Origin of the sequence: Kosakonia radicincitans DSM 16656, from assembly GCF_000280495.2 — a bacterium.
GTDB classification, from domain to species: Bacteria; Pseudomonadota; Gammaproteobacteria; order Enterobacterales; family Enterobacteriaceae; genus Kosakonia; species Kosakonia radicincitans.
Genome location: NZ_CP018016.1, coordinates 5,459,130 through 5,817,639, shown reverse-complemented (window position 1 = coordinate 5,817,639; position 358,510 = coordinate 5,459,130). Strand labels below are relative to the sequence as shown.

The 358,510-nt window shown below is 53.8% G+C and carries 321 protein-coding genes, 16 tRNA genes, 12 rRNA genes and 2 riboswitches (1 of these 351 running past the window's edge); of the genes, 220 read left to right on the top strand and 129 right to left on the bottom strand.

Annotation, left to right across the window (positions count from 1 at the left end):
- Positions 1-604 precede the first annotated feature (604 nt).
- The 7 genes from rpmH (at position 605) to Y71_RS27960 (ending at position 5,986) form a co-directional block, all read left to right on the top strand.
- Positions 605-745: a 50S ribosomal protein L34 gene (gene rpmH / locus Y71_RS27990; RefSeq protein ID WP_000831330.1), complete on the top strand. Its 141-nt coding sequence runs from the start codon at positions 605-607 to the stop codon at positions 743-745.
- 16 nt (positions 746-761) lie between these two features.
- Positions 762-1,121 (top strand): ribonuclease P protein component, encoded by a 360-nt coding sequence (rnpA, locus tag Y71_RS27985; RefSeq protein ID WP_035886831.1) that lies wholly within the window; start codon positions 762-764, stop codon positions 1,119-1,121.
- Positions 1,085-1,342, top strand: a complete 258-nt coding sequence (yidD, locus tag Y71_RS27980) for a membrane protein insertion efficiency factor YidD (RefSeq protein ID WP_071531959.1) — start codon at positions 1,085-1,087, stop codon at positions 1,340-1,342. The genes rnpA and yidD overlap by 37 nt, the downstream gene beginning before the upstream one ends.
- A 2-nt stretch (positions 1,343-1,344) precedes the next feature.
- Positions 1,345-2,991: a membrane protein insertase YidC gene (gene yidC / locus Y71_RS27975; protein WP_007369395.1), complete on the top strand. Its 1,647-nt coding sequence runs from the start codon at positions 1,345-1,347 to the stop codon at positions 2,989-2,991.
- Between the two features lie 102 nt (positions 2,992-3,093).
- Positions 3,094-4,458 carry a tRNA uridine-5-carboxymethylaminomethyl(34) synthesis GTPase MnmE gene (mnmE, locus tag Y71_RS27970; RefSeq protein WP_007369394.1) on the top strand — a complete coding sequence of 455 codons (1,365 nt, stop codon included), beginning with the start codon at positions 3,094-3,096 and terminating at the stop codon, positions 4,456-4,458.
- 197 nt (positions 4,459-4,655) lie between these two features.
- On the top strand, positions 4,656-5,399 hold the full coding sequence (locus Y71_RS27965; protein WP_007369393.1) for a 4'-phosphopantetheinyl transferase family protein: 744 nt from the start codon (positions 4,656-4,658) through the stop codon (positions 5,397-5,399).
- A 20-nt stretch (positions 5,400-5,419) separates the two neighbouring features.
- Positions 5,420-5,986 (top strand): NADPH-dependent FMN reductase, encoded by a 567-nt coding sequence (locus Y71_RS27960; RefSeq protein WP_007369392.1) that lies wholly within the window; start codon positions 5,420-5,422, stop codon positions 5,984-5,986.
- 37 nt (positions 5,987-6,023) lie between these two features.
- On the opposite strand, the gene Y71_RS27955 is transcribed toward Y71_RS27960, so the two are convergent.
- Positions 6,024-7,361, bottom strand: a complete 1,338-nt coding sequence (locus Y71_RS27955; RefSeq protein ID WP_007369391.1) for an NCS2 family permease — start codon at positions 7,359-7,361, stop codon at positions 6,024-6,026.
- A 167-nt stretch (positions 7,362-7,528) separates the two neighbouring features.
- Between Y71_RS27955 and yieH the strand changes: the two genes are divergently transcribed.
- From yieH to Y71_RS27940, 3 genes are read left to right on the top strand one after another with little or no spacing between them, the layout of a single operon-like run.
- On the top strand, positions 7,529-8,194 hold the full coding sequence (gene yieH / locus Y71_RS27950; RefSeq protein WP_007369390.1) for a 6-phosphogluconate phosphatase: 666 nt from the start codon (positions 7,529-7,531) through the stop codon (positions 8,192-8,194).
- Positions 8,195-8,220: 26 nt separating this feature from the next.
- Positions 8,221-8,808 (top strand): PF03691 family colicin E2 tolerance protein CbrC, encoded by a 588-nt coding sequence (cbrC, locus tag Y71_RS27945; RefSeq protein ID WP_035886833.1) that lies wholly within the window; start codon positions 8,221-8,223, stop codon positions 8,806-8,808.
- A 27-nt stretch (positions 8,809-8,835) separates the two neighbouring features.
- A complete protein-coding gene (locus Y71_RS27940) occupies positions 8,836-9,732 on the top strand; it encodes an ADP-ribosylglycohydrolase family protein (protein WP_007369388.1) in 897 nt (298 codons plus the stop codon).
- A gap of 44 nt (positions 9,733-9,776) precedes the next feature.
- Here the strand turns inward: Y71_RS27940 and phoU are convergent, their stop codons facing one another.
- The 7 genes from phoU to glmU all read right to left on the bottom strand — a co-directional run bounded on the left by phoU (position 9,777) and on the right by glmU (position 18,088).
- Positions 9,777-10,502 carry a phosphate signaling complex protein PhoU gene (gene phoU / locus Y71_RS27935; protein WP_007369387.1) on the bottom strand — a complete coding sequence of 242 codons (726 nt, stop codon included), beginning with the start codon at positions 10,500-10,502 and terminating at the stop codon, positions 9,777-9,779.
- A 69-nt stretch (positions 10,503-10,571) separates the two neighbouring features.
- On the bottom strand, positions 10,572-11,345 hold the full coding sequence (gene pstB, locus Y71_RS27930; RefSeq protein WP_007369386.1) for a phosphate ABC transporter ATP-binding protein PstB: 774 nt from the start codon (positions 11,343-11,345) through the stop codon (positions 10,572-10,574).
- 46 nt (positions 11,346-11,391) lie between these two features.
- Positions 11,392-12,282: a phosphate ABC transporter permease PstA gene (gene pstA / locus Y71_RS27925; RefSeq protein WP_007369385.1), complete on the bottom strand. Its 891-nt coding sequence runs from the start codon at positions 12,280-12,282 to the stop codon at positions 11,392-11,394.
- The gene (gene pstC, locus Y71_RS27920; RefSeq protein WP_007369384.1) at positions 12,282-13,241 is read right to left on the bottom strand and encodes a phosphate ABC transporter permease PstC; all 960 of its coding nucleotides are present in this window, start codon (positions 13,239-13,241) and stop codon (positions 12,282-12,284) included. The genes pstA and pstC overlap by 1 nt, the downstream gene beginning before the upstream one ends.
- A 123-nt stretch (positions 13,242-13,364) precedes the next feature.
- Entirely contained in the window at positions 13,365-14,405 is a 1,041-nt protein-coding gene (gene pstS, locus Y71_RS27915; protein WP_007369383.1) for a phosphate ABC transporter substrate-binding protein PstS, read from the bottom strand.
- Positions 14,406-14,708: 303 nt separating this feature from the next.
- The gene (gene glmS / locus Y71_RS27910; RefSeq protein WP_007369381.1) at positions 14,709-16,538 is read right to left on the bottom strand and encodes a glutamine--fructose-6-phosphate transaminase (isomerizing); all 1,830 of its coding nucleotides are present in this window, start codon (positions 16,536-16,538) and stop codon (positions 14,709-14,711) included.
- Positions 16,539-16,717: 179 nt separating this feature from the next.
- The gene (glmU, locus tag Y71_RS27905; protein ID WP_007369380.1) at positions 16,718-18,088 is read right to left on the bottom strand and encodes a bifunctional UDP-N-acetylglucosamine diphosphorylase/glucosamine-1-phosphate N-acetyltransferase GlmU; all 1,371 of its coding nucleotides are present in this window, start codon (positions 18,086-18,088) and stop codon (positions 16,718-16,720) included.
- 344 nt (positions 18,089-18,432) lie between these two features.
- Here glmU and Y71_RS27900 point away from each other — a divergent pair, with 344 nt between their 5' ends.
- Positions 18,433-20,541, top strand: a complete 2,109-nt coding sequence (locus tag Y71_RS27900) for a right-handed parallel beta-helix repeat-containing protein (protein ID WP_007369377.1) — start codon at positions 18,433-18,435, stop codon at positions 20,539-20,541.
- Positions 20,542-20,878: 337 nt separating this feature from the next.
- Here the strand turns inward: Y71_RS27900 and Y71_RS27895 are convergent, their stop codons facing one another.
- From Y71_RS27895 to asnC, 13 genes are all read right to left on the bottom strand, one after another.
- Positions 20,879-21,298: a F0F1 ATP synthase subunit epsilon gene (locus Y71_RS27895; RefSeq protein ID WP_035886837.1), complete on the bottom strand. Its 420-nt coding sequence runs from the start codon at positions 21,296-21,298 to the stop codon at positions 20,879-20,881.
- 20 nt (positions 21,299-21,318) lie between these two features.
- Positions 21,319-22,701 carry a F0F1 ATP synthase subunit beta gene (atpD, locus tag Y71_RS27890; protein WP_007369373.1) on the bottom strand — a complete coding sequence of 461 codons (1,383 nt, stop codon included), beginning with the start codon at positions 22,699-22,701 and terminating at the stop codon, positions 21,319-21,321.
- Positions 22,702-22,727: 26 nt separating this feature from the next.
- Positions 22,728-23,591, bottom strand: coding sequence for a F0F1 ATP synthase subunit gamma (gene atpG / locus Y71_RS27885; RefSeq protein WP_007369372.1), 864 nt, complete (start codon positions 23,589-23,591; stop codon positions 22,728-22,730).
- Positions 23,592-23,641: 50 nt separating this feature from the next.
- On the bottom strand, positions 23,642-25,183 hold the full coding sequence (atpA, locus tag Y71_RS27880) for a F0F1 ATP synthase subunit alpha (protein WP_007369371.1): 1,542 nt from the start codon (positions 25,181-25,183) through the stop codon (positions 23,642-23,644).
- A gap of 12 nt (positions 25,184-25,195) precedes the next feature.
- Complete coding sequence (atpH, locus tag Y71_RS27875) at positions 25,196-25,729, bottom strand: F0F1 ATP synthase subunit delta (RefSeq protein WP_007369370.1); 534 nt, start codon at positions 25,727-25,729, stop codon at positions 25,196-25,198.
- A 13-nt stretch (positions 25,730-25,742) separates the two neighbouring features.
- The gene (atpF, locus tag Y71_RS27870) at positions 25,743-26,213 is read right to left on the bottom strand and encodes a F0F1 ATP synthase subunit B (RefSeq protein WP_007369369.1); all 471 of its coding nucleotides are present in this window, start codon (positions 26,211-26,213) and stop codon (positions 25,743-25,745) included.
- A gap of 58 nt (positions 26,214-26,271) precedes the next feature.
- On the bottom strand, positions 26,272-26,511 hold the full coding sequence (atpE, locus tag Y71_RS27865) for a F0F1 ATP synthase subunit C (RefSeq protein WP_007369368.1): 240 nt from the start codon (positions 26,509-26,511) through the stop codon (positions 26,272-26,274).
- 48 nt (positions 26,512-26,559) lie between these two features.
- On the bottom strand, positions 26,560-27,378 hold the full coding sequence (gene atpB, locus Y71_RS27860) for a F0F1 ATP synthase subunit A (protein WP_007369367.1): 819 nt from the start codon (positions 27,376-27,378) through the stop codon (positions 26,560-26,562).
- An 8-nt stretch (positions 27,379-27,386) separates the two neighbouring features.
- Entirely contained in the window at positions 27,387-27,767 is a 381-nt protein-coding gene (gene atpI / locus Y71_RS27855) for a F0F1 ATP synthase subunit I (protein WP_035941962.1), read from the bottom strand.
- Positions 27,768-28,384: 617 nt separating this feature from the next.
- The gene (rsmG, locus tag Y71_RS27850) at positions 28,385-29,008 is read right to left on the bottom strand and encodes a 16S rRNA (guanine(527)-N(7))-methyltransferase RsmG (protein WP_007369365.1); all 624 of its coding nucleotides are present in this window, start codon (positions 29,006-29,008) and stop codon (positions 28,385-28,387) included.
- A gap of 94 nt (positions 29,009-29,102) precedes the next feature.
- Entirely contained in the window at positions 29,103-30,992 is a 1,890-nt protein-coding gene (gene mnmG, locus Y71_RS27845) for a tRNA uridine-5-carboxymethylaminomethyl(34) synthesis enzyme MnmG (protein ID WP_007369364.1), read from the bottom strand.
- 372 nt (positions 30,993-31,364) lie between these two features.
- The gene (mioC, locus tag Y71_RS27835) at positions 31,365-31,814 is read right to left on the bottom strand and encodes an FMN-binding protein MioC (protein WP_007369363.1); all 450 of its coding nucleotides are present in this window, start codon (positions 31,812-31,814) and stop codon (positions 31,365-31,367) included.
- Positions 31,815-31,933: 119 nt separating this feature from the next.
- Complete coding sequence (asnC, locus tag Y71_RS27830; protein WP_007369362.1) at positions 31,934-32,392, bottom strand: transcriptional regulator AsnC; 459 nt, start codon at positions 32,390-32,392, stop codon at positions 31,934-31,936.
- Positions 32,393-32,542: 150 nt separating this feature from the next.
- Here asnC and asnA point away from each other — a divergent pair, with 150 nt between their 5' ends.
- Positions 32,543-33,535 (top strand): aspartate--ammonia ligase, encoded by a 993-nt coding sequence (asnA, locus tag Y71_RS27825; protein ID WP_007369361.1) that lies wholly within the window; start codon positions 32,543-32,545, stop codon positions 33,533-33,535.
- On the opposite strand, the gene viaA is transcribed toward asnA, so the two are convergent.
- Entirely contained in the window at positions 33,532-34,983 is a 1,452-nt protein-coding gene (viaA, locus tag Y71_RS27820) for an ATPase RavA stimulator ViaA (protein ID WP_007369360.1), read from the bottom strand. The two genes, asnA and viaA, sit on opposite strands and share 4 nt — an antisense overlap.
- On the bottom strand, positions 34,977-36,473 hold the full coding sequence (gene ravA / locus Y71_RS27815; RefSeq protein WP_007369359.1) for an ATPase RavA: 1,497 nt from the start codon (positions 36,471-36,473) through the stop codon (positions 34,977-34,979). The genes viaA and ravA overlap by 7 nt, the downstream gene beginning before the upstream one ends.
- Before the next feature lie 222 nt (positions 36,474-36,695).
- Here ravA and kup point away from each other — a divergent pair, with 222 nt between their 5' ends.
- The 7 genes from kup to rbsR all read left to right on the top strand — a co-directional run bounded on the left by kup (position 36,696) and on the right by rbsR (position 44,627).
- A complete protein-coding gene (kup, locus tag Y71_RS27810) occupies positions 36,696-38,564 on the top strand; it encodes a low affinity potassium transporter Kup (RefSeq protein ID WP_007369358.1) in 1,869 nt (622 codons plus the stop codon).
- Between the two features lie 204 nt (positions 38,565-38,768).
- The gene (rbsD, locus tag Y71_RS27805; RefSeq protein ID WP_007369357.1) at positions 38,769-39,188 is read left to right on the top strand and encodes a D-ribose pyranase; all 420 of its coding nucleotides are present in this window, start codon (positions 38,769-38,771) and stop codon (positions 39,186-39,188) included.
- 7 nt (positions 39,189-39,195) lie between these two features.
- Positions 39,196-40,701 carry a ribose ABC transporter ATP-binding protein RbsA gene (gene rbsA / locus Y71_RS27800; RefSeq protein ID WP_007369356.1) on the top strand — a complete coding sequence of 502 codons (1,506 nt, stop codon included), beginning with the start codon at positions 39,196-39,198 and terminating at the stop codon, positions 40,699-40,701.
- A gap of 5 nt (positions 40,702-40,706) precedes the next feature.
- Positions 40,707-41,672 (top strand): ribose ABC transporter permease, encoded by a 966-nt coding sequence (gene rbsC / locus Y71_RS27795; protein WP_007369355.1) that lies wholly within the window; start codon positions 40,707-40,709, stop codon positions 41,670-41,672.
- Between the two features lie 26 nt (positions 41,673-41,698).
- On the top strand, positions 41,699-42,589 hold the full coding sequence (rbsB, locus tag Y71_RS27790) for a ribose ABC transporter substrate-binding protein RbsB (protein WP_007369354.1): 891 nt from the start codon (positions 41,699-41,701) through the stop codon (positions 42,587-42,589).
- 112 nt (positions 42,590-42,701) lie between these two features.
- Positions 42,702-43,631 (top strand): ribokinase, encoded by a 930-nt coding sequence (gene rbsK, locus Y71_RS27785; RefSeq protein WP_007369353.1) that lies wholly within the window; start codon positions 42,702-42,704, stop codon positions 43,629-43,631.
- A 3-nt stretch (positions 43,632-43,634) separates the two neighbouring features.
- Entirely contained in the window at positions 43,635-44,627 is a 993-nt protein-coding gene (gene rbsR / locus Y71_RS27780) for a ribose operon transcriptional repressor RbsR (RefSeq protein WP_007369352.1), read from the top strand.
- Here rbsR and mdtD read toward each other — a convergent pair.
- Both mdtD and Y71_RS27770 read right to left on the bottom strand, forming a co-directional pair.
- On the bottom strand, positions 44,619-46,022 hold the full coding sequence (gene mdtD, locus Y71_RS27775; protein ID WP_007369351.1) for a multidrug transporter subunit MdtD: 1,404 nt from the start codon (positions 46,020-46,022) through the stop codon (positions 44,619-44,621). The genes rbsR and mdtD overlap by 9 nt on opposite strands.
- An 11-nt stretch (positions 46,023-46,033) precedes the next feature.
- Positions 46,034-46,723 carry a FadR/GntR family transcriptional regulator gene (locus Y71_RS27770; protein WP_007369350.1) on the bottom strand — a complete coding sequence of 230 codons (690 nt, stop codon included), beginning with the start codon at positions 46,721-46,723 and terminating at the stop codon, positions 46,034-46,036.
- Positions 46,724-47,178: 455 nt separating this feature from the next.
- Here Y71_RS27770 and Y71_RS27765 point away from each other — a divergent pair.
- The 5 genes from Y71_RS27765 (at position 47,179) to rrf (Y71_RS27745) (ending at position 52,280) form a co-directional block, all read left to right on the top strand.
- Positions 47,179-48,718: ribosomal RNA gene (locus Y71_RS27765) — 16S ribosomal RNA — on the top strand.
- Between the two features lie 72 nt (positions 48,719-48,790).
- A tRNA-Ile gene (locus Y71_RS27760) sits at positions 48,791-48,867 on the top strand.
- A 39-nt stretch (positions 48,868-48,906) separates the two neighbouring features.
- A tRNA-Ala gene (locus tag Y71_RS27755) sits at positions 48,907-48,982 on the top strand.
- Positions 48,983-49,161: 179 nt separating this feature from the next.
- Positions 49,162-52,068, top strand: a 23S ribosomal RNA gene (locus Y71_RS27750).
- Positions 52,069-52,164: 96 nt separating this feature from the next.
- Positions 52,165-52,280, top strand: a 5S ribosomal RNA gene (gene rrf, locus Y71_RS27745).
- Together the 16S, 23S and 5S rRNA genes with 2 tRNA genes alongside form the textbook arrangement of a ribosomal RNA operon.
- 71 nt (positions 52,281-52,351) lie before the next feature.
- On the opposite strand, the gene mobB is transcribed toward rrf (Y71_RS27745), so the two are convergent.
- Both mobB and mobA read right to left on the bottom strand, forming a co-directional pair.
- Complete coding sequence (gene mobB / locus Y71_RS27740) at positions 52,352-52,855, bottom strand: molybdopterin-guanine dinucleotide biosynthesis protein MobB (protein WP_007369347.1); 504 nt, start codon at positions 52,853-52,855, stop codon at positions 52,352-52,354.
- 2 nt (positions 52,856-52,857) lie between these two features.
- A complete protein-coding gene (gene mobA, locus Y71_RS27735; RefSeq protein ID WP_035941960.1) occupies positions 52,858-53,436 on the bottom strand; it encodes a molybdenum cofactor guanylyltransferase MobA in 579 nt (192 codons plus the stop codon).
- A 69-nt stretch (positions 53,437-53,505) separates the two neighbouring features.
- On the opposite strand from mobA, the gene Y71_RS27730 reads away from it, so the two are divergent.
- From Y71_RS27730 to dsbA, 3 genes are all read left to right on the top strand, one after another.
- Complete coding sequence (locus Y71_RS27730) at positions 53,506-53,775, top strand: YihD family protein (RefSeq protein WP_007369345.1); 270 nt, start codon at positions 53,506-53,508, stop codon at positions 53,773-53,775.
- Between the two features lie 75 nt (positions 53,776-53,850).
- Complete coding sequence (locus Y71_RS27725) at positions 53,851-54,837, top strand: serine/threonine protein kinase (RefSeq protein ID WP_007369344.1); 987 nt, start codon at positions 53,851-53,853, stop codon at positions 54,835-54,837.
- A 16-nt stretch (positions 54,838-54,853) separates the two neighbouring features.
- Positions 54,854-55,477 carry a thiol:disulfide interchange protein DsbA gene (gene dsbA, locus Y71_RS27720; RefSeq protein WP_007369343.1) on the top strand — a complete coding sequence of 208 codons (624 nt, stop codon included), beginning with the start codon at positions 54,854-54,856 and terminating at the stop codon, positions 55,475-55,477.
- Between the two features lie 13 nt (positions 55,478-55,490).
- Here dsbA and yihG read toward each other — a convergent pair whose 3' ends face one another.
- On the bottom strand, positions 55,491-56,399 hold the full coding sequence (yihG, locus tag Y71_RS27715; RefSeq protein ID WP_035890352.1) for a 1-acylglycerol-3-phosphate O-acyltransferase, YihG family: 909 nt from the start codon (positions 56,397-56,399) through the stop codon (positions 55,491-55,493).
- 425 nt (positions 56,400-56,824) lie between these two features.
- Here yihG and polA point away from each other — a divergent pair, with 425 nt between their 5' ends.
- Positions 56,825-59,611, top strand: coding sequence for a DNA polymerase I (gene polA, locus Y71_RS27710; RefSeq protein ID WP_007369341.1), 2,787 nt, complete (start codon positions 56,825-56,827; stop codon positions 59,609-59,611).
- Between the two features lie 166 nt (positions 59,612-59,777).
- Complete coding sequence (gene spfP, locus Y71_RS31200; RefSeq protein WP_071892919.1) at positions 59,778-59,825, top strand: small protein SpfP; 48 nt, start codon at positions 59,778-59,780, stop codon at positions 59,823-59,825.
- A gap of 83 nt (positions 59,826-59,908) precedes the next feature.
- On the opposite strand, the gene yihA is transcribed toward spfP, so the two are convergent.
- Entirely contained in the window at positions 59,909-60,535 is a 627-nt protein-coding gene (yihA, locus tag Y71_RS27705) for a ribosome biogenesis GTP-binding protein YihA/YsxC (RefSeq protein WP_007369340.1), read from the bottom strand.
- 578 nt (positions 60,536-61,113) lie between these two features.
- Here yihA and yihI point away from each other — a divergent pair.
- The gene (gene yihI, locus Y71_RS27700; RefSeq protein WP_007369339.1) at positions 61,114-61,617 is read left to right on the top strand and encodes a Der GTPase-activating protein YihI; all 504 of its coding nucleotides are present in this window, start codon (positions 61,114-61,116) and stop codon (positions 61,615-61,617) included.
- Positions 61,618-61,803: 186 nt separating this feature from the next.
- On the top strand, positions 61,804-63,177 hold the full coding sequence (gene hemN, locus Y71_RS27695; RefSeq protein ID WP_007369338.1) for an oxygen-independent coproporphyrinogen III oxidase: 1,374 nt from the start codon (positions 61,804-61,806) through the stop codon (positions 63,175-63,177).
- Positions 63,178-63,252: 75 nt separating this feature from the next.
- Here the strand turns inward: hemN and Y71_RS30275 are convergent, their stop codons facing one another.
- From Y71_RS30275 to glnA, 4 genes are all read right to left on the bottom strand, one after another.
- A complete protein-coding gene (locus tag Y71_RS30275; protein WP_007369337.1) occupies positions 63,253-63,375 on the bottom strand; it encodes a YshB family small membrane protein in 123 nt (40 codons plus the stop codon).
- Positions 63,376-63,485: 110 nt separating this feature from the next.
- Positions 63,486-64,895 (bottom strand): nitrogen regulation protein NR(I), encoded by a 1,410-nt coding sequence (glnG, locus tag Y71_RS27690; protein ID WP_007369336.1) that lies wholly within the window; start codon positions 64,893-64,895, stop codon positions 63,486-63,488.
- Positions 64,896-64,903: 8 nt separating this feature from the next.
- Positions 64,904-65,953, bottom strand: a complete 1,050-nt coding sequence (gene glnL, locus Y71_RS27685; protein ID WP_007369335.1) for a nitrogen regulation protein NR(II) — start codon at positions 65,951-65,953, stop codon at positions 64,904-64,906.
- Positions 65,954-66,223: 270 nt separating this feature from the next.
- Complete coding sequence (glnA, locus tag Y71_RS27680; RefSeq protein WP_007369334.1) at positions 66,224-67,633, bottom strand: glutamate--ammonia ligase; 1,410 nt, start codon at positions 67,631-67,633, stop codon at positions 66,224-66,226.
- A 381-nt stretch (positions 67,634-68,014) separates the two neighbouring features.
- On the opposite strand from glnA, the gene typA reads away from it, so the two are divergent.
- From typA to fabY, 5 genes are all read left to right on the top strand, one after another.
- Positions 68,015-69,838 carry a ribosome-dependent GTPase TypA gene (typA, locus tag Y71_RS27670; RefSeq protein WP_007369333.1) on the top strand — a complete coding sequence of 608 codons (1,824 nt, stop codon included), beginning with the start codon at positions 68,015-68,017 and terminating at the stop codon, positions 69,836-69,838.
- A 132-nt stretch (positions 69,839-69,970) separates the two neighbouring features.
- Positions 69,971-70,570, top strand: coding sequence for a glucose-1-phosphatase (gene yihX / locus Y71_RS27665; protein WP_007369332.1), 600 nt, complete (start codon positions 69,971-69,973; stop codon positions 70,568-70,570).
- Positions 70,564-71,436 (top strand): virulence factor BrkB family protein, encoded by an 873-nt coding sequence (locus tag Y71_RS27660; protein WP_007369331.1) that lies wholly within the window; start codon positions 70,564-70,566, stop codon positions 71,434-71,436. The genes yihX and Y71_RS27660 overlap by 7 nt, the downstream gene beginning before the upstream one ends.
- Positions 71,433-71,870, top strand: coding sequence for a D-aminoacyl-tRNA deacylase (dtd, locus tag Y71_RS27655; protein ID WP_007369330.1), 438 nt, complete (start codon positions 71,433-71,435; stop codon positions 71,868-71,870). The genes Y71_RS27660 and dtd overlap by 4 nt, the downstream gene beginning before the upstream one ends.
- Before the next feature lie 44 nt (positions 71,871-71,914).
- Positions 71,915-72,856 carry a fatty acid biosynthesis protein FabY gene (gene fabY / locus Y71_RS27650; RefSeq protein ID WP_007369329.1) on the top strand — a complete coding sequence of 314 codons (942 nt, stop codon included), beginning with the start codon at positions 71,915-71,917 and terminating at the stop codon, positions 72,854-72,856.
- A gap of 47 nt (positions 72,857-72,903) precedes the next feature.
- Here fabY and Y71_RS27645 read toward each other — a convergent pair whose 3' ends face one another.
- The 6 genes from Y71_RS27645 to fdnG form a co-directional block, all read right to left on the bottom strand.
- Positions 72,904-73,242, bottom strand: a complete 339-nt coding sequence (locus tag Y71_RS27645) for a nuclear transport factor 2 family protein (protein ID WP_007369328.1) — start codon at positions 73,240-73,242, stop codon at positions 72,904-72,906.
- 17 nt (positions 73,243-73,259) lie between these two features.
- Complete coding sequence (locus tag Y71_RS27640; protein ID WP_007369327.1) at positions 73,260-74,171, bottom strand: alpha/beta hydrolase; 912 nt, start codon at positions 74,169-74,171, stop codon at positions 73,260-73,262.
- 299 nt (positions 74,172-74,470) lie between these two features.
- Complete coding sequence (gene fdhE / locus Y71_RS27635) at positions 74,471-75,400, bottom strand: formate dehydrogenase accessory protein FdhE (RefSeq protein ID WP_007369326.1); 930 nt, start codon at positions 75,398-75,400, stop codon at positions 74,471-74,473.
- Positions 75,397-76,032, bottom strand: coding sequence for a formate dehydrogenase cytochrome b556 subunit (gene fdoI / locus Y71_RS27630; RefSeq protein WP_007369325.1), 636 nt, complete (start codon positions 76,030-76,032; stop codon positions 75,397-75,399). Before fdoI ends, fdhE begins: the two co-directional genes overlap by 4 nt.
- On the bottom strand, positions 76,029-76,931 hold the full coding sequence (fdxH, locus tag Y71_RS27625) for a formate dehydrogenase subunit beta (protein WP_007369324.1): 903 nt from the start codon (positions 76,929-76,931) through the stop codon (positions 76,029-76,031). The genes fdoI and fdxH overlap by 4 nt, the downstream gene beginning before the upstream one ends.
- A 12-nt stretch (positions 76,932-76,943) precedes the next feature.
- Positions 76,944-79,994, bottom strand: a complete 3,051-nt coding sequence (gene fdnG / locus Y71_RS27620) for a formate dehydrogenase-N subunit alpha (RefSeq protein WP_145954159.1) — start codon at positions 79,992-79,994, stop codon at positions 76,944-76,946.
- Between the two features lie 239 nt (positions 79,995-80,233).
- Here fdnG and fdhD point away from each other — a divergent pair, with 239 nt between their 5' ends.
- Both fdhD and Y71_RS27605 read left to right on the top strand, forming a co-directional pair.
- Complete coding sequence (gene fdhD, locus Y71_RS27610) at positions 80,234-81,073, top strand: formate dehydrogenase accessory sulfurtransferase FdhD (RefSeq protein ID WP_007369321.1); 840 nt, start codon at positions 80,234-80,236, stop codon at positions 81,071-81,073.
- A 114-nt stretch (positions 81,074-81,187) separates the two neighbouring features.
- On the top strand, positions 81,188-81,400 hold the full coding sequence (locus Y71_RS27605; protein WP_007369320.1) for a YdgH/BhsA/McbA-like domain containing protein: 213 nt from the start codon (positions 81,188-81,190) through the stop codon (positions 81,398-81,400).
- A 41-nt stretch (positions 81,401-81,441) separates the two neighbouring features.
- Here Y71_RS27605 and Y71_RS27600 read toward each other — a convergent pair whose 3' ends face one another.
- Positions 81,442-81,765 carry an AzlD domain-containing protein gene (locus Y71_RS27600; protein ID WP_007369319.1) on the bottom strand — a complete coding sequence of 108 codons (324 nt, stop codon included), beginning with the start codon at positions 81,763-81,765 and terminating at the stop codon, positions 81,442-81,444.
- Positions 81,765-82,427: an AzlC family ABC transporter permease gene (locus Y71_RS27595; protein WP_007369318.1), complete on the bottom strand. Its 663-nt coding sequence runs from the start codon at positions 82,425-82,427 to the stop codon at positions 81,765-81,767. Before Y71_RS27595 ends, Y71_RS27600 begins: the two co-directional genes overlap by 1 nt.
- Positions 82,428-82,530: 103 nt before the next feature.
- Between Y71_RS27595 and Y71_RS27590 the strand changes: the two genes are divergently transcribed.
- From Y71_RS27590 to Y71_RS27565, 6 genes are all read left to right on the top strand, one after another.
- Positions 82,531-83,079 (top strand): helix-turn-helix domain-containing protein, encoded by a 549-nt coding sequence (locus Y71_RS27590; protein ID WP_007369317.1) that lies wholly within the window; start codon positions 82,531-82,533, stop codon positions 83,077-83,079.
- A 429-nt stretch (positions 83,080-83,508) separates the two neighbouring features.
- Positions 83,509-84,048 (top strand): fimbrial protein, encoded by a 540-nt coding sequence (locus Y71_RS27585; RefSeq protein ID WP_007369315.1) that lies wholly within the window; start codon positions 83,509-83,511, stop codon positions 84,046-84,048.
- Between the two features lie 46 nt (positions 84,049-84,094).
- Positions 84,095-84,817, top strand: a complete 723-nt coding sequence (locus tag Y71_RS27580) for a fimbrial biogenesis chaperone (RefSeq protein WP_007369314.1) — start codon at positions 84,095-84,097, stop codon at positions 84,815-84,817.
- Between the two features lie 48 nt (positions 84,818-84,865).
- Positions 84,866-87,391 (top strand): fimbria/pilus outer membrane usher protein, encoded by a 2,526-nt coding sequence (locus Y71_RS27575; protein ID WP_007369313.1) that lies wholly within the window; start codon positions 84,866-84,868, stop codon positions 87,389-87,391.
- A gap of 15 nt (positions 87,392-87,406) precedes the next feature.
- On the top strand, positions 87,407-88,726 hold the full coding sequence (locus Y71_RS27570; protein WP_007369312.1) for a fimbrial protein: 1,320 nt from the start codon (positions 87,407-87,409) through the stop codon (positions 88,724-88,726).
- A complete protein-coding gene (locus tag Y71_RS27565; RefSeq protein ID WP_007369311.1) occupies positions 88,723-89,463 on the top strand; it encodes a fimbrial biogenesis chaperone in 741 nt (246 codons plus the stop codon). The genes Y71_RS27570 and Y71_RS27565 overlap by 4 nt, the downstream gene beginning before the upstream one ends.
- 33 nt (positions 89,464-89,496) lie before the next feature.
- Here Y71_RS27565 and rhaM read toward each other — a convergent pair whose 3' ends face one another.
- From rhaM to rhaB, 9 genes are all read right to left on the bottom strand, one after another.
- A complete protein-coding gene (gene rhaM, locus Y71_RS27560) occupies positions 89,497-89,811 on the bottom strand; it encodes an L-rhamnose mutarotase (RefSeq protein WP_007369310.1) in 315 nt (104 codons plus the stop codon).
- Positions 89,808-90,956: a lactaldehyde reductase gene (fucO, locus tag Y71_RS27555; protein WP_007369309.1), complete on the bottom strand. Its 1,149-nt coding sequence runs from the start codon at positions 90,954-90,956 to the stop codon at positions 89,808-89,810. Before fucO ends, rhaM begins: the two co-directional genes overlap by 4 nt.
- Before the next feature lie 125 nt (positions 90,957-91,081).
- On the bottom strand, positions 91,082-92,086 hold the full coding sequence (locus tag Y71_RS27550; protein WP_007369307.1) for an ABC transporter permease: 1,005 nt from the start codon (positions 92,084-92,086) through the stop codon (positions 91,082-91,084).
- Positions 92,083-93,087, bottom strand: a complete 1,005-nt coding sequence (locus tag Y71_RS27545) for an ABC transporter permease (protein WP_007369306.1) — start codon at positions 93,085-93,087, stop codon at positions 92,083-92,085. Before Y71_RS27545 ends, Y71_RS27550 begins: the two co-directional genes overlap by 4 nt.
- The gene (locus Y71_RS27540; RefSeq protein ID WP_007369305.1) at positions 93,087-94,598 is read right to left on the bottom strand and encodes a sugar ABC transporter ATP-binding protein; all 1,512 of its coding nucleotides are present in this window, start codon (positions 94,596-94,598) and stop codon (positions 93,087-93,089) included. Before Y71_RS27540 ends, Y71_RS27545 begins: the two co-directional genes overlap by 1 nt.
- 51 nt (positions 94,599-94,649) lie before the next feature.
- Entirely contained in the window at positions 94,650-95,636 is a 987-nt protein-coding gene (gene rhaS, locus Y71_RS27535) for a rhamnose ABC transporter substrate-binding protein (RefSeq protein WP_035941958.1), read from the bottom strand.
- 124 nt (positions 95,637-95,760) lie between these two features.
- Complete coding sequence (rhaD, locus tag Y71_RS27530) at positions 95,761-96,591, bottom strand: rhamnulose-1-phosphate aldolase (protein WP_007369303.1); 831 nt, start codon at positions 96,589-96,591, stop codon at positions 95,761-95,763.
- Between the two features lie 148 nt (positions 96,592-96,739).
- Entirely contained in the window at positions 96,740-97,999 is a 1,260-nt protein-coding gene (gene rhaA / locus Y71_RS27525) for an L-rhamnose isomerase (protein WP_007369302.1), read from the bottom strand.
- Entirely contained in the window at positions 97,996-99,465 is a 1,470-nt protein-coding gene (gene rhaB / locus Y71_RS27520; protein WP_007369301.1) for a rhamnulokinase, read from the bottom strand. Before rhaB ends, rhaA begins: the two co-directional genes overlap by 4 nt.
- Positions 99,466-99,764: 299 nt before the next feature.
- Between rhaB and rhaS (Y71_RS27515) the strand changes: the two genes are divergently transcribed.
- The gene (gene rhaS / locus Y71_RS27515; RefSeq protein ID WP_007369300.1) at positions 99,765-100,601 is read left to right on the top strand and encodes an HTH-type transcriptional activator RhaS; all 837 of its coding nucleotides are present in this window, start codon (positions 99,765-99,767) and stop codon (positions 100,599-100,601) included.
- 73 nt (positions 100,602-100,674) lie between these two features.
- Entirely contained in the window at positions 100,675-101,523 is an 849-nt protein-coding gene (gene rhaR / locus Y71_RS27510) for an HTH-type transcriptional activator RhaR (RefSeq protein ID WP_007369299.1), read from the top strand.
- Here the strand turns inward: rhaR and rhaT are convergent, their stop codons facing one another.
- Positions 101,524-102,558, bottom strand: coding sequence for an L-rhamnose/proton symporter RhaT (gene rhaT / locus Y71_RS27505; protein ID WP_007369298.1), 1,035 nt, complete (start codon positions 102,556-102,558; stop codon positions 101,524-101,526). It abuts the gene before it with no gap.
- Positions 102,559-102,847: 289 nt separating this feature from the next.
- On the opposite strand from rhaT, the gene sodA reads away from it, so the two are divergent.
- Positions 102,848-103,468 (top strand): superoxide dismutase [Mn], encoded by a 621-nt coding sequence (gene sodA, locus Y71_RS27495; protein WP_007369297.1) that lies wholly within the window; start codon positions 102,848-102,850, stop codon positions 103,466-103,468.
- 258 nt (positions 103,469-103,726) lie between these two features.
- On the top strand, positions 103,727-104,710 hold the full coding sequence (gene kdgT, locus Y71_RS27490; RefSeq protein ID WP_007369296.1) for a 2-keto-3-deoxygluconate transporter: 984 nt from the start codon (positions 103,727-103,729) through the stop codon (positions 104,708-104,710).
- 75 nt (positions 104,711-104,785) lie between these two features.
- Here kdgT and Y71_RS27485 read toward each other — a convergent pair whose 3' ends face one another.
- On the bottom strand, positions 104,786-105,628 hold the full coding sequence (locus Y71_RS27485) for a dihydrodipicolinate synthase family protein (RefSeq protein WP_007369295.1): 843 nt from the start codon (positions 105,626-105,628) through the stop codon (positions 104,786-104,788).
- Between the two features lie 211 nt (positions 105,629-105,839).
- On the opposite strand from Y71_RS27485, the gene yiiM reads away from it, so the two are divergent.
- Positions 105,840-106,514 carry a 6-hydroxyaminopurine reductase gene (yiiM, locus tag Y71_RS27480; RefSeq protein WP_007369294.1) on the top strand — a complete coding sequence of 225 codons (675 nt, stop codon included), beginning with the start codon at positions 105,840-105,842 and terminating at the stop codon, positions 106,512-106,514.
- A gap of 31 nt (positions 106,515-106,545) precedes the next feature.
- Here the strand turns inward: yiiM and cpxA are convergent, their stop codons facing one another.
- Both cpxA and cpxR read right to left on the bottom strand, forming a co-directional pair.
- Positions 106,546-107,919: an envelope stress sensor histidine kinase CpxA gene (cpxA, locus tag Y71_RS27475; RefSeq protein ID WP_007369293.1), complete on the bottom strand. Its 1,374-nt coding sequence runs from the start codon at positions 107,917-107,919 to the stop codon at positions 106,546-106,548.
- The gene (gene cpxR, locus Y71_RS27470) at positions 107,916-108,614 is read right to left on the bottom strand and encodes an envelope stress response regulator transcription factor CpxR (protein WP_035889119.1); all 699 of its coding nucleotides are present in this window, start codon (positions 108,612-108,614) and stop codon (positions 107,916-107,918) included. The genes cpxA and cpxR overlap by 4 nt, the downstream gene beginning before the upstream one ends.
- A gap of 151 nt (positions 108,615-108,765) precedes the next feature.
- Between cpxR and cpxP the strand changes: the two genes are divergently transcribed.
- Positions 108,766-109,260, top strand: coding sequence for a cell-envelope stress modulator CpxP (cpxP, locus tag Y71_RS27465; RefSeq protein WP_007369291.1), 495 nt, complete (start codon positions 108,766-108,768; stop codon positions 109,258-109,260).
- A 185-nt stretch (positions 109,261-109,445) separates the two neighbouring features.
- Here the strand turns inward: cpxP and Y71_RS27460 are convergent, their stop codons facing one another.
- Together Y71_RS27460 and Y71_RS27455 are read right to left on the bottom strand one after the other, a co-directional pair.
- Positions 109,446-110,426 (bottom strand): phage integrase, encoded by a 981-nt coding sequence (locus tag Y71_RS27460; RefSeq protein ID WP_007369290.1) that lies wholly within the window; start codon positions 110,424-110,426, stop codon positions 109,446-109,448.
- A gap of 69 nt (positions 110,427-110,495) precedes the next feature.
- On the bottom strand, positions 110,496-110,789 hold the full coding sequence (locus tag Y71_RS27455; protein WP_035942304.1) for a helix-turn-helix domain-containing protein: 294 nt from the start codon (positions 110,787-110,789) through the stop codon (positions 110,496-110,498).
- A gap of 135 nt (positions 110,790-110,924) precedes the next feature.
- Between Y71_RS27455 and Y71_RS27450 the strand changes: the two genes are divergently transcribed.
- The 9 genes from Y71_RS27450 (at position 110,925) to Y71_RS27410 (ending at position 117,181) form a co-directional block, all read left to right on the top strand.
- Entirely contained in the window at positions 110,925-111,197 is a 273-nt protein-coding gene (locus tag Y71_RS27450; RefSeq protein ID WP_007369289.1) for a Cox family DNA-binding protein, read from the top strand.
- Between the two features lie 169 nt (positions 111,198-111,366).
- Complete coding sequence (gene repB / locus Y71_RS27445) at positions 111,367-111,867, top strand: phage replication protein B (RefSeq protein ID WP_007369288.1); 501 nt, start codon at positions 111,367-111,369, stop codon at positions 111,865-111,867.
- A gap of 63 nt (positions 111,868-111,930) precedes the next feature.
- Positions 111,931-112,155 (top strand): DUF2732 family protein, encoded by a 225-nt coding sequence (locus tag Y71_RS27440; protein ID WP_007369287.1) that lies wholly within the window; start codon positions 111,931-111,933, stop codon positions 112,153-112,155.
- Entirely contained in the window at positions 112,155-112,442 is a 288-nt protein-coding gene (locus tag Y71_RS27435) for a DUF5405 family protein (RefSeq protein ID WP_035941957.1), read from the top strand. The genes Y71_RS27440 and Y71_RS27435 overlap by 1 nt, the downstream gene beginning before the upstream one ends.
- Before the next feature lie 13 nt (positions 112,443-112,455).
- Positions 112,456-112,680: a TraR/DksA C4-type zinc finger protein gene (locus Y71_RS27430; protein WP_035941954.1), complete on the top strand. Its 225-nt coding sequence runs from the start codon at positions 112,456-112,458 to the stop codon at positions 112,678-112,680.
- On the top strand, positions 112,677-112,952 hold the full coding sequence (locus Y71_RS27425) for a DUF5405 family protein (RefSeq protein ID WP_007369285.1): 276 nt from the start codon (positions 112,677-112,679) through the stop codon (positions 112,950-112,952). Before Y71_RS27430 ends, Y71_RS27425 begins: the two co-directional genes overlap by 4 nt.
- Positions 112,942-115,224: a replication endonuclease gene (locus Y71_RS27420; RefSeq protein WP_035941951.1), complete on the top strand. Its 2,283-nt coding sequence runs from the start codon at positions 112,942-112,944 to the stop codon at positions 115,222-115,224. Before Y71_RS27425 ends, Y71_RS27420 begins: the two co-directional genes overlap by 11 nt.
- A gap of 296 nt (positions 115,225-115,520) precedes the next feature.
- Complete coding sequence (locus tag Y71_RS27415) at positions 115,521-116,138, top strand: DNA-binding transcriptional response regulator (RefSeq protein WP_007369283.1); 618 nt, start codon at positions 115,521-115,523, stop codon at positions 116,136-116,138.
- Between the two features lie 11 nt (positions 116,139-116,149).
- Positions 116,150-117,181 carry a histidine kinase gene (locus tag Y71_RS27410; RefSeq protein WP_007369282.1) on the top strand — a complete coding sequence of 344 codons (1,032 nt, stop codon included), beginning with the start codon at positions 116,150-116,152 and terminating at the stop codon, positions 117,179-117,181.
- Between the two features lie 424 nt (positions 117,182-117,605).
- On the opposite strand, the gene Y71_RS27405 is transcribed toward Y71_RS27410, so the two are convergent.
- Positions 117,606-118,322: a hypothetical protein gene (locus Y71_RS27405; RefSeq protein WP_007369281.1), complete on the bottom strand. Its 717-nt coding sequence runs from the start codon at positions 118,320-118,322 to the stop codon at positions 117,606-117,608.
- A gap of 372 nt (positions 118,323-118,694) precedes the next feature.
- Between Y71_RS27405 and Y71_RS27400 the strand changes: the two genes are divergently transcribed.
- Complete coding sequence (locus tag Y71_RS27400) at positions 118,695-118,949, top strand: hypothetical protein (protein WP_007369279.1); 255 nt, start codon at positions 118,695-118,697, stop codon at positions 118,947-118,949.
- Between the two features lie 355 nt (positions 118,950-119,304).
- On the opposite strand, the gene Y71_RS27395 is transcribed toward Y71_RS27400, so the two are convergent.
- Positions 119,305-120,342, bottom strand: a complete 1,038-nt coding sequence (locus Y71_RS27395; RefSeq protein ID WP_007369277.1) for a phage portal protein — start codon at positions 120,340-120,342, stop codon at positions 119,305-119,307.
- Positions 120,342-122,111, bottom strand: coding sequence for a terminase ATPase subunit family protein (locus Y71_RS27390; RefSeq protein WP_007369276.1), 1,770 nt, complete (start codon positions 122,109-122,111; stop codon positions 120,342-120,344). Before Y71_RS27390 ends, Y71_RS27395 begins: the two co-directional genes overlap by 1 nt.
- A gap of 177 nt (positions 122,112-122,288) precedes the next feature.
- On the opposite strand from Y71_RS27390, the gene Y71_RS27385 reads away from it, so the two are divergent.
- The 19 genes from Y71_RS27385 to Y71_RS27290 all read left to right on the top strand — a co-directional run bounded on the left by Y71_RS27385 (position 122,289) and on the right by Y71_RS27290 (position 134,579).
- A complete protein-coding gene (locus Y71_RS27385) occupies positions 122,289-123,146 on the top strand; it encodes a GPO family capsid scaffolding protein (RefSeq protein ID WP_007369275.1) in 858 nt (285 codons plus the stop codon).
- Positions 123,147-123,182: 36 nt separating this feature from the next.
- Positions 123,183-124,355 carry a phage major capsid protein, P2 family gene (locus Y71_RS27380; protein WP_007369274.1) on the top strand — a complete coding sequence of 391 codons (1,173 nt, stop codon included), beginning with the start codon at positions 123,183-123,185 and terminating at the stop codon, positions 124,353-124,355.
- 3 nt (positions 124,356-124,358) lie between these two features.
- Complete coding sequence (locus Y71_RS27375; protein ID WP_007369273.1) at positions 124,359-125,117, top strand: phage terminase small subunit; 759 nt, start codon at positions 124,359-124,361, stop codon at positions 125,115-125,117.
- 97 nt (positions 125,118-125,214) lie between these two features.
- Complete coding sequence (locus Y71_RS27370; protein ID WP_007369272.1) at positions 125,215-125,721, top strand: head completion/stabilization protein; 507 nt, start codon at positions 125,215-125,217, stop codon at positions 125,719-125,721.
- Entirely contained in the window at positions 125,721-125,924 is a 204-nt protein-coding gene (locus tag Y71_RS27365) for a tail protein X (RefSeq protein WP_007369271.1), read from the top strand. The genes Y71_RS27370 and Y71_RS27365 overlap by 1 nt, the downstream gene beginning before the upstream one ends.
- The gene (locus Y71_RS27360; RefSeq protein WP_007369270.1) at positions 125,915-126,151 is read left to right on the top strand and encodes an HP1 family phage holin; all 237 of its coding nucleotides are present in this window, start codon (positions 125,915-125,917) and stop codon (positions 126,149-126,151) included. The genes Y71_RS27365 and Y71_RS27360 overlap by 10 nt, the downstream gene beginning before the upstream one ends.
- Positions 126,135-126,647, top strand: a complete 513-nt coding sequence (locus tag Y71_RS27355) for a lysozyme (protein WP_007369269.1) — start codon at positions 126,135-126,137, stop codon at positions 126,645-126,647. The genes Y71_RS27360 and Y71_RS27355 overlap by 17 nt, the downstream gene beginning before the upstream one ends.
- A complete protein-coding gene (locus Y71_RS27350) occupies positions 126,644-127,075 on the top strand; it encodes a DNZ54_00345 family protein (protein WP_007369268.1) in 432 nt (143 codons plus the stop codon). The genes Y71_RS27355 and Y71_RS27350 overlap by 4 nt, the downstream gene beginning before the upstream one ends.
- Complete coding sequence (lysB, locus tag Y71_RS27345) at positions 127,075-127,497, top strand: Rz-like lysis system protein LysB (protein WP_035941946.1); 423 nt, start codon at positions 127,075-127,077, stop codon at positions 127,495-127,497. Before Y71_RS27350 ends, lysB begins: the two co-directional genes overlap by 1 nt.
- Positions 127,379-127,624: an Rz1-like lysis system protein LysC gene (lysC, locus tag Y71_RS30860; RefSeq protein WP_236946448.1), complete on the top strand. Its 246-nt coding sequence runs from the start codon at positions 127,379-127,381 to the stop codon at positions 127,622-127,624. Before lysB ends, lysC (Y71_RS30860) begins: the two co-directional genes overlap by 119 nt.
- Complete coding sequence (locus Y71_RS27335) at positions 127,587-128,054, top strand: phage tail protein (protein WP_007369265.1); 468 nt, start codon at positions 127,587-127,589, stop codon at positions 128,052-128,054. The genes lysC (Y71_RS30860) and Y71_RS27335 overlap by 38 nt, the downstream gene beginning before the upstream one ends.
- Positions 128,047-128,499 (top strand): phage virion morphogenesis protein, encoded by a 453-nt coding sequence (locus tag Y71_RS27330; RefSeq protein ID WP_007369264.1) that lies wholly within the window; start codon positions 128,047-128,049, stop codon positions 128,497-128,499. Before Y71_RS27335 ends, Y71_RS27330 begins: the two co-directional genes overlap by 8 nt.
- Positions 128,500-128,564: 65 nt before the next feature.
- A complete protein-coding gene (locus tag Y71_RS27325) occupies positions 128,565-129,200 on the top strand; it encodes a phage baseplate assembly protein V (protein ID WP_007369263.1) in 636 nt (211 codons plus the stop codon).
- The gene (locus Y71_RS27320; protein WP_007369262.1) at positions 129,197-129,541 is read left to right on the top strand and encodes a GPW/gp25 family protein; all 345 of its coding nucleotides are present in this window, start codon (positions 129,197-129,199) and stop codon (positions 129,539-129,541) included. Before Y71_RS27325 ends, Y71_RS27320 begins: the two co-directional genes overlap by 4 nt.
- A gap of 4 nt (positions 129,542-129,545) precedes the next feature.
- Positions 129,546-130,454 (top strand): baseplate assembly protein, encoded by a 909-nt coding sequence (locus tag Y71_RS27315; protein WP_007369261.1) that lies wholly within the window; start codon positions 129,546-129,548, stop codon positions 130,452-130,454.
- Positions 130,447-131,058: a phage tail protein I gene (locus Y71_RS27310; protein ID WP_007369260.1), complete on the top strand. Its 612-nt coding sequence runs from the start codon at positions 130,447-130,449 to the stop codon at positions 131,056-131,058. The genes Y71_RS27315 and Y71_RS27310 overlap by 8 nt, the downstream gene beginning before the upstream one ends.
- Positions 131,055-132,440 (top strand): phage tail protein, encoded by a 1,386-nt coding sequence (locus Y71_RS27305; RefSeq protein ID WP_007369259.1) that lies wholly within the window; start codon positions 131,055-131,057, stop codon positions 132,438-132,440. Before Y71_RS27310 ends, Y71_RS27305 begins: the two co-directional genes overlap by 4 nt.
- A 2-nt stretch (positions 132,441-132,442) precedes the next feature.
- On the top strand, positions 132,443-132,880 hold the full coding sequence (locus Y71_RS27300) for a tail fiber assembly protein (protein WP_007369258.1): 438 nt from the start codon (positions 132,443-132,445) through the stop codon (positions 132,878-132,880).
- Positions 132,881-133,340: 460 nt separating this feature from the next.
- Positions 133,341-134,579 (top strand): IS110 family RNA-guided transposase, encoded by a 1,239-nt coding sequence (locus Y71_RS27290; RefSeq protein WP_007369257.1) that lies wholly within the window; start codon positions 133,341-133,343, stop codon positions 134,577-134,579.
- Positions 134,580-134,656: 77 nt separating this feature from the next.
- On the opposite strand, the gene Y71_RS27285 is transcribed toward Y71_RS27290, so the two are convergent.
- From Y71_RS27285 to Y71_RS27275, 3 genes are all read right to left on the bottom strand, one after another.
- Positions 134,657-135,271 carry a LysE family translocator gene (locus Y71_RS27285; RefSeq protein WP_007369256.1) on the bottom strand — a complete coding sequence of 205 codons (615 nt, stop codon included), beginning with the start codon at positions 135,269-135,271 and terminating at the stop codon, positions 134,657-134,659.
- Between the two features lie 96 nt (positions 135,272-135,367).
- Entirely contained in the window at positions 135,368-136,177 is an 810-nt protein-coding gene (locus Y71_RS27280) for an AraC family transcriptional regulator (RefSeq protein WP_035941943.1), read from the bottom strand.
- A 4-nt stretch (positions 136,178-136,181) separates the two neighbouring features.
- Positions 136,182-136,475, bottom strand: coding sequence for a chorismate mutase (locus tag Y71_RS27275; protein WP_007369254.1), 294 nt, complete (start codon positions 136,473-136,475; stop codon positions 136,182-136,184).
- A gap of 404 nt (positions 136,476-136,879) precedes the next feature.
- On the opposite strand from Y71_RS27275, the gene Y71_RS27270 reads away from it, so the two are divergent.
- The 14 genes from Y71_RS27270 to Y71_RS27205 all read left to right on the top strand — a co-directional run bounded on the left by Y71_RS27270 (position 136,880) and on the right by Y71_RS27205 (position 151,236).
- Positions 136,880-138,070: a phage tail sheath protein gene (locus Y71_RS27270; protein ID WP_007369253.1), complete on the top strand. Its 1,191-nt coding sequence runs from the start codon at positions 136,880-136,882 to the stop codon at positions 138,068-138,070.
- 12 nt (positions 138,071-138,082) lie between these two features.
- Complete coding sequence (locus Y71_RS27265) at positions 138,083-138,601, top strand: phage major tail tube protein (protein WP_007369252.1); 519 nt, start codon at positions 138,083-138,085, stop codon at positions 138,599-138,601.
- Positions 138,602-138,662: 61 nt separating this feature from the next.
- A complete protein-coding gene (locus Y71_RS27260; protein WP_007369251.1) occupies positions 138,663-138,938 on the top strand; it encodes a phage tail assembly protein in 276 nt (91 codons plus the stop codon).
- Between the two features lie 32 nt (positions 138,939-138,970).
- Positions 138,971-139,090 carry a GpE family phage tail protein gene (locus tag Y71_RS27255; protein WP_071531957.1) on the top strand — a complete coding sequence of 40 codons (120 nt, stop codon included), beginning with the start codon at positions 138,971-138,973 and terminating at the stop codon, positions 139,088-139,090.
- Positions 139,083-141,524: a phage tail tape measure protein gene (locus Y71_RS27250; protein WP_081120898.1), complete on the top strand. Its 2,442-nt coding sequence runs from the start codon at positions 139,083-139,085 to the stop codon at positions 141,522-141,524. Before Y71_RS27255 ends, Y71_RS27250 begins: the two co-directional genes overlap by 8 nt.
- Before the next feature lie 15 nt (positions 141,525-141,539).
- Positions 141,540-142,016 (top strand): phage tail protein, encoded by a 477-nt coding sequence (locus Y71_RS27245; protein WP_007369246.1) that lies wholly within the window; start codon positions 141,540-141,542, stop codon positions 142,014-142,016.
- Positions 142,016-143,167: a phage late control D family protein gene (locus tag Y71_RS27240; RefSeq protein WP_007369245.1), complete on the top strand. Its 1,152-nt coding sequence runs from the start codon at positions 142,016-142,018 to the stop codon at positions 143,165-143,167. Before Y71_RS27245 ends, Y71_RS27240 begins: the two co-directional genes overlap by 1 nt.
- A gap of 80 nt (positions 143,168-143,247) precedes the next feature.
- Positions 143,248-143,466, top strand: coding sequence for a DNA-binding transcriptional regulator (locus Y71_RS27235; protein ID WP_071531956.1), 219 nt, complete (start codon positions 143,248-143,250; stop codon positions 143,464-143,466).
- 360 nt (positions 143,467-143,826) lie between these two features.
- Positions 143,827-145,626 carry an LTA synthase family protein gene (locus Y71_RS27230; protein ID WP_007369244.1) on the top strand — a complete coding sequence of 600 codons (1,800 nt, stop codon included), beginning with the start codon at positions 143,827-143,829 and terminating at the stop codon, positions 145,624-145,626.
- 164 nt (positions 145,627-145,790) lie between these two features.
- Positions 145,791-146,675 carry a CDF family cation-efflux transporter FieF gene (fieF, locus tag Y71_RS27225; protein WP_007369243.1) on the top strand — a complete coding sequence of 295 codons (885 nt, stop codon included), beginning with the start codon at positions 145,791-145,793 and terminating at the stop codon, positions 146,673-146,675.
- A 199-nt stretch (positions 146,676-146,874) separates the two neighbouring features.
- Complete coding sequence (gene pfkA, locus Y71_RS27220; protein ID WP_007369242.1) at positions 146,875-147,837, top strand: 6-phosphofructokinase; 963 nt, start codon at positions 146,875-146,877, stop codon at positions 147,835-147,837.
- A 148-nt stretch (positions 147,838-147,985) separates the two neighbouring features.
- Entirely contained in the window at positions 147,986-148,975 is a 990-nt protein-coding gene (locus Y71_RS27215) for a sulfate ABC transporter substrate-binding protein (protein ID WP_007369241.1), read from the top strand.
- 124 nt (positions 148,976-149,099) lie between these two features.
- Entirely contained in the window at positions 149,100-149,858 is a 759-nt protein-coding gene (locus Y71_RS27210) for a CDP-diacylglycerol diphosphatase (RefSeq protein WP_007369240.1), read from the top strand.
- A 73-nt stretch (positions 149,859-149,931) separates the two neighbouring features.
- Positions 149,932-151,236 carry an SLC13 family permease gene (locus tag Y71_RS27205; RefSeq protein WP_007369239.1) on the top strand — a complete coding sequence of 435 codons (1,305 nt, stop codon included), beginning with the start codon at positions 149,932-149,934 and terminating at the stop codon, positions 151,234-151,236.
- A gap of 140 nt (positions 151,237-151,376) precedes the next feature.
- Here the strand turns inward: Y71_RS27205 and tpiA are convergent, their stop codons facing one another.
- The gene (gene tpiA, locus Y71_RS27200; protein WP_007369238.1) at positions 151,377-152,144 is read right to left on the bottom strand and encodes a triose-phosphate isomerase; all 768 of its coding nucleotides are present in this window, start codon (positions 152,142-152,144) and stop codon (positions 151,377-151,379) included.
- Positions 152,145-152,251: 107 nt separating this feature from the next.
- Positions 152,252-152,851: a YiiQ family protein gene (locus tag Y71_RS27195; RefSeq protein WP_007369237.1), complete on the bottom strand. Its 600-nt coding sequence runs from the start codon at positions 152,849-152,851 to the stop codon at positions 152,252-152,254.
- Between the two features lie 112 nt (positions 152,852-152,963).
- On the opposite strand from Y71_RS27195, the gene Y71_RS27190 reads away from it, so the two are divergent.
- The gene (locus Y71_RS27190) at positions 152,964-153,383 is read left to right on the top strand and encodes a DUF805 domain-containing protein (protein WP_007369236.1); all 420 of its coding nucleotides are present in this window, start codon (positions 152,964-152,966) and stop codon (positions 153,381-153,383) included.
- On the opposite strand, the gene fpr is transcribed toward Y71_RS27190, so the two are convergent.
- From fpr to Y71_RS27170, 4 genes are all read right to left on the bottom strand, one after another.
- Positions 153,384-154,130 (bottom strand): ferredoxin--NADP(+) reductase, encoded by a 747-nt coding sequence (fpr, locus tag Y71_RS27185; protein ID WP_007369235.1) that lies wholly within the window; start codon positions 154,128-154,130, stop codon positions 153,384-153,386. It lies immediately after the preceding gene.
- A 96-nt stretch (positions 154,131-154,226) separates the two neighbouring features.
- Positions 154,227-155,237, bottom strand: coding sequence for a class II fructose-bisphosphatase (gene glpX / locus Y71_RS27180; protein WP_007369234.1), 1,011 nt, complete (start codon positions 155,235-155,237; stop codon positions 154,227-154,229).
- Between the two features lie 101 nt (positions 155,238-155,338).
- Positions 155,339-156,847 carry a glycerol kinase GlpK gene (glpK, locus tag Y71_RS27175; protein ID WP_007369233.1) on the bottom strand — a complete coding sequence of 503 codons (1,509 nt, stop codon included), beginning with the start codon at positions 156,845-156,847 and terminating at the stop codon, positions 155,339-155,341.
- A gap of 21 nt (positions 156,848-156,868) precedes the next feature.
- Positions 156,869-157,717, bottom strand: a complete 849-nt coding sequence (locus Y71_RS27170) for an MIP/aquaporin family protein (RefSeq protein ID WP_007369232.1) — start codon at positions 157,715-157,717, stop codon at positions 156,869-156,871.
- 426 nt (positions 157,718-158,143) lie between these two features.
- Between Y71_RS27170 and zapB the strand changes: the two genes are divergently transcribed.
- Positions 158,144-158,389, top strand: a complete 246-nt coding sequence (gene zapB, locus Y71_RS27165; protein WP_007369231.1) for a septal ring assembly protein ZapB — start codon at positions 158,144-158,146, stop codon at positions 158,387-158,389.
- A 171-nt stretch (positions 158,390-158,560) separates the two neighbouring features.
- Here the strand turns inward: zapB and rraA are convergent, their stop codons facing one another.
- From rraA to priA, 7 genes are all read right to left on the bottom strand, one after another.
- Positions 158,561-159,046: a ribonuclease E activity regulator RraA gene (gene rraA / locus Y71_RS27160; RefSeq protein ID WP_007369230.1), complete on the bottom strand. Its 486-nt coding sequence runs from the start codon at positions 159,044-159,046 to the stop codon at positions 158,561-158,563.
- Between the two features lie 92 nt (positions 159,047-159,138).
- Positions 159,139-160,068: a 1,4-dihydroxy-2-naphthoate polyprenyltransferase gene (gene menA / locus Y71_RS27155; RefSeq protein ID WP_007369229.1), complete on the bottom strand. Its 930-nt coding sequence runs from the start codon at positions 160,066-160,068 to the stop codon at positions 159,139-159,141.
- 66 nt (positions 160,069-160,134) lie between these two features.
- Positions 160,135-161,466: an ATP-dependent protease ATPase subunit HslU gene (gene hslU, locus Y71_RS27150; RefSeq protein ID WP_007369228.1), complete on the bottom strand. Its 1,332-nt coding sequence runs from the start codon at positions 161,464-161,466 to the stop codon at positions 160,135-160,137.
- 9 nt (positions 161,467-161,475) lie between these two features.
- The gene (hslV, locus tag Y71_RS27145; RefSeq protein ID WP_007369227.1) at positions 161,476-162,006 is read right to left on the bottom strand and encodes an ATP-dependent protease subunit HslV; all 531 of its coding nucleotides are present in this window, start codon (positions 162,004-162,006) and stop codon (positions 161,476-161,478) included.
- Positions 162,007-162,098: 92 nt separating this feature from the next.
- Positions 162,099-163,100, bottom strand: a complete 1,002-nt coding sequence (gene ftsN / locus Y71_RS27140; RefSeq protein WP_035941935.1) for a cell division protein FtsN — start codon at positions 163,098-163,100, stop codon at positions 162,099-162,101.
- Positions 163,101-163,193: 93 nt separating this feature from the next.
- Positions 163,194-164,219, bottom strand: coding sequence for a DNA-binding transcriptional regulator CytR (gene cytR / locus Y71_RS27135; protein ID WP_007369225.1), 1,026 nt, complete (start codon positions 164,217-164,219; stop codon positions 163,194-163,196).
- 124 nt (positions 164,220-164,343) lie between these two features.
- The gene (gene priA, locus Y71_RS27130; protein WP_007369224.1) at positions 164,344-166,536 is read right to left on the bottom strand and encodes a primosomal protein N'; all 2,193 of its coding nucleotides are present in this window, start codon (positions 166,534-166,536) and stop codon (positions 164,344-164,346) included.
- Between the two features lie 207 nt (positions 166,537-166,743).
- On the opposite strand from priA, the gene rpmE reads away from it, so the two are divergent.
- The 3 genes from rpmE (at position 166,744) to tnpA (ending at position 167,808) form a co-directional block, all read left to right on the top strand.
- A complete protein-coding gene (rpmE, locus tag Y71_RS27125; protein ID WP_007369223.1) occupies positions 166,744-166,956 on the top strand; it encodes a 50S ribosomal protein L31 in 213 nt (70 codons plus the stop codon).
- A gap of 35 nt (positions 166,957-166,991) precedes the next feature.
- On the top strand, positions 166,992-167,201 hold the full coding sequence (locus Y71_RS30265) for a hypothetical protein (RefSeq protein ID WP_139201294.1): 210 nt from the start codon (positions 166,992-166,994) through the stop codon (positions 167,199-167,201).
- Positions 167,202-167,373: 172 nt separating this feature from the next.
- Entirely contained in the window at positions 167,374-167,808 is a 435-nt protein-coding gene (gene tnpA / locus Y71_RS27120; RefSeq protein WP_007369221.1) for an IS200/IS605 family transposase, read from the top strand.
- Positions 167,809-167,889: 81 nt separating this feature from the next.
- Here tnpA and metJ read toward each other — a convergent pair whose 3' ends face one another.
- On the bottom strand, positions 167,890-168,207 hold the full coding sequence (gene metJ / locus Y71_RS27115; RefSeq protein ID WP_007369220.1) for a met regulon transcriptional regulator MetJ: 318 nt from the start codon (positions 168,205-168,207) through the stop codon (positions 167,890-167,892).
- A gap of 263 nt (positions 168,208-168,470) precedes the next feature.
- On the opposite strand from metJ, the gene metB reads away from it, so the two are divergent.
- From metB to metF, 3 genes are all read left to right on the top strand, one after another.
- Positions 168,471-169,631, top strand: coding sequence for a cystathionine gamma-synthase (gene metB, locus Y71_RS27110; protein ID WP_007369219.1), 1,161 nt, complete (start codon positions 168,471-168,473; stop codon positions 169,629-169,631).
- 2 nt (positions 169,632-169,633) lie between these two features.
- Entirely contained in the window at positions 169,634-172,066 is a 2,433-nt protein-coding gene (locus Y71_RS27105; RefSeq protein WP_007369218.1) for a bifunctional aspartate kinase/homoserine dehydrogenase II, read from the top strand.
- Between the two features lie 205 nt (positions 172,067-172,271).
- A complete protein-coding gene (metF, locus tag Y71_RS27100) occupies positions 172,272-173,162 on the top strand; it encodes a methylenetetrahydrofolate reductase (protein WP_007369216.1) in 891 nt (296 codons plus the stop codon).
- Positions 173,163-173,247: 85 nt separating this feature from the next.
- Here metF and gldA read toward each other — a convergent pair whose 3' ends face one another.
- The 5 genes from gldA to argE all read right to left on the bottom strand — a co-directional run bounded on the left by gldA (position 173,248) and on the right by argE (position 180,256).
- The gene (gene gldA / locus Y71_RS27095) at positions 173,248-174,351 is read right to left on the bottom strand and encodes a bifunctional L-1,2-propanediol dehydrogenase/glycerol dehydrogenase (RefSeq protein ID WP_007369215.1); all 1,104 of its coding nucleotides are present in this window, start codon (positions 174,349-174,351) and stop codon (positions 173,248-173,250) included.
- 11 nt (positions 174,352-174,362) lie between these two features.
- Positions 174,363-175,025, bottom strand: a complete 663-nt coding sequence (gene fsa, locus Y71_RS27090; protein ID WP_007369214.1) for a fructose-6-phosphate aldolase — start codon at positions 175,023-175,025, stop codon at positions 174,363-174,365.
- Positions 175,026-175,242: 217 nt separating this feature from the next.
- Positions 175,243-176,094 carry an AraC family transcriptional regulator gene (locus Y71_RS27085; RefSeq protein WP_007369213.1) on the bottom strand — a complete coding sequence of 284 codons (852 nt, stop codon included), beginning with the start codon at positions 176,092-176,094 and terminating at the stop codon, positions 175,243-175,245.
- A gap of 94 nt (positions 176,095-176,188) precedes the next feature.
- Positions 176,189-178,840 carry a phosphoenolpyruvate carboxylase gene (ppc, locus tag Y71_RS27080; RefSeq protein ID WP_007369212.1) on the bottom strand — a complete coding sequence of 884 codons (2,652 nt, stop codon included), beginning with the start codon at positions 178,838-178,840 and terminating at the stop codon, positions 176,189-176,191.
- A 264-nt stretch (positions 178,841-179,104) separates the two neighbouring features.
- Positions 179,105-180,256, bottom strand: coding sequence for an acetylornithine deacetylase (gene argE, locus Y71_RS27075; protein WP_007369211.1), 1,152 nt, complete (start codon positions 180,254-180,256; stop codon positions 179,105-179,107).
- A gap of 168 nt (positions 180,257-180,424) precedes the next feature.
- Between argE and argC the strand changes: the two genes are divergently transcribed.
- From argC to oxyR, 4 genes are all read left to right on the top strand, one after another.
- Complete coding sequence (gene argC, locus Y71_RS27070; protein ID WP_007369210.1) at positions 180,425-181,429, top strand: N-acetyl-gamma-glutamyl-phosphate reductase; 1,005 nt, start codon at positions 180,425-180,427, stop codon at positions 181,427-181,429.
- Between the two features lie 10 nt (positions 181,430-181,439).
- Complete coding sequence (gene argB / locus Y71_RS27065) at positions 181,440-182,216, top strand: acetylglutamate kinase (protein WP_090398622.1); 777 nt, start codon at positions 181,440-181,442, stop codon at positions 182,214-182,216.
- A gap of 117 nt (positions 182,217-182,333) precedes the next feature.
- Positions 182,334-183,707, top strand: a complete 1,374-nt coding sequence (gene argH, locus Y71_RS27060; RefSeq protein WP_007369208.1) for an argininosuccinate lyase — start codon at positions 182,334-182,336, stop codon at positions 183,705-183,707.
- 261 nt (positions 183,708-183,968) lie between these two features.
- Complete coding sequence (gene oxyR, locus Y71_RS27055; RefSeq protein WP_007369207.1) at positions 183,969-184,886, top strand: DNA-binding transcriptional regulator OxyR; 918 nt, start codon at positions 183,969-183,971, stop codon at positions 184,884-184,886.
- Here oxyR and sthA read toward each other — a convergent pair.
- Positions 184,869-186,269: a Si-specific NAD(P)(+) transhydrogenase gene (gene sthA / locus Y71_RS27050; RefSeq protein ID WP_035889188.1), complete on the bottom strand. Its 1,401-nt coding sequence runs from the start codon at positions 186,267-186,269 to the stop codon at positions 184,869-184,871. The genes oxyR and sthA overlap by 18 nt on opposite strands.
- Positions 186,270-186,464: 195 nt before the next feature.
- Here sthA and fabR point away from each other — a divergent pair, with 195 nt between their 5' ends.
- On the top strand, positions 186,465-187,118 hold the full coding sequence (fabR, locus tag Y71_RS27045) for an HTH-type transcriptional repressor FabR (RefSeq protein ID WP_035889190.1): 654 nt from the start codon (positions 186,465-186,467) through the stop codon (positions 187,116-187,118).
- Positions 187,118-187,483 carry a YijD family membrane protein gene (locus Y71_RS27040; RefSeq protein WP_007369204.1) on the top strand — a complete coding sequence of 122 codons (366 nt, stop codon included), beginning with the start codon at positions 187,118-187,120 and terminating at the stop codon, positions 187,481-187,483. Before fabR ends, Y71_RS27040 begins: the two co-directional genes overlap by 1 nt.
- Positions 187,484-187,520: 37 nt before the next feature.
- Here Y71_RS27040 and trmA read toward each other — a convergent pair whose 3' ends face one another.
- A complete protein-coding gene (gene trmA / locus Y71_RS27035; protein ID WP_007369203.1) occupies positions 187,521-188,621 on the bottom strand; it encodes a tRNA (uridine(54)-C5)-methyltransferase TrmA in 1,101 nt (366 codons plus the stop codon).
- A gap of 117 nt (positions 188,622-188,738) precedes the next feature.
- Positions 188,739-188,907: riboswitch (cobalamin riboswitch) on the top strand.
- A gap of 65 nt (positions 188,908-188,972) precedes the next feature.
- Between trmA and btuB the strand changes: the two genes are divergently transcribed.
- From btuB to Y71_RS26990, 9 genes are all read left to right on the top strand, one after another.
- Positions 188,973-190,823 (top strand): TonB-dependent vitamin B12 receptor BtuB, encoded by a 1,851-nt coding sequence (gene btuB / locus Y71_RS27030; protein ID WP_007369202.1) that lies wholly within the window; start codon positions 188,973-188,975, stop codon positions 190,821-190,823.
- Positions 190,768-191,619, top strand: coding sequence for a glutamate racemase (murI, locus tag Y71_RS27025; RefSeq protein ID WP_035941932.1), 852 nt, complete (start codon positions 190,768-190,770; stop codon positions 191,617-191,619). The genes btuB and murI overlap by 56 nt, the downstream gene beginning before the upstream one ends.
- Before the next feature lie 355 nt (positions 191,620-191,974).
- Positions 191,975-193,514: ribosomal RNA gene (locus Y71_RS27020) — 16S ribosomal RNA — on the top strand.
- 72 nt (positions 193,515-193,586) lie between these two features.
- Positions 193,587-193,663 (top strand) — tRNA-Ile (locus Y71_RS27015).
- Positions 193,664-193,702: 39 nt separating this feature from the next.
- A tRNA-Ala gene (locus Y71_RS27010) sits at positions 193,703-193,778 on the top strand.
- A gap of 179 nt (positions 193,779-193,957) precedes the next feature.
- Positions 193,958-196,864 (top strand): 23S ribosomal RNA (locus tag Y71_RS27005).
- Positions 196,865-196,960: 96 nt separating this feature from the next.
- Positions 196,961-197,076 (top strand): 5S ribosomal RNA (rrf, locus tag Y71_RS27000).
- 57 nt (positions 197,077-197,133) lie between these two features.
- Positions 197,134-197,210: transfer RNA gene (locus Y71_RS26995), tRNA-Asp, on the top strand.
- Between the two features lie 8 nt (positions 197,211-197,218).
- Positions 197,219-197,294: transfer RNA gene (locus Y71_RS26990), tRNA-Trp, on the top strand.
- A gap of 93 nt (positions 197,295-197,387) precedes the next feature.
- Here the strand turns inward: Y71_RS26990 and hdfR are convergent.
- Positions 197,388-198,221: an HTH-type transcriptional regulator HdfR gene (gene hdfR / locus Y71_RS26985; RefSeq protein WP_090398664.1), complete on the bottom strand. Its 834-nt coding sequence runs from the start codon at positions 198,219-198,221 to the stop codon at positions 197,388-197,390.
- Positions 198,222-198,327: 106 nt separating this feature from the next.
- Between hdfR and Y71_RS26980 the strand changes: the two genes are divergently transcribed.
- The gene (locus Y71_RS26980; protein WP_007369199.1) at positions 198,328-198,666 is read left to right on the top strand and encodes a MaoP family protein; all 339 of its coding nucleotides are present in this window, start codon (positions 198,328-198,330) and stop codon (positions 198,664-198,666) included.
- Between the two features lie 25 nt (positions 198,667-198,691).
- On the opposite strand, the gene Y71_RS26975 is transcribed toward Y71_RS26980, so the two are convergent.
- Positions 198,692-200,212 carry a YifB family Mg chelatase-like AAA ATPase gene (locus tag Y71_RS26975; RefSeq protein ID WP_007369198.1) on the bottom strand — a complete coding sequence of 507 codons (1,521 nt, stop codon included), beginning with the start codon at positions 200,210-200,212 and terminating at the stop codon, positions 198,692-198,694.
- 319 nt (positions 200,213-200,531) lie between these two features.
- Between Y71_RS26975 and ilvL the strand changes: the two genes are divergently transcribed.
- The 7 genes from ilvL (at position 200,532) to ilvA (ending at position 207,212) form a co-directional block, all read left to right on the top strand.
- Positions 200,532-200,630 carry an ilv operon leader peptide gene (ilvL, locus tag Y71_RS26970; protein ID WP_015966468.1) on the top strand — a complete coding sequence of 33 codons (99 nt, stop codon included), beginning with the start codon at positions 200,532-200,534 and terminating at the stop codon, positions 200,628-200,630.
- Between the two features lie 86 nt (positions 200,631-200,716).
- Positions 200,717-200,767 (top strand): peptide IlvX, encoded by a 51-nt coding sequence (ilvX, locus tag Y71_RS31055; protein WP_202626166.1) that lies wholly within the window; start codon positions 200,717-200,719, stop codon positions 200,765-200,767.
- 2 nt (positions 200,768-200,769) lie between these two features.
- Positions 200,770-202,416 (top strand): acetolactate synthase 2 catalytic subunit, encoded by a 1,647-nt coding sequence (ilvG, locus tag Y71_RS26965; RefSeq protein WP_007369197.1) that lies wholly within the window; start codon positions 200,770-200,772, stop codon positions 202,414-202,416.
- Positions 202,413-202,682: an acetolactate synthase 2 small subunit gene (ilvM, locus tag Y71_RS26960; RefSeq protein ID WP_007369196.1), complete on the top strand. Its 270-nt coding sequence runs from the start codon at positions 202,413-202,415 to the stop codon at positions 202,680-202,682. Before ilvG ends, ilvM begins: the two co-directional genes overlap by 4 nt.
- A gap of 17 nt (positions 202,683-202,699) precedes the next feature.
- Positions 202,700-203,629 (top strand): branched-chain-amino-acid transaminase, encoded by a 930-nt coding sequence (ilvE, locus tag Y71_RS26955; RefSeq protein ID WP_007369195.1) that lies wholly within the window; start codon positions 202,700-202,702, stop codon positions 203,627-203,629.
- Positions 203,630-203,814: 185 nt separating this feature from the next.
- Entirely contained in the window at positions 203,815-205,665 is a 1,851-nt protein-coding gene (ilvD, locus tag Y71_RS26950) for a dihydroxy-acid dehydratase (protein WP_007369194.1), read from the top strand.
- Between the two features lie 2 nt (positions 205,666-205,667).
- Positions 205,668-207,212 carry a threonine ammonia-lyase, biosynthetic gene (gene ilvA, locus Y71_RS26945; RefSeq protein ID WP_090398681.1) on the top strand — a complete coding sequence of 515 codons (1,545 nt, stop codon included), beginning with the start codon at positions 205,668-205,670 and terminating at the stop codon, positions 207,210-207,212.
- Here the strand turns inward: ilvA and ilvY are convergent.
- Positions 207,209-208,099: an HTH-type transcriptional activator IlvY gene (gene ilvY / locus Y71_RS26940; RefSeq protein ID WP_007369192.1), complete on the bottom strand. Its 891-nt coding sequence runs from the start codon at positions 208,097-208,099 to the stop codon at positions 207,209-207,211. The genes ilvA and ilvY overlap by 4 nt on opposite strands.
- Before the next feature lie 156 nt (positions 208,100-208,255).
- On the opposite strand from ilvY, the gene ilvC reads away from it, so the two are divergent.
- Positions 208,256-209,731, top strand: a complete 1,476-nt coding sequence (ilvC, locus tag Y71_RS26935) for a ketol-acid reductoisomerase (RefSeq protein WP_007369191.1) — start codon at positions 208,256-208,258, stop codon at positions 209,729-209,731.
- A gap of 168 nt (positions 209,732-209,899) precedes the next feature.
- Here ilvC and ppiC read toward each other — a convergent pair whose 3' ends face one another.
- Positions 209,900-210,181, bottom strand: coding sequence for a peptidylprolyl isomerase PpiC (gene ppiC, locus Y71_RS26930; protein ID WP_007369190.1), 282 nt, complete (start codon positions 210,179-210,181; stop codon positions 209,900-209,902).
- A 196-nt stretch (positions 210,182-210,377) separates the two neighbouring features.
- On the opposite strand from ppiC, the gene rep reads away from it, so the two are divergent.
- Positions 210,378-212,399, top strand: a complete 2,022-nt coding sequence (gene rep, locus Y71_RS26925; protein WP_007369189.1) for a DNA helicase Rep — start codon at positions 210,378-210,380, stop codon at positions 212,397-212,399.
- A 28-nt stretch (positions 212,400-212,427) separates the two neighbouring features.
- On the opposite strand, the gene gppA is transcribed toward rep, so the two are convergent.
- Together gppA and rhlB are read right to left on the bottom strand one after the other, a co-directional pair.
- Positions 212,428-213,912 carry a guanosine-5'-triphosphate,3'-diphosphate diphosphatase gene (gppA, locus tag Y71_RS26920; RefSeq protein ID WP_007369188.1) on the bottom strand — a complete coding sequence of 495 codons (1,485 nt, stop codon included), beginning with the start codon at positions 213,910-213,912 and terminating at the stop codon, positions 212,428-212,430.
- Positions 213,913-213,918: 6 nt separating this feature from the next.
- Positions 213,919-215,187 (bottom strand): ATP-dependent RNA helicase RhlB, encoded by a 1,269-nt coding sequence (rhlB, locus tag Y71_RS26915; protein WP_007369187.1) that lies wholly within the window; start codon positions 215,185-215,187, stop codon positions 213,919-213,921.
- Between the two features lie 144 nt (positions 215,188-215,331).
- Here rhlB and trxA point away from each other — a divergent pair, with 144 nt between their 5' ends.
- The 17 genes from trxA to Y71_RS26830 all read left to right on the top strand — a co-directional run bounded on the left by trxA (position 215,332) and on the right by Y71_RS26830 (position 230,574).
- Positions 215,332-215,661 carry a thioredoxin TrxA gene (gene trxA, locus Y71_RS26910; protein WP_007369186.1) on the top strand — a complete coding sequence of 110 codons (330 nt, stop codon included), beginning with the start codon at positions 215,332-215,334 and terminating at the stop codon, positions 215,659-215,661.
- 343 nt (positions 215,662-216,004) lie between these two features.
- On the top strand, positions 216,005-217,264 hold the full coding sequence (gene rho, locus Y71_RS26905; protein WP_004386383.1) for a transcription termination factor Rho: 1,260 nt from the start codon (positions 216,005-216,007) through the stop codon (positions 217,262-217,264).
- Positions 217,265-217,508: 244 nt separating this feature from the next.
- The gene (gene wecA, locus Y71_RS26900; protein ID WP_007369185.1) at positions 217,509-218,612 is read left to right on the top strand and encodes a UDP-N-acetylglucosamine--undecaprenyl-phosphate N-acetylglucosaminephosphotransferase; all 1,104 of its coding nucleotides are present in this window, start codon (positions 217,509-217,511) and stop codon (positions 218,610-218,612) included.
- A 13-nt stretch (positions 218,613-218,625) separates the two neighbouring features.
- Entirely contained in the window at positions 218,626-219,672 is a 1,047-nt protein-coding gene (gene wzzE, locus Y71_RS26895) for an ECA polysaccharide chain length modulation protein (protein WP_035889550.1), read from the top strand.
- A 56-nt stretch (positions 219,673-219,728) separates the two neighbouring features.
- Complete coding sequence (gene wecB, locus Y71_RS26890; protein ID WP_071531955.1) at positions 219,729-220,859, top strand: non-hydrolyzing UDP-N-acetylglucosamine 2-epimerase; 1,131 nt, start codon at positions 219,729-219,731, stop codon at positions 220,857-220,859.
- Positions 220,856-222,118, top strand: a complete 1,263-nt coding sequence (wecC, locus tag Y71_RS26885; RefSeq protein ID WP_007369182.1) for a UDP-N-acetyl-D-mannosamine dehydrogenase — start codon at positions 220,856-220,858, stop codon at positions 222,116-222,118. Before wecB ends, wecC begins: the two co-directional genes overlap by 4 nt.
- A 17-nt stretch (positions 222,119-222,135) precedes the next feature.
- Positions 222,136-222,813, top strand: coding sequence for a dTDP-4-amino-4,6-dideoxy-D-galactose acyltransferase (rffC, locus tag Y71_RS26880; protein ID WP_007369181.1), 678 nt, complete (start codon positions 222,136-222,138; stop codon positions 222,811-222,813).
- Between the two features lie 4 nt (positions 222,814-222,817).
- Positions 222,818-223,948 carry a dTDP-4-amino-4,6-dideoxygalactose transaminase gene (rffA, locus tag Y71_RS26875; RefSeq protein WP_007369180.1) on the top strand — a complete coding sequence of 377 codons (1,131 nt, stop codon included), beginning with the start codon at positions 222,818-222,820 and terminating at the stop codon, positions 223,946-223,948.
- A 1-nt stretch (position 223,949) separates the two neighbouring features.
- A complete protein-coding gene (gene wzxE, locus Y71_RS26870) occupies positions 223,950-225,200 on the top strand; it encodes a lipid III flippase WzxE (protein ID WP_007369179.1) in 1,251 nt (416 codons plus the stop codon).
- Entirely contained in the window at positions 225,197-226,276 is a 1,080-nt protein-coding gene (locus Y71_RS26865; protein ID WP_007369178.1) for a TDP-N-acetylfucosamine:lipid II N-acetylfucosaminyltransferase, read from the top strand. The genes wzxE and Y71_RS26865 overlap by 4 nt, the downstream gene beginning before the upstream one ends.
- Positions 226,273-227,625, top strand: coding sequence for an ECA oligosaccharide polymerase (wzyE, locus tag Y71_RS26860; protein WP_007369177.1), 1,353 nt, complete (start codon positions 226,273-226,275; stop codon positions 227,623-227,625). The genes Y71_RS26865 and wzyE overlap by 4 nt, the downstream gene beginning before the upstream one ends.
- Before the next feature lie 11 nt (positions 227,626-227,636).
- The gene (wecG, locus tag Y71_RS26855; RefSeq protein ID WP_007369176.1) at positions 227,637-228,377 is read left to right on the top strand and encodes a lipopolysaccharide N-acetylmannosaminouronosyltransferase; all 741 of its coding nucleotides are present in this window, start codon (positions 227,637-227,639) and stop codon (positions 228,375-228,377) included.
- A 256-nt stretch (positions 228,378-228,633) separates the two neighbouring features.
- Positions 228,634-230,019, top strand: coding sequence for a bifunctional threonine/serine APC transporter ThrP (gene thrP / locus Y71_RS26850; protein ID WP_007369174.1), 1,386 nt, complete (start codon positions 228,634-228,636; stop codon positions 230,017-230,019).
- 102 nt (positions 230,020-230,121) lie between these two features.
- Positions 230,122-230,198: transfer RNA gene (locus Y71_RS26845), tRNA-Arg, on the top strand.
- Between the two features lie 69 nt (positions 230,199-230,267).
- Positions 230,268-230,343 (top strand) — tRNA-His (locus Y71_RS26840).
- Between the two features lie 28 nt (positions 230,344-230,371).
- Positions 230,372-230,458, top strand: a tRNA-Leu gene (locus Y71_RS26835).
- Between the two features lie 39 nt (positions 230,459-230,497).
- A tRNA-Pro gene (locus tag Y71_RS26830) sits at positions 230,498-230,574 on the top strand.
- Positions 230,575-231,101: 527 nt separating this feature from the next.
- On the opposite strand, the gene hemY is transcribed toward Y71_RS26830, so the two are convergent.
- From hemY to hemC, 4 genes are read right to left on the bottom strand one after another with little or no spacing between them, the layout of a single operon-like run.
- Complete coding sequence (hemY, locus tag Y71_RS26825) at positions 231,102-232,298, bottom strand: protoheme IX biogenesis protein HemY (protein ID WP_007369173.1); 1,197 nt, start codon at positions 232,296-232,298, stop codon at positions 231,102-231,104.
- A gap of 2 nt (positions 232,299-232,300) precedes the next feature.
- Positions 232,301-233,461 (bottom strand): uroporphyrinogen-III C-methyltransferase, encoded by a 1,161-nt coding sequence (gene hemX / locus Y71_RS26820; RefSeq protein WP_007369172.1) that lies wholly within the window; start codon positions 233,459-233,461, stop codon positions 232,301-232,303.
- Positions 233,462-233,482: 21 nt separating this feature from the next.
- Positions 233,483-234,223 carry a uroporphyrinogen-III synthase gene (hemD, locus tag Y71_RS26815; RefSeq protein WP_007369171.1) on the bottom strand — a complete coding sequence of 247 codons (741 nt, stop codon included), beginning with the start codon at positions 234,221-234,223 and terminating at the stop codon, positions 233,483-233,485.
- The gene (hemC, locus tag Y71_RS26810; RefSeq protein WP_007369170.1) at positions 234,220-235,161 is read right to left on the bottom strand and encodes a hydroxymethylbilane synthase; all 942 of its coding nucleotides are present in this window, start codon (positions 235,159-235,161) and stop codon (positions 234,220-234,222) included. Before hemC ends, hemD begins: the two co-directional genes overlap by 4 nt.
- A gap of 311 nt (positions 235,162-235,472) precedes the next feature.
- Between hemC and cyaA the strand changes: the two genes are divergently transcribed.
- Positions 235,473-238,016, top strand: a complete 2,544-nt coding sequence (gene cyaA / locus Y71_RS26805; RefSeq protein ID WP_035889543.1) for a class I adenylate cyclase — start codon at positions 235,473-235,475, stop codon at positions 238,014-238,016.
- A gap of 43 nt (positions 238,017-238,059) precedes the next feature.
- Here cyaA and cyaY read toward each other — a convergent pair whose 3' ends face one another.
- The gene (cyaY, locus tag Y71_RS26800; protein ID WP_007369168.1) at positions 238,060-238,380 is read right to left on the bottom strand and encodes an iron donor protein CyaY; all 321 of its coding nucleotides are present in this window, start codon (positions 238,378-238,380) and stop codon (positions 238,060-238,062) included.
- Positions 238,381-238,517: 137 nt separating this feature from the next.
- Between cyaY and lptM the strand changes: the two genes are divergently transcribed.
- The 7 genes from lptM (at position 238,518) to corA (ending at position 245,510) form a co-directional block, all read left to right on the top strand.
- The gene (gene lptM, locus Y71_RS26795; RefSeq protein ID WP_007369167.1) at positions 238,518-238,721 is read left to right on the top strand and encodes an LPS translocon maturation chaperone LptM; all 204 of its coding nucleotides are present in this window, start codon (positions 238,518-238,520) and stop codon (positions 238,719-238,721) included.
- Positions 238,722-238,757: 36 nt separating this feature from the next.
- A complete protein-coding gene (dapF, locus tag Y71_RS26790; RefSeq protein WP_007369166.1) occupies positions 238,758-239,582 on the top strand; it encodes a diaminopimelate epimerase in 825 nt (274 codons plus the stop codon).
- Positions 239,579-240,286 carry a DUF484 domain-containing protein gene (locus Y71_RS26785; protein ID WP_007369165.1) on the top strand — a complete coding sequence of 236 codons (708 nt, stop codon included), beginning with the start codon at positions 239,579-239,581 and terminating at the stop codon, positions 240,284-240,286. Before dapF ends, Y71_RS26785 begins: the two co-directional genes overlap by 4 nt.
- Entirely contained in the window at positions 240,283-241,185 is a 903-nt protein-coding gene (xerC, locus tag Y71_RS26780; RefSeq protein WP_007369164.1) for a tyrosine recombinase XerC, read from the top strand. The genes Y71_RS26785 and xerC overlap by 4 nt, the downstream gene beginning before the upstream one ends.
- Complete coding sequence (gene yigB, locus Y71_RS26775; RefSeq protein ID WP_007369163.1) at positions 241,185-241,901, top strand: 5-amino-6-(5-phospho-D-ribitylamino)uracil phosphatase YigB; 717 nt, start codon at positions 241,185-241,187, stop codon at positions 241,899-241,901. The genes xerC and yigB overlap by 1 nt, the downstream gene beginning before the upstream one ends.
- Positions 241,902-242,039: 138 nt before the next feature.
- Complete coding sequence (uvrD, locus tag Y71_RS26770) at positions 242,040-244,202, top strand: DNA helicase II (protein WP_007369162.1); 2,163 nt, start codon at positions 242,040-242,042, stop codon at positions 244,200-244,202.
- Between the two features lie 357 nt (positions 244,203-244,559).
- Entirely contained in the window at positions 244,560-245,510 is a 951-nt protein-coding gene (gene corA, locus Y71_RS26765) for a magnesium/cobalt transporter CorA (RefSeq protein ID WP_007369161.1), read from the top strand.
- A gap of 90 nt (positions 245,511-245,600) precedes the next feature.
- On the opposite strand, the gene rarD is transcribed toward corA, so the two are convergent.
- Together rarD and yigI are read right to left on the bottom strand one after the other, a co-directional pair.
- Positions 245,601-246,497, bottom strand: a complete 897-nt coding sequence (gene rarD / locus Y71_RS26760) for an EamA family transporter RarD (RefSeq protein ID WP_007369160.1) — start codon at positions 246,495-246,497, stop codon at positions 245,601-245,603.
- Positions 246,498-246,552: 55 nt separating this feature from the next.
- On the bottom strand, positions 246,553-247,020 hold the full coding sequence (gene yigI / locus Y71_RS26755) for an acyl-CoA thioesterase YigI (protein WP_007369159.1): 468 nt from the start codon (positions 247,018-247,020) through the stop codon (positions 246,553-246,555).
- Positions 247,021-247,180: 160 nt separating this feature from the next.
- Here yigI and pldA point away from each other — a divergent pair, with 160 nt between their 5' ends.
- The 3 genes from pldA (at position 247,181) to rhtC (ending at position 250,629) form a co-directional block, all read left to right on the top strand.
- Positions 247,181-248,050, top strand: a complete 870-nt coding sequence (pldA, locus tag Y71_RS26750) for a phospholipase A (protein ID WP_007369158.1) — start codon at positions 247,181-247,183, stop codon at positions 248,048-248,050.
- Between the two features lie 67 nt (positions 248,051-248,117).
- Positions 248,118-249,944 (top strand): ATP-dependent DNA helicase RecQ, encoded by a 1,827-nt coding sequence (gene recQ, locus Y71_RS26745; protein WP_007369157.1) that lies wholly within the window; start codon positions 248,118-248,120, stop codon positions 249,942-249,944.
- 61 nt (positions 249,945-250,005) lie between these two features.
- Positions 250,006-250,629, top strand: a complete 624-nt coding sequence (gene rhtC, locus Y71_RS26740; protein ID WP_007369156.1) for a threonine export protein RhtC — start codon at positions 250,006-250,008, stop codon at positions 250,627-250,629.
- Positions 250,630-250,709: 80 nt separating this feature from the next.
- Here the strand turns inward: rhtC and rhtB are convergent, their stop codons facing one another.
- The gene (rhtB, locus tag Y71_RS26735; protein ID WP_007369155.1) at positions 250,710-251,330 is read right to left on the bottom strand and encodes a homoserine/homoserine lactone efflux protein; all 621 of its coding nucleotides are present in this window, start codon (positions 251,328-251,330) and stop codon (positions 250,710-250,712) included.
- 108 nt (positions 251,331-251,438) lie between these two features.
- Between rhtB and pldB the strand changes: the two genes are divergently transcribed.
- The 3 genes from pldB to Y71_RS26720 all read left to right on the top strand — a co-directional run bounded on the left by pldB (position 251,439) and on the right by Y71_RS26720 (position 254,261).
- Positions 251,439-252,431: a lysophospholipase L2 gene (pldB, locus tag Y71_RS26730; RefSeq protein WP_007369154.1), complete on the top strand. Its 993-nt coding sequence runs from the start codon at positions 251,439-251,441 to the stop codon at positions 252,429-252,431.
- Positions 252,432-252,456: 25 nt separating this feature from the next.
- Positions 252,457-253,257 (top strand): sugar/pyridoxal phosphate phosphatase YigL, encoded by an 801-nt coding sequence (gene yigL, locus Y71_RS26725; RefSeq protein ID WP_007369153.1) that lies wholly within the window; start codon positions 252,457-252,459, stop codon positions 253,255-253,257.
- Positions 253,258-253,361: 104 nt separating this feature from the next.
- The gene (locus Y71_RS26720; RefSeq protein WP_071531953.1) at positions 253,362-254,261 is read left to right on the top strand and encodes a carboxylate/amino acid/amine transporter; all 900 of its coding nucleotides are present in this window, start codon (positions 253,362-253,364) and stop codon (positions 254,259-254,261) included.
- Here the strand turns inward: Y71_RS26720 and metR are convergent.
- Positions 254,149-255,102: an HTH-type transcriptional regulator MetR gene (gene metR / locus Y71_RS26715; protein WP_007369151.1), complete on the bottom strand. Its 954-nt coding sequence runs from the start codon at positions 255,100-255,102 to the stop codon at positions 254,149-254,151. The two genes, Y71_RS26720 and metR, sit on opposite strands and share 113 nt — an antisense overlap.
- Before the next feature lie 245 nt (positions 255,103-255,347).
- Here metR and metE point away from each other — a divergent pair, with 245 nt between their 5' ends.
- On the top strand, positions 255,348-257,609 hold the full coding sequence (gene metE, locus Y71_RS26705) for a 5-methyltetrahydropteroyltriglutamate--homocysteine S-methyltransferase (protein ID WP_007369150.1): 2,262 nt from the start codon (positions 255,348-255,350) through the stop codon (positions 257,607-257,609).
- A gap of 47 nt (positions 257,610-257,656) precedes the next feature.
- Here metE and Y71_RS26700 read toward each other — a convergent pair whose 3' ends face one another.
- From Y71_RS26700 to Y71_RS26675, 6 genes are all read right to left on the bottom strand, one after another.
- Positions 257,657-258,163, bottom strand: coding sequence for a hypothetical protein (locus tag Y71_RS26700; protein ID WP_007369149.1), 507 nt, complete (start codon positions 258,161-258,163; stop codon positions 257,657-257,659).
- 148 nt (positions 258,164-258,311) lie between these two features.
- Entirely contained in the window at positions 258,312-258,818 is a 507-nt protein-coding gene (locus Y71_RS26695; RefSeq protein WP_007369148.1) for a hypothetical protein, read from the bottom strand.
- Positions 258,819-258,956: 138 nt separating this feature from the next.
- Positions 258,957-259,400, bottom strand: coding sequence for an AfaD family invasin (gene afaD, locus Y71_RS26690; protein WP_050998870.1), 444 nt, complete (start codon positions 259,398-259,400; stop codon positions 258,957-258,959).
- Positions 259,401-259,411: 11 nt separating this feature from the next.
- Positions 259,412-261,994 (bottom strand): fimbria/pilus outer membrane usher protein, encoded by a 2,583-nt coding sequence (locus Y71_RS26685; protein WP_081120893.1) that lies wholly within the window; start codon positions 261,992-261,994, stop codon positions 259,412-259,414.
- Between the two features lie 229 nt (positions 261,995-262,223).
- A complete protein-coding gene (locus Y71_RS26680) occupies positions 262,224-262,970 on the bottom strand; it encodes a fimbria/pilus periplasmic chaperone (RefSeq protein WP_071531951.1) in 747 nt (248 codons plus the stop codon).
- A 581-nt stretch (positions 262,971-263,551) separates the two neighbouring features.
- On the bottom strand, positions 263,552-264,358 hold the full coding sequence (locus Y71_RS26675; protein WP_007369142.1) for a dienelactone hydrolase family protein: 807 nt from the start codon (positions 264,356-264,358) through the stop codon (positions 263,552-263,554).
- Positions 264,359-264,618: 260 nt separating this feature from the next.
- Between Y71_RS26675 and udp the strand changes: the two genes are divergently transcribed.
- The 9 genes from udp to tatD all read left to right on the top strand — a co-directional run bounded on the left by udp (position 264,619) and on the right by tatD (position 272,564).
- Complete coding sequence (gene udp, locus Y71_RS26670) at positions 264,619-265,380, top strand: uridine phosphorylase (RefSeq protein WP_007369141.1); 762 nt, start codon at positions 264,619-264,621, stop codon at positions 265,378-265,380.
- Between the two features lie 153 nt (positions 265,381-265,533).
- A complete protein-coding gene (gene rmuC, locus Y71_RS26665) occupies positions 265,534-266,991 on the top strand; it encodes a DNA recombination protein RmuC (protein WP_081120939.1) in 1,458 nt (485 codons plus the stop codon).
- 66 nt (positions 266,992-267,057) lie between these two features.
- A complete protein-coding gene (gene ubiE / locus Y71_RS26660; protein WP_007369139.1) occupies positions 267,058-267,813 on the top strand; it encodes a bifunctional demethylmenaquinone methyltransferase/2-methoxy-6-polyprenyl-1,4-benzoquinol methylase UbiE in 756 nt (251 codons plus the stop codon).
- Between the two features lie 11 nt (positions 267,814-267,824).
- Complete coding sequence (gene ubiJ / locus Y71_RS26655) at positions 267,825-268,430, top strand: ubiquinone biosynthesis protein UbiJ (protein WP_007369138.1); 606 nt, start codon at positions 267,825-267,827, stop codon at positions 268,428-268,430.
- Complete coding sequence (gene ubiB / locus Y71_RS26650; protein WP_007369137.1) at positions 268,427-270,067, top strand: ubiquinone biosynthesis regulatory protein kinase UbiB; 1,641 nt, start codon at positions 268,427-268,429, stop codon at positions 270,065-270,067. Before ubiJ ends, ubiB begins: the two co-directional genes overlap by 4 nt.
- A gap of 116 nt (positions 270,068-270,183) precedes the next feature.
- Positions 270,184-270,447: a Sec-independent protein translocase subunit TatA gene (tatA, locus tag Y71_RS26645; protein WP_007369136.1), complete on the top strand. Its 264-nt coding sequence runs from the start codon at positions 270,184-270,186 to the stop codon at positions 270,445-270,447.
- A gap of 3 nt (positions 270,448-270,450) precedes the next feature.
- Positions 270,451-270,975 (top strand): Sec-independent protein translocase protein TatB, encoded by a 525-nt coding sequence (gene tatB / locus Y71_RS26640; protein WP_007369135.1) that lies wholly within the window; start codon positions 270,451-270,453, stop codon positions 270,973-270,975.
- Between the two features lie 2 nt (positions 270,976-270,977).
- Positions 270,978-271,742 (top strand): Sec-independent protein translocase subunit TatC, encoded by a 765-nt coding sequence (gene tatC / locus Y71_RS26635; protein WP_007369134.1) that lies wholly within the window; start codon positions 270,978-270,980, stop codon positions 271,740-271,742.
- A 39-nt stretch (positions 271,743-271,781) separates the two neighbouring features.
- Positions 271,782-272,564: a 3'-5' ssDNA/RNA exonuclease TatD gene (gene tatD / locus Y71_RS26630; RefSeq protein WP_007369133.1), complete on the top strand. Its 783-nt coding sequence runs from the start codon at positions 271,782-271,784 to the stop codon at positions 272,562-272,564.
- Between the two features lie 7 nt (positions 272,565-272,571).
- Here the strand turns inward: tatD and rfaH are convergent, their stop codons facing one another.
- On the bottom strand, positions 272,572-273,060 hold the full coding sequence (gene rfaH, locus Y71_RS26625; protein WP_007369132.1) for a transcription/translation regulatory transformer protein RfaH: 489 nt from the start codon (positions 273,058-273,060) through the stop codon (positions 272,572-272,574).
- A gap of 178 nt (positions 273,061-273,238) precedes the next feature.
- On the opposite strand from rfaH, the gene ubiD reads away from it, so the two are divergent.
- Both ubiD and fre read left to right on the top strand, forming a co-directional pair.
- Positions 273,239-274,738, top strand: a complete 1,500-nt coding sequence (ubiD, locus tag Y71_RS26620) for a 4-hydroxy-3-polyprenylbenzoate decarboxylase (protein ID WP_007369131.1) — start codon at positions 273,239-273,241, stop codon at positions 274,736-274,738.
- The gene (gene fre, locus Y71_RS26615; RefSeq protein WP_035941924.1) at positions 274,735-275,436 is read left to right on the top strand and encodes an NAD(P)H-flavin reductase; all 702 of its coding nucleotides are present in this window, start codon (positions 274,735-274,737) and stop codon (positions 275,434-275,436) included. Before ubiD ends, fre begins: the two co-directional genes overlap by 4 nt.
- A 185-nt stretch (positions 275,437-275,621) precedes the next feature.
- Here the strand turns inward: fre and fadA are convergent, their stop codons facing one another.
- On the bottom strand, positions 275,622-276,785 hold the full coding sequence (fadA, locus tag Y71_RS26610) for an acetyl-CoA C-acyltransferase FadA (RefSeq protein ID WP_007369129.1): 1,164 nt from the start codon (positions 276,783-276,785) through the stop codon (positions 275,622-275,624).
- A 9-nt stretch (positions 276,786-276,794) separates the two neighbouring features.
- Positions 276,795-278,984, bottom strand: coding sequence for a fatty acid oxidation complex subunit alpha FadB (gene fadB, locus Y71_RS26605; protein ID WP_007369128.1), 2,190 nt, complete (start codon positions 278,982-278,984; stop codon positions 276,795-276,797).
- Between the two features lie 189 nt (positions 278,985-279,173).
- On the opposite strand from fadB, the gene pepQ reads away from it, so the two are divergent.
- The 10 genes from pepQ to birA all read left to right on the top strand — a co-directional run bounded on the left by pepQ (position 279,174) and on the right by birA (position 290,698).
- Positions 279,174-280,505 (top strand): Xaa-Pro dipeptidase, encoded by a 1,332-nt coding sequence (pepQ, locus tag Y71_RS26600; protein ID WP_007369127.1) that lies wholly within the window; start codon positions 279,174-279,176, stop codon positions 280,503-280,505.
- Positions 280,505-281,119: an IMPACT family protein gene (locus Y71_RS26595; protein ID WP_007369126.1), complete on the top strand. Its 615-nt coding sequence runs from the start codon at positions 280,505-280,507 to the stop codon at positions 281,117-281,119. The genes pepQ and Y71_RS26595 overlap by 1 nt, the downstream gene beginning before the upstream one ends.
- Positions 281,120-281,159: 40 nt before the next feature.
- Positions 281,160-282,611, top strand: coding sequence for a Trk system potassium transporter TrkH (gene trkH, locus Y71_RS26590; RefSeq protein WP_007369125.1), 1,452 nt, complete (start codon positions 281,160-281,162; stop codon positions 282,609-282,611).
- A gap of 11 nt (positions 282,612-282,622) precedes the next feature.
- Positions 282,623-283,165, top strand: coding sequence for a menaquinone-dependent protoporphyrinogen IX dehydrogenase (gene hemG, locus Y71_RS26585; protein WP_007369124.1), 543 nt, complete (start codon positions 282,623-282,625; stop codon positions 283,163-283,165).
- Between the two features lie 356 nt (positions 283,166-283,521).
- A 16S ribosomal RNA gene (locus Y71_RS26580) occupies positions 283,522-285,061 on the top strand.
- Positions 285,062-285,145: 84 nt separating this feature from the next.
- Positions 285,146-285,221, top strand: a tRNA-Glu gene (locus Y71_RS26575).
- A 193-nt stretch (positions 285,222-285,414) separates the two neighbouring features.
- Positions 285,415-288,321: ribosomal RNA gene (locus Y71_RS26570) — 23S ribosomal RNA — on the top strand.
- 96 nt (positions 288,322-288,417) lie between these two features.
- A 5S ribosomal RNA gene (gene rrf, locus Y71_RS26565) occupies positions 288,418-288,533 on the top strand.
- Positions 288,534-288,710: 177 nt separating this feature from the next.
- Positions 288,711-289,739: a UDP-N-acetylmuramate dehydrogenase gene (murB, locus tag Y71_RS26560; RefSeq protein WP_081120889.1), complete on the top strand. Its 1,029-nt coding sequence runs from the start codon at positions 288,711-288,713 to the stop codon at positions 289,737-289,739.
- Complete coding sequence (gene birA, locus Y71_RS26555; RefSeq protein WP_035890516.1) at positions 289,736-290,698, top strand: bifunctional biotin--[acetyl-CoA-carboxylase] ligase/biotin operon repressor BirA; 963 nt, start codon at positions 289,736-289,738, stop codon at positions 290,696-290,698. The genes murB and birA overlap by 4 nt, the downstream gene beginning before the upstream one ends.
- 27 nt (positions 290,699-290,725) lie before the next feature.
- Here birA and coaA read toward each other — a convergent pair whose 3' ends face one another.
- The gene (gene coaA, locus Y71_RS26550) at positions 290,726-291,676 is read right to left on the bottom strand and encodes a type I pantothenate kinase (protein ID WP_035890515.1); all 951 of its coding nucleotides are present in this window, start codon (positions 291,674-291,676) and stop codon (positions 290,726-290,728) included.
- Between the two features lie 204 nt (positions 291,677-291,880).
- Positions 291,881-292,429 (bottom strand): GNAT family N-acetyltransferase, encoded by a 549-nt coding sequence (locus Y71_RS26545; protein WP_035890514.1) that lies wholly within the window; start codon positions 292,427-292,429, stop codon positions 291,881-291,883.
- 327 nt (positions 292,430-292,756) lie between these two features.
- Here Y71_RS26545 and Y71_RS26540 point away from each other — a divergent pair.
- The 13 genes from Y71_RS26540 (at position 292,757) to rpoC (ending at position 306,811) form a co-directional block, all read left to right on the top strand.
- Positions 292,757-292,832 (top strand) — tRNA-Thr (locus Y71_RS26540).
- An 8-nt stretch (positions 292,833-292,840) separates the two neighbouring features.
- Positions 292,841-292,925: transfer RNA gene (locus tag Y71_RS26535), tRNA-Tyr, on the top strand.
- Between the two features lie 113 nt (positions 292,926-293,038).
- Positions 293,039-293,113, top strand: a tRNA-Gly gene (locus tag Y71_RS26530).
- A 6-nt stretch (positions 293,114-293,119) separates the two neighbouring features.
- Positions 293,120-293,195 (top strand) — tRNA-Thr (locus Y71_RS26525).
- A 114-nt stretch (positions 293,196-293,309) separates the two neighbouring features.
- A complete protein-coding gene (gene tuf / locus Y71_RS26520; RefSeq protein WP_017460031.1) occupies positions 293,310-294,494 on the top strand; it encodes an elongation factor Tu in 1,185 nt (394 codons plus the stop codon).
- Between the two features lie 228 nt (positions 294,495-294,722).
- A complete protein-coding gene (gene secE, locus Y71_RS26510) occupies positions 294,723-295,106 on the top strand; it encodes a preprotein translocase subunit SecE (protein WP_003033128.1) in 384 nt (127 codons plus the stop codon).
- Position 295,107: 1 nt separating this feature from the next.
- Entirely contained in the window at positions 295,108-295,653 is a 546-nt protein-coding gene (gene nusG, locus Y71_RS26505; RefSeq protein WP_006816549.1) for a transcription termination/antitermination protein NusG, read from the top strand.
- 140 nt (positions 295,654-295,793) lie between these two features.
- A complete protein-coding gene (rplK, locus tag Y71_RS26500) occupies positions 295,794-296,222 on the top strand; it encodes a 50S ribosomal protein L11 (RefSeq protein ID WP_008503452.1) in 429 nt (142 codons plus the stop codon).
- Between the two features lie 3 nt (positions 296,223-296,225).
- Entirely contained in the window at positions 296,226-296,930 is a 705-nt protein-coding gene (gene rplA / locus Y71_RS26495; RefSeq protein WP_081120886.1) for a 50S ribosomal protein L1, read from the top strand.
- A gap of 297 nt (positions 296,931-297,227) precedes the next feature.
- Positions 297,228-297,725, top strand: coding sequence for a 50S ribosomal protein L10 (gene rplJ, locus Y71_RS26485; protein WP_035890288.1), 498 nt, complete (start codon positions 297,228-297,230; stop codon positions 297,723-297,725).
- A gap of 66 nt (positions 297,726-297,791) precedes the next feature.
- A complete protein-coding gene (gene rplL / locus Y71_RS26480; RefSeq protein WP_035890291.1) occupies positions 297,792-298,160 on the top strand; it encodes a 50S ribosomal protein L7/L12 in 369 nt (122 codons plus the stop codon).
- Positions 298,161-298,482: 322 nt separating this feature from the next.
- A complete protein-coding gene (rpoB, locus tag Y71_RS26475) occupies positions 298,483-302,511 on the top strand; it encodes a DNA-directed RNA polymerase subunit beta (RefSeq protein ID WP_081120883.1) in 4,029 nt (1,342 codons plus the stop codon).
- Between the two features lie 76 nt (positions 302,512-302,587).
- The gene (gene rpoC, locus Y71_RS26470) at positions 302,588-306,811 is read left to right on the top strand and encodes a DNA-directed RNA polymerase subunit beta' (RefSeq protein WP_035890294.1); all 4,224 of its coding nucleotides are present in this window, start codon (positions 302,588-302,590) and stop codon (positions 306,809-306,811) included.
- An 80-nt stretch (positions 306,812-306,891) separates the two neighbouring features.
- Here rpoC and Y71_RS26465 read toward each other — a convergent pair whose 3' ends face one another.
- The 10 genes from Y71_RS26465 to Y71_RS26420 form a co-directional block, all read right to left on the bottom strand.
- Positions 306,892-307,209 (bottom strand): PTS lactose/cellobiose transporter subunit IIA, encoded by a 318-nt coding sequence (locus Y71_RS26465; protein WP_035890295.1) that lies wholly within the window; start codon positions 307,207-307,209, stop codon positions 306,892-306,894.
- Between the two features lie 4 nt (positions 307,210-307,213).
- Complete coding sequence (locus Y71_RS26460; protein ID WP_035890299.1) at positions 307,214-307,519, bottom strand: PTS sugar transporter subunit IIB; 306 nt, start codon at positions 307,517-307,519, stop codon at positions 307,214-307,216.
- Between the two features lie 144 nt (positions 307,520-307,663).
- On the bottom strand, positions 307,664-309,205 hold the full coding sequence (locus Y71_RS26455; protein ID WP_071921791.1) for a sensor domain-containing diguanylate cyclase: 1,542 nt from the start codon (positions 309,203-309,205) through the stop codon (positions 307,664-307,666).
- Positions 309,206-309,538: 333 nt separating this feature from the next.
- Positions 309,539-310,693 carry a 2-iminoacetate synthase ThiH gene (thiH, locus tag Y71_RS26450; protein WP_071921792.1) on the bottom strand — a complete coding sequence of 385 codons (1,155 nt, stop codon included), beginning with the start codon at positions 310,691-310,693 and terminating at the stop codon, positions 309,539-309,541.
- The gene (thiG, locus tag Y71_RS26445; RefSeq protein WP_035890305.1) at positions 310,690-311,460 is read right to left on the bottom strand and encodes a thiazole synthase; all 771 of its coding nucleotides are present in this window, start codon (positions 311,458-311,460) and stop codon (positions 310,690-310,692) included. Before thiG ends, thiH begins: the two co-directional genes overlap by 4 nt.
- A gap of 1 nt (position 311,461) precedes the next feature.
- On the bottom strand, positions 311,462-311,662 hold the full coding sequence (gene thiS / locus Y71_RS26440; RefSeq protein WP_035890307.1) for a sulfur carrier protein ThiS: 201 nt from the start codon (positions 311,660-311,662) through the stop codon (positions 311,462-311,464).
- On the bottom strand, positions 311,643-312,401 hold the full coding sequence (locus Y71_RS26435; RefSeq protein WP_079517112.1) for a HesA/MoeB/ThiF family protein: 759 nt from the start codon (positions 312,399-312,401) through the stop codon (positions 311,643-311,645). Before Y71_RS26435 ends, thiS begins: the two co-directional genes overlap by 20 nt.
- Entirely contained in the window at positions 312,394-313,029 is a 636-nt protein-coding gene (gene thiE / locus Y71_RS26430) for a thiamine phosphate synthase (protein WP_081120881.1), read from the bottom strand. Before thiE ends, Y71_RS26435 begins: the two co-directional genes overlap by 8 nt.
- Positions 313,029-314,924, bottom strand: a complete 1,896-nt coding sequence (gene thiC, locus Y71_RS26425) for a phosphomethylpyrimidine synthase ThiC (protein ID WP_081120878.1) — start codon at positions 314,922-314,924, stop codon at positions 313,029-313,031. Before thiC ends, thiE begins: the two co-directional genes overlap by 1 nt.
- A gap of 364 nt (positions 314,925-315,288) precedes the next feature.
- Positions 315,289-315,792, bottom strand: a complete 504-nt coding sequence (locus Y71_RS26420) for an Rsd/AlgQ family anti-sigma factor (RefSeq protein WP_035890314.1) — start codon at positions 315,790-315,792, stop codon at positions 315,289-315,291.
- An 80-nt stretch (positions 315,793-315,872) separates the two neighbouring features.
- On the opposite strand from Y71_RS26420, the gene nudC reads away from it, so the two are divergent.
- The 6 genes from nudC (at position 315,873) to Y71_RS26390 (ending at position 320,226) form a co-directional block, all read left to right on the top strand.
- The gene (gene nudC, locus Y71_RS26415; RefSeq protein ID WP_081120876.1) at positions 315,873-316,646 is read left to right on the top strand and encodes an NAD(+) diphosphatase; all 774 of its coding nucleotides are present in this window, start codon (positions 315,873-315,875) and stop codon (positions 316,644-316,646) included.
- 38 nt (positions 316,647-316,684) lie between these two features.
- Entirely contained in the window at positions 316,685-317,740 is a 1,056-nt protein-coding gene (gene hemE, locus Y71_RS26410; protein WP_081120874.1) for a uroporphyrinogen decarboxylase, read from the top strand.
- Positions 317,741-317,758: 18 nt separating this feature from the next.
- The gene (nfi, locus tag Y71_RS26405) at positions 317,759-318,439 is read left to right on the top strand and encodes a deoxyribonuclease V (RefSeq protein WP_035890321.1); all 681 of its coding nucleotides are present in this window, start codon (positions 317,759-317,761) and stop codon (positions 318,437-318,439) included.
- A 32-nt stretch (positions 318,440-318,471) separates the two neighbouring features.
- Positions 318,472-319,062 carry a YjaG family protein gene (locus tag Y71_RS26400; RefSeq protein WP_035890324.1) on the top strand — a complete coding sequence of 197 codons (591 nt, stop codon included), beginning with the start codon at positions 318,472-318,474 and terminating at the stop codon, positions 319,060-319,062.
- A gap of 186 nt (positions 319,063-319,248) precedes the next feature.
- Positions 319,249-319,521: a nucleoid-associated protein HU-alpha gene (gene hupA / locus Y71_RS26395; protein WP_035890328.1), complete on the top strand. Its 273-nt coding sequence runs from the start codon at positions 319,249-319,251 to the stop codon at positions 319,519-319,521.
- 12 nt (positions 319,522-319,533) lie between these two features.
- The gene (locus Y71_RS26390) at positions 319,534-320,226 is read left to right on the top strand and encodes a DUF1481 domain-containing protein (RefSeq protein ID WP_172745722.1); all 693 of its coding nucleotides are present in this window, start codon (positions 319,534-319,536) and stop codon (positions 320,224-320,226) included.
- Positions 320,227-320,313: 87 nt separating this feature from the next.
- Here the strand turns inward: Y71_RS26390 and purD are convergent, their stop codons facing one another.
- The gene (gene purD, locus Y71_RS26385) at positions 320,314-321,606 is read right to left on the bottom strand and encodes a phosphoribosylamine--glycine ligase (protein WP_035890332.1); all 1,293 of its coding nucleotides are present in this window, start codon (positions 321,604-321,606) and stop codon (positions 320,314-320,316) included.
- 15 nt (positions 321,607-321,621) lie between these two features.
- The gene (purH, locus tag Y71_RS26380; protein WP_035890335.1) at positions 321,622-323,211 is read right to left on the bottom strand and encodes a bifunctional phosphoribosylaminoimidazolecarboxamide formyltransferase/IMP cyclohydrolase; all 1,590 of its coding nucleotides are present in this window, start codon (positions 323,209-323,211) and stop codon (positions 321,622-321,624) included.
- A 574-nt stretch (positions 323,212-323,785) separates the two neighbouring features.
- On the opposite strand from purH, the gene Y71_RS26375 reads away from it, so the two are divergent.
- The 9 genes from Y71_RS26375 to aceK all read left to right on the top strand — a co-directional run bounded on the left by Y71_RS26375 (position 323,786) and on the right by aceK (position 335,449).
- Positions 323,786-325,325 (top strand): 16S ribosomal RNA (locus tag Y71_RS26375).
- Between the two features lie 84 nt (positions 325,326-325,409).
- Positions 325,410-325,485 (top strand) — tRNA-Glu (locus Y71_RS26370).
- Positions 325,486-325,678: 193 nt separating this feature from the next.
- Positions 325,679-328,585 (top strand): 23S ribosomal RNA (locus Y71_RS26365).
- 96 nt (positions 328,586-328,681) lie between these two features.
- A 5S ribosomal RNA gene (rrf, locus tag Y71_RS26360) occupies positions 328,682-328,797 on the top strand.
- 134 nt (positions 328,798-328,931) lie between these two features.
- The gene (locus tag Y71_RS26355) at positions 328,932-329,363 is read left to right on the top strand and encodes a YjaA family stress response protein (RefSeq protein WP_007372387.1); all 432 of its coding nucleotides are present in this window, start codon (positions 328,932-328,934) and stop codon (positions 329,361-329,363) included.
- A 122-nt stretch (positions 329,364-329,485) separates the two neighbouring features.
- Positions 329,486-330,415 (top strand): homoserine O-acetyltransferase MetA, encoded by a 930-nt coding sequence (gene metA, locus Y71_RS26350; RefSeq protein WP_007372388.1) that lies wholly within the window; start codon positions 329,486-329,488, stop codon positions 330,413-330,415.
- Positions 330,416-330,662: 247 nt separating this feature from the next.
- Positions 330,663-332,264: a malate synthase A gene (aceB, locus tag Y71_RS26345; RefSeq protein ID WP_007372390.1), complete on the top strand. Its 1,602-nt coding sequence runs from the start codon at positions 330,663-330,665 to the stop codon at positions 332,262-332,264.
- Positions 332,265-332,298: 34 nt separating this feature from the next.
- Entirely contained in the window at positions 332,299-333,603 is a 1,305-nt protein-coding gene (gene aceA, locus Y71_RS26340; RefSeq protein ID WP_007372391.1) for an isocitrate lyase, read from the top strand.
- A 97-nt stretch (positions 333,604-333,700) separates the two neighbouring features.
- Positions 333,701-335,449, top strand: a complete 1,749-nt coding sequence (gene aceK, locus Y71_RS26335; protein ID WP_007372392.1) for a bifunctional isocitrate dehydrogenase kinase/phosphatase — start codon at positions 333,701-333,703, stop codon at positions 335,447-335,449.
- 4 nt (positions 335,450-335,453) lie between these two features.
- On the opposite strand, the gene Y71_RS26330 is transcribed toward aceK, so the two are convergent.
- Together Y71_RS26330 and iclR are read right to left on the bottom strand one after the other, a co-directional pair.
- Positions 335,454-336,476: a hypothetical protein gene (locus Y71_RS26330; protein WP_007372393.1), complete on the bottom strand. Its 1,023-nt coding sequence runs from the start codon at positions 336,474-336,476 to the stop codon at positions 335,454-335,456.
- A 174-nt stretch (positions 336,477-336,650) separates the two neighbouring features.
- Positions 336,651-337,475 carry a glyoxylate bypass operon transcriptional repressor IclR gene (gene iclR / locus Y71_RS26325; protein ID WP_007372394.1) on the bottom strand — a complete coding sequence of 275 codons (825 nt, stop codon included), beginning with the start codon at positions 337,473-337,475 and terminating at the stop codon, positions 336,651-336,653.
- Positions 337,476-337,670: 195 nt separating this feature from the next.
- Here iclR and metH point away from each other — a divergent pair, with 195 nt between their 5' ends.
- From metH to rluF, 5 genes are all read left to right on the top strand, one after another.
- Entirely contained in the window at positions 337,671-341,357 is a 3,687-nt protein-coding gene (gene metH / locus Y71_RS26320; protein ID WP_007372395.1) for a methionine synthase, read from the top strand.
- A gap of 240 nt (positions 341,358-341,597) precedes the next feature.
- The gene (locus Y71_RS26315; protein ID WP_007372396.1) at positions 341,598-342,407 is read left to right on the top strand and encodes a DUF8093 domain-containing protein; all 810 of its coding nucleotides are present in this window, start codon (positions 341,598-341,600) and stop codon (positions 342,405-342,407) included.
- The gene (locus Y71_RS26310; RefSeq protein ID WP_139201288.1) at positions 342,382-342,858 is read left to right on the top strand and encodes a hypothetical protein; all 477 of its coding nucleotides are present in this window, start codon (positions 342,382-342,384) and stop codon (positions 342,856-342,858) included. The genes Y71_RS26315 and Y71_RS26310 overlap by 26 nt, the downstream gene beginning before the upstream one ends.
- A gap of 174 nt (positions 342,859-343,032) precedes the next feature.
- Positions 343,033-344,664: a Na/Pi cotransporter family protein gene (locus tag Y71_RS26305; protein ID WP_007372398.1), complete on the top strand. Its 1,632-nt coding sequence runs from the start codon at positions 343,033-343,035 to the stop codon at positions 344,662-344,664.
- A gap of 134 nt (positions 344,665-344,798) precedes the next feature.
- Positions 344,799-345,662, top strand: coding sequence for a 23S rRNA pseudouridine(2604) synthase RluF (gene rluF, locus Y71_RS26300; protein WP_007372399.1), 864 nt, complete (start codon positions 344,799-344,801; stop codon positions 345,660-345,662).
- On the opposite strand, the gene Y71_RS26295 is transcribed toward rluF, so the two are convergent.
- Positions 345,663-345,935, bottom strand: a complete 273-nt coding sequence (locus Y71_RS26295) for a YjbD family protein (protein WP_007372400.1) — start codon at positions 345,933-345,935, stop codon at positions 345,663-345,665.
- Positions 345,936-346,184: 249 nt separating this feature from the next.
- On the opposite strand from Y71_RS26295, the gene Y71_RS26290 reads away from it, so the two are divergent.
- Both Y71_RS26290 and Y71_RS26285 read left to right on the top strand, forming a co-directional pair.
- Positions 346,185-346,496, top strand: coding sequence for a type II toxin-antitoxin system HigB family toxin (locus Y71_RS26290; RefSeq protein WP_035942746.1), 312 nt, complete (start codon positions 346,185-346,187; stop codon positions 346,494-346,496).
- On the top strand, positions 346,493-346,927 hold the full coding sequence (locus tag Y71_RS26285; RefSeq protein WP_007372402.1) for a helix-turn-helix domain-containing protein: 435 nt from the start codon (positions 346,493-346,495) through the stop codon (positions 346,925-346,927). The genes Y71_RS26290 and Y71_RS26285 overlap by 4 nt, the downstream gene beginning before the upstream one ends.
- A gap of 34 nt (positions 346,928-346,961) precedes the next feature.
- Here the strand turns inward: Y71_RS26285 and panS are convergent, their stop codons facing one another.
- On the bottom strand, positions 346,962-347,903 hold the full coding sequence (gene panS, locus Y71_RS26280; protein ID WP_007372403.1) for a ketopantoate/pantoate/pantothenate transporter PanS: 942 nt from the start codon (positions 347,901-347,903) through the stop codon (positions 346,962-346,964).
- 93 nt (positions 347,904-347,996) lie between these two features.
- Positions 347,997-349,346 (bottom strand): lysine-sensitive aspartokinase 3, encoded by a 1,350-nt coding sequence (gene lysC, locus Y71_RS26275; protein WP_007372404.1) that lies wholly within the window; start codon positions 349,344-349,346, stop codon positions 347,997-347,999.
- Between the two features lie 91 nt (positions 349,347-349,437).
- Positions 349,438-349,633: riboswitch (Lysine riboswitch) on the bottom strand.
- Between the two features lie 880 nt (positions 349,634-350,513).
- Here lysC (Y71_RS26275) and pgi point away from each other — a divergent pair.
- The 5 genes from pgi to Y71_RS26245 all read left to right on the top strand — a co-directional run bounded on the left by pgi (position 350,514) and on the right by Y71_RS26245 (position 356,389).
- A complete protein-coding gene (gene pgi / locus Y71_RS26265; protein WP_007372405.1) occupies positions 350,514-352,163 on the top strand; it encodes a glucose-6-phosphate isomerase in 1,650 nt (549 codons plus the stop codon).
- Between the two features lie 452 nt (positions 352,164-352,615).
- On the top strand, positions 352,616-352,858 hold the full coding sequence (gene yjbE, locus Y71_RS26260; protein ID WP_007372406.1) for an exopolysaccharide production protein YjbE: 243 nt from the start codon (positions 352,616-352,618) through the stop codon (positions 352,856-352,858).
- A 65-nt stretch (positions 352,859-352,923) separates the two neighbouring features.
- Positions 352,924-353,562 carry a YjbF family lipoprotein gene (locus Y71_RS26255; RefSeq protein WP_007372407.1) on the top strand — a complete coding sequence of 213 codons (639 nt, stop codon included), beginning with the start codon at positions 352,924-352,926 and terminating at the stop codon, positions 353,560-353,562.
- Entirely contained in the window at positions 353,559-354,296 is a 738-nt protein-coding gene (locus Y71_RS26250; protein WP_007372408.1) for a capsule biosynthesis GfcC family protein, read from the top strand. The genes Y71_RS26255 and Y71_RS26250 overlap by 4 nt, the downstream gene beginning before the upstream one ends.
- Positions 354,297-354,298: 2 nt before the next feature.
- Positions 354,299-356,389: a YjbH domain-containing protein gene (locus tag Y71_RS26245; RefSeq protein ID WP_007372409.1), complete on the top strand. Its 2,091-nt coding sequence runs from the start codon at positions 354,299-354,301 to the stop codon at positions 356,387-356,389.
- A gap of 34 nt (positions 356,390-356,423) precedes the next feature.
- Here the strand turns inward: Y71_RS26245 and Y71_RS26240 are convergent, their stop codons facing one another.
- Together Y71_RS26240 and Y71_RS26235 are read right to left on the bottom strand one after the other, a co-directional pair.
- Positions 356,424-356,885, bottom strand: a complete 462-nt coding sequence (locus tag Y71_RS26240) for an acyltransferase (RefSeq protein ID WP_035942755.1) — start codon at positions 356,883-356,885, stop codon at positions 356,424-356,426.
- Between the two features lie 10 nt (positions 356,886-356,895).
- Positions 356,896-357,405, bottom strand: coding sequence for a GNAT family N-acetyltransferase (locus tag Y71_RS26235; RefSeq protein ID WP_007372411.1), 510 nt, complete (start codon positions 357,403-357,405; stop codon positions 356,896-356,898).
- A 138-nt stretch (positions 357,406-357,543) separates the two neighbouring features.
- Between Y71_RS26235 and psiE the strand changes: the two genes are divergently transcribed.
- Positions 357,544-357,954, top strand: a complete 411-nt coding sequence (psiE, locus tag Y71_RS26230) for a phosphate-starvation-inducible protein PsiE (protein ID WP_007372412.1) — start codon at positions 357,544-357,546, stop codon at positions 357,952-357,954.
- A gap of 202 nt (positions 357,955-358,156) precedes the next feature.
- Here the strand turns inward: psiE and malG are convergent, their stop codons facing one another.
- Positions 358,157-358,510: the 3' end of a maltose ABC transporter permease MalG gene (gene malG, locus Y71_RS26225; RefSeq protein WP_007372414.1), read on the bottom strand. Its footprint extends 537 nt past the window's final position; only the last 354 of its 891 coding nucleotides appear in the window; its start codon lies beyond the right edge, outside the window; its stop codon occupies positions 358,157-358,159.

Below are 358,510 nucleotides of genomic sequence, written 5' to 3'. Positions count from 1 at the left end.
GGCGGACTCCACTCGAACGAAAATCGATAAATAAAAAGACAGAAACATTAAAGTTTTTTGACGCACATCGATAAGACCCAACCGGGTGACGTGCGAACCGCTATCTACGGTTTGTGCCCTAAGAACGATCCTGGATCGCGATCGGGACCGCGGATCATAGCGTAAACCGCCGCAGAGATCTTCTGTTTCTCACAGATTCTTTATGATTTATCCACAGGGCAATTCGGAACCGGCTAAGTGTAATCGATCCGCGCAGGCGTGCGGGACGTTTTAGTCCGCATATTGGAAAATTTAATGAGTAATGATGATTTCTTGCTTAAACGATCTAATGAAGATCCTGGAGGATCCTTGCGCTTTGCCGTTTGCCCCGTATAATTCTGCCCCCGGCGCGTCTTGCTCGTTTTCAGGCGTCGAATGCAGCTTATTTTTTGCGCGATTATGTGCGAAAATACGTGCGCTATAAGGAAAGAGAATTGACTCTGGAGTGTACAATTATTACAATCCGGCCTCTTTAATTACCCATGGCTTGCGCGCCTGTCGTTCGATATCCGTTCAGGCATACGCAAAAGTCAGTGAATTTATTCAAGTTTAGGTAGAAACCGCCATGAAACGCACTTTTCAACCGTCTGTACTGAAGCGCAACCGTTCTCACGGCTTCCGTGCTCGTATGGCTACTAAAAATGGTCGCCAGGTTCTGGCTCGTCGTCGCGCTAAAGGCCGCGCACGTCTGACCGTTTCCAAGTAATAAAGCTAACCCCTGAGTGGTTAAGCTCGCTTTTCCCAGGGAGTTACGTTTGTTAACTCCCACTCATTTCACTTTCGTCTTCCAGCAGCCACAACGGGCTGGCACGCCGCAAATCACCATCCTCGGCCGCCTGAATTCGCTGGGGCATCCCCGTATCGGTCTGACCGTCGCCAAGAAAAATGTTAAACGCGCCCATGAACGCAATCGGATTAAACGTCTGACGCGTGAAAGTTTCCGTTTACGCCAGCATGAATTGCCAGCAATGGATTTCGTGGTGGTGGCGAAGAAGGGGGTTGCCGACCTCGATAACCGTGCTCTCTCGGAAGCGTTGGAAAAATTATGGCGCCGCCATTGTCGCCTGGCTCACGGGTCCTGATAGCCCTGATTAGGGTCTATCAACGCCTGATTAGTCCGCTACTTGGGCCGCACTGCCGTTTCACCCCCACCTGTTCGCAATATGGAATTGAGGCATTGCGCAGGTTTGGTATGTTAAAAGGCAGTTGGTTGACAATGAAACGCGTATTAAAATGCCACCCTTTACACCCGGGTGGCGACGATCCCGTCCCGCCAGGACCTTCTAAAACCAGAGAACACTAACGATGGATTCGCAACGCAATCTTTTTATCATCGCTTTGTTGTTCGTGTCTTTCATGATCTGGCAAACGTGGGAGAAGGATAAAAATCCTCCTCCGGCGCAGCAGCAGACCACGCAGACTACGACCACCGCAGCGGGTAGCGCAGCCGACCAGGGCGTACCAGCCAGTGGCCAGGGGAAACTGATCACGGTGAAAACCGATGTGCTTGAGCTGACCATCAACACCCGTGGTGGTGATGTTGAGCAGGCACTGCTTCCGACATACCCGAAAGAGTTGGGCTCCAATGAGCCGTTCCAGTTACTGGAAACTACGCCGCAGTTTATCTATCAGGCACAAAGCGGCCTGACCGGTCGTGACGGCCCGGATAATCCGGCTAACGGCCCGCGCCCACTGTATAACGTAGAAAAAGATGCGTTTGTGCTGGCTGATGGTCAGAACGAACTGGCGATCCCGCTGACTTACACCGACGCGGCTGGCAATACCTTCACCAAAACCTTCACGCTGAAACGCGGCGAATATGCGGTGAACGTAGGCTACAGTGTGCAAAACGCCGGTGATAAACCGTTGGAAGTAGCAACGTTTGGTCAGCTGAAGCAATCCATCAATTTGCCTTCTCACCGCGATACCGGCAGCAGCAACTTTGCGCTGCATACCTTCCGCGGTGCGGCGTATTCCACGCCTGACGCGAAGTATGAAAAATACAAATTCGACACCATCGCCGATAACGAAAACCTGAACGTCAGCTCCAATGGCGGTTGGGTTGCGATGCTGCAGCAGTATTTCGCTACCGCATGGATCCCTCGTAACGAAGGTGCGAATAACTTCTATACCAGCAACCTGGGCAATGGCGTAGCCGCTATCGGTTATAAATCCCAGCCGGTACTGGTGCAGCCGGGTCAGACTACCGCGCTGAACAGCACCCTGTGGGTCGGCCCGGAAATTCAGGACAAAATGGCTGCGGCGGCGCCGCACCTGGATCTGACCGTGGATTACGGCTGGTTGTGGTTTATCTCTCAGCCGCTGTTCAAACTGCTGAAGTGGATCCACAGCTTCCTGGGTAACTGGGGCTTCTCCATCATCGCAATCACCTTCATCGTTCGTGGCATCATGTACCCGCTGACCAAAGCGCAGTACACCTCCATGGCGAAAATGCGCATGCTGCAACCGAAGATTCAGGCCATGCGCGAGCGTCTGGGTGACGACAAACAGCGTATGAGTCAGGAGATGATGGCGCTGTACAAAGCGGAGAAAGTGAACCCGCTGGGCGGCTGCTTCCCGCTGATTATTCAGATGCCTATCTTCCTGGCGCTGTATTACATGCTGATGGGTTCCGTTGAACTGCGCCATGCGCCGTTCGCACTGTGGATCCATGACTTGTCTGCACAGGACCCGTACTACATCCTGCCGATCCTGATGGGCGTAACGATGTTCTTCATCCAGAAGATGTCGCCGACCACCGTGACCGACCCGATGCAGCAGAAGATCATGACCTTTATGCCGGTCATCTTCACGGTGTTCTTCCTGTGGTTCCCGTCAGGTCTGGTGCTGTACTATATCGTCAGCAACCTGGTGACCATCATTCAGCAGCAGCTGATTTACCGTGGTCTGGAGAAGCGCGGTCTGCATAGCCGCCAGAAGAAAAGCTCCTGATACGCGAGCCGGGTAAGCGAAGCGCCACCCGGCAAAAGGAACAACAAACAAAGGGCGGTCAGTTGACCGCCTTTTTTATTTTGAGATTTCGGAAAACATACCATGAGCCATAACGACACTATCGTCGCACAGGCCACCCCACCGGGACGCGGTGGGGTGGGGATCCTGCGTATTTCGGGCGTAAAAGCGCGAGACGTGGCGCAGGCGGTGCTGGGCAAGCTGCCGAAACCGCGTTATGCCGACTATCTGCCATTCCAGGACGCTGATGGCAGCGCGCTGGATCAAGGCATTGCGCTGTGGTTCCCGGGCCCGAACTCCTTTACCGGTGAAGATGTACTGGAGCTACAAGGGCACGGCGGCCCGGTGATCCTCGACCTGCTGTTAAAACGCATACTGACCTTACCGGGGCTGCGCATTGCCCGGCCGGGCGAGTTCTCCGAGCGTGCGTTCCTTAACGATAAGCTCGATCTGGCGCAGGCTGAAGCGATTGCCGATTTAATTGACGCCAGTTCCGAACAGGCCGCGCGCTCCGCACTGAACTCGTTGCAGGGCGCTTTCTCTGCCCGTGTTAACCACCTTGTGGAAGCACTTACTCACCTGCGAATCTATGTGGAAGCGGCTATCGACTTCCCGGATGAAGAGATCGACTTCCTTTCAGACGGCAAAATCGAAGCCCAGTTGAACGACGTTATCGCCGATTTGGACGCGGTACGAGCTGAAGCGCGTCAGGGAAGCCTGTTACGTGAAGGAATGAAAGTGGTCATTGCTGGTCGCCCAAATGCAGGGAAATCGAGCCTGTTGAACGCGCTGGCCGGGCGTGAAGCCGCTATTGTGACGGATATTGCAGGCACCACGCGCGACGTATTGCGCGAGCACATACATATCGACGGTATGCCGCTGCACATTATCGATACCGCCGGTTTGCGCGAAGCCAGCGACGAAGTGGAACGTATCGGTATCGAACGCGCCTGGCAGGAGATTGAGCAGGCCGATCGCGTGCTGTTTATGGTTGATGGCACCACCACCGATGCGGTTGATCCGGCAGAAATCTGGCCGGACTTTATTGCCCGTCTGCCCGCCAGATTACCGATCACCGTGGTACGCAATAAAGCGGATGTTACCGGCGAGCCGCTGGGTATCAGCGATGTGAACAATCACTCACTTGTGCGTCTCTCCGCGCGTACCGGCGAAGGCGTTGACGTGCTGCGTCAGCATCTCAAGCAGAGTATGGGGTTTGACACCAGCATGGAAGGCGGTTTCCTGGCGCGTCGCCGGCACTTACAGGCGCTTGAAGCGGCCGCAGAGCATCTGCAACAGGGTAAAGCGCAACTGCTGGGTGCCTGGGCAGGTGAGTTGCTGGCCGAAGAGCTGCGCCTCGCGCAGCAGAACCTGAGTGAGATCACCGGCGAATTTACCTCCGATGATTTGCTGGGCCGTATCTTCTCCAGCTTCTGTATTGGTAAGTAATCGTACCGAACGGCCATAAAAATGGCCGTTCCTGTTATAACGACGAAGCCTCGTAAAGTGCGGGATTGGCCAAACAAAGTGTAAATATCCCCGCCAGGACTTTTCAGAAACCAATTTCCGCATTAAAACCTATGGACTATGGGCGATAATATTCACTATCGATTCGATTCATTCAGACCATTATCACGGAGAGAAAAATGGCTACGCATTTTGCACGAGGGATAATTTCCGAAGGGCATCTTGTCTCCACGCGACTACCGGTGTCCTGTCACGATACGGCTCGCCAGCTTCCTGAGCATCGCCGCACACGTTTTCTTGCTTCCCGTGCATTACTCGCTGAAATGATGTTTATGCTGTATGGCACCAGCGAACTGCCAGAGATAGTCATTGAATCCAGCGGCAAGCCGAAGTTTGCCGACGTGAGGCTGCCGCACTTTTCGCTGGCCTATGCCGGGAATATGGTGGGTGTCGCCATTACGACTGAAGGCGAATGCGGTCTGGATATGGAGTTGCAGCGCGCTACGCGCAGTTTTCACAGTGTGCACGCGCAGAAGCCCCTTTTCAGCAATAATGAACTGCTGTGGATCAATAACCAAAACGATCCCAACGAAGCGCAAACTCAACTTGTCACGCTGCGCCAGAGTGCAATGAAATTGATCCATCAAATGCACGATGATCAAGGCCTGCTGCAACTGTTGCCTGGCTCCGGACGTCTGCGTCTGACGCCGCTAACGCGGGTTGAAGTGATGTCTGATGCAGAAGATGTGCTGATCTGGTCTGTAGCGGTATCTCCGGCCATCGAAAGCCTGAAAATATGGGAATTCGATAGCCGTACAGGGTGGCGTTATCTCTCCGATGTGCAAACGCGCGCCAACGATCCCGCCTCCCGGTTAATGCGTTTCACCAGCTTGCCCGCAGAAAAAGCCCTGATCCTTAATTGATCCCATAATGAGGAGTCATCATGTCTGTTGAACTCAAGGTTGTGACCCTGCTCGGTAGCCTGCGTAAAGGCTCTTTTAATGCCATGGTCGCGCGCACATTGCCTAAGCTTGCGCCAGCGGGCATGGACATCACGCCATTGCCTTCGATTGCCAATATCCCGCTGTATGATGCCGATATTCAGCAAGAAGAAGGTTTCCCGGAAAGTGTGCAGGAACTTGCCGAACATATCCGTGCGGCTGACGGCGTGGTGATTGTGACGCCGGAATATAACTACTCAGTGCCGGGCGGCCTGAAGAATGCGATTGACTGGCTGTCTCGCTTACCAGAGCAGCCGCTGGCGGGTAAGCCGGTGCTGATTCAGACCAGCTCAATGGGCGCGATTGGCGGCGCGCGTTGCCAGTATCATCTGCGCCAGATCCTGGTGTTCCTTGATGCGATGGTCATGAACAAACCGGAGTTTATGGGTGGGGTGATTCAAAGCAAGGTTGATCAGCAGACGGGAGAAGTGGTTGATCAAAGCACGCTTGACCATCTGACTGGCCAGCTTACGGCTTTCGGCGAGTATATTCAGCGCGTTAAGCCGTAATGGAACCCCCTCCCGCAGCGCGAGAGGGGGAAAAGCATTAATGCGCGTCGATAAAGACGATTTTCAGCAGGAACAGCACCGCAACCACAATCACGCATGGGCTGAGATCGCGCAGGCGGCCAGTACCGATTTTCATCACGCAGTAAGAGATAAAGCCCAGCGCGATACCTTCGGTAATCGAGAAGCTGAACGGCATCATTACCGCAGTGATAAACGCCGGCACGGCTTCTGTCAGATCATGCCAATTCACACGCGCCAGGCTGGATGTCATCAGCACGCCCACATAGATCAGCGCACCCGCAGCAGCATAGCCTGGTACCATACCCGCTAACGGCGACAGGAAGATCACCAGCAGGAACAGCAGGCCAACCACCACCGCAGTCAGACCGGTACGGCCGCCAACAGAAACACCAGAAGAAGACTCGATATACGCGGTAACAGAAGAGGTACCGATAAAGGCACCAGTCACCGAAGAGACGCTGTCGACAAACAGCGCCTGCTTCATGCGCGGGAACTTACCACTTTCATCCACCAGCCCGGCTTTATCGGTCACGCCGATCAGCGTACCGGAGGAGTCAAACAGGTTCACCAGCATAAACGAGAAGATCACACCCGCCAGGCCAATATTAAAGGAACCGGCCAGATCCACATTACCGACAACGCTTGCCACGCTCGGCGGCGCAGAAACAATACCGTGATACTGCACATCGCCCAGCAGCCAGCCCAGCAGTGTAGTAACAACAATCGACACCAGCACAGCGGCGTGAATGTTGCGCGACGCCAGAATAGTGATGATAAAGAAACCAAGAACGCCCAGCAGAACGCTGTGGGAAGTCAGGTTACCGATGCTCACCAGCGTCTCTTTGTTCGGCACGATTACGCCAGCGTTTTTCAGCCCCATCATGCCAATAAACAGCCCAATACCGCTGGTGATACCCACGCGCAGACTGACCGGAATATTGGCGATCATCCAGTAACGAACGCGGAACAAGGTAAGCAGCAACAGACCCACCGCGCCCCAGAAGATTGCGCCCATGCCGATCTGCCAGGAAAGCCCCATGGCGCCAACAACCACAAACGCAAAGAAGGCGTTCAGACCCATTGCCGGTGCCAGCGCAACCGGCAGGTTAGCTACCAGCCCCATCAGGATGCTGCCGAACGCAGCAATCAGGCAGGTGGTCACAAATACTGCGCTGGTATCCATCCCGGCGACGCCCAGAATCTGGGGGTTAACAAAAACGATATACACCATCGTCAAAAACGTCGTGAAACCGGCGATCACTTCGGTGCGTGCCGATGTGCCGTGCTCGCGTAATTTAAACACGCGGTCAAGCAACCCCTGGCCCGAAGCCTGGGTAGTGTGTTGTTGGCTCATTATCAATTTCCGGAATAGGGGGGAAAATTCGTCGCTATCCTATACCAAAATGAGACAATATTGACGGTTATCACACACTTTTTTTCATTGAATTTGCTTATACGGCAACGATTGCGTTTCGCTATCTGCATTAAGTAAACGTTAAACTCGCAATAACAGGAAATGGCATGTCCCACATTGATGCAATATTTTTCGACTGTGACGGCACCCTGGTCGATAGTGAAGTTATTTGTTCCCGCGCCTATGTGCATATGTTTCAGGCTTTTGGCATCACACTGGCTCTGGAAGAGGTCTTTAAACGCTTTAAAGGCATGAAGTTATACGAAATTATTGATGTCATCGCCGGAGAGCGCGGTGTAAGCCTGGAGAAAGAGGCGCTTGAACCCATTTATCGTGCGGAAGTGGCGCGCCTGTTCGACAGCGAACTGGAAGTAATTGCCGGTGCGAACGCATTGCTGGATGCAGTGAGTGTACCGATGTGTGTGGTTTCTAATGGCCCGGTCAGCAAAATGCAACACTCATTGGGCAAATTAGGCATGCTACATCACTTTCCTGGAAAACTGTTTAGCGGTTATGACATCCAACGCTGGAAGCCCGATCCGGCGTTAATGTACCATGCAGCCAGAGCGCTGAATGTTGATCCTGTGAACTGTATTCTGGTGGACGACTCCTCCGCTGGGGCACAATCAGGAATCGCGGCAGGGATGGAAGTGTATTACTTCTGCGCCGATCCGCATAACAAACCCATTGATCACCCTAAAGTGACGACGTTCACTGATTTAGCGCAGCTGCCGGAACTCTGGCGTGCGCGTGGGTGGCATGTTACGCGTTAATCTAAACCACTAAACAGGATGTTTTTATGGCTCAGACAAACCGTTCTCTCCCGGTATTTAAGTACCACCCTCAGCCCCTGGACACGGGCGTCTTTTCACAAAGAAAAACTGTGACTTGCGCCTGCTGTGAACAGCTAACGGACGTGTATTACACCAACCCGTTTTACACCACAGCGGATGTCGATACCCTTTGCCCGTGGTGCATCGCGGATGGTTCCGCCGCGCAAAAATTTGGCGGCAGCTTTCACGATAAGTCCAGCATTGAAGGTGTGGACAGCCTGTTCGATGATGAGGGTGAATTTACCGGTTTCAAAAATCCGTGGCCGGAAGCCAGTTTGCAGGAATTGACTCAGAGAACACCGGGATATTGTGGCTGGCAGCAGGAGTACTGGCTGGCGCACTGTAATGATTTCTGCGCGTTTATCGGCTACGTTGGCTGGCAAGATATTGCTGACAAACTCGACCAGTTCGTGGATATTCAGGCCGATTGCGATGCCTTCGGCATGGATTATGAGAAATTACCGGAATACCTGCTCGATGGTGGCGACTGCCAGGGATATCTCTTCCGCTGCTTACACTGCGGCAAATTACGGTTATGGGCGGATTTTTCCTGAGCAGTTCCACGGAATAAGGAACAACAGATGTCGGAATTACTCGAACGTTATCAGGGCTGTTTGCTCGGCCTGGCCATCGGTGATGCCGTCGGCACGGCGGTGGAATTCAGTGCAAAAGATTCCTTTCCGCCCATCACCGACATGGTGGGAGGCGGGCCGTTTCATCTGCAGGCGGGGCAATGGACAGACGACACCTCTATGGCGCTGTGCCTTGCGGAAAGCCTGATCGCTCGCCAGGGGTTTGATGCAAAGGATCAGATGAACCGGTATATGAACTGGTGGCAATGGGGTTACTTAAGCGCCACCGGCCACTGTTTTGATATTGGTACGACAGTCGCACACGCATTGCAAAAATATGCGAATGACGGCGATCCGTTTGCCGGTTCCAGCCATCCCAGAACGGCAGGAAACGGTTCGTTAATGCGCCTCGCGCCGGTGGTGCTGTGGTATTTCCCCGATGAGTTATTGGCGCTGGAGTATGCCGAAGCCTCATCGCGAACCACGCATGCAGCACCAGAAGCGCTCGCCTGCTGTCGCCTGTTTGCACAAATGCTGATGAACGCCCTGAGCGGTAAAAGTAAGCGGGAAACGCTGACAGCTATCCCGCAGCTACCGGAACAGGAGAATCTGCGTCGCATAGCTGAAGGGAACTACCTGAAGAAAACGCGAGCGGAGATCTTCGGTACGGGTTACTGCGTGCAGAGTCTGGAAGCGGCATTGTGGTGCTTTGCGCAGGGTAAAAACTTTAAAGAAACTATCCTGCTGGCCACCAATCTCGGTGACGATGCGGACACCACCGCCGCTATCGCCGGGCAACTGGCTGGCGCGTATTACGGTATTAATGGAATCCCGCAGCAGTGGCAGGAAAAACTGTGGCAGTACGGGGATATTGATACTCTGGCGAGAAAGTTACTGGCCAAATAACCCTGCAACAAAAACCCCCTCACAGCGAGGGGGTTATCGTTATATCACTCTTTAACATCTTTTCCGGCGAGCAGTTTATCCAGCTCGTCGCCGCCAACATGACGGAAATCTTGTCCCTTCACGAAGTAGAAGATGTATTCGCAGATATTCTGGCAGCGGTCACCGATACGTTCGATAGAACGGGCACAGAACAGGGCGGTCAGGACGCTCGGAATGGTGCGGGAATCTTCCATCATGTAAGTCATTAGCTGACGTACGATGCCTTCGTACTCCTGATCCACTTTTTTATCTTCGCGATAGATCCGCACTGCTTCGTCCAGATCCATACGGGCGAAAGCGTCCAGCACATCATGCAGCATCTGCACGGTGTGACGGCCCAACGATTCCAGGCTCACCAGCAGCGGCTGGTGCTGCTGAGAGAACTTCTCCAGCGCAGTACGGCAGATTTTGTCTGCCACATCGCCAATACGTTCCAGCTCGGCAATTGTTTTGATGATCGCCATCACCAGACGCAAATCGCTCGCCGTTGGCTGGCGTTTTGCAATGATGCGCACGCAGGCTTCATCGATGGCGACTTCCATCATATTAACCTGTTTGTCGCCTTCAACAACGCGCCTGGCCAGCTCGCTGTCCTGATTGTGCATGGCGGTGATCGCATCAGAAAGCTGCTGCTCCACCATCCCACCCATGGTCATTACCTGAGTGCGGATACTTTCCAGCTCAGCGTTGAACTGCCCGGAAATATGTTTGTTAAGGTTGAGATTGTCCATGGTGCACTCCAAATGCCCGACAGATTTCACGTGGTAACAAGGTCGCTTATACCCTCAGGGTGCAGCAAATCAACCATAGCGCCCGGTAATATAGTCTTCCGTTTGCTTCTTCTTCGGCTTCGTGAACAGATCATCTGTGTTGCTGAACTCAATCAACTCACCGAGATACATAAACGCCGTGTGATCGGAACAACGTGCAGCCTGCTGCATGTTGTGCGTCACAATAACCACGGTGTAATCCTGCTTCAGTTCCGTGATCAGTTCTTCGATACGACCGGTAGAGATCGGGTCAAGGGCTGAACAGGGTTCATCGAGCAACAGCACTTCCGGGCGAATCGCGATACCACGGGCGATGCACAGACGTTGCTGCTGACCACCGGAGAGAGAGTATCCGCTCTGGTGCAGTTTATCCTTGGTTTCGTTCCATAATGCGGCCTTGGTCAAAGCCCACTGTACACGCTCGTCCATATCCGGACGCGACAGCTTTTCAAACAGGCGCACGCCAAAGGCGATGTTGTCGTAAATCGACATCGGGAACGGCGTTGGTTTCTGGAATACCATCCCCACTTTCGCGCGCAGCAGCGCGATATCCTGCGTATTGGTAAGAATGTTGTCGCCATCCAGCAGGATCTCGCCTTCGGCTCGCTGCTCAGGGTAGAGCTCAAACATTTTGTTAAAAGTACGCAGCAGCGTGGATTTACCGCAGCCTGACGGCCCGATAAACGCCGTTACCTGATTTTTGGCAATATCCAGGCTGATGTTTTTCAGTGCATGGAATTTGCCGTAATAGAAGTTCAAATCACGAACCTGAATTTTGCCCGGCGTCGTATCAACCATACTCATTTATCTCTTTCCTCAACTCGACGCCGCTTTCGCCGCGTCGCAAAAATTAACCGTGTTTACTCTTCGCGAAAATGACGCGCGCCAGAATATTCAGCAGCAGTACGCAGAGCGTGATAATCAGCACCCCGGCCCAGGCCAGTTGCTGCCATTCGGCAAACGGGCTCATGGCGAATTTGAAAATGGTCACCGGCAGGTTAGCGATAGGCTGCATCATATCGGTGCTCCAGAACTGGTTAGAGAGCGCGGTAAACAGCAGTGGTGCCGTTTCCCCGGCGATACGCGCCACGGCCAGCAGCACCCCGGTCATAATCCCGGAAACAGACGCTTTCAGCGTAATGGAAGCAATCATCTTCCACTTCGGTGTACCCAGCGCATAAGCCGCTTCGCGCAGGCTGTCCGGCACCAGTTTCAGCATGTTTTCCGTGGTGCGGATGACAATTGGCACCTGCAACAGCGCCAGCGCAATCACGCCCGCCCAGCCGGAGAAGTGCTGCATCTGTGCGACGACAATGGTGTAGACGAACAGGCCAACCACAATTGATGGCGCGGAAAGCAGAATGTCGTTGATAAAACGGATAACTTCGGCCAGTAGCGATTTACGGCCATACTCCGCCAGGTAAATCCCCGCCATGATGCCGAGCGGCGTACCGACAATGGTCGACCACAGGATAAGCAGGCCGCTACCCGCCAGGGCGTTCGCCAGACCACCTCCTGCCGTATTTGGTGGAGGCGTCATTTCAGTAAACAGCGCCAGCGACATACCGTCAAAGCCGCGCGTTACGGTAGACAACAGGATCCAGACCAGCCAGAAAAGACCGAACGCCATGGTCGCCATTGATAATGTCAGAGCAATGCGGTTTTTCAGACGGCGCTTAGCCTGCATTTTACGGCGCGATTCAGCCAGCTTTGTGATGCTTTGCATTTCGAGCGTAGCCATCAGCGAGCCCCCTCATTTTTCGCCAGGCGCATGATCATAAACTTAGATATAGCCAGTACGATAAAGGTGATCACAAACAGAATCAGCCCCAACTCCATCAATGCCGCAACATGCAGGCCGGACTCCGCTTCGGCAAATTCGTTCGCCAGCGCAGAGGTGATACTGTTACCCGGCATAAACAACGAAGCGCTGTCGAGTTGGTAGGTGTTACCGATGATAAAGGTCACCGCCATGGTTTCACCCAGTGCGCGCCCCAGACCCAACATCACGCCGCCAATCACCCCGTTTTTGGTAAATGGCAGCACAATGCGCCAGATAACTTCCCAGGTGGTGCAGCCAATGCCGTAGGCCGACTCTTTCATCATCACCGGCGTTTGTTCGAATACATCGCGCATTACCGCCGCAATGTAAGGAATAATCATAATGGCGAGAATAACCCCGGCCGCCAGGATCCCAATACCAAATGCCGGGCCAGAGAACAGTGCGCCAACAAACGGGATGTTAGAAAGCACGTTGCCCACCGGTTCCTGAAAGTAAGTCGCGAACAGCGGAGCAAAAATGAACAGCCCCCACATGCCGTACACAATACTTGGAATCGCAGCCAGTAATTCAATGGCGATACCCAGTGGACGCTTCAGCCAGTTCGGCGACAGTTCCGTCAGAAACAGCGCAATGCCGAAACTCACCGGAACGGCGATCAGCAAGGCGATGACAGAGGTAACAATTGTCCCGTAAATGGGCACCAGCGCACCGTAAATATCATTGGGTGCATCCCACTCTTTGGTCCACAGGAATGAAAAACCAAACTTCTGAATGCTTGGCCATGAGGAGAAAATCAGCGACACGATGATGCCACTCAACAGCAATAGCACAATCAGCGCAGCCAGTCTTACCAGCGCGCTGAAAATCATGTCACCTTTTTTACCCGGAGGATTAAATGCCGGCTTGGTTGCAGCCATAAATTACTCTTCAGTTTAACGTCTTACGAATTTGCCCGGTGATGCTTACGCGGCCAGGCCTACAGAGGATCTGTAAGGCGGATGGTGTAAGCGCCATCCGCCATGTTCTAAAAAAACCAGCTGTTAGTACAGTGCTTTACCGCTGCTGTCTTTCACATTGGTTTTCCATGCAGCACGAACTTGTTCAACTACGCTATCCGGCAGGGTTGCGTAATCAAGGTCGTTAGCCTGTTTGCCGCCTTTTTTATAGGCCCAGTCAAAGAATTTCAGGACTTCAGCACCTTGCTCCGGCTTAGCCTGCTCTTTGTGTACCAGGATAAAGGTAGTTGAGGTGATCGGCCATACGTCAGCACCTTTCTGGTTGGTCAGATCCTGCGCGAAGGATTTGCTCCAGTCGATATTTTTAGCCGCATTGGAGAAGCTCTGCTCAGTCGGGCTTACAGCCTTACCATCCGCAGACAGCAGCTTGGTGTAGGTCAGGTTGTTCTGCTTAGCGTAAGCATATTCAACATAACCGATTGAACCCGGAAGACGCTGAACGAATGCCGCGATTCCGTCGTTGCCTTTACCGCCCAGACCGGTCGGCCAGTTAACGGTAGAGCCAGAACCGACTTTCGATTTCCACTCTTCGTTCACTTTTGCCAGGTAGTTGGTGAAGACGAATGACGTACCGGAACCGTCAGCACGGCGAACTACGGCGATGTTCTGCGAAGGCAGTTTCAGGCCTGGGTTGAGTTTAGCGATCGCTGCGTCATCCCATTTTTTGATATTACCCAGGTAGATGTCACCCAGGGTTTTACCGTCCAGCACCAGCTCACCGGATTTTATACCCGGGACGTTGATAGCCAGCACGATACCGCCGATTACGGTCGGAAACTGGAACAGGCCTTCCTGAGCCAGTTTATCGTCAGCCAGAGGGGCATCGGATGCACCGAAATCCACAGTTTTAGCAGTAATTTGTTTTACGCCACCAGAAGAACCAATACCCTGGTAGTTGATCTTGTTACCTGTTTCTTTCTGGTAAGTATCAGCCCACTTGGCATACACCGGCGCCGGGAAAGTTGCACCCGCACCAGTCAGGCTGGCTGCTGCATTAACAGCAAAAGCACTCAGAGAAAAGGTCGCGGCGACAACAGTTGCGACAGTGGTACGCATAACGTTCATAATGTCTCCTGCAAGGATCGTAAATCGTTGTTTAGTGGCTACGACGAGCAAAATAGGACACTTTGATGACAGTTATATGCAATCATTGTTACTGTTTGATGACAGCGGAAAAATATCGTTATCGCATGATATAAAAAAGATAAAAATCAAACTCTTAATAAAAAACATCACAGTAATATTTCAGTCATATTTTATTTTTGTGACAATAAAAAAGTAGTTGAAACGAATGAGAATTCACAAAATAAAGTAAAAAAAAGAGGTTGCCCGCCGGCAACCTCTTTCGCATTTTATGGCAGTAAATGTTTACTCTACCGTTACTGATTTCGCCAGGTTACGCGGCTGGTCAACATCGGTGCCTTTTATCAGCGCAACGTGATAAGCCAGCAATTGCAGCGGCACGGTATAGAAAATCGGTGCAATCACCTCTTCGACGTGCGGCATATCAATAATGTGCATATTGTCGTTGCTGGTGAAACCCGCATCCTGATCGGCGAACACATACAGTACGCCGCCACGGGCACGCACTTCTTCGATGTTGGATTTCAGTTTTTCCAGCAGTTCGTTGTTAGGCGCAACGACAATCACCGGCATATCCGCATCAATCAGCGCCAGCGGGCCATGCTTCAGCTCACCTGCCGCATAGGCTTCGGCGTGAATGTAGGAGATCTCTTTCAGTTTCAGCGCGCCTTCCAGCGCGATCGGATACTGATCGCCACGCCCCAGGAACAACGCATGGTGTTTGTCGGAGAAATCTTCGGCCAGCGCTTCGATGCGTTTATCCTGCGACAGCATCTGTTCAATACGGCTCGGCAATGCCTGCAAACCGTGAACGATATCGTGCTCAATGGACGCATCCAGCCCTTTCAGGCGGCTCAGTTTCGCCACCAGCATCAGCAGAACGGTAAGCTGAGTGGTGAACGCTTTCGTGGAGGCAACACCGATTTCAGTACCGGCTTTAGTCATCATCGCCAGATCGGATTCACGCACCAGCGAGGAGCCCGGCACGTTACAAATCGCCAGCGACCCCAGATAACCCAGCTCTTTGGACAAGCGCAGCGCCGCCAGCGTATCCGCCGTTTCACCGGATTGCGACAGGGTGATCATCAGGCTGTTATGACGCACAGCAGATTTGCGGTAACGGAATTCCGAGGCGATTTCCACATCACACGGCACACCAGCCAGCGCCTCAAACCAGTAACGGGAAACCATACCGGAGTTGTAAGAGGTGCCACAGGCAACGATCTGAATATGCTCAACTTGCGATAATAGCGCGTTGGCATTCGGACCCAGTTCGCTCAGATCCACTTCACCGTGGTTGATACGGCCGGTCAGCGTATTTTTAATCGCGTTCGGCTGTTCGTAGATCTCTTTTTGCATGTAGTGACGGTAGATACCTTTATCGCCCGCGTCATATTGCAGGCTGGATTCGATATCAGGCCGTTTTACCTGCGCGCCGGATTTATCAAACACGGTCACGCTGCGGCGAGTCACTTCCGCAATATCGCCCTCTTCAAGGAAGATAAAGCGACGCGTTACCGGCAGTAACGCCAGCTGATCGGAGGCAATAAAGTTTTCCCCCATGCCAAGACCGATAACCAGCGGGCTGCCAGAGCGTGCCGCCAGCAGAGTACCGCTGTCACGGGTATCCATAATCACTGTGCCATAAGCGCCACGTAATTGCGGGATAGCGCGCATAACCGCTTCACGCAGCGTGCCGCCCTGCTCAAGCTCCCAGTGAACGAGATGTGCGATAACCTCGGTATCCGTTTCCGAAACAAATACATAGCCACGCTCTTTTAACACTTCCCGCAGCGGCTCGTAGTTTTCAATAATACCGTTATGTACAACCGCAATATGATCAGAAACATGCGGATGCGCGTTACCTTCTGACGGTTCACCGTGTGTTGCCCAACGGGTGTGAGCAATACCAGTTCCACCATGCAGCGGATGCTCTTCTGCGGCCTGGGCCAGCATCTGGACTTTACCAAGACGACGCAGACGGGTCATATGACCTTCTGCATCTACAACGGCCAGACCAGCAGAGTCATAGCCACGGTATTCCAGACGACGTAATCCCTCGAGAAGGATTTCTGCAACATCACGTTGCGCGACTGCGCCAACAATTCCACACATATTTTTCGATTCCGATTTAGGCGTTATGCCTTTTGTTGTCGGTCAACCTGTATCGCCCCGAGCCTTGTAGAGAGTGGGGTTATTTTTATAGGTACTGCCTGCCGGGCGGAGGAATTATCTTTCCCCTCACCCTAAATTCATTATGAATACATTGCCGGATGGCGCTGCGCTTATCCGGGCTACTTCTTCTTAACCGGACGTATCCAGCCTTGTTTATTGATTTGCGGTACACGGCTGATAACCAGTTCATTTTCCGCAACATTGCGCGTTACTGTAGTTCCGGCGGCGATAGTCGCACCTTTGGCAACCGTAACCGGCGCCACCAGCTGTGTATCGGAACCAACAAACACATCATCGCCAATAATGGTTTTGTGCTTGTTTGCACCATCGTAATTACAGGTGATAACACCCGCGCCAACATTCACGTTGTCGCCGATTTCCGCATCGCCCAGGTAAGTCAGATGGCCCGCTTTCGAGCCTTTGCCCAGACGCGCTTTTTTCATTTCCACGAAGTTGCCCACGTGCGCACCGGCAAGCAGTTCAGCGCCAGGACGCAAACGCGCAAATGGCCCGATAGTGCAATCAGCTTCGAGACGCGCATCTTCCACCACGCTGTAGGGGCTGATTTCGCAGTCGTCGCCGATGTCGCTGTTTTTCAGCACGCAACCTGCGCCAATCTTCACACGATCGCCCAGTTTTACGTTGCCTTCAATGATGACGTTAGCATCGATCTCAACATCCCGCCCGTGCTCCAGCGTACCGCGCAGGTCGAAGCGCGCAGGATCGCGCAGCATAACACCAGCCAGCAGCAGCTTTTCAGCCTGTTCAGCCTGATACGCACGCTCCAGCCGGGATAGCTGAAGTCGGTTATTCACACCTTCTACTTCGCTCAGGCGCTGCGGATGCACGGCAGTAATCTCACGGCCTTCATGCCAGGCAAGGCTGATGATATCCGTGATGTAATATTCACCCTGCGCATTATTGTTAGTCAGTTTGCTCAACCAGCGTTTCAGATCGCCGCCGTTGGCAATCAGAATGCCGGTGTTGATCTCCGTGATCTTACGCTGTTCTTCAGTGGCATCTTTCTGTTCAACAATGCCTGTCACCGCGCCGTTTTCACGCGTGATACGCCCGTAACCCGTCGGGTCGTCGAGCACCACCGTTAACAGACCGATGCCGCCCTGCGGTTTCGCATCGCGCAGACGCTGCAACGTCTCCAGCGAGATCAGCGGCACATCGCTGTAGAGCATCAAAATATCTTCATCGTCTGCAAAGAACGGCGCAGCCTGCTGCATCGCATGGCCGGTGCCCAACTGTTCTGCCTGCAGGACCCAGTTAAGCTTGATATCAGCGAGATGTTGTTTGAGCAAATCGCCACCGTGGCCATAAACCAGATGAACATTATCGGCGCCGAGAAGATTAGCAGTATCAATGACATGCTGAACCATCGCTTTCCCTGCAAGGGTATGCAGCACTTTGGGAATATCGGAGTACATGCGTGTGCCTTTACCTGCGGCAAGGATCACCACACTCATTTTTGTATTCAACATACGCGTCCTGACTGTCATTGGAGAAAGAAGTTAACCTCTTTCATATTGAAAATTCTACATATTTTGTAGCATGAAATGGAATGCTGGTGAAACGCCCAACATCCACAGTTACTGCGCTTTTGCGGGCTATTTTACCGACAAAGCAACCAGGTTTGCCGCTAAAAAATATCTCCATTTCTGTTTGCCGCTAATTCATACAATGGGTTAGCTGTTTTTTTTCATCCTGAATAAAGATCGTGCAAAAACAAAACGTCGTTTTGATCATTGGAGATTGTGACGCATAAAAAAGAAACAGCGTTTCATCTTGAAGATAATGGCGGGCAATAATCAATCAGGAGAATAAAATGAATTATAAAATACCTCTGGCTTTAACGGTTTGCAGCTCGCTTATCGCTTTTCCATCATCAGCAACAGTCTGGAAAGCAATCGCTTTTGGCCAATCGACCGACGTGAACTTTTCATCGAATGTTCTGCAGGAAAAGATTGGCGTGAATGATGTCACCATTGACGGCAAAAAACTCTCCGTAACGGACAGTGCCGATCTCTCCAGGCCCGTTACCCTCGAAAGCCGAGGCGGTAAAATCGCCAACGCTCATGACGGCCTGACGTTCTTTTATACCACTTTGCCTGGCAGTGAAAACTTCGTTTTACAGGCCACCGTGACCGTTGAGCAGTTCGGCCCGGAAAACGGCGCGAAACCCGCGGCACAGGAGGGTGCCGGATTGCTGGTGCGTGACGTGATTGGCAATCCGCGTCAGCAGCCGCTTAAAGAAGGTTATGAGGAGTTTCCTGCGGCGTCGAATATGGTGATGAATGCCATCATGACGCAGGATAAAAAAGACAATTTTCGCGTGAAGATGCAGGCGATCTCCCGTGAAGGGATCACGCAGCCCTGGGGTAATGCTGGTGCGGCAATAGTGAAACAGAGCTATCAGGAAGAGATTGATCTGCGCCAGACGCCGACCTTTCGCCTGAAACTGGAGCGCACCAACGACGGTTTTATCACGGCCTGGGCGCCGCAAGGCAGCGACCAATGGGTTAGCCGCAGCGTACCGCGCGCAGATCTTATCTCCATACAGGATAAGGATCATTATTACGTCGGTTTCTTTGCCTCGCGTAATGCCAAAATCACCATCAGCGATGCTTCGTTGACCACTTCAACGGCGCATACCGCTGTGACAAAACCCTGGCAGGCTAAACCGCTACCAGTCGTGGTGCAAATTGCCTCTCCTGCGCAAAGCAGCAGCGACAAATACACATTACAGGCACGAGCCAATTATGATGGCCTGTTCAGTACCCGGCAGGACGAAGTGGTGATCGGTAATGAAAAACCGGTTAAAGCGGGGGAAATGTATACCCTGCCCGCCACACTGAGTGGCAATGCCACGTTTGCAGTGACATTTATGCCCACCAGCGCCAGCGACAATACGCCTGTCAGCCAGCAGATTAAGGTAGAGAAAATTGCCGGCCCGACAGCAGCAACGTTGTATGTCGCCCCCCAGGGTAAAAGCGAAGGTAAAGGTACGGCTGCATCCCCTCTGGATCTGACCAGCGCGATTCGCTTACTGCCGCCAGGCGGCAAAATTGTGTTGCAGGCCGGGGATTATGCACAAACGGAGATCCCTCTTTCCGCCAGTGGAGTGCGCGATAAACAGAAAATCCTGCAAGCGGATGGAAAAGCCGTGATCCACGGCTTGCTGATTGACGCCAGCTACTGGCACATTAAAGGTATAGAAGTGACCGAGAAAAGCTTGCGTATTCAGGGCAGCCATAACGTCATCGAAAAAGTGGTCGCCTGGCGTAATGACGATACCGGTATTCAGATTTCATCGCCGGAAAAAGTGGGCCGCGCCCTGTGGGCGAGCAACAACCTCGTTGTCGATTCGGAATCCTGGGGTAATGAAGATCCGGGGAAAATTAACGCTGATGGTTTTGCCGTGAAGATGCGCGTTGGCGAAGGCAATCACCTGAAACGCTGCTATTCACATGACAATATTGATGATGGTTTTGACCTGTTTAACAAAATCGAGGATGGCGCAAATGGCGTTGTGGTGATCGAGGATTCTATTGCCAGCAACAATACCAGTAACGGTTTCAAACTGGGGGGCGAAGGGCAACCGGTCGCGCATCAGGTTCGTAACAGTAAGGCGATAGGTAATCATCTGGATGGTTTTACCGATAACTTCAATCCGGGGAAACTGCGGGTTGAAAACAATATTGCTGTCGATAACCAACGCTTTAATTTCATCTTTCGTCCGGCCCCGTATGGCGATGCGTCAACGCAAGGCGTGTTTAGCGGCAACATATCTGTGCGCAGTAAGCCGGGGAAATATGATGATTCAGTGGTGGGGAATGTGGATGCGACGAACTACTTTATCGTCGGCGGTAAAAGCGTAAATCTGGCGCAAAAAGAACTGGATAGTAAACCGTATCTGGTGCAACTCAGCCAGTGATGCCAGATGGCGCTTCGCTTATCACACAACGGTAAGCGCGGCGCCACTCAGCGTATCAGCACATTAGTGGTTGAACGTACCGAAAGAGATGTTCATGTTGCTGAAAAGAGCGATGATTTTATTGATCAGTTTCATGATGGCGTCCTGATAAGTGAGAGTGTTTTTTTGTGATTTACATCACAAAAAGAAGTCTACCCCTCATTTTTTAACCGATCAACATTTTTGTGACTCACATCACAAAATAATAAAACGCATTTTCAGTTCTGATTTTTCTGAAACGCAGCCATAAAAAAAGCCAGCCTGGAAATCAGACTGGCCTTTTAGGTTCAAGCCGGTGTTACATCGCTTTTTTGGTCAACTCGATAACACGCAGTTTCGCGATAGCTTTCGCCAGTTCCGCAGACGCCTGAGCGTAATCCACGTCACCGTGAGAAGCTTTAATGTGCTCTTCTGCTTTGCGTTTCGATTCCAGGGCTCGCGCTTCGTCGAGATCCTGACCACGAATAGCAGTATCAGCCAGAACGGTCACTGTGCCAGGCTGCACTTCAAGAATGCCGCCGGACAGATAGATAAACTCTTCATGACCGTGCTGTTTCACGATGCGGATCATACCAGGCTTAATGGCGGTGAGCAGCGGCGCGTGACCCGGGTAAATCCCCAGTTCACCTTCGCTACCCGTTACCTGGATTTTTTCGACCAGACCAGAGAACATTTGTAACTCTGCGCTGACGACGTCCAGGTGGTAAGTCATTGCCATATCACCCTCCGATTAAGGCGTTAAAGTTTTTTGGCTTTTTCCACGACTTCGTCGATGGAACCGACCATGTAGAACGCCTGCTCCGGCAGGTGATCGTATTCGCCTTCCATGATGCCTTTAAAGCCACGGATGGTGTCTTTCAGGGAAACGTATTTACCCGGAGAACCGGTGAATACTTCCGCTACGAAGAACGGCTGGGACAGGAAGCGCTGGATCTTACGCGCGCGAGCTACCACCAGTTTGTCGTCTTCAGACAGTTCATCCATACCCAGGATGGCGATGATGTCTTTCAGTTCCTGATAACGTTGCAGCAGAGACTGAACGCCACGCGCAACATCATAGTGTTCCTGGCCAACAACCAGCGGATCCAACTGACGGCTGGTGGAATCCAGCGGGTCAACGGCCGGGTAGATACCCAGAGACGCGATCTGACGGCTCAGTACCACGGTTGCGTCAAGGTGCGCAAAGGTGGTTGCCGGAGACGGGTCAGTCAAGTCATCCGCAGGTACGTATACCGCCTGAACAGAGGTGATGGAGCCGGTTTTGGTGGAGGTAATACGCTCCTGCAGCACGCCCATCTCTTCTGCCAGCGTCGGCTGGTAACCTACAGCTGAAGGCATACGGCCCAGCAGTGCGGATACTTCAGTACCGGCGAGGGTATAACGGTAAATGTTGTCGACGAACAGCAGAACGTCACGACCTTCGTCACGGAATTTCTCTGCCATGGTCAGACCGGTCAGCGCAACGCGCAGACGGTTTCCCGGCGGCTCGTTCATCTGGCCATACACCAGGGATACTTTGTCGATAACGTTGGAGTCGGTCATTTCGTGGTAGAAGTCGTTACCCTCACGAGTACGTTCACCCACGCCCGCAAACACAGAGTAACCGGAGTGCTCGATCGCGATGTTACGGATCAACTCCATCATGTTTACGGTTTTACCTACACCCGCACCACCGAACAGACCAACTTTACCGCCCTTAGCAAACGGACACATCAGGTCGATAACTTTGATACCGGTTTCCAGCAGTTCCTGAGAGTTTGACAACTCTTCATAGGTCGGTGCTGCGCGGTGGATAGCCCAACGCTCTTCCTCACCGATGTCGCCTTTCATGTCTACTGGTTCACCCAGTACGTTCATGATACGACCCAGTGTTGCTTTACCTACCGGGACTTCGATCGGGTGCTCGAGGTCTTTAACTTCCAGACCGCGACGCAGACCGTCGGAGGAACCCATTGCGATGGTACGTACGATACCGCCGCCGAGCTGCTGCTGAACTTCCAGCACCAGACGCTCATTACCATTTTGCACCTCAAGAGCATCGTACACACGCGGTACGGCATCCTGAGGGAATTCGACGTCAACCACGGCGCCGATTACCTGGACAATTTTTCCAGTAGCCATCTTGAATCCTCTACGAATTAACCTGGTTATACCGCGGATGCACCACCGACGATCTCGGTGAGTTCCTGAGTAATGCTGGCCTGACGAGCCTTGTTGTATACCAACTGCAGCTCTTTAATCAGGCTGCCACCATTATCGGTTGCGGCTTTCATCGCCACCATACGTGCGGCCTGCTCGCTGGCCAGGTTTTCCACAACACCCTGATAAACCTGAGACTCGACGTAACGACGCAGCAGGGTATCCAGCAGCGCTTTCGGGTCTGGTTCATACAGATAATCCCAGGCTTTATGCTTCAAGCCTTCATCCTCTGAAGCCGGCAGCGGCAGCAGTTGGGTGATGGTTGGCACCTGAGACATGGTGTTGATAAATTTGTTGCTGACAATATAAAGCTTGTCCAGACGGCCTTCGTCATAGGCCTGCAACATCACTTTTACCGGTCCAATCAGTTCGGACAGGGAAGGGTTATCCCCCATACCTGTCACCTGCGCGACAACGTTCGCACCGACGGAATTAAAGAACGCTACGCCCTTGGAGCCGATCATTGCGAGTTCGCTCTGAACGCCTTTATCGGACCATGCTTTCATATCCGCCAGCAGCTTTTTGAACAGGTTAATGTTCAAGCCGCCGCACAGACCACGGTCGGTCGACACCACCAGGTAGCCCACGCGTTTAACGTCGCGTTCTTCCAGGTAAGGGTGCTTATATTCCAGATTACCGTGAGCAAGGTGACCAATCACTTTGCGCATGGTATCTGCATAAGGACGGCTGGCCGCCATTCTGTCCTGCGATTTACGCATTTTGGAAGCGGCGACCATCTCCATCGCTTTAGTGATCTTTTGCGTGTTCTGGACGCTTGCGATCTTACTACGTATCTCTTTTGCGCCGGCCATGAGCTTCTCCTCAATGCCTTGCGGCCTGCCCTAAGGCAAGCCGCCAGACGTTACCAGGACTGGGTTGCTTTAAAGGAGTCGAGGATGCCTTTCAGCTTGCCTTCGATCTCGTCGTTATAGCCACCGGTCTGGTTGATCTCTTGCATCAGCGGAGCGTGGTCACGGTCAACGTAAGCCAGCAGAGCGGCTTCAAAGCTACCGATTTTCGCCAGTTCAACATCCGCCAGGTAACCGCGTTCAGCCGCGAACAGAACCAGAGCCTGCTGCGCGACAGACATCGGCGCATACTGTTTCTGTTTCAGCAACTCGGTCACTTTCTGACCGTGGTCGAGCTGTTTACGAGTTGCATCGTCAAGGTCGGAAGCAAACTGAGAGAACGCTGCCAGCTCACGATACTGTGCCAGAGCGGTACGAATACCACCGGACAGTTTTTTCATGATCTTGGTCTGCGCTGCACCACCTACACGGGATACGGAAATACCCGGGTTTACCGCAGGACGAATACCGGCGTTAAACAGGTTGGATTCCAGGAAGATCTGACCATCGGTAATAGAAATTACGTTAGTCGGAACGAACGCGGAAACGTCACCAGCTTGCGTTTCGATAATCGGCAACGCGGTCAGAGAACCGGTTTTACCTTTCACTTCACCTTTAGTGAAGCTTTCAACGTATTCCACGTTAACACGCGCAGCACGTTCCAGCAGACGGGAGTGGAGGTAGAATACGTCGCCCGGGAATGCTTCACGTCCAGGCGGACGACGGAGCAGCAGGGAGATCTGACGGTATGCGACTGCCTGTTTAGACAGGTCATCATAAATGATCAGCGCATCTTCGCCGCGATCGCGGAAATATTCGCCCATTGCGCAACCGGCATACGGAGCCAGGTATTGCAGTGCTGCGGATTCAGACGCGGTTGCCACAACAACGATGGTGTTAGACAGCGCGCCGTGCTCTTCCAGCTTACGCACCACGTTAGAGATGGTGGATGCTTTCTGGCCGATAGCAACGTAGATACATTTAATGCCGGAATCACGCTGGTTGATGATGGCATCGATTGCCAGCGCAGTTTTACCGGTCTGACGGTCGCCGATGATCAATTCACGCTGACCACGACCGATTGGGATCATGGCGTCAACGGATTTATAACCGGTCTGTACCGGCTGATCAACGGATTGACGATCGATAACGCCCGGTGCGATAGCTTCTACGGCAGCGAAGCCGTCATTATCAACCGGACCTTTACCGTCGATTGGCGCACCCAGGGTGTTCACCACGCGACCCAGCAGGCCACGGCCAACCGGAACTTCGAGAATACGGCCAGTACACTTAACCTTCATGCCTTCGGCGAGGTCAGCATACGGACCCATCACAACTGCACCCACGGAGTCGCGCTCCAGGTTCAGTGCGATAGCGTAACGGTTACCCGGCAGGGAGATCATTTCACCCTGCATACAATCGGCCAGGCCGTGGATACGGATAACACCGTCGCTTACAGAAACAATAGTACCTTCGTTGTGAGCTTCACTCACAACACTGAACTGAGCAATGCGCTGCTTGATCAGTTCGCTGATTTCGGTGGAATTCAGTTGCATGCTCCAGTCCCCTTAAGACTGCAAGACGTCTGCAAGGCGCTCAAGACGGCCGCGAACGCTGCCATCAATGACCATATCACCCGCACGGATGATTACGCCTGCCATTACAGACTTATCGATATTGCAATTCAGCTTCACTTTGCGTGACAGACGTTTTTCCATCGCGGCGCTGATTTTCGAAAGCTGTTCTTCACTCAGTGCAGTTGCAGAAGTCACATCGACTTCTGCAATAGCCTCGCTGGCTGCACGCAATTGAATAAACTGCTCAAGAACATCAGGAAGCACCTTGATACGACCGTTTTCAGCCATCACCCGAATCAGGTTCTGACCTTTGTCGTCAAGTTGCTCCCCACAGACTGCGATAAACGACTTAGCGAGCGTTTCCGGCGCTAAAGCACCAGAGAGAAGCTCGGCCATGTGTTCATTTTTCGTCACCTCGGCAGCGAACGCCAGCATATCCTGCCAGCGGTCAACGCTCTGGTTTTCGACGGCAAAGTCAAAAGCTGCTTTGGCGTAGGGGCGAGCTACCGTTACAAATTCAGACATCAGCCCCTCCTCCTTACAGTTCAGCGACCAGTTTATTCACGATGTCGCTGTTAGCAGCTTCATCCACGGAACGTTCGATGATCTTCTCGGCGCCGGCTACTGCCAGCAGAGCCACCTGTTTACGCAGCTCTTCGCGCGCACGTTTACGCTCGGCATCGATTTCAGCCTGCGCTTGCGCGACGATTTTGTTACGTTCCTGCTCGGCTTCTGCTTTCGCTTCATCCAGGATCTGAGCACGGCGTTTGTTCGCCTGTTCAATGATAACCTGAGCTTCAGCTTTCGCTTTTTTCAGCTGGTCGGTCGCATTGGCCTGTGCAAGATCCAAATCCTTTTTAGCTCGTTCTGCGGAAGCAAGACCGTCAGCAATTTCTTTCTGACGTTTTTCGATGGCAGCCATTAACGGCGGCCATACATACTTCATGCAGAACAGAACGAACAGGACAAACGCGATGGCCTGGCCGAGGATTGTTGCGTTTAGATTCACAGCACAATGCCTCTTATCTGGTTAACGTTCTAAACAATTGCTTGTAAAGCAACCCTTACTACGCGACAGCAAACATCACGTACAGACCCAGACCTACAGCGATCATCGGGATAGCATCCACCAGACCCATTACGATAAAGAACTGAGTACGCAGCAGAGGAATCAGATCCGGTTGACGCGCTGCGCCTTCCAGGAATTTACCCCCGAGGATGCCGATACCGATCGCAGCACCGATTGCCGCCAGACCCATCATCACAGCGGCAGCCAAGTACAGCAGATCCATATTCAGGTTTTCCATGACAGTCTCCAGTTTGTTTCAGTTAAAACGTAGTAGTGTTGTTAAAAATCAATGCTCTTCAGATGCCATCGACAGATAGACAATCGTCAGAACCATGAAGATAAAGGCTTGCAGCGTAATAATCAGGATGTGGAAAATGGCCCATGGCACATTCAGAATCCACTGTGACCACCACGGCAGAAGACCTGCGATCAGAATGAAAATCAACTCACCCGCGTACATGTTGCCGAACAGTCGCAGACCGAGAGAAACCGGTTTGGACAGCAGGCTCACGCCCTCAAGGATAAGGTTTACCGGAATAAATACCGGATGGTTGAACGGCTGGAGAGTCAGCTCTTTAGCGAAACCGCCAATACCCTTCATTTTGATGCTGTAGAACAGAATCAGGATAAATACGCCCAACGCCATAGACAGGGTGATGTTGACGTCAGCAGACGGCACCACGCGCAGCGCAGGCAGACCCAGTACATGTTCAGCGATGTACGGGAGCAGGTCGATAGGCAGCAAATCCATCAGGTTCATCAGGAATACCCAAACGAAAATCGTCAGGGCCAGTGGCGCGATAAGCTTGCTTTTGCCGTGGTACATGTCTTTAACGCTACCATGAACAAAACCAATCACCAGCTCAATCGCCGTCTGGAATTTCCCTGGGACACCGCTGGTGGCTTTTTTCGCTACGCTACGGAACATCACCAGGAACAACAGACCCAGTACCACCGAGAAAAACATGGAGTCGATATTCAGCGTCCAGAAGGTGGCCGGGGGGTTATGCGGATCCACCATCGAGAAGGTACGAAGATCAATCTGAAGGTTATTCAGATGGTGACCTATGTACTCCTGTGGTGTAGAGATTTCTCCTGCAGACATGATGCCTCTTACCCTTTGTTGTTAATTACAGCGGGTGCCAGTATCTGAACAACCAGCACCGAAACCCACGTGACTATCAGCGGCAAAAAAGCCACCTTAAAAACCCCCAGCGCCACCACCAGTAACAAGAATGTTACCAACACCTTGAGCGCTTCACCGAAGGCGAAGGTCCAGGCCACGCGGCCTTTAGCAGGTGTATGCGCCTGATGACGCCAGGCAAAAATCATAAAAAACATATTCGGCAGTAAGACTGCCATACCTCCGCACACGGCGGAAATGCCCCAGAAGGGGTCTTTGAGGCTAAACAGCAATCCACTTGCCATTACCGCCAGAAACTGAATAAGCAGAAGCTTGCGAGCAACGTTTCGACTATAAAGCGACACAGACATGACGTTTCTTAACTCCTGCTCCCTTTGAGGTATGCCGCGTGTCGTATAAAACGTTCTTTATGGTCCGGAGTCAAGCATCAAAAAGCGGTCAAATTATACGGTGCGGCCCCGTGATTTCAAACAATAAGTAGCAAAAAGGTGAATAAATGTTTAAATATTTTTCCCGAGCGCTATTTTTAAACTTTTGAGGAAACTGTGAACTGTCGGGCAAAAGTGCGAATAACACCAAAAACCCAACAACAAAGCGTGCACTCGGTCACAAATTAAACATTTATGCGTCTGCAGGGTTAATCACGCAAAGAAATTACCACTTTTCAACTTTATGATATTCAAGACGATTTATCACAACTCTTTTTAAAACACCTGCCTATACATCGAAAACCTTCCATTGACATTTATAATAATTATTTTACATCCGTATTTCATTCTACCTGCCGACTTTTAGCGGGCTGATATTTTCGCTGTTGACTATTATTTCCATGAATCAAATTCTGGACGTTAAATGTCAGAAAAATCCTGGTAACAAGACGGTGAAATGTAACTGAACGTATCGCCCTTTTTTCCTTCGTTTTTTAACATCTAAGCAACAGCACGAAAGATACATTTTTTGATAAAAATTAAACTTTATTTGGCTTAACGATCACCAGATGACGTTCGCCTTCCAGGTGCGGAACATTCAGTTTAACAATAGCTTCAACGGCTAACTCCGCAGGTAACAGCGCGATCTCATCTTCCGGCACCAGACCTTTAAGCGCGTAGAAACGCCCCTCTTCACCCGGCAAATGGTGACACCAGTTCACCATATCATTCAGCGAGGCAAAGGCGCGGCTAATCACACCGTCAAAGGGCGGTTCGCCCGGGAAATCTTCAACGCGGCTCTGAACCGGCTCAACGTTGCTCAATTTCAGCTCATGCTGCACCTGGCGTAAGAAACGAACGCGTTTCCCCAGGCTGTCGAGCAGTGTGAAATGGGATTCAGGACGGACGATTGAAAGCGGGATCCCCGGCAAACCAGGCCCTGTACCAACATCGATAAAACGTGTCCCTTGCAGGTACGGCGCAACGACAATGCTGTCGAGAATATGGCGGATGAGCATCTCGTTCGGATCGCGCACAGAGGTCAGGTTATAGGCCTTGTTCCATTTGTGCAGCAGTTCGACATAGGCCACCAGCTGTTTCTGCTGTTCAACCGACAACGAAATGCCTGCTTCATCCAGCAGACGAGAGAGTTTATTGAGCACAGTGAATACCTGTTGAGATACTAAGCGGCGGGCAGCGCGATGCGGCCCGTCCTAAAAGTTCAATCGGCCCGGCAAGCACTGCCGGGCAATACTATTAAGCGCTGCGGCGCAGCATACCTTGTTTTTTCAGCCATACCAGCAAAATGGAAATAGCCGCTGGCGTGATGCCTGAGATACGGGATGCCTGACCGATCGAGGAAGGTTTGTGATCGTTAAGTTTGGCGATCACTTCGTTGGACAGGCCATTCACCTGACGGTAATCCAGCGATGCCGGCAACAAAGTGTTTTCATTGCGCTGTTGTTTTTCGATCTCATCCTGCTGGCGTGCAATGTAACCTTCGTATTTCACCTGGATTTCAACCTGTTCAGCCGCCTGCTGGTCATCAAGACCCGGCGCGAACGGTGTCAACTGTACCAGTTGTTCATAAGTCATTTCCGGGCGACGCAGCAGATCTTCACCGCTGGCTTCACGCGATAATGGCGCAGTCAGGTGCGCATTCACCGCCGGAGCATGTTCCGATGATGGTGAAACCCACTGCGATTTCAGACGCTGGCGTTCACGTTCAATCGTTTCCAGCTTCTCGTTAAAGCGCGCCCAGCGTTCATCGTCCACCAGACCCAGCTCTCGACCAGCTTCGGTCAGACGCAGGTCGGCGTTATCTTCACGCAGCATCAGACGATATTCCGCGCGGGAGGTGAACATGCGGTACGGTTCTTTGGTGCCGAGCGTGCAGAGATCGTCCACCAGCACACCGAGGTAAGCCTGGTCGCGACGCGGCGCCCAGCCCTCTTTTTCAGCAGAGAAGCGCCCGGCGTTCAGACCGGCCAGCAGCCCTTGCGCAGCAGCTTCTTCGTAACCAGTGGTACCGTTAATCTGGCCGGCAAAGAACAGGCCATGGATGTATTTGCTTTCCAGCGTCGGCTTCAAATCACGCGGGTCAAAGAAATCGTACTCAATGGCATAGCCAGGGCGTACGATCTTCGCGTTTTCCATCCCCTGCATGGAACGGACGATTTGCATCTGCACATCGAACGGCAAGCTGGTGGAGATACCGTTCGGATAAATTTCGTTGGAGGTCAGCCCTTCCGGCTCCAGGAAGATCTGATGCTGGTTGCGATCGGCAAAGCGCATCACTTTGTCTTCGATCGACGGGCAGTAACGCGGGCCGATCCCTTCGATCACGCCAGCGTACATCGGGCTACGATCGAGGTTATTACGGATCACGTCATGGGTTTTTTCATTGGTGTGCGTGACATAGCACGGTACCTGACGCGGATGCTGCGCGGCATTACCCATAAACGAGAATACCGGCATCGGGTTATCCCCGTGCTGCTGCGCCAGAACGCTGAAGTCGATGGTACGGGCGTCAATCCGCGGCGGCGTACCGGTTTTCAGGCGGCTGACACGCAACGGCAGTTCACGCAGGCGACGCGAGAGCGGAATAGACGGCGGATCGCCAGCGCGGCCACCGCTGTAGTTATCAAGGCCGATGTGGATTTTACCGTCAAGGAATGTCCCGACCGTCAGTACCACAGCTTTAGCGCGGAATTTCAGCCCCATCTGGGTAACTGCGCCAACAACGCGATCGTTTTCCACGATCAGATCTTCAACCGCCTGCTGGAAGATCATCAGGTTCGGCTGGTTTTCCAGAGCGGTGCGTACCGCCTGACGGTAAAGCACACGGTCTGCCTGCGCACGAGTGGCGCGCACCGCCGGGCCTTTGCTTGCGTTTAGTATCCTAAACTGAATGCCCGCCTGGTCGATCGCTTTCGCCATCAGCCCGCCGAGCGCATCCACTTCTTTTACCAGGTGTCCTTTCCCAATACCGCCGATCGCCGGGTTGCAGCTCATCTGCCCCAGCGTGTCGATATTGTGTGTCAAAAGCAGAGTCTGTTGACCCATACGTGCTGCAGCCATCGCGGCCTCAGTACCTGCATGACCCCCGCCAATGATAATGACGTCAAAAGGATCCGGATAAAACATGGTGGTATGCCTCGCCTAAGCGGTTAGAAATTGGATTGAAGCCCGGGCCGTGGATTCTACTCAACTTTAGCCCAGTGAGAAAGATCCGGATCCCGGGTATTAAAAAGAAGATCTTTTATATAGAGAGATCTGTTCTATTGTGATCTCTTATTAGGATCGCGATGTCTTGTGGATAACCCGGATCATCGCTGTAAGATCAATTTATTAGAGAGGATCATTAGCTGTGAATGATCGGTGATCCTGAACCGTATAAGCTGGGATCAGAATGCCTGTTTATACACAGGCTGAAAACTAAACAAGAGTTGTTCATGGGATAACTACCGGTTAATAAGGCCTTTTAAGCACAGTTATCCACAACTGATCGCGCGATCTTTAATCGTTCTTGAGTAAATTTTTCCAGGATCCCAGCCATTCTTCTGCTGGATCCTCCGGAATATCGTGTTCAAGAATGTTGATCTTCAGTGTTTCACCGATCTGTTTCGCGCCATTTGCCTTCAACGCGTCCTCAATCTTCTCGATTGCCTGGCAGAAGGTGTCATATTCGCGACTGCCGATGCCGATCGCGCCAAAGCGCACCTGCGCGAGATCCGGCTTCTGTTCCTGTAGATCGTCTAAAAACGGCTGCAGGTTCTCAGGCAGATCGCCGGCACCATGGGTGGAACTGATAACCAGCCAGATGCCCTGCGGAGAAAGATCCTCTAATAGCGGGCCGTGCAGCGTCTCGGTGCTATAACCGGCATCTTCCAGCTTTTCAGCCAGGTGTTCCGCCACATATTCCGCACCGCCGAGGGTGCTGCCGCTAATAAGAGTAATATCCGCCATGAAAACCCCGCTCCGTTTATTCGCCATCCGGCGACAAAGTGAGGCGTATTGTACGCTGTGAAAGGCCTGGGATCTACCTGTGGACAATATGGGTATTAAGGAAGGAGAAAAACGCCCTGTTAAGGGCGGATCGTACGCATGATAGGGTTTTGCAGGGAGATCAATGTTTCCGTGGACTGAATTTCATCAATTGTTTGGATCTTGTTGATAAGTACCTGCTGCAGGGCATCGATGGATCGACACATTACTTTTATAAAGATGCTGTAGTGGCCGGTGGTGTAATAGGCTTCGGTCACTTCTTCCAGACTTTCCAGTTTCGCCAGCGCTGAAGGGTAATCTTTTGCGCTCTTCAAAATGATGCCAATAAAGCAGCAGACATCGTAACCCAGTTGCTTCGGGCTGACATCGATACGCGCGCCGGTGATGATCCCGGCTTGCTTCATCTTTTCTACACGCACATGAATGGTACCGGGGCTGACGCCAAATTGTTTGGCCAGTTCGGCATAAGCGGTGCGCGCATTGGCCATTAAAGCGTCGAGGATGCCGCGGTCCAGATTATCGATCTGATAATTTTCCATAGGGTTTTCTTATGAAAGATAGAGATTCTTTCTATTTTACCCGCTTATTTTATCGATTTAAAACCGTACTGGCCTTTTTAATTATGGATTATTGAGTTGAGGCGGCATTTTGTTGCTTAATTATCAGCAACAGAAGACAGGAGTAACATAATGAAAACCGCTTACATCGCCAGACAACGCCAAATCGCCTTCGTGAAATCTTTTTTCTCCCGCCAACTGGAAGAGAAATTGGGCCTGATTGAAGTTCAGGCGCCGATTCTCAGCCGCGTCGGTGATGGCACGCAGGATAACCTGTCAGGATGTGAAAAAGCGGTGCAGGTTAATGTGAAAACGCTGCCGGATGCCCGTTTTGAGGTGGTGCATTCGCTGGCGAAATGGAAACGACAGACGCTGGGCCAGCATGATTTCAGCGCCGGGGAAGGCTTGTACACCCACATGAAAGCCCTGCGTCCGGATGAAGACCGCCTTTCGGCTATTCACTCCGTTTATGTTGATCAGTGGGACTGGGAGCGGGTGCTGGGCGATGGCGAGCGCCATGTTACAACGCTGAAATCCACTGTTGAAGCGATCTGGGCCGGGATCAAAGCGACTGAAGCCGCCGTCAGCGAAACCTTTGGGCTTGTACCGTTTCTGCCGGAACAGATCCATTTTGTGCACAGCGAAACGCTGCTCAGCCGCTTCCCGGAACTGGATGCTAAAGGGCGGGAAAAAGCGATTGCGAAAGAACTGGGCGCTGTGTTCCTGATGGGGATTGGCGGCAAACTCAGCGATGGCAAGCGCCACGATGTGCGCGCTCCGGATTATTATGACTGGAGCACGCCTGCTGAGGCCGGTTTTAGCGGCCTGAACGGCGATATTCTGGTGTGGAACCCGGTGCTGGAAGATGCGCTGGAACTCTCTTCGATGGGGATCCGCGTAGATGCGGAGGCATTGAAACGTCAGTTGCGGATCACCGGTGACGAAGATCGGTTGCAACTGGAGTGGCACCAGGCGCTTCTGCGCGGTGAGATGCCGCAAACCATCGGCGGCGGTATTGGTCAGTCGCGTCTGACGATGCTGCTGCTGCAACTGTCGCATATCGGCCAGGTACAGTGCGGTGTGTGGCCCGCAATGGTTCGCGGGCAGGTTTCCGGCCTGCTCTAACGCCGCCAGCGTCGCAGCAGACGGCTGCGCATCCCGGTATCAAAACGCCAGATGTGATCGAAAATACGCATGATGCCGGGCTTACCATGTACCGACATAGCCACCGCGTGGAAGCGGTGCTGGTGAACGTTCTGCAACTCTTTCACTTTGCTAATGATATCGTCCGGCAGGCGCTGGGCGATAAAATCCGAGATCACCACGGCGTCGGCATCAAACCATTCGCCGCCCTGCATCCGTTCAATGATCGCCCGAAAACAGCTTGCCAGATCGGTTCCGCCACGAAAGCGCTGGCTCAGAAAGCGGATCGCCTGCTCAAGCCCTTGCGCGCTGGTCAGTTCATAACGCACAACTTCGCTGGAAAACAGCATAATAAAGCAGCGCCGTTTGTCCGCCAGCGCCACGCGCATCAGCGCCAGGCAGAATGCTTTCGCGCACTGCTCATTAAACCCGCCCATTGAACCGGAAGTATCAACGCAGACGATAAACGGCCCGCGCGGTTGCTCATCAAAATCCTGATGGATCACCGGGCGTTCGGTAACTTTTTCCCGCCAGGCATCGCCGTGCAGACGGTAGGTGAGCAGCTGCTTTTCCACCAGCCGCCGGTAAAACTCATATTCCAGTTCTGTAATGCCGAGCGTTGCCAGCTCCGGCGGCAACAGGCGCAAAATATCATCGCTCTGATGCAAACCATCGACCTGTTCCGGTACGGTTGCCGGTTCACGCACCAGCATGCGGAACGTTTCCATCGGTGCATCTTTACGCGGCACTGATTTCGCCTCCCGCGAGCGGCCAAGCTGCTCCGCCAGTTGCTGAAGCTCCGGCTGCTCTTTCAGAAAATCGCCATATTTGATGATCAACTGGTAGTCGCCGCGTTTAAGCTGACCGGCGCTCATATCCCACAAGCGTCCGGCGGCGTTCTCATTTTCGACCAGTACCGGCTCCAACTGCCCGCTCAGCGTCATGCGCTCCTGCACCTCACTCAACAACTGCTCGCGTTCCTCTTCCAGCAATTGCTGATTAAAGGTGGTGGTTTGCACGACAAGGCTCAGACGCCAGCGCTGCAAAAAGAGGGTATGCAAAGCGGGTGTGAACTGCGGGTTATCCGTTACCATTTGCCGTGCCTGGGCGGCAAAAGGCGAATGCAACTTTTCCAGTAATGCCAGGATCTGCGGTAACTGGACGATAAATTGCGATGTTGAGAGTAGCTGGCTTTGCTGGTAACTCAGCACTTCTTCCGCCAGTTCCGGCGGCACAGCGGTCTCTTTCAGATGCTTTTTTAGCGCTTCGCGCCAGCGGGGAATATCTTCCGTGATCGCATGTTTTAAGCGCGGGAATTTTTCAAAAAACAGCGCCAGTTGCGGAGAAGCCAGCAGCAGAACGATAAGCTCTTCTACCAGCGTCTCTTCGCTGATGGTAAGCATCACATTCAGTGTTTCCAGCGTTAGCATTGACGCGCCTGTTGGATCTGTGCGCGGACGTCCTGCAGACTGGCTTCAATGCGACCCAACCAGTCGCCAGAGACGAACAGGCATTTTTGCTGCTCGCTAAAACGGGTGTGCTGCTGGTGCCAGGTGTTATCCAGCGCTTCCAGTTGTTGGGCTATCTCTTCCGGGACGTTTTCGGTAGTGGCGCCAGGCAGCGCAAGACGCGATCCCTGCAAACTGACATCGCGGATCACCAGATGAAGCGAGGTATCAACTTCAAGATTTAAAGGTTGCGCAAAACCGATACCGTTAAGCTTGCCGCGGATTTCACCGCCTTTCGCCAGCCACTGCTCCAGCGCATTGCGCTCAATAGTGACGTGAATTACCTGTAAATCGTGCAATTTTAGCGGCTGCTGTAACAGTAGCGTTAACAGCGGTTCGTTCAGACCTTCGGGTAAATCATAGTGCGGACGGCGGCTGAACATACCGCCCTGGCGGCTGACTTTCAGCGCGGTTTTGTCGCTTTGTTGCTGCTGAAGCTGCATATGACGCTGATTGATACTGGTGAGCTGTGTCAGCATCGATTGTTGCTGCCATGCGTGCCCGGTCATCAAAATATCCAGTTGCTGCTGCAACAAACGCAGGCTTTCGGCATCGTGCCACAGACAATCTTTCAGCAGGATCAAATCAATGGGGGCAACCGCATCGCGCCCGCTGAAAAAGGCGCTGGACTGTAATAAGCGGATAGCTTTTTTCCAGCGGCGATCGGAAACATACGGCGCATTCGGTAAGGCATCGAGCTGCTGGCGTAGCGTATAGATCAGCTCAAATACCGGATCGGGCAGTTTGACCAGCCCAATATCCTGTTGCCAACGCTGATATTCCTCGTCGGTGATTTGCAGTTCGGCGGGTACCGGGTTTTCGTTTTCGTCCTGCTGGCTGACCAGCATGGAGCGGAAATTCCCCTTCTCCTGCACTTTATCGAGCCACAGGCGGATTAACATGCGATCATACAGCGCTTCGAGGCTGCTGTCGGCTTCCGGCAGTTCGTTCGAGGCGGCCACCAGCAAACGCATCGGGATCTTCTCTTCGCTCGCGCCGTTACGGAAGCGACGTTCGTTAATGGCGGTGAGCAGGGTGTTGAGGATCGCCGGGCCGGCTTTCCAGATCTCATCCAGAAACACGATTTCTGCTTCCGGAAGATAACCGTCAGTTAAGCGCTCATAGCGCCCTTCATCTTTTAACGCCTGAATGGAGAGCGGACCAAAAACCTCTTCCGGCGTGGAGAAGCGCGTCATCAGGTATTCAAAGGCGCGGGCATGTTTAAAGGCGAATTTCAGGCGACGTGCGATCAGGCTTTTCGCAATGCCTGGCGGGCCAAGAAGAAATACGCTCTCGCCGCTCAACGCAGCCAGCAGGCACAACCGGATAGCGTGGCTACGCTCAAAGAGTCCTTTTTCCAGCGCGCTGCTTAAGCGGGAAATTCTTTCTGCTAATAAATGTGAGTGAGCCATAATAGATTTGCGTCCTTTCGCCGTGTTATCCGGCTTGCAAAAGCGAGTATAGACGTTTCCGAAAGGGCTTGTAATAGACTGAAGAACGGCTTTATTTTCATTGCGCCAGATTAATGTGGCCGCATTTAGGGGTACGATTTTGCAAATAATCGTGCATACTGTGCGCTTTTTGTGGGCCAAGGGACTAAGCACACATTTGTCATTCAAACAAAAGATTAGTCTATGAGCACTGATAATAAACAATCGTTACCCGCTGTCACTCTCGCGGCAATTGGGGTTGTCTACGGTGATATCGGCACCAGCCCACTTTATACACTTCGTGAATGTTTGTCTGGTCAGTTTGGTTTCGGTGTTGAGCGCGATGCCGTCTTCGGCTTTTTGTCACTGATCTTCTGGCTACTGGTTTTTGTGGTCTCCATTAAGTATCTGACATTCGTCATGCGCGCGGATAACGCCGGTGAAGGCGGTATTCTGACGCTGATGTCGCTGGCCGGTCGCAACACTTCGGCCAGAATGACTTCGATGCTGGTGATCATGGGATTGATTGGCGGTAGCTTCTTCTATGGTGAGGTGGTTATTACTCCCGCGATCTCGGTGATGTCGGCGATAGAGGGGCTGGAGATTGTCGCGCCTTCGCTCGATAGCTGGATTGTGCCGCTGTCGATTATCGTTTTAACCCTGCTGTTTATGATTCAGAAGCACGGTACCGGATTGGTGGGGAAACTGTTTGCACCGATCATGCTGGCGTGGTTTTTGATTCTGGCCGTACTCGGCGCGCGCGGTATTATCGAAAACCCTGAAGTGTTGCAGGCGCTGAATCCGCTTTGGGCGGTGAATTTCTTCCTTGAGTACAAGACGGTCTCTTTTGTTGCGCTTGGCGCCGTGGTGCTGTCGATCACCGGTGTCGAGGCGCTGTATGCGGATATGGGACACTTCGGTAAGCTGCCGATCCGCGTGGCGTGGTTTATTGTGGTGCTGCCGTCGCTGGCGCTGAATTACTTTGGCCAGGGCGCATTATTGCTGAAAACGCCGGAAGCGATTAAGAACCCCTTCTTCCTGCTGGCACCGGAGTGGGCGTTGATCCCGATGTTGATTATCGCCACGCTGGCGACGGTCATTGCGTCGCAGGCGGTTATTTCAGGCGTCTTCTCCCTGACTCGCCAGGCCGTGCGTCTGGGTTATCTGGCGCCGATGCGTATTATTCATACCTCGGAGATGGAATCCGGGCAGATCTATATCCCTTTCATTAACTGGCTGCTCTATTTTGCGGTGGTGCTGGTGATTGTCAGCTTCGAGCACTCCAGCAATCTGGCGGCGGCTTACGGTATTGCCGTTACCGGGACGATGGTGCTGACCTCAATTCTTTCCACGACCGTGGCACGCAAAAACTGGCACTGGAATAAAGTGCTGGTGGGGCTGATTCTGATTTTATTCCTGAGTATTGATGTGCCGCTGTTCTCGGCGAACCTCGATAAAATCGTCTCCGGCGGCTGGTTGCCGTTAACGCTCGGCATGGTGATGTTCCTGGTGATGACTACCTGGAAAAGCGAACGGTTCCGCCTGCTGCGCCGTATGCACGAACACGGCAACTCTCTGGAGGCGATGATTGCGTCGCTGGAGAAATCGCCGCCGGTTCGTGTACCGGGTACGGCGGTGTACATGTCCCGCGCGCTGAATGTCATTCCGTTTGCCATGATGCATAACCTGAAGCACAACAAGGTGTTGCATGAACGCGTGATTCTGCTGACGCTGCGTACTGAAGATGCACCTTACGTCCACAATGTGCGTCGGGTGCAAATTGAACAGTTGTCGCCAACTTTCTGGCGCGTGGTGGCAAGTTACGGCTGGCGCGAAACGCCGAACGTTGAAGAGGTGTTCCACCGCTGTGGTCTGGAGGGGCTCAATTGCCGGATGATGGAAACCTCCTTCTTTATGTCGCATGAGTCGTTGATTCTCGGTAAACGACCATGGTATTTGCGGCTGCGCGGTAAGCTCTACCTGGTATTACAGCGCAACGCGTTGCGCGCGCCGGACCAGTTTGAAATCCCGCCAAACCGGGTTATCGAGCTGGGAACACAGGTTGAAATTTAGCGTTTATAAAACCCCTAATTATGAGGGGTTTTTGTTATTTATGCCTGTTAATTTCATTTAAGATAATCAAGCTGTTTTTTTCATCACATTCAGACGCGAAACGTTTCGATATCGATCACACTTCTGTAACTGAGACATAGTTATAAGATTATTCTTTGTACTACACTGCGTTCAGCGAAACGTTTCGCTAGTGGAGCATAAAAAATGAAAAAAGGTCGTGTATTGAACACTGACATTTCGTCAGTTATCTCTCGTCTTGGTCATACCGATACGCTGGTGGTATGTGATGCCGGGTTGCCGGTGCCGCGTAATACGCAACGAATCGATATGGCGCTAACGCAGGGCGTACCGTCCTTTATGCAGGTGCTGGATGTGGTGACAACCGAAATGCAGGTTGAATCCGCTATCCTGGCGCTGGAAATCAAAGAACATAATCCGCAGCTCCACGAAACGTTGCTTAAGTCTCTTGAGCAACTGCAACAACACCAGGGAAACACCATAGAAGTGCGGTACGTTACGCACGAGCAGTTTAAAAAACACACCGCGGACAGTCATGCGGTGATTCGCAGCGGGGAGTGTTCCCCGTTTGCGAATATCATTCTCTGTGCTGGCGTCACTTTCTGAGGCCATCATGGACGCGTTACTGCAACTCAAGGGGATCGATAAAGCATTCCCCGGCGTTAAAGCGCTTTCCGGCGCGGCGCTGAATGTCTATCCTGGCCGTGTGATGGCGCTGGTGGGCGAAAATGGTGCCGGTAAATCCACGATGATGAAAGTGCTTACGGGCATCTATACCCGTGACGCTGGTTCGCTGCTGTGGCTGGGAAAAGAGACCACCTTTAACGGCCCAAAATCATCGCAGGAAGCCGGTATCGGCATCATCCACCAGGAATTGAACCTGATCCCGCAGCTCACCATTGCTGAGAACATTTTTCTCGGACGTGAGTTCGTCAATCGTTTCGGCAAAATCGACTGGAAAAAGATGTTTGCTGAAGCCGACAAGCTGCTGGCCAAACTGAATCTGCGCTTTAAGAGCGATCGGCTTGTAGGCGAACTCTCCATTGGCGATCAGCAAATGGTCGAAATCGCCAAAGTGATGAGCTACGAATCACAGGTCATCATTATGGATGAACCCACCGATGCCCTGACGGACACCGAAACTGAATCGCTGTTCCGCGTGATCCGCGAGTTGAAATCGCAGGGGCGCGGCATTGTCTATATCTCCCATCGTCTGAAAGAGATCTTCGAGATTTGCGATGATGTGACGGTTTTCCGTGACGGGCAGTTTATCGCCGAGCGTGAAGTGGCGACGCTCACCGAAGATACGCTGATCGAAATGATGGTTGGCCGCAAGCTGGAAGACCAATACCCGCGTCTGGATCAAGCGCCGGGCGAAGTGCGCCTTACTGTCAATAATCTGTGTGGTCCCGGCGTGGAAAACGTCAGTTTCACCCTGCGCAAAGGCGAGATCCTTGGCGTCGCCGGGTTGATGGGCGCTGGCCGCACCGAACTGATGAAAGTGCTGTATGGCGCACTGCCGCGCACCAGCGGTTATGTGACACTCGACGGCCATGAAGTGATCACCCGCTCTCCGCAGGACGGGCTGGCGAACGGCATCGTCTATATTTCAGAAGACCGTAAGCGCGACGGCTTAGTGCTCGGCATGTCGGTGAAAGAGAATATGTCGCTGACGGCACTGCGTTACTTCAGCCGTGCGGGCGGTTCGCTGAAGCATAAAGATGAACAGCAGGCGGTGAATGATTTTATCCGTCTGTTCAATGTGAAAACGCCATCGATGGAACAGGCGATTGGTTTGCTCTCCGGCGGTAATCAGCAAAAAGTGGCGATTGCCCGTGGTCTGATGACGCGGCCAAAAGTGCTGATCCTCGACGAACCGACGCGTGGCGTCGATGTTGGGGCGAAAAAAGAGATTTATCAGCTTATTAACCAGTTCAAGGCAGACGGGCTGAGCATCATCCTGGTCTCCTCTGAAATGCCGGAAGTGCTGGGAATGAGCGATCGCATTATGGTGATGCATGAAGGGCATCTCGGCGGTGAATTCACGCGCGAGCAGGCCACTCAGGAAGTGTTGATGGCTGCCGCTGTGGGCAAGCTTAATCGTGTGAATCAGGAGTAAAAAAGATGACTACCCAGGCTGTTTCTGGTCGCCGTTATTTCAGCAAAGCATGGCTAATGGAACAAAAATCGTTAATTGCTTTGCTGGTGTTGATTGCGATTGTTTCGACCATGAGTCCGAACTTTTTTACCGTCAATAACCTGCTGAATATCCTGCAACAAACCTCGGTAAACGCCATTATGGCGGTGGGGATGACGCTGGTTATCCTGACCTCGGGAATTGATCTGTCCGTCGGTTCCCTGCTGGCGCTCACCGGCGCGGTTGCGGCATCGATGATTGGCGTGGAAGTGAATGCGCTGGTGGCCGTTGCTGGCGCGCTGGCGCTGGGGGCGGCTATCGGCGCCGTTACCGGGGCGATTGTCGCGAAAGGCCGCGTGCAGGCGTTTATCGCTACGTTGGTAATGATGTTGCTGCTGCGCGGCGTAACGCTGGTTTATACCAATGGCAGCCCAATCAATACCGGATTTACCGCTAACGCAGATATTTTTGGCTGGTTTGGTATTGGCCGTCCGCTCGGGATCCCGACGCCAGTGTGGCTGATGGCTGTGGTCTTTATCGCCGCCTGGTATTTATTGCATCAAACTCGCCTGGGTCGCTATATCTATGCTTTGGGCGGTAACGAAGCGGCGACGCGCTTGTCCGGCATCTCCGTCGATAAAGTGAAAATTATCGTCTACTCGCTGTGCGGCCTGCTGGCTTCACTGGCGGGCATTATTGAAGTGGCGCGTCTCTCTTCTGCACAGCCTACTGCTGGGGCCGGTTATGAACTGGATGCTATTGCTGCGGTGGTATTGGGCGGAACCAGTCTGGCTGGCGGTAAAGGTCGCATTGTTGGGACGTTGATCGGCGCATTGATTCTGGGCTTCCTCAATAATGGATTGAATTTGTTGAGCGTTTCCTCCTATTACCAGATGATCGTTAAAGCAGTGGTGATTCTGCTCGCGGTGCTGGTAGACAACAAAAAGCAGTAATTACCTACACAACAGGACTCGTGAATATGAACATGAAAAAACTGGCCACTCTGGTTTCTGCTGTTGCACTGAGCGCCACCATTAGCGCAAACGCGATGGCGAAAGACTCTATTGCTCTGGTGATTTCCACGCTGAACAACCCGTTCTTCGTCTCCCTGAAGGATGGAGCACAGAAAGAGGCGGATAAACTGGGGTATGACCTGGTTGTCCTGGATTCGCAGAACAACCCGGCCAAAGAGCTGGCCAACGTGCAGGATCTGACCGTTCGCGGTACCAAACTGCTGCTGATTAACCCGACAGACTCCGATGCTGTTGGTAACGCGATCAAAATGGCTAACCAGGCAAAAATCCCGGTAATTACCCTCGACCGCGTAGCAAGCAGCGGTGAAGTGGTAAGCCACATTGCGTCTGACAACGTGCTCGGCGGCAAAATTGCTGGCGACTACATCGCTAAAAAAGCGGGTGAAGGTGCGAAAGTTATCGAACTGGCGGGTATTGCCGGGACTTCCGCTGCACGTGAACGTGGCGAAGGTTTCCAGCAGGCCGTTGCTGCTCATAAATTTAACGTGCTGGCCAGCCAGCCGGCAGACTTTGATCGTACTAAAGGCCTGAACGTTATGCAGAACCTGCTGACGGCTCACCCGGATGTTCAGGCAGTCTTTGCCCAGAACGATGAAATGGCGCTGGGCGCGCTGCGTGCACTGCAAACTGCCGGTAAAACCGACGTGATGGTGGTGGGTTTTGACGGTACGCCAGACGGTATTAAAGCTGTAAATGACGGTAAACTGGCAGCAACGATTGCTCAGTTGCCGGAGCAAATTGGCGCGAAAGGTGTTGATACCGCAGACAAAGTGCTGAAAGGCGAAAAAGTCTACGCGAAAAACCCGGTTGACCTGAAACTGGTCATCAAGCAGTAATAAGCAGTTCAGTCGGTAGGCTTGAACCTGCCGCCTGGGGACAACGTAAAAATAAAGAAAAGCATGGCACGCGCCACCGGGAACGGTGGCGCACTTTATGGACAAGCTCATCATGAAAACCGCAGGCAAACTCGTCGTCCTTGGTAGTATCAATGCCGATCACATTCTTAACCTTGAATCTTTCCCGACGCCGGGCGAAACCGTCACTGGCAGCCAGTATCAGGTGGCTTTCGGTGGTAAAGGCGCAAACCAGGCGGTTGCCGCCGGGCGTAGCGGCGCTGATATCGCTTTTATTGCCTGCACGGGCGATGACGACACGGGCGTTCGTGTTCGTAAGCAGCTGGAAAGCGATCATATTGATGTCGCGCCAGTAAGCGTTGTTGCGGGGGAATCCACCGGTGTGGCGCTGATTTTTGTTAATGGCGAAGGTGAGAATGTCATCGGTATTCATGCGGGAGCGAATGCGGCGCTCTCGATTGAACGCGTAGAAGCGCAGCACGCGCTGATTGCGAACGCATCGGCATTGCTGATGCAACTGGAGTCGCCGGTAGAAAGCGTACTGGCTGCCGCGCGCATCGCGCAGCAGAACCACACAACCGTTGCGCTTAACCCGGCTCCGGCGCGGGAACTTTCCGATGAACTGCTGGCGCTGGTGGACATCATCACACCAAATGAAACCGAAGCGGAAAAACTGACTGGTATTCGCGTTGACAGTGATGAAGACGCCGCGCGTGCCGCGCAGGCGTTGCATGCCAAAGGGATCAAGACGGTAATTATTACCCTTGGCAGCCGTGGCGTATGGGCAAGTGTTAATGGCGAAGGTAAACGCGTCCCCGGCTTTAAAGTGAAAGCCATTGATACCATTGCCGCTGGCGATACCTTTAACGGCGCGCTGTTGACGGCATTGCTGGAAGATAAAACGCTGGATGAAGCGATCCGTTTTGCTCATGCGGCAGCGGCGATTGCTGTCACGCGTAAAGGCGCGCAACCTTCTGTTCCGTGGCGCAAAGAGATTGATGATTTTCTCTCTCAGCAGGGGTGAAACTTGGCCACCATGAAGGATGTTGCCCGCGTGGCGGGCGTTTCCACCTCAACGGTATCCCACGTTATTAACAAAGATCGCTTTGTCAGTGATGCTGTTCGGGAGAAGGTGGAAGCAGCGATCAAAACGCTGAACTATGCCCCTTCTGCGCTGGCGCGGAGCCTGAAAATCAATCAGACCCGCACCATCGGCATGCTGATAACCGCCAGTACTAACCCCTTTTATTCCGAGCTGGTGCGCGGCGTGGAGCGTAGCTGTTTTGAGCGCGGTTACAGCCTGGTGTTGTGCAATACCGAAGGCGATGAACAGCGGATGAACAGTAATCTGGAAACGCTGATGCAGAAGCGCGTCGACGGGTTGCTGCTGCTGTGCACCGAGACCCATCAACCTTCGCAAGAGATCATGCAGCGCTATCCTTCCATACCGACCGTGATGATGGACTGGGCGCCGTTTAACGGTGATAGCGATCTGATTCAGGATAACTCTTTGCTGGGTGGCGATATGGCAACGCAGTACCTGATCAATAAAGGATTCACGCGTATAGCCTGTATCACCGGGCCACTGGATAAAACGCCTGCGCGTTTGCGTCTGGAGGGGTATCGCGAAGCGATGACGCGCGCCGGGTTAACCATCCGTGAAGGCGATGAAATCGAGAGCGACTTTGAATTCGGCGGCGGTTTTGATGCCATGCAGGCATTACTGGCGATGAACGAACGCCCGCAGGCGGTTTTTATCGGCAACGATGCGATGGCTGTTGGCGCATACCAGGCTTTGTATCAGGCCGGGTTGAAGATCCCGCAAGATATGGCGATTGTCGGTTACGACGATATTGAACTGGCGCGCTATATGACTCCACCGCTCACCACTATCCATCAACCAAAAGATGAACTGGGTGAGCTGGCAATTGACGTGCTTATCCACCGTATTGCTGAACCGGGTTTGCAGCAACAGCGGTTGCAGCTCACGCCGATTCTGATAGAGCGCGGTTCAGCCTGATTTTTTGTGGCGCTCTTTGATCAGGTTGCGGCCATCTTTCGCTTTCAGCAGCATAAAGACCAGCGCGGAGAGCAGCGTGATAGCGCCCATGGTAATAAAGGTGTAGTGGAACTGCTCCACGGTATTAATGCTATCGAACCCTTCATAGAAACGCAGCACCGCAGCGCTGACCGCGACCCCCAGACTTATCGATAACTGTTGCGTGACTGCCAGGACGCTGTTGCCGCTGCTGGCATTTTCATCGGTTAAGTCCGCCAGAGTAATGGTATTCATCGAGGTAAACTGGGTGGACATTGCCATCCCCAGGATGAACAGCGGCAGCACCAGCATCCATACTGCCATCGCCGGCGTTTGCAGCGCGAACTGGGCAATCATCAAACCAATAAACAGCGTAATACCAACCAGCGTCTTGCGATAACCGAACCAGCGCAATATCTGTGTGACCGTGGATTTTGCCAGAATAGAGCCCAGCGCGGTTGGCGCCATCATGCAACCAGCAATCAGCGCGGGATACCCAAAACCGACCTGCAACATCAGCGGCATCAAAAACGGTACGCAACCCGTCCCCAGGCGGGAAGCAATGTTCCCGGCGATGCCGACGGAAAAGGTGCGGGTGTTAAACAGATTGAGTGATATCAGTGGAGCTGGGTGGCGACGCGCATGGCGAACGTAAGCCCAAAGCAAACCGAGACCGCTGAGGATAATCGCGAAAGCAATCCAGCTGGCGACCAGCTTCTCTCCAAATAACTCCATGCCGCTGGAAAACAGTACAAGGCTCAAACCAAAAAGGAAAAAGCCCCCCATATCGAAACTTCGCCGTGGCGTGGTGAAGTTCGGCATATATTTCCGCGCATAAAACAGGCCAGCGATACCAATCGGAATATTAATCAAGAAGATCCAGTGCCAGCTTGCCCAGGTGACCAGCACGCCGCCCAATACCGGGCCAAGAATCGGCCCGACAAGCCCGGGCATGGTGACAAAGTTCAGGACCGGCAGCAGTTCACTGCGCGGATACGCGCGTAGTAATGCCAGACGGGCCACCGGCATCATCATCGCACCGCCAATCCCCTGAATGACACGAAACACAACCAGCATTGACAGTGAGTTGGAGAGCGCGCACGCCAGTGAGCCGAGGGTAAACAGGCTTACCGCCAGCATAAATACCCGACGAGTGCCAAAACGGTCTGCCAGCCAACCGCTCATCGGGATCAGCATGGCCACGGTCAGCGTGTAACTAATGATGGTGGATTGCATCGCCAGCGGGGAGCGGCCAAGGCTCTGTGCTATTGCGGGTAGGGCGGTGTTAAGAATGGTGGCATCCAGTGCCTGCATAAAAAAAGCCATTGCTGCGATCCATGGCAGGCCGGCCATACTGCGCGCTTTCTTCTCTGTCATACCAATTCCCGTTAATTAGGCGTATTCAGTAATAACTGGCTCGCCCGGAATGCGCTTTCGCCGTCGCTTTCCTGAATGGCGTCCACTATCGCCTGGTGAAGGTCGAGTTTGATCACTTCGTTTTGAGTTATAGAGGTAAAGTAGGTGTGGTAAATCGAGTGAAAGAGTGAAGAGAAAGAAATAAGGAAGGGGTTATCACTCATCGCGTAAATGTGTTCGTGCCAGGCCGTATCCACTTCAATCCAGCGTTCGCGGTTAAAGTCCTTTTTCAGGCTAACCATCTCTTCCATTAGGGTATTGAGATACGCTTTTTGTTCTGCGCTGGCGAGTGTTGCTGCGAGCAGGCAAGCCTGAGGTTCAAGGCTGCTGCGCATAATAAGGAAGTGCTGAATGATTTCCTTGAAGTTATCCTCGTGCATCCACCAGAACAACAATTCTTTATCAAGGAAGTTCCAGTTGTCGCGGGGCATTACCCGGGTGCCAATACGCGGGCGAGGCAAGACCATCCCCTTTGCGGTTAATGTCTTTACCGCTTCCCTGACTGCGGTGCGGCTGACGCCAAACTTCTCACCCAGTTCCATCTCACCCGGTAAAATCGAGCCCGGAGCATATTCACCTTTCAGGATCTGTTGCGCCAGTTTCTCTGCTAACACCCAAGAGATGTTTTTCTGCGCGGCAAGTTGCTGTGCGTTTAAAGGCATTTCTCACTTCCTTTTTTCTTTGTATCACTCGCTAGTATGCCATTCGATATCTGTCAGTGGTGGCAAAAACAGCAAAATCAGTTATTCATGCCTCTTTTTGCCGCGTTTTGTTGAAAAAAGACACGGTTGAAAACTTTTTTTAAATTAGGGGTTGTCAGCCGGAATTATCTCCCTATAATGCGCCTCCACTGACACGGCACAACGGCATACACACCGGCCTGTCAGGTGAAGAAATCTGAAAATAATCAGTTGACTTCACGGCGGGAAAGCGTAATATGCACACCCCGCGCCGCAGCGAAAACACAGCGGCACTGCTCTTTAACAATTTATCAGACAATCTGTGTGGGCACTCAGGTGACTGGATTCTTGATGTCTCCGGACAAAAAATGAATACCAAGTCTCACGGGTGAACACGTAATTCATTACGAAGTTTAATTCGATGAGCATCAAACTTTAAATTGAAGAGTTTGATCATGGCTCAGATTGAACGCTGGCGGCAGGCCTAACACATGCAAGTCGAACGGTAGCACAGAGAGCTTGCTCTCGGGTGACGAGTGGCGGACGGGTGAGTAATGTCTGGGAAACTGCCTGATGGAGGGGGATAACTACTGGAAACGGTAGCTAATACCGCATAACGTCGCAAGACCAAAGAGGGGGACCTTCGGGCCTCTTGCCATCAGATGTGCCCAGATGGGATTAGCTAGTAGGCGGGGTAATGGCCCACCTAGGCGACGATCCCTAGCTGGTCTGAGAGGATGACCAGCCACACTGGAACTGAGACACGGTCCAGACTCCTACGGGAGGCAGCAGTGGGGAATATTGCACAATGGGCGCAAGCCTGATGCAGCCATGCCGCGTGTGTGAAGAAGGCCTTCGGGTTGTAAAGCACTTTCAGCGGGGAGGAAGGCGGTACGGTTAATAACCGTGCCGATTGACGTTACCCGCAGAAGAAGCACCGGCTAACTCCGTGCCAGCAGCCGCGGTAATACGGAGGGTGCAAGCGTTAATCGGAATTACTGGGCGTAAAGCGCACGCAGGCGGTCTGTCAAGTCGGATGTGAAATCCCCGGGCTCAACCTGGGAACTGCATTCGAAACTGGCAGGCTGGAGTCTCGTAGAGGGAGGTAGAATTCCAGGTGTAGCGGTGAAATGCGTAGAGATCTGGAGGAATACCGGTGGCGAAGGCGGCCTCCTGGACGAAGACTGACGCTCAGGTGCGAAAGCGTGGGGAGCAAACAGGATTAGATACCCTGGTAGTCCACGCCGTAAACGATGTCGATTTGGAGGTTGTGCCCTTGAGGCGTGGCTTCCGGAGCTAACGCGTTAAATCGACCGCCTGGGGAGTACGGCCGCAAGGTTAAAACTCAAATGAATTGACGGGGGCCCGCACAAGCGGTGGAGCATGTGGTTTAATTCGATGCAACGCGAAGAACCTTACCTGGTCTTGACATCCACAGAACCTGGCAGAGATGCCGGGGTGCCTTCGGGAACTGTGAGACAGGTGCTGCATGGCTGTCGTCAGCTCGTGTTGTGAAATGTTGGGTTAAGTCCCGCAACGAGCGCAACCCTTATCCTTTGTTGCCAGCGGTTAGGCCGGGAACTCAAAGGAGACTGCCAGTGATAAACTGGAGGAAGGTGGGGATGACGTCAAGTCATCATGGCCCTTACGACCAGGGCTACACACGTGCTACAATGGCGCATACAAAGAGAAGCGACCTCGCGAGAGCAAGCGGACCTCATAAAGTGCGTCGTAGTCCGGATTGGAGTCTGCAACTCGACTCCATGAAGTCGGAATCGCTAGTAATCGTGAATCAGAATGTCACGGTGAATACGTTCCCGGGCCTTGTACACACCGCCCGTCACACCATGGGAGTGGGTTGCAAAAGAAGTAGGTAGCTTAACCTTCGGGAGGGCGCTTACCACTTTGTGATTCATGACTGGGGTGAAGTCGTAACAAGGTAACCGTAGGGGAACCTGCGGTTGGATCACCTCCTTACCTTAAAGAACCATCTCCTGAAGTGCTCACACAGATTGTCTGATGAAAAAACAGCAGTAAGAAAATCTCTGCAGGCTTGTAGCTCAGGTGGTTAGAGCGCACCCCTGATAAGGGTGAGGTCGGTGGTTCAAGTCCACTCAGGCCTACCAAATTTGCGAAAGCAAATTTGATGAGGTTTTAACTACGATGGGGCTATAGCTCAGCTGGGAGAGCGCCTGCTTTGCACGCAGGAGGTCTGCGGTTCGATCCCGCATAGCTCCACCATCATTACTGCACAAACAAAAAAACTTCAGAGTACACATTCTGTGTGTGCTGCGAAGTTTTGCTCTTTAAAAATCTGGATCAAGCTGAAAATTGAAACACTGAACAACGCAAGTTGTTCGTGAGTCTCTCAAATTTTTGCAATGCGATGATGAATCGGAAGAAACATCTTCGGGTTGTGAGGTTAAGCGACTAAGCGTACACGGTGGATGCCCTGGCAGTCAGAGGCGATGAAGGACGTGCTAATCTGCGAAAAGCGCCGGCGAGGTGATATGAACCCTTGACCCGGCGATGTCCGAATGGGGAAACCCGGTGCACTACGGTGCATCATCACAGCATGAATCCATAGTGCTGTGAAGCGAACCGGGGGAACTGAAACATCTAAGTACCCCGAGGAAAAGAAATCAACCGAGATTCCCCCAGTAGCGGCGAGCGAACGGGGAGGAGCCCAGAGCCTGAATCAGCTTGTGTGTTAGTGGAAGCGTCTGGAAAGTCGCGCGATACAGGGTGACAGCCCCGTACACGAAAACGCACAGGCTGTGAGCTCGATGAGTAGGGCGGGACACGTGGTATCCTGTCTGAATATGGGGGGACCATCCTCCAAGGCTAAATACTCCTGACTGACCGATAGTGAACCAGTACCGTGAGGGAAAGGCGAAAAGAACCCCGGCGAGGGGAGTGAAAAAGAACCTGAAACCGTGTACGTACAAGCAGTGGGAGCATCCTTCGGGGTGTGACTGCGTACCTTTTGTATAATGGGTCAGCGACTTATATTCTGTAGCAAGGTTAACCGTATAGGGGAGCCGAAGGGAAACCGAGTCTTAACTGGGCGTTAAGTTGCAGGGTATAGACCCGAAACCCGGTGATCTAGCCATGGGCAGGTTGAAGGTTGGGTAACACTAACTGGAGGACCGAACCGACTAATGTTGAAAAATTAGCGGATGACCTGTGGCTGGGGGTGAAAGGCCAATCAAACCGGGAGATAGCTGGTTCTCCCCGAAAGCTATTTAGGTAGCGCCTCGTGAATTCATCTCCGGGGGTAGAGCACTGTTTCGGCTAGGGGGCCATCCCGGCTTACCAACCCGATGCAAACTACGAATACCGGAGAATGTTATCACGGGAGACACACGGCGGGTGCTAACGTCCGTCGTGAAGAGGGAAACAACCCAGACCGCCAGCTAAGGTCCCAAAGTCATGGTTAAGTGGGAAACGATGTGGGAAGGCCCAGACAGCCAGGATGTTGGCTTAGAAGCAGCCATCATTTAAAGAAAGCGTAATAGCTCACTGGTCGAGTCGGCCTGCGCGGAAGATGTAACGGGGCTAAACCATGCACCGAAGCTGCGGCAGCGACGCTTATGCGTTGTTGGGTAGGGGAGCGTTCTGTAAGCCGTTGAAGGTGGCCTGTGAGGGCTGCTGGAGGTATCAGAAGTGCGAATGCTGACATAAGTAACGATAAAGCGGGTGAAAAGCCCGCTCGCCGGAAGACCAAGGGTTCCTGTCCAACGTTAATCGGGGCAGGGTGAGTCGACCCCTAAGGCGAGGCCGAAAGGCGTAGTCGATGGGAAACAGGTTAATATTCCTGTACTTGGTGTTACTGCGAAGGGGGGACGGAGAAGGCTATGTTGGCCGGGCGACGGTTGTCCCGGTTTAAGCGTGAAGGTGTGTGCTCCAGGCAAATCCGGAGTGCTTTAACACTGAGGCGTGATGACGAGGCACCACGGTGCTGAAGCAACAAATGCCCTGCTTCCAGGAAAAGCCTCTAAGCTCCAGGTAACACGAAATCGTACCCCAAACCGACACAGGTGGTCAGGTAGAGAATACCAAGGCGCTTGAGAGAACTCGGGTGAAGGAACTAGGCAAAATGGTGCCGTAACTTCGGGAGAAGGCACGCTGATGCGTAGGTGAAGCGACCTGCTCGTGGAGCTGAAATCAGTCGAAGATACCAGCTGGCTGCAACTGTTTATTAAAAACACAGCACTGTGCAAACACGAAAGTGGACGTATACGGTGTGACGCCTGCCCGGTGCCGGAAGGTTAATTGATGGGGTTATCCGTAAGGAGAAGCTCTTGATCGAAGCCCCGGTAAACGGCGGCCGTAACTATAACGGTCCTAAGGTAGCGAAATTCCTTGTCGGGTAAGTTCCGACCTGCACGAATGGCGTAATGATGGCCAGGCTGTCTCCACCCGAGACTCAGTGAAATTGAACTCGCTGTGAAGATGCAGTGTACCCGCGGCAAGACGGAAAGACCCCGTGAACCTTTACTATAGCTTGACACTGAACATTGAGCCTTGATGTGTAGGATAGGTGGGAGGCTTTGAAGCGTGGACGCCAGTCTGCGTGGAGCCAACCTTGAAATACCACCCTTTAATGTTTGATGTTCTAACGTGGACCCGTAAACCGGGTTGCGGACAGTGTCTGGTGGGTAGTTTGACTGGGGCGGTCTCCTCCTAAAGCGTAACGGAGGAGCACGAAGGTCAGCTAATCCTGGTCGGACATCAGGAGGTTAGTGCAATGGCATAAGCTGGCTTGACTGCGAGCGTGACGGCGCGAGCAGGTGCGAAAGCAGGTCATAGTGATCCGGTGGTTCTGAATGGAAGGGCCATCGCTCAACGGATAAAAGGTACTCCGGGGATAACAGGCTGATACCGCCCAAGAGTTCATATCGACGGCGGTGTTTGGCACCTCGATGTCGGCTCATCACATCCTGGGGCTGAAGTAGGTCCCAAGGGTATGGCTGTTCGCCATTTAAAGTGGTACGCGAGCTGGGTTTAGAACGTCGTGAGACAGTTCGGTCCCTATCTGCCGTGGGCGCTGGAGAACTGAGGGGGGCTGCTCCTAGTACGAGAGGACCGGAGTGGACGCATCACTGGTGTTCGGGTTGTCATGCCAATGGCACTGCCCGGTAGCTAAATGCGGAAGAGATAAGTGCTGAAAGCATCTAAGCACGAAACTTGCCCCGAGATGAGTTCTCCCTGACCCTTAAAGGGTCCTGAAGGAACGTTGAAGACGACGACGTTGATAGGCCGGGTGTGTAAGCGCAGCGATGCGTTGAGCTAACCGGTACTAATGAACCGTGAGGCTTAACCTTACAACGCCGAAGATGTTTTGGCGTGAGAGAGAATTTTTTCAGCGAGATACAGATTAAACCGGTGTGCCGCTGAGGCATGGCGGTGAACAGAATTTGCCTGGCGGCACTAGCGCGGTGGTCCCACCTGACCCCATGCCGAACTCAGAAGTGAAACGCCGTAGCGCCGATGGTAGTGTGGGGTCTCCCCATGCGAGAGTAGGGAACTGCCAGGCATCAAACCAGTGAAGAGGCCATCCGGAAGGATGGCCTCTTTGCGTTCAGATAAAATAAAAGGTCACACGCTCTATGCGCGTAACCAATGAAGAATAAAGCCAGCAATCTGAGCAATATCATTTATATCCAGCACCGGTACATCAAGTTCCAGTGCTACATCGCTGGCTACCGCGATGACATGCTCATCCAGTATAAGCTCTTGCAGATTATGCCCGCTGTCCTGTCGCCAGAGCATAATTTTTGCCACGGACTCATGTTTAAAACCTTCGACCAGAACTAAATCCAGTTTCGTTGCATCCATTCGACCAGCAAGATACGCCAGATCCAGACTGGTTTCATCTGGTGTTTCTGTCATCAGCGCCCAACGCTGCGAACTGGCGACCAAAGTCTGTGCTGCTCCCGCCTTGCGTAGCTCATAGCTATCTTTACCCGGTTTATCGACATCCATATCGTGGTGGGTATGTTTTATTAAGCCGGGACGGATACCATGAGCACAAAGCTCTGGAATTAACTTTTTGAGTAGCGTGGTCTTTCCTGTACCGCTCCATGCGGCAATAGCCAGTAGTGGGATCATAGTTACTCCTGCCAATGAGCCAGGTCTTCCGGGGTATTCACATTAGCGAAAGCGTCTTTAACATCGCTAAAATCCACCGCATGGCCGCCAGCCTCGCGCAGGAATACCATTACCCTGCGTTCACCGCGTGCCAGATATTCCTGTAAAGAGGGCATGATATCGCGATGAATTAGCGCGATAGTTGGATGATCCCGCTCGCCATCGTGGACCCAGACAGCCAAAGCCTGCTGACGGTTTCTCTGTAACCGTATGGCAAGATCTGCCGGTATATGAGGGGTATCGCAGGGACAGAAAAGGAACCATAGCCCAGAATGTTGCTGTATCACTGATAGAATTCCTGCCAGCGGCCCGGGATAATCACGTAGCGTATCGGTCAGCACTGGCAGGCCACTGGCACGATAGATATCGAGGTTTCGATTAGCGCTAATAACCATATCTGTCACCTGTGGCTTCAGTTTTTGCGCTACATGCTCCCAAAGTGGTTGGCCATTAAGTTGCAATAATCCCTTATCATTTCCTCCCATACGTGAGGCTTTCCCTCCCGCCAGAATTACGCCAGTTACCGTATCACTTACTGCCACCAGTATCGCCTCTTTTATTGTGGGTTTGACCCTGCTAACGTGTCTGTACCAAGAGTAAGGAGCAAGAACATGAAATGTAAACGCCTGAACGAAGTTATCGAACTTCTCCAGCCTGCGTGGCAAAAAGAACCCGAGTTAAACTTAATGCAATTCTTGCAGAAACTGGCGCAAGAGTCAGGTTATGAGGGTGAACTGGTCGATTTAAGTGATGACATCCTGATCTATCATCTGAAAATGCGTGACTCAGCGAAAGATGCCGTCATCCCTGGTATTCAGAAGGATTATGAAGAGGATTTTAAAACCGCTCTGCTGCGCGCACGTGGCGTAATTAAAGAGTAAAAGCTTGTAAGCGGCGCCACTGAACGCGCCGCGAAATGGTATCCTGAATTATTCGTCGAATTTTCGGATGCCAGGATGACCCGTAACGCTTTTACTTTCCAGACACTACACCCCGACACCATCATGGATGCGCTATTTGCGCAGGGGATCCGTGTGGATTCTGGCCTTACTGCGCTAAATAGCTACGAAAACCGCGTTTATCAATTTCAGGACGAAGATCGCCGTCGTTATGTGGTGAAATTTTACCGTCCTGAACGCTGGTCGGCCGTGCAGATCCTTGAAGAGCACGAGTTTGCCCTGGATCTTCAGCGCGATGATGTACCGGTCGCCGCACCGCTTGCCTTTAATCACCAGACCCTACTTACTTATCAGGATTTCTATTTTGCTGTCTTCCCAAGCGTTGGCGGTCGGCAATTCGAAGCCGACAATCTGGATCAAATGGAATGGGTTGGCCGCTATCTCGGGCGACTGCATCAAACCGGCAGCAAAAAACGTTTTACTCATCGCCCGGATATTGGTGTTAAAGAGTATTTAATTGAACCCCGCCAGTTATTTGAAACCACCACGCTTATTCCTGCGTCGCTGAAAGAGGCATTTTTGAGCGCTGTTGATAAGCTTATTGATGCTGTTATGGATCAGTGGCACAGCCGTTTCAATCTCCTGCGTCTGCACGGAGACTGTCATGCCGGAAATATTCTCTGGCGTGACGGACCGATGTTTGTTGACTTAGACGATGCGCGTAATGGTCCTGCGGTACAGGATCTATGGATGCTGCTACATGGCGATAAAGCCGAGCAGCGTATGCAACTGGAGATGATCGTCGAAGCATATGAAGAGTTTTGTGAATTTAATCGTGCCGAGCTTGGCCTGATTGAGCCTCTTCGCGCCATGCGTCAGGTGTACTATCTGGCGTGGCTTATTCGTCGCTGGGACGATCCGGCGTTTCCGAAAAACTTTCCATGGCTGCGCAGTGAAGATCACTGGCGCAGGCAAACTTCGATTTTTCTGGATCAGGTGAATGTTCTGCAAGAACCACCTTTAGCATTAACACCAATGTATTAAATGGAGAGAATTAACCATGAAGAAGATCTTTTTGGCGCTGGCAGGAATGATTCTGGCTTTTAGCGCCGTAGCTGCTCAACCTACTGATGGTAAGCAGTTTATTACGCTTGATAAGCCGGTGGCAGGGGAGCCGCAGGTCCTTGAGTTCTTTTCGTTCTATTGCCCGCATTGCTATGACTTTGAACAGGTGTGGCATGTTGCCAGCGCTGTGAAAGAAAAGCTGCCGCAGGGCACCAAAATGACCAAGTACCATGTTGAATTTCTGGGGCCATTGGGTAAAGAAATGACCCAGGCCTGGGCGGTTGCAATGGCGCTTGGTGTGGAAGATAAAATTACTTCCCCGATGTTTGAAGCGGTACAAAAAACGCAGACTGTTCAGTCCGTTGCTGATATCCGCGATGTCTTCATCAGCGCTGGCGTAAAAGGCGAAGAGTATGATGCGGCGTGGAACAGCTTCGTGGTGAAATCACTGGTTGCTCAGCAGGAAAAAGCGGCTGCTGACCTTCAATTGCAGGGCGTTCCGGCCATGTTTGTTAACGGCAAATACCAGGTTAACCAGCAGGGCATGGACGGCAGCAGTCTGGATGCTTTCGTGAAAGACTACGCAGATACTGTAAAATATCTGGTAGAGAAGAAGTAAAAAATAGCGCCGGTCAATGACCGGCGTTTTTATATTGCGCTTTTATCGCGTCTATATGTTCATCTTTGTCGGACCATAATTTATTCAGCCATTGCTGAAAACCGCGTTTAAAATTCTTGTCGTTGACGTAATCGCCATGCAGTTCTTCATTCACCGGCAGCAAATTAATTCGTACGACAATGCGTGTCAGCTTGCCGCTGAGCATATCAAAGAAAGGCGTCTTATCATTTTCCGGGTAGCACAAAGTAACATCCAGCAGCTTATCAAACTGTTCTCCCAGCACGTTCAGCGCCATGGCAATACCGGCCGCTTTTGGTGGCAAAAGATTTTTGAAGGGGGAACGTGTCTGGCGACGTTTTTCCTCGGTAAAGCGCGAGCCTTCCACGAAATTCACAATCGTTGTGGGATGATGGCGAAACTTCTCACACGAGCGCCGTGTGGTTTCCACATCTTTGCCGCGGCGTTCCGGGTGACGGAGCAGATAGCTTCTGGAGTAGCGGCGCATAAATGGCATATCCAGCGCCCAGCAGGCAAGCCCGATAAAGGGTACCCAGGCGAGTTGTTGCTTAAGGAAATATTTATTCATCGGGATATGTTTGCGGAACAGCACGCATAACACCACGATATCTGCCCAGCTATGGTGATTGCAGATCAGCAAATACCAGTTCTTTTTATTCAGCCCTTCCAGCCCTTCAACATCCCATTTTAAATGCGGATTGAGATGCAGCAGCCATGAGAGGCCTACACACCAGCAATACATCATGAAATTACAGAAGGCTGAGATCGCTCTCCACAATACCGGCACTGGAAGCAGCAGCTTGAGTAAGCCGGCGACAATAATTGGCACGGAGCAAAAAATAGTAACCAGTATGGTAAGCAGGACACTCATAAACAGAGTGAATACTGCAAGCAATCTCGACATAGTTAAAGTATTCAGAAAGTTAGCTGCTAAAGCCACACAATAAAGAAGAGTAAGGCGCTGATTTTACCAGAAAACCCAATGCGGGAATGCTTAAACCTTGCTGGTAATACCTGGTGCCTCTGGAATAGAGAATGCCAATTGACTTTTCTTATATCCACATAGAGTAAATTGCCATCAAAAGGCAATAATGATCTTTTGTCTTTGTGTAACTTATTAAATATAAAGTAATTGTGTTTTTTTACGATCGACAGAAGGGCACAAAAATCCAGCCGAACAGAAACTATTCACAAACTTATCCACAGGTTTATTGTGCGAGCGATCCCGACGATCGCGAAATCTTTTCCGGCAAATACCGTGAAAAACTCATGTTTTCTCCCTGTCTGTGGCATCCTTTAGCTATAAATTGATAAACAGGCACGGACATCATGGTTCAGATCCCAGAAAACCCACTTATCCTTGTTGACGGCTCGTCTTACCTCTATCGCGCATATCATGCGTTCCCGCCGCTGACCAACAGCGCCGGAGAGCCCACCGGTGCCATGTACGGCGTGCTGAATATGCTGCGTAGCCTGATCCTGCAATATCAGCCGACTCATGCCGCCGTGGTATTTGATGCGAAGGGAAAAACCTTCCGTGATGAGCTGTTTGAGCATTACAAATCCCATCGTCCTCCGATGCCAGACGATCTGCGTGCGCAAATAGAACCGCTGCACGCCATGGTTAAAGCGATGGGCCTGCCGCTATTGGCGGTTTCTGGCGTGGAAGCGGATGATGTGATCGGCACGCTGGCGCGAGAAGCCGAGAAAATGGGGCGTCCGGTGTTGATCAGTACCGGTGATAAAGATATGGCGCAACTGGTAACGCCGGGTATCACGTTGATCAATACTATGACCAACACCATTCTTGGTCCGGATGAGGTTGTCACCAAATATGGTGTACCACCTGAACTGATCATCGATTTCCTGGCGCTGATGGGTGACTCCTCCGATAACATTCCGGGCGTTCCTGGTGTGGGTGAGAAAACCGCGCAGGCGCTGCTACAGGGGCTGGGTGGTCTGGATACGCTGTATGCTGAATCAGATAAAATTGCCGGATTGACTTTCCGTGGTGCGAAAACCATGGCCGCGAAGCTGGAGCAGAATAAAGAGGTGGCGTACCTCTCTTATCAACTGGCGACCATCAAAACCGATGTCGAACTGGAACTGACGTGTGAGCAACTGGAAGTGCAGCAGCCTGCGGCTCAGGAACTGCTTGGGTTGTTTAAGCAATATGAATTCAAACGCTGGATAACCGACGTCGAAGCCGGTAAATGGTTGCAGGCGAGAGGCGCAAAACCCACAGCGAAACCGCAGGAAACCATTGTGGTGGAAGCGGAAGCTGATATGCCAGCTGCCACACTCTCTGCGGAACAGTACGTCACTATTCTTGACGAAGAGACGTTGCAACAATGGATCGCGAAACTGAAGAGCGCGCCGCTGTTTGCCTTTGATACTGAAACGGACAGCCTCGATAATATCAGTGCTAATCTGGTTGGCCTCTCCTTTGCGATTGAACCCGGCGTCGCCGCTTATGTGCCGGTCGCGCATGATTACCTTGATGCACCTGACCAAATCGCCCGCGATCGTGTGTTAGAGCTGCTCAAACCGCTGCTGGAAGATGAGAATGCCCGCAAGGTAGGGCAAAACCTGAAATACGATCGCGGTGTGCTGGAAAACTACGGCATTGAGCTGCGCGGGATCGCGTTCGACACCATGCTCGAATCCTATACGCTGGATAGCGTTGTCGGTCGCCACGATATGGACAGCCTGTCTGAACGCTGGCTGCAGCATAAAACCATCACCTTCGAAGAGATTGCCGGCAAGGGTAAAAACCAGCTCACTTTTAACCAAATCGATCTGGAGCAGGCGGGGCGCTACGCGGCGGAAGATGCTGATGTCACGCTGCAATTGCATCTGAAGATGTGGCCGGAGTTGCAAAAAAATGCCGGGCCGCTGAATGTATTCCAGAATATCGAAATGCCGCTGGTTCCTGTGCTCTCGCGCATTGAACGTAACGGCGTCAATATTGATCCTGCTGTGTTACATAAGCACTCCGAAGAGCTGACATTGCGTCTGGCTGAGTTGGAGAAAAAAGCGCACGACATTGCAGGTGAGCCATTTAACCTCTCATCAACCAAGCAGCTGCAAACTATTCTGTTTGAAAAACAGGGGATTAAACCGCTGAAGAAAACGCCGGGCGGCGCGCCTTCAACGTCAGAAGAGGTACTGGAAGAGCTGGCGCTGGATTACCCGTTGCCGAAAGTCATTCTGGAATACCGTGGGTTGGCCAAACTCAAGTCAACCTACACCGACAAACTGCCGCTGATGATTAATCCAAAAACCGGGCGCGTACACACCTCGTATCATCAGGCGGTGACGGCAACCGGGCGTTTATCATCTACCGATCCAAACCTGCAAAACATTCCGGTACGTAATGATGAAGGGCGACGTATTCGCCAGGCGTTTATTGCGCCGAAAGATTATGTGATTGTCTCGGCAGACTACTCGCAAATCGAACTGCGAATTATGGCGCATTTATCGCGCGATAAAGGCCTGCTGTCAGCCTTTGCTGAAGGTAAAGATATTCACCGGGCGACCGCTGCCGAAGTCTTCGGCTTGCCGCTGGAAAGCGTAAGCAATGAACAGCGTCGCAGCGCGAAAGCGATCAACTTTGGTTTGATCTACGGAATGAGCGCCTTTGGTTTGTCCCGACAACTTAATATTCCGCGTAAAGAGTCGCAGAAGTACATGGATCTTTACTTTGAGCGTTATCCTGGTGTGCTGGAGTATATGGAGCGCACACGGGCGCAGGCGAAAGATCGCGGTTATGTGGAAACACTGGATGGTCGTCGCCTCTATCTGCCGGACATCAAATCCAGCAATGCTGCCCGACGCGCAGGAGCGGAGCGTGCAGCAATCAACGCCCCGATGCAGGGTACGGCGGCCGATATCATCAAACGGGCAATGATCGCCGTTGATGGCTGGCTGCAAAGCGAAAAACCTCGTGTGCGTATGATCATGCAGGTACACGATGAACTGGTGTTCGAAGCGCATAAAGATGATGTTGATGCAGTGTCGAAAAAGATCCATGAACTGATGGAAAGTAGCACCACGCTTGATGTGCCTTTGCTGGTAGAAGTGGGGAGCGGGCAAAACTGGGATCAAGCGCACTAAGCGTTCGGTGAATAAGGGACTTTTTCTGTAAGTAAGCAACATATCGCCGACAGTTTTGTGACAATCATTAGAATTCCATATGTAAAAAGTGAAAAGAAATTACAAAAAATGCTTTGTCAGGATCCAAAAAGGGAGTAGAGTTATTTGCGTAGGGTACAGAGGTAAGATGTTCTATCTTTCAGACCTTTTACTTCACGTAATCGGATTTGGCTGAATATTTAGCCGCCCCAGTCAGTAATGACTGGGGCGTTTTTTATTGCGCGAAAGAAAAAGCGCGGCGGACGCCGCACCTGGGGTTTATGCGTCGGTTTCTTCAACCGGCGGCAGAGAACTGAACCAGCCGTCCAGCTTTTCACGCAGTTTATCCACGCCCTGTTTTTTCAGTGAAGAGAATGCTTCTACCTGTACTTCACCGTTAAAAGCCAGCACTGCTTCCCGTACCATATTAAGCTGCGTTTTACGCGCGCCGCTGGCCAGTTTGTCCGCTTTGGTCAGCAGCACGAGAACCTGCAAGTTGCTCTCTACTGCCCATGAGATCATCTGTTGATCGAGGTCTTTTAACGGATGGCGAATGTCCATCAGCACCACCAGTCCCTGCAAACACTGGCGTTTTTCCAGATATTCACCCAATGCACGTTGCCATTTGAGTTTCATCTCTTCCGGCACTTCGGCGTAGCCGTAACCCGGCAAATCGACGAGGCGCTTGCCCTCGGCAACTTCAAACAGGTTAATCAGCTGCGTACGTCCGGGGGTTTTTGAGGTGCGCGCCAGGTTTTTCTGTTGAGTTAATGTGTTTAGCGCGCTCGATTTACCTGCATTGGAACGGCCGGCAAAAGCCACTTCAACGCCGGTATCGGCAGGCAAGTGGCGAATATCAGGCGCACTGGTGACAAAATGCGTCTTTTGGTAATTCAGGTTTGTCAAAACGGTCGTCTCCATCATCAAAGCATGCGGCGATTATACCTGAACCGGAACAAAAGGCTGTTTTTCTCGCCAGAAACCTGTCTGGCAGCCGTAAGCCATTACCGCGCCATTTGTAAGATATTGGCTCTTCCAGCTATGCGAACTTTCAGAGAAATTTCAGGTTGATAAATGGATAAGAATATTTTAATCAATAACTTATGTTTGAAGAATAGTCTGAAACTGGCGTTTTAACCCTGTTAATGCTTGTCTGTTTAGCTCAGAAGGGTAAAGTAACCTTCACAAGGCAGGAGGCCTGAAAGGGAAGGAAGACTCAAGGATCGAGGGGTCGGGAGCGCCAGGAGGCGAAGACCACAGGATAACGTCAGGAGATGTTTGCAAGGAAGGGACCTCAACAGGGAACGTTCTTAGCTAAGGGACAAACAGGGTACGTTGACAGCAAACAGGGAACGTAAAGCCCGCTACGGGTTGAAGGTCAAGAAAAAAGGCGACGGTTTACACTGTCGCCTTTTTTCTTTGCTTGCTTTCTGCTAGATTCCGCCGCAATTCTATACTGAAGAAAACGACTTAAGACGACCATTATGAAAAAACCGTCCTCCAATCCGCGCAGCAAAGTGCGCCGTAAAACCCGTGAAGAATTGAATCAGGAAGGCCGCGATCGTAAGCGCGAGAAAAAGCATCGCGGTAATGTCTCTGGCAGCCGTGCGAACGGTGGCGGTGAGTCTTCTGGCACCGGTAAAGGCAAGTTGCAGAAAGACCCGCGCGTTGGCAGCAAAAAACCGATCCCGCTGGGTGTCACCGACACACCGGTCAACAAGCAGCACAAACCTAAGAGCGAGAAACCTATGCTTTCACCGCAGGCTGAGTTGGAGATGCTGGAAACGGATGAGCGCCTGGATGCGCTACTGGAACGTCTTGAAGAGGGTGAAACCCTGAGCGCTGACGATCAAGCGTGGGTTAACGCCAAACTGGACCGCATCGATGAGTTGATGCAGAAACTGGGCCTTTCTTACGATGATGATGAAGACGAAGAAGAAGAGGAAGGCCGGGAAGATATGATGCGCCTGCTGAAAGGCGGCAACTGATCCTTTTCTATGGGCTTTCCCGTCCTGCTTATAACCCTTCCGGTTATATGTTATCTGGTGTGGTTATTCGTTAAACTACAGCGGTTGTCGCAGCGCAGAGTCTGGCTGCGCAACCGGCTTATGACCCGCAACGAGGTCAGGCCGGGCCGCCGGAACCGCCAGCGGCGTCATCGGAAGGAGTAAGCAATGTCAGAGCAAATTATCGACTGGGATCTGGCCCTGATCCAGAAATATAACTATTCCGGGCCGCGCTACACGTCCTATCCCACCGCGCTGGAGTTTTCAGACGCTTACGGTGAAGAGGATTTCCGCCAGGCGGTTGCACGTTATCCTGAGCGTCCGCTGTCGCTGTATGTGCATATTCCGTTTTGCCACAAGCTTTGCTACTTCTGCGGCTGCAATAAAATCGTTACCCGCCAGCAGCATAAGGCCGATCAATATCTCGATGCGCTGGAACAGGAGATCGCCCATCGCGCGCCGCTGTTTCGCGGTCGCCACGTCAGCCAGTTGCATTGGGGCGGCGGTACGCCAACGTACCTCAACAAAACGCAAATCAGCCGCCTGATGGGGCTGCTGCGCAGTCATTTTGATTTCAATACCGACGCAGAGATCTCTATTGAGGTCGATCCTCGTGAAATTGAACTCGACGTGCTTGACCATTTGCGTGCGGAAGGCTTTAACCGCCTGAGTATGGGCGTGCAGGATTTCAACAAAGAGGTGCAAAGGCTGGTCAACCGCGAGCAGGACGAAGAGTTTATCTTTGCGCTGCTCAACCACGCCCGCGAGATTGGTTTTACCTCAACCAATATCGATCTGATTTATGGGTTGCCAAAACAGACGCCGGAAAGCTTCGCCTTTACGCTACAACGTGTTGCAGAGCTTAGCCCGGATCGCCTGAGCGTCTTCAACTATGCGCATCTGCCGACGCTGTTTGCCGCGCAACGCAAAATCAAAGACGCCGATCTGCCTTCGGCGCAGCAGAAGCTCGATATTTTGCAACAAACCATCGTTTCGCTGACCGGCTCCGGTTATCAGTTTATCGGTATGGATCACTTCGCCCGCCCGGATGATGAGCTGGCGATTGCCCAGCGCGACGGCGTTTTGCACCGTAACTTCCAGGGATACACCACGCAAGGCGACAGCGATTTGCTGGGGCTGGGTGTTTCCGCCATCAGCATGATCGGCGACAGCTATGCGCAAAACCAGAAAGAGCTGAAGCTCTACTACCAGCAGGTTGACGAACGTGGCGACGCGTTGTGGCGCGGTATTGCGCTTACCCGCGACGACTGTATTCGCCGCGATGTGATTAAAGGCCTGATTTGTAATTTCCGGCTGGATTTCAGTACAACGGAACGCGTCTGGGATCTTAATTTCCGCGACTATTTTGCTGAAGACTTACGCCTGTTAGCGCCGCTGGTGAACGATGGGCTGGTGGAGATGAATGAGCAGGGGATACAGGTCACGCCGAAAGGGCGTTTGCTGATCCGCAATATCTGTATGTGCTTTGATGCGTATTTGCGCCAGAAAGCGCGTATGCAGCAGTTCTCAAGGGTAATTTAAGTGAAAGCGTTATCAGGCCAGGGCAAAAACCACTGGCCTGAAACGCATAGCGCCTTGCGGCGGCGGCAAGCAAAACTAGCTAAACAGCCCAACCAGCGCGGCGCAAAGAACAGCCGCGATAGCCGTTTGCGGTGTGTGGCTTGCTGATGCGCCAGCTTCGACGCCCGCACTGACCACACTGATAATTGATTCCAGCATCATGAACTCCCCCGTGAACGGGCAAGATCATACTTCACTGCGATAAACAGTAAAGCGCAAAATAGCGTCAATTTGCGGCTGAGATTCATAATTTACATTTCACCCGCTCGTTACTCCATTCCCAGCTCTTTCAACTTGCGTGTCAGAGTATTACGCCCCCAGCCAAGCAAGCGCGCCGCTTCCTGTTTATGCCCCTGAGTATGGCGCAGCGCGGTGGTCAGCAATGTCCGTTCCATCTCCGGTTGCGCTTCAGAAAGCAGGTTTTGATGTCCGGAACGCAATGCCCGATCGGCCCACTGCGCCAGCAGCGTTGCCCAACTGTCAGGCAAACTCTGCGACGGGCTGTCCGGCACCGTGGTTTCAAACAGTTCACTGGGCAGGTCCTGGATCAGCACTTCCTGCCCCGCAGCCATCACCGTTAACCAGCGACAGGTGTTCTCAAGCTGGCGTACGTTACCCGGCCAGGCCAGACGCGTGAGCGCCGCTTCGGTTTCCGGATGCAACTGCTTGGCTTCCACTCCCAGTTCACGTGCCGCTACCTGCAAAAAATGACGCGCAAGGCGAGGAATGTCTTCCCGGCGTTCGCGCAGCGGCGGCAAGTGGACGCGAATAACGTTCAACCGGTGGAACAAGTCCTCACGGAATTTGCCTTCCTGAACGCGCAGCTCCAGATTCTGGTGCGTCGCCGCAATAATGCGCACATCAACCTTTACCGGCGCGTAGCCGCCGACACGATAGAACTGACCATCGGCCAGCACGCGCAACAAACGGGTTTGCACATCCAGCGGCATGTCGCCGATCTCGTCGAGAAACAGCGTCCCGCCATCGGCCTGTTCAAAACGCCCCTGGCGGATCGTGTTCGCACCGGTAAAGGCACCTTTCTCATGGCCAAACAGTTCTGATTCAATCAGATCTTTGGGAATTGCCGCCATATTCAGGGCGATAAACGGCGCTTTCACTCGCGGGCTATGGCGATGCAGCGCATGCGCCACCAGTTCTTTACCGGTCCCTGATTCGCCGTTAATCAGGACGCTAATCGACGAGCGCGACAGGCGACCGATAATGCGAAACACATCCTGCATCGCCGGCGCTTCGCCGATAATATCGGTGGTCGGGCCGCTGGCCTGTATATTGCGCGGCTGCTGCTGTTCCTGATAATGGCTAATCGCGCGTTCAACCAGCGCGACGGCTTCATCGATATCAAAAGGTTTGGGCAGGTAATCAAAAGCCCCTTGCTGATAAGCACTTACCGCCGCATCCAGATCGGAATGCGCGGTCATAATGATGACCGGGAGCATTGGATGGCGCTGTTTGATCTGTTTTAACAGTGCAAGTCCATCCATCCCTGGCATACGAATATCCGAAAGCAGTACATCCGGGGTTTTGGTGGTGAGCGCATCAAGCACTTCATTGGCACTTTCAAACGTTGTACAACTCAAGCCTGCCCCGCTGAGCGCGCGTTCCAGCACCCAACGGATGGAGCTATCGTCATCAACGATCCAGACTATCCCTCGTTGCATAAACACCTCTACTTCCGAATAGGCAGAAATACCGAGAATTCGGTATGACCTGGCCAACTGGTGAATTCAATTTTGCCAGAATGTTGATCAATCAAACTGCGTGCGATAGATAATCCCAGCCCGGTGCCGCCCTCACGCCCGCTCACCATGGGATAGAACAGCGTATCCTGGAGATGCGACGGAATACCTGGGCCGTTATCTTCCACATCTATTCTCGCCGCGAGGCGATAGCGAATTCCGTGCAGCGTTAACTGGAAGGCGGTACGGGTACGCAGAATAATTTCGCCCCCTTCCGGCCCCAGCGCCTGCAGAGCGTTGCGGACGATATTCAGTAAAACCTGTTCAATTTGGTCTGGATCGTGGGCCAACTCCGGTAAACTTGGATCGTAATCGCGAACCAGCGTTACGTTGTCCGGCAGTTCCATCGACACCAGTTTCACCACGCGTTCGGCAACTTTGTGAATGCTTTCGGTAACATGCATTCCCGGCTGCTGCGGCCCTAACAGACGATCCACCAGATTTCGCAGACGGTCGGCCTGCTCAATAATGACTTTGGTGTATTCCATTAGCGCCGGATCGGGCAGCGCTTTGCTAAGCAGTTGCGCCGCACCGCGTAACCCGCCAAGCGGGTTCTTGATTTCATGCGCCAGTCCACGCACCAGATCACGCGCAGCCACCTGTTGGGCGTGCTGCAATTGTTCCTGGCTCAGACGTCGCTGATTATCCATTGGCGCCATTTCCAGCAGGACTAAACCGTCCGGTAAACGTTGCGCCGTCAGCGACAAAATATGTGAGCGACCATCGATCACAAGAGTCACTTCGTTATCGGTAAAACCCTGACCTGCATGCAAACTTTCACGCATCAAATCGATATTCAGTGAAAAGTAGCTCAGCAGTTCAGGCAGCGGTGTGCCGAATAATTTACGCGAACTCTGCGCCAGCAATTGCTGTGCCGCAGGGTTGGCGTAATGCACCGCCAGTTCGTCATCAACCAGTAAGATACTGTTGATCAAAGAATTGAGGATCTGCCCAGCATCGGGCAGCGCGCCACTTGCCATTTAGCAGTCTCCCGGAGATATGCACTAATTTAGTGCAGTATAGCTTTTTATAGGTAAAAAATGCGTCAGAACAGAGTGTTGGTGGAGAAAAAAGCCCATCCAGGGATGGGCTAAAAGTTCCACGGCAACAAAATATCCTAACGTCTTTCACGTTACAGCGGTGTTGGCTGCCCTCATTCACCCGAATCACTTAGTAGACTAAGCTCATCGGGATTCATTCGGTTGCCGCCTTGCTGCAACGCGAAATCCGTTGGATCTTCAGTAATACGATTAAACGCTGTAGTACAGTTCGAACTCTACCGGGTGCGGCGTCATGCGAACGCGGTCGTTCTCTTCCAGACGCAGCGCGATGTAAGCATCGATAGCGTCGTCGGTGAACACGCCACCGGCTGTCAGGAACTCGCGGTCAGCATCCAGCGCGTTGAGCGCTTCTTCCAGAGAGCCTGCAACCTGCGGGATCTCTTTCGCTTCTTCCGGCGGCAGGTCATACAGGTTTTTGTCCATTGCTTCGCCCGGGTGGATTTTGTTTTTAATACCATCCAGACCGGCCATCATCAGTGCTGCGAAGCACAGGTACGGGTTAGCCGCCGGATCCGGGAAGCGCACTTCGATACGACGTGCTTTCGGAGAGGCAACGACCGGAATACGGATAGAAGCAGAACGGTTACGGGCAGAGTAAGCCAGCATTACCGGCGCTTCATAACCCGGGACCAGACGTTTGTAGGAGTTGGTGGTCGGGTTAGACAGGGCGTTGATAGCTTTAGCGTGTTTGATTACGCCGCCGATGTAGTACAGCGCCATTTCAGACAGGCCTGCGTATTTGTCGCCAGAGAACAGGTTAGTGCCGTTCTTGGACAGGGACATGTGGCAGTGCATACCGGAACCGTTATCACCGAACATTGGTTTCGGCATAAAGGTCGCGGTTTTACCGAAGCGGTGAGCAACGTTATGTACCACATATTTGTAGATCTGAATTTCGTCCGCTTTTTTGGTCATGGTGTTGAAGCGGGTAGCCACTTCGTTCTGACCAGCCGTTGCCACTTCGTGGTGGTGAGCTTCAACAACCAGGCCCATTTCTTCCATCACCAGACACATGGTGGAACGCAAATCCTGTGATGAATCAACCGGCGGAACCGGGAAGTAACCGCCTTTAACAGCCGGACGGTGACCTTTGTTACCACCTTCGTATTTGGTGGAGGTGTTCCATGCGCCTTCGATATCATCGATAGCAACGCTGGAACCGGAAATGGAGCTGCCGAAACGAACGTCGTCGAACAGGAAGAATTCCGGCTCAGGCCCAAACAGAACGGTGTCTGCCAGACCGGTAGAACGCAGGTACTCTTCAGCGCGTTTTGCGATGGAACGCGGGTCGCGGTCGTAACCCTGCATGGTGCCTGGTTCGAGGATATCGCAACGGATGATCAGCGTTGTTTCTTCGTAGAACGGGTCAATGACAGCGGTAGTCGCGTCCGGCATCAGCACCATGTCTGATTCGTTGATGCCTTTCCAGCCACCAATCGAAGAACCATCAAACATTTTGCCTTCTTCAAAGAAGTCAGCATTAACCTGATGGGCTGGGATAGTGACGTGCTGTTCTTTACCTTTGGTATCGGTGAAGCGCAGATCAACAAACTTCACTTCGTGCTCATTCAGCATCGTCAAAACGTGTTCAGCGGACATACTTAAACTCTCCCGGATTTGTCATTGTCGTCGTGGTAACGAGGTCTTCAAATACTGCGTGAAACCTGGCGTAGTTGCCGTAAAATAGATAAAGCGAAATCTATGCCAACTTTTAAATGCCCCTCAAAAGGCGTTATTATGCCCGGTATAGTGCAAAAGGGCTGCACCATGATGGTTAAGTTGCACCAATATAGTGCTTTCGTGTGAACATTAAGCACCGTATTGGTGCAATTTTTTGTTGGCGGCCCTTTTAACGCTCCGTGAAAGCGATCACAAAGCAACTCTGCAATACTTGTTTGCGGAGGATGTTTGTGATCCTGTTTTGTCCTTCGATTAATACGTGTACAATAACGCGCTATTTCTAATGCCTGAGGCAAAGTTGTGATCGAAAATCTGCGTAACATCGCCATCATTGCTCACGTTGACCATGGTAAAACAACCCTGGTTGACAAGCTGCTGCAGCAATCCGGTACGTTCGACGAACGTGCTGAAACTCAAGAGCGTGTGATGGACTCCAACGATTTGGAGAAAGAGCGTGGGATTACCATCCTCGCGAAAAACACCGCTATCAAATGGAATGATTACCGTATCAACATCGTTGATACCCCTGGGCACGCCGACTTCGGTGGCGAAGTTGAGCGTGTGATGTCCATGGTCGATTCCGTGCTGCTGGTGGTTGATGCGTTTGACGGCCCGATGCCGCAAACGCGCTTCGTGACCAAAAAAGCATTTGCCCATGGCCTCAAGCCGATTGTGGTAATCAACAAAGTTGACCGTCCTGGCGCGCGTCCGGACTGGGTTGTTGATCAGGTCTTCGATCTGTTCGTTAACCTCGACGCGACCGACGAACAGCTGGACTTCCCGATCGTTTACGCTTCTGCGTTGAACGGTATCGCGGGTATGGACCATGAAGACATGGCTGAAGACATGACCCCGCTGTATCAGGCGATTGTTGACCATGTACCGGCACCGAACGTTGATCTCGACGGGACCCTGCAAATGCAGATCTCCCAGCTCGACTACAACAACTACGTTGGTGTTATCGGTATTGGTCGTATCAAACGCGGTAAAGTGAAGCCGAATCAGCAGGTTACTATCATTGATAGCGAAGGCAAAACCCGCAACGGTAAAGTCGGTAAGGTACTGACCCATCTGGGTCTGGAACGTATCGACAGCGAAATCGCTGAAGCTGGCGATATCATCGCGATCACCGGTCTGGGCGAACTGAACATCTCCGACACCATCTGCGACCCGCAGAATGTGGAAGCGCTGCCGGCGCTGTCTGTTGATGAGCCGACCGTAACTATGTTCTTCAACGTCAACACCTCTCCGTTCTGTGGTAAAGAAGGTAAGTACGTGACTTCACGTCAGATCCTTGACCGCCTGAACAAAGAGCTGGTGCATAACGTTGCGCTGCGCGTTGAAGAAACCGAAGACGCTGATGCATTCCGCGTTTCCGGTCGTGGTGAGCTGCACCTGTCTGTTCTGATCGAGAACATGCGTCGTGAAGGTTTCGAGATGGCGGTTTCCCGTCCGAAGGTTATCTTCCGTGAAATCGACGGCCGCCGTCAGGAACCGTTTGAAAACGTGACGCTGGACGTTGAAGAGCAGCACCAGGGTTCTGTCATGCAGGCGCTGGGCGAGCGTAAAGGCGACCTGAAAAACATGAATCCGGATGGCAAAGGTCGCGTACGTCTTGACTACGTGATCCCAAGCCGTGGCCTGATCGGCTTCCGCTCTGAGTTCATGACCATGACTTCCGGTACCGGTCTGCTGTACTCCACCTTCAGCCACTATGACGATGTTCGTCCGGGTGAAGTTGGTCAGCGTAACAACGGCGTACTGATCTCCAACGGTCAGGGTAAAGCGGTAGCGTTCGCGCTGTTCGGTTTGCAGGATCGCGGTAAGTTGTTCCTTGGTCACGGTGCGGAAGTTTATGAAGGCCAGATCATCGGTATTCATAGCCGTTCTAACGACCTGACGGTAAACTGCCTGACCGGTAAGAAACTGACCAACATGCGTGCGTCCGGTACGGACGAAGCAACGGTTCTGGTTCCGCCGGTTAAGATGACCCTGGAGCAGGCTCTGGAGTTTATCGATGACGACGAACTGGTAGAAGTGACCCCGCTGTCTATCCGTATTCGTAAACGTCACCTGACGGAAAACGATCGTAAACGCGCAATGCGCGGTGCAAAAGAAGAGTAATTTCTCCTCTTTTCCGTGAAAAAGCCGCTGATATTCAGCGGCTTTTTTTATGCCCGCATGTGAGACGGTAAACTATTCAATTTCACACTTTACCGCTACAGTTAACTCTCCACGGCTGGCAAGGAGAGAGAAATGCTCTATATCTTTGATTTAGGTAATGTGATTGTCGATATCGACTTTAATCGGGTGCTGGGTGCCTGGAGTGATTTCAGCCGTGTGCCGCTGGCGAATTTGAAACAGAGTTTCACCATGGGCGAGGCTTTTCATCAGCATGAGCGCGGAGAGATCAGCGACGAGGATTTTGCCAAAGCGCTGTGTGAAGAGATGGAAATGCCGCTGAGCTACGAGCAATTTTCTACCGGCTGGCAGGCGGTGTTTGTCGCTCTGCGTAGCGATGTTATCGACATCATGCACAAGTTGCGCGCGCAGGGGCATCGCGTGGTGGTTCTGTCGAATACCAACCGCCTGCATACCACTTACTGGCCGGAGCAGTATCCCGAAATCCAGGCTGCTGCCGATCATATCTATCTTTCCCAGGAAATGGGGATGCGTAAGCCCGAAGCGCGCATTTATCAGCAAGTATTATCACTTGAAGGCTTTTCTGCCGACGATGCCATCTTTTTCGATGACAATGCTGACAATATCGCTGGCGCAGAGCAACTGGGTATCACCAGTATTCTGGTAACGGGCAAAACGACGATCCCCGATTATTTCGCGAAGCAGTTATGCTAAAAAACGTTCGGCAGCATGCCAGACATCGCGCGCGCGTATTGTGGTCATGGTTAAAACTACTCTGGCAGCGCATCGATGAAGATCATATGACGACGCTGGCGGGGAATCTCGCTTACGTCTCGTTGCTCTCGCTGGTGCCGCTGATCGCCGTGATATTCGCGCTGTTTGCTGCATTTCCAATGTTTTCTGAAATCAGCATTCAGCTACGTCATTTTGTGTTTGCCAATTTTATTCCGGCAACCGGCGATGTCATTCAGAACTATATTGAGCAGTTTGTGGCGAACTCCACCAAAATGACCGCTGTCGGTGCGTGCGGGCTGATCGTCACATCACTGCTGTTGATGTACTCCATTGATACGGCGCTGAACACTATCTGGCGCAGCACGCGGGTTCGCCCGCATGTTTACTCATTTGCGGTGTACTGGATGATCCTCACGCTTGGGCCACTACTGGCAGGTGCCAGCCTTGCCATTAGTTCCTATTTGCTGTCACTGCGCTGGGCCAGTGAACTGAACAGCGTGATTGATGATGTGCTGCGGATTTTCCCGCTGATTTTATCCTGGCTCTCTTTCTGGCTGCTTTACAGCATTGTACCCACGACGCGGGTGCCTAACCGCGACGCCATTATCGGCGCCTTTGTCGCGGCACTGTTGTTCGAGTTGGGCAAGAAAGTGTTTGGCCTCTATATCACCATGTTCCCTTCCTACCAGCTTATTTATGGCGTGCTGGCTGTCATCCCGATTTTGTTCCTCTGGGTCTACTGGACCTGGTGTATCGTCTTGCTAGGTGCAGAAATAACTGTCACTCTCGGTGAATACCGAAAACTCAAAATAGCCGCACAGCAAGAAGAAGCAGACCAACCATGATTGCATTAATCCAACGTGTTTCCCGCGCAAGCGTTAGCGTGGCGGGCGAGGTGACGGGCGAAATTGGTCCGGGACTTTTAGTGTTGTTAGGGGTCGAAAGGGAAGACGATGAACAAAAAGCGAACCGCCTGTGCGAGCGAGTGCTGGGGTATCGCATTTTTAGCGACGCTGAAGGAAAAATGAATCTTAACGTCCAGCAGGCAGGTGGGAGCGTGCTGGTGGTGTCGCAATTTACGCTGGCGGCGGACACTGAACGCGGAATGCGTCCTGGGTTTTCCAGAGGCGCCGCGCCGGATAAAGCGGAAGCGCTGTATAACTACTTTGTCGAACGTTGCCGCAGCCAGCAGATGGAAACGCAAACCGGGCGATTCGCTGCCGATATGCAGGTTTCGCTGGTCAACGATGGTCCTGTCACATTCTGGTTGCAGATATGAGCCAGCTTGCGGCGTGGCCCAGAGCCACAAGAGAGAACACCGCTATGTATCACCTCCGCGTACCGCAGACTGAAGAAGAGTTAGAGCGTTATTACCAGTTCCGCTGGGAAATGCTGCGCAAACCCCTGCATCAGCCAAAAGGTTCCGAACGCGATGCATGGGATGCAATGGCGCATCACCAGATGGTGGTTGATGAAGAGGGCAATATGGTGGCGGTCGGCAGGCTGTATATCAACGCCGACAATGAAGCCTCAATTCGTTTTATGGCCGTGCACCCTTCTGTGCAGGATAAAGGGCTGGGCACGTTGATGGCGATGACGCTGGAATCCGTTGCCCGTCAGGAAGGGGTGAAGCGGGTGACCTGTAGCGCCCGCGAAGATGCCGTAGAGTTTTTTGCCAAGCTCGGGTTTATCAATGAAGGGGAGATCACCGCGCCGCAAACCACGCCGGTGCGCCATTTTTTGATGATCAAACCCGTGGCCACGCTGGACGATATTCTGCATCGCGGCGACTGGTGCGGACAGCTGCAACAAGCCTGGTACGAGCATATTCCGCTGAGCGAAAAGATGGGCGTGCGTATTCAGCAGTACACCGGGCAGAAATTTATCACTACCATGCCGGAGACCGGCAACCAGAACCCGCACCATACGCTGTTTGCCGGCAGCCTTTTTTCGCTGGCGACGTTGACTGGCTGGGGGTTGATCTGGCTGATGCTGCGCGAACGACATCTTGGCGGCACCATTATTCTGGCCGATGCACACATTCGATACAGCACGCCAATTACGGGCAAACCCAGCGCGATTGCCGATCTCGGTTCGTTAAGCGGCGATCTCGATCGCCTGGCGCGCGGGCGTAAAGCGCGCGTGCAGCTTCAGGTTGAGCTGTTTGGCGAGGGCAAGCAGGGTGCGATTTTCGAAGGGATTTACATCGTACTGCCCGCGAAACCTTTTGGCCCTTATGAAGAGGGCGGCAACGAAGAAGAGTAACCGACCGCGCGCTTGTTGACGCAGGCGCGCAGCCTTATTGCTGCTCTTCACTGCGCAAAGAAAAACCACGCGGTGGTGATGCGCCCATCCTGCACTTCATAAACCGCCATATTTTCGATGACCGATTCGCCAATGCCGTAGATTTTTTCGTGATCGAACACCTTATTGCCCATCACCGTACGCGAGAGCAGCTCTGCGCGGAGCGCCGGGTTATTAAAACGGTGCCCGGCATAGAACTCGCGTAAGGCTTCCCGCCCTTGCAGCGATGGCGCTGTGGAGGGCAAACGGTAGGCGGTGAAATCTTCACTAAAGCATGCGACGAACGCTTCAATATCATGGTCATTGTACGCGGCGAACTGCTGTTCTACGGGGCTTACGACAGACATCGGCTCTCCTTTGGGTTTTATGCTCTGGCCACGCGTGCGGCCACGTCTTGTATGGCATCACGGGCGCTCTGGCTGATACCGGCAAGCTGGAAGAAGCCGTGAATAACGCCGAGGTAGCGGGAACAGGTACAGGTTACGCCCTGGTCCGTCATATGCTGGTATAACGCTTCCCCTTCATCGCACAGCGGATCGAACTCTGCCGTAATAATGTGTACCGGAGGCAGACCTGCGAAATCATCGCGCCACAGCGGGCTGACATCCGACAGCAGGCGGTCTGTATCGCCAAGATACATTTCGTAGCCTGACAGCAGCGCATCACGGGTTATGACGTAATCAGAACCGTTAAAGGTATAGCTGTCGAAGTAGGCCGTGGCATCCAGCATTGGGTAGATCAACACCAGTTGCGCGGGTTGCCAGACTGCCGCTGCCTTCAATCGTAGCGCTGTGACCAGCGCCAGATGGCCGCCTGCGCTGTCGCCCGCTAGCGTAATTCGTTGCGGATCAACGTTGAGACGTTCGGCATTTTTCCATATCACCTCTGCACCCTGTAGCGCATCATCGTGCGCAGCAGGCCAGCGATGTTCCGGCGCCAGCCGATACTGCACGGCAATCACCCGACAGCCGCTGTACCACGCTAACTGACGCAACTGTTTATCATGAGTGGCAAACCCGCCGCTGATAAAGCAGCCGCCGTGGTAATAGATCAGCGCAGGCAGTTTACCGTTGGCCTCCAGCGGCGAGAACACGCGCAGCGTCACGCCTTCAAGTGTGACGTCTTCAACCCGAACGCGGGTTTCTGTTTCCCTGGCAAGCGACGCGCTGGCGATATAACCCGCGCGCCGTTCATCAATACTTCTGGCGCGCGCCGAGGGGCGCCCGGCGGCGATAAAGTCGCTCACCAACCCGGCAATGCCTTTTTCCAGTGCCATTCCGCTCACCTATATCTGTATAAATATCCAGTTTTATAGCCTGGTTTTTATGAAATGGGAACGGCTGATTTTGTGGAAAGCACAAATTTGGAAGGCTGCTCGTAAAGCCGGTTTATAACTTTTGAACCCGCTTGTTTTTGCCGAAAGTGGCGGTATGGTGTGCTGCAAAATGTACTGAAATCATTAACGTTGCGACAGATTTCGGTGAGGAGGGCTAAATTGGGCAGGAACAGAATAGCAAGACTGATATGGAAACAATGGCAGGCCGGGTAAGCACAGCTTACCGCGACCTGTCAGGATTATTCCCCTTCGCCCGGGAAGAGGAACGGGTTGATGGAGCTACGGGCGAAACCTTCCTGCTCCATGCGGGCATCAAGCACCAGCGAAGCTAAGTCATCGGCCACCGGTTCGACGTTCGGGTCTTTTTCCTGGTACAGGATCTTCAGGTAAGTGCCGCAGTCGCCGCAACTTTCGGCTTTAATGGCTGCCTGCTCATTATCCAGCGACCAGTAGTGCAGATCGCGGGTCTGCTCGCAGTTGCTACATTTGACGCGCACCACGTGCCATTCGGTTTCGCACAGATTGCAGTGCAGGTAACGCAGCCCCTGCGTTGTGCCGATATGTACCACGCTGGAAACCGGCATGGCGCCGCAAACCGGGCAGAACTGGCGCTGTTCACCATATTCAGCACGGGCTTTTCCTGGGATCAGGCTGGCCATTTGCGCCCAGTAGAGCGACAGCGCGGCCCAGATAAACGGCGATTTATCGCTGCTCACAGCGGCGAAGTCAGCAGCAAACAGCGCGCTGGCCATTGCTTCCAGTTCCTGCGCGGAGGCCTTTTCCAGGTTCTCAATGACCGCCAGCGCCGGGCCGCTCATCTCCGGCTTCAGCTCGGCGATGAGCGAATGCAGCAGTTTGTGCCAGTGTGTATCACGCGGCAGCACGTGAATATCGAGCGGCGGTTTACCCTGTTCAGCGGCTTCTTTAATGCGCGCTGTCAGGTCGATTTGCAAGGGGTGGTCGTAAAGCACCACTTCCTGGGCATGGGCGATAAGCGCAGCAAAACGCAGGTAATCACCCAGCGGGTTACTCTCTGCAAGTTCGCGCAGACGCTCTGCGCGGCGGTTGTAGAGATTTTTCAGTCTGGGGAATAATAACGGCGGAATAACTTCCGCCGTGCGTTTATCGCTCTTCTCCAGCTCATCTTGCGGGATTATGCGAATACTCATTCAGTCGATTTTTCCGTTGTCTTGCGAACTTCCCGGTACCAGCGCGGGTGATGTTTCTTCGCCCACGAGCTGGTGACCCAGCCTTCCACCATTGCGGTTATGGTGCCTTTAACCCACAGGGCGGCGTAAATATGCACCATAATAACCACAATTAACGCGACTGCGGCAAATGAATGCACCATCAGCGCTAATCGGATTAGCGGAATAGGGAACGCTGGCGCGAAGTAAGGGCGCCAGATAACCACGCCGCTTACCAGTAGCAACACCAGGAAAATAATCGCCGCCCAGAACACGCATTTCTGACCGAAGTTATATCGCCCGGTGTCGCCCACTTCCTCATTGACGACAATCTTACGAATATTCTTCGCCCAAAAGATATCATCCCTGGTGATGAGGTTATGGTGCCAGTAGCGGAAAAACATGATGATAAACGACGCAAACATCACCACACCGACGAACGGATGGAGAATGCGCGCCAGCTGCGGCGTACCGAGAATCCCCATTAACCAGTTGAAGGAGGGGAAGAAAAACCCCAGCCCGCTCACCGCCGCCAGCACGAAGCAGAAGGCGGTGACCCAGTGGTTAATGCGCTCCGGTGCCGTGTAGCGCACGATGGTGTCACGTTTTTTCATTTGCGCACCTCGTCTTTCTCTTCATGCAGGTTATCGTCTTCCTCTTCTGCACGGTTCGGACCGACACCGACATAGTGGAAGATGCTGGCCGCGAAGGTCGCTGCAAAGCCGACCGCCGCAAGCGGTTTCCAGATGCCTTTCCAGAACTTCACGGTTGCACTGATCTGCGGGTTTTCCGGCAGGTCGTGATACAGATTCGGCTTGTCGGCGTGATGCAGCACGTACATTACATGTGTTCCGCCAACGCCCGCCGGATCGTACAGCCCGGCGTTATCGTAACCGCGGGTTTTCAGCTCCGCGACGCGTTCGCCAGCGAGGGTTTTCATATCCTCTTTGGAGCCAAAGTGGATAGCGCCGGTCGGGCAGGTTTTCACGCATGCCGGTTCCTGGCCCACGGTGACACGGTCAACGCACAGCGTACATTTGTAGACGCGGTTGTCTTCCGGGTTCAGACGCGGCACATCGAACGGGCAGCCCGCGATGCAGTAACCGCAGCCGATGCACTGCTCAGACTGGAAGTCGACAATGCCGTTGGCATACTGAATGATAGCTCCTTCTGACGGACATGCTTTCAGACAACCAGGATCGGCGCAGTGCATGCAGCCATCTTTACGGATCAGCCACTCCAGTTTGTCGTTCTGCTCCACTTCCGAGAAGCGCATAACCGTCCAGGATTTCGCGGTCAGATCCGCCGGGTTGTCATACACCCCGACGTTATGCCCCACTTCATCACGGATGTCGTTCCACTCGGAACAGGCCACCTGACAGGCTTTACAGCCAATACAGGTGGTGACGTCGATAAGTTTCGCCACTTCCTGCTGGTGATCCCGCGCCTGTGGCGCGGGCGTGAAGCCGTTAGTTGCGGAACGACGGATGATGTCTTGCGATTGATAAGCCATAAGTCGTCTCCGTTACACCTTTTCCACATTCACCAGGAACGCCTTGAACTCCGGCGTTTGGGTGTTCGCATCGCCAACGAACGGCGTTAACGTATTGGCGATAAAACCTTTCTTCGCCACACCTTCGTAACCCCAGTGAATAGGAATACCGATGGTATCGACATCTTTGCCGTTCACTTTCAGCGTGCGGATACGCTTGGTCACCACCGCTTTGGCTTTGATATAGCCACGGTTGGAGGAGACACGAACCGTATCACCCTGAACGATGCCCAGCTTGCCCGCCAGCTTCTCACCGATCTCCACAAACTGTTCTGGCTGCGCGATAGCGTTAAGCAGCGCGTGCTTGGTCCAGTAGTGGAAGTGCTCGGTCAGACGGTAAGTGGTGCCGACATAAGGGAATTTATCCGCTTTACCCATGGCTTCCATATCGTCTTTAAAGACGCGGGCTGCCGGGTTGGATACGACGTTCGGGTGCAGCGGGTTCGTGCCCAGCGGCGTTTCAAACGGCTCGTAGTGTTCCGGGAACGGCCCTTCCGCCATCTTATCAATAGCAAACAGGCGACCCATCCCTTCCGGCTGCATGATAAACGGCCCGACATCGCTGCCTGGCGCGGCAGCGCTGTAGTCCGGAATATCCACGCCGCCCCACTTCGCGCCGTCCCACTTCAGCAACTGACGCTTCGGATCCCACGGTTTACCCTGCGGATCGGCAGAAGCACGGTTGTAAAGAATGCGGCGGTTAAGCGGCCATGCCCACGCCCAGCCCAGCGTATTGCCAAGGCCTGACGGATCGGCGTTATCGCGACGTGCCATCTGGTTGCCATCCGGCGTCCAGCTACCGGCGAAGATCCAGCAACCGCTGGAGGTAGTGCCGTCATCGCGCAGTTGAGCAAACGAGCTAAGCTGCTGGCCTTTTTTGACGATTACCGCGCCCGTCGCCGGATCGATAATGTCTGCCAGTGCTTTACCGTTGCTCTCCATCGCCACTTCTTCCGATGCCGGTTCATGCGGGGTGGAGTAGTTCCAGGTCATATTCAGCACCGGTTCCGGGCACGCGCCACCCTCTTCGGCATACATCTTACGCAGGCGCGTAAAGATACCGGCGAGGATCTCGCCATCGGTCACAGCTTCACCCGGGCCGTCAGCGCCTTTCCAGTGCCATTGCAGCCAGCGGCCGGAGTTCACGATCGAGCCGTTCTCTTCGGCGAAGCAGGTTGAAGGCAGACGGAACACTTCGGTCTGGATTTTCACCGGATCGACATCGTTCGACTCGCCGTGGTTTTGCCAGAAAGTCGAGGTTTCGGTGTTCAGCGGATCGATGGTCACCAGGAATTTCAGTTTCGACAGCGATGCCACAACCTTGTTCTTGTTCGGGAACGAGGCCACCGGGTTAAAGCCCTGGCACAGATAGCCGTTTACCTGGCCTTTGTACATCATGTCGAAGTACTGCAGAACGTCGTAACCTTTGTCCCACTTCGGCAACCAGTCAAAGCCCCAGCTATTTTCCGCCGTGGCTTTGTCGCCAAAGAAGGCTTTCATCATCGAAACGAAGAATTTCGGGTAGTTACCCCAGTAGTTTACCTGGCCTTCAAGCAGCGGTTTCGGCGTGTTAGTGGCAAGATAGGTCTGGAGATCGGACTGTTTCTCACTCGGCAGCGTCATATAGCCCGGCAGGCTTTGTGACAGCAAACCAAGGTCCGTCAGTCCCTGAATGTTGGAGTGACCGCGCAGGGCGTTTACGCCGCCACCAGCCATCCCCATGTTCCCCAGCAGCAGCTGGATCATCGCCATGGTGCGAATGTTTTGCGCACCGACAGAGTGCTGCGTCCAGCCCAGCGCATAGAGGAACGAGGCCGTTTTATCATGCACACTGGTTTCGGCGATGTATTCGCACACCTTCAGGAAATCCGCTTTTGGCGTCCCGCAGATGTTTTCAACCACGTCCGGCGTATAGCGAGAAACGTGCTGTTTCAGCAGGTTCCATACGCAGCGCGGATGGGTGAGCGTGGTATCGCGTTTGGCGAAACCTTTCTCATCCAGTTCGTAGTTCCAGCTGGTTTTGTCGTATTTACGTTTATCCGCGTCATAGCCGGTAAACAGGCCATCTTCGAAACCATAATCTTCCCGCACGATCAGGCTGGCGTTGGTATAGGCTTCGGTATATTCGCGGTTATATTTTTCGTTGGTCATCAGGTACAGCAACACGCCTGACAGGAAGGCAATGTCAGTACCGGAACGAATCGGCGTATAGAAATCCGCAACAGAGGCGGTACGCGTAAAGCGCGGATCGATAACAATCAGCTTCGCGCCATTATGGATCTTGGCTTCCATCGCCCAGCGGAATCCCACCGGATGTGCTTCAGCCGCGTTCCCACCCATCACAATGATAAGGTTGGCGTTCTTCATGTCGACCCAGTGGTTGGTCATCGCACCGCGACCAAATGTTGGAGCAAGACTTGCTACCGTTGGTCCGTGTCAGACACGCGCCTGGTTGTCGACGGCTAACATGCCGAGTGCGCGGGTGAATTTTTGCGTTAAATAGCCAGTTTCATTGCTGGACGCGGATGCGCACAGCATCCCGGTGCTCAGCCAGCGGTTGACGGTGGTGCCTGCGGCATTTTGCGCGATAAAATTGGCGTCGCGGTCGGCTTTAATCAGCTTCGCGATGCGGTCAAACGCATCATCCCACGTGATGCGCTGCCATTTATCAGAGCCTGGCGCACGGTATTCCGGGTATTTCAGGCGGCTTTCCGAGTGGATGAAATCCACCAGACCTGCGCCTTTCGGGCACAACGCGCCACGGTTTACCGGATGATCCGGGTCACCCTCGATATGAAAGATTGACGCTTTGGCGTTCTTGGCACCGTCGCCGAGGCTGTACATCAACAGCCCACAGCCGACGGAACAATATGTGCAGGTATTACGGGTTTCACGGGTGCGCAGCAGCTTATACTGCCGTGTTTCCGCAAGTGCGATATTGGGGGCAAAGCCCAATGCCGCAGCCGTTGTTCCTGCCATACCGCCAGCGCAGATCTTAAAGAACTGCCTTCTGCTGACCTGCATGGTTTGCTCCTGGTTCGACATTACTCTTATCGTTTTTTCTTTGCGGTGGTTTTCGCAAAGGTTCAGAATTGCTGGTAATCCCTCATCCTGGGGGGATTAGCAACGAAGATTACTACAATATAGGTAGGTCAATTCTGTCGTAAGTCCTCAGAATCGCTGCTATTCCCTCTTTTCCCCAAGGGATATACGCGAAGAATACCATATTGTTGGTACGCTTGTTTGATAACGGTTAAGACAAAGTGAACGATTTGCACCCTAAAAAGCACGAAAATGCAACATCCGTCACGGGGGCCCGCGAGGTTTCCCTGTGGAAACGCGCCGATTTACAGCAGACGCAGCCGGATATGCTGGCGGAAGAAGTTCCTGTCGCGCTGGTCTACAACGGCATCTCCCATGTGGTGATGATGGCCTCGCCAAAAGATCTCGAATGGTTCGCGATTGGCTTCTCCTTATCCGAAGGGATTATCGAAAACCCGGCGGAAATTTACGGCATGGATGTGGTGCCTTCATGTAACGGTCTCGAAGTGCAAATCGAACTCTCCAGCCGCCGTTTTATGGGGTTAAAAGAGCGGCGGCGCGCGCTGGCCGGGCGAACCGGCTGTGGCGTGTGCGGTGTGGAGCAGCTCAACGATATCGGCAAGCCGATAGCGCCGCTGCCGTTCACGCAGCGCTTTGATTTGGCGTTACTGGATAACGCACTGGCGCATTTAACCGATTTTCAGCCGGTCGGGCAGTTAACCGGTTGTACGCATGCTGCCGCGTGGATGTTGCCATCCGGCGAACTGACGGGCGGCCATGAAGATGTCGGACGTCATGTAGCGCTGGATAAGCTGCTTGGTCATCGCGCGCGTGAAGGTGAAGCGTGGGAGCAAGGAGCGGTGCTGGTGTCCAGCCGCGCCAGCTATGAAATGGTGCAAAAATCGGCGATGTGCGGCGTAGAAATTCTGTTTGCGGTATCGGCGGCGACAACGCTGGCCGTGGAAGTGGCGGAACGCTGCAACCTGACGCTGGTCGGTTTTTGTAAGCCGGGCAGGGCGACGATCTATACCCATCCACAGCGGTTAATTGTTAATCAGTAATTTTGAATGATGAGAACAAATCCTTCCGCTTTTTGTTGTGAGTGAACAGGTCTAGTATTTATTTCATCGAGGCACGGTGCCTCACTCCAACAAATTAACGTAAGGGTTTATATCATGAAAAGCATCAAAACTTTTGTCGCTGTTATCGCTCTGTCTGCTTCTTTCGGTTCTTTCGCTGCCCAGTCTGTAAGCGTAACTGACACCACTCTCAGCGGTGCAGAAGCACAAATCGCCGCTCAGGCTCAGCAGGCAGGCGCTTCTTCTTACCACATCACCGAAGCGTACAACGGCAACCAGGTTCATATGACTGCCGAACTGACCAAATAAATTGCAATATTGTCGAAAGAGCGCCTGCGGGCGCTTTTTTTTTAATGCATTCCCGCCAGGCGCAACAGCGCCGTCACCACGGCCGCCGAGATGATCACCACAATGAGCGGCATCTTTCGCCAGGCCAGGAAAAGGGCAAACACCACGCCCAGCACACGTGCCATTCCGGCAAAATGATCCCCTTCGTAGAGCATGGCAGCCAGCGCGACCGCGAATAACAACGTCGTTGCTGCGTCGGAAAGTAGTGCCTGTGAGTGCTCTGAGAGCGCCAGCCTGCTGCCGAGTTTTGCGCCGCCGAAGCGCATCAAATAAGTGCCAACGGAAAGAACCGCGATGCCGCCGATAATTAAGGAAACGCTGACCATTATTTCTTCCTCGTCAGTAAACCCAGTAAAGAGAGCAGAACCGGTAAGCCAACCGGGGCGAAGGGAACGGTTGCCAGTGATAACAGCGCACCGCTGGAAGCGCGGATCAGCGTGGTGCGTTTTTTCAGCGCCGGTAACACCAGCGCCAGCAGGATCGCCGGGAATACTGCGTCGAGCCCGATGGTTTCCGGTGCCGGTAACAGCGTACCGACCGCCGCGCCAACCAGCACACCCGCAGGCCACAGCAGCGCGACGCCCAATCCGCACAACCAGTAAGCGGCTTTACGCTGTTCCGGCGTAGGCTGCGACAAACCGAACACCACGCTTTCGTCATTCATAATGTGGCAGCCGAGAAAACCCGCCGCCCGCTGACCGACCAGTTCACGCACCGTGACGCCAAAAGGTATGTGTCGGGCATTAACCAGTAAGCCAGCAATGGCGGCTGCCAGTGGATTACCACCGCTGGCAACAATGCCGATGAACATAAACTCGCTGGCACCCGCCAGTACCAGCGTGGAGAGCGCAAGCGGTACCCACAAGGGAAAGCCGTACGCCATGGCCAGCGATCCGTAGGAGACGCCGACGACGCCGACCGCCAGGCAAACAAGGAATATTGCTTTGATGGTATCGCCTTTTAGCGATGCGAAGTGTTGTGTAAACATCTCATTTTAGCCATATCGAACGTTTATCCATTATAATGAACACATCTGAATCGTTTTTCAATAAGAACGATTCGTTCGATTAAATGAACGTTTGGGGTCGTGTATGACACAACCAATTAGCATCATAGCCAAAAGTCTGGTGCGCGAGCGTCAGCGAACCGGCCTTTCGCTGGCAGAAATTGCCCGCCGCGCCGGGATCGCCAAATCCACGCTGTCTCAACTGGAAGCCGGGAATGGCAATCCCAGCCTGGAAACCTTGTGGGCGTTGTGCGTGGCGCTGGATATCCCCTTTGCCCGCCTGCTGGAACCGCAAAGCCCGAAAACACAGGTGATTCGCCGCGGTGAAGGCACCAAAGTGATTGCTGAACAGGCTAATTATCAGGCGATTTTACTGGCTGCCTGCCCGCCAGGCGCGCGGCGCGATATCTACCTGCTGCTGACGCAGCCGGGCGCGGACCGTATTTCGCATCCTCATCCGCAGGGTTCTGTCGAGCATATTATCGTGACGCAGGGGCGCGCGCTGGTGGGGCTAACCGAAGCGCCAGAGGAGTTAGGTGAAGGGGATTACATCTGCTACCCGGCGGATCAGGAGCATATTTTTAAAGCGCTGGAACCTGATACACAGGCTATTTTAGTGGCAGAGCAGAGTTAATTATATATTCTGATCCTAAAGGATTTCTTATATAGGGAAGGAGATGTACGCATTAATGCTACCAATCCTTCCTGTTCTTAATAATCTATTTCTGGCATGTTTTTGTGGGCGCGTGACAACGTCTTTTAATATAGATGTATTCCTAATATTTTATTCTATATTTTTGTTTTTATGCGGATGCGCATACACCTCTTACCACTTTAACTCTTTGTTGTAATGATGTTTTTGTTTTTAAATTGTTATTGATGTGAATAATATTTCTTGTTTTATTTTCTGAGTGGATGCTAATTCAATTATTGTTTTAATTTTGCTTTTTTATCTGCATTTACAGCATATGGTTGCAGGTGTATTTTTGTTTTCGGATTTAAGACGTTTACCGCCTGGTAAATCATCTTGATATGGAATGTCAATTTTGAATTAAGGTTTTTTATGAATCGTATGAAAGCTATTTGTGCGGCAACCGCTATTTTTGCTTTTGGTGTAAGTACTGCTTCTTTTGCTGCAATGTCAAATAATACTGTGCGTTTTATGGGTGAAGTAAGTGAACAAACCTGTAATATTACTGTAAATGGTAGCAGCTCTGCTCCGGTTATTCTTCTGCCGACCGCTGCAAAAGCGCAATTGGCTAATGCAGGTGATACTACCGGTGAAACTCCATTCACTGTAATGCTGTCTGGTTGTGGAGCGCAAACCTCTAACGCAAGCGTTCTTTTTGTTGCTAATGATGTTGATGGTATGAATTTGAAAAATACCGCGACAACTTCTCCGGCATCAAATGTTGCGATCCAATTAATGGAAGGCACTACCGCACTGGATTTTGTGGGGAATAAAGCCCAGACCGCCTCCCAGTCTGTTGGTGGCGCGAATACCAGCGCAACCTACGACCTGACTGCGCGTTATTTTGCAACCGGTGTATCTACGGCGGGTACTGTAGAAGCGCAGGTGCAGTTTGCCGTAACTTACATGTAACACCCTCTAAGGCGCTGCTTCATGCAGCGCTTTTTATGGAGTTAAAATGAGCATGTCAAAACATAAATTATTCTCTGCTTTTTTCTCTGTCTTCCTGTTCTCTTCAGTTATTGGCAATGCTTCTGCCAGCGTGACGATGCTCGGAACTCGTATTATTTACGAAGCAGATATTAAAGAAAAATCTCTTGATTTCACTAATGCTGGCGACACCCCTTTTTTAGTGCAAGTGTGGACTGACAAAAATAATCCAAATTCAACAGCAGCAACGGCAGACGCACCTTTTATCGCAATGCCCTCTATTTTCCGCGTTAATCCGCACGCGCAGCATAGCCTGCGGCTGAAATTTACGGGAATAGCGCTGCCACAGGACAGAGAATCTCTCTTCTGGTTGAATTTCCTGCAATACCCCGCAAAAAGTGCCGCTGCACAGGGTAAAAATTCTTTAACCATGCTGGTAAAAAGCCGGATGAAAATATTTTACCGGCCTGCCGGTCTCGTTGGTGATGCAAATAAATCACTCGATGAGTTGAATGTCAGCCTGCATGCTCAAAAGATTGATATTAAAAATACCAGCCCGTGGCATATATCCGTTGTTAGTGCTTTTATAGACAATGGAAAGAAAAATATAGCGGTTAAGTCGACGGGAATGATTGCGCCATATTCTTCTGCTCAATGGGTATTGCCGAAAGGCACAGGTGATAAATTAACAATTAATGCAATAAATGATTACGGCGGCGTATTTAGCAAGACCTATTCATTGGTTCGGTAAAACTTCTGCTTGATGATATAAATATATTGCTCAACTCTGGTGACTATAATGCATCTGCATTCAACCTGCTTTCGTATTTTTATGGGGCTGATTTCTGTTTTGTCTTTTTCAGCGTCGGCGGAAGATGAGGGGTTCTATTTTGATGCCTCATTATTAAGAGGCAGCGGGTTATCGGTTGAGGATCTGCATCGTTTAAATAAAGGCGAAATGATAACGCCAGGACGTCACTCGCTGGATATTTATCTTAACGGTAAGTTTATCACGCACAGTGAAATAGAGTATTCCCGCCGGGGAGAGAATATTAGCCCCTGCCTGCCATCTGAATTATTAACAACGTTAGGTCTGAAGGCCTTAACGCCAGAGATGAAATCATCCTGCTACTGGAATGATGATGAGGTGATGAAGGGCGTCATCATCAAAGATGATCTTGCACAATTGCGTATGGATTTTAGTGTGCCGCAGGCATTGTTGAAATCCGTTCCCCGCGGCAGCGTCAGCGAAGCAAGCCTGGATGCCGGGGAAAGCATGCTCTTTCTGAACTATATCGCCAACCAATATCATGTGACGTCGCGCCAGGGCGGCGCAGAGAGCATGGATTCCAGCTGGCTGAATTTCAATGGTGGTTTTAACCTTGGGCTGTGGCGCTACCGCCAGCAGTCAAGCCTGAGCTACAGCAACGAAGAAGGCAGCCGCTGGAATACGAACCGTCGTTATCTTCAGCGCGCCATTTACCCGCTGCGCAGCGAATTAATGGTGGGTGAAGGCTTTACGAACGGACAATTTTTCTCCGGGATGAGTTTTCGCGGGCTCCAGCTTTCATCGGATACGCGTATGCTGCCCAATTCGCGCCGGGGCTATGCACCCGTTGTGCGGGGTATTGCTAACACTAACGCTAACGTCACTATCTTGCAGGGTAAAGCCACGCTGTATGAAACGACAGTTGCGGCAGGCCCGTTCATTATTGACGATCTCTATCCGACAAATTTCGCCGGTGACCTGACCGTTGTCGTCAATGAGGCCGATGGCAGCGTTAATACCTTTACGGTGCCTTTTTCCGCGTTGTCTGAATCCATGCGACCAGGCTCCTCAGATTACGTTTTCACGCTGGCTCAGGCGCGGGATGTCGGCGATAAGGACGTGTTCAGCGAAGTGGTCTGGCGGCAAGGGTTAACGAATGCGTTTACTTTGAGCCTCGGCAACCAGCTGGCAACCGACTATATGAGCTATTCGCTGGGAGGCGTATACACTACCTCCGCAGGCGCATTTGGTTTGACCAGCCTGTTTTCCCGCGCCTCTCTGGCGGATGAAGGAACCCGAAGCGGCTGGACGTTACGGGCGAACTACAGCAAATTTATTCCGCAATCTGGAACGTCATTTACGCTCGCAGGCTATCGCTATTCAACGGCCGGATACTCTGAATTGTATGACGCGTTAGGGGCTCGTGAGGCCTATAAACATGGTGCCCAGTGGCAATCGCATAGCTGGAAACAGCGCAATCGCCTTGAGATCTCGGCGGGCCAGACATTAGGCGATTACGGCAACATTAACCTCTCCGCCTCAACGCAGGATTATCGCGATAACAAAAAGCGCGATAAGCAACTTCAGTTCAACTGGAATAAAACCTTCGATTATGGCATCGCGTTGAATCTTGGCGTGGCGCGTACTTATAACGTTGCGCCCGCCAGCGCCAGCAATACCTGGCAGGATAGCGGTAACGAACACACGATTGCATTGCGTGACCAGATACAAACCCTGTGGTCGCTTTCGGTCTCTGTACCGCTTGGAACTCAGCCGCTCTCACCTGTTCTTTCGACCAGCGCACACCGCAGCGATTCAGATGGCGGTTATCAATCCACGCTGAGCGGTATGTATGGCGACAAAAATCCACTGAACTACAGCCTGAATTACTCTACCGATGACAAAGGAGAGCAGTCGGTGTGGGGCGGTGGTTTGCAGCAAAATTTCTCTTTTGCCAATGCCGGACTCTCCTGGTCATCGTCAAAAAATTACTGGCAGGCCTCAGCTTCACTACAGGGGTCGGCGGTTGCGCATAAAGGCGGCATCACGCTTGGACACTGGGTAGGAGACAGTTTTGCCCTGATCGATGCGCCTGGCGCAAGCGGCGCTGAAGTGATCGGCGGCCAGGGCGCACGCATTGATGCATTTGGCTACGCCATTGCGCCAACGCTCGGCGCGTACCAGTTCAATAGCATTGGCCTCGATCCCCGCAATATGAACGATGACGCCGAGCTGCAAACCTCGCAGCAGCGCATTGCGCCCTATGCTGGCGCGACGGTTCGGGTGCGTTTTAACACCCTGAATGGCCAGGCGATGTTGATCACGGCACAACGTCAGGCGAATGAGCCGATCCCGATGGGCACCTCAGTGTATGACGGCTATGACAACTATATCGGCATGGTGGGGCAGGCTAACCAGATCTACCTGCGTTCCAGCGAGAAAAAAGGGGAGCTGCGGCTGCGCTGGGGTGAAGGCGCTAAGGAAAGCTGCCAGCTTACGTGGCATGCCACATCGCCCCGAAAACCGCTGCTTTTGATGGATCTGCCTTGTCGTTAATTGACGGAGCTGTTTATGAATTTACTGCGCGCTATTTTACTTAACGTCCTTTTAATCGCGAGCCTGTCCGCAGGCGCAGTGTGTAATAAAGGGCCGGATTTCGTCCGCACCGAGGAAGATGCCTTTGGCCTTGGCTTATCGCTGGGAACGGTTAACGTCTCCAGCCTGGCGATCCATCCCATCGGTTCGCCGCTTGGCTCAAGCATTGTGTCATTCGCGAGTAACCCGCGTTACAAAGGCCCGGACAGTGTTCTGTGGGTCTGCGATATTGCGGATAAAAATAATATCTTCGAAATCATTGCCACCAATGGCGATGACCGTAACGGGGGCTTTTTTGATTTGGGCGCTGCCGATGGTTATCCCAACTACTACGGCACGCTATTTAGCCATGTGGCGATACGTCTGACGCACATGAATTCGGGCACGGTATTTACCCGTAATTATCAGCGTATCCCGATGAAAAATTACGCGGTTTCGCCGGATGGCAAGCAAATTTATATTCGCGTTAAAGATTTTAGCCCCATTCGCGCCGATCTGATTCGTGTGAGTACCACCACGTCCAGAGGGCAGGCTCCTACGGACTATTGTGGCCGTTCAACGCAGCTCAGTTCGGGTCTCTATAGTTGTAACCAGCCTAATGGTTACGTCTCTTTTTGCTCGCCCGGCAGCCCGGATGCTTACTGTGATAGCGGGGATGCTTCCCTGGATTACACCGGCTGGTATCTGGATAACTGGATGGCGCTAACCATGGGCTCGGCTACCACACCTGGCTCAATACTGGTATCGACGCCAACCTGTGTGGCAAAAAGCACCACGCCTGTCGTGCTGTTTCCAACGATTTCCGTCGCGGATTTGAACAATGGGCAAAAGGCGCAGGCGAATTTCAACGTCAATATTCTCTGCGAGGGGGCGGCGCAAAGCGGGACGTCTCAGGGTATGACGGCGCTGGCATTTCAAACCTCATATTACAGTTACACGATGGCCGAGCTGCTGAATCTGGTGAATCCATTGGGCGGTGTAAGTCATTTGTTGTCCGATCGCTATGGCTACCCAGGCATTGCCACGGGTGTCGGTATCCAGATAGCGAACGCCAGCGATGGCGTACCACGCAATCTGCTCGGCTGGTACTGGTGTTCGCTAAGCGACTGCCGCTTCGGTAATAGCAGCGGCTGGTACTCTGTGCGGGATGGAGCGACACAAATCTCCAATGGCGGCGCATCGGGACTGAGTGAATATATTGTCCATTTCAATGCGTTCCTGACACGTCTTCCGGGCCAGACGGTCACTCCGGGCAAAGTGGATGCCAGTGCTTATGTTGTGGTGAAAGTCCAATGAGAAAGCATGTTAAAACGATGGTGTTAGCGGCGCTGTGGGCAGCCGCATTTTGCTCTCATGCCGGACTCATCGCATCCTCAACGCGGGTGATTTTTAAAGAGGGGCAGACGCAACAGAGTCTGATGCTGGTGAACACCAATAGCTGGCCAGTAATGGCGCAAAGCTGGGTGGATAACGGCAACACGAGCGTGGCGATGCCCGATCGCATTAAAACGCCATTTGTTGCAGTTCCGGCGCTGTTCAAATTAGAACCGCAGGCGATGCAGGGGCTACGGCTGATCTATAACCAGCAGGCATTGCCCGAGGATCGCGAATCCGTTTTCTGGCTGAATCTGTATGAGATCCCGCCCAAATCCTCCACGATTTCGCCGCAGGCGCAGAGCGTGGTACTGACCATGAATACGCAGATGAAAATCTTCTGGCGGCCGAAAAAAATTGGCGATCCCGATAACATTGCGGAAAAAATCAGCTTTCATCGGGAAAAAAGCGGCAAAGATATTGAGATCGTGTGCCATAACACTTCGCCGTGGCATGTCTCATTTGCCGGTATTTCGCTACTCGCTGGTGACAAAACTTATGCCGCCGGGCAGCTGCCGGACATGATGGTTTCGCCCTTCAGCGAAAAGCGTTATTTCGTTGAAGCGGCAAACCTGGCGAGAAATTTACCGCTGCGCGTAAAAGCTGAACTGATAGACGATCTCGGCCACGTGACGGCCAGGGAGTTCCCGCTTCAGTGATCCCCTCTCCGTGACAGAGAGGGGGAACAGGGCTCAGGCCAGGTAAAACACTTCTTTCAGCTCCGCGCTGACCGGGCTGTTATCCGGGTTGGCGGGCATTACGTCGCGCATATATTTCCACCAGCGCTGGCAAACTTCGGTGCTGGCGACCGCATTCCAGCGCTCTTCAGACTCAATTTCCACGGTGGCGAACAGCAGATGGCGCGCTTTATCGAGATAAATCGCGTAATGGTGCGCGCCACCCTCTTTCAGCGCCGCTTCCAGCTCCGGCCAGATGGGATTATGGCGACGTTCATACTCTTCATGGGCCTCAGGATTGACCTGCATCACAAAGGCTTTACGGATCATAACGCCTCCAGATACAGCTCGCGGACTTCATCGCGGCTGGCGGTACGCGGGTTGCACGGGGCGCAGGGATCGGCCAGCGCTTTATCCAGCCAGCCTTCGATATCCGCTTTGGTCACGCCCAGTTTGCTAAAACCGGAAGGAATGCCCACGCGTACGCTGAGGCGGCGAATAGCGTTGATCGCCTCCATACTGGCGGCTTCATCGCTCATCCCTTTGGTATCAACGCCCATCGCCTGCGCAACGCGGGCAAAACGGGAAACGGCATTCGGGCGGTTAAAGTTTTCGATGATCGGCAGCAGAATAGCGTTGCACACGCCGTGCGGCAGGTTGTGGGTCGCCCCCGGTTGATGCGCCAGCGCATGCACCAGGCCAAGACCGGCGCTGTTAAAGGCCATCCCGGCAAGATACTGGCCGTAAGCCATCTGCTCACGCGCTTCGAGGTTATGCCCGTCGTCCACCGCTTTCGGCAGCCACAGGTTGATCAGGCGAATCGCTTCCAGCGCGTTGGCGTCGGTTAATGGATGCGCGCCGACAGAAACATAGGCTTCTACCGCGTGCGTTAGCGCATCCATCCCGGTGGCGGCGGTTACCGATGCGGGGATTTCCAGCATTACGCTGGCGTCGTCCACGGCGATGTCGGGGATAATATTGGGGTCGATAATCACCTCTTTGACTTGTCGCGCCGAGTCGATGATCACGGCGTTACTGGTCATTTCCGCTGCGGTACCGGCCGTGGTATTGATCGCGACCAGCGGCACGCCGGGGTTTTTCACTTTGCCAACGCCAGAATACGCAGTGGACGGCCCCGGGTTGGCGGTAAGGATTTTCACCGCTTTGGCGGTGTCGATCGGGCTGCCGCCGCCGAAAGCGATGATGTAATCACAGGCGGTGTGCTGGTATGCGGCATACCCTTTTTGCACCAGTTCTTCCGTCGGGTTCGGGAACACGTCATCAAACAGGTGGTACGCCATGTTGTGCGCTTTCAGCGCAGTAAACAGACTGTCCAGCAGGCCCAGTTTTACCAGTTGTCCATCGGTGACAATCAGCGCTTTACCCCACTGTTTGTTCGCCACCAGATTGACCATATCGCCGATTGCGCCTGCGCCATGCAGGCTGATTTTGGGTAGGGCTAACATAAAGCTCATCGTGACTCTCCTTAATTTGCTGTGATTTTTCCGGCGGCAATACTCCATGTCGCCGGGGGAATTCTTGTTGCCTTACCGGGCCTGCATTTATCTGCGGCGCGGTTTTGTCAGCCGCCATCCGGCAATTACATACGCCTGCGCTGCATCACGCGGCGGGTAATGATCGGCAGCGAAATCACCACAATCAGCATCGCGCCGACGATAATCGACATCACAATGCCCGGTACATTGAGCAGGCTCAGGCCAAAGGTCACCAGCCCCATCAGGAAGGCGGCGATGATGACGCCGACCATACTGCCGGAGCCGCCGAGGATATTGACGCCCCCCAGCACGGCCATCGTTACCACGGAAAGCTCCCAGCCGAGCGCCAGCGTCGGACGCGTGCTGCCAAGGCGTGATGTCAGCAGTACCGACGCCAGCCCCGCCATCAATCCGACTAGGGCAAAGAGGATTAGGTTGTGACGCTTCACATTGATGCCGGAATACCACGCGCCGGTCGGGTTGTTGCCTATCGCGTAGGTGCGGCGGCCAAAGTTGGTTTTGTGGAGCAGGAACGCAAACGCGGCGGCCAGCACCATAAACAGGGCAAACTCAAATGACAGAGCGCCCCAGACGTAGCCCTGGCCAAACCATGCGAAGCTCTCTGGCCAGCGGTTCAGCGCCTGATCGCCAAGCAGAATGTAAGTGATGCCGCGAAAGAGGCTCATGGTGCCGATGGTGATCACTATCGATGACAGATTGAAACGGGTGACGAGAATGCCGTTGAACAATCCGCACAGCAGCCCGACGCCAAGGCCCACCGCGACCAGCAGCGGCGTATCCATTCCTGCCTGCGCGCAAAACCCCATTACCGTGGAGCTAAGCGCCATGTTGGCGGCGACGGATAAATCGATCTCGCGGGCGATGATCAGCATTGCCATTGGCAGAACGATGATCGCTTTTTCGGTAAAGTTGAACGTCGCGTCAGAGAGGTTCCAGATATTGAGGAAGTAGGGTGACGCGATGGCATTCGCCACAAATACCGCCAGGGTCACGGCCAGCAAAAAACCTTCCCAGCACAGCAGGCGCTGGAGGAAAGGTGAGGTGGCTGGTGCGTTTTTCACGGCATCGGAGGTCAATATTTTGCTCATGATTTCACCGCCTGTTTTTGTCGTGCCAGCGCCGCATCACGCAGGATCAAGCGGCCTTTGCGCTTGTTGGCGCGTTCATTCAGCAGAACCGCAATGACAATCACCGTGCCGGAGATAGCCATCTGCCAGAAGGGAGAAATACCGATGACCGGCAGCGCGTTATTGATCACCCCGAGGAATAATGCGCCGAACAGACAGCCGAGCACGCGCCCGGTGCCGCCCATGGTGCTGATGCCGCCAATCACACAGGCTGCCACCACCTGCAGCTCAAAACCGTTAGCCACATCGACATACGCCACGGCAAAGCGCGAGATCCACAAATAGCCGCAAAAGCCCGCCAGCGCGCCGGAGAGGCAGAAACTGACAAACTGCATCTTGCCAGCGTTGATTCCGGTGTAATACGCTGCCGTCGCGTTGCCGCCTGCGGTGTAGAGCGCCCGCCCGGTACGGCTGTAACGCAGGAAATATCCCACCAGCAGTAGCGCGGCGACAGCGCACCAGCTCAGCACCGGTAAACCCAGCACCGACGCGCGCGGCAGGCCGAGAAAATCCGCACCCATCTGATTGGAATTCACCCAGCCGCCGCCGGAAAGTAAGAAGATAATGCCGCGGTAGATGCTCATGGTGCCGAGCGTTACCACAATGGCCGGAATTCCCAGTCTCCACACCAGCAGGCCGTTGATCATGCCCATCAGCAGACCAAGCAGCGTGGCCAGCAGCAACAACGACCAGATCGGAACGGCCGGGTGATGGAAGTTGATCAGTGCGACAATCATGCCGGTCAGCGCGAGGTTTGCCGCCATCGACAGATCGATGCCTTTGGTCAGCAGCACCATCATCTGCCCGAGCGCAAGAATGATCAGAATGGCGGTATCGTTGAACATCTCTACCAGATTGCCGGGGCTGATAAACGAAGGAACACGGCTGCCGATACTCAGTACCAGCAGTACAATCACGCCGCCGAGCAGCGCTTCGCGGTGTTTAAGCAGTTGTTGCCACATTATGCTGCCTCCTTCCCGGCGCCGCTGGCCGCGCTGACAATGGTTTCCGCCGTGGCGTCGCCTGCGTTGTACTGCGCCACCATCAGTCCTTCATGCATCACAATCACCCGATCGGCCATGCCCATCACTTCCGGCAACTCGGAAGAGACCATAATCACTGCCAGCCCGTGCGCCACCAGTTCCGACATAAACTGGTGCACCGCCGCTTTTGAGCCGATATCGATTCCTTTGGTCGGTTCGTCGAGGATGATCACCTCCGGATGCGTGGCGAGCCATTTACCGATCACCACTTTTTGCTGATTGCCGCCGGAGAGCGTTTCTACTGCCTGTCTCCAGCTAAAGGCTTTCACCTGCAAACGTCGCGCGTACTCATCGGCCAGCGCCCACTCTTTCGCCTCATTCAGTACGCCGTTGCGGTTCAGCTTGCTAAGCTGCGGCAGGCTGATGTTCTGCGCAATCGACAGCTCGATAATCGCCCCCTGCTTTTGCCGCTCTTCCGGCACGCAGACAATACCGGCCTGAATGGCATCCGCTGGCTGGCGGAACTGCACGGATTTGCCGTTGAGGATGATCTCGCCGGACGAGGGGCGTGAAACGCCGGAAAGCGCCTGCATCAGTTCGGTGCGCCCGGCGCCAACCAGGCCGTAAAAGCCGAGGATCTCGCCTTTTCGCAGGGAAAAGTTGATATGGGCAAACTCGGTGGGATGACACAGATCGCGCACTTCCAGCACCGTTTCGCCCAGTTCGCAGGCCACTTTCGGCCAGCTCTGATTGAGGGTGCGGCCAACCATCATCGCCACCATGCGCTCTTCGGTGATCGCCTTTATCGCGCCGGAATCAACATAAACGCCGTCGCGCAAAATGGTGTAGTGATCGGCCAGTTCAAAGATTTCATCGAACTTGTGCGAGATAAACAGGATCGCTTTACCTTCCTGTTTCAGGCGTTCGACGATTTGGTAAAACTCCAGGATCTCATGCTGCGAAAGCGCGGCCGTGGGCTCATCCAGAATCACTACCTGCGCGTCAAAAGAGAGTGCGCGGGCAATCGCCACCATATGGCGCTGGGCGATGCTCAGGGTTTTCAGCGTGGCGCGCGGATCGATTTGCACTTCCAGCCGGGCAAGAATATCCCGCGCCTGCTGGTGCATGGCGGGCCAGTCGAGTTTTTTCAGCAGTCCTTTATAAAGATACTGGCCGACAAAAATGTTCTCGGTCACCGACAGCTCATCAAACAGAACCGTCTCCTGATGGATAGCGGTGATCCCCACTTTATGGGCGGATTCCGGCGTCGGCAGCGCAATAGGGATCGCTTTATAGAGGATTTTACCTTCGTCCGGTTGATAAATGCCGGTCATCACTTTGACCAGCGTCGATTTCCCTGCGCCGTTTTCACCGATCAACGCGGTGACTTTGCCGGGCCAGAGATCAAGCTGCACATTCTCAAGAGCACGCACACCGGGGAAAACCTTGGTGATGCCCTTAAGCGACAGCAGAGGGGTGGATGCCGTCATGATCGTTCTCCAGTTTTTGCCCTCTCCCGCCGGGAAAGGGCAGGTAAGGGATCAGAAAATCTTCGAGAACTTATCAATGTTGCTGGCATCGTAGACAAACGGCTCAGCCATCGCGCCGCTGCCGTCAGCATCGAGCTTCACTTTGCCCAGTTTGCCCATGCTGGCCTCCTCTTTGGTCGCCGTGCCTTTCACTAAATCATCCGCCAGATATGTGGCGGCATAACCGAGATCGATCGGGTTCCAGATGGCGAAACTTTTGCTGGCGCCGGATTTAATCGCACCTGCCATTTCAGACGGCAGGCCCAGACCAGTGACATACACTTTGCCGATCTTGCCCTGGTCTTTTACCGCCTGCGCCGCGGCGACAATGCCGACTGACGACGGCGATACGATCACTTTCAGATCGGGGTATGACTTCAGCAAACCGACCGCTTCGCGGTAACTTTTATCCGATAAGTCATCGCCATAGGCGACGGTCACCAGATTGACGGACGGGTATTTCGGCAGCACTTTTTTCATCTCCGCAATCCAGATGTTCTGGTTAGTGGAGGTCGGTGTGGCGCTGAGGATGGCAACGTCGCCTTTATCCACATTCAGCGCTTTCAGCGCATCGGCGGCGAGTTTGACATTGGTTTCGCCGATCAGCGCATTATTGGAAGGATTCAGGTGGATCTGGCAGCCCGCTTTCGCCACGCCGGAATCCCATGAAACCACTTTGATGCCGCGCTGCATCGCTTTTTTCAGCACTGGCACCACGGCGTCCGGATCATTGGCTGAAATGGCGATCGCATCCACCCCCTGGGCGATCAAGCCATTCAGCACTTCGATCTGCGCTTCAGCCGTGGTGGTGGTCGGGCCGGTATAGATCACTTTGACATCGCCTAACTCTTTGGCCGCCTCCTGCGCGCCGGTGTTTGCTGCTTCAAAAAAGCCATTGCCTAAAGATTTCGCCACGAGGGCGATTTTTACTTCAGCGACAGCGGAACCGGACAACGCCATGAGGGCCACGGTGAGGATCAAGCTAGCTTTTGTTTTCATTGCTTTTACTCCACGAGTTAGATTCCCGTCGTCTTTCGCGTTGCAGCGCACCGCGAAATCTTCAGGGAAGAGTTGTTTTGCAGGTGACAGAGTTCGCCCCGTCTTTGTGCGGGGCGCGATGTTGTTATTTGTACAAATCCAGTGCCGATTGCAGCGGAGTAACGCCAAAGCGTTTGCCCAGCGCAATCAGTTCTTGCTGACTAATGGTTTGCTTCATTCCGCCCATGGAATAGATTTTCACCAGCACCTCCGCCGACTTCTCGGCGGTGTCAATCAGGCCAAAGGTTTCGTCGAGCGTCGGGCCGCTGCCGAAAACGCCGTGGAATGGCCACAGCACCAGCGAATGTTTCTGCATTTCTTCGGCGGTCGCCTGGCCGATTTCATCGGTGCCGGGCACCATCCACGGCAGAATACCGACGCCATCCGGGAACACCACCAGGCATTCGGTGCTGCCTTCCCACAGTTTGCGGGTCATCAGATCGGACGTGTTTTCCAGCACATAAGTGAGCGCTATCAGGTTGGTGGCGTGGCAGTGCATGATCACGCGATCTTTTCCGCCGGTGAGCTGGATGCGCTGGCAGTGAGACAGGAAGTGAGCGGGCAGTTCCGAGGTCGGTACCGCTTCAGACGTCAATCCCCACAGAATGTGGTAGCCCGCGCCATCGCTGTCCACTTTCACCACGCCTAAGTTCGCGGCCGGATCGAGCTGCACGTTGCGGAAGAATTTGCCGGAGCCGGTGACGATAAACGGCGTGTTCGCCAGCAGCGGCATCGGCTGGCTGAGCGCGATATAGCGCGGTTTCTGGTGAAAATCGGCTTCATACGGCGCGATATCCGCATCATCCAGGCGCAGCGTCAGGTTGCCGCCGTTACGTTCGTCCCAGCCCTTCAGCCAGGCATCGGAGGTGGCTTTGATCATTCCCTGGACGAACCAGGAATTAATAATGGTCTGCATAGTCTTTCTGTCCTGTTTAATGCCCGACATCTCTCGGGTCTCACGTAGGCCGGATAAGCTGCGATGGCCTCGCCATCCGGCATTTTTTCTTAATAACGTTGCTTGCCGGATGGCGCTGCGCTTATCCGGCCCGCACCCTGGCTTCCGGTTAACGACGTGTACTCAAAATCTCTTTTTCATATGCCCGCACGCTGTCCAGCCACTGGCTGCTGGCTGGCGTGTCATGGCGCTGGCAATACATCTCCCATACGGCCTGCCATGGTAGGGATTTCTGCTCTTCCAGCAGCGCCAGGCGGGCGGTGTAATCGCCGTCGGCTTCCAGTTTGCGCAGCGTTTCAACTGGCTCCAGCAGCGCGCGCAGCAGGGCTTTTTTCATGTTGCGGGTGCCGATGACCCACGCGGCGATGCGGTTGATCGAGGCGTCGAAGAAGTCGAGACCGATGTGCACGCGGTCAAACAACTGGTGGCGCACGATCTCGCTGGCGATGGCCTGGGTTTCGTCATCCAGCAGCACTACGTGATCGCTGTCCCAGCGCACCGGACGGCTGACGTGCAGCAGCAGGCGCGGCACATAAAGCATGGCGGCGGAGATTTTGTCGGAGATCACCTCTGTCGGGTGGAAGTGACCTGCATCGAGGCACAGCGCGGTCTGGCGGCTGGTGGCATAGCCCATGTAAAACTCGTTGGAGCCAACGGTGTAGCTCTCTGCGCCAATACCGAACAGCTTGCTTTCGACGGCGTCGATATGGTGCGCCGGGTTGAGTTTTTCGCTGAGCGCTTCGTCCAGCGCATTGAGCAGGCGCTGGCGCGGCGCCAGGCGGTCAACGGTGACATCTTTCATGCCGTCCGGGATCCAGATATTCATTACCGACGGTGTGCCGAGTTGTTCGCCGAACCAGGCCGACACGCGGCGGCTGGCTTTGACGTGGTCAATCCAGAACTGGCGGATCTCATCGTCAGCGTGGGAGAGGGTAAAACCGTCGGCGCTTAGCGGGTGCGAGAAGCAGGAAGGGTTAAAATCCAGCCCCAGTTTGTTCGCTTTCGCCCACTGTACCCAATTCGTGAAGTGTTCCGGTTTGATCTCATCGCGACCAACCGGGCCGTCGGCTTCGAGGTAAATGGCGTGCAGGTTAAGGCGTTTCGGGCCGGGGATCAGGCTCAGCGCCTGCTCCAGATCGGTGCGCAGTTCGCTGGCATTGCGCGCTTTGCCCGGATAGTTGCCGGTGGCCTGAATGCCGCCCGTCAGGCTGCCTTGCGGGTTTTCGAAACCGGCGACGTCATCGCCCTGCCAGCAGTGCATGGAAACCGGCAGGCGATCGAGCTGGCGCAGCGCCTCCTCGGCATCAATCCCCACAGCGGCGAAGCGCTGTTTGGCAATTTCCCAGGCGTGTTCAAGTTGAGTGGTCATGCGCAAAGCTCCTTTGTCTGTCGTTTTTGCTGAAAGCGCGCGACGTAACGGGCGATTTCATGGTCAGGATTAGGGGTAAAAGTGATCAGGTTGTGGTTGCTCGCCACCACCTGACGGAAATCATCGACGTTGCTCAGTTCATCCAGCGTCATAAGCTGAATGCCGATGTTGCCGAGCGTGGAGGCTTCCACCGGACCGGCCACCACCGGCAGCCCGCAGGCATCGGCGCAGAGCTGATTCAGTAGCTGGTTCTGGCAACCGCCTCCGACGATATGCAGGCGGCTGAAGGGCTTACCGCGCAGAAAGGCTAGCTCGGCAAGGATGTCGGCATACAGCAGGGCGAGACTGTCGAAGATGCAGCGCGCCAGTTCGGCAGCGTTTTGCGGCACAGGCTGGCCCGCTTCCCGGCAGGCGGCCTGAAGCTCGGCGCTCATGTTCTGCGGGTTAATAAAACGATCGTCGTTTGGGTTGATAACAAAGCGGCAGGGCGCAAGCTGTTCGGTGACGGCAATCAGCGCGGGCAGATCGCTTATCTGTTGTTCTCTCAGCACCCGTTGCAGCAGCCACAACCCCATAATGTTTTTCAGCACGCGGTAGCGCCCTTCCGCGCCGCCTTCATTGGTGATATTTGCCGCCAGCGCATCATCACTGGTGTAAGGGGTTTTGCTCTCAAAACCCATTAACGACCAGGTACCGGAGGACAAATAGGCTGCGTCTTTATCCGCCAGCGGCGAGGCGATCACCGCGCTGGCGGTATCGTGGCTGGCGACGGCGACCACCGGAATCGCGTTGCCCTGCGGGCAGATCCAGTGACCAATCACATTGCCGGGATGTGTGGCCGTGCCAAACCAACTGGCCGGAACGCCCGCCCACGCCAGCAGCGTATCGTCCCAGTTATCGGTGTTGATATTGACCAGTTGCGTGGTGGTGGCATTGGTGTATTCCCAGTTCAATTGGCCGGTCAGACGGTAGCTAAAGTAATCAGGGATCAGCAGCGCATGCGCGACCTGGTCAATCAGCTCCGGCTGTTGTTCCGTCAGCGCGCGTAACTGATACAGCGTGTTGAAGGGTAAAAACTGGATGCCGCTGCGGCGATAAATATCGGCTTTGCCGGGATTCTGCATCGCACGCTGCATCACGCCATCGGTGCGATCGTCGCGGTAAGCAATCGGCAGACCGACGCGCTGGCCGTCGCGGTTAATCAGAATGTAATCGACGCCCCAGGTATCGATGCCGATGCTGTCGGGCTGAATGCCTTCTTCGCAAACCTTCAGTAGGCCGAGGCGAATTTCGCTTTCCAGGCTGTCGATATCCCAGCAATCAAAGCCGTCCACTTTTTGCAGACAGTTACTAAAACGGTGGATTTCGCGAAGCGAAAGGATGCGCTGCTGGCTGTCATAACGCGCCAGCATGACGCGTCCGCTTGAGGCGCCTAAATCAACTGCGACACAGTGGCGAAAAGTCATGATTGGGTCCTTCTTAGAGTCATTGCAGACAGTCTAAAAAAGAGGGGTAAGGCGTACCTTCTTGCTACTGACAGCCGCCAATTGCCGCTGGCAAGAAAGCAAAGGTGAACGTGAGAAAGTTCACAGTTTCCAGTAATGACGGGGATTTAAGCCATTGTGACCGTTGCCACATTTCCCGATCTTTCCGGTCGTTTCTTGAAAAAACGGCAGGCTATGCGCGAAAAGCTGTCGAAAATTTAAGGTGAGGTTGATAACCCTTAATTACTATTTTGAGAAAGTTTCTCATTATTGGGGCAATCATGACCGTACTTCATAGCGTGGATTTTTTCCCGGCAGGTCAATCACCTGTTGCCATTGAACCCCGGCTTCCGCAGGCGGCTTTCCCTGAGCATCATCATGATTTTCATGAAATTGTGATCGTTGAACACGGCACCGGGATCCACGTTTTTAATGGTCAGCCTTTCACTATCAGCGGCGGCACCGTCTGTTTTGTCCGCGACCATGATCGGCACTTATATGAGCATACCGATAACCTGTGCCTGACCAATGTGCTGTACCGTTCGCCGGAGGCTTTCCAGTTTCTTGCCGGTTTGAACCAGTTACTGCCGCAGGAGCAGGATGGTCACTATCCATCGCACTGGCGGGTGAGCCAGCAGACGCTGGCGCAGGTACGGGAGATCATCGGGCAGATGGAAAAAATGGATCCCGAAATGGATACCCACGGTATTGCGAACCGCGAGATCCTGTTTATGCAACTGCTGGTGATGCTGCGTAAAGGGAGCCAGCAGGAGGGCGCTGTCAGCAGCGATGCCCGCCTCAATCAACTGATGTTGTGGCTGGAAGATCACTTCGCCGAGGATGTCTGTTGGGAAACGCTGGCCGACCAGTTCACGCTCTCTTTGCGCACGCTGCATCGCCAGTTGAAGCATTCAACGGGCCTGACGCCGCAGCGCTATCTCAACCGGTTAAGGCTGACCAAAGCGCGGCACATGTTGCGCCACAGCGACGAGAGCGTCACCGATATCGCTTTCCGTTGCGGATTTGGCGACAGCAATCACTTCTCAACCCTGTTTCGCCGGGAATTCAACTGGTCGCCCCGCGATATCCGCCAGGGGCGCGATACGCAGCTTCAGTAACGCGAAGGCTGTCACCGATTTGTCGCCGAAGATCCGCTAATAATTTCAGGTTGTTCAAGGCAGAGGTGAGTGTGTGGCAGGCCAACTGATTCTTCGCAAAGCGGATTTCTTTCCCCGTGCCGGACAAGCGGTAGCGGTGGCCGATCGCTATCCGCAAAATGTCTTTGCTGAACACACCCATGAATTTTGCGAACTGGTGATGGTGTGGCGCGGCAACGGCCTGCATGTGCTGAATGACCGTCCTTACCGCATTACGCGCGGCGACCTGTTTTATATCCGCGCCGAAGATTGCCACTCTTACGCTTCAGTTAACGATCTGGTGTTGCAAAATATCATCTACTGCCCGGATCGATTGACGCTTAACCTCGACTGGGCGGCGCATATTCCCGGACTTAACGGCACGACAAGAACGCCGCACTGGCGGCTTGGCAGCACCGGTATGGCGCAGGCACGGCAGGTGATTGCGCAACTGGAGCATGAGAGCGCCAAAGCCGATCCGCTGGCCAATATCATGGCAGAAACGCTGTTTGCCCAACTGGTGATGACGCTCAAACGCCACCGTTTTGCTGCCGATAACCTGGCGGCGACGCACAGTGAGACGCTGCTCGATAAGCTGATTACCGCGCTCTCCGGCAGCCTGAATCGCAGCTTTGCGCTGGAGCAGTTTTGCGAGCAGGAGCAGTGCAGCGAGCGCGCGCTGCGCCAGCAATTCCGCACCCAGACCGGGATGACCATCAACCACTATCTGCGCCAGTTGCGCATCTGCCATGCGCAGTATTTGCTTCAGCATTCCGAGCAGATGATCGGCGAAATCGCCATGCAGTGCGGGTTTGAGGACAGTAACTATTTTTCGGTGGTGTTTAGCCGCGAAGTGGGGATGACGCCAGGTCAGTGGCGTCATCGTAGCCGGGTTGCTGCCTGATTAGTTCGCCATGCCGAGGCCGACGATATTGGCGGCAACAATGATCACCACGCAACCAAGGCTCAGCACGCTCACCGGCTGGCGACCCGCGTTCTTCCACTCTTTCAGGATCAGCCCGACAATGCCGCCGCACAGCACGTAGAAGCTCATGTGTAGCATCCAACTGATGTAGTCGTACTGCGCCGGAATGCGGGCATGGCCCCAGGCGTAGAAGAAGAATTGCAGATACCACATCAAACCGCCCAGCGCCGAAAGCAGAATATTGCTGATGATCAGCGGTTTTGCCAGCGAGAAGTCGGCTTTTATCGACAAGTTTTTCAGTTTTGCCAGCCGAATGAAGCAGAAGCCGAGGTTAATCAGCGCGCCGCCGCCCATGATCACCACATAACTTGGCAAGGCGGTGTAGAGCGGATCGATGCCCAGCGCCGCAGCGGCTTCGTGCATCGGTTTGGCGGCGTTCATGGCAAAGGACATTCCGGCGGAGAATACGCCGCACATCACCGCCAGCGTCAGCCCCTTTTTCAGGTTGAACTCTTCGGCTTTAATGCCCATTTTGCGCTCTTTCAGCTGGCCTGCGCGGGTCACAATCCCGACGCCTATAAGTGCAACCAGCACGCCAAGCAGCGTCATTCGACCGCCATCGGTGTTGATCAGAACGTCAAAATTACCGTTGATAATTGGCGTCATAAGCGTACCGACAATCAGCGTAATGCCGATAGCGATGCCAATGCCCATCGACATGCCGAGGTAGCGCATGGTGAGGCCGTAGTTGATGTTACCGATGCCCCACATTGCGCCGAAGAGAAAGACCGGTAGCAGGGTGGAAGCGCTGAACGAGCTGTAATAGGCCCAAAAATCAGGCAGTAACAGCGCGCTGATGGTCCAGGGGAGAATCAACCAGGAGACGATGCCGCCGATTGACCACATGGTCTCCCAGGACCAATTTTTAACCTTCTTGAACGGGGCATAGAAACAGGCTGCACTGGCCGCACCTATCAAATGCCAAAGAATACCCATCGTAATCGCGTTACTCATTTTCTCATCCTCTTTGTTTTTATCGTCGGAATACGAGCAGCCGACCTGAGGAGTGTAAAAATCAGTCAGGAGATTAACCTTGAGGCGTTTGCCGCGATAGATGGCGAACTGGCAATGAGCGCGTGATGGAGGTGAGCAGCTTCACAATTTCAATAACATAACCAAAAGTTATAACCTTATTAAAACTACGGCATTGATAAACATTTTCAATATCATTTAATTAACTATAATGATCCGACTGCTTACGCGGCATTAACATATATGCCGCCAGACAATAATGGAGATGAAAATGAGCTATACACTGCCCGCTCTGCCGTACGCGTATGATGCCCTTGAGCCTCATTTCGACAAGCAGACGATGGAAATCCATCACACTAAACATCACCAGACTTACGTAAATAACGCGAATGCCGCGCTGGAAAGCCTGCCGGAGTTCGCCAGCCTGTCAGCTGAAGAACTGATCACCAAGCTGGATCAACTGCCGGCAGACAAAAAAACCGTTCTGCGTAACAACGCAGGCGGTCACGCTAACCACAGCCTGTTCTGGAAAGGCCTGAAAAAAGGCACCACCCTGCAGGGCGATCTGAAAGCGGCTATCGAGCGTGATTTCGGTTCCGTAGACAACTTCAAAGCTGAATTCGAAAAAGCAGCCGCCACGCGTTTTGGTTCCGGTTGGGCTTGGCTGGTGCTGAAAGGCGACAAACTGGCTGTGGTTTCTACTGCTAACCAGGATTCCCCGCTGATGGGTGAAGCGATCTCTGGCGCGTCCGGTTTCCCGATCCTGGGTCTGGACGTGTGGGAACACGCTTACTACCTGAAATTCCAGAACCGCCGCCCGGACTACATCAAAGAGTTCTGGAACGTGGTGAACTGGGACGAAGCAGCGGCTCGTTTCGCTGCGAAAAAATAAGTTTGCTTTCCCCCGCGCGTTAGCGTGAGCCAGAACCCCCGGCAGGCTTAGTCTGCGGGGGTTTTTTATATCCTTTCTTCAGATAAAAACTAACAGGAACGATGATCTAAAAATAATGAAATATTGTTTTGTTATGATTGTCTGATCACTTTTCTTCCGCGAAACCCGGTCTACCCTCTCTTCATCCGCGCTGCTGTTGTCCCGCAAACATAGCGGGTCGGCGCTCAAAAAATCGGACGTTTTTTGACAGGTGAAGATATGCAAATCAAGCGTGCAATCGAAAAAATCCCTGGCGGGATGATGCTGGTTCCTTTGTTCATCGGCGCTCTCTGCCATACTTTTGCGCCCGGCGCGGGAAAGTACTTTGGCTCGTTCACTAACGGCATGATTACTGGCACGGTGCCGATTCTGGCGGTGTGGTTTTTCTGTATGGGCGCTTCCATCAAACTGAGCGCCACCGGCACGGTGTTGCGTAAGTCCGGCACGCTGGTGGTGACCAAAATTGCGGTTGCCTGGGTGGTGGCGGCCGTGGCCTCACGGCTGATTCCTGAACACGGTGTGGAGGCGGGTTTTTTCGCCGGGTTATCGACGCTGGCGCTGGTAGCATCGATGGATATGACTAACGGCGGGCTGTATGCGTCAATCATGCAGCAGTACGGCACCAAAGAGGAAGCCGGTGCGTTCGTGTTGATGTCGCTGGAATCCGGCCCGCTGATGACGATGATTATCCTCGGCACGGCGGGAATTGCCTCGTTCGAGCCGCACGTGTTTGTTGGTGCGGTGCTGCCGTTCCTGGTCGGGTTCGCGCTGGGGAATCTGGACCCGGAATTACGGGAGTTTTTCAGCAAAGCGGTGCAAACCCTGATTCCGTTCTTTGCTTTCGCACTGGGTAACACGATTGATTTAAGCGTGATTGCGCAGACCGGCTTGTTGGGGATTTTGCTGGGGGTGGCGGTGATTGTGATTACCGGTATTCCGCTGATTATCGCCGATAAACTGATTGGCGGCGGTGATGGTACAGCAGGGCTGGCGGCCTCCAGTTCTGCGGGCGCGGCAGTGGCAACGCCGGTGCTGATCGCCGAAATGGTGCCGGACTTTAAACCGATGGCGCCAGCCGCAACTGCGCTGGTGGCGACCTCGGTGATTGTCACGTCAATTCTGGTGCCGATTTTAACGTCCGTCTGGTCGCGCAAGGTGAAAACGGCAGAGGCGGAAGTGGTGATGCGTAATGCGGTGAAATAACGGTTTGCCCGGTGGCGAAATGCTTACCGGGCATGTTCGTTTTGCAGGCCCGATAAGCGTAGCGCTATCCGGCAATTATTGAATTCCAAATACCCGATCGATAATTTGGCACTGCGCTTCATTCAGCGTGCCGCCAAAGTTACGTGATACGGGCGTGCAGTAGCCAAACTTGCGTGAAACCACTGTTTTGATGGTGGTAACGAAGTCGTCGCCAATCGCGTAGATCGCCATAAATTTGCCAATTTCCTGCTGGGTTGCATGCAACGTCGGCAAATCGCCCTGTCGCCACGCCTCCCGCGCCTGGACAAACAGTTCTGGCATCACATTATTCAACCCGGAAATAACGCCCGCGCCGCCTGCCAGCAGAGTGGGGATAAAGTACTCGTCGTAGCCGCACAGCACGGCAAAATCCTCACGCACTTGTGCGGTGGCCTGAATCATATTACGGGTATGCGACTGGCAATCGACAGTCTCTTTGATGCCAGCAAAATCCGGGAATTCGGCGGCCAGCGTGGCGACCAGCTCCGGCGTCAGATCGCAGCCGGTACGCGCCGGAAAGTTATAGGCGAACCATTTGCCGCTTATCGCTTTGCCCAGGGCGCGGAAGTAGCTCAACAATTGATTTTGCGTTTGTCCGTAATAGTAAGGCGGCAGCACCATGACCGCGTCATAGCCGGTACGCCAGGCTTCATCAGCCATCCACAGAATGTCGTTAAAGCAGGTTGAAGAGACGTTGGCCACCATGGTTATCGGCGACATGCCACGCGCTTCACGAATCAACAGTAGCCGCTCTTCCAGCGAGAAGGAGGCAAACTCGCCGATACTGCCCATCAGCAAGACCACATCGATTTTCGCCGCTGCCAGCCGGGCGATATGCTGGCTCAGCGCGCTAAGGTCAGGTTTCCCTTCGTTGTTCATTGGCGTGATGGAAGGGCACCAGACACCGGAGAAAGATGTTTCGCGGATCACGTTGTAACCTCCTTGATTAATGAAATTGCGTTTCAAATACTGTGTTAAGTGATAGCACGCCCGACCGGTGCGGATCGGCATGAATGTCGCATTTTTGCAGGTTAGGTCAGCAAACAAATGTGATGTAATAGCGTGATGACGACGAGCGGCCGGAGGGAACATGCAATATCAGGTAGACGTTTTTACTGGAAAAATAAGGGATTATGACGGCAGTCGGCCAAGCGCGATTGCTAAATTGCAGGTGGAAGGCGAGCTAATCCTCACGGAATTGGGCATCGCGGGTGACGAGCAGGCGGAAAAAAGTTACCACGGCGGCACCGATCGCGCGTTGTGCCACTATCCTCGTGAACACTATGCTCACTGGGCGCAGATGTTCCCGGAGCAGGCCGCGCTGTTTTGCGCGCCAGCGTTTGGCGAGAATCTCTCAACGGAAGGGCTGACCGAGCAGAACGTGTTTATCGGCGATATTTTTCGCTGGGGCGATACGCTGATTCAGGTGACGCAACCGCGCTCGCCCTGCTTCAAACTTAACTTCCATTTCGGCATTGGCGACATCTCCGCGCAGATGCAGGCCAGCGGCCGCGTCGGCTGGCTTTATCGCGTGGTTGCTGCGGGGAAAGTATCGGCAGAAGCGCCGCTTGAACTGCTCTCCCGGGTCAGCGATGTCAGCGTGTATGACGCGGCGGCGATTGCGTGGTTTCAGCCGTTTGATGATGAACAATATCACCGTCTGCTTTCGGCAGCGGGGCTGTCGGCAAGCTGGACGCGCACTATGCAGAATCGACGCACTCACGGCAAGATTGAGGATCAATCACGCCGACTGTGGGGAAAATAAAAAAACGCCCTCTGCGATGAGAGGGCGTTTATCAGGCGCGTTTGTACAGCGGTAGCCAGAGCGTTAAGCGTAACCCGCCAAGCGGGCTGTCGTCCGCTTTCACCCAGCCGCGATGCTGCTGAATAGCCGTTTCGACAATCGCCAGCCCGAGGCCCGTGCCGCCGGATTCACGATCGCGCGCTTCGTCGGTGCGGTAGAACGGGCGGAAAATCTGTTCCCGATCTTCCGGACTGACGCCAGGGCCGTCATCGTCCACGTTAATGGTGATGCCGTCTTTATCCACCGCAAAGCTTACTTCGATTTTACTGTGCGAATAGCGCAGCGCGTTACGCACGATATTCTCCACCGCGCTTTCCAGCGCGCTGGGGTTACCGTACAGCGGCCACGGACCTGGCGGGAAATTCACCGTGAACGATTTGCCCATCTGCTCAGCTTCGAAGGCGGCGTTATCCAGCACTTCATTCCACATCTGATTGGCTTTCACGGTTTCACTGACCAGCGCATTTTTCTGCTGATTGCGCGACATCACCAGCAGATCGTTGATCATGCTGTCCAGCCGCTGAGCTTCCGTTTCGATACGTTCCAGTTCTTTACTTTCACCGCTGCGACGACGCAGCAGCGCAGTACCAAGCTGTAAACGCGTCAGCGGCGTACGCAACTCATGGGAGATGTCGGACAGCAGGCGCTGCTGGGCGGTCATCATGCGTTCCAGCGCGGTCACCATCTGGTTAAAACTGGCCCCGGCGGCAAGGAATTCCTGCGGCCCGGCTTCCAGCTCCGGGTGCTGTCGCAGGTTGCCCTGTGCAACCTCATCCGCCGCATTTTTCAATTTACGCGCGGGTTTCGCCAGGCTCCACGCCAGCCACAGCAGCAGCGGCGAACTGATAAGCATGGTGACGATCAGCAGCAGTAACGGGCGGTCAAACAGCAAATTGATAAAGTCAGATTGTGAGTTGCTGGCAGGACGGATGAGATAGAGCTGATAGTTATCTTCTCCGTCGCGAACGGAGAACGGCCCTACCATCTCAACCCGGCCATACTTTTTCTTCTGCGGATGGTCTGAGTTATCCGCCTGGCCTATAAAGTTGCGGATAATCTGCATTTCGTTGCGTTCGGCGCCAATGACGCGCCCTTCGCTGGTGACCAGCAGCAGGCGTTGACCCGGCGGCGCCCATTTGTCGATAGCGCGAAACAGCCTGCGCCACCACATCAGGTCGTTCGGCGGGTCATTTGCCAGCTCCGCTTCAACATGCTGTTCAATCATCACGCCCTGGCGCTGTTCGCTGTCCAGAAGCTCCGTCATTTGACGGGAATCCAGCTTCGGCACCATCAGCACCAGCATCAGCACCAGCGCCAGCGTTAACCAGAAAATGGCAAAGATGCGGGCGGTCAAACTTCCTATCATGAAGCGGATACCATCAGATAACCGCGACCACGCAGGGTTTTAAACCACGGATGCCCATCTTTGCGATCCGGCAATTTGCGGCGCAGGTTGGAGATGTGCATGTCGATGGCGCGATCGAATGGCGTCAGGCGTTTACCCAGCACTTCCTGGCTCAGATGTTCACGTGAAACCACCTGGCCTAAATGCTGAGCCAGCAGATAGAGCAGGGTGAATTCAGTGCCTGTAAGTTCCAGTGATTGCCCATCAAAACTGGCTTCCTGGCGGCCCGGATTGAGGCTCAGGGCATCCACTTCCAGCGTGGGTGAACCGTTGTCGCTGCTTTGTTGTTGCTCGCTCCAGTGGGAACGGCGCAGGATCGCACGAATACGTGCGACCAGTTCACGATCGTTAAAGGGTTTCGGCAGATAGTCATCCGCGCCCAGCTCAAGGCCAAGGACGCGATCGAGCTCGCTGCCGCGCGCAGTTAACATAATTACCGGTGTCTGGTGTGTCTGGCGTAGCTCTTTAAGTGTGTCAATGCCGTTTTTCTTCGGCATCATGACATCAAGTAAAAGCAAGTCGATGCTGTCGTCGAGGAGGTCGAGCGCCTGCTCTCCGTCATGGGCAACGAGCACGTTAAAACCTTCCATGTCGAGTAGCTCCTTTAACAAGGAAGTAAGCTCTCGGTCATCATCTACTAAAAGGATTTTATTCATTGTTTAACTACCTCCGAGGCAGAAATTACGTCATCAAGAGTCGCTAATCCATGACTTTACGTTGTTTTACACCCCCTGACGCATGTTTGCAGCCTGAATCGTAGACTGATTATCGTTGAATCGAGAGATGAAAAGGTTACTGGAGCAAATGATGCGCATCGTTACCGCTGCCGTCATGGCCTCAACGCTGGCGTTAAGCACGGTTAGTCGTGCTGCTGATGTTGAAACAGGCGATAACTGGCACCCGACTGAGGGATTCACGCAGCGCAGTGTTCAGAGCCATATGTTCGACGGTATTAATTTAACGGAACACCAGCGTCAACAGATGCGGGATCTCATGCGACAGGCACGGCACGATCAGCCTCCTGTTAATGTTAGCGAAATGGAGACAATGCATCGCCTTGTCATCGCAGAAAAATTTGATGAAAACGCTGTGCGCGCTCAGGCAGAAAAAATGGCGCAGGAACAGGTAGCTCGTCAGGTTGAAATGGCCAGAGTGCGCAACCAGATGTACAACCTGCTCACGCCGGAGCAGCAAGCGGTTTTGAACCAGAAACATCAACAACGGATGAACCAGTTACGCAGCGTAGCGCAAATGCAGCAAAGTTCACCGGTGACCGAGTTAAGTAGCAGTAGTACCAGGTAACAAACCCTGTTTTTCCTTGCCATAGACACCATCCCTGTCTTCCCCCACATGATGTGGGGGTTTTTTTTATCAATTACTTACGCATCATTCTAAATAAAACAGCAACTTAGAAAAAGCTGTAACGGTATGGAACGGTTTCAAAACCCTCTGAGTGTGGACACAATGTGGACACTCAGAGAGATCATTTATACCGTCACTCCTCCGTTAAGAGGATTCAATGCGACAGCATTTTGCAGGTAGTCAGGAGCAAGGTGCGCATAGGCCATTGTCTGCTGAATGCTTGCATGCCCGAGAATCTGTTGCAGGGCAATAATATTTCCCCCGTTCATCATGAAATGGCTTGCGAAAGTGTGGCGCAAAATATGTGTTGCCTGATTGGGTGGAATGTCAGGTTTCACGTTGCGTAAGACCCCGCAAAATTTTTCATAATCAACTTTGAACAGCTTCCCGCTGGCTTCCTCTTTCACTTTCTTTTCAAGCTGTGCTGAGATAGGCACGGTTCGCTTTTTGCCGTTTTTAGTTTTTAAAAAGGTAACCCTGCAACTGGCTATCTGCGCCGGTTTTAGAGTGGCTACCTCTGTCCATCTTCCGCCAGTGCTAAGGCAGAGGAGAGCAACGAGCAAAGCATCTCCGGCCAATACTCCTAACAGCCTTTCAATTTCTGACTTGTCCAGAAACGTCATTTCCGGGTTAGCTTCTGCCAGTGGAGGCAAACCATGAATGGGATGTTGCCCGGCAAATTCCTCTAACTGGATCAGCTTAGTAAACATGCCCGATAGCCGGTACATGTCACGATTTATCGTTGCGGCGCTGATACCTTCCCGTAAACGCAATGAGCGGTAATCCATCAGGCATTTCTTGCTTAACCTGCTGACTGGCAGATCTCCCAGCCCATCGATAGTTTTGAGCAAATGCCCTCGCTCTTTTTTTCCGTGTTCGTGGTTCTGCCCGTGGTATTGCCACCATGCCTCTAACAGCTCGGTTAGAGTGCGTCTGTCAGTCCGTTGGGCTGCCCATTCCTTTTGGGAAGCGTTCGCAAGCGTGTAGCGCTCAAATGCGATAGCTTCAGCTTTTCTTTCAAACTTCCGGCGAATGCGACGTCCTTCGCGCCCGCGCGGCCTTATGTCCACTTCATAGCGACCATCATCGAGCTTCTTAATTGCCATAAGAAAGCCCTCCGGCGCAATTTTCACTGTCCTGAAAACAGATAGTGAAAATGTAATGTTTATAAATAGTTAGCCAGTCTGTTTCTCTGAGGGGTTCGAGGTTGCTGACTCTTGCCCATTGTGTGCGATAGCCGGTGCTATTTGACCAGCTTGCGGGGCAGTTTTGTCAGTCATTAACCATAAAGTGTATTTCTGAAACTGAGGTGTGTTTGTTACTTGTAGCAGCACCTGCAAGCCTGGTGTTTTGTATTCCCCCTCGTAGTTCTTCAATGTGCTGAGCGCTATTCCGCTAATTTCACAGAATTTTTTCTGAGTTAAACCTTCAGCCTTTCTTATGGCTTTTAGTTTTTGTCCCATAGTCATTGACATGGTTTCCCTTTGGAGACTATATTCCCTCCGAAAGGTATCCATAGGGAAACCTTTCGGGGCGTAAAAAACCAACCGCCAAAACGGCTCTAAACGGTTTTGGGAGGGTTGGATCAAGAGAGGGTAGCACAGATGGAAGCTAATGATTATGTGATCCAGTATCCGCTGGATGCGGTACATACCGAGAAATTTGCGGAGTTATTAGGCAAACCTAAAACGGCTGTTGCAGAAATGGTGAAGGCTAACAAGCTGCCGGTTATCGAGCTGCGCGATCCGAGTAAACCGAATGCTCGCGCCGGTGAAAAGTGGGTTTTCATCCCGGAGTTTAATCGCGCTGTACGTGAGGCGTTCTACAACAGGCCAGTAGAACAGCGTGACGCGTGGCTGCTTTGGATGGGGCTTTGATTATGAACGAACCACGTTGCATAGCTCAGTTATTGCGTAATGAAAGCTCAGGGGCGATAGATTCCACTATAACCCACGGCAGAGGGCGAAAGGGCATCATCATTCGCACTAAAAAAACGAGTGCTTTAAGCGCTATTTTTGCTTTCCTGAAATCGTGGAGGTTCTGGAAATGCCTGTAATGACGCTCGGTATCGTGTCCGCACAGCCTGCCGGTTTGCGCAGTCTGGTCAGCAAATATCTGGCCGCACCTCGCTGGCAGGATTCTTGTGATTTTTATAATCAGATGATGGAGCGTGAGCGCTTAACAGTCTGCTTCCACGCTCAGTTAAAACAGCGTCACGCTACGATGCGTTTTGAAGAAATGAACGATGTTGATCGTGAGCGTCTGATAACTGCTATTGATGAATTACGCTCTGCATTTTCAAAATTCCGTCAGGTCGGGATTAGCCTGGTTAAATATATTGGCCGATTAACCATTAGTCAGCGTCGCACATTGTTTATGCATGCGGGATTAACAGAGGAAGAATTTAATCAACCTTACTGGCGTATTAATGAAGATTCCTGTTATTGGCGTGATGCCTTGTTTCGCGCATTGCGTGAGCTATTTAATTTATTTGAACATGCGCCAACAATTTTAACCTCGGTAAAACCCGAGCAATATCTGCATTAAATAATTAACGGTAAATTTTAACGCACTTAATTGTGCGGGGCTTCTTTTTGTCTGGAGAAAGTCATGCATACAGTAACAGGAAAGCAGTGCGGTAAATTTTCATTAATGTTGCAGCAGGCCAGAGCCGAAGCACAGGCCGATGCGGCTACGCGCTTTTCCTCTCACCTTGACGGCTTAATCCGTCATATAGCTGGCGCTGAGTTATCGCGCGTTGAGATTGTTGAGTTACTCAGTCAGGAATCTATCAAGTTTCATAATATCGGCCTTTCTCGCGGAGAGTCTCTTTAATGTCTCTGATGCACTCCGTATTACTTAATAACTGGCTAAAGATTGCGGTTATGAAAAACGGTGAATTATCGCTTGCCGATCTTAAGCGCGATAAAAAAACCGGAGCGATGACAGAGTCAATTATCGCTATTTATTCGAGTGAATTAAACCTCCTGACGGATGTGGTCAGTTTGCTTGTGAAACGCGCCATTTTTCATAAGCAAATCACCACCGTTGATGAATTATCGAAATTAACCATCGAGCTAACTGGTTATTGCGCCAGTGAGTTTAAAAAACTGAACAGATAGAGGAACCAAATCAATGCCAGATTATATGGATCACATTCAAGAACGGCAGTCCGAGTCACTGGCTCGCCAGGTCAACGCTGCGCGGGTAAAACACTGCGGCGCTGCGGCGTTGGTTTGTGAAGAATGTGACGCTCCGATTCCTGCTGACCGCCGTGCAGCTTATCCATCTGCTACTCGCTGTGTTTACTGTCAGTCAGCACATGAGGCGAAAGCAAAACACTATCGGGGGCGCGCATGAGCATTCGTATCGATATTGGCGAGCGTTATGTCGTTACCAGTGATCGCTTTCAATTTATTTTGCAGGAAAAAAAGACCGCTGAAACAGGTAAGAATGCCGGTAATGAGTGGCTCGATGTTGTCGGCTATTACCCCAAATTAAACCAGCTCGTTTCCGGCTTGGTGCATCACGATCTCTTGACTGGTGACGCCAGCTCGTTTGAGGCACTAAGTACGCAGGTTGAGCGCCTCAGTCAGCAATGTTTAGCGGCTTTTGGTTCAAATGGGCGTTGAAGTTCGGGGGCGTTACGCCCCTACACCGCCACCACCATTCGCAAAAGGCACCACTAAAGAGTTTGCCGGTGCTTACTCATGGAACGCGCCGCGTGATGCTATTGGGCGCGATAGACCCCTTACACGTGACGAGTTGCGTCAGGTGCAAGGCGTTTTATCCAGGATTGACCGCCTGCCTTATTTTTTACGCTCCCTTTTCATATCGCGCTATGAATACATCAGGCGCAACAAAAGCCCGGTTCACGGATTCTATTTTCTCAAATCGACATTTTTACGCCGTTTATGGCCGCGCATCGAGCGAGTAAACCAGCGCAACGAGATGAACACTCAGGCGTCACTACTATTTCTGGCGGAAAGCGAAACTTATGCGCGCTTGCCGGGAATGAACGATAAGGAGCTGAAAAAATTCGCGGCGCGTATTGCCTCGCTTTTCTTCGTAATGTACGAGGAGTTAAGCGATGCATGGGCGGAGGCGCACGGTGGTAAAGAATCACTTTTTACCGATGAGGCGCAGGCGCATCTTTATGGTCATGTTGCCGGGGCAGCTCGTGCTTTCAATATCTCCCCGCTTTTTTGGAAGAAGTACCGCAAAGGTCAGATGACAATCCGCCAGGCTTTTTCCGCTGTGTCTCGGCTGATTAACGATGAATGGTGGATTAACCAACTCAAAGCGCAACGTATGCGCTGGCATGAAGCTCTTTTAATTGCTGCCGGTGAGGTTAATAAAGACCGTTCGCCGTACGCCAGCAAAAACGCAATCCGCGATGTACATACACGCCGCCTGGCTAACCTTGAATACCTCAAATCCTGTGATCTGGAAAATAAGGTGACGGGCGAGCGTATCGATCTCATTAGCAAAGTCATGGGGAGTATTTCTAACCCTGAGATACGACGCATGGAGCTGATGAATACTATTGCCGGAATTGAGCGTTACGCCGCTGGCGAAGGCGATGTCGGGATGTTTATTACATTGACCGCTCCGTCGAAATATCACCCGACGCGTCAGATCGGTAAGGGTAAAGATAAGACTGTACAGCTTAATCACGGCTGGAATGATGAGGCTTTTACCCCGAAAGATGGGCAGCGCTACCTATGCCGTATATGGAGCCTGATGCGCACTGCTTTCAAAGATAACGATTTGCAGGTTTACGGTATGCGCGTCGTCGAACCGCATCATGATGGCACGCCGCACTGGCATATGATGCTGTTTTGCAAACAAGAACAACGCAAAGAAATTACCGAAATTATGCGCCGCTACGCTCTCAAAGAGGATGGTGACGAACGTGGGGCAGAACGTAATCGCTTTCAGGCTAAACACCTGAACAAAGGAGGCGCAGCGGGCTACATCGCGAAATACATTGCTAAAAATATCGATGGTTATGCGCTTGATGGTGAGCTCGATCATGATACCGGTAAGCCGTTAAAAGACACGGCTGCCGCTGTGACAGCCTGGGCGTCTACATGGCGTATTCCTCAATTTAAACCGATTGGCCTGCCGACAATGGGCGCGTATCGCGAGCTGAGAAAATTACCTCGCGGCGTTAGCGTTGCTGATGAATTTGATGAGCGTGTCGAAGCGGTTCGCGCCGCTGCGGATAGTGGTGATTTTGATTTATATATCGCCGCACAGGGTGGGGCAAATATCCCGCGAGATAGTCAGACTGTGCGCGTAGCCCGCAACGTGACTGATGAGGTCAACGCATACGAGGAAGATATTGAACGGGTTGTAGGAATTTACGCGCCACATCTCGGCGCGCGTCATGTCCACGTCACCCGATCATCGGAATGGCGCATTGTTCCAAAGCTTTTGGCCGTTGAGCCTTTGGCTTTAAAAAGCGGCATCGCCGCGCCTCGGAGTCCTGTCAATAACTGTGGAAAGCTCACCGGCGGTGGCGATCTGGTTATGACCCCCACACCGTCTGAGCATGCCGCAGCGGTGTTAAATCTCGTCGATGCCGGGATTATTGAATGGGATGACCGGGAGGTCGTGACGGCGCTCAGAGGCGCACTAAAACACGACGTGCGGCAGCAAAATCGCCAGCAAAGAAGCAGTGAGCCATTAAAAACATATGATGTCGCCCCATCAGGCAGGCTAACAAAATCCGAACGCGCGCAAATACCACGCATCCGCTTTGACCTTGCGCAGTATGGCATCACACCGACACGCTGGGAGCTTGAGGCGTTGGCGCGTGGGGCGACTGTGGCATATGACGGGCAAAAATTCATATATCCGGTTGCTAATGAGTGGCTGGGATTTACATCAAATCCATAATTGAATAACTGATTTTTCATCAGCAAGAAAATGCTTTTTATAAAATAAATAAAATCAATTGGTTGTGTGTGATGATAGTGCTTCTGATGTATATGTTTCGACAGGTTTAATACTTCTCTATGCGTCGACCATACAAACGCCCACCATCACTGAAGTTTGCTGTCGGTGCTGAAGACCTTATCTCTTGGGGATAGTTTCTGTCTTTCAACTAAAGGAGACCAGCCGTAACGGCGAGCCATTGATCAATAATTTAGTTTTGTCTATATTAGAAAATTCTTAATTTTTTTGAGGTTATCATGGATTTCGACCCGTCTTCTCATCCAATTTTAAACTGGGCATTTGGTGGTGTGGGTGTTACTTTTATTGGGTGGCTTGGTAGTGTGTTGTGGAAGAAATTATTTTCCAGTAACGCTGCTCCTGTTGTGCCACCTACGCCAAACAATCAGAATGAACAACATGTCAGCCTGAATATCTATAATGGCTCTACAGATACTCCGAAAAAGGATGAGGCGATGCCAGGTGATAAACTGACCTTAGAATATAAAAAAAGTAACACAAAAATACTTTTTATCGATGATGAAGTAAAATTTAAGGTTGTGAAGATCCTACAAAAAGCGGGTTGGATTCATACAAAATTAATTAAAGATGCTGATAGTATTGACCAGATTGAGATCAGAGAGGCAAAGATAATCTTTGTTGATATACAGGGTGTGGGACTTGAGATTACACCGAACGAAGAGGGACTTGGTTTGGCCTTGGCCTTAAAAACAAAATACCCTGAAAAGAAAATAGTGATTTATTCAGCAGAGCAAACTGGCGATAGATTTCATAAGGCACTTAGGGAGGTAGATGACTTTTTGCCCAAGGATGCAGATCCTTACCAATTCCAGACAATTGTTGAAAGTTTTGCTTAATGGAGGGTGCAATGTCTTTTTATTACAAGCTGGAATTGGCTGATGGGAGTTTATTAAGCAGCAATATAGACGAAGAACTTCTAGATGCTTTCAATTCTTTTGCCGCGGATTCTGTAAAATTTTCATACAAAAAAGTTAACTATAGAGGTGTGAGAATAAAAAGCCAGCATGGCGTAGTTACATTAATTTCGGCGAACGAGGCAATAGTCAAAAGTTCAAGGGTTGCACGAGCTAAAGCGGAAGTATTGCTTGATGGCATAATTTCATTGCAGGATGTGTATCGTAAAGCTAAAGAAGAGGCTAAGCAACATGTGAATCGGTTGATTCACAACCTAGTTACTCTTAATGGACATATTATCCAGGAAGTTTATTCAATTATCCCACAGGAAGTTATGCAGGACAAACGGCCTGGTTGGAGAAAGAGAATCATGGAGCAAGTTGCCGATGACCCATATGATGCCTCTGTATCATTAGTAAATATTGCAAAGAACACTCTTAAAATGAAAGCTGAAATAGATGTGTATAATGCTCTTCTTAGCGAACATCCGAAAATTGCATTGAGGAATCACAGTATACATAGAGTGCTGATGAATGTTGTATACGTATTCTTCCCTGAGTTTACGGATAAAGGAATTCGGGTCGAGGTATCTGAATCTAATGATACAGTACATATTGATTATGAAACTTTTCAGGTTGCAATTTACCACCTTATAGAGAATTCTGTTAAATATATTAAACCTGATTCAAAGCTAAATATTACATTCAATAAGAAAACCGATACTAAGAAGCTTTCAATTGCTTTTAAAATGATAAGCCTGGCTATTAGTCCTGATGAAGTTGAAAAGATTTTTATTGAAGGTTATTCTGGGGTTATGGCTAAGATGAGTAATCGGGCTGGCAGTGGAATAGGAATGCATAGAGCGAGAACTTTGTTAGGGCACAATAATGCCCGCTTAAGTGTTATCGCAAGACATGATACTGCTCAAGAAATTATGCTGGGCAGAGTATATCAAGAGAATGAGTTTGTTATTGATTTCTTATAGCCTTGCATCTGGATAATTGGTCGACTTGTTAGTATTTGGTGTTTTTTCTTTGAGAGCAAAAAACGATCTATCATTCGGATTTATATGCTTTGGCATGAATCATAATTAATATAGCCATAGCATGGGGATACCCTCGCGTTGCGGATGAAGACATTACTAACATCCTGGTGAATTAATCAACAGGGAGCAGGTCACTGTCATTGTATTAATGGCTATAAAAATAAACAGGCGATAGCCCTTTTATAGGGCTATCAGTACCAGCGATTATATTTAATGTAAAAATAAGAAACAATAACAAACCATAAAAAAGTAAGTATCCCTGAATAGTCTGGAATAAATTGAATAAACAAAAATGCCCCCGCAAGAATAAGTGCGATGGGCACTAGGTGTGAGTGGGCTCCCCACAGAAATAATAGTAATTTCTTCATCTTTTCAACATTTCATATAAAGCGTCACCAATAATTTCCTCATTATTTCCGCCTGATTCTACTTGATATATCACTTTAGACATTTGAGGCTCTATAAGAAAGTATAGCATTTCTAGCTTTTCACGATAAAGTATTTGGTAGTATGCGGCATCCTGAAATTTCAGTTTGTTTGCTGCTAGTGCGGCTATCTGAGCTTTAGCATAGAATGCCGTCACTTTCACAAACCAAGTGGACATTTCATTTACTTTTTTAACATATGATTCCTGAAAATCAGCGCTACTTACAATCAATTTAGCGATTGTCAGTGAAATAGCCAGTTTGCTCGAACGGTTAGCTGCTTCGTATGCTTTCTCTCCGATTTTTTGCTTTATATAAGACACCAGCGTATTGCTTTTCTCATCTCCGAGACGCTTAAAGGTTTTTTGGAAATAGAGTTGAACCATATCAAGAACGACATCATTTCTTTTGTATATTTCCAACAAAGACAAATACAAACGCTTATCTTCACTCCATTGCTCATGGCACGTGCTTCCGTAGTATTCGTCAGGCACTAAGCAGGAGCCATAGTTAATAAGCCGCTGACTGCCAAGTTTAACGTTTTGGACGGTCTCGATATGACTGGTATAGATCTCCCTTAACGCTTTAGTTAAAGCAATCGCCATCCTTCTATCTGACTGCGCTTTCAATTTTAGATAGTTTTCTGCCATTTCCATTTGCCTTGCTGTAACATTAATGTTTAATGATTGATCATGGTCGCTCACAGGGGCAAGGTTGAGAATGAAAAAAAGTCGAAAAATCCTTATTTATGTTATAGCGGCAATTATTTCTTTTCTAATAATTCCCGAGATAATCTTAAGGAAGGTTCCGAATGACGTGCTTGCCAGACTTAGCGATTTTACAAGTTTGGGTGGTTTATTCAGTCCATTCGTCTCGGCGATGATTTTCATTGGTCTGTCATCCATCTTTATCGGAATTATTGGCGTGTATGTCGCTGGTAAAGTTTATTGTGCTTTAACTCAGGTTAAGCATGATTGAAACAGTCAGTTGATAATCGATCCCCCTGCACGGACGAGGCAAGGAAGGTTATGAAAAAACATGGGAAAACGGCAATTAGTATTTTTGTCGTGATTATTTTCTTTCTAACTATTCCGGAAATAGTGATACGTGTACTGACGCCTGAGCAGTTCGCACGGCTGAGCGATTTCACAAGCCTCGGGGGGCTCTTTAGTCATATTTTTTCGGTGCTGATTTTTCTTGGTTTGACGTCTGCATTGCTCGGTGTGCTTACCATTTTCTTAACAACAAAAATTTACCGGCGCTTATCCCGATCCCGCAGTTAATCAAGACCTAATAATCTCGCTTCCACTTCATTCCATACCCTCGCATGCATCAGGCGCATTACTTTGCACGCGGAATGTGATTTTTTTGATCCTTTCCGATGCCAGTGCTGGCAAGGATCCGTTGACCCGATGCAATTGCATTAAAACCGACCCATGAAGCGGGCAGGCGAGGCGGGGAAAGCACTGCGCGCTGAGGCCGGTAATTTATTTATTTTCCAGCGACTGAGTGCGCCCCTGCCGCGCGCAGGGCGCGAGGGCGTGTGACGGGGAAGCGAGGCGGCAGCGTGTCGTGTGGGGGCTCTGGCGGGCTCTGGCGAGGGGCATGAAAAAGCCGCCCTGCGGCGGCTGTGGTGGGTTACGCGTCGTCGGTGTCGAGACTGTATTTCTGGAACCGGATAATCTCCTCTCCCGCCCATTCGTTGAGCTCAAGGAAACGGGTTTGCAGCGGCATCAGCTCGTTACGCACAAACACTTTTGCCACCTTCTCAACGTCGCCGATCGAGCCCGCATTCTCCGGTTTGCCGCCCATCAACTGGAACGGAATGCGGTGCGCATCCAGCAGGTCGCCCGCGCTGACTTTCTTGATATTGAAAAAATCGTCTTTGGTGGCAACCTCACTCAGCGGCACAATTTTAATGCCGTCGGCTTTTCCGTTCGGCGCGTAGAAAAACAGGTTTTTAAAGTTGCCGAGCCCTTTCGAGTCCCGCATCGCCTTTCGCAGCGCCTCAACATCGGTGCTGCTTTGTGCCGCATCGGTCACATACATGATGTAACCCGCGTGCGCGCCGTTCTGGTAATACTTGCGGCGAAACAGCGTCGCCGACTCATTCAGCCAGGCCGAATTAAGCGCGCTCAGGTATTCCGGCATCCCGTAAAGCTCCTGGTTGATGTCGGGCTCCAGCAGGTGGAATACCGAGCCGGGCGCAAACTGATGCGGCTTCGTGTAGTTCTGAATATACCAGTAGGTATCCTCCTCCACGCCGCGCCGGGTGTATTTGGCCGGTGAGGTTTCATATTTAACCGGCTTGTCGGTGTAGCTGCGGCGCTGCTCAATAAAGGCGTTGCCGAACACCATATAATCGAGCGCAAAGCGGCTGAAATCCTGCCGGGATAACAGCGGGTGCGGGATGTAGGTCGATACCAGAATATTACGTTTGACGTAAACCGGCGAGCTGTGGTGAACGGCGGCGCGCATGCTTTTCGCCAGCCCGGAAAAACTCACCGGCGGCTCGTACCACTGGCCGTTATGGACACATTCGACATAATCGAGAATGTCGCGCTTATCCAGTACCGGCACCGGCTCGCCGAAGGTAAATGCTTCCATACTCTGCGCGGGTGCGGCGGTATGCTGGCGCGGTGTCGGGGTACGCTGGCGCCTGTTGCGTTTTGCCATTAATAAAACTCCAGAATTGAGGATGAGGACTGGCCGCTCGCGGCGGTCAGCGGTTCGTTAATCAGTACGTGCATGGTGGCCCAGGCGAGATCCGCGTGGCTGGCTTCTTCGGTGCGGCTGGCCTCATAGGTGGCGCTGCGCCCGCTGCTGGTCATGGTTTTGCGGATGGACATAAACGACTGTGTGATGTCGGTTGCGCTCACGTCGTATTCGAGGCAACCGCGCGTGATGGTGTCTTTGGCTTTCAGCACCATTGCGGTTTTCATTTCCGGGGTGTAGCGAATGTCACGCGCTGCCGGGTAGAAGGAGCGCACAAGCTGAAACACGCCCTGACCGAGCCCGGTCGCATCAATCCCGATGTATTCCACGTTGTATTTTTGCGTGAGCTCGCGGATAGACTCGGCCTGTGTCGCAAAATCCATTCCTTTCCACTGATGGCGCTCCAGAATGCGGAATTTACCCCCGGCAACCAGCGGCGGCGCGATCACCACGCAACCGGCACTGTCACCACGGTGCGACGGGTCGTAACCAATCCACACCACGCGATGACCAAATGGCCGGTCGGCGAACGGCGCGTAATCCTCCCACTCCTCCATGCTGTCAACCATGCAGCGCTGCAGCTCCTCGAACGGGAACACCGACGCCTTGTCATCGACAAACTCACACATAAACAGGTTGCGGAAGTCATCTGCGCTGTTCTCCTGGCGCAGTGCATCCAGGTCAAACAGGGTACAGCCCCCGGCGAGCGCGTCCTCAATGGTGACAATCTGCCGCCACTGCCCGTCTGCGCAGGCCACGCCGCGCGCTAATGCCGCATGGCTGATATCAATATCAACCCGTTCGCTGGCGCTGGCGCGCCCCCGGTTAAACAGCTCGCCTGACCAGAACGGATATGCGCCATGCCCCAGCGAGGAGGGCGTCGAAAAATAGGTCGTGCGCAGGTGTTTTTGCGAGGCCATGCCCGACGCCACTTTGCGCAGCCGCTGGAAGTTGGGTATCCAGAAAATTTCATCGACATACAGGTCGCCGTTGTGGCTCTGCGCGGTGTTGGAGTTGGTGCCGAGAAACAGCAATTCCGCGCCGTTGTTGCCGATGACAATCGGATCGCCGGTAAGGTCAACATCTACCAGCCTGGCAAACGCGATGATGTATTTACGGAACACATGCGCCTGCGTTTTTGAGGCGGATAAAAATATCTGGTTATGGCCGGTTTTCAGGGCGCGTAACAGCGCCTCGCGGGCGAAATAAAACGTCGCGCCAATCTGGCGGGATTTGAGAATGTGCCGGATGCGGTGTTCAAGCCCCGCTTTATGCCAGCCGAGCTGATAGGCGAAAGACTGGTCAAAGAAAATCTCCTCCAGTTTTTCGACCGCCTCCTCGCTGAAAAAATTCTTTTTCGGCTTTTTGCGATCGCCTTTGTTGCGGTTCGCCACGTTCGGATTGAGATCGGCCTCGTTGCCGGTCTGCCCGTAGCGGTTAATACGCGCGAAGCGCTCCATCTGACGCGCCAGAAAGTCAGCGACCTTGAAGTCGTGCGCGGTCAGCTCCGGTTTGGCGTAAAGCTGGATTAACCGTGCTTCTAAGGTATTTCCCACCCGGTCTAACGGGGCGGTCTCGTCCCATCCGTCGCGCTGTTTCCAGCTCTGCACCGTCGGGCGTCTGGTCTGCAACATCTCCGCGATTTGTGGCACGGAAAAGCCCTGCCAGTACAACAGCGCCGCCTGTCGTCGCGGGTCATTTAAGAGTGTGGTGTCGGTGGTGATGGTCATGCATGCCTCGCCGTGATGGATACAGGGCAAGGCTACTTAAGCGCGGTCAGCGATTCGCTAAGGTACTGATGTGCAGGGGGCAAGCCATCCGTGACTGATGGCGAACCAGCGGACGAGCCGGGAAACTAGCCCCTGAAATCAACGTGACTCCTTCACACACAATCAGGACTGCTGACGATGGCAAAAAAAGTCTCAAAATTCTTTCGTATCGGCGTCGAGGGCGACACCTGCGACGGGCGCATTATCAGTGCGGCTGATATTCAGGAAATGGCCGATTCATTCGACCCGCGTGTTTACGGCTGCCGCATCAACCTTGAACACCTGCGCGGCCTGCTGCCTGACGGCGCTTTCGCCCGTTACGGGGATGTGGTGGAGCTGAAAGCGGAGAAAATCGAAGACGATTCCGCACTTAACGGCAAGCTGGCACTGTTCGGCAAAATTGCCCCACTCGACACGCTGGTCGATATGGTGGCGAAAGGCCAGAAAGTTTATACCTCAATGGAAATTCAGCCGAATTTCGCCAACAGCGGCAAATGCTATCTGGTTGGCCTCGCCGTCACTGATGACCCGGCGAGCCTCGGCACCGAATATCTGGAATTCTGCCGCACCGCAAAACACAACCCGCTCCAGCGCTTCAAGGCCAGCCCGGAAAATCTGTTCTCTGTTGCCACCCTGGCCGAGCTGGAATTTGAGGACGCGCCCGAAACCCTGCTGAACAAGCTGACCGACTCGGTGAAAGCCATTTTCAGCCGCCGCCAGTCTTCCGACGACGCCCGTTTTAATGACGTGCACGAAGCCGTGACCACCATTGCTGAACGTGTCCAGACCAGCCACGACAGCGCCGAAACGCGTTTCGCCTCGCTGGAAACTGAGCTCGCCACGCTCAGGCAAAACGTGACCGCTGAGGCTGCCCGCACCTCGGAGCAATTCAGCGCGATCACCGCCACTCTGGACAAAACGCCGGGTAACACGCAGCCGCGCCGGAAACTGAGCACCGGCGGTGACGGTGCCACCGCTGCGCTGACCGACTGCTAAGCGAACTCCCTTTTTCATCACAGGACAAACAACACAATGCGTAAAGAAACCCGCTTTAAATTTAATGCCTGGCTGACCCGCCTTGCGGAGCTGAACGGCGTCGGCGTGGAAGACCTGAGCAAGAAATTCAGCGTTGAGCCGTCGGTAACGCAAACGCTGTTTGACAAGATTCAGCAATCCTCTTCGTTCCTGCAAAAAATCAACATGGTGGTGGTTGGCGAGCTGACCGAGGAGAAAATCGGCATCGACGTCAACGGCACCATTGCCAGCACTGCCGACACCGCGAACGGCGTGGAGCGCAAGACAGCCGATTTTTCGAAAATGGACGCTTACCGCTATTTCTGTCAGCCGGTGAACTTCGATTTTCACATGAAGTACAACAAGCTTGATTTGTGGGCGCGTTTTCAGGACTTCCAGACCCGCATCCGCGACGCGATCGTCAAGCGCCAGGCGCTGGACTACATCACCATTGGCTTTAACGGCGTAAGCCGTGCGGCAACCTCAGACCGCCAGAGAAACCCGCTGTTACAGGATGTTGCCGTCGGCTGGTTGCAGAAGTACCGCAACGACGCGCCGGAGCGCGTCATGAATAAGGTCGTTGACGACACCGGCGCGGTTATTTCCACGACCATCAAAGTTGGTAAAAAAGGGCATTACAAAAACCTCGACGCGCTGGTAATGGATGCGCATGAGACGCTGATTGCCGAAATCCACCGCGAAAACCCGGAAATGGTGGTCGTGTGCGGGCGTCGCATCCTGACCGACAAATATTTCCCGATGATCAACAAATTCCAGCCGAACACCGAGCAACTGGCCGGGGAGCTGATTATCAGCCAGAAAACCATCGGCCAGTTACAGGCAGTGCGCGCGCCGTTCTTCCCGGCCAACAGCATTCTGATCACCACGCTGGATAACCTCTCGGTTTATCTCTACGAGGACGGTCACCGCCGCCACATCATCGAGAATCCGAAGCTCGACCAGGTGGAAAACTACGAGCAGGTGAAAGTTGACTTTGTGATTGAAGACTACGAAGCCGGATGCCTGATTGAAAACATCGAGATCCTTGAACCGGAAGAAGAGGAAACCCCGGAAGGAACCAGCGCCACCGTGTTTGCAGCGGCAATCGTAGACGCCATGAAAACCATGATGGCTGATAACGCCGCCCCTGCTGGCGGGTCGGAAACCTCCAACCCTGGCGAAGGAGCGTAACCGATGGCGAGCCCCGCACAGCGTCACGCGATGCGGGTCTCGGCCATGCTGGCCGCGCAGCGGGATAACGCCCCGCTGCGCCATGCCACCGCTTATGAGCAGATGCTCGTTAAGCTGGCCGCAGACCGCCGGACGCTGAAAGACATCCACTCGAAAGAGCGTAAAGCCGACAAAAAGCGCGAGCTGCTGCCGTTTTATCTGCCGTGGGTGACGGGCGTGCTGGAGAACGGCACCGGCGCGCAGGATGCCATTTTAATGACGGTCATGCTGTGGCGTCTCGATGCCGGTGATATTCCCGGCGCGCTGGAAATTGCCCGCTATGCCCTGCGCTACAACCTGTCGATGCCGGAGAACCATGCGCGCACCGTGCCTTACATGCTGGCCGAAGAGGTGGCACTTGCTGCCCTGCGCGCCCGCGATGCCGGTGAGCCGGTCAGTGCTGCAATCCTTCTCGACGTCATCAGCATGACCGCTAAAGCCGACATGCCCGACGAGGTACGCGCCCGGCTGCATAAGGTCGCTGGCCTGACGCTGCGCGATGCCGGTCAGCCTGCTGACGCCATGACGCATCTCCAGCGCGCGATCCTGCTCGACCGTAACGCGGGGGTACGCAAGGACATTGAGCGCCTTACCCGCGAACTGAATCCGAAGCCTGTTGTCGCGAAGCCTGCGCCAAAGACACCCGCGAAAACCTCACAACAGAAAAAAACAGCCACACCGGCGAAACGCGGGCGGGGTCGCCCCCGTAAAGCTGCCGGTTAACCGAATGCGCCCCGCGCCAGGGCGGCACGCCGGTCAATGAGGGTGGTTCACCTTATCTGCGACCGGCGTCCACCGCCCACCCTTTTCAGAGGCAGTCATGACGACACTGATTATTGAAAAAAATAACGAACAACCGGAGCGCCGCACAGTGGTTATCCCGCCGCCTGTCAGTGACGAGCCGGTGATCAAAAACACCTTTTTCTTTCCTGATATCGAGCCGAAGCGCGTGCGCGAGCTGATGCGCCTTGAGCAGACCATCGCCCCGGTGCGGCTGCGTCATGCCATCAAGGCCGGGATAGCCGAAACCAACGCGGAGCTTTTCGACTGGCGCGAAAGCCAGATGAAAGCCGGTTTTGCGCGCCTCGCTGATGTGCCGGCGGATGACATCGACGGCGAGAGCATGCGTATTTTTCACTATCTGAGCGCGGTGTGTGCGATGACAGCCGCCACGCTTTATGAGCGCTATCGCGGGGTGGATGCCAGCGCGAAAGGCGACAAAAAAGCGGACAGCATCGACACCACGATTGATGACCTGTGGCGCGACATGCGCTGGTCGGTCGCCCGTATTCAGGACAAACCGCGCTGCATCGTGGGGCAAATCTGATGAAGGTTTATGCGCATCAGGGCGACACGCTGGATGTGATTTGTAACCGCTATTACGGGCGCACTGAGGGCGTGGTCGAAACGGTGCTCGCCGCTAATCCGGGGCTGGCCGAACTCGGCGCGGTGCTGCCCTATGGCACGGCGATTGAGCTGCCGGACACTGACACCGCACCCGCTGCCGAAACGGTGAATTTATGGGACTGAGCATGGAGAAAATCACCTCGTCGCTGGCCTACTGGATTAGCGTCGCGCTGACCTTTTTCGGGGCGATGACGCCGCAGGATTTCGCCGCGTACTTTGGTGCGCTGGGCGTGGTGCTGACGGTCGGCGTTAACTGGTATTACCGGCGCAAAAGCTACGCCCTCCTGGCACTCCAGCTTGAGCAGAGCCGTCTTTCCGGGGAGGCAATGAGCAATGTCATCAATCGTTAAACGTTGCAGTGTGGCCGCCGTGCTGGCGCTGGCGGCACTGGTGCCTGATTTTCGTTTACTCCATACCTCGCAACAGGGTCTCGCCCTGCTGGCAGACCTTGAGGGGTGCCGTCTGCGCCCCTACCAGTGCAGCGCGGGGGTATGGACATCAGGCATCGGCCACACTGCCGGGGTCGCGCCGAAACGCGACATCACCGAACGGGAGGCGGCGCAAAATCTGATTTCCGACGTGCTGACGGTTGAGCGTCGTCTTGCGGTCTGCGCGCCGGTTGCGATGCCGCACGCCGTTTACGATGCCGTGGTCAGTTTCGCCTTTAACGTTGGCACCGGTGCGGCCTGTCAATCGACGCTGGTCTATTTCCTGAACCAGAAAAAGTGGCAACAGGCCTGTGATCAACTGCCTCGCTGGGTCTACATCAACGGAATCAAAAATAAAGGGCTGGAGAACCGCCGCGCGCGGGAGCTGGCATATTGCATGAAAGGGGTAACTCAATGAAAAAGCACCTGATTCCACTGATTTTCGATGTCCTTCTGGCGCTTCTGGTGCTAAGGGGACTGACCTGCCCGCAAAGTGTTGCCGTTAATTTTGTCGCGGTGTGGGCAATTTTTTATTGTCTGCTCTGTATCGCTGTCAGCCTCGCCGGTGCTGCCGTGTATGACGACTGGTTACAGGGACAGGAAAAGGCGATCCCCCTGAGCGATAAGAAAATGGAAATTTTCCGCACTGTCTTTTGCCGAAAGCATTCACCACTGCGACATTGCTGGTCGCTGGTAATTATTGCAGGCGCGTTTTCCTGTCTGGTTGCGGCTGGCTGGGTGTTTACGGCGCTGATTTATGTAATTTGCGTGCTGGTATTACGGGGTGTGCGTTCCTCTTACCGTCAGCGCATTGAGGAGGCGGGTTTGTGTCCAGACTCATTGTGATGCTGCTTGCCGGTGCGCTGGCGCTGGCCGGGCTGCTGTGGCTGCGCCATGAAAACGGCAATCTTACCCGGTCGCTGGAAAAGGCGAACCGAGTCGCAGGCGAGCAAAAGCTGACGATCGGCATGCTGAAAAACCAGCTCATTGTTGCCCGCGACCAGGCGGATAAAAACGAACGGGCGCAGGTGGATTTGCGTCAGAAGCTGAACGCCGCCGGTGAGCGGGAAGCCCGGCGGGAACAAACCATAACGAGGTTACTCAATGAAAATGACGCCTTTCGCCGCTGGTACAGCGCTGATCTGCCTGATGCTGTGCGCCGGTTGCACAAGCGCGCCGCCTGCGCCAGCGCCGGTGACTGTTTACAACGGTTGCCCGAAAGTCAGCCTTTGCCCGATGCCGGGCAGCGATCCGCACACCAACGGTGATTTGAGTGCCGATATCCGCAACCTTGAGCGCGCGTTAGAAAGCTGTGCGCTCCAGGTGGAAACCGTCAAACAATGCCAGGATGATTTAGATGCTGAAGCCCGAAAGCCTGAGAAAAGCCCTGGCTGATGCCGTGCCGGTGCTGAAAACCAACCCTGAGATGCTGCGGCTGTTTGTGGACAGCGGCAATCTTGTCGCCACGCTCGCCGCCTCGCTGTCATTCGAAAAGCGTTACACGCTCAATGTGGTGGTGACGGACTTTACCGACGACGCGGATTTGTTGCTTGTGCCGGTGCTGGCGTGGCTGCGTGAGAACCAGCCCGATATTATGGAAACCGCTACAGGCCAGGCGAAAGGCTTCACCTTCGAGGCCGATCTGAACAATGACAGCAGTTTTGATATCAGTATCAGCCTTGCCCTGACCGAGCGGACGCTGGTTAACGAGGTCGGCTCAGCGCTTCACGTCCGGCGCATCCCGGAACCGCCCCCGCCGGAGCCGGTCGCGCGCCCGGTGGAGTTGTACATCAATGGCGAACTGGTGAGCAAATGGGATGACTGAATTTAAACCGTTTGAGAGTGAGCTTGCCGGGCTGCTGGCGGCGCTGTCCCCCGCTGGCCGTCGGCGTCTTACGGTCGATATTGCGAAGAAGCTGCGCCAGCGTCAGCAACAGCGAATCAGGACTCAAAAAGCCCCGGACGGCTCGCCGTATGCAAAGCGAAAGCCCCAGCCGCTGCGCGCAAAGAAAGGCCGGATTAAGCGGGAAATGTTCGCAAAACTGCGTACTAACCGCTATATGAAAGCCAGCGGCGATGACAGCGCGGCTGTGGTGGAGTTTACCGGCAAAGTGCAGCGCATCGCGCGTGTGCATCAACTCGGACTCAAAGACCGGCCAGCACGCAACCGGGAGCCAGTACAGTATTCGGCGCGTCCGTTGTTGGGCTTTTCTTCTGACGATACGCAATTTATTGAAAGTCTTGTCATCGACCATCTCACCGATTTATAGCTGTGCCATTTCTGACATAACCGCCCCACATTGTCGCCGGATAAACCCGGCGGCATCATTTCTTTATGAATACACTCGCAAATTTAAATGACCTCGCGCGCACGCTGCGCAACATGATTCGCACCGGTGTCATTGTCGAAACTGACTTAGACGCGGGGCGCTGCCGCGTGCAGACCGGCGGCAACATCACCGACTGGCTCCAGTGGCTGACGCAGCGCGCCGGGCGTTCGCGCGCATGGTGGGCTCCCTCCATCGGTGAGCAGGTGTTAATTCTGGCCGTGGGTGGCGAGCTCGATACCGCCTTTGTGCTGCCCGGTATTTTCTCCGATGACCATCCTGCGCCGTCGGCCTCGGCTGATGCCCTGCATATTGCTTTCCCGGATGGCGCGGTCATCGAATACGAACCGGCGACCAGCGCGCTGACCGTCAGCGGCATCAAAACCGCCGACGTTACCGCATCGGAATCCCTTACCGCCACCGTGCCGGTGGTTGTGGTCAAAGCCTCTTCGCGCATCACACTCGACACGCCGGAGGTGGTCTGCACCAGTAAGCTCATCACCGGCTCGCTGGAAGTGCAGAAAGGCGGCACCATGCGCGGCGATATCGAGCACAGCGGCGGCGCGTTGTCGTCCAACGGCAAAGTACTGCACACCCATCAGCACCCTGGCGACAGCGGCGGCACAACAGGAGCACCCCTGTGACAGTGAACTATATTGGCATGAGCCGTGTAAATGGCCGCGCGCTTACCGATTCACAGCACGTCAGTCAGAGCATGGGCGATATTCTGCGAACGCCGGTCGGCTCCCGCGTGATGCGCCGGGAATATGGCTCGTTGCTCTCCACGCTGATTGACCAGCCGCAGACACCGGCGCTCACGCTGCAAATCCGCGTGGCCTGTTATATGGCGCTGCTGAAGTGGGAGCCGCGCATCACGCTGAGTGAAATCACCACGGAGCAAAGCGAAGGCCGGATGACCGTCAATGTGACCGGCCAGCTCGTCAGCACCGGTGAAACCCTTTCATTAACCATTCCTGTGAGTTGAACCCATGCCGATTGTTGACCTGAGCGAGTTACCCGCCCCGGATGTGGTTGAGGAGCTCGATTACGAGAACATCCTCGCTGAGCGCAAGGCGACACTGGTTTCGCTGTTCCCTGCCGATGAGCAGGACGCCGTTGCCCGCACGCTGGCGCTGGAATCCGAACCGCTGACCAGGTTCCTTGAGGAGAACGCCTACAGGGAGGTTATCTGGCGCCAGCGGGTGAATGAGGCCGCCCGCGCGGTGACGCTGGCAAGCGCTGCCGGGGCTGACCTCGATGTTATTGCCGCGAATAACAACACCACACGGCTGACCATCACCCCGGCAGACGATACCGCCATCCCGCCGGTGGCGGCGGTGATGGAGTCCGATGCCGATTTACGCCTGCGCGCGCAACAGGCGTTTGAGGGGCTGAGCGTGGCCGGGCCGGTCGGTGCCTATGAATACCACGGACGCAGCGCCGACGGGCGTGTCGCGGATATTTCTGTCGAGAGCCCGACACCGGCCTGCGTGACCATCACCGTGCTTGCCCGCGAGGGTGACGGCACGGCGGGCGATGACCTGCTCGCTGTGGTGGAAAAGGCGCTCAACGCTGAGGACGTTCGCCCGGTGGGTGACCGTGTGACGGTGCAGGCGGCTGAAATTGTGCCGTATGAGGTGGCCGCCACCCTGTATTTTTACCCTGGCCCCGAAGCGGAGCCCATCCGCGCCGCAGCCGAAGAGAAACTCAAAGCCTATATCACCGCCCAGCACCGGCTTGGTCGTGATGTCCGTCAGTCTGCGATTTATGCCGCGCTCCATGTTGAAGGTGTCCAGCGCGTGGAGCTGAGCGCCCCGCAGGGCGACATCGTGCTCGGCAAACATCAGGCCTCTTTCTGCACCGGATACAGCATCGCCAGCGGGGGGAACGATGAATAGTGACCGGCTGTTACCCGTCGGTTCGTCGCCGCTGGAAGTCGCCGCCGCGCAGGCAGCGGCGGAGATTATCCGCGTCCCGGTTCCGCTGCGCACGTTATGGAACCCGCAGACCTGCCCGGCTGACCTGCTGCCCTATCTGGCGTGGGCGCTGTCTGTTGACCGGTGGGATGCTGACTGGCCGGAAGCCACAAAACGCCGGGTGATTGCCTCCGCGTTTTTCGTCCATCAGCACAAGGGCACCATCAGCGCATTACGCCGCGTGGTGGAGCCGCTCGGTTTTCTTATCGAGGTACGCGAGTGGTGGGAGCTCAACGAGGAGCCAGGCACGTTTCGCCTGGTGGTGGGGGTGCTGGATGGTGGTATCACCGATGAGATGTATCAGGAGCTGGAAAGGCTCATCAATGACGCTAAACCCGCCAGCCGCCATCTGACCGGCCTCGCCATCAGCCTGAGCACACCGGGCGAGTGTTATGTCGAGGCGGGAAGCTATGCCGGTGACGACCTGGTCGTTTATCCGTATCTGCCCGAAGACATTACCGGCGGCGGGGAATACTTCCCGGCCTCGGCCATTCATTTTATCGACAACATGAGAGTAATCGCATGACCGCGAAATTCTTTGCCATTCTGACCAGCCAGGGCGCGGCACTGCTGGCAAACGCCACCGCGCTGGGGACAAAGCTCAACATCACGCAAATGGCCGTGGGGGACGGCAACGGCACGCTGCCAACACCGGACGCGACGCAAACGAAGCTGGTTAACCAGAAACGTATTGCGCCGCTGAATATGCTGAGCGTTGACGCGAACAACGCCAGCCAGATTATCGCCGAGCAGGTTATACCCGAAAACGAGGGCGGTTTCTGGATACGTGAAATCGGGCTTTATGACGATAACGGCGTACTGATTGCCGTCGCCAACTGCCCGGAGACCTATAAGCCGCAGTTGCAGGAGGGGAGCGGGCGCACCCAGACCATCCGCATGGTGCTGATTGTGTCCTCAACCGCCGCCGTGACGCTGAAAATCGACCCGTCGGTCGTGCTGGCGACACGGCAATATGTTGATAATGCCGTCATTGAGGTGAAAGCGTATGCCGACAATCTGCTGAAACAGCATATCGCGGCCAGCAACCCGCACACGCAGTATGCACCGATCGCCAGCCCGGTTTTCACCGGCACACCGAAAGCGCCAACCGCCGCGCAGGCGTCTAACGATACACAACTGGCGACCACGGCATTTGTTAAAGCGGCCATCGCCGCATTAGTGGCATCTGCCCCGGCCGGACTGGATACGCTAAATGAGCTGGCCGCGGCGCTGGGTAACGATCCGAACTTTGTCACTACCATGACAAACGCCCTGTCAGGAAAGCAACCGCAGGATGCGATGCTGACAGCATTTTCAAACCTGAAAGCATTAAATATGCAGTTCCCGGTGTTCAATGGCCCGAAAAGCATGGAGGCCTGCGCGCTGACAAACTTATCTCTGCTCTTTCTGTCAAAAAGCACCCCGGCGCAGATGCTCGATTTGCTTACCGCAGCTCCTCTGGCAAGCCCGGCGCTGACCGGAACGCCAACCGCGCCGACAGCCGCTGCTGGTACAAATTCGGCCCAGATTGCCACTACTGCGTTTGTTGCTAATTTCATCAATACACTGAAAACGGCTGCATTTCGTGATGTTGGGGCGGGTGCTAACCAGATCCCCGATATGAGTTCTTTCACTTCCGGCAGTAACTGGTTCAGGCTTCCGGGCGGCTTCATTGTCCAGTTTTTTGTTGCCACTATGGCTGATGCTTCCGCAGCCTCAAAAGTGGTCAACTTTCCCTTTGCTTTTCCTAATGGCGCGATTTCCGTAGTGGCCACGCATAATGGCCCGGTTCCGTCTGCCGCAGGCATTTTTGGCATTAACAATCTCTCGAAAACTTCTTTCCAGTCCTATGTGTCGGTAACTCCTGCCGGGAGTATCGGCGCATTTGTTATCGCGGTGGGGTACTAACAATGAATCAGTATTACTGGAGCGCATCAACGAACGCTTTCTATGCCGTCGCCCTGCAGGAACAATATGAAGCGAGCGGCTCATTACCTTCCGATATCACCGACATTGATGACAGTGTTGCCAGTGTGTTTATGGGGATGCCGCCGCAGGGAAAAGAGCGCGGCGCGGGCGCGGAGAACATGCCCGCCTGGAACGATTTGCCATTGCCATCACAGGAGCAATTGGTCAGCCAGGCAGACATGAAAAAAGCGGAATTGCGCGCGGCGGCAGACTCGGAGATAACCTGGCTGCAGGATGCTGTTGATGCCGGAATCGCCACGGACGAAGAGACCGCTGCACTCGCTGAATGGAAAAAATACCGGGTTATGTTGATGCGTATTGATACCTCCTCAGCCCCCGATATTGAGTGGCCTGCGCTGTCTGAGGCGACGGCCAGCTAATACGCCGGAAGATACCGGTATAATTACTGACCACCCTCAACGGCTGGCTTGATTACATTGACGCGCCTGAAGCCGCTGACCTGAGTAGCGCCCGGATATCACCTGGCCGGAAATCTCCGGGTATGTTTAAGGCTTTCAGGCATCTGGTGATTGGTATTAGTTTAGACTTGATCCGGTATTGTCATAGCACAGAGATTAGCCTGTGCCAGACGGGCAGCTTTGTGCCAGATATAGTCATTCGAACCCTGAGGGTTACACTTTTAAGTGATTCAGGGTATGCGCTTACTGGTTACGAATATTGTGCCAGAATCATGTGATTTGATGATTGCCGCTTTGCTTTCGAGCCAGTAAGTGCTCCACGTTCGCTAACGAATACTCAGGGCATGCAGATAAACTGCTGGCTATATTTCTTTCGAAGAGCGTGGAATGCATACCAATCCCCGGTTAAAAGGAGTTGGTGATGACTGCTATAGATCAGTTTGCTGCTCATGTTGGTCTGGACTGGGCGGATAGAAAGCACGATGTCTGCGTTCAGTTTAAAAACGGTGAGCGCACATTCCATGTGATTAAACATACCCCGGAAGCGCTTGATACCTGGCTCAATGAGTTGCACCAGAAGGTCAAAGGCAGGATCGCTATCGCCCTTGAACTCAAGAAAGGCCCGGTAGTGTATGCTCTCCAGAAGTACCCCTTTGTTACTGTCTTTCCTGTACACGCGTTATCATTGGCCCGCTATCGGCAGACCTTCTGGCCAAGTGGTGCGAAGGATGATCCGCAGGATGCCGAGTTAGCGTTAGATCTGATGCTTCGCTATCCCCAAAAGATAAAAGCCATCGAACCCGACAATGCTGATATCCGTTTACTTCTACAACTAGTGGAGCAGCGTAGACTGCTGGTAGAAGACAAACGCCGCTTTGTTAATCGGCTCATTAACACGCTTAAGCAGTATTATCCTCAACCCCTTGAATGGTTCTCACATCGGGGTAGTTTGCTGTTGTGTGAACTGATTATACGGTGGCCCAGTCTGCAAAAACTGAAACGAGCCAGACGCGACACCGTTCGCCACTTTCTGAATGCCAAAGGTGGCCGCGCAACAGCCCTCACCGAGCAACGTGTTGCAAGTATTAATAACGCGATCCCATTGACTGCAGACCCGAGTGTTATAGAAGCTAATGCTTTGATGGCAACAGCACTGGCGACACAAATTAAAGTCGTGAGTGAAATCATCAAAACCTATGACGAACGCATTGAAACGCTATTTGACCCATTGCCAGATGCTGAACTGTTCAAATCACTTCCAGGCATGGGGCCGTGTATGGGACCGCGTATGCTTGCCGCACTCGGTGATAACCGCGACCGCTTTAACAGCGCCGAAGAAATTCAAAACTATGTTGGCATCGCGCCAGTAACCGAGCGAAGCGGTCAAAAATCCTGGGTTCACTGGAGATGGCAGTGTGCCAAGTTCGTCAGGCAAACCTTTATCGAATGGGCTGCCAAGACGGTTAACTCATCATACTGGGCCAAGTTGTATTATCAGGGGATGCGAGAAAAAGGAAAATCTCACCAGTCTGCAATCCGGGCTCTGGCATTCAAATGGATAAGGATTATTTACCGCTGCTGGAAGACCAGAACCCGTTATGACGAAGCGAAATATTTGCTGGCACTGGAAGCGCGAAAATCGCCCTTACTAATGCCGTAGAAAGCTTGTCGAATGTCTCAGGGCGTGAAGCGGACGTTAAATCCTCCCTTTCAGGCGTTATCTAACACAAGTCTTTATTATTGCACAGCCATCGCCAGGCGAATCCCAACTGCAGTAAAGGCCAGTGCCACGCCCCAACGAATGCCGGTCATCACCCTGGGATTTCCTAATACATAATGACTAACAGACGAAGCAAAAGCACCATACAGAGAAAATACCGCAAAAGTCATGGCAGCAAAAATAGCTGAAAGAATCAACATACTCTGTGTGGGATGTACATCACCGGAGGCGATAAACTGCGGAAGGAATGCCAGGAAAAATAGCGAAAGTTTGGGATTAAGAAGATTGGCAACTACCGCCCGTATTATCAAGGTGCCAGGAGATAACTCCTGCCTGAGACCATCAGCGGTTAAAAGTGTCTTGTCCCGTAGCGTTTGCCACGCCATAAACAGCAGGTAAGCAACACCGGTATACTTCACAATGGAAAACAGTAACGGACTGGCATGTAGCAGGGCGGCAAGGCCTGTAACTGCAGCCAGCATATGAGGCAAAACTCCGAGAGTGCATCCGGCAGCAGCAATTATTGCGCTACGTTTTCCCTGCCTGAGGCCGGCAGAAAGCGTGATGATGGCACCAGTACCGGGTGACATAACAATCAGCAGAGATGTCACCAGAAAATCGTTATAGAGCATCAAAATTTTACCCCTCATCGGCAGCTGAAATAACCGTTTCAGTATTCGATTAAGAGGTTTTCTCTGTCTTGAATAAAATTGCAGCGGCACTGACAGCTATATTTTTGAAATCTGTTGCGCATAGAGGCCCGGCGTATAGCCATAGCTGCGACCAAACAGACGGGTCATGTGGCTTTGATCCGCAAATCCACCCGCAATGGCTGCATCAGCAAGGTTCATTCCGCCCCTGATAAGCTTTCGAACCAGGGACAGGCGTCGCTGCAAAAGATAGGCATGCGGGGTCATTCCACTGTAATGTGCAAAAGCGCGTAAAAATGTAAACTGCCCGAGTCCGGCAATCGCCGCCAGCTCAGTAAGAGATGTGGCACTCCCCGGCGCGTCATCCATTTTTTCCTTCGCGTATAACACCCCTTCGATGGGCATTTTCACCTGAGTCCGGGGCATTTGGGCCAACGCTTTGGTCAGGACTAATAACGCTTCATCCGCAGCAAGCTTTTCTACATCGCCATTACCACTAGTAATGACTTGATATAACTGGTTAAAACTTTTTGCCATACCGGCATTCGTCGATACAGGCAGGGCAAATTCGCCGCTGGCATATTTACCATCGGAAATATCGATAAAGCATTGATTTATAATCTCAGTATCAAAATAAAGCATCCGCCAGGCTCGCGGGCCATCGAGCGGGGTACCGTCGTGAACTTCCCCCGGGTTAACAGTGATAACATCACCCGCGTTCGATTCGACATATCCGCGCCCACTCAGGGATTTTTGCCCGCCGCTGTCCATCAAACCAATGCCATACTGGTCGTGAGTATGCCGCCCGAATGAGATGTCGCTGTTGGCGTTTACCGCCTCGACACCCGCTACAGTTATGGGGAGGAGCTCAATGGAATGTTGACGCACGATGTCAGCATTTCTCCTGTCGCAGTTGGTCGTGTTGCCTGAGTTCATAATTGATAAACGCATCGATCATCGTCCGATAGACCTTTTCGATAATTACTGTGGGAAGTCCTGCTTCAGTCGCCTGTTTACTTACCTTGTCGATTACCTGCTGAACGCGGTCTGGAGCACGCACGGCTGAATGGCCACTTTTGAAAGCTGCTGCTTTAACACTCTGGCTGCGTTGCGCGATCATTTTAACCAGTTCACTGTCAATCTGATCGATACGGTTTCTGACATCCTCAATTAAAGAAAAATCCACCTTAAAACCATCTAACTAGTACATGAGTGAAAAAGATTGCACAAATTTTCGATTCAAAACAGTAAAGTCTGACTAAAAGAACGATATACCAAAGAATTCAACCAAGGGTATGCGGCTATTGGTAATGCGATAAAATAAAAAATAGAGCGAATGTCTGCTCCTCGCGCAAAGCTGCCTGTCGATGTCTGATGTACAGTCACAGCGTGACCGGCAGCGTCGTGCTAGGAGCGGAAATTACTAAGTCCGCACTGCATTAATTCTTTGGGCGCAGGTCAATCAACCTGTGGCATTTACCCGCCTTTTTTGTTTAGTGTTGTACTGCACCGCAACCATCCCTGATAAATAGCCCCGCGCCCGCACAGCCTGGAAAATAACACTCACCCCAACCCCACGGAGTTAAACGGATGAGTGATTATCATCATGGTGTGCAGGTCGTCGAAATTAACGACGGCACGCGCGTCATTTCCACGGTCTCAACGGCAATCGTCGGCATGGTCTGTACCGCCAGCGATGCCGACGCGGCCACTTTCCCTCTCAATGAGCCGGTGCTGATCACCAGCGTACAAAGCGCCATCGCCAAAGCCGGTAAAAAAGGCACGCTGGCCGCGTCACTCCAGGCCATCGCCGACCAGTCAAAACCGGTGACCGTCGTCGTGCGCGTGGCGGAGGGAACCGGCGACGATGAAGAAGAGGCGCTCGCGCAGACCATTTCCAGCATCATCGGCACCACGGACGAGAACGGCAAATACACCGGCCTGAAAGCACTGCTGACCGCCGAAGCTGTGACCGGCGTAAAACCCCGCATCCTCGGTGTGCCGGGATTCGACACCCTGGAAGTCGCCACCGCGCTTGCGCCCGTTTGCCAGAAGCTGCGCGCGTTCGGCTATGTCAGCGCGTGGGGCTGTAAAACCCTCTCTGATGCCATCAGATACCGCGACAACTTCAGCCAGCGTGAATTAATGGTTATCTGGCCGGATTTTCTCGCCTGGGACACCGTGAAAAATGCGACCGCCACGGCTTACGCCACCGCCCGCGCCCTCGGTCTGCGTGCATACATCGACCAGTCTGTCGGCTGGCATAAAACCCTGTCTAACGTCGGCGTCAACGGCGTGACCGGCATCAGCGCGTCAGTGTTCTGGGATTTGCAGGAGCCGGGCACCGATGCCGACCTGCTCAACGAGGCGGGCGTGACCACGCTGATTCGCAAAGATGGCTTCCGCTTCTGGGGCAACCGTACCTGCTCCGACGATCCGCTTTTCCTGTTTGAGAACTACACCCGCACGGCGCAGGTTATCGCCGACACAATGGCCGAGGCGCACATGTGGGCGGTCGACAAGCCGATCACCGCGACGCTGATCCGCGACATCGTGGACGGCATTAACGCGAAATTCCGCGAGCTGAAAAGTAACGGCTACATCGTCGATGCGACCTGCTGGTTTGACGAGGACGCCAACGACGCCGAGACCCTGAAAGCCGGGAAACTGTATATCGATTATGACTATACGCCGGTTCCCCCACTGGAAAATCTGACCCTGCGCCAGCGCATCACCGATAAATATCTGGCGACGCTGGTTTCCTCGGTTAACAGCAATTAAGGAGCCTGATAAATGGCAATGCCGCGAAAACTGAAATACATGAATGTGTTTCTGAATGGCTACAGCTATCAGGGTATCGCGAAGTCGATCACCCTGCCGAAGCTGACACGCAAGCTCGAAAACTATCGCGGGGCAGGTATGAACGGCGTCGCGCCGGTTGATCTCGGCCTCGATGATGATGCCCTGTCAATGGAATGGTCGCTCGGCGGTTTCCCGGATTCGGTTATCTGGGAGCTGTACGGCGCGACCGGCGTCGATGCCGTGCCGGTGCGTTTTGCCGGTTCCTACCAGCGTGACGACACCGGCGAAACGGTCGCCGTTGAAGTGGTGATGCGTGGCCGTCAGAAGGAAATCGACACCGGCGAGAACAAACCCGGCGAAGACACCGAAGCGAAAATTTCGGTCGTCTGTACCTATTTCAAACTGACGATGGACGGCAAAGAGCTGGTTGAAATCGACACCCTCAACATGGTGGAGAAGGTCAACGGCACCGACCGGCTGGAGCAGCACCGCCGCAATATCGGCCTGTAATTTTCACCCCGGCCAGTGCGCTGGCCGGTTAACCCGAAAACCTGATTAAAAAGAGAACACCATGAATAACGACAACGTGATCACCCTGGAAAATCCTGTTAAGCGCGGCGAGCAGATTATCGACGCCATCACCCTGATTAAACCGAACGCCGGGACGCTGCGCGGCGTCAGCCTTGCGGCGGTGGCAAACTCCGAAGTTGACGCCCTGATAAAAGTGCTGCCGCGCATGAGCGCCCCCTCGCTCACCGAGCAGGAAGTCGCCGCGCTTGAGCTGCCTGACCTCGTTGCCCTGGCGGGTAAGGTGATCGGTTTTTTGTCGCCGAATTCGGTGCAGTAAATTTCCCCGACACACTCTCTGTTGATGACCTGATGGCGGATATCGCGGTGATTTTCCACTGGCCGCCCTCAGAGCTCTTTCCCCTGAGCCTGACAGAACTCATTACATGGCGAGAAAAAGCCATCCAGCGAAGCGGAAACACGAATGAGTAGCGTGAAATTACAGGTATTACTCAAAGCTGTTGACCAGGCGACCCGCCCGTTAAAATCCATCGACAAGGCCAGTAAGGAGCTGGCCGGAGGGATGCGCACAACACAAACCGCATTGCGTGAGCTCAACGGGCAGGCGTCGAAGATTGACGGCTTTCGTAAAACCCGCGCACAACTTGCGGTCACTGAGCAGGCGCTGAAAAAAGCCAGAGATGAAGCCGCCGCGCTGGCGCTTCAGTTTAAAAACACTGAACAGCCGACCCGCGCGCAGGCGCAGGCAATGGAGACGGCACGCAAAAGCGCCGCCGCGCTCCAGCTTAAACACAACAGCCTGCGTGAATCCGTGCAGCGTCAGCGCCAGGAGCTCAGCCTTGCCGGGATAAACACCCGCACGCTGGCCGCTGACGAGCGAAAACTTAAAACCACCATCAGTGAAACCACCTCACAGCTCAACCGGCAGCGTGAGGCGCTGGCGCGCGTCAGTGCGCAACAGGAGAAACTCAGCCGGGTAAAACAGCGCTATCAGGCCGGGAAGGCGCTCGCCGGTAACGCCGCTGCGGTGGGCGCGGCAGGGGCGGGAATGGCAACCACGGCAACGCTTGCCGGGGCGGCACTGCTGAAACCGGGCTATGACTTTGCGCAAAAGAACTCGGAGCTTCAGGCGGTGCTCGGCGTGGGTAAAGACTCGGTGGAAATGACCGCGCTGCGCAGACAGGCGCGCCAGCTTGGCGACAACACGGCCGCCTCGGCGGATGATGCCGCCGGTGCGCAAATCATCATTGCGAAAGGGGGCGGTGATGCGGCAGCGATTCAGGCTGTCACGCCGGTGACCCTGAATATGGCGCTGGCTAACCGGCGCACGATGGAGGAAAACGCCGGTCTGTTGATGGGGATGAAATCCGCGTTTCAGCTTTCAAACGATAAGGTCGCACACATCGGTGATGTTCTCTCCATGACGATGAACAAAACCGCCGCTGACTTTGACGGCCTGAGTGATGCGCTGACCTATGCCGCGCCGGTGGCAAAAAATGCCGGGGTGAGTATCGAGCAGGCCGCCGCCATGGTGGGCGCGTTACATGATGCGAAAATCACCGGCTCGATGGCCGGTACGGGGAGCCGCGCGGTGATAACGCGCTTACAGGCACCGACCGGCGAGGCGTACCGGGCGATTAAAGAGCTTGGCATCACCACGGCAGATAAAAAAGGTAACACCCGGCCCATCTTCACCATCCTGAAAGAAATGCAGGCCAGTTTTGAGAAAAACAAACTCGGCACCGGCCAGCGCGCCGAATACCTGAAAACGATATTCGGTGAAGAAGCCAGTTCATCAGCGGCGGTGTTAATGGCCGCCGCCTCGGGCGGGAAACTGGATGCGCTGACCGCTGCGTTTAAAGCCTCGGACGGGAAAACGGAGGAACTGGTCAACGTCATGCAGGACAACCTCGGCGGCGACTTTAAAGAGTTCCAGTCGGCTTATGAGGCGGTCGGTACTGACCTGTTTGACCAGCAGGAATCCTCGCTCCGAAAACTGGTGCAGACCGCTACAGGTTACGTGCTCAGGCTTGATGGCTGGATACAGAAAAACAAAGGGCTGGCGCAGACGCTGGGCGTGATTGCGGCGGTGGCTGTCGGCGTGGTGGGGCTTGTCGGCGCTATCGGTCTGGTGGCATGGCCGGTCATCACCGGGATAAATGCCATCATAGCGATTGCCGGTGTGCTCGGGACGGTCTTCAGTGTGGTGGGCGGGGCAATTATGACGGTGCTCGGCGCGCTGACATGGCCGATTGTGGCGATCGGCGTGGCAATTGTCGCCGGTGCGCTGCTCATCCGTAAATACTGGGAGCCCATCAGCGCCTTTTTCAGCGGGGTTGTTGAAGGTCTGACTGCCGCATTTGCGCCGGTCGGGGAACTGTTTTCGCCGCTTAAGCCCGTTTTTGACTGGCTTGGCGAGAAATTAAAGGCGGTATGGGACTGGTTCAAAAAACTGATTGAGCCGGTTAAATCCACGCAGGACACGCTTAACGCCTGCAAAGATACCGGCGTCCTGTTTGGACAGGCACTGGCAGATGCACTGCTGATGCCGCTTACCGCGTTTAACAAACTGAAACAGGGAATAGACTGGGTGCTCGATAAACTCGGCCTCATCAATAAAGAATCCAGCGATCTTGACCAGAAAGCCGTAAAAGCTGGCGCGGCGGCGCAGAACGGCACCTATATCCCGGCAACCAGTACCTATGGCGGTTATCAGGGATATCAGCCCGCCGTTGCCCCCGGCGGTAAATCCTATGTCGATAACCGGCAAAGCCATTACAACATCACGATGCAGAACGGCGGCGCACCGGGCGGCGAACTCGGGCGGCAGTTGCAGGATGCCGTTGAAAAGGCCGACCGTGAGAAACGCGCCCGCGAACGTTCCAGCATGCGCCACGACGGATAAGGGAGACATTCAGAGATGATGCTTGCTTTAGGTTTCTTCGTCTTTATGCGCCAGACACTGCCGTTTCAGGGCATGCAGCGCGACGCGGAATATCGCTGGCCGTCAAACAGCCGCGTAGGTAAGCGCGATGCTTTCCAGTTTCTCGGCGTCGGGGAGGAAAAAATCACGCTCAATGGCACGCTTTACCCGGAAATTACCGGCGGGACGCTGACACTGACCGCGCTCAGGCAGATGGCCGAACAGGGTAAGGCATGGCCGCTGATTGCCGGAACCGGCCAGATTTACGGCATGTATGTCATCAACAGCATTAACGAAACCGGCGCGGAGTTTTTTTCCGACGGCTCACCCCGGAAGATTGATTTTACGCTGGCGTTAACGCGCGTGGATGAGTCGCTCGCAGCGGTATATGGCGACCTGAGTCAGCAGGCTGACATGCTGGCCGGGAAAGCAAAAGAGGCCGCCACCAGATTAATCACAACGCCGGGGTTATGATGTCAGAAATACTCTACAGCCAGGCGGGGAGCTCACTCACCCCCGCGTTTATGCTGAAACTGGACAGTAAGGATATCACCGGCAACATCAGCAACCGGCTGATAGACCTCACGATGACGGATAACCGGGGCTTTGAGGCTGACCAGCTCGATATTGAGCTCGATGACAGCGACGGCCTTGTGCAGTTGCCGGTGCGCGGTGCGGTGCTGACCCTGTTCCTCGGCTGGAAAGATTCCGCGCTGGTCGGCAAGGGCAGTTTTACCGTTGATGAGGTTGAGCACCGGGGCGCGCCTGATACCGTGACCATCCGCGCCCGCAGCGCTGATTTTCGCGGTACGCTGAATTCCCGGCGTGAAGAGTCCTGGCACGACAAAACCCTCGGCGATATCGTGGCGGCGATCGCCGCACGTAACAAGCTGACGGCGAGTGTCACCCCGGCGCTGGCCGGGATTCATATCCCGCATATCGACCAGACGCAGGAATCCGACGCTAAATTTCTTACTCGGCTGGCTGACCGGAACGGCGGCGAGGTGTCGGTCAAGGCGGGGAAACTGCTGTTTCTCAGAGCCGGGAATGCCACAACCGCCAGCGGCAAGCCCATCCCGCAGGTGACGATCACCCGCCGCGATGGCGACCGGCATCAGTTTGCGATTGCCGACCGGGGCGCTTATACCGGCGTTACGGCTCAGTGGCTTCATACCAAAGACCCGAAACCGAAAAAGGTGAAGGTGAAGCGCAAGCCCAGAGAACAGCATTTACGCGCGCTACAGCACCCGAAAGCCAAAGCGAAAAAGAAGGAAGTCAGAATACCGGAAGCCCGCGAGGGTGAATATCTGGCCGGTGAGGCGGATAACGTATTTTCGCTTACAACGGTGTATGCCACAAAAGCCCAGGCCATGCGGGCGGCGCAGGCGAAATGGGACAAGCTACAACGCGGTGTAGCTGAGTTCTCGATAAGTCTGGCCGTCGGGCGCGCCGATCTCTACCCGGAAACGCCGGTAAAAGTATCGGGGTTTAAGAGCGTCATAGATGAGCAGGCGTGGTTGATTAGTAGGGTGACTCATAGCCTCAATAATAATGGCTTCACGACGGGCGTAGAGCTCGAAATAAAGCTTGCTGAGGTTGAGTACGAATCAGAAAATGACGAGTGACATCATTAATTTAACTTTTTGTTATTTAAGGGTTTTTGTCGTAAAATTTCGACATCGCTTAAACCGTCGAGGTGCTCATTATGTTCCATTGCCCGTTATGCCAACATGCCGCCCATGCGCGTACCAGTCGTTACATGACCGATACCACCAAGGAACGTTATCACCAATGCCAAAACGTTAACTGTAGTGCGACGTTTGTAACGCTGGAGTCAGTGCAGCGGTATATTGTGAAGCCCGGCGAAGTGCAGCCAGTCAGACCACATCCGACGATTTCAGGGCAACAAAATTTGTGGATGTGAAAAACGCCCTGCGATTACAGGGCGTGTTTTGTGTCAATGTGGTCGCAGTGTGGACACTGCATGAAATAAATCCTTTTATTTCATGTTGATAGAGGTGGCTTTAAAACACCATCCCTGTCTTCCCCCACATGATGTGGGGGTTTTTTTTGCCCTTTGCTTATCTGCTAAGTCCTGAGGATAGCGCCCAGGAAAAGCTTTTTACGATGAGTGGCGGGAGCTTTTTTATCTAAAATTTCCTTTTTATCCTCATTAAACGCGTGAAAACTCATAACTCCATTTTTCTCCACATTTTTTTGATATATTATCAAGGTGATTTGTGGATGATGAGATACATAAAACTCTATTGGTGGATTTGGGTAAATGATCGAGAAATTGAGAAATATTAATTTAAAAAAATATAGCGTCAGCTTTATTAAGGGGTTGATAGTAGAGACGTTATGCGTTGCAGTTGTTATTTATTTTTTGAGAATGGTCCTGGATATCATCGGCGATAGCCCATATGGCATAAATCGACATGAGATAATTAGAATGTACTGGATGTCTGCACCAGTTATTTTTGTTTATCTTATCCTTCGATTGATTAATTTTAGGGTTCTTTTTTCTCTTTATGTAATAGCCTTGGTTTCGGCAATTATTTCGTTTATTAGCATGACGAAAATATCTCTTACTGATGAACCTCTATCCTTTAATGATATTGTTGCGGGATCCAATGTTTCCCTGGCCTCAAAATATCTTTCCGCTGACAACATAATGCTTTGTGTCGGCGCAATTCTTGCCGGGTTGCTCTTATTATTTTTGGACAAGAAATTCAGGATTCATAAATCCAATAAGCTGGCTGTTATTTTATTTTTGGCGTTAACCACACCTATGGCTTTTTCACCTTATTCCAATGCAATAGATACTCTGCCGGGTTGGGTAAAGGAAAATGCAAACAGACTCACCGAAAAATATGATATTAATTATTTCTCGTGGGATTGGCCTGGTAACGTAAAGCGCCACGGGTTACCCATGCATTTAATTCAGACAAGTCTTCGTCGTTCGGTTCCTGAATTAAAACAAGATGAAATAAAAGAGTACCTTTCCCTGCGTGCTACATATGCTAAAAGTGAGCCCAGGAATAAGACAGTAATATTTGTTTTGTGTGAATCTTGTTGGTATGACGATAATAATTTTAAGGAGCTTTATCAGCCCCTTATGGATAATGGATTTACGGCCATGCGGGCAACATCTCCTCATTATGGTGCAGGCACGGCTAACATAGAATTTGAAATGCTTACCGGGTTGCCAAGCACAACTCAGCATCTTTCTGGTATCATCTACCAGGAGTATGTTGATATTTTTAAGGATAACGCCGAGTCTTTTGCTAGCGCCTTAAAACGCAAGAATTACTATGCCTTTGCGGCTCATAATAATAATCGGTCATTTTGGCGAAGAGGTGATGTCTATCGTAAATTTGGTTTTGATCAATTTGTCGATATAACACAAATGGGTGATGTGCCAGTCGAAATTGCAAAAAATAAGAAGCCCTGGCAGTGGCAAACAGATGATATCGTACTTTATCGCTCGGCATTAAAAGCGCTACGTGAGAAGCAGGGGCAACCCATTTTTATGAATCTCATTACCATGGGTACTCACGGTCCGTTCCCATATCTCAATGATTCTGGTGAAACAGTTTATAAATATGAAGTGGCCGAATCTATCTCTCGTTTAACGGATTTTGCTCGACAGGTACAGGCGATAGATAAGGATGCAGTGATTGTTGTCTATGGTGATCATAAGCCAGCACTTAATAAATATTTTTATGAGCATAATGTGATCCCACATAATTTGTTCTCTACTACTGGTGACAAGGATGCGGATTTTACTTTTAAACTTCATATTACTCCATTAGAGTTTGGTGATGTCCCTGTTTTTGTGAAATCCAGCGATCAGAATGCCGTTGCAAAATTTGTGCAGGATGCTAATAAAAAACCCTATTTTTGCGTTGCTGCTCTTGCGGATAAATATTTTATAAATTCAGGGATGTTCTCCGTTAATTATACACAGCAACACGGTTGCCAGGACCCACTGTATAGCGACTATAGTGGTTACGTTAACTTGATAAACAGTGTACCTTCATGGGTTTATTCCGTTTCATTGTTTGAGAATGTAACAGAATAAAACGACCTGGGATTGATTGTCTGTAGTGGCCAGGCAATCAATCCCTGATAAGCAACACTATTCGTCCTGCAATGCACTTCACTATCAAACAATCTTACGCTTAATCGTACTATTCCCACCGATGCCATCCGTTATAATTCCCGCAGGACAAAGCAGGAGCGTTTATGAATCAATCCTATGGGCGGCTGATTACCCGGGCAGCAGTCGCGGCGACCGTCATGGCATCGTCACTACTGTTAATTAAAATTTTTGCATGGTGGTTCACCGGGTCGGTAAGTATTCTGGCGGCATTGGTGGATTCTCTGGTGGATATCGCGGCATCGCTGACCAACCTGTTAGTGGTGCGTTACTCGTTGCAGCCCGCTGATGAAGAACATACTTTCGGGCATGGTAAAGCGGAGTCGTTGGCCGCGCTGGCGCAAAGTATGTTTATTTCCGGTTCGGCGCTGTTTCTGTTTTTGACCGGTATTCAGCATCTGGCTAACCCCGAGCCGCTTCGTGCTGCCGGGATTGGTATTATCGTGACGCTAATCGCGTTATTCAGTACTGTGATATTAGTCACTTTTCAGCGTTGGGTGGTACGTAAAACCCACAGCCAGGCGGTGCGGGCGGATATGCTTCATTATCAGTCTGATGTTATGATGAACGGTGCAATTCTCATCGCGCTTGGTCTGTCCTGGTACGGCTGGCACCGGGCGGATGCGCTGTTTGCACTGGGGATTGGCAGCTATATTCTGTATAGCGCGTTACGCATGGGTTATGAAGCGGTTCAGGCGTTGCTGGACAGAGCGTTACCCGACGAAGAGCGCCGGGAGATTGTGGATATCGTCACTGCCTGGCCAGGCGTTAGCGGCGCGCACGATCTTCGCACGCGGCAGTCAGGGCCGACCCGCTTTATTCAAATACATTTAGAAATGGACGATAACCTGCCGTTGGTTCAGGCGCATCTCGTGGCTGAGCAGGTAGAGCAGGCCATTCTGCAACGTTTTCCGGGATCGGATGTAATTATTCACCAGGATCCCTGCTCTGTCGTACCTCAGGGACGTTAAGCACAACAGTGCATTCGTATTCCATTGTAAAAAAGTGAGCCAGACCCGTTTTTTGTGTATAAATTACCGCCATTTGGGCTGACCTGAATCAATTCAGCAAGCAGTGATTGATATACTATTTGCAGCATAGTTGTTCGCTCCCGTGGGGAGTCGCTTCGGGCCACAGAATTTATTTTGCATTCCTAGTTCAGAGGTAGTCATGATTAAAAAAATCGGTGTGTTGACAAGTGGCGGTGATGCGCCAGGCATGAATGCCGCGATCCGCGGGGTCGTCCGTGCCGCATTAACAGAAGGTCTGGAAGTTGCAGGTATCTATGATGGTTACCTCGGCCTGTACGAAGACCGCATGATCCAACTCGACCGCTACAGCGTATCGGATATGATCAACCGCGGCGGTACATTCCTCGGCTCTGCCCGCTTCCCGGAATTCCGCGAAGAGCATATCCGTGCCGTGGCTATTGAGAACATGAAAAAACGCGGCATCGATGCCCTGGTTGTTATCGGTGGTGACGGTTCTTATATGGGCGCCAAACGCCTGACTGAAATGGGTTTCCCGTGCATTGGTCTGCCGGGCACCATCGATAACGACGTTGCGGGAACGGACTACACCATCGGTTATTTCACCGCGCTGCAAACCGTCGTTGAAGCGATTGACCGCCTGCGTGATACCTCTTCTTCCCACCAGCGTATCTCCATCGTGGAAGTGATGGGCCGTTACTGCGGCGACCTGACTCTGGCTGCGGCAATTGCCGGCGGCTGTGAGTTTATCGTTCTGCCGGAAGTAGAATTCAACCGTGAAGATCTGGTTGCAGAAATCAAAGCCGGTATCGCCAAAGGTAAAAAACATGCGATTGTGGCGATCACTGAGCACATCTGCGACATTGACGAGCTGGCAAAATATATCGAAAGCGAAACACAGCGTGAAACGCGTGCGACCGTTCTCGGCCATATTCAGCGTGGCGGCTCTCCGGTGCCTTACGACCGTATCCTGGCATCCCGTATGGGTTCTTACGCTATTGAACTGCTGCTGCAGGGCTTTGGCGGTCGCTGCGTCGGTATCCAGAACGAAAAAATGGTTCACCACGACATTATCGACGCTATCGAGAACATGAAGCGCCCGTTCAAAGGCGACTGGCTGGACTGCGCGAAGAAACTCTTCTGATCGCATGAAAATGCCCTCGAATATGAGGGCATTTTTTTATGTCTGTTTATTCCGCATAGTTATAGCCAATCTTTTTTTATTCTTTAATCATTGATTATCTTTCTGGCACGCTGGTCTCATCAAAATACACAACCAAAGAGAGTGGGCGATGAATAAATGGGGCGTGGGAATTACTTTACTGCTGGCTTCCACCAGCGTTCTGGCTAAGGACATCCAGTTATTAAACGTGTCTTACGATCCAACGCGTGAGCTGTACGAACAGTACAACAAAGCGTTTAGCGCGCACTGGAAACAAGAGACCGGCGATAATGTTGTGATCCGTCAATCTCACGGCGGCTCTGGCAAACAGGCGACCTCGGTAATTAACGGCATTGATGCCGATGTTGTGACGCTGGCGCTGGCTTATGACGTTGACGCTATCGCTGAACGTGGTCGTATTGATAAAAACTGGATCAAACGCCTGCCGGACAACTCCGCGCCTTACACCTCAACCATCGTCTTCCTGGTACGCAAAGGCAACCCGAAACAGATTCATGACTGGAACGATCTGGTAAAACCGGGCATTTCCGTTATTACGCCGAACCCGAAAAGCTCCGGCGGCGCACGCTGGAACTATCTGGCAGCCTGGGGCTACGCTCTGCACCATAACAATGGCGATCAGGCAAAAGCGCAGGAGTTCGTGAAGGCGCTGTATAAAAACGTTGAAGTGCTGGATTCCGGCGCGCGCGGCGCAACCAGTACCTTTGTTGAACGCGGCATTGGTGATGTGCTGATTGCGTGGGAAAACGAAGCGCTGCTGGCAACCAACGAACTGGGCAAAGACAAGTTTGAAATCGTGACGCCGAGCGAATCGATCCTCGCTGAGCCAACGGTTTCTGTCGTTGATAAAGTTGCCGAGAAAAAAGGCACCGAGAAAGTGGCTGAAGCCTACCTGAAATATCTCTACTCGCCGGAAGGTCAGGAGATCGTCGCGAAGAACTTCTACCGTCCGCGCGATCCGCAAATTGCCGCGAAATACGCGAGTGAGTTCCCGAAACTGAAACTCTTCACCATTGATGATGAGTTTGGCGGCTGGACCAAAGCGCAAAAAGAGCACTTCTCTAACGGCGGTACGTTCGACCAAATCAGCAAACGCTAATCCTCCAGACATCGCCCTCTTTTGAGGGCGATGTTGTTTTTACACCTGCGTAAAATCCAGGATTTCCGACTTCACTGCTGTTTTGCGCTATCATTCCGGTTCTTTCAGCAAAGGAAGCGGAAATATGAAAACCGTACGTCGTCTTATCATTGCCCTGTTAGTGCTGGTTGTTCTGGCGGGCGCGGGAACTGCATACTGGTTTAAAGGTCGCGGCAATCCGGACGCGTTGCGGCAGATCGTTATCGGGCAATGCCTGCCAAATGCCCGCGAACATAATTCGCCCGCTCCCTGTACGCAGGTGAACCTGAAAAGTGGTTACGTGCTGATGAAAGATCGCAATGGGCCGCTGCAATTTCTGTTGATGCCGACTTATCGCATCAACGGCACGGAAAGCCCGCTGCTGCTGCAAGCGACAACGCCAAACTTTTTCTGGCAGGCGTGGCAATCCCGCGATGTGATGAGCAAACTGCGCGGCAGCGAAGTGCCGGATAATGCCATCTCTCTGACCATCAACTCCCGCATGGGGCGTACACAAAACCACTTTCACATTCACATCTCTTGTCTGCGCCCCGATGTACGTCGGCAGTTAAATGATAATGCCGCGCGTATTAGCAGCCAGTGGCTGGAATTCCCGGGCGGTTTGCTTGGCCATCAATATTTGGCCCGACGCGTGACGGAAGCAGAACTGGTGCAGCGTAGCCCGTTCCTGATGCTGGCGGAAGAAATCCCGGAAGCAAAAGCGCATATGGGGCGTTTTGCGCTGGCGATGGTGCAACAGGCGGACGGCTCATTTGTGCTGCTGGCAACCGAGCGTAATCTGCTGGCGCTTAATCGCGCTTCTGCGGAGGAAATTCAGGATCATCAATGCGATATCCTCAAATAACCCCACTATAATTCGCGTTTACTCAACCTGCCTGTCGCCGTAGACTTGCTGAAAAAATCTACAGGAGACAGGCATGTCGCTCTGGCTTACTCACCCTCTGTTCCTTCCCTCGTTAATTGTCGGCATCACCATTGTGCTGTGGGCGACCTCGCTGTTACCGGAGTTTATTACTGCACTGCTGTTCTTTACCGCAGCGATGGTGGCGAAAATCGCGCCGCCGGAGGTGGTCTTCGGTGGGTTTGCTTCTTCGGCATTCTGGCTGGTGTTCAGCGGCTTTGTGCTGGGCGTGGCGATCCGTAAAACCGGTCTGGCGGACAGAGCCGCCCGCGCGTTGTCATCGAGGCTGACAACATCATGGCTGCAAATGGTCGCCAGCGTCGTGCTGTTGAGCTATGCGCTGGCTTTTGTTATGCCGTCGAATATGGGACGCATTGCGCTGCTGATGCCGATCGTTGCAGCGATGGCGGCGCGATCGGGCATTCAGGAAGGTACACGTTCATGGTACGGGCTGGCGCTGGCCGTCGGTTTCGGCACGTTCCAGCTTTCGGCCACTATACTGCCCGCCAACGTTCCCAATCTGGTGATGAGCGGTGCGGCGGAAGGCTCTTATGGCATCCATCTCAACTATCTTCCCTATTTGCTGTTGCACACGCCGGTACTCGGCATTCTGAAAGGCGTTATTCTGATTAGCCTGATCTGCTGGCTGTTTCCGGGGCAGCCGCAGGCGCCGCGTGAAGAGGCCATTTCTGCGCCGATGAGCCGGGAGGAGAAACGGCTGGCGTGGCTGCTGGCGGTGGTGCTGACGATGTGGGTGACGGAGAGCTGGCACGGTATTGGTCCTGCGTGGACCGGGCTGGCGGCGGCCTGTGTCACCTTGCTGCCGCGCATCGGCTTTATCAATGGCGACGAATTTTCTACCGGGGTGAATATCCGCACCTGTATTTACGTTGCCGGGATTTTGGGTTTAGCGATCACGGTGACGCAAACCGGTATCGGCAGTGCGGTCGGGGAAGCGTTGCTGAGGGTGATGCCACTCGATCCAGCTAACCCGTTCACCAGTTTTCTTGCGCTGACGGGCATCACCACGGCACTCAATTTCATTATGACCGCCAACGGTGTTCCGGCGCTGTTTACCACGCTGGCGCAGAGTTTTTCTGACGCGACCGGATTCCCGCTGTTGTCGGTCATTATGATTCAGGTGCTGGGCTACTCCACGCCGCTGTTGCCGTATCAGGCGTCGCCGATTGTGGTAGCTATGGCGCTGGGGAAAGTGCCGGCACGCGCGGGAATGCTGTTCTGTCTGGCGCTGGCAGTGGTGACGTATCTGATATTGTTACCGCTGGATTACGCGTGGTTTAGCGTGCTGGGGAAACTGTAACGGTCTGACATTGCCGGATAGCGATGCGCTTATTTCTGCAGGAGAGGATAGGTGTAAAAAAGCCCGGTGGCGTTAGCGCATACCGGGCCTGGCTTTGCGTAGGGCGGGTAAGCGCAAGCGCCACCCGCCATGCAACAGCATTACGCCTGTTTTGCGGCTTCTGCTGCTTTGACGATCACGGCGAAAGCGTCAGCTTTCAGGGACGCGCCGCCAACCAGCGCACCGTCGATGTCCGGCTGGGTGAACAGCTCTGCGGCGTTGCCTGCATTCACGGAACCGCCGTACTGAATGATCACTTGCTCAGCCACTTTCGCGTCTGCTTTAGCAATGTGGTCACGGATAAATTTGTGTACAGCCTGCGCCTGCGCCGGAGTTGCGGATTTGCCGGTACCGATCGCCCAAACCGGTTCGTAGGCAATCACTGCGCCTTCGAACGCGCTCGCGCCCTGGGTTTTCAACACAGCGTCGATCTGGCGTGCGCAGACTTCTTCGGTTTTACCCGCTTCGTTTTCTGCTTCGGTTTCACCGATGCACAGTACCGGGATCAGGCCCTGCGCTTTCAGTACGGCGAATTTTTTGGCGATGAATTCATCGGATTCTGCGTGGTAAGTACGACGCTCAGAGTGGCCGATGATGATGTATTTTGCGCCGATATCTTTCAGCATTTCGGCAGAGGTTTCACCGGTGAAAGCGCCGGACAGGTTAACGTCGACGTTCTGCGCGCCCAGGATGATGTGGCTACCGTCAGCAGCATGTTTAGCCAGATCCAGGTACATTTCCGGCGGCGCAATCGCGACCGCACAGCCCGTTACGCCAGCCAGCTCGGTACGCAGGTTTGCAACCAGTTCGTTTACCATGTGGCGGCTGCCGTTCAGTTTCCAGTTACCCATCACTAAAGGATGTCGCATTTTTACTCTCCACGCGCTTGGCGAATTAAGGAATATGGCCGCCCTTCAGGGCAGCATGGTCTGTGAAACAGTATAGAGATTCATCCCCTGAAAGGCTTTGCTTTTTGTCATTTATTGTTATCTTCAAGCGATTCAGATAGCGTCAGCTTAATCGGTTCAACAGCGAAGGTCAGCCCCTTTTCGCCGTTATCTGCCACCACATAACGTACTGCGCCTTCTGTTTCCGCGTAGTACTGTTTGTTTTTGCCGTTATTCAGCAACTTTTGCAGCTTTTGCCCGCTTTGCGCGGTAGTCATCGTCGGCGAAAACGCGCGAATTATCGCTGCCATATACTCCTGGGCTTTCGCTTTCGCCGCCTTTTGCTCTGGACCCTGTACCGGCAGCCAGGTGATTTGCATCGACTTGATTTTCAGCGTACCGCGCTCCAGCGCTGTCGATGCATAAAGATTGTCGTTTATTTTTGTTGCGGCGCGCGTCAGGTTCGCCTGATCGTTACGGCCATCAACAGCGCGGAACTCGTTCAGCGGAAGCGTCGGGTTGTCGGTATTAAATTTTTCCCGAAACTGACTGATCGACTGGTCGAATGTTGGCGCGCCCGGCAGCAGGTAGGGCGCGGTTGCTGTGGCAGGCGTCTCTTCCGCCCACACCGGGGAGCCGAAGATCAGCGCTGAGAAGAGCAGCCAAATCGGGTAACGCCATGCTTTCATTACATCGCCCTCTCTAAAGTGTGCTCACGATTAAAACGATATCGGGCTGGCTTGTCAAAAACTCCCGCTGCCAGGGTAAACTACGCAGCATTACGATAATAAGGAACCTTACATGGGCATACAGCAGTGGTTGTTTTCGTTTAAAGGGCGCATTGGTCGACGCGACTTTTGGGTCTGGATCATCCTCTGGGTAGTGAGCATGACAGTGCTGTTTGCGCTGGCAAACAGTGGAATGCTCGATTTCCAGATGGCCGCGTTTATTCTGGTGTGCCTCATCTGGCCGACTGCCTGCGTAATGGTGAAACGTTTGCACGATCGCGGCCGTCATGGCGCGTGGGGATTGCTGATGGTACTGGCGTGGATGTTGCTTTCCGGCCACTGGGAAGTGCTGAACGGTACGCTGGAATGGGCGGTGGGACGTCTGATTCCGGTGGTGATTATTGTCATGATGCTGATCGACCTGGGCGCGTTTGTCGGCACCCAGGGAGAAAACAAATATGGCAAAGAGACGCTGGAAGTGAAGTATCGCTGATTACCAGTAGTGTTCCGCGGTGATATGCCCCGGTCGGCGGCGCAGGTGCTTGGTCATTTGCCGGGAATCTTTAAGGAGTTGTGTGGTATCGCGTACCATTTGCGGGTTGCCACACAGCATCACATGGCTGGTTTCGGTGTTCATCGGCAGCCCGACGGCTTCTTCCAGCGCACCACTTTCAATCAACGCCGGTACGCGTCCGGTCAGTGAGCCGGAAATCGTCTCCCGGCTGACTACCGTCTGAATACGCAGTTTCCCTTCATAACGCTGTTGCAGTTCCAGCATCAGCGGCAAGTAGCTGAGATCCGCGGCATAGCGCACGGCGTGCACCAGCACCAGATTTTTAAAGCGTTGCAGATCCTTGCCTTCCTGCAAAATCGACAGATATGGCCCAATAGCGGTGCCGGTGGCCAGCATCCATAGCGTTTCGCAATCCGGTACTTCCTCAAGCACAAAGAAACCGGCGGCTTCGCTGACAATTTGCACTTCGTCTCCCGGTTGCAGGGCTGCCAGGCGCGGGCTGAGTTTGCCTTCCGGTACGGTGACAAGATAGAACTCGAGGTCGGGGTTACCCGGCGCATTGACGTAAGAGTAAGCGCGCTGAACGCGCTCGCCGTCAATTTCCAGACCAAGTTTGGCGAACTGCCCGGCAGTGAAGGGGTTAACGGGGGCATGCACGGTGAGGCTAAATAGCGCATCGGTCCAGAACTGCACCTTAGTGACTTTTCCTGTTACCCATTCCGCCATGGTTATCTCCTGTTCAGTTGCGTTGCCTTATCTTCGTGCCTGTGGAGGGAGATTTCCAGCCCGTGCGGGCCGGAAAGCTCAATTGAACAAATAGCCTTACAGGATGTGGCGTTGCACATCCGGATCTTTACGATCGAGGTAGTGGATGGACTGAATGCGGCGAATCGTGCGCGATTTCCCGCGGATCAGCAGCGTTTCCGTGGTGGCGATATTACCTTTGCGGGTAATGCCATCCAGCAGATCGCCTTTGGTGATGCCGGTTGCCGCAAAAATCACATTATCGCTACGCGCCATATCGTCCAGACGCAGCACGTTGCCCGCCTGAATGCCCATGCCACGGCAGCGTTTCAGCTCCTGTTCGCCGATGCGGCGGTTCTCTTCGCTGTCGCCTTTCACCTGATGGCGCGCCAGCAGACGTCCCTGCATGTCACCATCAAGCGCGCGTATCACCGCTGCGGAAACCACACCTTCCGGCGCGCCGCCGATACCGTACAGCACATCGACTTCGCTATCCGGCATACAGGTAAGAATGGACGCCGCGACATCGCCGTCGGGAATGGCAAAAACGCGCACGCCGAGCTTTTGCATCTCTGCAATCGTTGCGTCATGGCGCGGTTTGGCAAGGATGGTGACCGTCAATTCAGTCAGGGGTTTGTTCAGCGCGTCAGCGACATTGCGCAGGTTATCCGCCAGCGGCAGATTGAGGTCGATAGCGCCTTTAGCGCCTGGGCCGACAATCAGTTTTTCCATGTACATATCCGGCGCATTCAGGAAGCAACCCTTATCGCCGACAGCCAGTACCGCCAGCGCATTTGCCTGGCCCATCGCTGTCATGCGGGTGCCTTCAATAGGATCGACCGCGATATCCACGGCGTCGCCTTTTCCTGTGCCGACTTTCTCACCGATAAACAGCATCGGCGCTTCATCGATCTCCCCTTCGCCAATGACGATGGTACCGTCAATGTCGACATTGTTGAGCATGATGCGCATAGCGTTTACCGCTGCGCCGTCCGCCGTGTTTTTATCGCCACGTCCCAGCCACTTGTAGCCAGCCAGCGCCGCAGCCTCGGTAACGCGGGAGAATTCGATGGCAAGTTCTCGTCTCATAACACACTCTGTAGTGAAAGAAATTGCACAAAGTTTACCACAGGGAGAGGGGGAGAGGATTGATCCCCTCCCCCAAACGGGGGAGGGGAGAGGTGGCAGGATTACTCGTCGTGTTCTTCCCACGCCAGCGCGCGTTTAACGGCTTTTTTCCAGCCGCTGTAACGGTAGTTGCGCTCGGTGGTTTCGATGCCAGGGCGGAATTCGCGTTCGATGACCGCTTTTTCCTGCAATTCATCAAGATTCTGCCAGAAACCGACCGCCAGACCAGCAAGGTAGGCCGCGCCCAGCGCCGTCACTTCACGCACTTCCGGGCGTTCTACGCGGGTGCCCAGAATGTCGGACTGGAACTGCATCAGGAAGTTGTTGGCCACCGCGCCGCCATCCACACGCAGCGCGTGTAAACGAATACCGGAGTCTGCCTGCATCGCTTCCAGAACGTCGCGCGTCTGGTAGGCGATCGATTCCAGCGTGGCGCGAATGATGTGGTTAGCGTTCACACCACGTGTCAGGCCGAAGATTGCGCCGCGTGCGTACGGGTCCCAGTATGGCGCGCCGAGGCCGGTAAAAGCGGGAACCACATATACGCCGTTGGTGTCTTTTACTTTGGTAGCGAAATATTCAGAGTCGAATGCATCGCTGATCAGCTTCATTTCATCACGCAGCCACTGGATGGAAGCCCCCGCCATGAACACTGCGCCTTCCAGCGCGTAGTTCACTTCGCCTTTCGGGCCGCAGCCGATGGTGGTCAGCAGACCGTGCTCGGATTTCACCGCTTTCTCGCCGGTGTTCATCAGCATAAAACAGCCGGTGCCGTAGGTATTTTTCGCCATCCCTTCTTTCACGCACAGCTGACCAAACAGCGCGGCCTGCTGGTCACCGGCGATCCCGGCGATAGGAATACGCGTACCGCCTTTACCACCAATGTTGGTCTGACCGTACACTTCGGAGGATTTGCGCACTTCCGGCAGCATGGCGCGCGGGATATCCAGCGCATCCAGCATTTTGTCGTCCCAGTCCAGCGCGTGGATGTTGAACAGCATGGTACGCGAGGCGTTAGTGTAATCGGTCACGTGAACGCGGCCCTGCGTCATTTTCCAGATAAGCCAGGTATCCACGGTGCCGAACAGCAGTTCGCCGCGCTTCGCACGTTCACGGGAGCCTTCAACGTGATCGAGGATCCACTTCACTTTGGTGCCGGAGAAGTACGGGTCAATCACAAGGCCGGTGGTGTTGCGCACGTACTCTTCCATGCCATCGCGTTTGAGCTGCTCGCAAATCTCGGCGGTACGACGGCACTGCCAGACAATCGCGTTGTAGATCGGTTTGCCGGTTTCGCGTTCCCAGACGATGGCCGTTTCACGCTGGTTGGTAATACCGATGGCGGCGATTTCGTCGGAGTTGATGTCTGCCTTCGCTAACACTTCGACCAGCGTGGAGCTTTGCGATGCCCAGATTTCCATGGGATCATGCTCAACCCAGCCTGGCTTCGGGTAAATTTGTTCAAATTCGCGCTGTGAAACGCTGATGATGTTGGCGTCGTGATCCATCACAACCGCGCGGGAACTGGTAGTACCCTGGTCGAGCGCAACGATATATTTTTTGTCAGTCATGGTTAGAGTCCCGTAGTCACATTACAGCGAAGCTTTTTGTTGAGTCGTTGAGGCAGTGCCTTTTTCTTCCGCCGCCTCACTGGTTCCTGACGGCAGATGGCGGCCAATCAGTTTACGATAACCGAACGCACCGAGCGCCGCGCCTACGATCGGCCCGAACAGCGGTACGAGGAAGTAGGGAATATCTTTGCCGCCGGTAAAGGCGACGTCGCCCCAGCCTGCGAGCCAGGCGAAGGTTTTCGGGCCAATATCACGCGCCGGGTTCATGGCAAAGCCGGTCAGTGGCCCCATTGACGCGCCGATAACCGCAATCAGCAGACCAATCAGCAGGGGGGCCAGCGGCCCGCGTGGAACACCATTGCCATCATCACCCAGCGCCATGATGACGCCCATCAGAACAGCGGTAATGACCATTTCAACTGCGAAAGCCTGCACAAAGTTGATGTGCGGGTTAGGGTAGGTTGAAAAGATACCCGCTAAATCAAGACTTTCGACGCTGCCGCGCACCATATTGTGCGTATGTTCGAAGTCGAGGAAAAGATTGTAGTAAAGCCCGTAAACAAGCGCCGCTGCGCAAAACGCGCCGGCAAACTGCGAAATGATGAAGGGAGTTACTTTGCGCCCGTCAAAACTGGCGAAGAGCCATAGTGCGATCGTTACCGCGGGGTTAAGATGCGCGCCGGAAACCCCTGCAGTCAGGTAGATGGCCATAGCCACGCCAAGACCCCAGATGATGCTGATTTCCCACTGGCCGAAGGTGGCACCTGCCACTTTCAGCGCTGCGACACACCCGACACCGAAAAAAATCAACAACCCGGTTCCGAGAAACTCGGCGATGCACTGGCCTTTTAAGGTTGATGTCTGACTCATAATCGGATCCTGCTAAAGAGTAATGGTTATTGTTAGCATGGGGCCAACGTCTCCCATGATGTCGTGTAGACATAGTGTTAATTTATCGTTAACGAGCAAAAACGAGAAATATCGAAATTAAAATGTGTGTACTGCGTCAATAAAATGAGCGTTTTCGCGCGAATTGGGGTGTTTTTGTATCATATCGAAATGTGAGCTGAATCATTTTTGTAACTTCACTCTTAACAATTTAGAGACGGGCACCGCTGTTGCACCAGGATGAGGACGAAAAGTGTTGCAAAGCGCAAACAGCGCGGCTCCGCGCTGGACAGGGGCTGGCGTGATTCATACAATCGGAGGCAAGCGAAATGCGCTCATTTTTATTAAGGCGTCGCCGGTATTAGGGACGAAGATTTACCTATCAACGCCTTGCAACTCAGGAGAGGTATGACAATGTCATTAGAAGTATTCGAGAAACTGGAAGCGAAAGTGCAGCAGGCGATTGATACCATCACGCTGTTGCAGATGGAAATCGAAGAGCTGAAAGAAAAGAACAATAGTCTGGCGCAGGACGTTCAGGCTGCACAGCATAGTCGCGAAGAGCTGGAGCGCGAAAACAACCAGCTGAAAGAGCAGCAGCATGGCTGGCAGGAGCGTTTGCAGGCGCTGCTGGGCCGCATGGAAGAAGTCTGATTACGCTTTATCTTTCACGGTGTTGGCTGCGCGCATTCACTCCGGTCAGGCTATCTGTGCTGCCGGGAATTCATTTGCTTGCCGCCTTGCTACAACATGAAATCGTTCGGATCGGATAAGCGAAGCGTTGTCTGACGCAAAAGAAGAAGGGCGCCTGATGGCGCCCTTTTTTTACTCGATATCGAGGGGATCTTCGGAAAGGATAATGCCGGTATTGTCGGCATACAGATGGTCGCCAGAGAAGAAGGTGACGCCGCCGAAATTGACGCGCACGTCGCTTTCACCAATGCCTTCACCTGCTGCGCCAACCGGAATAGCGGCAATCGCCTGGATGCCGATATCCAGCTCTTCCAGATCGTCAACCTGGCGCACAGCACCATAAACCACAATGCCTTCCCACTCGTTTTGCACCGCAGTGCGTGCGAGATCGGCGTCGATTAACGCGCGACGCATAGAACCGCCGCCGTCGACCAGCAGGACGCGACCACGGCCATTTTGTTCGAGCAGATCGTACAGCAACCCGTTATCCTCGAAACATTTCACCGTGATGATTTGTCCGCCAAAAGACGACCGACCGCCAAAATTAGAGAATAGCGGCTCTACAACGTTGATCTCTTCCTGGTAGATGTCACAAAGCTCAGAAGTATCGTATTTCATAGGATTAACGTTCAGTTGATGCGAGAAACGTTAGTATATCGCGCATCCCGCACTGTTGGCAAAATCATCAATTGTTAATTGACATTAATCAGTTAAAGGTGTGTCTGGCTGAAAATTATTCCAATAACAAACAATAAGTTAGTAAGCAATGCGCCTTTTACCGTACGTTCAAGCATTGGCGGCATAGCGCGCGGATCGCGTTCGCGCAACACAAAGCGCGCTTGTTTGATAAGTAGCGGTGCTGCAAGGAGAAATAACCATCCCCACAGGCTATGCAATGACAGCAGGTTGAACAGCGCCAGGCACAGCAGCGCGCCGATCAGCAAGCTGGCGTGATAACGGCGGGCGTTGATTGGCCCTAAACGCACCACCAGCGTGTTTTTGCCGTTCTCGCGGTCACTGTCGATATCACGCAAGTTATTGATATTCAATACAGCAGTCGCCAGCAGGCCGCAGGCCGTGGCGGGCAGGATAACCGCCGGGATCAGCATATGCGTTTGTAGATACCAGCTTCCCATCACGCTCAGCCAACCAAAGAAAATCAGCACTGAGATATCGCCAAGGCCGAGATAGCCATACGGGCGCTTACCAATGGTGTAGGTAATCGCCGCAATGATCGACAGGCCGCCGAGCACGAGGAAACCGATAAAATCTGCCAGCGTCTGGGTTGCAGCCGTCACCAGCAACAGCCCGGAAATGCAGCTCAGCACAATCACGATAATCAGCGCTCGCTTCATTTGCGCAAGCGAAATAGCACCTTTCTGCATACCGCGCAGCGGCCCAATGCGATCCGGTTTATCGCTGCCCTTCACTGCATCGCCGTAATCATTGGCAAGGTTGGAGAGGATTTGTAGCAGGCCAGCGGTGATCAATGCGAGCACGGCGACCAGCGGATCAAAATAACCCTGCCACCACGCCAGCACGGTGCCCACGACAATGGCCGCGAATGCCAGCGGTAATGTTTTAGGTCGCAGGCTTTCCAGCCAGGCCTGAGTAAGGCTCAGAGATTGCGTTTCGTTCATAAATTACGCCAACAAAAATGGGGGCATAAGCCCCCATCGAATGTGATGAAAACGTTGTGAACGGGATTATAGGATAAAACGGCTCAGATCTTCATCTGCCACTAAAGCATCAAGGTGCTTACTTACATAGTCGGCATCGATGATAATGGTCTTACCGCCCAGATCGCTGGCGTCGTAGGAGATGTCTTCCATCAGGCGTTCCAGCACGGTATGCAAACGGCGGGCGCCGATGTTTTCCGTGGTTTCGTTCACCTGCCAGGCAGCCTGCGCAATGCGTTTGATGCCGTCGTCAGTAAATTCGATATTCACGCCTTCGGTCGCCATCAGTGCTTTGTACTGTACCGTCACAGACGCGTTTGGCTCGGTCAGAATGCGCTCGAAATCTTCCGTCGTTAACGCCTTCAATTCAACGCGAATCGGCAGACGGCCCTGCAATTCCGGGATCAGATCCGACGGGCTGGCAACCTGGAACGCGCCGGAGGCGATAAACAGAATGTGATCGGTTTTCACCATGCCGTGCTTGGTTGAGACGGTGCAGCCTTCCACCAGCGGCAGCAGGTCGCGCTGTACACCTTCGCGGGAAACGTCCGGCCCGGAGGTATTGCCGCGCTTACAGATTTTGTCGATTTCGTCGATAAACACGATCCCGTGCTGCTCAACGGCTTCGATAGCGTCCTGTTTCAACTCTTCCGGGTTGACCAGCTTCGCGGCTTCTTCTTCAATCAGCAGCTTCATCGCGTCTTTAATTTTCAGCTTACGCGGTTTCTGCTTCTGCCCGCCCAGGTTCTGGAACATGGACTGCAACTGATTGGTCATCTCTTCCATGCCCGGAGGCGCCATGATCTCTACGCCCATCGGTGCAGCAGCGAGATCGATTTCAATCTCTTTATCGTCGAGCTGGCCTTCGCGCAGTTTTTTGCGGAAGGATTGGCGCGCAGCTGAAGGTTCAGCGGATTGCTCCGGTTGTCCCCAGTTGTTTTTCGCCGGTGGGATCAGTACGTCGAGAATACGCTCTTCGGCCAACTCTTCGGCGCGGTAGCGGTTTTTCTCGATCGACTGGATACGTACCATTTTCACTGCGGAATCGGTCAGATCGCGGATGATAGAATCCACTTCTTTCCCGACATAGCCCACTTCGGTGAACTTGGTCGCTTCAACTTTGATAAACGGCGCGTTAGCCAGTTTCGCCAGACGACGCGCAATTTCGGTTTTACCGACGCCGGTCGGGCCGATCATCAGAATATTTTTTGGTGTCACTTCGTGACGCAGCTCTTCATCAAGCTGCATACGGCGCCAGCGGTTACGCAAGGCGATTGCCACAGAACGCTTAGCCGCGTCCTGGCCGATAATATGTTTGTCCAGTTCGCTGACAATTTCGCGTGGGGTCATTTCAGACATGGGAGATCCTTACGCTTTAGAGGGTAATTCTTCGATGGTATGGAAGTGGTTGGTGTAAATGCAGATATCGCCTGCAATATCCAACGCCTTCTCAGCGATTTCACGCGCGCCAAGCTCGGTATTTTCCAGTAACGCACGGGCTGCGGCCTGGGCGTATGGCCCACCGGAACCGATAGCGATCAGGTCATTTTCCGGCTGAACCACATCACCATTACCGGTGATGATCAGCGACGCGTTCTCATCTGCCACCGCCAGCAGCGCTTCCAGCTTGCGCAGCATGCGATCGGTGCGCCAGTCCTTTGCCAGCTCGACAGCCGCTTTCACCAGATGGCCCTGGTGCATTTCCAGTTTGCGTTCGAAGAGTTCGAACAAAGTGAAGGCATCGGCCGTACCACCGGCAAAACCTGCGATAACTTTGTCGTTATACAGGCGGCGGACTTTTTTCACGTTGCCCTTCATTACGGTATTACCCAGTGTGGCCTGGCCATCACCGGCAATAACGACATGGCCGTTACGGCGTACGCTTACGATTGTTGTCACGAGCAGACCCCTTGGTTACAAATGCAGAATACAGCGCCCCGCACAGCGTACGGGGCAGAATGCAATTATAGATGGGGGGGATTTCGGGGGTTTCAACCCCCGGAGGCGAGACGGATACAGTTTGTATGACCCGCCATTTTCAGACGGCTAATTGTGGAATCAGCATTCTCTTTGCCTTTCACCGGGCCAAGTACCACGCGGTTCCAGCCGTTGTTGCTGGTGATACGTGAATCAAACCCTTCGAACGCCAGCTGGGCGCGAACGGTTTCTGCCTGCTCCTGGCCTTTAAACGAACCGCACTGGATCATCCAGCGGCGGTCATCTTTTTTCTCCGCCGTTTGCGTTTTCGGCGCTTCCGCCTCACGTGTTATCGGCGCAGCTTGCTGCGCTTTCGGCTGTGCTGCGGTGGTATGCGGCGGCGTTTGCAACAGATCCTGATACGGCTGCGATGTTGCGGCGGCTTTCGGCTGCTGCTGCGTTTGCGTCTGTGTTTGACGCGGCGCAGTGGCCGTTGTCCGAGCCGGTTGTTGTTGTACCGGTTGTTCCACTACACGCGTCTGCGTACGCGGCTGCTGTACCGGCTGCGTTTGCGTCCACTGCGGCTGCTGCTGCTGCTGAGCCTGGCGCTGGCGCTGCAACGTTTGCTGACGTTGTTCCGGCGTCTGTTCGTTCCACGGCACTTCATTAAGCTGCGTCGGCTGCTGGCGCATATCCGCCTGCATCTGCGCTAACAGCTGGCGCTGTTCATCTGTCAGCTGATCCGGGTTTTTCACTTCGCCGCCTGCAGAAGGTTCAGTAGGCGCAAGCACGCCTGGCTGACGGCTTTCCAGCTCTTTAATGTAGCGCCAGCGCTCTTCCGGCTTCGGCGGCAGGCCGTTACCGGTGACCTTTTGATTTTGCAGCGCTTCGGATTCTTCTTTTTTGTGGTGCGTAATAAAGTACAGACCACCGATAAAGGCGACCAGCACGGCGGCCGCGATGGCGACCATGGCTGGAGAGACCGCAGACCTGCTGCGTTGCTTTTTCCTTGAGTTGCTCGCTTTTCGCCGCGCAGGAGCCGGCTGGCCGCGGCGTACATAATCTCGTTGTGCCACTATCGTTTCGCTGTATTTATATCGTTTATCAGCCCGCCATGTTACTTAAGCGACGGGCTTTTGACCAGAAGGGGGTGTCTTAAAGCCAGGTATTTACGTAATCGCCCGGGTACTGCCGCGCAGGATCAATTCGCAATCCAGCAAGCGCGATCCGCTATTGACGTTATGACCTTGCAGTTGTTCCAGCAGGAGCAGCATCGATTCCCGGCCAATTTCGTAGCGCGGCTGCGCAACGGTGGTTAGCGGCGGGTCAGAGTACTCTGCCAGTGAAATGTTATCAAAACCGATAATCGATAAGTCGTCCGGTACTTTCAGCCCCCGGCGTTTGGCGAGCGACAGCGCACCCAGCGCCATAACGTCGCTATGGCAGAACACCGCCGTTGGCGGCTTGGGCAACGCCAGTAGCTGTTCCAGCGCGTGCGCTCCGGCTTCAAAGGTAAAATCACCGCGTGCAATATAGTGCGGATCGACAGTCGTTCCTGAGCGGCGCAGCGCCTGCACATAACCCTGCAAGCGGTAGTGGCACAATGGCATCTCTTCCGGCCCGGCAATACAGCCAATCAGATGGTGCCCCTGTTCCTGTAGATAATTGACGGCGTTAAAAGCGGCGGTCAGGTTATCAATGTGTACGGTAGGCAGCTCCAGCTCAGGAGCAAATTCATTCGCCATGACCATCGGCGGCAAATTGCGCTGCTCTTCAATACTGGCGTCGAACGGCAGGCGTGAACCTAACAGCAGCATGCCGTCGATTTGCTTGGTAATGATCAGATCGATAAAGGTTTTTTCTTGCTGATTCTGGTGGGCGCAGTCGCCAATCAGTACCAGATAGCCGTGTTCGGCTGCGGTAACTTCGATACCGCGAATGATTTCGCTGAAAAAGGGATCGCAGATATCCGGCACAATCACCAACAAAGTGCGGGATTCGTTTCGCTTGACGTTACGTCCCATCGACTGGGGTAAATAACCCACTTCCATGGCGGCTTGCTCAACCCGATTACGGGTCGTCTGCGACACTTTTTCCGGATTCATTAATGCACGGGATACGGTTGCCGTAGAAACCTTTGCTTTCATGGCAACATCTTTCATGGTCGCTGCTGCAACCTGATTTTTGGGTTTCAACTTGTTCTCCTCGCATGCACGGCGCAAGCGTAGTCACATTTTTATCAGATAGTTAGGCGCAGCGGTTACAGAATTTTCATGAAAAGTGTGATGAAAGTTGAATTTTATGCCGCCGATCGCAACCTCAACTCTCAATGGGATCGACATCCAGCACCCATTTAACCCGCCGTGCATCGGGCAGCGTGTTAATCAATGCCAGCGCGCCGCTGACAATATGTTGTAAGCGAATGCGGGAAGGGTGTTGCAGCAGGATCTGCCAGCGATAGCGTCCGGCGCGCTTCGCTGCCAGCGCCGGAACCGGGCCGAGGATCCACAATTGATTATCCGCCAGCGGGCTGGCTTGCAGTAAGTTTTTCAACTGTTGCAGGAACAGCGGAGCGAACTGATTGTTCTGATCTTCTGCGCGGATCAACACGTGGCTGGTCCACGGCGGCAGTTGCAGCGTTTGCCGTTCGGCCAGCGCCTGTTCTGCAAAGGTGTCATAACCTTTATGCAGCAAAGTTTGCAGCAAAGGATGCTCAGGATGGTGGGTTTGCAGCACCACTTCGCCCTGCTTTCCGGCGCGCCCGGCGCGGCCCGACACTTGGGTATAGAGCTGAGCGAACCGTTCCGCCGCACGGAAATCCGCAGAAAAGAGTGCGCCATCGACATCCAGCAAGGCAACCAACGTCACATCCGGAAAGTGATGGCCTTTCGCCAGCATCTGCGTGCCAATCAGGAGCCGCGCGCCGCCGCGATGAACTTCCGCCAGGTGCTGCTCCAGCGCGCCTTTGCGGCTGGTGGTATCGCGGTCAATGCGCGACACCGGCACGCCAGGGAACAGCGGCGCAAGCGCCTGTTCCAGTTGCTCAGTTCCTAAACCGACGGGCAGCAGGTGCGTGGAACCGCAGGAGGGGCACTGGCGCGGTACCGGGCGCTGGCTATCGCAATGGTGGCAGCGCAAATGCTGCTGCGCCTGGTGAAAGGTGTAGTAGTGATCGCAACGCGGGCACTCTGCTATCCAGCCGCAGTCATGGCACAGCAGTGCCGGAGCGAACCCCCGGCGGTTAAGAAACAGAATTACCTGGTTGCCTGCCTGCAAATGCTGGCGCATGCGGTTGATGAGCGCGGGCGCTAATCCGGCCTGCAACTGCTGGCCTTTCATATCCAGCACATGTTGCGTTGCCGGGCGCGCGCTACCGGCGCGGCGCGTCAGGCGCAGCAGCCGGTATTTTCGCGCCCGCACATTATATAAGGTCTCCAGCGCGGGAGTCGCCGAGCCGAGAATGATGGGGATCTGTTCGCTATGGGCGCGATAGACCGCCAGATCCCGCGCGTGATAGCGCCAGCCTTCCTGCTGTTTATAGGAGCTGTCGTGCTCTTCATCGATAACGATCACGCCGAGGTTTTTAAACGGTGTGAACAGCGATGAGCGCGTGCCGATAACAATTGCCGCCTCGCCGTTTTTCGCTTTTTGCCATGTGGTAAGACGTTCACTGTCGTTCAGGCCTGAATGCAGCACTTCGACCGGCGCGTTAAAGCGCTCGCGAAAACGGGCGATGGTTTGCGGCGTCAGGCCAATCTCCGGCACCATCACCAGTGCCTGTTTCCCCTGCGCCAGCACATTTTCCAGTACGCTTAAATAGACTTCGGTCTTACCGGAACCCGTGACGCCTGCCAGCAGCCAGGCAGAGAATTGATCGGCCGCGCTGTGAATCGCGCCGACGGCAGTGGCCTGCTCTGTGTTCAGCCGCAGCCTGTCGCCGCTGACGGAGAACTGTCTGCGCCAGTCGCTGAACGTCGGCGTTTCGCTGCTCATCTCCGCCAGCCCTTTGGCGCGCAGCGCCTGCAGAGTGACGCTTTTCAGATCCAGCGCTGCCAACTGGTGCTGCCAGATTTTACCTTTACGCAGAGCTGAAAGGGCCTGCTGCTGCTTTGCCGACTTTACGCGATTAATGTCCGTCGCCTGGCCCTGCTCAGTGGCGAACCAGTAGCCCTGAAACTCTGCGCTGGCAGTTTTTGTCTGGCGTAACAGAACGGGAAGGGCGTTGAACAGCACATCGCCAATCGGATGATGGTAATAGTCAACTGCCCATAACAACAGACGCCAGACGGCGGGTGAAAACGCGGGCTCGCTGTCGAGCACTTCTTCTACCTGCTTCAGCTCGGTAAGCGGCAGCTCGCTTTTATCGCTGACCGCCACCACAATGCCAACGCGTTGCTGAGTACCGAACGGCACGCGCACGCGACAACCTGCGCGGGCGATCATGTCGTCCGGCAACAGATAATCAAAGGTGCGGGGCAAGGGTACAGACAGCGCAACGTGGGCGACGGGCATCTCATCTTCCTGACTTGAAAACTGGCGGGTTAGTATACACATTGTTGCTACGGACGAGCGGATCAGTTTGCATGTGCTGGTTAATTTCTGTATGATTCGCCGCCTTTAGTGCGGATTTAGCGCGCCAAAGATACACTTATTATTTAACTCGCGTGGTGTCTGGCGTTAGGGCTGGAAGAGCGACGCGGCCTTAAACTGAGGTTTCCCATGAAAAAAGGTATTCACCCGAATTACGTTGCGATTACTGCAACCTGTTCTTGCGGTAATGTGATCAAAACCCACTCCACCGTGGGCCACGACCTGAACCTGGACGTGTGCGGCAAATGCCACCCGTTCTTTACTGGTAAACAACGTGTTGTTGATACCGGTGGTCGTGTTGAGCGTTTCAACAAACGCTTCAGCATCCCGGGCAGCAAATAAGTTGCCAAAGAAAAAAGCGCCGCGAGGCGCTTTTTTTGTCTCTGCCGTTTGCCGGAGGGGGATATTTTTGTGAAATGAATCACGAAAATATTGCTCTGATTAAAAAGCGCACATATTCTTTTCGCCATTCCAGTCCTGTGAACAGAGCAAAAAAGAGGCGTGAGATGCTGACGGCAATGAAAAATGTATTTATGTCTTACCTGCTTTCTCTCGCAGAAGTGCACCCGGAAGTGACGCGCTTCTGATTGGGCAGCTGACATAAGCAAAAAGGGCGGAAGATATCTTCCGCCCTTTTGTTGTCACCCTTAAACCACCTCCTGGGGAGGTGGTGATTGATCCTGTAAGGCTATAGCCTGAAGAATGCCCATGCCGGAATATCTCTGCTTACTCACCACAAGTAAAAGGAGACAAACCGACATGGGGCTTTACAGGAGTTCATCACATGTATATTGGCGTTGTAAATATCACATAGTCTGGACGCCTAAGTACCGTTTCAGGATCCTGAAAGATAAGTTGGGCAAGGAACTTTACAGGACAATCTACATTCTCTGCGGAATAAAGGATTGTGAGGTTCTGGAGCTAAATGTTCAGCCAGATCATGTACATCTGGTCGTAATAGTCCCGCCGAAAATCTCGATATCAACTCTAATGGGGCATCTGAAAGGTCGCAGCGCAATCAGACTCTACAATCGTTTCCCACACATAAGAAAGAAGCTATGGGGCAACCACTTTTGGTCACGTGGCTACTTTGTAGATACTGTCGGTGTGAACGAGGAAATTATCAGACGATATGTGAGGCATCAGGAGAAAACGGAACAAATACATGAACAGCAAATGGAATTGCTAGAGTAGTAAGCGGGAAGTGACAATAGCCCCCCTTACAGGGGGCATTCTCAAAAGCCACCTTCTAAGAAGGTGGTCTTTTACTTTGAATCAGTATTCCCATGTATCCGGGTCGATGCCCAGTTCACGCATAATCACTTTTGCCTCTTCCGGGATTTCATCACTGCGCTCTTTGCGCAGATCTTCATCGTTCGGCAGAGGCTGACCGGTGAACGCGTGCAGGAATGCCTCGCACAGCAGCTCGCTGTTGGTGGCGTGACGCAGGTTGTTCACCTGACGACGGGTACGTTCATCGGTGAGGATTTTTAACACCTTAAGAGGAATGGAAACCGTAATTTTCTTTACTTGCTCACTCTTCTTGCCGTGCTCAGCGTATGGGCTGATATATTCGCCGCTCCATTCAGCCATGAGATACCTTTAATCCTCTCAGTCATTAGTCTAAACCCGGGCGAGCCCAGGCCGTAATCCCGCGTAGTTTACCGTAGAGTCATCACAGTGACACGGTGTATCGCTCTGCGCGCCCACACTAAAGCATATAATTTTAACGGCTATTGCGCGTTTGCTCAATCTATACGCAAAGAAGTTTAGATGTCCAGATGTATTGACGTCTATCTATTCAATGTTTACTCTGTGGTCAGATTTTTCATCCATTAAGCCAGGAAGCCTTCACCATGACGCGTAAACAGGCCACCATTGCAGTGCGTAGCGGATTGAACGATGACGAGCAGTATGGCTGCGTTGTCCCGCCAATTCACCTCTCCAGTACCTATAATTTCACCGGTTTTAATGAACCCCGCGCGCATGACTACTCGCGTCGCGGTAACCCCACGCGCGATGTGGTACAGCGCGCGCTGGCGGAGCTGGAAGGGGGCGCTGGCGCGGTGTTGACCAATACCGGCATGTCGGCGATTCATCTGGTGACCACGGTTTTCCTCAAGCCTGGCGATCTGCTGGTTGCACCGCATGATTGCTACGGCGGCAGCTATCGCCTGTTCGACAGTCTGGCGAAACGCGGTTGCTATCGGGTGAAATTCGTCGATCAGGGCGATGAACAGGCACTGAAAGCGGCGCTGGCGGAAAAACCGAAACTGGTGCTGGTAGAAAGTCCAAGCAACCCATTGTTGCGCGTCGTGGATATTGCGAAAATCTGCCAACTGGCGCGTGAAGCGGGCGCAGTTAGCGTCGTTGATAACACCTTCTTAAGCCCGGCGTTGCAAAATCCGCTGGCGCTGGGTGCCGATTTGGTACTGCACTCCTGCACAAAATACCTCAACGGTCATTCCGATGTGGTGGCGGGTGTGGTGATTGCAAAAGACGCGGAGACTGTCACCGAACTGGCATGGTGGGCGAATAATATTGGCGTCACCGGTAGCGCCTTCGACAGCTATTTGCTGTTGCGCGGGCTGCGCACGTTGTCGCCGCGTATGGAAGTGGCGCAGCGTAACGCACAGGCGATTGTCGATTTCCTGCAAACTCAGCCGCTGGTGAAAAAGCTTTACCACCCGTCTCTGCCGGATAATCAGGGGCATGAGATTGCTGCGCGTCAACAAAAAGGCTTTGGCGCGATGTTAAGTTTTGAACTGGATGGCGGCGAGCAAACGTTGCGTCGTTTCCTGAGCGGTTTGTCACTGTTTACTCTGGCGGAATCATTAGGTGGGGTAGAAAGTTTAATCTCCCACGCCGCCACCATGACGCACGCAGGTATGGCACCGGAAGCGCGCGCCGCTGCCGGGATCTCGGAAACGTTGTTGCGTATCTCGACCGGTATTGAAGATAGTGAAGATTTAATTGCCGATCTGGAAAATGGCTTCCGGGTCGCAGCTGAGGGGTAAACATGAGTGTGATTGCGCAGGCAGGGACGAAGGCTCGTCAGCTGCACAAATTTGGTGGCAGTAGTCTGGCGGATGTGAAGTGTTACCTCCGCGTTGCAGGGATCATGGCGGAGTATTCACAACCGGGCGACATGATGGTTGTCTCCGCCGCAGGCAGCACCACCAATCAGCTGATCAACTGGCTGAAATTAAGCCAGACTGACAGGCTCTCTGCGCATCAGGTTCAGCAATCCCTGCGTCGTTATCAAAGTGACTTGATTGGCGGGCTGTTGCCCGCCGATGTGGCCGATGGACTGACCAGCGAATTTATCCACGATCTGGAACACCTGGCGGCGCTACTCGACGGCGGCATTACCGACGCGGTTTACGCGGAAGTGGTCGGCCACGGTGAAATCTGGTCGGCGCGCTTGATGGCCGCCGTACTTAATCAGCAAGGCCTTGATGCGGCCTGGCTGGATGCCCGCGATTTTCTGCGTGCCGAGCGTTCGGCGCAGCCGCAGGTGAACGAAGGGGCGTCTTATCCCCTTTTGCAGCAAAAGCTGGCGCAACATCCAGGCAAACGCATTGTTGTCACCGGTTTTATCAGCCGTAATGAGGCGGGTGAAACGGTGCTGCTGGGGCGTAACGGCTCTGACTATTCAGCAACGCAGATTGGCGCGCTGGGCGATGTTTCCCGCGTCACCATCTGGAGCGACGTGGCCGGTGTCTATAGCGCCGACCCGCGCAAAGTGAAAGATGCCTGTCTGCTGCCGCTGCTGCGTCTCGATGAAGCCAGCGAACTGGCGCGTCTTGCCGCTCCGGTACTGCATGCCCGCACGCTGCAACCGGTCTCCGGCAGCAATATCGATCTGCAATTGCGCTGTAGCTATAACCCCGATCAAGGCTCTACGCGGATTGAACGCGTACTGGCATCCGGCACTGGCGCGCGCATCGTGACCAGTCACGATGATGTCTGTTTGATTGAGTTTATCGTTCCGGCCGGGCAGGATTTTAAACTGGCGCAAAAAGAGATCGATCTGCTCCTCAAACGCGCGCAGGCGCGTCCGCTGGCGGTGGGCGCTCATGCCGACCGTAATCTGCTGCAACTCTGCTACACCTCGGAAGTGGTCGACAGCGTCTTTAAACTGCTGGATGAAGCCGGTCTGCCGGGTGAATTACGCCTGCGTCAGGGGCTGGCGTTGGTGGCGATGGTCGGTGCTGGTGTATGCCGTAACCCGTTGCACAGCCACCGTTTCTGGCAGCAACTGAAAGGCCAGCCGGTTGAGTTTATCTGGCAGTCCGACGAAGGTATCAGCCTGGTCGCTGTACTGCGCGTTGGCCCGACCGAGAGCCTGATTCAGGGGCTGCACCAGTCGCTGTTCCGCGCGGAAAAACGAATCGGTCTGATGCTGTTCGGCAAGGGAAATATCGGCTCCCGCTGGCTGGAGTTGTTCTCCCGCGAGCAGAGCGCGCTTTCGGCGCGTACCGGGTTTGAATTTGTGCTGGCCGGCGTGGTGGATAGCCGCCGTAGCCTGCTGAATTACGATGGGCTGGATGCCAGCCGTGCGCTGGCTTTCTTCAATGATGAAGCCGTCGAGCAGGATGAAGAGTCGCTGTTCCTGTGGATGCGCGCTCACCCGTATGACGACCTGGTCGTACTGGATGTGACCGCCAGCGAGCAACTGGCCGGGCAGTATCTGGATTTCGCCAGCCACGGTTTTCATGTGATCAGCGCCAACAAACTGGCCGGGGCGAGCACGACCAATAATTATCGCCAGATCCACGATGCGTTTGAAAAGACGGGTCGTCACTGGCTGTACAACGCTACCGTCGGCGCCGGATTGCCGGTTAACCATACGGTGCGCGATCTGCGCGATAGCGGCGATGCGATTCTGGCGATCAGCGGTATCTTCTCCGGCACCCTCTCCTGGTTGTTCCTGCAATTCGACGGTACTGTGCCGTTTACCGACCTGGTCGATCAGGCGTGGCAGCAGGGGCTGACTGAGCCGGATCCGCGTGTCGATCTCGCCGGTAAAGATGTGATGCGCAAGCTGGTGATCCTCGCCCGTGAAGCCGGTTATGACATCGAACCTGAGCAGGTTCGCGTGGAATCGCTGGTGCCACCGCATTGTGAAGAAGGTTCGGTGGATCACTTCTTCGAAAACGGCGACGAACTGAATGAACAGATGGTACAGCGGCTGGAAGCCGCCAGTGAAATGGGCCTTGTGCTGCGTTATGTTGCGCGTTTCGATGCGAACGGCAAAGCACGTGTAGGCGTGGAAGCGGTCCGTCCGGAGCATCCGCTGGCGGCGGTTCTGCCGGGTGATAACGTCTTCGCCATTGAAAGCCGCTGGTATCGCGATAATCCGCTGGTCATTCGCGGGCCGGGCGCAGGGCGTGATGTCACCGCTGGCGCTATCCAGTCAGATATCAACCGTCTGGCGCAATTGCTTTAATCTTCTCTTCACCCTCTCCCCGGCGGGGAGAGGGCATTACATCCCGCATCATGAACTTTTTTCATCTTCGCTGAACATTCCTCACTCAGAATAATGATTTTCCGGTTGACGGCCTGTGCAAATTCCGTCATTTTTACATCTGGACGTCTAAACGTATAGAAGTTCACAAACAACAGACAATGACATGCGATTGATGAGGTAAGGTATGAGCTTTTTTCACGCCAACCAGCGGGAAGCCCTGAATCAAAGCCTGGCGGAAGTACATGGCCAGATTAATGTTTCCTTTGAATTTTTCCCGCCGCGCACCAGTGAAATGGAACAAACCTTATGGAACTCCATCGATCGCCTGAGCAGCCTGAAGCCAAAATTCGTTTCAGTGACTTACGGCGCGAACTCCGGCGAGCGCGACCGTACTCACAGCATAATCAAAGGCATCAAAGAGCGCACCGGCCTGGAAGCCGTACCGCATCTGACCTGCATTGACGCCACCCGCGATGAACTGCGCGCGATCGCGCAGGATTACTGGAATAACGGTATCCGCCATATCGTGGCGCTGCGCGGGGATTTACCGCCGGGCGGCGGTAAGCCGGATATGTATGCCGCCGATCTGGTGACGCTGTTAAAAGAGGTTGCCGATTTCGATATCTCTGTTGCCGCCTACCCGGAAGTACACCCGGAAGCGAAGAGCGCGCAGGCGGATCTGCTCAACCTGAAGCGCAAAGTGGATGCCGGCGCCAGCCGTGCAATCACCCAGTTCTTTTTTGATGTGGAAAGCTACCTGCGCTTTCGCGATCGCTGCGCGGCGACCGGCATTGATGTGGAGATCGTTCCGGGTATTCTGCCGGTTTCCAACTTCAAGCAGGCGAAAAAATTCGCTGATATGACCAACGTACGTATTCCGGCGTGGATGTCGCAAATGTTCGACGGTCTGGATGATGACGCCGAGACCCGCAAGCTGGTGGGAGCAAATATCGCGATGGATATGGTGAAGATTTTGAGCCGCGAAGGGGTGAAGGATTTCCACTTCTACACGCTGAACCGCGCGGAAATGAGCTACGCGATTTGCCACACGCTGGGCGTTCGCCCCGGCGTCTAACCTGAAATAAAAAGCCCGGAACAACCGTTCCGGGCTTTTGCTTTACAGGCCCGGTGGATATTCGCTCTACCGGGTATGTTAACGCTTATTCCCACTCTTCCAGGAAACGCTGTCCGTACTGGTCAGCGACCAGCAGTGCGGCATAGACCTGATCCGGCGTTGCGCCGCCTGGCATGTTGTGGATGGTTTCACCTTCCGCACAGGCTGCTTCGGCAACGATGCGCATCTTCGCCGGAATATCCGTTTTGATATCCAGTTGCGCCAGCGTGATCGGCAAACCAACGTTGTGGCACAGCGCTGCAACCGTTTCGATCTCATCCAGCGGCGCGTTTTCCAGCACCAGTTGCGTCAACGTACCGAACGCCACTTTCTCACCATGATAGTAGTGGTGCGCGTCGGCAAGGGCGGTTAAACCGTTGTGGATGGCATGCGCAGCCGCCAGACCGCCGCTCTCGAAGCCAACGCCGCTCAGATAGGTATTCGCTTCCACCACGCGCTCCAGCGCAGGCGTTACCACATGCTGTTCAGCCGCGAGCATGGCTTTTTCACCCTCTTCCAGCAGCGTGTTGTAGCATAGCTCGGCCAGCGCCAGCGCAGATTGTGTGCTTTGCCCGCCGGCCATGGTTTTTGCGCCGCTGCGTGAGCAGGCGCGGGCTTCAAACCAGGTGGAGAGCGCATCGCCGATCCCCGCAGCCAGCAGCCGCGCCGGTGCGCCGGCAACGATTTTGGTATCGACAATCACGCGGTTCGGGTTGTTGGGAAGTAACAGATAGCGATCGAATTCACCGTTGTCAGTGTAGATAACCGAAAGCGCGCTGCACGGCGCGTCGGTGGAAGCGATTGTCGGCGCAATTGCCACCGGAACGTGCATGAAGTGCGCCAGTGCTTTGGCGGTATCCAGTGTTTTCCCGCCGCCAATACCGAGCACTGCGCCACAGTGAGCGTTTTCCGCAACGCCGCGCAGCCGGTCAATTTCATTTTGTGAACACTCGCCGCCGAATGGCACAACTTCACAGGCCAGCCCGGCATCCGCCAGACTTTTTTGCAGCGTTTCCTGGGCAAAACCAAGCACAAATTTATCGCCCACGACCAGCCAGCGATCGGCCAGCGGTTTGAGATAGTCGCCGAGACGGGTGATGACGTCTGCACCCTGGATGTACTTACCTGGCGACTGGATGATGCGATCCATATATTGCCTCCTTACAGGTTGAGGTTGCCAAAAGCCGTTTTCCAGTCCTGCTCAAACTTCTCTATTGCTGACTCTACTGCGGGCGTATTGAGCATTTGTTGCGCTACATCTAATGGCAGCGTGATTGCTTCACATCCGGCGAGCAGGCAGTTGAGTGCCTGACGCGGCGTTTTGAAGCTGGCGGCCAGCACTTTGCTTTGCGGCGCGTGGAGTTTCAGCAGCGTTTGCAATTCCTGCACCATGCGAATGCCATCGCCGCCCTGGGCATCAACACGGTTGACATAAGGCGCAACATATTTTGCTCCGGCAAGGGCAGCGAGTAAGCCCTGCGCGGCGCTGTAGACAGCGGTGCCGAGGGTGACGATATTCTCTTTTTTCAACTGTTTGATGGCGGCAAGGCCTTCCGCTGTGACCGGGATTTTTACCACAATGCCGGGAAAGGCGCTGTTGAAGCGTCTGGCTTCAGACACCATGCCCTCCGCGTCGCGGCTCATCACCTGCGCAAACAGCGTTCCGTCCGGGCCGATGGCGTTTTGCAGACGCGGCAACACATCCCATATCGGCGTTTTCCCGGCGGCAATAATGCTGGGGTTGGTGGTGACACCCGCGAGCGGATAAATTCGCGCCAGGCGTTCAACTTCCGCCACGTTGGCGGTGTCCAGATAGAGTTCCATCGTGCTTCCTCGTATAACGTTTCTGACCTCAGCATACGAGCGCTTGCCACGCGGTCGCCATATAACAAATCTGCCAAACACTGGACAAATGTAAGCTCCACGGCGAATTGAGATTTGGCTCACAAGTTGCGCTGTATCACGATGAAACGCGGGGTGTCAGGCCTTTTCTGCGCAGCGGGATGCGATTTTTAACGTATAAAAATCCAGTGTTGCAGGCTCAATCCTGTTTTTCGCTGAGATGGCTGTGGTACTGCTGGCGGTATTCGGAGGGGGAACGTTCGGTATTTTTACGGAACAGGCGGCAGAAGTAGTTACTGTCTACAAAACCGCAGGTGTGCGCGACTTCTTTGATTTTTAAGTCGTAGCCCTTGAGCAGCGTTTTGGCATGCTCCAGCCGGGTGTGATTGAGGTATTCGTTAAAACCGAGACTGCCGGTTTTCTGGAACAGGTGCGAAAGATAATTGGGCGAGATGTAAAACGCCTGCGCCACCGATTCGCGCGTGAGCGGCTTGGCGTAATGTTCGTCGATATAGCTGCGAATGGCTTCGAACAGTGCTTCGCTGCGGGAAGCGGTCTGGATATGGCTACCGAGCAGATCGTGGCAGTGGCTGAGCAGGCTGGTGACAATCAGCCGTGCGGTTTGCTGTTCGCGCGGCTGCATTTGCATTTCATGCAGTGTCTGCAGCAGGAACGAACCCACGCGCGGACCGCGGCGTGCGACATGCTGTTTCGCCAGGTTTTGCAGGGTTTCGCCATTCCACTGATTCACGGTAAAGCTCAGTTGCTGCTTGCCGAACAGTACGCTTAAGGTGCTGGCCGGCGCCTGCCATTGCTGCCAGTTCCAGCCGCCAGCCGGAATATACAGAACGTCATGTTGCGTCATCAACGGTGCTTCCCCGGCGATCCCGACATCCATGAGCGACCCTTCCAGCACAATTTCCAGACGTGGAAAATCGACCTGACAGGCCAGCGCAGGCGCACTACCGGTGACTCCGGCAAAACAGACCTGACGCAGCGGCAGCGGGCCGTTGATCAGGCGGGAGATGAGATGGCTGACGTCGTGGCTCATGCTTTCCCTTCCGTGACAGGCGAAGGAACAACCTTAGCTGGCGACATAAAAAAAGGCCACAGCAAGTGTGGCCTTTTGCGATGCGGGGAGAAAATTAGCCCGTGTTACGCATGCCTGCTGCAACACCCGCAATGGTCACCATCAACGCTTGTTCTACTCGCTCGTCCGGCGTTTCACCGGCTTCTTCGGCCAGACGCGAACGGTGCAGCAGCTCGGCCTGCAAGACGTTCAGCGGGTCAGTGTAGATGTTACGTAACTGGATGGATTCGGCGATCCACGGCAGATCGGCCATCAGGTGGGAGTCGTTGGCAATTGCCAGTACCACATTGATATCCGCCTGCAGCAGTTTACGCAACTCGCTGCCCAGCCCCCACAGTTCCGGTTTTACCAGACGCTGATCGTAGTATTCCGCCAGCCACAGGTCGGCTTTGGAGAAGACCATCTCCAGCATGCCAAGGCGGGTTGAGAAGAATGGCCAGTCGCGGCACATTGCTTCCAGTTCGCTCTGTTTACCATCTTCCACTACTTTCTGTAACGCCGCGCCTGCGCCCAGCCAGGCCGGAAGCATCAGGCGGTTCTGCGTCCAGGCGAAGATCCACGGAATAGCACGCAGCGACTCGACGCCGCCGGTCGGACGGCGTTTCGCCGGACGTGAGCCGAGCGGCAGTTTACCCAGTTCCTGCTCCGGTGTTGCCGAACGGAAATAGGGAACGAAATCTTTGTTTTCGCGCACGTAGCCACGGTACATCTCACAGGAGCTCTCTGACAGTGCGTCCATAATGTGGCGCCACTGTGGTTTAGGTTCCGGCGGCGGCAGCAGGTTCGCTTCCATAATGGCGCTGGTATAAAGCGACAGGCTGCTGATAGTGACTTCCGGCAGACCGTATTTAAAGCGGATCATTTCGCCCTGTTCGGTCACGCGCAGACCGCCTTTCAGGCTACCTGGCGGTTGAGAGAGCAGCGCCGCATGCGCTGGCGCGCCACCGCGACCGATAGAGCCGCCGCGGCCGTGGAACAGCGTCAGTTCGATGCCGGCTTTCTCACAGGTTTTGATCAGCGCATCCTGAGCCTGGTATTGCGCCCAGCTTGCGGCCATTACGCCCGCGTCTTTCGCCGAGTCGGAATAGCCAATCATCACCATCTGTTTGCCCTGGATAAAGCCGCGATACCAGTCGATATTCAGCAACTGGGTCATTACGTCGTCGGCATTGTTGAGGTCATCCAGCGTTTCAAACAGCGGCGCAACTGGCAGGGCAAAGCCGATACCGGCTTCTTTCAGCAGCAGATGAACGGCCAGCACATCGGACGGCGTTTTGGCCATGGAGATCACATAGGCGGCGATGGAACCGCGCGGCGCTTCGGCGATCACCCGGCAGGTGTCCAGCACTTCGCGGGTCTCGTCGCTTGGCTCCCACTGGCGCGGCAGCAGCGGACGTTTGGAATTCAGTTCGCGGATCAGGAATGCCTGTTTGTCCGCTTCCGACCAGCTTTCGTAATCGCCGATGCCGAGATAGCGGGTCAGTTCGCCCAGCGCTTCGGTATGTCGGGTACTCTCCTGACGAATATCGATGCGCACCAGCGGCACGCCGAAACTCTTCACGCGGCGTAATGTATCGAGCAGCTCACCATTGGCGATAATGCTCATACCGCAGGCTTGCAGCGATTTATAACAGGCGTATAGCGGCTCCCACAGTTGCTCATTTTGCGTCAGCAAACCGGCAGGCTTCGGCAGTTTTTGTCCCTTCAGACGCGCTTCCAGCCAGGCCTGAGTCGCCATCAGGTCGGAACGCAATTTTTTCATCAGATAACGGTACGGCTCGCGTGCGCCTTCTGCGCCTGCCAGCCCACGCAGTTCATCGGTGCATTCGACCATCGACAGCTCGGAGATCAGCAACTGAATATCTTTCAGGAACAGATCGGTCGCTTTCCAGCGGCTGAGCAGCAGCACATGGCGAGTGATGTCGGCGGTGACGTTCGGGTTGCCATCGCGGTCGCCGCCCATCCACGAGGTAAAGCGCACCGGTACAAAATCAACCGGCAGCTTGTAATTGAGGTGCTCTTCCAGCTGTTCGTTCAGTTCGCGCAGGTAATTCGGCACGCCTTCCCACAGGCTGTTTTCCACGACCGCGAAACCCCATTTGGCCTCATCAACCGGGCTTGGGCGATTGCGGCGGATTTCGTCGGTATGCCAGGACTGAGCAATCAACTGGCGCAGACGGCGCATTAACTGGTGGCGTTCGTAGTCGGCGATATCGCTGTTATCCAGTTGTTTCAGGCAGTTGTTCACTTCCACCATTTTGTGGATCAGCGTACGGCGGGTGATCTCGGTTGGGTGGGCGGTCAGCACCAGTTCCAGCGACAGCGATTCAACAGCTTTAATGATGGTGGCTTCGTTGAGATTGGGTTGGTCTTTCAGCTTTTTGATAGTGCGGGCAATCACTTCCGGGTTGCTGGCCGCTTCGCCTTTGGCAGAAATGCTGTGGTACTGCTCAGCGGTGTTCGCAAGATTCAGGAACTGGCTGAAAGCGCGCGCCACTGGCAGCAGTTCGTCATTAGACAGATTCTGCAAGGTGGTGAGCAGTTCCTGACGGCTGGCTTCATTACCGGCGCGAGAAGATTTGGACAGCTTACGGATTGTTTCTACCCGGTCGAGAATATTCTCGCCGAGAGCATCCTTGATGGTATCTCCCAGCAGTTTGCCGAGCATACTGACATTACTACGCAAAGCGGAATATTGTTCGTTCATGTTACCCCAGACACCCCATCTCATTTTATTTTGTTATATCTGCCGTCGCGCAGATATAAGACACCGCCTTTTATAAAGCCACGTAAAACCCACTACGTCAATTGCTGCGAAATCGCTTCAGCAAACGAATAAATGGCGTCAATTTACGAAATTTAATTCGCTTTCTGCCAAATAAGAAATGCTTATGAGATTGTGACATTTGTCACCCTTTCGCGCGCCTAAAAACCCCTTCCGTAGAGGGGTTATTGGCGGGGGAAAGGACGATCAGTGCCAGCAGAAATGATGGACAACCTGGGTAATAAGTTCGCGCGTTGGCTTAATAAAGCGAGTTTCCAGATATTCATCCGGCTGATGAGCCTGATTAATTGAGCCCGGACCGAGCACCAGCGTTGGACACAGCGTCTGAATAAAGGGCGCTTCGGTACAGTAATTCACCACTTCGGTTTCAACGCCGAGCAGTTTTTCCACCACGCTCACCAGTTGGTGATCCGGCGGGCATTCGTAGCCCGGAATGGGCGGATGCAGTTCAGAAATGGTCAGACGGCCCGGCCAGCGGGAACTGACCGGCTCCAGCGCCTCATTCAGCAACCCATTCAGATCGTTCAGCGTCATGCCCGGAAGCGGGCGAATATCCATATGCAGTTCGCAACAGGCGCAAATACGGTTCGCCGCATCACCACCATGAATATGCCCCAGGTTCAGCGTCGGGTACGGTACGGTGAACGCCGCATAGTGATAACGCTCTTTCAGGTTGTCACGCAGTTGCAGAATATGGCCAATGGCATCGTGCATCAGTTCGATAGCGTTGACGCCGCGCGCCGGATCGCTGGAGTGGCCGGACTGTCCGAGGATACGAATCGCGTTGGAGATATGGCCTTTATGCGCGCGCACCGGTTGCAGGGAGGTTGGCTCGCCGATGATGGCGCAATCCGGACGCAGCTGCGTATTTTCGGAAAAATAACGCGCGCCCGCCATGCTGGTCTCTTCATCGGCGGTGGCGAGAATGTAGAGCGGCTTGCTCAGCTTTGTCACATCGACGTCACGCAGCGCATCAAGAATGAAGGCAAAAAAGCCTTTCATGTCGGCGGTGCCGAGGCCGTAGAGTTTGTTGTCATGTTCGGTCAGCGTGAAGGGATCGCGCGTCCAGCGCCCGTCATCAAACGGCACGGTATCGGTGTGGCCGGTCAGCAGCAGGCCGCCCGCGCCCGTTCCGGCACTGGCGAGCATATTGAATTTATTGCGCGTGCCTGGCACCGGCTGCACTTCAACAGTGAAACCGAGATCGCCAAACCATCCTGCCAGCAGATTGATTAAAGACGCATTGCTCTGATCCAGCGCTTCTTCCGTTGCGCTGATTGATGGAGTGGCAATCAGGGCGCGGTAAATCTCGATAAATGGCGGCAAATTCATTTTCATTGTTGACATACCTGAGTTCGTGATAGTATCAATATTCATGCACTAAATGTGAATAAAAATACATTAATGCTGAGCGTAAGGGAACCCAAAAGGCGACTTGCTCAGCAACGTGGGAGGGATGCTGAGTCTTTCCCTGGCACACATGACGTAAGAAGGTAAACCGCCCCAATGTTGAACACATTAATTGTGGGCGCCAGCGGTTACGCCGGCGCAGAGCTAGTGACCTATGTAAATCGCCATCCTCATATGAACATAACCGCTTTGACGGTTTCTGCGCAAAGTAATGATGCAGGAAAGTGTATCTCCGATTTACATCCGCAGTTGAAAGGCATTGTCGATCTCCCGTTGCAGCCGATGTCCGACATCACTGAGTTTCTTGATGGCGTGGACGTCGTTTTCCTGGCGACGGCACATGAAGTGAGCCACGACCTGGCACCGGTTTGCCTGGCTGCAGGCTGTGTGGTGTTCGATCTCTCTGGCGCGTTCCGCGTTAACGATCCCGCGTTCTACGAAAAATTCTATGGCTTCACCCATCAGCACGCCGATTTACTCGCGCAGGCGGTTTACGGGCTGGCGGAGTGGAACCACGATAAACTGAAAGAAGCGCAATTAATTGCCGTACCGGGTTGCTACCCGACGGCAGCGCAGCTCTCGCTGAAACCGTTGATCGATGCCGGTCTGCTCGATCTGAACCAGTGGCCGGTGATCAACGCGACCAGCGGCGTGAGCGGTGCCGGGCGTAAAGCGGCGCTCTCCAATAGCTTCTGCGAAGTGAGCCTGCAACCTTACGGCATTTTTAACCACCGCCATCAGCCGGAAATTGCCACACATCTTGGCACGGACGTGATTTTCACGCCGCATCTGGCGAGCTTCCCGCGCGGCATTCTGGAAACTATCACCTGCCGCCTGAAGCCTGGCGTTACGCAGGCACAGATCGCCGATCTGTTCAAACAGGTTTACGGTAACAAGCCGCTGGTACGTCTGTATGACAAAGGCGTTCCGGCGCTGAAAAACGTGGTCGGTCTGCCGTTCTGCGATATTGGTTTCGCCGTTCAGGGCGAGCATCTGATTGTGGTCGCCACGGAAGATAACCTGCTGAAAGGCGCGGCGGCACAGGCGATGCAGTGTGCAAATATTCGTTTCGGCTATGCTGAAACCCAGTCACTTATTTAAGACAGGCGTGATGATGAATCCATTAATTATTAAGCTCGGTGGTGTACTGCTGGACAGTGAAGAAGCGCTGGAGCGTCTGTTTACGGCGCTGGTGCAATATCGTGAATCTCATCAGCGCCCGTTAGTCATTGTCCACGGCGGCGGTTGCGTAGTGGATGAGTTAATGAAACAACTTAACCTGCCGGTGAAGAAGAAAAACGGCCTGCGCGTGACGCCTGCCGATCAAATCGACATCATCACCGGCGCGCTGGCGGGTACCGCCAACAAAACGTTGCTGGCGTGGGCGAAGAAACACCATATCGCTTCCGTTGGCCTGTTCCTCGGCGATGGCGACAGCGTCAAGGTAACCCAGTTGGATGAGGAACTGGGCCATGTTGGTCTGGCGCAGCCCGGCTCGCCGAAACTGATTAATGCACTGCTGGAAGGTGGTTTTCTGCCGGTGATTAGCTCTATTGGCGTGACCGACGAAGGCGCGCTGATGAATGTCAACGCGGATCAGGCGGCGACTGCGCTGGCGGCAACGCTCGGCGCGGATCTGATCCTGCTCTCTGACGTGAGCGGTATTCTCGACGGTAAAGGTCAGCGTATTGCGGAAATGACAGCAGCCAAAGCCGAGCAACTGATCGCGCAGGGCATTATTACCGATGGCATGATCGTTAAAGTGAATGCTGCGCTGGATGCGGCGCGCACGCTGGGTCGCCCGGTTGATATCGCCTCCTGGCGTCATGCTGAGCAGTTACCGGCACTGTTTAACGGTACGCCGATCGGCACGCGTATTCTGGCGTAACCAATGTATGTGCCCGATGGCGGCTACGCCTTATCGGGCCTGCGTGAACTGAACCTCCAGGCCGGATAAGCGCAGCGCTATCCGGCAATGAAATTCAAGAAATTAAGGAAGCATATTATGGCACTTTGGGGCGGGCGTTTTACTCAGGCAGCGGATCAACGGTTCAAACAGTTCAACGACTCTTTGCGCTTTGACTATCGCCTGGCAGAGCAGGATATCGTTGGCTCTGTGGCCTGGTCTAAAGCGCTGGTGACGGTTGGCGTACTGACGCAGGCAGAGCAACAGCAACTGGAAGAGGCGCTGAACAATCTGTTGCAGGAAGTGCAGGCCGATCCGCAGCAGATCCTGCAAAGCGATGCGGAAGATATTCACAGTTGGGTAGAAGGCAAGCTGATCGATAAAGTCGGCCAACTGGGTAAAAAACTGCATACCGGGCGTAGCCGTAATGACCAGGTCGCCACCGATCTGAAATTGTGGTGTAAAGACACCATCAGCGAATTGCTACTGGCGAACCGTCAGTTGCAGAGCGTGTTGGTGGTAACTGCAGAGAATAATCAGGATGCTGTAATGCCAGGTTATACGCACCTGCAACGTGCGCAGCCGGTGACATTTGCCCACTGGGCGTTGGCCTACGTTGAGATGCTGGCGCGTGATGAGAGCCGTCTGCAGGATTCGCTGAAACGCCTCGATGTCAGCCCGCTTGGTTGCGGCGCACTGGCGGGTACGGCTTATGAAATCGATCGCGAGCAACTGGCTGGCTGGCTGGGTTTTGCCTCGGCAACCCGCAACAGCCTGGATAGCGTCTCCGATCGCGATCACGTGCTGGAACTGCTCTCTGATGCTTCTATCGGCATGGTGCATTTATCGCGTTTTGCCGAAGATCTGATCTTCTTCAACTCTGGCGAAGCGGGTTTTGTTGAGCTGTCTGATCGGGTGACATCCGGTTCTTCACTGATGCCGCAAAAGAAAAACCCGGATGCGCTGGAGCTGATCCGTGGTAAATGCGGCCGCGTGCAGGGCGCGCTGACCGGCATGATGATGACGCTGAAAGGGCTGCCGCTGGCCTACAACAAAGATATGCAGGAAGATAAAGAAGGGTTGTTCGATGCGCTTGATACCTGGCTCGACTGCCTGCATATGGCGGCGCTGGTGCTGGACGGTATTCAGGTGAAACGTCCGCGCTGCCAGGAAGCGGCGCAGCAGGGTTATGCAAACGCCACCGAACTGGCCGATTACCTTGTCGCTAAAGGCGTGCCGTTCCGTGAAGCGCACCATATTGTTGGTGAAGCCGTGGTGGAAGCGATTCGCCAGGCGAAGCCGCTGGAAGCGCTGACGCTTGCCGATCTGCAAAAATTCAGTACGGTGATTGGCGACGATGTTTATCCTGTGCTGTCGCTGCAATCCTGCCTGGATAAACGTGCGGCGAAAGGCGGCGTATCGCCGGTTCAGGTGGCGCAGGCTATCGCCGATGCGAAAGCGCGTCTGGTGTAACCGGCAAGAAAACGCAATACCGGGCCTGGCTCGTCGCCGGGCTTTTTTACGCAAAAAAAAAGCGGACACTCAGGTCCGCTAAACGTTCACGTTGGCTTTAGTTGTTCAGAGAGAAACAAAGGGTTAATCGTCTCATCACAGGGTAAGTGAGACTCCGCTTCGCTTCTGTTGCGTATTATTCAACAGAATGCTTGATAGGGATAATCGTTCGTTGCTATGCTATCTATCGCCATGAACTATCGTGGCGACGGAGGATGAATAATGAATATTCGTGATCTTGAATACCTGGTGGCGTTAGCCGAACACCGCCATTTTCGCCGGGCAGCCGATTCCTGCCACGTCAGCCAGCCAACGCTGAGCGGGCAGATTCGTAAGCTGGAAGATGAACTGGGCGTGATGCTGCTGGAACGTACCAGCCGCAAAGTGCTGTTCACCCAGGCGGGTTTGTTGCTGGTGGATCAGGCGCGCACGGTGTTGCGCGAGGTCAAAGTGCTGAAGGAAATGGCAAGCCAGCAGGGGGAAACCATGTCCGGCCCGCTGCATATCGGCTTGATCCCAACCGTTGGGCCTTATCTGTTGCCGCATATTATTCCACTTCTGCATCAAACGTTCCCGAAACTGGAAATGTATCTGCATGAAGCGCAGACGCATCAGTTGCTGGCGCAACTGGACAGCGGCAAGCTCGACTGCGCGATTCTGGCGCTGGTGAAAGAGAGCGAAGCCTTTATTGAAGTGCCGCTGTTTGACGAACCGATGCTGCTGGCGATTTATGAAGATCATCCGTGGGCGAATCGCGACTGCGTGCCGATGGCCGATTTGGCGGGTGAAAAGCTGCTGATGCTGGAAGATGGCCACTGCCTGCGCGATCAGGCGATGGGTTTCTGCTTTGAAGCCGGGGCAGACGAAGATACGCACTTCCGCGCTACCAGCCTGGAAACGCTGCGCAATATGGTGGCGGCAGGGAGTGGCATCACATTGCTGCCCGCGCTGGCTGTGCCGCGTGAGCGTAAACGTGATGGCGTGGTTTACCTGCCGTGCATTAAGCCGGAACCGAAACGTACTGTCGGCCTGGTTTATCGCCCGGGGTCACCGCTGCGCAGCCGCTATGAGCAGCTGGCAGAGGCCATCCGCGGTGCAATGGATGGCCATTTCGATAACACGTTAAAACAGGCGGTTTAAACCGTTTAGCGCGGCAACCCGATAGGCTTCCGCCATTGTCGGGTAGTTGAAGGTGGTGTTAACGAAGTACTCGATCGTGTTACCGCCACCTTTCTGCTCCATAATCGCCTGGCCGATATGAATAATTTCGGCCGCGCGCTCGCCAAAGCAGTGGATCCCCAAAATTTCTTTCGTTTCGCGGTGGAACAAGATCTTCAGGGTTCCGACATTCATGCCGACAATTTGCGCCCGCGCCAGGTGTTTAAACTGCGCGCGACCCACTTCGTACGGCACTTTCATTGCGGTCAGCTGTTGCTCGGTTTTGCCGACAGAACTGATTTCCGGAATGGTGTAGATGCCGGTCGGGATATCTTCAATCAGGTGCGCTGTCGCTTCGCCTTTAATCATCGCCTGCGCGGCGATACGCCCTTGATCGTAAGCCGCTGACGCCAGGCTTGGGTAGCCAATCACATCGCCCACCGCATAAACGTGCGGCAGCGCGGTCTGGTACATGCTGTTGACCTTCAGCTGCCCGCGACCATCGGCTTCCAGACCAATGTTACTCAGCTGCAGGCTGTCGGTATTACCGGTACGGCCGTTAGCATAGAGCAGACAATCGGCTTTCAGTTTCTTGCCCGATTTGAGGTGCATGATAACGCCGTCTTCCAGCGGTTCGATACGCTCATACTCTTCGTTGTGACGGATAACGACACCGCTGTTCCAGAAGTGGTACGAGAGCGAATCCGACATCTCCTGATCGAGAAACGCCAGCAGACGATCGCGAGTGTTAATCAGGTCGACTTTGACGTTCATTCCCCGGAAGATCGATGCATATTCGCAGCCGATCACCCCGGCACCATAGATAATGACATGGCGGGGTTCATGGTGCATATCGAGGATTGAATCGCTGTCGTAGACACGCGGATGGGTAAAATCCACATCGGCCGGATGGTAGGGGCGCGAGCCGCAGGCGATAACAAACTTCTCTGCGGTGATCGTTTCTACCGTGCCGTCGTGGCACTCCAGCGCCAGCGTGTGGTCATCAATAAAGTGGGCGTTGCCTTCAAGAATTTCGCAACGGTTACGCTCATAAAAGCCCTGACGCATGCGGGTTTGCTGATTAATCACGCTCTCTGCGTGGTTCAGAATATCAGCAAAAGAGGAGCGGAGGAGGCGGCTATGGTCGCTGTAGAGAGGGTTTTGGTTGAATTCGATAATGCGGCTAACGGCATGGCGCAACGCTTTCGAGGGGATGGTTCCCCAGTGCGTACAGCCGCCGCCGACGTTATGGTAACGCTCAACAACCGCGACCCGTGCTCCTTGTTTAACCAGACCCATAGCTGCGCCTTCGCCGCCTGGGCCGGAGCCTATTACAATTGCATCATAATCGTAGGAATGTGGCATGGTAAGGCTTACCTGTTCTTATACATAAAAACAACAGAATACTAACATTAAAGCCACGATATCCCAATTATCGTTGTGCTTTTTTCATGCAAAAAAGAAGAAACGCCGTGTAAATAATCGGTCACAATCCAGTACGATCAGATCGGATTTTTCTCTGGTATATTGCCAGAAAGCCCCAGGAAGGATTCAAACATAGTGATGGGTGTAAGAGCGCAACAAAAAGAGAGAACCCGGCGTTCGCTGGTGGAAGCGGCATTTAGCCAACTGAGCGCCGAGCGAAGTTTTGCCAGCCTGAGCCTGCGGGAAGTTGCCCGCGAGGCGGGTATCGCACCGACGTCTTTTTACCGGCATTTTCGTGATGTTGATGAGCTCGGCCTGACCATGGTGGACGAAAGCGGGTTGATGCTGCGCCAGTTGATGCGCCAGGCGCGCCAGCGTATTGCCAAAGGCGGCAGCGTAATCCGCACCTCGGTTTCCACCTTTATGGAATTTATTGGCAACAATCCCAACGCATTTCAGCTACTGCTGCGTGAGCGTTCCGGGACGTCAGCCGCTTTCCGCGCGGCGGTCGCGCGCGAAATTCAGCACTTTATCGCGGAACTTGCTGACTATCTCGAACTCGAAAACCATATGCCGCGCGCCTTTACCGAGGCGCAAGCCGAGGCGATGGTGACGATCGTTTTCAACGCTGGCGCAGAGGCGCTGGATGTGAGCGCTGAACAACGCCGGCAGTTAGAAGAGCGACTGGTACTGCAATTGCGGATGATTTCAAAAGGCGCCTATTACTGGTATCGCCGCGAGCAGGAAAAACTGGCGCATCAACCGACGAGTGAAGCAAAGGATGAGTAATGAAACAGTCAGGTCAAGATAAAGGTACGTTGCTGCTGGCGCTGGTTGCTGGCTTATCGATTAACGGCGCATTTTCCGCTGTGTTCAGTTCCGTGGTTCCCTTTTCTCTGTTTCCGGTTATCTCGCTGGTGCTGACGGTCTATTGCCTGCATCAGCGTTACCAGAATCGCACCATGCCAGTTGGCCTTCCGGGCCTTGCCGCCGCCTGCTTTATTCTCGGTGTGCTGCTGTACAGTACGGTCGTTCGCGCTGAATACCCGGTGATCGGCTCCAACTTCCTGCCGGCCGTGCTGTCGGTGGTGCTGGTCTTCTGGATTGGTTTCCGCCTGCGCAGTCGTAGCCGCAAACACGAAGCATCGGAGTGATTTTTCCCTCTCCTTTATGGGAGAGGGATGAGAGATTTTACTTTCTGGTCAACAGAACGCCGCACTCCATGTGGTGCGTGTAAGGGAACTGATCAAACAATGCCAGACGCGAAACGTAATGCGTCTGGCTTAATGTTTCGAGGTTTTTGCACAACGTTTCTGGGTTGCAGGAGATGTACAGAATGCGCGGATAGGCCTGCACCATTTTTTCGGTTTCCGCATCCAGCCCGCTGCGCGGCGGATCGACGAAGATCGTTTCGCACTGGTAGCTTTTCAGATCGATCCCCTGCAAACGGTTAAAGGCGCGTACGCCGTTCATCGCCTGAGTGAACTCCTCCGCAGACATACGAATGATTTGTACATTATCAATATGGTTGGCGGCGATGTTGTATTGCGCGGCGGCGACAGAAGGCTTGGCGATTTCTGTGGCCAGCACGCGGTTGAAATTGCGCGCCAGCGCCAGTGAGAAATTGCCGTTACCGCAATACAGTTCAAGCAAATCGCCGCTGGCGTCGCGGGTGACATCCTGCGCCCATTCCAGCATCTGAATATTCATTGCCGCGTTAGGCTGGGTAAAACTGTTTTCCACCTGGCGGTAGATCATTTCTCTGCCACCGACCGGCAGGCGTTCATCGACATAATCCTGATCGAGCTCGATTTTGGTTTTTGTGGCGCGGCCAATCAGTTGCACATTCAGGTTTTGCGCCCGCAGCGCATCACGCAACTGGGTGGCGGCTTCATGCCACTCGTTATCCAGCTTTTTGTGATACAGCAGCGTCACAATCGCCTGATTGCTCATGGTGCTCAGGTAGTCAATCTGAAACAGTTTGTGGCGCAGCGTGTGGTTGCCGCGCACGGCATCAATCATCACCTTCATTAACACGTTAATCAGTTCGCTGGCCGCCGGGAAGCTGTCGACGCGGATACGCGATTTTGTCTGCTGATCGAAGATGATGTGGTAGAGATCGTCCCCGTCATGCCAAATCCGGAACTCGGCGCGCATGCGGTAATGGCTGACCGGCGAGCGGAACACCTCCGGAAGCGGCGCGGAAAATGGCGTCATCAGCGATTGCAGACGCACGACTTTTTCGGCCAGTTGAGCTTCGTATTGTTCTGTCGGCAGGTGTTCGGGGGTCATGATGCTTCCTGAGAGATTAAGAATAACGCGGCGATTGTAGGGATTGCTCACCGGATGTCCAGTGCTGGATGTTTTTGAAATACTCACTTAGCAGTCTGGACATCCATATGTAACCGAATGTAGCATCCGTGTTCCGGTCCTGTGAGTTAAAAGGGAACCCAGTGTAAATCTGGGGCTGACGCGCAGCGGTAAGGATTAAGGTGAGACAGCAGACACTGCCAGTGGTGGGAAGTCCTGTCTTGTTGTACCTCCAAGCCCGAAGACCTGCCGGAATACGTCGCATCTGGTAACATCATCGCGTGCTATTGATGGAACCTGCGGCATCCTTTTTATTTTGTGGATGCTCTCACAATGATTAAAAAAGCTTCGCTGCTGACGGCGCTCTCCGTCACGGCATTTTCCGGCTGGGCGCAGGATAGCAGCTCAGACAATTTGGTGGTGACAGCAAATCGTTTTCAACAATCGGCTAAAACCGTGCTGGCGCCGACCGAGGTGGTCACGCGCGAGGATATCGATCGCTGGCAATCCCGTTCACTCATTGATGTGCTACGCCGTTTACCGGGCGTGGATATCGCGCAAAACGGTGGGCTGGGGCAAACGGCGTCCGTTTATGTTCGCGGTACGGAAGCAAAACATCTGCTACTGCTGATTGATGGCGTACCGGTGGCGCGTTCAGGGATTTCGAACGATCCCGAACTCAATCAAATCCCGCTCTCGTTGGTGCAGCGCGTTGAGTATATTCGCGGGCCGCGCTCTGCAGTTTATGGCTCCGGCGCGATTGGCGGCGTGGTCAACGTCATTACGATGACGGATAGCGAGAAATCCCAGGTCAACGCCAGCATGGGCTCGAAAGGTTATCAAACCTATGACGGCACTTGGCGCCAGCGTTTTGGCGATACGATGGTGACCGCGGCAGGTTCTTATACCAGTACGCGCGGATTCAACGTGCAGCCGGATTCGACATGGGATCATGATGAAGATCGTGATGGCTACCGCAATAAAACGTTCTGGGGCAGCTTACAGCATAAGTTCGATGACCATTTTGATGGTTTCTTCCGTGGCTACAACTTCAGTAATAATGTGGATTACGATCTGGGCAGCGAGCCGTATTCGCCAGATTACAGCGCCGATGAGCGCCAGTTGTATGTTCAGGGCTGGGATACCGGGCTGAATTTCAACCAGGGGATCTACTCATCGCAGCTGCTGGCCAGCTATCAAAAAAGCAAAGACTACAACTACAGCAGCATCTATGGCCGTTATAACGATGGCACTACGCTGGATGATATGGAGCAGCGTTACATTCAGTGGGGTAACAATATTGCGGTGGGTAAAGGCTCGCTGGGCGCAGGTGTCGACTGGAAGCAGGAACGTCTGGTTTCATCTAATCAAAGCACAAGCGACAGCTACGATCGCGATAATACCGGCCTCTACCTGAACGGGATGCAGCAGTTTGGCGATGTTACGCTGGAGGCTTCCGGGCGCGAAGATAAAGATGATGCGTTCGGCTGGCACGGTACCTGGCAAACGGCTGCTGGCTGGGAGTTTGTGGAAAACTACCGCCTGACGCTCTCCTACGGCACGAGTTTCCTGGCACCTTCACTTGGCCAGCAGTACGGCGCGAAGCGCTTTGGCATTGCTTCCAATCCGGATCTGAAACCGGAAGAGTCAAAACAGTGGGAAGCGGGTGTGGAAGGATTAACCGGCCCGGTTGACTGGCGTTTGTCCGCGTACCGTTATGAGATCGATAATCTGATCACCTATAGCGATACGGCTTACTACAACATTAACGCTGCAACCATTAAAGGCGTTGAGTGGACAGGAAGCGTCGATACCGGCATCTTCTCGCATCGTGTAACCTTGCAGTACATCGATCCGCGTGATGACGAAACGAACGAAGTGCTGCCGCGCCGCTCAAAACGCCAGGCCAAGTACCAGCTCGACTGGTCCATTTTCAATGTAGATATGGATCTGGCGTGGGAATACTTCGGTAAACGCTATGACAATCGCACGTCAACTTATAACCCTGAGCAACGTGTTTTGCCGAGTTATAGTACGGTTGATCTATCTGCCTCATATCCAGTGACATCTCACCTTACAGTTCGTGGTAAAATAGCTAACTTGTTCGATAAAGAGTACGAGACAGCTTATGGCTACCAAACTGCAGGACGGGAATACACCTTGTCTGGCAGCTACACCTTCTGACGCGCGTCCCACCGTCCTGGTGTTTGACTCCGGCGTCGGTGGGTTATCCGTCTATGATGAGATTCGGCATCTCCTGCCGAATCTCCATTACATCTACGCTTTCGACAATGTCGCTTTCCCCTACGGTGAGAAAAGCGAAGAGTTTATCGTTGAACGTGTTGTCGAGATTGTTACCGCTGTTCAGGCGCAATACCCCCTCTCACTGGCTGTTATCGCCTGTAATACCGCAAGCACCGTCTCTCTTCCCGCGTTACGTGACAAATTCACCTTTCCTGTTGTTGGCGTTGTCCCCGCCATCAAACCGGCTGCACGCTTAACGGCAAACGGGATTGTGGGTCTACTGGCAACGCGCGGTACAGTGAAACGTCCTTATACGCATGAACTGATTTCGCGTTTTGCGAATGAGTGTCGTATTGAGATGCTGGGATCGGCGGAGCTGGTTGTTCTGGCTGAAGCGAAACTGCACGGTAAGGAAGTGCCGCTTGAAGAGCTACGTCAGATCTTGCGTCCCTGGTTACGCATGAAAGAGCCTCCGGATACCGTAGTCCTGGGTTGTACACACTTTCCGCTGCTGCAGGATGAACTGTTGCAGGTGCTGCCAGAGGGCACCCGGCTGGTGGATTCCGGTGCAGCTATTGCGCGGCGTACCGCCTGGTTGCTGGAGCATGAAGCGCCGGATGCAAAATCCGCTGGCGATAATATTGCGTACTGTATGGCGCTAACGCCTGAAACTGCGCAGTTATTGCCCGTTTTGCAGCGCTATGGCTTTAAAACGCTCGAAAAACTGGCACTTTAGGGCGTCTTTGAACAAAAAAGAGACGGTTGAAAACTTTTTTTAAATTAGGGGTTGTCAGCCGGAATTATCTCCCTATAATGCGCCTCCACTGACACGGCACAACGGCATACACACCGGCCTGTCAGGTGAAGAAATCTGAAAATAATCAGTTGACTTCACGGCGGGAAAGCGTAATATGCACACCCCGCGCCGCAGCGAAAACACAGCGGCACTGCTCTTTAACAATTTATCAGACAATCTGTGTGGGCACTCAGGTGACTGGATTCTTGATGTCTCCGGACAAAAAATGAATACCAAGTCTCACGGGTGAACACGTAATTCATTACGAAGTTTAATTCGATGAGCATCAAACTTTAAATTGAAGAGTTTGATCATGGCTCAGATTGAACGCTGGCGGCAGGCCTAACACATGCAAGTCGAACGGTAGCACAGAGAGCTTGCTCTCGGGTGACGAGTGGCGGACGGGTGAGTAATGTCTGGGAAACTGCCTGATGGAGGGGGATAACTACTGGAAACGGTAGCTAATACCGCATAACGTCGCAAGACCAAAGAGGGGGACCTTCGGGCCTCTTGCCATCAGATGTGCCCAGATGGGATTAGCTAGTAGGCGGGGTAATGGCCCACCTAGGCGACGATCCCTAGCTGGTCTGAGAGGATGACCAGCCACACTGGAACTGAGACACGGTCCAGACTCCTACGGGAGGCAGCAGTGGGGAATATTGCACAATGGGCGCAAGCCTGATGCAGCCATGCCGCGTGTGTGAAGAAGGCCTTCGGGTTGTAAAGCACTTTCAGCGGGGAGGAAGGCGGCACGGTTAATAACCGTGCTGATTGACGTTACCCGCAGAAGAAGCACCGGCTAACTCCGTGCCAGCAGCCGCGGTAATACGGAGGGTGCAAGCGTTAATCGGAATTACTGGGCGTAAAGCGCACGCAGGCGGTCTGTCAAGTCGGATGTGAAATCCCCGGGCTCAACCTGGGAACTGCATTCGAAACTGGCAGGCTGGAGTCTCGTAGAGGGAGGTAGAATTCCAGGTGTAGCGGTGAAATGCGTAGAGATCTGGAGGAATACCGGTGGCGAAGGCGGCCTCCTGGACGAAGACTGACGCTCAGGTGCGAAAGCGTGGGGAGCAAACAGGATTAGATACCCTGGTAGTCCACGCCGTAAACGATGTCGATTTGGAGGTTGTGCCCTTGAGGCGTGGCTTCCGGAGCTAACGCGTTAAATCGACCGCCTGGGGAGTACGGCCGCAAGGTTAAAACTCAAATGAATTGACGGGGGCCCGCACAAGCGGTGGAGCATGTGGTTTAATTCGATGCAACGCGAAGAACCTTACCTGGTCTTGACATCCACAGAACCTGGCAGAGATGCCGGGGTGCCTTCGGGAACTGTGAGACAGGTGCTGCATGGCTGTCGTCAGCTCGTGTTGTGAAATGTTGGGTTAAGTCCCGCAACGAGCGCAACCCTTATCCTTTGTTGCCAGCGGTTAGGCCGGGAACTCAAAGGAGACTGCCAGTGATAAACTGGAGGAAGGTGGGGATGACGTCAAGTCATCATGGCCCTTACGACCAGGGCTACACACGTGCTACAATGGCGCATACAAAGAGAAGCGACCTCGCGAGAGCAAGCGGACCTCATAAAGTGCGTCGTAGTCCGGATTGGAGTCTGCAACTCGACTCCATGAAGTCGGAATCGCTAGTAATCGTGAATCAGAATGTCACGGTGAATACGTTCCCGGGCCTTGTACACACCGCCCGTCACACCATGGGAGTGGGTTGCAAAAGAAGTAGGTAGCTTAACCTTCGGGAGGGCGCTTACCACTTTGTGATTCATGACTGGGGTGAAGTCGTAACAAGGTAACCGTAGGGGAACCTGCGGTTGGATCACCTCCTTACCTTAAAGAACCATCTCCTGAAGTGCTCACACAGATTGTCTGATGAAAAAACAGCAGTAAGAAAATCTCTGCAGGCTTGTAGCTCAGGTGGTTAGAGCGCACCCCTGATAAGGGTGAGGTCGGTGGTTCAAGTCCACTCAGGCCTACCAAATTTGCGAAAGCAAATTTGATGAGGTTTTAACTACGATGGGGCTATAGCTCAGCTGGGAGAGCGCCTGCTTTGCACGCAGGAGGTCTGCGGTTCGATCCCGCATAGCTCCACCATCATTACTGCACAAACAAAAAAACTTCAGAGTACACATTCTGTGTGTGCTGCGAAGTTTTGCTCTTTAAAAATCTGGATCAAGCTGAAAATTGAAACACTGAACAACGCAAGTTGTTCGTGAGTCTCTCAAATTTTTGCAATGCGATGATGAATCGGAAGAAACATCTTCGGGTTGTGAGGTTAAGCGACTAAGCGTACACGGTGGATGCCCTGGCAGTCAGAGGCGATGAAGGACGTGCTAATCTGCGAAAAGCGCCGGCGAGGTGATATGAACCCTTGACCCGGCGATGTCCGAATGGGGAAACCCGGTGCACTACGGTGCATCATCACAGCATGAATCCATAGTGCTGTGAAGCGAACCGGGGGAACTGAAACATCTAAGTACCCCGAGGAAAAGAAATCAACCGAGATTCCCCCAGTAGCGGCGAGCGAACGGGGAGGAGCCCAGAGCCTGAATCAGCTTGTGTGTTAGTGGAAGCGTCTGGAAAGTCGCGCGATACAGGGTGACAGCCCCGTACACGAAAACGCACAGGCTGTGAGCTCGATGAGTAGGGCGGGACACGTGGTATCCTGTCTGAATATGGGGGGACCATCCTCCAAGGCTAAATACTCCTGACTGACCGATAGTGAACCAGTACCGTGAGGGAAAGGCGAAAAGAACCCCGGCGAGGGGAGTGAAAAAGAACCTGAAACCGTGTACGTACAAGCAGTGGGAGCATCCTTCGGGGTGTGACTGCGTACCTTTTGTATAATGGGTCAGCGACTTATATTCTGTAGCAAGGTTAACCGTATAGGGGAGCCGAAGGGAAACCGAGTCTTAACTGGGCGTTAAGTTGCAGGGTATAGACCCGAAACCCGGTGATCTAGCCATGGGCAGGTTGAAGGTTGGGTAACACTAACTGGAGGACCGAACCGACTAATGTTGAAAAATTAGCGGATGACCTGTGGCTGGGGGTGAAAGGCCAATCAAACCGGGAGATAGCTGGTTCTCCCCGAAAGCTATTTAGGTAGCGCCTCGTGAATTCATCTCCGGGGGTAGAGCACTGTTTCGGCTAGGGGGCCATCCCGGCTTACCAACCCGATGCAAACTACGAATACCGGAGAATGTTATCACGGGAGACACACGGCGGGTGCTAACGTCCGTCGTGAAGAGGGAAACAACCCAGACCGCCAGCTAAGGTCCCAAAGTCATGGTTAAGTGGGAAACGATGTGGGAAGGCCCAGACAGCCAGGATGTTGGCTTAGAAGCAGCCATCATTTAAAGAAAGCGTAATAGCTCACTGGTCGAGTCGGCCTGCGCGGAAGATGTAACGGGGCTAAACCATGCACCGAAGCTGCGGCAGCGACGCTTATGCGTTGTTGGGTAGGGGAGCGTTCTGTAAGCCGTTGAAGGTGGCCTGTGAGGGCTGCTGGAGGTATCAGAAGTGCGAATGCTGACATAAGTAACGATAAAGCGGGTGAAAAGCCCGCTCGCCGGAAGACCAAGGGTTCCTGTCCAACGTTAATCGGGGCAGGGTGAGTCGACCCCTAAGGCGAGGCCGAAAGGCGTAGTCGATGGGAAACAGGTTAATATTCCTGTACTTGGTGTTACTGCGAAGGGGGGACGGAGAAGGCTATGTTGGCCGGGCGACGGTTGTCCCGGTTTAAGCGTGAAGGTGTGTGCTCCAGGCAAATCCGGAGTGCTTTAACACTGAGGCGTGATGACGAGGCACCACGGTGCTGAAGCAACAAATGCCCTGCTTCCAGGAAAAGCCTCTAAGCTCCAGGTAACACGAAATCGTACCCCAAACCGACACAGGTGGTCAGGTAGAGAATACCAAGGCGCTTGAGAGAACTCGGGTGAAGGAACTAGGCAAAATGGTGCCGTAACTTCGGGAGAAGGCACGCTGATGCGTAGGTGAAGCGACCTGCTCGTGGAGCTGAAATCAGTCGAAGATACCAGCTGGCTGCAACTGTTTATTAAAAACACAGCACTGTGCAAACACGAAAGTGGACGTATACGGTGTGACGCCTGCCCGGTGCCGGAAGGTTAATTGATGGGGTTATCCGTAAGGAGAAGCTCTTGATCGAAGCCCCGGTAAACGGCGGCCGTAACTATAACGGTCCTAAGGTAGCGAAATTCCTTGTCGGGTAAGTTCCGACCTGCACGAATGGCGTAATGATGGCCAGGCTGTCTCCACCCGAGACTCAGTGAAATTGAACTCGCTGTGAAGATGCAGTGTACCCGCGGCAAGACGGAAAGACCCCGTGAACCTTTACTATAGCTTGACACTGAACATTGAGCCTTGATGTGTAGGATAGGTGGGAGGCTTTGAAGCGTGGACGCCAGTCTGCGTGGAGCCAACCTTGAAATACCACCCTTTAATGTTTGATGTTCTAACGTGGACCCGTAAACCGGGTTGCGGACAGTGTCTGGTGGGTAGTTTGACTGGGGCGGTCTCCTCCTAAAGCGTAACGGAGGAGCACGAAGGTCAGCTAATCCTGGTCGGACATCAGGAGGTTAGTGCAATGGCATAAGCTGGCTTGACTGCGAGCGTGACGGCGCGAGCAGGTGCGAAAGCAGGTCATAGTGATCCGGTGGTTCTGAATGGAAGGGCCATCGCTCAACGGATAAAAGGTACTCCGGGGATAACAGGCTGATACCGCCCAAGAGTTCATATCGACGGCGGTGTTTGGCACCTCGATGTCGGCTCATCACATCCTGGGGCTGAAGTAGGTCCCAAGGGTATGGCTGTTCGCCATTTAAAGTGGTACGCGAGCTGGGTTTAGAACGTCGTGAGACAGTTCGGTCCCTATCTGCCGTGGGCGCTGGAGAACTGAGGGGGGCTGCTCCTAGTACGAGAGGACCGGAGTGGACGCATCACTGGTGTTCGGGTTGTCATGCCAATGGCACTGCCCGGTAGCTAAATGCGGAAGAGATAAGTGCTGAAAGCATCTAAGCACGAAACTTGCCCCGAGATGAGTTCTCCCTGACCCTTAAAGGGTCCTGAAGGAACGTTGAAGACGACGACGTTGATAGGCCGGGTGTGTAAGCGCAGCGATGCGTTGAGCTAACCGGTACTAATGAACCGTGAGGCTTAACCTTACAACGCCGAAGATGTTTTGGCGTGAGAGAGAATTTTTTCAGCGAGATACAGATTAAACCGGTGTGCCGCTGAGGCATGGCGGTGAACAGAATTTGCCTGGCGGCACTAGCGCGGTGGTCCCACCTGACCCCATGCCGAACTCAGAAGTGAAACGCCGTAGCGCCGATGGTAGTGTGGGGTCTCCCCATGCGAGAGTAGGGAACTGCCAGGCATCAAATTAAGCAGGTCAGACCGGGGCAACAAACCGGTGGTTGTAAAGAAATTCGGTGGAGCGGTAGTTCAGTCGGTTAGAATACCTGCCTGTCACGCAGGGGGTCGCGGGTTCGAGTCCCGTCCGTTCCGCCACCCTAATTAGGGGCGTAGTTCAATTGGTAGAGCACCGGTCTCCAAAACCGGGTGTTGGGGGTTCGAGTCCCTCCGCCCCTGCCAGAAACAATCCTTAGCGTTTGCTAAGGATTTTTTTTGCTTTTTTTTCGTGCCTTTCATACAGAAGATGCCAGACTGGCATCCTTGCCTCATATTTCAATCAATCACTTTGATCTTTAAAAGATCTTTGATCTGGTTCTGTTTGTCACTGTTCTGCAGCCAAATAGCATAAAGCGGACGAGAAAGGGTCGCGGTATCCGCTACAAGATGTAATCCTTCTTTTTGTTCTGCCCACAACACCGGTAGCCAGGTACAACCATTTAACTGTGGCAACTGTTGATGCGCGACTTCCGCAGAACTGGTCGTTAATGTGGGTACATCGTCACTGGCGATCAACTCTGCTTCATGCTGCTGAAAATCTGCCCCCCACTCCAGTCGCAAGTAATTCAGTTCCGCTTTATTTTTACCTGGCTCAGCAGAATAGAGCGCGAGCGTAAAATGCCCCAATAGTTGACTGCTGAATTCATCCATCTTCGGTGTTTCGGTAGTGATCAGCAGATCCAGTTGCCGCTCATGTAGCTGTTTAACTAATGACTGACGTTGTGCAATGCGTGCTTCGAATTGCAGATTTCCCTGCAGCTCATAGAGTCTGCTCAGCCAGTCGCTGAGCATACATTCCCATAATGACGCGCTGGCACCGATAGAAAATTGGTGATGCCGTGAAGTATGTGCAACCTCTTTCCGCGCAGCCTGCCACGTACTCATAAGCGTCTCTGCATAAGGCAGAAGCTTCTCTCCAGCCGCTGTAAGACGGATATTATTACGGTGACGAGTAAAGAGATTAACCCCAAGCTGGTTCTCCAGCTGGCGAATACGAAAACTCACTGCGGACTGTGTCAGATAGAGTGATTCAGCCGCCCGGCCGAAGTGACGAGTCCTGCTTACTTCCAGGAAAGTTTTTAGTAATTCCGTATCCACGGTTTTCTCCACAAAAATATTTGTCGTAATGATTTAAATGTTTTGTTTTACACTCTGTCAAGCGTAACTAATACTCCGCGCCATAAATAGCTCGGCCAAAGAATTAGGAGCGTGCAGGATGGCGGAAAGCTTTACGACGACGAATCGTTTTTTCGACAATAAAAATTATCCACGCGGGTTCTCGCGCCACGGTGATTTCACCATCAAAGAGGCTCAACTGCTTGAGCGTCACGGTTATGCGTTTAACGAGCTGGAGCTTGGGAAACGTGAACCAGTGACCGAAGAAGAAACGCAGTTTGTCGCAGTCTGCCGTGGAGAACGTGAACCCAACACGGAAGCAGAACGTGTCTGGCTCAAGTATATGGCTCGTATTAAGCGACCGAAGCGTTTTCACACCTTATCGGGTGGAAAACCTCAGATGGAAGGCACGGAAGATTACACCGAGTCTGACGATTAAGAGAAAGGGGCCTAAGGCCCCTTTTTTACGTCAGCATATTTTGCAGATGAATGAGTAACCTGTCGATTGCGCGATAACTTAGTGCTTCTTGCAGGTGCGTTCGTTGGATCTCATCCTGTTGTTCCAGATCAGCAATAGTTCTTGCTACCTTCAGCAGACGTTGCCAGGCCCGTATGGAGAAACCCAGCCGTGTTAACGTCTCCTCCAGCCACTCGCCATCCTCTTTTGCAAGCAAGCAGAACTGTTTTGTTTCGCTGCTTTCCAGCCGGGCATTGAGCTTCTTCTGCCGTTGATGCTGACGAGCATGAGCCTGAATAACGCGTGACCGTACGGCCTCACTGCATTCCCCTTTCTGCTGGGGCTGGCTCATTAAACCGGGAGCAGGTAGCGGTATTTCCAGCGAGAGATCAAACCGGTCGAGAAAAGGGCCTGATAACCTCCCCAGATACCGCAGTGTCTGTTCAGGCGTGCTGCGATTATGATTACCCTGATAGTGCCCGGTTGGGCTGGGATTCATGGCCGCAATCAACTGAAAGCGCGCAGGATAAGTGATTTTTGCTCTTGTCCGTGAAATGTGAATCTGGCCTGACTCCAGCGGTTCGCGCAGGGCATCCAGTACACGTCGCTCAAACTCAGGTAGTTCATCCAGAAACAGTACACCGTTGTGCGCCAGCGAAATCTCACCGGGTCCTGGTAATGAACCGCCCCCGACCATCGCCGCCAGGGAAGCGCTGTGATGAGGCGTTCTGAATGGCCGTCGTCGCCAGTGGCGAATGAGGCTATTACTGTTGAATACACTCATCACTGCGGCGCTTTCCAGTGCTTCCTGATTATTAAGTGGCGGCAATAATCCCCCCAGTCTACTGGCCAACATGGTTTTTCCGGTTCCTGGCGGCCCTATCAACAATAAATTATGCCCTCCTGCCGCAGTGATTTCTAAAGCGCGTTTGCCTTGTTGTTGTCCAATTACATCGCTCAGATCCTCACTGTGCCACTCCTGGACACCTTCAAAGGGGGATGGAGGTAAGAGAGCGTGTTTTCCTTCCAGAAAAGCGCATACCTCCTGCAAATGGGCGGCTACGCGGCAATCTTCTGTTTCAGCGAGGCTGGCCTCCGCTTCATTTTCCTGAGCAATAATGATGCGACGGCTGGCTTTCACTGCTTCCATGACACAAGAGATAGCGCCGGAGACCCCACGCAATGCGCCTGTAAGGGCAAGTTCACCAACGAACTCGTAGTCACTCAGCATCGGTGCTGTTAGTTGCTCTGAGGCTGCCAGAAGCGCAATAGCAATGGGTAAATCGTATCGTCCCCCTTCTTTTGGGAGATCGGCCGGTGCGAGATTGATTGTGATCCGCTTTGCCGGGAAATCATAACCACTATTGATGATCGCGCTGCGTACCCGATCCCGTGCCTCTTTGACGGTGGTCTCTGGTAATCCGACAATAGTCAGCCCTGGAAGTCCATTGCTGATATGCACTTCGACCGTCACCAATGGCGCAGTAACGCCAAGAGCCGCTCGGGTATAAATGACTGACAATGCCATGGTTCCTCCTTACCATGGCTATTATCTGTTCGTTGATTTTACCTTTCATTATCGATATCGAGCATTTACGCGTAAGTTCCCGGTAATTTGCTGCAAGTTCACACTGTTTTCATCGCGCTGGAAGAGCGCTCGCACTATTGATTTCGTTGGGAAACCAGTGAAATATTTTCACGCGCTATTTTTGTTATATAAAACAATGAGTTTTTGCTTTCTTGTGAGCGAGGGCACTAAAGTGGTCATAAATTTTTCTTGTGTCTTGTCTGAAATCTGTGTTACCTCTTTAGGCATTCCTTCGAACATGAAGCAAGAACGAACAAACATGAAAGCCCTTCTACGAGTGATTAGCCTGGTCGTGATTAGCGTGGTGGTGATTATTATCCCACCGTGCGGGGCTGCACTTGGACGAGGAAAGGCTTAAAAAACAAGCCTTAACGAACTAAGACCCCCGCACCGAAAGGTCCGGGGGTTTTTTTATGACTTAAAAATATAAACGAGGAGCAGCGAATGAGTTGTAGTACAAAATTCTGTTTCTCCCGATATACGGCGGGGAACTGACTATGAATGGGGCACAGTGGGTAGTACATGCGTTGCGGGCACAGAAAGTGGATACGGTTTTTGGCTATCCGGGTGGCGCAATCATGCCGGTTTACGATGCATTGTATGACGGCGGCGTGGAACACCTACTGTGCCGGCACGAGCAGGGCGCTGCGATGGCCGCTATTGGCTATGCCCGCGCAACGGGTAAGACAGGCGTATGCATTGCGACATCCGGTCCGGGCGCTACCAATCTGATTACTGGCCTTGCCGATGCGTTGTTAGATTCAGTTCCGGTGGTGGCGATTACGGGCCAGGTTGCGGCTCCGCTGATGGGCACTGACGCTTTTCAGGAAGTGGATGTGTTGGGCTTGTCGCTGGCCTGCACCAAACACAGCTTCCTGGTTGAATCCCTGGAAGAGCTGCCGCGCGTAATGGCTGAAGCCTTCCATGTCGCCAGTTCTGGCCGCCCTGGCCCGGTTTTGGTTGATATTCCGAAAGACATCCAACTGGCGAGTGGCGATCTTGAGCCCTATTTCGCCACCGTTGATGACGTACTCTCCTTCCCGCAGGATCAAGTTGACCAGGCCCGCCAAATGTTCGCGCAGGCTAAAAAACCGATGCTGTATGTTGGCGGCGGCGTTGGCATGGCACAGGCAGTTCCCGCTCTGCGTGAGTTCCTGGCTGCAACACAGATGCCGGTAGTTTGTACCCTGAAAGGCCTGGGCGCAGTGGCGCCAGAGTATGCCTATTACCTCGGTATGCTGGGGATGCACGGTACTAAAGCGGCTAACTTTGCGGTTCAGGAGTGCGATTTGCTGGTTGCTGTTGGCGCACGGTTCGATGATCGCGTGACCGGCAAGCTGAATACCTTTGCGCCGTATGCAAAAGTGATTCATATGGATATCGATCCGGCGGAGATGAGTAAGCTGCGTCAGGCGCATGTCGCGTTGCAGGGTGATTTGAATGCGTTGCTCCCGGCGTTGCAACAGGCGCTCTCCATTGATGCGTGGCGACAATACGCCGCAGACTTACGCCGCGAGCACGCCTGGCGTTATGACCATCCCGGCGAGGCGATTTATGCGCCGCTGCTGTTAAAGCAACTCTCCGAACGCAAACCAGCGAACAGCGTGGTGACGACCGATGTCGGGCAGCACCAGATGTGGGCTGCGCAACACCTTGAATTTGATCGTCCGGAAAATTTCATTACCTCCAGCGGCTTAGGCACGATGGGGTTTGGTCTGCCCGCTGCCGTTGGCGCGCAGGTCGCCCGCCCGGAGGATACGGTGATCTGTATCTCCGGTGACGGTTCCTTCATGATGAATGTGCAGGAACTGGGCACCGTAAAACGCAAACAGTTACCGCTGAAGATGGTATTGCTGGACAACCAGCGTTTAGGAATGGTTCGACAATGGCAGCAGTTGTTCTTTAACGAGCGTTATAGCGAAACTACCCTGACTGATAACCCCGATTTCCTCACGCTGGCCAGCGCCTTTGGCATCCCGGGCCAGCGTATCACCCGTAAAGACCAGGTTGAAGCGGCACTCGACACCATGCTTTCGAGCTCAGGGCCATACCTGCTTCATGTCTCAATCGACGAACTTGAGAATGTCTGGCCATTGGTGCCGCCCGGCGCCAGTAACTCACAAATGCTGGAGAAATTATCATGATGCAACATCAAGTCGCCGTTGAGGCTCGCTTCAATCCGGAAACGTTAGAGCGCGTGTTGCGCGTGGTGCGCCACCGGGGTTTTCAGGTATGCGCGATGAATATGGAAACCGCCAGCGATGCGCAGAACATAAATATTGAATTGACCGTTGCCAGCCCGCGGCCTGTCGAATTACTGTTTAGCCAACTGAGCAAACTTGTCGACGTTGCCCGGGTTGATATCCGGCAGCGCGCCACATCATCACAATCACAACAAATCCGCGCGTAAGCGCAAAAGGAAGAACAATGACGACGAAAAAAGCAGACTACATTTGGTTCAATGGCGAGATGGTTCGTTGGGAAGACGCGAAAGTTCACGTGATGTCCCACGCTCTGCACTACGGCACCTCCGTCTTTGAAGGCATCCGTTGCTACGACTCGCACAAAGGCCCGGTAGTCTTCCGCCATCGTGAACATATGCAGCGTCTGCATGATTCCGCCAAAATCTACCGTTTCCCGGTTTCTCAAAGCATTGATGAACTGATGGAAGCCTGCCGCGAAGTGATCCGCAAAAACAACCTGACCAGCGCGTATATCCGTCCGCTGATCTTTGTTGGCGATGTTGGTATGGGCGTGAACCCGCCTGCGGGCTACAGCACTGACGTGATTATCGCTGCGTTCCCGTGGGGCGCTTACCTGGGCGCAGAAGCGCTGGATCAAGGGATCGATGCGATGGTTTCTTCGTGGAACCGTGTTGCGCCGAATACCATCCCGACAGCCGCGAAAGCCGGCGGTAACTACCTCTCCTCTCTGCTGGTTGGTAGCGAAGCGCGCCGTCACGGCTATCAGGAAGGTATCGCGCTGGATGTGAACGGTTATATCTCTGAAGGTGCGGGCGAAAACCTGTTTGAAGTGAAAGACGGCATCCTGTTCACTCCGCCGTTCACCTCTTCTGCACTGCCGGGGATCACCCGTGATGCCATCATCAAGCTGGCGAAAGAGCTGAATATTGAAGTTCGCGAGCAGGTACTGTCCCGCGAATCGCTGTACCTGGCGGATGAAGTGTTCATGTCTGGTACCGCTGCTGAGATCACTCCGGTTCGTAGTGTTGATGGTATTCAGGTTGGTGAAGGTCGTTGCGGTCCGGTCACCAAACGTATTCAGCAAGCATTCTTTGGCCTCTTTACCGGTGAAACGGAAGATAAGTGGGGCTGGTTGGATCAGGTTAACCAATAAATACCCGTCATACTTCAGGTTGTAGGTGTGTTGGCCGCACGCGTTCACCCCAGTCACTTACTTATGTAGGCCGCTGGGGATTCTCGCTTGTCGCCTTCCTGCAACCAGAATGAGTTAGGGTATATCAAATAAATATGGGATGGCACGCACCACCCCATCTACAAGACAGACGGGAGTAAAAGAGCATGCCTAAGTACCGTTCCGCCACCACCACTCACGGGCGCAATATGGCGGGTGCCCGCGCGCTGTGGCGCGCAACCGGGATGACCGACGCCGATTTCGGCAAGCCGATTATTGCTGTCGTAAACTCGTTTACCCAGTTCGTGCCCGGGCACGTTCATCTGCGCGATCTTGGTAAGCTGGTTGCAGAGCAAATCGAAGCCGCAGGCGGCGTGGCGAAAGAGTTCAACACCATTGCCGTCGATGACGGTATCGCCATGGGCCACGGCGGCATGCTGTATTCACTGCCCTCCCGCGAGCTGATTGCTGATTCTGTTGAATATATGGTAAATGCCCACTGCGCAGATGCGATGGTGTGTATTTCCAACTGCGACAAAATCACCCCGGGGATGTTGATGGCTTCCCTGCGCCTCAATATTCCGGTGATTTTCGTCTCCGGCGGCCCGATGGAAGCCGGGAAGACCAAACTCTCCAACCAGATCATCAAGCTGGATCTGGTTGATGCGATGATTCAGGGTGCAGACCCGAAAGTCTCTGATGACCAGAGCGAACAGGTGGAACGTTCCGCATGCCCGACCTGCGGCTCCTGTTCCGGCATGTTCACCGCCAACTCGATGAACTGCCTGACCGAAGCGCTGGGCCTGTCGCAGCCGGGCAACGGTTCGTTGCTGGCTACCCATGCCGATCGCAAAGAGTTGTTTATCAATGCCGGCAAACGCATTGTTGAGCTGACTAAACGTTATTACGAGCAGGACGATGCTTCGGCGCTGCCGCGCGCTATCGCCAGCAAAGCGGCGTTCGAAAACGCCATGACGCTGGACATCGCAATGGGCGGTTCGACCAATACCGTTCTGCACCTGCTGGCGGCGGCGCAGGAAGCCGAAATTGATTTCACCATGAGTGACATCGATCAGCTTTCCCGCAAAGTTCCGCAACTGTGTAAAGTCGCGCCGAGTACGCAGAAATACCATATGGAAGATGTCCACCGTGCAGGTGGCGTGCTGGGTATTCTGGGTGAATTGGATCGCGCAGGTCTGTTAAACCGTGACGTGAAAAACGTGCTCGGTCTGACGCTGCCACAAACGCTTGAGCAGTACGATGTCATGCTGACCAAAGACGAAGCGGTGAAAACGATGTTCCGCGCTGGCCCGGCAGGTATTCGTACCACCCAGGCTTTCTCACAGGATTGCCGCTGGGACACGCTGGATGACGATCGCGCCGCAGGTTGTATTCGCTCCCTGGAGCATGCATACAGCAAAGATGGTGGTCTGGCCGTACTGTACGGCAACTTTGCCGAAAACGGCTGCATCGTGAAAACCGCAGGTGTGGATGACAGCAACCTGAAATTCACCGGTCCGGCAAAAGTATATGAAAGCCAGGATGCAGCGGTTGAGGCTATTCTCGGTGGTAAAGTGGTGGCCGGCGATGTTGTGGTAATCCGCTATGAAGGGCCGAAAGGCGGGCCGGGCATGCAGGAGATGCTGTATCCGACCAGCTTCCTGAAGTCGATGGGGCTGGGTAAAGCCTGTGCGCTGATCACCGACGGGCGTTTCTCTGGCGGGACATCCGGCCTTTCTATCGGTCACGTTTCCCCGGAAGCGGCCAGCGGCGGCAACATCGGGTTGATTGAAGATGGCGATATCATCGCTATCGATATCCCGAACCGTGGTATTCAACTGCAGGTCAGCGATCAGCAGTTGGCGGCGCGCCGTGAAGCACAGGAAGCCCGCGGCGATAAAGCCTGGACGCCGGTGGATCGCGAACGTCAGGTCTCCTTCGCGCTGCGTGCTTACGCCAGTCTTGCAACCAGTGCAGACAAGGGTGCGGTGCGCGATAAATCCAAACTTGGGGGTTAATGATGGCCGAATCCCAACCCCTCTCCGCCGCCCCCGAAGGGGCGGAATATTTGAGGGCAGTGCTGCGCGCGCCGGTTTATGAAGTGGCGCAGGTGACGCCGCTGCAAAAAATGGACAAGCTCTCTTCGCGTCTGGATAACGTCATTCTGGTAAAACGCGAAGATCGCCAGCCGGTGCACAGCTTCAAACTGCGCGGTGCTTACGCGATGATCGCCGGGTTAACCGCCGAGCAGAAATCCCATGGTGTAATCACGGCATCCGCAGGCAATCACGCGCAGGGCGTGGCGATGTCTTCCACGCGCCTCGGCATCAAATCGCTGATCGTGATGCCAGTGGCGACAGCCGATATCAAAGTCGATGCGGTACGCGGTTTTGGCGGAGAAGTGTTGCTGCACGGCGCCAATTTCGATGAAGCGAAAGCCAAAGCCATTGAGCTGTCGCAGCAGCAAGGGTTCACGTTTGTCCCGCCGTTCGATCATCCAATGGTGATTGCCGGACAGGGAACGCTGGCGCTGGAGTTGTTACAGCAGGATGCGCATATCGACCGGATCTTTGTACCGGTCGGCGGCGGCGGCCTCGCAGCGGGTGTCGCGGTGCTGGTTAAGCAACTGATGCCGCAAATCAAAGTGATTGCTGTCGAAGCGGAAGATTCCGCTTGCCTGAAAGCAGCGCTGGACGCCGGGCATCCGGTCGATTTGCCCCGCGTTGGATTGTTTGCCGAAGGCGTTGCGGTTAAACGTATCGGCGACGAAACCTTCCGTCTGTGCCAGGAGTACCTCGACGATATCATTACCGTCGATAGCGATGCGATTTGCGCGGCGATGAAAGATCTGTTCGAAGATGTGCGGGCGGTCGCGGAACCATCCGGCGCGCTGGCGCTGGCGGGGATGAAGAAATATATCGCCAAACACAACATTCACGGTGAGCGGCTGGCGCATGTGCTCTCCGGCGCAAACGTCAATTTCCACGGCTTACGCTATGTTTCTGAACGTTGTGAGCTGGGCGAGCAACGCGAAGCGCTGCTGGCGGTGACCATTCCGGAAGAGAAGGGCAGCTTCCTGAAGTTCTGCCAGTTGTTGGGCGGGCGTTCTGTTACCGAATTTAACTACCGTTTCGCCGATGCGAAAAACGCGTGCATTTTTGTCGGCGTGCGTTTGAGTCGCGGTCTGGAAGAGCGCCAGGAGATCCTGTCATTGCTGAATGACGGTGGTTACAGCGTGGTGGATCTCTCCGACGATGAGATGGCGAAGCTGCACGTGCGCTATATGGTTGGCGGACGACCGTCGAAACCGTTGCAGGAGCGTTTATACAGCTTCGAGTTCCCGGAATCACCGGGCGCGCTGCTGAAATTCCTGCATACGCTCGGCACGCACTGGAATATTTCGCTGTTCCACTATCGCAGCCATGGCACGGATTATGGCCGCGTGCTGGCGGCGTTTGAACTGGGCGATCACGAGCCGGATTTCGAAACCCGGCTCAATGAACTGGGTTATGACTGCCACGACGAAACGCATAACCCGGCATTCCGTTTCTTCCTGGCGGGTTAGTTGTTCGGCAGAATTTTCCAGAATGCATCGATAAGCGGCTCATAGAGCCGCTTTTTTTGTACGCACACGCCAAGCTCGAACGGCGTTTTTTCATCGCTACGTTCGAGGATCATCACACGATTACGTACCGGCTCCGGGCTGTTCTCCAGCACCACTTCCGGGATCAGCGCCACGCCGCATCCCAGCGCGACCATGGAGACCATGGCTTCGTGTCCGCCAACGGTCGCGTAAATGGCGGGATTGCTGATTTTATGGCGGCGGAACCACAGCTCAATGCGCCGACGCACCGGCCCCTGATCGGCCATGATAAATGGCACTGTTGACCAGTCAGGCTCGGTTTGTGATACCTGGTTACGCACCGGACATGGCAGCGCCGGCGCAATCAGAACCACTGCCAGATTCTCCAGCATTGAAAACGCCACCGCGCCGGGGAGCGTTTCCGGCTTGCCGGCAATCGCCAGATCCGCTTCACCGGTAACCACTTTTTCCATGGCATCGGCAGCATCGCCGGTGGTGAGTTTGATCTCCACCGACGGATGCTCCGCACGGAAGCGGTCGAGGATTGGCGGTAAATGGCTGTAGGCTGCAGTGACCGAACAGAACAGGTGCAGTTCGCCGGAGAGCGATGGGCCTTGCTGGTCTATCGAGTGGCGGAGTTGCTGATACTGTAATAACGTTTGTTGAGCAAAGGTGCGTAACTCTTCTCCCGCATCGGTCAGCGTGACGGTACGGTTATCACGCACAAACAGTGGCTGCCCAAGGTCTTCTTCCAGCCGCTGGATCTGGCGTGAAAGCGTGGAGGGACTGACATGCATAGCGCGCGCGCTGCGGCCAAAATGGCGGCTTTCCGCCAGATGCAGGAAGGTTTTCAGATCGCGTAAATCCATGAGACAGGCTCCACAAATTTACATTGCAAAAATTGCAATGTGACATTGTTAATATATCAATTTAAGCAACGCATTTCCTGTCATATAGTGGGTTCAATCTCGCGAATCAGCGAACTGAACAATAAGCACGACAACACAACATCATGAGGTCTTACCATGGCTAACTACTTTAATACACTGAACCTGCGCCAGCAGCTGGCGCAGCTGGGCAAATGTCGCTTTATGGCGCGTGAAGAATTTGCCGATGGCGCAAGCTACCTTCAGGGTAAAAAAGTGGTCATTGTCGGCTGCGGCGCTCAGGGGCTGAACCAGGGCCTGAACATGCGCGACTCCGGTCTGGATATCTCTTACGCTCTGCGTAAAGAAGCCATCGCGGAAAAACGCGCCTCCTGGCGTAAAGCGACCGAAAACGGTTTTAAAGTAGGTACCTACGAAGAGCTGATCCCGCAGGCAGATCTGGTGGTTAACCTGACGCCGGACAAACAGCACTCTGACGTTGTGCGTTCCGTACAGCCGCTGATGAAAGATGGCGCTGCGCTGGGCTACTCTCACGGTTTCAACATCGTGGAAGTGGGCGAGCAGATCCGTAAAGACATCACTGTCGTGATGGTCGCGCCGAAATGTCCGGGTACCGAAGTGCGCGAAGAGTACAAACGCGGTTTTGGCGTACCAACGCTTATCGCTGTTCACCCGGAAAACGATCCGAAAGGTGAAGGCATGGCGATTGCCAAAGCGTGGGCTGCGGCGACCGGTGGCCATCGCGCAGGCGTTCTGGAATCCTCTTTCGTAGCGGAAGTGAAATCTGACCTGATGGGCGAACAGACCATTCTCTGCGGTATGTTACAGGCCGGTTCTCTGCTGTGCTTCGACAAGCTGGTGGCTGAAGGTACTGACCCGGCTTATGCCGAAAAACTGATCCAGTTTGGCTGGGAAACCGTGACCGAAGCCCTGAAACAGGGCGGTATCACGCTGATGATGGATCGTCTGTCTAACCCGGCGAAACTGCGTGCTTACGCCCTGTCAGAACAACTGAAAGGCATCATGGCGCCGCTGTTCCAGAAACACATGGATGACATCATCTCCGGCGAATTCTCTTCCGGCATGATGGCTGACTGGGCCAACGACGATAAAAAACTGCTGACCTGGCGTGAAGAGACCGGTAAAACCGCGTTCGAAACTGCACCGCAGTTTGAAGGCAAAATCAGCGAGCAAGAGTACTTCGACAAGGGCGTACTGATGATTGCGATGGTGAAAGCGGGCGTTGAGCTGGCGTTCGAAACCATGGTAGCTTCCGGCATTATCGAAGAGTCTGCGTACTATGAGTCTCTGCACGAACTGCCGCTGATCGCTAACACCATCGCGCGTAAACGCCTGTATGAGATGAACGTCGTGATCTCCGATACCGCTGAGTACGGTAACTACCTGTTCTCTTATGCCTGCGTGCCGCTGCTGAAAGAGTTTATGACCACGCTGCAAACTGGCGATCTGGGCAAAGCGATTGCGGAAGGCGCGGTTGATAACGCGCAGCTGCGTGATGTGAACGAAGCGATTCGCAACCATGCGATTGAGAAAGTGGGCCAGAAACTGCGTGGCTACATGACGGATATGAAACGTATCGCGGTAGCGGGTTAATTCCCCGTCGTCTTTCGACCTGCGGATGCGTTGGCGGCGTTCGTACACCCCGGTTATATAGTTTTCTATACTTCCGGGGATGTACTGTCCCGCAAGCCGGAATCTATAGGGAATGTAAAGCAGTAACGAGCATAAGCCCGGTAAGCGTTAGCGCCACCGGGCTTTTTATTAGTTGCGGTACAGCACTTTAATGATGTGATAACCGAACTGCGTATGCAGCGGGCCGGTTGGTTCCAGCACCGGGCAGGAGAACACCACTTTGTCGAACGCCGGTACCATCTGGCCCTGACGGAATTCGCCTAAGTGACCGCCTTTTTTACCTGACGGGCAGATAGAGTGTTTCTTCGCCAGTTTCTCGAAATCGCCGCCGTTTTTGATCTGTTCCAGAAGATCCTGTGCCAGTTTCTCTTCTTTAACAAGTATATGGAGTGCTGCTGCGGTTTTTGCCATGATCGTGCCTTGAGTGTGAGAGTTTACGCTGGCTATACTACCACGCTGTTATACACTTCGATCTCTTTTGGCTGCGTCTGCTCACCTGGTAACTTACTTCTGTAAACTCCTGAGGATTTAGCTTTGCTGCCTTGATGTAGTCTGAATGACGTGGTGTACGTTTTCTCCCTCCCGTTTTCCATTGAGTGATCTTTTTATGCGTTTGAACCCCGGACAACAACAAGCCGTCGAATTCGTCACCGGACCCTGCCTGGTGCTTGCTGGCGCGGGATCCGGTAAAACACGCGTGATCACCAACAAAATCGCTCATCTGATCCGCGGCTGTGGCTATCAGGCAAAACATATCGCGGCGGTGACTTTTACCAACAAAGCAGCGCGCGAAATGAAAGAGCGTGTGGCGCAGACGCTGGGGCGCAAAGAGGCGCGCGGCTTGATGATCTCCACCTTTCACACGCTGGGGCTAACGATCATTAAGCGTGAATTCGCCGCATTGGGGATGAAATCCAACTTTTCACTGTTTGATGACACAGATCAGGTTGCGCTGCTGAAAGAGCTGACCGAAGGGCTGATCGACGATGACAAAGCGGTATTGCAGCAGTTGATCTCCACGATCTCGAACTGGAAAAACGATCTACTGACGCCGCCGCAGGCTGCCGCACAGGCAAAGGGCGAGCGCGATCGTATTTTTGCTCACTGCTATGGCCTGTACGATAGCCATATGAAATCGTGCAATGTGCTCGATTTCGACGATTTGATTTTGCTGCCGACACTGTTATTACAGCGCAATGAAGAGGTGCGCGAACGCTGGCAGAACAAGATTCGCTATCTGCTGGTGGATGAATATCAGGACACCAATACCAGCCAGTACGAACTGGTGAAATTGCTGGTGGGGCAGCGCGCGCGCTTTACGGTGGTGGGTGATGACGATCAGTCGATCTACTCCTGGCGCGGCGCGCGTCCGCAAAACCTGGTGCTGCTGAGTCAGGATTTTCCGGCGTTGCAGGTAGTTAAACTGGAGCAAAACTATCGCTCATCCGGGCGTATTCTGAAAGCGGCAAACATCCTGATCGCCAACAACCCGCACGTATTTGAAAAGCGTCTTTTTTCAGAGTTGGGTTACGGGCCGGAGCTGAAGATCCTTAGCGCGAATCACGAAGAACATGAAGCCGAACGTGTTACCGGGGAGCTGATCGCCCATCACTTCGTCAACAAAACCCAGTACAAAGATTATGCAATTCTCTATCGTGGTAACCATCAGTCGCGGGTGTTTGAAAAATTCCTGATGCAGAACCGCATCCCGTACAAAATCTCTGGCGGTACGTCGTTTTTCTCGCGTCCGGAAATCAAAGACCTGCTGGCTTACTTGCGCGTGCTGACCAATACGGAAGACGACAGCGCATTTTTGCGGATTGTGAATACGCCGAAGCGCGAGATTGGCTCCGCTACCCTGCAAAAGCTGGGTGAGTGGGCGATGCTGCGTAATAAAAGCCTGTTTGCCGCCAGCTTTGATGTTGGCCTGAATCAGACGCTCACTGGACGTGGCTATGAATCATTGACGCGCTTTACGCAGTGGCTGGGCGACGTGCAACAGTTGTCCGAGCGTGAGCCGATTGCTGCGGTGCGCGATTTGATCCACGGCATTGACTATGAATCCTGGTTGTTTGAAACCTCGCCCAGCCCGAAAGCCGCCGAAATGCGGATGAAAAACGTCAACACGCTGTTTGGCTGGATGACGGAAATGCTGGAAGGCAGCGAACTGGATGAGCCGATGACATTGGCGGAGGTGGTCACGCGTTTTACCCTGCGCGATATGATGGAGCGCGGTGAGAGCGATGACGAATCTGACCAGGTGCAGCTAATGACATTGCATGCCTCCAAAGGGCTGGAATTTCCGTATGTCTTCCTGGTCGGTATGGAAGAGGGATTACTGCCGCATCAGAGCAGCATCGATGAGGATAACGTCGATGAAGAGCGCCGCCTTGCTTATGTGGGCATCACCCGGGCGCAGAAGGAGCTGATTTTCACCCTCTGTAAGGAGCGCCGTCAGTATGGCGAACTGGTGCGGCCGGAGCCGAGCCGTTTCCTGCTGGAATTACCACAGGATGACCTGATCTGGGAGCAGGAGCGCAAAGTGGTGAGCGCTGAAGAGCGGATGCACAAAGGGCAGGCCAACGTGGCAAATATTCGCGCCATGCTGGCGAAGGCGAAAGAGAAGTAAAAAGCCCGGCGGATACCGGGCTTCACGCTTACTGGATTTCCAGCGGCCAGTGGACGTAGCTTTGCCACTGGCTTTCCTGCTCGATTAACTCCGCGCCCAACGGGTGACTTTTCAGCCAACCCTGCGGCAACGACAGCGTCAGTTTTTCTCCTTGCGCGCTGACGATAATTTCCGGCAACAAATCGTCGCGACGGCGGCTGGCAAAAATAATTGCCAGGCGCAGCAGGCGGCAGAGATGTTCCGCAACGCGCGGCGGGACGGCGTTTTGCTGGTGCAGTGAAGAGAGATCGACAGCGTTGGTCTGATTCAGCAGCAGCGTGGCGAGCAGTTTTTTCTGCGCTGGCGTAAAGCCCGGCAGATCGAGATTGCGTACCAGCCATGCTGCATGCAGCGGTGCCTGTTTAAACTCAATACTCAGACCAATTTCATGCAGTTCGCAGGCAACTTGCAGTATTTCGATGCTGTAGGCGTCAAGTTCCCACTCTTTTTCTACACTCAACGCAAAGCGTTTTGCCAGCGCAGTCACGCGACGGGCCTGATCGGTATCGATAATAAAACGGCGCTGAATGTTGCGCAGCGTACGGCTGCGAATATCCTGATCAACCGCCAGATGCAGCATGCCATAGACCAGACCTTCACGCAGCGCGCCGCCAGCCAGCGTCATGCTGGCAATATTCATCTCGGTAAAGATAGCGATCAGAATCGCCAGCCCACTAGGAAAGACCAGCGCACGCTCCAGCGTCAGACCTTCGATCTCCAGTTCTTCAAGCCGCCCGCACTGAATAGCGCGCTGCTTAAGCTGCTGAAGTTTGGCGAGAGTAATGCGCTCATCCATACCCTGCGCCATCATGATTTCTTGCAGGGCTTGCACGGTGCCGGATGCGCCAACGCACACTTTCCAGCCATGCCGACGAAGCTCATCGGCGACCGGGCGCAGCACTTCACGCGCAGCATGCTCTGCGGCGTCGAAATTTTCCTGTCCGAGATTGCGATCGGTAAAAAAACGCTCAAGCCAGGTGACGCAGCCCATCGACAGACTAAACAGCGAAGTGGTTTGCGCGCCGGTACCGGTCACCAGCTCGGTGCTGGCACCGCCGATATCCACCACCAGACGCTGATCCGCACCGCCGGTAGTATGCGCAACACCCTGATAAATCAGACGCGCTTCCTCTTCGCCGCTGATGACCTGCACCGGGCAACCGAGGATGACTTGCGCTTTGTTGAGGAATTCCTGGGCGTTAACCGCCAGGCGGAGCGTGGCTGTCGCCACAACGCGGATTTGCTGTGCGGGAATATCCTGAAGACGCTCTGAAAACAAACGCAGGCATTGCCAGCCGCGTTCCATCGCTTCCTGGGAAAGCTGGTTTTCACTGCTCAGGCCCGCCGCGAGGCGAACCTTGCGTTTGATGCGGGAAAGCGTCTGAATGCTTCCCGCCACCTCGCGCACAACCAGCATATGAAAACTGTTGGAGCCAAGATCAATGGCGGCATAGAGCGAGGCGGAACCAAGCATATTTTTTTAACCTGAACGACGGCGATTACGTGGCGCACCACCACTGCGGCGCGGACCGTTACCTGAGCGCGAACGCGTCAGGCGTTTCGGCGGCGGTAATTCGCTGAGCAGCGCATCCGGATTGTATTTGCTCACCGGAATTGAGTGCCCGATATACGTTTCAATTGCGGGCAGGTTCAGCGCGTACTCTTCACAAGCAAGGCTGATAGAGTTGCCGCTGGCGCCCGCACGACCCGTACGGCCGATGCGGTGCACGTAGTCTTCGCAGTCGTCCGGCAGATCGTAGTTAAAGACGTGGGTAACGGCTGGGATATGCAGACCGCGCGCCGCAACGTCCGTAGCGACCAGAATATCGAGATCGCCGCGGGTGAATTCATCAAGAATACGCAGGCGTTTTTTCTGCGCTACGTCGCCAGTCAGCAGACCAACACGATGACCATCGGCAGCCAGATGGCCCCAGATATCTTCACAGCGATGTTTGGTGTTGGCGAAAATAATGGCGCGATCCGGCCACTCTTCTTCAATCAACGTTTGCAGCAGACGCATTTTCTCTTCATTAGAAGGATAGAAAAGCTCTTCTTTAATGCGGTGGCCGGTTTTCTGTTCCGGTTCCACTTCGACGTATTCTGCGTTGTTCATCTGCTCGAATGCGAGTTCACGTACCCGATAAGAGAGTGTGGCGGAGAACAGCATGTTCAGACGCTGTGTGGCTGCCGGCATGCGGCGGAATAGCCAACGGATATCTTTAATAAAGCCCAGATCGTACATACGATCGGCTTCGTCCAGCACCACGACCTGAACTGCGGCCAGGTTAATATGGTTCTGTTTGGTGTAATCGATCATACGACCGGTTGTGCCGATCAGAATATCGACGCCGCTTTCCAGCACTTTTAGCTGTTTGTCGTAACCATCACCGCCGTAAGCCAGACCCAGTTTCAGACCTGTTGACTGCGCAAGCGGTTCTGCATCGGCATGAATTTGTACCGCGAGTTCACGCGTCGGCGCCATAATAATTGCGCGCGGCTGGTTCACTTTACGGTCTTCGATTGCCGGGTGAGAGAGGAGATAATGAAACGTTGACGTTAAGAACGCCATCGTTTTACCGGTACCGGTTTGCGCCTGACCTGCAACGTCACGGCCCGCCAGCGTCAGCGGAAGAGCCAGAGCCTGTATAGGCGTGCAATTATGAAACCCTTTATTTTCAAGGGCTTCGATCACCTTTGGGTGCAGGGCGAAGTCGGAAAACTTCTGTTCAGTTAAATGTGTTTTGCTCATAGTGTGGTAGAATATCAGCTTACTATTGCTTTACGAAAGCGTATCCGGTGAAATAAAGTCAACCTTTAGTTGGTTATTGTGGCATCAATACGTTGTTGTTTTATGCTACACCAACACACCAGGCTTATTCCTGTGGAGTTATATATGAGCGATAAAATTATTCACCTGACTGACGATAGTTTTGACACGGATGTACTCAAAGCGGACGGGCTTGTTCTCGTTGATTTCTGGGCAGAGTGGTGTGGACCGTGCAAAATGATCGCCCCGATTCTGGATGAAGTCGCTAATGAGTACGAAGGCAAACTGACCATTGCGAAACTGAATATCGACCAGAACCCAGGCACTGCGCCGAAGTACGGTATTCGTGGTATCCCAACCCTGCTGCTGTTTAAACACGGCGAAGTGGCTGCGACCAAAGTGGGTGCCTTGTCTAAAGGCCAACTGAAAGAGTTCCTGGACGCCAACCTGGCGTAGTATCAGGTTCTGCCGGCGTGCCAGTCGTCCTAATTTTTTAGGATCGCTGGACGCCCGGCTTCTGCCGTGCTAATTTAGTTTTGACTTCGTTTTGAACATACCTTTAGTTGTTTGAACCTTGCATTACCCGATACTTCCCGCAGAGCAATATCGCCGCGACGGAAGTAAACAGATTCCGGGCTTATCACTCATTCCGTCTTATCGTTTCAGTTCTGCGTACTTTCTTGTGACCAGGCACCGATCAGATATGAGTTGATGGCCGTTAACAGGCATGGATGACCCTGCCATACCATTCACAACATTAAGTTCGAGATTTACCCCGAGTTTAAGAACCCACACCATTATGAATCTTACCGAATTAAAGAATACGCCGGTTTCTGAGCTGATCACTCTCGGCGAAAATATGGGGCTGGAAAACCTGGCCCGTATGCGCAAACAGGACATCATTTTCGCCATCCTGAAGCAGCACGCGAAGAGTGGCGAAGATATCTTTGGCGACGGTGTGCTGGAGATTCTGCAGGATGGATTTGGTTTCCTCCGTTCCGCAGACAGCTCCTACCTCGCCGGCCCTGACGACATCTACGTATCCCCCAGCCAAATCCGCCGTTTCAACCTCCGCACCGGTGACACCATTTCAGGTAAGATTCGCCCACCTAAAGAAGGTGAACGTTACTTCGCACTGCTGAAAGTTAACGAGGTGAATTTCGATAAGCCGGAAAACGCGCGTAATAAGATTCTGTTCGAAAACTTAACGCCGCTGCACGCAAACTCTCGTCTGCGTATGGAGCGTGGTAATGGTTCGACCGAAGACTTAACCGCTCGCGTACTGGATCTGGCATCGCCTATCGGTCGCGGTCAGCGTGGTCTGATTGTTGCGCCGCCGAAAGCGGGTAAAACCATGCTGCTGCAGAACATCGCGCAGAGCATTGCGTATAACCATCCGGATTGCGTACTGATGGTGCTGCTGATTGACGAACGTCCGGAAGAAGTGACGGAAATGCAGCGTCTGGTAAAAGGTGAAGTGGTTGCTTCTACCTTCGATGAACCGGCTTCCCGCCACGTGCAGGTTGCTGAAATGGTTATCGAAAAAGCCAAACGTCTGGTTGAGCATAAGAAAGACGTTATCATTCTGCTGGATTCCATCACCCGCCTGGCGCGTGCTTACAACACCGTTGTTCCGGCTTCCGGTAAAGTGTTGACGGGTGGTGTGGATGCTAACGCCCTGCATCGTCCGAAGCGTTTCTTCGGTGCTGCGCGTAACGTGGAAGAGGGCGGCAGCCTGACCATTATCGCGACTGCGTTGATCGATACCGGTTCGAAGATGGATGAAGTGATTTACGAAGAGTTTAAAGGCACCGGTAACATGGAGCTGCATCTCTCCCGTAAGATCGCAGAAAAACGCGTCTTCCCGGCGATTGATTACAACCGTTCCGGTACGCGTAAAGAAGAGCTGCTCACCACTCAGGAAGAGCTGCAGAAGATGTGGATCCTGCGCAAAATCATCCATCCAATGGGTGAGATTGATGCAATGGAGTTCCTCATCAACAAGCTGGCGATGACGAAGACAAATGATGAATTCTTCGACATGATGAAGCGCTCTTAATACAAATAAACCTCAGAAACGCCACGTTTTTACGTGGCGTTTTTCATTTCTGGGCTATACGCTATATGCACCAGGACAGGTATTGTCCAACACTGGCGACGGCTGGATGGCGTTTCGAAGGTCAAAACCTTCCATTTGGCTGAAAAGCAAACAATAACGCCTGTGATTGACCTGCATTCTCCTTTTATGGAGTGTAGCAACGTCGTTATACTGCCAGGATCAACATTTGCTGAGAGCATGCATTGTGAGTTTATCCACTGCGATTACTGAATTATTCGGTATTTTCTTGTTTACAACGGTTTTCCTGTTCTTCGCCCGAAAAATGGCGAAGCACGTTGGCCTGGTAGACAAACCTAACTCCCGAAAACGACACCAGGGACTAATCCCATTGGTTGGTGGTATTTCAGTTTACGCCGGGATTTGCTTCACTTTCAGCATCACAGACTACTACATTCCCCACGTTGGTCTTTATCTTGCCTGCGCAGGCGTGCTGGCGTTTGTCGGGGCGCTGGACGATCGTTTCGATATCAGCGTCAAAACTCGCGCAGCTATTCAGACGGTGATTGCTGTTGTAATGATGTGGGCCGGTAATCTCTACCTTAGCAGCCTCGGCTACATCTTTGGATCGTGGGAGATGGTGCTGGGGCCGTTTGGCTATCTGCTTACGCTGTTTGCTGTCTGGGCGGCAATTAACGCATTTAATATGGTAGACGGCATTGATGGCCTGCTCGGCGGCCTTTCCTGCGTTTCGTTTGCGGCGATTGGTATTATTTTATGGTTTGATGGCCAGACCAGCCTGGCGCTGTGGTGCTTTGCCATGATCGCGGCAATTCTGCCCTATATTCTGCTCAACCTTGGGCTGCTGGGGCGGCGTTATAAAGTGTTTATGGGCGATGCCGGCAGCACGCTGATTGGTTTCACTATCATCTGGATTTTACTGGAAACGACTCAGGGTAAGACCCACCCGATAAGCCCGGTGACGGCGTTATGGATTATTGCTATCCCCTTAATGGATATGGTGGCGATTACCTACCGACGTCTGCGTAAAGGTATGAGTCCGTTCTCACCCGATCGTCAGCATATTCACCACCTCATCATGCGGGCGGGTTTCAGTTCCCGTCAGGCATTTGTGCTCATCACGCTCGCTGCGGCAATACTCGCCAGCATTGGCGTCGTGACGGAGTACCTTCATTTTATTCCTGAATGGGTAATGTTGGCATTGTTTTTGCTGGCATTCTTCTTATACGGTTACTGCATCAAACGCGCCTGGAAAGTCGCGCGCTTAATGAAACGAGTTAAACGCAGAATGCGCCGTCACAGCGCGTCTAAATCAACACTAACCAAGTAAATCCGGGAAAGCGATGACTCAACCATTGTCGGGAACACCTTCAGCGGGTACGGAAAATGAGCTGGATATTCGAGGACTGTTTCGTACTTTGTGGGCAGGAAAACTGTGGATTGGGGGGATGGCGCTGCTGTTTGCATTGATTGCGCTGGCCTGGACTTTCTTTGCGCGGCAGGAATGGAGTGCGACGGCCATTACGGATAGCCCTACGGTTAACATGCTTGGCGGATTTTACTCCCAGCAACAGTTTTTACGTAATCTGGATGTGAAGGCGAATCTGGCGCCTGTCGAACAACCTTCGGTAATGGATGAATCCTATAAAGAGTTTGTTGTGCAACTGGCTTCATGGGACACGCGCCGTGATTTTTGGTTGCAGACGGACTACTACAAGCAGCGTCTGGTCGGGAACAGTAAAGCTGATGCTGCAACGCTGGATGAGTTAATCAACAATATCCAGTACACGCCGGGCGATGCGGCCCGCAATCTGAATGATAGCGTTAAGCTGATTGCTGAAACCGCGCCGGATGCGAACAATTTGTTGCGCCAGTATGTGGCTTTTGCCAGTCAGCGTGCCGCCAGCCATTTAAACGATGAGCTGAAAGGGGCATGGGCCGCGCGTACCATCCAGATGAAAGCCCAGGTTAAACGCCAGGAAGAGGTGGCGAAAGCGATCTACAACCGTCGCCTGCATAATGTTGAGCAGGCGCTGAAGGTGGCCGAGCAGCATAATATTTCGCGTAATGAAACCGAGGTTCCACCCGACGAGTTACCCGATTCGGAACTGTTTATGTTAGGCCGCCCGATGTTGCAGGCGCGCCTTGAGAACTTACAGGCTGTGGGGCCTCAGTTCGATCTGGACTATGATCAAAACCGGGCGATGCTGAATACACTTAACGTCGGGCCTACGCTGGATCCGCGTTTCCAGACTTATCGTTACTTGCGTACACCGGAGGAACCGGTGAAACGCGACAGCCCGCGCCGTGTTTTCCTGATGATCATCTGGGGTATCGTTGGGGTGTTAGTCGGCGCCGGGGTGGCATTAACACGTCGCCGTATACATTAAGCGACGCCTGAGATGAAGGCACGGGGCCTTCATCCTCTAAAACAAAGAGAATCGTTGTGAAAGTACTCACCGTATTCGGCACACGACCAGAAGCTATCAAAATGGCTCCGCTGGTACATGCGTTGGCAAAAGATCCTGACTTTGAGGCGAAAGTTTGCGTCACTGCGCAGCATAGGGAAATGTTGGATCAGGTGTTGAGCCTTTTCTCGATTGTTCCGGATTATGACCTGAATATCATGCGCCCCGGACAGGGGCTGACGGAAATCACCTGCGGTATTCTTGAGGGGCTGAAACCAATTCTTGAATCGTTCCGCCCGGATGTTGTGCTGGTGCACGGCGATACGACAACCACCATTGCAGCGAGCCTTGCTGCTTTTTACCAACGTATTCCTGTTGGTCATGTGGAAGCCGGGCTGCGCACTGGCGATCTCTCTTCGCCCTGGCCCGAAGAAGCCAACCGTACCCTGACGGGCCACCTGGCAATGTATCATTTTGCGCCGACAGAAAATTCTCGCCGTAATTTGCTGCGCGAGAACGTTGCCGACAACCATATTTTTGTGACGGGCAATACCGTGATTGACGCCCTGTTCTGGGTGCGCGACAGCGTAATGAATACTTCCGGCCGCTATGAAGAGCTGGCGGTGCGCTATCCGTTCCTTGATGACAACAAAAAGCTGATTCTTGTCACCGGGCATCGCCGCGAGAGTTTTGGTCGTGGGTTTGAACAGATTTGCCATGCGCTGGCGGATATCGCCGCGCAACATGATGATGTGCAGATTGTCTACCCGGTACACCTGAACCCCAACGTCAGCGAGCCGGTAAACCGAATTCTGGGCCATGTTGAAAACGTGAGCCTGATTGAGCCGCAGGATTACCTGCCGTTTTTGTGGTTGATGAATCGCGCCTGGCTAATCCTCACCGATTCCGGCGGTATTCAGGAAGAAGCGCCTTCATTAGGTAAACCGGTGCTGGTGATGCGGGATACGACCGAGCGTCCGGAAGCCATCGAAGCGGGAACGGTAAAGCTGGTCGGCACGAATCGCCAGCGCATTGTGGAAGAGGTCACGCGCCTGCTCCGCGATAACGATGCCTGGCAAGCGATGAGCCATGCGCACAACCCCTATGGCGATGGACAGGCCTGTGGGCGCATTTTGCACGCACTTAAAAACAATCGGATAACACTATGAGCTTTACAACCATTTCCGTGATCGGCCTCGGTTACATTGGCCTGCCTACCGCTGCCGCTTTTGCCTCCCGGCACAAACAGGTCGTGGGAATCGACATCAACTCGCACGCTGTGGACACCATTAACCGTGGTGAAATCCATATTGTCGAGCCAGAGTTGAGTAGCGTGGTTAAAGCGGCGGTGGATGGCGGTTATCTGCGGGCCAGCACGACGCCAGTGGCGGCTGATGCTTACCTGATTGCCGTGCCGACGCCGTTTAAAGGCGAGCACGAACCCGATATGACGTATGTCGAAGCGGCGGCCAAATCCATTGCGCCGGTGCTGACGAAAGGCGCGCTGGTGATCCTCGAATCCACTTCGCCCGTCGGCGCAACAGAGCAGATGGCTGACTGGCTCGCCGCAGCGCGACCGGATCTCACTTTCCCGCAACAGGCGGGAGAGACAGCCGATGTGAACATCGCTTACTGCCCGGAGCGTGTGCTGCCGGGGCAGGTGATGGTAGAGCTGATCAAGAACGACCGCGTGATCGGTGGTATGACGCCGGTCTGCTCGGCGCGCGCCAGCGAGCTGTACAAGATTTTCCTTGAGGGCGAGTGTGTGGTGACCAACTCCCGCACCGCTGAGATGTGCAAACTCACCGAAAACAGTTTCCGCGATGTGAACATCGCCTTCGCTAACGAACTGTCGTTGATCTGCGCCGAACAGGGGATCAATGTCTGGGAGCTGATTCGTCTGGCGAATCGTCATCCACGCGTAAACATTTTGCAACCGGGGCCGGGCGTTGGCGGGCACTGCATTGCTGTCGATCCCTGGTTTATCGTGGCGCAGAACCCGCAGCAGGCGCGGCTTATCCGTACGGCGCGCGAGGTGAACGATTATAAACCTCACTGGGTACTGAACCAGGTTAAAGCCACCGTTGCCGATTGCCTGACAGCCAGCGGTAAACTCGCCAGCGAGATAAAAATCGCCTGCTTCGGGCTGGCGTTTAAACCGAATATTGACGATCTGCGCGAAAGTCCGGCGATGGAAATTGCCGGTGATATTGCGCAGTGGCACAGCGGGGAAACGCTGGTTGTCGAGCCGAATATCCATCAACTTCCGGCAGTGCTGAGCAGCCTTGCGTCGCTGGTGAATACCGCGGATGCGCTGGCGCAGGCCGATGTGCTGGTGCTGCTGGTCGATCACAACGAATTTAAAGCGGTAGAGAGTAGCCGCATCACGCAACGCTACATCGTGGATACCAAAGGCGTCTGGCGCTAAGGCGTAAAGGAGACGAAATGGCAATTCACGGAACGTTAGAAGAGCTGGCCTGGGAAAGCGCCTTTTTTGGTGTGCGCAGTGCGATTGTCCGCCTGCAACCTGCGGCTCCTGCGCTGAGCGTGACGGATTTTAGCGCCTGGGAACGCGTGCAGGTAAAGCTGGCGGCGTCGCAAACCGCACAACTGGACGCCCTGCAAGCGCTTGGCTTTCAACTGGTAGAGGGCGAGATCGACTTTTCGCTGACGGTATCGCCGCAGGGCGTTGATCCCGCTGCCGACGTGGCCACCTCCGACGATATTCCTGAATTACGCCGTCTGGCAGCCGGGATCTTCGTGCAGAGCCGTTTTCGTGCGCCCTGGTATGCGCCTGATGCAAGCGGGCGCTTTTATGCGCAGTGGATAGAAAACGCAGTAAAAGGCGTATTTGACCATCAATGTCTGCTGTTTCGCGGTGAAAATGGCGAAATTGCGGGCTTTGTTTCTCTGCGTCAGCTTAACGGGCAGGAGGCGCGTATCGGCCTGCTGGCCGGGCGCGGCGTCGGAGAAAAATTAATGCAGGCTGCGTGTCACTGGGCGCGACAGCGGCAACTGACTCTTGTGCGTGTCGCGACCCAGCTTGGGAATACCGCGGCACTTAAACGATATATTCAGAGCGGCGCGAACGTTGAAAGCACCGCTTTGTGGTTATACAGGTGACTCTATGATCCCCTTCAATGCACCACCGGTAGTAGGCACGGAAATCGACTACATGCAGTCGGCGATGGGTAGCGGTAAATTGTGCGGCGATGGCGGTTTTACCCGTCGCTGCCAGCAGTGGATGGAGCAGCATTTTCATAGCGCGAAAGTACTGCTGACGCCCTCCTGTACCGCGTCGCTGGAAATGGCCGCGCTGCTACTGGACATTCAGCCCGGTGATGAAGTGATCATGCCGAGCTATACCTTTGTTTCCACTGCCAATGCTTTTGTACTGCGCGGGGCAAAAATCGTCTTTGTTGATATTCGCCCGGATACGATGAATATCGATGAAACCTGCATTGAAGCGGCCATTACCGATAAAACCCGGGCGATTGTACCGGTGCATTACGCGGGCGTAGCCTGCGAGATGGATACCATCATGGATATCGCCAAACGGCATAACCTGTTTGTGGTCGAAGATGCAGCTCAGGGTGTGATGTCCACCTACAAGGGACGTGCGCTTGGCACTATCGGCCATATTGGCTGCTTCAGCTTCCATGAAACAAAAAACTACACCGCTGGCGGCGAAGGCGGCGCGACGTTGATTAACGATCGCGCGCTGGTGGAGCGGGCGGAAATTATCCGCGAGAAAGGCACCAATCGCAGCCAGTTTTTCCGTGGACAGGTGGATAAGTACACCTGGCGGGATATCGGCTCCAGTTACCTGATGGCGGATTTGCAGGCAGCTTATCTCTGGGCGCAGCTGGAAGCGGCAGATCGCATTAATCAGCAGCGCCTGGCGCTGTGGCAAACCTACTATGACGCGCTGCTACCGCTGGCGCGCGCCGGGCGCATTACGTTGCCGACCATTCCGGCAGATTGCGGCCACAATGCGCACATGTTCTACATCAAGCTGCGTGATGAAGCCGATCGCCGTGCGCTGATCGCTTTTCTGAAAGAGGCGGAGATCCTGGCGGTGTTCCATTACATTCCGCTGCATGCGTCGCCTGCCGGGGAAAAATTTGGCGAATTCCACGGCGAAGATCGCTACACCACGGTGGAAAGTGAGCGTTTGCTTCGCCTGCCGCTGTTTTACAATCTGGCGCCGGTTAACCAGCGCACGGTTATCAGCACCCTTCTGAGCTATTTCCGCTGACATGTCGCTGGCAAAAGCATCGGTATGGACTGCGACAAGCACGCTGGTCAAAATTGGCGCGGGCTTGCTGGTGGTCAAACTTTTGGCGGTGGCTTTCGGGCCGTCAGGTGTCGGGCAGGCTGGTAACTTCCGCCAGTTGATTACCGTGTTGGGTGTGCTGGCTGGCGCCGGGATCTTCAATGGCGTGACTAAATTCGTCGCCCAGTATCACGATGATCCGGCGCGGTTGCGTGCGGTTGTTGGCACATCGTCAGCTATGGTGCTGGGCTTCTCAACGCTGCTGGCGCTCGTTTTTTTGCTTGCCGCTGCGCCTGTCAGCCAGGGCTTATTTGGCCATCCTGATTTTCAGGGGCTGGTGCGGCTGGTGGCGCTGGTGCAGTTCGGTATTGCATGGGCGAACTTGCTGCTGGCGGTGATGAAAGGCTTTCGCGATGCCGCCAGCAATGCGCTGTCGCTGATTATCGGCAGCGTGGTTGGCGTGCTGGCCTGGTATCTCTGTTTCCGGCTTGGCGGTTACCAGGGCGCGCTGCTGGGAATGGCGCTGGTTCCGGCGCTGGTGCTAATCCCGGCTGTGTTGCTGCTGATTCGACGCGGTTCGGTGCCGCTGGCGTACTTCGCGCCGCGCTGGGACAACGGTTTAGCCGGTCAGCTCAGCAAATTTACCCTGATGGCGCTGATTACATCGGTAACGTTGCCGCTGGCCTATGTGATGATGCGAAACCTGCTGGCGGCGCATTATAGCTGGGAAGATGTGGGGATCTGGCAAGGGGTGAGCAGTATTTCCGATGCTTATCTTCAGTTTATTACCGCTTCGTTTAGTGTCTATTTGCTACCTACTTTATCGAGGCTGGCGACAAAACAGGAGATTTCGCGCGAAATCGTGAAATCGCTGCGCTTCGCGTTGCCAGCGGTGGCGGCGGTGAGCCTGACGGTGTGGCTGTTGCGTGATGTGGCGATCTGGCTGCTGTTTTCCGACAAGTTTACCGCCATGCGCGATCTCTTTGCCTGGCAACTGGTCGGGGATGTACTGAAAGTGGGCGCTTACGTCTTTGGTTATCTGGTGATTGCCAAAGCGTCGCTACGCTTCTACATTCTGGCGGAAATTAGCCAGTTCACTCTGCTCACGCTGTTCTCGCGCTGGCTTATTCCCGCGCACGGTGCTGCCGGTGCGGCACAGGCCTATATGGCAACTTACATTATTTATTTCGCCCTCTGTTGTGGCGCGTTTTTGATTTGGCGAAAGAAAGCATGACTGCACTGATTCACGTACTGGGATCGGATATCCCACACCATAACCAGACCGTATTACGCTTCTTTAACGATCATCTTGCTGCGTCGGGCGCGCATGCCCGCGAGTTTATGATTGCCAGCAGCGACACGGAAATAGGTGCGGAATACCCGGCGCTGACGCTGCACTTTTATGCGGACAAAAAGGCGCTGGCGAAAGCCGTCGTTGCGCGTGCAAAAGCGGATAGGCAACAGCGTTTTTTCTTCCACGGCCAGTTCAATTTAAGCCTGTGGCTGGCGCTATTGCGCGGCGCTATCAAACGCGAGCAATTTTACTGGCATGTCTGGGGCGCCGATCTGTACGAAGTCTCGCACAGCCTCAAATTCCGTCTTTTTTATCCGCTGCGCAGGCTGGCGCAGCACCGCGTAGGCTGCGTTTTTGCCACCCGCGGCGATCTGTCGTGGTACGGGAAACGTAATCCCACGGTGCGCGGGGAGTTGCTCTATTTCCCGACGCGTATGGATCCAGCGCTGAATACCATGGCACATGAGTTGCAGCGGGAAGGTAAGCTGACGATTCTGGTGGGTAACTCCGGCGATCCGAGTAATGAACATATTGCCGCGCTGGAGGCTATCCACCGCCAGTTCGGCGATACGGTGAATATCATTGTGCCGATGGGCTACCCGGCCAATAATGACAGCTATATCGATGCGGTAAATCGTGCCGGTCTGGCATTATTCAGCGCCGAAAACCTGCGCATTCTGCGTGAAAAAATGGCCTTTGACGACTATCTGTCGCTACTCGGGCAGTGTGATTTGGGCTATTTTATTTTTGCCCGCCAGCAGGGGATCGGTACGCTCTGTTTGCTGATTCAGGCCGGGGTGCCGTGCGTGCTTAACCGGGAAAACCCGTTCTGGCGCGATATGGTGGCCGAAGATATTCCGGTGCTGTTTACCGGTGATGCGTTGAATGAGACGGTGATTCGCGAAGCCCGGCGGCAATTGATCGCGGTGGATAAAAACGCCATCACCTTCTTCAGTCCAAACTATATTGCGCTCTGGCATAAGGCGCTGCGCAATGCTGCGGGGATCGCCGGATGAGTCCACTTGAGTTTTGCGGTCTGTTGATCCTCTGGCTGGTGGCAACGCTGTTTATCGCCACGCTAACCTGGTTTGAGTTCCGCCGGGTACGGTTTAATTTTAACGTCTTCTTTTCACTACTCTTTTTGTTGACGTTTTTCTTTGGGTTCCCGCTCACCAGCCTCCTGGTGTTCCGCTTCAATGTCGGCGTCGCGCCGCCGGGCGTGATGATGCAGTCGCTGCTGGCCGCGGCCTGTTTCTACGCGATTTATTATGTGACGTACAAAACCCGATTGCGGGCGAAAAGCGAGCAGGTATCGCGCCGCCCGCTGTTTACCATTAATCGGGTCGAGGCGCATCTGACGTGGATCATGCTGATGGTTATCGCGCTGGTCAGCGTGGGCATCTTCTTCATGCACAACGGGTTTTTGCTGTTCCGTCTGCAATCCTATAGCCAGATCTTCTCCAGCGAAGTTTCCGGTGTTGCATTGAAACGCTTCTTTTATTTCTTTATTCCGGCCATGCTGGTGGTCTATTTCCTGCGGCAGAGCGCGCAGGCATGGCTGTTTTTCCTCGTCAGCACCGTCGCATTTGGTTTGTTGACGTACATGATCGTCGGCGGCACACGCGCCAATATTATTATCGCTTTTGCTATCTTCTTGTTTATCGGCATTATTCGCGGCTGGATTTCGCTGTGGATGCTGGCAGCGGCGGGCGTGCTGGGGATTGTCGGGATGTTCTGGCTGGCGCTGAAGCGCTACGGGCTTAATGTCAGCGGTGATGAAGCCTTTTATACCTTCTTGTATCTGACGCGCGATACCTTTTCTCCCTGGGAAAATCTGTCTTTGCTACTGCAAAACTACGACAAGATCGATTTTCAGGGACTGGCGCCGATTGTGCGCGATTTCTACGTTTTCATCCCTTCCTGGCTGTGGCATGGCCGCCCGAGTATTGTGTTGAACTCGGCGAATTATTTTACCTGGGAAGTGCTGAATAACCACTCAGGGCTGGCTATCTCTCCGACGCTGATTGGATCGCTGGTGGTGATGGGCGGTGTCTGGTTTATTCCGTTCGGTGCGGTGGTGGTGGGTCTTATCATTAAGTGGTTTGACTGGGTGTATAAACTTGGCAATCGGGAAACAAACCGCTATAAAGCGGCGATCCTGCACAGTTTCTGCTTTGGCGCTATCTTCAATATGATCGTGCTGGCGCGTGAGGGACTGGATGCTTTCGCTTCCCGCGTGGTGTTCTTCCTCGTCGTTTTCGGTTTCTGCGTGCTGGTGGCGAAACTGCTGTACTGGTTGTTCGACAGCGCTGGCCTGATACGTAATCGCAGTGCGCGCGCAGTGAACCCCCTTTCCCAGGTGTAAAAAGGAATAACATGACGGACAAGACGGCTGCGCCGCTGTATGACCTGCGCGGTCTGAAACTCATCGGCTGGCGCGATATGCAGCACGCGCTGGATTACCTCTATGCTGACGGCGAAATCAAACGCGGTACGCTGGTGGCGATGAACGCCGAAAAACTGCTGACTGTGGAAGACGATCCCGTGGTGCGTGCGCTGATCGAGGCGGCAGAGTTTAAATATGCTGATGGTATTAGCGTGGTTCGCTCTCTGCGCAAGAAATTTCCGCAGGCGCAGGTCTCACGCGTTGCCGGTGCCGATCTCTGGGAACATTTGATGATGCGTGCCGGGCAGTCAGGTACGCCTGTATTTCTGGTGGGGGGAAAACCGGAGGTGCTGGCGCAAACCGAGCAGAAACTGCGCGCGCAGTGGCAGGTCAATATCGTGGGTAGCCAGGATGGTTATTTTACGGCGGATCAGCGTGAGGCGCTGTTTGCGCGTATCAGGGACAGCGGAGCGAAAATTGTCACCGTTGCGATGGGATCGCCACGGCAGGAGATTTTTATGCGTGACTGCCGCGCTGTTTACGCCGATGCCTTGTTTATGGGCGTTGGCGGGACGTATGACGTCTTTACCGGACATGTAAAGCGCGCGCCGAAGATTTGGCAGCAACTGGGGCTGGAGTGGCTCTACCGGTTGCTTTCGCAGCCTACGCGGCTCAAACGCCAGCTCCGTTTACTGCGTTATTTACGCTGGCACTACAGCGGAAAATTCTGACCTCATCAGGCAGCGTTTCACGCTGCCGCTTTCCTTCCGGCTGCTGTTTTATTGTGCATCGGGTCGATTTTTCTTATACATCGTTTGCCATTTCCCGCAATTTAAGAAACCATTCGCTCACTCATTTGCAGTGCCACGGCGTTTTTGCGCCAGCCATTTCCGGGCCGGTGCAGCATGGCCTGTTATGAGCTGAGGAAAAACTCATAACAATAGCCCGCGGAGCGGGTAAGAAAGAAGCAAACACAACAGAGGATTTATGGTTGAAAATAAACCGGAGCTTCAGCGCGGTCTGGAGTCTCGTCACATCGAATTAATCGCCCTGGGCGGCACCATTGGCGTGGGGCTGTTTATGGGGGCCGCCAGTACGCTGAAGTGGGCGGGCCCATCGGTATTGCTGGCGTATATCATCGCCGGTCTTTTCGTCTTTTTTATCATGCGCTCAATGGGCGAGATGCTGTTTCTTGAGCCGGTAGCCGGTTCCTTTGCCGTCTACGCGCATCGTTATATGAGCCCCTTCTTCGGCTACCTGACGGCCTGGTCCTACTGGTTTATGTGGATGGCCGTAGGGATCTCGGAAATTACTGCCATTGGCGTTTATGTCCAGTTCTGGTTCCCCGAGCTTGCTCAATGGATCCCCGCGCTGATTGCGGTAGCGCTGGTGGCGCTGGCCAACCTTGCGGCCGTGCGTCTTTATGGTGAAATTGAATTCTGGTTTGCCATGATTAAAGTCACCACCATCATCGTGATGATTATTGTTGGCCTGGGCGTGATCTTCTTCGGTTTTGGCAACGGCGGTCATTCGATTGGCTTTGGCAATCTGACAGAACATGGCGGTTTCTTTGCCGGTGGCTGGAAAGGCTTCTTAACCGCGCTCTGTATCGTGGTCGCCTCTTACCAGGGCGTTGAGCTTATCGGTATTACTGCCGGTGAAGCCAAAAACCCGCAGGTAACGCTGCGTAGCGCGGTCAGCAAAGTGCTGTGGCGTATCCTGATTTTCTATGTGGGTGCCATCTTTGTTATCGTCACCATCTTCCCGTGGAATGAAATCGGCACCAACGGCAGCCCGTTTGTGCTGACGTTTGCCAAAATCGGTATTACCGCAGCGGCAGGTATCATCAACTTTGTGGTGCTGACGGCTGCGCTCTCGGGTTGTAACAGCGGCATGTACAGTTGCGGTCGTATGCTTTACGCGCTGGCGAAGAACCGCCAGTTACCGTCTGCGGTAGCGAAAGTGTCAAAAAGCGGCGTTCCGGCAGCGGGTGTGACCATTTCTATTATTATTCTGCTGATCGGTTCGTGCCTGAACTACATTATTCCTAACCCGCAGCGCGTGTTTGTTTATGTCTATAGCGCCAGCGTATTGCCGGGAATGGTGCCGTGGTTCGTGATTCTGATTAGCCAGATGCGTTTCCGTAAAGCGCACAAAGCGGCGATTGCCACGCATCCGTTCCGCTCGATGCTGTTCCCGTGGGCGAACTGGCTGACGATGGCGTTCCTGGTGTGCGTGTTGATCGGTATGGGGTTCAATGACGATACTCGTATGTCGCTGTTTGTCGGCATTATCTTCCTTGCCGCAGTAACCCTGGCATATAAGGTATTTGGCCTCAATCGACACGCGGTTACACAGCAGGTGGGTGAATAAGAGGCAAAATGCGCAAAGCATAACCAAACGCGCATTTTCTTAAAAAAAGCACTAGACAGCCGCGCCCGAAGTCCGTACTATCCACCCCCGCAACGGCGCTACGCGCCCGTAGCTCAGCTGGATAGAGCGCTGCCCTCCGGAGGCAGAGGTCTCAGGTTCGAATCCTGTCGGGCGCGCCATTTAAACCCGGCGCTTGAGCTGCGGTGGTTCGTGATTCGTCATGATACCGCGTGAAAAGATTTACAGTGGTGGCTATAGCTCAGTTGGTAGAGCCCTGGATTGTGATTCCAGTTGTCGTGGGTTCGAGTCCCATTAGCCACCCCATTATTTAGCAGTACAAGTTTCGTGGAATGCGAAGGTGGCGGAATTGGTAGACGCGCTAGCTTCAGGTGTTAGTGTCCTTACGGACGTGGGGGTTCAAGTCCCCCCCCTCGCACCACAACTTAAATTGAACAAAAAATTCAAAAAGCAGTAAAAACGGCGAGTAGCGCAGCTTGGTAGCGCAACTGGTTTGGGACCAGTGGGTCGGAGGTTCGAATCCTCTCTCGCCGACCAATTTTGAACCCCGCGAAAGCGGGGTTTTTTGTTTTCTGCGTTCCTTTAATTCCCGCTTTTTCTGCCTGTTGTTTATCGACGACAACCTCTTTCCACACTGTCGCCTGCGGGAGACATCTAATCTATTGAATTCAAATAAATAATATAATTCACCCGGTAAATGTCGTTCTGCGGCGACAAATTGTGACGACGATCGCGGTGAAGAGGGTGGCAGGATGTCCTGAGAGGGTTGAATTTATTGGGTTATTAAAAGTTTGCACTGTGTTCCATTTGAGAGTGCAAGCCTGGCATGATACGTGCAATAATATTCATGTAGATGCTCATTCCATCTCTTATGCTCGCCTTCTGGCTTCATAAACTCAGGAATGATGCAGAGCCGTTTACGGTGCTTATCGTCCACTGACAGATGTCGCTTCGGCCTCATCAAACACCATGGACATAACGTTGAGTGAAGCACCCATTAGTTGTCAAAGACCTGTTTTAACGCCTGCCTGAGCTTTCCGGCAGGCGTTTTTTTTGGCTGGCCGTCAGGCCGGAGGGTTATTTTGCAGCGTTAGCAGCAGACCATCACGGCGCATGAGCGCGGCCTCTTCCGGCTGATGCATGCGATCGAGACAATCTGCCAGCCAGGCGTAATCGAACGCATCCGGGCGCTGTTTCAGCGCTGCGCGGAAGGCCAGGCTTGCTTCCTGCCATTCACCATGTTTCAGCAGCGACTGGCCCAGCGTACTCCACAGCAATGGGCGATCGCCCTGCGCTTTAATCTGCTGGCGCAGAACTTTTTCAATCTGCTCCGGATTATTGGTTTTCAGCCGCGGGATCACCATCACCAGACGATCGTCATACTGACGTTTCAGGCCATCAAGAATAATTTCCTGTGCAGTATCGTGATCGTCACACTCGATCAAGTGCTCGGCGATAGCCACCTGTAGCGTTACCTGCTGACGGGTTTTACGGCTCTGGTTTTTCCACCAGCTTTTCAGACCTTCGCTGCCCTGATCCGCACGCGCCTGATCCATCATGCCAATCCATGCCTGCTGTTGCAGAACATCGCGATGATCATCGTCGCCGACATCGGCTTTCGCCATCGAAGGGATGATATCCAGCAGAGAAGTCCATGCGCCGGTGCGAATATAGGCCTGTTCAGCCAGGCGCAGCACTTCCGGATGACGCGGGGTGATCTCCAGCAATTTATCCACGCCATGACGAGCTGCATGATTTTCGTTGCGCGCCAGTTGCAGACGTACTCGGGTGATTTCCACCGGGATGGGATCGTTTTCCGCCAGCTCTGCTGCGCGCTCCAGATGCTGGTTGGCGCGGGCTTCATCACCGCGTTGCTGCGCCGCTTCGGCCGCCAGCAGGTAATTAACCACGGGCTGCTCGGCGTGATCGGCATTTTTCGACATCAACTTTTCAACTTGCTGATAGTCGCCTTCCGCCAGCTTGAGCAGCGCTTGCTCCGTCTGCTTGCGCGCGCGACGACGCTTGCGGCCCACAAACCAGCCACGGGTATGCGCGCCAGTGCGGAAAATGCGACGCAGCACCCATTCGAGGGCAAAGATCACCACCAACGCCAGTACCAGAATGATCACTAAACCGGTGACGCTGGTTTCAATGTTATAATTATCGGTCTGGATCAGCACGTAACCCTGATGCCCGGCAAGCATAGGGCCGAGTACGATCCCGGCGATCAACAGCGCAAAGAGCAATAATACTTTCAGCATGCTTATTCTCCCTGCGCTGCGGCCGCATTGGCCGGCGCCTGTTCAGACGTCACGGCAGGCTGCGCCAGAAGATTGCGTACGCGGGTTTGCATTAATTTTTCCAGGATCGGCTGGCTTTGCAGGGATTCCGGTAAATTCATGGCGATCGTCTGCTGGCTCAGCTTATCTACTTCCTCAAGGAAGGATTTGGTGGCCGCATCGTCGGTGTCGTAGTACGCGCGTACCCAGGTAGAAACATTATCCAGCGCCTGCTTGTAGGTCTCTTCCTGATGACGCGGAACGGCTTGCGCGGCGACGAGCAAACGTGAACGGATGTTTTCACGCAAATAGATATCCTGATTCGGCGCGAGCAGCGGTACTGCCGTTTCATCGCGACGGCGGATAGTGATAAAGCTGTCCATAAAGTTCTGCCAGCTTTTTTGCAGATTGACGCGCCATTCGCTGATCGAGCCGGAGAGCTCGCTGCTGTCGTCGTCCATCGGTGAATCATCATCGTTATTATCCGCAAGACGCAGATTATCGATTTGATTCGAAAGCTGGTTCAGATTGAGGATAATGCCGTCGTAATCCACCTGCGTGATGGCCGACAGACTGCCGATATCGTCAGTGATGGCGCGACGCGCGGTAATCAGGCTTGGATCGTTCATATCTGCCAGGCTGGCGTCGGCGCTCTTCAACAGCGCGGCAGCGGTGGTGACATCCTGATCGCTCCACAGCTTGCGGCCCGCCAGTTTCACCAGGAAATCAGCCTGCGCCAGTTGCCAGGTTTTAGCATCAGAACCGGAGATGGTCGCCACTTTCTGCTGCACTTCATCAAGCTGCTTCGCCAGTACATCATTCTGACGTTTGGCGGCATCAAGCTGGTCTGCCTGTTGTTTAATCACGCCTTCCAGCTCTGCGCGCTGCTTATCCTGCGATTGCTGTAAGGCGATAACCTGGTTGGCGATCTCGCCATTATTGCTATGCAGTGTCGCCACTTGCTGTTTTACCCAGCCATAAAGCCCGGCACCCGACGCCAGCGCAATGGCGATGGCGATCGCGCTGAGCGCAAGGCTGGTCCTGTTAGCGCGTCTATTCTTCTCTGCTTTCTCCGGCGGCGGCGTTGCGCCGTCAGCCGCTTTGGTCTCTTCGACCACGGCGGAGGAGTTTTCTTGTTCCGTCATTATGGCTTCCCATTATGAGAGTTATTGTAATGCGCGAAGCAGCGCATCGTTGTCGGCATTGTCAGCGACCCGAATGTCCTGCCAGCCCAGTTCCCGGGCGAGGTGCGCCAGACGCTCGCTCGCCACAACCAGGCGGCAGCGAAGTAGCCAGTTTTCCCGATACCAGGGGGGAATAAGTGAAAACAGTTGCTGCATCATTTCGCCGCTGGTGATCACCAGTGTCGTCACGCCACGCGTATGCCAGCGCATCGCTTCTTCAGCACCGTCATAAAATATTGCACAGCGTTGATAACATTCGCAAAATTCAACTTCAGCACCGCGCGCCGCCAGCGTTTCCGCCAGCACTTCGCGCCCACCATTACCCCGTAAGATTAGCGCATGCTTACCCTGAACACTTTGTAATTCAGGTAATTGTAGCAACACTTCACTGATTTCCCGATCGTGCGGATAGCGCACCTCAATGCCGCTGACGGTATGCAACGCCAGCGCCGTAGTGCGGCCGATAGCGAAATAGTGAGTCTGAGGAGGAAAGCGCAAACCAAGCTGCTGTAAATGGGCGTGAGCAAATGTCACCGCATGCTGCGACAGGGCAAAAACCATATCGTCTGCGGTTAGAGCAGCAAGCCGCGCGGGTAATGAAGCGAGCTCGCGGCCTGGCGTAAATTCGATTAACGGAAAGCTCCAGGCCACCAGCCCAAGTGTGCGCAACCGGCTGACTAATTCTTCTCCGGCTGGAGATGGGCGAGTGACCAGAATGCTCATGCAGGTGCGTCTCCGTTATAAACCTCATCCAGAATGGCGCGGGCGCCATTCTCCAGTAGCTCTTCCGCCAGCGAGATCCCCAGTTGTTCCGCATCTTCCGGTTTGCCGCGGCGTTCACCGCGTACCTGGATTGAACCGTCTGGCGAACCTACCAGCCCGCGCAGCCAGATCTCGCCGTTGATCAGTTCAGCATAGCTGCCAATTGGCACCTGGCATCCACCTTCAAGACGGGTATTCATCGCCCGCTCGGCTTTAACGCGCACGGCAGTGTCCTGGTGATTCAGCGGTTCGAGCAGCGTGCGCGTGCGCGTGTCATCGAGGCGGCATTCCACGCCGACCGCGCCCTGACCGACTGCCGGTAGCGAGGTTTCTGGCGGCAGCGCCATGCGTACGCGTGAAGCCAGACCGAGGCGATTAAGGCCTGCAACAGCGAGGATAATGGCGTCATATTCACCGTTATCCAGCTTGCTCAGGCGGGTACCGACGTTTCCGCGCAGGGAACGGATCACCAGATCCGGCCGTCGTTCCGCCAACTGGCACTGACGGCGTAAACTGGAAGTGCCCACAATGCTACCGCGTGGCAGTTCGTCCAGCGAGGCATAACGGTTCGACACAAACGCATCGCGCGGATCGTCGCGCTCGCAAATGGTCACCAGGCCAAGCCCTTCGGGGAAATCCACCGGCACATCTTTCATTGAATGCACAGCGATATCGGCGCGGTTTTCAAGCAGTGCCAGCTCAAGTTCTTTCACAAACAACCCTTTGCCACCCACTTTCGCCAGTGGCGTATCAAGGATCACATCGCCGCGGGTGACCATCGGCACCAGTTCTACAGTCAGCCCCGGGTGGCTCGCTTCAAGGCGTTCCTTAACGTATTGTGCTTGCCAGAGCGCAAGTGGGCTTTGCCGTGTGGCAATTCTTAAAACATTGTCTAACATGCTTGTTACCGTCATTATCGTCCGCTGACCATCCTAACATTGTTGCATTAGGGTGTCAGTGTTCGCGGTGGATTGCCGGGGGAAGTGAAGGCTTCATCCCGCAATACAGGCGCAGCGCGGGCCGTAATTAAGAATTTACAAAGTGTGTTTGATGCTACACTGGTTTGTAGCGCATCTTTCTTTACGGTCAATGAGCAAGGTGTTAAATTGATCACGTTTTAGACCATTTTTTCGTCTGTACCCCTATAAAGATAAGGGCGAAAAATGGCAACGGCGACTTTGGATTTTCTGTAAACATCAGGCGATATGTCTTGTACCTCTATATTGAGACTCTGAAACAGAGACTGGATGCCATCAATCAACTGCGTGTGGAACGCGCGCTTGCTGCCATGGGGCCTGCTTTTCAGCAGGTCTACAGTCTGCTGCCGACATTACTGCACTACCATCATCCGCTGATGCCGGGTTACCTTGAGGGTAACGTTCCGCAGGGCATTTGCCTTTACACGCCTGATGAAAACCAACTTCACTATCTGAACGAACTCGAACTGCACCGTGGTTTGCCGCCGCAGGAGTCGCCAAAAGGCGAATTACCGATCACCGGCGTTTACTCTATGGGTAGCACGTCATCCGTTGGGCAAAGCTGCTCTTCGGATCTGGACATCTGGGTATGTCATCAATCCTGGCTTGATAACGAAGAGCGGCAACTGTTGCAGCGAAAATGCAGCCTGCTGGAAAGCTGGGCCGCGTCGCTGGGCGTGGAAGTGAGCTTCTTCCTGATTGATGAAAACCGTTTCCGCCATAACGAAAGTGGCAGTCTCGGCGGCGAGGATTGTGGCTCGACGCAGCATATACTGTTGCTTGACGAATTTTACCGCACCGCCGTGCGTCTTGCCGGGAAACGTATTCTTTGGAATATGGTGCCGGGCGATGAAGAAGAGCATTACGACGACTACGTAATGACGCTTTATGCGCAGGGCGTGCTGACACCAAATGAGTGGCTGGATCTCGGCGGCTTAAGTTCCCTTTCGGCGGAAGAGTACTTCGGCGCCAGCCTTTGGCAGCTCTATAAAAGTATCGATTCCCCATACAAAGCAGTGTTGAAGACCCTGCTTCTGGAAGCTTATTCCTGGGAATATCCCAACACGCGCCTGCTGGCGAAAGATATTAAACAGCGTCTGCATGATGGCGAGATCGTCTCCTTCGGTCTTGATCACTACTGCATGATGCTGGAACGCGTGACGCAATATCTGGTTGCTATCGAAGACACCACCCGTCTCGATCTGGCGCGTCGATGTTTCTACTTAAAAGTGTGCGAAAAGCTCAGCCGTGAACGCGCTTGTGTCGGCTGGCGTCGTGAAGTGATCGCGCAGTTGGTAAAAGAGTGGGGCTGGGACGATGCACGCGTGGCCATGCTGGACAATCGCGCCAACTGGAAAATCGATCAGGTACGCGAAGCGCACAATGAGCTGCTCGATGCGATGATGCAGAGCTATCGCAATCTGATCCGTTTCGCTCGCCGTAATAATCTGAGCGTTTCCGCCAGCCCGCAGGATATCGGGGTGTTGACCCGTAAACTGTATGCCGCCTTTGAGGCGTTGCCGGGCAAAGTAACGCTGGTGAACCCGCAGATTTCACCGGATCTCTCCGAACCCAATTTAACCTTTATTCATGTTCCGCCAGGCCGCGCCAACCGCACTGGCTGGTATCTGTACAATCGCGCGCCAAACATGGACTCCATCGTCAGCCATCAGCCGCTGGAATATAACCGCTATCTGAATAAGCTGGTGGCCTGGGCTTGGTTTAACGGGTTGCTGACCTCGCGCACGCATCTGTTTATTAAAGGCAATGATGTGGTCGATCTGGCGAAGCTGCAGGAGATGGTGGCGGATGTATCGCATCACTTCCCGCTGCGCCTGCCTGCGCCGACCCCGAAAGCACTCTATAGCCCGTGCGAAATCCGTCATCTGGCGATTATCGTCAACCTGGAGTACGACCCGACTGCGGCGTTTCGTAACCAGGTGGTGCATTTCGACTTCCGTAAGCTTGATGTCTTCAGCTTCGGCGAGCAGCAAAACTGCCTCGTCGGAAGCGTGGATCTGCTCTACCGTAATTCGTGGAATGAGGTGCGTACGCTGCATTTCAACGGCGAGCAGGCGATGATCGAAGCGCTGAAAACGATTCTCGGCAAAATGCATCAGGATGCGGCGCCGCCGGACAGCGTTGAAGTGTTCTGCTACAGCCAGCATCTGCGCGGCCTGATTCGAACCCGCGTCCAGCAACTGGTTTCTGAGTGTATTGAGCTGCGTCTTTCCAGTACGCGTCAGGAAACCGGTCGCTTTAAAGCGCTGCGCGTGGCGGGTCAGACCTGGGGGCTGTTCTTTGAACGCCTGAATGTGTCGGTACAGAAGCTGGAAAACGCGATCGAGTTTTATGGTGCGATTTCGCATAACAAACTGCATGGCCTTTCCGTGCAGGTTGAAACCAATCACGTCGAATTACCGGCGGTGGTGGATGGTTTTGCCAGCGAAGGGATTATTCAGTTCTTCTTTGAAGAGACCGGTGAAGAAGGCTTTAACATCTATATTCTGGATGAGAGCAACCGCGCTGAAGTCTATCATCACTGTGAAGGCAGCAAAGAGGAGCTGGTGCGGGATGTAAGCCGTTTCTACTCGTCATCGCATGACCGCTTCACCTACGGTTCCAGCTTTATTAACTTCAACTTGCCGCAGTTCTATCAGATTGTGAATACGGAAGGGCGTGCGCAGGTGATCCCGTTCCGCAATCAGGCGATCAGCACCGCAACACCGGCGAATCAGGACAACGACGCGCCGCTGTTGCAGCAATATTTCTCGTAATACGTGCCGGATAAATCATTAACACCTTATCCGGCGCGTAATATTAACGAAAAGTCACCGTTTCGCCCGCTTGCTGCGTGGCGGCCTGTTCCAGCAGATCCCAGAAGGTTTCGCCGCTGCGATCGCAAACCCAGTCGTCACCCTTGAGATCGAAATGGTAGCCGCCCTGTTTGGTCGCCAGCCACACCTGGTGTAGCGGTTCCTGACGGTTGATGATGATTTTGCTGCCGTTTTCAAAGCTAATGGTTAAGACGCCGCCGTTGATTTCGCAGTCGATGTCGCTGTCGCCATCCCAGTCATCAAGGCGTTCTTCGATGGTGAGCCACAGGCTGTCGGCGAGGCGATGAAATTCACTGTCGTTCATTCTGCTTTCCTGTTTTTTATGATGGCAGCAGTATAACGCGAAACATTTCCCGATGCCCTAAACCAGCAAACTCTTGCTTTTGTGTCTTCTCCTGCGATGATAGAAAGCAGAAAGAACGAACTTACAGGCAACTCATAATGAAAGATGTGTTTCGCGCGATGGCCGTACTGCTGACTCTGTTCAGCCTGACGGGTTGTGGTCTGAAGGGGCCGCTCTATTTTCCTCCTGCGGATAAAAACGCGCCGCCGCCAACCAAAACGCAAACCAGCACGATCCAGCCGAGCACTCCGGATAGCAACGATCGTGGTGATGACGGCTCTCCGAGCCAGGTGAATTACTGACGCTACCGTTCTGTATCCGCGCAACTGGAGTAGATGATGCAGTTCTCAAAAATGCATGGCCTTGGCAACGATTTTATGGTCGTCGACGCGGTAACGCAGAATGTCTTTTTCTCACCGGAGCTGATCCGTCGTCTGGCGGATCGTCACCTTGGCGTTGGGTTTGATCAACTGCTGGTGGTTGAGCCTCCCTACGATCCCGAACTCGATTTTCACTACCGTATTTTCAATGCTGATGGCAGTGAAGTGTCGCAGTGTGGTAACGGCGCGCGCTGTTTCGCCCGCTTTGTTCGCCTGAAAGGGTTAACCAATAAACGTGATATCCGCGTCAGTACGGCGAACGGTCGTATGGTATTGAGCGTAACGGAAGACGAACTGGTACGCGTCAATATGGGCGAGCCAAACTTCGAACCGTCGCAGGTGCCGTTCCGCGCCAACAAAGCGGAAAAGACCTATATTATGCGGGCGGCGGAGCAAACCATACTGTGCGGCGTTGTTTCGATGGGTAATCCGCACTGCGTGATTCAGGTTGATGACGTGGACACCGCGCCGGTAGAAACGCTGGGGCCGGTGATGGAGAGCCATGAGCGCTTTCCTGAGCGCGCCAATATCGGTTTTATGCAGGTCGTCTCACGGGATCACATTCGTCTGCGCGTCTTTGAACGTGGTGCAGGTGAAACCCAGGCCTGTGGCAGCGGCGCTTGTGCGGCTGTCGCGGTCGGCATTCAGCAGGATTTACTGGCCGAAAATGTTCGCGTTGAATTACCGGGCGGTCGGCTTGATATCGCGTGGAAAGGACCGGGTCAACCGTTGTTTATGACTGGCCCGGCGGCACATGTCTATGACGGGTTTATTCATCTATGAAGCATATAGGAGAAGAGCAGCAGGAGCCGTTGGCCGAACTGGATGACCAGGCGGTGGCGGAATATCTGCTGCACCATCCTGAATTCTTTATCCGCAATGCGCGGCTGGTAGAGCAAATGCGCGTGCCGCACCCGGTGCGCGGTACGGTTTCTCTCGTCGAATGGCACATGGCGCGCTCGCGCAATCACATCAATGTGCTGGAAGAGAACATGACCTTGCTGATGGAGCAGGCGAGCGCAAACGAAGGGTTATTCTATCGTCTGCTGCGTCTGCAAAGTCGGCTGGCATCCGCCAACAGCCTCGAAGAGATGCTTAACCGTTTTCATCGCTGGGCGCGCGATCTGGGGCTGGCAGGCGCGACTATCCGCCTGTTTCCCGATCGCTGGCGTCTGGGCGCGCCTTCCCGCTACACCCATCTTGCGCTCTCCCGCCAGGCCTTTGAATCGTTGCGCATTCAACGCTTAGGCCAGCAGCATCACTATCTTGGCTCATTAAACGGGCCGGAGTTGCTGCTGCTGTTGCCGGAAGCGAAAGCAATCGGCTCCGTGGCCATGTCATTAATGGGGCCGGACGGTTCCCTTGGCGTGGTGCTGTTCAGCAGTCGTGATGTTCACCATTACCAGCAAGGTCAGGGCACCCAGCTTTTAGATGAGATAGCGCAGATGCTGCCGGATCTTCTGGAACGCTGGATCGAGCGCGTATGAGCGATTCGCCGCTGTTACCAGCCGTCAGCAAATTCTTGCGCTACCTTGGCGTTGAACGTCAGCTCAGCCCCATTACGCTGCTTAATTATCAGCGTCAGCTTGATGCCATCATTGCTTTGACCGGTGAAACCGGCCTGAAAAGCTGGCAACAATGTGATGCTGCAATGGTGCGCGCAATTGCCGTTCGCAGCCGACGGAAAGGGCTCGGCCCGGCAAGCCTGGCGCTGCGGCTTTCGGCGCTGCGCAGTTTCTTTGACTGGATGGTCAGCCAGGGCGAGCTACCGGCAAACCCGGCGAAGGGCATTTCGGCACCGAAAGCGCCGCGGCATTTGCCGAAGAATATTGACGTTGATGATGTGAACCGGCTGCTGGATATCGATCTTAACGATCCGCTGGCCGTGCGCGATCGGGCCATGCTGGAAGTGATGTACGGCGCCGGTCTGCGTCTTTCGGAGCTGGTCAATCTGGATATCAAACATCTGGATCTGGAAAGCGGCGAAGTGTGGGTAATGGGCAAGGGCAGCAAAGAGCGACGCTTACCTATTGGTCGCAGTGCGGTGACCTGGATCGAGCACTGGCTCGATCTGCGTGGGCTGTTTGGCGCGGAAGAGGATGCACTGTTTTTATCGAAGCTGGGGAAACGAATTTCGGCGCGTAATGTGCAAAAACGTTTTGCCGAGTGGGGCATCCGCCAGGGGCTTAACAGTCACGTGAATCCGCATAAACTGCGGCACTCATTCGCCACACATATGCTTGAATCGAGCGGCGATCTGCGCGGGGTGCAGGAACTGCTCGGTCACGCTAATCTTTCAACGACACAAATCTATACCCATCTCGATTTTCAACATCTTGCATCGGTGTACGACGCCGCGCACCCGCGCGCCAAACGGGGGAAATAATGCGTTTTTACCGCCCATTGGGTCAGATCTCCGCGATCACTTTTGACCTGGACGATACTCTTTACGACAACCGGCTGGTGATCCAGCGTACCGAACAGGAAGCGCTGGCGTTTGTGCAACGCTATCATCCGGCGCTGAACGGCCTGGAAAATGAAGAATTCAAGCGTTTGCGCCAGTCGCTGCGGGAAACCGAGCCGGAGATTTATCACGACGTTACTGAATGGCGGCGACGCGCTGTTGAACAGGCGATGCTGAACGCCGGGCTGACAGTCGAGGAAGCCGCTGTGGGCGCACAGGCCTCAATGGTTAACTTTGCCAAATGGCGCAGCCGCATTGATGTGCCACAGGAAACCCACGACACGCTGAAGAGGCTGGCAACGAAGTGGCCGCTGGTGGCGATCACCAACGGTAACGCGCAGCCGGAACTGTTCGGGCTGGGCGATTACTTTGAATTCGTGCTGCGCGCCGGGCCGGACGGGCGTTCAAAACCGTTCAGCGACATGTACCATCTGGCCGCAGATCGCCTTGGTGTGGCGGTAGAGGATATTCTGCATGTTGGCGACGATTTGACCACGGATGTTGCGGGCGCGATCCGTTGCGGCATGCAGGCATGCTGGATCAAACCGGAAGGCACCGATCTGCTACAGGCAACCGACAGCCGTTTGTTACCGCATATGGAAATTTCGCGGTTGGCATCCCTCACGACGCTGATATAATCACCAATAGTTCTGTATAAAATACCAGGGTTTTTGGCGGATGGCGCTACGCTTATCCGCTCTACGGTAACGTAGGCCCGGTAAGCGAAGCGCCATCGGGCGCTTCGTTCAATTCCTGACGACGACACGACGGTACCTATGGACGTTTCTTATCTGCTCGACAGCCTCAATGACAAACAGCGCGACGCCGTAGCCGCAGAGCGCAGCAATATGCTGGTGCTGGCCGGGGCGGGGAGCGGTAAGACGCGCGTGCTGGTACACCGTATCGCCTGGCTGATGACCGTGGAGAACTGCTCGCCGTACTCGATCATGGCGGTCACTTTTACCAATAAAGCGGCGGCGGAAATGCGTCACCGTATCGGTCAGTTGATGAGCACCTCACAGGGCGGAATGTGGGTGGGCACGTTCCACGGCCTGGCGCACCGCTTGTTGCGTGCGCACCATATGGACGCCAATTTGCCGCAGGATTTCCAGATCCTCGACAGTGAAGATCAGCTCCGGTTGCTGAAACGCCTGATCAAAGCGATGAATCTGGATGAGAAGCAGTGGCCGCCGCGTCAGGCAATGTGGTACATCAACGGCCAGAAAGATGAGGGCATTCGTCCGCATCATATCCAGAGTTTCGGTAACCCGGTTGAGCAGACCTGGCAGAAAGTTTATCAGGCCTACCAGGAAGCTTGCGATCGCGCCGGGTTGGTGGATTTTGCCGAGCTGCTGCTGCGCGCCCATGAGCTGTGGCTGAACAAGCCGCATATTTTGCAGCACTATCGTGAACGCTTTACCAATATCCTGGTGGACGAATTTCAGGATACTAACAACATTCAGTACGCATGGATCCGCCTGCTGGCGGGCGACACCGGCAAGGTGATGATCGTCGGCGACGATGATCAGTCCATTTACGGCTGGCGCGGCGCGCAAGTGGAAAACATCCAGCGCTTCCTGAAAGATTTCCCCGGCGCGCAGACCATTCGCCTGGAGCAGAACTACCGCTCCACCAGTAATATCCTTAGCGCCGCTAACGCCCTGATTGAAAACAACAACGGGCGGCTGGGGAAAAATCTGTGGACCGACGGCGTCGATGGCGAGCCGATTTCACTCTATTGCGCGTTCAACGAGCTGGACGAAGCGCGCTTTGTCGTAAACCGTATCAAAGCCTGGCAGGACAACGGTGGGCAACTGACGCAGTGCGCCATTCTCTATCGCAGCAACGCCCAGTCGCGCGTGCTGGAAGAGGCGCTGTTGCAGGCCAGTATGCCGTACCGCATTTATGGTGGTATGCGATTCTTCGAACGTCAGGAGATCAAAGATGCGCTCTCCTATCTGCGTTTGATCGCCAACCGCAATGATGATGCCGCGTTTGAGCGCGTAGTGAATACGCCGACGCGCGGCATTGGCGATCGCACGCTGGATGTTGTGCGCCAGACGTCACGCGATCGTCAGTTGACGCTGTGGCAGGCGACGCGCGAGCTGTTACAGGAAAAAGCACTGGCGGGCCGTGCTGCAAGCGCCCTGCAACGCTTCCTCGAACTGATTGACGCGCTGGCGCAGGAAACGGCCGATATGCCGCTGCATGTACAAACCGACCGGGTGGTGAACGACTCTGGTCTGCGCATGATGTACGAGCAGGAGAAGGGCGAGAAAGGCCAGACGCGTATTGAGAACTTAGAGGAGCTGGTCACCGCCACGCGGCAGTTCAGCTACAACGAAGAAGATGAAGATTTAATGCCGTTGCAGGCGTTTCTCTCTCACGCCGCGCTGGAGGCGGGTGAAGGGCAGGCGGACACCTGGCAGGATGCGGTGCAGCTTATGACGCTGCACTCGGCAAAAGGTCTGGAATTCCCGCAGGTCTTTATCGTTGGCATGGAAGAGGGCATGTTCCCGAGCCAGATGTCGCTGGATGAGGGCGGTCGTCTGGAAGAGGAGCGCCGGCTGGCGTATGTCGGCGTGACGCGAGCGATGCAGAAACTGACCCTAACCTACGCTGAAACGCGTCGTCTGTACGGAAAAGAGGTTTATCACCGCCCTTCACGCTTTATCGGCGAGCTGCCGGAAGAGTGTGTGGAAGAGGTGCGTTTACGCGCCAGCATCAGCCGCCCGGTTAGTCATCAGCGCATGGGAACGCCAGCCGCGCAGAGCGACACCGGCTATAAACTTGGCCAGCGCGTGCGCCATGCGAAGTTTGGCGAAGGTACGGTAGTGAACATGGAAGGCAGCGGTGAACACAGCCGTTTGCAGGTGGCTTTCCAGGGGCAGGGTATTAAATGGCTGGTGGCCGCTTATGCGAAGCTGGAAACCGTCTAACGTTCAGAAAAATATCATTATTTTGTAATAATCTGCTAGCCTTATACGCTAAAGGGCAAATATTGCTCTTTAGCGTTTCGTTGCGTGTTGACGCCTTCTGAGTGCTGGCGTAACATGCGCGCACGATCACGCTAAGAGGACATTCGCCTTGGACACACCCAGTAGATACTGGCTCAATCTCCTGTTCCGCAGGAACAACTCCTAAGGCTATTTTCTCATGCTGATAGCCTCAGAGGTTGTCAGCGACCTGTATGTTTCCCGTCGCGCTGAGTCAGGCTGTTTAATGGTCTGAAACCCAATTCGTTTCTTGTGTGCCCACCGAACTGTCCGATATTTTTTGCATTGGGAGTCCCGGCCATGCTGAGCGCATTTCAACTGGAAAACAATCGTTTAACCCGTCTTGAGGCTGACGAAATCAAACACCTCGCCAGCTCGGTTTGGGTTGATTTGGTCGAGCCGGACGAAGACGAACGAACCCGTGTGCAAACGGAATTGGGTCAGAACCTGGCCACCCGACCTGAACTGGAAGACATCGAAGCCTCCGCGCGTTTTTTCGAGGACGAAGACGGGCTGCACATCCACTCCTTCTTCTTTTTTGAAGACGCTGAAGATCACGCCGGTAACTCAACGGTGGCATTCACCATTCGCGAAGGTCGCCTGTTCACGCTGCGTGAGCGCGAATTACCCGCGTTTCGCCTCTATCGTATGCGCGCCCGCAGCCAGGAGATGGTTGATGGCAACGCCTATGAACTGCTATTGGATCTGTTCGAAACCAAAATCGAACAACTGGCGGATGAGATCGAAAACATCTACAGCGACCTGGAAAAGCTGAGCCGCGTCATTATGGAAGGCCAGCAGGGCGATGAATATGACGACGCGCTTTCAACGCTGGCGGAGCAGGAAGATATCGGCTGGAAGGTGCGCCTGTGTCTGATGGATACTCAGCGCGCGCTGAACTTCCTGGTGCGCAAGGCGCGTTTACCGGCCGGTCAGCTGGAGCAGGCGCGTGAGATCCTGCGCGATATCGAATCTCTGCTGCCGCACAATGAATCCCTGTTCCAGAAGGTGAACTTCCTGATGCAGGCGGCGATGGGTTTCATCAATATCGAGCAGAACCGCATCATCAAGATCTTCTCGGTCGTTTCCGTGGTGTTCCTGCCGCCGACGCTGGTGGCATCCAGCTACGGGATGAACTTTGAATTTATGCCCGAGCTGCACTGGAGCTTCGGCTACCCTGGCGCGATTGTCTTTATGATCCTCGCCGGGCTGGCGCCGTATCTCTACTTCAAGCGCCGCAACTGGCTGTAAGATAACGGGCGGCGTTGCCGCCCTTTTTCATTTTCACTGGAGTGCGTGCGCCGCTTCAGCATGCGGTAAAGAGGCCGCACAAACTCTTCATCACTCGTTTTTGCGTAAACCGCGCTGGGTGTATACCGCATCCATAATAAAAATCGCCAGCGCCAGCCAGATAAAACCAAAGGTCACCATCTTATCCGGCCCCGGGTGCTCGCCATAGAAAGCAACCGCCAGCAGGAACATCAGCGTCGGGCCGATATACTGGAAAAACCCCAGCGTCGATAAACGCAAACGCATTGCCGCGCCGGTAAAGCAGAGCAGAGGAATCGTCGTAACCACACCGGCGGCCATCAACAACAGGTTCAGCGACAGGCTGTTTTGTCCCATATGGCTGGTCGGGCTATCGGTGATGCCAAATAGCCACACTGCTGCAACCGGCAGTAACCACAGCGTTTCTACCAGCATGCCGGTTTGCGCATCGACAGCGATTTTTTTGCGCAGCAGGCCGTAAAAAGCAAAACTAAATGCCAGACCAAGCGCAATGATCGGCAGCGAGCCAAACGTCCACAGTTGCACCAGCACGCCGACGGCGGCCAGCAGTACCGCCAGCCACTGCATACGACGGAAACGCTCGCCCAAAAACAGCATCCCCAGCAGGATATTCACCAGTGGGTTAATAAAGTAACCCAGGCTGGCTTCCAGCATATGGTTGTGGTTTACCGCCCAGATAAACAGCAACCAGTTGCCGCCAACCAGTATGGCCGAGACGGCCAGCAGCAGGATTTTTTTCGGCGTTTGCAGCAGCGCTTTTACACTGCCCCACTGACGGCTGACGCTGATCAACGCCAGCATGAAGAAGAAGGACCAGATGACGCGGTGAGTGAGAATTTCGTCAGCCGGTACGTACCAAATCACTTTGAAATAGGCCGGGGCAACCCCCCAAATGAAATAAGCGGCCAGAGCGAGTAACACGCCCAGCCGCGTCTGTTTTGCATCCATCGGGAAAACTCTTTGCTGAAAAGTAACCGTATGTTACCCGATTTTCACAACCGCCTCACCCCACCATATAGGTGGCCGTCGCGCTGGCGATATGCAGTTGATCCTCGTTATGCAGTTCTACGCGGGCGACGGCAACTTTATTGCCCGCGCGCAGCAAACTACTGCTGGCGGTGAAGCGCGTGCCGCGCCCAGGCCGCAGATAATCGACGCGTAAATCAATGGTGCCCATGCGCGACAAACGCTGGCGCAGCTCCTCTTCGCTGATAGTGTCATGGCGGGTTAACGTGCTGCCCACGCAAACCAGACCAGCGGCGACATCCAGCGCGGAGGCGATTACACCGCCATGTAAAATGCTTTGCGCCCAGTTGCCCACCATCATTGGCTGATTAGTAAATTTCAACTCTGCATACTCTTTTTCATAACGTTCCAGCTCAAGACCTAATGCACGGTTAAACGGCATGTGATAGACAAAAATCTCGCCCACCAGCTTAAGGGTTTGATCGGCTGTGAGAACGGCTGACATAGCAATCTGATCCGATGTGTTAATGGAATGTTGATTTTATGCCTGTTATTTGTTGATTTCCAGTTTAAGAACCGATACCTGAGCAGTGACTCAATAAATATGTAGAATACTTGCGGGGAACTTCTTCAATTCAACAATATGATTCGGGAGCATAAAACCGATGCGGACCTCTCTGGGTTGGTTTTTCGCAGTGCTTGCACTGCCTTTTATGGCATACGCACAGGAAGCTACGGTAAAGGAAGTTCATGATGCCCCCGCCGTGCGCGGTAGCATCATCGCCAATTTATTGCAGGAGCACGATAATCCTTTCACGCTTTATCCTTATGAAACCAACTACGTGATCTATACCGATACCAGCGATATGAACAAGGAAGCGATTCGCTCCTATAACTGGTCTGATAATGCGCGTAAGGACGAAGTGAAGTTTCAGCTCAGCCTGGCGTTTCCGCTGTGGCGCGGGATTCTGGGGCCCAATTCTGTTTTTGGTGCTTCCTATACGCAGAAGTCCTGGTGGCAGCTCTCCAATAGCGCTGAGTCATCACCGTTCCGTGAAACCAACTACGAACCGCAGCTTTTCCTCGGTTTCGCCACCGATTATGAGTTTGCTGGCTGGACGTTGCGCGATGTGGAGATGGGTTTTAACCACGATTCAAACGGCCGTTCCGACCCGACATCACGTAGCTGGAACCGCATCTACACCCGCCTGATGGCGCAAAACGGCAACTGGATGGTTCAAGTGAAGCCCTGGTATGTGGTGGGTTCCACCGACGATAATCCGGACATCACCAAATACATGGGCTATTACCAGTTGGAGATTGGTTATCAACTGGGCGAGGCAATCCTCAGCGCCAAAGGGCAGTACAACTGGAATACCGGCTACGGCGGTGCGGAAATCGGCATCAGCTATCCGATAACCCGACACGTCCGGTTCTACACCCAGGTTTACAGCGGCTACGGCGAATCATTGATTGACTATAATTTCAATCAAACCCGTATTGGTGTGGGCGTGATGCTTAACGATCTGTTTTAAGCATTGCAGTTTCTGGCGCAGGCGCTGAAAATAGCGCCTGTTTTTATTTCAGGCAAATGGGGTCATTGTGGCGCAGGCGGAAGTATTGAATCAGGAATCGCTGGCTAAACAGGTCTTGCAAGAGACCTTCGGCTACCAGCAATTCCGCCCGGGCCAGCAGGATATTATCGACACCGTACTGAGCGGCCGCGACTGCCTGGTGGTGATGCCGACCGGCGGCGGAAAATCTCTGTGCTATCAAATTCCGGCGCTGGTGCTGCAGGGGCTGACGGTGGTGGTTTCGCCGTTGATCTCACTGATGAAAGATCAGGTCGACCAGCTACTTGCCAACGGCGTTGCGGCGGCGTGCCTGAACTCTACCCAAAGCCGTGAGCAGCAGTTTGACGTGATCAACGGCTGTCGCAACGGCCAGATCCGTCTGCTTTATATCGCGCCCGAGCGCCTGATGCTCGACAACTTCCTTGACCAGTTGCGCCAGTGGAATCCGGTGCTGCTGGCCGTTGACGAAGCGCACTGTATTTCCCAGTGGGGTCACGATTTCCGCCCGGAATACGCCGCACTTGGCCACTTGCGCCAGATGCTGCCGTCCGTGCCTTTTATGGCGCTGACTGCGACGGCTGATGACACCACGCGCCGCGATATCGAACGCCTGCTGGGCTTAAACGATCCGCTGATCCAGGTCAGCAGCTTCGACCGTCCAAACATCCGCTATATGCTGATGGAAAAATTTAAACCGCTCGATCAGTTGCTGCGTTACGTACAGGAGCAGCGCGGTAAATCCGGCATTATTTACTGCAACAGCCGTGCCAAGGTGGAAGACACCGCCGCGCGCCTGCAAAGCCGTGGGTTCAGCGCGGCGGCTTATCATGCCGGGCTGGATAACGAGCTACGCGCGCGGGTGCAGGAGCAGTTCCAGCGCGACGATTTACAAATCGTGGTGGCAACCGTGGCGTTTGGCATGGGCATCAACAAGCCGAACGTACGTTTCGTGGTGCATTTCGACATCCCGCGCAATATCGAATCCTATTATCAGGAGACGGGCCGCGCCGGGCGTGACGGTCTGCCTGCGGAAGCGATGCTGTTTTACGATCCGGCGGATATGGCGTGGCTGCGCCGTTGTCTGGAGGAGAAACCGGCAGGGCCATTGCAGGATATTGAGCGGCACAAGCTCAATGCGATGGGCGCATTTGCTGAAGCGCAAACCTGCCGTCGTCTGGTGCTGCTCAACTATTTCGGCGAAGGGCGGCAGGAGCCCTGCGGCAATTGCGACATTTGCCTCGATCCGCCGCGCCAGTACGATGGTTTGCAGGACGCGCAAAAAGCGTTGTCGGCCATCTATCGCGTCAATCAGCGTTTCGGTATGGGTTATGTAGTGGAAGTGCTGCGCGGTGCAAACAATCAGCGCATCCGCGAATTCGGTCACGACAAATTGCCGGTGTACGGCATTGGCCGCGAGCAGAGCCATGAACACTGGGTGAGCGTGATCCGCCAGCTTATCCATATGGGATTTGCCACCCAGAATATTGCCCAGCATTCTGCGCTTCAGTTAACGGAAGCGGCGCGTCCGCTGCTACGTGGTGAAGTACCGCTGATGCTGGCGGTGCCGCGAATGGTAGCGCTGAAGCCAAAAGTGATGCAGAAAGCCGCCGTTGGCAATTACGATCGCAAGCTGTTCGCCAAGCTGCGTAAATTGCGAAAAGCGATTGCCGACGAAGAGAATATCCCGCCTTATGTGGTGTTTAACGATGCAACGCTGATTGAGATGGCCGAACAGATGCCGCTTTCGCCGGGGGAAATGCTCAGCGTAAACGGCGTGGGAACGCGCAAACTTGAGCGTTTCGGCCAGGAATTTATGGCGCTTATCCGCGCACATGTCGATGGCGACGAAGAGTAGTTTTAGCGGCCGAAAAGTGCCAGGATAGTTACTCACTGAATTATCTTCCCGCAGGTTCTCTATGTTGATGTTATTTCTTACCGTGGCGCTGGTGCATATCGTTGCCCTGATGAGCCCCGGCCCGGATTTCTTCTTCGTTTCGCAAACCGCCGTTAGCCGCTCGCGCAAAGAGGCGATGATGGGCGTGTTCGGCATCACTTGTGGCGTAATGGTGTGGGCTGGCGTGGCGCTGCTCGGCCTGAACTTGATCCTCGAAAAAATGGCGTGGTTGCACAGCATTATTATGGTCGGCGGTGGTCTTTATCTGTGCTGGATGGGCTACCAGATGCTGCGCGGCGCGCTGAAGAAAGATCAGAAACCGGCTGATGCGCCGAAAGTAGAGCTGGCAACCAGCAGCGGTCGCAGCTTTCTGAAAGGGTTACTGACCAATCTGGCGAACCCGAAAGCCATTATCTACTTCGGCTCGGTGTTTTCACTGTTTGTCGGCGATGGCGTCGGCACCAGCGCGCGCTGGGGTATTTTCGTGCTGATTGCGCTGGAAACGCTGGCCTGGTTTACCGTCGTCGCCAGCCTGTTCGCACTGCCGGCAATGCGTCGCGGTTATCAGCGTCTGGCAAAATGGATTGACGGTTTTGCCGGCGCGCTGTTTGCTGGCTTCGGCATCCATCTGATTATTTCCCGTTAATTCATCTGCCGGTTGGCGCTTCGTCATCCGGCCTGCGGATTTTCCAGGCCCGGTAAGCGCAGCGCCACCGGGCACCTGCCTCAGGCGTGGCGGGCAGAAGCCAGCAACGCGCCGACCAGCACGAACAGCGAACCAAATACCTTATTCAGCGCCTTCATCTGGTGCGGGCCTTTGATCCAGCCAGCAATGCGCTGCGCCAGCGTCGCGTAACCAATCATGACAATGATGTCGACGACGATCGTTGTTACCCCCAGCACCACATACTGCATCACCTGCGGCTGATGCGGCACGATAAATTGCGGGAATAGGGCGGCAAGAAAAACGATGCTTTTCGGGTTGGTCAGATTAACGAATACCGCCCGCTTAAACAGCCGACCGCGCGACTGGGTTTTCGCCAGCGTATTGAGATCGATAGCGCCTGCGGCGCGCCACTGCTGAATACCCAGCCAAATCAGGTAGGCTGCGCCCGCCCATTTCAGCACTTCAAACGCCAGCACGGAACGAGAAAACAGCGTACCCAGCCCGACACCGACCAGCACGATATGAATGCCAAGCCCGGTCTGCAATCCGGCAATAGAAGCCGCTGCGCCGCGATAGCCGTAGCCAATGGACGTGGTCATGGTGTTAATCGCACCGGAACCGGGCGAGAGACTTAAAATGATTGAAGTCAGCAGGTAGGCGAACCACCATTCGAAGGTCATGAGAAATTCCTGGTTGTCTGTTTTTATGCCACAATACGCTATTGTCAGTGGATTTTGCTATTGGTCACAAAAAAACGATTTTACATGGCTAACAGGGGCGAAATTCCGATGTTTCGGCAAAAAACGGCCTGGGAAACCAGAGAAAAAGCGTTCGCGGCATTTACCACCGGGCCGCTGATGGATTTCTGGCGCTCGCGTGAAGAAGCCGTGTTTACCGGTGTCGATAATGTACCCGTCAGTTTTGTCCGCTTTCGCGATCGTCGCCACGATCGGGTGATTGTGATTTGTCCGGGCCGCATTGAAAGTTATGTCAAATACGCCGAACTGGCGTATGACCTGTTCTACCTCGGTTACGATGTGTTGATTATCGATCACCGCGGGCAGGGGCGTTCCGGGAGAATGTTGGCGGATACGCACCGGGGTCATGTGGTCAACTTTAGCGATTATGTTGATGATTTGGCGGCATTCTGGCAGCAGGAAGTCGCCGACGGACCCTGGCGTAAACGTTATATCCTGGCGCATTCGATGGGCGGCGCGATCGCCACGCTCTTCTTACAGCGTTATCCGCATGTCTGTGATGCTATTGCCCTGTGCGCGCCGATGTTCGGCATTATCATTCGCCTGCCGGAGTGGATGGTACGCCCGCTGCTTGACTGGGCGGAAAGCTATCCGCGTCTTCGCGACAATTACGCTATCGGCACCGGAAGCTGGCGCGCATTGCCGTTCGCGATTAACGTGCTGACCCACAGCCGCGAGCGTTACCGGCGCAATCTGCGTTTTTATGCCGACGAACCGACGCTGCGTGTGGGCGGGCCGACGTGGCACTGGGTGCGCGAAGGCATTCTGGCCGGAGAACACGCGCTGGCAGGGGCGGCAAACGATGACACCCCAACATTAATTATTCAGGCAGAAGAGGAGCACGTGGTGGATAACCGCATGCAACAACGCTTCTGCGAAATTCGCGCTGCGGCGGGCCACCCTTGTGAAGGGGGAAAACCGTTTGTTATACCCGGCGCGTACCATGAGATCCTTTTCGAAAAGGACGCTATGCGCTCGGTCGCGCTCAACGCCATCGTCGAATTCTTCGACCGGCATAACTAATTATTTATTGAGGTAAAATTTTCCTATGTACCAGGTTGTTGCGTCTGATTTAGATGGCACGTTGCTCTCCCCTGACCACACACTGTCACCTTTCGCGAAAGAAACGTTAAAACTGCTGACCGGCCACGGCGTCAATTTTGTTTTTGCTACCGGTCGCCACCATGTCGATGTCGGGCAAATCCGCGATAATCTCGGCATCAAGGCGTATATGATCACCTCCAACGGCGCGCGCGTGCACGATACCGATGGAAATCTGGTCTTTAGCCACAATCTGGATCGCGATATCGCCAGCGATCTGTTCGGTGTGATGCACAACGAGAAAGATATCATTACCAATGTCTACCGTAACGACGAATGGTTTATGAACCGCCATCGCCCTGACGAGATGCGTTTTTTCAAAGAAGCGGTGTTCCAGTATTCGCTGTATGAGCCGGGCTTACTGGAGCCGGAAGGCATCAGCAAAGTCTTCTTCACCTGCGACAGCCATGAAAAACTGCTGCCGCTGGAGCAGGCGATCAATGCGCGCTGGGGCGACCGTGTCAACGTCAGCTTCTCAACGCTAACCTGTCTGGAAGTGATGGCGGGCGGCGTATCGAAAGGGCATGCGCTGGAAGCCGTTGCCGGTGCGCTGGGCTATGGTCTGAAGGATTGCATCGCCTTTGGCGATGGCATGAACGATGCTGAAATGCTGTCGATGGCCGGTAAGGGTTGCATTATGGGCAACGCCCATCAGCGCCTGAAAGATCTGCATCCGGAGCTGGAAGTGATTGGCACCAATGCGGATAACGCCGTGCCACATTACCTGCGTAAATTGTTCCTGCAATAAGATTGATGTCTGGTTATTAAATAATCAGACGTCAACCAAATACTCAAACTTTGCGCAATTGAGTTCGCTACAATGAAGCCTCACTATTTTGAGAGAGCTTCATTGTGGCGTTACTGATCATCACCACGATCCTGTGGGCCTTTTCCTTTAGCCTGATAGGCGAATACCTTGCTGGCCATGTCGACAGCTATTTCTCCGTGCTGATGCGCGTGGGGCTGGCGGCGCTGGTGTTTTTACCGTTCCTGCGCACGCGCGGGCACAACCTGAAAACCATTGGCCTGTATATGCTGGTGGGCGCGATGCAGCTTGGCATTATGTACCTGTTCAGCTTTCAGGCGTATCTCTACCTGACGGTCTCTGAATTCCTGCTGTTTACTGTCTTCACGCCGCTGTACGTTACGCTGATTTACGATCTGCTGAGTAAGCGCGGGCTGCGCTGGAGCTACGCCCTGAGCGCCGGGCTGGCGGTGATTGGCGCGGCGATTATTCGTTATGACAAAGTCAGCGATCACTTCTGGATCGGTTTGATTCTGGTACAGCTGGCGAACATCAGCTTCGCCATTGGCATGGTTGGTTATAAACTCCTGATGGAAACGCGGCCCATGCCGCAGCATAACGCCTTTGCGTGGTTCTATCTGGGGGCATTTGTTGTTGCTGTCACCGCATGGTTTGTGATGGGTAACCCGCAGAAGCTGCCGACAACCACTTTGCAGTGGGGCGTGCTGGTATGGCTGGGCGTGGTCGCTTCCGGTCTGGGTTACTTTATGTGGAACTACGGCGCAACGCAGGTTGACGCCGGGACGCTCGGCATTATGAACAATGTGCATGTTCCCGCCGGGCTGCTGGTCAACCTCGCTATCTGGCAGGAACAGCCGCACTGGCCGAGCTTTATTATTGGTGGTTCGGTGATAATGGCTTCGCTGTGGGTACATCGCCGTTGGGTCGCTCCGCGCTCCGCACAAACGGCAGGTGATCGCACGCGTGGTTCCGCGCTGAGCGAATAAACGCTTCCGTAACCGGCTGACGCTGCTCGCCGTCGCGCACCGCCGCGTACAGCCGGCTCCACAATCCTTCGCCCAGGGTTTTGGTCACCACCAGACCCTGGCGTTCAAAACTCTCCACCACCCAGTGCGGCAGCGCCGCGATCCCCATCCGGGCGGCAACCATCTGAATCAACAATAGCGTGTTATCAACGCTTTTCAGCGCCGGGCTGATGCCCGCCGGTTGCAGGAAATGACGCCAGATATCAAGGCGGCTACGCTGCACCGGGTAGATCAGCAGCGTTTCGCTGGCAAGATCGTCCGGTGTGATGCGCGCTTTTGCCGCCAGCGGATGATCCGGCGCCATCACCAGCCGTACCTCAAAATCAAACATCGGTGAATAGTGCAGGCCGCTGCGCGGCAGAATGTCGGATGTCATCACCAGGTCAAGCTCACCCTGTTGTAGCGCAGGCTGCGGGTCAAAGGTTACGCCGGATTTGAAATCCATCTCCACCTGCGGCCAGTTCTGGCGGAAGTTCTCAAGTGCAGGCGTTAGCCATTGAATACAGCTATGGCACTCAATCGCGATGCGCAACGTGGCTTGCTGCGGCTCGTTACAAGCCTGCAGCGCGCGGCTGATTTGCGGCAGAACCTGATTGGCCAGTTGCAGCAGGATCTCGCCCTGCGGCGTAAAACGCAGCGGCTGACTTTTACGCACAAACAGACGAAAGCCGAGGCGTTGTTCCAGATCGCTGAACTGGTGGGAAAGCGCCGACTGCGTCTGATGCAACGTTGCCGCTGCTGCAGCCAGCGACCCGCTGTTTCGTAACGCCTGTAGCGTTTTCAGGTGTTTAATTTCGATCATGAATGTCCTTCACCCCGGCATGAACAATTTGCGCTTGAGGTTTATACAGTACCTTCACAATATGGATGTGTAAACATCTGGACGTCTAAACTCGTCATATTTCGACTTGCAGGTGCGTTGACTGCCTTGCGCGCCCCAGTCACTTACTTCAGTAAGCTCCTGGGGACACGCTACGTTGCCGCCTTCCTGCCAGCCGAACTATTTAGAGTTTTACATTCAGAATCAAATAATTAAAGGAAGAAGACATGACAATACAAAACCACACCCTCGGTTTTCCTCGCGTCGGCCTGCGTCGCGAGCTGAAAAAAGCGCAAGAAAGTTACTGGGCGGGGAATTCTTCTCGCGAAGAACTGCTGGCGGTAGGGAGCGAGCTGCGCGCCCGTCACTGGGATCAACAAAAACAGGCCGGGATCGACCTGCTGCCGGTCGGTGATTTCGCCTGGTACGACCATGTTCTGACCACCAGCCTGCTGCTGGGCAATGTGCCGGCTCGTCATCAGAACAACGACGGCTCTGTCGATATCGACACCCTGTTCCGCATCGGCCGCGGTCGCGCACCGACCGGCGAACCGGCGGCAGCGGCAGAGATGACCAAATGGTTTAACACCAACTACCACTACATGGTGCCGGAATTCAGCAAAGGCCAGCAGTTCAAACTGACCTGGACGCAACTGCTGGATGAAGTGGACGAAGCGTTGGCGCTGGGCCACAAGGTGAAACCCGTACTGCTTGGGCCGGTCACATACCTGTGGCTGGGCAAAGTGAAAGGCGAACAATTCGATCGCTTAAGCCTGCTGAACGATATTTTGCCGGTTTACCAGCAAGTGCTGGCCGAACTGGCGAAACGCGGTATTGAGTGGGTGCAGATAGACGAACCGGCGCTGGTGCTGGAACTACCGCAAGCGTGGCTGGACGCCTTCAAACCGGCGTATGACGCCCTGAACGGCAAAGTAAAACTGTTGCTGACCACCTATTTCGAAGGCGTCACGCCGAACCTGGACACCATTACCGCGTTGCCGGTGCAGGGTCTGCATGTCGATCTGGTACACGGTAAAGACAACGTTGCGCAGCTGCATCAGCGTCTGCCTGCCGACTGGCTGCTCTCTGCCGGTCTGGTGAATGGCCGTAACGTCTGGCGCGCCGATCTGAGTGAAAAATATGCGCAGATTAAGGATGTGGTCGGCAAACGCCCGCTATGGGTTGCCTCTTCCTGCTCGCTGCTGCACAGCCCGATCGATCTGAGTGTTGAGACACGTCTTGATGCCGAAGTGAAAAGCTGGTTCGCCTTCGCCCTGCAAAAATGTGAAGAACTGGCGCTATTACGTGATGCCCTGAACAGCGGCAACACAGAAAAACTGAATGAATGGAGCGCCCCGATCCAGGCGCGCCGCCACTCTACCCGCGTGCACAACCCGGCGGTGGCAAAACGTCTGGCGGCGATCACCGCGCAGGACAGCCAGCGCGCGCGTCCGTACGCTGAGCGTGCACAAGCGCAGCGCGTGCGTTTCAACCTGCCAGCGTGGCCGACCACGACTATCGGCTCGTTCCCGCAAACCACCGAGATCCGCGGCTTGCGTCTGGATTTTAAACAGGGACGTTTAGATGCGGGCAATTACCGCACCGGCATCGCTGAACACATTAAACAGGCGATTATTGAACAGGAGCATTTGGGGCTGGATGTGCTGGTACACGGCGAAGCTGAACGTAACGACATGGTGGAATACTTCGGTGAACACCTTGATGGTTTCGTCTTTACGCAAAATGGCTGGGTACAGAGCTACGGCTCTCGCTGCGTGAAGCCGCCGGTAGTGATCGGCGATGTGAGCCGCCCGGAAGCGATTACCGTCGAGTGGGCGAAGTACGCACAATCGCTGACCGACAAACCGGTCAAAGGCATGCTGACCGGTCCGGTCACCATCCTCTGCTGGTCTTTCCCGCGCGAAGATGTCACCCGCGAAACCATCGCCAAACAGATCGCGCTGGCGCTGCGTGATGAAGTGGCCGATCTGGAAGCTGCTGGCATTGGCATCATCCAGATCGACGAACCAGCACTGCGCGAAGGTTTACCGCTGCGCCGCAGCGACTGGGAGGCTTATCTGGCGTGGGGTGTGGAAGCGTTCCGTATTAATGCGGCGGTGGCGAAAGATGACACGCAGATCCACACACATATGTGTTATTGCGAGTTCAACGACATCATGGATTCTATCGCCGCGCTGGATGCGGATGTGATCACCATCGAAACCTCGCGTTCGGATATGGAACTGCTGGAGTCGTTCGAAGAGTTCGAATACCCGAACGAAATCGGACCGGGCGTGTACGACATTCACTCGCCGAACGTGCCGAGCGTGGAGTGGATCGAAGCCCTGCTGCAAAAAGCGGCGCAGCGCATTCCGGCACAGCGTTTGTGGGTGAACCCGGATTGCGGTCTGAAAACCCGCGGCTGGCCGGAAACCCGCGCCGCGCTGGCTAACATGGTGAAAGCCGCGCAGAACCTGCGTCAGCAGTAAACAGCCATGCGCCGCCGGAATGTTCCCCGGCGGCGTTTTTTGAGGTATTACGGCGTTTCGGTTAACAACTCCAGAGAGAGGGTGTAGACGCCGGGTTCAAACACATCGCCATCCTGGCCATAAAAGCTGAATGTTTGCTCCGCGCCAGCCGCCAGCGGGTTATTGGATTTATAAGCATCGTCCGCCGCGCTCCAGGTACTGTCGAGATTGACCCCCAGATTCGGCACAAGGTGTTTCTCCGCGCTGTTACTGGTGCTAACCCATACGATATCGCCATTACTCCCGCGAGAATCCCCCTGCCCACGGATGTAATAAGTGCCTGCGGTGGTCGATCCGTTTTTAATAATGATGGTCGCAGCATGATCCATAATAGAATCGCCAGTATAGATATTGCCTGCCCCCAGCGTTCCTTCAGCGTCCATGCCTTTGGTAATGCTCCATGATGTTGGCGCATTCAGCGTCATGGAGGTGGTCGCGCTTCCATGGGATGTCAGTGCCGCAAAACTCTGGTTGCTCATCAGGGTCAGTAAAGTAGTTAGCATTACTTTTTTCATTATCATCATTCCTTTAATTTCATTGTCATTACACAACTTTGGATGCGACAAAGACACAAAAGCTGTGGTGCGGCTTCTCATTCAGGAAAACCGTAAAAATGGGTAGAGCAGTTAACCCTCTATGCCAGCGTGACCTCACGCAGCGGTGTTACGGCGTTTCAGTTAACAACTCGATCGAGAGGTTATAAGTGCCGGGTTCAAATGTATCGCCGGCCTGCCCATAAAAACTGAACGTTTTCTCATCGCCTGCACCCAGCGGGTTGTTCGATTTAAAGGCGGTGTCGGCAGCACTCCAGGTACTGTCGAGCGTGGTGGTAAGATTTGATACAACGTGTTTTTGCGCACTGTCGCTGGCATTGACCCACACAATTGTGCCGTCAGTCTCAAGGGAGTCCCCTTGTCCGCGAATGTAGTACGTGCCCGCAGCCGTCGACTCGTTTTTAATAATGATGGTCGCGGCATGGTTCAGAATGCTGTCGTCGGTATAGGTGTTGCCAGCCCCAAGGATTCCTTCTGCTTCTACGCCTTTGGTGATGCTCCATATTGCTGGTGCGTTAAGGGTCATGCTGGTGGTGGCGCTACCGTGGGATGTCAGCGCGGCAAAACTCTGGCTGCTCATCAGCGCCAGTAAGGTGGTCAGCATTATCTTTTTCATAAATCATTCCTTTAGTTTCATCATCGTTAATTGATCCCGCGCCGCATACCTGGACGTGGGTGGCGTCACCTTTACAGGTGACAACCTGTTGCGCAGGCTTCCGATCCTGAAGCCAGCGTAATGCGTTGTGCTCATTGTTCAGGGGACGATGGCAAGCGCGTTGGCCGTAATGACGTACTCATCGGCAACGGCTTGCTGGTTTCCGTCGATGACAATCTGAAAGCTGGCTCGCGTCGCGGAAGTGCTCCTGACGATGCCGCCTCGATCCTTGTTCTCCCCTGACCAGCCTTCACCTGCCAGCCGGATCCGCAATTGGTGCGCAGAATCACGCTTTCCCGTCAGGACATATCGCCCCGGTGCCGAAGTGCTCTTCTGTGCATTCAGCCAGACCAGATACCCGGAATGTGCCTCCTGAAAAACCATCCGGCCGCGGCCGATAACAGTGCCATCACGCAATTTGGTGTCCTGGGGCGGACGTATGTTCAGCGTGACTTCTGGTATGGTTTCCGCTGCCTGCGCCTCTGCTGCGGGTAAACAGATCGCGGTTGCTATCAGTAACGGGAGTGCGATTTTCTTTTTCATTTCAGATACCTTCATGCTGAATGGCACATTGCGCTAAGGGCATAGATACCCGCCGAGCTTTTTTCTTCAGGCAGACGGTAGTCCGCTATGCACGAGCGTTCATGACCCAGCGAGACCAGAAGTCTTCCCGTTTGTGGAAGCCCGCTCATGTAAACCTCTCCACCATCACCCGTAATGCCTGCTCCGGTATTGGTCTCATTACCCGCAAGCGTGACCAACGCGCCAAAGGGCACCAGACGGTTATTCGCCTGAGTCAGCGTGATGACGGCACGGGCACCTGTCCGGGTTGAGAATTTCGCCGCGATGACTGCACCTGCTGTGGGGACTATCCGGGTGTCCGTTTGCGGGACTTCAACATCAGCGGGTAGGGTATTGGGATCGAGCGTCACTAAATTCGCCTGATAGGGCATCACATAGTCCAGCGTGGTGTATCCACGAAAATCGGTTTTCACTCCGGGGATATCGCCTGCCGATACGCCTGCTGCGCCCGGCGCTTCCACCAGCGCCACGGTTTCTCCCAGCGGCTGGCCCAGCGTGATCCCATGGCGATGAATCACTACGCCGCCAGCCAAGCCCGCATTCATCTGTCGGGAGGATGGGCTATAGCGATAGCCGCCTTTCAATTCACCATAAGCGCCGCGCCAGGTCAGATTAACCAGGCTGCTGTTTCGGTCAGTCGCCGGGTTGCCTGGCGTCATCCGTTCACGTACATCCCAACTCAGACGGCGATCAAAACTGTCGCCATTCAGTCCCATCTCATGCTGCGCACCGCGTATATCCCCGTTTACCATCTGATAACTGGCCCGTGTGTGGTTTCCCATCCAGCGATCCAGAGGCAGGCTAATCCAGAAACTCACTTCCCGATCCGTTTTACGCCCGGCTGGCTGCGCGCCGCTGTGGTAAACCGGCTCCTGGCGTTGCGTCCAGTTCAATGAGCATGTGGCATCGTGGAAACTTGTGGACCAGGAGACCATCAGCTCATCCCGCGTCCCGCGCTGTTGCCAGTAGCTCTCCCTGGCCCCCGTCAGGCTCACTGAACCCCACTGTCCCAGGGACTGGCTGAGCGTCAGGCTGGAGCGCGTTTTACGGCGCAAATTGTTCTGATTCAGGTATTCGCCAGCGTCATGCGCCCGATCACTGTCCAGCACTGCCGACAATCCGTGAAATCCCGACGATGCGTAGCGGTAGCTGGAAAATGTGAATCCAGTATTCGTCGCTTCAATGTTTTTGCTGTAGCGCACGCGCCAGGCGCTGCCTTGTGCATGCGCTTTTCTGTGCGGCTTTCTCTGTTCCTGAATACCATCCAGCGAAATAGCGCCCAACCTATTGAGTGATACCCCTAACCCCAGCGATGCTGCGCTGTAATGGGCTGCGCCCTGTAAACCACCGTAGGCCGTTATGCCCCATGGCAGCCCATACATCAGTGACGCCTGAGCAACATAACTATCGCTGACCGCGCCATTTGACGGGCGATAGCGACCGCTCATCAGGTTGTATTTGAAGTAACCTTCACGCAGCGCGATAGCTGGCGTGGTCGAGGGCACAATAAAACTTTGCTGGTGCCCGTCGTTTTCAAAAACTGTCACCTGTAAGTCGCCGCCGTCACCGGCGGAGGGAAGATCTGTCAACGCAAACGGCCCTGGTGCAACGGTGGTGCTGTAAATCACATAACTGCTACGTTTGACTTCAATCCGGGCCTGCGTATGCGCGATCCCCCGAATAACAGGGGCGAACTCTCTTTGGTTATAGGGAACCATTGCTTCATCGGAGCCAAGCATCACTCCCCGAAATGGAATGCTGTCAAAGATGTCGGCCGGGGTATAACGATCCCCCAATGCCAGACGGCTTTTCAGGCCATATAATCCGCGTTCAGCATAGGTCCAGGCTGTCTGCCATTTTCCTGGCGATTGGCCCTCTTTCTGCCAGGTTGTCAGGTTCCGCAAACGCCAGGCACCGAGATTCGCTCCCGGTTCGAGCTGGGCAAATATGGTGCTATTCGTTGAGGATCCACTGCCTGATGACGTCGAACGGGCCGTATTTATGCGGTAATTCATCCGCAGGGCAGGAATGCCATCATCCCAGAGTTCCTGTGGCGCGAGACCTGATACCTTCGGGCGCAGTGCTGCCTGCGGGACACTGAGCAACAATTGCTGCCGATAAAACTGGAATGTTTCTGTCGCCTGCGGAATAGCCGTCAGCGCCGCACATTGCTGTGTTTCGTCATCGGTTGTTTTCTCTGAAGCGCGAGCGGCAAACAGACCAGGGTACTGTTCTGTTTTCACGCCATACTGTGTCAGCAGTGCTTCAGTCAGGCAGGTTTTCAGAAAACGCTTGCCACTTTTATCACGCGCCTGGTGGAATACCATCTCCCTGGAATCCACCACGTCGCCATTTAGCAAAATGTCTACCGGGTAAATTCCAGGTAGCTGGCTTCCTTCGTTAAAAACCGAAATATCAACGTTTCTTCCTTCTTCGCCACCTAACAGTGCGGGATCAAATGACCAGCTTTCTGCCGCCGCATTCACTGATGAACATGTGCAGGCAGCTATCCCAAAAGAGAATAATGGCAGAATATAATATTGTTTTACTGTCATATAAATGTGAGTTAAACAACGTTGAATATTATTGTTTTATAAACAGTAATGTGGCCCTAAATATATCTTCTGCCCTTCGATAAACGCAAAATCAAAGAGGATAAAAACGCGCATCGTTGTCATAGAGCAAGAGTGGTATCAATAAATTAGCACCTGCATATTAATTTCACATATTCATATGCATAATAAATGCGCTTGCTTCTACGCCGTGTCGCATTAAATAACATGGTTATTCTGCGTTGGTTTGCCAGGTCTGGCTTTCACCGCCGTAATCGTTCACGATCTTCCATTCAATCCTTTTACTTCTTGTCGCGGAAGGCAGTGTGAAATCACGCGAAGAGAAGGGCGCAACGTACTTGATATCCTGTACGGTAATGTCATTAATTTTTAGCGTACTGATATTAATGTAAAACGGTGAGTTATTCGTTGCGGTCAACTTATTACCGTGCTGTTGCCATTGCAGGCGATTTTCTGCATCGTCAGGATGGCCTTTTAACGCGCCTGGCCGAATGAGCAGTTTGATGCAATTATTTATAGTGAGTTGAACGTTCAGTGATACTTTATCGGCCTTTTCTTTTGCCCACTCGTCTCCCGCTTTAGGGGGAATTCCCTTAACACATAACCACTGTAAAGTTTCACGGTCGGCCCTGAAATTACCGCCGGTGCGCACAATACGTAATCGGCTGGACTGCTGTCCGTCCAGGCGCATCAGCGGGGGCGTTACAACAAACGGTGCTTTATTCTTCCTGTTTTCCTCCAGCGCCTGAGACTGAATCAGAATGGGGTAATCCTGCGGATTGGTTACCGTCAGGGTTGTACCGTTAGACGCAGGATCATAAATCAAACGAGAGGCGCCAAGCCGGACTGAAAACGTTTGGGTCGACGTTGCAGAATGGGAGGATGCGGCTGAGGCGATGTCAGGGAAAAAGCAAATAGATACGGCTAAAAGTGACAATGCTGAAATATTTTTTTTCACGTGACTACCCTGTATGAAAATATAAGAAAAAACGCTAATAAATAGTTGCGCAGAAGAAATCATTTTTTACGGAACTTAGCCCGGGTTTTGTTATGTCCAACACCACTCTGTGGTGCTAGTCTGTGCAGTTATTTAGTACCGTCAAAAAATATGAGTCATTCCTTTTTTAATATGCGCTAAGCATAATCTTATTAAAGGCGCTTGCCTGTAATAAGGTGTATCTAAAGTATTGCATGGAAGAGAAGAACAGGTAAACCAGCCAGGTTCAATGTCTGGTCGCCACAAAAATGTAAAATCATTTTTTTTGCTGGTGTTTTTTTATGCTGAAATTATAAAAGACATTAAAATACATGCTATTAAAAGATGCTATCGTTGAGTGTTTTCGGGGGAGCAATTTCTTATTTCTGATAGGGTAATGGAATTTTCTTGATCCCATCAAACTTTTTCTTAATGAAAAACGAAGATTTCATATAAATCAGTTTCCCTTCATTCAGTGTTAATACGGTCAGAAATTCCTGAAATTCTCGTATTAGCATTTTATTTTTAATATTGCTGGCCGGGGAATTTCCCCGGCACGGATATTATTTTTTACTGTACTGGGCAAACCATGTCAGCATGCGTTGCCAGCCATCTTTTGCCGACTCTTCATGATAACTCGGGCGGTAGTCGGCATTAAAGGCATGGCCCGCTTCCGGGTAAATCACAATCTCGGCAGTGGCATTGGCTGCCCGCAGCGCCTGGCGCATAGTTTCCACGCTTTCGAGCGGAATGCCGGTATCCTGCGCACCGTATAAACCCAGTACCGGCGCGGTCAGATCGGTTGCGACATCTACCGGGTGGCGCGGCGAGTTGAGAGATTTCTCTCCCACCAGCTTACCGTACCAGGCTACCGCGGCTTTCAACTGCGGGTTATGCGCCGCATACAGCCAGGCGATACGGCCGCCCCAGCAAAAACCGGTGATCAACAACTGATGCGCATTGCCGCCATTGCGCGCCGCCCAACTGGCGACGTGGTCGAGATCGGCCAGCACCTGGGCATCCGGCACCTTGCTGACCAGCCCGCTCAGTAGCGTCTGGATATCGGCGAAATCATTCGGATCGCCCTGGCGGAAGTAGAGTTCAGGCGCAATGGCGAGATAACCTTCCAGCGCCAGGCGGCGGCAGAGATCGCGGATATGTTCATGTACGCCGAAAATTTCCTGTACCACAATGACAATCGGCAACGGGCCATCGGCATTTTTGGGGCGGGCATGAAACGCAGGCATATTGTCACCCTGCGTTGGAATGGAGGTTTCGCCTGCGATTAGGGCGTCCTCCGGTGTGTGAACGATGGTGGAAGCGTGAGGCGAAGCCGCAGGTGCAAAGCCCGGCTGTTTGTTGGTTGTCATGGCATTCTCCATACCCTTTTATTAGCGCTCCAATAACTATAGACGGAAGGTCTGGCGCGCGCGCAAATCCCCGTTTCATCGACTATCTTTGCTGCTGCGTAGTGAGATACAGCATGTTAATGTGATATGAATCACTAATTTATGGAAATGATATGCAAACATTTTCGTTCATGGTGACGTCAATCACGAAAACGGACAGGCGCCTTCTGTAAAGTGGCTTTTTGCCTCTCCTGATAAAACCAACCACAGAGGAGTCTGTTATGTCCAGGTCTGATGTTTTTCATCTCGGTCTCACCAAAAACGATTTACAAGGGGCTACGCTGGCGATCGTCCCTGGCGATCCGGAGCGTGTGGAAAAGATCGCCGCGCTGATGGATAAGCCGGTCCAGCTGGCATCTCACCGCGAATTTACCAGCTGGCGTGCCGAACTGGATGGCAAACCAGTTATTGTGTGTTCCACCGGTATTGGCGGTCCGTCAACCTCTATCGCCGTAGAAGAACTGGCGCAGCTTGGCATCCGCACTTTTCTGCGTGTCGGCACGACCGGGGCGATTCAGCCGCATATCAATGTTGGCGATGTACTGATTACCACCGCCTCCGTGCGCCTTGATGGCGCCAGCCTGCATTTTGCGCCGATGGAATACCCGGCGGTAGCTGACTTTGCCTGCACCACGGCGCTGGTCGCAGCGGCGGATGCGATTGGCGCAACCAAACACATTGGCGTAACGGCATCTTCCGACACCTTTTACCCTGGCCAGGAGCGTTATGACACATTCTCCGGGCGTGTGGTGAAAAGCTTTAAAGGCTCAATGGAAGAGTGGCAATCAATGGGTGTGATGAATTATGAAATGGAATCCGCGACGCTGCTGACCATGTGTTCAAGCCAGGGGCTGCGCGCCGGGATGGTGGCTGGGGTGATTGTGAATCGTACCCAGCAGGAGATCCCGAACGCAGAAACGATGAAACAGACCGAAAGCCACGCCGTGAAAATCGTGGTGGAAGCCGCGCGTCGCCTGCTGTAATTCCTCTCTCCCGGTGCCCGGTAATGCTGCATTTACCGGGCCTGACAAATCCCTTTCCGTTTCTGCGTAGCGCCTCGCAGGAAAAGCCCTTCCCAACTGGACGTTTATACAGCACAATTCCCGCTTGTACGGATAAGGTCTGGAGGAGGCGTGGTGGACACTTCAATCATCGTCATGGCAGCGCTGGCGCTGGCAGGATTACTGGTCGGCTGGCTGGCTGCAAGCTGGCGCGGAGCGCAGCAGCAGGCGGAATTGCTTGCCGAGCAACGTGATGTGTTTAGTGAACTGAGCGCCGCCCGCCAGCAGTTAGTTCAGAGTGAACACTGGCGTGAAGAGTGCGAACTGCTCAATAACGAGCTGCGCAGCCTGCAACATATTAACAGCTCGCTGGAAGCCGATCTTCGTGAAGTCACCACCCGTCTGGAATCCACCCAGTTGCATGCGGAAGAGAAGCTACGCCAGATGCACAGTAGCGAGCAGCGTCTCAGCGAACAATTTGAAAACCTTGCGAACCGCATTTTTGAGCAGAGCAACCGGCGGGTGGATGAACAGAACCGCCAGAGCCTGAACGGCCTGCTAACGCCGCTGCGCGAGCAGCTCGACGGTTTTCGCCGTCAGGTGCAGGAGAGCTTTGGCCAGGAAGCGCGCGAACGCCATACGCTGGCGCATGAAATCCGCAATCTGCAACAGTTGAACGCCCAGATGGCGCAGGAGGCCATCAACCTGACGCGCGCATTGAAAGGCGATAATAAAACGCAGGGCAACTGGGGCGAAGTGGTGCTGACCCGCGTGCTGGAAGCCTCCGGTCTGCGCGAAGGGTACGAGTATGAAACCCAGGTCAGCCTGGAAAACGACAGCCGCGCGCGTATGCAGCCGGATGTGATCGTGCGCTTACCGCAGGGCAAGGATGTGGTGATTGATGCCAAAATGACGCTGGTAGCCTACGAGCGCTACTTCAACGCCGAGGATGAATTTACCCGCGAAGGCGCATTGCAGGAGCATATTGCCTCGGTACGTAATCATATTCGCCTGCTGGGGCGCAAAGATTATCAGCAGCTTCCCGGCCTGCGTAGCCTCGACTACGTTCTGATGTTTATTCCGGTGGAACCGGCATTCCTGATTGCCCTCGACAGACAGCCCGAACTGATAACGGAAGCGCTGAAGAATAACATTATGCTGGTCAGCCCGACCACGCTGCTGGTGGCGCTGCGCACCATCGCCAACCTTTGGCGCTATGAGCATCAAAGTCGCAACGCACAGCAGATTGCAGAAAGGGCGAGTCGACTGTATGACAAAATGCGCCTGTTCGTTGATGACATGTCGTCCATCGGCCAGAGCCTGGATAAAGCACAGGATAATTACCGTCAGGCGATGAAAAAACTCACCGCCGGGCGCGGCAACGTGCTTGCACAGGCGGAGGCATTTCGCGGCCTTGGCGTTGAGATCAAGCGTGAGATTAATCCAGAATTAACGGCTGAAGCGCAGGCGCAGGATGAAGAGTTTCGCCTGCGAGCAGGGCAGGAAGCGTTAAACGAATATAATGAAGACAATCAGTTAGACGATGCAACGCAGGATGAGGAACCTGACCAGAAGGCGTCATCGGCCGGTTGAATCGTAGGGCAATTGCGTCCAATCTGATACACTTCACAAACAAATTCTTAAATAGCAGGCACTAAGATGGCGGAAGATTCAAAAGAGACAACACACTTTGGTTTTCAGACCGTCGCCAAAGAAAACAAAGCCGACATGGTGGCGCATGTTTTCCATTCGGTCGCGTCAAAATATGACGTTATGAACGATTTGATGTCGATGGGCATTCACCGTTTATGGAAGCGTTTTACCATTGATTGCAGCGGCGTACGCCGTGGGCAGAAAGTTCTCGATCTGGCTGGCGGCACTGGCGATCTGACCGCTAAATTCTCGCGTCTGGTGGGTGAAACCGGGCAGGTTGTGCTGGCTGATATCAACGACTCAATGCTGAAAATGGGGCGCGAAAAGCTGCGCAACATCGGCATTATCGGTAACGTCGAGTATGTACAGGCAAACGCAGAAGCGTTGCCGTTCCCGGATAATACCTTCGACTGCATTACCATCTCTTTCGGCTTGCGCAACGTAACGGAAAAAGAGCAAGCGCTGCGCTCCATGTTCCGCGTGTTGAAACCGGGCGGGCGTCTTCTGGTGCTGGAGTTTTCCAAACCGATTATTGAGCCGCTAAGCAAAGTGTACGACGCGTACTCTTTTCATGTTCTGCCGCGCATTGGCCAACTGGTGGCAAGCGATGCCGACAGCTACCGCTATCTGGCGGAATCCATTCGTATGCATCCCGATCAGGAGACCCTGAAAGCGATGATGCAGGACGCGGGTTTTGAAAACGTTGATTACTACAATCTGACCGCCGGTATTGTTGCTCTGCACCGTGGCTACAAATTCTGACAGGAGTGCGTATGCCCTTTAAGCCGATGGTGGCCGCCGGAATCGAACGCGCGTTGAATACCTTTCTCTACCGCGAAAGCGCGCTGATATCAGCGCGTCAGCGTCTGTATGGCAAAGTTTTACGCGTTGTTTTGCAGGAGTTTTCCTCGCCGTTTGTGCTGGTGTTCAGCGAACAGCAGATCGATGTCCTGAGCGAATGGGAAGGCGAGGCCGACTGTTCGGTTATCACCCAGTTGAGGGTGTTGCCGAAACTGCGCGATCGCCAGCAACTGACCGCGCTTATCCGCAGCGGCGAGCTGGAAGTACAGGGGGATATTCAGGTCGTGCAAAACCTGGTGGCGCTTGCCGATCTCGCTGAGTTCGATCCCGCTGAGGTGCTTGCTCCCTGGACGGGCGATATTGCCGCCGAGGGGATCAGTAAATTCCTGCGCGGTGGCGCGCGCATACTACGCCACGGCGTTCAGCGCCAACAACGCTACGTCGCTGAAGTGTTAACCGAAGAGTGGCGCGTCGCGCCGGGCGCTCTGGAAGTGGCCTGGTTTGCAGAAGAGACGGCGGCCGTGGAACGTGCGACGGAAGCATTAGCTCAGCGCCTGGATAAACTGGAGGGCAAATGACGCCAGGTGAACTGCGGCGGCTCTATTTCATCATCCAGACTTTCTTGAGTTACGGGCTTGATGAGCTCATTCCCAGAATGCGTATCACCCTGCCGCTGCGGATCTGGCGCAGGATGCTGTTCTGGATGCCTAACCGGCACAAGGATAAAGCACTTGGAGAACGGCTGCGTCTTGCGTTGCAGGAACTGGGACCGGTGTGGATCAAATTCGGTCAAATGCTCTCTACCCGCCGCGATCTTTTCCCCCCGCTGATTGCCGATCAACTGGCAATGCTACAGGATCGTGTCGCGCCGTTTGACGGGCATCTTGCCAAACAACAGATCGAAAAAGCGATGGGCGATCTGCCTGTTGAAACCTGGTTTGACGACTTCGAGATTGAACCGCTGGCGTCTGCATCGATTGCTCAGGTTCATACCGCGCGGCTGAAAGAGAGTGGCAAAGAGGTGGTGATCAAGGTGATCCGCCCGGATATTCTGCCGGTGATCAAAGCCGATCTTAAGCTTATTTACCGCCTGGCGGCGTGGGTTCCGCGCCTGCTGCCGGACGGCCGTCGTTTACGTCCGCGTGAAGTCGTGCGGGAATATGAAAAAACGCTGATCGATGAGCTGGATTTGTTGCGTGAAGCCGCCAACGCGATCCAGTTACGGCGTAATTTCGAAAACAGCCCGATGCTGTACGTGCCGGAAATCTACTCCGACTACTGTAGCCAGAATATGCTGGTAATGGAGCGCATTTACGGTATTCCGGTCTCGGATGTTGTGGCGCTGGAAAAGAACGGCACCAACCTGAAATTGCTGGCTGAGCGTGGCGTGCAGGTCTTCTTCACCCAGGTTTTTCGCGACAGTTTTTTCCATGCCGACATGCATCCTGGCAATATTTTTGTCAGCTACGATCATCCGGAAGACCCCCAGTATATCGGCATCGATTGCGGCATTGTGGGTTCGCTCAACAAAGAGGACAAACGCTACCTGGCGGAGAACTTTATCGCCTTCTTCAACCGCGATTACCGCAAAGTGGCGGAACTGCATGTCGACTCCGGCTGGGTGCCGCCGGACACCAATGTCGAAGAGTTTGAATTCGCCATTCGTACGGTGTGCGAGCCGATATTTGAGAAGCCGCTGGCGGAAATCTCCTTTGGCCACGTGCTGCTTAATCTCTTTAACACCGCTCGTCGCTTCAATATGGAAGTGCAGCCGCAACTGGTGCTGCTGCAAAAAACCTTGCTCTACATTGAAGGTGTCGGTCGTCAGCTCTATCCGCAACTCGATTTGTGGAAAACGGCGAAACCTTTTCTCGAAACGTGGATCAAAGATCAGGTGGGTATTCCTGCGCTGGTCCGGGCGTTAAAAGAGAAAGGACCGTTCTGGATAGAGAAAATGCCGGAGCTTCCTGAACTGATCTACAACGGTTTGCAGCAAGGTAAACATTTGCAGCAGAGCGTTGATAAGATTGCCAGCGAACTACAGGTTAACCATGTACGTCAGGGGCAATCCCGTTATCTGTTTGGTATTGGTGCAACATTGTTGCTTAGTGGGACGCTACTGTTGATCAATCGGCCCGACTGGGGGCTTGCTCCCTTGTGGGTTGTCGCTGGCGGTGTTGTTGTCTGGCTGGCAGGTTGGTACAAGACGCGCTAAGCCATTGGTGCATATCGGGGGCCTGAAGCACAGAAGCTGCCAACAAAGAGGCAGCGTAATGGATAATGTGTATACTGAGGCCTGTTTTTAACATCATCTGTTACAGAGGATTATGTATGGGTGGTATCAGCATTTGGCAGTTGTTGATTATTGTCGTTATCGTCGTGCTGCTGTTCGGAACGAAAAAACTCGGTTCGATTGGTTCCGATCTTGGGGCTTCCATCAAAGGCTTTAAAAAAGCCATCAGCGATGATGATAAAGAGGAAAAGCAGGATAAATCGGCACAAGATGCAGATTTCACCGCGAAATCCCTCTCTGACGATGCAAAATCCAACGACGCTAAAAAAGACGAAAAACGTCACGACAAAGAGCAGGTGTAATTCGTGTTCGATATAGGTTTTGGCGAACTGTTACTCGTTTTTATCATCGGCCTCGTTGTGCTGGGGCCGCAGCGTCTGCCTGTGGCAGTGCGTACTATTGTGGGCTGGGTCCGCGCATTACGCTCGCTGGCGACAACGGTGCAGAATGAATTGACGCAGGAGCTGAAGCTTCAGGAGTTCCAGGAAAGCCTGAAAAAGGTTGAGAAAGCGAGTCTGGAAAACCTGACGCCGGAATTAAAAGAGTCAATGGACGAACTGCGCCAGGCGGCGGAATCGATGAAGCGCTCATACAGCGTTCACGATGCGGAAAAAGCGAGCGATGAAGCAAATACCATCCATAACCCGGTGGTGAAAGAGAGCGAAGCGCAGCGCGAAGGCGTTACGCCGTCTACCGCTGAGCATCAGGCCAGCGCGCCGCAGCAAGCTCCCGAAGCCGATGAAGAGAAAAAATCGCCGACGGTAAACCCCGCGGTAAAAGACACGGCTCCGGTTTCCGACTCCTCACCTTCTTCAAGTGAAAAATCCTGAACATGGCTGTAGACGATACCCAACCGCTTATTGCACATCTTATTGAGCTGCGTAAGCGTCTGCTGAACTGCATTATCGCCGTAATGGTGATTTTCCTCGCGCTGGTTTACTTCGCGAATGATATTTATCAGCTCGTTTCCGCGCCGCTCATCAAACAGATGCCGGTCGGGGCGACAATGATCGCCACGGATGTTGCCTCACCGTTTTTTACTCCGATCAAGCTGACCTTTATGGTGTCGCTGATCCTCTCGGCGCCGGTCGTTCTGTATCAGGTATGGGCATTTGTTGCTCCGGCGTTGTATAAGCATGAGCGCCGCCTGGTCGTGCCGTTGCTGATCTCCAGCTCGTTGTTGTTCTATATCGGCATGGCATTCGCCTACTTTGTGGTGTTTCCGCTGGCGTTTGGCTTCCTGACGCATACCGCGCCGGAAGGGGTGCAGGTTTCTACTGATATCGCCAGCTATCTCAGCTTCGTCATGGCGCTGTTTATGGCTTTTGGCGTCTCGTTTGAAGTGCCGGTAGCCATTGTGCTGCTGTGCTGGATGGGGGTAACCACGCCTGCCGATCTGCGACAAAAGCGTCCTTATGTGCTGGTAGGTGCATTTGTCGTTGGCATGCTTCTGACGCCGCCGGATGTCTTCTCGCAAACGCTGCTGGCGATACCGATGTACTGCCTGTTTGAAATTGGCGTCTTCTTCGCCCGCTTCTATGTCGGCAAGCGCCGTATTAGCGATGATGAGAACGACACAGAAACCAGTGAAGAGTAACTAACCGCCCGTCAGGGCGGTTTTTGTATGGGGAAGAACATGTTTGATATCGGCGTCAATCTGACCAGTTCGCAGTTTTCCAGAGATCAGCGCGAGGTGGTCGCGCGTGCGCAAGCGGCGGGCGTCAAGGGTATGTTGATAACCGGTACCAATCTGCATGAGAGTCAGCAGGCACAACAACAGGCACAGCGCTACCATCACTGCTGGTCAACAGCGGGCGTGCATCCTCACGACAGCAGCGGCTGGACGGCGGAAACCGCACAGGCAATCCGTGCTCTGGCATCATTGCCGGAAGTGGTGGCAGTGGGAGAGTGCGGGCTGGATTTCAATCGCAATTTCTCCACGCCGCGTGAACAGGAATACGCCTTTAGCGCCCAGTTGGCGCTGGCCGCTGAACTGAATATGCCTGTTTTTCTGCACTGTCGCGATGCGCATGAGCGCTTTCTGGCTTTGTTAGATCCGTGGCTGAATAAGCTGCCAGGCGCCGTGTTGCATTGCTTTACCGGCTCAGCGCAGGAGGCCAGAGATTGCCTCGATCGCGGTATGTATCTTGGGATTACCGGTTGGGTGTGTGATGAACGTCGTGGGCAGGAATTACGCGAAGTGGTGCCACTGATTCCAGCCGAGCGGCTGCTTATCGAAACGGATGCGCCTTACCTGCTGCCGCGCGATCTGGTGCCGAAGCCCGCATCGCGGCGTAATGAACCGGCGTTATTGGGACATATTCTTGCCACGGTCGCCTCGCTGCGTGGCGAAGAGGTTCAGTGGCTGGATACGGTGACGGATAAAAACGTGCAGCGTCTGTTTGGCATCGCGTTTTAACGCCGCTTCAGGCCTTACGGAAATCGGTATTTTTGACGCTTTGCAGTACCTGCTTATTCAGCATATGCAGCAGCAACATCGAGCGTGTTTCGCCGTCAGGCTCCTTAAAGATGGCCTGCAACCCTTCAAGTGCGCCTTCGGTAATTACCACATCATCGCCTGGAAAGGGCGTTTCGGGATCGGTCACGCCTTCCGGCTGATAGATCGAAAGCTGATGGATAACCGAGGGGGGAACGCGAGCCGGGTGCATACCAAAACGCACGAAGTGGCTGACGCCGCGCGTGGCGTTAATGGTGGTGGTGTGAATCACCTCGGGATCAAACTCTACAAACAAATAGTTGGGAAAAAGCGGTTCATTCACGATTGTGCGTTTGCCGCGTACGATTTTTTCCAGGGCGATCATTGGCGTCAGGCAACTGACCGCCTGGCGTTCGAGATGTTCCTGGGCGCGCTGGAGCTGGCCTCGTTTGCAGTAAAGTAGATACCAGGATTGCATAATGACTCTTTTCCGTAAGTTCGGGCGAAAGAATATCAAAACCGCAGCACGATGGCTAAGTTCATTATAACGCTCACGCCAGGCGCTGCTGAATTTCACGTCGATTTAACAAAAATACAGCAACCTCAGATTGAACACCGTATAATAAAGCGCTTATCTGGAGGCGATAATACACCGCATGAAATACAACGACCTACGCGACTTTTTGACATTGCTTGAGCAGCAAGGGGAACTGAAGCGCATCACGCTGCCGGTTGACCCTTATCTGGAAATGACCGAAATAGCCGATCGCACTCTGCGTGCCGGTGGCCCGGCGTTGCTGTTTGAGAATCCGAAAGGTTATACGATGCCGGTGCTGTGTAATCTGTTCGGTACGCCGCGTCGCGTCGCGTTAGGTATGGGGCGGGAGGATGTCAGCGCGCTGCGTGAAGTGGGTAAACTGCTGGCGTTCCTGAAAGAGCCTGAGCCGCCAAAAGGTTTCCGCGATCTCTTCGATAAGCTGCCGCAGTTTAAGCAAGTACTGAATATGCCGACGAAACGTCTGCGTGGCGCGCCCTGTCAGCAAAAAGTGCTGCAGGGCGATGAAGTTGATCTGACCACCATTCCCATCATGCAGTGCTGGCCGGACGATGCCGCGCCGCTGATTACCTGGGGGCTGACGGTGACTCGTGGACCGCACAAAGAGCGGCAGAACCTGGGGATCTATCGTCAGCAGCGGATCGGTAAAAATAAGCTGATCATGCGCTGGCTCTCCCACCGTGGCGGTGCGTTGGACTTCCAGGAGTGGCAGGCTGCGCATCCCGGCGAACGTTTCCCGGTGGCGGTTGCGCTGGGCGCCGATCCAGCGACCATTCTTGGCGCGGTAACGCCGGTGCCGGACACGCTCTCTGAATACGCTTTTGCCGGGCTATTGCGCGGTACAAAAACTGAAGTGGTGAAGTGCGTTTCCAACGATCTTGAAGTGCCTGCCAGCGCGGAAATTGTACTGGAAGGCTACATCGAGCCGGGTGAAATGGCCCCTGAAGGGCCGTATGGCGACCATACAGGTTACTATAATGAAGTTGATAACTTCCCGGTGTTTACGGTAACGCACATTACCCGGCGTGAAGACGCGATTTATCACTCCACCTATACCGGTCGTCCGCCCGATGAGCCGGCGGTGCTGGGGGTGGCGTTAAACGAAGTGTTCGTGCCGATCCTGCAAAAGCAGTTTCCGGAAATTGTCGATTTCTATCTGCCGCCGGAAGGTTGCTCCTATCGCCTGGCCGTCGTGACAATGAAGAAACAGTACGCGGGCCATGCAAAACGCGTCATGATGGGCGTCTGGTCTTTCCTGCGCCAGTTTATGTACACCAAGTTTGTGATCGTGTGCGATGACGATGTGAACGCGCGCGACTGGAATGATGTGATTTGGGCGATCACCACCCGGATGGATCCCGCGCGGGATACGGTTCTGGTGGAAAACACGCCGATTGATTACCTGGACTTTGCCTCGCCGGTTTCCGGTCTTGGCTCAAAAATGGGGCTGGATGCCACCAATAAATGGCCGGGGGAAACCCAGCGTGAATGGGGACGCCCAATCAAAAAAGATCCTCAGGTGACGGCGAGAATTGACGCCATCTGGGACGAACTGGCCATATTGAATGACGAAAATAGACCCGACAGAGAGAGCGCATGACAACCTTAAGCTGTAAAGTGACCTCGGTAGATGCCATCACTGATACCGTATATCGTGTCCGTTTAGTGCCGGAGGCGGCTTTTTCGTTTCGCGCTGGTCAGTATCTGATGGTGGTAATGGATGAGCGAGACAAGCGTCCTTTCTCAATGGCATCCACGCCGGATCAGCATGATTATATTGAACTGCATATTGGCGCGTCAGAGCTGAATCTCTATGCCATGGCGGTGATGGACCGCATTCTGAAAGACCGCGAAATTGTTATCGACATTCCGCATGGCGATGCCTGGCTGCGTGATGACGAGGAGCGCCCGATGGTGCTGATCGCGGGCGGTACTGGCTTCTCTTATGCGCGCTCGATTCTGCTGACCACTCTCGCGCAAAACCCGAACCGTGAAGTGAGTATTTACTGGGGCGGGCGTGAGGAGAAGCATCTGTACGATTTGGCCGAGCTGGAAGCCCTGTCGGTGGATCACCCGAATCTGCGTGTGGTACCGGTGGTTGAGCAGCCGGAAGAGGGCTGGCGCGGTCGCTCCGGCACGGTGCTGGCAGCGGTGATGCAGGATTTTGGTTCGCTCTCCGAACACGATATCTATATCGCAGGTCGTTTCGAGATGGCGAAGATTGCCCGTGACCTGTTCTGCAATGAGCGCGGCGCGCGTGAAGATCGCCTGTTTGGCGATGCGTTTGCTTTCATTTGATCAAAAAACCCGCCCCTGACAGGCGGGAAAAACGGCAACTACATTCTCTCTTCGCCATGCGTCCCGTCGCTGCGTTGGCTGCCTTTATTCACCCCGGTCACATAGTGTATCTATGCTTCCGGGGAATCACTCAGTTGCCGCTTTGCTCTGGAACGCTTGGTTTTGAGACAGATTCGTTTAAAGCGTTATACGCGTTCAAACACCGTAGCGATCCCCTGACCTAAACCAATACACATCGTCGCCAGGCCAAGCTGGGCATCTTTGCGTTCCATCAGGTTCAGCAGCGTGGTGCTAATACGTGTACCTGAACACCCCAGCGGATGGCCGAGAGCGATTGCACCGCCGTTCAGGTTGATCTTCTCGTCGATCTGCTCCATCAGCCCCAGATCTTTTATGCACGGCAGGATCTGTGCGGCAAAGGCTTCATTCATCTCAAACAGATCGATATCGCTGGCGGTCAGTCCGGCTTTTTTCAGCGCCAGCTGCGAGGCCGGAACCGGGCCGTAACCCATGATTGACGGATCGCAGCCGACTACCGCCATTGAACGGATGCGTGCGCGCGGCGTCAGGCCCAATTCGCGGGCGCGGCTGGCGCTCATGATCAGCATCGCGGAGGCGCCATCCGACAGAGCGGATGATGTTCCGGCGGTAACCGTGCCGCTAACCGGATCGAAAGCTGGTCGCAGCGTGGACAGCGCTTCGACGGTGGTTTCCGGTCGGATCACTTCGTCATAGTTAAACTGCTTCAATACACCATCGGCATCGTGGCCGCCGGTGGGAATGATCTCGTTTTTGAACGCGCCCGATTGCGTGGCCTGCCAGGCTCGGGCGTGGGAGCGTGCACCGAATGCATCCTGCATTTCACGGCTGATGCCGTGCATGCGCGACAGCATTTCGGCGGTCAGCCCCATCATCCCCGCCGCTTTTGCGACGTTGCGGCTCATGCCAGGATGGAAATCGACGCCGTGGCTCATCGGCACGTGGCCCATATGCTCAACGCCGCCCACCAGACAAACTTGCGCATCGCCGGTCATGATCATCCGCGCCGCATCATGCAGCGCCTGCATAGATGAGCCGCACAGCCGGTTGACGGTGACGGCGGGGACGGAATGAGGGATCTCCGCTAGCAGCGCGGCGTTGCGGGCAATGTTGAAACCCTGCTCCAGCGTCTGCTGTACGCAGCCCCAGTAAATATCGTCGATGGCGCTGGCTTCCAGCGCCGGGTTACGTGCCAGCAGGCTACGCATCAGATGGGCGGAGAGGTCCTCCGCGCGCACGTTGCGGAAAGCGCCGCCTTTTGAACGGCCCATCGGTGTGCGAATTGCATCGACAATGACAACCTGTTCCATTGTGACTCCTTAAGCCGTTTTTAACTCGCCCACTGGGCGCGCAGGTTCTACCGCAGGGTAATAAGGCTCGTTGCGGCGCGCTTTTTCGCGCAGCCCGGCCGGTACTTCATACAGCGGCCCGAGATGCTGATAGTGCTGTGCCATATCGAGGTATTTTGCGCTGCCAAGCGTATCCAGCCAGCGGAATGCGCCGCCGTGGAACGGCGGGAAGCCAAGACCATATACCAGCGCCATATCCGCTTCGGCAGGGCTGGCGATAATCCCTTCTTCCAGACAACGCACCACTTCATTGACCATTGGGATCATCATGCGGGCGATAATCTCTTCATCGCTGAAATCCTGTTTGCCTTTGCTGATTTCGGCCAGCATGCTGTCAACGGCGCTGTCTTCTTCTTTCTTCGGTTTGCCTTTGCTGTCTTCTTTATAGCGCCAGAAACCGAGCCCGTTTTTCTGCCCGAAACGGTGTGCGTCAAACAGCGCATCGATGGCATCGCGATAATCTTTCTGCATGCGCTGCGGGAAACCGGTCGCCATCACCGCCTGGGCGTGATGTGCGGTATCAATACCCACAACATCCAGCAGATACGCCGGGCCCATCGGCCAGCCGAACTGCTTCTCCATCACTTTGTCGACTTTGCGGAAATCCGCGCCGTCGCGCAGCAACTGGCTAAACCCGGCAAAGTAAGGGAACAGTACGCGGTTGACGAAGAAACCTGGGCAGTCATTGACCACGATCGGCGTTTTGCCCATTTTGCTCGCCCAGGCCACTACTTTGGCGATGGTTTCATCGGACGTTTTCTCTCCGCGAATCACTTCAACCAGCGGCATACGGTGTACCGGGTTGAAGAAGTGCATGCCGCAGAAATTTTCCGGGCGTTTCAGCACGCTGGCGAGTTCACTGATGGGAATGGTGGAGGTATTTGATGCCAGTACGGTATCCGGACGGACTTTGTCCTCTGTTTCCGCCAGCACCGCTTTTTTCACTTTCGGGTTTTCCACGACCGCTTCGACCACCACGTCGGCGCGTTCAAAACCGGCATACTCCAGTGTTGGCTGAATGGTCGCAATCACGCTGGCCAGTTTTAGACCATCGATTTTGCCGCGCTCGAGCTGTTTGTTCAGCAGCTTGCCTGCTTCATTAATGCCGAGTGCAAGGGATTTCTCGTTGATATCCTTCATTAATACCGGTACGCCTTTCCAGGCTGACTGGTAAGCAATGCCGCCGCCCATAATGCCTGCGCCAAGTACCGCAGCTTGTTTGGGCGTTTCGACATTTTTGGTCAGTTTCTTCGCCTGACCTTTTACATATTGGTCGTTCAGGAAAATCCCGACCAGCGCACGGGCCTCGTTGGTATGGGCGAGCGGAACGAAGCTCTGGTTTTCCAGCTTCAGCGCTTCGTCGCGGCCAAATCTTGCCGCAGCTTCAATGGTTTTGACCGCCGTGATCGGTGCCGGATAGTGCTTCCCGGCTGTTTGCATCACCATGCCTTTGGCAATAGTAAAGCTCATGGCAGCTTCAATTTTGCTGAGCTTCAGTGGCTCCAGCTTCGGCTGACGTTTTGCTTTCCAGTCCAGATCGCCGTTAATGGCCTGTCGCAGAATGGCAATGGCACCTTCACGCAGTTTTTCCGGCTTCACAATGCCATCCACCAGGCCGATTTTCAGCGCTTGTTCGGCATCGACATCTTTCCCGGCCGCGATGATTTCCAGTGCGCTGTCTGCACCCAGCAGGCGTGGCATGCGTACTGAACCGCCAAAGCCTGGCATGATACCAAGTTTGGTTTCCGGCAGGCCAATACGCAGGTCCGGCGTCGCCAGGCGATAGTCTGTCGCCAGCACGCATTCGCAGCCGCCACCGAGCGCATAGCCATTCACCGCGGAGATCGTTGGGACGGGCAAATCTTCCAGGCGGTTAAACACGCTGTTGGCAAAGTGCAGCCACTGGCTCAACTGCTCTTCCGGCACGAGGAACAGGGAGAGGAATTCGGTGATATCGGCCCCGACAATAAAGGCCGCTTTCTCTGAACGCAGCAGCAGCCCTTTTAAATCTGATTGCTTTTCCAGTACGGCCAGCGCTTCGCCAAGGCTGGCGACGGTGGCGGTATCAAGCTTGTTAACTGAGCCGGGCGCATCGAATACCAGTTCCGCGATGCCATCTTCCAGCCAGTTTAGGTACAGGTTATTGCCTTTGTAGAGCATGTCAGTCTCCTGAATCCAGCGATGATCTGGTCGTACCAGATGAAGCGGAGTGTGGTTTTTATGTTAATAAATTGCAAATAAATGATTAAAAAATTGCTAGTCGGATCACGCTCGGTGGAAATCACCCAGTGGCAGACAGGTGTGCTAAGATGCGGAGACTTGAGGTCGCAATAAACAGAAGGAAAAACGATGGACTCACTGGCAGCGCTTTATAAAAATCATATTGTTACGTTACAGGAACGCACCCGTGATGTGCTGGCGCGCTTTAAGCTCGACGCGTTACTTATTCACTCTGGCGAGCTATTTAACGTCTTTCTTGATGACCATCCCTATCCGTTTAAAGTGAACCCGCAGTTTAAAGCCTGGGTGCCGGTGACGCAGGTGCCGAACTGCTGGCTGCTGGTGGATGGCGTGAACAAACCGAAGCTGTGGTTCTACCTGCCGGTGGATTACTGGCACAACGTTGAACCGCTGCCGACTTCCTTCTGGACCGAAGAGGTTGAGGTGATTGCTCTGCCGAAAGCGGACGGCATTGGCAGCCAGTTGCCTGCGGCGCGCGGCAATATCGCCTATATTGGCCCGGTTGCCGAACGTGCTTTGGGCCTCGACATCGCCGCCAGCAACATCAACCCGAAAGGGGTGATCGATTACCTGCATTACTACCGCGCCTACAAAACCGATTATGAACTGGCCTGCATGCGTGAAGCGCAGAAAACGGCGGTAATGGGCCATCGTGCTGCGCATGAAGCCTTTCAGTCCGGAATGAGCGAGTTCGACATCAATCTGGCTTATCTGACCGCGACCGGCCATCGTGATACCGATGTGCCTTACAGCAATATTGTGGCGCTGAACGAGCATGCATCGGTGCTGCATTACACCAAACTTGATCACCGCGCACCGGCTGAGATGCGCAGCTTCTTGCTGGATGCTGGCGCGGAATACAATGGTTATGCCGCCGACCTGACGCGTACCTGGGCGGCGAACAGCGACACCGATTATGCGCAGTTGGTGAAAGACGTCAATGAAGAACAACTGGCGCTGATCGCCACCATGAAAGCGGGCGTCAACTACGTTGAATACCATATTCAGTTCCATCAGCGTATCGCGAAGCTGCTGCGCCGCCATCAAATCATCACCGATATCAGTGAGGAAGCGATGGTTGAGCAGGACATCACCGGGCCGTTTATGCCGCACGGTATCGGCCATCCGTTGGGGCTGCAGGTGCATGATGTCGCGGGCTTTATGCAGGACGATAGCGGTACGCATCTGGCGGCACCGTCAAAATACCCCTACCTGCGCTGCACACGTGTGATGGAGCCGCGTATGGTGTTGACCATTGAGCCGGGCATCTACTTTATTGAATCGCTGCTCTCATCGTGGCGCGAGGGGCCGCTCAGCAAACACTTCAACTGGCATAAAATTGACGCGCTAAAACCGTTTGGCGGTATCCGCATCGAAGATAACGTGGTTATCCATGAGAACAGCATTGAAAATATGACGCGGGATCAGAAGCTGGCGTAATGGAGAGCTGGCTGATACCGGCTGCGCCGGTCACCTTTAGCGAGGAGATCAAAAAGAGCCGTTTTATCACGCTGTTGGCGCATACCGACGGCGTGGAGGCGGCGAAGGCGTTTGTCGACACTGTTCGTGCAGAGCACCCGGACGCCCGCCACCATTGTGTGGCGTGGGTTGCCGGGCCGCCGGATGATTCGCAGCAGTTGGGCTTTTCTGACGATGGCGAACCGGCGGGTACTGCAGGGAAGCCGATGCTGGCTCAGTTGATGGGCAGCGGTGTCGGCGAAATTACGGCAGTGGTAGTGCGTTATTACGGCGGTATTTTATTGGGAACCGGCGGGCTGGTGAAAGCCTACGGCGGCGGTGTCCAGCAGGCGCTTAATCAACTCGCGACAACCCGCAAAATGCCGTTAACCGAATATACTTTGTGGTGTGATTACGCACAGTTGAGCGGAGTCGAAACGTTGCTTGAGCAATTTGAGGGGAAAATTGTTGCGAGCGAGTATCAGGCTTCCGTGTATCTGCGGGTGGCGCTTCCTCACAGCAGACTGGACGCATTTTCGGCAAGGCTCGCTGATTTTAGTCGTGGCACATTGCAATTGTTAAAAACTGAAGAATAATCCCCACCTGATTTTCTGAACACCTAAGGAAGCGGCAGAGATGCATTTTCGCGCCATAACCCGAATCGTTGGACTGCTGGTCATCCTCTTTTCCGGAACGATGATCTTACCTGGACTGGTAGCCCTTATTTACCGTGATGGCGCGGGCCGTGCATTCACGCAAACCTTCTTCGTCGCACTGGTGATTGGTTCCATTCTTTGGTGGCCGAACCGCCGCGAGAAAGGGGAGTTGAAATCCCGAGAAGGTTTTTTGATCGTCGTGCTGTTCTGGACGGTGCTGGGGAGCGTGGGGGCATTGCCGTTCGTCTTTTCCGAAAGCCCGAATCTGACGGTAACGGATGCTTTTTTTGAATCCTTCTCCGGCCTGACAACGACCGGGGCAACCACGCTGGTTGGGCTGGATTCACTGCCGCACGCGATTCTTTTCTATCGTCAGATGCTGCAATGGTTCGGCGGGATGGGGATCATCGTGCTGGCGGTGGCCATCCTGCCAATTCTGGGCGTGGGTGGGATGCAGCTCTATCGCGCCGAGATGCCGGGGCCGCTGAAAGATAACAAAATGCGCCCGCGTATTGCAGAGACGGCGAAAACCCTATGGCTTATTTATGTGTTGCTTACGGTCGCATGCGCGCTGGCGCTATGGTTTGCCGGAATGCCAGCTTTTGACGCCATTGGGCATAGTTTTGCCACCATCGCGATTGGCGGTTTCTCTACGCATGATGCCAGCATTGGCTATTTCAACAGCCCCACTATCAACACCATCATTGCTATCTTCCTGCTGATTTCCGGGTGTAACTACGGTTTGCACTTCTCGTTGCTGAGCGGGCGTAGCCTGAAAGTTTACTGGCGCGATCCAGAATTCAGAATGTTTATCGGCGTACAACTGACGCTGGTGGTCATCTGCACCGTGGTGTTGTGGTTCCACAATATCTACAGCTCGGCATTGACGACGATTAACCAGGCTTTCTTCCAGGTGGTCTCGATGGCGACTACGGCCGGATTTACGACCGACAGTATCTCCCGCTGGCCGCTTTTCTTGCCGGTATTGTTGCTCTGTTCCGCTTTTATCGGCGGCTGCGCCGGTTCGACGGGCGGTGGTCTGAAGGTGATCCGCATACTGTTGCTGTTTAAGCAGGGCAACCGCGAACTGAAACGACTGGTGCATCCCAATGCGGTGTACAGCATTAAGTTGGGGAATCGTGCATTGCCGGAACGTATTCTTGAAGCGGTGTGGGGCTTCTTCTCCGCTTATGCGCTGGTCTTTATCGTCAGCATGCTGGCGATCATCGCCACGGGGGTTGATGATTTTTCAGCATTTGCCTCTGTGGTTGCGACGCTCAATAACCTTGGGCCGGGGCTGGGCGTGGTAGCGGATAATTTTGCCAGCATGAATCCGGTCGCCAAATGGGTACTCATCGCGAATATGCTGTTTGGTCGTCTGGAGGTCTTCACGCTGCTGGTACTGTTTACCCCGACCTTCTGGCGCGAATAATGGAGTGTGACGTGAAAACATTAATTCTTTTCTCGACCCGGGATGGGCAAACGCGGGAGATTGCTTCTTATCTGGCTTCAGAGCTTAACGATCTTGGCGTCTGTGCGGATGTGGTTAACCTGAACCGCACACAAGAGATTGACTGGAGTAAATATGAGCGGGTGGTCATTGGTGCGTCCATTCGCTATGGGCACTTTCATCCGGCGTTGGCCAATTTTGTGAAAAAGCACCTCTCACAATTAAACAAGCTGCCGGGGGCCTTCTTCTCCGTCAACCTGGTTGCGCGCAAACCGGAGAAAAGCTCGCCGCAAACGAACAGCTATACGCGTAAGTTTTTGCTGTCGTCGCCCTGGCAGCCGGATCGCTGCGCCGTATTTGCCGGTGCGCTGCGTTACCCGCACTATCGATGGTACGACCGACTGATGATCCAACTGATTATGAAGATGACGGGCGGCGAAACGGATAGACGTAAAGAAGTTGTCTATACCGACTGGCAGCAAGTGGCGAATTTTGCCCGTGAAATAGCTCAGTTAAACAGCAAAGCGGGCGTTTAACGGGCGCTGTGCCTGAAAAATGAGCGAACGATAATTTTTTTGAATTTTATGCTTGTCAGCCAGAATTATCTCCCTATAATGCGCCTCCACTGACACGGCACAACGGCATACACACCGGCCTGTCAGGTGAAGAAATCTGAAAATAATCAGTTGACTTCACGGCGGGAAAGCGTAATATGCACACCCCGCGCCGCAGCGAAAACACAGCGGCATTGCTCTTTAACAATTTATCAGACAATCTGTGTGGGCACTCAGGTGACTGGATTCTTGATGTCTCCGGACAAAAAATGAATACCAAGTCTCACGGGTGAACACGTAATTCATTACGAAGTTTAATTCGATGAGCATCAAACTTTAAATTGAAGAGTTTGATCATGGCTCAGATTGAACGCTGGCGGCAGGCCTAACACATGCAAGTCGAACGGTAGCACAGAGAGCTTGCTCTCGGGTGACGAGTGGCGGACGGGTGAGTAATGTCTGGGAAACTGCCTGATGGAGGGGGATAACTACTGGAAACGGTAGCTAATACCGCATAACGTCGCAAGACCAAAGAGGGGGACCTTCGGGCCTCTTGCCATCAGATGTGCCCAGATGGGATTAGCTAGTAGGCGGGGTAATGGCCCACCTAGGCGACGATCCCTAGCTGGTCTGAGAGGATGACCAGCCACACTGGAACTGAGACACGGTCCAGACTCCTACGGGAGGCAGCAGTGGGGAATATTGCACAATGGGCGCAAGCCTGATGCAGCCATGCCGCGTGTGTGAAGAAGGCCTTCGGGTTGTAAAGCACTTTCAGCGGGGAGGAAGGCGGTACGGTTAATAACCGTGCCGATTGACGTTACCCGCAGAAGAAGCACCGGCTAACTCCGTGCCAGCAGCCGCGGTAATACGGAGGGTGCAAGCGTTAATCGGAATTACTGGGCGTAAAGCGCACGCAGGCGGTCTGTCAAGTCGGATGTGAAATCCCCGGGCTCAACCTGGGAACTGCATTCGAAACTGGCAGGCTGGAGTCTCGTAGAGGGAGGTAGAATTCCAGGTGTAGCGGTGAAATGCGTAGAGATCTGGAGGAATACCGGTGGCGAAGGCGGCCTCCTGGACGAAGACTGACGCTCAGGTGCGAAAGCGTGGGGAGCAAACAGGATTAGATACCCTGGTAGTCCACGCCGTAAACGATGTCGATTTGGAGGTTGTGCCCTTGAGGCGTGGCTTCCGGAGCTAACGCGTTAAATCGACCGCCTGGGGAGTACGGCCGCAAGGTTAAAACTCAAATGAATTGACGGGGGCCCGCACAAGCGGTGGAGCATGTGGTTTAATTCGATGCAACGCGAAGAACCTTACCTGGTCTTGACATCCACAGAACCTGGCAGAGATGCCGGGGTACCTTCGGGAACTGTGAGACAGGTGCTGCATGGCTGTCGTCAGCTCGTGTTGTGAAATGTTGGGTTAAGTCCCGCAACGAGCGCAACCCTTATCCTTTGTTGCCAGCGGTTAGGCCGGGAACTCAAAGGAGACTGCCAGTGATAAACTGGAGGAAGGTGGGGATGACGTCAAGTCATCATGGCCCTTACGACCAGGGCTACACACGTGCTACAATGGCGCATACAAAGAGAAGCGACCTCGCGAGAGCAAGCGGACCTCATAAAGTGCGTCGTAGTCCGGATTGGAGTCTGCAACTCGACTCCATGAAGTCGGAATCGCTAGTAATCGTGAATCAGAATGTCACGGTGAATACGTTCCCGGGCCTTGTACACACCGCCCGTCACACCATGGGAGTGGGTTGCAAAAGAAGTAGGTAGCTTAACCTTCGGGAGGGCGCTTACCACTTTGTGATTCATGACTGGGGTGAAGTCGTAACAAGGTAACCGTAGGGGAACCTGCGGTTGGATCACCTCCTTACCTTAAAGAACCATCTCCTGAAGTGCTCACACAGATTGTCTGATGAAAAGTAAAAAGCAAGGCGTCTTGCGAAGCAGACTATGTGTCCCCTTCGTCTAGAGGCCCAGGACACCGCCCTTTCACGGCGGTAACAGGGGTTCGAATCCCCTAGGGGACGCCACTTGCTGGTTTGTGAGTGAAAGTCACCTGCCGATGTATCTCAAAACTGACTCACGAGTCATGTTTGAGATATATGCTCTTTAAAAATCTGGATCAAGCTGAAAATTGAAACACTGAACAATGCGAATTGTTCGTGAGTCTCTCAAATTTTTGCAATGCGATGATGAATCGGAAGAAACATCTTCGGGTTGTGAGGTTAAGCGACTAAGCGTACACGGTGGATGCCCTGGCAGTCAGAGGCGATGAAGGACGTGCTAATCTGCGAAAAGCGCCGGCGAGGTGATATGAACCCTTGACCCGGCGATGTCCGAATGGGGAAACCCGGTGCACTACGGTGCATCATCACAGCATGAATCCATAGTGCTGTGAAGCGAACCGGGGGAACTGAAACATCTAAGTACCCCGAGGAAAAGAAATCAACCGAGATTCCCCCAGTAGCGGCGAGCGAACGGGGAGGAGCCCAGAGCCTGAATCAGCTTGTGTGTTAGTGGAAGCGTCTGGAAAGTCGCGCGATACAGGGTGACAGCCCCGTACACGAAAACGCACAGGCTGTGAGCTCGATGAGTAGGGCGGGACACGTGGTATCCTGTCTGAATATGGGGGGACCATCCTCCAAGGCTAAATACTCCTGACTGACCGATAGTGAACCAGTACCGTGAGGGAAAGGCGAAAAGAACCCCGGCGAGGGGAGTGAAAAAGAACCTGAAACCGTGTACGTACAAGCAGTGGGAGCATCCTTCGGGGTGTGACTGCGTACCTTTTGTATAATGGGTCAGCGACTTATATTCTGTAGCAAGGTTAACCGTATAGGGGAGCCGAAGGGAAACCGAGTCTTAACTGGGCGTTAAGTTGCAGGGTATAGACCCGAAACCCGGTGATCTAGCCATGGGCAGGTTGAAGGTTGGGTAACACTAACTGGAGGACCGAACCGACTAATGTTGAAAAATTAGCGGATGACCTGTGGCTGGGGGTGAAAGGCCAATCAAACCGGGAGATAGCTGGTTCTCCCCGAAAGCTATTTAGGTAGCGCCTCGTGAATTCATCTCCGGGGGTAGAGCACTGTTTCGGCTAGGGGGCCATCCCGGCTTACCAACCCGATGCAAACTACGAATACCGGAGAATGTTATCACGGGAGACACACGGCGGGTGCTAACGTCCGTCGTGAAGAGGGAAACAACCCAGACCGCCAGCTAAGGTCCCAAAGTCATGGTTAAGTGGGAAACGATGTGGGAAGGCCCAGACAGCCAGGATGTTGGCTTAGAAGCAGCCATCATTTAAAGAAAGCGTAATAGCTCACTGGTCGAGTCGGCCTGCGCGGAAGATGTAACGGGGCTAAACCATGCACCGAAGCTGCGGCAGCGACGCTTATGCGTTGTTGGGTAGGGGAGCGTTCTGTAAGCCGTTGAAGGTGGCCTGTGAGGGTTGCTGGAGGTATCAGAAGTGCGAATGCTGACATAAGTAACGATAAAGCGGGTGAAAAGCCCGCTCGCCGGAAGACCAAGGGTTCCTGTCCAACGTTAATCGGGGCAGGGTGAGTCGACCCCTAAGGCGAGGCCGAAAGGCGTAGTCGATGGGAAACAGGTTAATATTCCTGTACTTGGTGTTACTGCGAAGGGGGGACGGAGAAGGCTATGTTGGCCGGGCGACGGTTGTCCCGGTTTAAGCGTGAAGGTGTGTGCTCCAGGCAAATCCGGAGTGCTTTAACACTGAGGCGTGATGACGAGGCACCACGGTGCTGAAGCAACAAATGCCCTGCTTCCAGGAAAAGCCTCTAAGCTCCAGGTAACACGAAATCGTACCCCAAACCGACACAGGTGGTCAGGTAGAGAATACCAAGGCGCTTGAGAGAACTCGGGTGAAGGAACTAGGCAAAATGGTGCCGTAACTTCGGGAGAAGGCACGCTGATGCGTAGGTGAAGCGACCTGCTCGTGGAGCTGAAATCAGTCGAAGATACCAGCTGGCTGCAACTGTTTATTAAAAACACAGCACTGTGCAAACACGAAAGTGGACGTATACGGTGTGACGCCTGCCCGGTGCCGGAAGGTTAATTGATGGGGTTATCCGTAAGGAGAAGCTCTTGATCGAAGCCCCGGTAAACGGCGGCCGTAACTATAACGGTCCTAAGGTAGCGAAATTCCTTGTCGGGTAAGTTCCGACCTGCACGAATGGCGTAATGATGGCCAGGCTGTCTCCACCCGAGACTCAGTGAAATTGAACTCGCTGTGAAGATGCAGTGTACCCGCGGCAAGACGGAAAGACCCCGTGAACCTTTACTATAGCTTGACACTGAACATTGAGCCTTGATGTGTAGGATAGGTGGGAGGCTTTGAAGCGTGGACGCCAGTCTGCGTGGAGCCAACCTTGAAATACCACCCTTTAATGTTTGATGTTCTAACGTGGACCCGTAAACCGGGTTGCGGACAGTGTCTGGTGGGTAGTTTGACTGGGGCGGTCTCCTCCTAAAGCGTAACGGAGGAGCACGAAGGTCAGCTAATCCTGGTCGGACATCAGGAGGTTAGTGCAATGGCATAAGCTGGCTTGACTGCGAGCGTGACGGCGCGAGCAGGTGCGAAAGCAGGTCATAGTGATCCGGTGGTTCTGAATGGAAGGGCCATCGCTCAACGGATAAAAGGTACTCCGGGGATAACAGGCTGATACCGCCCAAGAGTTCATATCGACGGCGGTGTTTGGCACCTCGATGTCGGCTCATCACATCCTGGGGCTGAAGTAGGTCCCAAGGGTATGGCTGTTCGCCATTTAAAGTGGTACGCGAGCTGGGTTTAGAACGTCGTGAGACAGTTCGGTCCCTATCTGCCGTGGGCGCTGGAGAACTGAGGGGGGCTGCTCCTAGTACGAGAGGACCGGAGTGGACGCATCACTGGTGTTCGGGTTGTCATGCCAATGGCACTGCCCGGTAGCTAAATGCGGAAGAGATAAGTGCTGAAAGCATCTAAGCACGAAACTTGCCCCGAGATGAGTTCTCCCTGACCCTTAAAGGGTCCTGAAGGAACGTTGAAGACGACGACGTTGATAGGCCGGGTGTGTAAGCGCAGCGATGCGTTGAGCTAACCGGTACTAATGAACCGTGAGGCTTAACCTTACAACGCCGAAGATGTTTTGGCGTGAGAGAGAATTTTTTCAGCGAGATACAGATTAAACCGGTGTGCCGCTGAGGCATGGCGGTGAACAGAATTTGCCTGGCGGCACTAGCGCGGTGGTCCCACCTGACCCCATGCCGAACTCAGAAGTGAAACGCCGTAGCGCCGATGGTAGTGTGGGGTCTCCCCATGCGAGAGTAGGGAACTGCCAGGCATCAAACCAGTGAAGAGGCCATCCGGAAGGATGGCCTTTTTGCGTCCGGGCGGAAGAGACAGGAAGCCCCGTGCCCCGGCACGGGGCTTTTTTGCTTTATGCTCGCCTTAAACACCACAAGCGCTCGTCACCTGGATACGGTAAACTTAGCCGTGTTTTTGCATCAGGATATCGCTAATGAATCACTCCCTTAAGCCATGGAATACCTTTGGTATTGATCGGAATGCCCACCATATTGTCTGCGCTGAAACGTCGCAGCAATTGCTCAATGCATGGCAGGCTGCGGTACAGAGCCAGCAGGCCGTGCTGATTCTGGGTGAAGGCAGTAACGTGCTGTTTCTGGAAGATTTTTCCGGAACGGTCATTATCAACCGTATTATGGGTATTGAGGTGCGTGAAGAAGCCGATGCATGGTATCTACACGTCGGCGCGGGCGAAAATTGGCATCACCTGGTGCAACTGACTCTGGAACGCGGAATACCGGGTCTTGAGAATCTGGCACTTATCCCGGGTTGCACGGGGAGTTCACCGATTCAGAATATCGGTGCATATGGAATCGAGTTACAGCGCGTCTGCAACTATGTCGATTGTGTAGAACTCAGCAGTGGTGAATCTAAGCGTTTGTCCGCAGAGGCCTGCCGTTTCGGCTATCGCGACAGCATCTTTAAACATGAGTACCAGAATCGTTATGCCATTACGGCGGTCGGTTTGCGTCTGGCAAAAAACTGGCGGCCGGTACTGACCTACGGTGATCTGACCCGGCTTGATCCCGCGACGGTCACACCGAAAGATGTTTTTGACGCTGTATGTCGTATGCGTACCAGCAAATTACCGGACCCAAAAGTTAATGGGAATGCTGGTAGTTTCTTTAAAAACCCGGTGATCTCAGCAGAACAGGCGGCCATCTTACTCTCTGCCTTTCCTGACGCTCCGCATTATCCGCAAGCTGACGGTTCCGTAAAGCTGGCGGCTGGCTGGCTGATCGATCAATGTCAGCTAAAAGGCGTCGCTATTGGCGGTGCAGCGATCCATCATTTACAAGCACTGGTGCTGATAAATACCGGGCCGGCTACAAGCGATGATGTGGTGCAGCTCGCTCACCTTGTGCGCCAGCGCGTAGGCGAGAAGTTTAATGTCTGGCTTGAGCCGGAAGTGCGTTTTATCGGCCGCGCCGGTGAGGTGAATGCCGTGGAGACGATTGCATGAAGGATAATACCGTTCCGTTAACGCTGATTTCTATTCTGGCAGATGGCGAATTCCATTCGGGTGAACAGTTGGGCGAACGCCTGGGAATGAGCCGCGCAGCAATCAATAAACATGTCCAGACCCTTCGTGACTGGGGAATCGAAGTCTTTACCGTTCCGGGTAAGGGTTACAGTTTACCGGAGCCTATCCAGCTTCTGGACGAAGCGTTGATCCGTTCACGTATTACTCAGGGGAATATTGCCGTTTTACCGGTGATTGATTCGACAAATCAGTATTTGCTGGATCGCCTTAATGAGCTGCATTCGGGTGATGCCTGCGTGGCAGAATATCAACAGGCAGGCCGTGGCCGCCGTGGCCGTAAATGGATCTCTCCGTTCGGTTCAAATCTCTATATCTCCATGTACTGGCGTCTGGATCAAGGGCCAGCAGCGGCAATCGGGTTAAGTCTGGTGATCGGTATTGTAATGGCGGAAGTTTTACGCGATTTAGGTGCCGATCAGGTGCGGGTTAAATGGCCGAATGATCTCTATCTTCAGGATCGTAAACTGGCGGGCATCCTCGTCGAATTAACCGGTAAAACTGGCGATGCGGCGCAGATCGTGGTTGGTGCTGGAGTTAATCTGATGATGCGCAAAGCCCAGGCTGAAGATATTAGCCAGAGCTGGATTAACCTGCAGGAAGCCGGTGTTCGCATCGATCGCAACATGCTTGCCATACGTCTGGTTACTGAATTACGTACCGCCCTGAAATGCTTTGAACAAGAGGGGCTTGCTCCGTTCCTTTCCCGCTGGGAAAAACTGGATAATTTTATTAATCGTCCGGTAAAACTGATTATCGGTGAGAGAGAAATTATAGGTATTTCCCGGGGTATTGATGCGCAGGGAGCACTACTGCTTGAACAGGATGGGGTTATAAAACCCTGGGTCGGCGGAGAAATTTCACTGCGCAGTGCAGAATAAACAAGGGGAGCGAGACGCTCCCTTTATTTATTTACGCAAACGAACTTGCTCAACCGCATGGTTTGCGCTTTTAGTCATAATCAGGCTGGCCCGCTCACGGGTTGGTAAAATATTTTCTTTAAGATTTAAGCCGTTAATTTCTTTCCACAGCGACAAGGCGATCTCAATCGCTTCCTGTTCGGATAATTTCGCATAATTGTGGAAATAGGAGTCAGGATTGGTAAATGCGCCTTCGCGGAACTTCAGGAAGCGGTTGATATACCAGGTTTGTAATAGATCTTCCGGCGCATCAACATAAATAGAAAAGTCGACAAAATCGGAGACAAATACATGATGCGGGTCATGAGGATAATCCATGCCGCTCTGTAATACATTCAACCCTTCGAGAATTAAAATATCAGGCTGCGCAACCGTTTTATCCCCATCCGGGATCACGTCGTATATAAGGTGCGAATAAACTGGCGCTGTGACATTCGGCACCCCGGATTTAATATCCGAAACAAACTGCACCAGGCGATGCATATCATAAGATTGCGGGAAGCCTTTTTTCTTCATTAGCCCACGATCTTTCAGTACCTGATTGGGATGCAGAAAACCATCAGTCGTAATGAGTTCAACACGACGATGTTCTGGCCAGCGGCTCAATAATGCCTGTAGCACACGGGCGGTAGTACTTTTTCCTACCGCTACGCTGCCCGCAATGCTAATGATGTACGGAATGCGTTGCCCATTCGTCCCAAGGAATTGCTCAAGTACGGCCTGGCGGCGCAGGTTCGAACTGATATAGAAATTGAGTAAACGGGAAAGGGGGAGATAAATCTCTGCAACTTCTTCCAAAGAAAGGTCTTCATTAATGCCTTTTAATCGTGCGATTTCGCCCTCAGTAAGCGTCATCGGAACTGAATCACGAAGAGCAGCCCACTGGCTGCGATTAAACTGTAAGTAAGGCGTCATTAACGTTTGCTCTTTTTTACTCATAAGCTTTATCTGCCTGCTATTACCCCTCGTCACGTAGGCTTCCGGTACGTTGTGAGAGAGAGAGTCTCTTAAGGTAATGCTATGGCTCGACGTTATTGAAATAAGTGGGATCAATGGGCAGGAGGTTAACACCAGATGACAGGGAATAATATGAAAAATCGCGTCTGCGTGATGCTTTCCAGGGAAAGCATCACGCTCTGCACATCAGCTGGCAATAGAACGAACAAACTGATTAACCGCAAATAAACGTTTGAAGTAAATGGCCGCTGGTTGGTAATAACCATCCGCTGAACAGAGATAATCGGGAATTTCCCCAAGGCAGCGATATCCTTGCGAACGATAAAACGCTTCTGCAGCAGAACCTGACGGTGTTTCCAGCCACAGTAGACCGCGCTGACGCATACAGGCTGTTTTCTCCAGCTCCGCCAGGAGCTTCTTCCCAATACCGGTGCGCCGCACGCGGCGGTGTACCAACAACAATTTTATGTTGGCTCTGTTCAGTGCTTCAGGTTGCGTAGGGAGTTGCAGGCTGACGCTGCCGGCAACGCCCTGTTCATCGCGTGCAATCCAGATCAGGCGTTCACCTGTTTCCAGCTCGTTGCGTAATCGTGAGAAGGCGTTTTCTGCTTCCTGCTGGCTAATCGCGCGTTGATACCCGATAGAGGCACCACTATGAAGTGCATCAAGCAGCAGTTCGGCGAGTTCCGGACAGTAGACCGGCAAAGTAGCTGCGTTTAACAAGACAATTTTCATCGTGAAACCTCCATTGGGTTGGTGGCTAAAGCAATGCAATTAGTGATCCAACTCACAATCTGGGTCTGTCTTCAGAGATATTCACTGCGATGACGGTTTTTTGCACCATGTTAACGCAGTCGCACCGAAGAGATGCCCGATGTTGTCGCGGTTAAAGGAGGCTTAGCGGCGCAAAGTCGTGGAATATGGTGCTGTTTTTTTATACTTCCTTGCATGAAATTACAGCGTTTATATGGGGTGTCGTGCAAAATGTGAGCGATAGAACGTTTTGTGCAATTTTTTTGTTGCATCAACTCCTCTGTCTCCCTAGAATGCGCGCTACTTGATGCCGACTTAGCTCAGTAGGTAGAGCAACTGACTTGTAATCAGTAGGTCACCAGTTCGATTCCGGTAGTCGGCACCATCAAGTCCGGTGGGGTTCCCGAGCGGCCAAAGGGAGCAGACTGTAAATCTGCCGTCACAGACTTCGAAGGTTCGAATCCTTCCCCCACCACCATTTTCAGTTACGCTAAAACGTAACCAGAGTTGGTGTCAGTAGTGAATCAGCTCTTAGGGAGAGAAAATCTTCTCCCGACAATACAGAAGCACTGGGTAGCCGAGTTTCAGGATGCGGGCATCGTATAATGGCTATTACCTCAGCCTTCCAAGCTGATGATGCGGGTTCGATTCCCGCTGCCCGCTCCACGATGTGCTGATATGGCTCAGTTGGTAGAGCGCACCCTTGGTAAGGGTGAGGTCCCCAGTTCGACTCTGGGTATCAGCACCACTTCATTTCTCCTCCCTGGTTTTTCTTCTGTTATTTAGCATTCAACAAGTCGGGCATGTTGCCTGGTTGATGTGGTGATATCACCGATTTATCCGTGTCTTAGAGGGACAATCGATGTCTAAAGAAAAGTTTGAACGTACAAAACCGCACGTTAACGTCGGTACTATCGGCCACGTTGACCATGGTAAAACTACCCTGACTGCTGCAATCACTACCGTTCTGGCAAAAACCTACGGTGGTTCTGCCCGCGCATTCGATCAGATCGATAACGCGCCGGAAGAAAAAGCTCGTGGTATCACCATCAACACTTCTCACGTTGAATATGACACCCCGACCCGCCACTACGCGCACGTAGACTGCCCGGGGCACGCCGACTATGTTAAAAACATGATCACCGGTGCTGCGCAGATGGACGGCGCGATCCTGGTTGTTGCTGCGACTGACGGTCCGATGCCGCAGACCCGTGAGCACATCCTGCTGGGTCGTCAGGTAGGCGTTCCGTACATCATCGTGTTCCTGAACAAATGTGACATGGTTGATGACGAAGAGCTGCTGGAACTGGTAGAGATGGAAGTTCGTGAACTGCTGTCTCAGTACGATTTCCCGGGCGACGACACGCCGATCGTTCGTGGTTCTGCTCTGAAAGCGCTGGAAGGCGAAGCAGAGTGGGAAGCGAAAATCATCGAACTGGCAGGCTTCCTGGATTCCTACATTCCGGAACCAGAGCGTGCGATTGACAAGCCGTTCCTGCTGCCGATCGAAGACGTATTCTCCATCTCCGGTCGTGGTACCGTTGTTACCGGTCGTGTAGAACGCGGTATCATCAAAGTGGGTGAAGAAGTTGAAATCGTTGGTATCAAAGACACCGCGAAATCGACCTGTACTGGCGTTGAAATGTTCCGCAAACTGCTGGACGAAGGCCGTGCGGGCGAGAACGTGGGTGTTCTGCTGCGTGGTATCAAACGTGAAGAAATCGAACGTGGTCAGGTACTGGCTAAGCCGGGTTCAATCAAGCCGCACACCAAATTCGAATCAGAAGTTTATATCCTGTCCAAAGATGAAGGCGGCCGTCACACTCCGTTCTTCAAAGGCTACCGTCCGCAGTTCTACTTCCGTACAACTGACGTGACTGGCACCATCGAACTGCCGGAAGGCGTAGAGATGGTAATGCCGGGCGACAACATCAAAATGGTTGTTACCCTGATTCACCCGATTGCGATGGACGATGGTCTGCGTTTCGCAATCCGTGAAGGCGGCCGTACCGTTGGCGCGGGCGTTGTGGCAAAAGTTCTCAGCTAATCGCTGATAACATTTGACGCAATGCGCAATAAGAGGGCATCATTTGATGCCCTTTTTGTACGCTTTCGAACCAGAACCTGGCTCATCAGTGATTTTTTTTGTCATAATCATTGCTGAGACAGGCTCTGTTGAGGGCGTTAGTCCGAATCTCGCCAGAGCATTTCGGTTTGGTTGCCTCGCTTATGCGGGGCAAAAATGTTTGTCTGAATTCTTGTGACAGGTTGGTTTATGAGTGCGAATACCGAAGCTCAAGGGAGCGGGCGCGGCCTGGAAGCGATGAAGTGGGTTGTTGTTGCTGTACTGCTGCTCGTGGCTATCGTTGGCAACTATCTTTATCGTGACATGATGCTGCCACTCCGCGCGCTGGCAGTTGTTATTCTGATTGCTGCAGCAGGTGGTGTCGCGCTGTTGACGACGAAGGGTAAAGCGACCGTTGCATTTGCCCGTGAAGCGAGAACCGAAGTACGTAAAGTGATTTGGCCTACTCGTCAGGAAACGTTGCACACCACATTGATCGTGGCTGCGGTAACCGCAGTCATGTCACTGATCCTGTGGGGACTGGATGGTATTCTGGTTCGCCTGGTTTCCTTTATCACTGGCCTGAGGTTCTGAGATGTCTGAAGCTCCTAAAAAGCGCTGGTACGTCGTTCAGGCGTTTTCCGGTTTTGAAGGCCGCGTAGCAACATCGCTGCGTGAGCATATCAAATTACACAACATGGAAGAGTTGTTTGGCGAAGTTATGGTTCCAACCGAAGAAGTGGTTGAAATCCGTGGCGGCCAACGTCGCAAAAGCGAACGTAAATTCTTCCCCGGCTACGTGCTTGTCCAGATGGTAATGAATGATGCCAGTTGGCACCTGGTACGCAGCGTTCCGCGCGTTATGGGCTTCATCGGTGGTACGTCCGATCGTCCCGCGCCGATTAGCGATAAAGAAGTCGATGCGATTATGAACCGCCTCCAGCAGGTCGGTGATAAGCCGCGTCCGAAAACGCTGTTTGAGCCAGGCGAAATGGTTCGCGTTAGCGACGGTCCGTTCGCTGACTTTAACGGCGTGGTTGAAGAAGTGGACTACGAGAAGTCCCGTCTGAAGGTTTCCGTTTCTATCTTTGGTCGTGCGACTCCGGTAGAACTGGATTTCAGCCAGGTAGAAAAAGCTTAATTCTTCGGCGATCAAACGTTGCACAAGGCGCGAAATTGACATACAATTTCGCGCCTTTTGTTTTTACGGGCGATATGCACGTAAAACATCTTTAACATGGGGAGCCTTTAGGGGCGCTATACCCAAACGAGGAAATTTCAATGGCTAAGAAAGTCCAGGCCTACGTCAAGCTGCAGGTTGCAGCTGGCATGGCAAACCCGAGCCCGCCAGTCGGTCCGGCTCTGGGTCAGCAAGGTGTTAACATCATGGAATTCTGTAAAGCGTTCAACGCCAAAACAGAATCCCTGGAAAAAGGTCTGCCAATTCCGGTAGTTATTACCGTTTACGCTGACCGTTCCTTCACTTTCGTTACCAAAACGCCTCCGGCAGCAGTTCTGCTGAAGAAAGCAGCTGGTATCAAGTCTGGTTCCGGCAAGCCGAACAAAGACAAAGTGGGCAAAATCTCCCGCGCTCAGCTGCAGGAAATCGCTCAGACTAAAGCCGCGGACATGACCGGTGCTGACATTGAAGCGATGACTCGCTCAATCGAAGGTACTGCACGTTCCATGGGCCTGGTAGTGGAGGATTAAGAAATGGCTAAACTGACCAAGCGCATGCGCGTGATCCGTGACAAGGTTGATGCGACTAAACAGTACGACATCAACGAAGCCATTGCTCTGCTGAAAGAGCTGGCCACTGCTAAATTCGTAGAAAGCGTAGACGTTGCCGTTAACCTCGGCATCGACGCGCGTAAATCTGACCAGAACGTACGTGGTGCGACTGTACTGCCGCACGGTACTGGCCGTTCAGTTCGCGTTGCCGTATTTACCCAGGGCCCGAACGCTGAAGCTGCTAAAACGGCTGGCGCAGAGCTGGTAGGTATGGAAGATCTGGCTGACCAGATCAAAAAAGGCGAAATGAACTTTGACGTTGTTATTGCTTCCCCGGATGCAATGCGCGTTGTTGGTCAACTGGGCCAGGTTCTGGGTCCGCGTGGCCTGATGCCGAACCCGAAAGTTGGTACTGTAACTCCGAACGTTGCTGAAGCAGTTAAAAACGCTAAAGCCGGTCAGATTCGTTACCGTAACGACAAAAACGGCATCATCCACACCACCATCGGTAAAGTGAACTTTGACGCTGACAAACTGAAAGAAAACCTGGAAGCTCTGCTGGTTGCGCTGAAAAAAGCCAAACCGACTCAGGCGAAAGGCGTGTACATCAAGAAAGTTAGCATCTCCACCACCATGGGTGCTGGTGTTGCGGTAGACCAGGCTGGTCTGAGCGCAGTAGCGAACTAAGATTCGCCTTTACGTGGGTGGTGAATTTGTCTACAATCTTACCCCCACGATTTGCTAGCGTAAGTTAGCAAGAAAAGATTTGTTCGTTGGAGCCTGGCCTATCCAGGCCTCCGTCGAAGACCGCAGGTGTTTCGTAAGAAGCTTAATTCCCTGCGTAGACGGTGACAGAACCTAAAGATTATTTTTAAAGTACTCTTTGGCTTGTTTCTGCTCACCGTATTAAGACGCTCTTTTCTTTGAAAAGAGTGAAGTGAGTTCCAGGGCATGAGCCCTGGCAAACATCCAGGAGCAAAGCTAATGGCTTTAAATCTTCAAGACAAACAAGCGATTGTTGCTGAAGTCAGCGAAGTAGCCAAAGGCGCGCTGTCTGCGGTTGTTGCGGATTCCCGTGGCGTGACCGTAGATAAAATGACCGAACTGCGTAAAGCAGGTCGCGAAGCTGGCGTTTACATGCGTGTTGTTCGTAACACCCTGCTGCGCCGTGCTGTTGAAGGTACTTCTTTTGAGTGCCTGAAAGACGCGTTTGTTGGTCCGACCCTGATTGCATACTCTATGGAACACCCGGGCGCTGCTGCTCGTCTGTTCAAAGAGTTCGCGAAAGCGAATGCAAAATTTGAGGTCAAAGCCGCTGCCTTTGAAGGTGAGTTGATCCCGGCGTCCCAGATCGATCGCCTGGCAACCCTGCCGACCTACGAAGAAGCAATTGCACGCCTGATGGCAACCATGAAAGAAGCCTCTGCTGGCAAACTGGTTCGTACTCTGGCTGCTGTACGCGATGCGAAAGAAGCTGCTTAATCGCAGTTTTCTTTATAAAGCATTTGCTTACGTATAAACTTATTCTGATATTCAGGAACAATTTAAATGTCTATCACTAAAGATCAAATCATTGAAGCAGTTGCCGCTATGTCCGTAATGGACGTTGTAGAACTGATTTCTGCAATGGAAGAAAAATTCGGTGTTTCTGCTGCTGCTGCTGTAGCTGTTGCTGCTGGCCCGGCTGCTGAAGCTGCTGAAGAGAAAACTGAATTCGACGTTATTCTGAAAGCCGCTGGCGCTAACAAAGTTGCTGTTATCAAAGCAGTACGTGGCGCAACTGGCCTGGGTCTGAAAGAAGCTAAAGACCTGGTAGAATCTGCTCCGGCCGCTCTGAAAGAAGGCGTGAGCAAAGATGACGCTGAAGCTCTGAAAAAATCTCTGGAAGAAGCTGGCGCTGAAGTTGAAGTTAAATAAGCCAACCCTTCCGGTTGCAGCCTGAGTAATCAGGCTGATGGCTGGTGACTTTTTGGTCACCAGCCTTTTTGCGCTGTAGAAGGTGCCGGTAGCGTTTCACACTGTTTGACTACCAGTAGCCTTTACAATGCTTGTTTCTATCGACGACTTAATATACTGCGACAGGAGCTCGCTTCTGTGTAAATCGCAATGAAATGATTTAAGCGTGATAGCAACAAGCATTGCGGAAAGTGCTCCACTTTCCGGTCAAAAAAATAGTGTTGCATAAACTGTCCTTTCGACGGGCAGAGTGGGTCGACTTGTCAGCGAGCTGAGGAACCCTATGGTTTACTCCTATACCGAGAAAAAACGTATTCGTAAGGATTTTGGTAAACGTCCACAAGTTCTGGATGTTCCATATCTCCTTTCTATCCAGCTTGACTCGTTCCAGAAGTTTATCGAGCAAGATCCTGAAGGGCAGTACGGTCTGGAAGCGGCATTCCGCTCCGTGTTCCCGATTAAGAGCTACAGCGGCAATTCGGAACTGCAATACGTCAGCTACCGTCTTGGCGAACCTGTTTTTGACGTTAAAGAGTGTCAGATCCGTGGCGTAACTTACTCCGCTCCGTTGCGCGTAAAACTGCGTCTGGTGATCTACGAGCGCGAAGCGCCGGAAGGCACTGTTAAAGATATTAAAGAACAAGAAGTCTACATGGGCGAAATTCCGCTCATGACCGACAACGGTACCTTTGTTATCAACGGTACTGAGCGTGTTATCGTTTCTCAGCTCCACCGTAGCCCAGGTGTCTTCTTTGACAGCGATAAGGGTAAAACCCACTCACCTGGTAAGGTGCTTTATAACGCACGTATTATTCCTTACCGTGGGTCCTGGCTGGACTTTGAATTCGATCCGAAAGATAACCTGTTCGTTCGTATCGACCGTCGTCGTAAGCTGCCGGCTACCATTATCCTGCGCGCGTTGAACTACACCACTGAGCAGATCCTTGACCTGTTCTTTGAAAAAGTGGTCTTTGAGATTCGCGACAACAAACTGCAAATGGAACTGGTGCCGGAACGTCTGCGCGGCGAAACTGCGTCCTTCGACATCGAAGCGAACGGCAAAATGTATGTTGAGAAAGGCCGCCGTATTACCGCGCGCCATATCCGTCAGCTGGAAAAAGACGAGATTCAACATATCGAAGTTCCGGTTGAGTACATCGCGGGTAAAGTGGCGTCTAAAGACTACATCGACGAATCCACTGGCGAACTGATCTGCCCGGCGAACATGGAACTGTCGCTCGATCTGCTGGCCAAGCTGAGCCAGGCGGGCCACAAACGTATCGAAACGCTGTTTACCAACGATCTGGACCACGGTCCGTACATCTCTGAGACTGTACGCGTCGACCCGACCAACGATCGACTGAGCGCGCTGGTAGAGATCTACCGTATGATGCGTCCGGGTGAACCGCCGACTCGTGAAGCGGCTGAAAGCCTGTTCGAGAACCTGTTCTTCTCTGAAGACCGCTACGATCTGTCTGCGGTTGGTCGTATGAAGTTCAACCGTTCTCTGCTGCGCGACACCATCGAAGGTTCCGGTATCCTGAGCAAAGAAGACATCATCGAAGTGATGAAAAAGCTCATCGGTATCCGTAACGGTATTGGTGAAGTGGATGATATCGACCACCTCGGCAACCGTCGTATCCGTTCCGTTGGTGAAATGGCGGAAAACCAGTTCCGTGTTGGCCTGGTGCGTGTAGAGCGTGCGGTGAAAGAGCGTCTGTCTCTGGGCGATCTGGATACCCTGATGCCGCAGGATATGATCAACGCCAAGCCGATCTCCGCAGCCGTGAAAGAGTTCTTCGGTTCCAGCCAACTGTCTCAGTTTATGGACCAGAACAACCCGCTGTCCGAGATTACGCATAAACGTCGTATCTCTGCACTCGGCCCAGGCGGTCTGACCCGTGAGCGTGCAGGCTTCGAAGTTCGAGACGTTCACCCGACCCACTACGGTCGCGTATGTCCGATCGAAACGCCTGAAGGTCCGAACATCGGTCTGATCAACTCCCTGTCCGTGTATGCACAGACTAACGAATACGGCTTCCTCGAAACGCCGTACCGTAAAGTGACTGACGGCGTGGTAACTGACGAGATCCATTACCTTTCTGCAATTGAAGAAGGTAACTATGTTATCGCTCAGGCGAACACCAACCTGACGGAAGAAGGTCGTTTTGTAGACGATCTGGTGACCTGCCGCAGCAAAGGCGAATCCAGCCTCTTCAGCGCAGACCAGGTTGACTACATGGACGTTTCTACCCAGCAGGTGGTTTCCGTCGGTGCGTCCCTGATCCCGTTCCTGGAACACGATGACGCCAACCGTGCATTGATGGGTGCGAACATGCAACGTCAGGCGGTTCCGACTCTGCGCGCTGATAAGCCGCTGGTTGGTACCGGTATGGAACGTGCTGTTGCCGTTGACTCCGGTGTAACCGCAGTTGCGAAACGTGGCGGTACCGTTCAGTACGTGGATGCTTCCCGTATCGTTATCAAAGTTAACGAAGACGAGATGTACCCGGGTGAAGCAGGTATCGACATCTATAACCTGACCAAATACACCCGTTCTAACCAGAACACCTGCATCAACCAGATGCCGTGTGTTTATCTGGGTGAGCCAATTGAGCGCGGCGACGTGCTGGCAGACGGCCCGTCCACCGACCTCGGTGAACTGGCACTCGGCCAGAACATGCGCGTAGCGTTCATGCCGTGGAACGGTTACAACTTCGAAGACTCCATCCTCGTCTCCGAACGTGTTGTTCAGGAAGATCGTTTTACAACGATCCACATTCAGGAACTGGCGTGTGTGTCCCGTGACACCAAGCTGGGGCCGGAAGAGATCACCGCTGACATTCCGAACGTGGGTGAAGCTGCGCTCTCCAAACTGGATGAATCCGGTATCGTTTACATCGGTGCGGAAGTGACCGGCGGCGACATTCTGGTTGGTAAAGTAACGCCGAAAGGCGAAACTCAGCTGACGCCAGAAGAGAAACTGCTGCGCGCGATCTTCGGTGAGAAAGCGTCTGACGTTAAAGACTCTTCTCTGCGTGTGCCGAACGGTGTCTCCGGTACTGTTATCGACGTTCAGGTCTTTACCCGCGATGGCGTGGAAAAAGACAAACGTGCGCTGGAAATCGAAGAGATGCAGTTGAAGCAGGCGAAGAAAGATCTGTCTGAAGAACTGCAAATCCTCGAAGCTGGCCTGTTCAGCCGTATCCATACCGTGCTGGTTTCCGGCGGCGTTGAAGCTGAGAAGCTCGACAAACTGCCGCGCGACCGCTGGCTGGAACTCGGCCTGACCGACGAAGCGAAACAAAATCAGCTGGAGCAACTGGCTGAGCAGTACGACGAACTGAAACACGAGTTCGAGAAAAAACTTGAAGCGAAACGCCGCAAAATCACTCAGGGCGACGATCTGGCACCGGGCGTGCTGAAGATTGTTAAGGTTTATCTGGCTGTTAAACGTCAGATCCAGCCTGGTGATAAGATGGCAGGTCGTCACGGTAACAAAGGTGTTATTTCTAAGATCAACCCGATCGAAGATATGCCTTACGATGAAAACGGCACGCCGGTAGACATCGTACTGAACCCGCTGGGCGTACCGTCTCGTATGAACATCGGTCAGATCCTCGAGACCCACCTGGGGATGGCTGCTAAAGGTATCGGCGACAAGATCAACGCCATGCTGAAACAGCAGCAGGAAGTCGCGAAACTGCGCGAATTCATCCAGCGTGCATACGATCTGGGCGCTGACGTTCGTCAGAAAGTTGACCTGAATACCTTCAGTGATGAAGAAGTTCTGCGTCTGGCTGAAAACCTGCGCAAAGGCATGCCGATCGCAACGCCGGTATTCGACGGTGCGAAAGAGTCCGAAATTAAGGAACTGTTACAGCTGGGTGGCCTGCCGACTTCCGGTCAGATCACTCTGTTCGATGGTCGTACCGGTGAGCAATTCGAGCGCCAGGTTACCGTCGGCTACATGTACATGCTGAAACTGAACCACCTGGTTGATGACAAGATGCATGCGCGTTCCACCGGTTCTTACAGCCTGGTTACTCAGCAGCCGCTGGGTGGTAAGGCACAGTTCGGTGGTCAGCGCTTCGGTGAGATGGAAGTATGGGCACTGGAAGCTTATGGTGCCGCTTACACCCTGCAAGAAATGCTTACCGTTAAGTCTGATGACGTGAACGGTCGTACCAAGATGTATAAAAACATCGTGGACGGCAACCATCAGATGGAACCAGGTATGCCGGAATCCTTCAACGTACTGTTGAAAGAGATCCGTTCTCTGGGTATCAACATCGAACTGGAAGACGAGTAATTCTCGCTCAAACAGGTCACCGCTGTCGGGGTAATACCCGGCAGCGGAATGTGCTAACTCCGACGGGAGCCAATCCGTGAAAGACTTATTAAAGTTTCTGAAAGCGCAAACTAAAACCGAAGAGTTTGATGCGATCAAAATTGCTCTGGCTTCGCCAGACATGATCCGTTCCTGGTCTTTCGGTGAAGTGAAAAAGCCGGAAACCATTAACTACCGTACGTTCAAGCCTGAGCGTGACGGTCTTTTCTGCGCCCGTATCTTTGGGCCGGTAAAAGACTACGAGTGCCTGTGCGGTAAGTACAAGCGCCTGAAACACCGTGGTGTGATCTGTGAGAAGTGCGGCGTTGAAGTGACCCAGACTAAAGTACGCCGTGAGCGTATGGGCCACATCGAGCTGGCGTCTCCGACTGCGCACATCTGGTTCCTGAAATCTCTGCCGTCCCGTATCGGCCTGCTGCTGGATATGCCGCTGCGCGATATCGAACGTGTTCTGTACTTCGAATCCTATGTGGTTATCGAAGGCGGTATGACCAATCTGGAACGCAACCAGATCCTGACCGAAGAACAGTACCTGGACGCGCTGGAAGAGTTCGGTGACGAATTCGACGCAAAAATGGGCGCCGAAGCTATTCAGGCTCTGCTGAAAAGCATGGATCTGGAGCAAGAGTGCGAACAGCTGCGCGAAGAACTGAACGAAACTAACTCCGAAACCAAACGTAAGAAGCTGACCAAGCGTATCAAGCTGCTGGAAGCCTTCGTACAGTCTGGTAACAAACCGGAATGGATGATTCTGACCGTTCTGCCAGTGCTGCCGCCGGACCTGCGTCCGCTGGTTCCGCTGGATGGTGGTCGTTTCGCTACGTCGGATCTGAACGATCTGTACCGTCGCGTGATCAACCGTAACAACCGTCTGAAACGTCTGCTGGATCTGGCGGCGCCGGACATCATCGTACGCAACGAAAAACGTATGCTGCAGGAAGCGGTAGATGCCCTGCTGGATAACGGTCGTCGCGGTCGTGCGATCACCGGTTCCAACAAACGTCCGCTGAAATCTTTGGCCGATATGATCAAAGGTAAACAGGGTCGTTTCCGTCAGAACCTGCTCGGTAAACGTGTTGACTACTCCGGTCGTTCTGTAATCACCGTAGGTCCATACCTGCGTCTGCATCAGTGCGGTCTGCCGAAGAAAATGGCGCTGGAACTGTTCAAACCGTTCATCTACGGCAAGCTGGAACTGCGTGGCCTCGCCACCACCATTAAAGCCGCGAAGAAAATGGTTGAGCGTGAAGAAGCTGTCGTTTGGGATATCCTGGACGAAGTTATCCGCGAACACCCGGTACTGCTGAACCGTGCGCCGACTCTGCACCGTCTGGGTATCCAGGCATTTGAGCCGGTACTGATCGAAGGTAAAGCTATCCAGTTGCACCCGCTGGTTTGTGCGGCATACAACGCCGACTTCGATGGTGACCAGATGGCTGTTCACGTACCGCTGACGCTGGAAGCCCAGTTGGAAGCGCGTGCGCTGATGATGTCTACCAACAACATTCTGTCTCCGGCGAACGGCGAACCTATCATCGTTCCGTCTCAGGACGTTGTACTGGGTCTGTACTACATGACCCGTGACTGTGTTAACGCCAAAGGCGAAGGCATGGTGCTGACTGGCCCGAAAGAAGCTGAGCGTATTTACCGCGCTGGCCTGGCCTCTCTGCATGCGCGCGTTAAAGTGCGTATCACCGAATATGAAAAAGATGCTAACGGCGAATTCGTTGCGAAAACCAGCCTGAAAGACACGACCGTTGGTCGCGCCATTTTGTGGATGATCGTACCGAAAGGTCTGCCTTTCTCCATCGTCAACCAGGCGCTGGGCAAGAAAGCGATCTCCAAAATGCTGAACACCTGTTACCGCATTCTGGGCCTGAAACCGACCGTTATTTTTGCTGACCAGACGATGTACACCGGCTTTGCTTATGCAGCGCGTTCAGGTGCATCCGTTGGTATTGATGACATGGTCATCCCGGCGAAAAAACACGAGATCATCAGCGAAGCGGAAGCCGAAGTTGCTGAGATTCAGGAGCAGTTCCAGTCTGGTCTGGTAACCGCTGGCGAACGCTACAACAAAGTTATCGATATTTGGGCTGCGGCGAACGATCGCGTATCCAAAGCGATGATGGACAACCTGCAAACCGAAACCGTAATTAACCGTGACGGTCAGGAAGAGCAGCAGGTTTCCTTTAACAGCATCTACATGATGGCCGACTCCGGTGCGCGTGGTTCTGCAGCCCAGATTCGTCAGCTTGCTGGTATGCGTGGTCTGATGGCGAAGCCGGATGGCTCCATCATCGAAACGCCGATCACCGCGAACTTCCGTGAAGGTCTGAACGTACTCCAGTACTTCATCTCCACGCACGGTGCGCGTAAAGGTCTGGCGGATACCGCACTGAAAACAGCGAACTCCGGTTACCTGACTCGTCGTCTGGTTGATGTGGCGCAGGACCTGGTGGTCACCGAAGACGATTGTGGCACCCTCGAAGGGATCGTCATGACGCCGGTTATCGAAGGTGGCGACGTTAAAGAGCCGCTGCGCGATCGCGTTCTGGGTCGTGTGACTGCGGAAGACGTTCTGAAGCCGGGTACTGCTGATATCCTGGTTCCGCGTAACACGCTGCTGAACGAACAGTGGTGTGACCTGCTGGAAGTCAACTCCGTTGACAGCGTCAAAGTACGCTCCGTTGTATCCTGTGACACCGACTTTGGTGTATGTGCGCACTGCTACGGTCGTGACCTGGCGCGTGGCCACATCATCAACAAAGGTGAAGCTATCGGCGTTATCGCGGCACAGTCCATCGGTGAGCCGGGTACACAGCTGACGATGCGTACGTTCCACATCGGTGGTGCGGCATCTCGTGCGGCTGCTGAATCCAGTATCCAGGTGAAAAACAAAGGTAGCATCCGCCTGAGCAACGCGAAGACGGTTGTTAACTCCAGCGGCAAACTGGTTATCACCTCCCGTAACACTGAGCTGAAACTGATCGACGAATTCGGTCGTACCAAAGAAAGCTATAAAGTGCCTTACGGTGCGGTAATGGCGAAGGGTGATGGCGAGCAGGTTGCTGGCGGTGAAACCGTTGCAAACTGGGATCCGCACACCATGCCGGTTATCACCGAAGTGAGCGGTTTCATTCGCTTCACCGACATGATCGATGGCCAGACGATTACCCGTCAGACCGACGAACTGACCGGTCTCTCCTCGCTGGTGGTTCTGGATTCTGCAGAACGTACTACTGGTGGTAAAGACCTGCGTCCGGCGCTGAAAATTGTTGATGCGCAGGGCAACGACGTTCTGATCCCGGGTACCGACATGCCTGCGCAGTACTTCCTGCCGGGTAAAGCGATCGTTCAGCTCGAAGATGGCGTACAGATCAGCTCTGGTGACACCCTGGCGCGTATTCCGCAGGAATCCGGCGGTACCAAGGATATTACCGGTGGTCTGCCGCGCGTTGCGGACCTGTTCGAAGCACGTCGTCCGAAAGAGCCGGCAATTCTGGCTGAAATCAGCGGTATTATTTCCTTCGGTAAAGAAACCAAAGGTAAACGCCGTCTGGTGATCACGCCGGTTGACGGTAGCGATCCGTACGAAGAGATGATTCCGAAATGGCGTCAGCTCAACGTGTTTGAAGGTGAACGCGTAGAACGTGGTGACGTGGTTTCCGACGGTCCGGAAGCGCCGCACGACATTCTGCGTCTGCGTGGCGTTCACGCGGTAACCCGTTATATCGTGAACGAAGTGCAGGACGTTTACCGTCTGCAGGGCGTTAAGATCAACGATAAGCACATCGAAGTTATCGTTCGTCAGATGTTGCGTAAAGCCACCATCGTTAACGCAGGAAGTTCCGACTTCCTGGAAGGTGAGCAGGTTGAATACTCTCGCGTTAAGATCGCCAACCGCGATCTGGAAGCGAACGGCAAAATCGCTGCGACCTATGCACGCGATCTGCTGGGTATCACCAAAGCGTCTCTGGCAACCGAGTCCTTCATCTCCGCGGCATCGTTCCAGGAGACAACTCGTGTGCTTACCGAAGCAGCCGTTGCGGGCAAACGCGACGAACTGCGCGGTCTGAAAGAGAACGTCATCGTGGGTCGTCTGATCCCGGCCGGTACCGGTTATGCGTACCACCAGGATCGTATGCGCCGTCGCGCCGCTGGCGAACTGCCGGCAGCACCACAGGTCACTGCAGAAGATGCGACTGCGAGCCTGGCAGAACTGCTGAACGCAGGTCTGGGTGGTTCCGACAACGAGTAATCGTTACGCCTAATAAAAAACCCGCTTCGGCGGGTTTTTTTATGCCTGCAATACAGGCCGTGTTTGCGGTATTTGTCGCGTCAATTACGCAGTGGCAGACGACGGTACAGCTCAATCATGTCACCTGCCAGATCCTGAATCACCATCGCGTTCATCAGATGATCCTGCGAATGGACGGTAATCAGATTGACCGGCAGTTTGCCTGTCCCTTCATCCAGACCGATTAACTGAGTCTGAATTTTGTGCGCGGCTTTAACGAATTCCCGCGACTCTTCCATCGCCTGTTCCGCCGCGTCAAAATCGCCTTTACGTGCCTGTTGCAGTGCGGTCAACGCCTGGCTGCGCGCGGCGCCCGCGTTAACCAACAGTTCCATAATGATGGTTTCTAAATCTTCCATGCGCTCACTCCAGAAGCTTAAGGGCTTTTTCAAGTACGACATCGCCTTTCATCATGCCGTAATCCATCATGTCGATAACCGCCACCTTTTTCCCCAGCGGCTCCGCCTGCGCCTGCAATTTTGCCTGCTCGTATTTCACTTGTGGCCCCAGCAACACGATATCCGCCGTTGCAATCTCGTCCTTAAATTCCGCAACGGGAACCGCTTTGATAGAAACTTCGACCCCTTTCTTCTGCGCTGCATCTTTCATCCGCTGCACCAGCATGCTGGTGGACATACCCGCAGCACAACATAAAACGATGTTTTTCATAGTCAGCCTCGTGTTGATGGGATAGTTGATAATTATCCAGCGCAGTTGAGATCAACAACCGCTTTACCGTGATTGTGTGTATGGCATCACAAAGAAACCCTGCTTCACCTGAAACCGGTTACAATTGGTGCAACGATGCGCGCACTAATTAGCATTCGTCAGTAGAATCCGGTTCTTACCCTGCTGCTTGGCTTGATACAACGCTTCATCAACTCCGGTGACGAGTTGCTCCAGCGACTCCATGTGCCACTCGCCGAGCCCGGCGCTGAAGGTAACAATCAGGCCGTCTTCACGCCAGCCACGATTTGCTACGTTGCTTCGCCACTCTTCAAGGTAATCCTGTGAATTTTCAATATGCGTCTCAGGGAAGATCACTGCAAACTCTTCTCCGCCGTAGCGATAAAGCGAAATGCCATGCGGCTGCATCACTTTCAGCCCTTCACGCGCGACATTGCGCAGGACAATATCACCACTTAAATGACCCCACGTATCGTTGATGGACTTGAAGTTGTCGATATCCACCAGTGCCAGTGAAAACGGTTGGTGATCGTTCATCAGGGAGGCAATATCGGCATCAAAAGCGCGCCGGTTTTTGCAGTTGGTCAACGCATCAATAGTGGCCTGGCGCACCCATGATTGTTCGCGCTCTTTGTTACTTTTGATCGCTTTGCTCAGCATAGCTTCCAGCTTCGGCGCCCGTTTTACATCGCCCGTGTTGATGGCATTGATGATATTGATTAGTACGGTCCTTGAGGCATGACGAAGGTAAAGCCCGAACAGAATAATCACGACGGCTGCCGTACCAAAACCCCAGCCGACGATCATGGTCGCGTGGCGGGTAAGGTTATTCAGCGTGCTGTCGTGAACCTTGTAGATGGCAAGCCAGTCCGGGTTGGTAAAGGCATAGTAGTAATACCAGGTTGCGCTTTTTTCATCGTAAACAGAGCCTTCTCCGCCGGTCATTGCCGCCAGCAGTAACGGGCTGATAAATGCTTTAAACAGCGAACTGGTATCCGGATGCAGCATCGCTTTGCCTTCACGGTCGACCACGAAAAACTCCCCCTGCATCGGTGCCTGCATCGTACGCAGTGTGAAACTCATCGAAACCAGATCGAGATGGAATGCCAGCGTTCCCTTCAGCTTGCCGTCAAGGGAAATCACCGGTTTATAGAGGCTCACTGTCGGGTTATGAGTGAAGTAATCCGTATACGTGTCGGTGTAGTGGTTAAACATGCTGGACTCTGCCTGATGCATAAACCACGGGCGTGTGCTGGCATCGAAACTATCGCTTACGCTGCCTGCTATCACCTGCGGAGCGCGCAGATACCTTCCCTGTGAATCCGCAAGCGAAATAGAAGAAACCGTCGGCATTAGCGCCAGCAGCTTCATCATTAATTGCAGACCCTGCTCGCGATTGCCGTTGACGGTTTCATCTAAATTATTGCCTTGCGCTAAAAATAGCGCGGCGCGATTAAGGATGTAGTCATTTTCCCGCAGGATCGACTGGGCATGGTTCACAGCCAGGTTATGGGTGAAGTTACGGTTAATGTCCTGATATTGTTCCAGCATCTCTTTGCGCTGACTGAAGATAACCAGGATGGCGATCATCACAAATCCCGCGAAGATCCCGATAAAGCTCACCAGAATGGGGGCGGTGAAAGAGAGTTGTCGACTATGAATTTTCATATCCTTGAGCATTCATCATAAAAGTGGCAGATAAAGTATAGGGGGCTGGAAGAAAGATGCAGGCAGCCGAACGGTATGTTGTCAGTCCGTTGTAGGGAAAATTATATCGCCAGCAGATGTTGCTATGGCTAAGTATCGTTCGCTACAGTTGTAATGGGTGATGTATGTCAATGTGCATGGTTTTTTATTCCGTTGGAGGGAAAACGGAGCGATATGAGGGGAGAGTAAAGCGATCGCTCCGGTCAGACAGTGAAGCTGACACAGACACCATGCAGGATCGGCTGCCTGTGTGCGACAGTCCGATCCTGTTTTTACGCGGCGCACCGCAAGGTTTTAACCCGTTATCAGCGTATTGCTGTTTTTTTGCGGCGAACGTCCCAGCCAGCTATCCCAGTCTTTCCATACGGGTTGCAACCCGCTTGCGACTAATGCGTCGGCAACTTCTTGCGGGCGGCGTCCGTCGTGCGGGGAAAACTGCTCCAGTTCCGGATGGTCATCGGCATAACCCCCTGGCTGCGTTTTAGAAAACGCGCTGACATTGTTGATGGCCAGTGGGATCACGTGATCGCGGAAGTGCGGCGATTCGCGCGTTGAGAGCGACAGTTCCACATCCGGCGCCAGCAGACGGAAAGCGCAAATGGTTTGCACCAGCTGGCGCTCATCCATCAGTGACGCGGGTTCAATGCCGCCAGCACAGGGGCGCAGGCGCGGAAAAGAGACGGAAAAGCGGCTTTGCCAGTAGTGCTGTTGCAACCATAGCAGGTGTTCCGCCACCATATAGCAATCTATGCGCCAGTTGTCGGAAAGCCCCATCAGCGCGCCGAGGCCGATTTTGTCGATCCCGGCGCGGCCAAGCCTGTCCGGCGTTTCCAGACGCCAGAAGAAATCCTGCTTTTTGCCCCGCAGGTGGTGACGGGCGTATTGAGCTTCGTGATAAGTTTCCTGGTAGACCATTACGCCATCCAGCCCAAGGGTTTTCAGCTCGGCGTACTCCTCCTCTGAGAGCGGCTGTACTTCCATCTGTAGTGAGGCGAACTGGCGGCGAATGTCCGGTAAATGGCGGCGAAAATAGTCCATTCCCACTTTGCCCTGATGCTCGCCGGTTACCAGTAACAGATGCTCAAAGCCCAGATCGCGCAAGGCTGCACATTCACGCGCAATCTCCTGTTCATCCAGTGTCTTGCGCTTCAGATGGTTACTCATCGAAAAGCCGCAGTAGGTACAGTCATTGGCGCAGAGATTCGACAAATACAGCGGAACATAAAAGCTGACTGTGTTACCAAACCGCTGGCGGGTCAGCCGCTGCGCACGCTGCGCCATGGCTTCAAGAAAACCGCTGGCAGCGGGGGAGAGCAGCGCCATCATATCGTCGCGCGTCGGTTGCCGGGCATTCAGCGCGCGTTCAACATCGGCTGCGGTTTTACTGTGAATGCGCAGACCAATATCGTCCCAGTCGAGTTGCCGCCAGTAATCGCTAAAGGTGCTCATAAGGTGGCCTCCAGAAAACCGGTCAGCGGGCTGGTGGCCGCCGCAAAACGCTGGCGCGCACCCGGTACGGCCTGACGCGCCAGCGTGCCGGCTTCTACCGCCAGACGAAAAGCGCGCGCCATGGTGACCGGATCGTCGGCGACGGCAATGGCGGTATTCACCAGCACGGCATCTGCGCCCATCTCCAGCGCCTGTGTGGCATGGCTGGGCGTACCAATCCCGGCGTCAACCACCACCGGGACATTCGCCTGCTCAATGATGATCTCCAGCATGGCGCGGGTTTCCAGCCCCTGGTTTGAACCAATCGGCGCACCCAGCGGCATGACTGCCGCGCAGCCGACTTCTTCCAGCCGTTTGCACAGCACCGGATCGGCGCCGCAGTAGGGCAGCACTACAAAACCCTGTTGCACCAGCTTTTCTGCCGCGCGCAGGGTTTCGATCGGATCTGGCAATAGCCAACGGGCATCCGGGTGGATTTCCAGCTTTAACCAGTGAGTTCCCAGCGCTTCACGCGCCAGCTGCGCGGCAAAAATGGCATCCTCAGCATTCTTCGCCCCGGATGTGTTCGGCAGCAACGTGACACCTGCATCGCGCAGCGGTTGCAGGATGCCATCGCTTTGTTTGCGAAGATCCACGCGCTTCATGGCCAGCGTGACCAGTTCACTGCCGGAGGCGCGGATCGCGTCGATCATCAGTTGCGGCGTGGAAAATTTACCGGTGCCGGTAAACAGCCGCGAGGTAAACGTTTTATCTGCAATACGTAACATCTCAACCCCCTGCGATAACCTGAAAAAGCAGGATTTCGTCGCCGTCCTGCACAAGATGCTCATCCCAGCGCTCGCGCGGCAGGATCTGTTGATTCACCGCAAGCGCGGCACCAGGTTTTAGCTGATTGATGTGCTGCAATAGCGCAGCAACGGAAAGCCCGGACGCGCACTGCATCGGCTCATCATTGAAGCGTATTTGCATGCCGCCCTCCGCATACCGGGCATCCCTGGGCGCGATGCAGCGCCAGCGTGCGCCAGAGATTGGTTCGGGCATCAAATAGCCGTAACTCGCCGCTGGTGGTGCTGATGCCGCTTAACAATTTGATGGCTTCCAGCGCCTGCATGGCACCCATGACGCCGACCACCGGGCCAACAATGCCCGCCGTACGGCAGTTGCGCTCCGGTTCGCTTTCATCGGGCCACAAGCAGCGATAACAACCCTGTTGCCAGGGCGGCGTCAGCACCATCATCTGTCCGCCAAAGCCAACCGCACTGGCGCTGATCAACGGTGTTTCCTGCGCCACGCAGGCGGCATTAATCGCCTGGCGAGTGGCCATATTGTCACTGCAATCGAGCACCACATCAGCCTGTGCAACCTGCTGCTGTAGTGCTTCACCACTGAGCCGCTGCTCAAGAGTAATCAGTTCGATATCCGGATTAAGCTGGTGTAAGCGTTGCGCGGTGACGCCCGCTTTCGGTTGGTTGATATCGTCTGTGGTGAACAGGATCTGCCGTTGCAGGTTACTCAGGTGTACCGCGTCGTCATCGGCCAGCGCCAGCGTGCCGATACCCGCGCCAGCAAGGTAAACTGCCGCGGGCGCGCCAAGACCGCCGAGACCAACAATCAGCACCCGGCTGGCGAGCAGCTTTTGCTGGCCGACAACAGCGATATCTTCCAGCAGGATCTGGCGGCTGTAGCGCATAAAATCGCGATCATTCATCACCCACCCCCGCAAGCGCCAGTAATTGATCGGTAGCCAGCCGCCAGTCAGTGGCCTGGGTGATTGCACTGACCACGGCGATGCTGCCAACGCCCGTCGCCAGTACCTCTGGTGCGCGCGCCAGACTGATACCACCGATGGCTACGGTCGGGTAATCGGCCAGCCGCGCAATATGTCGCGCCAGTTGTTCCAGCCCCTGCGGCGCGGAAGGCATCTGTTTGGTTTGCGTGGGGAAAACATGGCCCAGCGCGATATAAGACGGGCGCGCCGCCAGCGCCACGTCGATCTCCATATCGTCATGGGTCGAAACGCCAAGACGCAAACCTGCCGTGCGAATCGCGCTAAGATCCGTGGTTTCCAGATCTTCCTGGCCGAGATGAACGCCGTAAGCCTGGTGTTTGATCGCCAGCCGCCAATAGTCATTGATAAACAGGCGCGCGTGGTAGCGGCGGCCAAGCGCAATGGCGGCAATGACATCCTCTTCGACCTCGTCATCACGTTTATCTTTGATGCGTAATTGCAGGGTGCGCACTCCGGCATCCAGCAGGCGGGCTACCCACTCGATGCTATCGACCACCGGATAAAGCCCCAGACGGAAAGGCACCGGCGGGAAATCAGGTTGGTACATCAGGCTTCCTCCCGTTTCAGGTAGATCTCGCCGCCGCGGGCGCGGAAGTCGTTCGACTTGTCTGCCATGCCAACTTCAATAGCTTGGGAAGCGGCATAATCGCGTACTTCCTGGGAGATTTTCATTGAGCAGAATTTCGGCCCGCACATCGAGCAGAAGTGGGCGACTTTGCCGGATTCCTGCGGCAGGGTTTCATCGTGATACGCGCGGGCGGTGAAGGGGTCGAGCGCCAGATTAAACTGGTCTTCCCAGCGGAACTCAAAGCGCGCTTTCGACATGGCATTATCGCGGATCTGCGCGCCGGGATGGCCTTTGGCGAGGTCAGCCGCGTGGGCGGCGATCTTATATGTAATAAGCCCCTGTTTCACATCCTCTTTGTTCGGCAGGCCAAGATGCTCTTTTGGCGTGACATAACACAGCATCGCGCAGCCAAACCAGCCAATCATCGCCGCGCCAATGCCGGAGGTGAAGTGGTCGTAACCCGGTGCGATATCAGTGGTGAGCGGTCCAAGCGTGTAGAACGGCGCTTCGTGGCAGTGCTTCAGTTCTTCGGTCATATTGCGGCGGATCATCTGCATCGGCACATGCCCCGGACCTTCAATCATCACCTGTACGTCGTACTCCCAGGCGATTTTGGTTAGCTCGCCCAACGTGTGTAGCTCCGCGAATTGCGCTTCGTCGTTGGCGTCCTGAATGGAACCCGGACGCAGACCATCGCCCAGCGACAATGCAACGTCGTAAGCGGCGCAGATCTCGCAGATTTCGCGGAAGTGGGTGTAAAGGAAGTTCTCCTGATGATGGGAAAGGCACCATTTCGCCATAATCGAACCGCCGCGCGAAACAATGCCGGTCAGACGGCGGGCGGTCATCGGGACGTAACGCAGCAGCACACCTGCGTGAATGGTGAAGTAATCCACCCCTTGTTCCGCCTGCTCCAGCAGTGTGTCGCGGAACGCCTGCCAGTTCAGATCTTCGGCGATCCCGTTGACCTTCTCCAGCGCCTGATAGATCGGCACGGTACCGATCGGCACCGGGCTGTTACGCAGGATCCATTCGCGGGTTTCATGGATATAACGTCCGGTGGAGAGATCCATCACCGTGTCCGCGCCCCAGCGAGTTGCCCAGACCAGTTTTTCCACCTCTTCTTCGATGGAAGAGGTTACCGCCGAGTTGCCGATATTGGCGTTCACTTTAACCAGGAAGTTGCGGCCGATAATCATCGGTTCCGACTCCGGGTGGTTAATATTGGCGGGAATAATGGCGCGACCGGCCGCCACTTCATCGCGGACAAATTCCGGCGTGATATTTTCCGGCAGGCGTGCGCCAAAACCTTCGCCCGGATGCTGCCTGCGCAGCACTTCGCTGCGGATGCGCTCGCGGCCCATGTTTTCACGGATAGCGATAAATTCCATTTCCGGCGTCACGATCCCCTGGCGAGCATAGTGCAACTGCGTCACGCAGCGGCCCGCTTTGGCGCGTTGCGGCGTCAGCAAACCGCCAAAACGCAGCTCATCGAGGCCGTCATCGGCCAGCCGCTCTTTGGTGTACGCAGAGCTGCGTTCATCGAGCGTTTCAGTGTCGTTACGGGCGGTTATCCACGGCGCACGCAGCTTTGCCAGCCCCTGTTGCACATTAATGGCGATAGCCGGATCGCCATACGGGCCGGAGGTGTCATACACCGGTACGGCTTCGTTTTCTTCATATTGCGGCTGTGCTTTGGTGCCGCCGATAAGCGTCGGGCTAAGCTGGATTTCACGCATGGGCACGCGAATATCCGGCTGCGAACCGGTGATGTAAATGCGTTGCGAATTGGGGAAAGCGGTGCCTTCCAGCGTATCAATGAAGTGTTGCGCCTGGGCGCGTTGTTCACGGCGTGTAACAGTTTTTGCAGACATAGCTCATTCCATAATTATGAGATGGCTTGTCAGACGACGGATGGAGTAATGGCAGCAAACCGCCCGTGAGGGTGGTCGTTGTGAATGGATTACTCTTGTTCCCTTCGCAGGTCTTAACCCGATCAGGTTCCGCGGATCCCGAATTAACGGTCTCAGCCTTTTCCCCTTCATCCTTCACGCTGCCTCTTTGTTGGCTGCGTTCGCTCACCCCAGTCACTTACTTGATGTAAGCTCCTGGGGGTTCACGAACTTGCCGCCTCGACGCATCGCGAATGATTTTGTGGAAATATAGGCACTCCGACAAGAAAAACCCCGTCCGAAAACGGGGGACTGCTTTTTAAACTACGCGTTAATGCTTAAGAACTCAAGCGGGGCGCGCCATTCCACTTTCGTCGTTGGCGCTCACATTGAGGTCGTTATCATAGGCCAGCACAATCAACTTATCTTCCAGCATAAAGCGGGCGGCAAGCGCTTCGCCGATATCCGATAGCGCCTGTTGGAACTCCAGACAGTTGTCGTCATCGATGGCGTTTTCCAGGCTGGAGTCATAGTAATTCATGAGCTCCACGGTGTTGGCTTCAAGTTGTGGATAAAGTTGCGTGGCGGCTAAAAGTGGGCTGGCGCCTTCCATTTCGCTGATGATACGTTCATAAATATTGAAATGGCCGGCGGAGAGGTATTCCACCAGGTTGTGACAAAAATCGTCCAGCGCTTTTTCATTGAGCTGCATGTACGATCCTTTGCCAGGTTTAATGCCAACCAGATTGTAGTAAGAAACAAGAAGTTGCTTACGAACAAGTAGCCAGTGGTCGACAAGTTTGTTACTTCCTCCAACGCGCTCTGTCAGGCTTTCTAACTGGTTTAGCATAAATGGCTCCGCAAATATGTAAGTTCAGAAAAAATGTAATAATAATGTTAATAACATGCCAGTGAAGCTAAGGTAGTGCAATGGTACGTATTATTGAAGCATCCGATCGTGGCTGGTGGATCGTGAGCCATGAACAAAAATTATGGTTGCCCGGTGGAGAATTACCACATGGTAAGCCAGGAAATTTCGAACTTGTGGGCCAAAGCGCGCTTCACATTGGGGAATGGCAGGGCGAACCGGTGTGGATGGTTCGTCAGAATCGTCGACATGATATGGGCTCCGTGCGACTGCTGATCGATCAGGATGTCGGTCTTTTCCAGTTAGCCGGGCGCGGCGTGCAACTGGCCGAGTTTTACCGCTCGCATCAGTTTTGCGGTTATTGCGGGCACACTATGCACCCCAGCAAAACCGAGTGGGCGATGCTCTGCGACCACTGTCGGGAACGTTATTATCCGCAAATTGCCCCCTGCATTATTGTCGCGATTCGCCGTGACGACAGCATCCTGCTCGCGCAACATACCCGTCATCGCAATGGCATCTACACTTTGCTTGCCGGGTTTGTTGAAGTTGGCGAAACGCTGGAGCAGGCGGTAGCACGTGAAGTGATGGAAGAGAGCGGCATTAAGGTGAAGAACCTGCGTTATGTCACCTCACAGCCATGGCCCTTCCCGCAATCGCTGATGACGGCCTTTATGGCGGAGTATGACAGCGGTGAAATTCATATCGATCCGAAAGAGCTGTTAGATGCGGGCTGGTATCGCTATGACGCCTTGCCGCTACTGCCGCCGCCGGGCACAGTGGCGCGTCGCCTGATCGAAGACACCGTGGCGATGTGTCGGGCAGACGATCAATGACGTGATACAATAACGGTCTGACGCTTAAGGAACTGACAATGACCGAACTGAAAAACGATCGTTACCTGCGCGCGCTCCAGCGCCAGCCCGTAGACATGACGCCAGTATGGATGATGCGCCAGGCTGGCCGCTATTTGCCGGAGTACAAAGCAACGCGTGCGCAAGCAGGCGACTTTATGTCGTTGTGCAAAAACGCTGAGCTGGCCTGTGAAGTGACGCTTCAACCGCTGCGCCGCTACAAGCTTGATGCGGCGATCCTTTTCTCGGACATTCTTACCGTACCGGACGCGATGGGGCTGGGCCTCTATTTTGAAGCTGGCGAAGGGCCGCGCTTCACGTCGCCCATCACCAGCAAAGCGGATGTGGATAAGCTGCCGATTCCGGACCCGGAAAACGAACTGGGCTACGTGATGAACGCGGTGCGCACTATTCGCCGTGAACTGAAAGGCGAAGTGCCGTTGATCGGCTTCTCCGGCAGCCCATGGACGCTGGCGACCTATATGGTGGAAGGCGGCAGCAGCAAAGCGTTTACCGTGATCAAAAAAATGATGTACGCCGAGCCGCATACGCTGCACGCACTGCTCGATAAGCTGGCGCAGAGCGTCACGCTGTACCTGAACGCGCAGATCCGCGCTGGCGCGCAATCTGTGATGATTTTTGATACCTGGGGCGGCGTGCTGACCGGGCGCGATTATCAGCAGTTCTCGCTCTATTACATGCATAAAATCGTTGATGGCCTGCTGCGTGAAAACGAAGGGCGCCGCGTGCCGGTAACACTGTTTACCAAAGGCGGTGGGCAGTGGCTGGAAGCGATGGCGGAAACCGGCTGTGATGCGCTGGGTCTGGACTGGACCACCGATATCGCCGATGCGCGTCGTCGCGTGGGCCATAAAGTCGCTCTGCAAGGCAATATGGACCCTTCCATGCTGTATGCGCCGCCCGCGCGTATCGAAGAGGAAGTGGCTACCATTCTGGCGGGCTTTGGCAAAGGTGAAGGCCACGTGTTTAACCTCGGTCACGGCATTCATCAGGATGTTGCACCGGAACATGCAGGAGTCTTTGTCGAGGCGGTACACCGTCTGTCGGCCGCCTGACATCAGTAAGGAGGAGGTATGGATCTCGCGTCATTACGCGCGCAACAACTTGAACTGGCGTCTTCGGTGATCCATGAGGATCGCCTGGATACGGATCCTCCCCGATTGATCGGCGGTGCCGATGTCGGGTTTGAGCAAGGCGGCGAAGTGACGCGGGCGGCGATGGTGCTTCTCGCCTGGCCATCGCTGGAGCTTGTCGAATATCAGGTGGCGCGCATCGCCACCACCATGCCCTATATTCCGGGCTTTCTCTCCTTTCGCGAATACCCTGCGCTGCTGGCGGCGTGGCAACAACTGTCGCAAAAGCCGGATCTGCTGTTTGTTGACGGGCACGGCATTTCGCATCCGCGCCGTCTGGGGGTCGCCAGCCACTTTGGGCTGCTGGTGGATGTACCGACCATTGGCGTGGCGAAAAAACGGCTGTGCGGCAAGTTTGAGCCGCTTGCCGATGAGCCTGGCGCACTGGCGCCGCTGCTGGATAAAGGCGAGAAGCTGGCATGGGTATGGCGCAGTAAAGCGCGCTGTAATCCGCTGTTTATCACCACCGGGCATCGTGTCAGTCAGGATAGCGCTTTGGCGTGGGTGCAGCGTTGCATGAAGGGTTACCGGCTGCCGGAGCCGACGCGCTGGGCGGATGCGGTGGCGTCCGGGCGGCCCGCGTTTTCGCGTTGGCAGGAAATCCAGCGCAATATCAGGTAAACTGCCGCCATTACTGATATTGAGAAACAACCATGTTACAAAACCCAATTCACCTGCGTCTGGAACGGCTGGAAAGCTGGCAGCACGTTGTCTTTATGGCGTGTCTGTGCGAGCGCATGTATCCCAATTACGCCATGTTCTGCCAGCAGACGGAGTTTGGCGACGCGCAACTTTATCGCCGTATCCTCGACCTGATTTGGGAAACGCAGATCGTTAAAGATGCGAAAGTGAACTTCGACAGCCAGCTTGAGAAGCTGGAAGAGGCGATTCCGGCTGCCGATGATTACGATCTGTACGGCGTTTACCCGGCGATTGATGCCTGCGTAGCATTGAGCGAACTGGTTCATTCTCGCCTGAGTGGTGAAACGCTGGAGCATGCGGTTGAAGTCAGCAAGACGTCGATCACTACCGTTGCGATGCTGGAAATGACCCAGGCGGGTCGTGAAATGACCGACGAAGAGCTGCGACTGAACCCCGCCGTTGAGCAGGAATGGGATATTCAGTGGGAAATCTTCCGTCTTTTGGCGGCCTGTGAAGAACGTGATATTGAACTGATTAAAGGGCTACGCGCAGACCTGCGTGAGGCCGGCGACAGCAATATTGGTATAAATTTGCAGCAATGAGGCAATAAAACGTGATTTAGGGCCAGTTTTGTCGCGCCGGAAGGCTTCCCTTCCTACCCCCGTCTGGTCTACATTTGGGGGGCGAAAAAAAGTGGCTATCGGTGCGTGTATGCAGGAGAGTGCTTTTGAGGCATTTCCGTCGCACTCGATGCTTAGCAAGCGATAAACACATTGAAAGGATAACTTATGAATAAGACTCAACTGATTGATGTAATTGCAGACAAGGCTGATCTGTCTAAAGCGCAGGCAAAAGCTGCACTGGAATCCACCCTGGCTGCTATTACTGAGTCTCTGAAAGAAGGTGATGCGGTACAACTGGTTGGTTTCGGTACCTTCAAAGTGAACCACCGCGCTGAGCGTACTGGCCGCAACCCGCAGACCGGTAAAGAAATCAAAATCGCTGCCGCTAACGTGCCGGCATTTGTTTCTGGTAAAGCACTGAAAGACTCTGTTAAGTAAGACAGCGTGCCAGTGAACGGTTTTATCGAAGGGGCGGTTTCGCCCCTTTTGTTATTCTGGCGTCGTTCATTGACGTTGGCTGGCGCACTGTTGCTGACGGCCTGTAGCCACGATACTTCCTTGCCCCCGTTCACCGCCAGCGGCTATGCGGACGATCAGGGCGCGGTGCGGATCTGGCGTAAAGATTCCGGCGGTGAGACGCATCTGCTTTCCGCTTTTAGTCCGTGGCATCACGGCAACACTTCCCTCAGCGAATACCGCTGGCAAGGCGATACCTTAACCCTTGTCGAACTCAATATTTATAGCCAGCCGCCTGAGCATGTACGCGTGCGTTTTGACGATCGCGGTGAGCTGAGCTTTATGCAGCGTGAGGTCAATGGGCAGAAGCAGCAGCTCTCCAGCGACCAGATTGCGTTGTATCGTTACCGTGCTGAACAGATCCGCCAGACCAGCGATGCGCTGCGTCAGGGGCGTGTGGTGCTGCGTCAGGGGCGCTGGCAGGCCAATCGCACGGTTCAGACCTGTGAAGGCAAGACGGTGAAGCCGGATCTCGACAGCTTTGCGCTGAACCGCATTGAGCAGCGTCAGACGCACTCGTCGGCGGCAGTAAGTGTGGCATGGCTGGAAGCGCCGGAAGGGGCGCAGTTGCTGTTGGTCGCGAATAGCGATTTTTGTCGCTGGCAGCCGACAGAGAAGAGTTTCTGAAGGTTTAAGTAGGCCGGGTAAGCATAGCGCCACCTGGGGAACGGCCCGATGGCGGCTACGCCTTATCGGGCCTGGGGCAAAATAACGTTATTCGCCCTGTTCGCGAGCGATCGCGCGGTAGCCGATATCACGGCGGCTGAAGCTGCCATTCCAGTGAATATTGGTCATCAACTGATAGGCGCGTTGCTGTGCTTCGGCAACGGTGTTACCCAACGCAGTAACACAGAGTACGCGGCCGCCGTTGGTCAGCACCTGGTCGTCGCTGGAGAGTTTAGTGCCCGCGTGGAATACTTTACCGTCCGGCACTTCTTCCAGCGGCAGGCCGTGGATCACATCGTCCTTGCTGTAATCGCCCGGATAACCACCGGCAGCCATTACCACACCCAGAGACGCGCGTTCATCCCACTCAGAGGTTTTCTCGTCCAGCTTGCCTTCGCAGGCGGCCAGGCACAGCTCAACCAGGTCTGACTGCATGCGCAGCATGATCGGTTGCGTTTCCGGATCGCCAAAGCGGCAGTTGAACTCAATCACTTTCGGATTGCCCTGTTTGTCGATCATCAGACCGGCATACAGGAAACCGGTATAAACATTGCCTTCCGCCGCCATACCGCGCACGGTCGGCCATATAATGCGTTCCATCGTTCGTTGATGCACTTCATCGGTGACGACTGGCGCAGGCGAGTAGGCACCCATACCGCCGGTGTTCGGCCCGGTATCACCATCACCCACGCGTTTGTGGTCCTGGCTGGTGGCCATCGGCAGAACATGTTCGCCATCGACTATTACGATAAAGCTGGCTTCTTCGCCGTCGAGGAACTCTTCAATAACGATACGGTGGCCTGCGTCGCCAAAAGCATTACCCGCCAGCATATCGTTCACCGCCGCTTCGGCTTCTTCCAGCGTCATGGCGACAATCACGCCTTTGCCCGCTGCCAGACCGTCCGCTTTAATGACGATTGGCGCGCCTTTCTCACGCAGATACGCCAGCGCCGGTTCAATCTCGGTGAAGTTCTGGTATTCCGCCGTCGGGATCTTGTGGCGCGCCAGGAAGTCTTTGGTGAAGGCTTTCGAGCCCTCGAGTTGCGCGGCGCCCTGCGTTGGGCCAAAAATTTTCAGACCAGCGGCGCGAAAGGCGTCTACTACGCCAATGACCAGCGGCGCTTCCGGGCCAACAATGGTCAGATCGATTTTCTCGTTCTGCGCAAAGCTGACCAGCGCCGGAATATCGGTGACGCCAATTGCTACGTTTTGCAGCGCCGGTTCCAGCGCGGTACCGGCATTGCCCGGTGCAACAAAAACGGTATCGACCAGCGGCGATTGCGCCGCTTTCCAGGCCAGCGCGTGTTCGCGCCCGCCGTTACCAATCACTAATACTTTCATTGTCTGCTCCGTGGATTAATGGCGGAAGTGACGCATATCGGTAAAGATCATAGCGATGCCGTGTTCATCGGCAGCAGCAATCACTTCGTCATCGCGGATGGAACCACCCGGTTGGATCACGCAGGTCACGCCAACAGCTGCAGCGGCATCAATACCATCGCGGAACGGGAAGAATGCGTCAGACGCCATCGCAGAACCTTTCACTTCCAGCCCTTCGTCACCAGCTTTGATCCCGGCGATCTTCGCCGAGTAGACGCGGCTCATCTGGCCAGCGCCAATGCCGATGGTCATATTCTCTTTCGCATAAACGATAGCGTTGGATTTCACGAATTTCGCTACTTTCCAGCAGAACAGCGCATCACGCAGCTCTTGCTCCGTCGGTTGGCGCTTGCTGACAACACGCAGTTCGTTGTTGCTGACCATGCCCAGATCGCGATCCTGAACCAGCAACCCGCCATTGACGCGTTTAAAGTCGAGCCCCGGCACGCGTTGCGACCACTCGCCGCAGACCAGTACGCGGACATTCTGTTTGGCTGCCGTGATTTTCAGCGCTTCCTCTGTAGCAGATGGCGCGATGATCACTTCCACAAACTGGCGGGAGATGATCGCCTGCGCGGTGGCGGCATCCAGCTCGCGGTTAAAAGCGATAATGCCGCCGAATGCGGAGGTCGGATCGGTTTTGTAGGCGCGATCGTAAGCCGCAAGAATGGAGTCGCTCACAGCCACGCCGCAAGGGTTTGCATGCTTAACGATAACGCAGGCAGGCTCGCTGAACTCTTTCACACATTCCAGCGCTGCATCAGTATCGGCGATGTTGTTATAAGAAAGCGCTTTACCCTGCAACTGCTGGGCGGTAGCCACAGAAGCCTCTTTCACTTCTTCTTCTATATAGAAGGCGGCCTGCTGGTGGCTGTTCTCACCGTAGCGCATATCCTGCTTCTTGATGAAGTTCAGGTTCAGGGTGCGCGGGAAGCGGCCTGATGGCTCTTTACTTTCGCCGTGATAGGCCGGGACCAGGCTACCGAAGTAGTTGGCGATCATGCTGTCGTAAGCGGCAGTGTGTTCAAAAGCTTTAATGGCCAGATCGAAACGGGTTTCGAGCGTCAGCGATCCTTCGTGCGCATCCATCTCATTAATGATGGCGCTGTAGTCGCTGCTTTTTACTACGATGGCAACATCTTTATGGTTCTTCGCCGCAGAGCGCACCATCGTCGGGCCGCCGATATCGATGTTTTCTACTGCATCTTCCAGCGAGCAACCTTCGCGGGCGACGGTCTGGGCAAACGGATAAAGGTTAACAACCACCATATCGATCGGCGCGATCGCGTGCTCTGCCATGATCGCGTCATCCTGGCCGCGACGACCGAGGATCCCGCCGTGGACTTTCGGGTGCAGGGTTTTTACGCGTCCATCCATCATTTCCGGGAAACCGGTGTAGTCGGAGACTTCAGTCACCGGCAGACCTTTATCTGCCAGCAGACGTGCGGTTCCGCCAGTAGAGAGCAGTTCTACGCCACGCTGAGAGAGCGCCTGTGCGAATTCGACAATACCGGCCTTGTCAGAAACACTGAGCAGTGCGCGGCGGACTGGACGACGTTGTTGCATGGTAAATCCCCTGGATTTGACTTGAACAGAGAGTATTAGATGAATTTGGGGATCCTTAACGATCCCAAAACTTAGCTAACGCCCCATGTGAGGCTCACGATTTTTGCGCGGGCATTGTAACGAAAACGTTTGCGTAGCGCTCGCGAATTTTTAGCCTTTTGCCGGATTGTGGATAAGTCTGTGTGTAAATGGGTATAAAGCCGTGTTTTGCTGTGGAATGCAGCAGTCAGTCATTTTTATGTCATTTTTCTATTGCGGGGGGCGGAGAACTCCCTATAATGCGCCTCCATCGACACGGCAGATGTGAATCACTTCACACAAATAGCCGGGTCGGTTGAAGAGAAAAATCCTGAAATTCAGGGTTGACTCTGAAAGAGGAAAGCGTAATATACGCCACCTCGCGACGAAGCGCTGAAAGCCGCGTCGCAACTGCTCTTTAACAATTTATCAGACAATCTGTGTGGGCACTCAGGTGACATGGATTCTTGATGTCTCCGGACAAAAAATGAATACCAAGTCTCACGGGTGAACACGTAATTCATTACGAAGTTTAATTCGATGAGCATCAAACTTTAAATTGAAGAGTTTGATCATGGCTCAGATTGAACGCTGGCGGCAGGCCTAACACATGCAAGTCGAACGGTAGCACAGAGAGCTTGCTCTCGGGTGACGAGTGGCGGACGGGTGAGTAATGTCTGGGAAACTGCCTGATGGAGGGGGATAACTACTGGAAACGGTAGCTAATACCGCATAACGTCGCAAGACCAAAGAGGGGGACCTTCGGGCCTCTTGCCATCAGATGTGCCCAGATGGGATTAGCTAGTAGGCGGGGTAATGGCCCACCTAGGCGACGATCCCTAGCTGGTCTGAGAGGATGACCAGCCACACTGGAACTGAGACACGGTCCAGACTCCTACGGGAGGCAGCAGTGGGGAATATTGCACAATGGGCGCAAGCCTGATGCAGCCATGCCGCGTGTGTGAAGAAGGCCTTCGGGTTGTAAAGCACTTTCAGCGGGGAGGAAGGCGGTACGGTTAATAACCGTGCCGATTGACGTTACCCGCAGAAGAAGCACCGGCTAACTCCGTGCCAGCAGCCGCGGTAATACGGAGGGTGCAAGCGTTAATCGGAATTACTGGGCGTAAAGCGCACGCAGGCGGTCTGTCAAGTCGGATGTGAAATCCCCGGGCTCAACCTGGGAACTGCATTCGAAACTGGCAGGCTGGAGTCTCGTAGAGGGAGGTAGAATTCCAGGTGTAGCGGTGAAATGCGTAGAGATCTGGAGGAATACCGGTGGCGAAGGCGGCCTCCTGGACGAAGACTGACGCTCAGGTGCGAAAGCGTGGGGAGCAAACAGGATTAGATACCCTGGTAGTCCACGCCGTAAACGATGTCGATTTGGAGGTTGTGCCCTTGAGGCGTGGCTTCCGGAGCTAACGCGTTAAATCGACCGCCTGGGGAGTACGGCCGCAAGGTTAAAACTCAAATGAATTGACGGGGGCCCGCACAAGCGGTGGAGCATGTGGTTTAATTCGATGCAACGCGAAGAACCTTACCTGGTCTTGACATCCACAGAACCTGGCAGAGATGCCGGGGTGCCTTCGGGAACTGTGAGACAGGTGCTGCATGGCTGTCGTCAGCTCGTGTTGTGAAATGTTGGGTTAAGTCCCGCAACGAGCGCAACCCTTATCCTTTGTTGCCAGCGGTTAGGCCGGGAACTCAAAGGAGACTGCCAGTGATAAACTGGAGGAAGGTGGGGATGACGTCAAGTCATCATGGCCCTTACGACCAGGGCTACACACGTGCTACAATGGCGCATACAAAGAGAAGCGACCTCGCGAGAGCAAGCGGACCTCATAAAGTGCGTCGTAGTCCGGATTGGAGTCTGCAACTCGACTCCATGAAGTCGGAATCGCTAGTAATCGTGAATCAGAATGTCACGGTGAATACGTTCCCGGGCCTTGTACACACCGCCCGTCACACCATGGGAGTGGGTTGCAAAAGAAGTAGGTAGCTTAACCTTCGGGAGGGCGCTTACCACTTTGTGATTCATGACTGGGGTGAAGTCGTAACAAGGTAACCGTAGGGGAACCTGCGGTTGGATCACCTCCTTACCTTAAAGAACCATCTCCTGAAGTGCTCACACAGATTGTCTGATGAAAAGTAAAAAGCAAGGCGTCTTGCGAAGCAGACTATGTGTCCCCTTCGTCTAGAGGCCCAGGACACCGCCCTTTCACGGCGGTAACAGGGGTTCGAATCCCCTAGGGGACGCCACTTGCTGGTTTGTGAGTGAAAGTCACCTGCCGATGTATCTCAAAACTGACTCACGAGTCATGTTTGAGATATATGCTCTTTAAAAATCTGGATCAAGCTGAAAATTGAAACACTGAACAATGCGAATTGTTCGTGAGTCTCTCAAATTTTTGCAATGCGATGATGAATCGGAAGAAACATCTTCGGGTTGTGAGGTTAAGCGACTAAGCGTACACGGTGGATGCCCTGGCAGTCAGAGGCGATGAAGGACGTGCTAATCTGCGAAAAGCGCCGGCGAGGTGATATGAACCCTTGACCCGGCGATGTCCGAATGGGGAAACCCGGTGCACTACGGTGCATCATCACAGCATGAATCCATAGTGCTGTGAAGCGAACCGGGGGAACTGAAACATCTAAGTACCCCGAGGAAAAGAAATCAACCGAGATTCCCCCAGTAGCGGCGAGCGAACGGGGAGGAGCCCAGAGCCTGAATCAGCTTGTGTGTTAGTGGAAGCGTCTGGAAAGTCGCGCGATACAGGGTGACAGCCCCGTACACGAAAACGCACAGGCTGTGAGCTCGATGAGTAGGGCGGGACACGTGGTATCCTGTCTGAATATGGGGGGACCATCCTCCAAGGCTAAATACTCCTGACTGACCGATAGTGAACCAGTACCGTGAGGGAAAGGCGAAAAGAACCCCGGCGAGGGGAGTGAAAAAGAACCTGAAACCGTGTACGTACAAGCAGTGGGAGCACCCTTCGGGGTGTGACTGCGTACCTTTTGTATAATGGGTCAGCGACTTATATTCTGTAGCAAGGTTAACCGTATAGGGGAGCCGAAGGGAAACCGAGTCTTAACTGGGCGTTAAGTTGCAGGGTATAGACCCGAAACCCGGTGATCTAGCCATGGGCAGGTTGAAGGTTGGGTAACACTAACTGGAGGACCGAACCGACTAATGTTGAAAAATTAGCGGATGACCTGTGGCTGGGGGTGAAAGGCCAATCAAACCGGGAGATAGCTGGTTCTCCCCGAAAGCTATTTAGGTAGCGCCTCGTGAATTCATCTCCGGGGGTAGAGCACTGTTTCGGCTAGGGGGCCATCCCGGCTTACCAACCCGATGCAAACTACGAATACCGGAGAATGTTATCACGGGAGACACACGGCGGGTGCTAACGTCCGTCGTGAAGAGGGAAACAACCCAGACCGCCAGCTAAGGTCCCAAAGTCATGGTTAAGTGGGAAACGATGTGGGAAGGCCCAGACAGCCAGGATGTTGGCTTAGAAGCAGCCATCATTTAAAGAAAGCGTAATAGCTCACTGGTCGAGTCGGCCTGCGCGGAAGATGTAACGGGGCTAAACCATGCACCGAAGCTGCGGCAGCGACGCTTATGCGTTGTTGGGTAGGGGAGCGTTCTGTAAGCCGTTGAAGGTGGCCTGTGAGGGTTGCTGGAGGTATCAGAAGTGCGAATGCTGACATAAGTAACGATAAAGCGGGTGAAAAGCCCGCTCGCCGGAAGACCAAGGGTTCCTGTCCAACGTTAATCGGGGCAGGGTGAGTCGACCCCTAAGGCGAGGCCGAAAGGCGTAGTCGATGGGAAACAGGTTAATATTCCTGTACTTGGTGTTACTGCGAAGGGGGGACGGAGAAGGCTATGTTGGCCGGGCGACGGTTGTCCCGGTTTAAGCGTGAAGGTGTGTGCTCCAGGCAAATCCGGAGTGCTTTAACACTGAGGCGTGATGACGAGGCACCACGGTGCTGAAGCAACAAATGCCCTGCTTCCAGGAAAAGCCTCTAAGCTCCAGGTAACACGAAATCGTACCCCAAACCGACACAGGTGGTCAGGTAGAGAATACCAAGGCGCTTGAGAGAACTCGGGTGAAGGAACTAGGCAAAATGGTGCCGTAACTTCGGGAGAAGGCACGCTGATGCGTAGGTGAAGCGACCTGCTCGTGGAGCTGAAATCAGTCGAAGATACCAGCTGGCTGCAACTGTTTATTAAAAACACAGCACTGTGCAAACACGAAAGTGGACGTATACGGTGTGACGCCTGCCCGGTGCCGGAAGGTTAATTGATGGGGTTATCCGTAAGGAGAAGCTCTTGATCGAAGCCCCGGTAAACGGCGGCCGTAACTATAACGGTCCTAAGGTAGCGAAATTCCTTGTCGGGTAAGTTCCGACCTGCACGAATGGCGTAATGATGGCCAGGCTGTCTCCACCCGAGACTCAGTGAAATTGAACTCGCTGTGAAGATGCAGTGTACCCGCGGCAAGACGGAAAGACCCCGTGAACCTTTACTATAGCTTGACACTGAACATTGAGCCTTGATGTGTAGGATAGGTGGGAGGCTTTGAAGCGTGGACGCCAGTCTGCGTGGAGCCAACCTTGAAATACCACCCTTTAATGTTTGATGTTCTAACGTGGACCCGTAAACCGGGTTGCGGACAGTGTCTGGTGGGTAGTTTGACTGGGGCGGTCTCCTCCTAAAGCGTAACGGAGGAGCACGAAGGTCAGCTAATCCTGGTCGGACATCAGGAGGTTAGTGCAATGGCATAAGCTGGCTTGACTGCGAGCGTGACGGCGCGAGCAGGTGCGAAAGCAGGTCATAGTGATCCGGTGGTTCTGAATGGAAGGGCCATCGCTCAACGGATAAAAGGTACTCCGGGGATAACAGGCTGATACCGCCCAAGAGTTCATATCGACGGCGGTGTTTGGCACCTCGATGTCGGCTCATCACATCCTGGGGCTGAAGTAGGTCCCAAGGGTATGGCTGTTCGCCATTTAAAGTGGTACGCGAGCTGGGTTTAGAACGTCGTGAGACAGTTCGGTCCCTATCTGCCGTGGGCGCTGGAGAACTGAGGGGGGCTGCTCCTAGTACGAGAGGACCGGAGTGGACGCATCACTGGTGTTCGGGTTGTCATGCCAATGGCACTGCCCGGTAGCTAAATGCGGAAGAGATAAGTGCTGAAAGCATCTAAGCACGAAACTTGCCCCGAGATGAGTTCTCCCTGACCCTTAAAGGGTCCTGAAGGAACGTTGAAGACGACGACGTTGATAGGCCGGGTGTGTAAGCGCAGCGATGCGTTGAGCTAACCGGTACTAATGAACCGTGAGGCTTAACCTTACAACGCCGAAGATGTTTTGGCGTGAGAGAGAATTTTTTCAGCGAGATACAGATTAAACCGGTGTGCCGCTGAGGCATGGCGGTGAACAGAATTTGCCTGGCGGCACTAGCGCGGTGGTCCCACCTGACCCCATGCCGAACTCAGAAGTGAAACGCCGTAGCGCCGATGGTAGTGTGGGGTCTCCCCATGCGAGAGTAGGGAACTGCCAGGCATCAAACCAGTGAAGAGGCCATCCGGAAGGATGGCCTTTTTGCGTCCGGGCGGAAGAGACAGGAAGCCCCGTGCCCCGGCACGGGGCTTTTTTGCTATTGTTTCAGCAGAATTTAATTGCTAAAGGATATAGCTATGATCGTGCTGTACGTTCAGCTTTATAAAAATCGCATAGTTGTACGCAACCTCAATACTCAGCAGCAGGTTCCCGGCAGCCAAACTTTCAGTAACCAGCGGATACTGGTTGCGGATTTCTTAGCCGCTGAGAAACTGCTGCGCTCGCTGATCCAACAGGTTGCGCCCCGTTCGTTCTGGCACGCACTAATTCCTGGAAAAGGGCGCCTTAAAATCCTCGCTCATGCGCTGGAAATGAATGAAGGCGGACTGTCACCGGTCGAAGAGCGAGCGATCCTCGAACTGACTTTTGTCGCCGCACAGCGAAAATGCCATGCCCCACAGGTCATCGCCAGCCAGGTTCCTCTGAGCGATCAGCAGGTGCTGGCTGTACTGAGCCAGCCCAAAAATTCCCCTTCACAGCACGACAAAAAATCTAAAATCATTTCATAGCCGGACCGTGACGTGAAACTTTCTCACCTTTCACTTGCGGACTCGACATTTTGCTGATTCCTGGGTATCTTCGGCTATCTGGATGTCTAAACGTTTAAACGTATGCAGTGAGGATATAAGTTATGCCGATTCGGGTGCAGGACGAGCTGCCAGCCGTCAATTTCTTGCGTGACGAGAACGTCTTTGTGATGACGACTTCGCGCGCGACAGTTCAGGAGATCCGCCCTCTGAAGGTGTTGATCCTGAACCTGATGCCAAAGAAGATTGAGACGGAAAACCAGTTCCTGCGTCTGCTGTCGAACTCACCGCTACAGGTCGATGTGCGCCTGCTGCGCATCGATTCCCGCGAGTCGCGTAATACGCCAGCTGAGCACCTGAATACCTTTTACTGTAATTTTGATGAAATCTGCCACGAAAACTACGATGGCCTGATTGTTACCGGCGCGCCACTGGGCCTGGTTGAGTTTAACGATGTTGCCTACTGGCCGCAGATCGAGCAGGTACTGGAGTGGGCGAAAGATCACGTTACCTCAACGCTGTTTGTCTGTTGGGCGGTACAGGCCGCCCTCAATATTCTTTATGGCATTCCCAAGCAGACCCGCAGTGAAAAGCTCTCCGGCGTTTATGAACACCACATCCTTCATCCCCATGCGCTGTTGACGCGCGGTTTTGACGATGTATTCCTTGCTCCGCACTCCCGCTATGCAGATTTCCCGGCGGCACTGATCCGCGATTACACCGATCTGGAGATCCTGGCCGAAACAGAAGAGGGCGATGCCTACCTGTTTGCCAGCAAAGATAAACGCATTGCTTTCGTGACCGGCCACCCGGAGTACGACGCCAACACGCTGGCGAATGAATATTTTCGCGATGTGGAAGCGGGCCTCAGTCCTGAGCTGCCGCATAACTACTTCCCGAAAGATGACCCGCAGAATAAACCGCGGGCCTCCTGGCGCAGCCACGGCAATCTGCTGTTCATCAACTGGCTCAACTACTACGTCTACCAGATCACGCCATACGATCTGCGTCACATGAATCCGACGCTGGATTAAGCGTTTCAGCCCCTTATACCAGGCGCCTTCGGGCGCCTTTTTTTGTTTCCGAAAATCACTTCTCAACATAATAAAACTATAACTTCATTGTTATCAGTTAGTTATTGTCTTTTTAATTTAAAAATGGAAATTGTTTTTGATTTTGGGAAATTTATTAGCCAGGATTGATCCTGCTGAACGAAAACTGCACAAACGATCTTCGTCAGCATTGGGAAATGTCTTTGCTGCAAAAAAGAGGAATCGCACCATGACACAACAGGCAACAACAACCGATGAACTGGCCTTTACACAGCCGTACGGCGAGCAGGAGAAGCAGATCCTTACTCCGGCAGCGGTGGAGTTTCTGAGCGAGCTGGTAACGCGCTTTACGCCAAAACGTAATCAGCTACTGGCAGCGCGTCAGCGCCAGCAGCAACAAATTGATGCCGGTACGTTGCCTGGGTTTATTTCGGAAACAGCTTCCATTCGTGAATCCGACTGGACGATTCGCGGAATACCGGAAGATCTGCTCGATCGCCGAGTGGAAATCACCGGGCCGGTGGAGCGCAAAATGGTCATCAATGCGCTGAATGCCAACGTCAAAGTTTTCATGGCGGATTTTGAAGATTCGCTGGCGCCGAACTGGGACAAAGTGATCGATGGGCAGATCAACCTGCGTGATGCGGTCAACGGCACCATCAGCTACACCAATGAAGCTGGCAAGATTTATCAGTTAAAGCCCAATCCAGCGGTTCTGGTTTGCCGTGTGCGCGGCTTACATCTGCCAGAAAAACATGTGACCTGGCGTGGTGAAGCGATCCCCGGCAGTCTGTTCGACTTTGCGCTCTACTTCTTCCATAACCATAAAAACCTGCTTGCCAAAGGCAGCGGCCCCTATTTTTATCTGCCGAAAACCCAGTCCTGGCACGAAGCGGCCTGGTGGAGTGAGGTATTCAGTTATACCGAAGACCGGTTCAATTTGCCGCGCGGCACCATCAAAGCAACGCTGCTGATTGAAACGCTGCCTGCGGTGTTTCAGATGGACGAAATCCTGCACGCGCTGCGCGACCATATTGTCGGGCTGAACTGCGGACGCTGGGATTACATCTTTAGCTATATCAAAACCCTGAAAAACTATCCGGATCGGGTTTTGCCGGATCGCCAGGTGGTCACCATGGATAAGCCTTTCCTCAGCGCCTATTCCCGTCTGTTGATCAAAACCTGTCATCGTCGCGGCGCATTCGCGATGGGCGGCATGGCGGCGTTTATTCCCAGTAAAGATACCGAACGCAACAACTGGGTGCTGAATAAAGTGAAAGCCGACAAAGAACTCGAAGCGCGTAACGGCCACGACGGCACCTGGATTGCTCACCCGGGCCTTGGCGATACGGTGATGGACGTGTTCAACGCCGCCCTCGGCGATAATAAAAACCAGTTGTTTGTCAGCCGTGAAGACGACGCTCCAATCACCGCAGAGCAACTGCTGGCGCCGTGTGAAGGCGAACGCACCGAAGAGGGAATGCGCGCCAATATTCGCGTGGCGGTGCAATACATCGAAGCGTGGATCTCCGGCAATGGCTGTGTGCCGATTTACGGGCTGATGGAAGATGCCGCCACCGCCGAAATCTCCCGCACCTCTATCTGGCAGTGGATCCACCACGAAAAGACGCTCAGCAACGGCAAACCGGTAACCAAAACGCTGTTCCGCCAGATGCTGGCCGAAGAGATGCGGGTTATTCAGGACGAGCTGGGCGAGCACCGATTCAGCAGCGGTCGTTTTGACGACGCCGCGCGCCTGATGGAGCAGATCACCACCTCTGACGAGCTGATCGACTTCCTGACGTTGCCCGGCTATCGCTTACTGGCTTAATTCACCCACCCTACACCCTATGGAGCATCTGCATATGAAAACCCGTACCCAACAAATCGAAGAATTACAAAAAGAGTGGACGCAACCGCGCTGGGAAGGCATCCGCCGCCCATACAGCGCGGAAGAGGTGGTGAAATTACGCGGTTCGGTCAACCCGGAATGTACGCTGGCGCAACTGGGCGCGGCCAAAATGTGGCGGCTGCTGCATGGCGAATCGAAAAAGGGTTATATCAATAGCCTTGGCGCGCTGACCGGTGGCCAGGCCTTACAACAGGCGAAAGCGGGGATCGAGGCTATTTATCTCTCCGGCTGGCAAGTCGCCGCAGATGCTAACCTGGCATCCAGCATGTATCCGGATCAATCGCTCTATCCGGCGAACTCGGTGCCATCGGTGGTCGAGCGGATTAACAATACCTTCCGCCGCGCCGATCAGATCCAGTGGGCTTCCGGTATTGAACCGGGCGATCCGCGTTTTGTGGACTATTTCCTGCCAATCGTGGCAGATGCCGAAGCCGGTTTTGGCGGCGTGCTGAATGCTTTTGAACTGATGAAATCGATGATTGAAGCCGGTGCTGCTGCCGTGCACTTTGAAGATCAGCTAGCGTCGGTGAAAAAATGCGGCCATATGGGTGGCAAAGTACTGGTACCGACGCAGGAAGCGGTGCAGAAACTGGTGGCTGCGCGTCTGGCAGCGGATGTGCTGGGTGTTCCAACGCTGTTGGTGGCGCGTACCGATGCGGATGCAGCCGATCTGATCACTTCCGACTGCGATCCCTATGACAGCGCCTTTATTACCGGCGAGCGCACCAGCGAAGGTTTCTACCGCACAAATGCCGGGGTTGAGCAGGCTATCAGCCGCGGGCTGGCTTACGCACCGTATGCCGATTTGGTGTGGTGCGAAACCTCAACGCCAGACCTCAAGCTGGCGCGCCGGTTTGCCGATGCGATCCATGCAAAATTCCCCGGCAAACTGCTGGCTTACAACTGCTCGCCGTCGTTCAACTGGAAAAAGAATCTCGACGACAACACCATCGCCCGCTTCCAGCAGGAGCTGTCGGACATGGGGTACAAATTCCAGTTCATTACCCTCGCCGGTATTCACAGCATGTGGTTCAACATGTTCGACCTGGCGCATGCCTATGCGCAGGGCGAAGGGATGAAACACTACGTCGAGAAGGTGCAGCAGCCGGAATTCGCCGCAGGCAAAGAGGGTTACACCTTCGTTTCTCATCAGCAGGAAGTTGGTACGGGCTACTTCGACAGGGTCACCACCATTATTCAGGGCGGGACCTCATCGGTGACCGCGCTGACAGGCTCGACCGAAGAAGCGCAGTTCTGATTGTCGATACCCGGCAGGCAAAAGCTGCCGGGTTTGCGGCACCTCGCCTGCCGGATAACGCTCTTCGGCAACTCTCTGCCCGACATGAGGACAAAAGATGTCGCGTGGCCTGGAACTACTGATTGCACAAACCATTCTGCAGGGCTTCGATGCGCAATATGGGCGCTTCCTGGAGGTCACATCCGGCGCCCAGCAGCGTTTTGAACAGGCGGACTGGCAGGCTGTGCAGCAGGCGATGAAGCAGCGTATTCATCTTTACGACCATCATGTTGGCCTGGTGGTGGAGCAGTTACGCTGCATCACCGACAGCCAAAGGCCCGACGCGGCGTTTCTGCTGCGGGTTAAAGAGCATTACACCCGACTGCTGCCGGATTACCCTCGCTTTGAGATTGCCGAAAGTTTTTTCAATTCGGTCTACTGCCGCCTGTTTGATCATCGCTCATTAACGCCGGAACGCTTATTTATCTTTAGCTCGCAGCCGGAGCGCCGCTTTCGCACCATCCCGCGCCCGCTGGCGAAAGATTTTTGGCCGGAACGCGGCTGGGAGGCGTTACTCAGTAAAGTGCTGACGGATTTACCGCTGCGTCTGCCGTGGCAGGATAAAACGCGCGACATCGGTTATATCACAGCGCATTTGCAGGAGGCTTTCGGCCACGAAGTGCTGGCGAAATCGCATCTGCAAGTGGCAAATGAACTGTTTTATCGCAATAAGGCAGCCTGGCTGGTTGGCAAGCTCGTTACGCCGCAGGCAACGTTGCCCTTTTTACTGCCGATCCACCGCACGGATGAAGGCGAGCTGTTCGTCGATACCTGTCTGACCACACCTGCTGAAGCCAGCATCGTGTTTGGCTTTGCCCGCTCCTATTTTATGGTTTATGCGCCGCTGCCCGCCGCGACGGTGGAGTGGCTGCGGGAGATCCTGCCGGGCAAAACCACCGCCGAGCTGTATATGGCGATTGGCTGCCAGAAGCACGGCAAAACCGAAAGTTATCGCGAATACCTGAACTACATCCGCGCCAGCAATGAGCAGTTTATTGAAGCGCCGGGCATTCGCGGCATGGTGATGCTGGTCTTTACGCTGCCGGGGTTTGACCGGGTATTTAAAGTGATCAAAGACGTCTTTCCTCCGCAAAAAGAGATGAGCGCGGCGCATGTTCGCGCTTGTTACCAGTTGGTCAAAGAGCACGATCGCGTCGGGCGCATGGCCGATACGCAGGAATTTGAAAACTTCGTGCTGGAAAAAAGGCAAATTTCACCAGCGCTGATGGCGTTACTGCTGGAACAGGCGCCGGGCAAAATTACCGATCTCGGCGACAGTATCGCCATCAGCCATCTCTACATTGAGCGGCGCATGGTGCCGCTGAACATCTGGTTTGAGCAGGTCAAAGGCCAGCAGTTGCGTGATGCGGTGGAAGAGTACGGCAACGCAATCCGTCAGCTTGCCGCCGCTAATATTTTCCCCGGCGATATGTTGTTCAAGAACTTTGGCGTCACCCGTCATGGCCGCGTCGTGTTCTATGACTACGATGAAATTTGCTATATGACCGAGGTGAATTTCCGCGATATTCCGCCGCCGCGTTACCCGGAAGATGAGTTGAGCGCTGAACCCTGGTACAGCGTGGCGCCCGGCGATGTTTTTCCGCAGGAGTTTCGCCACTGGCTGTGCGCCGATCCAGAAATCGGCCCATTGTTTGAGGAGATGCACGCCGATTTATTGCGCGCCGACTACTGGCGAGGGTTACAGGAACGCATCCGACAGGGACATGTGGAAGATGTCTATGCCTACCGTAAGCGCCAGCGCTTTAGCATACGCTTCGGCACTGGCGCCTTACGGCAGGCGGGCTGAGCGCTTAGTGGATGTGCAGGTTGAATTGCAGCACGTTATAAGCGGTGTAGCTAAAGAACAGTAAAATCGCGAGCGTCAGTAAAAAGGCGAGCGTACTCGCTGTGGCGGTGCGGAACAGGTGCGTTTTGCGCGGCGTCAGTAAGAGCGCGACCAGCGGGAAAATAAACACCAGATGGCCAACAAAGTCAGTAATGCCAAATGGAATAAAGGCCAGCACCACGATGATGGCAAACAGCCCGATACAGGCGTAACCCGCCAGTCTGCCGCTGAAGATATGCCAAATCAGACATAATTCCACGAAACCACAGGCGCGGACAAAGAACTCCCAGTTCAGGCCCATGGCCAGATAGCTATGCGTTGTCAGCAACTGGTAATACAAACCAGGATGCAGGAATTTCTCAATCGCTCCCCACAGGAATGAGTAGCAAAGAATCAGACGCAGAAATTCCAGTTCCTTGCCGTACGCTTGCTGTTTCAGGGTGCTCTGGGTAATTAAATAAACTGCGATACCAATGAAGATAAAATAGTCCAGCATATGGTTCGCACCATAAAGCTGCACGGCATAGAGATAGAGCAGAATAATTAAGAAGCCGGAGAAAAAGCTCGTTTTTCTCGAAAATGCGGTAAGCGCAATAATAAGATGAATGTATCTAAGCCACGGATTAGCAACGACCAGTTCCGGTGTCAGAATAACCTGTGGGAAGAACGCACCCAGCACCAGGAAAAAGAGTGCCGCGCCCCAGCGAACAATCTGCGGGACGTAATTATGCGCATGATTTAAAAATGGCTGGCAGCGGTGACAATCGATAAACGAAGGTAGTTTTCTGTCGAGTACCGACGTTGCAAATATCACTGCCGTTGAAAATGCCAGTAATAACCAGAAGCTCATCGCACCGGTCAATGATGTCATCGATAGCGGCGTTTGCTCAACGCCATAATTAACGAACCACTTCACATGCGCCATTGCGGAAAAGGGCAGGCACATAATGATAGAGGCCAGAATGCGGGCTTTACTCTTCATCATCATAATCTCATGAAAAAACGTGCCGACACGGTGCCATCGCGCTGGTGTGACGACAATGAGATAGCCCTTTTATGACTGGAGATAATCTCCCCCGTGAGTTGAGACGATTCTTGTCGCAGGGGAGATAAATAAGTTGCAGCGTTTATTTGGTGGATAAAGACGTAATAGTGAAAGTAATTAACGCATTCCGCCGTAGGCCAGCGTTACCTCTTTTGCGCCGCGAATGACCATTGCGCCCAGTTCGGTCACGCGGTCGTCAGTCATCCGCGATATTGGCCCGGAGATAGAGATCGCCGCGAATGGCTCGCCGTGTTCATCATAAATACAGGTGGCAACGCAGCGCAGACCCAGCGCATGTTCTTCATCGTCAAAAGAGTAGCCGCGCTTGCGCGTCTGGGCGAGATCCTCTTTCAGATGCACTGGCGAAACCAGCGTCGCGTGAGTATAAGCGTGCAGACCCTGGCGGTGCAGCAGATTACCGACCTGCTCATCATCCAGCCGTGCTAAAAAGGCTTTACCTGCGCCGGAAGCGTGCATCGGCAGTTTGCCGCCAATGGGTGCGGACATCCGCATTAACTGGGTACACTGCACCTGATCGATAATAATGGCCTGATGATCGCTTTTATCCAGCACGGCAAGATTGACCGTCTCACCGGATTCTTCCATCAGTTTACGCAGGATAGGATGCACAATCGCCATCAGGTTACGGCTTTGCAGAAAGCTACTGCCGACAATAAAAGCATGCGCGCCGACCGCCCAGTGGCCCAGTTCGCCAACCTGACGGACAAAGCCCAGTTGCTGCATGGTAGTAAGCAGTCGATGGGTGGTGGAATTGGGCAAACCGGCCTGTTGCGCCAGCTCCGTCAGCGCGACGCTGCCGTGGGATTCAGCGATCCATTCCAGCAGTTTCAGGCCACGGGTCAATGACTGGACTTGTCCGCCGGCCGGAGCGGCTGGCGCGGTGGCTTTTCTGCCACGTTTTGCGGGAACGGAAGCGACCATCGGCTGGCTCCTTTTTCTGTATCGTGGAAATCATTTTCGTTTTGCCTGAGTATAACGTAACTCCGTGGCAGACTGATCGGATGAGTGAAGCTGAACATCTCTCATGTTAATCCGCTGCCGCTTTTCCGTTCTGCCACTTTGTGCCAGTATGTTTTGCTGGCCTTTTGGCCTCATTGAGCCTTGTCGGGAGCACGTGTGAGCAGCAAAGTTGAACAACTGCAACAGCAGTTAAATGAACGCATTCTGGTTCTGGACGGTGGTATGGGTACCATGATCCAGAGCTACCGTCTGAGTGAGCAGGATTTTCGCGGTGAGCGCTTTGCCGACTGGCCCTGCGATCTGAAAGGAAACAATGACTTGCTGGTGCTCAGCAAGCCGGACGTGATAACCGCTATCCATGACGCCTATTTTGCGGCGGGTGCGGATATCATCGAAACCAACACCTTTAACTCGACGACCATCGCGATGGCGGATTACCAGATGGAGTCCCTGTCGGCGGAAATCAACTTTGCCGCAGCGAAACTGGCCCGCGCCTGCGCCGATAAATGGACCGCGCAAACGCCGGAAAAACCGCGTTACGTGGCCGGGGTGCTTGGCCCGACTAACCGAACCGCCTCCATTTCCCCGGATGTCAACGATCCGGCGTTTCGTAATATCTCCTTCGATCAGCTGGTGGAGGCCTACCGCGAATCAACCAAAGCGCTGGTGGAAGGCGGTGCTGATCTGATCCTGATCGAAACGGTGTTTGATACGCTCAACGCCAAAGCGGCGATCTTTGCCGTTAAAGAAGAGTTTGATGCGCTGGGTATTGAGCTGCCGATCATGATTTCCGGCACCATTACCGATGCGTCCGGGCGTACGCTCTCCGGCCAGACGACCGAGGCATTTTACAATTCGCTGCGCCATGCCGATGCGCTCACTTTCGGCCTTAACTGCGCGCTGGGGCCAGACGAGCTGCGCCAGTACGTGCAGGAACTGTCGCGCATTGCCGAATGCTACGTTACCGCGCACCCGAACGCCGGTCTGCCGAACGCCTTTGGCGAGTACGACCTCGATGCCGCCACCATGGCGACGCAGATCCGCGAGTGGGCGGAGGCCGGGTTCCTGAATATCGTCGGCGGTTGTTGCGGCACCACGCCGGAACATATCGCTGCCATGAGCAACGCTGTTGCCGGGCTGCCGCCGCGTAAACTGCCGGAAATCCCGGTGGCCTGCCGTCTCTCCGGGCTTGAGCCGCTGAATATCGGTGACGACAGCCTGTTTGTGAACGTCGGCGAACGGACTAACGTTACCGGCTCCGCCAAATTCAAGCGCCTGATCAAAGAAGAGAAGTACAGCGAAGCGCTGGACGTGGCGCGCCAGCAGGTGGAAAGCGGCGCGCAGATCATCGATATCAACATGGATGAGGGGATGCTCGACGCCGAAGCGGCGATGGTGCGTTTCCTCAATCTGATTGCCGGTGAACCGGACATCGCCCGTGTACCGATCATGATTGACTCCTCGAAGTGGGAGGTAATTGAAAAAGGGCTGAAATGTATCCAGGGCAAAGGCATTGTTAACTCCATCTCCATGAAAGAGGGGGTTGAGCCGTTTATCCATCATGCGAAACGCGTGCGCCGCTACGGTGCGGCGGTGGTGGTGATGGCCTTTGATGAAGTGGGCCAGGCGGATACCCGCGCGCGCAAAATCGAGATTTGCCGCCGTGCCTATAAAATTCTCACCGAAGAGGTAGGATTCCCGCCGGAAGACATTATTTTCGACCCGAATATCTTCGCGGTGGCGACCGGGATTGAAGAGCATAACAACTATGCGCAGGACTTTATCGGCGCCTGTGAGGATATCAAACGCGAGCTGCCGCATGCGCTGATCTCCGGCGGCGTGTCGAACGTCTCCTTCTCCTTCCGCGGTAACGATCCGGTGCGTGAGGCGATTCACGCCGTCTTCCTTTATTACGCTATTCGCAACGGCATGGACATGGGGATCGTAAACGCCGGTCAGTTGGCGATTTATGACGATCTGCCCGCCGAACTGCGCGATGGCGTTGAGGATGTGATTCTTAACCGTCGTGATGATGCCACGGAGCGCATGCTGGATCTGGCTGAGAAATATCGCGGCAGTAAAGGCGCGGATGATGGTGCGCAGGCGCAACTGGCCGAATGGCGTAGCTGGGATGTGAAAAAGCGCCTCGAATATTCGCTGGTGAAAGGTATTACCGAATTTATTGAGCAGGACACCGAAGAAGCCCGCCAGCAAGCCGCTCGCCCGATCGAGGTGATCGAAGGGCCGCTGATGGACGGTATGAACGTGGTCGGCGATCTGTTCGGCGAAGGTAAGATGTTCCTGCCGCAGGTCGTGAAATCTGCCCGCGTAATGAAACAGGCGGTTGCTTACCTGGAGCCGTATATCGAAGCCAGCAAAGAACAGGGCAAAAGCAACGGCAAGATGGTGATCGCCACCGTGAAAGGCGATGTACACGATATCGGCAAAAACATCGTGGGCGTGGTGTTGCAGTGCAATAACTACGAAATCATCGATCTCGGCGTGATGGTGCCAGCCGACAAAATCCTGAAAACTGCGCGTGAAGTGAATGCTGACCTGATTGGCCTTTCCGGGCTGATTACGCCGTCGCTCGATGAGATGGTCAACGTGGCTAAAGAGATGGAGCGCCAGGGGTTTACCATTCCGCTGCTGATTGGCGGCGCGACTACCTCGAAAGCGCACACGGCGGTGAAAATCGAGCAGAACTACAGCGGGCCGACGGTCTATGTGCAGAACGCCTCGCGTACCGTCGGCGTCGTGTCGTCGCTGCTGTCGGACACGCAGCACGATGCGTTTGTCGCCCGTACCCGCAAAGAGTATGAAACGGTGCGCATTCAGCACGCGCGCAAAAAACCGCGCACGCCGCCAGTGACCTTGCAGGTCGCACGGGAAAACGATCTGGCTTTCGATTGGGCCAGTTACACACCGCCGGTGGCGCATCGCCTTGGAGTACAGGAAGTCACGGCCAGCATCGAGACGCTGCGCAACTATATCGACTGGACGCCGTTCTTTATGACCTGGTCGCTGGCGGGCAAGTATCCGCGCATTCTGGAAGATGAAGTGGTGGGCGAAGAGGCGAAGCGTCTGTTTAAGGATGCGAACGAGATGCTCGATATGCTGGGCGCGCAAAAACGGCTTAATCCGCGCGGTGTGGTTGGGCTGTTTCCGGCAAACCGCGTCGGCGATGACATCGAAATCTACCGTGACGAAACCCGCACGCAGGTGCTGACGGTCGGTTGCCATCTGCGTCAGCAGACCGAAAAAACCGGTTTCGCCAACTACTGTCTGGCCGATTTTGTCGCGCCAAAACAGAGCGGAAAAGCGGACTACATCGGCGCTTTTGCCGTGACCGGCGGGCTGGAAGAAGATGCGCTGGCGGAGGCTTACGATGCTGCACACGATGATTACAACAAAATCATGGTGAAAGCGGTGGCTGACCGTCTTGCAGAGGCGTTTGCCGAATACCTGCATGAGCGGGTACGTAAAGTGTACTGGGGCTATGCGCCAAACGAAAACCTCAGCAACGAAGAGCTGATCCGCGAGAACTACCAGGGGATTCGCCCCGCGCCGGGCTACCCTGCGTGCCCGGAGCACACCGAAAAAGGCACCATCTGGCAGTTACTGGATGTGGAAAAACATACCGGTATGAAGCTGACAGAATCTTACGCCATGTGGCCGGGCGCCTCGGTTTCCGGCTGGTATTTCAGCCATCCGGACAGCAAGTATTTCGCCGTCGCGCAAATTCAGCGCGATCAGGTGGAAGATTATGCGCGGCGTAAAGGTATGTCCGTGTCAGAGGTTGAGCGCTGGTTGTCCTCGAATTTAGGTTACGACGCAGACTAACCGCAATACAATGCAGAGCAACGGGGCATTATTTAATGCCCCGTTTTTTTCATCACTTTTCATAAAATCTCCACTAAGCAAACATAATACAAATTGAAACTAAGAACATTCTTAAAAGTGGATATTTTCTTAGACCACTGTTCCTCTTCATGCGTATGATGGGCGTTGGCTCACAGGCAAGATTGCTTCCTTTTTTTGCAGTTCATTCGTTTGTCATAAATTTAACTTAGGTATTATAAAATGGATATTTATGATATAAGAAAAAGAAATCTATTGCCGAAGGATTATGAAAACATCCTTGCGCCGGACATCGCGAAAAATATTATCAGAAAGGAATATTTCATCGAAAGTAGTCCTAATAATGTCCTTGGAAGTATCGATGGCTATAGCATTAAAAAACACCACGGTTTTAAATATGGTTTACCGCACGATCCATTAGGTCATCAAAAAGAAAAATATATTGATAGTCTGGTGGACCGGGGCGTGGTGGTGGTGATGCGGCCAAATGTCAGTGCCCGCAATCGCTTCTACTATCCGTTTTTTATTGCGGAAAACGGCGCGCTGTTTTGCGTACAGGAGATGTCGTTTAATGCCGTCTATATCAGGACCATACTGAACGGTTTTAAAGACAGCGTGGCGATTCACGGCACGCCTGCGCCAACCCGCAGCAGCTTTGTGCCGGTGACGGCGGAGTACGGCCCCGGCTACTGGAAAACCAGCGAGACGGACTTCCATGGTGTTAAAAATGCGGCGGTGATGTTACTGAACCGCGCGACCAGTATGGGCGACCAGGGGCGTGTATTTGGCTCGGATGGCAAGGATTATATGAATACCTCCCGGGATAAAATCCAGCTATGGACGCCCATTCCGGACAGCGTGACGTCAGATACCCGGGAAATCCTCTATAATCGTTCGGTAATCAGGCGCTACGGCGACAAGCGATCGATAAGTCAAAAATATCTCGAAGGTGATGATGCCTGGACGCAATCGGGTAAATCATGGCAATGGATTCCAGGGGTAAGGGATGAAGATTATGAGTTTAAAAAATAAGATATACCTGTTCTGGGGGATTATGGATGTACTGGCATTAGCCGGATATTTATTTTTTTCAATACAGGGTGGCAGTATTCCTTTTTATTCCGACATCCACGGGTTTTATTCTAACTACGCACAATTAGGTGTAAGTGGTTTAACCGGTGGACTGATCCAGTTGCTGTTCTTTATTAATATTGCGCTGATCGTTTCATTAGCATTTTCTGGCTGGTGGATGATAGCCAAAAAGGACATCAATAATATCTTTTTAATCGTGCAGGAAATTGGCCGGGTATTTTCGTTGAAATGCTCCATTGCGCTAATCCCGCTGATTATGCATTTCTCCGATGTGCGTTCTCCGTGGATCGCCATCCTGCTGTTTGTCCTGTCGGAGGTGGTCAAAATTGGTTCTATTATGTGGATTAAACGAAATGATGAGTCGCAGGGCATGGATGCCGCCAGCCGTTAAGCGCTAAACCTTCATCATTGTCACAAAACCGTCATTTTTCCTTACAACTCGCAGGATGCTTAAGCGGTGTTCTGCGCTATTCCTGGGTTTAACACCTTATACTTAAACCATAATGTTGTGGTTATCTATCCGCTGATAGCCGACAACGCATAACAATAAGGAGGATCCCACTCAGTGCTGACTTTGCTTCATCTGTTATCTGCTGTTGCCTTGCTGGTATGGGGTACCCATATTGTCCGTACCGGCGTGATGCGCGTCTTTGGCGCCCGTTTACGGACGGTGCTCAGCCGCAGCGTGGAGAAAAAACCGCTCGCCTTCTGCGCGGGTATCGGCGTGACCGCGCTGGTGCAGAGCAGCAACGCGACGACCATGCTGGTGACATCCTTCGTGGCGCAGGATTTAGTGGCGCTGACCCCGGCACTGGTGATTGTGCTTGGTGCCGATGTCGGGACCGCGCTGATGGCGCGCGTGCTGACCTTCGATCTCTCCTGGCTGTCGCCGCTGCTGATCTTTATCGGCGTGATTTTCTTCCTCGGCCGCAAACAAACCCGTGAAGGACAACTGGGTCGCGTCAGTATTGGCCTCGGGCTGATCCTGCTGGCGCTGGAACTCATCGTGCAGGCGGTGACGCCAATCACCCAGGCAAGTGGGGTTCAGGTGATTTTTGCCTCGCTGACAGGTGATATCCTGCTGGATGCGCTGATTGGCGCGGTCTTTGCGATTATCAGTTATTCAAGCCTGGCCGCCGTACTGCTGACGGCAACGCTGGCCGCCGCCAGTATTATTTCGTTTCCGGTGGCGCTGTGCCTGGTGATTGGCGCTAACCTTGGTTCCGGTTTGCTGGCGATGCTGAATAACAGTGCGGCGAATGCCGCAGCCCGCCGGGTGGCGCTCGGCAGCCTGCTGTTTAAGCTGGTAGGCAGCCTGATTATTCTGCCGTTTGTCCATGTGCTCGCCAGTTCGATGCAAAAACTGCCGCTGCCGGAAGCGGAACTGGTGATTTACTTCCACGTTTTCTACAACCTGATCCGCTGTCTGGCGATGGTGCCGTTTGCCGGGCCGATGGCGCAATTTTGTAAACGCATCATTAGCGATGAACAGGAGCTGGATGCGCGTCTGAAACCCAAACATCTCGACAGCTCTGCGCTGGATACGCCGACGCTGGCGCTGGCGAATGCCGCGCGCGAAACGCTGCGCATGGGTGATGCGATGGAGCTGATGCTGGAAGGGTTGCATAAAGTGATGCACGGCGAGCCGCGGCAGGAGAAAGAGCTGCGCAAGCTGGCGGATGACGTCAACGTACTTTATACCGCGATCAAGCTCTATCTGGCGCGTATGCCGAAAGAGGAACTGGCGGAAGAGGAGTCAAAACGCTGGGCGGAAATTATCGAGATGTCGCTTAACCTGGAGCAGGCTTCCGATATTGTCGAGCGGATGGGTAGCGAAATCGCCGACAAATCGTTAGCCGCACGACGTGCTTTTTCAGGGGAAGGGCTGAAAGAGCTGGATGCGCTGCATGAACGGCTGGTGGGGAATCTGAAACTGGCGATGTCGGTGTTTTTCTCCAGCGATGTCACCAGTGCCCGCCGACTGCGGCGCAGCAAGCACCGCTTCCGTATTATGAACCGGCGCTACGCGCATGCGCACGTTGATCGACTGCATCAGCAAAACGTTCAGAGCATTGAAACCAGTTCGTTGCACCTTGGCCTGCTGGGAGACATGAAACGACTCAACTCACTGTTCTGCTCGGTGGCTTACGGCGTTCTGGAACAACCTGATGAAGATGACGATCGCGACGATTATTAATCCCGCCGTGCCACCAGGCACGGCTCTTAAACCCCGGGTTTTATCGGGTTAGTGCACAAATTAATTTACGCACGATAAAAATCCATTTTTTCTCCTCTTAAAGACAGTTATATTCCGCTTTTACAGGAGAGTTTATGCTGCCAACCCAATCAACACGTTTAAACAAATATATCAGCGAAAGCGGGATTTGCTCGCGTCGTGAGGCCGATCGTTATATCGAGCAGGGCAATGTTTTTATCAACGGCAAGCGTGCCGGGATTGGCGATCAGGTTGTCGCCGGAGACGTTGTCAAAGTGAACGGTCAACTTATCGAGCCGCGAAATGCAGAAGATCTGGTATTTATCGCGTTGAATAAACCGGTTGGCATTGTCAGTACCACTGAAGACGGCGAAAAAGACAATATTGTTGATTTTGTTAATCATAGCAGCCGCATCTTCCCCATTGGCCGTCTGGACAAAGATTCGCAGGGGCTGATTTTTCTCACTAATCACGGCGACTTAGTGAATAAAATCCTGCGTGCAGGTAACGACCACGAAAAAGAGTATCTGGTAACCGTCAACAAACCGGTGACCGATGAGTTTATTCGGGGTATGGGCGCGGGCGTGCCGATCCTCGGTACGGTAACCAAAAAATGCAAGGTTAAGAAAGAAGCGCCTTTCACCTTCCGCATCACGCTGGTGCAGGGGCTGAACCGCCAGATCCGCCGCATGTGCGAGCATTTCGGCTATGAAGTCACGAAGCTGGAGCGCACGCGTATTATGAACGTCAGCCTCACCGGGCTGCCGCCGGGCGAGTGGCGCGATTTAACCGACGACGAACTGATCGCGCTGTTCAAACTGATTGAGAACTCATCCTCAGAAGCAAAGCCGAAAGCCAAAGCAAAACCGCAGGCGGCGAGAAAACCTGCCGTCAATGTCGCGAAGCCCGAAGAGAAAAATCGGGGCAAGCCGGCAGGTAAACGCTTTACCCAGCCGGGCAGGAAGAAGAAAGGGCGCTGATTAGCGTCTGCCGCGCGTTGAAGTATTCGCCGACCAGGAAAAGGTCGTGCTCTCATCTGGTTTATAAGCCCGCTGTTTTTTAACCTTGCGGGCTTTCTTCACTTCCGCTTCACGCTGTTCCATCAGCTTATCGATGTACTCTTTTTTCACATGATTCGCTTCAGAATTGCTGAGCGGGCGTCCGTGCGCGATACGGGCGCGATCGAGCAGGGTTTTTAGCTCCCGTTGTTCGCTCTCCGTCATCTCTTTTTGCGTCAGTCTGGTCAGGGCCATGGGGGTCTCTCCTCGGGAAGTGCAACGAGTGTACGCGATGCGGCCAGGTAAAGCATGTTTGATGGTATATAAACGCTGGAAAGCGCCTCGCATATTTGTCAGAGCGCGGGTGACATTCTGATTTCGCAGGGTAGCGTGCTAAACCAAACTCGTCAGTTTGGGAATTGACCCATATTAGAAATGTTTCCATCTTGTCAACAATGAGACTGGAGATTATGATGTTTCCATAATGGAACGTGTGAGGGATCAATGCACGTCATATCAAGGAGGCCGTTTGATAGTGCGGCCAACGATTTTCCAAACCATGCCCTTGTGCTGGATGCTGTTTACAAGGTGCTGAAAAGTACATCTTACCGCAATCCTGATGAATTGAGAGAAGAGTTCCCCAGCCTGGACAGAATGAAATACCGGGATAAATGGTGGGTTATCAATATCGCGGGCAATCATCTGAGAATGCTGTTTTTTGCGGATTTCGGGGCGGGAAAAATTTTCGTGAAGCACATTGTGACGCATGCTGAGTATGACAAACTGGTGAAGCGTTACCGGGAGACTAAAGAATGATTGATGATGCAATAAAGGCAGCCGATCAACTGGTGAAACAGGTCCCTTTTCTGGGGAATCGCCCCAGCAGAGAGGACTACGAACACGCGCTGGCGATGGTTGAACAATTGCTTGAGCAGGCTCCGGATAGTCCACTGGTCGAACTACTTGCGGCGAAAATAGAACGCTATGAGGATAATGATCCGGAACTTGTGGCATTTAATACACGCGTGGCGTCACTGCCACGAGGTGTCGCCGCCCTGCGCGTTTTGATGGATCAGTATGGATTAAATCAATCTTCCTTTGGCCATGAAATTGGTCAGCGTTCTCTGGTGAGCCGTATTCTCAATGGCGAACGTAACCTGACGGTCGATCATATTCGGGCTCTGGCTGAGCGATTTAATGTTTCAACTGATGTATTTATTGAGCCCGTTAGCCAGACGGCAGGTTAAGTGGAATGGCTGAGGCTCAGCCATTCCATAATTGTTAACCCTCTTTCACCGTATCCGCGTTACGCCCGTCGACGGGTTTACCGGACCAGTAACCCGCCAGTAGCGAGCCAGAAAGGTTATGCCAGACGGAGAACAACGCGCCAGGCAGCGCGGCGAGCGGGGAGAAGTAGATTTTGCCCAGCGCGGCGGCCAGACCGGAGTTTTGCATGCCCACTTCAATCGCCAGCGTGCGGCAGGTGGATTCATCAAAACCGAACAGGCGTCCGCCCCAGTAACCGCCCAGTAAACCGATGCTGTTGTGCAGGATCACCGCGACAATCACCACCAGACCAACCGAGGCGATATACGCCGCAGAACCGGCCACTACCGCGCTGATGATCGCCAGAATACAAACCATTGAGAAGGCGGGCAGATAAGGTTCGACCGCTTTCACCACGCGCGGGAACAGATGATGCACAATCAACCCCAGCGCTATTGGGATCACCACAATTTGCAAAATACTGAGCAGCATACCCATCACATCCACCTGGATATGAGCATCGACGTACAGGCGCGTCAGCAGCGGCGTTGCGATCACACCGACCAGTGTTGAGACGGAAGAGATGGTGACAGACAGCGCGACGTCGCCTTTTGCCAGATAGATCATCACGTTCGACGCCGTACCGCTGGCGACGCTGCCGACCAGCACCATTCCGGCGGACAAATCCGGCGGCATTTTAAAGAGCAACGCCAGCAGCCATGCCGCCAGCGGCATCACCAGATAGTGCAGGAAAATCCCTGCGGCGACCGGCGCCGGGCGAGAGAGCACGCGTTTAAAATCATCGAGTTTCAGGTGCACGCCCATGCCGAACATAATCAGCATCAGCAGCGTGGCCACCCACGGGCCGATGGCAATGAACGTGGGCGGGAAGTAATAAGCGAGGACGGAAAGCAGCAGCGCCCATAACGGGAACAGCCGCGTCAGTGTTGCGAGCATGTGAGGAATTCCTTGCGATTGTTGTGTTGTGTTTTTTATAAAAAGGCCGGGTTCGTGCCCGGCCATAGTTATTGTTTATCGTGCTAAGGAATTTTATTCAAACAAATTATGATGCAGCTTCTGTACAACCTGCTCGGCTTCGGCGCCAGGCACCAGGAAGCAGAGGTTATGGCTGGACGCGCCGTAGCAGATCATGCGGATGTTGAACGGGTCGAGCACGCCAAACACCTCTTTCCCCACACCGCAGGCTTTCGACAGCTCATTGCCAATCAGCGCCACCAGCGCCAGATTCTCTTCTACTTCCACGCGGCACAGCGATGACAGCTCGGTCAGCAGCGACTGGGTCAGCAGCGTATCGCCGGTTGACGTTGAGCCGGTGGTATCCAGCGTCAGCGCCACGCTCACTTCCGAGGTGGTGATCAGATCGACAGAGATATTGTGTCGCGCGAGGATGCCGAACACTTCGGCCAGGAAGCCACGGGAGTGCAGCATATTCAGGCTGTGTAGCGTCAGCAGCGTTTGTCTGCGGCGCAGCGCCAGCGCGCGGAACAGCGGTGGATTAGTGGTTTTGTTGCATACCAGCGTACCGCCTGCTTTTGGGTCTTTGCTGGAGCCGACAAACACCGGAATGTCGCTGCGCACGGCGGGTAACAGGGTGGCCGGATGCAGCACTTTCGCGCCAAAAGTGGCCATCTCAGCCGCTTCTTCAAAGGCGATTTCATCAATGCGTTTTGCTGCCGGAACAACGCGCGGATCGGTGGTGTAGATGCCCGGAACATCTGTCCAGATATCCACACGCGAGGCGTGCAGCGCTTCACCCAGCAGGGCTGCCGTATAGTCGCTGCCGCCACGGCCCAGCGTGGTAGTACGGCCTTTGGCTTCGCTACCGATAAAGCCCTGGGTAATGATTAACCCTTCGCTGAGGCGCGGCGCGAGCTGCTGGGCGGAAAGCTCCGCCAGCGCTGCGACATCCGGCTCGGCACGGCCAAAGCGATCGCTGGTACGCATGACTTTACGCACGTCAAACCACTGTGCCTGAACGTTACGTTCACGCAGCACTTCAACAAACAGCAGAGTCGACATTAATTCGCCGTGGCTGACCAGTTCGTCGGTCAGGGCAGTCGAGGTCGCGAGTGAGGCGGCTTCCGCCAGGGTGGTGATATTTTCCAGCAGGCGTTCGATCTCTTCACGAATCACGGAAGGATTCGCCATACGTTCCAGGATATCGAACTGAATTTTGCGGATAGCGTCGAGTTTTACGAAGCGCTCGCTGGCTTCCAGCCCTTCAGACAGGGCAACCAGCAGATTGGTCACGCCCGCAGAGGCAGAGAGAACAACCAGACGGACGCTGGCATCGGCAAGCACCACGTCCGCACTGCGGTTCATGGCATCGTAATCGGCAACACTGGTGCCACCAAATTTGGCGACAACTAAACTCGTCATAACAACCTCGTGTCAGGGGATCCAATATTCAGCCTTGGCACAAGGGAAGAGCGAAAAACAGGGGTGGCGCAGATAGCAAAACAACTACGTTTTCCCCAGAAGCGCTCCACCTTGCGAAACGCCCGACTGCGAACGTTTCTGGTGACAACCCAGAGGATTCAGCCTCTGTAGCCGATAACGAACGCTGCCAGGCGCTTTGTTATCTCGGCGTTACTCCCCCTCAGGTGTTTTCTTTAGTCTGGCACTTCGAACACCGTGTACCTGGGCAACGCGCCTCTTCTGGCTATTACCTTCGCCTTTCGCGCCGTGGCGGTGTTGGCTGCCTTCACTTACCCCGGTCACTTACCGATGTAAGCTCCCGGGGATGCGCTCAGTTGCCGCCTTGCCACAACACGAAATGCGTTGGTAATACTTACCTTCGCTTGCCGCGCTGTGGCGGTGTTGGCTGCCTTCACTTACCCCGGTCACTTACCGATGTAAGCTCCCGGGGATGCGCTCAGTTGCCGCCTTGCCACAACACGAAATGCGTTGGTAATACTTACCTTCGCTTGCCGCGCTGTGGCGGTGTTGGCTGCCTTCACTTACCCCGGTCACTTACCGATGTAAGCTCCCGGGGATGCGCTCAGTTGCCGCCTTGCCACAACACGAAATGCGTTGGTAATACTTACCTTCGCTTGCCGCGCTGTGGCGGCGTTGGCTGCCTTCACTTACCCCGGTCACTTACCGATGTAAGCTCCCGGGGATGCGCTCAGTTGCCGCCTTGCCACAACACGAAATGCATTGGTAATACATTATCGTCGTCTCTCGCACTGAAGCGGCGTTGGCTCGGGTAACTTAAAACTGGCCGGTGGCGGTGTGCGTGTCGGACCTACATACTCTGTAGGCCGGATAAACGCAGCGCCATCCGGCAAGCTTCTTCTGCGCCCGCGCGCAAGAAGTGTGGTTATAAATAAAGGGTTAGCGGGGGCGCTGTCAACGCCGGGATTATGCGGATTTTTCATGCGGCTTTCGCAATCAGTAAAATGACTTATGTTATGCGAATAATCGGCCATTTTCGCCGTGCTTGAGCCGCAGAACAGAGGGGCGGGCACAAAAACCATCACAATTTTCCCCGGCAGGCGCTACAATCGACCGCAGTCACAATTCTCAAATCAGAAGAGTATTGCTATGAAAAACATCAACCCAACGCAGACCTCTGCCTGGCAGGCATTACAAAAACACTACGCTGACATGAAGGACGTCACTATCGCGGATCTGTTCGCGAAAGACGGCGACCGTTTTAGTAAGTTTTCCGCAACCTTCGATGATCTGATGCTGGTGGATTTCTCCAAAAACCGCATCACGCAAGAGACTCTGGATAAACTGCTGGCGCTCGCCAAAGAGACAGAGCTGACAGCGGCCATTAAGTCCATGTTCTCCGGCGAAAAGATTAACCGCACCGAAGATCGCGCCGTCCTGCACGTTGCGCTGCGTAACCGTAGCAATACCCCGATTCTGGTTGATGGCAAAGATGTGATGCCGGAAGTGAACGCTGTGCTGGAGAAGATGAAAACCTTCTCTGAAGCGATCATTTCAGGCGCATGGAAAGGCTATACCGGCAAACCGATCACTGACGTGGTGAACATCGGTATTGGCGGCTCCGACCTCGGTCCGTTTATGGTCACCGAAGCACTGCGCCCTTACAAAAATCACCTGAACATGCATTTCGTCTCTAACGTCGATGGTACGCATATCGCCGAAGTGCTGAAAAAAGTGAACCCGGAAACCACGCTGTTCCTCGTGGCCTCTAAAACCTTCACTACCCAGGAAACCATGACCAACGCTCACAGCGCGCGCGACTGGTTCCTGAAAACCGCCGGTGACGAAAAACACGTTGCGAAACACTTCGCCGCACTCTCCACCAACGGCAAAGCGGTTGGTGAGTTTGGTATCGACACCGCGAACATGTTTGAATTCTGGGATTGGGTGGGCGGCCGCTACTCGCTGTGGTCTGCCATCGGTCTGTCGATCATCCTCTCCGTGGGCTTCGACAACTTTGTTGAGCTGCTCTCCGGCGCTCACGCGATGGACAAACACTTCTCCACCACTGAGCTGTCGAAAAACCTGCCGGTGCTGCTGGCGCTGATCGGCATCTGGTACAACAACTTCTTCGGTGCTGAAACCGAAGCGATCCTGCCGTACGACCAGTACATGCACCGCTTTGCCGCCTACTTCCAGCAGGGCAACATGGAATCTAACGGTAAATATGTTGACCGTAACGGCAACGCCGTGGATTACCAGACCGGCCCGATTATCTGGGGTGAGCCGGGAACTAACGGTCAGCACGCGTTCTATCAGCTGATTCACCAGGGAACCAAAATGGTGCCGTGTGATTTCATCGCGCCGGCCATCACCCACAACGCGCTTTCCGATCATCACCAGAAGCTGCTGTCTAACTTCTTCGCACAGACCGAAGCGCTGGCGTTTGGCAAATCCCGTGAAGTGGTTGAGCAGGAATATCGTGATCAGGGTAAAGATCCGGCCACGCTGGAACACGTTGTGCCGTTCAAAGTGTTTGAAGGCAACCGTCCGACCAACTCCATCCTGCTGCGTGAAATCACACCGTTTAGCCTCGGTGCATTGATTGCGCTCTACGAGCACAAGATCTTCACCCAGGGCGCTATCCTCAATATCTTCACCTTTGACCAGTGGGGCGTGGAGCTGGGTAAACAGCTGGCGAACCGCATTCTGCCTGAGCTGGGCGATGATAAAGCCATCTCCAGCCATGACAGTTCAACCAACGGTCTGATTAACCGCTACAAATCCTGGCGCGGCTAATCGAACCATCGACAAAGCGTCGCTTCGGCGGCGCTTTTTTTGCCTGCCGAATATATTAATCCCCTGCGCATATATATTGGTTTCCGGGTTTCCACAATATATAAGCGATTCTGATATTGATATTTCCCCTTTGCTAAATTATGGCGACAGAGATGATTCTCTTCGGCAGATATCGGGGATCAGGTTTATCTGAAAAAGCTGCCATTACTTCCAGGTATTACTATACATTTTAGGACTAGCCTTATTGTATCAACCTTTCGTCATTATTTAATTGTTTGAATTACATCACATTTTTATGTAATTACTTTCTCAGGTGTACCTTATTTGCCAATTCTCCTAAAAGATTCCCCGCTATTTCCCGTTGCGTAATTCATCTGCTTTAGTTGTGTATACTCGATATCGCCTGAGTTTTTTCAGGTAAATCTCCATTCATTCAATGAAGGGAAATTGATATGAAAAAAGTCCTGTATGGCATTTTTGCCATATCCGCGCTTGCGGCGACTTCTGCTTTTGCTGCACCGGTGCAAATCGGTGAAGCGGCAGGGTCGGCAGCGACCTCTGTCTCGGCAGGTAGTTCTGCTGCGACGAGCGTCAGCACCGTAGGGTCTGCGGTGGGTGTCGCGCTGGCGGCAACCGGTGGCGGCGATGGCTCCAACACGGGAACCACGACCACCACGACCACAAGTACTCAGTAATCACGGGTACATTAACTATAACCACACTTCGGTGTGGTTATTTCCGCCCCTCTCGGAGAAGAGTCGTGAAGCGACCTGGTATTATTTTAATTTGCCTGCTGCTTCAGGCATGTTCCGGCCAAATCAAAGGCCTGGGAAATTCACTGTGGGATAGCGTTTTTGGCGTGCCAGGCGTGCAACTGACAGATGAAGACATTCTCAACATGCCCTATGCCAGCCAGTACATGCAGCTTAACAACGGCCCGCAACTGTTTGTGGTGCTCGCTTTCGACGAAAACGGTCAGCAGAAATGGGTAACGCAGGATCAGGCGACTATCGTGACGCAGCATTACCGCATCGTAAAAACACAACTCAGCGGCGATAACCTGATTGAAGTGAATAACCTGGCATCCGATCCGCTGGCAAAACCGAATCAAATTATTGATGGTGCAAGCTGGACGCGCACCATGGGCTGGACGGAGCACAAACAGGTGCGCTATGCCACCGCACGCTCTGTCTTCCACTGGAACGGCACCGACACCATCAAGCTGGCGAATGATGTCACCGCGGTGCGTATTCTCGACGAGGATGTCACCACAGACGAAAAGAGCTGGCGCAACCGCTTCTGGGTGGATGACGCCGGGGTAATCAGGCAGTCGGAGCAGTATCTGGGCGCAGACTGGTTCCCGGTGAAGACCACACTGATTAAGGCGGCTAAACAATGACGATGCGCACTTTTCTTCTGTTATTAGCCAGCCTCGCTTCTCCGCTCGCGCTGGCCACCGGGACGGTGAATGTCTACGTCGCTGGCGACAGCAAACCGAAAACGTTATCCAACGCTGCGCGTTTGAGCGATCTGGTCGGGCAACCCCGGCTTGCGGATAGCTGGTGGCCCGGTGCCGTGGTCAGTGAACGTCACGCCACGCAGGCGGAGCAGGCCCGGCATCAGGTGTTGTTAACGCGCCTGAGCACGCTTGCTGCTGACGAAAGCGGTAACACTGCCGCTGCCATCAATTCACTGCGCCAGCAGTTGCAGGCGGTGAAAGTGACCGGCAGGCAGATAGTCAATCTTGACCCGGATTACGTTCGTACGCACCGGCTGGCGAACCGTCCGCTGGAGGGTGAATACTCGCTGTGGGTGGGGCCGCAACCGGCCACGATTACCGTGGTAGGGCTGATTAGCAGCCCAGGGAAAAAACCGTTTACACCAGGCAGGGATGTGGTGAGTTACCTGGATGATATGAGCCTGCTCAGCGGCGCGGAACGCAGCTATGCGTGGGTGATTTACCCCACCGGTCAGACACAAAAAGTGCCGGTTGCTTATTGGAACCGCCGCCACGTAGAGCCGATGCCCGGCAGCGTGATTTTCGTTGGCTTCGCTCCGGGGTTGTGGAGCAACGAATATGACGAACTGAATGCCGACATCCTTCAGTCACTGACGCATCGGATACCGGAATAATAATGAAAAAATCGTTTGTAATAAGCCTGTTGGCGCTGGGAATTAGCGCAGCCTGTCACGCAGAATCTTATCCTGATCCGGTGGGGCCATCCCAGTCGGACTTTGGCGGCGTGGGATTGCTGCAAACACCAACCGCACGCATGTCGCGCGAAGGTGAATTGAGTTTTAACTACCGCGATAACAATCAGTACCGTTTCTATTCTGGCTCGATACAACTTTTCCCGTGGCTGGAAACGACGCTACGTTATACCGACGTGCGCACACGCAAATATAGCTCGGTGGAAGCCTTCTCCGGCAATCAGACCTACAAAGATAAAGCCTTCGATGTGAAACTGCGTTTGTGGCAGGAAGGCTACTGGCTACCGGAAGTCTCCCTCGGCGCGCGGGATATCGGCGGGACAGGGCTGTTTGACGGCGAATATCTGGTTGCCAGCAAAGCCTGGGGGCCGTTCGATTTCTCTCTCGGTATTGGCTGGGGTTATCTGGGCACCAGCGGCAATATCAAAAACCCGCTCTGCTCTTATGACGAGAAATACTGTACGCGCGACACCAGCTATAAACAGGCGGGCTCCACCGATACCAGCCAGATGTTTCGCGGCCCGACGGCTCTGTTTGGTGGGGTTGAATATCAGACCCCCTGGAACCCACTGCGTTTAAAACTGGAGTATGAAGGTAACAACTATCAGCAGGATTATGCCGGGAAACTGCCGCAGCGCAGCAAAGTGAACGTTGGCGCGATCTACCGCATTACCGACTGGGCCGACATTAACCTGAGCTATGAGCGCGGCAACACCTGGATGTTTGGTTTTACCCTGCGCAATAATTTCAACGACTTACGTCCCGCTTACAACGATGCGCCGCGGCCGAAGTATCAGCCGCAGCCGCAGGACGCGATCCTGCAACATTCGGTGGTGGCTAATCAGCTTACTCTGTTGAAATATAACGCTGGTTTTGCCGATCCGCAGATCCAGGTGAAAGGCGATACGCTCTATGTGACCGGTCAGCAGGTGAAATACCGTAACACCCAGGAAGGGATTGAGCGGGCAAACCGTATCATCATGAATGACTTGCCGGATGGCATTCGCACCATCCGCGTGACGGAAAATAGCCTTAACATGCCGATCGTCACCACCGAAACGGATGTCGCCAGCCTGAAGCGCCATCTGGAAGGGGAGCCGCTGGGGCAGGATACAGAGCTGGTGCAGAAACGGGTCACGCCAATTGTGCCGGACAGCACAGAGCAGGGCTGGTATATCGATAAATCGTCATTCGATTTCCATATCGATCCGGTGTTGAACCAGTCATTCGGCGGCCCGGAAAGTTTCTACATGTATCAGGTTGGTGTGATGGCAACCGCCGACTGGTGGTGGACCGATCATTTACTGACCACCGGCAGTCTGTTCGCCAACGTGGCTAACAACTACGATAAATTCAGCTATACCTCCAGCGATTCGGCATTGCCGCGCGTGCGTACCCGCGTGCGTGAATATGTGCAAAATGACTACTACGTCAACAACATGCAAGCGAACTACATGCACTACCTGGGGAATAATTTCTATGGTCAGGTGTATGCCGGTTACCTTGAAACCATGTTTGGCGGCGCGGGTGCGGAAGTGCTGTGGCGTCCGGTCGACAGCCACTGGGCGTTCGGTATTGATGGCAACTACGTGAAACAGCGCGACTGGCGCAGCCCGCAGGACATGATGAAGTTCACCGATTACAGCGTGAAAACCGGCCACTTCACCGCGTACTGGACGCCGTGGTTCGCCGACGATGTGCTGATTAAAGCGAGCGCCGGGCAGTATCTGGCAGGGGATAAAGGCGTTACGCTGGATGTCTCGAAACACTTTGATAGCGGCGTGGTCATTGGCGCGTATGCCACGAAGACCAACGTTTCGGCGGCGCAGTACGGGGAAGGGGAGTTCACCAAAGGGGTGTATGTCTCTGTACCGTTGGATTTGTTCACGACCGGCCCGACCCGCAGCCGCGCAGCCGTTGGCTGGACGCCGTTGACGCGTGACGGCGGCCAGAAACTGGGCCGTAAGTTTGAGCTTTATGATATGACCAACGATAAGACGATCAACTTCCAGTAATCCTTCACCCCCTCTCCGGCGGAGAGGGGGCTTTTCACAGTCGCCGCAGTAACCGCGCCGGATTTCCCGCATAGACCCCTTTCTCGTGCAACGATTTCGTTACCACGCTGCCCGCGCCGATAACGCAACCATCGCAAATGGTGACGGCCAGGATCGTGGCGCCGCTACCGACAGAAACATCATTGCCAATCACAATGCGTCCCCAGCTTTCGCGATCGGGATTGGGCTTGCCATCGCGGAACATGTCGTTAGCGAACATCACGCCATGGCCGATAAAGCAACGCTCGCCAAGAGTCACGTACTCGCAGATGAAGCTGTGCGACTCAATTTTGCTCCCCTGGCCAATTCGCGTATGGCCCTGAATTTCCACAAACGGGCCGACAAACACATTGTCGCCGAGAATGCAGTCATACAGATTGGCGGGTTCGTAAATCACCACGTTCTTGCCGCAGGTCACGTTGCGGATGGCGGACTGGCGCACGGTAGCGGTAGGCATGCTGACTCCTTTAGAGCGGTTTACAGAGAATGTGCAGTGTACTTTGCTGAGAAGGGGTACTAAACAAGGTCTCTTTCAGGTGCGTGAATCCCTGGCGGAGATAAAAGCGATGGGCATTGGGATTCGCATCAAGTACCTCCAGCCAGAGCGCGGTTTCGCCACGGCTTTTCGCCACGCGCGCGATCTCCGTCAGCAGCGTTTCGCCGTAGCCGAGGCCGGTTTTGCCCGGCAGAAAATAGAGTTTATGCAGCAGCGTTCCCACTGGGCCATGTTCATCGACAGCGCGATGCCAGGAGACTTTGGCAAAGCCAACCGGCGAGGGATCGCTGGCAATGAACCAGCAACTTTTTTCATCCTGTAAGCTCTGTTGCAGCACCGGCACGGCATACTCTTGCCGGAGGAAATCCTGTAATTCGCTCTGCTCGCGCCACAGATGAGCAAAGTGATGCATGTAGCTGGCAAACCCCATTTCGCTGATTAACGCCGCGTCGTCCACGGATGCTTTACGCATTGTAAGCATGCTCTTTTTTCCTCTTGCATGAAAACGGCTAGCCAGACATGTCACCACGCGCTGTCACAAAAGATAAGTAAATAATGTAGATCCAGATCACATTTTTACGTTATACAGGAGATTCCCCACATAAAATGAGGTGCTGTTATGACGTCGCTAACTCGTCCACGCGCTGAGTTTGTTTCTACTATTTTGCAGACCGTGCTGAACCTGGGTCTGCTGAGCCTGGGGCTGATCCTGATTGTTTTTCTGGGTAAAGAGACGCTGCATCTGGCGGATGTACTGTTTTCGCCGGTACAGACCAGCAAGTATGAGCTGGTGGAAGGGCTGGTGGTCTACTTCCTTTATTTTGAATTTATCGCACTGATTGTGAAGTACTTTCAGTCCGGTTTTCATTTCCCGCTGCGCTACTTTATCTATATCGGCATCACCGCGATCGTGCGGTTGATCATCGTCGATCATCAGTCGCCGATGGATGTGCTGATCTACTCTGCGGCGATCCTGCTACTGGTGATCACTCTGTGGTTATGTAACTCCCAACGGCTGAAGCGCGAATAAAAAAAGGCGGCCTTTCGGGCCGCCAACGACTTCACAAGTTAAGTTGAGGGTGCAGTGGCAACGCCCGTCATCTTTCGGGTGATAGCTGTGTTGGCTTCTTTTACTCACCCCAGTCACTTACTTCAGTAAGCTCCCGGGGTTTCGTGCAGTCGCCGCCTTGCTCTAACCCGAAATACTTAGGGCGTGATAACAACGATGAAAGTTAACCTTTTACTCCGCCTGCGGTCAGGCCGTTGACCAGCCAGCGCTGCGCCAGCAGGAACACCAGCGTAATCGGAATGGCGGAGAGCACCGCCGCAGCGGCAAAATCGCCCCACAGATAGTTTTGCGGGTTGAGGTATTGCTGCATGCCGACCGCCAGCGTGTAGCTGTTGACATCGCGCAGCAGCAGCGAGGCCACCGGAACTTCGGTGATGGCCGCGATAAACGACAGAATAAAGACCACCGCCAGGATCGGCACCGACAGCGGCAGCAGCACCAGGCGAAACGCCTGCCACGGCGTGGCGCCATCCAGCGCAGCGGCTTCTTCCAGCGAGCTGTCGATAGTTTCGAAATA

What these genes read in the sequence shown, in the direction of transcription:
- rpmH (WP_000831330.1), top strand. Translation starts at nt 605, where the DNA reads ATGAAACGCACTTTTCAACCGTCTGTACTGAAGCGCAACCGTTCTCAC.
- yidD (WP_071531959.1), top strand. Translation starts at nt 1,085, where the DNA reads ATGGCGCCGCCATTGTCGCCTGGCTCACGGGTCCTGATAGCCCTGATT.
- yidC (WP_007369395.1), top strand. Translation starts at nt 1,345, where the DNA reads ATGGATTCGCAACGCAATCTTTTTATCATCGCTTTGTTGTTCGTGTCT.
- mnmE (WP_007369394.1), top strand. Translation starts at nt 3,094, where the DNA reads ATGAGCCATAACGACACTATCGTCGCACAGGCCACCCCACCGGGACGC.
- Y71_RS27965 (WP_007369393.1), top strand. Translation starts at nt 4,656, where the DNA reads ATGGCTACGCATTTTGCACGAGGGATAATTTCCGAAGGGCATCTTGTC.
- Y71_RS27960 (WP_007369392.1), top strand. Translation starts at nt 5,420, where the DNA reads ATGTCTGTTGAACTCAAGGTTGTGACCCTGCTCGGTAGCCTGCGTAAA.
- Y71_RS27955 (WP_007369391.1), bottom strand. Translation starts at nt 7,361, where the DNA reads ATGAGCCAACAACACACTACCCAGGCTTCGGGCCAGGGGTTGCTTGAC.
- yieH (WP_007369390.1), top strand. Translation starts at nt 7,529, where the DNA reads ATGTCCCACATTGATGCAATATTTTTCGACTGTGACGGCACCCTGGTC.
- cbrC (WP_035886833.1), top strand. Translation starts at nt 8,221, where the DNA reads ATGGCTCAGACAAACCGTTCTCTCCCGGTATTTAAGTACCACCCTCAG.
- Y71_RS27940 (WP_007369388.1), top strand. Translation starts at nt 8,836, where the DNA reads ATGTCGGAATTACTCGAACGTTATCAGGGCTGTTTGCTCGGCCTGGCC.
- phoU (WP_007369387.1), bottom strand. Translation starts at nt 10,502, where the DNA reads ATGGACAATCTCAACCTTAACAAACATATTTCCGGGCAGTTCAACGCT.
- pstB (WP_007369386.1), bottom strand. Translation starts at nt 11,345, where the DNA reads ATGAGTATGGTTGATACGACGCCGGGCAAAATTCAGGTTCGTGATTTG.
- pstA (WP_007369385.1), bottom strand. Translation starts at nt 12,282, where the DNA reads ATGGCTACGCTCGAAATGCAAAGCATCACAAAGCTGGCTGAATCGCGC.
- pstC (WP_007369384.1), bottom strand. Translation starts at nt 13,241, where the DNA reads ATGGCTGCAACCAAGCCGGCATTTAATCCTCCGGGTAAAAAAGGTGAC.
- pstS (WP_007369383.1), bottom strand. Translation starts at nt 14,405, where the DNA reads ATGAACGTTATGCGTACCACTGTCGCAACTGTTGTCGCCGCGACCTTT.
- glmS (WP_007369381.1), bottom strand. Translation starts at nt 16,538, where the DNA reads ATGTGTGGAATTGTTGGCGCAGTCGCGCAACGTGATGTTGCAGAAATC.
- glmU (WP_007369380.1), bottom strand. Translation starts at nt 18,088, where the DNA reads ATGTTGAATACAAAAATGAGTGTGGTGATCCTTGCCGCAGGTAAAGGC.
- Y71_RS27900 (WP_007369377.1), top strand. Translation starts at nt 18,433, where the DNA reads ATGAATTATAAAATACCTCTGGCTTTAACGGTTTGCAGCTCGCTTATC.
- Y71_RS27895 (WP_035886837.1), bottom strand. Translation starts at nt 21,298, where the DNA reads ATGGCAATGACTTACCACCTGGACGTCGTCAGCGCAGAGTTACAAATG.
- atpD (WP_007369373.1), bottom strand. Translation starts at nt 22,701, where the DNA reads ATGGCTACTGGAAAAATTGTCCAGGTAATCGGCGCCGTGGTTGACGTC.
- atpG (WP_007369372.1), bottom strand. Translation starts at nt 23,591, where the DNA reads ATGGCCGGCGCAAAAGAGATACGTAGTAAGATCGCAAGCGTCCAGAAC.
- atpA (WP_007369371.1), bottom strand. Translation starts at nt 25,183, where the DNA reads ATGCAACTGAATTCCACCGAAATCAGCGAACTGATCAAGCAGCGCATT.
- atpH (WP_007369370.1), bottom strand. Translation starts at nt 25,729, where the DNA reads ATGTCTGAATTTGTAACGGTAGCTCGCCCCTACGCCAAAGCAGCTTTT.
- atpE (WP_007369368.1), bottom strand. Translation starts at nt 26,511, where the DNA reads ATGGAAAACCTGAATATGGATCTGCTGTACTTGGCTGCCGCTGTGATG.
- atpB (WP_007369367.1), bottom strand. Translation starts at nt 27,378, where the DNA reads ATGTCTGCAGGAGAAATCTCTACACCACAGGAGTACATAGGTCACCAT.
- atpI (WP_035941962.1), bottom strand. Translation starts at nt 27,767, where the DNA reads ATGTCTGTGTCGCTTTATAGTCGAAACGTTGCTCGCAAGCTTCTGCTT.
- mnmG (WP_007369364.1), bottom strand. Translation starts at nt 30,992, where the DNA reads ATGTTTTATCCGGATCCTTTTGACGTCATTATCATTGGCGGGGGTCAT.
- mioC (WP_007369363.1), bottom strand. Translation starts at nt 31,814, where the DNA reads ATGGCGGATATTACTCTTATTAGCGGCAGCACCCTCGGCGGTGCGGAA.
- asnC (WP_007369362.1), bottom strand. Translation starts at nt 32,392, where the DNA reads ATGGAAAATTATCAGATCGATAATCTGGACCGCGGCATCCTCGACGCT.
- asnA (WP_007369361.1), top strand. Translation starts at nt 32,543, where the DNA reads ATGAAAACCGCTTACATCGCCAGACAACGCCAAATCGCCTTCGTGAAA.
- viaA (WP_007369360.1), bottom strand. Translation starts at nt 34,983, where the DNA reads ATGCTAACGCTGGAAACACTGAATGTGATGCTTACCATCAGCGAAGAG.
- ravA (WP_007369359.1), bottom strand. Translation starts at nt 36,473, where the DNA reads ATGGCTCACTCACATTTATTAGCAGAAAGAATTTCCCGCTTAAGCAGC.
- kup (WP_007369358.1), top strand. Translation starts at nt 36,696, where the DNA reads ATGAGCACTGATAATAAACAATCGTTACCCGCTGTCACTCTCGCGGCA.
- rbsD (WP_007369357.1), top strand. Translation starts at nt 38,769, where the DNA reads ATGAAAAAAGGTCGTGTATTGAACACTGACATTTCGTCAGTTATCTCT.
- rbsA (WP_007369356.1), top strand. Translation starts at nt 39,196, where the DNA reads ATGGACGCGTTACTGCAACTCAAGGGGATCGATAAAGCATTCCCCGGC.
- rbsC (WP_007369355.1), top strand. Translation starts at nt 40,707, where the DNA reads ATGACTACCCAGGCTGTTTCTGGTCGCCGTTATTTCAGCAAAGCATGG.
- rbsB (WP_007369354.1), top strand. Translation starts at nt 41,699, where the DNA reads ATGAACATGAAAAAACTGGCCACTCTGGTTTCTGCTGTTGCACTGAGC.
- rbsK (WP_007369353.1), top strand. Translation starts at nt 42,702, where the DNA reads ATGAAAACCGCAGGCAAACTCGTCGTCCTTGGTAGTATCAATGCCGAT.
- mdtD (WP_007369351.1), bottom strand. Translation starts at nt 46,022, where the DNA reads ATGACAGAGAAGAAAGCGCGCAGTATGGCCGGCCTGCCATGGATCGCA.
- Y71_RS27770 (WP_007369350.1), bottom strand. Translation starts at nt 46,723, where the DNA reads ATGCCTTTAAACGCACAGCAACTTGCCGCGCAGAAAAACATCTCTTGG.
- mobB (WP_007369347.1), bottom strand. Translation starts at nt 52,855, where the DNA reads ATGATCCCACTACTGGCTATTGCCGCATGGAGCGGTACAGGAAAGACC.
- Y71_RS27730 (WP_007369345.1), top strand. Translation starts at nt 53,506, where the DNA reads ATGAAATGTAAACGCCTGAACGAAGTTATCGAACTTCTCCAGCCTGCG.
- Y71_RS27725 (WP_007369344.1), top strand. Translation starts at nt 53,851, where the DNA reads ATGACCCGTAACGCTTTTACTTTCCAGACACTACACCCCGACACCATC.
- dsbA (WP_007369343.1), top strand. Translation starts at nt 54,854, where the DNA reads ATGAAGAAGATCTTTTTGGCGCTGGCAGGAATGATTCTGGCTTTTAGC.
- yihG (WP_035890352.1), bottom strand. Translation starts at nt 56,399, where the DNA reads ATGTCGAGATTGCTTGCAGTATTCACTCTGTTTATGAGTGTCCTGCTT.
- polA (WP_007369341.1), top strand. Translation starts at nt 56,825, where the DNA reads ATGGTTCAGATCCCAGAAAACCCACTTATCCTTGTTGACGGCTCGTCT.
- yihI (WP_007369339.1), top strand. Translation starts at nt 61,114, where the DNA reads ATGAAAAAACCGTCCTCCAATCCGCGCAGCAAAGTGCGCCGTAAAACC.
- hemN (WP_007369338.1), top strand. Translation starts at nt 61,804, where the DNA reads ATGTCAGAGCAAATTATCGACTGGGATCTGGCCCTGATCCAGAAATAT.
- Y71_RS30275 (WP_007369337.1), bottom strand. Translation starts at nt 63,375, where the DNA reads ATGCTGGAATCAATTATCAGTGTGGTCAGTGCGGGCGTCGAAGCTGGC.
- glnG (WP_007369336.1), bottom strand. Translation starts at nt 64,895, where the DNA reads ATGCAACGAGGGATAGTCTGGATCGTTGATGACGATAGCTCCATCCGT.
- glnL (WP_007369335.1), bottom strand. Translation starts at nt 65,953, where the DNA reads ATGGCAAGTGGCGCGCTGCCCGATGCTGGGCAGATCCTCAATTCTTTG.
- glnA (WP_007369334.1), bottom strand. Translation starts at nt 67,633, where the DNA reads ATGTCCGCTGAACACGTTTTGACGATGCTGAATGAGCACGAAGTGAAG.
- yihX (WP_007369332.1), top strand. Translation starts at nt 69,971, where the DNA reads ATGCTCTATATCTTTGATTTAGGTAATGTGATTGTCGATATCGACTTT.
- Y71_RS27660 (WP_007369331.1), top strand. Translation starts at nt 70,564, where the DNA reads ATGCTAAAAAACGTTCGGCAGCATGCCAGACATCGCGCGCGCGTATTG.
- dtd (WP_007369330.1), top strand. Translation starts at nt 71,433, where the DNA reads ATGATTGCATTAATCCAACGTGTTTCCCGCGCAAGCGTTAGCGTGGCG.
- fabY (WP_007369329.1), top strand. Translation starts at nt 71,915, where the DNA reads ATGTATCACCTCCGCGTACCGCAGACTGAAGAAGAGTTAGAGCGTTAT.
- Y71_RS27645 (WP_007369328.1), bottom strand. Translation starts at nt 73,242, where the DNA reads ATGTCTGTCGTAAGCCCCGTAGAACAGCAGTTCGCCGCGTACAATGAC.
- Y71_RS27640 (WP_007369327.1), bottom strand. Translation starts at nt 74,171, where the DNA reads ATGGCACTGGAAAAAGGCATTGCCGGGTTGGTGAGCGACTTTATCGCC.
- fdhE (WP_007369326.1), bottom strand. Translation starts at nt 75,400, where the DNA reads ATGAGTATTCGCATAATCCCGCAAGATGAGCTGGAGAAGAGCGATAAA.
- fdoI (WP_007369325.1), bottom strand. Translation starts at nt 76,032, where the DNA reads ATGAAAAAACGTGACACCATCGTGCGCTACACGGCACCGGAGCGCATT.
- fdxH (WP_007369324.1), bottom strand. Translation starts at nt 76,931, where the DNA reads ATGGCTTATCAATCGCAAGACATCATCCGTCGTTCCGCAACTAACGGC.
- Y71_RS27605 (WP_007369320.1), top strand. Translation starts at nt 81,188, where the DNA reads ATGAAAAGCATCAAAACTTTTGTCGCTGTTATCGCTCTGTCTGCTTCT.
- Y71_RS27600 (WP_007369319.1), bottom strand. Translation starts at nt 81,765, where the DNA reads ATGGTCAGCGTTTCCTTAATTATCGGCGGCATCGCGGTTCTTTCCGTT.
- Y71_RS27595 (WP_007369318.1), bottom strand. Translation starts at nt 82,427, where the DNA reads ATGTTTACACAACACTTCGCATCGCTAAAAGGCGATACCATCAAAGCA.
- Y71_RS27590 (WP_007369317.1), top strand. Translation starts at nt 82,531, where the DNA reads ATGACACAACCAATTAGCATCATAGCCAAAAGTCTGGTGCGCGAGCGT.
- Y71_RS27585 (WP_007369315.1), top strand. Translation starts at nt 83,509, where the DNA reads ATGAATCGTATGAAAGCTATTTGTGCGGCAACCGCTATTTTTGCTTTT.
- Y71_RS27580 (WP_007369314.1), top strand. Translation starts at nt 84,095, where the DNA reads ATGAGCATGTCAAAACATAAATTATTCTCTGCTTTTTTCTCTGTCTTC.
- Y71_RS27575 (WP_007369313.1), top strand. Translation starts at nt 84,866, where the DNA reads ATGCATCTGCATTCAACCTGCTTTCGTATTTTTATGGGGCTGATTTCT.
- Y71_RS27570 (WP_007369312.1), top strand. Translation starts at nt 87,407, where the DNA reads ATGAATTTACTGCGCGCTATTTTACTTAACGTCCTTTTAATCGCGAGC.
- Y71_RS27565 (WP_007369311.1), top strand. Translation starts at nt 88,723, where the DNA reads ATGAGAAAGCATGTTAAAACGATGGTGTTAGCGGCGCTGTGGGCAGCC.
- rhaM (WP_007369310.1), bottom strand. Translation starts at nt 89,811, where the DNA reads ATGATCCGTAAAGCCTTTGTGATGCAGGTCAATCCTGAGGCCCATGAA.
- fucO (WP_007369309.1), bottom strand. Translation starts at nt 90,956, where the DNA reads ATGAGCTTTATGTTAGCCCTACCCAAAATCAGCCTGCATGGCGCAGGC.
- Y71_RS27550 (WP_007369307.1), bottom strand. Translation starts at nt 92,086, where the DNA reads ATGAGCAAAATATTGACCTCCGATGCCGTGAAAAACGCACCAGCCACC.
- Y71_RS27545 (WP_007369306.1), bottom strand. Translation starts at nt 93,087, where the DNA reads ATGTGGCAACAACTGCTTAAACACCGCGAAGCGCTGCTCGGCGGCGTG.
- Y71_RS27540 (WP_007369305.1), bottom strand. Translation starts at nt 94,598, where the DNA reads ATGACGGCATCCACCCCTCTGCTGTCGCTTAAGGGCATCACCAAGGTT.
- rhaS (WP_035941958.1), bottom strand. Translation starts at nt 95,636, where the DNA reads ATGAAAACAAAAGCTAGCTTGATCCTCACCGTGGCCCTCATGGCGTTG.
- rhaD (WP_007369303.1), bottom strand. Translation starts at nt 96,591, where the DNA reads ATGCAGACCATTATTAATTCCTGGTTCGTCCAGGGAATGATCAAAGCC.
- rhaA (WP_007369302.1), bottom strand. Translation starts at nt 97,999, where the DNA reads ATGACCACTCAACTTGAACACGCCTGGGAAATTGCCAAACAGCGCTTC.
- rhaB (WP_007369301.1), bottom strand. Translation starts at nt 99,465, where the DNA reads ATGACTTTTCGCCACTGTGTCGCAGTTGATTTAGGCGCCTCAAGCGGA.
- rhaS (WP_007369300.1), top strand. Translation starts at nt 99,765, where the DNA reads ATGACCGTACTTCATAGCGTGGATTTTTTCCCGGCAGGTCAATCACCT.
- rhaT (WP_007369298.1), bottom strand. Translation starts at nt 102,558, where the DNA reads ATGAGTAACGCGATTACGATGGGTATTCTTTGGCATTTGATAGGTGCG.
- sodA (WP_007369297.1), top strand. Translation starts at nt 102,848, where the DNA reads ATGAGCTATACACTGCCCGCTCTGCCGTACGCGTATGATGCCCTTGAG.
- kdgT (WP_007369296.1), top strand. Translation starts at nt 103,727, where the DNA reads ATGCAAATCAAGCGTGCAATCGAAAAAATCCCTGGCGGGATGATGCTG.
- Y71_RS27485 (WP_007369295.1), bottom strand. Translation starts at nt 105,628, where the DNA reads ATGAACAACGAAGGGAAACCTGACCTTAGCGCGCTGAGCCAGCATATC.
- yiiM (WP_007369294.1), top strand. Translation starts at nt 105,840, where the DNA reads ATGCAATATCAGGTAGACGTTTTTACTGGAAAAATAAGGGATTATGAC.
- cpxA (WP_007369293.1), bottom strand. Translation starts at nt 107,919, where the DNA reads ATGATAGGAAGTTTGACCGCCCGCATCTTTGCCATTTTCTGGTTAACG.
- cpxR (WP_035889119.1), bottom strand. Translation starts at nt 108,614, where the DNA reads ATGAATAAAATCCTTTTAGTAGATGATGACCGAGAGCTTACTTCCTTG.
- cpxP (WP_007369291.1), top strand. Translation starts at nt 108,766, where the DNA reads ATGCGCATCGTTACCGCTGCCGTCATGGCCTCAACGCTGGCGTTAAGC.
- Y71_RS27460 (WP_007369290.1), bottom strand. Translation starts at nt 110,426, where the DNA reads ATGGCAATTAAGAAGCTCGATGATGGTCGCTATGAAGTGGACATAAGG.
- Y71_RS27455 (WP_035942304.1), bottom strand. Translation starts at nt 110,789, where the DNA reads ATGACTATGGGACAAAAACTAAAAGCCATAAGAAAGGCTGAAGGTTTA.
- Y71_RS27450 (WP_007369289.1), top strand. Translation starts at nt 110,925, where the DNA reads ATGGAAGCTAATGATTATGTGATCCAGTATCCGCTGGATGCGGTACAT.
- repB (WP_007369288.1), top strand. Translation starts at nt 111,367, where the DNA reads ATGCCTGTAATGACGCTCGGTATCGTGTCCGCACAGCCTGCCGGTTTG.
- Y71_RS27440 (WP_007369287.1), top strand. Translation starts at nt 111,931, where the DNA reads ATGCATACAGTAACAGGAAAGCAGTGCGGTAAATTTTCATTAATGTTG.
- Y71_RS27435 (WP_035941957.1), top strand. Translation starts at nt 112,155, where the DNA reads ATGTCTCTGATGCACTCCGTATTACTTAATAACTGGCTAAAGATTGCG.
- Y71_RS27430 (WP_035941954.1), top strand. Translation starts at nt 112,456, where the DNA reads ATGCCAGATTATATGGATCACATTCAAGAACGGCAGTCCGAGTCACTG.
- Y71_RS27425 (WP_007369285.1), top strand. Translation starts at nt 112,677, where the DNA reads ATGAGCATTCGTATCGATATTGGCGAGCGTTATGTCGTTACCAGTGAT.
- Y71_RS27420 (WP_035941951.1), top strand. Translation starts at nt 112,942, where the DNA reads ATGGGCGTTGAAGTTCGGGGGCGTTACGCCCCTACACCGCCACCACCA.
- Y71_RS27415 (WP_007369283.1), top strand. Translation starts at nt 115,521, where the DNA reads ATGGATTTCGACCCGTCTTCTCATCCAATTTTAAACTGGGCATTTGGT.
- Y71_RS27410 (WP_007369282.1), top strand. Translation starts at nt 116,150, where the DNA reads ATGTCTTTTTATTACAAGCTGGAATTGGCTGATGGGAGTTTATTAAGC.
- Y71_RS27405 (WP_007369281.1), bottom strand. Translation starts at nt 118,322, where the DNA reads ATGGAAATGGCAGAAAACTATCTAAAATTGAAAGCGCAGTCAGATAGA.
- Y71_RS27400 (WP_007369279.1), top strand. Translation starts at nt 118,695, where the DNA reads ATGAAAAAACATGGGAAAACGGCAATTAGTATTTTTGTCGTGATTATT.
- Y71_RS27395 (WP_007369277.1), bottom strand. Translation starts at nt 120,342, where the DNA reads ATGGCAAAACGCAACAGGCGCCAGCGTACCCCGACACCGCGCCAGCAT.
- Y71_RS27390 (WP_007369276.1), bottom strand. Translation starts at nt 122,111, where the DNA reads ATGACCATCACCACCGACACCACACTCTTAAATGACCCGCGACGACAG.
- Y71_RS27385 (WP_007369275.1), top strand. Translation starts at nt 122,289, where the DNA reads ATGGCAAAAAAAGTCTCAAAATTCTTTCGTATCGGCGTCGAGGGCGAC.
- Y71_RS27380 (WP_007369274.1), top strand. Translation starts at nt 123,183, where the DNA reads ATGCGTAAAGAAACCCGCTTTAAATTTAATGCCTGGCTGACCCGCCTT.
- Y71_RS27375 (WP_007369273.1), top strand. Translation starts at nt 124,359, where the DNA reads ATGGCGAGCCCCGCACAGCGTCACGCGATGCGGGTCTCGGCCATGCTG.
- Y71_RS27370 (WP_007369272.1), top strand. Translation starts at nt 125,215, where the DNA reads ATGACGACACTGATTATTGAAAAAAATAACGAACAACCGGAGCGCCGC.
- Y71_RS27365 (WP_007369271.1), top strand. Translation starts at nt 125,721, where the DNA reads ATGAAGGTTTATGCGCATCAGGGCGACACGCTGGATGTGATTTGTAAC.
- Y71_RS27360 (WP_007369270.1), top strand. Translation starts at nt 125,915, where the DNA reads ATGGGACTGAGCATGGAGAAAATCACCTCGTCGCTGGCCTACTGGATT.
- Y71_RS27355 (WP_007369269.1), top strand. Translation starts at nt 126,135, where the DNA reads ATGTCATCAATCGTTAAACGTTGCAGTGTGGCCGCCGTGCTGGCGCTG.
- Y71_RS27350 (WP_007369268.1), top strand. Translation starts at nt 126,644, where the DNA reads ATGAAAAAGCACCTGATTCCACTGATTTTCGATGTCCTTCTGGCGCTT.
- lysB (WP_035941946.1), top strand. Translation starts at nt 127,075, where the DNA reads ATGCTGCTTGCCGGTGCGCTGGCGCTGGCCGGGCTGCTGTGGCTGCGC.
- lysC (WP_236946448.1), top strand. Translation starts at nt 127,379, where the DNA reads ATGCTGTGCGCCGGTTGCACAAGCGCGCCGCCTGCGCCAGCGCCGGTG.
- Y71_RS27335 (WP_007369265.1), top strand. Translation starts at nt 127,587, where the DNA reads ATGCTGAAGCCCGAAAGCCTGAGAAAAGCCCTGGCTGATGCCGTGCCG.
- Y71_RS27330 (WP_007369264.1), top strand. Translation starts at nt 128,047, where the DNA reads ATGACTGAATTTAAACCGTTTGAGAGTGAGCTTGCCGGGCTGCTGGCG.
- Y71_RS27325 (WP_007369263.1), top strand. Translation starts at nt 128,565, where the DNA reads ATGAATACACTCGCAAATTTAAATGACCTCGCGCGCACGCTGCGCAAC.
- Y71_RS27315 (WP_007369261.1), top strand. Translation starts at nt 129,546, where the DNA reads ATGCCGATTGTTGACCTGAGCGAGTTACCCGCCCCGGATGTGGTTGAG.
- Y71_RS27310 (WP_007369260.1), top strand. Translation starts at nt 130,447, where the DNA reads ATGAATAGTGACCGGCTGTTACCCGTCGGTTCGTCGCCGCTGGAAGTC.
- Y71_RS27305 (WP_007369259.1), top strand. Translation starts at nt 131,055, where the DNA reads ATGACCGCGAAATTCTTTGCCATTCTGACCAGCCAGGGCGCGGCACTG.
- Y71_RS27300 (WP_007369258.1), top strand. Translation starts at nt 132,443, where the DNA reads ATGAATCAGTATTACTGGAGCGCATCAACGAACGCTTTCTATGCCGTC.
- Y71_RS27290 (WP_007369257.1), top strand. Translation starts at nt 133,341, where the DNA reads ATGACTGCTATAGATCAGTTTGCTGCTCATGTTGGTCTGGACTGGGCG.
- Y71_RS27285 (WP_007369256.1), bottom strand. Translation starts at nt 135,271, where the DNA reads ATGCTCTATAACGATTTTCTGGTGACATCTCTGCTGATTGTTATGTCA.
- Y71_RS27270 (WP_007369253.1), top strand. Translation starts at nt 136,880, where the DNA reads ATGAGTGATTATCATCATGGTGTGCAGGTCGTCGAAATTAACGACGGC.
- Y71_RS27265 (WP_007369252.1), top strand. Translation starts at nt 138,083, where the DNA reads ATGGCAATGCCGCGAAAACTGAAATACATGAATGTGTTTCTGAATGGC.
- Y71_RS27260 (WP_007369251.1), top strand. Translation starts at nt 138,663, where the DNA reads ATGAATAACGACAACGTGATCACCCTGGAAAATCCTGTTAAGCGCGGC.
- Y71_RS27255 (WP_071531957.1), top strand. Translation starts at nt 138,971, where the DNA reads ATGGCGGATATCGCGGTGATTTTCCACTGGCCGCCCTCAGAGCTCTTT.
- Y71_RS27250 (WP_081120898.1), top strand. Translation starts at nt 139,083, where the DNA reads ATGAGTAGCGTGAAATTACAGGTATTACTCAAAGCTGTTGACCAGGCG.
- Y71_RS27245 (WP_007369246.1), top strand. Translation starts at nt 141,540, where the DNA reads ATGATGCTTGCTTTAGGTTTCTTCGTCTTTATGCGCCAGACACTGCCG.
- Y71_RS27240 (WP_007369245.1), top strand. Translation starts at nt 142,016, where the DNA reads ATGTCAGAAATACTCTACAGCCAGGCGGGGAGCTCACTCACCCCCGCG.
- Y71_RS27235 (WP_071531956.1), top strand. Translation starts at nt 143,248, where the DNA reads ATGTTCCATTGCCCGTTATGCCAACATGCCGCCCATGCGCGTACCAGT.
- Y71_RS27230 (WP_007369244.1), top strand. Translation starts at nt 143,827, where the DNA reads ATGATCGAGAAATTGAGAAATATTAATTTAAAAAAATATAGCGTCAGC.
- fieF (WP_007369243.1), top strand. Translation starts at nt 145,791, where the DNA reads ATGAATCAATCCTATGGGCGGCTGATTACCCGGGCAGCAGTCGCGGCG.
- pfkA (WP_007369242.1), top strand. Translation starts at nt 146,875, where the DNA reads ATGATTAAAAAAATCGGTGTGTTGACAAGTGGCGGTGATGCGCCAGGC.
- Y71_RS27215 (WP_007369241.1), top strand. Translation starts at nt 147,986, where the DNA reads ATGAATAAATGGGGCGTGGGAATTACTTTACTGCTGGCTTCCACCAGC.
- Y71_RS27210 (WP_007369240.1), top strand. Translation starts at nt 149,100, where the DNA reads ATGAAAACCGTACGTCGTCTTATCATTGCCCTGTTAGTGCTGGTTGTT.
- Y71_RS27205 (WP_007369239.1), top strand. Translation starts at nt 149,932, where the DNA reads ATGTCGCTCTGGCTTACTCACCCTCTGTTCCTTCCCTCGTTAATTGTC.
- tpiA (WP_007369238.1), bottom strand. Translation starts at nt 152,144, where the DNA reads ATGCGACATCCTTTAGTGATGGGTAACTGGAAACTGAACGGCAGCCGC.
- Y71_RS27195 (WP_007369237.1), bottom strand. Translation starts at nt 152,851, where the DNA reads ATGAAAGCATGGCGTTACCCGATTTGGCTGCTCTTCTCAGCGCTGATC.
- Y71_RS27190 (WP_007369236.1), top strand. Translation starts at nt 152,964, where the DNA reads ATGGGCATACAGCAGTGGTTGTTTTCGTTTAAAGGGCGCATTGGTCGA.
- fpr (WP_007369235.1), bottom strand. Translation starts at nt 154,130, where the DNA reads ATGGCGGAATGGGTAACAGGAAAAGTCACTAAGGTGCAGTTCTGGACC.
- glpX (WP_007369234.1), bottom strand. Translation starts at nt 155,237, where the DNA reads ATGAGACGAGAACTTGCCATCGAATTCTCCCGCGTTACCGAGGCTGCG.
- glpK (WP_007369233.1), bottom strand. Translation starts at nt 156,847, where the DNA reads ATGACTGACAAAAAATATATCGTTGCGCTCGACCAGGGTACTACCAGT.
- Y71_RS27170 (WP_007369232.1), bottom strand. Translation starts at nt 157,717, where the DNA reads ATGAGTCAGACATCAACCTTAAAAGGCCAGTGCATCGCCGAGTTTCTC.
- zapB (WP_007369231.1), top strand. Translation starts at nt 158,144, where the DNA reads ATGACAATGTCATTAGAAGTATTCGAGAAACTGGAAGCGAAAGTGCAG.
- rraA (WP_007369230.1), bottom strand. Translation starts at nt 159,046, where the DNA reads ATGAAATACGATACTTCTGAGCTTTGTGACATCTACCAGGAAGAGATC.
- menA (WP_007369229.1), bottom strand. Translation starts at nt 160,068, where the DNA reads ATGAACGAAACGCAATCTCTGAGCCTTACTCAGGCCTGGCTGGAAAGC.
- hslU (WP_007369228.1), bottom strand. Translation starts at nt 161,466, where the DNA reads ATGTCTGAAATGACCCCACGCGAAATTGTCAGCGAACTGGACAAACAT.
- priA (WP_007369224.1), bottom strand. Translation starts at nt 166,536, where the DNA reads ATGCCCGTCGCCCACGTTGCGCTGTCTGTACCCTTGCCCCGCACCTTT.
- rpmE (WP_007369223.1), top strand. Translation starts at nt 166,744, where the DNA reads ATGAAAAAAGGTATTCACCCGAATTACGTTGCGATTACTGCAACCTGT.
- tnpA (WP_007369221.1), top strand. Translation starts at nt 167,374, where the DNA reads ATGGGGCTTTACAGGAGTTCATCACATGTATATTGGCGTTGTAAATAT.
- metJ (WP_007369220.1), bottom strand. Translation starts at nt 168,207, where the DNA reads ATGGCTGAATGGAGCGGCGAATATATCAGCCCATACGCTGAGCACGGC.
- metB (WP_007369219.1), top strand. Translation starts at nt 168,471, where the DNA reads ATGACGCGTAAACAGGCCACCATTGCAGTGCGTAGCGGATTGAACGAT.
- Y71_RS27105 (WP_007369218.1), top strand. Translation starts at nt 169,634, where the DNA reads ATGAGTGTGATTGCGCAGGCAGGGACGAAGGCTCGTCAGCTGCACAAA.
- metF (WP_007369216.1), top strand. Translation starts at nt 172,272, where the DNA reads ATGAGCTTTTTTCACGCCAACCAGCGGGAAGCCCTGAATCAAAGCCTG.
- gldA (WP_007369215.1), bottom strand. Translation starts at nt 174,351, where the DNA reads ATGGATCGCATCATCCAGTCGCCAGGTAAGTACATCCAGGGTGCAGAC.
- fsa (WP_007369214.1), bottom strand. Translation starts at nt 175,025, where the DNA reads ATGGAACTCTATCTGGACACCGCCAACGTGGCGGAAGTTGAACGCCTG.
- Y71_RS27085 (WP_007369213.1), bottom strand. Translation starts at nt 176,094, where the DNA reads ATGAGCCACGACGTCAGCCATCTCATCTCCCGCCTGATCAACGGCCCG.
- ppc (WP_007369212.1), bottom strand. Translation starts at nt 178,840, where the DNA reads ATGAACGAACAATATTCCGCTTTGCGTAGTAATGTCAGTATGCTCGGC.
- argE (WP_007369211.1), bottom strand. Translation starts at nt 180,256, where the DNA reads ATGAAAATGAATTTGCCGCCATTTATCGAGATTTACCGCGCCCTGATT.
- argC (WP_007369210.1), top strand. Translation starts at nt 180,425, where the DNA reads ATGTTGAACACATTAATTGTGGGCGCCAGCGGTTACGCCGGCGCAGAG.
- argB (WP_090398622.1), top strand. Translation starts at nt 181,440, where the DNA reads ATGATGAATCCATTAATTATTAAGCTCGGTGGTGTACTGCTGGACAGT.
- argH (WP_007369208.1), top strand. Translation starts at nt 182,334, where the DNA reads ATGGCACTTTGGGGCGGGCGTTTTACTCAGGCAGCGGATCAACGGTTC.
- oxyR (WP_007369207.1), top strand. Translation starts at nt 183,969, where the DNA reads ATGAATATTCGTGATCTTGAATACCTGGTGGCGTTAGCCGAACACCGC.
- sthA (WP_035889188.1), bottom strand. Translation starts at nt 186,269, where the DNA reads ATGCCACATTCCTACGATTATGATGCAATTGTAATAGGCTCCGGCCCA.
- Y71_RS27040 (WP_007369204.1), top strand. Translation starts at nt 187,118, where the DNA reads ATGAAACAGTCAGGTCAAGATAAAGGTACGTTGCTGCTGGCGCTGGTT.
- trmA (WP_007369203.1), bottom strand. Translation starts at nt 188,621, where the DNA reads ATGACCCCCGAACACCTGCCGACAGAACAATACGAAGCTCAACTGGCC.
- btuB (WP_007369202.1), top strand. Translation starts at nt 188,973, where the DNA reads ATGATTAAAAAAGCTTCGCTGCTGACGGCGCTCTCCGTCACGGCATTT.
- murI (WP_035941932.1), top strand. Translation starts at nt 190,768, where the DNA reads ATGGCTACCAAACTGCAGGACGGGAATACACCTTGTCTGGCAGCTACA.
- Y71_RS26980 (WP_007369199.1), top strand. Translation starts at nt 198,328, where the DNA reads ATGGCGGAAAGCTTTACGACGACGAATCGTTTTTTCGACAATAAAAAT.
- Y71_RS26975 (WP_007369198.1), bottom strand. Translation starts at nt 200,212, where the DNA reads ATGGCATTGTCAGTCATTTATACCCGAGCGGCTCTTGGCGTTACTGCG.
- ilvL (WP_015966468.1), top strand. Translation starts at nt 200,532, where the DNA reads ATGAAAGCCCTTCTACGAGTGATTAGCCTGGTCGTGATTAGCGTGGTG.
- ilvG (WP_007369197.1), top strand. Translation starts at nt 200,770, where the DNA reads ATGAATGGGGCACAGTGGGTAGTACATGCGTTGCGGGCACAGAAAGTG.
- ilvM (WP_007369196.1), top strand. Translation starts at nt 202,413, where the DNA reads ATGATGCAACATCAAGTCGCCGTTGAGGCTCGCTTCAATCCGGAAACG.
- ilvE (WP_007369195.1), top strand. Translation starts at nt 202,700, where the DNA reads ATGACGACGAAAAAAGCAGACTACATTTGGTTCAATGGCGAGATGGTT.
- ilvD (WP_007369194.1), top strand. Translation starts at nt 203,815, where the DNA reads ATGCCTAAGTACCGTTCCGCCACCACCACTCACGGGCGCAATATGGCG.
- ilvA (WP_090398681.1), top strand. Translation starts at nt 205,668, where the DNA reads ATGGCCGAATCCCAACCCCTCTCCGCCGCCCCCGAAGGGGCGGAATAT.
- ilvY (WP_007369192.1), bottom strand. Translation starts at nt 208,099, where the DNA reads ATGGATTTACGCGATCTGAAAACCTTCCTGCATCTGGCGGAAAGCCGC.
- ilvC (WP_007369191.1), top strand. Translation starts at nt 208,256, where the DNA reads ATGGCTAACTACTTTAATACACTGAACCTGCGCCAGCAGCTGGCGCAG.
- ppiC (WP_007369190.1), bottom strand. Translation starts at nt 210,181, where the DNA reads ATGGCAAAAACCGCAGCAGCACTCCATATACTTGTTAAAGAAGAGAAA.
- rep (WP_007369189.1), top strand. Translation starts at nt 210,378, where the DNA reads ATGCGTTTGAACCCCGGACAACAACAAGCCGTCGAATTCGTCACCGGA.
- gppA (WP_007369188.1), bottom strand. Translation starts at nt 213,912, where the DNA reads ATGCTTGGTTCCGCCTCGCTCTATGCCGCCATTGATCTTGGCTCCAAC.
- rhlB (WP_007369187.1), bottom strand. Translation starts at nt 215,187, where the DNA reads ATGAGCAAAACACATTTAACTGAACAGAAGTTTTCCGACTTCGCCCTG.
- trxA (WP_007369186.1), top strand. Translation starts at nt 215,332, where the DNA reads ATGAGCGATAAAATTATTCACCTGACTGACGATAGTTTTGACACGGAT.
- rho (WP_004386383.1), top strand. Translation starts at nt 216,005, where the DNA reads ATGAATCTTACCGAATTAAAGAATACGCCGGTTTCTGAGCTGATCACT.
- wzzE (WP_035889550.1), top strand. Translation starts at nt 218,626, where the DNA reads ATGACTCAACCATTGTCGGGAACACCTTCAGCGGGTACGGAAAATGAG.
- wecC (WP_007369182.1), top strand. Translation starts at nt 220,856, where the DNA reads ATGAGCTTTACAACCATTTCCGTGATCGGCCTCGGTTACATTGGCCTG.
- rffC (WP_007369181.1), top strand. Translation starts at nt 222,136, where the DNA reads ATGGCAATTCACGGAACGTTAGAAGAGCTGGCCTGGGAAAGCGCCTTT.
- rffA (WP_007369180.1), top strand. Translation starts at nt 222,818, where the DNA reads ATGATCCCCTTCAATGCACCACCGGTAGTAGGCACGGAAATCGACTAC.
- wzxE (WP_007369179.1), top strand. Translation starts at nt 223,950, where the DNA reads ATGTCGCTGGCAAAAGCATCGGTATGGACTGCGACAAGCACGCTGGTC.
- Y71_RS26865 (WP_007369178.1), top strand. Translation starts at nt 225,197, where the DNA reads ATGACTGCACTGATTCACGTACTGGGATCGGATATCCCACACCATAAC.
- wzyE (WP_007369177.1), top strand. Translation starts at nt 226,273, where the DNA reads ATGAGTCCACTTGAGTTTTGCGGTCTGTTGATCCTCTGGCTGGTGGCA.
- wecG (WP_007369176.1), top strand. Translation starts at nt 227,637, where the DNA reads ATGACGGACAAGACGGCTGCGCCGCTGTATGACCTGCGCGGTCTGAAA.
- thrP (WP_007369174.1), top strand. Translation starts at nt 228,634, where the DNA reads ATGGTTGAAAATAAACCGGAGCTTCAGCGCGGTCTGGAGTCTCGTCAC.
- hemY (WP_007369173.1), bottom strand. Translation starts at nt 232,298, where the DNA reads ATGCTGAAAGTATTATTGCTCTTTGCGCTGTTGATCGCCGGGATCGTA.
- hemX (WP_007369172.1), bottom strand. Translation starts at nt 233,461, where the DNA reads ATGACGGAACAAGAAAACTCCTCCGCCGTGGTCGAAGAGACCAAAGCG.
- hemD (WP_007369171.1), bottom strand. Translation starts at nt 234,223, where the DNA reads ATGAGCATTCTGGTCACTCGCCCATCTCCAGCCGGAGAAGAATTAGTC.
- hemC (WP_007369170.1), bottom strand. Translation starts at nt 235,161, where the DNA reads ATGTTAGACAATGTTTTAAGAATTGCCACACGGCAAAGCCCACTTGCG.
- cyaY (WP_007369168.1), bottom strand. Translation starts at nt 238,380, where the DNA reads ATGAACGACAGTGAATTTCATCGCCTCGCCGACAGCCTGTGGCTCACC.
- lptM (WP_007369167.1), top strand. Translation starts at nt 238,518, where the DNA reads ATGAAAGATGTGTTTCGCGCGATGGCCGTACTGCTGACTCTGTTCAGC.
- dapF (WP_007369166.1), top strand. Translation starts at nt 238,758, where the DNA reads ATGCAGTTCTCAAAAATGCATGGCCTTGGCAACGATTTTATGGTCGTC.
- Y71_RS26785 (WP_007369165.1), top strand. Translation starts at nt 239,579, where the DNA reads ATGAAGCATATAGGAGAAGAGCAGCAGGAGCCGTTGGCCGAACTGGAT.
- xerC (WP_007369164.1), top strand. Translation starts at nt 240,283, where the DNA reads ATGAGCGATTCGCCGCTGTTACCAGCCGTCAGCAAATTCTTGCGCTAC.
- yigB (WP_007369163.1), top strand. Translation starts at nt 241,185, where the DNA reads ATGCGTTTTTACCGCCCATTGGGTCAGATCTCCGCGATCACTTTTGAC.
- uvrD (WP_007369162.1), top strand. Translation starts at nt 242,040, where the DNA reads ATGGACGTTTCTTATCTGCTCGACAGCCTCAATGACAAACAGCGCGAC.
- corA (WP_007369161.1), top strand. Translation starts at nt 244,560, where the DNA reads ATGCTGAGCGCATTTCAACTGGAAAACAATCGTTTAACCCGTCTTGAG.
- rarD (WP_007369160.1), bottom strand. Translation starts at nt 246,497, where the DNA reads ATGGATGCAAAACAGACGCGGCTGGGCGTGTTACTCGCTCTGGCCGCT.
- yigI (WP_007369159.1), bottom strand. Translation starts at nt 247,020, where the DNA reads ATGTCAGCCGTTCTCACAGCCGATCAAACCCTTAAGCTGGTGGGCGAG.
- pldA (WP_007369158.1), top strand. Translation starts at nt 247,181, where the DNA reads ATGCGGACCTCTCTGGGTTGGTTTTTCGCAGTGCTTGCACTGCCTTTT.
- rhtC (WP_007369156.1), top strand. Translation starts at nt 250,006, where the DNA reads ATGTTGATGTTATTTCTTACCGTGGCGCTGGTGCATATCGTTGCCCTG.
- rhtB (WP_007369155.1), bottom strand. Translation starts at nt 251,330, where the DNA reads ATGACCTTCGAATGGTGGTTCGCCTACCTGCTGACTTCAATCATTTTA.
- pldB (WP_007369154.1), top strand. Translation starts at nt 251,439, where the DNA reads ATGTTTCGGCAAAAAACGGCCTGGGAAACCAGAGAAAAAGCGTTCGCG.
- yigL (WP_007369153.1), top strand. Translation starts at nt 252,457, where the DNA reads ATGTACCAGGTTGTTGCGTCTGATTTAGATGGCACGTTGCTCTCCCCT.
- metR (WP_007369151.1), bottom strand. Translation starts at nt 255,102, where the DNA reads ATGATCGAAATTAAACACCTGAAAACGCTACAGGCGTTACGAAACAGC.
- metE (WP_007369150.1), top strand. Translation starts at nt 255,348, where the DNA reads ATGACAATACAAAACCACACCCTCGGTTTTCCTCGCGTCGGCCTGCGT.
- Y71_RS26700 (WP_007369149.1), bottom strand. Translation starts at nt 258,163, where the DNA reads ATGAAAAAAGTAATGCTAACTACTTTACTGACCCTGATGAGCAACCAG.
- Y71_RS26695 (WP_007369148.1), bottom strand. Translation starts at nt 258,818, where the DNA reads ATGAAAAAGATAATGCTGACCACCTTACTGGCGCTGATGAGCAGCCAG.
- afaD (WP_050998870.1), bottom strand. Translation starts at nt 259,400, where the DNA reads ATGAAAAAGAAAATCGCACTCCCGTTACTGATAGCAACCGCGATCTGT.
- Y71_RS26685 (WP_081120893.1), bottom strand. Translation starts at nt 261,994, where the DNA reads ATGACAGTAAAACAATATTATATTCTGCCATTATTCTCTTTTGGGATA.
- Y71_RS26675 (WP_007369142.1), bottom strand. Translation starts at nt 264,358, where the DNA reads ATGACAACCAACAAACAGCCGGGCTTTGCACCTGCGGCTTCGCCTCAC.
- udp (WP_007369141.1), top strand. Translation starts at nt 264,619, where the DNA reads ATGTCCAGGTCTGATGTTTTTCATCTCGGTCTCACCAAAAACGATTTA.
- ubiE (WP_007369139.1), top strand. Translation starts at nt 267,058, where the DNA reads ATGGCGGAAGATTCAAAAGAGACAACACACTTTGGTTTTCAGACCGTC.
- ubiJ (WP_007369138.1), top strand. Translation starts at nt 267,825, where the DNA reads ATGCCCTTTAAGCCGATGGTGGCCGCCGGAATCGAACGCGCGTTGAAT.
- ubiB (WP_007369137.1), top strand. Translation starts at nt 268,427, where the DNA reads ATGACGCCAGGTGAACTGCGGCGGCTCTATTTCATCATCCAGACTTTC.
- tatA (WP_007369136.1), top strand. Translation starts at nt 270,184, where the DNA reads ATGGGTGGTATCAGCATTTGGCAGTTGTTGATTATTGTCGTTATCGTC.
- tatC (WP_007369134.1), top strand. Translation starts at nt 270,978, where the DNA reads ATGGCTGTAGACGATACCCAACCGCTTATTGCACATCTTATTGAGCTG.
- tatD (WP_007369133.1), top strand. Translation starts at nt 271,782, where the DNA reads ATGTTTGATATCGGCGTCAATCTGACCAGTTCGCAGTTTTCCAGAGAT.
- rfaH (WP_007369132.1), bottom strand. Translation starts at nt 273,060, where the DNA reads ATGCAATCCTGGTATCTACTTTACTGCAAACGAGGCCAGCTCCAGCGC.
- ubiD (WP_007369131.1), top strand. Translation starts at nt 273,239, where the DNA reads ATGAAATACAACGACCTACGCGACTTTTTGACATTGCTTGAGCAGCAA.
- fre (WP_035941924.1), top strand. Translation starts at nt 274,735, where the DNA reads ATGACAACCTTAAGCTGTAAAGTGACCTCGGTAGATGCCATCACTGAT.
- fadA (WP_007369129.1), bottom strand. Translation starts at nt 276,785, where the DNA reads ATGGAACAGGTTGTCATTGTCGATGCAATTCGCACACCGATGGGCCGT.
- fadB (WP_007369128.1), bottom strand. Translation starts at nt 278,984, where the DNA reads ATGCTCTACAAAGGCAATAACCTGTACCTAAACTGGCTGGAAGATGGC.
- pepQ (WP_007369127.1), top strand. Translation starts at nt 279,174, where the DNA reads ATGGACTCACTGGCAGCGCTTTATAAAAATCATATTGTTACGTTACAG.
- Y71_RS26595 (WP_007369126.1), top strand. Translation starts at nt 280,505, where the DNA reads ATGGAGAGCTGGCTGATACCGGCTGCGCCGGTCACCTTTAGCGAGGAG.
- trkH (WP_007369125.1), top strand. Translation starts at nt 281,160, where the DNA reads ATGCATTTTCGCGCCATAACCCGAATCGTTGGACTGCTGGTCATCCTC.
- murB (WP_081120889.1), top strand. Translation starts at nt 288,711, where the DNA reads ATGAATCACTCCCTTAAGCCATGGAATACCTTTGGTATTGATCGGAAT.
- birA (WP_035890516.1), top strand. Translation starts at nt 289,736, where the DNA reads ATGAAGGATAATACCGTTCCGTTAACGCTGATTTCTATTCTGGCAGAT.
- coaA (WP_035890515.1), bottom strand. Translation starts at nt 291,676, where the DNA reads ATGAGTAAAAAAGAGCAAACGTTAATGACGCCTTACTTACAGTTTAAT.
- Y71_RS26545 (WP_035890514.1), bottom strand. Translation starts at nt 292,429, where the DNA reads ATGAAAATTGTCTTGTTAAACGCAGCTACTTTGCCGGTCTACTGTCCG.
- tuf (WP_017460031.1), top strand. Translation starts at nt 293,310, where the DNA reads ATGTCTAAAGAAAAGTTTGAACGTACAAAACCGCACGTTAACGTCGGT.
- secE (WP_003033128.1), top strand. Translation starts at nt 294,723, where the DNA reads ATGAGTGCGAATACCGAAGCTCAAGGGAGCGGGCGCGGCCTGGAAGCG.
- nusG (WP_006816549.1), top strand. Translation starts at nt 295,108, where the DNA reads ATGTCTGAAGCTCCTAAAAAGCGCTGGTACGTCGTTCAGGCGTTTTCC.
- rplK (WP_008503452.1), top strand. Translation starts at nt 295,794, where the DNA reads ATGGCTAAGAAAGTCCAGGCCTACGTCAAGCTGCAGGTTGCAGCTGGC.
- rplA (WP_081120886.1), top strand. Translation starts at nt 296,226, where the DNA reads ATGGCTAAACTGACCAAGCGCATGCGCGTGATCCGTGACAAGGTTGAT.
- rplJ (WP_035890288.1), top strand. Translation starts at nt 297,228, where the DNA reads ATGGCTTTAAATCTTCAAGACAAACAAGCGATTGTTGCTGAAGTCAGC.
- rplL (WP_035890291.1), top strand. Translation starts at nt 297,792, where the DNA reads ATGTCTATCACTAAAGATCAAATCATTGAAGCAGTTGCCGCTATGTCC.
- rpoB (WP_081120883.1), top strand. Translation starts at nt 298,483, where the DNA reads ATGGTTTACTCCTATACCGAGAAAAAACGTATTCGTAAGGATTTTGGT.
- Y71_RS26465 (WP_035890295.1), bottom strand. Translation starts at nt 307,209, where the DNA reads ATGGAAGATTTAGAAACCATCATTATGGAACTGTTGGTTAACGCGGGC.
- Y71_RS26460 (WP_035890299.1), bottom strand. Translation starts at nt 307,519, where the DNA reads ATGAAAAACATCGTTTTATGTTGTGCTGCGGGTATGTCCACCAGCATG.
- Y71_RS26455 (WP_071921791.1), bottom strand. Translation starts at nt 309,205, where the DNA reads ATGAAAATTCATAGTCGACAACTCTCTTTCACCGCCCCCATTCTGGTG.
- thiH (WP_071921792.1), bottom strand. Translation starts at nt 310,693, where the DNA reads ATGAGCACCTTTAGCGATTACTGGCGGCAACTCGACTGGGACGATATT.
- thiG (WP_035890305.1), bottom strand. Translation starts at nt 311,460, where the DNA reads ATGTTACGTATTGCAGATAAAACGTTTACCTCGCGGCTGTTTACCGGC.
- thiS (WP_035890307.1), bottom strand. Translation starts at nt 311,662, where the DNA reads ATGCAAATACGCTTCAATGATGAGCCGATGCAGTGCGCGTCCGGGCTT.
- Y71_RS26435 (WP_079517112.1), bottom strand. Translation starts at nt 312,401, where the DNA reads ATGAATGATCGCGATTTTATGCGCTACAGCCGCCAGATCCTGCTGGAA.
- thiE (WP_081120881.1), bottom strand. Translation starts at nt 313,029, where the DNA reads ATGTACCAACCTGATTTCCCGCCGGTGCCTTTCCGTCTGGGGCTTTAT.
- thiC (WP_081120878.1), bottom strand. Translation starts at nt 314,924, where the DNA reads ATGTCTGCAAAAACTGTTACACGCCGTGAACAACGCGCCCAGGCGCAA.
- Y71_RS26420 (WP_035890314.1), bottom strand. Translation starts at nt 315,792, where the DNA reads ATGCTAAACCAGTTAGAAAGCCTGACAGAGCGCGTTGGAGGAAGTAAC.
- nudC (WP_081120876.1), top strand. Translation starts at nt 315,873, where the DNA reads ATGGTACGTATTATTGAAGCATCCGATCGTGGCTGGTGGATCGTGAGC.
- hemE (WP_081120874.1), top strand. Translation starts at nt 316,685, where the DNA reads ATGACCGAACTGAAAAACGATCGTTACCTGCGCGCGCTCCAGCGCCAG.
- nfi (WP_035890321.1), top strand. Translation starts at nt 317,759, where the DNA reads ATGGATCTCGCGTCATTACGCGCGCAACAACTTGAACTGGCGTCTTCG.
- Y71_RS26400 (WP_035890324.1), top strand. Translation starts at nt 318,472, where the DNA reads ATGTTACAAAACCCAATTCACCTGCGTCTGGAACGGCTGGAAAGCTGG.
- hupA (WP_035890328.1), top strand. Translation starts at nt 319,249, where the DNA reads ATGAATAAGACTCAACTGATTGATGTAATTGCAGACAAGGCTGATCTG.
- purD (WP_035890332.1), bottom strand. Translation starts at nt 321,606, where the DNA reads ATGAAAGTATTAGTGATTGGTAACGGCGGGCGCGAACACGCGCTGGCC.
- purH (WP_035890335.1), bottom strand. Translation starts at nt 323,211, where the DNA reads ATGCAACAACGTCGTCCAGTCCGCCGCGCACTGCTCAGTGTTTCTGAC.
- Y71_RS26355 (WP_007372387.1), top strand. Translation starts at nt 328,932, where the DNA reads ATGATCGTGCTGTACGTTCAGCTTTATAAAAATCGCATAGTTGTACGC.
- metA (WP_007372388.1), top strand. Translation starts at nt 329,486, where the DNA reads ATGCCGATTCGGGTGCAGGACGAGCTGCCAGCCGTCAATTTCTTGCGT.
- aceB (WP_007372390.1), top strand. Translation starts at nt 330,663, where the DNA reads ATGACACAACAGGCAACAACAACCGATGAACTGGCCTTTACACAGCCG.
- aceA (WP_007372391.1), top strand. Translation starts at nt 332,299, where the DNA reads ATGAAAACCCGTACCCAACAAATCGAAGAATTACAAAAAGAGTGGACG.
- aceK (WP_007372392.1), top strand. Translation starts at nt 333,701, where the DNA reads ATGTCGCGTGGCCTGGAACTACTGATTGCACAAACCATTCTGCAGGGC.
- Y71_RS26330 (WP_007372393.1), bottom strand. Translation starts at nt 336,476, where the DNA reads ATGATGATGAAGAGTAAAGCCCGCATTCTGGCCTCTATCATTATGTGC.
- iclR (WP_007372394.1), bottom strand. Translation starts at nt 337,475, where the DNA reads ATGGTCGCTTCCGTTCCCGCAAAACGTGGCAGAAAAGCCACCGCGCCA.
- Y71_RS26315 (WP_007372396.1), top strand. Translation starts at nt 341,598, where the DNA reads ATGGATATTTATGATATAAGAAAAAGAAATCTATTGCCGAAGGATTAT.
- Y71_RS26310 (WP_139201288.1), top strand. Translation starts at nt 342,382, where the DNA reads ATGAAGATTATGAGTTTAAAAAATAAGATATACCTGTTCTGGGGGATT.
- rluF (WP_007372399.1), top strand. Translation starts at nt 344,799, where the DNA reads ATGCTGCCAACCCAATCAACACGTTTAAACAAATATATCAGCGAAAGC.
- Y71_RS26295 (WP_007372400.1), bottom strand. Translation starts at nt 345,935, where the DNA reads ATGGCCCTGACCAGACTGACGCAAAAAGAGATGACGGAGAGCGAACAA.
- Y71_RS26290 (WP_035942746.1), top strand. Translation starts at nt 346,185, where the DNA reads ATGCACGTCATATCAAGGAGGCCGTTTGATAGTGCGGCCAACGATTTT.
- Y71_RS26285 (WP_007372402.1), top strand. Translation starts at nt 346,493, where the DNA reads ATGATTGATGATGCAATAAAGGCAGCCGATCAACTGGTGAAACAGGTC.
- panS (WP_007372403.1), bottom strand. Translation starts at nt 347,903, where the DNA reads ATGCTCGCAACACTGACGCGGCTGTTCCCGTTATGGGCGCTGCTGCTT.
- lysC (WP_007372404.1), bottom strand. Translation starts at nt 349,346, where the DNA reads ATGACGAGTTTAGTTGTCGCCAAATTTGGTGGCACCAGTGTTGCCGAT.
- pgi (WP_007372405.1), top strand. Translation starts at nt 350,514, where the DNA reads ATGAAAAACATCAACCCAACGCAGACCTCTGCCTGGCAGGCATTACAA.
- yjbE (WP_007372406.1), top strand. Translation starts at nt 352,616, where the DNA reads ATGAAAAAAGTCCTGTATGGCATTTTTGCCATATCCGCGCTTGCGGCG.
- Y71_RS26250 (WP_007372408.1), top strand. Translation starts at nt 353,559, where the DNA reads ATGACGATGCGCACTTTTCTTCTGTTATTAGCCAGCCTCGCTTCTCCG.
- Y71_RS26245 (WP_007372409.1), top strand. Translation starts at nt 354,299, where the DNA reads ATGAAAAAATCGTTTGTAATAAGCCTGTTGGCGCTGGGAATTAGCGCA.
- Y71_RS26240 (WP_035942755.1), bottom strand. Translation starts at nt 356,885, where the DNA reads ATGCCTACCGCTACCGTGCGCCAGTCCGCCATCCGCAACGTGACCTGC.
- Y71_RS26235 (WP_007372411.1), bottom strand. Translation starts at nt 357,405, where the DNA reads ATGCTTACAATGCGTAAAGCATCCGTGGACGACGCGGCGTTAATCAGC.
- psiE (WP_007372412.1), top strand. Translation starts at nt 357,544, where the DNA reads ATGACGTCGCTAACTCGTCCACGCGCTGAGTTTGTTTCTACTATTTTG.